Raw genomic sequence first — 460,422 nt, 5'->3', positions numbered from 1 at the left:
CGCCGCTGCCGTCGTCGACATTGGCACGGAAGGTGGCGACCTCGATGATCTCGCGACCGAACACCACGTGCGCCAGTCGGAAGCGTCGCCCGATCAAACGGCTGTTGCGGAACAGCGCCTTGACCTGCTCCGGGGTGGCGTCGGTGGCGATATCGAAATCCTTCGGGTGCCCGCCTACCAGCAGGTCGCGGACCGCGCCGCCGACCAGATAGCCGGCGAAGCCCGAATCGCGCAGTCGGTACAACACGCGCAGCGCATTGGGACTGATGTCCTTTCGCGAGATGTTGTGCTGGTCGCGCGGGATGACGCGCAGGGAGACGGCGGGTGGGAAGGCTTGCGACGTAATGGTGGCGGGTCCGTCTGTAGGAATGTTTCGGGTGGGTTCCGGGCTGGTTCCGGCCTGTCGGGCATTTGCCGCAGGCACGGACTGGCGAATATACTAGTCCGTCGCGACGCTGCTTACCAAAAGCTCCCTTCGTCTAACGGTTAGGACGTGGCCCTCTCAAGGCTAAAATAGGGATTCGAATTCCCTAGGGAGCACCAAATTCCCTTTCCGCGCCTGGAGCCGGTCGCTCCCGGCCCGGGCAATCGCTGGCAAAGCCCGGCTTCTGGCCGGGCTTTTTTTCGCCTGCCGCTGCGCGATATCGGCGATGCCGCGCAACAGCGCCCTTGCGGCGCTCTAGACTCGCGATGCTCTAAACTTGCCGTACCCCCCATCGGATCGGACCCATGCCCTTCGTCGTCACCGAGAACTGCATCAAGTGCAAGTACACCGACTGCGTGGAGGTGTGCCCGGTGGATTGTTTCCATGAGGGTCCCAACTTCCTGGTGATCGACCCTGACGAGTGCATCGACTGCACTCTGTGCGAGCCGGAATGCCCCATCAATGCCATCTATCCCGAAGACGACGTCCCCGCCGGCCAGGAAGGCTATGTGGCGCTGAACAAGGAATTGGCCATGGCTTGGCCGGTCATCACCGTACGCAAGGAAGCGCTGCCCGATGCGAAGGAATGGGAAGGAAAAACAGACAAGCTGCCGTTGCTGGAGCGCTGAGGGACAACTCCATAGCGACAAACGCTCCAGAGCGTAGGGCGGGCACTGCCCGCCAGCTCTTGTGCCAAAGCGGCGGGCACTGCCCGCCCTACAAGATTGCTTGGCCTTGACGCTGCCATTGCGGGGGCGCAGCAGAGGGAGGCCCCGACAGCGGCGAACAGCAACAAAAAAGGGCGCCCGAGGCGCCCTTTTCGCAATTCTCAACTCGGGCAATCAGCCGCCCAGCTTCGCCTTCAGCGCCGCCATCAGTTTCGGCGCCGATCCCGCTGCGGGAAGGCCGCGCGGATCTACAGCCGACACATAGGTGCCAGCCTCCACCGCTACCACGCGCACCAGGAAGTTGCTGCCTTCGTAGGCGACGTCGTAGCTGCCCAGCAGCTGCGCGCGGCTGGCGATGGTCAGGCCTTCCACGCCCGCCAGCGCGTCGCCGACCTTGGCGAACACCTCATCGCGCGGACCGGCCACGTTGAAACCGGTCGCGGAAGTCGCCACGCCCTGCGGAGTGGTCGGGGCGCCGGTCGGTGGCAGCTGCATGGCGCCGGCGGTGTTGGGCAGGTTGAGATCCGGCGGCACTTCCAGCGGTCTGGTCTCGGCGCTCATTGCGTAGTCCGGATTGCCTTTGCGGAACCACTTGCAACCGGTGACGCCAAGCACGGCGATGGCCAGTGCCGCGATGGCGAGCGGGCGCAGGAACGGGGAATGGGAACGCATGGGTAATCTCCTGGAAGTTCTGGTGTTAAGCCGCGACTACTTCGCGGCTGGCTTGAATTAAGCCGCGACGGCTTCGCGGCCGGATTGTTCTTCTATGACCGCGGTGGCGTCATACAGACGGTCCGCCTCGGCGACATGGGCATCGGAAAGCGGCAACAGCGGCAGGCGCAGGCCCGCACCGTAACCCAAACGCTGCAACAGCGCCTTCACCGGGATGGGATTGGATTCGACGCCGAAGAAGGCATAGAAATCCTGCATCCGCGCATCCTGGCGTTCCGCCGCGGCCCGTTCGCGGCCGCGAGACAGGTCGCAAAGCTTGCGGAATGATCGTGGCAGCGCGTTCGAACCGACCGAGATCAAACCGTCCGCGCCCGCCAGCATGGCGCGGCAGGCCGTGGGATCGTCGCCGCTCAGCACCGCGAAGCTTTCGCTGCGCAGGGCCAGCAAGGCCGACATGCGCTCGGGTTCCGAGCGCGCTTCCTTGATGCCGACGATGTTCGGATGGGAAACCAGTTCGGCCACGGTTTCAGGCAGCAGATCGCAGCCGGTACGGCCGGGCACGTTGTACAGCACCACCGGCAGTCCGCCCTGATCGGCCACGGCATTGAAATGAGCGATCAGCCCGGCCTGGGTCGGGCGCACGTACGGCGGGGTCACCACCAGCGCCAAATCCGCGCCTGCGGCGGCGGCACGGCGGGTCTGCGCGATGGTCTTGGCGGTGTTCATCTGGCCGGTGCCCGCCAAAACGGGGATTCGGCCGGCCACGGTTTCAACCGCGGTTTTCAGCAAAATGTCGTATTCGGCATCGGTCAATGCCGCGGCTTCGCCGGTCGAACCGGCCACGACAATGCCCTGGGTACCGCCATCGAGCTGCTGCCGCAGCAAACGGCGCCAGGCATCGAGATCGAGATCGCCGGCAACCGTGAACGGTGTCGCAAGTGCGGTGATACTGCCGGAGAGGGACAAGCGGTTGCCTTCGGAATGGGGTCGCGCGGATCGCCGCGCACCCTGCGATGTTACTTGCGGCTGGAAAGCGCGGGCAAGTATGCTGGGCTATGCACCAGGCACCTGCCCGGTCGCCATTCAGACTAGAAGTGATGCCTGAAGCCCCACAGACTGATTCGAACGCCCGGCCTTCGCCGAACGAGAACCATCTCCTGATCAACGCCTATACGACGCATCCGGAGTCGCCGCTCCTGTCGGTGACGCGCCGGATCGCCGATAGCGGCTGCAACCTGGTCGATGCGCGCCTTTCCACCGTGGGCCGCGATGTGTCGGTGACCGCGCTGGCGACCGGCTCGTGGGATGCGGTGGCCAAGCTGGAGGCCATGCTGACCCGGCTGGAGCGCGAGGAAGGCCTGAAGCTGGTCTGGTACCGCACCGGCGCCAAAGTCGTTCAGTCCAATCTGCTGCCCTATATCGTGGAAGTGGTGGCGGCGGACAAGCCCGGCATCCTGTTCCAACTGGCCGATTTCTTCGACCGCCAGGGCATCACCATCGAAAACCTGCAAAGCACGCGCTATCGCGCCATGCAGACCGGCGCGGAGATGTTCTCGGCGCAGGTGACCATCGGCGTGCCCGCCAACATGCACATCGCCGCGCTGCGCGACGATTTCCTCGAATTCTGCGACCATTTGAACCTGGACGCGATCATGGACCCGATGAAGTTCTGACCTGATGACAGCAACCGGCACGGCCCTGAGCAAAACCACGCTGAAGCTTCCGCTGGCGCTGTCCGGCGGCGAAACCGCGAAACTCTCCGACTACGCCGGCCAGTGGCTGGTGCTGTATTTCTATCCGAAGGACAGCACGCCAGGCTGCACCACCGAAGGCATCGACTTCAACGCGCTGCTACCGAAGTTCAAGAAACTCAACGCTAGCGTGCTTGGCGTGTCGCGGGATTCGGTGAAATCGCACGACAACTTCTGCGCCAAGCAGGGATTCAAATTCCCTCTCGTCAGCGATGCCGACGAGACGTTATGCAAGGCCTTCGATGTGATCCACGAGAAGAACATGTACGGCCGCAAAGTGCTGGGCGTGGTCCGCAGCACCTTCCTGATCTCGCCGGACGGACGCATCGCGCAGGAATGGCGCGGAGTGAAGGTCGCCGGCCATGCCGAAGCGGTACTGGAAGCACTGAAGGTCGCAAGCAAGCAGTGACCGACTCTTTTTCCTCATTACGTCACTGCCCCGCCCTGCGGGCTGCGGTGGCGCGATGCTGCGCCAGATCCACCTGTTGCACCCGATCCCACACCCCACCCTCCGCGAGGCTGTCTAGATGACCCGAAGCAAGCGCATCTACGTGTTGGACACCAACGTGCTGATGCACGATCCGACCGCGCTGTTCAAGTTCGAGGAACACGATGTCTTCCTGCCCATGCAGGTCATCGAAGAACTCGACAACGCCAAGAAGGGCATGACCGAAGTCAGCCGCAACGCGCGTCAGGTCAGCCGCTTCCTCAACGAGCTGATCGAAGGCGCCGGCGCCGAGCAGATCGACGCGGGCATCGTCCTCAGCCATCCGCAGGGACTGCAGCTCAAGTCGCAGAGCGCGATCGGCAAGCTTTATTTCCAGACCAAGCCGGTGGCGCTGGACCGCACCTTCGGCACCGTCGCTCCCGACAACAAGATCCTCGCCGCGGTATTGGAACTGCGCGAACAGCATCCCGAGGTTCCGGTCATCCTGGTGTCCAAGGACATCAACCTGCGCATCAAAGCCGCGATCAGCGGACTGGTGGCCGAAGACTACGAAAACGACCGCGCGCTCGACGATTTCAGCCTGCTGTTCACCGGCGCGACCGAGCTGTCCATGGACTTCTGGGACCGTCACGAGAAAGACCTGCGCTCGTGGAGCGACAAGGCCGGACGCACCAGCTACGAAGTGACTATGACCGAGGACGAGGACTGGTATCCCAACCAGTTCCTGTACCTGCCTGGCGACGACGAGGTGGAATTCCGCGTCGCCAAGATCGGGACCGACAAGAAAGCGACGCTGGCGCTGGCCGATGATTTCCGTAGCACCCAGCACGCGGTCTGGGGCATCACCGCGCGCAACCGCGAGCAGAATTTCGCCCTCAACGCGCTGATGGATCCGGAAATCGATTTCGTCAGCCTGCTCGGCACCGCCGGCACCGGCAAGACTTTGCTCGCGCTCGCCGCGGGCCTGGCCCAGACCATGGACCAGCAACGCTATCGCGAGATCATCATGACCCGCGCCACCGTCAGCGTGGGCGAGGACATCGGCTTCCTGCCCGGCACCGAGGAGGAAAAAATGACGCCCTGGATGGGCGCGCTGACCGACAACCTGGAAGTGCTGACCCACAACCAGGACGGCGGCGCCTGGGGCCGCGCGGCGACCAACGACCTGCTCGCCTCGCGCATCAAGATCCGCTCGATGAACTTCATGCGCGGCCGCACCTTCCTCAGCCGTTATCTGATCCTGGACGAGGCGCAGAACCTCACCCCCAAGCAGATGAAGACGCTGATCACCCGTGCTGGCCCCGGCACCAAGATCGTCTGCCTGGGCAATGTGGAGCAGATCGACACCCCGTACCTGACCGAAACCACCTCGGGCCTGACCTACGCCGTGGACCGCTTCAAGAACTGGGCGCACAGCGCGCACATAACGCTGCGCCGTGGCGAGCGTTCGCGGCTGGCCGATTACGCGTCGGAAGTGCTTTGACTGCAGATGCCGGGTTGGCTTCCCAGCCCGGCGTTCTGCGCAGACCGATGCCCGACCATTGACTAGCGGCTCAGTCTGGATGATGTTTTATACATCATTATGCATTTACAGTAATTGCACCAGCATGCTTCATATGCTCGAATAAATCCCCTGATCCACTGCCTTAGGGGCGCAAATGATTACTGCCGCGCAATTGCGGGCCGCGCGCGCGCTGCTTGGTATCGACCAGCGAACGTTGGCCGAGATGGCCGGCGTCTCGCTGCCCACCATCCAGCGCATGGAGGCAAGCAAGGGCAATGTGCGTGGCGTGGTCGACACGCTGACCAAGATCATCGAGGCACTCGATGCCGCCGGAATCGAACTGATCGGCAACGAGCAGCCCAGCCAGGGGCGTGGACGTGGCGTGCGCCTGAAGGAACCCGCCTGATGTCGATGGATGCCGCGCAGTACGGGCGCATGTTCGTACCGAAGCTGTACACCGTGCTGCGTGGCGGCTACCGCTGGACCGACTTGCGCGCCGACGCCATCGCCGGGCTCACGGTCGCCATCGTCGCGCTGCCATTGGCCATGGCGCTGGCGATCGCCAGCGGCACCACGCCGGAAAAAGGCCTGTATACCGCGATTATCGCCGGTTTCCTGATCTCCGCGCTGGGCGGCTCGCGAGTGCAGATCGGCGGGCCGACGGCGGCGTTCATTCCGGTCGTGTTCGTGGTGATCCAGAAATTCGGTTTCGGCGGCCTGATTCTGTGCACGTTGCTGGCTGGGCTGATGCTGATCGGCGCCGGCCTGTTGCGCTTGGGTACGCTGATGAAATACATGCCGCAACCGGTGATCACCGGCTTCACCGCCGGCATCGCGGTCAGCATTTTTTCCAGCCAGGTCAAGGACGTGCTGGGATTGCGGATGGAAAGCGTGCCCGCGGAGTTCTTCGCGCGCTGGTCCGCTTACGCTAGGCACATCGCGACCACGCAACCGGCGGCGGTCGCGCTTGCGGTATTGGGCCTTGCCATCATCATCGCGTTGCGGCGCTGGAAGCCGAACTGGCCCGGTTTCCTGATCGCCCTGCTGGTCTGCACCGGCGTCTGCATCGCGTTCGCGATGCCGGCGGAAACCATCGGCAGCCGCTTCGGCAGTTTGCCGTCATCGTTGCCGGTCTTCGATTTTCCGCGCATCCCGTTCGAACGTACTTTCGAACTGTTGCCCAGCGCCTTCACCATCGCCTTCCTGGCCGGCGTCGAATCCTTGTTGTCGGCGGTGGTCGCCGACGGCATGACCGGCGGCCGCCACCGTTCCAATGGCGAACTGGTGGCGCAGGGAGTGGCGAATGTGGGTGCGGCGCTGTTCGGCGGCTTGCCTGCGACCGGCGCCATCGCCCGCACCGCCACCAACATACGCGCTGGCGGGCGTTCGCCGGTGGCGGGCATGCTGCATGCCGCTTTCCTGCTGGTGTTCATGCTGCTGCTGACGCCGTGGATGCGTTATGTGCCGCTGGCCGCGCTGGCGGCGGTGCTGCTGGTGGTGGCCTGGAACATGAGCGAGTACCAGCATTTCCGGCATACGTTGTCGGCGCCCAAAGGCGACCGGCTAGTCCTGCTCCTGACCTTCTTCCTGACGGTTTTCTTCGATCTGACCATCGCCATCGAGGCGGGAATCGTGACCGCGGCCTTCGTTTTCATGTTCCGCATGGCCGATGCGTTCGAAGTCAATTCCGGGATCAAGCTGATCGACGAGAACGGCGACGACCGCGCCAGCGGCGCCGATCCAACGCAACGAGCGCGCCTGCCCGAAGGCGTGGAAGCGTTCCAGATCAGCGGACCGCTGTTCTTCGGTGCGGCCAGCCGGCTGGATGAGCTTCTCGATCAGTTCTTCGACCCTCCACAGGTCTTCATCCTGCGCATGCGTCTGGTGCCGATCATCGACGCCAGCGGCGTCCATGCGCTGAAAACGCTGCTCGACCGCTGCCGCCGCCGCGGCATCGTGCTGATCATCTCGGGCCTGCAGGCCCAACCGCTTGAGGTTGTCCGTAAAATGGGACTGGACCTGCATGAAGGTGGACTGCATTTCGTCGCGGATTTCGAATCGGCGCTGCAGTTGGCCGAAACCCTGCTCGATTCCGGAAAAAACACAAAGGCCACCGACGCTTGAGCATCGTACGACCCCTCTCTGCCTTAACCATCGCCGGCTCCGATTCCGGCGGCGGCGCCGGCATCCAGGCGGACCTGAAGACCTTCGCAGCGCACGGCGTGCATGGGTTATCGGCCATTGCCGCGCTGACCGCGCAGCACACCCGTGGAGTCACTGCGGTGAACGTCCCTCCCGTGGACTTTCTGCGCGCGCAGATCGAAGCCTGCTTCGAGGATTTCGACATCGGCGCGGTCAAGTTGGGAATGCTGGCCAATGCCGACGTGATCGATGCGGTCGCCAACGCGCTGGAGGCGTACAGGCCGCCTTTCGTGGTTCTGGATCCGGTCATGGTGGCGACCAGCGGAGCCAAGCTGTTGGAAGACGCAGCCCTCGATGCATTGCGTCTGCGCCTGGCTCCGCTCGCTTCGCTGATGACACCCAATCTGCCGGAAGCCGAACTGTTGCTGGGCCATGCCATCCCCGATCTTGCAAGCATGCGCGCGGCCGCGGCGGAGCTGCTTTCGCTGGGAGCGGCGGCTGTGTTCCTGAAAGGCGGCCACTTGCCCGACGACGGCGATGTGGTGGATTTGTTCGCCAACGAAGCAGGCATCGTCGAGATCGCGCATCCGCGCCTGCGCATCGAAGCCCATGGCACCGGCTGCACGCTGGCCTCGGCGATCGCGGCGAACCTGTGCCTGGGCCTTGCGCTGACCGAAGCCTGTTCCGCTGCGTCGGATTACGTGCATGCCGCTCTGCGCAAAGGCTACCGTCCAGGACGCGGCGAGATAGTGGTGCTCGACCATTTCGGAGCGGCGCCCGCACGATGAGCATCCAGGAAATCGAACTCCCGCTGTCCACGGACGACGGCCACCGCTACAACCTCATCGCACGCATTCCCGCGCATCCGCAGGCTTCATTGCTCTGGCTGCCGGCGCTTGGCGTGGCGGCACGGCATTACCTTCCGTTCGCCGACGCGCTGGCGGCCAAGGGCGTCGCGGTGTTCCTGCAGGAAATGCGCGGCAACGGCAGCAGCAACCTGCGCCCGAGCCGGCAGGTGGACTGGGGCTATCGCCACATACTGACCCTGGACATCGCGCGCAGCCACGCCGCCTCGGTCGAACACTGCGACGCAAAGCAGCGCATCATCGGCGGCCACAGCATCGGCGCGCAGTTCGCGGCGTGCTATCTGGGCCTGAATTCCGGGGCATTCGACCGCCTGTGGCTGGTGGCCAGCGGTTCGCCGTATTGGCGTACCTTTCCTGCGCCCAAACGTTGCGTCCTCCCCTTCGCCTACCAGTTCGTACCGTGGATCGCCGACCGTCGCGGCGTCTTCCACGGCAGACGCCTGGGTTTTGCGGGCGACGAGGCGCGCAGTTTGATGCGCGACTGGGCGAACGTGGGCCTCAGCAACCGCTACGCGGCTGCGGGCATGCAAGCGAATCTCGAAGCGGCGCTTTCCATGGTCCCTGCGCGAACGCAGGCAGTGCTGTTCAAGGAAGACTGGCTAGCGCCGCGCCGATCGATGCTGGCCCTTCTCGAAAAGATGCCGAGCGCAGCCGCGACCCTGACCCTCCTGGACCGGACAGCGCTGGGCGTACGCGCAGACCACTTCGCCTGGATGAAACAACCTCAGGCAGTGGCCAGAGCCCTATCGGATTCCGTCGAAAACAACGACGCGTAACCTTGCGGATTCAGCGACTGCCAGCGCCAGGCATCGCGGCACATGGCATCGACATCGAACTCGGCGCGCCAGCCCAGCAATCGCTGGGCCAGCGAAGGGTCGGCGTAGACTTCGGCGACATCGCCATTGCGGCGGTCGACGATTTCGTAGGGGATGTTCCGGCCGGACGCTTTCTCGAAGCCACGCACCAGCTCCAGCACGCTGACGCCCTTGCCGGTTCCCAGGTTGACGGTAAGGTTGCGGTCCTCGCGAGCCAGATAGTCCAGTGCGTCGGCATGGGCGCGGGCCAGGTCCATGACGTGGATGTAGTCGCGCACGCCGGTGCCGTCGACGGTCGGCCAGTCGCCGCCGAACACGCTCAGCTTGTCGCGCAGACCCACCGCCACTTGGCAAATGTACGGCATCAGGTTGTTGGGGATGCCGCCCGGATCCTCTCCCACCATCCCCGATTCGTGGGCGCCGACGGGATTGAAATAACGCAGGTTCGCGGATCGGAAAGCCGGATCCGCCCTGCACACGTCGCCGATCAATTCTTCCATCACTAGCTTGGTGCGGCCGTAGGGATTGGTGACCTGCAAGCGCGCGTCTTCGCGGATGGGCAGGCGCTCGGGATCGCCGTAAACCGTCGCCGAGGAACTGAACACCAGGTTGCGGACCTCGGCCTCGCGCATCGCCTGCAGCAGGTTGATAGTGCCGCTGATGTTGTTGTCGAAGTAATCGAGTGGGCGTTCGCAGGATTCGCCGACCGCCTTCAGCGCGGCGAAGTGGACCACGGCATCGAACCGGCGGGTGGAGAACAGTTTTGCGAGCGCCAACCGGTCGCGCATGTCGACACGATGGAAATTGACGGAGGATTCGGTCAGCGTTTCGAGCCGGTGCAGCACCTGCGGGGAACTGTTGCTGAAATTGTCCGCAATGGTCACTTCGTGCCCGCGCGCGGCCAGTACCAGATAGGCATGGCAACCGATATAACCGGTTCCGCCGCAAAGCAGGATGCGCATCGTCGATTCCCCTGGTGGACCGGGCCGCACTCGCCCTGGTACACAGGTTTACGCAATACGGCGGTGGCATCGGACAAACCTCCACGTGTCCTGACCAAGGCGTTTTGCGCGTTCAGTCGGCCATAAGGGGGATTCCGCATCCATCGTGTGCAGCACGCCTGCAGACGGCATCGGCTAGACTCCGTCCGCCTAGACGTTATACGTCTAGATCTCATCAGCATGTCCACCTATAGACGAGAGCCACCTTCCGTATGGATGCCGCACTGCCTTCGCGCGACCAGATCAGCATCGCCGTCATCGGCCTGGGTTATGTGGGCCTGCCATTGGCAGCCACCTTCGGACGCCGCTTCAAGACCCTCGGCTTCGACATCAACGCCAAGCGCGTCGCCGAATTGCGCCAGCACCACGACCATACGCTGGAGGTTTCGGAACAGGAACTGCGCGAAGCCCGTGATCTCAGCTTCGCCAACGACCCCGAAGAACTGAAGGGCTGCAACGTCTTCATCATCACCGTGCCCACGCCGATCGACGAATACAAACGGCCCGATCTGCGGCCGTTGGAATCGGCAAGCCGCACGGTGGGCCGCGCGATCGCCAAGGGCGGCGTGGCGATCTACGAATCCACGGTCTACCCGGGAGCGACCGAGGAAATCTGCGTGCCGATCATCGAGCGCGAATCGGGCCTGACTTTCAACCGGGATTTCTATGCCGGCTACAGCCCCGAGCGCATCAACCCGGGCGACAAACAACACCGCCTGGAAACGATCATGAAGGTGACCTCAGGCTCGACCCCCGAGGCCGCGGACTTCATCGACGACCTGTATCGCCAGATCATCACCGCCGGCACCCACAAGGCTTCCTGCATCCGCGTCGCCGAGGCGGCGAAGGTGATCGAGAACACCCAGCGCGACGTCAATATCGCCCTGATCAACGAACTGGCGCTGATCTTCCACCGTCTGGGCATCGACACCCACGAAGTGCTGGAAGCCGCCGGCACCAAGTGGAACTTCCTGCCTTTCCGCCCTGGTCTGGTCGGCGGCCATTGCATCGGCGTGGACCCCTATTACCTGACCCACAAGGCCCAGCAGATCGGCTACCACCCCGACGTGATCCTGGCCGGGCGCCGCATCAACGACGGCATGGGTAGCCATGTCGCGCGCCGCACCGCCAAACTGATGGCGCAGCGCAACTTGCAGACCACCCAATCCAATATCTTGATCCTGGGCCTGGCGTTCAAGGAAAACTGCCCCGACGTACGCAATACCCGGGTCGTGGATATCGTGGCGGAGCTGCGCAGCTACAACGCCAACGTGCATATCCACGACCCGTGGGTGAATGCGGACGAAGCGCGGCACGAGTACGGCCTGGAAATGATCGGACAGCCCGAACAGGGCAAGTACGACGCGATCATCCTGGCGGTGTCGCACCGCGAGTTCATCGCCCTGGGCGCGGAAGGCATCCGCGCCTTCGGCAAGCCCGACGCGGTCCTGTTCGACGTCAAGCGCGCCCTTCCGCGGCAGAGCGTCGACGACTGCCTGTGAAAGCGGCTACCGCCCGTCTGCGTGTGGACTGCTATCTGCCGAGAAGCCGCCTGCCGTAAACTTGCACCCGCGATCCACGGAGATGTTCTGAATGCGCGTACTGGTCACCGGCGCCGCCGGCTTCATCGGCTCACACCTGAGCCAGCGCTTGCTGGCCCGTGGCGATGAGGTGCTGGGTTACGACAACCTCAACGCCTACTACGACCCGCGGCTGAAACAGGCGCGGCTGGACAGGTTGCTGCCACTGGAAGGTTTCAGCTTCGTACAAGCCTCGCTGGAAGACCGCGCCGCGCTGGAGGCCGCCTTCGACGAATTCAAACCGCAACGCGTGGTCAATCTGGCCGCACAGGCCGGCGTGCGTTATTCGCTGGAAAATCCGCAGGCCTATGTGGACAGCAATATCGTCGGCTTCCTCAACATCCTGGAAGCCTGCCGCCATCGCGGCATCGAGCATCTGGTGTACGCCTCTTCCAGCTCGGTCTATGGCGCGAACAAGAAATTGCCGTTCGCGGTGGAAGACAGCGTGGACCATCCGGTCAGCATGTATGCCGCCACCAAGAAGGCCAACGAACTGATGGCCCACACCTACAGCCATCTGTTCAACCTGCCCACCACCGGCTTGCGGTTTTTCACGGTCTACGGGCCATGGGGGCGCCCGGACATGGCGCTGTTCCTGTTCACCCGCAAGATACTGGCGGGCGAACCCATCGACGTGTTCAACCACGGCCACCACACGCGCGACTTCACCTACGTCGACGACATCGTCGAGGGCGTGATCCGCACGCTGGACCGCGTTCCCGGGCCGGACCCGACCTACGACCCGCTGCATCCCACTCCAGCCAGTTCCACCGCGCCCTATCGCGTCTACAACATCGGCAACCACCAGCCGGTGCAGCTGCTGCGCTATATCGAAGTGTTGGAGGAATGCTTGGGCCGCAAGGCCGAGCGCAACCTGCTTCCGTTGCAAGCCGGCGACGTGCCCGACACCTACGCCGATGTCAGCGCCTTGCAGCGCGATACGGACTATTCGCCCTCCACCTCCATCGAAACCGGCGTGCGGCGCTTCGTGGACTGGTATCGGGACTTCTACGGAACCTGAAACCGATTCAGGTTTCCCCTGCCCGGAACGACATGTGTCCGGAACAGCACGCCTTCAGCGTTTTAGTTGACGTGACCAACACAGGGGAAATGGAATGTTGCGCTCTATTGCTGGCCTGACGGCTGTCTGCCTGTCGCTCTTGTTGACCGCTTGCGCTAGCAGCGGCCGCACCGGAGCTGCGCCTCCGCCTGTCCAGGCGACCGCCACCGCTGTCGACTCCTACAAGATCGGCGTCGACGACATCGTGCAGGTGTCCGTCTGGCGCAACCCGGAACTGGGTATCACCGTACCGGTCCGTCCCGACGGCATGATCTCGGTGCCGCTGGTGGGCGACGTGGCCGCAGGCGGCCACACGCCGGCCGAAGTGGCCAAGGACATCCAGCTCAAGCTGGCCAGTTTCGTTCGCGATCCGCAGGTCGCCGTGATCCTGACCGACCTCCGCAGCCACGAATATCTGTCGCGCGTCCGCGTCACCGGCGCGGTGCGGCAACCGATTTCCATTCCCTATCGGCCGGGCATGACCGTGCTCGACGCGGTCCTGGCTGCGGGTGGCGTGACCGAATTCGCCGCGGGCGATCGCTCCGAGCTCTACCGCAAGTCCGGCGAAGGCACCGAAACCTACGCCGTGCGCCTGGACAAGATCCTCAATCGCGGCGATCTGTCGACCAACTTCCCGGTATCGCCGGGCGATGTCATCACCATTCCCGAGCGCACGTTCTGATGAGCGCAGAAGCACTTCCCGGACGCCGTTCTACGGCCGTCAACCGGCCTTCTACCGCCCTTGCCCCGAACGAGATCGTACCGATCCTTCTGAACGAAGGGCGCCGCCACACGCTGGCGCTGGTCGCGGTCTTCGCGGGCATCGCCTTGCTGACCCTGTTCGCCGGCCTGTTCCTGTTGCCGAAGAACTACACGGCCTCGACCACCATCCTGGCTCAGGAAAGCGACATCATCCAGCCGCTGCTGGAAGGCCGCGCCGTGGCCACCGGCGTCACCGACCGCGCGGGCATCGCGCGCCAGGTGATCTACAGCCGCAAAGTCTTGGAAGACGCGCTGAAGACCGGCGGCTGGCTGGAAGACAATCCCACGCCACTGCAACGCGACCGCTTACTGGAAGAGTTGAAGGAGCGCATCACCATCCGCGCCTCCCGCCCCGATCTGGTCGAGATCACCTACCGCGATTCCGACGCACAGCGCACCTACAAGGTGACCGAGCGCCTGGGCGCGATGTTCATCAAGGAAAGCCTGGCTACCAAGGGCCGCGAAAGCCGCGAGGCCTACCAGTTCATCGATGCGCGCGTGAACGATTACCACAAGAAGCTCACCGACGCCGAAGACAACCTGCAGAAGTACCGCTCCGCCAATGCCGACGCGCAGCCTGGCAGCGCTACCGACGCCAGCACCCGTATCAGCGCGTTGCGTACCCAGGTCGAGCAGACCCGGATGTCGCTGCTGGAACAGCGGTCGCGCGAAAGCGCCATCACCTCGCAGCTTTCCGGCGAATCGGCGGTCACCGCGGTGCAGACCCGCGAAAGCCTGTATCGCGGACAGTTGCTCGAACTGCAGAGCCAGTTGGATCGCCTGTTGCTGACCTACACCGAGCAATACCCGGACGTGGTGCGCATCCGCCACCAGATGGCCGATATCCAGCAGGCGATGCGCGATGAAGAGCAGCGGCGCGCGACCGCGCCGAAAAGCGCCAGCCCGTTCGACGACGCGCAGATGAATCCGTTGTACCAGGAACTGCGCAGCCAGCAGGGACAGGCCCGCCGCGAAATGGCCGCCACCCAGTCGCGCATGGGCATCGCCGAATCGCTATTGGACGAAGAACTCGGCCGCAGCCGCCGCATCGCCGCGTCGGAAAGCGCGCTGGCCGAGCTGACCCGGGACTACGAGGTCAACCGGGACATCTATCAGGACCTGCTGCGCCGGCGCGAAAACGCGCGCGTCTCGATGGAGCTGGACCGTGAGGAGCGCGGCCTGACCCTGCGTGTGCAGGATCCGGCGATCATGCCGCTGCGCCCCACCGGCCTGCGTTTCCTCCATTTCGCCATCGCCGGCCTATTGATGGCGGTCGTCGTTCCGCTGGGCTTGCTGTTCTTACGGGTGCGCTTCGATCCCCGCATCCGGTCGGCCAGCCAGTTGCAGAAGATTTCCGATCGCCAGCTGCTGACCGTGGTGCCGCTCTACCGCACTCCGCGCGACCACCGTCGCCTTCGTCTTCGCCAGGCGATGAGCGTGGGAATCCTGTTCGTCGTCGTGCTGGCGTACGGACTGGCGTTCGGCTTCAAGCAGATGATGGCCTGACGTGAACGCCATGAACCGACAAGACAACCTGGAACCGATCGTGGAACCGACAGTGAATCAGGAAACCGAACATTCGCAAGGGGCCATCCGCCGCATAGACGCGGCCCGCTCGCTCGCGCTGCTCGACGAACCGAAGGCGCTGACCACGCGCGAACTGGAAGACCGCCGCGTCATCCACCGCAACGATTCGGTGCGCGAACAAGCCGACGCGTTCCGTGAGCTGCGCACGCGTCTGCTTGCGGCCGGCGGCGAACGCAACTTCATCACCCTGGTCGCCCCCATCAGCCATGGTTGCGGCGGCAGTTTCGTCGCGCGCAACCTGGCCGCCGCGTTCGCTTTCGACGACACCAAGACTTCTCTTCTGATCGATTGCGACGTCCTGCACCCTTCGCAGCACACCGCCCTGCGCGTGGACATGGCTGGCGGCGGACTGATGGACTACCTGGACGACAGCTCGCTAGACGTGGCCAGGATCCTCTACCGCACCGGCGTACCGCGACTGCGCTTGATCCCCAGCGGTCGCCAGCGCGAAACCACCGGCGAAGCCTTCAGTTCGTTCCGCATGCGCGCCATGATCGATTCGGTGCGCAGCCGTTATGCGGACCGCTACCTCATTCTGGACAGCCCCTCGGTGCTCGGTTCGCCCGACGCTCGCATTCTGTCCGAGCTGGCCGACATGGTCGTTCTGGTCGCCGGCTATGGCCTGGTGACGCCGGACAAGATCGAAGCGGCGCTGGCGAGCTTCCCATCCGAGAAGCTGGCTGGCGTCGTTTTCAACCACCTGCCCTGAAGCATCCGCAAGGAGAAGGCGCATGCAACCAAAATACCAATGTGCCTACCTACGCGTGTCGGTCATCGCCGCCTCGATCCTGGCGTGCATGCCCGGCACGGCCTTGGCGGCACGGGTGGACTACACCGTGGACCTGGGCATGGAGTGGAACGACAACGTCACCCTGGCGCCATCGGATCCCATCGATCAGCGCTACCTGCGCAGCGGCCTGGGCTTTCTGGTGACGGAAACCAATTCGGCGGTACAGGCGCACGCGGATGGGCGGATCGAATACCGCGATTACGAAGACGATATCTTCACCGATACCGTCGATGGCACGCTGTCGGGCAGCCTGAACTGGATCGCGATCCCGCAACGATTGTTCTTCCTCGTCGAAGACAATCTATCGGTGCAGCCGGTCGACGCGTTGGTGCCCGATGCGCCCGGCAACCGTCAGCAGGTCAACGTGTTTTCCGCCGGCCCCACCCTGCTGTTCAACTGGTCGCCGACGCTGCAGGGACAGGCCGAAATTCGCTACGTGAACAGCGACGCCGAAGTCACCGACGAGTTCAATTCGCAGCGTCTGGCCCTGGCCCTGCGCACCATCAAGGAATTCAGCCCGACCAGCCGGGCCTCGTTGAACGTGCAAGCCCAACGCGTCGATTTCGAAGACGACGTCGTGGCCCGCGACTACAACCGCTACGACATTTTCGGTCGGTATTCTCGGACCCTGGCGCAGTTCGAACTGGGAACGGACCTGGGTTATTCCAGGATCGATTACCGGCAAGGCGAATCGCGCTCGGACCCGTTGTTCCGCTTCGACGCGACCTGGAACCCGAGCGAACGCCATCACCTGACCGTGCTCGCTTCCAGCCAGTTCTCCGACACCGCCGTCGACGCGCTGAGCAGCATCGAAGCCGATGCCACGATGCCCGAGAACGTACTCACGGGCGATGCCATCGTGAACGCGTCGCCCTATGAGGTACGCAGCCTGGAGATGGAATACGGCTTCACCAATATCCGTTTCGACTTCATGGTCGCGCCGTATGTGCAGAAGCGCAATTATGTGGATTCGGACGAGTTCGACCAGGACAACCATGGCGTGCGCACAGACTTCCATTGGAGACTGCGACGGACGTTGACTCTGGGGCTGTATGGGACTTACGAGAGCCTGGACTACACGCAGCTGGACCGCCAGGACGACACCCTGCGCGTTGGCGCCACCTTGCGTTACCACTGGGCGCCCCGCTGGAGCGCGGGTTTGGAATGGGAACGCTACAAGCGCGACAGCACAGCCGCAGGGCAAAGCGTCTCGCAGAACCTCGTCTACCTGAGCATCTCGTATTCCAATCGCTGAGGAGGCGCGCCATGAGCCAGCAGTCGGTCCCGGCGAACGCATCGTCACGCAGGCACGGACGCGGCTGGTCCAGCGCTTTTCTGTTGTGCCTGGCCATGATGGCCGCGGCCATGGCCCAGTGCAGCGAGGCCGGAAACAGCCAGGCCTCTGCGCCCTCCACGGCGCCGCAGACGCCGACGCCAGAATCTCCTCCGCCCCCTTCGCCCCCGCCGGCTACCGATAGCGCGCCCGCGGCGCCGGCAGGCGCCAGCGGTTTGAAGATCGACCTTTCATTCGTCGACAAGAAGTCCGCCGCTTATTCGCGCTTCAAATCCTATGTCGACTCGGCGGTGGCTGGCAGTCCCGGCTATGCCTTCGCGGCGAGCGACGCGGCGCTGATGTTCCGGCTTTCCGGTGGCGCCAAATATTGCAAGCTGGCAGTCGCCATGGTGGAGAAGCAGGTGGCTGACGCCGAGGCCGCGATCGCGTCGGGCGGGCGTCCGGAGATTTCCGGCGACTCCTATCTCGAAGTAGGCCCGAATATCGCCGACCTGGCCCTCACTCTGGACAGTTGCGCCACCGATATTCCGGCCGACCAACGTAAGCGCTGGTCCGCCTACGCCGAGCAGGCGGTATGGAACGTGTGGCATCACGGTTCGGCGCAATGGGGCGGGAAACCGCACCCATGGACGGGCTGGTCCACCGACAACCCGGGCAACAACTATTACTACAGCTTCCTGGAAGCCACCATGTATTGGGCGTTGGTAAGCGATAGCCAGACCTGGATGAAGGATCTGCGCGAGCGCAGATTGCCGCCGCTCAAGGCCTATTTCGCGAAGTTGCCCGGCGGCGGTAGCAGCGAGGGTACCGGTTACGGCGCGGCGCATATGCGCCTGTATTCGCTTTACCGGCTATGGCGCGACAGCACCGGTGAAGACCTCGCCAACGCCAGTTCGCATGCGCACGACAGCATCGCTTACTGGGTGCACGCCACCGTTCCGACTCTGGACCGGTTCGCGCCCATCGGCGACCAGTCCCGCAACTCGGTGCCGGAGCTGTACGACTACCATCGGCGCCTGGTGCTGGAAGCCCGGCAACTGACGAACGAACCCGAAGCCTTGAGCATGTCCTCGTGGTGGTTGAACGCCATTTCCGTGCCCAGCATGAGCGGCGGTTTCAATAGCCGCTACGACCTGCTTCCGGCCGGCAAAGGCGGCGACCCGCCGACGCGATTGACCTATCTTGCCGAAGGCACTGGGCACCTCTTCGCCCGCACCAGCTGGGACAAGGATGCGATGTGGGTGTCCTTCGTGGCCGGACCCTACAACGAAAGCCATGCGCATCAGGACCAGGGTTCCTTCACCCTGTTCGCGCGCGACTGGCTGGCGGTTACCGAGAACATCTGGAGCCACAGCGGCATCCAGCAGGGCACCGAAGTCCATAACGTCGTTCGCTTCGAGCGCAGCAACGGCAGCGCGAGCCAGTGCGCCGCTCCTGGCGGGGACTTGATCGTGCACCAGTGCGAAAGCGCCGAATCGCGTTCCAAGCTGACGGTTGTTCCTGGCACCGACGGCGGGTTTTCCGCGACCGCCGATCTCACCCCGGTCTATCGCGGCAATCCGGCCCTGGGAAGCTGGCAACGGAAACTGGACTTCTCCGGACGCAAGCTGACCGTGCGCGATCAATTCAAACTCGGCGCTGGAACCCGCGCCATCTTCCAGATCAACGTACCGGTGGAGCCGAAGGTCAACGGCAACGAAGTTGTGGCCGGCGGACTGAGGGTGCGCGTACTCGAGCCCGCCAACGCCACCATCAGCGTCCACGACTGGCGCAAGGTGGACGGCCAGGAGTTCCGCAGCGGCTGGCGCATCGACATTGCCGGTGGACAGACCGGCTATCTGGTCGAACTCGGGGAAAAATGACGCTGGTCACGGTTTTCTAGTGACATGTGCCCCAACCATGTCCATCGGGCCGTTTTCGGCCCGGATTCTAACCCTGACGCCAGCTGAACAAAGCTGTTTCAGCGCAATTAACCTGTCCTGTAATGTCGGCTGAAGCCGTTATGATGCGCCCGCCGATGCGTTTGTATGGGCTAGGGGGAGCCAGAGCGAAACGACAATAATCCTATTGTCGTTGTTGTGCGCGCGGCTTTAGGAGAATCCCCGTGCACCACCCCATACACGCACTATCCCGTGCCTTGCGCCCGCTCGTTCGCCGCAAGCGCCTGATCGCTGCCTCCCTTGTCGGCAGCGCCCTCCTCGCCACCATCACTGTTTCCAGCGCGGCCGGTCTGCTCGGTGATCGCTGGGAGAAGCGATCGCAAGACGCTTGGCAACAATCCATCGTCGCCACACGTCGCGTACAGACTTTTGCCCGCGCCTATTCGGAAACGCTGCTGCCAGTAAGGCTGATGGCCATGTTGCGCGCCCGCGCGCAGGCCAACTCCACGACGCCGAGCCGCCCAGCGCCCACGCCAACCACTGCGCTTCCGGCAGCAACAGGTCCCGTCATGAGCGGCGGAAGCGGTGGACCGCAGATGGCGAACTCTTCGTTGCCGCGCCTGATCCAACTGCCTTCCGTGCGACGCTACGTGAACCTCAATTCTGCGGCGTATACGCGCTTCAAAGGCTGGGTGGACTCGGCAGTGAACGGCAGCCCCGGATACGCCTTCGCGGCCAGCGAAGCCGCGATGATGTACCAGCTTTCGCCCGAGTCGAAATACTGCACGCTGGCGGTGAACATGGTCGAGCGGCAGGTCGCCGATGCCGAGGCCGCCATCGCGGCCGGCAGCAACCCGGAAGTAGCGGGAGATTCCTATCTCGAAGTCGGCCCGATGATCTCGGATCTGTCGATGACGCTGGTTACCTGTTCGGCTTTCATTAGCGGCGCACAGCGGACCCGCTGGTCGGCGTATGCGGAGCAGACGGTATGGAACATATGGAACTACGGCAGCGCACGCTGGGGTAGCCGTTCGGCACCCTGGACGGGTTGGTCGGTGGACAACCCCGGCAACAATTACCATTACAGCTTCCTCGAAGCGACCATGTACTGGGCGCTGGCCACCAACAACGCCACCTGGATGTCCGAACTGCGCAATCGCCGCCTGCCCGCGCTGCAGGCGTATTTCGCCAGACTGCCGGGTGGCGGCAGCAGCGAAGGCACTGGTTACGGCACCGCGCAGATGCGGCTGTTCTCGCTGTACCACCTGTGGCGCGACGCCACCGGCTCGGACCTGGCCAACACCAACACGCATGCGACGGACAGCATCTACTACTGGATCAACGCCACGGTGCCGACCATGGACCGCTTCGCGCCGATCGGCGACCAGTCGCGCAACTCCGTCCCCGAGCTGTACGACTACCACCGCCGGCTGGTTTTGGAAGCGAGACAGACCGCCAACGGCGATGCCGCGCAGCGCGCCGCCACGTGGTGGTTGAGCAACATCATGATGAAGAACAGCAGCGGCGTGGTGGTGCCGGGCACGCAGATGAATTCGGGCTTCAACTTCCGTTACGACCTGCTGCCGGCCGGCACCGTCGCCACCCCTCCCTCCAATCTGGTCTATCACGCCACGGGCGTCGGGCATCTGTTCGCCCGCACTGGTTGGGACACCAACGCGATGTGGGTAGCGATCGTAGCCGGCCCCTACAACGAGAGCCACGCGCATCAGGACCAGGGATCTTTCACGCTGTTCTCGCGCGACTGGCTGGCCGTCACCGCCAACATCTGGAGCCACAGCGGCATCAACCAGGGTACGGATGTGCATAACCTGGTGCGCTTCGTGCGCAACGGCAGCGTGGCGCGGCAGTGCGAATCGAGCACGAAGAAGTCCACGATGACCGTGACGCCGGGCAGCGGCGGCGACTTCACCGCCAACGCCAATCTGACGCCCGCCTTCTGCGATAACACTGCGGTGACTTCCTGGCAGCGCCAGTTCACCTTTGGCGGACGCAAGTTGACCCTGCGCGACACCTTCGCGATGACGGCAGGCACAGCTGCTACCTTCCAGGTCAATACGCCCGTGCTGCCGACCCTGGTCAACAGTCGGGAAGCGCGGGCCGGACGGTTGAGGGTTCGCGTCCTCGAACCTGCGAACGCCACGATCAACAGCAACTTCAGCAGCGGGAAATACGTCGAAGACGGTGCGGGCTATCGCATCGACGTGACCGGCGGCACCACCGGCTACCTAGTGGAACTTTCCGAAATCTGATCGCACCGGGTGGTGGGAAACCGGCTAGCAAGAAAACAAACGAAGATGCCGTCTGCTCAATGCAGGCGGCATCTTCGTATCGGCACCCGTCAAACCGCCGCCAGGCCACGCTTCGAAAGCGCGTGCCTAACGTAGTGGAACATGTACCAGGCTGCCTGCCAGAGGGTGAGATGCTCGGACTCGCGATACACCCGCCACTGCCACCGCGCGGCCCGCAGTTTGTTGGAAGAAACCGAACCGTTGCGCACCAGGTAATAGGCTAGTGGGCCTTCGTGGCGCACGCGCACGGCATGGCCCGCACGGCGAACGCGGTCCAGCCAGAATACGTAGTCTTCGTGGCCCATGCGCACGAAAGGCACGTCGCCCAGACGGCGGTCGTAGACTCCGGTGAGGTTGCCGATGTGGTTGCTTTTCAGCATATCGCCATAAGCGATTTCGGCAGGCGGTTCGACGCAGGACAGCAGATGACCGTCTTCGGCGACGCGCTGGTAACCGGCGTAGGAAACCAGCGCGCCGCTTTCCTGCATTTGCGCCAGTTGCAATTCCAGTTTGCGCGGGTCCCACCAATCGTCGCTGTCCAGGAAGGCCACATGGCTGCCCGATGCCGCGCGCAATCCCGCGTTGCGGGCCTCGGCCACGCCCGCGTTCGCCGGCTGGCTGACGATCTTCACGCGCCGATCCTTGTCGGCGTATTCGCGCATGATCCGGTCCGATCCATCGCGCGAACAATCATCGACCAAGACGAGTTCTAGGTTGGTCAGCGTCTGCCGCAACACCGACTCCACCGATTTCCGCAGCGTCGGTTCCGCATTGAATACGGGCATGATCACGCTTACCAGCAGTTCTGCGGGATGGTCGGCGCCGTCGGCGGATTGCAGGGAGGTGGCCGTAGTCATGCGGCGGCTCGCGCGGAATCTTGTGCAGCGCCGGCCCACGAAGACTTCGGAGGCGGCAGAACGAAGTCGCGATAGGCGTTCGGGTCGCCTTCCTTGCCTGCCTCGGCCGCCTTGATGATGTTGTAGACCTCGCGCGCGCTGACGTAATGCAGCACGTAGCGCTCGCCATCGTTGTAAGCGCGCTCCAGATGCGCATGCATGGCGTCGGTCGCGGGACCCAGCAGTGTGTCCATGTCGGTTTCCTGGGTGCCGTGGGTATGCACTTTCACGAATACCCATTCCGGCCTGCCTTCGACATGCACGCCGGTGCGCACCCAATCGTCTACGCGCTGCGCGGTCGGCGGACAGCCGCGACGCACGTCCGCGTTCTCGATGCGCGGCACCAGCCCCGCCCTGCGGTCGCGCCAATTCAATCCCAGCGGTCCCTGCACGATCATCAGGTCGCCGGTCGCGCTGCCGCCCACATGCACCGCCACGCCGTCGTCATGCGATTTGGGATGCTGCGGGTCGTCGGTGGCGTAATAGATGGAATTGATGGTGCGAGTCTGGGTATCGCTGGGCGCGGACGGCAAAGTGAAGTCCGCGTAGCACCCCAATTCCCGCAGCAGGATCAGTTCGTTGTTGAGACCACACCAGCGCCCGTCGCTGCGCGAGTTGTCCAGGCACCAGTTGCCATGGATGAAGCCGAAGCTCAGCTCGCCGGTCGCCGGATCGCGCGACAACGCGCCGTGGCGTTCGTGCAACGTCTTGCAGAAGCGGCTGATGCTTTCGCGGAAGTTCGCTTCGGTATCGTTGTCGTGGTGCAGGTGTATTTCGAGTTCGCCGTAGCCGTCCGCACAGAGCGCGGCGATCTTGTCGAGGTGTTCTTCGGCGTATTCCTCTTCCGGATAGAAGAAGCTGTGCTGGGGAGGGCGTCCATCGGCATCACGATGCACCGAGGCGAGCGTCCGGTAATCTCGGCACCAGCGATCCACGCGCGCGCGCTGGGTTTCCAGATCCGCGCCATGCCACATAGGTTCGAAGTGATCGACGAAGCAGAACATCACATGCACCGGTCGATCGGTCACACGCGGGGCGCGCGACATCTGGCGACGCAGATAGCTGCCGATCCAGATTTCCATGTTGCGCGCACGCAACAAACGCCAGACCACGAAAGCCGCAGCGACGCCGACCAAGACGGCCGCTATCGCCACCCATTGCAGAATGCCCAAGACTCCCCCTTACCTGCCGCGATCCGGCTACTGCCGTTACATGACAATCCAACGGCATAAGCGCCCTGCTCAGGCCAGTCCGGAGCTCCGAAAACCGGTTTTCGGTAATCGGCCGGTCAGGCTTCCGCGGGCAAAGCTTCCAGGGCGAAGCCTTGGGCCTTCCACTCCGGAATCAGGTGGGCGAGCATCTCCAGCGACAGCGTGCTGTCGTCGTGCATCAGCAGGATATCCCCCGGCCGCACCGGGTGCCGGCGGATGATTTCGATCAGCTCGGCCGCCGGACGGCGACTGTAATCCAGGCTGTCGTAGGACCAGTAAGTCGCACGCCGGCGTCGACGGAAGAAGTTGGCCAGCATGCGCGGCGGCATCACCCCGCGCGGCGGCCGGAAACTGTGCCGCGGCTGACCGTCGATGCCGCTCAGCAGCGCATCGGTGCGATTGACTTCATCGAGTTGCTCGGACAACGACAACTTGTCGAAATGGGGATGAGTGAACGAATGGTTGCCCAGCGTGTGCCCTTCCAGGGCGATGCGGCGCGCCAGCTCCGTGTTCGCTTCGATCTGGCGGCCGATCAGGAAAAAACTGGCTTTTGCTTCATGGCTCGCCAGCAGATCGAGCAGCGGGGCGGTGTGCTCGGGATGCGGACCGTCGTCGAAGGTCAGGTACAAGCTGCGACGCGCACGCGAACCCGTCGTAGTCACCAACGAGCTGGGCAACCAGCGGAGGATCCTGAGTTTTCTGGGCCGGGGCGTCATGTGATGGAAAATGGCAAAGGTTGCGGTGAGAGTATGCGGAGTCTGAGTGGATGATAGGTCGCGTGAAGAAATACCCTCAACTCACACTTACTGTTGCGATGATAGTTCCTCTCCCGAGTTGCTTGTTCGCTTGCGAGAATGAGGTGGTGAACGCGATTAGTTCGCTGTCCGCAAAGATCAAGTCCGTCATGTTTGGGCGTTTGGTCCGCGAGAGAGAAGATGCGGCGTGCGGGCGGTTCGCGGTTCATACGTCGCTCCCTGGGTGCCAAGCCTCATCGCGGTAAAGCGCCTCGTAGCGGGCGGCCATGGTCCGGAACGAACCTTCGTGTGTGACCCACTCGCGCCCTGCCCGACCCATAGCCGTCGCACGATCAGGCGACAACAGCATCTCGACCATGGCCGCGGCGAGCGCATCCGCATCCCGAGCCGGTACCAGCAGACCGTTGATTCGATCTCGCACGATCTCGCCATTTCCCCCTACGTCGGTGGCCACGATAGGCAGTTCGGCGGCGCAAGCCTCAAGCAGCGCGATGGAATAACCCTCGCTGATCGAGGACAAAGCGAATACATCCAGTCCCTGCAGCAGCTGCGGCACGTCCCCGCGATCGCCCAAGAACCGTGTCGCTTCTGCGACTCCTTCGGCCGCAGCGATGGTCTCCAGTTCCATGCGCAACCCGCCGTCACCCACCAGCACCAACGCCGCCTCGGGCACGCTGAAACGCACCCGCCTGAAAGCGCGGATCAGATTGGCTTGGTCCTTCACCGGTTCGAGCCGGCCCACCGTGCCAACGAGCCGGCTTTCCGGCGGCAGCGCCAACTCGCTCCTCAGCCATGCACGTACCGCATGATCCGCGCCCCGGAATCCTTCGGTGCGTATGCCGTTGGGAATGGCCAGCAGCGCCGAACGAGGCGAAACCCCACTGTTGTGCAGGTGCCGGCGCGCGGTTTCGCACACCGCTACCGCGTAGTCCGTCCTCGACATGGAACGGCGATAAAGCCATTCCCGCCGGCTGCGCGGATTGCTTTCGCCCATGCCGTGCCGGGTATTGATCACCCGCTGCAGCGGCAATCCCACCGAGGCCAGCACCGCATGGTAGTGGGCCGCCGCATTATGGGTGTGCAATACGCCGCCGCCCCGCAACAGATCCCGCGCGCGTCGCAGCGCGCGGAAGTCGGCGCCCTTGCGCTTGTTGCAGGTTTCGACGCTGACGCCACTGGCGGACAGTTCGTCGGCCAGCGCACCGCGATCGAACAGGCAGACCAGCCGGCACTCGTGGCCCGCTTCCCGCTGCGCGCCGATCAGGTCTATTACCGCCCGTTCCAGGCCGCCGCGCTCCATGTTTTCGACGAAGTGGGTGATGCTCAGAGGCGCCGTTCCGTTCATGGCAACTCCGAAATCGTAACCCGCAACTTGCCGGTCTGCGTCAGTGGGATTTCATCGACGAATTCGAAATTGAGGGCAACGCTGTCGCCCACTACTTTGAGCAGTTCGCGACGTACCAGGTCTATGGCGGAGGGTTCGAAATCGCGGTCCCGCACGATGCGGATCTCGAATGTGTCCAACTGCTTCTGTACAACTTGGTAACGCTTGATGCCCGTCGCGTACAGGAAAGCGTAGACGATGTACTCGCCGGGGACGAAACGTCCGTCGCGGGTACGCAGCGCATCCAGCTTGCGCCCGTCCACGCTGGCGAGCAACGGCAGACCGCGCCCGCAAGCGCAGGTCCGCGGGCCCGCGGTAGCGAGGTCGCCATTGGCGTAACGCAAAAGCGGCATGCCGTAGTTGTGCAGATCGGTAACGATGATGTCGCGTGGACCCGACTCGTCCTGACCCTCGCCGTTGACGGCACCCAGCTCCACCTTCAGGTGATCGGCATTGACGTGCAGACCGCCGCGATGTTCGCATTCGGCGGCGATCAGCATGAATTCGCGGCAGCCGTAGGTGTTATAGGCAGGGCAACCGAATGCCTGCTCGATGATTCGACGCTGGCTTTCATGCAGGGTTTCCGCCGCGCCCAGGATCCGTTGCGGCCGATGGATGCGCCTGCCGTTCGTGATCAGCCATTCGGCCATCTTCACGATCGGCGCAACGTAGGACACGATGGTTTCGGGGCGGAAGCGATCGATGGCGTCGGCATATTCGGCCATGCGCGCTTCGCTCATCTCGAAGGCGTTGAGCATGTACCGGTTGAAACCCGCATGGTAGAGGCGATCCTTCCGCTTCTGCGCGCCGATCGAAGTACCCCACAGGTACAGCGTGCGCTGCCCCAAGCGCGCGCCGGCCCAGCCGTAGCCCCGCCACATGATGGAAAGGCGCCGTTCGTAACTCTCGCGGGTGTAGCCGAAACGCAAAGGCTCGCCGGTGGAGCCGCCGGTGGTCTTGTAGAGCATTCCGTCGCGATAGCCGGGGGCGATGAGCTTGTCGAAGTTCGCACGGATTTCCGGCTTGTTGAGCACAGGCAGGCGCGCATAATCGGCCGGGCCGGCGATGTCCTCCGGGGCGGCGATGCCCAGCGCCTGCCATCGCTCACGGTAATAAGGCACCTGCTCCCAGCAATGCCGGATCAGATCCTGCAGTTTGCGCCATTGCAGCGCTTCGGTTTCCTCGAGCGTACGCCACTGGCTGCGCTCGTATTCGCGCAGGTAATCCAGCGTCTTGCGGCGGCGCAACCCCGATTCGTATATCGGAAACAGCACGCGTCGGAACAAGGGTTCGTAGAAGCCGCTCATGGCATGCCCTCTCCTGGCGCTCGATCGTGGGCCCACTCCAGCAGCCATGTCCCCATGCGCCGTTTCCCAGGAACGAAACGTTGATACAGCTGCTGCAGATGCTCTATGTCGCCGCGGCTCCAGCAGCCGAGCAGCATCGTCGACGCCAGGTACGCCAACCCCAATAGCAGACCGCCAAACACGACCTGCGCCCAAGGCAGCAGTTGCCCACGCAGCGGCAACGCGACCAGGGCCGCGATCGCGGCCGCCGATGCGATACGCGACATGCGCCCCCAATCCGGCGTGGCGTGGCTGACGCGGATCGCCAAGGCCATCATCGCCGCGGCGTTGATCAACGCCACCAAACCATAGGCGGCGACCGCGCCGGTCAACCCGAAATGCATGATCAGCACCGCATCGAGCAACACCTTGAGCAAGGCGCAGCCGATCACCAGCATAAGGATGCTGCGCTGGCGGTCGGCGCTGACCAGCAGGCTGGATCCGCCCTGGGTCATGGTGGTGATGCACGCGCCCGCAAGGCATACGGCGAACACCGGACCCGCCGCTAGATAGGCGTTGCCGTAGAGCAGATGGATCACCGCACCGGAAAATACCGCGCCGAATGCGATCAGCGGCATCGCCAGCAATGCCAGGTAACCAGTGCTTGCGACGAACCGCCGACCGGCGACCTCGCGCCCATGACTCAGCGCATTGGCCATCATCGGCAGCAGCAACGCTCCGAACACGCCGGGCACCAGCGCCGCCGCGCCGATCGCGAGCTGGTAGGCGACCTTGAACTGGCCCGCGTCGTGGCTATCGGCGTACAAGGTGAGGAACAGCACCTCCACTTCGCTGGCAGCCAGAAAACCGACCGACACCGTGAGCGCGGTCCATCCCATGTGCCGGCGTATCCTGGACATCAGGACATCGGGAATCTTGATGCCGGGCACCCGGTCCGGCACCAGCGGCTTGATCTGGCGAAAAGAAACGCCGTAGAACACCAGACCCGAAATCACGAACACCGCGAGCAGCCATTCCACGCTGGCGTCGAAGAACATGGCCGCGATCACCAGGCCCAGATTGATCGGCGTCGATACCAGCGAGACGATGGCGGTGGCGCGGAAATTCTCGAAACCCTTGGCTACACCGATGTTGAACATGTAGGACGCGCGCAGCGCCACCGACACCACCAGGAATCCCAACAGCATCAAGTGGTTCATGCCGGGCGCGACATGATCGCCGGCGAACAGGAACACCGCCGCACCGGCCAGCAGAACGAACAGCAGAAAAATGCGTTGCGCGCGACGCAGGTAGTCCAATAGGGTCGGGATCATCTCGGCCCGGCCGGAACCGCGCAGTTCGGCCACGAACTTGATCGCCGCGCTGGCGGTGCCCGAATTGGTCGTGGCCACGCCCAGCGCCACCAGCCAGATGACCAGGCTGTAAGCGCCGTACTCGTCCGGACCCAGATGGCGGGCGATGATGATCGACGTAAGCATGCCGAGCACGTACTCGGTGTACAGGCCCACCGAGGAGAAGAACGTGTTGCGAAGGGTATGGGCGCGCGTGTTCATACCGTAGCCAGCAGCACCTTCACCATGATGTAGAGCCCGATCACCCACAGGACCGCGTAGACGGGCCAGCGCACCAGATCCTTGTCCAGACTGAACACCGGAAGGCTGGAATAGGTTTCGCGCAGGCGCACATAGTTGGCCACGATCAGCGCCACCAGCAGATAAAGGATGATCACGTAACTGCGGCTCAGGAAGAATGCCGAGACGAAGTAACCGACCAGTGACAGCAACAGGGTCAGGGTCAACGCCCGGTCATCGCGCCAGCCGGCCACCACCTCGTCGTCCGGCACCTCGGCCGGCACGTCGTCCATCACCTCGTCGCCGCGCTTTAGCACAGACAGCGTCATCCGGAAGCTGTAGCCGGCAATGGCCAGCCAGATGGTGAAGCCGATGATCCCCATCTCGGCCAGCACCAGCACGAAAGAATTGTGCGCCGTCAGCGGGTTGACGTCCGTGTAGCCGCCAGCGCCCACGCCGAACAACGGGTCGCTGATGAACATCTGGATGCCTTCGTACCAGGAATCGATGCGCCCCGCGGCGGACGCTTCGGAAGAATCGAGTTCCTGCATGCGCGAAGGCATGGCCATCAACCCAACCAATGCGCCGACCGCCAACACGCCTGCGGTCATCAGGCCGCGTTTCTGCCAGACGTACACGCCCAGGATCGCCACCATTGCCAGCAGCGTTCCGCGCGAGTTGGTGAGGAATATGCCGTAGACCAGCAGCCCCGCGCCAGTCCACCAGAACAGCCGGCGCAATCCCAGCAAACCGCCTCGGCTGCCCAGATAAAAGGCCATCGGCAGACACATCACGAACAGCATGCCCAGGTCGTTGGGGTCGTTGAAGATGCCCACATACTGGATGCGGGTCTCCTGCGACATCTCGACGCCGGTCCAGCCGATACCGGTCACCGACTGTTCGATGCCGTGCACGGCCAGGACCGCGCCGCAAGCGGCGAACACCGCCATGGTGATGCGCATGCGGTTGCGCGTATCGGCTGCGTTGGACAGCAGCATGAACGCCAGGATCACGGGCGCGAACAGCGCGAACACGAACAGCGCGCCCCCGGTCCAGCCGTTGACCACCTTCGAAATCATCGCCACCAGCAAGAACACCGGCAACAGCAAGTATTGCGGCGCCGCGAACGACTTGCGCGCGGAGAACAGCCAGAACACTGCGGCCAGGATCAGCGCGATCGGCTGCCAGGGCGGGCCCGGCGAGTCGACCACCGCCGGATAGTCCTGGGGCCGGATAATCACCAGGACCAGGTACACCATCATGAAGAAGAACATTTGCCCCTGTAGCTCCGATCAACCTGTTCGCAAACGCGACGAGTAACTGAACACCTCGGGCAAAGCGACCATGGCGCTGAACCACGCGCCATCCATTTCGCTTTCCACCGGCAGCCTGCGCATGCTGTACCGCGAACCCGGCTCGACCACGCTGGTGCCCGCCATGTAGCTGCAGGCCATGCGGAAACCCGCGGAGCGCACGACCTCGACCGTTTCGGTGTCGAAGGCGTCCGGCCCTCCTACCGGATAGGAAAGCACATGCGCCGGCGCGCCGAGCTCGCGCTCGAGCGTGCGCTTGGATCCATTCACCTCGTCGTTCATTTGATCCTTGGGCAGTTTGGCCAGCATGCGGTGACCCACGCCGTGCGAACCGATCTCCATGCCGCCTTCGTGCATCTCCCGCAACTGCTCCCAGCTCATCGGCCGGCAGTCCGGATGACCGGCATCGCGCGGGATGGCCCACTCCCGCTCCAGCCGCGAGATGAGCGCTTCCTGGCCGGCATCGTTCAAGCTTTTCAACTGATCCAGCAATCGAGCGGCCAGCGCACGCCGCTCGGCGAGCGTATCGGGTATGTCCCAATCGACGCCCAGCTCGGGTGCGAGCAACTTCGGCGCCGTCGTGGTGCAGATCATATGCACCAACCAATCGTAGGCATAAGGCATGCCCGAATCGATGTGGCCGGTGGAAACGAAGAACATGGCCGACATACCGAGCTCGCGGAGAATGGGGTACGCGATCCGATAATTGTCGTCGTAACCGTCATCGAAGGTCACTAGGATCGCACCCTTGGGTAAACGGCGATTGGCGTCGATATAGGACAGCACCTGGTCGAAGCGCATCGGGTGGAAATCGCGCTTTATCGACCGCATTTGTTCGCGGAATTGTTCGCCCGTGGCGCTTATCAGCTCCGTGTCGAAACTGAACCCGTCCGGGTCCGCCGACTCCAACACGCGGTGATAGGCCAGGATGCGCAGATCGTGCCGCAAAGCCGACCGCAGCTGCCGCAGCACGGGTAACAGGCCCGCCGCATGGCTTCGACGGGCCAGTATCTGGCGCCTTCCGGCGCGCGACGATAAGGTCATGGAGCTCCCCCTGTTCTCTGCATCACCGGAATGGACAACCCGGTTTGTGTGTGGGCGATCGGTTTACCCCCAAGCCCTGGACCGCCCCGCGCACCCCTGCGCGCCCCATCTCATTTGTGTCAGATTGCACCCGCGCCCGCAAACCTGTCCACTGTAGGATAACCATGGGGAACAAGGACAAGGATTCGCTTGTATGGCGGAAGATACCGACTTCGTTGCGCTTTACGATGAGTTGGGGCTGGATGCCGAGTGCAGCATGGCCGACTTCAAGCGCGCCTATCGCCGACGCGTTGCCCAGTTGCATCCCGATCATCCTGACAATTCCTCCGATATTTCCCGGTTACAACGCTTGAACCGTCTGTATGCGGCCGCGATCGATTTCCAGCGCACCCACGGACGCCTGCCCGGCGCGGTCCGGGTTACTCCCATCGGAATGCCCGACGACGTGTCGTTCGCGTCGAACGACGCGCCGACGCACGACTTCCCTTCATTGTCCGGATCGCCTTCCTATTGGCGTTATGTCTTGTTGGTAGCGTTGCTGGGACTGGTGCTTTATGGCCTTTCCATCCAGGAGCCCGCCACTACCATGTCCGATGCCGCGGAACCGACCGATGCGCCAAAGCAGGATCTGCAACGGCCGGTGCCGGAAAAGCTGCTGGCCATCGGCATGGACGGCAAACAGGTAAGGCGGATACAGGGCGAGCCATTCAACTCCCATGAGCAACGTTGGGAATACGGACCTTCCTGGATCCTGTTCGATTGCGGAAAGGTGGTGGATTGGTACAGCTCGCCCTTGCATCCATTGCGGGTGCGGAGCGCCAGCCCCACCGACAGTGCGCAAGCCCCATCCGGGACGCTGCGCAAATGTTGAAACACAGGGGAAAAAACCATGTTCGCTGGCACCGCCAGACTGCTGAAAAAAGCGCAGAGACGCCTGTGGATGAAGTACGCCCTGCGTGGTGTCGGCGGCAGCGACAACCACTCCCGGCTGGACCTCGCCTATAACGTCGAGGATCCCTGGAACATGGACTCGGAGCTGGAGCAGTCCCGCTTCCAGGCCACCAACCGCATCATCGAAAAGAATTTCGGCCGTGTCGGCTCGCTGCTCGAGATCGGCTGCGGCGAAGGCCACCAGACCCAATACCTGGCGCGCTTGAGCGACGAGCAGTACGGCATCGATGTAAGCATCCACGCGATCGAGCGCGCGCGCCTGCGCCTTCCCTCCGCGCATTTCGCCGCGACCGACCTGTTCAATCTGCCTTGGGAGCACCAGCCGCAACGGTTCGACCTGGTCACCGCCTGCGAGGTGCTCTACTACCTCAGCGACCCGGCCACGACCCTGCAACGCATGCGCCAGTTGGGACGCTGCGGGCTGGTGACCTTCTTCGCACCGGCCAGCGGCCGCATCGGCCCGCATCTGGACGCCATACCGGGCCTGCACAAAGACTGGATTTACCACGGCGGCACCTCCTGGCTGGTGGGCTGGTGGCGCGATGAGTGAGGCAGACACGCCGCTGCGGGGAGTGGGCATCGTCTACTTCGGCAACGACTGGAATGCCGAGAACCGCACCAGCAGCCATCACGTGGCCGAGCGACTGGCACGGGTCCTGCCCGTGCTGTACGTCGATTCGCCCGGCATGCGCGCCCCCAGCGCCAATGGACGCGACTTCAAGCGCGCACTGCGCAAGCTGCGCGCGGCGCTGCAAGTTCCGGAACTGATACGCGAAGGATTCTGGCGCTGCACGGTGCCGCAGCTGCCGTTCCGGCGCATCCCCGGGGTGGAAGCCTTCAACCGACGCTTCAGCCGCTGGGCCGTGCGGCGCGCGCTGCGTCATGCGGGAATCACGCGCCGGATCTCCTGGTTCGTGGTGCCGCATCCCGGCTTTCTGGCCGGGCAGCTGGACGAAGAGTTGTGCGTCTTCTATTGCATCGACGATTACGCCGCGCACCCGGGCGTGGACATGGCCTTGATCGCGCAGCGCGACGAAGCCCTCAGCCGACGCGCAGACCTGCTGTTCGTGGCGCCGCCCGCGTTGCTGGAAAGCAAGCGCGCGCTGAATCCTTCCACCTTGTTCGCGCCGCATGGCGTGGACGCGGCGCTGTTCGGCCGCGCACAAGACGACGGCACCGAAGTGCCCGCCATCGTGCGCGGTCTTCCCCATCCCGTGATCGGCTACATAGGCTCGATACACGAATGGATAGATCTGGAGCTGATCGCTTGGTTGGCGACGCAGCGTCCGCAGTGGTCGTTCCTGCTGGTGGGGCATGCCGCGGTCGATGTGAGCGAACTCCGCGCCCTGCCCAACGTGCATTTCACCGGCGCGCAGCCGTACCAGGAGTTGCCAGGCTGGGCCAAGGCGTTCGACGCCGCCATCATTCCCTACCGCCTCAACCGCCAGGTCGCCAACGCCAATCCGCTGAAATTGCGCGAATACCTGGCCACCGGCAAACCCGTGGTCAGCGTACGCAATGCGGAGATCGAAAAGTTCGCCCAGTGGGTCGGCATCGCCGACGACCGCGACGGCTTTCTGGCGGCGCTCGACAGCGCGCTGGCCGACGACACCCCGCAAGCGGCCGCGCTGCGCATCGCATCGGTAGCCGACCAGACCTGGGACCACCGGGTCGAAGCGGTGCTGGATGCGGTCGCGCAAAAACTGGCCGCCAAACACGCGCTGTCGAACAAAATTCCCTCTTCCGAGTTTCAACCCGGTACTCCATGAGCATTGATCCTTCCCAAAAGCTGCGCGTCGCCCTGGTCGGCGCCGGCTACGTCGCTGGCCACCACCTCTCCGCACTGAAAGCCTTGGACTTCGTCGAGGTGGTGGGCATCTGCGACACCAACCTGGAGGCGGCGCGCGCGCTTGCGGCGCGCCATGGCGTGCCGCTGGCCGCCGCTTCGCTGGCCGAACTTGCGCCCGCCAAACCACAAGCGGTGCACGTACTCACGCCTCCGTCCTCGCACGCGTCCATCACCCTGGCGGCGTTGGCGATGGGCTGCCATGTGTTGGTCGAAAAGCCGATGGCCGATTCGGTCGCCGATTGCGAAACGATGATCGACAAAGCGCGCGAGAAGCACCTGGTGCTCGGCGTGAATCACTCCGACCTCTACGACCCGGTTTTGCTGCAGGCGTTGGATGCCGTGCGCAAAGGTTCGATCGGCGAACTGGTGTCGGTGGATATCGTGCGCAACTCCGAGTATCCGGCCTATGCCGGCGGCCCGCTGCCCGGCTCCGTCACCCAGGGCTCGTACCCGTTCCGCGATCTGGGCGTGCACGGGCTGTACACCATCGAAGCTTTCCTGGGTCCGGTGACCGACCTGCAAGTGCAGTACCAAGCGCGCGGCACCGATCCCAATCTGCATTTCGACGAGTGGCAAGCGCAGGCGCGCACCGGACAGGGCGTAGGCCGGCTGCTGTTGTCGTGGAACGCGCGCCCGATGGAGAACCGCGTTTTCGTGCGCGGCACGCGCGGCACCATCGAGGTCGATCGCTTCCTGCAGACCTGCCGCATCCATCGGGTGCTGCCGGGTCCCAAGTTCATCGGCATCATGGTCAATGCCTGGATAAGCGCAATGAAGGACGTGTTCCGCATTCCTTGGAACGTGGTCCGCTTCGCCACCGGCATGCTCAAGCCTTCGCCCGGCATCCAGCGCGGCGCGCAGGAATTCGCGAAAGCCGCGCGCGACCATGCGCCGCCGCCGTTCGGCGGCGAAGACGCCCTGCGTATCGCAAAACTGCTGGAACCGGTGTGCGCCGAACCCGACCGCCTGCGCCTGCAAAGCCTGGAAGACCGATACGCTGCTCTGGCCCCGGTGGACGCTTTGGTGACCGGTGCCGCGGGCTTCCTGGGACGCAAGCTGGTCGCGCGACTGCGCGAACAGGGACAGCGCGTACGCGTGCTGGTTCGCCGGCCCGTCGCAGCCTACGCCAGCGACGACGGCGTGCAGATGGTGGTGGGAGATTTGGGCGACCCGCGCATGGTGGCCCATGCCGTGGCCGGCGTGCCGATCGTGTACCACGTGGGCGCGGCGATGCGCGGCAGCGCACGGGACTTCGAAGCCGGCACTACTTGGGGAACCCGCAACATCGTGGAGGCGTGTCTCGTCAGCCGCCCGCAGCGCTTGATCTACGTGAGTTCGATGAGCGTGTTCGATCATGCCGGACGCGATCCGCAAGCGGTGATGACCGAAGCTTCCGCGCTCGAACCGCATCCCGGGCTGCGAGGCGCTTACACCCAGACCAAGCTCGCGGCCGAGCGGCTCGTGCAGAACGCGATCCGCGAACACGGACTGCAGGCCGTGATCCTGCGCCCCGGCCAGATCTTCGGCCCCGGCGCCGAGCGGGTGACGCCGAACGGCGTGATCGCGCTGGCGGGACGCTGGGTCGCGATAGGCAGCGGCGCGCAGACCATTCCGGTGGTTTATCTGGACGACGTGGTCGATGCTCTGCAGCAAGCAGCCGTTGCGCCAAAGGCTGTCGGCGGAGTCTTCAATGTGGTCGATACGCAACCCATCACCCAGCAGGAATACCTGAACAGCTGCCGCAGGAAGCTGGGCAGCGAACTCAAGCTGGTGCGCGTGCCCACCTGGATCTTCATGGGGCTGGGTTTTGGCGTGGAACTGCTGGGCAAGCTGCTGCGCCGCGAGGTTCCGCTGACGCGGTACCGCGTGCGATCGCTGCGGCCACTGGCCAATTTCGACACCCATGCGGCGCGTGAGGCGCTGGAATGGTCGCCCCGGATCGGGGCAAGGAGAGGAATGGATGCCACTTTCGGCTGACCCGTACGCGCCCTGACCATGCGCACGCAATCGCTTGCGGATACCGCGAGCCCCTCTTACCGGGTTCGCCTGGAACCTTTGCCCCCTTTGGACGAACTGGGCGTGCGCTGGCAGGAACTGGAACGGCGTTCGCGCTGCAGTTTCTTCATCAGCTGGCGCTGGATCGGCCCGTGGCTGGCGCTGATCTCTCCATTGCGCCATGCGCGCCTGTTGAGCGTGTCGCAAGGCACGCGAACGATCGCCTTGGGAATTTTCACTCAGCGCAGGCGCTTCTTTGGCCTGGGCCCGTTGCACCTGCGTCTGCATGAAGTGGGCGACAAGGTGCTGGACAGCCTGACCATCGAGTACAACGGCCTGATCTGCGAAGACGGGCACGAGCGCGAAGCGCTTGCGGCCGTGCTGGACCACCTGGCCCACAACGACAAACGTTGGTTGACCCTGTACCTGCCCGGCATGGCCGCCGACGACGTTCCATTCGAAAGAGTCCGTGCTCTCGGCATGGCCATGCGCTCGCGCAAACGCGCCGCGCATTACATCGACCTGGCCGAACTGCGCGACGGCGGCAACGACTACCTGCCGACCGTACTCAGCAGCAAGGCGCGTGGCGCGGTACGGCGGACCGCGCGCAAACTGCAGGCCGGCTTCGGCGAGCTCTGCGTCACCATCGCCGCCACCATCGAGGAGAGGCTCGCCTTCTTCCAGGCGATGGTGCGGCTGCACGAATCCCACTGGAGCGAGGAAGAGCAGGATCGCGGCGCGTTCGGCAACCCGCGCATCCTGCGCTTCCACGAGCGTCTTATCGCCCAATCCGGCGACGGCGAAGGCGCGCAACTGATCCGCGTAAACGCCGGCGAGCACATCGTGGGTTACGTCTACAACCTGGCCTGGCGCGACACCTTGTACTTCTATCAGGCCGGCATCGACTACAGGCGTTTCGGCGACTCCGGCAGCCCCGGGCTGTTGCTGCTGACCCGCGCCGTGGAGCACGCGTTGGCCAGCGGCATGGCGCGTTTCGAATTGATGGCCGGCGACTCCGCGTACAAGCGCACCCTGGGCATGGCCGAGAACAAGATGGTCTGGCTTTCGCTGGACCGCAACGGCTGGGCCTCGTCGCTGCGGCGCGCGTGGTGGCGCCTGAAGGGCGAGGTGCAGGAGTCGTGACTGTCGCCGTGCGATGGCTGCCGTTGCAGGACGTCGATGCGGCGACGCTTTCGGCATGGACCGAACTCGGCCAGGCGATGCCGCGCCCCAATCCGTTCGCCATGCCGCAATTCGTCCTGCCGGCGGCGCGCTGGCTGACGCCTCGCACGCCGCCCCAGGTGGCCTTGATAGAACGCCAGCAGCCAGGTTCCCGCAAGCTGATCGGTGCGGGCTGCTTTACTCCGGAGCGTCCCAATCTGTTCGTGCCTGTGTCGCACCTGGCAAGTTATCGCACCCTGCATACCTTTCGCTCGGGCATGTTGTACGCACCAGGCGAGTCCGAGTCCGTGGCCGAGTCCCTGCTGGCCGATCTGCATGGCAAGAGCAAACGACTCCATGCGATCGGCTTCCACAATCTGCTGGCGGAGTGCCCGGTTCTGGCTTCCTTGCGCGAACTGCTGGACGACGGACGCGGAGGCTGGTTCGAACAGCACCGATTCCGGCGGCCGGTGCTGCGGCTGCATCCGCCAACACAGGAGCATGCGCTGGGCGTAATCGTGATGGACCGCGATCTGCGGCGGCGCAAGCGACGCCTGGAAGACCGCGGCACCGCCGCTTTCCGGATCACTCTGGCCAACACGAACGTGGCCGATGCCATGGAAACCCATCTGCAGCTGGAACACGCGGGGTGGAAGGGAACCGCCGGCACCTCATTGCTTGCCTCTCCTTCGCAGGCCGGATTCTTCCGTGAAATGATCCAGCGCTTCGATCAAATCCAGGGCGCGGTGTTCGCCGAAACCCTGTGCGACGGCAAGGTCATCGCATCCACCAGCAATCTGCTGCTGGGCGATACCCTGAACGGCTTCAAGACCGGCTGGCATCCGGATTTCGCTGCCTGCAGCCCCGGCCGCTTGAACGAAGTCTTCCTGTCCGCAGCGGTTCCTTCCGCGTGGCCGCAAGTCGCCGTCTTCGACAGTCAGGCGCAGGAAGATTCCTATCTTTCGGAGTTGCTGCCGCACCGCGACACCATGATCACCGGTACGCTGGCGGTGACCCGCCTGGGTCGACGTGCGATGCGTACCGCGCGCTTGATCCGTCCCGTCGCGTATCGACTGGACAAGGATCGCTGAAGAAGCGATCCAACCGCATACAAAGCTTCATTGCTTCTGCTCCATAAACCTCGTGAGGAGCGGCATGCGGATTGGGTAAACCCGAAGGGCGGCGCACATGGATGTGCGCCGTTTCCGGAGGCGCAGGATGCGCCTTACGGAAATTCCCAATTCGCATGCGTACCCAACGGCTTCATCGTTGGGCGCGCCGTAGGGCGGCTTTCTTTTGGTTACTTTTCTTTGCCGTTCAAAGAAAAGTGACTCGCGCAAAGCGCGAAACGATTTGGCTTTGCTTCAAAGAATCAGAAACAAGATCAAGAGCACCCCTCCTCAGTCCTCCCCTGCGCTTTGCGCAAGGGAGGAGGCAGAAGCAGATGCGGAAGCAGCAGCAAGAGCAAGATCAAAATGGATGACCAGCCATTCGGCTGTTGAGGAGCACTTCCAGCTTGCGCTGGGATGATGGTGGTTTTGTTCGGGGGTCTGCTAGGCGATATGCGCGCGATGCCATTCCTGTTCTTCAGGGCTGAGCCACAACACACGGCGCTCGGGCCGGATCGCGCTGGGTTGCGGGATACAGGCGGGCGGGCGGCTGCGGATCAGCAGGCGCTTGCCCAACGCAAGCGAGCGCACCGTGGCCAGGCGCTGGAAACCCAACGCCCTGTGCGCGCGCAACGATACCCAGTTCGATGCGCTGACGTCGGACAGGTAACGCATGGGTCGCTCGTCCAATGTGCCGGCCAGGTCCATCATGGCGGTGAGCAGCCGCCGGCCGCGGCGCTCGGGTGCCACGAACGCATCGCGAGCCCACACATGGGTCGCTTCGAGATCCACCCGCCAGCACATTTCGTCGAAATAGCGCGGACAGGCGTGCGCTACCCAGAACCAGGCGACCAGCCCCTGCTCTTCCTCCACCGCGAACAGCCGCAGGCCGTGACCGAAACGGGCGAGGATGCGTTTCATGTCGCCGCGCCGACCGTAACGCCGGTCTTCCCGGGAAATGCGTTCGGCATCTTCCACACGCAACTCGATGAAACGTTGATCGGGCGTCAGCGCCGCTTCGCGCACGAAGCCGGGATCGCGACCCAACAGGACGATGGCGTTGAACTCGATCATGCGCGCTCAATCATGCGTGGCCTTGGCGGGTTTGAAACTATTCGATACCTGCTGCAGTTCCGATTTTCCCGATGCGCTCAGCAGGCGCAGCACATCCTGCAGCAGACCGCGGCCGAACGCGTACAAGCAAGCTGCGTACACGACCACGCCCATCGCGATCTCGCACGCCAACAGGACCAGTTTCCTGTCCTGCAGGTGCGGGGCAAGCTGCCAGCGCAGCAACAGCACGGCCGCGACCGTCGCCACACAGGCCGCCAGCACACGAAGCAGCGGTCCGCCCAGATTCCGCAACGACAGCCCATGTCGGTGGCAGGCCGATGCCGAAAGCGCGAACTGTACGATCAACGCAATTCCCACCGAGAACGAAGCCGCAACCACGCCCCAGCGCGACAGAAACACCAGCGCCGCCACCAGCGTCGCGATCGAGATCGCTTCGATGCGCACCAGGGTGAAATTCCGCCCCAACGCGGCCAGGAACGAGGCCAGCATGAAACTTCCTGCGCCCAGCACCGAAGTCACCGCCATCACGCTGAGCAAGGGCGCCACTTGCGCCCATGCCGGCGGCAGCAGCGCGTCGACCAAGGTCTGTGCGCAACTGGCCAGGCCGAAGGCCATCGGACACAACACCACGGCGGTGAGCGCAAGCGCACGTACGATCATGGGCGCGCGCTGCGCCGGCTGCGCACGCACGATGGCCGGCATCAACACGTTGCCCACATGCCCGCCCACGAACAACGCCGGCAAGTGCGCAAGGCTGAAAGCCAGGCTATAAGTGCCGGCCGCCTCCGCGCCCAGCACGCGCATCATCAGCGGCTTGTCCCAGTAGCGCGCGCCCTCGCTCAGGGTGATCTCGGCGGTCACCGGCGCGCCAAAACGGAAAATATGCCTCAATCGTTGCGCGGTGACCGGCGCCGGACCCAGCCAGCTGCGCAGTCCGGTACCCGCAATCAGCATCGCGGTGATCACGCAGGATTGCACGATGAAAGCGACGATCATCGACTGCCCACCCAACGCCGTAGCGCTGACCAGAACAATGGCGACCAGGGCGTAGGCGATGTCTCCCACTCCGGTGGCGATCGCGATGCGCCTGAAACGCAGTTCGCGGGCCAGCAACTTGTCCGGAATGGCGCCCATCCGGCGGATCGTCATGCCCAGCAGCGCGCCCGGCAGGTAGTCGACCAGTTGCGGGGCGGAAAGCAGCTGCGAAATGACCGGCGTAGCCAGCCACAGCCCCGCCAGGACCAGCACGCCGAACGACAGGTACACCAGCGAGGCAGCGAAGATCGCCGGCCGGCCCTCACCGCCGTGCACGATCACGTACTGGCCACAGCCCCAGGCCGATATCCAGTTTCCAGTCAGGGCGATGATGGTGGCCACCGCCACCTCGCCCACGATGTCGGGGCTCAGATGCCGCGCGAAAATCAAAGTGGCCACCAGTCCCAGCGCGCGGCCCAGCAAGCCGGCGCCGATGCTCCAGGCGGCGGAGGAAACGATCTGGTGGTTGTCGCTCAACCGCCCTCCCCGCGAAGGAGTGCGCATGTTTCCGATCGGGTCCCGCGCAGCGCGTGAATCATGCCGATTTCAGTTGCAGACCGTTGGCGCGCCACCACGAGCGGATCTTCCGCATCGCGGGCCGTTCCACAACGAAGGTCAGGGCACTGGCCAGCGCCAACACGATGGCCAGGGTCAGCAGGCATGCCAGCAGACTCGGCACGCCCTGCCGCTCCAGATCGTGGATCAAGGCGAAACCTATCGCCTGGTGCAACAGGTACAGCGAGTAGGAAATACTGCCCAGGAAGACGAAGAATGCGCCGCGCAACCATGCAAGCAGGTTGTTCACGAACAACAGGAAAATTCCGCAGCAGGCGAGCCCCACCCACAGGAATACAGGGGGGTTGGCGACGCCTATCGCCACCAGACACAAACCCATCATCGCGCAGTTCAACCGGTTTTCCTGCGGTCGCGTATGCAGGCGGTAGAACAGGATGCCCAGGGCGAAGAACGGTATGTGGCGCAGGATCAGCAACTCGCGGGCCAGATAGGAGAAGTGCATGCGGTGCTGCACCACTTCGCCGTAGCCCATCGCCAGCCCCAGCCACAGCAGGATAATCAGGTGGATGCGCTTGAGCTGGCCCAGCGCGAACCACAGCAGCATCTGCGCATAGAAGAACAACTCTACCTGCAGGGTCCAATACGAGCCGTCCAGATGTTCGCCCCCGAGGATCTGCTGCACCATCGTCAGGTTGAGCAGAAGATCGCGCAGCGACAGACGCTGCTCCGGCATGCCCAGCAGGTAGACGAAGATAGCGGTGAGGGCCATTGCGGCCCAGTACGCGGGGTACAGACGGGAGAAGCGCGAGACCACGAAATCCATCGCGGTGCGCGTGCGTTCCAGGGTCATGAAGATCACGAAACCGCTGATCAGGAAAAACAGGTTCACGCCATAGTTGCCCGGCGGGAACCCGAACCCGAGCGGCGTCGTATGACCGTATTGCTGCCCATATTGCGTTGTGTAATGGAAGGCCACGACGGCCAGCGCTGCGATTCCCCGCAAGGCATCCAGCTCAACCACACGAGAGGACGGTGACGCTTCTTTATGCATCTTGGCCCTCCTACTAACGATCACTGTATGGCAGTGGAAACGCAGTTCGCCGGATTTTTCGGCCAATACTCGTCTCCGCTCCCCGCCGCGCGGACCGCTCGCCGATGCGTCTGCTGATCGTCACTTCGCAGTTCCCCATCGCCGGCGAACCGAACCGCGGTCGCCCCGTGTATCAGACCATTCGCGAACTCTCGCGCCTGGCCACAGTACGCGTGGTCAGCCCGGTCGCCAGCTACCCGCGTTGGGCGCAGCCGCGCAGCTATTTGTTCCGCGCCTCCGACGATGCGCACACGGTGGAAGGCTGCGACGTGCAATACGTGCGCTATCCGGCCTTGCCCGCATTGACGCGTCCGTTCAACGGCGGCTCCTGCGCGCGCGCTCTGCATGCGCCTCTCAAGGCTTTCGCTCCGGATCTGGTGCTGTCCTACTGGCTTTACCCCGATGCGTATGGCGCCATGCTGGCCGCGCGCAAGGCGGGCCTGCCGCTGGTGGCCGGCGCGCGCGGCTCCGACCTGCGCGTACGCGACGCGATCAGCCGCGGGCTGACGCGGCCCGTGGTGCGCGCCGCGCAACGCCTGCTGGTGGTCAGCGAGGACCTGGGACGCGTGGCCGTCGAAAACTACGGCGCCGATGCGGCACGCATCCGCACCATTCCCAACGGCTGCGACGCCTCCCTCTTCCACCCCGCCGACCGCGCAGCTGCGCGTGCCCAATTAGGTATCGCCGCGACCGATGCCGAAGTGGTGACCTATGTCGGCCGGTTGGTGGCCGAAAAAGGCCTGCGCGAATTGCTGGAAGCCTGCCGGACGCTTTCCGCCGCACGCCCGCGCCTGCGTCTGGTGTTGGTTGGCGAAGGGCCGATGCGCGAAGAAATCGCGTCGCGCCTGGCTGGCGATCCGTCGTTGCAAGTGACGTTGGCGGGAGCGCAGCCGCCCGCGGAAGTCGCACGCTGGATGGCGGCCTCCGACCTGGTGACTTTGCCGAGCTATTCCGAAGGCCACCCCAACGTACTGGTGGAAGCGCTGGCCTGCGGCCGGCCCGTGGTCGCCACGCCCGTGGGCGGCATTCCCGAAGTGGTCGATGCCGACTCCGGAATCCTGGTGCCGGCACGCGATGCCGCTGCGCTGGCCGCCGGCCTGGCGCAGGCGCTGGATCGCCGCTGGGATGAAGCCGCCCTGGCGCGCAAGTTCTCGCGCGACTGGCGTCAGGTCGCCGAAGACACGCTGGAGGCCTGCGAGCAGGCCTTGCACGAATCGCGGACGACTCTCGCCGTCAGCGCCGCGCACGCCCGCTAAGCACGCCTACACTGTCGTCGACCAGGAGCACCAGAACCGATGTGCGGAATTGCAGGTTTCAGCGGACCGGATGTCACGGCCGGGGCGGCACGCCCGGCGCTGGAACGCATGATCCATACCCTGGCCCATCGCGGGCCGGACGGTTATGGCTTCCACGCCGAACCGGGAATCGGCCTGGCGCATGCGCGCTTGTCGATCATCGACCTGGCGACGGGCGACCAGCCCATCCACAACCCGCGCCGCGACGTGTGGACGGTGTTCAACGGAGAGATCTTCAACTACATCGAACTGCGGCAGTCGCTGCAAGCGGCGGGGCACCAGTTCTACACACAATCGGATACCGAAGTGATCGTGCACTTGTACGACCGCTACGGCGACGATTTCGTGCAGCATCTCAACGGTCAGTTCGCCATCGCCCTGTGGGACGCGCAACGCCAGCGCCTGGTGTTGGCGCGCGACCGCGCCGGCATCCGTCCGCTGTTCCACGCGCGCAGCGGCGGTCGGGTCTGGTTCGCCTCGGAAGTCAAAGCGCTGCTGGCCGTGCTGCCCGAGTGCGCCACGCTGGATCCGTTGGGCCTGGCGCAAACCTTGACCTACTGGTCGGCGGTGGATCCGGGCACGCTGTACCAAGGCGTGCACAGCCTGCCGCCCGGCTGTCTGCTCAGCATCGAACGCGACGGGTGCGAGACGATGACCCAGTACTGGGACTGGACTTTCCCCAGCGCCGCCGAGACCTCGCCTTCGCGTTATCCGAAAAGCATCGAAGCGGCTACCGCCGAACTGCGCGAACTGCTGGTGGACGCGATACGCCTGCAACTGCGCGCCGACGTGCCGGTCGGCGCGTACCTGAGTGGCGGGCTGGATTCGTCCGGTATCGTGGCCATGATCCGCGGCTTCACGCAGACGCCGGTGCGCACTTTCTCGGTCGCGTTCGAGGACGGCGAGTTCGACGAAAGCGAACACCAGCAGGCGATGGTGCGGCACCTGGGCACCGACCACACCACCCTGCGCTGCACGCGCCGCGACATCGGCGACGCCTTTCCGCGCCTGATCCGGCATACCGAAACGCCCGTGCTGCGCACCGCGCCGGTGCCGTTGATGTTGCTGGCCGGCAGCGTGCGCGAACAAGGCTACAAGGTGGTGCTGACCGGCGAAGGTGCCGACGAAGTGTTCGGCGGCTACGATTTGTTCAAAGAAGCCAAGATCCGCCGCTTCTGGGCGCGCCAGCCGGATTCGCGCATGCGTCCGCTGCTGCTGCAGCGTCTTTATGGCTATCTGGAAAATTCGCCGGTGCGCAATCCGGCGTTCGCGCAGTCGTTCTTCGGCCAGGGCATGGAACACCTGCAACGCCCGATCTTCGCGCACACCCCGCGCTGGACCACGTCGCAGCGCGCGCTTTCGTTCCTGTCGCCGGAACTGCGCGCCGGCATCGGCGAGTGGGATCCGCTGGACGCCTACGAACGCACGCTGCCTGCGGAAATATCGTCGTGGAGCGGCCTGGCACGCGATCAGTACGTGGAAGCGAAATCGCTGCTGGCTGGGTATCTGCTGTCTTCGCAGGGCGACCGCGTGGCCATGGCCAGTTCCATCGAGGGGCGCGTGCCCTATCTGGATCACCGGGTCATCGAATTCGCCAATCGGCTGCCGCCCAGTTTCAAGATCCGCGGCATGACCGAGAAATACATCCTGCGCCGCGCTTTGGCCGACTTGCTGCCGGAGGAAATCCTGCAGCGGACCAAGCAGCCCTATCGTTCGCCAGACAGCCAGAGTTTCTTCTTCGACGGGCGGCCGCTGGATTACGTGGCCGAGTTGATGGGCGCCGACAGCATTCGTGCCGCCGGCTATTTCGATCCGGTCTCGGTGGGCAGGCTGGTGGAGAAGTGCCGGCAGGGACGCGCCACCGGCTTCGCCGACAACCAGGCGTTCGTGGGCATCCTCTCCACGATGCTGGCGCACCGTCAGACCGCCGAGGCGCGCCAGCAGGCGGCGAGCGCGCGATCGACCTCCGTCGACGCCGCCCTCGCATGATCAAGAGGCGACCACGCAATATGCAACCGGCATTGGGGGACTGAGATGCACTGGCGAATCAAGGGGCTGATCCAGAAGGCGCTGGGCCCGCTGCCCGGCGGCGAGGCGCTGCACTACCGGCTGCAGCGCCGTTTCGGTGGGCTGCAGAATTTCCACAGGGAATTGTCGGTCAAAGTGGAGGACTGGCAGATCATGGTCCGGCATCTGCGCGATGCGGGTGTGGCCATTTCCAGCAGCCATTTCTTCGAGATCGGCACGGGCTGGTATCCGACGTTTCCGTTCGCTTTATATCTGGCCGGCGCGCGGCGCATCACCACTTACGATCTCATCCGGCATTTGCAGGACGATCTGGTGCGGGCGGCGGTGAAGGAGCTGGGCGGCTTCCTCAAGGTCATCGCCGAGGACAGCGGCAGCGACTTGGCCGAAGTGCAGGCGCGCTACGGGATGCTGGCGACGGCGGTGGATGCCGGCGCGGATCTGAGCGAAGCCACCGGCGGCAGGATCCTGTATTCGGCGCCTGCCGACGCGACCGCCACGGCGCTGGCCGATGGCGAAGTGGACGTGGTGTTCTCCAACAGCGTGCTGGAGCACGTGCCGCCAGAGGCGATCACGGCGATGTACCGCGAGTCGATGCGCATCCTGTCGCCGGGCGGGATCATGTTCCACTCGGTCAACTGCGGCGATCATTATTCGTATGTGGACAGCAAGATCCACCAGCTCAATTATCTGCGGTATTCGGACCGGGCGTGGAAGCTGTGGAACAACGCTTTTTTGTATCAGAACCGTATGCGGGCGCATGAGTTCGTGGAGGGTGCGGCTGCGTTGGGATTCAAGATAGAGCTGGACACTTCGACTGCGCGCGCCAATCGCTTGGAGCAATTGGCGGCGATGAAGGTGGATTCCCGCTTCGCGCAGGTACCGCCGGAGAGGTTGTGCATTACCAGTGTTGATTTTATTGCTCGTAATCCCGCGTAGGTTTGGCCTTGGCCCACCATTTGCATCATCAGATAGCGATGACGTCCGAGTGAAGAGCGGTGGCTAAAGCCCACCCTGCGGGGCCTTAAAAGCCAAACACAGCCATCTGGAACAAGAGCATGCGCTGGGCAACGAACGACTCCGGAAAATGGTCCAGAAGACATTGAATCACTCGACCACCTGCAGCCCGCACGGTAGACCCCGAGCCAGGACCAGTTAGTTGCATCCGTTCCCTATAGTTCTATGTGAACCCAAGGGGGAACCAAACTCCCCGCAATGCAGGGTTGCCCATGTTTGGCTGTACGTGATTTTTATCGAGAGATTCGAGCTCAATCGACTCAGTGATAGATCTGATAGTTGGCAAGTGTTCCCCATGGAATATCTTGGATTTTAGTAATTCGATTGCATCCTCTCGCGAAAAGGCGGTGACACCACATCCCTGTTGCATCCAGGAGTATTGAGGAGGTTCTTCGAATTCCACCCACATTCTCATTAGCTGCATGACTAGTTTACGACCCTTGGCGGCATGTTAGGCTCAAAACGAATGAAGGACCCGTCCGTTGGATTGGGCACTCCACGAAGTATTCCGTGACCCGGATCCAAGCTAGGCAATCTTCCTTGCAACCCATGAGCAAAAAGGGGTCAGAGAACATTACCGTTCGGCAAAAAGGCGGCAAAAAGGCGGCAAAAAGGGGTCCAAAAAGGGGTCAAAAAGGGGTCAGAGAACATTACCGTTTGAATCAGCCATTTCCTGTCCATGTATCCGGAAATATCGGATGGTCAGCATGATGGAGTGACATACATGCTGGTCCCACCTCAGCAACCACGCAACCCTATGCGCCGCCCTCGACTCGAGCTCCCCGGAATCCCGCTACACATCACTCATCGCGGGGTTAATCGCGCCGCTACTTTCCTCGACGAGGATGACTATGTCAGTTATCTGCAAGCCTTGGAAGCATCCGCTGAAGCGCAGCACGTGCGAGTCCATGGCTATGTCCTGATGACCAATCATGTCCATCTCCTGGTTAGCGCCCAGGAAACTGGAACCGTATCTCGAATGATGCAAGCCATTGGGCGTCGATACGTCCGCACCTTGAATACCAAGCACCGGCGGACAGGGACCCTCTGGGAAGGCCGCTACAAGTCCTGCCTGGTTGACTCAGACCACTATCTGCTGCGGTGCCTGCGGTATATCGAACTCAATCCTGTGCGAGCCGGCATGGTTGCGTTGCCTGAACACTATCGGTGGTCCAGCGTTCACGCCCACCTTGGAAAACACCCAGACCCTCGCTGGACGCCACATCCACTTTATCTCGCACTTAATGAAGATCCGGTGGCGCGCTCGCATCTCTATCACACCCTACTGATGGAGCCTATCTCCTCCGCAGATATCCAGTCCATTCGCGACCACCTCCAGCAGGAGCGAGTCTTGGGCTCTCCCGCATTCCAGGCTATGGTCGAAAAGACGCTCAATCGCTCCTGCTGCTTGCGATCGCCTGGCCGACCCACCAAAGAAACAGAAAATTCAAACACTAATGTTCTCTGACCCCTTTTTCGGAAAATTCAAACACTAATGTTCTCTGACCCCTTTTTCGGACCCCTTTTTCGCCTTTTTCGGAAGCAGCGCAGGCCCTGCAACGCATGACCTGGGATGAGGATTATCGGCGCGAGGTCGGGCGGAGGATTTCGTAATCCATCATGACAACAAGTCCCACATATAACGGGGCTTGTTGTCATGCGAGTGGATTAATTACGCGCCACCTTTAATTAGTTCTCTGTTTCCCTAAAATTCAGTAACTCTTTTGCTATATCGCGATTCTTAGGAAGGCCAATTCCCCAATAAAAAAGCCTCCCAACTTCTGCGATTGACTGCTTCTCCCCCAACATCATGCCCCTGAAGTAATAGATCCCAGCCTTCCTCAGGTTCTTCCGGATTCCCTTGCCCGTTTCATAGCTCACAGCAACATCAAAGCATGCATCAGGAATGAAGCCCTCAGCCGCATGCAACATGAGAAGAAACCCTTTTTTCTCATCCTTGTCGAAAAAGCGTCCATGGAAGTACCACGTACCAAGCGCGTAAGTCGCCCATCTGTCGCCGCTTTTATGCGCATCTTCAAGAAGGCTCGCTACTGAAGCCATTCTCTTAGTGCTATTTGTGAGCTTAGCCGCACGCAATGCGGCATCATATTTTTTACTTGTCTTTTGGGGGCCAAGGCCCTTTGTGACCGGGAGGCTTCTTCCCATACGGGTCTCTGTTGTCATCACCCTTTTCTCCACCATGTTTATCTGCTTTTGCCCTTGCTCGTCCCTTCTGATGCTTTCCTTTTGTACTTGGTCGAGCACCACTCGTATGTTCCGCTGCTTGCTGCACTAACTCACCACATGGCTGACCATCGCAAGGATGCGGTGCATAGATAAGCATTAATGGACCTGTCAGCCGAGCTAACGTTCCCTCAATGATAACGGGCCAAGGAACAGGCGCAGGCCTTGGCATGGAAACAGGACGCGGAACAGCTACAGGCGAAGGCGCAATTGGCCGTTGACCGATGACCACAACGGTAGCTTCATTGGTAATCGGAGGTGGAGGTGGAGGCGGAGGTGGCTCATTCTTTTCATCCAGTGCAAAACGACCATCTGGATCTGTAAACACATACGGGTTGTTATTGGCGTACCAGTAGCGATTGAAGTTGTCGCCCGTATCCTCATCTGCCGTTACTGGATCCACGCTGAGGAACCTTCCGATGCCGGGATCGTAATAGCGCTGCTGCATATAAGTCAGCCCGGTAGCCGCATCCTGCACATGCCCCGTAAATCCCGGTCCATCGGTCAGCGGCCGGTTGATCAGTTTCCCGTAAGGTTCGTATTCGCTCTTTTCAATGAAGTTACCCGCACTGTCGGTCGTGGCGATCGGCGTGCCCAGCGCATCGGTGTGCTGGTACTTGGCCACCGCACCGCCGCCCGCGGTGGGTTGTTCGCGGATCGCCACCAGACTGCCACCCAGATAAAGGTTGACGTAGTCCAGCCCCTTGCGGTTGTCCCGATGGAAAGACAGCTGACCGTTCGAAGCGTATTGCTGGTAGTCACAAGCGGCAGGCGTGCAGCTGAGTACCCGCCGGCCATGGCCGTCATAGGCGTACCACTCGCCTGGCGCGCTGCGCAGGCGATTGCCGTAGTCGAACACATAGTCCACGTCGTTCTTGTCATCCACATTGCCCTGAGGGTCGTAACCCAAAGTGGTGACCGCCGCACCACTGCAGCTGCCGGTGCGGATGAACGTCAATTGCCAGCTCGTGGCGTTGTAGCAATAGAAGTGGTCGCGTGCCGCAACCTGGGCCGAGGCACCCACCGTTACCCGGGTCAGATTGTCCAGCACGTCGTAGCCGTAGCTGGCCGTGCCGAACATCGCTGAGGTGGTTTGGGTCAGCCTGTCCAAGTTGTCGTAGGTCATGCCCCGCGTCTGGCGCGCCCCGCTGGTGTAGTCGGTAATGGCGCTGACATTGGCGTGCTTGTCGAAGGTATAGCCCAAGTCCAAGCGCTGGTTGGCCGCCGCGCAAGACCCGGCCAGGGTGCAGTCGGTACTGCGGCTCGGAAGCTGGCGCATGTTCTGGGTCATCGTATGTACGATGCCGTTGCCGTAGGTGAACTGTTTGATGGCTCCGTTGGGGTAATAGCTCACCCCCGTGGCATAGGTCCCGACCTGGGTCGGCTGGCCAAGCGCATTGGGCGCGTAGTTCACCGCAGTCGTGTTGGCGTAGGTCTGGCTGAGTAGATGGCCATTGGCGTTGTAGCCATAGCTTTGGGTAAAGGGGCCTCCCGCTATGTTCACCGTCTCGGAGGTCGGTAGCCGACGCTTGTTGTAGTTGTAAGTGTTGACGATGGGATTGGCAACGTTGGGATTGGTGGTGCCGATCTGGGTCACCAGGCCGTCCGGGGCGTAGGTCCAGGTCTGGTCGCCTTTGGTGTCGGGGAAGTTCAGGGTCTTGACCCGGTTGCGGGCATCAAAAGTGCGATCCACGCGCCGGGCAGCCACCGAGGCACTCGTGCCGTTGGCCTCGCAGGCCGTGGCCGCAGGCAGACCTGCAGCCGACCACTTGAGATTGCCCGCGGCGTCGTAGCCGGTCAGCGTAGCCCCGGTCTCCGGTTCCACACCGCGGCAAAGTTCCTGATAACCGTTGTAGGTGTAGCTGCGGGTGATACCCAAGGTGTTGCCGGTGTCCTGGCGGCGCAACGTAAGCGGCTTGCCGAACACATCGCGAGTGATATTGGTGACCGCCCCGGCAGGATGCAGCACGTTCACCGGCCAGTCTGTGGTGGGCTGGTCGTAGACCTGGTAGCTGGTGGTGGTCTGCCAAGCCGCGCCTTTGGGTGGAGTGACGCGGGTCTTGAAGCCGGTCAGATATTCGGTCAGCGTGGTCAACAGGCCCAGCTCACTGTCCTGCGACACCGACGTCACTCGATCCAAGGCGTCGTACTCACTAAAGGTGCCCTTGAGAGTGGTATCGGTATAGTTAGCCTGCCCGTTGGTGTTCATCGGATAGGACTGGAATTCCACTCGTCCCTGAGTGTCATAACGCTTGATGACCTCCGACAGCGTGCCACTAACGTTGCCCAAGTCCAGCGTCTGCTCCACCACCGGGCGCCAGAGCGCGTCGAAGATGAGAATCTTGCGGCCGTTGCCAGTGAGAATGGTTTGCCGCCAGTGGCCGGCCGGCATGCCATAAGCCGCCGCGTTACCTGCTGCCGTAAAGGTGATGGAGGTGGGGGTCCAGGCGGAGTTATCGCAAACCCCCGCCGTGGTTTCCGAGGGATAAGTGATCAGGTTCACCCGGCCCATGGTGTCGTAGCCATAGCAGGTCTTGTAGCCGTTCTCGTCGGTGATCGAGGTGATCCAGCCGTTGTCGTTGACTACCGCCGATTGAGTGGCGCCGGTAGGCGATTCGGCCGTAATCGGATGCTTGATGGATTGCGGCGTGCCGCGCTTCCAACTGCTAAGCGTGGTGACGTTGTTGTTGCCGTCCTTGACCGTGGCGACGGTACCGTCGGCGTAGTAGGTCAAGGTTTGCTGCAGTTTGCCGAATGCCTTACTCCAAATCGGCCGCGCCAAGCTGTCGAAACCGGTTTCCGCCGCGACGATGCCGTTGACCGAGGACGAGGTAACCTGCCCCAGCATCCACAGCGTGGTGTTGTCATGGTAGACCGTAGTCTCAGCCTTGCTATAACTGAGCGTATTCGACTTGGTCAAGCTCGTCGGACGACCATAGACATCGAAGCAGTACACCGCCCCGCCGCCGCAGCCGGTGTTCACCTGCATCGTAAAGGTCACCCCGTCCTGCACCACGGTCTGCTGCTTCACCGGCCGCACCGCCACGCTCGATGGATCGTCGGCGCCGTAGCCGAACCCGTAGATGCCATAGGTCCCGTAGAAATTCTGTGCGGGCGCCTCGGTTTCCGAAACGTATTCTGTGCTCTCCACTCGACGCGCCACCCCGCCCGCATCCAGCGTCGTGGTTCCCAGCAAACGTCCCTCGTTGGCCGCATACAAATAGCCGTAGCGGTATTGCTTGCTGGTGCTGTCCGGCTCTGTGACCGTCACCGTCTTCTCGCTGGCGCAGGTCGTACACGGATACGGCTGGTTGGCTCCACGCGTACCCCAGAGCGGCTCGCTGCCGAAGGGATAGCTATAGGTCCACGTCTGCGCCGAGAGCCCCGGTCCCGACAACGTCTTCGACGTCAGGCTCATCACGTCGAAGTAGTTGGGCACCTGCAGCTTGTAGCTGATCTGTCCGTTCGAGACGATCTGATTGCAGACGTTGATATGCACGCCCGAGCGCGGATGCCGCTTGTTGTAGAACTGGAACGCACCCATCGCGCCGCTGGGATGCGTCACCGTGAATGTGAACTCCGCGGCGACGGCTGGCGGCTTGATTCCGCAACTGGAATTCGAGTTGCCGTCCCAGAGGCCGCCGTCGTCCGGGAACAGCGTTCCCGCATGCGCGTACTGCCACTGGCTGGCGTCGGGCTGAGCCACCGAGGTCAGCATCCCATTGTCGTCGCCGCTGCTGCCGTAGGCATACGACCAGGTCCGACCGTTCGCCGTGGCCGTCGCCAGCCGCCCATTCGTGTAAGTCAGCACGATGCTGCGCCCGTCGCTGGATGCGATCGCCGTCGGATGTCCCGCCGCGTTGTAGCTGTAGGTCGTCCAATTGCCGAACCGATCTTCGACCCGACTCGCCAGCAGGTAATACCGGGTCCGATTGAACGATACCGGCTGGAAGCCGTCACCGGGTTGATAGTTTATATAGCCCGCGTAACGGGTCGTCGCCATGTCGAAATAGAATTTCAGGCCATCAGAGGTCTGCAGCAGGAAGCCTTCGCCCGCCAGGCCGCTCTGCATCGGAATGCAGCGCACCATGTCGCGCTCGCGCGTGGTCCAAATCCAGGCCGCCCCATCAGTGGGTTGCGGAACGCTCGAAACGCCGATGCTGAGCAGCTTGCGATCTCCCGCGCCGGGCAGATGCACGCTATTGCCCTGCCATCCGTCCGTGGGAGTCAACGGCGCAGGCACCGACGGGAAGCTGGGTGAGGAACACCTCGTATTCGGCCAGGCGGTCTGACCCCAGGTCGTACTGAGGTAGGGCACCTCGATATCCCAGTTTCCCGCGCCGCGGTAGTTCGGATCGCCCGCCGAGCTGCCCGGCGATCCGCCCGGCACGATCTCCATCGAAAACCGACGGCGCAGCTCCACCTGCAAGGCATTATTGCCCGGCAGACTGATATCGGTGACAGCGAACTCGGTCGCGCCGTTGTACAGACTGACGCTGTCGCCCATCAGCCCATCGGACAGCGCGGTGATCGTCTGCGCCGACTCGATGTGCTTGCGGTATTCCTGGTACGGCTGCGCCGCCTGAGCGGCAGCGGCCGTGAGCATCAGCACCGCCCACAGGCAGGCTGCTCTGAATGTCCCAAGACGGATCACTACCAAAGTGCAATTCATCACTCATCCCTTTCAGCCCGTTGCAGGCCGAATTCCTTGAATCCCCAAACCCGCAGCATCCAAAACCCGCGAGTACCCGCGCCCTGTATAGCCTTGCCCGATATCGAATTCAAGCGGATCGCAATACAGTGAGATGTCTCACATTTGTGTGGAAGCGATTCTGGCCACCTTCACCCAATAACGATGTGCGCTAGAGAACTGCAGGCGTAATCCGCAACAACTTCCCATCCACCTCATCCGTCAGCACGTAAAGTGCTCCGTCCGGCCCCTGCCGCACATCGCGAATACGCTGCTTCAGCGCACCGAGCAACCGCTCTTCATGCATCACTTTATCGCCGTCCAATTCCAGACGAATCAGCTCGCTTTGCGCCAGCGAACCTAGAAACAAATTGCCCTTCCATTGCGGAAACAGATCGCCGGTATAGAACGCCATGCCGCTGAGTCCCGGCGATACCGCCCAGACATGATGCGGCTGCTCCATGCCCGGCGCCGATTTTCCGACCGATCCCGGCACCGGTTCGCCGCTGTAGTCGATACCGTGGGTGATGACCGGCCAGCCATAGTTGCGTCCGGCCTGCGGAATATTGAGTTCGTCGCCGCCCATCGGGCCGTGTTCGCTGGTCCATATCTGCCGCGTCACTGGATGCAGCGCGGCGCCCTGCATGTTGCGGTGGCCATACGACCAGATTTCGCCTCTTGCATCGGCACGCTTGACGAAGGGATTGTCGTCGGGGATTCGCCCATCCGGCCATATCCGCACCAGCTTGCCCTGCAACTTGTCCAACTCCTGCGCCGCAGCGGCAGCCACGCGGTTGTCGCCCTGAGTGACGAACAGATGCCCGGCATCGTCGAAGACCAGGCGCGAACCCACGTGGGTGCCGTGCGAAAGTTTCGGTTCCTGGCGATAGACCACTTGCGTGTCCTGTAACGCCCCGTCTTGCAGCCGGCCCCGCACCACAGCGGTGCCGGCCTTGTTGCCGCGCAGATTGGGTTCGGCATAGGACAGGTAAACCAAATTGTCGCTGGCGAAGGTCGGCGAGATCGCCACATCCAGCAGGCCGGCCTGGCCATCGACGAAGAAATCCGGCAACCCCGTGATCGGCGCCGACACCTGCCCCGCCTTGGAAATACGGCGCAGGCGGCCCGGCCTTTCCGTGACCAGCATGTCCCCACCCGGCAGGAAAGCCAGTCCCCAGGGATGCTCGAGACCGGCGACCAGCTCAGTCACCGCATAGTTGCCCTTTTCGGACTCGTGCACGCTAGGCGCGGCTTGCACCGTACGCGGCTGCGCTGCAGGGGAAACGGGCTCCTTGTCGCCGCAAGCCGACAGGGCAAGCAGCAGGAGGACAGCCAGAATGCGCATGGCAACGACTCCGTGGAAACGCAGGTGATGTCCGGATGTTAGCACTCGCTCCGGCGGCGCAACGCGGCCCGCTTCCGGCATTCCGGGCCTGCGCACTGTCCGGTAACAAGCCCAACCCGCGTTCATGTTGATAGCACCAAGGGAGATTGGGGGATCCGCATGCAACAGAAACAACAGATCAAGAAATTCATACTGGAGAATTTCCTGTTCTCGGACGATGAATCGGCACTGGGCGATCAGGACTCGCTGATCCGCGGTGGCATCATCGATTCGACGGGCATCCACGAGCTGATCTTCTTCCTGGAAGACGAGTTCAAGCTGACCATCGTGCCGGATGAAATGATCCCGGCGAATTTCGATTCGATCCAGACCGTCGACGAATTCGTCCGCCGCAAACTCGCCGTTTGACCGGCAGGCCCTGCGTGAACGGACTACCAGGCCGCGTCGCCCTCGTTGCAGGCCAGACACCGCAGCGCACCGCTATGGTGGATGGCGCGCGCAGGATCGACTACGGTCAATTCTGGCGGCAGGCACAGGCTTTCGCCGCGCATCTGCGTGAGCAAGGGCTGGCCAAGGGCCAACGCCTGGCCTTGCTGCTGCCCAACCGGATCGAGGCCGCGGTGGCCTGCTATGGCGGCTGGCTGGCCGGCGCCATCGTGGTGCCGTTGAACGTGCAGGCGCGCGTGCGCGACTTCGCGCCCTGGTTACTGCACAGCGGTGCCCGTCATGTGGTCTACGAACAAGGCCATCGCGATGCGGAACTGGCGCTGGAGGAGATCGGATACAGCGGAGGGCGCACGGCGCTGGCGGAGGGCGAGCCGCTATGTCCGTTGCCGACCGAAGACGACGCGCTCGAACCTCAGCCGATCCACGACGGCGATACGGCGCTGATCCTCTACACCTCCGGCACCACTGGCGCACCGAAAGGGGTGATGCTTAGTCACGCCAATTTGGCGGCGAACGCGGAAGCGGTGGTGGCCTATCTGGGACTGAGCCCGGAAGACCGCGTGCTCAGCGTGCTTCCGTTCTATTACGCCTACGGCGCATCGGTCCTGCATACCCATCTCATCAGCGGCGCCTGCGTGGTACTGGCGCCGAGCCTGATGTTTCCGCATCTGGTGCTGCAGGCGCTTGCGCAGGAACGTGCCACCGGTTTTTCCGGCGTGCCTTCGACCTATGCGCTGCTGCTCCAGCACACCGCTTTGGGCGAATACGATTTCTCTTCGTTGCGCTATCTGACTCAGGCGGGCGGAGCGATGTCGCCGCAGCTCACCAATCGCCTGCGCGCCGCCCTGCCCCATCCGCGATTGTTCGTGATGTACGGACAAACCGAGGCGACTTCGCGCATCAGCTGGCTGCCTCCGGAAAAACTGGACGAAAAACTGGGTTCGGTAGGCATTCCGGTGCAAGGCCTGCACTGGAAGATACTGCATGAGGACGGCAGCCCGGCCGACGCCGGCGATAGCGGCGAAGTGTGGGTGCAAGGACCCAACGTGATGCAGGGATATTGGGAAAACGCGGCCGCCACCGCCAGCGTGCTCGCCGAAGGCTGGCTGCGCACCGGCGACGTCGGTTACCTGGACGGCGATGGTTATCTGTTCCTGCATGGCCGCCGCAGCGACATGATCAAGACCGGCGCGCACCGGGTGCATCCGACTGACGTGGAAGAAGTCATCGCCGAAATGCCGGGCGTGACCGAAGTTGCGGTGGTCGGCGTGGACGACGAAATCCTGGGTCAGGTCGTCAAGGCCTTCGTCGTCGCCAGCGGCCTGCCGCCGCGCGCCGAAGACCGCATCAAGGCGCACTGCCGCGCCCGGTTGGCCCCTTACAAGATTCCCAAACACGTCGCCTTCGTCGACGCCCTGCCGCGCACCGCTTCCGGCAAGGTCCGGCGCGTCCAACTGATGGAACTACAGAGCACACCATGACGACACTAGATGCCACCTCCCTGGATATCGACTACGAAGCCGAAGCGAACCGCATCGCTGCGAAACTGCGCGAAGTCACCGCGCGGCAACTGCATCGCCGCGGCCTGGTCGTGGCCATCTCCGGCGGCATCGACAGTTCGGTCAGCGCCGCCCTGGCGGTACGCGCACTGGGGCCCGAGCGCGTCTTCACCCTTATTCTGCCCGAGCAGGACTCCTCCGACGACAGCGCCGCGCGCGCGCATATTCTGGCCAAGCATCTTGGCGTGCGTACCGAGACGGTCGACATCGCGCCTGCGCTGGCCGCGATCGGCTGTTACACGGCGCGCGACGCCGCGGTACGGCATGCACTGCCCGAATACGGAGAAGGCTGGAAATTCAAGATCGTGATCGATGGCGGCACCGAGGGCCGCATCAACCGCTTCCGCCTGATCGCGCAATCTCCCGAGGGCGCGAGGGTCGAACGCGAGCTGCCGCTGCAGGACTACCTGACCATCGTGGCCGCCACCAATTTCAAGCAGCGCATCCGCAAGACATTGGAATACTTCCATGCCGATCGCCTGAATTACGGCGTGGTCGGTACGCCCAACCGCGTCGAATACGACCAGGGCTTCTTCGTCAAGAACGGCGATGGTTCCGCGGACGTCAAACCCATCGCGCACCTGTACAAATCGCAGGTGTACGGCATGGCCCGCCATCTGGGCCTGCCCGAGCGCGTTTGCGCCGCCATTCCCACCACCGACACTTACAGCCTCAGCCAGGGCCAGGACGAGTTCTACTTCGCCCTGCCCTATCAGCAGATGGATATCGCGCTGTGGGCGCTCAACCACGAGGTACCCGCAAGCGGCTTGGCTACCGCGCTCAAGATCAGCGAAGCGCAGGCGCAGGCGGTCTATGAGGATATTCGCAACAAGCGCCGCACGACCCGTTACCTGCATCAGACCCCGCTGCTGATGAGTCCGGTCATCGAGCTCGACTAGGCCCCGATGAATTCCCTGTCGCCGCCGCCGCAATACGTCACCCGCGACGGCGATGCCTTGCGCGATCGCGATACCGTTCTGTCGATCTGGCACGGCAACCTGGGACAGGAAGACCGCATCGCGGCGAAGTACGAATGGTTCTACCTGGGCTGTCCGTACGGACGGCCGGTGCTGCAGCTGTTGCAGTACACGCCCGATGCGACCGATATCGGCACCGCCTGCGCGGGCCAGCGCCGTATGCTCTGGCAAGGCAAGGAAATACGCGCCGGCGTGCTGGTGGATCTTACCGTGGTGCCGGCGCATCGTTCATTGGGTCCGGCCCTCATCCTGCAGCAGGGATTGATCCAGGCTGGCCGGCAACAGCTGGACTTGCTGTACGGCTTTCCCAATCCAAAAGCGGCGGCGGTATTCAAGCGCATCGGCTACGAAAGGTTCGCCGACATCGTGCGTCATGCGCACGTGCTGCGCCATACCGGATATCTGCGCAGCAGAATTCCCAGCTGGCTTGCCTATCCCTTGGGCGCTTTGGCGGACCTAGTGTTCGCGGCGAAGGACCGGCTCAAACGCGCACTCGGACCGCGGCTGGATTACGCGTGGTCCGGCCGGGCCGACGCCGCGATGGACGCCTTGTGGCGGGACTCCGAAAAAGGCAGCGGATTGCTGGCCATCCGGGACAGCGCGCATTGCAAATGGCGATTCGACGATTCCCCGCTAGTGCGGACGCGCTATCTATTGCTAACTGCGCCCGGCGATGCAGGCATGCAGGCCTGGTTCGCCACACAGGTGGAAGGAAATACCTTGCACGTGCGCGATTTCTGGTCCAACGCCGGCTGTGGCCGCATGAGCGAACCTCATCTGCTGGCGCTGTCGTGCGCCGCGCGCGAGGCCGGCCACACCTCCGTTTCCGTGGAAATCGCATCCGACTCATCGCGTATCGACTGTTGGAAGCGTTGCGGCTACGTCGAACGGAGCCGTCGGCCCGTGTTCGGCCGCTGGAGCCGTGAGGAAAAACCGGATCCGCAGACGATGGATCTGTTCCTGACATCCGCGGATGAAGACGAATAGACCGACTGATTTCCGCGCCGGAAAATCCCGCGCGATGCGCATAGGCGCCAGCATCGCGCGCGCGTCAGGCCAAGCGCCTTGTTTCCCTGCGGAACAGATAAAGCGCCAACCAGTCGGGACGAAACCTGCCCTTGGTATCGACCACCGCGTCGGTTTCGTAGCCCGTCCGCCCCAACAACCAGCTCGGTTGCGGCGCGACCGAATTGAGCACCGGCACGCTGGTGAATACCAGTTCGTAGCCGGCCTGGCGGGCGCGCTCGGCGATCTCCGGCGTATGGGCGCCATGCGGAAACGACATCGACTCGGCGGTGGGAGCGGACTGACCGAGATGGCGGGCGAGCTCTTCGCGCGCGCCTGCCAATTCTGCGTCCAAATCCGCCGCCGCCGTCATCGGCGTATGGGTCTTGCCATGCAGGCCCAGCGCGATTCCGCCCGCCTGCAACCGATGCAGTTCGCTCGCGTCCACCATATGCCGGAGGCCGTCATCGAGCGCCTGCAGATAAGGAGCCAGTATTTCGCTCCGCCGCGCCGCGTCGAGCTTTTCGAGACGGGCTATGGCCCTGCGCAGCGATGCTATCGACTCGTCTTCCGGCGTCCAGGGTTCGGCCAGCACGGGCGCCATGGCGAGCGCCAATTCATCGACGCGCAAGAGACCGCGACGCCAGGCCGAGATCAAGCGCTCCTGGAAGAAAGGCTGCTGCGTCCCCACCGCATCGGCCACCACGAACATCAAGCCCGGCAGACCCGCGCGTTGCAGTTCCGGCAACGCGTAGTCCGCATTGTCGGACCAGCCGTCGTCGAACGTAATCAAGAGCGCATGCGGGGGCAACGCCGCGCCGGAACGCCGCGCTTCGACGACCTGCTGCAGCGAAACGACGTTGTAATGCCGTTTGAAGAACGCCAGCGACTCGGAAAGATGCGCGACGGACAGCGTGTAGTCGGGATCGCAGGTCCGCCAGCGCGGATCCTGTGGACTCAGCGTGCGGTGGAACATCACCACGGTTAGACTGCCGGCATTGCGCAGGCGGTGGTAGAGGCCCAGCAGACCGCTGGCGTAAAGCAGTTTCTTGGAGAGATCCTTCATGGCGCCAGCGATCGAAGTTTCCGCGATTATACCCACATACAACCGGCGCGAGCTGGTGGTCCGCGCGATAGATTCGGTGCTTTCCCAGACCTGGGGCGTCGATGAAATCGTGGTGGTGGACGACGGCTCCACGGACGGCACGGAAGCGCATCTGCGCGAGCGCTACGGCGACCGCATCCGCTACGTTTGGCAGGCCAACGCGGGGGTCTCGGCGGCACGCAATCACGGCATGTCCATCGCGCAGGGCAGGTATTTCGCATTGCTGGACAGCGACGACGAATGGCTGCCCGAGAAGACAGCGCGGCAACTCGAGTGGATGGAAGCCCACCCGGACTTCGGCATGGTGCTTTGCGATGTGGAGCGCGTGGATAGCGACCACCGCCTGATCGATGTGTTCCGTCGCCGCGATACGATCCCCGAAGACGGCTGGATCCTGCGTTGGATCATCCATAACCCCGCCCTCGCGCCCGCTTCGGCCTTGCTGCGCCGGGAAGTGGTTGCCGATGTGGGCGGTTTCGATACCGGCCTGCGCACCGCCGAGGACATCGACTTCCATTTACGTGTGGCGCAGCGTTGGCGGATCGGCGTGGTGGAAGCTTCGCTGGTTCGCGCCATGCGCGGCCATGACGGATTGTCCGCCGAGTCCACCACCTATGACGATTACGTGCGCGTGGTGGAGCGCGCTGTCGAGAACGCCAAAGGAGTAGTCGACGAAACGGAGTTGCACCGCGCGCTAGCCGCCACCTACGCGCGCAACGCGCGCGGAATGTTGATCCGCAAACGCTGGCGGGATGGATGGAGCCTTGCGATGCGGGCATGGCGGCTGACACCGGATCGCGCCTTGCGCGGCGATCTGTTGCGGCTTATTCCTTTCGGCTTGCGTCGCGCCGTTCGCGGCCTGCTTCCCGGTTGAAGTAAACGCCCTGCGCTTGCCGCCGATCAGCGCGCGCCGCGCCCGAACATCACCACTTCCACCGTTTGCAGCAGGATCATCAGATCGAATACCAAGCCATGGTTCTTGACGTAGAACAGGTCGAACTTCAGTTTTTCCTCCGCGTCCTGCACGGATGCGCCGTACGGATAACGTAATTGCGCCCAGCCGGTGAGGCCCGGCTTCACGCAATGGCGTACGCCGTAGTACCGGATTTCATCGGACAACAGGTTGACGAAATGCGGGCGCTCCGGTCGCGGCCCGACGAAGCTCATGTCGCCGCGCAGAACCGCGAACAACTGCGGCAATTCGTCCAGGCGGGTCAAGCGGATGAATTTTCCCACTCGCGTGCTGCGATCGTCATCTTTGCTGGCCCAACGCGCCACACCGTCCTTTTCCGCATCCGCGCGCATGCTGCGGAACTTGGTCAGGGTGAAGTTCTGGCCGCGTTGGCCGACGCGCGTCTGACTGTAGAGAATCGGGCCTTCGGATTCCAGGCGCACCGCCAGCGCGACCAGCAGCATCACCGGCCACGCCATCAGCAGCAATACGCTGGCGGCGACTAGGTCGAAGAACCGTTTGCTCAATCTGCGCGGCGTGGAATAGTCGAAGCCGCCGGAGAACACGAGCCAGGACGGATCCACCACGTTGAGCTGCACCATGCCCGCTTCGCGCTCGAAAAAGGTGGAGATGTCGATGACCGAGATGCCGCGCTGCACACAGGTGAGCATGTCTTCCATGGGAAGCCCACCGCGGCGTTCGTCGGGAGCTATCACCAGCTCATCGATCTGCAGGCGTTCGGCCAACTCGTGCAAGCCGTTTTCAGGCATCTCCTGCAGATCCTTGCTGACCAGGACCGCTTGACCGGGCACCGCTACGAAACCGACCACGACGAACGAACGGCGGTCCGATTGGCGACGCATGCGGCTGTTGATCAGCTCCGCGTTCTTACCCGCCCCGAATACCAGGATCCGCTGGCGCAGCGCATCGGCGCGGATCACGTGCACGGAGATCGCCCGTACCAGGATCACACCCGCCAACCCCATCGCCAGCGACATGGCCAACACGCCACGGCCGATATAGGTCTGGGGAATCAGGTAGTACAGGACCACCAGAGCGATGCCGCCAAAAGCGAACGACAGCGTTGCCCGCAACAGGAAGTCCAGCCGATTGTGGCGGACATGCACCTGGTACATGCCGAACGCCGCCATGGCTCCGGTGATGAAAAGCGCCACCAGCACCGCGCGCAAGGGCGCCTGCTGGGAAAAAATGATGTGGCTTTCCGGATCGTCGTGGAAACGGATCCAGGCCGCGATCATGACCGCTAGGATCAAGACCAGCATTTCGGCGAGCCAGAGGAAGCGGACGGCGCGGGCCTTGCGGCTTGCGTTGGCGGATTTCATCGGTCGCTTCCCACGGCTGGCGCGCAGGACCTTTCCTGGCGACGAGGCAGGCGTTTATCACCCGGAGCCCTGCCGCTTCCACGTAATGTCATCGAACGACGCATCTCTTTCCCCCGTGGCGTACCGTCCAGCGCTGGCGATCCCGACCCTTCCGCATGAGCCGCCGATCCAGCGCTCGCCCACCTGTGGGTAGGCTATCCAGTACAACGCCACGGAAGCAGCGATCCGGCCACTGCCTGAGTCTGCTTACCGGCTGATCCCAACAGGGAAGTCCTATCGGCCTGTCCAAAACCAATCCAGCCGCTTCGAGGCGGCTGGATTCGTTATCTGGAAGGGGCGCGCTTGCCCGGCTGCCGCTAGTCCACCACAAAGCGCCGGTAACGCCTGGCCGGCGATTGCCGCCAGATCGGTCTTCCTCGATCGCCACGAACCGCAGGCGCCTGCGGTTCCGAGGACGATGATTGTGCCGGCGAGGACGATTGGACCGGCAAGGCAGAGGAGGTCTGCCCTCTAGGCGGAATCAACGGCTGCGAGCCATTGACGCGGATGGGGGCGGATCCACTCGACTCGAACTGTTCCAGAGCGCCTATCTCTATGATTCCCCCCAACGCGAGACGCGGCTTTTGCGCGCCGATCGCCATTTTTGCGCGCAGTGGCGGGTCGAAGACGGCCAGTACCAGTGGCGTCGGGAAAGGAAACGCAGCCGGGGTCACCGGCGCATTGTTGCCGGCATTGATCAGCGGGCTTCCTGCTGCCGGCCGCAGCGAGCGCTGCGCGAAATTGGTCAACAGCGGATCGGCGCCACGCGAGGTTCCGGTCCACTCCGCCGGCACCAGGCTGGCTGAGGTCTGTACCCAGTTATTGCTGCCCGCGACCTTGCGGCCCCCGGACCAGGGCTCCCGGCTCTGCGGACCGCAGGTTGGCACCGAAACGTTGCTGGCCGGATTTTCCCGCACGATCGCGGGGGATCCGGACGGCTGATAGACCACGTTGTTGTGCATCTCCAGCGACCCCTGGCCAAGCTGCACAAGGACCGCGTTGACCGCACCTGCTCGGTCGAAAAGAATCGTGTTGTTGACCAACCGGGTTCTGCCCTGATTGCGGCCTTCCAGGTCTCCGCCGATACGCAATGCGTTACCCGAGCGGCTGCTGGAATTGTGGATGATCACATTGCCCACCACATCCGCGTCCTCTCGCCGGAGGTCGGCAGTCCATGCGGGCTTCTGCGTTTCGCAATCGGGTCCTATCAATTCGATCTCATGAAGGTTGGAGCCCTCGATCCAGTTGTAGTAGATCTCGGCCCTTTGATGGCGCACACGCACTAGCACGCCGCCCGTGGCGTCATGCACATAGTTGTAGCGCATGCGGAACACGGTATCGGGGAAGGCCACCTCGTCCGACTGCATGTAGATGGCATGGCGGGTATCGCCCTGGCCGGAATTGGCTATTTCGCTGTATTCCAGCGTGAACGCGCCCGAATTCTGATCGGCCGCCAATATTCCGTGCGACGGGCAGTCGTGGATATAGGCATCGCGGACGGTCACGTTGTGCGCTTCGCTGAACACACAGGTGGTCGTACCGCCCCGAACCTCGAAGCCTTCGAACACGATGTGGTTCGATTGTTCGAACTTGATCGTGTGCGTGCCGCCCTGCAATACCGGACGTGTAGTACCGACAGCGCGGCGCCAGCGGATGATGACCGGATTGGCTTCCGTACCGCCATCGTCGTCGCCCACCACGATCCCGCCGGAATAGGTGGCGCCACCATCCACCTCGACGATATCGCCCGCAGCCAGATTGTTGCTGGTGAATACAGCCGACAGCTGTGTGTACTGGCGACCCGATCCCGCGGGTCCTACGGTGTAGGTTGCGGCCGAAGCGGCGGCAGGAACCATCGCCAGCAGACCTGCCAGACGCAAAAACCTTCTCAAACATTGCATTCGCTTTTAACCCCCAGCGCCATGGCGCCGTTGATCCCCTGCTCTTCCATTGTCCACATTCCAGCGTGAACACGTCGCTAAAAAAGACCTGCAAAAACGTCGTCTGGGCGGACCTGACGCACATTCCCGACAGCAAGTCTCCTCAACAGCCGCAAATCGGGGCGTTGGCGGGCACGGCAACGGTCAAGCGGCCGGGCGGCCAACCTCGCCCGAACCGCGCTATCGATAGCGATGATTGACGGCTTAATTCAGTTCGTGCAAAATTCCGCTTCTAATGCGCCCGTAGCTCAGTTGGATAGAGTACCTGGCTACGAACCAGGCGGTCGGGAGTTCGAATCTCTCCGGGCGCACCATTAAAAACAAGAAAGCCAGCGGGCAACCTCGCTGGCTTTTTTGTTGGCCTGCACGGAACCCGAGCCGGCCAGTTACGTATCCGCATATCGAGCATCGTTTCCCGGCGCTGCCGATCGCGAACCGCAGGCACAAAAAAACCCTGAAAATCAGGGCTTTTTTGCTAGTGGCGGAGAGTGAGGGATTCGAACCCTCGATAAGGCTTTTGACCCTATACTCCCTTAGCAGGGGAGCCCCTTCAGCCGCTCGGGCAACTCTCCGGGATTTCGAAGCGAACAGCAGTGCGTCGCCTCAGCCGTTTAGGATACCGGCTGACTGCGATGACGGCAAACGAAATCGTCAGCTCGAAGAGCTGGTTTCTGCGGGTTGCGCGGGGGTGTTGGCATCTTCACCGCGTTGGATGCGCTGATAAATTTCTTCACGATGCACAGCCACGTCCTTGGGCGCAGTGATACCAATGCGCACCTGATTGCCCTTGACGCCCAGCACGGTCACGGTGACCGAATCGCCGATCATCAAGGTTTCGCCAACTCGGCGAGTCAAAATCAACATTACTTTGTCTCCTTAATCCGGCAAGAGTAGTGCCGGGAGGACGTTTTAGCCTTAACGGAGGCATAAACGCTTCCTGATACATTCATAAACGTGAAACATGGTAACGGCCGGCCAGTCCGGCCCGCAAGCTCATGTTTCATGGATTCAGGGCCGTATCCGTTGGGCTACCCATGCCGGAACGTCTGCTAGTGCCGAGGCAAGGGCGGGCCCGTCCTCGCCACCACCCTGGGCGAGATCCGGGCGGCCGCCGCCCTTGCCCCCGGTGAGACTGGCGATATGCGCCAGCAGTTCCCCCGCCTTGACCCTGCCTGTTGCGGAGCCATTCACGCCGGCCACCAGCGAGGCCTTGCCTTGGGCCGTACCCGCCAGGACGATGACCGCATCGCCCAGTTGTTGCTTGAGCCGATCCATGGCTTCCCGCAACGCCTTGGCGTCGAATCCTTCCAGCCTTGCGGCCAGTACGCGCACGCCTTCGATCTCCACCGCTGAGCCCGCCAGATCCGCAGTGGCGCCGGAGGCGGCCTTGGCCTTCAGACCTTCCAGCTCACGCTCCAGCTTTTTCTGGCGTTCGGTCAGTTGCCGTACTTTGTCGACCACCTCTCCTGCGCTGCCGCCCAGCAGGGCCGCGGCTTCCTGCAGGCGTTGCTCTTCCGCGGAAACCAGATCGAGCGCGCCTTGCCCGGTCACCGCTTCGATGCGACGCACGCCCGACGACACGCCGCCCTCGCTTACGATCTTGAACAGACCGATATCCCCGGTCCGGCCGACATGCGTGCCGCCGCAGAGCTCGGTCGAATAACTGCCCATCTTCAGCACCCGCACGTGCTCGCCGTACTTCTCGCCGAACAAGGCCATGGCGCCGAAATCCAGGGCTTCCTGCATGCCCATGTTGTGCACCTCCGCCGCGTGGTTGGCGCGGATTTCCGCATTGACGCGGCGTTCGATCTCGGCCAATTCGGCCGCGTTCACCGGTTGGAAATGCGAGAAGTCGAAGCGCAGCCTGTCCGGCGCCACCAGCGAGCCCTTCTGCTGCACGTGCGTGCCGAGCAACTCGCGCAGGGCGGCATGCAACAGATGCGTGGCGGAATGATTGAGGATGGTGGCGGCGCGGCGCGGCGCATCGACCGAACCCAACACGTGGTCACCGACCTTCAGGCTGCCGACCGCAACCCTGCCGACATGACCATGGAACTGGCCGGCGTATTTCAGCGTGTCGTCCACTTCGAACTTGACGCCCTGCTCGGCCAGCACGCCGGTGTCGCCGACCTGGCCGCCGGATTCGGCGTAGAAAGGCGTGCGGTCGAGGATCACCACGGCCTCATCGCCCGCGCCGAGGGAATCGACCGGGCGTCCCTCCTTCAACAGCGCGACCACTACCAGGCCACCGGCATCCAGCGCTTCGTAGCCCAGGAATTCGGTGGGCTTCAACTTCGCCACCAGCTCCGCAGGCAAACCCGAGCCGGCAGAGAACTTGCCCGCGGCGCGCGCGGTTTCGCGCTGCTGTTCCATCGCCGCGTCGAAACCCTGCATGTCGACCGACAGCCCGCGCTCGCGTGCGATGTCGGCGGTCAGGTCGACCGGGAAACCGTAGGTGTCGTACAGGCGGAAGGCATCGGCGCCCGGAATCACTTCTTTGGCGCGCGCAGCCACGTCATCGAAGATGCGCATGCCCGAGTCCAGGGTCTCGGCGAAGCGCTCTTCCTCGGCTTTCAGGGCGCGCTCCACCAGATCCTGCGCCGCCGGCAACTCCGGATAGGCTTCGCCCATCAGTGCGACCAGCGTCGGCACCATCTTGTGGAAGAACGGCTGGCGCACGCCCAGCATCCAGCCATGGCGCAGCGCGCGGCGGATGATCCGGCGCAGCACATAGCCGCGGCCTTCGTTGGAGGGCAGCACGCCGTCGACGATCAGGAACGAGCAGGCGCGGATGTGGTCGGCGATCACGCGCAGCGACTTGTTCTCCAGATCCGCGGTGCCGGTCAGCTCGGACGCCTTGGCGATCAGCGCCTGGAAGAGGTCGATTTCATAGTTGGTGTGGACGTGCTGCAGGATCGCGGCAAGGCGCTCCATGCCCATGCCGGTATCCACGCAAGGCGCCGGCAGCGGCACCAGCATGCCATCGGGCTGGCGGTCGAATTGCATGAACACCAGGTTCCAGATTTCGATGAAACGATCGCCGTCCTCGTCCGGCGAGCCCGGCGGGCCGCCGGCGATATGTTCGCCATGGTCGTAGAAGATCTCGGTGCAGGGACCGCACGGGCCGGTGTCGGCCATCTGCCAGAAGTTGTCCGACGCGTAAGGCGCGCCCTTGTTGTCGCCGATGCGAACGATGCGTTCGGCCGGAATGCCGACCATCTTGTTCCACAGCTCATAAGCTTCGTCATCGGTGTGGTAGACCGTGACCAGCAGGCGCTCCTTGGGTAGCTTCCAGACCTCGGTCAGCAGTTCCCAGGCCCAAGCGATGGCGTCTTTCTTGAAATAGTCGCCGAAGGACCAGTTGCCCAGCATTTCGAAGAAAGTGTGGTGACGCGCGGTGTAACCGACCGAATCCAGGTCGTTGTGCTTGCCGCCCGCACGCAGGCAACGCTGGACGTCGGCCGCACGCACGTAGCTGCGCTTCTCCGCGCCCAGGAACACGTCCTTGAACTGGACCATGCCGGAGTTGGTGAACAGCAGGGTCGGGTCGTTGCCGGGCACCAGCGGGGCCGAAGGCACGATGGTATGGCCCTTGCCACGGAAGAATTCGAGGAAATCGCTACGGATCTGGCTGCTACTGAGCTTGGGAGTAGTCATCTGGCTGGCATTTGGCGGGCGGGCACGTCTGAAGTGCCGCGATACCGACAAGATGCGGACGCATGCTGGAACAGACAACCCAATCCGCAAAGGTTAACAGGCCAGGGCGGTTCAGTCCTCCGGGTCGCTACGCAAGGCCAACCTGACCGTGTCGCCATCGAAGCCGCGTCGGTACAGGAAATCGGCGGCCTTGCGCCGCTGCGCCGGGTCGGCCGAAGCCAGATCCGGACCAAAACGGCGGCGGGCCAGATCCCGCGCCGCCTGACGCCAGTCGCCGCCGAAAGCTTCGATGGCGGTCTCGATGGTGTCGCGGTCCAGCCCATGGGTACCCAGCTCGGCGCGGATGCGGAGGGGCCCCTGCCCATGGGCGGCCCGGGTGCGCACCAGCATTTCGGCAAAGCGCGCATCGCTCTGCCAGCCATCGCCTGTCAGCCTTTCAATCGCAACCGATGCGGCCTCGCTCTCGATCCCGCGCTCGGCCAGCTTGCGCGCCAGCTCCTTGCGCGAGTGCTCCCTTCGCACCAGCAGTGCCAAGGCACGCTGGGTAGGCGTCAGTTCCCGCTGCTTGCGCTTGCGGGAACCGGGGAGAACATCGGTATCTGGAGCATTAGCATCTTCGTCCGGCACGCCGACTCACTCCTGATCGAAAAAGCGGCGCTTCCCTGCGCCAATCCCGATCAAATTTCTGCGTCTTCGTCGACCTCGTCAGGCTTCACCTCGGTCGGCTGGAACTTGTCGCGCAACTCGCCTTCCAGGCGGGTCGCGACCTGCGGGTTGTCCTTCAGGTACTGGCGCGAATTATCCTTGCCTTGGCCGATGCGCTCGTCGCCGTAGCTGTACCAGGCGCCCGCCTTGTCCACCAACTTAGCTTCCACGCCCATGTCGATGAGTTCGCCTTCGCGGCTGATGCCTTCGCCGTACAGAATCTCGGTGATGACCTGCTTGAACGGCGGCGCCAACTTGTTCTTCACCACCTTGATCTTGGTCTGGTTGCCGATGATCTCGTCGCCCTTCTTGATCGCGCCGATGCGGCGGATATCCAGGCGCACGGATGCGTAGAACTTCAGCGCGTTGCCGCCGGTGGTCACTTCCGGGCTCTGGCCGGGCATCATCGCGCCGATCTTCATGCGCAGCTGGTTGATGAACAGCACCATGCAATTGGAACGCTTGATATTGCCGGTCAGCTTACGCAGGGCCTGGCTCATCAACCGGGCCTGCAGGCCGGGCAGCTGGTCGCCCATTTCGCCCTCGATTTCGGCCTTCGGCGTCAGCGCCGCGACCGAGTCGATGACGACCATGTCCACCGCGTTGGAGCGCACCAGCATGTCGCAGATTTCCAGCGCTTGTTCGCCGGTGTCGGGCTGCGACAGCAGCAGATCGTCCACGTTGACGCCCAGCTTGGCGGCGTAGATCGGATCCAGCGCATGCTCGGCATCGATAAAGGCTGCGGTGCCGCCGCGCTTCTGGCACTGCGCGATGGTCTGCAAGGCCAGGGTGGTCTTGCCAGAGGATTCGGGACCGTAGATTTCCACCACGCGGCCCTTGGGCAGGCCGCCGATGCCGAGTGCGATATCGAGCATCAGCGAACCGGTGGGAATGGCCTCAACCGCTTCGATGATCTGGTCGCCCATGCGCATCACCGAGCCCTTGCCGAACTGGCGTTCGATCTGGGTCAGGGCCGCGGAAAGTGCGCGCTTCTTGTTCTCGTCCATCGTGGTGTCCTTGGTGGTTTGTCGGGTTGAGGGCAATTTAGCGGCCATGGGTCGCACAGGTTGCGACGCGATATGCCGTGATCGAAATTAACTTTGCAACGCGGACTGGGACTAGCGGACAACGGCTTGCAGACGTGTCGGAAATTTCCTGTTTGATAAAAAAACCCTTCTCAGTGGACGAATGACGGGACGGTCGCGGCATCAGCGGTTAGGACGCACCAGCCCGCAATACAGGCCTTCGATGGCGAAGTCCTGGTCGGGCATGACTTCGATCGGCGAATAGTCGGGATTGCGCGGCAGCAGGCGGATGCGGTCCTTGCCTATTTTCAGAAGTTTGACGGTGATCTCGTCGTCGATGCGGGCGACCACGATCTGGCCCGAGCGCGCATCCGGGGTGCGATGCACGCCGATCAGATCGCCGTCGAAGATGCCTTCGTCGCGCATCGAATCGCCTTGCACCTTCAGCAGATAGTCCGGCGCGGGAGCGAAAAAGGCGCGATCCAGCAGTACGAAATCGTCCGAACGGATATCGGCGCCGATCGGCAGACCGGCCGCCACTCGTCCCAATACCGGCAGCCGCAGCGCGTTGTCCGGAAGCGCGGGCTCCGGTACGGGGATATCGGTGTCGTCATGGACCAGGCGTATGCCCCGGGCCTGCCCCGGCACCCGGCGGATTGCGCCGGCGGCCTCAAGCGCCTCGATGTGATACTGGGCAGCACGGACCCCGCTGAAACCGAACGCCTTGGCGATCTCGGCCTGGGAAGGCGGTACCCCATCGGCGCCGATGCGCTCGGCGATCATGGCGAGAATTGCTTGCTGGGTGTCGGTCAGATTCATGGTTAGTAGTAATACTACTAACGAATTTGGAAAGCAACTAATTTGTGTCCTGGCTTAGTGCCCGGTCGATTGATCTTGAGCCTCCCGGGACACCCAGAGCGATCATCAGCCAGCCAGCGCATCCAACCCCTGCAGCGCCGCCGCCACCGTCTGCCTGCGCACCGCCTCGCGGTCGCCATCGAAGTGGAAGACCTCGGCCCGCGCATAGCCGCCACGGCGCTTCCAGCCGATCCACACCGTGCCCACCGGCTTGCCTTCGCTGCCGCCGCCCGGCCCAGCGATACCGGTCACCGCCACCGCGATGCTGGCGCCCGAATTCACCAGCGCGCCGGACACCATTTCGATCACGGTCTCCCGGCTGACCGCGCCATGGACTTCCAGCGTCTCCGCACGCACGCCCAGCAGCGCCTGCTTGGCCTCGTAGCTGTAGGCGGCCATGCCGCAATCGAACCAGTCCGAAGAACCGGCGATATCGGTCACCGCCTTGGCGATCCAGCCGCCGGTACAGCTCTCCGCTGTGACCAAGCGATGGTGCGTATCGCGCAGGCGCGCGCCCAGGTTCTCTGCGAGCGCGTGCAGGTCGTGGTCGGTGGGGACGGACATCGGCGGTTTTCGCGAAGTGACGGCGCTGACGTTGTATCGGAAAAGCAGGCCGCTGTCTGCCATAGGCGCTCACGGCAAACAAAACGGCCCGCCACTTCCGTGGCGGGCCGTCGGTTCCCAACCTTGCGCGATCAGTACTGGATGCGGAAGGTCACGCCATAGGTGCGTGGCGCACCCAGGAAGGCGTTGTAGGTGTTGCGCGGATCGTTCGGAGTCGGGCTGGCGGTCTGCAGCGGACCGTCGAAACCCACCTGCACATACTCTTCGTCGAAGATGTTCAGACCCCAGAACTCGAGCATCCAGCGCTTGCTCTTGGCGCCGATGCCGAAGCGTGCGTTGACGACGGTGTAGGCGTCCTGGATCTTCTCCACGTCCAGATCGGAACCGGTATTGAACTCCGAGGTGTACTTGGCGCCGACGTTGAAGCGACCGACCAGGCTTGCGCCGAAGTCCCACTCATAGGTGACCGATGCGGTACCCGACCACTCCGGTGCGAAGCTGGTCTTGTTGCCGGGCAACTTGTACAGGGCGCCGTCCGGGGCCACGAAATCGGGCGTAGGCCGTTCATCCCCGTAGAAGGTGTCGGCGTACATCAGACCGCCCTGCAGCATCAGACCCTTGCTCGGCTGCCACAGGATTTCGGTATCCACGCCGCGCGAAGTGACTTTGGGAATCGAGCGCACCACGAAGCTGGTGCCCAGGAAGCTGTTGAGCTGGAAGTCGTCGTAGGTCTGATGGAACAAGGTCGCGTTGAGCAGCAGGTTGCCGTCCAGCCAGGTGGTTTTGGCGCCCAGCTCGTAGCTGTCGACGAACTCGCCATCGAACGAAGTGTCGTTGACGGGAATGATGCCCTGCCCGCCGCTGGACAGCCCATTGGAAGTCTGCACGCGATCGAGGTTGAAGCCGCCGCCCTTGTAGCCGCGCGCGGCCGAGACGTAGGTCATCACGTTCTCGTTCCAACGGTAGGCCGCCTTCAGCGTGCCGGACCATTCCTTCTCCTCGCGCTCCTGCTGGGTCGAACGGCCGTTGTGCAGCGCGTTGGCCCAGGGCAGGCAGCTGAAGCCGATGATGTTGCCGATCAGCGCTTGCTGCTGCGCGGCCGGCAAGGAGGCGAACGGAATGCCGCGGGTGGTCAGCGCGGTCGCGATGCGGCCGATCGCCGCCGCACTGGGCGCGCCGGTAGGGCCGAAGTACGACGCACAGGCCGGCGCGCCGTTCGGATTGGAATAGACCGAATCCAGGGTCTTCTTTTCCCGGGTGTAGCGCAGACCCAGGGTCAGGTCGAGCGCGTCGGTCGCGTGCCAGGTGTTGTTGGTGAACAGGGCCAGGCTCTTGGCGTTCTGGTCGTAGCGGTCGAGCGCACCCAGGCCCGGCGCGAACGTGGTGCCGAAGGCCCGGCCGGTGGTCTGCGACAGGAACAGCGGCGCGGTCGGCGAGGCCGCCAGGGCCGGATTGATCCGTGCCAGCAAGGCCGTGGACAGGAAGGGCTCGTAACCGATGCCGATGCTGTAGGAATCGTGACGGGTCAGGTCTTCATCGGCGTAGAACGCGCCGACCATCCAGTCGATGCTGTCGGTGGCCCCGGTCAGGCGGAATTCCTGGCTGAAGGTCTCGAACCGGGTCAGCGATTCGTCTTCGTTCGCGTTCCGGTACAGCAGGTCGGCGCCGGTGTAGTCGAAGTCCAATGCGTTGATCGACTGCCAGTCGCGCATTGCGGTGATCGAAGTCAGGGTCGCGCCGCCGAACCATGGCGACTCCCAGTTCACTTCGGCCGACACGCCCTTGTCTTTCATGTCCTGTTCGGTGCTGCGGTTGCTGTACGCGATACGCGCGAACGGATCGGCGACCGTCGGAATGGAACCCGCGCCGCCCACGCCGTTGATGATCGCGCCGGTCGCGCCGACTACTGTCTGCACGGCCGAGCAGCAGTTCTCTTCACGACTGGTGAAATCGCCGATGAAATTGATGTCCAGGTTGTCGGTCGGTTCCAGCAGCAGCTGGGCGCGTATGGAGTGGAAGTTCTGGTCGCCGTCCTCGTCCAGCGTGCGCGGCCCGCGCGCCGTTTCGACATCCAGGAAGCCGTCGCGCTTGCGCTTGGTGGCGTAGATGCGGAAGGCGGCGTTGTCGGACAGCGCATCGTTGTAAGAGCCCGACACGCCGATGGCACCATAGTTGCCGACGGTGATCTCGCCTTCGGCGCTCTGCGAATAACTGGGGCGGCGGGTGATGATATTGATCACGCCGGCCGAGGTGTTCTTGCCGAACACGGTGCCCTGCGGGCCCTTCAGCACTTCCACTCGCTCGAGCTCGCCCAGGTCGCCGAAGCCGACGCCGTTGCGGGCGCGGTAGACGCCGTCGATGACCACGCCGACCGAAGATTCCAGGCCGGCGTTGTCGCCTACCGTGCCTATGCCGCGGATGCGCGCGGTGGTCAGGGCTTCGCTTTGGGTACTGGTCACGGTCAGGCCGGGAACCAGGACCTGCAGATCCTTGATGTCGCGCACGCCGGTATCTTGCAGCAGCTGCTCGGGCAAGGCGGTGACCGAAATCGGCACGTCCTGCATCGCTTCTTCGCGCTTCTGCGCGGTCACCGTCATGGTGGCGAGCGTGGTGGGTTCCTCGTCGGTACCCGGCGGCGGCGCGGCCTGCTGGGCCTGCGCCTGCGATACGGCGAAAAGCGCTGTGAATACAGCGACTGCCAGCAGCTTGTGCTGCGGTTTTGCAACGACCATTGTTATCCCCTCCCAGGGTCATCGAATTGCAAATGGAAAAGCGGTGGTTTGTTCTGAGCCCCCAAAATCCGTGATGGCGGACGTTTCCCCACGTCACCTTCCGAACTTAACACTATCTTCACTATTCGGCATTTTGCAGTGCACCCATACCAAGTGTCACTGATCGGGATGGCCAGAGCGTTTCGATCGATTCGCGAGCCTGCCCGCGGACCGCTAGACTTCCCTCCCCCACCTCCGCTGCTCCGGCCTCGACCTTGATTGTTACTTCCCGACCGTGAGCGATCCGGCGACCCTCACCCACACCCCGCTCATGAAGCAATTCTTCGCCGCCAAGGCGGAGTATCCGGACCTGTTGTTGCTGTTCCGCATGGGGGATTTCTACGAGCTGTTCTACGACGATGCGCGCAAAGCGGCGCGCTTGCTGGACATCACCCTGACCCAGCGCGGCAGTTCGGCCGGCGCGCCTATTCCCATGGCGGGCGTGCCGGTGCATGCCTACGAAGGGTATCTGGCGCGGCTGGTGGCGCTGGGCGAATCGGTGGCGATCTGCGAGCAGATCGGCGATCCCGCGCTGGCCAAGGGCCTGGTCGAACGCAAAGTGGTGCGCATCGTCACCCCGGGCACGGTGACCGACGAAGCGCTGCTGAACGAGCGCCGCGACACCTTATTGATGGCCGTTTCGCGCAGCGGCACATCGTCTAAAAGCGGTGGTTATGGACTGGCCTGGGCGGATCTGGCCGGCGGTCGTTTCCTGGTCAACGAAGTCGACAGCGCCGATGCGCTTGAAGCCGAACTCTCGCGTCTGGAGCCCGCGGAACTGCTGATTCCCGACGAGGAAGGCTGGCCCGCGTTCCTGGCTACGCGCACGGGTCTGCGCCGGCGCGCGCCCTGGCTGTTCGACGCCGACAGCGGACGACGCCAATTGCTGCAATTCTTCCGTCTGCATGATCTCAGCGGTTTCGGTATCGACGACCGCCCGCTGGCGACCGCCGCCGCAGGCGCCCTGCTCGGTTATGTGGAGGAAACCCAGAAGCAGCGCCTGCCGCACCTGACCGCGATCGCGGTGGAATCGGCGGGCGACGCGATCGCCATGAACGCGGCCACGCGCCGGCACCTGGAGCTGGATACCCGCGTCGACGGCGACACCAAGCACACCTTGCTCGGCGTGCTGGATTCCACCATCAGCCCGATGGGAGGGCGCCTGCTGCGGCGCTGGCTGCATCGACCGCTGCGCGATCGCCAGGTACTGGGCGAACGCCACCAGGCCGTAGCGACGCTGATCGAAAGCCGCGCCGACGAGGCGTTGCGCGAACGCTTCCGCGCGTTGGGCGATATCGAACGCATCCTCACCCGGGTGGCGCTGCGTTCGGCGCGCCCGCGCGATCTGTCGACTTTGCGCGACGGCCTGGCGATGCTGCCCCGCATCGGCGAAACGCTCGCCCCGCTCGATTCCCCCCGGCTGCGGGCGCTTTCCGCCGAGCTGGGCGAACACGCCGACACCGCGCACCTGCTGGCCGCCGCCATCGCCGAACAGCCGCCGATGAAACTCAGCGACGGCGGCGTGATCGCCGCCGACTACGATGCCGAACTGGACGAATTGCGCCGCCTCAGCACCCACGCCGACCAGTTCCTGATCGACCTGGAAACGCGCGAGCGCCAAAGCAGCGGCATCAACTCGCTCAAGGTCGGCTACAACCGCGTGCATGGTTACTACATCGAAATCAGCAAGGCGCTTTCCGAACGCGCGCCGGTGCACTACACCCGCCGGCAGACCCTGAGCAACGCCGAGCGCTACATCACCGAGGAACTCAAATCCTTCGAAGACAAGGTGCTGTCGGCGCGCGAACGTTCGCTGTCGCGGGAAAAACTGTTGTACGAGCAACTGCTGGACGCGCTGGGCGGAGTGCTCGAGCCGCTGAAGCGCTGCGCCTCGGCGCTAAGCGAACTCGACGTGCTGGCCGGCTTCAGCGAACGCGCGCAGGCCCTGGATTGGTCGCAACCCGAATTGCGCGAAGCGCCGGGCCTGCGTATCGAGCGCGGCCGCCACCCGGTGGTGGAAGCGGTACGCGAGGAACCGTTCGAGCCCAACGACCTGGTGCTTGATGAAGAGCATCGCATGCTGGTCATCACCGGCCCCAATATGGGCGGCAAGAGCACCTACATGCGCCAGAACGCGCTGATCGTGCTGCTGGCGCATATCGGCAGCTTCGTGCCGGCCGCGCGCGCGCTGATCGGGCCTACCGACCGCATCCTCACCCGCATCGGCGCGGGCGACGATCTGGCGCGCGGGCAATCCACTTTCATGGTGGAAATGGCCGAGACCAGCTACATCCTGCATCACGCCACTCCGCAGTCGCTGGTGCTGATGGACGAAATCGGTCGCGGCACCTCGACCTACGACGGACTCGCGCTGGCCGATGCGGTCGCGCGCCATCTCGCAGCGATCAACCGTTGTTACACCCTGTTCGCCACGCACTATTTCGAACTCACCGCACTGGCCGAGCCCGGCAGCGGCATCGCCAACGTGCACCTGGACGCGGTGGAGCACGGAGATTCATTGGTCTTCATGCATGCCGTAAAGGACGGTCCGGCCGACCGCAGCTTCGGTCTGCAGGTCGCGGCATTGGCCGGCTTGCCGAAAACCACGGTGCAGCAGGCACGCCGCCGGCTGGCCGAACTCGAGCAACGCGGTAACGAAACCCATGCGGCGCAAATGGCGCCGCAAGCACTGGACGCACCGCAACAGTTCGGCCTGTTCGCCCCGGCACCCTCTGCGGCGCAGGAGGCGCTGGCCGCACTCGACCCCGATGAGTTGACGCCCAAGCAAGCGCTGGAAGCGCTGTACCGCCTCAAGTCGCTGCTGTAGGTCGGGGCCACGCCCCGACGCACGGGATACCCGAACGATACGAGCGTCGGGGGCGTAGCCCCGACCTACGATTGCGCATCGCACCATTGAACAACTCTATCAAAGTGGTTGCGAAAAACGATTTTCATTAATCGATTGCACTGGCTAATCTGCTGGCTGATCGCCAACGTCAACCAGGACGTCAGCCATGTGTACCTCCACAGGAAAACTCGGCTGCCCACTGCTCCTGTCGAGTCCGAAGCCGTCGCGGGACGCTGATCTGCCTCCAGCCGGTCACGATGCTGGCGTATTCACACGAAAGCTGCGCACATGCGCCGTAACCTGATCGCCTAACGGCGATCGCATCCAGGCGCGTGCGCGTCAAGACAAGTCCCAACCAGAACCCAACTGCCAGAGGTGAAGAATCATGTCTACCGAAGCGAAGTGCCCCTTCAACCACACGGCCGGTAGCGGACGTTCGAACCGCGACTGGTGGCCGAATCAGCTCGCCGTGGAGTTGCTGCACCAGCACTCGTCCAAGTCCGATCCGATGGGCCAGGGTTTCGACTACGCGAAGGAATTCAACAGCGTCGACTACAAGGCGCTGAAGGACGACATCGCCAAGGTGATGACCGATTCGCAGGACTGGTGGCCCGCGGACTTCGGCCATTACGGCCCCTTGATGATCCGCATGGCCTGGCATAGCGCCGGCACGTACCGCATCGCCGACGGACGCGGCGGCGGCGGCCGCGGCCAGCAGCGCTTCGCACCACTCAATAGCTGGCCCGACAACGGCAACCTGGACAAGGCCAGACGCCTGCTGTGGCCGGTGAAGCAGAAGTACGGCCGCAAGATCTCCTGGGCCGACCTGATGATCCTGGCCGGCAACGTCGCCCTGGAGACGATGGGCTTCAAGACCTTCGGCTTCGGTGGCGGACGCGCGGATACCTGGGAACCCGACCACGACGTGTACTGGGGCCCGGAAGGCGAATGGGTGGCGACCAGCGACAAGGAGAACAGCCGCTACTCCGGCGACCGCGAGTTGGAAGGTCCGCTCGGCGCGGTGCAGATGGGCCTGATCTACGTCAACCCGGAAGGCCCGGATGGCAATCCCGACCCGATCGCCGCCGCGCGCGACATCCGCGAGACCTTCGCGCGCATGGCGATGGATGATGAAGAGACCGTTGCCTTGATCGCCGGCGGCCACAGTTTCGGCAAGACCCATGGTGCCGGCGAGACGCATCACGTCGGCAAGGAGCCCGAAGGCGAGGACATCACCGCGCAGGGCCTGGGCTGGCGCAGCACGCACGGCACCGGCCATGCGGGCGATGCCATCACCAGCGGCCTGGAAGTCACCTGGACCACGACGCCCACCAAGTTCAGCAATAACTTCTTCGAGAACCTGTTCGGCTTCGAGTGGGAACTCACCAAAAGTCCTGCCGGTGCGCACCAGTGGGTCGCAAAGGACGCCGGCGAGATCATCCCCGACGCCCACGATCCGTCGAAGAAGCGCCGCCCGACCATGCTCACCACCGACCTGTCGCTCCGTCTGGATCCAGCCTACGAGAAGATCTCACGGCGCTTCTTCGAAAATCCAGACCAGTTCGCCGACGCCTTCGCGCGTGCCTGGTTCAAGCTGACCCATCGCGACATGGGCCCGCGTGCGCGCTACCTCGGGCCCGAAGTGCCCAAGGAAGAACTCATCTGGCAGGATCCGGTGCCTGCCGTCGACCATCCGCTGGTGGACGACAAGGACGTTGCCGCGCTCAAGCAGAAGGTGCTCGCGTCCGGCCTGAGCGTGTCGCAGTTGGTTTCGACCGCGTGGGCATCGGCCTCGTCCTTCCGCGGTTCGGACAAGCGTGGCGGCGCCAATGGCGCGCGCATTCGCCTGGCGCCGCAGAAGGATTGGGAAGCCAATGAACCCGCGCAACTCGCGAAGGTGCTGGCGACGCTCGAGGGCATCCAGAAGGAATTCAATGGCGCGCAGTCTGGCGGCAAGAAGATCTCGCTGGCCGACCTGATCGTGCTGGCGGGCGCCGCAGGCGTCGAGAAGGCGGCGAAGGATGCCGGCCATTCCGTCACCGTGCCCTTCGCGCCGGGCCGCACGGACGCCACGCAGGAGCAGACCGACGTCGAGTCGTTCGCCGTGCTCGAGCCCTTTGCCGATGGTTTCCGCAACTATCTGAAGGGGCGCAGCAAGGTCACGCCGGAGACGCTGCTGATCGACAAGGCGCAACAGCTCAGGCTCACCGGACCGGAGATGACGGCGCTCGTTGGAGGGATGCGTGTGCTCGACACCAACGTAAGCCGGAGCCGGCACGGCATCTTCACCGATCGGCCGGGCCAGCTGAGCAACGACTTCTTCGTGAACCTGCTGGAGATGGGCACCGAGTGGAAGCCGGTCACCGATGCCGAGAATCTGTTCGAAGGCTACGACAAGACCGACAAGCTGAAATGGACGGCGAGCCGCGTCGATCTGATCTTCGGCTCGCACTCCCAGCTGCGCGCGTTCGCCGAGGTCTACGCCAGCGCCGATGCGAGCGAGAAGTTTATCGGCGATTTCGTGGCCGCCTGGACCAAGGTGATGAACCTGGATCGTTTCGACCTGGCCTGATCTGGATACCTCAGAAGTAGTAGTCGGAAAAGGGCGTGTTTTCACGCCCTTTTCTATGGAGACCGTTGCGCTCCGCGCCAGGCACGCAAATGTGAGTGCAGCTCTACTCGGAATAGGGATAGCATGGCTGCCCGCTCCATTTCCACGTCCTGGAGGACGCCCACCATGAGCACCAACAGCCTCGCCGAAGAACTGTTCCAGCAATTGCAAGGCGCACCGTTGCAGCAGGTTTCCCAGCAGCTGGGCACCGGCCAGATGCAGACCGCCAGCGCCATCAGCGCTGCATTGCCGCTGCTGCTGGGCGCACTCGGCAAAAATGCGGCCGAGCCGCAGGGCGCCGAAGCTTTGTTCGGCGCGCTGCAGAAGGACCATGCCGGTCTGGATCTGGGCAGCGTGCTTGGCGCGGTGCTAGGTGGTGGCTCGGCTCCCAGCCGGCAGACCGACGGCGCGGCGATCCTTGGGCACATCTTCGGGGGCGCGCAACCGCGAGCCGAAGCCAGTCTCGGACAGGCCACGGGCCTGGGCGGCGACAAGGCCGCGATGTTGATGAAGATCCTGGCCCCGATCGTCCTGTCGTTCCTCGCTCAGCGCTTCATGGGTCAGGGCCAGTCCCAGGCCAATCCGAATGTGCTCAGCCAGGTGCTGGGCCAGGAACGCCAGGTGGCGCAGCAGCAGGGCGGCCTGGGCGGCGGGTTGCTGGGCGCGGTGTTGGATCAGGATGGCGACGGCCAGCTGGGCCTTGGCGATCTGTTGAAGATCGGCGGCGGGTTGCTGGGCGGCAAGCGCTGAGAATTTCTTTAAAGCTTTACGAAAAGACGCCGGCAGCGATGTCGGCGTTTTTGTTGCTGCGGCCGCGAATAAAACGCAACTGTCATCCCGAGCGCAGCGAGGGATCTGCTGCTACGGCCCGATGAAGCAGATCCCTCGCTGCGCTCGGGATGACAGTAATCACAACGCATCCAGATCCCCCAATGCCTGTATCAACCGCCGCGCCCGCTTGTCCGGCTTGTGCTCGGGCGCGCGATAGCCGTTGCGCTCGGCAGCGCGCTGCGCGCGTGCCTGCTCGCGTTGCGCGCGCGAAGCTTCGCTTTCGGCATACAACGCCTGCGCGACGCTGGCAGGTCCGCGCTGTTCGCTGAGCGCCAGCACCTGGATTTCGAAGTGCTCTTCGCCACGCGATATCTTCAAGCCATCGCCGACCCTCACCATCCGCGACGGTTTCGCGCGCTGTCCGCCCGCCTCCACTTTCCCTGTTTCCACCGCCTGCTTGGCCAGGCTGCGGGTCTTGAAGAAGCGCGCGACCCAGAGCCAGATGTCTAGGCGGATGGCGGGGGATTCGGTCACTGGAGAATGATGCCGTGGAAGCGGGATATTATCCGTTATTACGGTGTGGTTGCCGTATAAACAATAGTTAGGCATCAGATGAACCTACGATTCTAATTTGGGAGAAAACGTGGAGCGGATCAATACCAGGATCATGGTCATCGCCCTTGTTCTTGCGACGATCTCGAGGGCATACGGCGCGACGGCGTCGCCTGTCGATAACGCCGCTGAGCCCATTATCGAGACCGGCGACGTTCACCGGTTCTATAAGATCTATGACGCAGCGGGCGGGCGCCCGACGGCCGAGGCACTGCAGTACGACTATATCGATCCGGGTTCGGACGGGCTGCATGAACTCGCACGGTTGCGCAAAGTCACGGGTCAGTCGATCGCCGAGGCCATTGCCAAAAGGCCTCAGATCTATTCTGGGGCGCGCGATTGCGTCGCTGTCCTGCCACGCGTGCGCGAAAGACTGGTGGTCGTGCTGGGCAAACTCGGGGCCCTCTATCCCGAGGCGCGCTTTCCGCCGATCACGATCGCGGTCGGCCGGAGCAAGCCCGTCGGCGTCGGCGGGCGCGATACCGGCGTGCAGATCGGCCTCGAGGCGCTGTGCGCGACCGGCTGGATCAATCCTGATATCGAAGACCGGTTCGTGGGCGTCATCGCGCACGAGTACGCCCATGTCCAGCAAGCCGTGGCCTTCTCCGAAAGTGAGAACGTCACCGTCCTGGCGGCTTCGCTAGAGGAAGGTGCGGCCGAGTTCGTCGCGGAGCTGACGACCGGCTCTGTTTCCTATTCCTATATTAGCGGGCTTACCGCAGGGCGTGAAAGGGAAATCGAAACGGCATTTGCCGCCGATGCGGACAAGACCGACCTTTCGGACTGGCTCTACAACAGTACGCCCGAAAAACCTGCCGATCTCGGTTATTGGGTCGGCTATCGCATCGTCAAATCCTATTACCAGCATGCCGACGACAAACACCAGGCCCTTCGCGAAATTTTCGAGATGACGAACCCGAAGGAATTCCTAGCCAAGAGTGGGTGGCGGCCCGGAGTCTCGCTCGATTAGGTTCAAGCTATGCAGGGAGCCTTTTTCCTCGTGTTTTGTTTCTATTCGCTGCCACCTAACAATTCATTCAAGCCGAACCCGCTTCGCGGGTCGGCTTAATTCAGGCGCTAGACCGCACACATGCAATATCAGCTCGTTCTACAGTTCAACGGCGACTCTCTTAGTGACTACGACGCTTTGATCGCGCTGGAAGATGATTTGATCCAGGAGCTTGGGAACACTGGTGACGTAGATGGTCACGACATTGGCTCCGGCGAAACAAATATCTTCATTCTCACTTTGAAGCCTGAGATTACATTTCATCGCGCAAAAGCTGTGCTAGACCGCACTCAGTTGCTCGGAGCGGTAACAGCGGCTTATCGTGCCGTTACCGGCCAAACGTTTACGGTGTTGTGGCCCGCTCACCGGCAAGAGTTCCGGGTCGCATGACTCGGCTGCGGCCTAACAATTCATTCAAGCCAAAGCCGCTCCACAATGCACAAAACGAAACGGCCACCCTGAGGTGGCCGTTTCGTTGATGCCGGGAAGTACCCGCTTATTCGGCGGAAGCAGCGGCGGCCAGCTTGGCGGCCTTGGCCTGCTGGCCGGCGGCCAGGTCTTCCTTGATGCGGGCGGCCTTGCCTTCCAGATCGCGCAGGTAGTACAGCTTGCCGGCGCGGACCTTGCCGCGGCGCTTCACTTCGACCGAGTCGATGGTGGAGCTGTGGGTCTGGAATACGCGCTCGACGCCGAAGCCGTGCGAGATCTTGCGCACGGTGAAGGCGGAGTTGAGGCCGGCGTTCTTCTTGGCGATGACCACGCCTTCATAGGCCTGGACGCGCTCGCGGTTGCCTTCCTTGACCTTCACGTTGACGACGATGGTGTCACCAGGGCCGAAGGCGGGCAGTTCGCGCTTGATTTGGGCGGCTTCGAAATCAGCCAGGATGTTCATGTTGAGCTTGGTCATGGTGGCACCGTATGAGTGTCGTGGGCGTGTCGTTCGACAACTGGAAACTGATGCAGTCACCGGATTGTGCTGCACGATATTATTGTGGGTTCCACATGCCAGATCCCGGCATGCGAGCCGCGCATTCTACCCCAAAATTTGTCGGCGGGGCAAAGGGTTAGCTGACTCCGCCCCCTCTCCCACCGGCGCCCGCAGGGTGTGCAAGGCTGAGAGGGTTGGGGTGAGGGTACGGCGGAGTCCGGACGGGCGCAGGCTGCGACTGCCTGCCCACGTCCACAAAGCGGCTGGTTGCCGCCCCGTCCAAACTGGCAGTACCTCACTCCGCCTTACCCCCATCCGGCGCTACGCGCCACCTTCCCCCGATGGGGGAAGGGAATCTCTTCGAAACGCCTCCAGCAGCGCCCGGTCGGCTTTGGACAGGGAAGCCTCGTCCAACAGGTCCGGACGCCTGAGCCAGGTTCGGCCCAGCGCCTGCTGCCGGCGCCAGCGGGCGATGGCGGCGTGGTCGCCGGAACGCAGGACCGCCGGCACCTCGCCCAACGCATGACTGGCCGGATGGGTGTAGTGCGGGCAATCCAGCAGACCATCGCTCTCGAAACTGTCCTGGATGGCGGATTCGGCGTCGTTCAAGGCGCCCTCCTGCAGCCGCGCCACCGCATCGATGACCACCGCCGCGCCCAACTCGCCACCCGACAGCACGTAGTCGCCGATGGAGATTTCCTCGTCCACCTCCGCCGCGACCAGACGCTCGTCGACGCCTTCGTAGCGGCCGCACAACAGGATCAGCCGCGGCAGCGCGGCCAGCTGGCGCACCTTCGCCTGGGTAAGCGGCGTGCCCTGCGGCGTCAGGTAAATGACCGGCCCCACGACCGGATCGGCGGCCCGCGTCGCCGCCAGGCAGGCCTGCAAAGGTTCGATCATCATCACCATGCCGGGACCGCCGCCGAACGGGCGGTCGTCCACCCGCCGGTATCCGCCTTCGGCGTAGTCGCGGGGATTCCAGCCGTGCAGCGAAAGCAGCGCGCGCTCCTGCGCCCGCCCGACCACACCGAAACCCGCGCATTGCGCGATGAATTCGGGGAACAGGCTGACCACGTCGATGCGCATTAGATAAGCAGTGAAGAGTGAAGGGGAAATAGTAAAGGGTAAAACGACCGCTCTTACCCTTCACTATTTACTCTTTCCCATTCACCTCAAAAGTCCGGATCCCAGTCCACAGTGATCAGGCCGGCCTCGAAGTCCACCGACTTCACGAAATCCGGTTCGACGAAAGGCACCATGCGCTCGCGGTCGCCGCGTATCGACAGCACATCGTTGGAACCGGTGGAGAACAGGTGCGACACGGTGCCGAAGTCGACGCCGTCCACGGTGACCACGCGGAAACCTTCCAGATCGACCCAGTAGAACTCGCCCGCTTTCGGCGGCGGCAATGCCGATCGCGGCACATAGATGTCCGTGCCGCGCATGGCTTCCACCACATCGCGATCGGTCACCTCGGGGAACGTCGCGACCAAATGTTTGCCGGACTCTTTGCCGCGCGCGCCGCTGAATTCGCGCTCGCCGCCGGCGGCATCGACCAGGATCCACGGCTGGTAGCGGAAGATCGCATCGCGCGGCTCCGTCCAGGACTCGATCTTGATTTGCCCGCGTATGCCGAAGGCGCCGACTATCCTGCCCAGCAGGATCCGACGTTCGTTATCGCTCATAAGAAAGGGACGGCGCTCGACGCGCCGTCCTGCAGGATCAGGCCGAAGCCTGCGCCGCGACCTTGCCCGCTTCCTTGTACAGGTTGCGGACCTTGTCGGTCATCTGCGCGCCCTGGCCGACCCAATGGTCGACGCGTGCGGTGTCCAGCTCGATACGCTTCTCGTTGCCGGCGGCAACGGGGTTGTAGTAACCCAGGCGTTCGATGTTGCGGCCGTCGCGCGCGCTGCGCGAGTCGGTGACGATGATGTGGTAGAACGGACGCTTCTTGGCGCCGCCACGGGTAAGGCGAATCTTGACCATTGTGATGCTTTCCTGTGTTGCCCAGTCGCCATTGCGGCGCGGTGAACCCGTAATTCTAAGCCATTGAATTACGGAAGGAAACCCCACCTCTCCGATTGCGTAGAGCCTCTTGCCCAGCTGCTTTTGCTCTGGCGACGCGCCCGGCCCAAGTGAGCTCGGTCCTACAGGCGTTGCCAGGCTTGGCTTTCCAAGGCCTTCTGCAACCTTGCGGCCAGGCCGGAGTCAACGCCGAATTCGGTCTCATCGATGCTTGCGATCTGCTGGACCCCACTGGCGTTGCTGGCGAAGGCGGCCTGGAAGCCACCCAGCTCGGCCAGGCGAACCGGGCGTACTACCTGGCCGATTCCGGACTCCCGCAACCCGGCCTGCAGCAGTTGCTCGGACGTGCCACGCAGCGCCGGCGCTTCGGGCCAGACCAGCTGTTCGCCGTCCCAGAAACCGACGTTCCAGACCGACCCTTCCGAGATCCGGCCATCGGCATCCACGAACAAGGCATCGTCATAGCCCTGCCCCAGCGCTAGCCGCCGGTAATGGAACAGGGGAAAGGTGCCCACGTGTTTGACGTGCGGCAAAGGACGCTGGAACCCGAACGATTTCACTTTCAGCGCGGGCGCCGAAGACTGCGCGGGCGGCGAAAGCGAGATCAAGACCTCCGGGACGAAACTTCCTCCCGGGCTGCGGAAATCGAAACTGTGGGAGAACACCGTGGCGCGCAGGCTGCAATCCGGCGTACTGGCGACGGCAGCGCGCATTTGTTCCCGCACCGCGGAGAAATCCAGATTGCTGCCGAACAGTTCAAGCGTTCCGGCCTGAAGCCGTTGCTCGTGCAATGCGATCCCCTGCACGGCTCCGTTGCGTACCTGCATGGAACTGTAGTGCCCGTAGTTGACCAGCGCGAGGACGCGCAGGTCTTCTGCGGTGGCTGGTAATCCGTTGAGGAGAGCTGCGTGCATGCCGATCTCGTAATGGCAGCGACTTTAAAAAACCGCCGTCATCCCCGCGAAGACGGGGACCCAGCGACTTCGACGTGTACAAACAAAGGCACTGGGTTCCCGCCTTCGCGGGAATGACGAACTCTCTTTTGCGGACGCTTCAACCTTCAGCCCGTCCCAACGCGACGGCTCACCGGAACGGCATACCGCCGCCACGCGCGCCCATCATTCCCTTCATCCCACGCATCAGGCCCTTCATGCCGCCGCCGGCCAGCTTGCCCATCATCTTCTCCATCTGCTGGTACTGCTTGAGCAGGCGGTTGACATCGGCCGGCGTGGTGCCGGAACCGCGCGCGATGCGTGCGCGGCGCGAACCATTGAGCAATGCGGGATTGCGGCGTTCCTTCTTGGTCATGGAACCGATGATGGCGACCATGCGCGGCACTTCCTTGCCGGTGACCTGCTGCTTCACGTTCTCCGGCACCTGACCCATGCCCGGCAGTTTGTCCATCAGGCCGCTGATGCCGCCCATGTTCTGCATCTGCTCAAGCTGATCGCGCATATCGTTGAGGTCGAATTTCTTGCCCTTGGCGACCTTGGCCGCGAGCTTGGCGGCTTTTTCCTGGTCGACGTTCTGTTCGACCTGCTCCACCAGCGACAGCACGTCGCCCATGTCGAGGATGCGGCTGGCGACGCGGTCCGGGTGGAAGATATCCAGACCATCGGGCTTCTCGCCCACGCCGATGAACTTGATCGGCTTGCCGGTCACGTAGCGCACCGACAAGGCCGCGCCGCCGCGCGCATCGCCATCGGTCTTGGTCAGCACCACGCCGGTCAGCGGCAGCGCTTCGGAGAAGGCTTTGGCGGTGGTGGCCGCGTCCTGGCCGGTCATCGAGTCGACCACGAACAGCGTCTCGACCGGTTTCACCGCGGCGTGCAGGGCCTTGATCTCGGCCATCATCGCTTCGTCGATGGCCAGGCGACCGGCGGTATCGACGATCAGCACATCGGCGAACGACTTGCGTGCGTCGTCGATGGCGGCGCGCACGATGTCGACCGGCTTCTGCGAGGCGTCCGACGGGAAGAACAGCACATCGACCTGCTGGGCCAGCGTCTTCAGCTGTTCGATGGCGGCCGGACGGTAGACGTCGGCGCTGACCACCATCACTTTCTTCTTGCGCTTTTCCTTCAGGTGCTTGGCCAGCTTGGCCACGGTGGTGGTCTTGCCCGCGCCCTGCAGGCCGGCCATCAGGATCACCGCCGGCGCCGGCACATTGAGGTTGAGGTCGGTCGCGGCCGAACCCATGACCGCGGTCAGTTCGTCGCGCACGATCTTGATCAGCGCCTGGCCGGGGGTGAGGCTCTTCAGCACTTCCTGGCCGACCGCGCGCACCTTGATGCGTTCGATCAAAGCCTGCACGACCGGCAGCGCCACGTCGGCTTCGAGCAGCGCGATGCGCACTTCGCGGGTGGCTTCGCGGATGTTTTCCTCGCTCAGGCGGCCACGGCCGCGCAGGCGCTCGATGGTGCCGGAAAGACGCTGGGTGAGGGACTCGAACATGCGGGGAAACCGTGACGAAAAGAGGGCGAAGTATACCGGCACGCCGGAAGGGGCAGGCGCCAATCGAGAACGGTTCTCGGATAGGGCGCGCTATGCCAAACTGCGGGCATGTGGATTTCCTTCGTCGCCATCGCCTTCTATCTCGCCGCTACCGGCTTGCTGGTGCGGGCGGTCGCGCAAGACAGGGTCGCGGCGAGCCGCAGCTGGTTGTGGCCGGCGCTCGGCGCGGTGCTGCTGCATGGCGCCTACCACCTGGTGGTGGCGTGGCGCACGCCGGGTGGCCCGGACATGCACTTCTTCGCGGCCCTTTCGCTGGTGAGCCTGGGCATGGCCGCGATGACCACGATGGTGGGAGCCCAGGGGCGCATGGCCGGACTGGGCGTGCTCTCCTTCCCGCTGGCCGCGCTGCTGTTGTTCGTCTATCACGCCTACGGGCATGAGCCTTCGCGCGGCCTGGACTGGCGCTTGCAGTTGCACGCCTGGCTGGCGTTGCTGGCCTACGCGACGCTGGCGATCGCCGCGCTGCTGGCGGTGATGCTGTGGGCGCAGGAACGGGCGCTGCGACGGCGCGAATTCCATGCCTGGCTGCGCGCCCTGCCGCCGCTGACGGAATTGGAGGAACTCCTGTTCCGCACCATCACCGTCGGCTTCATCCTGCTGACCGCGACCCTTCTCACCGGCATGCTGTTCGTGGAGAACCTGTTCGCCCAGCACCTGGTGCACAAGACCGTGCTCAGCGTGCTGTCGTGGCTGGCGTTCGGCGCTTTGCTGGTCGGTCGCTGGCGCTATGGCTGGCGCGGCGGGAAGGCCGTGCGCTGGACGTTGATGGCCATGGCGTTGTTGCTGCTGGCGTTCTTCGGCAGCAAGTTCGTGCTGGAGCTGGTGTTAGACCGCACATGATCCAAGCCCTGGGCGACCGTATCCTCAAGGTCGATCACGCGGGCGAACATGGTGCCGTGAATATCTATCGCGCGCAGATTCTGGTTTCCCGGATCACCGCCCCGGAACTGACCGCCACGCTCCGCGAATTCATCGCCCATGAACAACGCCATCGCGCCTTGTTCTGGAATCGCATGCAGTCGCGCGCGGTTCGTCGATGCAGAAGTTACCCGTTGTGCGGACTCGGCGGCTACTTGTTGGGTTTTCTCACCGCATTGCTGGGACGGCAAGCGATCGCGGCCACCACTTTCGCAGTCGAGAGCGTGGTGCTTGGGCATCTCGAAGAGCAACTGCTGGTATTGAAAGACGGCGACCCCGAGGCGTATGCGACCGTTCTCGATATCGTCGAGGAAGAACGCGAGCACCACGATCACGGCAAACGGCTGATGGAAGCTGGAAGGTTCTGGCCCTGGTTGATCACGCCCGTCGTGCGCTTCTCCACCGAAACCGTGATCTGGCTTGGAATGCGGCTATAGCCATAAACACCAGCTAACCGCGACGCAGCATTTCATTGCTGAAACAATATTTGCATTGACAACTATTGCATGGGCGAGGATATTACGCCGCCATGAGCAATAGCTACCCTCCCGAAACCAACATGGGTCTGCTGTTCCGGCAGGTCCGGGACGCCATGTGGGCCGAAATGGCCCGGGAAATGGCCCTCGCCGGTCATGACCTGACCTACAGCCAGTTCATGACCATCAAGTACCTGGCGCTGGACCATACCGTCGGGGTCACCGACCTGGCCCGTCACGCCCAGCTCAATCCAGGGGCGATGACCCGCCTGCTGGATCGACTGGAAGCCCGCGGCCTGATCGAACGCGTCGCCGACCCCCGCGATCGCCGCGCCTGGAACATCGAACTGACCGACGCGGGTCTGCTCATCTGGCGCGACATCGAGCATTGCGGTCAGCGCGTGCGCGAGCGTGCCATGCAGGGCATCGACGACGATCAACGAGAGCAGTTGTTCCGGCTGCTGAACCAAGTACTGCAGAACCTGACCCCTCCCAGTGGCGACTCCCCCAACGCTTCCAACGACTGAATCCATCATGCGTAACCTGATTACCCCGCACGGGCTGCGGCTCGCTGCTTCCTCATTGGCGCTGGGCCTGTTGTTGGCCGGCTGCGCGAGCACCCACGGCCTGGAACCGAAGGTGCGCGCGCTGGATGGCGATACGCTGTCTTCGAACCGCAGCCTGGCCGAGCACAAGCTGAGCGCCGCCGATTTCCCGCGTCAGGATTGGTGGACCGCGTTCGGCGATGCGCAACTCGACGCGCTCATCGACGAAGCGCTGCAAGGCAATCCATCGCTGGACGCCGCCGATGCGCGCCTGCGCAAGGCTCAAGCGCAGGCCGGTCTGGCCGATGCCGCGCGCAAGCCCACGGTGACCGCCAGCGGACAGTATTCGGGCGTGCAGCTGCCGGCAACCTTATTGCCGCCGCCGGAAGGCGGTTCCTACATGGGCAGCACCGTGTTGATGCTCAACTTCAAATACGATCTGGATCTGTGGGGCGGCAAACGCGCGCAGTGGGAAGCAGCCGTGGGCCAAGCCCAGGCCGCGGAAGTCGATGCGCAGGCCGCGCGTCTGACGCTCTCTTCCAACATCGCGCGCGCTTACGTGAACCTGGCGCAGGCTTACGCCGCGCTGGACGTGGCGAACGACGAACACGACCGCGCGACGCATTTGCGCGGCCTCGGCGAGCAGCGTGTGAAAGCCGGCCTGGACAACCAACTGCAGCTCCGGCAAGCGGAGAGCACCATCGCCAGCGCCGAGCAACAAGCGCAGGCCGCGCAACAGCAGATCGATGCGGCACGCACCGCGATCGCCGCGCTGATGGGCCAGGGCCCGGATCGCGGCCTGGATATCGCACGCCCGCAAGTGCTGCAAGCGGGCCCCCCGGGCATTCCCGACGTGCTGCCGAGCGAGCTCCTGGGCCATCGCCCCGATGTGGTGGCGGCACGCTGGCGGGTGGAAGCCGCGAGTCGCGGCATCGACGCCAGCAAGGCCTCCTTCAAACCCAGCGTCAATCTGAGCGCGATCGTCGGTCTTGCCTCCGGCGGGCTATCGGATCTTTTCAGCAGCGATGCGCTACTCGGCCTCGGCGGCCCGGCGATCAGCTTGCCGATCTTCGACAGTGAGCGCCTGCGCGGACAGTTGGATGCCAGCGATGCCGATTACGACCTGGCCGTCGCCAACTACAACCAGATTTTGGTGGGCGCGTTGCATGAGGTCACCGATGCACTACAGGCCGCGCGATCGCTGGAACAGCAGATCGACGCGTCCAAGCGCGCGCGCGCCGCCGCGCAGTCCGCCTGGGATCTGGCGCAATCGCGTTATCGCGCCGGCCTGGGCACGCAACTCGACGTGCTGTCGGCGCAGCGTCCGCTACTGCAGTCGGACCAGCAGATCGCCATGCTTCAAGCGCAGCGATTGAACGCCGCCGTCGACCTGGACCGCGCGCTTGGCGGCGGCCTGGTCCTGCAACAGCCCAATACCCCCATTGCCAACACCGTGGTCTCGCCATGACTTCCAAAATCAATCCAGAAGCTTCCACTCCCGCCACCGCCGCGCCGAAAAACGGCAAGCGCAAGCGCGCCCTGACGATCGTCGCGGCGGTCGTGATAATCGGCGGCATCGCCTGGCTGGCGTACTACTTCCTCTATGCACGCTGGCACCAGGACACCGACGACGCTTACGTGCAAGGCAACGTGGTCAGCATCGTGCCGCAGACCAGCGGCACGGTGATCAGCATCGATGCGGACGATGGCATGAAGGTGGAAGCCGGCCAGGCGCTGGTGCATCTGGACGCCAACGATGCGCAAGTCGCTTACGACCAGTCCGTCGCCAACCTCGCCGGTACCGTGCGCCAGGTGCGCGGCTTGTACAGCACCGTGGATACGGGGCAGGCGCAAATCCGCGCGCGCGAAGTCGCCGTGGCGCAGGCGCGCGCCGACGTCAGCCGCCGTAGCGGCCTGGTCGCCAGTGGCGCGGTTTCCAGCGAGGAACTGGCCCACGCGCGCGACCTGCTGGCTTCGGCCGAAGCCGCGCTGAGCGGTTCGCGCGGCGACCTGTCGCGCAGCCGCGCCTTGGTCGACGCAACGACGCTCGCCAAGCAGCCCCAAGTGCAGGTGGCGGCTTCCCAGCTTCGCCAGGCTTATCTGAATCTGCAGCGCTCGGCGATAGTCGCCCCGGTATCCGGTTACGTGGCCAAGCGCCAAGTGCAATTGGGCCAGCGCGTGCAACCCGGCGCGACCCTGATGACCATCGTGCCGCTGGAACAGGTATGGGTGGAAGCCAATTTCAAGGAGACCCAGCTCGGCCACATGCGCATCGGCCAGCCGGTAGAAGTGCATTCGGACCTTTACGGCGGCGATGTGGAATACAACGGCAAGGTCGCCAGCCTGGGACTCGGTACCGGCAGCGCGTTCTCGCTGCTGCCGGCGCAGAACGCCAGCGGCAACTGGATCAAGATCGTGCAACGCGTGCCGGTACGCATCGAACTGGATCCGAAGCAGTTGGCCGAACATCCTTTGCGCCTCGGCTTGAGCATGAGCGTGGACGTCGCCGTGCGTAATCAGGAGGGTCCGTCATTGGCCGTCGCACGCAAGATCGTGAAACCGGTGTTGACCACGCTGGCCTACCAGAAGCAGTTGAACGACGCCGACGCGCTGATCACGCAGATCATCGAACGGAACCTGCCCGCCTCCGCCCGCAACTGACCCCGCCATGGCCACCATCACAGCAGATGGCGCGGACCTGCCGGCAGCGCCAGTTCCCGCAGCCAAGCCATTCGCGCCGCCCAATCTCGCGCTGACCACGCTGGGTCTGACGCTCGCATCGTTCATGCAGGTGCTGGACACCACCATCGCCAACGTTTCGTTGCCGACCATCTCCGGCAACCTGGGCGCCAGTTCCAATCAGGCGACCTGGGTCATCACCTCGTTCGCGGTGAGCAATGCGATCGCGTTGCCGCTGACCGGCTTCATGGCCAGGCGTTTCGGCGAGCGCAAACTGTTCATGTGGGCGACCCTGGCCTTCGTGATCGCCTCGCTGCTGTGCGGGCTGGCCAACAGCATGGGTCTGCTGGTGGCGGCGCGCGCGCTGCAGGGTTTCGTCTGCGGCCCGATGTATCCGGTCACCCAGGCGCTGCTGATCTCCATCTATCCGCCGCAAAAGCGCGGACAGGCCATCGCGCTGTTGGCGATGGTAACGGTGGTCGCGCCCATCGCCGGCCCCATCCTCGGCGGCTGGATCACCGACAACTACAGCTGGGAATGGATCTTCTTCATCAACATTCCCATCGGCATATTCGCCAGCATCGTGGTCGGCAGGCAGCTCAAGGGCCGCCCGGAAAAACTCGAACGTCCGAAGATGGACTACATGGGCCTGTCGATGCTGGTGCTCGGCGTGGGCGCATTGCAGATCCTGCTGGACCTTGGCAACGACGAAGACTGGTTCAATTCCACCAAGATCGTGGCCCTGTCCGTTATCGCAGCGGTCGCGCTGACGGTATTCGTCATCTGGGAACTCACCGACAAGGATCCCATCGTCAACTTGCGCCTGTTCCGCCATCGCAACTTCGCGGCGGGAACGATCGCGATGGTGATGGCGTACGCAGCGTTCTTCGCGGTAGGCCTGCTGGTGCCGCTGTGGCTGCAGCGCAATCTGGGCTATACGGCGATCTGGGCCGGCTTCGCCAGCGCGCCCATCGGCATTCTGCCGGTCTTGCTGACGCCGTTCGTGGGCAAGTACGCGACCAGATTCGATCTGCGCTGGCTAGCGACATTCGCCTTCATGGTGATGGCGTTCACCAGCTTCTTCCGTTCCGGTTTCAATCTGGATGTCGATTTCGAACGCGTGGCGATGGTGCAGCTGGTGCAGGGGCTGGGCGTGGCTTTGTTCTTCATGCCGGTGCTGACGATATTGCTGTCGGACCTGGAACCGCATGAGATAGCGGCCGGCTCGGGGCTCGCCACGTTCGTGCGCACCCTGGGCGGCAGCTTCGCCGCCTCGCTGACCACCTGGGCCTGGAGCCAGCGCACCACGGTGCACCATGCCCAGCTCACCGAACATATTTCCGCCTACGATCCCGCCACCCTGCAGACGGTGCAAGCGCTGGGCAACGGCGATGTGCAGCGCGGCGCGGTGGTATTGAACCAGATGATTTCGCAGCAAGCCACACAGATCGGCTTCAACGAGATCTTCCACCTGCTCGGCATCCTGTTCCTGGTGGTGATCCTGTTCGTCTGGTTCGCCAAACCGCCGTTCGCGGCGAAAATGGGCGGTGGGGCCGCGGCCGGCGGGCATTAATCTCTCTCTGGGCCGTAGGAGCGACGTGAGTCGCGAAACATCTTTTTCGGTCGCGACTCACGTCGCTCCTACGCCGTTCCTACGACGAGCTATTCCGACGCCGCTTCCAACGCATCGGACAATCGTTCGACCCCGATCACTTCCATCGCCTTGAACGCGCCCGACTTGGGCGCATTGCCCTTGGCGACAATGGCGCGTTTGAAGCCATGCGTGGCCGCTTCGCGCAGCCGCTCCTCTCCATTGGGAATCGGACGGATTTCCCCCGACAACCCCACTTCGCCGAAAGCGATGGTCTTCTCCGGCAGCGGCTTGTCGCGCAACGACGACAACACCGCCAGCAGTACCGGCAGGTCGGCCGCAGTCTCCTGCACGCGGATGCCGCCGACCACATTGACGAACACGTCCTGGTCGCTGGTGACGATGCCGCCATGGCGGTGCAGCACCGCCAACAGCATCGCCAGCCGGTTCTGTTCCAGCCCCACCGCGACGCGGCGCGGATTGGACAGCGGCGACGAGTCCACCAGCGCCTGCACTTCCACCAGCAACGGACGCGTGCCCTCGCGGGTGACCATCACGCAGCTTCCTGGCTGCTGGGCGCTGCCGCCGGACAGGAAGATCGCCGAAGGGTTGGGCACTTCCTTCAGGCCTTTTTCGCCCATCGCGAATACGCCTAGTTCGTTGACCGCGCCAAAGCGGTTTTTGAACGCGCGCAGCACGCGGAAGCGGCTGCCGCTCTCGCCCTCGAAATACAGCACCGCATCCACCATGTGCTCCAGCACGCGCGGGCCGGCGATACCGCCTTCCTTGGTGACGTGGCCGATCAGGAACACGGCGGTGCCGGTCTCCTTGGCATAGCGGACCAGTCGTGCCGCGCTTTCGCGCACTTGGCTTACCGAACCGGGTGCGGCGGTCAACGAATCGGTCCAGAGCGTCTGTACGGAATCGGCGACGATGACCTTCGGCTGCGCTGCGACCGCGTGGTCCAGGATTTTCTCTATCCCGGTTTCGGCCAACGCCTGCAACCCATCCATCGGCAGTCCCAGACGCAAGGCACGGCCCGCCACCTGCGCCAACGATTCCTCGCCGGTGACGTAGAGCGAGGGCAAGGTCAGCGACATCTTCGCCATCGCCTGCAACAGCAGCGTCGACTTGCCGATGCCTGGATCGCCGCCCACCAGCACCACCGCGCCTTCGACCAGGCCACCGCCCAGCACGCGGTCGAATTCGCCTATACCCGTCGAAACGCGGGCTTCTTCGCTGCTGCGCACGTCCTTGAGCGCGGTGATCTTCGGCGTTTCCAGCTTGCCGGCCCAGCCGCTGCGCCGCGACGCGGGTGGCGCGGCGGTGGCCGATTCCAGCACGATCTCGGACAAGGTATTCCACGCCCCGCATTCGGCGCACTGGCCCTGCCATTTATTGTGTTCGGCGCCGCATTCACTGCAGACGTAGGCGGTCTTGCTCTTGGCCATGATGTTTTCGTTCGGCGAACCAGCGCACAGGATAGACGGGTGCCATCGCGCAGGGCGAGACTCGCGCTGGCGACGCCGGAGCCGCCCTCTCCCCTCAAGCCATCCGCAGGGCGGCCCGGGCGACGACTTCTGGTTCCTGCTGCTGTGCCGGGGCCGAATTCCGTATCTGTTCGGCACGGGCGTTCACTTCGGCCATCTGCTGCGTGCTCTGGGCCAGCGGTGTATTCAGACCCTGCATCGTGTCTACGCTGGCGCGGCGATGGGCGGGGTCGTCCAGACGCCCTTGCACCGCGAAAGTGAGCTTGGCATCGCCGCTCATGACCACGTGATCGATCCCGCGCAGGCCCTGTTCCTTGGCCGCCACGGCCAGATGGCCGCCCAGTTGGTCGCTGCGCAGATCGGAAACCCGGTTGTGCTTGGCGTCGATGGCATGGATGCCACGCGCCGCATCGCGAAACAGTGAGTGGTCCGGGTGGCTTGGATCATTGAGCAGCGCGCCGGAACGTGGCGAAGGGTTCGGCGCAACAGATTGCGAATCCTTTGCCGGAATCTGCCCGCTGGATTCCCGAGTTGGCGCCGGCTGCGTCAATTGCTTGACCGCAGCGTGCTCGAGCGATTGCGTCCGTGCGTCCAGGCTTGGGATCACCGTTTCGGTCATCAAATGCCGCTGGGTCGCTTCATTGCCCGCACCCGGCGCTTGCTTGATGGCAGCCCTTGTCTGCCAAGCGTTCATCAGCCCGCCAGGTCCAAGGTAAGTCGCTTCCGCGGCAACGACGGTACCCAATCCGGCTCCCGTTGCGGCCAAGGCCGTCGGCGCATGTCCAGTCAGGTTGCGCACCCCACGTCCGGCCTGATCGAACGCCCGGTCGATCGTCGCGCCGGTTTGTTCGGTGGACTTGCGCAAATTCGCACCGGTCTGGTTGGCGGCCTGTTCCAGCAACTGCGCGCCCTGGCCTGCGGTTTGCCGGATGCTGTTCGCATCGCGTCCTGCGTGATCCAGCGCTCCCCTGGCCTGAGCGGTCTTGAGATCGCAGTACGCCTCCGTGGCCTGATCGCGCCGGTCGGCTTCCTGGCGCAGGCCCGGTGCGATCTTGTCGGCGAAAGGCAGGTGGCTGGCGGCTCGCAACAGCGCGTTGCTGGTTTCATTGCCCCAGCGCTGGGTCACGCATTGCGCCGTGGGTACGGCGGCCTCCAGGTATCCGCTCGCCACGCGTACCTGCGCGACCACTTCACCGCCGCCGCGCACTTGCAGCCCCGATATCTTGCCGAAGGTCTGCGCGCCCGCCTCAACGGTTTGACCAGCGATCTTGCCGCCTACCCGATAGCCATCGCCGACGGTGTCCAAGGCGACATCGGTAACCTTGCCGGCAGTAGCGATGCCCTCGCCCGCCTTTTTTCCCACATATGCTCCCGCCACGGCCCCGCTCAGCACGTTGAGCAATGGCCCCGCATCCTTGGCCACTTCGCTGATCGTCGACTCTTTGGGGCGATCAACGATATTGCCGTGCGCGTCCCGCATTTTGGCTTCCAGCACGGGCTGCACCTGCCCGGCTGCGGTGGGTACCTGCTTGAGGGTCCGGCTTCCGGAATGCTCGGCGAGGTAATCGATCAGACCCAGCGCATCTTGCTGGGCTTGTTTGCTATGGGGCAGCACCTGCCCCAACTGCGTGGTCAGCAGTTGCCGCGCTTCCGGCAGGCGCGAAACATCGGCGGCCATGGTGGCGACCGCGCCCATCTGCATCCGTTGCAATGCATCCATCCGACCGACCATGGCTTGGCCGTCGGTAAGCACTTCGCCTTTGACTTGGTAGGCGGTGACTGTTTTGTCCGTGTCGAAAACCGAGAGGCCTTGCTTATCCGCGTAGCGCTGTGCGGTGATGGGATTCAATCCCGATGAGTTGAAGGTGACGGCAGGTATGCCGGTAATCGCAGAAGCCGAAGAGGCCAAGCCGCCGCCCAAAGAATGGCCGACTATCTCGAATTCTCTTCCCAGCGGCGAACGTTTGAGATCGTTGGCAAGCCGCATAGCGCGGTCGTAATAGTCGCTTTCCAACCCCGCACCTTGACGACCATTGTTCAGCCAGTCCTCCGCAGCCGACTCCCTGATCACTTCTTTACCCGCGCTGTCGTGCGCCACTATTGCCCCATTGGAACCCTTGTAGGCAACGACTGGCTTAGCCTCAGGACCGAAAACCCGAGGGTCTGGCAGATAGATCTCGGCGCGAAAGTTGGAATCGTCTGGCTGCAGATACTGCCTGATCTGCTGATCGCTCCAGTTCACTCCTGCCTGGCGCAATAGCTCCGGATGCTCGCTCGCACGTAGCCAGCCGGGCTGCGACGAAGGTTTGTGGGCCGCCGATTCGTAGACATCATCGGCCAATCCCGCCACGTCGCGCACATAGTATTGCCGCTCCAGTGCATCAGCTTGGCGGGAAAGTTGCGGATCGCTGGATTGCACCGATTGCGCACGCATTGTCGATAGCAATTCGCGCTGCTGCTGTACCTGCAGTATTTTTTCCTCCAACGTCCGCGGATCCTGGGACGGGAGTTCTGGCCCGACAGTAACGGTGGGCTTGGTCATGCTCGGCTCCTTGCCTCGGGTTGACACGGCAATCAACGCTGTTCAACCTGCCACTGCGCATCGCTACTGTCAATCGCAAAGGCTGCGGCAAATATTGTGATGTCACATTTCAATGAGGGAGATAAAGGATGTCCAGGAATGGATGCATGTCCGCTTTCGGTAACCTTGTCGTCGCATTGGTGTTTTCGACATGCCTGACTGCCTGCCATGCACAGCCCGCAAGCGAACCGGCTGCTGCAGGCTTTCGGGCCAGCAATTACTTCCAGGGCAAGGCCTTGGAGTTAGCCGAAGCAATCGATCGCAACGATGCCACCGATATCCAACGGCTAATCAAACAGGAAGGCGTCAACCCGGACGTTATCTTCGACGAGACCGCCATGCCAATGGTGGCCTGGCCTGTATTCAACAAGAACTTGTCAGGTTTGAAATTACTGCTGGACAACGGCGCCAACCCCAATGCGCGCCGGGTAGATTCGCAACGCCCGCATGGCCAGCAGCGCAACAACGCCCTGGTCTTCGCGGCAGGCGAAGCAGATACGCGCTATCTCGCCATGCTGCTCGATTATGGCGGCGACCCCAATACTCATAACTCCAATGGAGAGCCGTTGACCTACGTAGCCACCCTGCGCGATCAATGGCCGAATGTAAAACTGCTCATAGAGCGCGGCGCCAACATCAACGAAGGCCTGTATGACCCGGCAAGTTACAACACCGTAGTTAATTGGTACTCGAGCTTTGGCAATTTCGAACAAGTCTACTGGCTACTCCAGCGTGGTGCGGATCCGACGCGCACAACAGAAACGCAGAAAGGCTCAGCCAACAATACCCGCATGCCCGTCGTGGACGATATCTACTGGTTGCCGGTCAAGCCGCAGATGATCGAGTGGCAACGTAAATGCCAGCACTGGCTTCGTGAGCACAATATCGAGCGGCAGCCGATGCCGACCTACATGAAGGAAGATCGCATCAAGCTGGGACTTCCCAGCGAAGAAAAGGACATTCCGCTGCTATAGAACCAGCGCCGGGTATCCGTCTTGGATGGCCGTGGAGAAAGTGCGATTCCAAGCCAAGGCGCCATCATGCCCAGCGACACCTCTCAGGTCTCCATCATCGCCCATCGCGGCGCCAGCGCGCTGCGCCCCGAACATACGCTGGCCGCCTACGCCAGGGCGATCGAGGATGGAGCCGATGCGATCGAGCCGGACCTGGTCAGCACCAAGGACGGTTTCTTGGTCGCCAGGCACGAGAACGAGATCAGCGGTACGACCGATATCGCCGACCATCCGGAATTCGCCTCGCGCAAGACCCGCAAGTCCATCGATGGAGAAAAGACCGACGGCTGGTTCACGGAGGACTTCACACTGACCGAACTGCGCACCCTGCGCGCACGCGAGCGGTTGCCGGAGTTGCGGTCGACCGCCTACGACGATCAATTCGGCATCGTCACGCTGGACGAGATCATCGAACTGGTCGCCAGCGAATCGCCGAAGCATGGGCGTGTGATCGGCATCGTTCCGGAGATCAAGCACCCGACTTATTTCGCAGGCCTGGGCCTGGCCATGGAAGACAAGCTGCTGGCGACACTGATGGCGCATTCCTACACGCAGCGCGCGCCGGTGACCATCCAATCCTTCGAAACGGGCAACCTGCGATACCTGCGCGACAAGATCGGGGCTACGCATTCCAATATCGAACTCTTGCAGTTGCTGGGCGAAACGGACGGACGTCCGTACGATGCGGTCGTTTCCAGACAGCGCACCACCTATGGCGACATGATGAGGCCCAGCGGCCTACGCGAGATCGCAACTTATGCCGACGCCATCGGAGCTTCGATAAAGAATGTGGATTTACGAAGCGGCGCGCAAGAAGCACGAAGCGCTCTGGTCGACGACGCGCACGCGGAAGGATTGAAAGTCGTTATCTATACGTTCCGGCCGGAGAACCATTTCCTTGGCCCTGAGTTCAAGGGCGGTGGCGGAGCCGCAGAGCGCAACGAATCCGGTTCGGTACGCGAGATGCGGCGCTACATCGCCGCCGGAATCGACGCCGTTTTCACCGACGATCCGGCACTGGGCCGCGAAGCGGTAGTCCAGGCATCACGCACCCGCGATGCCCATCCTCCGGGAGAGTGATGCGCGAATGGGTCATTCGTGGGGCCGGACGCGAAAGACCGCACTGATGCGTGGCCCTTGCGGCTTCTTGGTCTTGGGAATGCCGTGCTCGTGGGTCGCCTGCGACGCGTGACTCATGCATAACAGGCTGCCAGGCTCCAGATCCACGGCCAGCGTCCGGCGATTGCCGGCCTTGGCGCGGATCAGCATGCGGCGCGGATCGCCCAGCGAGACCAGCGCGATGGGGTGCGTCGCCAACAACAGGTGCGATTTGTCGCTATGCATGGCCACACTGTCGTTGCCATCGCGATAGAGATTCATGCCGACGTCGTTGTACGGCGCAGGCACGATGGCCTGTACACGCGCCAACATATCCGCCAAAGGCAGTTCCGGCGGAAACGCTTCGATGCGGTACGACGCCAACAGCCGCGGCACATCCACCACGCGGTCGTACATGGGCCGCTGCAGATGCGTCCATGCGGCATTCGCATGCAAAGTGGCGAACCACTCCTGCGCCAGTGCGGCATCGACGAACTCCGGCCAGTAGCGGATGCCGCCTTGCGCGTCGTCCACCAGCTGCGTCATCGCCCCGGCGAAAAGATCCAACGAGAACGCACCGGCCGGCATCAGTGGAAATCCCGCGAAGTGGTGCGCAGGCCTCCCAGCATTTCGCTGAGATCCTGCATGTCCTGGGCGATGAGATGGGCCACGCCATCGACCTGTTCCCAGCGCCCGCGCACCGCCAGCAGGCTGGCGCCCAGCAGCGCTTTGCGCCGCCGCTGGGCCACATGCTCCCAGACCACCACGTTGACCATCCCATGCTCGTCTTCCAGGGTCACGAAGATGGTGCCGCTCGCGGTCTGCGGACGCTGGCGGTTGGTCACCAACCCAACCGCATGCACGCTGCTGCCGTGGCGTTTGTCGATCAGGTCGCGCGAACCCAACAACCGGCGCGCGCGCAATTTCTCTCGCAACAATGAAAGCGGATGCGCCTGCAGGGTCAGTCCGAGCGCGCGGTAGTCGGAGAGCACTTCCTCGCCCATGGCCGGCGCCGGCAATTCGATCGGCCGCTCCTGCGGACTGCCGGGGAGCAGCGGATATTGGCGCTCGATGCCGGCAACGATCCAGCGCGCCTGGTTGCGGTTTCCCGCCAGGGGTTGCAGCGCGCCCGCTTCGGCCAAGGCATTGCGCGCCTTGTCGTCCAGGTTCGCGCGCAGGCACAGGTCGGCGATGTCGTGGAACGGCTGCCGCTGGCGTGCGCTCATGATGGCCAGGGCCGCTTGTTCGGACAATCCGCTGATCTGACGCAATCCCAGGCGTATCGCCGGTTGCTCGCCCTTGTCTCCTTCGATGCACAACGAGCCACCCACCAGTGTGTTGTCGTAATCGCTGCAGGTCACATCCACCGGCAGGAACTCGACCGCCGGCCGCGCCTTCCGGCCGCGCCGCGCGTCCTGCACGATCTGGCTGGCGGGATAGAAGCCCATCGGCTGCGCATTGAGTAGCGCGCAGGCGAACGCCGCGGGTTCATGGCGTTTCAGCCAGCAGCTGACGTAGACGAGTTTGGCGAAGGACGCGGCGTGGCTCTGCGGGAAGCCGTAGGAGCCGAAACCCTTGATCTGCTCGAAGATCTGATCGATGAAATCCGAGGTGTAGCCTCTGCCTTCCATCAATTCGCGAATGCGGGCCCGGTGCGGCTCCATGTCGCCGCCCTGGCCCCAGGCCGCCATCGAGCGGCGCAGGTTGTCCGCCTCGCTGGGGCTGTAGCCGGCATGCATCACCAGTTCCATTACCTGTTCCTGGAACAGAGGAATGCCCAACGTAGGCTCGAGGATGTCCCTGACGCCCTCCGAGGGATAATCCGGTTTCTCTTTGCCCATACGCCGGCGCAGATACGGATGCACCATGCCGCCCTGGATGGGTCCGGGCCGCACGATCGCCACCTCCACCACCAGGTCGTAGAAGGAATTGGGCTTGAGCCGCGGCAGCATGCTCATCTGCGCGCGCGATTCGATCTGGAATACACCGACCGTATCGGCGAGCTGGATCATGTCGTAGGTAGGCTGGTCGTCTTTCGGCACGCTGGCCAGCGTCAATTCATAGCCGCGGTGCTCCTTCACTAGGTCGAACGCCTTGCGCAGACAGGTCAGCATGCCCAGCGCCAGGCAGTCGACCTTGAGCAGCTTCATTTCCTCCAGGTCTTCCTTATCCCACTGGATGATGGTGCGGTCGGCCATGGCGGCGTTCTCCACCGGCACCAGATTCCACAACGGCGTATCGGAAATCACGAAACCGCCCACATGCTGCGAAAGGTGGCGCGGGTGTCCGTGCAAGGCTTCGGTCAGGGCCAGCACGCGCAGGATCAGAGGATTCTCCGGATCGAATCCCGCCTCGCGCAAGCGCTGATCCATCGGTGTTTCGCCATTGCCCCAGCCATAGCAGCCGGATAGCAGCGTGATCTGGTCCGGCGGCAGACCGAAGGCCTTGGCCACATCGCGCAGCGCGCTGCGCCCGCGGTAACGGATCACGGTGGCGGCCAGCGCGGTGCGCTCGCGTCCGTATTTGTTGTAGACGTACTGCAGCACTTCCTCGCGGCGCTCGTGCTCGAAATCCACGTCTATGTCCGGCGGTTCGTTGCGTTCCTCCGACAGGAAACGCGCCATCAGCAGACGGCTCTCCTCCGGATTGACCGAGGTGATGCCGAGTGCGAAACAGACCGCGGAATTGGCGGACGAGCCACGCCCCTGGCAAAGGATTCCCAGGCTCCGCGCATGGCGGACGATATCCTCGACGGTGAGGAAGAAAGCTTCGTACTTGAGTTTGGCGATCAAGGCCAGCTCGCCTTCGACGGTTTCGATCACCTTCGCGGGCGCGCCCTGCGGCCAGCGCTCCCGCATGCCCGCCATGGTCAGCGCACGCAGATGGCTGGCAGGCGTTTCGCCGCAGGGCACTAGCTCGGCGGGATAAACATAATCCAGCTGCCGCAGATTGAAAGTGCATTGACGGGCGATGCCCACCGAATTTTCCAGCAAGGCGTGCGGATGGATATTGCCCAAGGCACGGCGGCTGCGCAGATGGCGTTCACCGTTGCGGAACAGATGCGCGCCGGCTTCGGCCAGGATCGTCCCCTGGCGGATCGCGGTCATCGTGTCCTGCAACAGACGCATGCGCCGCGTATCCATATGCACGTCGCCGGTCGCCACCGCAGGCAAGGACAGGCATGTCGATAACGCGAGCAATTCATCCAAACGCTGCGCATCGTCGCGATCGCGATGCAATTCCACCGCCAGATAAGCGCGTTCGCCGAAGGTGTCGCGCACCCAGGCGCCCTGCTCTATCCCGGGACTGCGTCCGGGCAGCCACAAGGCGAAGATTCCCGGTACGCCCTCCGCGCCGGCATGGGCTTCGAAATCGGCGCGGGTGATGAGGTACTCGCCTTTCCCGGCGGCACGACGCGCTTGGGTGATCAGCTGGCACAGATGGGTATAGCCCTGCTGCGTCTGCACCAGCAATACCAGCCGCAAGCCGTCCTCCAGTTCGAATTCGCTGCCGACGATCAGCTTGATGCCTGCCTCTTCCGAAGCCACCAGCGCGCGCACGATGCCGGCCAGCGAGCATTCGTCGGTGATGGCCAATGCTTCGTAGCCGCATTGCGCGGCGCGGGTGAACAGCGCTTCGGCGCTGGAGGCGCCACGCAGGAACGAAAAATCCGACAGGCAATGCAACTCGGCATATGCGGGCAACGGATCGCCCGGATCGTTGGCCGCCTCCAGTGGCAGGTGGACGAACTTCACGCGAACCATCCATGCAGCATCCAGCCTTCGCGCTCGCCGACCGGCGCGAACACCCAGGCGCGCTGACCCTGCGCGGTTTCCAATACGTAATAGTCGCGGCGTGCGTCCTCGCCATCCCACCAGCCGCTTTCCAGACGCTCCGGGCCGGAAACGATGCGCAATCCATGTCCACGCAACGGCACCGGATGCGGCAGCAGCCACGCGGGACGCGGTGGCAGCACCGGTTCTATCGCAGGTCTGCCGTCGTCGCGACGCCAGGCACGTTCCGGCCGCGGATCGCCGGCCGGTGCGACGCGATACACGGCTTCGTCACCCAGCCGCGCGCGCAAGCGTTCGCGCAGCTGCGGCCATGGCAGGGTTTGCTGCGCGCGCGCGTCGAACAAATCCCGCGAGGCCGGCACGAAGGGCGGCAGTTCGCGCGCCAACAGGCGCATCGCCACCACCGGTTTCGGAATCGACACGCGCTCCAGCCGGTTGCGGGTGAGTTCGAACAGCCTCGCAGGCTCGCGTTCCGCGGCCAGCAGTCCGACCTCGACATCGGTATGCGCGCCCTCCTGCACCCTGCCTTCATGCTCCAGCCGCAGCACGAAGCGCTGCACGCCGCCATCGCGGATGGACAGGTAGGTGCACAGATCACCGATCAGGCGGCGCAGCGGGAACAGCAGCGGTGGATGGTGCTCGACTTCGTAGCCCAGCTCCACGCGGCTGTCGAAATGATCCGGCGGCGCGTAGCAGTCCAGCGGATCGTCGGCCTCGCCATACAGGCGGTCTACATGCGAGAGCAGCTCGAGGCCGAAACGCCGACGCAGGCTGTCGCGCGGCAGCGCGCGCAGCGCGCGCAGGTCGCGCACGCCCATGCGATGCAGGCGTTCGCCGGCGCCATCGGGTAGCGCAGCGCGGCGCACCGGCACTTTCGCCAGGATTTCCCGCATCGCGGGCGCGGAGGTCACCGCCATGCCGTCGCGCAGTCCCGCCAGCACGCGTGCCGCGCGCGGCGTCGGCGCCAGAGCGATGCGATGGGCGAATCCCAGCGCGGTCAGTTCCTCGCGCAGTCGCGCCTCGAAACGCGGCCATGGCCCCAGCAACTGGAAACTGGCGCGCGCTTCCAGCACCACGCAACCGGGCCACTGCGCGCTGACCAGCGAGCTGTGGCGGTAGGCCCATGCAGCGAGGAAGCGATGCCAGCGCGCTTCGGCCAACGCGTCATGTTCCACCGTGGCCACGTCGGCCAGCAACGCATGCGCGGCGGACAGGCGCATGCCCGGGGACAGCCCCGCCTCGGCCGCCGACGCGTTGACCGCGTACAGGCTGCGCAGATGCGCCGGACCGGTGACCAGCGCTAGCGGTCGTTGCGGATCAGGCAAACGCCGGAGGACAGAATCCAGCGCCAGCTGCGGCAGCAGTATGCAAGCCCACAACATGCGCGCGGCTCAATGCGTCGCCAGCGCGAAATGGCGCGAAGGCAGCTGCCCGCCACGGCATTTGCGCACATGCCAGGCGCCGTCCGCTTGCTCGAGACGCAAGGCGGCGGGCGAAGGATTGGCGAGGTGTTTGCGATCGCGGAAAGCGAAACCCAGGCAGTCGCCGCTGTCGGCCGCCACCTGCAGACGGCGCAGCGATTGCGCATCGGCATTGCGCGGCCAGCCGAGCACAACGGCGCAGGTGCCGCTGCGCAGGCATTGTTCGAACGCCCACAAGGCATCGCGCGGTTGCGCTTCCACGATCTCCAGATGCGCCAGCTCCACGCCGGCCGCCTGCCACGCAGGCGCGTAGGGAATGTATGGCGGCGCCACCACCACTACGGTACCGCCGGCCTGGGTCATGCGCGCGAGCGTGGGGAACAGCAGTTCCAGTTCGCCCACGCCATCGGCGGGCAGCAGCAGCTCGGTCAGCGCGCGGCGCGGCCAGCCGTCTTGCGGCAGCAACGCGTCGAGCGGCGCATGCCCGGTGCTTTCGCCTTCCGCAGCGAGGGTGGCGGTGCGGCCGGCGCGCCACAGGGTCTGTGCGGCGAGCAGGGTTTCCAGTGCGACGACCGCGCCCATCAGCCCTTCCTGACCAGTCCGCAGTAGACGCCTTCGATGGCGAAATCCTGATGCGGTTCCACCACGATGGGAGCATGGGCGGGATTGCGCGGCAGCAGCCGGATGTTCTTGCGGCCGCGTTCGAAACGCTTGATGGTGATCTCGCCTTCCACGCGCGCCACCACCACTTGGCCGTTGCGCGCTTCGCTGGTGCGGTGCACGCCGACCAGGTCACCATCGAGAATGCCGTCGTCGATCATGGAATCGCCCTGCACTTTCAGCAGATAGTCCGGGACGAGCGAAAACAGGGTGCGGTCCAGCCACACTTGCTGATCCAGACCGATATCGGCGCCGATCGGGGAACCGGCCGCTACCCGCCCCAGCACCGGCAGCGATACCAACTGGCCTGGCCCGCGCCCACCGACCAGGCGGATGCCGCGTTTCTGGCCCGGAACCAGTTCGATCAGGCCATCGGCGACCAGAGCCTGGACATGTTTCTGGGCCGCATTGCGCGAAGCGAAACCGAATTCGTCCGCGATCTCGGCCAAGCTGGGCGCCCGGCCTTGCCCCTCCACCTGGTCGCGGAGGAAAGCCAGCACGGCGGCGCGCTTGGGAGGGAGGGTGTCCATAGGTGTACATTTGTACACCTTTCGGTCGCATTAGGCGAGACCGGATAGGACATTCGCTCGCACGGACTCAGGCCACCTGCCTCTCCGGCAGATTGCGCAGTGCGTTGGAAGAGGCGGGGTATATGATCCAGCGATGGTTTACAAGACCCGTTCCGAGTTGGACGCATTGGTAGCCGCTCTGGAGGCTGAAGTCCCAATGCTCATCGCCGGTGCGGAGCCGCTTGCGCGGCAGAACATCTGGGCCAGCCATGCCGAGATCATTCTTGCTGAAGCCCATGCGGAAGACTTCGATTATGTTTTCGATCGATTGGAATCGATGTTGAGGAAATACGACATCTTTGACGGCCCAGCAGGCGCCTAGAAGTAGAAGTCGAGTCGACCGTGGTCGCTTCGCCGCCGGTGGTTTAGGCGCCCGGAATTCAAGGCGACTGCACTACCCCTTCGATTCAAAAAGTTACTTTCACCGAAGGCGCGCTGCGCTTGGCCTCGCCGTGATAAACGGCTTCGATGTTGTTTCCGTCAGGATCCAGAACGAAGGCCCCGTAGTAGCCCGGATGATATTCGCGGAATCCGGGTGCGCCATTGTCCTTTCCGCCATTGGCGAGAGCCGCCTTGTGGAAGGCATCGACCATGGCCTTGTCCTGCGCCTGGAATGCCAAGTGATGGCGTCCGGTCAATATTCCCTGCGCAGCTTTGCTATCGGCGGTCGATACGAACAATTCGTCCGCCCAGAAATAGTCGTCGCCGGTGCCTGCCATCGGAATCCTCAGGACATCGAACACGGCTTCGTAGAATCTCTGGCTGGCGGTAAGGTCCCGTACGACCAATTGGATGTGGTCAATCAAACGGCCACGATGCAGTTCCTGGGTTTCCATACTCGATCTCCGCTGCAATAAAAAGGAAGCCCGCTTTTTATCATCGGATGCTTGCGGACATCTTCACGCTGTTTTGACTGTCCGCAGTCGCTCATGGAGGAGTCGCTAGGCTGCGGTTTCAACCGATACCGGCGGCTTCCAGACGGTGCGTTGCACCAATGCATCCATAGCCTGGCGCTGTTCCTGCGCATCCAGCGCAACCAGCCACTGCGTCTGTCCGCCGGCATTGGCCGCGATCGCGATTCCGTCCCGATAGAGCACGCTGGATCCAGGCAGCCGGGGAATCTTCGCGCCGGCCAGCACGGTGCCGAGCAGATTGGCCGGATCGGCGGCGGAAACGCGCACCAGTTGTCCGTCGGCTGGCCGGCGCCTCACCTGCCGCAACAGTCCAAGCGCTTCAGGCAACGCGAACTGCTCTCCGGACAATCCTGCGATGAAACGGCCGCCGCGTATCTCGCCGCGCGCTTCCAGCCGATGATAGATACGAACCAGTTCGCGCCATGGAGGAAGCCACGCCGCTTCGCGTTCCAGCATTCGCCAGCACACCACGCCGTATCGGCGCAGCAGAGTGCGGGCCACGTGTTCGATCGCCTCCGGCGATTTCTTCGCGCCCGGATCGGTACCCGGATGGCGTACCAGCGCCCACCGTCCGGCATCTTGGATACCGAATAGCGAATGGCGCCGGCGTCTGGAGGAAGCAGGAGCACGCTTCGAAGCAGGCACCAGCAACGCGCGCAACCCGGCGTAGCTGTCGCAATGAACGCGGCCGCGCGCCACCAATTCGGCCAGTGCGTCTTCCAATTCCGTCTGCAACAGGTGCGCGCCTTCGGCGAGTTCGTCGAAAAAAGAGGCTCCGCTGGCGGCCAGCCATTCGACGATCTTGCTAGCGCGCGAACTCATGCCCGCGTCGTCCCCAGGCGTCGGCGCTAGCTGGCGCCAAAGCGGCGCCGTGCGGCGCGGCAACAACAGCAGCGGCGTGGAGCGCAGCGAAGCGCTTGCGCTTCCGCCTTCGGATGCGTTCGGTCGCAGCCGCGCCCACAAGGTGCGTCCGGAGGTGCAGAGATCGTCGAGCCAGGCGATGGAATAGTCCTGGACCCGGGCCGACAACAGCTCGGCTTCCCAACTGGCCGCCGGGGCCTCATAACCTTCCAGTTGGCCGAGTACGACCGACAGCGCTTCCGGTCCATTGACGCGAGTGGCGGGACTGAGGTGTTGCCAGTCGAACAGGAATCGCGCGAAATCGCGCGGCTCTACCGGCTCTATTTCCTGGCGTAGGCGTTTGAGGGTGTATCTATGGATGCGGGCGAGCAAGTGCCGTTCGCACCATTCGACCTCTTCGGAACCCGGGGTGAAATTCCCCTGCAAGACATAGCCTTCGTTCTGAAGTCCGAGCAGTGCGATCTCGACTTCCGCAAGCGGCACCTGCAGCTGAGCGGCGAGCTCATGCGCGCGCATCGGACCCAGGCCGGAGAGACGAGAACGCAGCAGTTCGCGCATCGCCTCTTCGCCGGTCCAAAGCGTTTCGGCGTACTCGCGCGGCACTTCTACCGAGGGATGCGCGACGGATTCCGGATAGACGGCCGTCGCCTGCGGGAGCCGCTCCGTCGCTACCCAGCAACCGATGCCGCGTAACTCAAGCCGAGTGGCACGGCCCTCCGCCGCCAGCACCTGCAACCACTGCCGCCAGTCGGGCGTCGCGCAGGCCTCGGCTTCTGTGATCACTCCCAGACCACCCAGGGCTTCGTGCATTTCGTCCGCATTGCGTGCCTCGGGCCAAGCCTCGCGCCTGACCGCCGCTATGGCATCGGCATCGAGCTGGCCGATGTCCGCGGCGCTTTCCGGATCGGCATAACGGCGGCCCTGCACCGCCTGCGTTCTGCGTTCTTCCAGCGGCGCGTCGTCCAGATAGGCGTAAGGGCGCGCATTCAGCGCTTCGGCCGCCAGGGGCGAAGGCGCCGGTAGATCTCTCGCCAGCACCTCGACCTCTCCGGATTCGATGCGGCGCAGCAGGTTCAACCAGCCATCGGCATCCATCGCGTCGTACAAGCAATCCCACAGGGTTTGCGCCACCAGCGGATGCTCCGGAATTTCCCGCTCGCCGGCCAGGTTCTCCGCGCACGCCACCTGGTCGGGGAAAACCGTCGCCAGCAGGTCTTCCGATTTCATGCGTTGCAGCTGCGGCGGAACCTTCTTGCCGCCCTGGTAACGCGGCAGCGCCAAGGCCGTAGTCGCATTCCATCGCCAGCGCACTCCGAACAGCGGCGCATCCAGCAACGCCTGCACCAGGACCTCGAGCGCCGAAACCGACTTCAGGTATTGCTCCACGTCCTGCAGCGGAAAGCTATGGCTGGTGGAAAGCGACAGCACGATGGCGTCTTCGGTCGCCGCCGCTTGCAGTTCGAAATTGAACTTGCGGCAGAAGCGCTTCCGCAGCGCCAGCCCCCAGGCGCGATTGAGGCGGCTGCCGTAAGGCGAGTGGATCACCAGCTGGGTGCCGCCGGATTCGTCGAAGAACCGCTCCATCACGATGCGTGTCTGCGTAGGCAACGCACCGAGCGCGGCTTGCGCGCGCGCCAGATAATCCACGACCTGCTCTGCTGCCTCCCTCTGCAGCCCTACCTGTTGCAGCAGCCGGTCGCATGCGGCCCCCGGACCGGAGGCCGCGATCGCATCTCCGATCGACGCGCGCAAACGCGAAACCCCGAAGGACAATTCGTCGGTACGGCCGGGCGCTTCGCCCAGCCAGAACGGGATATTGGGCGGGGCGCCTTGCGCGTCCTCCACGCGCACGCGGCCCGGTTCGATCCGCAGGATCCGGTAACTGGCGTTTCCGAGTTGGAAGATGTCGCCGGTCAGGCTCTCCACCGCGAAGTCTTCGTTCACGGTGCCTATATTGAGCGCCTGCGGCTCCAGCAGCACGGCGTAATCGCCGGTCTCGGGGATGGTGCCGCCCGACATCAAGGCGGTCATCCGCGCGCCCTTGCGCTCGCGCAGGCGACGATGCACGGCATCGCGATGCACGTAGCCGGCCCGCGGGCCGTGCCGGGTAGTGAAACCTTCGGACAGCATCCGCACCACCGCGTCGTAGTCTTCGCGCTTCAAGCGCGCGTACGGCGACGCGTGGCGCACCAGGGCGAAGAGCTCGTCCTCGTCCCATTCCGCGCACGCGACTTCGGCGACGATCTGCTGCGCCAGCACATCCAATGGCGCCGGCTGCACGCGCAGCGCGTCGAGTTCTCCCCTGGCCACGCAATCCAACAATGCCGCGCATTCGAGCAGTTCGTCGCGGGATTGAGGGAACAACCGCGCCTTGGGTATTCCTCCCACCGCATGCCCAGAGCGTCCGGCACGTTGCAGGAAAGTGGCGATGGAACGCGGCGAACCCAACTGGCAGACCAGATCGACATCGCCGATATCCAGACCCAGCTCCAGCGACGCGGTGGCCACCAGCACTTTCAGATCTCCGCGCTTGAGCCGTTGTTCGGCGTCCAGTCGCGCTTCCTTGGCCAGACTTCCATGATGGGCGGCGACGGCTTGCTTGCCCAGCAGTTCGCCCAGATGGCGGGCCGCGCGTTCGGCCATGCGCCGTGTGTTGACGAAAACCAAAGTGGTGCGATGCGCGCGCACCAGCTCGGCTACGCGCACGTAGACCTGTTCCCACTGGTCGTTGGACATGACCGCCGCCAGCGGCGTAGGCGGAATTTCCAGCGCCAGATCGCGCTGCTTGGCGTAGCCGATGTCGACCACCGCGCAATCGGTGCTGCCGGCGGACGCGGGACCGCAGCCGACCAGAAAACGCGCGACCTCATCGATCGGCTTTTGCGTCGCCGAGAGCCCGATGCGCACCAGCGGCGCGGCGCATAGCGCCTGCAAGCGTTCCAGCGATAGCGAAAGATGGCTGCCGCGCTTGCTTGCGGCCACGGCATGGATTTCGTCCACGATCACCGTGCGCGTCGTGGACAGCATGGTGCGTCCGGAGGCCGACCCCAGCAACACGTAAAGCGATTCCGGCGTGGTGACCAGAATATGCGGCGGCTTGCGCAGACTCTGCTGGCGTTCCTTTTGCGGCGTATCGCCGGTGCGCACCGCCGTGCGGATATCCACGTCCGGCAAACCCAAAGTTGCGAGCTCCTGCCGGATTCCCGCCAGCGGCGCGTCCAGGTTCAGCTTGATATCGTTCGAAAGCGCTTTCAGGGGCGAGATGTAGAGGACGATCGTTTCGTCCGCCAGCCCCTCCGGCCGCAATCCCGTGCGCACCAGCTCGTCCAGCGCCGCCAGGAAGGCGGTAAGCGTCTTGCCCGAACCGGTAGGCGCAGCCACCAAGGTGTTCCGGCCTGCCCTAATGTGCGGCCAAGCCTCGGCCTGCGCCTGCGTGGGCGCGCCGAAAGTCCGGCGGAACCAGTTGGCAACGGCAGGATGGAAGGTGTCGAGAGGCATCGGGAAGTCGGAGGTCTGGATCGCGGAGCTATCGTAGCTATGGGCCGCTCACTAGGAATCTACATGGGGCCGGATAGCGGGCATCCAACTATACGGCCCGTAAACAAGGGCCGCCTTAGAATACGACTATCTTCTACGGAGGTTCGCCATGCTGCGTTCGCATGTGGTGGAGAAACCCACCGACTCGCGCCCTGCGACCGAGATATTCCGTCTGGCGCCCGATGGCGCCATACCCAACAACACGAATCCGGCGCTGGTCTACCGAGGAGTCTTTTCGCAGCGCGACGACGCGGGCGCGCAATGGCTGGAAAAGCGGTTCGCGGACAATGGCTGGACCGACGCCTGGCGGTGGAGCGTTTATCCGTTCCACCATTTCCATAGCAATACGCACGAAGTGCTGGGCGCATTCGCGGGAAAAGCCCTCCTTCAGCTCGGCGGCGAACACGGTCCGGAAGTGAATCTTCGCGCTGGGGATGTATTGGTCATACCGGCAGGCGTCGCTCATCGCAAATTGCGGGAAGCCGATGGGTTCCAGGTAGTCGGCGCTTATCCGGAAGGCCGCGAGCCCGATATGCGCACGGGCCTGGAAAGCGAGCGCGAAACCACCGAAAAAGCCGTGGCCAAGGTGCCCGTACCGGCAGCGGATCCCGTGTTCGGAGCCGATGGCCTACGCGTCTTCTGGCGCTAGCCGCGTGGCTTCGGCGTCGCGCAGTTGTTCCTCGCCTTTTGGCTATGGATGGCGCCACCAGTACCGACATCAACGTGGATACGAAAGAAGGCGTGGTGATACTTAGCGAAAAACGTCAAATCGAAGGCGGAAGTCGTGAGCGTGATGCGTGTTGCCTCAAGAACGCAACCAAAGTCGAATCCAGATTTATCGTCATTCAGTCCCGCCGCCAGCAAGTGGGTGACTTGCCGATCCATTCTTTCCCATCGCAGACATGAAATGATCGCTCGCTTACTTTCTCATCATCCGATATTGACTACGCAATAACGCACAGCCCGCTAATTTATCCATGCCGGATGAGCAATGGCTAATGCCCGAAGCAGAAATCCGGTAGGAGGCTCAGTTGCCGGGCGTTTCCTCCTCGGCACTGAGCCTTCTTATTCCTAAGTTCCTTCCCCTTTGAATTCGACAGAACCAACTACAGGCCGGGATCCTTGGATCCCGGCCTGTAGTTTGTGAGGCTGTTCAATGAGGCTGTGAAATATGCCGGAAAACCTCGGCCTTCATGGAACGAGTATCCGTTCTTCGCTCCAGATCGGCCAACGCGACTATGCCGCACAGGCGCCCTTGGGCATCGACGATCGGGATGCGGCGAACCTTCTCTCTGGCCATCAGCTCCGCGCATTCCTTCAAATCCGCGTCCTGCTCTATGGTTATGGCCGGACTCGTCATGCAGTCTTCCGCGCGCACTTGTTTTGGATCCTGTCCATGCGCCACAAGGCGAATCACGATGTCGCGATCAGTGACGACGCCGATTGGCTTGTCGCCATGGACGATCGGGATTTCGCCGACGTCGTTGTCCAGCATCTTGCGAGCTACCTCACTCAGGTAGGTGGATCTGGCAGCGACAACGGGATTCTGCGTCATTACGGTTTTTACTTTCACTGATCTATCCTTCGGCTGGGGTTTCTGATCCTCTCGCAGCCGCAATCAACCGACTGTCAAACTGAAGTTAAATGCCGGTGATTTACGCTGTCTCGCTTCGTCATCTTCCGCAGGTGCCGCCAGAGCGGCAAGCATCAGTGAAGCCATCCTCGGAATTCGCTGCGTTCTTCTCAGTTATTCACGATCCATTCTCTTCTAAATACAAGTCAGCTCTGCGAGATTTTTCTACTGAATTCGCGAGGTTCGCGCGTGGTGAATAACAGATCGCTAACTTCCACTACACCGCAGTGCACAAATCGATTACATGCGTTTCTTTAGCATGGGCATCATGGATAACGATGATGGCTCTCGAACTCCTCCCTCGATAAGCCGCAACTGGGCGCTGTTCTTGGATGTTGATGGAACCCTCGTGCCGCATATCGAGCGGGCGGACGGCGTGAAGTTCGACGACGCGTTGCGTCGTCTTCTGGCAAGTCTTTCTGCGCACCTGGATGGTGCGGTGGCTCTGGTAAGCGGCCGCAGTATCGCTTCGCTCGATGCGTTGCTGTATCCGCTGGAATTCGCCTGGCTGGCGGGCCTACATGGAGTTCAGCGCCGGACTGCGGCCGGGAGCTACCAAACCCCGGAATGGGACGACGACGCGCTTTTTGGCTATGTGCAACAGGCCAACGATTTGGTTGCCCGTTTCCCGGGCGCCAGCATCGAGCACAACGGCCCCTGCCTTTATCTGCACTGGCGTTCGGCGCCCGACGCTGCGTCGGCATTGACCTCTCTAGCTGAAGAAGTCGAGAAGGCCCTGCCTTCGCACCGTCTGCACCGCGGACAGCACGGGATCGAGATCCGGCCGACCGGAATCGACAAGGGTCAAGCGATTCGCCATTTCATGATCGACCCGCCGTTCGCAGGAAGGCGCCCGGTATTCGTGGGCGACGATCCCGCGGACGAGCCTGGTTTTGCCGCGGTCAATGCGATGCGTGGAATCAGCGTGCTGGTAGGCGCATCGCGGGAAACGTCTGCCCGCTTCTGGCTGCCTGATGTCGACGCGGTGCTGGCATGGCTGGCAGAGCATGAAGCCCGATTTGCGGAAGAGGTCGCCTAGGAGAGACAGTGTGGGAAGATTGTTCGTAGTATCCAACCGCGTCGCCCAACCCGGCGGCGTCCAGATCGGGGGCTTGGCCACAGCGCTGCAGACTGTCTTGCGGGAACAGCGCGGGGTATGGGTCGGCTGGAGCGGAAAATACGGCGAAGGGCCGCCCCATATCCACATAGGCGAGGGCATCCGCTATTGCACGCTGGACATTCCGAAACCCGATTTCAACGCCTACTACCATCACTTCGCCAACCGCACCTTGTGGCCGCTATTCCACTATCGGGTCGATCTGGTGGACTACCGGCGCGAGGCCTACGAGGGCTATCGTGACGTCAACAAGCGCTTTGCCCATGTGCTTGCGCAGGAACTGCGGCCGGACGACGTCGTTTGGGTTCATGACTACCACCTGATTCCGCTGGCGCACGAAATGCGCAAGCTGGGCCTCGCTCAGCGCATTGGCTTCTTTTTGCATATCCCGATGCCCTCGTGGGACGTGCTGTCCATGCTTCCTGGCCATGAGGAACTGCTGGGTCTCCTCGCCGACTACGATCTGGTCGGCTTGCAGACCGTTGGAGACATGGAAAACTTCCGCGGCTACCTGCAAGCCATCGGCAAGCATCACCCTCGTTGCGAGTTGGCCACATTCCCCATTGGCATCGATGCCCAAGCGGTTGCGCAAGTCGCCGCCGCTCCGGCAGCGCTATCGGCAGCGGACGAACTGAAGGCCAGCCTTTCCGGTAAGCGGCTGGCCATAGGGGTAGATCGCCTCGACTACTCCAAGGGACTGCCGGAACGTTTTCGCGCGTTCGCGCGTCATCTGGAACACAGGAAGGCGCGTCGCGAGCCGCTGACCTACTTGCAGATCGCACCTACCACGCGCGAAGCGGTGCCCGAGTACCAGACATTGCGGAAGGAACTGGAGGGCCTGGCTGGCCACATCAATGGTCTACATGCCCGTCCGGACTGGACGCCTATTCGATACGTCAATCACAGCTACCCGCATAGCATTCTTACCGGCTTCTATCGCGCAGCCGATCTGGCGCTGGTGACGCCGCTCCGCGACGGCATGAACCTGGTGGCCAAGGAATACGTCGCGTCTCAGGATGCGTCCGATCCCGGAGTGCTTGTGCTCTCCCGAATGGCGGGCGCCGCCGATGCGTTGCCCGAGGCGTTGCTGGTCAACCCGCACGATGTGGACGATGTAGCGAACGCCATCGACACCGCCGTGTCGATGCCCGCTTCCGAACGACGTCAACGCTGGGAAGCGATGATGGACAACTTACGGCGGCACGACATCAAGCGCTGGGCATCCGATTTCCTCGAACGCCTTCGTCGGTCTACCCACGGCGACGGACATGCCGGCGGTTCCACCGCCGACGCACAGCCGACTGCGCGCGAAGACGACTCGCCGCCCCGCAAACTGGCGCTAGCCAGTATCGGCGACGCGCACTTATCGACGAAGAACGCCATCAACATCTGAGGGCATCACAAGGAGAACCCATGAGGATCGCGCAGGTCGCGCCTTTGCTTGAATCGGTACCGCCGCGCCTGTACGGAGGAACGGAACGCGTCGTGTCCTGCCTGACCGAGGCGCTGGTGGAACGTGGGCACGAAGTGACGCTGTTCGCCTCTGGAGATTCGACCACCTCCGCCAACCTGACCAGTTTCAGGGAGCAAGCGCTGCGTCTGGACCCGGCACCGCAAAAATCGATAGTTGCAGCGCATTTGTCGATGCTGCAAAGCATTCGTCAGCGCGCTGACGATTTCGACGTGCTGCACTTCCATATCGACTTGCTTCCCTTCCCCATATTCGAAACGGTGGCGCACAAGACCGTCACCACCCTGCATGGCCGCCAGGATAAACAGGACCTGGCACAGGTCTACCGACGTTGGCCCGGTTACCCCTTGGTTTCCATTTCCGACAGCCAGCGCAAACCCATGCCATGGGCCAACTGGTCCGAAACGATCCACCACGGGTTGCCACCGGGTTTGTGCGCTCCTCCGTCACGGCCTAGCTGCGACTACCTCGCCTTTCTGGGACGCCTCTCAGTCGAAAAGCGACCCGATCGCGCCATAGAAATCGCCAGAAGAATCGGCATGCCGCTGAAGATCGCAGCGAAAGTTGGCGACGCAGACCAGCGGTATTTCCACCAAACCATCGCGCCGATGCTCGAAGGTGCGGAGGTGGAATTCATCGGCGAGATAGACGACTCCCAGAAGAGCGAATTCCTCGGCAACGCCGCGGCCTTGCTGTTCCCGATCGATTGGCCCGAACCGTTCGGTCTGGTCATGATCGAAGCGATGGCCTGCGGCACCCCGGTGGTGGCTTGGCGCGAAGGAGCCGTACCGGAAGTCGTAGACGACGGCGTCAGTGGCCGTGTCGTAAGCGGGATGGAGGAAGCCGTGGCTGCGGTGGCCGAAGTGCGCGCTTACGACCGTCGCCGCATACGCGACTGCTTCGAGCGGCGTTTCGATGCATCGCACATGGTGGCCCGCTACGAATCGCTGTACCTGCGCCTGACGGAGGAACAACCGATCTTGAAGAAGGCCTGACGCCATGGAATCCACCAACGACGCCGCGCTGCAGACGCGTTACGTGCTGAAGGACGGCGATAGCTTCCTGGTCGCCAATAGCCTGGGCAACGTCGTGTCCCTCAGCGAAGGACTTTTCATACAGGACACACGCATCCTGTCGACCTACCAGTTGCTGCTAGGCGACCAGGAGCCGGCATTGCTCAGCGCTGCGGTCACCCAGGACAACGTGTTGTTCGTCGCCCATATGACCAATCGCGCGTTGTCGGCGATCGACGAGATGGGCGCGCCCGAAGGGCTGATTCACCTGACCCGCAGCCGGTTCCTGTGCAAGGAACGCATATTCGAGCGCATCACCTGCGTCAACTACGGAGCCCGGCCCGCGCGCCTGCCTTTGCGATTCAAGCTGGCTGCGGATTTCGTGGACATGTTCGAAGTGCGCGGCAGCAAGCGTTCCGCGCGTGGACGCCTGTTCGAATCCGAGACCGGCGACTGGGGATACGGCTTCCGCTACGAGGGTCTCGATCGCGTCGTGCGCACCTCGTCGGTGCTTTTTTCGCGTACGCCGCGGTTTCTGGAGCCTGGCTTGCTGGAACTGATGGTGGCGCTGGATCCAGGCGGCAGCGACGAGTTGTACATCGAAATAGGCGCGACGCCAGAAGGCGCACCGACACGCGAACGGTATCGCAATGAAGCCTCGACCGCGCGACGACGAATGCGGCGGAGGCAGCGCCGCGGCGCACGGGTGGCCAGCGGCGGTCCGCTATTCGACCAGTGGATGCGCCGTTCCCGCTCCGATCTGGCCCTGCTCACCAGCGAGTTGGAAACAGGTCCTTATCCCTATGCCGGAATTCCCTGGTTCTCCACGCCGTTCGGACGCGATGCGGTAATCACTGCGCTACAAACCCTATGGCTGGACCCCGCGCTCGCCAAAGGGGTGCTCAGCTTCCTGGCCAAGCACCAGGCGAAGGAAGATTCGCCTTTTCTGGACGCGGCGCCCGGCAAAATCCTGCATGAGACGCGAAAAGGCGAGATGTCCACGCTGAAGGAGCTTCCTTTCGGCCTGTACTACGGAGGCGTCGATACCACACCGCTCTTCATCGCGCTGGCCGGGGCTTATTTGCGGCGCACCGGCGACGTGGAAACCATCGAATCGCTCTGGCCCGCATTGCTGGCGGCTACCCAATGGATAGAACGCGTGTGCGACTCGGACCCGAATGGATTCCTCGTCTATGTGCGCGGCACCGATCTGGGCTTAGCGAACCAGGGCTGGAAAGACAGCGGCGATGCCGTCTTCCACGCCGATGGCCGTCTTGCTGAGGGCCCGATCGCGCTGGTGGAGGTACAAGGCTACGTCTATGCGGCCTTGCGCACTATGGCCGAGCTGGGCGAAAGCCGGGACCCCGATGCCGCAGAGCGATGGAGCAGACGTGCAGAGGAACTGCGCATCGCCGTGGAAAAACTTTTCTGGATGGAGGATGCCGGTTATTACGGCATGGCCCTGGACGGCGCGGGCGAGCTATGCGCCGTGCGTACCAGCAATGCCGGTCATCTGCTTTTCGTCGGATTGCCCTCCCCAGAACGCGCCGCAAGCGTCGCCGAACAGCTGATGTCGCCTGCTTTTTTTTCGGGTTGGGGAGTGCGCACGGTGGCGCGCGGCGAATCCCGCTTCAACCCCATCTCCTACCACAACGGCTCGGTATGGCCGCACGATTCCGCCTTGTGCGCCTTCGGCATGGCGCGGCAGGGCGTGCGCGGCGCGGCCAACCGATTGCTGCGCGGAGCATTCGAGGCCGCAGTCCATTTCGACATGCGGGTGCCGGAGCTGTTCTGCGGCTTCGCGCGGACGCAAGGCGCACCGCCCGTGGCCTATCCCATCGCGTGCCTGCCGCAGGCCTGGGCGGCAGGATCCGGGCTAATGCTTCTTCAAGCGTGCTTGGGCGTGGAGATCGATGGCGATTCGCAGACTATCCACGTGCATCGCCCCGAACTTCCGCAAGGTATCCAGGATGTCGCCATTACCGGTCTCGCAGTGGGTGAGCACCGAGTGGATCTGGTGTTCCGAAAAGTGGGCAGTCGCGTGGCTGCCTTTCTCGATGCGGACGACAGCGGTCAGGTCTCGCTGCAGATCCGCAATTGATCGTGCGAGGGCGATGGTGTGCGCTTACAGCTGGGTGTCGTTTCGAGAACGCGGGTACTTGATCAAGACTGCCCGAGACCCAGGGAACAAAAAAGCCGCCTTTGCGAGGCGGCTTTTTCGATTACAACTGGTGCCGGAAATAGGAATCGAACCTACGACCTCATCATTACGAATGACGCGCTCTACCAACTGAGCTATTCCGGCGTGGACGCGAATTCTAGGCGCGGCAAGGGGTTAGGTCAATTCACCAGCTGCAGGCGGAGTTCCTTGGGCAGGGCGAAAACCATGCTTTCCGGCTCGCCGTCCAGCTCGGCCACGCCGCTGGCGCCCAACTCGCGCAAGCGCTCGATCACGCCCTGCACCAGCACGTCGGGAGCGGAAGCGCCCGCGGTTACGCCGATGCGGGACTTGCCCGCCACCCACGACGGCTCGATTTCGGCGGCTCCGTCGATCAGGTAGGCCTCCACGCCTTCGCGCTCGGCCAGCTCGCGCAAACGATTGGAGTTGGAACTGTTGGGCGAACCCACCACCAGCATCAGATCGCAACGCGCGGCCAGTTCGCGTACGGCGTCCTGGCGGTTCTGGGTGGCGTAACAGATGTCGTCGTGACGCGGACCCTGCATCTCCGGGAACCGGGTCTGCAACGCCTCAATGATGCCGCGGGTGTCGTCCACCGACAGCGTGGTCTGGGTGGTATAGGCCAGGTTCTGCGGCTGCCCCACTTCTAGGGTAGCTACCCCTTCCAGGTCTTCCACCAGGTAGATCCGCCCTGCCCCGGACTCGGCGTTCCACTGACCCATGGTGCCTTCCACTTCCGGATGGCCCGCATGGCCGATCAGCACCACATCGCGGCCGGCACGGCAATGGCGCGCGACTTCGAAATGGACTTTGGTCACCAGTGGGCAGGTGGCGTCGAAGATCTTGAGCCCGCGCGCAGCGGCCTCCGCACGCACCGCCTGAGACACACCGTGCGCGCTGAAGATCACCGTGGCGTCGTCGGGCACTTCGTCGAGCTCTTCCACGAATACCGCGCCGCGATTGCGCAAGTCTTCCACCACGAAGCGGTTGTGGACCACTTCATGGCGGACGTAGATCGGCGCGCCCAGGGTTTCGATGGCGCGCTTGACGATCTCGATGGCGCGGTCGACGCCGGCGCAAAAACCCCTGGGATTGGCGAGGAGGATATCCATGGCGCGATTATGGACCTTTGGCCTTGCGCTTGCCGTCAAACAGACCGAACAAAGCGATACCGACCGCGCCGGCGACGATGGCCGAATCGGCCAGGTTGAAGGCCGGCCAGTAGTGCTCGCGCCAATGCCACTGGATGAAATCGACGACGTGTCCGTGGATCAGACGGTCGATGACATTGCCCAGCGCCCCGCCGATCACCAGCGCATAAGGCGCCGCCTGGCGCCAGTCGCCGCGCGCCGTGCGCGACAGCCAGAACCCCAGCAGGCCGCTGATGGCGACCGCGAGGATCGTAAAGAACCAGATCTGCCAGCCGCCCGCATCGCTCAGGAAGCTGAACGCTGCCCCAGTGTTGTAAGTGCGGTACCAGTTCCAGAAGCCTTCTATCACCGGGATTGCGGTGTATTCGGGCAGCTTCGCCAGCACCCATACCTTGCTCAACTGGTCGAGCACGATGACTACGGCTGAGAGGATCAGCCAAGTGAGGGCGCTGGGTTTTGAAGTAGTTTTCATGACGGAACGAGCCTTGCTTTTGTTTCCTTCTCCCACCGGGAGAAGGTGGCGCGAAGCGCCGGATGAGGGCGTGGAAAATCCAGCCCTCGGAAACTACCTGTCAACCTGAAAATCCACGCCCTCATCCGCCCCTTCGGGGCACCTTCTCCCGGTGGGAGAAGGAAAACGCATCAGAACCACTTCCTGTCTTCGCCCGGACCTTCGATATTGGAAACACAACGGCCGCACAACTCCGGGTGCGCCGCGTTCCCGCCCACGTCGGCGCGATGATGCCAGCAGCGCACGCACTTGGACTTGGTGCTCGGCTGGGCCAGCACGAACACTTCATCCGCGTTGACTGCGGCGACGGTGACATCGCCGCTGATGAACAAGAAGCGGAGCTCCTCCGCAAGCGGCTGCCACTTCGCGGCCGTTTCGGCGCTCGCCGACACCGTGATCTCCGCATCCAGCGCCGCGCCGATCACCCCATTGGCGCGCATCGGCTCCAGCACCTTGGCCATCTGCTCGCGCAGCGCCAGCAGCTTGTCGAAGTCTTCCGCCGACAAGGACGCATCCGCAGGCAGCGGCACCAAGCCGTCGTACCAGGTAGTGAACAGCACGTTGGCTGCGCGCTCGCCCGGCAGGAAACCCCAGATTTCGTCGGCGGTGAAGCTGAGGATCGGCGCGATCCAGCGCGTAAACGCCTCCAGGATATGGAACATCGCGCTCTGCGCCGAACGGCGGCCGCGCGAATCCTCCCGCATGGTGTACAGGCGGTCCTTGGTGACGTCCAGATACAGCGAACCCAGATCGACGCTGCAGAAATTGAGCAGGGTCTGCACGATCTCGGCAAAATCGTAGCGTTCGTATGCTGCGACGATCTTCTGCTGGACTTCGAAGGCGCGATGCACCACCCAGCGGTCCAGCGCCACCATATCGACGGGCTGCACTAGGTCTCGCGCGGGATCGAATCCATCGAGATTGCTGAGCAGGAAACGCGCGGTGTTGCGCAGGCGGCGGTAAGCGTCGGCGTTGCGCTTGAGGATTTCCTGCGACAGCGACATCTCGTTGCTGTAATCGGCCGAGCCGATCCACAGACGCAGGATGTCCGCGCCGAGCGTCTTCATGATGTCCTGCGGCTCGATGCCGTTGCCCAGCGACTTGGACATCTTGCGGCCGTTCTCGTCCACGGTGAAACCGTGGGTCAGGCACTGACGGTAAGGCGCGTGCTTGTCGATCGCCACGCCGGTAAGCAGCGAAGACTGGAACCAGCCGCGATGCTGGTCGGAACCTTCCAGGTACAGATCGGCGGGCTTGCCGAAACCGCGCTCCAGCAGCACGCCTTCATGAGTGATCCCGGAGTCGAACCATACATCCAGGATGTCGGTGGTCTTCTCGTAATCTTTGGCTTCTTCGCCCAGCAGCTCGGCCGCGTCCAGCGCGTACCAAACGTCCACGCCGCCCTGCCCCACCTTGTCGGCCACCGCGCGCATCAGTTCCACCGTACGCGGATGCGGCTCGCCGGTTTCGCGGTGCACGAACAAAGTGATCGGCACGCCCCAAGTGCGCTGACGGCTGATGCACCAATCGGGACGGCCTTCCACCATGCCGGCGATGCGCGCCTCACCCCAGGCGGGATACCACTTCACGTGTTTGATCGCAGCCAGCGCATCGCGGCGCAGATGCGCCTGTTCCATGGAGATGAACCATTGCGGCGTGGCCCGGAACACCACCGGCGTGCGATGGCGCCAGCAATGCGGATAGCTGTGCTCCAGTTTGTGGAAGGCGAGCAGCGCACCGCTTTCGCGCAGGGCGTCGACGATGGCGTCGTTGGCCTTCCAGATATGCATTCCCGCGAGCACAAGCTCGCCGGCCGGCGGTGTCGACGGCAGGTACACGCCGCGCCCATCCACCGGATTCATCTGCGCCGCGGTGTAGCGTTCGATCAGGCCGTATTTCTGGCCCACCACGAAGTCTTCCTGACCATGGCCCGGCGCGGTGTGCACGGCACCGGTGCCGTCTTCGGCGGACACGTGATCGCCCAGCAACACCGGAATCTCGCGCTCATCGTAGAAAGGATGCTTCAGCACCACGCCTTCCAGCGCACTGCCCTTGGCGTGCGCGTGCGTCACCAGGTCGTCGACGCCGTAACGCTGCAGCGCGCGCGCGGCGAGCGCTTCGGCGACTACCAGCCAACGCCGCCGGCCGTTATGCGCAGGCCCTTCGACCAGTGCGTAATCCAGGTCCGGACCCAGCGACACGGCCAGCGAAGCGGGAATCGTCCATGGCGTGGTGGTCCAGATCGGCACCGCTACTTCCACGCCTTCCGGCACGGTCACGTCGAACGCGGCGGCCAATGCCTTCGCATCGCGCACGGTGTAGGCGATGTCCACCGCCGGCGACACCTTGTCTTGGTATTCGATCTCCGCTTCGGCCAATGCCGAGCCGCAGTCGAAGCACCAATGCACCGGCTTGGCTCCACGCAGCAAATGGCCGTTGGCCACGATCTTGGCCAGCGCGCGGATTTCGTCGGCCTCGAACCTGAAGTTGAGGGTGAGATAAGGGTTTTCCCAATCGCCGATCACGCCCAGGCGCTTGAAATCGCGTCGCTGGATGTCGATCTGCTCGTTGGCGAATTCGCGGCACTTCTCGCGGAACTGCGCAGCGTCGAGTTTCACGCCTACCTTGCCGTGCTTTTTCTCCACCGCGATCTCGATAGGAAGGCCGTGGCAATCCCAACCCGGCACGTAGGGCGCATCGAAACCCGCCACGTACTTGGACTTGACGATGATGTCCTTGAGGATCTTGTTGACCGCATGGCCCAAGTGGATGGCGCCATTGGCGTACGGCGGGCCGTCGTGCAGCACGAACAACGGGCGGCCCTTGGCGTTGGCGCGCAACTGCGCATACAAGCTCTCGGCCTCCCAGCGCGCCAGCGTCTGCGGCTCGCGCTTGGGCAGGTCGCCGCGCATCGGGAATTCGGTGGCGGGCAGATGCAGCGTTGCTTTGTAATCCTGGGTCACGCGGTCGCTCGTAGTCGTTGTTCGGAAAGGAGGCGGCGCGCGGTTTCCGCGTCGCGTTGCATCTGCTCGGTCAACGAGGGCAGATCGGGGAATTTGAGTTCGTCGCGCAGCTTGGCGACGAATTCGACTTCGATGTGGCGTCCGTACAGGTCGCCGTCGAAATCGAACAGGTGCGCTTCCAGCAGAGGTTCGATGCCATCGACGGTGGGACGCGTCCCGAAACTCGACACCGACGCATGCGGGCGTTCGCCCACCCCATGCACCCAGGTCGCATAAATGCCGGAAAGCGCCGGCACTTTCGGAAAACGCAGGTTGGCGGTGGGGAACCCGAGCGTGCGGCCAAGCTGCTTGCCGCGCACCACGCGTCCGCCGATCGAATACGCGCGGCCCAGCAGGCGCGAGGCATCGGTGAAGTCGCCGCTGCGCAGGGCTTCGCGGATGCGGGTACTGGAAACGCGTTCGCCCTGCAGCAACACGGGTTCGATCGCGCCGGCGGAGAAGCCGAGCTCCCGGCCCATCCGTTCCAATAGTGGAAGGTCGCCGCCGCGCCGATGGCCGAAGCGGAAATCCGGGCCGATCCAGACTTCGCGCACTCCCAGCCGCCCGATCAGCAGCTTGCGTACGAACTCCTCGGCGTCCATGGCCGAGAGCTGAGCATCGAAGCGCAACAGGCCGACGCTGTCCGTACCCAAGGCACGCAGACCTTGATACTTGCCGCGCGCCAGAGTCAGGCGCGGCGGCGGCAGGTCGCGGGAAAAGAACTCGCGTGGCAGCGGCTCGAAGCTCAGGGCCACCGCCGGCAGCGCCAAATCCCGGGCACGCGCAACGGCGTGGCGCACCAGCGCCCGATGGCCCAGGTGCAGACCGTCGAAGGCGCCGATGCAGACCACGCTACCGTGCGGGAACAACGCCCCACCATCGACGTCACGAAACAGCCTGCTCATCACCATGAAGTATAGCCGGGAGCCGGCAACTCAATCCCAGTCACCTCAGTGTTCACGCAGGTCGCGCGGGCGGAAACCCAGCGCCAGCAGCCCGATCAGATACACCAAGCCACCACCGCAAACCAGTGTGGCGAGCCAGCCTATGCGGTGCCATTTGTCCATGGTGGTGAAATCCGGAACCCAATGCAGGCCCGCCAACAGCACGCCCGCCATCGCCGCGCAGGCAAGGATCAGGCGGACCAGATACTTTCCCCAGCCCGGCTGTCGCTGATAAACGCCGTCTCGCCGCAGCCAGTACCAGAGCATCGCCAGGTTGAGATAGCTGGCCAATGCGCTGGCGAGGCCCAGCGCCAGATGCAGTCCGGGTACCGTCGCCAGCGCAACGAAGACACCCTGTTCCTGCACGTGTTGCGGAACCCACAGCTTGTAGAGGATCGCCAGGAAGAGCACGTTCAGAACCATGTTGGCGATCAGCGAAATCACGCCCGCGCGCACCGGCGTGCGTGTGTCCTGACGGGCATAGAACGCGGGGAGCACGACTTTCACCAGCGCGAAGGCCGGCAGCCCGAAACTCAGTCCGAACACGGAAAGTGCGGTCATCTTCGTATGGAAAGCGGTGAACTTGCCGTACTGGAACAGGGTCGCCACCAATGGTTCCGCCAGCAGCATCAAGCCCAACATGGCGGGGACGGCGATGATCAGCGTGGTCCGCAGGCCCCAATCCAGCGCGTTGGAAAACCCTGCCTTGTCGGTCTTCACGTGGTGCCGCGCCAGCGCGGGCAGGATCACGGTGCCGAGGGCCACGCCGAATATTCCCAATGGCAGCTCAAGGAACCGGTCCGCCTGGGAAAGCCAGCTTTGCGATCCATCGATCAGATAGGCGGCGATCAGCGTATCCAGCAGCAGGTTGATCTGCGCCACCGACGAGCCGAACAAGGTGGGCACCATTAATTTCATGACCTTGCGTACGTCGGCGTTCTTCCAGCCCCAACGCGGCAAGGTCAGCAGATCCAGCCCACGCAAGGCCGGCAGCTGGAACAAGAGCTGCAACACACCTGCCGCCAGTACCGCCCACCCCATCGCCAGAATCGGCACCTGCATCCGTGGCGCCAGCCACAGGGCGCCGGCGATCATGCAGAGATTGAGGATGACCGGGGTCAGGGCCGGCAATGCGAACCGATGGAAACTGTTTAGCGCCCCGCCCGACAGCGCCGTCAGCGAAACGAACAGCAGGAAGGGGAAGGTCAGCCGCAACAGGTCGACCGTCAGCCCGAATTTCTCGGGGTTGATCGCGGCCCGTGGATTGAACAGGGCGGCCACTTCGGGCGTGAAGATCAGGCCCAGCGCCGTCACCAGCAGCAGGATGCCGCCCAGGGTCCCGGAGACGCGGGAGATCAGCTCCTTCAGGTCCGCGTGCGGCCGGGTTTCCTTCACCTCCGTGAAAACCGGCACGAAAGCCGTGGAGAAAGAGCCTTCGGCGAATAACCGGCGCATGAAATTGGGGATGCGGAAGGCCACCCAGAAGGCGTCCGTGGTGGCGTTGGCCCCGAACGAATAATTGATCGCCTGGTCCCGGACCAGGCCCAGCACCCGGGAGATCATGGTCATGCTGCTGAAGGACACCAGCCCCTTGAGCATCCGGGGAGGACTCATCCGACCGCCCCTTCCAGACCCGGGTTGACCCAAGTCCTTGAATCCCCCATAATTTCGCGTTCGTTTTTCCGCATTCCGCCCATTACCGCTCCACACACCGATTTCCTAGGATACCCACCGTGGCAAATATCAAGTCCGCCAAGAAGCGCGCCAAGCAGGCCGTCGTGCGCAACATGCGCAACACCGGCCAGCGTTCGATGCTGCGCACCGCCGTCAAGAAAGTGCTCAAGGCGCTGGACGCCAACGACGCCGCAGGCGCCCAGGCTGCCTTCGCTGTGGCCCAGCCGATCCTGGACCGCTTCAGCTCGCGCGGCCTGATCCACAAGAACAAAGCTGCTCGCCACAAGAGCCGCCTGACCGCCCGCATCAAGGCCCTGCAAGCCGCCTGATGCCGCGCACCTGCCCCGGGCCATCGGTCCGGCGGCAGCGCGAAAAAACCCGGCGACTGCCGGGTTTTTTATTGCCCGGAGGGCGGCGGCCGGCTCAGCCGGCATCGCGCGCTTCCTGCTCGTCCTCTTTGAGACGGTCGAAGAACGCCATCACGTCCTTCATGATCGGCCAGGTGCCTTCGCGCGACACCGCCGACGTCACGTACCAGGGCTGGGTCCAGCCCAGCTCGGCGATCACTTCGGCGGCGCGGGTCGCGGCTTCGTCCTCGAACATCAGGTCGGCTTTGTTCAGCACCAGCCAGCGCGGCTTCTGCAGCAGCTCAGGGTCGTGCTTTTCCAGCTCATGCTCGATCGCACGCACCTGCTCGGCCGGGGAGATTTCCACCCCGCCCTCCATCGGCGCCATATCCACCAAGTGCAGCAGCAGACGGGTGCGCTGCAGATGGCGCAGGAACATGGCGCCCAGGCCCGCGCCGTCGGCAGCACCCTGGATCAGACCGGGGATGTCGGCGATCACGAAGCTACGGTGCGCTTCCACGCTGACCACGCCCAGGTTCGGATACAGCGTGGTGAAGGGGTAGTCCGCCACTTTGGGCGTGGCGGCGGAGACCGCACGTATGAAGGTGCTCTTGCCCGCATTGGGGAAGCCCAGCAGGCCGACGTCGGCCAGCAGCTTGAGCTCCATCTTCAGGGTGCGCGCTTCGCCTTCGTCGCCCGGCGTGGCCCGGCGCGGCGAGCGCGTCACCGAACTCTTGAAATGCATATTGCCCAGGCCGCCCTTGCCGCCTTTGGCCACCAGCAGGCGGTCGCCATGGCTGACCAGGTCGCCGATCACTTCATCGGTGCCGACGTTGACGATGGCTGTGCCGACCGGAACGCTGATGATCAGGTCGTCGCCGCCCTTGCCGTAGCGCTGCTGGCCCATGCCGTTCTCGCCGCGCTGGGCCTTGAAGATGCGCTGGTGGCGGAAGTCGACCAGGGTGCTGATGTTCTCGTCCGCCTCGATCCACACGCTGCCGCCGGTACCGCCGTCGCCGCCGTCCGGCCCGCCCAGCGGAATGAACTTCTCGCGACGGAAGCCGATGCAGCCATCGCCGCCATTGCCGGCTATGACATCTATTTCTGCTTCGTCTACGAGTTTCATAAGGATTGGTTCGGAAATTGGTTTAGGAACAGCTGGATCTTTGAAATCGTCATCCCAGCGAAAGCCGGGATCCATCTTGATCTTGATCTTGATTTTGGCTTTTACGCCCTACGGACTCAGAGCAAAGTCAAAATGGATCTCAGCTTTCGCTGGGATGACGATCGGTTTATTGCGTTGGTGCTGAATTGTTAGGAACTACCGGACGAGAAACGAAAAGCCCCGCACACGGCGGGGCCATTCGCTCGTTGCCGCGAAAGCTTAGGCCTCGGCGACGACGCTCACGGTGCGGCGCTTTTTGGCGCCCTTCACCGAGAACTCGACCTTTCCGTCGACCAACGCGAACAGCGTATGGTCGCGGCCCAGGCCGACGCCGGGGCCCGGATGGAACTCGGTGCCGCGCTGGCGCACGATGATGTTGCCTGCGTCGATCGCCTGGCCGCCGTAGATCTTGACGCCCAGCATCTTCGGATTGGAGTCGCGGCCGTTGCGCGAGGAGCCTACGCCCTTTTTATGTGCCATGACTTATCTCCTTACTTGCTGTCACCACCGGCGATGCCGGTGATTTCGATTTCGGTGTAATGCTGCCGGTGACCCATCTGCTTCTTGTGGTGCTTGCGGCGGCGGAACTTGATGATGCGCACCTTGTCGGCGCGACCATGGGACTTGACGGTAGCGGTGACGGAGGCGCCTTTCAGCGCGTCGCCGAGCTTGACGCCCTCGCCGTCGCCCAGCATCAGGATCTGATCGAACTTGATCTCCTGGCCGGCTTCGGTCGTGAGCTTCTCGACGCGAATCGTCTCGCCCGTCATCACGCGGTATTGCTTACCGCCGGTGACTAGAACTGCGTACATGGGTATTTCCTTCTGTAGTTATTTTATTGACCCTGCCGCCATCGAGGGCGGACAGAAGCGGAATTGTAAGCCTTTCAGCAGGTTAGGGTCAACATTCCCGCCTCCCGGACCTACTTGGGGGTGGCAGCGGCGTCCCGCCGCCAGCTCTCAACGGGGCGCCGACTCCCCTGAGGCTTCCCGGAAACCAGCGGAAGCTCGTGGCCAGACGCCGGTCCCACGCGGCTCCAAGCCGTCCCAGCTACCTGTCCGCCGCCCGCACAGCGCGGCCAGACCGCCTTTTAATACGGGCAATTGCCCCCAGATCGTGGGATCGCTACGCTCTCCTGTTCGCTAACCGGATCCCCCACCCGATGGCCATGGACTTCATCCGCATTCGCGGCGCGCGGACGCACAACCTCAAAAACATCGATCTCGACCTGCCGCGAGACAAGCTGATCGTGATCACCGGTCTGTCCGGGTCGGGCAAGTCGTCGCTGGCCTTCGACACGATCTATGCCGAAGGGCAGCGCCGCTACGTGGAATCGTTGTCGGCCTATGCGCGCCAGTTCCTGAGCGTGATGGAGAAGCCCGACGTCGACCATATCGAGGGTTTGTCGCCGGCGATCTCGATCGAGCAGAAATCGACCTCGCACAACCCCCGCTCCACGGTCGGCACGATCACCGAGATCTACGACTACCTGCGCCTGCTGTACGCGCGCGTGGGCCTGCCGCGCTGCCCGGACCACGGCTATCCGCTGGAGGCGCAGACCGTCAGCCAGATGGTGGACCAGGTGCTCGCTCTCGATGGCGAGCAGCGCTACATGATGCTGGCGCCGGTGATCCGCGAACGCAAAGGCGAACACGCCCAGGTCTTCGACCAGCTGCGCGCACAGGGTTATGTACGCGTACGCGTGGATGGCGAGCTCTATGAGATAGATGCGGTGCCCGCACTCGCATTGCGCCAGAAGCACACCATCGAAGCGGTGATCGACCGCTTCAAGCCGCGCGAGGACATCAAACAGCGTCTGGCTGAGAGCTTCGAGACCGCGCTGAAACTCGGCGACGGCATGGCCTCGGTGCAGTCGCTGGACAACGCTGAAGCGGCGCCGCTGCTGTTCTCGTCCAAGTACAGCTGCCCGGTGTGCGATTACTCGCTGCCGGAGCTGGAACCGCGCCTGTTCTCGTTCAACTCCCCGGTCGGCGCCTGTCCGACCTGCGATGGGCTGGGCGTGGCCCAGTTCTTCGATCCGGCGCGCGTGGTGGTGCATCCGGAACTCTCGCTGTCCGCCGGCGCGGTGCGCGGCTGGGACCGGCGCAACGCCTACTACTTCCAGCTGATCGCATCGCTGGCCAAGCACTACCAGTTCGACGTGGACGCGCCGTGGCAGTCGCTGCCCGAAAGCGTGCGCCAGGCCGTGCTGTACGGCAGCGGCAGCGAGCTGATCACCTTCACCTATCTGACCGATTCCGGCGGGCGCAACCAGCGCAAGCACAAGTTCGAAGGCATCGTGCCGAACCTGGATCGCCGTTACCGCGAGACCGAATCGGCCGCGGTACGCGAGGAACTGGCCAAATACATCAGCGACCAACCCTGCCCCGACTGCGGCGGCGCGCGGCTCAATAAATCGGCGCGCAATGTGTTCGTGGCCGACCGCGCGCTGCCGGAACTGGTGGTGCTGCCGGTCGACGAAGCACTGGCATTCTTCCGCGGTCTTTCGCTGCCGGGCTGGCGCGGCGAGATCGCGACCAAGATCGTCAAGGAAATCGGCGAGCGCCTCGGCTTCCTGGTCGATGTCGGACTCGATTACCTGACCCTGGAGCGCAAAGCCGACACGCTGTCCGGCGGCGAAGCGCAGCGCATCCGCCTGGCTTCGCAGATCGGCGCCGGTCTGGTGGGCGTGATGTACGTGCTGGACGAACCCAGCATCGGCCTGCACCAGCGCGACAACGAACGCCTGCTGGGCACGCTGACGCGTCTGCGCGACCTGGGCAACACTGTGATCGTGGTGGAACACGACGAGGACGCGATCCGCGCCGCCGACTACATCCTCGACATCGGTCCGTACGCCGGCGTGCATGGCGGCGAAATCGTTGCCCAGGGACAGCTCGCCGATATCCTGAAAGCGCCGCGCTCGCTGACCGGCCAATTCCTGTCGGGCAAGCGCAGGATCGAAATCCCGACCCTGCGCCACAAGCCGAATCCGAAGATGACCCTGCATCTGCGCGGCGCCAGCGGCAACAACCTGAAGGACGTGGACCTGGATATCGCCGCGGGCCTGTTCACCTGCATCACCGGCGTGTCCGGCTCCGGCAAATCCACCCTGATCAACGACACCCTGTACACGCTGGCGGCCAACGAAATCAACGGCGCTTCGCACAAGCCGGCGCCGTATCGCGACGTGGAAGGCCTGGACTTGTTCGACAAGGTCGTGGACATCGACCAGTCGCCGATCGGGCGCACGCCGCGGTCCAACCCGGCGACCTATACCGGCCTGTTCACGCCCCTGCGCGAGCTGTTCGCGCAGGTGCCCGAATCGCGCGCACGGGGTTATTCGCCGGGACGTTTCAGCTTCAACGTGCGCGGCGGCCGTTGCGAAGCCTGCCAGGGCGACGGCCTGATCAAGGTCGAAATGCACTTCCTGCCCGACGTGTACGTGCCTTGCGACGTCTGCCATGGCAAGCGCTACAACCGCGAGACGCTGGAGATCACCTACAAGGGCCACAACATCAGCGACATCCTGGAGATGACGGTCGAGGACGCGCTGAAGCTGTTCGAGCCGGTGCCCGCACTGGCCCGCAAGCTGGAAACCCTGATCGACGTGGGCCTGAGTTACATCAAACTGGGCCAGAGCGCGACCACGCTGTCCGGCGGCGAAGCGCAGCGCGTGAAGCTGTCCAAGGAACTGTCGCGCCGCGATACCGGACGCACGCTCTACATCCTGGACGAGCCGACCACCGGCCTGCACTTCCACGATATCGAGCATCTGCTGGCGGTGCTGCACAAACTGCGCGACGACGGCAACACCATCGTGGTGATCGAACATAATCTGGACGTGATCAAGACCGCCGACTGGGTGGTGGACCTGGGTCCGGAAGGCGGCCATCGCGGCGGGCAGATCCTGGCCACCGGCACGCCCGAGCAGATCGTGGCCAATCCAGTTTCCTACACCGGCCACTTCCTGTCTAAATTGCTGCCGAAATCGAAGACGGCCAAGGGCGAGAAACCGGCTGCCATCGCCAAGCCCGCCGTACTGCCGCAGCGCAAGTCGGTGCTCAAGCAGATTGCGAAGGACGCCAAAGCGGCGGCGAAAACGACAGCCAAGAAGAAGGCAGCGAAGTGACCGATCCGGCAACCGCGGATCCGCCACGGAAACCAGTCTTCCGCACCGCGATCAGCGTGCGCTGGGGTGACATGGATGCGTTCGAGCATGTCAACAACGCGCAATATCTTCGCTATCTGGAGGAAGCCCGCGTGCAATGGCTTGCGAGCATCGGGGGCATATCGCTCAACGACCGCATTTCGCCAGTGTTGGTCGCCAGCCATGTCAACTATCGCCGACCGATCGAATGGCCAGAGCAGTTGGTGGTCGAACTATTCATCGATAAGGTCGGCAACAGTAGCCTGACCATGGCACACCGCATGTCGTCTTCGGAGGACGCTGATGTGCTGTATTCGGACGGCAACGTGGTGATGGTGTGGATCGACACACAAACCGGGAAGAGTGTTGCGCTGCCGGATGCGGTACGGACCGCCTGCATTGGTTGATGCTAAAAAAGTCCCGTTCGTGGTGAGCCTGTCGAACCACGCCTTTCGCTGAAATCTCGAACAGACGGCTTTTTGACTATCCGCCAAGAGCGTGGTTCGACAAGCTCACCACGAACGGTGTTTTGGGGTTCTACACTTTCAAGCTCTTGGATCTAGCCTCCAATCTCCAGCGACGACCGCACACTGAACCATAACCGCCGACTATGGCGCAGGCTTCCTCACCACCAACTCCGCCAGAATCTCGCGCCCGTCCTGCAGTTTGAAGTTCACCACTACTTTGCTGCCTTCCTTCAAAGGCGCACGCGGCTGCATCAGCATGAGGTGCAGGCCGCCTGGTTTGAGCGTCGCCGAATCGTCGGGCGCGATTCGCAATTGCTCGAGCTCGCGCATGCGGTTGACGCCGTCCACGTTGCGGGTCTCGTGGATAGACACTTCGCCGAAGGCCGGGCTGCTGGCCGATACGATCACCGCCGGCATCGGACAGGGATTGGCGATGCGGCCGAACCCGGCCATCATCGGCATGGCCGCGGGCGGCAACCGCACCCAACCCTCTTTCATCGCAGGCGCGCACTCTTTCGCGCTAGCCTGCAATGCGCCGGTAGCCAGCAACAGCATCAAGGCCCACTTCGCGAGTACCCGCTTGGCCAGCTCTCGCTTGGCATGATGTCTTTTGTCCATGCGCTTATGATATCCGCCGAGCCCACCGGAGAAAGTGAATGACCGCACTCGTCGAAATCATCGCCCATGGCGCGATCCGCGAGATCCGTCTGGCGCGCGCGCCGGTCAATGCGCTCAATACCGATCTGTGCCGGGCGCTGATCGTGGCGTTGAATGCGGCAGTGGCCGAAGGGGTGCACGGCATCGTGCTGTCCGGCAACGAGAAGGTGTTCTCCGCCGGCCTGGACGTGCCTCATCTGATGTCGCATGGCGAGGACCGGCATGCCTTGCTGGACAGCTGGCATGCCTTCTTCGGCGTGGCCCGCACCCTGGCCGAATCGCGGGTGCCGGTGGTGGCCGCGCTGACCGGGCATTCCCCCGCCGGCGGCTGCGTGCTGGCTCTGTGCTGCGACTATCGGATCATGGCGCGCAGCCCGGACCCTGCGCGGCCGTTTGCCATCGGCCTCAACGAAACCCAGGTTGGACTGGTGGCGCCGGAGGGCATCCAACAACTGCTGCGCAGAGTGGTCGGCATCTACCGCGCCGAGCGCCTGTTGGTCGCCGGCGAACTGGTGCCCGCGGATCGCGCCCTGGAGATCGGGCTGATCGATGAGCTGGTCGCTGGCAACGAAGTAGTGCCGCGCGCAGTGGCCTGGTTGCAGCGGCTATTGCAGCTACCCACGCACCCGATGCTGCAGACCCGCGGCATCGCCCGTAGCGACCTGGTCGCGGCGCTGCATCCCGACAACATCCAGATGGACCGCTTCATCGAAGCTTGGTATTCGCCGGACACGCAGACGGCTTTGCAGGCGCTGGTGGCGAAGCTGGGTAAGTAGGTCGGGGCTACGCCCCCGACTCCAGGGCGAGCCGTTTTCCCGCGCGTCGGGGGCGTAGCCCCGACCTACGGGCCGATGGCTACAGGCCGCGACGGATCGCTGATCCAGCCGCTCCAGGAGCCTGCATAGACCCGCGCGCCGTGCAGGCCGGCGTGCTCCATCGCCAGCAGCAGATGGCAGGCAGTGACGCCGGAGCCGCACATCACCACGACTTCTTTCGGCTTGCGTGCGGAAAGCATCGGCGCAAGTTGGTCATGGAGCTCTGCAGGCGATTTGAAAGCGCCATCGCGCAAACTCTGCGAAAACGGATGGTTCAGCGCACCGGGAACATGGCCGGCGACCGGGTCCAAAGGCTCCACTTCGCCACGAAAGCGTTCTGCGGCGCGGACATCGAACAGCCAGCCAGCGGGCTCGCCCCGACGCGACAGCACTTCCTCGGCATCGGCGATCGCCGTGCGATCGAATCGCGCGGGATACGCTGCGACTTCATCGACGCGGGTGGTTTCACTGGTTTCGGGAAGCTGGTCGGCGCGCCAAGCTGCCAACCCGCCGTTCAATACCGCGACGCGCTCATGCCCCAGCAATTTCAGCAGCCACCAGAACCGCGCCGCCGCCATGCTGCCATCGCCCGCGTCGTAAACGACGACCTGATGATGGGGCCCGATACCCCATTGGCCGAGTTTGCGGGTGAAGTCTTCCTCTTCCGGCAACGGATGCCTGCCCTGCCCGGTCTTTCCCAGGTCCGAAAGGTCCTGATTGAGATCGGCATACACGGCACGCGGAATATGCGATCGCTGGTAACCGTCGCGACGCAGCGCCGAGTCGGTGAGCGAGAATCGCGCATCGACGATGCGCAGGTCGGCGTTGTCGAGTTCGGCGGCCAAGGACTGCGGCTCGACCAAGGTGGTCCATTTCATGCGATGCCCGCCAATCGTTCGCGCAGGTTGAACAGCATCGCCGCGGTCGCACCCCAGATGCGCTGGCCGGGCCAGTCGTATTCCAGGACCGCGCGGCGGCGTCCACGGTAGTCCACTTCCACCCGGCGCAGGTTTTCCGGCGCCATCAGGAAATCCAAAGGCACTTCGAACACGTCCGCCACTTCATCCGGATTGGGCACCGCGACGTAGGCCGGATCGATCACCGCTACGACCGGCATCACCCGGAAACCGCTGATGGTGGTGAAAGGATCGAGGAATCCGAGCGGGGATATCTGCTTGGCGGTGAGCGCGATCTCTTCGCTGCTTTCGCGTATCGCCGCCGCGATCGGGCTGAGATCGCTGGCTTCTATGCGACCGCCTGGGAAACTGACCTGTCCACCATGGTGGCGCAGGCCGTCGGTGCGGCGGGTGAGCAGGACCTGGGTGCCGTGCTTGCGCGGCACCAGCCCCGCCAGCACCGCCGATTCGACTGGAGGCCCCGGAGGCAACAGATCGACCAGTTCCTCGTGGTTCCACCCTTCCCGCGTCGGCATAGCGGTCAGCGGATGCAGAGCCCCGAGCAAAGCCTCGCGCTCGCGCAACAGCGACTCGAAACCCGCGCGCGACTGCTCGCGTCCGGGCAGGACCTCCATCAAACGCAGGCGTTCGTCATCGTTCATTTGCGACCAGCGGGCAATCTCTGCGGTCGTCCGCAGACAACCTTGGCACAGCCCGTCGTCAGCCAGGGTACAAACGCCGATGCACGGGCTGAGCACGGCGCGGTAAGCGGAATTCATGGAATCGGACACCAACCGAAGCATACCGCCTGCAGAGCGCGCATTGCCCGGAACAAAACAACACTTCAGAAAAAGCTACGCCGGCACTGGGCCGGCGTAGCGGGACTTTGCTATCCGCGTACGTGACTCCCTGATAGAGGGCATCACGTCCATGGCTCCCCGCCTTCGCGGGGATGACGTTTCGGCAAAGCCGCCTGCGCTATGCGCAGACGGGCCGAAACGTCACTTGACGCTGACCAGCTTGACTTCGAAAACCACGGCCTGGTTCGGACCGACCGGCGACTGCGGGGTGTTGCCGTAGGCCTTGTCGGCCGGAAGGACGACTTCCCAGCGCGCGCCAGTCGGCATCTGCAGGATGGCTTCGCGCAGGCCCGTCAGCGGGATCTCGCTGACCTTGATCGCCATCGGAGCCGGCGCGGTGGTCTGCCCCTGCTGCGGGCTGAAGGTATCGACGAAGGTACGGCCGTCGCTGAGCGAGCCCTTGTACTGCATGGTGATGTTGCTGGCCTGGGTCGGCTTGGCGCCGCTGCCGGCTTCGATCACACGGTACTGGATGCCGCCCGGCAGGCTCTGCACGCCGGCCTTGCTCTTGTTCTGAGCCAGGAAAGCGTCGCTCTTGGTCTTGTTCTCGGCCGAAGCCTTGTCGAACGCGACCTTCGCCTTTTCCATCTGGCGCTTCTGCATGGTCTCCACCGCGGTACGCAGCTGCGCAACCGGAACAGTGGGTTCCTTCTTGCCATAGCCTTCCTGCAGGGCCTTGATCACCGTATTGATGTCGACGGCTTCGCCGCTTTCGACAAGGTTGCGGCCGAGGTCGTAACCGAGCGCGTAGCTCAGTGCATTTTTGTCGGGCGCCGGCGTGGTTTGCGCGAAGGCGGAGCCGGCTACCAAAGTCATGGCCGCAAGGGTGGCGGCGAGCAAACGCAACTTCATTATCAACAAACCTCCAGTTATGGAATGGGGCGGTCGAGCCGCCCCAAGCATTTAGACGAAATGCACGACGCGCTAGGATAGCCGCCGAAGGGCTTAACCGCCAGTGACGACAAGGCCTGTGACCCCCTCCCAGGCCCGAAGTTCCGCCTGATTCCTCTCCAATCCAACAGCGACCATGACCGACTCCCCCATTACTACCAACGTGCAAGCCGGCATCGGCCGCATTACCGTCAACCGTCCCGACAAGCTCAATGCGCTCAACGCGGCCACCCTGGATGCCCTGTATGCGGCCTTCAACGAAGCCGCAGAAGACCCGGGCACAAGGGTGCTGGTGCTGACGGGGGCTGGCCCGAAGGCATTCGTGGCCGGGGCCGATATCGCCGAAATGTCGGACTTGCGCCCTACCGAGGGTCGCGACTTTTCGCAGCGCGGCCAGCGCCTGATGCGCCGGATCGAGACCATGCCCAAGCCGGTCATCGCAATGGTGAACGGATTCGCACTGGGCGGCGGGCTGGAATTGGCCATGGCCTGCCATCTGCGGATCGCGGCCGATACGGCGAAGCTCGGGCAGCCCGAAATCAACCTGGGCCTGATCCCCGGATTCGGCGGCACCCAGCGTCTGCTGCGTCTGGCAGGGCGCGCGGCCACGCTGGAACTGTGCCTGCTGGGCATACCTGTCGATGCCGCCCGTGCATTGCAGCTGGGCATCGTCAATCGAGTGGTCGCTGCGGCCGACCTGGAAGCCGAAACGCTCAAGATCGCAGAACAGCTCGCGCACGCAGCACCGTTAGCGCTGCGTGGAACTCTCGACGCGGTGAACGTGGGCGGCGAATGCGCCATCGAAGAGGGTCTGCAGTACGAAACCGCGCAATTCGGCCTGATGTTCTCTACCGACGATATGCGCGAAGGCACGCGTGCGTTCCTGGAACGCCGCAAGCCGGTCTTCAGCGGACGCTGAGTGAACCCAGGATCCTCCGACGCGGACGCCGCACACGATTGCGCACGCGCAGTCCGGCTTGCGGAATATCTGCTGGCCGATGACGTCGATGCCGCGATAGAGGGCGGCTTGATGGATTTCGTCCCCTGCCCGACCTGCGACCGGGTGCTGGCGATCCAGCTGATCGAAGCCCAGCGAAAACTGCGGAGCGCCTGGGCGGCACGCGATCGCTATCGGGCGCGCAATGCGCGCCTCGCCAAGCGGGCCGCCGAGCGCGACGCCAGGCGTGCGGCTCCCGCTGTAGAGAAGAAGAGCGCGTTGCCGCCGGCCGCCGCCGCGATCCTCGCGCGCGCCAAGGCGAAAGCCGCGGAACGGGGTAAGTCATGAACGCCACGCCCAAGCGCGGCAAGACGTTGAAGCCGGCGGAGGTGCGCGAACTGTTCTCGCGACTGGCCGAGCTCAACCCCCATCCCACCACCGAACTGGCCTACACCACGCCCTTCGAACTACTGGTGGCCGTGATCCTGTCCGCGCAAGCCACCGACGTAGGCGTCAACAAGGCCACGCGAAAGCTCTATCCGGTCGCCAATACTCCCGCGGCCATTCTCGCGCTGGGCGAGGAGGGCCTGAAGACTTACATCGCCACCATCGGCCTGTTCAACGCCAAGGCCAAGAACGTGGTCGCCACCTGCCGCATTCTGGTCGAGCAATACGACGGCGAAGTCCCTCGCGATCGCGCGGCGCTCGAAGCCCTGCCCGGCGTGGGCCGCAAGACCGCCAACGTAGTGATGAACACCGCCTTCGGCGAACCCACCATCGCGGTCGACACGCATATCTTCCGCGTCTGCAACCGCACCGGGCTCGCTCCAGGCAAGGATGTGCGTGCGGTCGAGGACAAACTGATGAAAGTGGTGCCGGAGGATTACAAGCAGGACGCGCATCACTGGCTGATCCTGCACGGTCGCTACGTGTGCAAGGCGCGCAAACCCGATTGCCCGCAATGCGTGATCCGTGACCTATGCCGCTTCAAAGACAAGACGCCGGACGAATCCAATCGCTGATCGGCCTCTGATAGGAGGCGGCACCTGGAACACACGTGGGAGCGGCGTCCCGCCGCGAGCTCTTGGCCAAAACTCTTCTTATCCGAAATCCATGCGTCGGGGGCATAGCCCCGACCTACAAAGCTCGCGGCGGGACGCCGCTCCCACGTCTCTCGACATCACGTCTCTCGACATCACGTCTCTCGACATCAGGTCTCTCGACATCAGGTCTCTCGAATTTGTTGTCGGCAGCTGCCGGTCGCTAGCATGAGTCAGATAACGCGGCGGCCCTGCGCATCGACGATTTGTTCACCGTCTTCTTTCGCAAAGGGGCCCTGTTGCGGTTGCGGCAGCAGGTCGAGCACCTGTTCGGAAGGCCGGCACAGCGCCACGCCCAGCGGCGAGACCACGATGGGCCGGTTGATGAGCAGGGGATGGGAAACCATCGCTTCGAGTAAAGCTTCTTCGCTCAGCGACTCATCGTCCAGGCCGAGTTCCTGGTAAGGGGCGCCCTTCTCGCGCAGCAACTCGCGCGCCCTTATTCCCATGCGCCTCAGCAGCGAAACCAGCATGCCGCGGCTGGGAGGGGTTTTGAGGTATTCGATGACGTGGGGCTCGATGCCCGCATTGCGGATCATCGCCAGCGTATTGCGTGAAGTCCCGCAATCGGGATTGTGATAGATGACGATGTCGATGGTGGAGGGACCCATGACGCATTCCTGGTGAGAAACAGATGCGCATCATGCCCCGTAGAGCCGATTTGGGGTTCGATCGCCAGCGCCGATGCATAAAAAGTGTCATCGCGACGAAATAAGACAGCTTTGTCACAATAACGCAAAGTTCACGGATTAGCCTGCGCGGCACCTTCCCACCGCCCCAAGGGCTTTCCCATGAAACTGTCGCGTTCCACTCTCTCCCTCGCCCTGCTTGCGGCGCTGGTCGCCCCGGCTGCGCACGCTGAAGTCGCCCTTGATGTCATCGGCGGCTCCGAAGTCTCCTTCGAAGGCCTGGTGCAGGCCGATTTCTACAACTTCGACACAGACGGCATCGACTACGGCGCGGATTCCGCCACCGACCTCGACGGCGAAGACTACATGCAGGAACTGCGGCGCGCCGAGTTGGTGCTGAAGGGCAAGGGTCCGGGCAATATCGAATGGGTGCTCGGCTACGACGCCAAGGACGACAAGTTCCTGGACGCCAATGTCAAGTACAAGTTCGGCAACAATGCCAACCACTTCTTCCAGATCGGCCAGTTCAAGCAGCCGGGCGCGACCATGGAAGAGCTGTCCTCGACCAAGAACAACGACTTCGTTTCCAAGTCCTCGATCACCAACAGCCTGGGCACCCCGCGCCGCGTCGGCGCGCAGTACAACTACGGCGACAACAACTGGGCGTTGACGGCCAGCTACTTCGGCCGCGAACTGACCCGCAACCGCGAACACGGTAGCGGCTATGCCTTGCGCGGCTACTGGGCGCCGATCAACGAGACGGGCAACATCCTGCACTTCGGGGCTTCCTACATCGACAAGGACACCGACGCCGACGGTATCCGTCTGCGCGCCCGGCCGATGGCCGACATGGTCCCGACCCGTTTCGTGGACACTGGCAGCAGCCTCACCAGCGCCGCCAGCCTGAACAATCGTACCGACCGCGCCAGCACGATCGGCGTGGAGGGCTTGTGGGTGCATGGACCGTTCAAGCTGCAGGGCGAGTACATGTCCATAGACGTCAAGCGCACCGACGGTCTGGACGACTTCAGCGGCAACGGTTACTACATTTCCGGCCTGTGGAATCTCAGCGGCGAGACCTGGGGCTACAAGGCTGGCGTGCCGACCACACCGCTGCCGGACGATCCGACCAAGGGTTTGTGGCAGCTCGGTCTGCGTTACGACACGATCGACCTGACCGACGGCGCCGTGGTCGGCGGCGAAATGGACAGCATCACCGCCGGCGTCAACTGGTACTGGCGCTCGAACTTCAAGTTCATGCTGAACTACGCCATGGTCAAGCAGGAAAAGGGTGTGCTGAACGACGACCCGAATGTGATCGAAGCGCGCGTCCAGTTCTACTGGTAATCCAAGCGATTCACCCGCCTGCGTCCCTCCCCGCAGGCGACCGAAGCGCGGCCGATGGCCGCGCTTTTTTTATGGGCAACCCATATGTCGTTGTCACATTTCCGTCTTTTTGAAGACACGCCGTTGTCACGCAAACGTCGTGGAATGCGCACCAGCGGCACAAGCCGCGCTTTTCCCACCAGGAGCCATCCGTGTTCAACTCCCTCAAATCCCGCGTCGCGGTGTTGGCCCTGGCGGCCGCATTCTCGACCGGTGCAATGGCCGCCGACGTCACCGGCGCCGGCGCCTCGTTCGTGTACCCGGCCATGTCCAAGTGGTCGGCCGACTACAAGAAATCCTCCGGCAAGCAGGTCAATTACCAGTCCATCGGCTCTGGCGGCGGTATCGCCCAGATCAAGGCCGGCACGGTCGATTTCGGTTCCTCCGATGCGCCGTTGAAGCCCGATGAGCTGGCCAAGTTCGGCTTAGCGCAGTTCCCGTCGGTGATCGGCGGCATCGTGCCGGTGCTCAACGTACCCGGCGTCGCCGCTGGCGCGCTGAAGCTGGATGGCGAAACCCTGGCCAACATCTTCCTGGGCAAGATCACCAAGTGGAACGATCCGGCTATCGTCGCTCTCAATGGTGGCGTGCAGTTGCCCGACACCAAGATCACCGTCGTGCATCGTTCGGACGGTTCCGGCACCACCTTCAACTTCGTCAACTACCTGTCCAAGGTCAGTGGCGAGTGGAAGACCAAGGTCGGTGAAGGCACTTCGGTCAAGTGGCCGGTCGGGATCGGCGGCAAGGGCAACGAAGGTGTGGCCGCTTACGTCAAGCAGATCAAGGGCGGCATCGGCTATGTCGAACTGTCCTACGCGCTGCAGAACAAGATGACCTATTCGCGCATGAAGAACGCCGCCGGCAACTTCATCGTGCCCAGCGACGACAGCTTCCAGGCCGCCGCGAACAGCGCCGAATGGGGTTCCTCCAAGGACTTCTACCTGGTAATGACCAACGCTCCGGGCGCCGATTCCTGGCCGATCACCGCCACCAATTTCATCCTGATGTACAAGCAGCCCAAGAACGCCGCCGGCGCCAAGGGCGCCAAGGAATTCTTCCGCTGGGTCTACAAGAGCGGCGATGCCCAGGCCAAGGCCCTGGGTTATGTCCCGCTGCCGGCCGCGCTGGTGCAACAGATCGAAACCTACTGGTCGCAGAACATGGCGTATTGAACGACGGGTCTCTCTCCCCCCATGGTCGTTCGAAGGGCGCGGACCGCGAAGTCCGCGCCCTTTTTCTGTCTTCCGCATCGAGAAGGCGCCATCTGGGATCGTTCCGAATGGCGTAACCAGTCGACAACCGGCTTCTCAATCCGCGCAAAAGCGGCAGGCATTCGCGCCCCCAGACATGCCCGCATCGCGAAAACCCCCTGCCCGCGCAGGTGACGAACCGCACAAATACGGCGTCATACGCCTGTAACAAAAACATCATTTCATGGCGTACCCGCTGGCGATATCGCCGGCACGTCGTCATACGGAGTCACCACCATGAACCTGAAGCCGGCACGTATCGCCCTGCTCACTCTTTCCGTCGCCCTGGTCCTGGCGGCCTGCAAGCCTTCGGACAAGGCAGCGCCGACCACCGGCGCGCCCGAAGCCGGCGCGCCCGCTGCCGATGCGGCAGCCAACCCCAATGCAGCCGAGATCTCCGGCGCAGGCGCGTCCTTCATCTATCCGCTGGTGTCCAAGTGGTCGGCCGACTACAACACGGCCACTGGCGCCAAGGTCAATTATCAGTCCATCGGTTCCGGCGGCGGCATCGCCCAGATCAAGGCCGGCACCGTGGATTTCGGCTCCACCGACAAGCCGCTTTCTCCCGAGGAGCTGGCGCAGTCGGGCCTGGGCCAATTCCCGTCGGCCATCGGCGGCGTGGTTCCGGTAGTCAATGTGGAAGGCCTGCAGCCCGGCCAACTGAAGCTGACCGGTGCGCTGCTGGCCGACATCTTCCTGGGCAAGATCGCCACCTGGAACGACGCGGCCATCGCCGGCGCCAATCCGGGCGTGGCCCTGCCTGCCGGCAAGATCAGCATCGTGCATCGCTCGGACGGCTCGGGCACTACTTTCAACTTCTCCAACTATCTGTCCAAGGTCAGCCCGGAATGGAAGACCAAGGTCGGCGAAGGCACTTCGGTGCAATGGCCGGGCGGCGTGGGCGGCAAGGGCAACGAAGGCGTGGCGTCGTACGTGAAGCAGATCAAGGGCTCGATCGGTTACGTGGAACTGGCCTACGCCTTGCAGAACCAGATGCCCTACGCCTCGCTGCAGAACGCGGCCGGCAACTACGTGCAGCCGAACGCCGAAACCTTCGCCGCCGCGGCCGCCAGCGCCGACTGGGCCAACGCCAAGGACTTCAATCTGGTCATCACCAATGCGCCTGGCGCGAACGCATGGCCGATCACCGCCACCAACTTCATGCTGATGTACAAGCAGCCGAAGGACGCCAAGCGCAGCGCCGACACGCGGGCCTTCTTCAAATGGGCCTTCGAGAACGGACAGGCGCAGGCCAGCGAACTGCATTACGTGCCGCTGCCGCCGGAACTGGTGAAACAGATCGAGGCGTATTGGGCCAGCGAATTCAAAAGCTGATCCAGACGACTCCAGACAGCCCGCACAGCGATGTGCGGGCCTTTCGCTTTCCCCGGCACTCAACCTGGATTCCCCGACGCAATGAACGCCGCCGCACTGCCCGCTGCCGCTCCCTCCACGCGCGACTCGCGCGATACGCGCAACGACCGCTTGTTTCGCTGGTTGCTGACCGCCACCGTGGCTTTCGTGCTGGTGGCGTTGGCCACTGCCGCCCTGTCCATGCTGTGGGGCGGCCGGGAAGTTCTTGAAACCGAAGGTCTGAGTTTCTTCTATTCGTCGGAATGGAACCCGGTCGAAAACAAATACGGTGCGCTGGCGCCGATCTACGGCACTATCGTCACTGCGGTGATCGCGATGCTGATCGCGGTACCGGTCAGTTTCGGCATCGCCTTCTTCCTTACCGAGGTCGCACCGCGCTGGTTGCGCGGTCCGGTGGGCACGGCCATCGAACTGTTGGCCGGCATTCCTTCCATCATCTATGGCATGTGGGGCCTGTTCGTGCTGGTGCCGGTGATGACCGAATACGGTACGCCCTGGCTCAACGATCATATCGGCACCATTCCCTATATCGGCGTGTTCTTCCGCGGCCCGCCGCTGGGCATCGGCGTGCTGACCGCCGGTTTCGTGCTGGCGATCATGGTCATTCCCTTCATCAGCTCGGTGATGCGCGAAGTGTTCCTGACCGTGCCCCAGCGATTGAAAGAATCGGCCTACGCGCTGGGTTCGACCAAATGGGAAGTCAGCTGGGACATCGTGCTGCCTTACACGCGCTCGGCGGTGATCGGCGGCATCTTCCTGGGCCTGGGCCGCGCCCTAGGCGAAACCATGGCCGTGGCCTTCGTCATCGGCAATACCGTCAGCCTGTCCGCTTCGTTGCTGGAGCCGGGTACCACCATCGCGGCCTTGATCGCCAACGACTTCGGCGAGGCCACCGAAACCTACCGCTCCGCGTTGCTGCTGCTGGGCTTCGTGCTGTTCATCGTCACCTTCATCGTGCTGGCGATCGCGCGCTACATGCTGATGCAACTCTCGCGCAAGGAGGGCAACTGATGAGTACGAACAAAGCCGCCGCCGGCCTCTACCGCCGCCGCAGCATCGTCAATGTGATCGCTTTGGTGCTGTCCTGCGCTACCGCGCTGTTCGGCCTGCTCTTTCTGGCCTGGATCCTGTGGACATTGATCGCCAAGGGCATTTCCGGCATCAACGTCAGCCTGTTCACGCAGATGACCCCGCCGCCGATGCAGGAAGGCGGCCTGGCCAACGCGTTCTTCGGCAGCGCGGTGATGTGCGGGCTAGCGATCGCGATCGGCACCCCGCTGGGCGTGCTGGCAGGCACCTGGCTGGCCGAATACGGCAACGCCCGCAAGGCCGGCACCATCGTGCGTTTCGTCAACGACATCCTGCTGTCGGCGCCGTCGATCGTACTTGGCCTATTCGTGTACACCCTTTTCATCATGCAGTTCGGCGGCGGCTTCTCCGCGCTGGCCGGCGCGCTGGCGCTGGCCTTCATCGTGTTGCCGGTGGTGGTGCGCACCACCGACGAGATGCTGCGGCTGGTGCCCTCGCAGATGCGCGAAGCGGCCCTGTCGCTGGGCGTGCCGCAATGGAAGGTGATCGTGCAGGTGCTGTACCGCAGCGCCTCGGCCGGCATCGTCACCGGCATCCTGCTGGCGCTGGCGCGCATCAGCGGCGAAACCGCACCGCTGCTGTTCACCGCCTTCGGCAGCCAGTACTGGAACGCCAACGTCATGCAGCCGATGGCCAGCGTGCCGGTGGTGATGAATCAGTTCGCCGGCAGTCCGTACGAATCCTGGCAGACATTGGCCTGGGCCGGCGCCCTGGTCCTGACCGTGTTCGTACTCCTTATCAGCCTGAGTGCGCGCGGCATTTTGCTGCGCAACAAGATCTCCAATGACTAATCTCTTTTCGGACCCGGCCATGAACGACGTTCAACGCAACGATTCCACCCAGCGGATCACCACCGTGACTACGGATCGCGGTGCGATCCCGCCTTCGCCGGTGAAGCTGGAAGCCAAGGGATTGGATTTCTACTACGACAAGTTCCACGCGCTGAAAAGCATCAACCTGGAGATTCCGGAAAAGCGCGTGACCGCGCTGATCGGTCCCTCCGGCTGCGGCAAGTCGACGCTGCTGCGCATCTTCAACCGCATCTACGCGCTGTACCCGAAGATGACGGCGAAAGGCGAAGTGATTCTCGATGGCGAGAATATCCTCGACGCCAAGTACCCGATGAACCGCTTGCGCAGCAAGGTGGGCATGGTGTTCCAGAAGCCGGTGCCGTTCCCGATGACCATCTACGAAAACATCGCCTACGCCATCCGCCACCACGAGAACATCTCCAAGGCCGACATGAACGACCGGGTCGAGCACGCGCTCAACCAGGGCGCGCTGTGGGGCGAGGTGAAGGACAAGCTGGGCCAGAGCGCGCTGGGCCTTTCCGGCGGCCAGCAGCAGCGCCTGTGCATCGCGCGCGCGGTGGCGCTGAAGCCGGACGTGCTGCTGCTGGACGAGCCGACTTCCGCCTTGGATCCGATTTCGACCAGCCGCATCGAGCAGTTGGTGGAGGAACTGAAGAAGGACTACACCATCGCCATCGTCACCCACAACATGCAGCAGGCCGCGCGCGTTTCCGACTACACCGCTTTCATGTACCTGGGCGACCTGATCGAACACGACGTGACCGCCAACATCTTCTCCAGTCCGAAGAAGCAGCAGACCGAGGACTACATCACCGGCAGATTCGGATAAGAACCTCTCCCTACGAATTCGATGCACAGCCAGGAATCATCATGAGCACCCAACCGCACGAACACATCGTCAAGAGCTACGACGAAGAACAACGCCGCCTGGTCGGCGAGATCCTGCACATGGGCGGGATGGCCGTCGCCCAGCTGGAGGCCGCGCTGGACGTGGTCGAACGCCGCGACGACCGCGCCGCGCAGCGGATCATCGCCAACGACGTCGAAATCGACAAGCTGGAATCCAAGATCAGCCACGATGTGATGCAGCTGGCGCTGCGCGGACCGATGGCGCGCGACCTGCGCGAGATCCTGGCGGGCCTGCGCATTCCTTCCGATATCGAACGCATCGGCGACTACGCGGCCAACGTGGCCAAGCGCTCCATCGCGCTGAATGTGTCGCCCCCCGTTCCCCACACCACCAACCTGCGCGCGCTGGGCCGGCTGGCCGCGCGCCAGGTCAGCGACGTTCTGGAGGCCTATCGCGAAGGCGACGCCGATCGCGCGCTGATGGTGCGCGCACGGGATGCGGAACTGGATGCGCAGTACACCGCTCTGTTCCGCGAACTGCTGACCTATATGATGGAGGATGCGCGCAACATCACCCCATGCACGCACCTGCTGTTCATGGCCAAGAACCTGGAACGCATCGGCGACCACGCCACCAACATCGCCGAGAACATCTGGTTCCTGGTGCATGGCGACCAGCCCCTGCCGCCGCGCGACAAGCGCGACGACACCAGCACCACCGGCGCGGTCTGACCGCGCCGGCAGCATGAATCGCCGATAACCAGCAAGACGACCGGAGCGGGCGGCCGCGAATCCTTCCCCGCCCTACCCCTCTCTTTTGTCACTGTCAGGCATGCCGCAACGGCGGCATGCTGCGGTCACGGAGAGGGAAATGAACAGCGCAATCGCGAGCACCCACTATTCGTCCGACGATCTGGCCGCCGCCCGTGCCGGCGATCTTGCCGCACTGCAGCGCGTGCTGGTCCAGTCGCGGCAGAATCTGCGTCGCTACGCCGAATACCATTGCAACATCAACGACACCGAGGATGCCGTGCAGGAAAGCATGATCCTGGTCTCGCGCCGGATCGGCGATTTGCGCGTGCTGGAATCCTTCGCCTCCTGGTTGTTCCGCATCGTCAAGCGCGAATGCAACCGCCTGAAACGCGGTTTACGCATGCTGACCGGCGACGCCATCACCGAGGATATCCAGCCCACCTGCAGCTTCGAGCCGGTGGAGCTGCGTCACGACGTCGCCGCGGCATTGGAGTCGCTGCCTCCGCACTATCGCGAAGTCATTCTGCTGCGCGACCTGGAAGGCTATTCCATCGAGGAACTGGCGCAACGCCTGGGTCTCAACCGTGAGGCGGCCAAATCGCGCCTGCACCGGGCGCGCGTGCTGACCCGCGAATACCTGATGCCTGCGGGTTCCGCATGACCGCCGCACCCGCTCCCGTGCCGGCCCGGCCAACCGATTGCGCAAACCCCGCGTTGCCGCAGTGCACACAGACCACCAACCCTTCGCCGCTACACTTCCCCCACAACCCGCGGATAACCCGCATCCCAGGAGCAATGCCATGAGCAAGTCCAACCAAAAACCCGTTTCCCTCGCCCTTTGCACGGCCCTCGTCGGCGGACTGGCCCTGTCGACCTCCGCATTCGCCATGCAGCCGCTGGCCCAAGGCTATCTGCTGTCGGCTACCGCCGCCGATGCCGGCGGCGAAAAGGCCGCCGAGGGCAAGTGCGGCGAAGGCAAGTGCGGCATCGAGAAGGTCGACACCGATAAGGACGGCAAGGTCTCGCGCGCCGAGTTCACCGCTGCCCACGCCGACAAGGCCGACAAATTCGACAGCATGGATGCCAACAAGGACGGCTTCATCGATGCGGCCGAGCACAAGGCCCACTCGGAAGGCAAATGCGGCGAAGGCAAGTGCGGCGCGGACAAGAAGAAGACCGACGCCAAGGCCGAGCATGCCGAAGGCAAATGCGGCGAAGGCAAGTGCGGCGGCAGCATCTGATCCGCCAGCCCTGATCGGATGAAAGCGCCCCTACCCGTCGCCAGTGCCGGAATAGGCCTGCGGCGCGCCCTGTTGGGCGCGCTGCAGGAAGCGCCCGCGGACGCATTCGATTTCCTCGAATGCGCCCCGGACAACTGGATCGGAATCGGCGGCAGGTTCGGCGCGGCGCTGGAGCAATTGTCGGCACGCTATCCGCTTACCTGCCACGGACTTTCCCTCTCGCTCGGCGGCGTTGCGCCGCTGGACGAGACTTTCCTGGCGCGCGTGCGCCGTTTTCTGGACCGCCACCAGGTCGCTCTTTACAGCGAGCACCTCAGCTATTGCACCGACGACGGCCATCTCTACGATTTGATGCCGATCCCCTTCACCGAGGAAGCCGTGCGCCACGTCGCCTCGCGCATCCGTCGCGTGCAGGAAGTGCTGGGTCGCCGCATCGCGGTGGAAAACGTCTCCTACTACGCCGCGCCCTATCGGGCCATGGACGAAGTGGATTTCGTCAACGCGGTGCTGGCCGAAGCCGACTGCGACCTGTTGCTGGACGTCAACAACATCTACGTCAACGCCATCAACCATGGCTACGACGCACACGATTTCCTGACGCGTATGCCGACCGCACGAATCGTCTCGTACCACATCGCCGGACACTACGACGAAGCGGACGACCTGAAGGTCGACACCCACGGCGCGGCGGTCAAGGAAGACGTCTGGTCGCTGCTGCAGAGCGCCTATCGCGTGCATGGCGTGCATCCGACGCTGTTGGAACGCGACTTCAATTTCCCGGCGATGCCGGTATTGCTGGCCGAAGTGGAGCGCATCCGCGACCTGCAGCGCGCCGCCGCCGGCCTTCAAGCGCCGGTTTCCGCCCATGGCTGAGACGCTGCGGCAACAGCAATTCGAGCTGGCCGCGCACCTGCGCGACCCCGTCGCCCATGCGCCTCCTCCCGGTTTGGAGGATCGCCGTCTGTCGGTCTATCGGGAGCTGTTCTTCAACAACATCGAAGGACTGCTGTCCGGCAATTTCCCCGTCATCCGCAAGACCCTGGGCGAACAACGCTGGCGACCGCTCGTGCGCGAATTCTATGCCCGGCACCGCAGCCGCACGCCGCTGTTCGCGGAGATAGGACGCGAGTTCATCCGTTTCCTGCAGGAGCGCGCGGAACACGGCGCCGACGATCCGGCCTGGCTGGCGGAAATGGCGCATTACGAATGGGTGGAGCTGGGCCTGCAGATCGCCGACGACGAGTTTCCTGCGCACGATGCGGACGGCGATCTGCTTGCCGGGATTCCGGTGTTATCGCCGATCGCCTGGGCCCTGGCCTATGTCTGGCCGGTGCAACACATCGGTCCGGACTACCAGCCCGAGACGCCGCCCGAAGCGCCGACGCTGGTGCTGGTAAGACGCGATGCGCAGTACGACATCCGCTTCGCGGAAATCTCGCCGTTGGTATATCGGCTGATCGAGATCCTGCGCGCGGGCGAGCGCAGCGGTCGCCAGGCGCTGGAACAACTGGCCGGAGAAGCCGGCGCTACCGACCTGCCCGCTTTCGTCGAGCAAGGCCACGCCATGCTCGTTCGTATGCGCGAAGAAGGCACGATCCTGGGCACCTGTCCGTAGGAGCGAGCCCTGCCCGCGACGCTTTTCGCCGGGGTTGATCAAAAAGCGTCGCGGGCAGAGCCCGCTCCTACAAGGTTGGCTTGCAGGCTCTGCTACGCTTGCCGCAATGACGAGCCCAGACGAACCATTGCCGATCAGCCCCATGTCCCGCCGTTTCCGCGGCTACCTGCCCGTGGTCGTGGACGTGGAAACCGGCGGCTTCGACTGGAATCGCCACGCGCTGCTGGAAATCGCGGTGGTGCCGATCGATCTGGATGAAAACGGCGCTTTCGCCCTGGGCGAGACCGCCAGCGCCCATCTCATCCCCGCGCCGGGCACCGACATCGATCCCAAATCGCTGGAGATCACCGGCATCGTGCTGGACCACCCTTTCCGCCTGGCCAAGCCGGAGAAGGAGGCGCTGGAACACGTGTTCGCGCCGGTGCGCGCGGCGATGAAGAAGCATGGCTGCCAGCGCGCGATACTGGTGGGGCATAACGCGCACTTCGACCTGAATTTCCTCAACGCGGCAGTCGCGCGTTCCGGACACAAGCGCAATCCGTTCCACCCCTTCAGCGTCTTCGACACGGTCACTATGGCCGGCATGGCCTACGGCCAAACCGTGTTGGCCCGTGCGGTGCAGGCGGCGGGGATGGAATGGAATGCGGACGACGCGCATTCGGCCGTCTACGACACCGAGCAGACGGCGCGGCTGTTCTGCAAGATCGCCAATGCGTGGCCGAAACCGGTCGCCTAGCCGTGATCCGCGACGCGAACAAGGACGACTTCGAGCGCATCCTGGCGCTGAATCAGGAAGCGGTCCATTTCACCAGCCCCATGGATCTGGCGCGCCTGACCCATCTCGACACGCAAAGCGCTTATCACCGGGTCATCGAACTGAACGGCGAAGTGGTCGCTTTCCTGCTGGCATTGCGCGAGGGCGCGGACTACCCCAACCCCAATTACGGCTGGTTTTCCGAACGCCTGGACAGCTTTCTCTATGTCGACCGCATCGTGATCGCATCGACGCAGCAGGGCAAACGGCTGGGGCAGGCGCTATACGACGACCTGTTCGCCTACGCCAGGCAGCAAGGCCTCGGACAGATCGCCTGCGAATTCGATGTCGACCCTCCCAATCCCGTTTCCCAGAAGTTCCACGCCCGTTATGGTTTCGGCGAGGTGGGTACGCACTGGGTCGCAGGCGGAAGCAAGCGCGTTTCGCTGCAAGTGGCCCCATTGCCGTCCGAGTAAATCGGTTTTCGCCGCGGGCAAACGCCTCATGAAAACTAGGGCGCGCGTATCCCGTATTTTTCCAGAATTTCCCGCACTCGATCGAGCGGAATCGCCTCGACGGTCTGGCCATTGCCGGAGACCGTCGTGGCCATGAACAACGAGTTGTAGACCGCTTCCTCCACCGCATCGACGCTGGCCTGGAACACCGCGCTCATTTCTTCATTCGCAAGCTCGGTGGTGGTATGCCGCGGCGCGTCGAACGCACGGCGCACGGAAGCGGCGGTCGAGAAAGCGAGCGCGTAGTCGCCGCTGCCGTTCGAGGCCGAACTTCCGGTGCGGCCAAGTCCCATCATCGCGCGCGAAGCCACGCGCGCCAGGTTGCGGTCGCCTATCGGCGCGTCGGTGGCGATGACGACGATCACCGAGCCGTCGCCGCGATCGTCGGCAAGACCGGAAGCGAACGGCGCCGAGGACGGCAGCTCCGATGCGACGGCATTCTGGAAGGAATAACGGCCGAGTTCGCGACCGACCGGCGCACCGGCCACCTGCAACACGCCACCGAAGTTGGTCTGCACCAGCACGCCCACTGTCCAGCCACCCAGCGAAGCAGGCAACACCCGCGACGATGTGCCGATGCCGCCCTTCCAGCCGAAAGCCACCGTGCCGGTACCCGCGCCCACGCTGCCTTCCTCCACGGGTCCGCCGCGCGCGCCTTCCAACGCATCGCGCACCGCCTTCGCGGTGACCGGGCGGGAGCGGATGTCGTTCAATCCACCGTCGTTGGTTTCGCCGACCACGGGATTGATGGACCGCACCTGCTGCATGTCCGGTTGCTCGAGCATCCATGCCGCCATGGCGTCGGCGGCCTTCCACACGCACAGCGTGCAGGTCAGGAGGACGGGAGTCTCCAGCTCGCCCAGCTCGTTGAGTTGCGTACTGCCGGCGAACTTGCCGAACCCGTTGCCGACATGCAGCGCTGCCGGCACGCGCGAGCGATAAAGGTTGCCGCCATGCGGAAGAACGGCGGTCACGCCGGTGCGCACCTTGTCGCCTTCCTGCAAGGTCACCTGTCCCACGCGTACGTCGGCCACGTCGGTGATGGCGTTGAGTTTGCCCGGGGCGAAGATGCCGGGAGCGACGCCAAGCTCGCGAGCGCGGGCGCGTTGCTGGGCCTGCGCGAAGGTCGATGCGGTGGAAAGAAAAGCCAGCGCCGCGAAAGCCGCGAATCGGCCGAACGCGAAGGTATCCATACGCTTCATTCGCATGCGCTCGCTCCTACTTGCGTTGACGTACGGCCTCGAACAACGTCACGCCCGCGGCAACGGAGACATTGAGGCTCTCGATGTCTCCAGGCATCGGGATCTTCACCAGCCCGTCGCAATGCTCGCGCGTTAGCCGGCGCATGCCGTCGCCCTCGCCGCCCAGCACCAGCGCCACGTTTCCGCGCAAATCGGTGTCGTAGAGCGAGGCTTCCGCTTCGCCGGCCAGACCGTAGATCCACACACCGAGCTGCTGCAGGTCGCGCAGGCAGCGGGCCAGATTGGTGACCGGAAATACCGGCAGACGATCGGCCGCGCCAGCGGAAGTCTTGCGCACGGTCGCGTTCACCGGCGCGGACTTGTCCTTGGGAATCACTACTGCGGTCGCACCCGCCGCCGCCGCGCTGCGCAGGCAGGCGCCGAGGTTGTGCGGATCCTGCACGCCGTCGAGCACCAGCACTAGGGCCCTGCCCTCGGCGGCTTCGATCAAACCGGCCAGTTCGCCCTCATCCCAGGTTTTCGCCGCGGCATAGCGCGCCACCACGCCCTGGTGACGGACCGAGCCGCCGACGCCGTCCAACGCCTGCTGAGTGACGCGGCGCACTTCGATGCCTTTGCGGCGCGCATTCTCCTCGATCTCGGTGATGCGCGAGTTCTTGCTGCCGGCTTCCAGCAATATTTCCCGCACATTGTCGGCATCGTTCTCGATGGCCGAAGCCACCGCGTTGATGCCGGCGATCCATTGGTTCTGTTTGCTCATCTGCAACCCATCAAAAGGTGATTATTGAGCCCCTCTCCCATCGGGAGAGGGGTTGGGGTGAGGGTGCGGCGGAGTCCATGATGGTTCGCAAACCACTAGCTTCGCCGTACCCTCATCCGCCCTTCGGGCACCTTCTCCCACCGGGAGAAGGAACAGCCTCAATACTTCTGTTTCTTCTGCTTCGCCGGCTGCCCGCGTGGCGGCAATCCCTGTACCTGTTTCTCTTCGGCCAGCTTGAAGTCGATCTTGCGTTCTTCCAGGCTGGCCTTCAGCACCACGATGCGCACCGCATCGCCCAGACGGAACGACATGCCGCGGCGTTCGCCGGACAGCGTCTTGCGGATCGGATCGAAGTGGTAATAGTCGTGCGGCAGCTGGGTCACGTGGACCAGACCGTTGACCTTGGAATCCTTCAACTCCACGAACAGGCCGAAGCTGGTCACGCCGCTGATCACGCCATCGAACTGCCCGCCCACGTGCTGCTCCATCCAGGCGGCGCGATAGCGTTCGTCGACCTCGCGTTCGGCTTCGTCGGCGCGGCGCGCGCGCTCGGAACACTGCAGCGACAAGGCCGCCATCTGATGTTCGGAATAGAGGAACTTCGCCGGCTTGCCCCCGGTCAGCGCGTACTTGATCGCACGATGCACCAACAGATCCGGATAGCGGCGGATCGGCGAAGTGAAGTGCGCGTAAGCCTCCAGCGCCAGGCCGAAGTGTCCGGCATTGGCGGGCGTGTACACGGCCAGGCTCTGGCTGCGCAACACTACCGACTCCAGCAACGCGACGTCGGGACGCTCGCGGATCTTCTTCAGCAACTGGGTGAAGTCGCGCGGTTGCACTTTGGCCCAAGGCGGCATGCTCAGCTTGAATTCCTTGAGGAACTCCTGCAGGTCGGCGTACTTGGACTCCGGCGGCCGGTCGTGCACGCGATAAGGCGCGGGGATGTGCGCGCCCAGCAGGTACTTCGCCGCTTCCACATTGGCCGCGATCATGCACTCCTCGATCAGCTTGTGCGCGTCGTTGCGCAGCAGCATGCCGGCCTGGGTGACTTCGCCGCGGTTGTCCAGTTCGAAACGTACTTCCGAGGTCTCGAACTCGATCGCCCCACGCTTCTCGCGCGCCTTGGCCAGCAGGTGGTAAAGCTCGTACAGGCGTTCGACCTGGGGAAGTTGCGCGCCGATGGATTCGCGCGCTTCGGCGTCGTTCTCGCCGACGGCGTTCCACACCTGGTCGTAGGTCAGGCGCGCATGCGAGCGCATCACCGCCTCGTAGAACCGGGACTGGGTGACTTCGCCCTCGTTGTTCACCTGCATGTCGCAGACGAAACACATGCGGTCGACTTTGGGGTTCAGCGAACAGATGCCGTTGGAAAGCGTCTCCGGCAGCATCGGCACCACGAAACCGGGGAAGTACACCGAAGTCGCGCGCTTCTGCGCCTCCTCGTCCAGCGGCGTGCCGGGCTGCACGTAGTAGGAGACGTCGGCGATGGCGACCACCAGGCGGTAGCCTTGGCGGTTCTTGATGCGCAAGCCCTGACGATTGCTCTCGCAATACACCGCATCGTCGAAATCCTTGGCGTCGGCGCCGTCGATGGTCACCAGCGGCATGTCGCGCAGGTCCACGCGCCCGGCCACCATCTTCTCTTCCACCACCAGCGGCACGGCGGCGGCCTGATCCAGCACTTCCTGCGGGAACTCGTGCGGGATCTCATGTCCGTGGATGGCCGCTTCCACCACCAGCGACGGCGTCAGCTTGTCGCCCAGCACCGCGACGATGCGGCCCATCGGCGGACGCCGCGCATCGGGCGTCTGGGTCAGCTCGGCGACGACCAGCTGACCGTCCACCGCGTCGCCGCGCTGGTCCGGCGGGATCAGCACGTTGCGCTGCACCCGCTTGTCGTCCGGAACCAGGTAACTCATGCCCGCTTCCAGGGTGAAGCGCCCGATCAGGCGCGACAGGCGCCGTTCCAGCACTTCCACGATGCTGCCTTCGCGGCGGCCGCTGCGGTCGATGCCGGTGACGCAGGCCATGGCGCGGTCGCCGTGCATGACCTTGCGCATCTCATTGGGCGGCAGGAACAGGTCGTCGCCGGTCCCCTCGTCCGGTCTGAGGAAGCCGAACCCATTGGGGTTGGCGATGACCACCCCAGGAATCAGGTCCATCTGCTTGGCCGGCGCGAACCCGCCGCGGCGGTTCTGCAGCAGCTGACCGTCGCGGACCATGGCACCCAGACGCTTGCCCAGCGCATCGAAACGGTCGGGCGCGGTCAACCCAAGGCTGGCCGCCAGGTCCTCGGCCGTCTGCGGTCCTTCGGCGGCGGCCAGCTCGGCCAGGATGGCTTCGCGACTGGCGATGGGATCGGCGTAACGCTCGGCTTCGCGCGCTGCGTGCGGGTCGCGGAAGTCGCCGCGCTGCCCGTGTTGCGGCGGACGGGGTTGCCTGGAGACGACGGGAGGACCTCTTCTTGCCGATGCGGGCTTGGCTGCCGGCAGGTCCGGCATCCACGGCGGCAGCTTGGATTTGGGCGCGGCACCCGCTTTTTTTGCTCTTTCGCCCTGCTTGCCAGGCTTGCCCGTCGTGGGCTTGGACCCACCTTTCGTTGGCTTCTTCGTCATCCCGCCATGTTACACCCCGACTGAATACGGGCCGTGATCGCGCAGCCATCCGTTGACATAGCACCGCGCAATCCGGAGAATGCGCGCCCTGCACCTGCCCAGGTGGCGGAATTGGTAGACGCACTAGCTTCAGGTGCTAGCGGGGGCAACTTCGTGGAGGTTCGAGTCCTCTTCTGGGCACCAAGGTAAAAAGCAAAACCCTCGCGCAAGCGGGGGTTTTTGCTTTTGGGGCGTCTTGGGCCGGTGACGTGGTGGGTGGACGCGGCGGGTAGAATCATCGCCACGATTCGCCGATTGCACCGGAACCAATGACCGAAACCATCCGCCCCACCTTCCACGGCTTCGAACAGATCCCCCTGCGCGAGTACGCCGAACGCGCCTACCTCGACTATTCGATGTACGTGGTCCTGGACCGCGCCCTGCCTTTCATCGGCGACGGCCTGAAGCCGGTGCAGCGCCGCATCATCTACGCCATGAGCGAGCTGGGGCTTAACGCCACCGCCAAGCCCAAGAAATCCGCGCGCACCGTGGGCGATGTGATCGGCAAATTCCACCCGCATGGCGACAGCGCTTGCTATGAGGCGCTGGTGTTGATGGCGCAGCCCTTCTCGTATCGCTATCCGTTGATCGAAGGTCAGGGCAACTTCGGCTCGCCCGACGATCCCAAGTCGTTCGCGGCGATGCGCTACACCGAATCCAAACTGACTCCCATCGCCGAAGTGCTGTTGGGTGAGCTGGGTCAGGGCACCGTCGACTGGACCCCTAACTTCGACGGCACCCTGCAGGAACCGACCTGGATGCCGGCACGGCTGCCGCACCTGTTGTTGAACGGCACCACCGGCATCGCCGTCGGCATGGCCACCGACGTACCGCCGCACAATCTCAACGAGATCGTCAGCGCCTGCATCCGTCTGCTGGACGATCCGCAAGCCACGGTCGCCGACCTTTGCGAACACGTGCGCGGTCCCGACTACCCGACCAGCGCCGAGATCATCACCCCCATCGCCGATCTGCGCGCGATCTACGAGAGCGGCAACGGCAGCGTGCGTGCCCGCGCCACCTTCCTGAAGGAAGGCCAGAACATCGTCATCAATGCGCTGCCCTACCAGGTATCGCCGTCGAAGGTGATCGAGCAGATCGCCGCGCAGATGCGCGCCAAGAAGCTGCCGTGGCTGGAAGACATCCGCGACGAATCCGACCATCTCAATCCGGTGCGCGTGGTGCTGATCACCCGTTCCAACCGGGTCGATGCCGAACAGCTGATGGGCCATCTGTTCGCCACCACCGATCTGGAGAAGAGCTACCGCGTCAATCTCAACATCATCGGCCTGGACGGGCGTCCGCAGGTCAAGAACCTGCGCTCGCTGCTGAGCGAGTGGCTGGTGTTCCGCACCGACACCGTCACCCGCCGCCTCAATCATCGCCTGGAAAAGGTCGAGCGCCGCCTGCATCTGTTGGAAGGCCTGCTGGTCGCGTTCCTCAACCTGGACGAAGTGATCCACATCATCCGCACCGAGGATGAACCGCGCGCCGCCCTGATCGCGCGCTTCAAGCTGAGCGAAGAACAGGCCGACTACATCCTCGACACCCGTCTGAAGCAACTGGCGCGCCTGGAGGAAATGAAGATCCGCGGCGAGCAGGACGAACTGGATGCCGAGCGCGACCGCCTGATCTCCACTCTCGGTTCCAAGGCCAAGCTGAAGAAGCTGATCAAGGACGAACTGCTGGCCGATGCGAAGAAGTTCGGCGACGCGCGCCGTTCTCCCCTGATCGCACGCGAAGCGGCGCAGGCGCTGGACGAGACCGAGCTGGTCGCCAGCGAACCGATGACCGTGGTGCTTTCGGAAAAAGGCTGGATCCGCGCGGCCAAGGGCCACGACGTCGACGCCGCCGGCATGTCCTATCGCGACGGCGACGGCCTGCTGGCCGCGGTGCGCGGACGCAGTACGCAGCAGGTCGCGTTCCTGGATTCGGAGGGGCGCAGCTATTCCACCGCGACGCATACGCTGCCCTCGGCGCGCGGCAACGGCGAGCCGCTCACAGGCCGCTTCTCGCCCGCTTCCGGCGCCTCGTTCGTGGCATTGGCGACGGGCGACAACGACGCGCGTTTCGTGCTGGCCTCCTCGCACGGCTACGGCTTCGTCACCCGCTTCGAGAATCTCACCGGCCGCCAGAAGGCCGGCAAGGTGATGCTGAACCTTTCCAATGGCGCAAAAGTGCTGCAGCCGGCGCAGACCGCCAATCCGGCGACCGATCGAATCGTCGCCGTCACCAGCGCTGGGCATCTGCTCGCCTTCGCGCTATCGGATCTGCCGGAGCTCGACAAAGGCAAAGGCAACAAGATCATCGAGATACCGAAAGCCAAGCTGGGCACCGAGCGCGTGGTCGCCGTCGCGGCGGTGTCGCCGGGCAGCACGCTGCTGGTGAAGAGCGGGCAGCGCACGATGTCGCTGTCGTTCAAGGACCTGGATGAGTATGTGGGCGCGCGGGCGAGTCGTGGCGGGTTGTTGCCCAGGGGTTGGCAGAAGGTGGACGGCCTGGATGTCCAGTAGCCCACTTTCCCCACGCGCTGCGGCGCGTTCTTCATCCCCACAGCCAGATGTCGTCGTGGCGCGCCTAGCGGTGGAGTGATGGAACACGACTTCTGGAACCAGCGCTGGCAGGAAGGCCGGATCGGTTTCCACCAGGACGAGGTGACGCCGCTGCTGCGGGAATACTGGCCGACGTTGGCGCTACCTGCGGGCAGCCGGGTATTCGTTCCCCTGGCCGGCAAGACCCGCGACATGTTGTGGCTGGCGGCACAGGGGCATCGCGTGCTGGGAGTGGAACTGTCGCAGATCGCCATCGACCAGTTCTTCGCCGAACACGGGCTGACGCCTGAACGTCACAAATCCGTTTACGGCGTGCACCACGTCGCCGGCGCGGTGGAGCTCATCTGCGGCGACGCGTTCGCACTGGATGCGGAAGCCTTGTCGGACTGCATGGGCGTGCTGGACCGCGCCGCACTGATCGCCTTGCCGGCGACGATGCGGCGACGCTATGCCGGCGAACTGTATTCGCGCTTGCCGGCGGGCTGCCGCGGTCTGTTGATCACGTTGGAATATCCGCAGCACCAGAAGGACGGTCCGCCGTTTTCGGTCGATGAAAACGAGGTCCGCGCGCTGTATGCCCGGGATTGGGAGATCGAATGCGGGGAACGCCGCGACATCTTGGCCGCGCAGCCGGGGTTCGTCGCCGAGGGCGTGACCCGGTTGGCGACCGTGGCTTATCGCCTTGAGCGCAGGGACTAGCCGCCTCGTACTTGGTTGCGACTTGCGACGCTTCTACAATGATCCCCACCTACAGGGGAAGACCGCATGATCCGTTGGCTGAAGCGTATCGCTCTGCTCCTGCTCGTGCTTGTCGTTCTCGCCTTCGCCCTGGGCTGGTGGTTGCTGCACGGTAGCCTGCCGAAGCTCGACGGCGAACTGGCCCTCCCCGGTCTGACCGCGCCGGTCAGCATCCAGCGCGACGCGCTGGGCGTGGTCACCATCGACGCCGCCAACGAAACCGACATGGCGCGCGCATTGGGATACGTGCACGCGCAGGAACGCTATTTCGAGATGGACCTGATGCGCCGCACTTCGGCCGGCGAGCTCTCGGAGTTGTTCGGATCCATCGCGCTGAAACTGGACAAGGAACGCCGCGTGCATCGCATGCGCGCGCGGGTGATGGCCAACCTGGACGACTTCGCCGGCGACAAGCGCGCGCAACTGCAGGCGTATACCGATGGCGTGAATGCAGGTCTGAACGGCTTGACGGTCAGGCCATGGCCGTATCTGCTGCTGCGCCAGCAGCCGCGACGCTGGGAGCTGGCCGATTCCGCCTTGACCGCCTATGCGATGTACTTCGACCTGCAGGATTCGCAGAACACGCGGGAGCTGGCGCTATGGAGAATAAAGAACACGGTTCCGCCCGCGCTGTACGCGTTGCTGACCCATGACGGCACCGAATGGGATGCCCCTTTGTTCGGCGACCCGCGTGGCAATGCAGTACTGCCCGACGCCGAAGCGGTCGATTTGACCAAGCTCCCCATGCCGGCGACCAAAGATCTGGTTCCGTTGGCCGAAAAAGGTACGCCGGGCAGTAATAACTGGGCCGTGGCGGGGGCACTGACCGCCGATGGCCGCGCCATCGTCGCCGACGACATGCACCTTGGCCTGCGCGCGCCCAATATCTGGTTCCGCGCACGCTTGCGGTATCCGGACCTGCGTGCATCCGGCGGCAAAGTGGATATCTCCGGATTCACGCTGCCGGGCTTCCCAGCGGTCGTGGTCGGCAGCAACGGCCATGTCGCCTGGGGTTTCACCAACAGTTACGGCGACTGGGCCGATTGGGCCGAACTGCCGGCGTGCCGGGCGGGCACGCAAGGTTGCGCCGAGCGCACGGATTTCCACGAAAGCATCAAGGTCGCCGGCGCGGCGCCTGTCGATTTCGTGGTCCACGAGACGGCCTGGGGTCCGATACTGCATGAGTCGAAAAACGGCTCCGCGCTGGCGCTGCGCTGGACACCGCAGCTGCCGGGATCGCTGCGGGTGTCCTTCACCGACCTCGCCATCGCCCGCGATATCGCCGGTGCGTTTTCCGTCGCGGACGCCTCGGGCATCCCCGCACAGAATTTCACCGTGGCCGATTCCAGCGGCCATATCGGCTGGCGCGTGATCGGCGGATTCCCGAAACGCGATCCTGGCTGTCTGGCCACGACGCCCGAACAGCATGCCGTCCTTCCCGGCATGCCCATTTCAACTACCGTTACTCGAGCCGATGCCGGCGTCGCCGGCGCGCCAGCTACCTGCTCGCCATGGATGACGGACGCTGCGGCCTCCCCGCGCCTGATCGATCCGCCCTCCAACCGCTTGTGGACCGCCAACAACCGCACCATGGACGAGGCGGGCCTGAAACTTGCCGGCGACGGAGGCTACGCGCTGGGCGCGCGCGCCAAGCAGATCCGCGACGATCTTTTTTCCCGCGATCGCTTCACCGAAAAAGATCTGCTGGCGATCCAACTCGACGACCGCGCCGTATTCCTGCAGCGCTGGTGGGCCTTGCTGCAGAAAGAGAGCGAACGCGACAAAACTCCGGCGCTGGGCGCGTTGGCCAAGGCTGCGGATCACTGGGAAGGACGCGCCAGCACCGATTCGGTCAGTTACCGCATCGTTCGTGCCTGGCGGCTAGCCGTGCATGCCCGTATCGCCGATGGCCTGACCGCGCCGGCCCAGGTTGCGCTCGGCGAAGATTTCATAATGCCCGACCTGCCGCAGCTGGAAGGCACGGTCTGGCCATTGCTCACCGAACGCCCCGCCAACCTGTTGTCGCGCCGCTTCGCCAGCTGGGAAGCGTTGCTGGAAGACGCAGCGCGCCAGGTCCGCGACGATCTGTCCGCACAAGGCCCGCTGGAACAACGCACCTGGGGCGAGCGCAACACCGCGAAAATCTGCCATCCGCTGGCCAACGCCTTGCCCGCGATGCTCAAGCCCACGCTGTGCATGCCCGCCGACCAGCTGCACGGCGATGGCGCCATGCCGCGCGTGCAAGGGCCTTCTTTCGGCGCCTCCGAGCGCATGGTGGTATCGCCCGGCCATGAAGCCGACGGCATTATCCATATGCCGGGCGGCCAGAGCGGCAATCCGTTATCGCCGTTCTGGGGCGCCGGGCACGAAGACTGGGTGCAGGGACTGCCGACGCCATTCCTGCCGGGGAAGGCGGAATACACGTTGACGCTGAAGCCGTAAAAGCCCCTCTCCCGTCGGGAGAGGGGTTGGGGTGAGGGTACGGCGAAGTCATGACAGGGTGAACCCTCTGGACTTCGCCGTACCCTCATCCGCCCTCCGGGTACCTTCTCCCGAAGGGAGAAGGGAAATTAAAGCGCCGCGTTATGCACCCCGGCAATCGCCCGGCCGGACGGATCCGCAGCACCGGCGAAGCTCGCATCCCAGGCAATGGCCGCAGGCGACGAACAGGCGATCGACTTGCCCCCCGGCACCGTCTCCGCCGCAGCGGGCCCGGGATAGAACTCCTCGAATAAGCTGCGGTAGTAATAAGCCTCTTTGGTCAGCGGCGAATTGATCGGAAAGCGCTTGGCCGCCGCAGCCAGTTCGCGATCGCTGACCTGCGCTTCGGCGTGCGCCTTCAAACCATCGATCCAGCCGTAGCCCACGCCGTCGCTGAACTGTTCCTTCTGCCGCCAAAGGATCGACTCCGGCAGATAGCCTTCGAAAGCCTCGCGCAACACCGCCTTTTCGATGCGCCGCGCGCCGGCCCCGCTCTTGTCGACCATCTTCGCCTGCGCATCCATCCTCATCGCCACGTCCATGAACTCCACGTCCAGGAACGGCACCCGCGGCTCCACACCCCAGGCCATCATCGACTTGTTCGCGCGCAGGCAATCGTAGTTGTAGAGCGCATCCAGTTTGCGCACCAGCTCTTCGTGGAACTCGCGCGCGTTCGGCGCCTTGTGGAAGTACAGATAGCCGCCGAAGATCTCGTCGGAACCCTCGCCCGACAGCACCATCTTCACCCCCATCGCCTTGATGCGCCGCGCCAGCAGATACATCGGCGTGGAGGCGCGGATGGTGGTGACGTCGTAGGTCTCGATGTGGCGGATCACTTCCGGTAACGCATCCAACCCTTCCTCGAAGGTGTATTCGAAGCCGTGGTGCACCGTGCCCAGCGCGGCCGCCGCGACTTCCGCCGCTGCCAGGTCCGGCGAGCCTTTCAAGCCGATGGCGAAGGAATGCAGGCGCGGCCACCAGGCTTCGGCCTTGTCGTCTTCCTCGATGCGATGGCGCGCGTAGCGCGCCGCGACCGCCGCCACCAGCGACGAATCCAACCCGCCCGAAAGCAGCACGCCATAGGGAACATCGGTCATCAGCTGACGATGCACGGCGCGCTCGAAGGCTTCGCGCAATTCCTGCTTCGACACTTCCACACCCTGCGTCGCATCGTAGTCGCGCCAGGGCTTGAGGTAGTAACGGACGAGTTCGCCGGTCTTGCTGTCGTAGTAGTGGCCCGGCGGGAACTGCGCCACGTCGGCGCACAGGCCGCTGATCGCTTTCATCTCCGAGGCCACGCACAGGCGACCTTCGCGATCGTGGCCCCAGTACAGCGGACACACGCCCATCGGGTCGCGTGCGATCAGCGCGCGGCCGGCGACCTTGTCCCATAACGCAAAGGCGAAGATGCCGTTGAGTCGGTTGAGGAAGGACGCTGGTTCGTCCTCTCGATACAGCGCATTGATGACTTCGCAGTCGGATCCGGTCAGGAACTCGTACGGCTGCTTCAATTCCTTCTTCAGTTCGCGGTGGTTGTAGATCTCGCCGTTCACCGCCAGCGCCAGCCCGCCGTCGGCCGAGCGCAGCGGTTGCGAGCCACCGGCCGGATCGACGATGGCCAGGCGCTCATGCACCAGGATCGCGCCCTCGTCGGTATAGACGCCGCTCCAGTCGGGACCGCGATGGCGCTGGCGTTGCGAGAGTTCCAGGGCCTGCCTTCGCAGGCCCTGCAGGTCGTCGCCCGATTGCAGGCCGAAAATACCGAAGATGGAACACATGGGATAACTCCTGGGATTGAAATTCAAAGGCGGTAAACGAAAAAAACCCGCATCTCGCGATGCGGGTTTCCTGTTGATTCGGCTTGTTCCTGTTCGCCTAGTCGCAGACCCGCATTGGCCGCGCACGATTATTCGTCCGCGCAATATTGCGGCGGTTCGAATTGAGACGGGCGGAGACAAAGGAACGAGGCATGGATTGAAACTAACCGGTTTGAGGGGCCGCTGGCAAGCCTTTATAGCCCCTCTCCCCTCGGGAGAGGGGTTGGGGTGAGGGTACGGCGGAGCAACTCATGCCACAGCCGACCGCGGAACTAACAGCAATTGCTCATCATGTAGGCCCACCCGTACCCTCATCCGGCCTTCGGCCACCTTCTCCCGATGGGAGAAGGTTAGAAGCGGCAAAAAGGTTACGGCAGCAACAATCGCTCGATCAGCCGCCGGTAGAGCTTGGGCAACGCCTCCAGATCGGCGACCGATACGTTCTCGTTCACCTTATGAATGCTGGCGTTGACCGGACCGACCTCGATGCATTGCGCGCCCAGCGGCGCTATGAAACGCGCGTCCGAAGTGCCTCCCGCAGTGCTTTCTTCAGGAGCGGCACCGGCGAACTCGCCCAACACCTCGCGTGCGACGGCGCGTAGACGGCCTTCAGGCGTGTAGAAAGGCTCGCCACCACGATGCCAGTGCAAGTCGTACTCGAGGCCATGCCGGTCGAGCACCGCGCCGATCTCGGTTTCCAACTGCGCCGCATTCCAGTTCGGGTTGTAGCGCAGGTTGAACAGGATCTTGGCTTCGCCCGGTATCACGTTGTTGGCACCGGTGCCGGCATTGAAGTTGGAGATCTGCAGGCTGGTCGGCGGGAAGGTTTCGTAGCCTTCGTCCCAGCGTCGCGCAGCGAGTTCCGCCAGCGCGGGCAAGGCCTGATGGATGGGATTGCGCGCCTTGTCCGGGTAAGCGACGTGGCCTTGCACGCCTTTCACCGTCAGCGTTGCGGAAAGAGTTCCGCGTCGTCCCACGCGCAACAGGTCGCCGAGCTTTCGGGTGGACGAAGGTTCGCCGGTGACACACCAGTCGATGGCCTGCTGGCGCTCGCGAAAAACCTCGGCCATACGGCGAACGCCATCGATGGCGTCGCCCTCCTCGTCCGAAGTCAGCAACAAGGCCACCGTGCCGGCGTGGTCGGGATGGGCGGCGACGAACTGCTCCAGCGCGATCACGAACGCGGCCACGCTGCCTTTCATGTCGGCGGCGCCGCGCCCGTACAACACGCCATCGCGGACCGTCGGCTGGAACGGATCGCTGGTCCAATCCTCGACCGGTCCTGACGGCACGACATCGGTATGGCCAAGCAGCGCGAGCACCGGCGATCCGCTGCCGTGCGTGGCCCACACATTGTCCACTTCGCCGAAGCGGAGGCGCTCGCAGACGAAGCCGGCACGCTGCAGGCGTGTGGCGATCAGCTCCTGGCAACCTTCGTCGAACGGCGTCACCGAGCGGCGACGGATCAACTCGCTGGTCAGCGCGAGGACGTCGGTCATTTGCCGACACCGAAGCGCTGCTTGAAACCGTTGTCGCTGAAGCCCTGCGTCACGACGCCATCGTCGGTTACCACCACGGGGCGACGGATCAGCTGCGGGTACTCTTTCAACAGCAGTTTCCACTCCGCGTCCGAACCGGGCGTTTTGCGGTTTTCCGGCAGCTGGCGCCAAGTGGTGGAAGACTTGTTGATCAGCGTGTCCCAACCGCCCGCCTGCTTCGCCCATTCCACCAGCGTTTCCGCTGGCTGGCGATTGTCGCGATAGTCGACGAAGGCGTATGTCACGCCGAACCTATCCAGCCATTTGGCGGCTTTCTTGCAGGTGTCGCAGTTTTTGAGCCCGTAAAGCGTGGTCATGCCAATCTTCTTATTGTCCTATCCGGCGTCATCCCCGCGAAGAGCCTGCCCTCGAGTGCTTTAGTCGGGGGCGGGGACCCAGCGACTTTAAACGGTTATGCGTGACTGAAGCAGAAGTCGCTGGGTTGACCAGCCATTCGGCTGTTGAGGAGCATTTCCGCCTTCGCGGGAATGACGAGCAAAAAAATCAGTCCGCCAACCCGCGCAGCAACTCATTGATCGAAGTCTTGGACCGCGTCTTCTCGTCCACCTGCTTGACGATCACCGCGCAATACAACGAATGCGAACCGTCTGCGGCCGGCAACGAACCCGACACCACCACGCTCCCCGGCGGCACATAGCCGTAGGAAACCTCCTTGGTAGCGCGGTTGTAGATCCGCGTGGACTGGCCCAGGAACACGCCCATGCCGATCACGCTGTGATGGCCGACGACTACGCCCTCCACCACCTCCGAGCGCGCACCGACGAAGCAATGGTCTTCGATGATGGTGGGGGACGCCTGCAAGGGTTCCAGCACGCCGCCGATGCCGACACCGCCGGACAAGTGGCAGTGCTTGCCGATCTGCGCGCAAGAACCCACCGTGGCCCAGGTATCGACCATGGTGCCCTCGCCGACGTGCGCGCCGATGTTGACGAAGCTCGGCATCAGTACGACGTCCTTGCCGATGAACGTTCCGCGCCGCGCCACCGCCCCCGGTACGACCCGCACGCCCGCCTCGCGAAAACGGGCCGCATCGTAACCGGCGAACCGCGACTCGACCTTGTCCCAGAACGGCGCCGGCTGCGCGTCGATCACCGCCATGTCGTTGACGCGGAAGTACAGCAACACCGCTTTCTTCAGCCACTCGTTGACCTTCCACTTACCGCCGTCGCCCGGCTCGGCGACACGGAAGGCGCCGGACTCCAAGCCGCCGATCGCCTGCTCCACCGCAGGCTTCACGGAAGCTTCGATCTCGCCCGCGGCAAGATCGGCGCGGCGTTCGAACGCATCGTCGATGAGGATTCTCAGTGCTGCGTCGTCGTGGATCTGCTTGGTCATCTGCTTCCTGTCTTTCTCGATCAAGGTAGGTTTTCGAAGCTGGCGCGCAATGCATCGCGCAAAGCCTGCTGGGTTTGGTCGTCGAGCGGCTGGCCGTGCGCGTCGGTGATCTGGAACAAGTCCTCGGCACGTTCGCCGAAAGTGGCGATGCGTGCGTCGTGCACGTTGAGTCGCTGCGCGCGCAGCACCTGGGCCACATCCGAGAGCAGACCAGGACGATCGGGCGCTACCAGACTCAGCAAAGTGCGGCGCCCATCGGGCGTGGTTCCGAACTCGATCTTCGGAGCGAAGCGGAAATGCTTGAGCTGCCGCGGCATCGCGCGGCGAGAGGTGCGCACTTTTTCCAACGGACCGTCCAACGCGTCGCCGAGACCGGCTTCGACCTCCGCCGGATCCGAACTGGCGTAGCTGTCCGCAGGCAACACTTCGAAAGTATCGAAGATGGTGCCATGCGGGCCGTCGAGCACGCGCGCCTGGTGGATACCGAAACCCATGCGATCCAGCGTCGCCAGAATGGCGGCGAACAGCCCGCTGCGGTCCGGCGAATGCACGAAGACTTCCAGCGCGTTGCCGTCGTCGGCGATGCGGCGCACGCGTACCCGGGTTTCGCCGGGAGCCACGTTGCGGAGCGCGCTGGCCTGCCAGGCGATCTGTTCGGGACGGAAACGCAGGAAGCCTTCCGCCGGCATGATCGCGAACAAGGCGTCCGCGGTGGCCGCGTCGAAACCCTGCACCGCCATCAGCGCACGCGCCGATTCGCGCGCCTCTTCCATCCGCGCATCGGCCGCTACCGGCTGTTCGAGCCCTTCGCGCAATACCCGGCGTGTGGCGAAGTACAGGTCGGCGAGCAATCGGTCCTTCCACGCATTCCATAATTTCGGGCTGGTGCCGGCGATATCGGCGCAGGTCAGCAGATACAGATAGTCCAGGCGTTCGCGGTCTCCGACCAGCGTGGCGAAACGGTGAATCACCTCCGCGTCGGAGATGTCCTGCTTCTGCGCGGTGATCGACATGCGCAGATGCTGCTCGACCAGCCAGGCGATCAGCGAGGTGTCGCCTTCGCTGATCCGGTGCGCCGCACAGAATTCGCGCGCGTCGACGGCACCGAGTTCGGAGTGGTCGCCGCCGCGGCCCTTGGCGATATCGTGGAAAAGGCCGGCCAGCAGCAACAGCTCCGGCTTGCGCAACCGAGGCCAGACTTCGTGGGCGATAGAGAAACGCTCGTCGGCGCGGCCCGACGAGAACGCGGCGATATTACGCAACACCATCAGCGTGTGCTGATCGACGGTGTAGACGTGGAACAGATCGAACTGCATGCGTCCCGACACTCGCGCGAATGCCGGGATCCATTGTCCGAGCACCCCGAGCCGCGCCATGCGAGTCAGCGTCTCGACGGCGCGTGGCGCGCGCAGCAAGGCCATGAAATCGGCGCATTGGGCAGCGGTGGCGACTTCGAACGCAGGCAACCGGGTCAGCGATTCGGCCAGCGCGCGGGCGGTGCGCGAGTGCAGCCCTCTCACTTCCGGATGCGCCGCCCACATGGCGAAGAGCGCGAATACCTGGGAGATGTCGGCCTGCGGCCAGGCCGGATCGCGCGCGGCCAGATAACCGCGGCGCAAAGCGAAAAAGTCGTCCAGCGGCTCGGGCAGCGCCTCGCCGTCGAACTGTTCTTCGAATCGCTGCAGCAGGCGATCGCTGACGCGGCGCACGATGGCTGCGCTGCGGTAGAAACCCTGCATCATTTTCTCGACGCCCAGGGTCTCCTCGTCGTCGGCGAAACCCAGGCGTTCGGCCAGCGTCTTCTGATAATCGAAGCGCAGGCGCTCCTCCGGGCGACCGGCGACCAGATGCAGGCCGTAGCGCAGGCGTCCGAGCGCGCGGCGTTCGCGCGCCAGCGCGGCGGCTTCGTCGGGACCGACATGGCTCAGGCCGATCAGCGGCTCCAGTTCGCGCACGCCGAAAGTGCGCAGCGCCATCCAGCCCAAGGTATGCAGATCGCGCAAGCCGCCCGGACCGTCCTTGATATTGGGTTCGAGATTTTCCGAAGTGTCGCCGAAGCGTGCGTGGCGCATGCGCTGTTCTTCGCGCTTGGCCACGAAGAAATCGCGCGGCGGCCACACCTGCTGCGGGGAAATCGCCGCCATCAGCGTCGCTTGCGCCGCTTCATCGGCGCATAGCGCGCGCCATTCGATCAAGGCGGTGAGTACGGTTTGGTCGGAAGCGGCTTCGGTGCATTGAGCGGGCGAACGCACCGCGTGACTGACCGGCAAACCGGCATCCCAAAGCATCGCGAAGAAGCGGGACAGCGAAGCATGCTGCGCTTGTTGAGCCTCGCTATCGGCCAGCACCAGCAGATCGATATCGGATTGCGGGAAAAGTTCGCCGCGCCCATAACCGCCTACCGCGAACAAGGCCAGCGGAGCCTCGACGGGGATGCAGCGCGCCCAGGCTTCCTTTAGGAGGTGATCGGCTGCGCGCGCGCGCAGCGCGACCAGGCGGTCGACCTCGTCGCCCTGATCGAAACGCTTCGCAAGTTTGGCGTCTGAAGCGTTTAGCGTTGCGCGTGCGTGCGCCGACCACGCGACATCGCTTTCGCTATCCGGCGGCCGCGTCCCAGTCTCTTTCGCGGTAGCCGTGGTGCTCACAGATCGTTGTCGTCGCCCGGTACCCGGGTCAGTATCTCCACGCCGTCCTCGGTCACCGCCACGGTGTGTTCCCATTGCGCGGAGAGCTTGCGGTCCTTGGTGACCACGGTCCAGCCGTCGGGCAACAGACGCGTGTAGCGCGTGCCCTCGTTGATCATCGGCTCGATGGTGAAGGTCATGCCGGGCTTGAGCACCACGCCGTCGCCGGGCCGGCCGTAATGCAGCACCTGCGGTTCGTCGTGGTAGACCTTGCCGATGCCGTGGCCGCAGTACTCGCGCACCACGCTGAAGCGCTGCGATTCGGCGTATTCCTGGATGGCATGCCCGACATCCCCGAGCGTGGCGCCCGGCTTGACCATGCGTATGCCGCGGAACATGGCTTCGCGGGTGGTTTCCACCAACCGCTTGGCCATGACCGAGGGAGTGCCCACGTAGTACATGCGGCTGGTGTCGCCATGCCAGCCGTCCTTGATCACGGTGACATCGATGTTGACGGTGTCGCCGTCCTTCAGGACCTTGCCCTCGCTGGGCATGCCATGGCAGATGACGTTGTTGACCGAGGTGCAGACCGTGAACGGAAATGGGATGCGCCCGTGGCCGCCGCCGTAGCCGACATTGGCCGGAATAGCGTGCTGCACGTTGACGATATGGTCGTGGCAGACCCGGTCCAGTTCGGCGGTGGTCACGCCCGGCTTCACATACGGGGCGACGACCTGGAGCACTTCGGCGGCCAAACGGCCGGCGACGCGCATGTGCTCGATGTCTTCGGGGGTTTTGAGGGTGATGGCCATGGCTGGATTATCGCCGATTTCATCGCGAGCCTGGATGGAAAGCGAACTGCCTATTAGGTGGACACCGGCTAGACCGCTTGGTTTCAGCCATCTGGTAAAAGCGAGCTGCTCTCGGCAAAGGATGACCGACTTCCGGCACTAAAGTGACGGAAGCCCCGTCAAATAGTGACGTGCTCACATATTTTCCGTGTCGTAATAACACTTCCGGCAAGAGTGATCGCCCTTCGCTCGTGATCGCTTCAATACTAAGCCATTGATTTTATTGGAATAAAATTCAAATGTGAGTTTTGGCACGCATTCTGCTTATGACCCCCTATCCGGCACGAGCCGGGCATACCCCTCACCAAGCCGGAGTTACAAGCCAATGAACGTCCTCAAGTCTGCCTTGCTCACCACTGCCCTGATCGCCGCTGGCGTAACTCCGGCCTTCGCCGCCGACACCACCACCTTCAACGTGAAGATCGTCATCCTGAAGGCCTGCACGATCACCGCCGCCGCGGCGACCGACGTCGATTTCGGCTCCGTGGCATCCACCGCTACCGCCAATGCGGATGCGCAGGGCAGCGTCACCGCCAATTGCACGCCGCTGACGCCTTACAGCATCGCCCTTAACGCAGGCGTCAATGCCGGCACCGCGAACGACGTCACCACCCGCCGCATGAAGAACATCGATGCCGCCGTGCTGACCAACAATTTCGTCGCCTATCAGTTGTACCGCGACGCCGGCCGCTCGCTGGTGTGGGGCAACACGACTGGCACCAATACCCTTGCCGGCACCGGTACCGGCCTAAACCAGCCTTATCCGGTCTATGGTCGTGTGGCGAACCCCAGCACCAATAACGCCGCCGCCGGCTCGTATCTTGATACTGTTACCGCCACGATCACCTATTGAGCGGATACGACGGACATGACTAAACATCGCAGCCCGAGTGCTCGTTGTCGGGCTGCGATTTTTTTTGCCATGCTTCTGGCGCTCGCGAGTCCGGCGGGCGCCGCCAGCCTGCAGGTCGCACCCACCTCTTTGACCTTGCAGGCAAAGCAGAACGCCGATGGCCTTTGGCTGAGCAACAGCGGCGAGGCCCCGGTACAGGTGCAACTGCGCGTATTCCGCTGGACCCAGGTGAATGGCGAGGAGCTGCTCGAGCCAACACGCGACTTGGTGATCAGCCCTCCCATGCAGACCCTACCCCCCGGCGAACGGCAACTGGTGCGCCTGGTGCGCACGAAGCCGATTCCCCCGGCCGCGGAAACGAGCTATCGGGTCATCGTCGACGAACTTCCGGCGCCCAACAAGGAACAGCAGGGACTGCAGTTCGTTCTGCGCTATTCGATACCCGTTTTCGTTCTGCCGGAAACGCCAACGCCCATCGCGCCGGCGCTGCATACCCGGTTGGTCGAAGGCGAGGATGGCCAAGCCGCGATCGAAATCGAGAACCATGGCAGCGAGCATGCGCAAATCGCGGATCTCATCTATACCGATGCCTCCAACAAGCAGGACGTCGTCATTCCAGGACTCGTTGGTTATGTTCTCCCCGGGCAACGGATGCGCTGGTCGCTGAAATCACCCGCTTCTCGCTTCGCGGGCGGCGCCTTCAAGGCGAGAATCAACAGTGGGCCTGTCGAACAGTCGTTGCCACTGGTTCCAGGTGCGCACTGAGGCCTTGTTCCTGGCGACCCTCCTGGCAGGCGCTACCATGGCAACCGACGCCGTGGCCGCCGACCAAGAGCTCGCACTACCCGCTGAAGCCGCGCCTTCTCCGGGTACCGCCGATGGCCAGGAGCTCTATCTAGAAGTCACCTTGAATCAGACCGGATCCGGTCGTCTGGCGCGTTTCCTGCAGCGTGACGGGAAACTGCTGGCCAGCGTGGAAACCTTGCGGCAAATCGGCTTCGGCCTGCCCGAACGGAATCCTGAAGAAATCGTTGCGCTGGAAAACCTTCCCGGATTGGTGGTGCGCTACAACGCCGCGCTGCAGCGGGTAAGCCTGGAGGCCCCGCTGTCGCTACTGTCGCTGGAAACCACAATACTGAATGCCCCCATGGGCGCCAACGCGCGGGCCAGCGCTTCTCCCGGGGCGTTGCTGAACTACGATCTTTACGCCAGCCACCAGAGCGATGCGAGCAACCTCACAGCGACTGCGGAGTTGCGCATCTTCGGCATCGGCGCGGGCGTCTTCAGCAATACGGCGGTGACGCGCACTTACCGCATCGACGATGGCAATGGCCGCGACGATGGCTGGCGCGGGGAAACCGTGCGGCTCGACACCAACTGGCAGTTGTCGTTTCCGGAATCGGCGACCAGCCTTACCGTCGGCGACACGTTCAGCGGCTTCCTCAACTGGACGCGCGCGGTGCGCTTGGGCGGTTTGCAGATCGGGCGGAATTTCAGCTTGCAGCCGTATCGGATCACCACGCCGTTGCCCGCCTTCCTGGGCGAAGTGGCCGTGCCTTCGGCGGTCGATCTCTACGTGAATGGCATCAGGCAATACAGCGGCGAAGTTCCGGCCGGACCATTCCAGCTAGCCACGGTGCCGGGTATCACCGGCATGGGCAACGCGCAGATCGTCGTTACCGATGCGTTCGGTCGTACCCGCACCTTGGATTTTCCCTTTTATGCCACGCAGCAGCTGTTGGCCAAGGGCCTGTCGGATTGGTCGTTGAGCGCCGGCGTGGTACGCGAGGACTATGGCCTGCGTTCTTTTTCCTACGCAAACGATCCGGTCGCCAGCGGCAACCTGCGTTACGGCGTCAGCGACCGCTTCACCGTGGAAACCCACGCCGAGGGCGGCGGCGGATTGGTCAATGCCGGCGCCGGCGGTTTGTGGATATTGGGGCGCGCCGGGGTGATCAACGCCGCTCACGCACGCAGTACGCTCGACGGCCTCCGCGGATCGCAAACAGCGATGGGCTACAACTGGAATGGCGGTCGTTTCAACTTCTCGATCGACAGCCAGCGGACGCACGGCGAGTATCGGGATATCGCATCGTTGTATGGCCCCTTGCCCGCGCGCGTCAGCGAACGCGGGCTGGCGGGCATGACCCTGCGTCGATACGGCAATCTGAGTCTTAGCTATCTCCGGTTGCAGTACCCGGAAACCGAGATGAGCCGTTATGTCGGCGCTTACTGGTCGCAAAGCTTCGCCAGCGGCTGGTCGGCGAATCTGTCGTTCAACCAGAACCCGGACCGCCGCAGCGACCGCAGCCTGTATTTGAGCGTCGCGGTGGCGTTGGACGGCGACCGGCAACTCAACACTTCCCTGCAACGCAACGGGGACCGGTCCAATGGCATCGTGGATATCTCCCGTCCTGTGCCCGGTGACGGCGACCGTGGCGGCTACGGCTGGCGCCTGCAGGCGCGCGACGGCGATGACGGAGCGGGCGGCTTGGCCGAAGTAGGCTGGTTCAATAATGCGGGCCGCTATGGCGCAGGCGTTGCGAGCTACGGCAGCGAGAGCTATGGCTACGCCAGCGCCAGCGGCAGCCTGGTCTGGATGGGCGGATATCCGTTCGCCGCGCGCAACATCGGCGACGCCTTCGCAATAGTGTCCACGGACGGGGTCGCGGGAGTGCCGGTGAAACTGGAGAACCGCCCGATCGGTTATACCGACGCCCGTGGCATGCTGCTGGTCACGCCGCTGCAGTCCTGGCAACGCAACAAGCTGTCGATCGATCCGATGGATCTGCCCGCGAACATGCGTATCGACCAAGTCGAACTGTTGGCGACGCCTCGCCAACGCTCCGGCACCCGTGTGCGTTTCGGCATCACCCCGGTACGCGCGGCGACAGTGGTGCTGCACGACGCTTCCGGCCAACCTTTGCCGCTCGGCAGCAGCGTCGCCGTGAATGGCGCGGCCGATGCCGCAAGTTCGGTCGGCTATGACGGCGAGGTTTATCTGGACGCGCTGGACACGAACAACCTGCTGCGTGTGCGGACGCCGGAAGGCGCCTGCGTTGCAAGCTTCGATTACCCCGTCATCGACAATGACATTCCGCGCATCGGGCCGTTGATCTGCAACCAGGAACCGTCGCCATGAGTTCACTCCGCATCCATCGCTTGCTGCTGCTTCTATTGTTGGCGGCCGGCGCCGGCGGCTTGTCGACGGCGGCGAAGGCAGCGACAACCTGCACAGGAACCGCAACCAGCGTGGCCTTCGGTACCGTGTCGACCACGGGCGTTACCGATGTCTCCGCCACCTTCAATGTGACTTGCTCAACTTCCGGTCTGGGCGTGCTGGCCAACACCAAGGTCAGGATGTGCCTCAACATCGGCGACGGCGCCAATGGCATCGGCTTCTTCAATCCACGCAGGATGACCAACGGCTTCGGTGAACCCCTGAATTTCCAGTTGTACACCGATGCGGCCCGAAGCCAGATCTGGGGTTCGCGCGGCAATCCAACCGTCCCCACGCCGCAGTTAAGCGATTTCGACTACGCCGTGCCGTTGTTTGGCGGCAACGAGACGAAGACGTTCACGATCTACGGCCGCATCCCCGTCCAGACCTTGATAGCGGGCAGCTACAGCAATCCGTTCACCGGCTTCCACATCTCCCTCGAATACCGTTACGACGAAGCTCTCTTGAATGCCAACTATCCGGCGTCGTGCATTTCAGGCGGTGATAGCGGCATGACCGCTTTCAACGCCTTTCCCTTCACAGCGACGGCCACGGTGCCGTCCAACTGCCGCGCCTATACCACTACCGACCTGGATTTCGGCAGCATCCCCGGACTGATCACCTCCAATACCGATCAGACTTCGACGATCAACATGACCTGCACGGGTCGTACCGCCTGGAATGTCGGCCTCAACAACGGCCAGAACGCGAGCGGCAGCATCCGACGCATGCGGCTTGGGGCGACCGGCAACTATGTCGCCTACGAGCTCTACAGCAATCCGGGACGCACCGTCCGCTGGGGCAATACGATCAATACCGACACCATTCCGGGCACCGGAACCGGCGTGGTGCAATCGCTGACGGTCTACGGGCGCGTACCCGCCACCCAGACGGTGCCGTCCGGCAGCTACAGCGACATCATCACCGTCACCGTGACCTACTGAGCCAGTGGACGGCTTTGGGCGCCCAGGAAGCACGGCTACAAATCTCGTATTTCCCGGATTTGCGGCCAAACACGCCCGCAGGCTATAATTCCGCGGCTTTGTCGGGCCCAACCCGCAAGACCGCCCATGCCGGGCGACACCGGCAAATACACACCTGCTGCCACAGCCCGTGCCGGGGTGCCTCAAGATTCCTTTGGAATCAAGGGGTTCGGACACGGAAGCCGCAGGGAGGCCCAACCCCGGAACCATTGCCCTCACAGGCAGCCCGCCATTACCCAAAACCGGCGGCCGGTTCCTTATCAGGAGTTACTGCAATGCCCCAAGTCACCATGCGCCAGATGCTGGAAGCCGGCGTCCATTTCGGCCACCAGACCCGCTATTGGAACCCCAAGATGGCGCCGTACATCTTCGGCGCCCGCGGCAAGATCCACATCATCAACCTCGAGAAGACCGTTCCGCTGTTCGCCGACGCGATGAACTTCATCTCGGGTATCGCCCAGAGGCGCGGCATCGTCCTGTTCCTCGGCACCAAGCGCAGCGCGCGCGAGCCGATGAAGGAAGAAGCCATCCGCAGCGGCCAGCCGTACATGACCCAGCGCTGGCTGGGCGGCACCCTGACCAACTTCGCCACGGTGAAGAAGTCGGTGGCGCGCCTGAAGGAACTGGAAGCCGGCGAAACCGACGGCACCTTCGACAAGCTGGTCAAGCACGAAGTGCTGGGCCTGCGCCGCGAGCGCGAAAAGCTGTTCGCGTCGCTGGGCGGCATCAAGGACATGAATCGCCTGCCCGACGCGCTGTTCGTGATCGACATCGGCCATGAAGACATCGCCATCAAGGAAGCCAAGAAGCTCGGCATCCCGGTGATCGCCGTGGTCGACAGCAACTACGATCCGGCCCTGGTCGACTACCCGATCCCGGGCAACGACGACGCTATCCGCGCCGTGCAGCTGTACGCACGCGCCGCTGCCGACGCCGTGCTGGAAGGCAAGGCCGCCGCCCCCAATTCCGCCTCCGTGCGCGAAGAAGAGTTCGTAGAGCTGGGCGCCGATGGCAAGCCGGCCAACAAGGCACCGCGCGGCCGCGCACCGGCCAAGAAGGCTGCGGCTCCTGCCGAAGACCTGGCCCGCGCCGAGGCAGAAGTCGCCGAGAACGAAGCGGCCGACAAAGAAGCCGCCGAGTAATCACGGCGCAATGCAGCCGCGCCACGATGCGCGGCTGCATCGCTTTTTCCCTTCTCCCCTAGGGAGAAGGTGCCCGAAGGGCGGATGAGGGTACGGCGAAGTCCATGATGTCAGCGCTATGTGGACTCCGCCGTACCCTCGCCCCAACCCCTCTCCCGATAGGAGAGGGGCTTCCGTCGAAATCATTTTCATATTTACTGAGGTAATCCCGTGGAAATCACAGCTTCCCTGGTCAAGGAACTGCGCGAGCGCACCGGCGCCGGCATGATGGAGTGCAAGAAGGCGCTCACCGAAAACAGCGGCGACATCGACGTCTCCGCCGAGTGGCTGCGCAAGCAGGGCCTGGCCAAGGCCGACAAGAAGGCCGACCGTGTCGCCGCCGAAGGCCGCATCGCCGTGGCCCAGGCCGACGGCAAGGCGGTATTGGTCGAAATCAACTCCGAAACCGACTTCGTCGCCAAGGACACCAACTTCCTGACCTTCGCCGACTCGGTAGCCCAGGCCGCCCTGTCTTCCGGCGCCGTCGATGCCGAAGCCCTGAAGGCGGCCAAGGTCGCTTCCGGCGGGACCGTGGAGGAATCGCGCGCCGCGGCGATCGCCAAGCTCGGTGAGAACATCCTGATCCGTCGCCTGGCCCGCGTGGATAGCGCCAACAACGTCGCTGCCTACGTGCACGGCGGCCGTATCGGCGTGTTGGTCGAACTGAAGGGCGGCGATGCCGAACTGGCGCGCGGCCTGGCCATGCACGTGGCGGCGATGAACCCGCCCTACGTCAAGGCGAGCGACGTGCCGGCCGAATTCGTGGCCAAGGAAAAGGAAATCGAACTGGCTAAGATGACCGACAAGGACAAGGCCAAGCCGGCCGATATCCTTGAGAAGATCATCGGCGGCAAGATTGCCAAGATCGTCAACGAAGTCACCCTGTACGGCCAGCCTTACGTGCTGGACACCAACCAGAACGTCGAAGCCGTGCTGAAAGCCGCCGGCGCCGAAGTGGTTGGTTTCCAGCGCCTGGCCGTCGGCGAAGGCATCGAGAAGGTGGTGGAAGATTACGCCGCCGAAGTGATGAAGCAGGCCGGCCTGGCCTGATTCTCTTTCGCTACACGCGAATCAAAAAAGCCCGCAAGCGATTGCGGGCTTTTTTTATGCCTGCTTCGACGCGCCAAGCCAGCGCCGGGTTCATTCGCCCAGTCGATGCCGCAAGGGTTGCAACCAGGCCTCATAAGCGCGCCATTTTGGCGTCTCCCGCACCTGGATTCCTCCGCGCACCTGCACGGCGCTGGCGGTGACGATACCGCGTGTGCGCGACTGCAGCTGCAGCATCGAAGGTTCGAAAACTATCCCGATGAACTCACAGACCCGTCGAATCTCGCTCTCGGGTTCGCGGGTCAAACGCGCGTAATCGACATCCAAGATCCGCTCCGGGTAGCGCGCATGCCAATGCGCCATCAGCCGGCGGTATTCGTCGAAGAAGTCCGCCAGTTCGAGCTGGTCGTAGCTGTAGGGATTGGCGTCGGAGAACAGCTCGCGCAGGTTGGAAAAGCAGGTCTCCATGGGATCGCGGACCATGTGCAGGATCTTCGCTCCCGGCAGCGCCTCGCAGATGAAGCCCAGGTTGAGGAAGTTGGAGGGCAGCTTGTCGATGAAGTGCCCTTCCCTGCCCAGCCGCCACGCCATGCCATCCAGGTAACGCTCCCCTACCTCGCCGAAATCCACGCCCAACGCACGTTCGGCAATCGTCGTATCCATGACGCCCGCGCAATGGTGGTCGGTCGCGTAGCGCATCGCACTGGTGAAATCGTATAGCTCGCCCAGGCCTGCCACGTCGGAATGACCGTCAAGCAACTGCTCCAGCAGCGTGGTCCCGGAACGATGCATGCCCAGGATGAAGACCGGCGTCGCCGCGCGCGGATCGGGATGCGGCTGAACTGCGGTTCGCGGCTCGAAGCGGCGCAACGCGTCGAACATACGCGTGGTCTGCGCTTTGTCGTAGCGCAACGACGACCGCTTGCTGGCGCAACCCTGCTGCAGCGCGCCCCAGGCTTCGTCATGCCGACCCAGGTCATCGAGCTCTTTGTGCAAGGCGAAGGCGAGCAAGGCCTGATCCTGCGGCGAGCGCTGCGGCGCCTGCAATTGGGCGCGTATCTGGTTGACGTGATTGTCGTCCGCGAGCTGCCGGCGCACCTGCGATTGCAACCAGTAACCTTGCGCCAGCTGCGGCGCGCGCTTGAGCACGCGCGCGAGGTCTTGCCCGGCTTCCTCGAACCTGCCCAGGAACATCAGCACATGCGCACGCGAAAGCAGGGTCGGCGGATAGTCCGGATCGCCGCGCCTGGCTTCGTCGAGAAAAGCGATGGCTTCCCCGGGCAGGCCGGCGTAAGTCAGCTGCGCCGCGATGGTGATCAACATGGGAATCGGGATGCGCGACATCGGCAGCAGGCGCCGGATGTAGGCGGACATGGCGGGGACCTCGTTGAAGGTCCGTAGACGCGCCAGGAGCTCCTTCACTACTTCCGGTCGCTGGGTTGTTGGCGCGGCGCCGGCTTGTAGTGCGTATGCGTGCGCTGCGCGATAGTGGCCCGCCAAGGATTCCATATAGGACAGCTGCAACAGCAAGTCCGGATCGCCAGGCGATAACGCCAGCGCTTGCTGGTAGCAGGCCGCTGCACGCTCGAAGTCGCGCGCCACGGCATGGGACTGCGCGGCAGCCGACAGTTCCGCCACGCGCGTTGGGATCGGCTTGGCACTCATGCCGACGTCGCCGCGTCCGATTCCAGCAAGATCCGCAACGGTTCCAACTGCGCCGCGTACCGTTTCCAACCGCCGATGCTGCGGTCATGGATGGGCGATCTGACTTGCGAACTGCTGGCCGTGGAGACCGGCGCCGAGTTGGCGGTGATATCCAACATGCCCGGCACCGGTTCCAGTCCACAGAACTCCAATACCTCGTTCAAGGTGTCGCTGCCTTCACGGACCAGCGCCTCATAACGGACGACGTGCACCGAGTCCGGCGCAACGGACCGCCAGTGCCGCAAGAGCGCCGTGAATCCTCGATGGTGTGCCGCCAGGTCCTCCAGCGCATAGCTGTAGGGATAGGCGCCGCCTTCGAACATTTCCTTGAGGTTGGAGAAACAGGCGTCCATGGGGTCCCGCTGCAGGCACAGGACGCGCGCGTGAGGCAAAGCGCGCAAGATGAGGCCGATATTGAAGAAATTCTGCGGATTCTTGTCAACGAAGAAACGACTTCCGCCCGACAGTGGCGCTACCCGATCGACGTAGAGCTGGCCTGCCATGGCGTAGTCCACGTCCTGTAGCTTCTCCCATTTCGATTCCTGCAAACCGCCCCGGTAGAAATGATCGGATGCCTCGCTGATCGCCGCGTCGAAATCGTTGCGCTCCCCAACCGAGACGACGTCCGGATGGTTGCCGAGGATCCGGTCCAGCAGCGTCGTGCCGGTACGTGGCATGCCTACGATGAAGATCGGCGTCGGCTGGCCCTCCAGCGCATCGGCGCGTGACGCGGAAGCCGGAAGGTCTTGTTGCGACAATCGTTCGAACTGGCGCGCCTCCACCTGCCGGTCGTGGCGCAGCTTGTGGCGAACGATCGTGGCGCCCTCCTGCAGCGCGTTCCAGGCGCCTTGGGTTTCGCCCAGGTCGTCCAGTTCTTTGAATAATGCGTGGAGCAAGTGCGCCTGTTCCAGCGAGCCGGAGGGATGATGGGTCAACGCCACGCTGATCCGCTGCACGCGCGAGCCTGCCGGCCGAGCCGCCTGGTGGTAAGCCAGCGTCCGGTGCACATGCGGGTCATGCGGACTCAACTGAAGTGCGTACTCGTAATGCTCGGTGGCTTCGCGCAACCTGCCCAGCGAGCGCAGCACGTTGGCGCGGGTGTGGCTAAGTAGGGCATTGGGGCGCACCTTCTTGCCGGCCTGCGTCAGGAACTCCAACGCCTCAGCGTGCTTTCCCACCAGCCACAAGTGCTGCGCAAGCACGGGAGCTTGCTTCAATACCTCGGGGTCGGTCCAATCGAGCGACAGGATCAACCGCGCCACTTCCGCATCTTCGGCGAACGAGAGCAGACGCAAGGTGACGAATCCCACGTCCTTGCCTGTTCGCGTGGCGGAAATGACTTGGCCGGCCCGCATCGCATAGGCATGTGCGGCAACATATTGATCGGCGACCTGCGCAAAACGGGAAAGGCGCAGCAGCGGCACCACTTGCATCGGCTCTATCGCCAGCATGGCCTGGTAGGCGTCCTTGGCGGCGGCGATGTCTCCCGCCGCCTCGTGGCGGCGTGCTTCTTTCCAATGGGCCGAAAGCGCTTCGTTCATTGACAGCTTTGGTTATGGATTTGTGGCAAGCATATCCGCTGCGCCCATAGGTGGGGGGAGAAAAAAAAGCGGCCGCCCGAAGGCGGCCGATGAGAGAGATTCACTCGTTACTGTTATCTATCAGAAATCGTACTGGACCATGAAGCGAACCGACCGCGGCGCCTGGTAAGAACGCGGCAGTAGGTAGGTGCTCAACGGGTTGCCCGTCGCCGAGTCTTCAGCCACTTCGCTCACCGCAGTCACCTTCTGCGAATTGAAGATGTTGAACACGTCCATCTTGAACTGCAGACCCTTCGCGAACGACGGCCGATACGCCACGTTCAAGTCGAAGCTGGTGGTGGTCGGCAGGCGTCCGGCGGTGCCGCGGGGCACTGCCGTTACCGTCGAGTCGTCCGACGCGCCGTTCTCCGAGTGACTGCAACGCATAAAGCCCGAACCGTACGGATGCGGGTTGTAGTTGGTCACCACACCGACCGGCTCGAGCGGATTGCGGTCCAGCACGCCCAGGCAGTTGACGGGGCGTCCGGTTTGCACGATCAGGTTGCCGCCCAGCGACCATTGCTCATTGAAGTCGTAGTTGCCGAACACCTTCAACGCGTGGCGACGATCGTTGGGCAGGTAACCGAAGGTATCGACCGTCAATTCGATGTAGTCGAAATCCTGCGTGGTGTTGGTATCGCCTTGGCCGATATCGGACTTCACGCCGCCTTCGGTGTTGCCCTTGTTGTAGCCAAGCGTGTACGAAGCCTGGAAGAAGAACTTGTCCCAGCTGCCGTCGAGGAACAGTTCCAGCGCCTTGTAAGAACGCTTCGCCGGCGGGCTGAGGCGATCGCCTGCCACGTTGTAGGTGGTGTAAATCCCGTCGCCATTGAGATCGGTGACCAGCACCGCGTCTTCGCCCGGGTTGAACAACCGGCAGTACGGGAAGCCGGGGTTGGGCACGGTGTAGCTCAGACCATCGGCATCGGCCAGCTCGGTGATGGCGGTGTAGTCGCAGTTGTCGTCGATGGCCGCCTTCAACTTGCGGTAGATGCCGCGTGCGCCGAAGTTCAGGTGATCGGTCAAGGCGGTCTGGAAGCCCAGGATGAACTCGTCCTGATACATCGGATCCAGGTTCTTGCTGGCGATCGTGTTCGGATCGTGGGCGGTGCCGTCTTCACCATTGATCAGGCCCAGCGGATTGAGCGGGTTGATCAGGATGGGTGCGCCGGTGACCGGATCGACCCCGGAGAAGCGATTGTTGTTGCTGCGCTGATAGATCGAGGCGCTGGAACCGCGCACGGCCACGCTCGGAGTCAACGGCAGCGCATAGCGACCGGCATTACCGTAGATCTTCAGCGTCGAATCGCCGTTCACGTCCCAGGAGAAGCCAAGGCGCGGGCCGAACTGGTTCTCGATCTTGACGAAGGCCTGGCCGTTGGCGCCAAGGTTCTCGAACGTGTCCCAGCGGGCGCCGAGATAGGCCATGAAATTGTCGGTGATCTTCCAGCTGTCTTCGACGTAGTAAGCGCGCTGCTTGACCTCGATGGTGGTGCCGCGGGCGGTGGTCTGGCGGCGCACCACGTCGAACTCGTCGCCCGTGTTGGGGCGGCCGTCTGGGCCGTTGTTGGTCGAATAGCGCCACAGCCAACCGCCGACATTGGCTTCGCCGGCGACCGATTCGTAGTTGTCCACGTCCACGCCGAAGCGCAGCTGGTGCGGCCCGAGGATCCACTCCGCGTCGATGCGGTACTGGTCGCGGGTGTCCTTGTTGTTCGAGGCCTGCAGCAGCGCGCCATCGGTGAGGTTGCACAGGCTCCCATAGGCGCCGGTGACCTCTTTGCGATAGCCGGGGCGCACGTCCAGGATCACCGGGCAACCGCCCAGGGCCGTCGTGCCGTTGATGTCGGTCGTGTAAGCCGTGGTGATATCGCCGTTGTAACTGACAGTAGACCCGTCTGGGTTCTTCAAATGCTGGGCGCGCTTGAATTCGCCATGGCCATAGAGCGCGGTCAGGGTGAAGGCGTCGGTCAGGTAGCCGGTGTACTTAAGGACATAGTTGTTGCCACCCTGTTCGTCGAACACGGTGCCGACATAGTCGGTCCGGTCGACTTCGCCAACGGTGTTGTTGTAGACCCGTGTTTCGGTGTCTTGCTTGTCCGAGAAAGCGGTCAGTTCAAGCTTGTTGCTATCGTTGATGTTCCAGTCGAACTTCGCCAGCCAGGTCGGATTCTTGATTGCGCCGCTGCGGTTGGTGACCGCGTCCATATTGCCCCAGCCGTCGGTGTCGGTCTTGCCATAAGACAGCAAGCCATAGGCGAACAGTCGGTCCTGGATCAAGGCGCCACCGGCCCACACCGCACCGATCAACTCTTCCTGAGTGTCCTTGCTGTTGTTCTCGGCCACGTTGCCGAAATCGCCCGGCACCAGCGGATTGGAGAATTTGTAGTCTTCCACGTCCTCGCGCAACGACTTGGGCGACCAGAACACATTGGCGCCGGCCTTGAACTCATTGGTGCCGCGCTTGGTGATCTGGTTGACCACGCCACCCAGCGAACGGCCGAATTCCGCGCCGTAACCGCCGGTCTTAATCTGCTGCTCGGCGATCGCCTCGAACGGCACCTTGGAGAAATTGAGGCTGCGGAACGAGTTGGTGATGTTGAAACCGTTGATGTAGTACTGGTTCTCGGCGACGGACGAACCGCCGAAGGAGGCCAGGTTGCCGAAGGCGCCGTCGCCGCGGACCGTGCCGGGAGCCAGCAGCGCCACCGACGTGGTATCGCGCGGTACCGGGATCTTGGCGAGCTGCGCAGAAGTCAGAATGGTGGTGGATTCGACCGAGGAAACGTCGATGGGATTGACCACCGAGGCCGCGGTAACCGTTACCCGATCAAGAGTGGTGGCGCTGTCGCCGCCGCCGGCCGTAGTGAAGTTCACCGAGGTGCCGGTGCCGACGTTCACTGAGACCTCGCGCGTTGCGGTCGTTCCATCCGCACGCTGCAAGGTGATGCGGTAGGTTCCGGGCGCGAGGGACGGGACGCGGTAGGCGCCGTCGGCGCCAACCGAAATTTCACGGCTGAAACCGGTGGAGGGGTTCTCGACAAGAACCTTTTCCCCAGCGGTAGCCTGGCCGAACACCGCGCCGGAGGTGTTGGATTGTGCGTAGATCGTGGAGTTGAAACAGACCCCGAGCGCGACGGTAAGAGCGCTTCGACGAAGGGCCCGATTGAAGGTGCGTTTGGACACTGTGATTCCCCGCTATTAGGTTGATGTCACCAAGCAGCCGAACGGGCCGCTCTCCAGATAACCATGACTTTCGTCATATGACTTGGTCGTCCGTCTTAATAGCAGGTTAATCAAATGTTGAGATTAGGTTACGCAACGCTTTTGCAAAAATGAGACTTAAGTCACGTTTTTGATGGGAACTTTTCTCATCTTGCTGTTCTGATTTGCTACTCCTGGCAATAGCCCATTGTTCGATGCGCGAACAATTTCCCCGTCTTGGTGCAAAAATTCGTTTCAGAGCGCAACAAAAAAGCCGCGGCGGGCCGCGGCTTGGATCCCTTCGATGCGAACAGCGGCTTGCGCCAGATTCACTCCTTGGCCTGGAACACCACCTCCTCATAAGGCTGCACCACCACCCAGCCCTCGCCCGCGAACTTCAGCTGCACGCTTTCGCCCGAGCCGCGGCCCAGCAACGTGCCCAGGGAAATATCGGTGACGATTTCCGGGGTCAGGCCGCCCGACCAGGCGACAGTGGCGTTGGGATCGGTGAACACTGGGCCGGTCTGCGCGTTGACCGGCAGCGTCAGCGGCTCGTAGTGCGAAGTGATGGCGACGATGCCGTTGCCGCTCAGGCGTACATTGAACAGGCCGCCGGAAAGCATGCCGGCCACCTTGCGCATCATGGTGATCTTGCTTTCGATGCCCGACTCTACCGCCAGCACGTCGTTGCCGTTGACGAAGATCGCTTCGCCGGCCAGGCGCAGCAGAGTGATCTTCTTGCCGCCATCGGCCAGGTACACGCGGCCCTCGCCTTCCACCTTCATCAGCTGCATGCCTTCGCCGCTGACCATCTTCTTCAGCAGATTGCCCAGACCCTGCTCCATGATGCCTTGGCGGGTGAACTTCACGTTGCCCTTGCGCGCCACCATGGATCCGGCCTTGGCCCAGACCATGCCGTTGAGGCGCACCTCGAGCATGTGCGCACTTTCCAGTTCGAAAGCATCGCTGCTGACGTCCTTCTCCTTCGACGACGCCAGGAACTCCTGCAGGGTACGCACACTCATATCTACTCCTTGATGATGGACGGGCGACGATTCGCCACGGTGGCCATAATAAGTCCTTCCTATCTTGGAGTTTCGCCATGGTCGGCATCATCCGCATTCCGCACGACATCATGGGCAACACCCCAGAACACGTGGCCAGCGAACGCGTAGTCGCGGGCACGCCGATGCAGACGGTCGCCAACGCCTATTCGGATGCGGGCAATGCCTTCCATTGCGGCATTTGGGAAGGCGAAGTGGGCGCGTGGCGTGTCAGCTATGCCGAGCACGAGTTCTGCCATCTGCTGGCCGGGTGCGTGCGCCTGATCGGCGACGATGCCAGCGAAACCACGCTGCGGGCGGGCGATAGTTTCGTCATTCCCGCCGGTTTCGAAGGGATATGGGAAGTATTGGAACCCGCACGCAAACTCTATGCGGTATACGAACCCAAACCTGACGATGGGCATGCGCTCGGCTAGAATGAGCCCGCCGACACCCCACGCCCAGAGATATCCATGACTGCTCCCCTCGCCTATCGCCGCATCCTGCTGAAACTTTCCGGCGAAGCTTTGATGGGGGCCGAAGACTACGGAATCGATCCGGCGGTGATCGGGCGCATCGCCCGCGAGATCATCGAAGCGCGCGAAGCGGGCGCCGAGATCGGCTTGGTGATCGGCGGCGGCAACATCTTCCGCGGCGCCGGCCTGGCCGCCAGCGGCATGGACCGGGTCACCGGCGACCAGATGGGCATGCTGGCCACGGTGATCAACGCGCTGGCCATGCAGGATGCGCTGGAAAAACTCGGCGCGCGCGTGCGGGTGATGAGCGCATTGAAGATCAACGACGTGTGCGAGGACTACATCCGCCGCCGCGCCGTGCGCCATCTGGAGAAGGGCCGCATCGCGATCTTCGCCGCGGGTACCGGCAATCCCTTCTTCACCACCGACTCGGGCGCGGCCTTGCGCGCGATCGAGATCGGCGCCGATCTGCTGCTGAAAGCGACCAAGGTCGACGGCGTATACGACCGCGACCCGGGCAAGTTCCCCGATGCGGTGCGCTTCGACCAGTTGACCTACGACGAGGTCCTGAGCCGCGACCTGCAGGTCATGGATACCGCCGCTTTCGCCCTGTGCCGCGACAGCGATGTGCCCTTGCGCATCTACGACCTGTCGGTACCGGGCAACCTGATGCGAATCCTGCGTGGCGAGAACATCGGCACCTTGGTCAAGGGACGGAGCTGAGGCCGCGAGCTAGCGAGATTTTGCTTTGCCCCCTTTGGAAAAGGGGGAGGCAGTAGTCCGATTCTCGATGTAATTGTGTCCGCCAAGCCGCATTAGCCAGGCTATCGCACATGGCACACACCCACTCCCACGGTTCCGCTACGCAAGCCTTCGGCTGGGCCATTGTGGTCAATCTGGCTTATACGGCCCTGGAAGCGGGCTACGGTTTCCATACCAACTCGCTGGCCCTGCTTTCCGACGCCCTGCATAACCTTGGGGATGTCCTCGGCTTGGGCCTGGCCTGGGCGGCGGCCAAACTGGCGCAACGCCCTCCCACCCAAAGCCACACCTACGGATGGCGCCGCGCGACCTTGCTCTCGCCACTGGCAAATTCCATCCTTTTGATGGTGTTCTCCGGTGCCCTGGGCTGGGAAGCCATCCGGCGCTTCAGTGCACCGCCCTCTATCCCCGCCCTACCGATAATGGTGGTCGCAGGGATAGGGATTTTCGTGAATCTGGGCGCGGCTTGGTTGCTGCGCGACGGGCATGGGCATGACCTGAACAAGCGCGGCGCATTCCTGCATCTGATTGCCGATGCGGCGGTCTCGCTGGCCGCGGTGCTGGCGGGCACTGGCATGATGGCGTTCGGATGGGCCTGGCTGGATCCTGCCATCGCCCTGCTGGTAGGTGTGGTGATTGCGGTCGGCACCTTCGGCCTGCTGCGCGACAGCTTCAACGCGGCCATGGACGCGGTGCCCGCCAATATCGACCAGTCGGAAGTGCAGGCCTTCCTCTCGTCCCAACCCGGCGTGCAGGCGGTCCATCACCTGCACATCTGGCCGCTGGGCGCGAACGAGATCGCCCTTACCGCGCATCTGGTGCGTCCGGAAGACCAGGACCACGACGCTTTCATCGATGCCACCACGCATGCGCTGGACCACCGTTTCGGCATCAACCACGCCACCCTGCAGATCGAACGCGGCATGGCCTGCGGGCACGACCTGCATGATGCCGCGCCGCATCATTCGCACTGAGCGCAGCAGCCCGGCCACCTGGGGTCCCAACCGGTCCAGCAGGCAAACCCCGTATAATCAGGGGTTCGTAGAAACTGCTATGGAATCCGGCGATGCTCAACGAAATCAAGAAAGACGCGCAGGCGCGCATGGCCAAGAGCATCGAGGCGCTGCGTCACGACCTGACCAAACTGCGCACCGGCCGCGCCACCACCGCGCTGGTCGATCATTTGAAGGTCAACTACTACGGTTCCGACATGCCGCTGACCCAGGTCGCCAGCGTGACGGTGACCGATGCGCGTTCGCTCACGATCAGCCCGTGGGAAAAGCAGATGGTCTCGGCAGTGGAGAAGGCGATCCTGGCCTCGGACCTGGGTCTGACCCCGAACACCGCTGGCACGGTGATCCGCATCAATATCCCGGCGCTGACCGAAGAACGTCGCCGCGACCTGTCCAAACACGTGCATGGCGAAGGCGAGAACGCCAAGATCGCCATCCGCAACATCCGCCGTGACGCGAACCAGCAGGTCAAGGACCTGTTGAAGGAAAAGCAGATCACCGAGGATGAGGAGCGCCAGAACCAGGACGAGATCCAGAAGCTCACCGACAAGGCGATCAAGGACGTCGATGAGGTGGTGAAGGCGAAAGAGCAGGAACTGATGTCCGTTTGATGCAGTCGCAGATAGGGCCTGTTAACGCCACTGGGATAGGCCACGCCGCCCCTGAGTGCGCGCGGGGCAAGGAAGAATGAGGAAACGTATGTCGATACGCGACCGAATGATGACGCGGCCCCGTGCGCACTCAGGGGCGGCCCTTCGGGTTGCTATGCGCAGGCCGCCAGACGCCCGCGCGCGGCTTGAACAGGCGGCCTGCTTCGGGCAGGCAATTGCCTGCCCACTACGCCACGCACGAACGCCTGGCGGCCTGCGCATAGCAACGTGGCCTATCCCAGTGGCGTTAACAGGCCCTCGATGACTGCCATGCCGCCCACATCCGCCTCCGTTCCACGTCACCTCGCCGTCATCATGGACGGCAACGGACGGTGGGCGGAGCGTCGTCGGCGTCCGCGCATCATCGGCCACCGCGCCGGCGCGCGTGCGGTCAACGTTTGCATCGATTTCTGCCTCGAACGCGGTGTGCGCGCACTGACCCTGTTCGCCTTCTCCAGCGAAAACTGGGGACGGCCGCAGGAAGAAGTCGGCGCGTTGATGAAGCTTTTCATGAATGCGCTGGACCGCGAAGTGGAGGAACTGAACCGCCGCGGCGTGCGCATACGCTTCATCGGCGAACGCGAACGCTTCTCCGCCGGCATCCGCGAACGCATGGACGCCGCCGAGAACCAGACCCGCGCCAATAGCCGGCTGGACCTGGTGATCGCGGCCAGCTATGGCGGCCGGCAGGACATCGCCCTGGCTGCGCGCGCGCTGGCGATCGACGTCGCTGCGGGCCGGTTGCGCGCGGAGGACATCGACGAAGCGGCGATCGCTTCGAAAATGGCGCTGGCCGACCTGCCGCCGCCCGATCTTTTCATCCGTACCGGCGGCGACCAGCGCATCAGCAATTTCCTGCTATGGCAGCTGGCCTATACCGAGCTCTGGTTCACCGAACTGCTGTGGCCGGAACTGGATGCCGCCACCCTGCAGCTGGCAATAGACGACTATGCGCGGCGCGAACGCCGTTTTGGCCTGACCAGCGCGCAAGTAGCCGACGCTGCACCGGAGAATTCACCCGCATGACCAGAACCCGAATCATCGCCGCGCTGGTCATGGCGCCGTTCGCCATCGCCGCGATCCTGTTCCTGCCCACGCAATGGTTGTCCGCGGTGGTGGCGCTGGTGTTCCTGATCGGGCTGTGGGAGTGGTTCAAGCTCGCGGAAATCGACGACACCTTGTCGCGCACCTTGCTGCTCATCGCGAACCTGATGTTGATGGTGCTGCTGCTGTGGGCTTCGCGCACCGGCGCCGGACTTTCGCCGGCGCTGTTCCAGATCGTCGTCCTGGCCGGCGTCGGCTGGTGGTTCCTGTCGCTGTTGTGGCTGCGGTTCTTCAATTTCGCTTCCGACCACGAGACCTACGGTCGGGTCTTCAAGCTGGCTGCCGGCACGCTTGCGGTGATCCCCGCCTGGTGCGCGCTTTGCCTGATCCACTCCGACAACTTCCAAACGCCTGCCGCCGACAGCGTCGACAACCTGCGCGGACATCTCTGGCTGCTTGCGGCGTTGGTGATCGTGTGGGCCGCGGACAGCGGCGCCTATTTCGCCGGCCGCCACTTCGGCGGCAGACTGTTTGGAAGCCGCAAGCTGGCCCCGCGCATCAGCCCCAACAAGACCATCGAAGGCTTGCTGGGAGGACTGTTGGCCGGTATCGCGGCGGGCTTGCTGTTCGCAGCGTTCGCCGGGCTGACCCCGCCACAAGTTCCGGCTTTCGTCATGGTGGCCACCGTCACCGTGTTGTTCTCGGTAGCGGGCGATTTGTTCGAGAGCTTGCTGAAGCGCCACGTCGGCGCCAAGGATTCGGGCAATCTGATTCCCGGGCACGGCGGTATTCTGGACCGCCTCGACGGCGTGTTGGCGGCATTGCCGATCTTCGCGCTGGGCAAGGAACTGTCCGGCTTCTGACATGACGTCCGTACGCACCATTGCGGTATTGGGGGCCACCGGCTCGATCGGCGCTTCGGCGCTGGACGTGATTGCGCGCCATCCCGACCGACTGCGGACTTCGGTGCTGAGCGCAGGCACCCAGGTGGACGCGCTGCTTGCGCTTTGCGCTTCCCACCGTCCCGCCCACGCGGTCATCGCCGACGAGTCCTGTTTCGCAGCGTTGCGCGACGGATTGCGCGATGCCGGATTGGCCACCCAGGCGCATACCGGAGAAGCCGCGCTTGAAGCCCTGGTTGCGGGCGATGCTTGCGATACGGTGATTGCCGCGATCGTCGGCGCGGCCGGTCTGCGTTCCACCCTGGCCGCGGCACGCGCAGGCAAGCGCCTGCTGCTGGCCAACAAGGAGTCGCTGGTGCTGGCCGGGGAGCTGCTCATGGCCGCGGCGAACGGCGCAAATGCCGAAATCATCCCCATCGACAGCGAACACAACGCCGTCTTCCAGTGTCTGCGTTCACGCCAGACTCAGGGCGATGTGCGGCGCATCGTGCTCACCGCGTCCGGCGGGCCTTTCCGGGGACGCAGCCGCGAGTCGCTGGCCTCGGTCACACGCGAACAGGCCATTGCCCATCCCAAGTGGTCGATGGGCCCCAAGATCTCGGTCGATTCGGCCACTCTGATGAACAAGGGCCTGGAACTGATAGAAGCCCATCATCTATTCGATATTCCCGGCGAAAAGCTGGGCGTGCTGGTGCATCCGCAAAGCCTGGTGCATTCGCTGGTGGAATTCGTGGATGGTTCCACGCTAGCTCAACTAGGCTTACCCGACATGCGCACCTCGCTGGCGGTGGGTCTGGGCTGGCCGCAACGGATCGAATCGGGCGTGGCTGGACTGGACCTGCTGGCCCAGGGCCGGCTGGATTTCGAAGCGCCCGACACCGAGGCATTTCCCTGCCTGCGCCTGGCCTGGCAGGCGCTGGAAGCCGGCGGCACCGCTCCGGCCGTGCTGAACGCAGCGAACGAAGTCGCTGTTTCAGCCTTTCTTCAGGGCCGAATCGGTTTCCTAGCCATTCCTGCGCTGGTCGAGGACGCTCTCGCCCGGTTGCCAGCCGCCCCGGCCGAGTCGCTGGAAGCGCTGCTGGCAACGGATGCGCAGGCACGCCGTCTCACCGAACATGCCGTCTCACAGCTAGCGCAATCACAGGCCATACCCACCCCGCATGAGTGACATCGTTGGCTCAATCTGGTGGATGGTCGTGGCCCTGGGCGTCCTGGTGACGTTCCATGAATTCGGTCATTACTGGGTGGCCAAGCGCTGCGGCGTAAAGGTGCTGCGCTTCTCGGTAGGATTCGGCAAGCCACTGTGGTCGCGTACCGATCGCCATGGAACCGAGTTCGCCATCGCCGCTATCCCGCTGGGCGGCTACGTGAAGATGTTGGACGAAGCCGAAGGCGACGTGCCCGCCTCCGAACTGCCGCAGGCCTTCAACCGCAAGCCGGTCCTGCAACGCATCGCCATCGTGGCGGCCGGACCCATCGCCAATCTGGTGCTGTGCGTGGCGCTGCTTTGGGCGATGTTCGTGATCGGGCGGCAAGACTACAGCGCCACGGTCGGCCAGGCGCGCGGCTTGGCCGCCAAGGCCGGCTTCGTGGCCGGGGACAGAATCCAGGCGGTCGATGGCCAGACCATCAACACCTGGGGCGATGCGCTGCAGGCCATGACCACGGCGGCGATGGACCGCCATGACCCGCAGATCCTGGTTTCCGACCGGATGGGCGTGGAACACACCCGTAGCCTTTCCCTTTCGGATCTGCCCGCAGGATTCGACCAGGAGAATGTGGCCGGGCTTGCCGGCTTCGCCTGGCAACACCAGCTGGCCCCGGCCCTGGTCGAAAAGACCCAGCCCGGCTCCCCCGCCTCCAAAGTCCTGATAGCTGGCGACCTGATCACCGCGGTGGATGGCGACCCGGTCCGCAGCTTCGGCGATATCTCGCCGCTGGTGCAGAAACTGGGGGCTCGGGGCGGCGTCGCCATGATCGAGGTTGAACGAAACGGCGAACGTCTGGCGCTCGACATTCAGCCGGTGTGGACGCACGACCAGGACTCAGGCAAGGAATATTGGACCCTGGGCATTCCCCCCCCGACCCAGCTCAAACCCGCGCCTTACGACGCTAAGCAGCAATTCGGCCCATTGGCCGCGATCCCCGCCGCATTCAGGGAAACCGGCAAGCTGGCTTCCGGCTCGCTGGGCATGATCCGTCGCATGTTGACGGGTCAGGCATCTATCAAGAACATCTCCGGCCCCATCACCATCGCCCAGGTGGCCAATGCGACGGCCAAACGCGGGATCGACTGGTTCCTGTATTTCCTGGCTTTGCTGTCGCTCAGCCTGGCCATCATCAACCTGATGCCGATACCGGTCTTGGACGGCGGGCACCTGCTGTATTACCTTATAGAGTTGGTCAAAGGCAGTCCGCTGAGCGAGCGCGCCATGGCCACCGGGCAATATGTGGGTCTGGCCATGCTGGCGAGCCTGATGGGTCTGGCGTTCTACAACGACATTTTCCGCCTGGTGACTTGATGGCCTTGCTTCCCCGGTTTTTCCCGGCCCGCTTTTCCCTGGCTTTGCCGCCGGCAGCATTCCGGCAATCCCCTGCGCACATGCAGGCAACACCCGCACCTACCTTATCGGATGTGATGATGACGCGACTCCCCACCCGCCGCCTGCTCGCCCTCGCCCTGGCTTCGGCCATCGCCTTGCCGGCATGGGCGCAGACGACGGAACCCGGCCCGGCCGCGGTCGCCAGCACGGAGGCGTTCACCGCCACCGATATCCGCGTCGATGGCTTGCAGCGCATCTCCACCGGCACGGTGCTGACCTACCTGCCGATCGAGCGCGGCGACACGGTCGACTCGACCAAGATCGGCGAAGGGATCCGCAGGCTGTACAAGACCGGCTTCTTCGAAGACGTCAAATTCGACCGCCAGGGCGACATCCTGGTGATCACCGTGACCGAGCGTCCGGCGATCAACAAACTGACCCTGACCGGCAACAAAGACATCAAGACCGAAGACCTGACCAAGGGCCTGCAGGAGATCGGTCTGGCCGAGGGCGAAACCTTCGACCGCCTGGCCCTGGATCGCGTCACCCAGGAACTGACCAAGCAATACAACAACCGCGGCAAGTACAACGTCGAGATCAACCCGACCGTGGCCAAGCTGGACCGCAACCGCGTCGACATCACCATCAACGTCAAGGAAGGCAAGGCCGCCAAGATCCGCCACGTCAACCTGATCGGCACCGAGAAGTTCGAGAACAAGGACATCCTGGACAACTGGGAGTCGAAAGAAAGCAACTGGCTGTCCTGGTACCGCCGCGACGACCAGTACTCCAGGGAGAAGCTCTCGGGCGACATGGAGAAGCTGAACGCCTACTACCTCGACCGCGGCTACGTGGATTTCGCGCTGGACTCCACCCAGGTGGCGATCAGTTCCGATAAGCGGGACATGTACATCACCGCCGGCATCACCGAGGGCGAGCAGTACAAAGTGTCCGACGTGAAGGTCACCGGCGACACCGTTTTGCCGGTGGAAGACATCGAGAAACTGGTACTGGTGAAAAAAGACCAGATTTTCTCGCGCGCGATCCTCGAATACACCTCCGACGCCATCACCTCCACGCTGGGCAACATCGGCTATGCGTTCTCGCAGGTCAATCCGATCCCCACCGTGGATCGCGAGAACCGTACCGTCGCCATCAATCTGCAGGTCGTTCCCGGTCCGCGCGTGAATGTGCGCCGCATCGTGTTCAAGGGCAATACGCGTTCGGCCGATGAAGTGCTGCGCCGCGAAATGCGCCAGTTCGAAGGCAGCTGGTACTCGCAGGCCGCTATCGACCGTTCCAAGATCCGTCTGCAGCGCCTGGGCTATTTCGAGACCGTCGACGTAGAAACGCCGCCGGTGCCCGGCAGCAACGACGAAGTGGACGTGGTCTTCAACGTCAAGGAAACCACTTCGGGCAGCTTCGTGTTCGGCCTGGGTTACTCGCAGCTGTCCGGCCTGACCACCTCGATCCAGCTGTCGCAGAACAACTTCCTCGGCGGCGGCAACCGGGTCTCGGTGGAGGCGCAACGCAGCGACTACCTGCAGCGCTATTCGTTCTCGTTCGTCAATCCCTTCTTTACCGACGAAGGCATGTCGCTGGGCTACAACCTGTGGTGGCGCGAGTTCGATTACTCCAGCTTCAATACCGCCCAGTACTCGACCACCAGCGCCGCCGCGCAAGGCGTATTGGGCTTGCCGATCACCGAGAACGACACCGTCTCGCTGTTGTTCGGCGTCGATACCAATGAAATCCTGACCTTCGCCGGCTCGACTCCTTCGTCGATCATCGATTACATCAACGCGGTCGGAAGCCGTACCTTCCACGCCTGGCGCACCGAACTGGGCTGGGCGCGGGATACCCGCAACGATTACTTCATGCCTACCCGCGGCACCTACCAGCGCGTCTCCACCGAGATCACCCTGCCCGGCTCCACGGTGGAATACTACAAACTCAATTACGAGTTCTCCAAATACTGGCCGCTCAGTCCGTCGCTAGTGCTGAACACGCGCGCCGAATTCGGCTACGGCGATAGCTACGGCAGCGATAGCGTACGGCGCCTCTGCTCGGTGCTTCCCAGCGACCCGCAAACCAAAGCCTCGGGCGCGGCGTGCGCGCCCGGCTCCGTCGAGACCGCCGTGCTTACCGCCACAGGCCTGCCTTTCTTCGAGAATTTCTACGCTGGCGGCGTGCGGTCGGTACGCGGCTTCCGCGACAACACGCTGGGCCCGCGCTCGGAGTCGATCTCAGGCTTTACCGGACAGCCGCTGGGCGGAGCGTTGAAGACCACCGGTTCGCTGGAAATGTATTTCCCCAAACTGTTCGATTCCAAGGCCGCCCGTGTCTCGGCATTCGTGGATTTCGGCAACGTGTACGCTGATATCGACAGTTTCGACGCAGGCGAGCTGCGCGCCTCCACCGGCATTTCCTTGCTGTGGCGCGCGCCGGTCGGACCGATCTCGATCAGCTACGCGTTCCCGTTGCGCAAGGAAGACGACGACGAAATCGAGCGCCTGCAGTTCACCTTCGGTGGCGCGTTCTGAAGATCGTCCCGCCGACGTCCCATCTCCTCAAGGCCCGGGCAACCCCGGGCCTTTCTTCTACGCGGCCACGCCCAAGACGTTAAACTGCGCCCAGTGGACACCTTCAGCATCACTGCCGACGAGATCGCCGAACGCTACGCCCTGGCGTTGCGCGGCAATGGCGGCCTGCGCCTACGCGGCGTAGGCACTCTTGCTGGCGCGGGCGAAGGCCAGCTGACCTTTCTCGCCAATCCGCGTTATCGCAACCAACTGTCGACGAGCAACGCCTCCGTCGTGGTGCTGCGCGAGGAAGACGCCGCAGCAGCTCCGGGCACCGTGCTGATCGCCCGCGACCCGTACACCGCTTTCGCCAAAATCGCCGCGTTGTTCGACCGCCAGCCGGTTCGCGATGCCGGCGTCCATCCGTCGGCGGTAATCGATCCCGCTGCGCGAATCGCGGACGGCGTGCATATCGGTCCTTTCGTGGTAATCGGCGCCAATAGCTCCATCGGCGAGGGCTGCGTCATCGGTCCCGGCTGCGTGATCGGCGAGGATTGCGAGATCGGCGCAGGCAGCGAGCTGATCGCGCGCGTGACCCTGGTGACGCGAGTGCGTCTGGGACGACGCGTGCGCATCCACCCCGGCGCGGTACTGGGCGCCGATGGTTTCGGTCTGGCCATGGACGCCGGCCACTGGATCAAGGTGCCGCAACTGGGCGGCGTGGTGATCGGCGACGATTGCGAGATCGGAGCCAACACCTGCATCGATCGCGGCGCGCTGGGCGACACCGTGCTGGAGGAAGACGTGCGCCTGGACAACCAGATCCAGATCGGACACAACGTACATATCGGCGCGCATACGGCGATGGCCGGCTGCAGCGCAGCGGCCGGCAGCGCCAAGATCGGCCGCTACTGCCTGATCGGCGGTGCCGCAGGCGTTCTGGGCCATCTGGAAATATGCGACAAAGTCACCGTTACCGCCATGTCGCTGGTGACTAGTTCGATCCGCGAACCGGGCGAATACTCCTCGGGCACGCCATTAACCGATAACCGAAGCTGGCGGAAGAACGCCGCGCGATTCAAGCAACTCGATGCGCTGGCCCGTCGCATCCTGTCCACCGACAAGGAATGAACATGACCCAATCCTTCCAACTCCCCCTCGATGCCGCCGGTATCCAGAAACTGCTGCCGCATCGCTACCCGTTCCTGCTGGTGGACCGGGTGGTGGAATTGGAGCGCGATAAGCGCATCCTGGCCTACAAGAATATTACCCAGAACGAACCCTTCTTCACCGGCCACTTCCCCGGCAAGCCGATCATGCCGGGCGTGCTGATCATCGAGGCCTTAGCTCAGGCCGGCGGGCTGCTGACCCAACTTTCGCACGATGGCCAGACCGCCGGCCGCATGTTCTACATGGTCAAGGTGGACAATGCCCGCTTCAAGAAAATGGTCGTGCCCGGCGATCGTCTGGATCTGGACGTCACCCTCAAGCGCTTGATCAGGAACATGGCGCTGTACGAAGGCGTCGCCAAGGTGGATGGCCAGGAAGTGGCATCGGCCGAAGTGCTGTGCGCAGAGGATCGGGGCTGACCATGGCCGCTGGCGCGACGCTCATTCACCCCAGCGCATCGATCGATCCGGCCGCCAGGCTGGGTGCGGGCGTGCGCATCGGCGCGTTCACCAGCATCGGCGCCGACGTGGAAATAGGCGACGGTTGCGTGATCGGGCCGCACAGCAGCATCACCGGTCCCACCCGCATCGGCCGCGACAACCACATCATCGGCCATGCTGCGATAGGCGGCGACCCGCAAGACAAGAAATTCAAGGGCGAGCGCACTGAACTGGCCATCGGCGACCGCAACACCATCCGGGAGTTCGTCACCATCAACCGCGGCACCGGCGACGGCGGCGGGATCACCCGCATCGGCGACGACAACTGGCTGCTGGCTTACACGCACGTCGCGCATGACTGCAGGATCGGCAACTTCTGCGTGTTTTCCAACAACTCCACTTTGGCCGGCCATGTGCAGATCGGCGATTGGGTGATCATGAGCGGCTTCGCCGGCGTGCACCAGTTCTGCCGGATCGGCGCCCATGCCTTCCTCGGTATGGGCGTGCTGATAAGCGGCGATGTGCCGCCCTACACCATGGTGGCGACCGAGGCCCAGGGCCGCCCGCGCGGCATCAACAGCGAAGGCCTCAAACGCCGAGGTTTCGATGCCGAACGCATCAGCGCGATCAAACGCGCTTACCGCACCCTGTACGTCGCGGGCTTGCCGCTGGCCGAAGCCAAGCAACAACTGGCCGAACAGGCGCGCGACAGCGAGGACGTGCGCGCCTTGCTGGATTTCATCGAAAGCGGCGAACGGCCCCTGTTGCGATGAGCGGCTGGCGGCACGGCTCTTCCACGGCAACGGGCGAACAGTCGCCGACCCTGTCGGATCTGGCCGCTTCGCCCGACAGGCTACAGAACGCCGCGCTGCGACCCAAGCGCATCGCGCTGGTCGCGGGCGAAACTTCCGGCGATGCGCTGGGCGCGGGATTGATCGAGCAGCTGCGCAAGCGCTTTCCCACCGCCGAATTCGCGGGCATCGGCGGCGATGCGATGCGTCGGGCAGGCTGCGACATCTGGCACGACGCGGGCGAGCTGGCGGTGATGGGTCTTTCCGAAGTGCTGCGCCACTTGCCGCGTCTGCTGAAGCTGCGGCGCCGGTTCCGCGAACGCGCGCGCGCATGGAATCCCGACGTTTTCATCGGCATCGATGCGCCGGACTTCAATCTGGGCGTGGAGCGCTGGCTCAAGCAGCGCGATGTGCGCACCGTGCATTACGTCAGTCCTTCGGTATGGGCCTGGCGCGAAAAAAGGGCGCAGAAGATCGGCGCCAGCGCGGATCTGGTGCTGTGCCTGTTTCCGATGGAACCGCCGATTTACGCGCGCCATGGCATCGACGCGCGTTTCGTTGGCCACCCGATGGCCGACGAAATGCCGATCGAGCCCGATCAGGCGGCAGCGCGCGAGTCGCTAGGCCTGCATGCCTACACGCCGGTATTGGCGGTGCTGCCCGGCAGTCGGCTGGGGGAGATCGGGCGGCTCGGCAAAATCTTCCTGGAAGCCGCGCGGATCGTTTCCGAATCCGTTCCGTATCTGCAGATCGTGGTGCCCGCGGCGAATTCCGCTTGCCGGGACGCGCTGCGACCGTTGATCGCCGAAGCCGGATTCGCTGCGCCGCCGCTGCTGGCCGAAGGCCACGCCCGCGAGGCGATGGTGGCGGCCGATGTGGTGTTGCTGGCCTCCGGCACCGCCACCTTGGAAGCGATGCTGGCCAAGCGCGCGATGGTGGTCGGCTATAAAGTCGCGCCGCTGACTTACCGCATCGTCAAAGCGTTCGGCATGCTTAAGGTCGAGCGCTATGCGCTTCCCAATGTGCTGGCCGGTACCGATGTGGCGCCGGAACTGATGCAGGACGAATGCACGCCGCAGAATCTGGCTGCGGCGGTGCTGAACCAGTTCCAGCATCCCGAAATCACCGGCGCGCTGCAGCCGCGCTACCGCGAGCTGCACGAAACGCTGCGTCGGAATGCCTCGGCAAGCGCAGCCGACGCGATCGTCAGCCTGCTGCGCGGCACGGGATTTTCGTCGTGAGCCAGCATTCGCTGTTTCCGGCTTCCACCCTCGCCCAGCCCCCTGTGCTGGTCGCAGGCGTGGACGAGGCCGGACGCGGACCGCTCGCCGGACCGGTGGCGGTGGCCGCTGTCGTGTTCGACCCTGCCCGTCCGCGTATCAACGGACTGGACGATTCCAAGCAACTCACTGCGGCGCGGCGCGAAGCGCTGTACTCGCGCATCGTCGAACGCGCGCTGGCCTGGCGCGTGGTGCTGGTGGAAGTGGACGAGATCGACCGCCTGAACATCTACCAAGCCACGATGCTGGGGATGCGGCTCGCGGTGGAGGGCGTAGCCCATGTCGCAGGACTGGCGCGCATCGACGGAAATGCATTGCCGAAGGGATTGCCCTGCCGCGCCGAAGCCTTGGTGGGCGGGGACCGCCTGGATCGCTCGATCATGGCCGCTTCGATCCTAGCCAAGGTCACCCGGGATCGCTTGATGGTCGCCCTGCACGACGAATTTCCGGCCTACGGCTTCGCGGTGCACAAGGGCTATGCCACGCCTTCTCATCTGGCCGCCCTGACCGAGCACGGCCCCTGCGCGCAACACCGGCGCAGTTTCATGCCGGTGCGGCGCGCGATGGGGGCCCTCCATCAAAGTCCGACTTGCCTGCCCGATCCGCTCACGGTGGCTTGCCCGGATTGACCGATAGATGCGCAATGGCGCCCAACGACTTGCTCATCAATGGAGTGACCGTGATCTTGAACGCCAGGCTGCGTAATTCGTCGATCGGATAGACGAAGCTGAATTCGCGCTCCTTCAGCAGGTCCTTGATGATCGTGGCCTCGCCGATTTCGCGACCGACCAGATTCTTGATTCGCGATCTTATCGCGCTGGTTTCTTTTGGCGTTGGCGTGCGGGTTGTGCGATCGCGTGGCATGTGACCTCCTCGGGGTGGCCCCGGTCAGGATTTTCCGGGGGTGGATGGAACCGTGTTTTGAACCGCATTCTCACGCGCGCGATCCGGCGTCAGACCGGCACGGCGCAATACGACGTTGGAAACGATCCGCGTCTCCGGCAGGCCTGCGGCCCGGGCCGCCTGGAGCCGGATGCGCGCCGCTTCGGTGTCTCCCAGCAAGGCGAAGGTTTGCGCGTTGTATAAGGCGATCTCGGCTTGCTCGCCCTTGAGCTGTTCGGAACGCATGAGCATTTCGCGCGCCTCGCCGGCACGCCCGAGATTGGCCAGGAACCAACCCAGCGCGGCCAGCGCCGTTCCGTCGGCTGGACGGGTTGCGATGTAGCCCTGCGCAAGCGTCGCTGCCTGCTGGAACGTGGCGCGGGCCTTGTTCGCGGTCGCCGGTTCGGCCAGTTGCGCGTTGCCCAGGTTGCCCCAAGGCAGGTAATCGGCCGGAGCGAGCACGGTGGCGCGCGTGTGCAGATCCACCGCCGCCGCGTAGTCGCCCGCCTGGTACTTGAGTTCGCCAAGATTGGTCAGCGCTTCGGGGCCGGGCTCGATGGCAATGGAACGTTCGAGCGCCCGCATCCCCGCCGCATTGTCGCCCACGCCCACGTACAGCGCTGCCAGCGTGTTCCAGTAGATCGCATCGTCGGGTTTCAGTTCGACGGCCTTGCGATAGGCCGCGATCGCGTCTTGCGAACGCCCCGCCAGATAGCTGTAGTAGCCGCTGTAGGCGAATATCCTCGCGTCGGCAGGGCGCAGCGCGCTCGCCTTGCGGCTCAGCGCCAACGCGCGTTGGTGGTCGCCCTGCTCGGCGTGCATCATGGCCAACCCCATGTAGGCCGAAGGGCGCGACACCGGATCGGATTCGGCGCGCGTATAAGCCTCGACCGCTTCACCCGACTCTCCATGCGCCTGGTACAAGTCGCCCAGAGCAACATTTACTTCGCCCAGTTCCGCGTCCATCTTCCCGGCGCGTGTGCAGGCATCACGGGCGCGTTCGAATGCGGACGCATCATGGCGATGCCGGAAGGCGGCCACTTCGGAACGGCAGATTCCTGCCTGCGCCCGCGCGAACCCGCTATCGGCCTTCAACGCACTGTCGAAAAAACCGACCGCCTTGGCCTCGCTTCCTTCGCCTCCAGCAAGCAACTGCTGCAATCCCCGCAGGTAGGCGTCGAATGCGGCGGCGTTGCGGGTCGGGGTAAGCCGCCTGGCCATCGCTTCGCTTTGCTTCGGCAGCACCTCGATCAGCGATCGCACGGCCTCCTCGGCGATCTCGACCTGCGTATCGAACACCTCGGAGAGCTGGCGGTCGTAGCTGCGGGTCCACAAGGTGTAGCCGGTTGCGCAGTCGGACAGGCGCGCATTGATGCGCACCCGCTGGCCTTCGCGGCGCACGCTGGCATCGAGCACCGTGGAGACTCCGAGCAGCGCGCCAAGCGCCTTGACGTCGCCGCCCTGCTTCAGCACCGTCGCCGGCGACACTTGCGCGGCGACCTTCAAGCCTTGCACTCCGGCCAGCGCATCGTGCATCTCCGCCGCCAGCCCTTCCGCGAAATAATCGTTGTCACGGTTCTCGCTGAGATTGGTGAAGGGCAGCACGGCGATGGACGGCTCTGCCGCACGCACTCGCGTCGGGCGGTGCTCGCGCCAAGCCCAGACAGCCAACGCCAACATCACTACTGCGAAGGCCGCCCACTGCCAGCGCCAGAGACCACGTGCGCCGCGTCGTTCGTTCCCCGCGTACGGCGAAGCGGGTGAAGGCGCATGGTCGGAAACGGAGATCGCGGAGGGAGTGTCCGCGGCCGCGGCCGCTGGTGGCGAGGCCGACATTGCCGTCACCGCTCCCTGGGCGAGCCCACCGGCATTGGGCGGTACTGTCGCCAAGATGGCCTCTTCCGGTTCCAGGACCCCGATGAACCGATAGCCCACCGCGTGCTGGGTCTGGATGTAATGCGGCTCGGCCCGGTCGTCCAGAGCGGCGCGTAACTGGGCGATGGCTCGGGTCAGTACGCCGGGAGTGATATGGCGATGGCCCCAGACCGCATCCAGCAATTCGTCCCGAGGAACCAGCTGGCCCGCATGGCGCAGCAGCACCAGCAGCACGGAAAAGGCCTTGGGTTCCACTGCCACCGATTGGCCGTTGCGGCTGATCGTGTACGCGACCGCATCCACGACGATGTCGCCGAAGCGATATCGCTCTGCCCCCTGAGTACCTGCGTTAGCGCCCGAATCGGACTCCACTGCAATTCCTCATGGAAACCTCGCAATCCAGCTGAAAAGCTGGCGGAAGCTTCGTGCCCGCATCATGACCCATCCACCGACCCGGCGGAAGCTGGCCACGCACCCAACCGGGTGCCCTTCCCAGCATCCATTACCGGAGAACCATCATGTCCACCAACGCCAATCACATCGAATCCCTGCCACAGGTGTTGTTGCCGGGGAACAACCCCAACCGCCCCAACCGCCGCCGCCGGATCGGGAGCTTCCGTCTCAGCACTTTGGACATGGAACGCTTCAACCAGCTGCTTTCCACCCTGACCGGCGACCGGCCCCCGCTGGATTGCGACCAGGTCGTGACCGCAGCGCGCCTGCTGTCCGATTCCAACGGCTCGCAATCCACCCCGACCTGTATCCGCCAGCGGCTGGCACAGGCCGAGTCGCTGGCGAGCATGCTCGCCGACCACGGCTGGCAGCCGGCCAACGAGGTCCGCGCACCGGCCAGCGCGGTGCTGGACTACCTCAACGGACACAACGACCTCATTCCCGACTGGATCCCGCAAGTGGGCCAGTTGGACGACGCCATCGTCGTCGAGGCCGCCTGGCCGCGACTGGCGGGCGAAGTGCTGAGCTATCAGGACTTCTGCCGTCTGCGGCTGATCGAAGCGCGCCTGCACCAACAGGAGAGCGGCGCATTTCGTTTCGACCGAAATGACTGGGAAGTTGCGCGCCGCGCCGAATCGGCCTTACGCGAGCACCAGCGCCGCGTGCGCGCGAGCAGCTATGTACCGACGGCTCCGAGAGTCTTTCGCGTCCACTGAATCCGCAACACGACAAGCGCGATCCCCGATCTTCCGGCCGCCCCGCGCAATGCGGGGCGGACCGCAGCTTCACAACAATCGGAATCGCGTCGGAGGTTTGCCATGTCTACCGTCTATCCGCCGGCCAATGCGTGTCGGCCCACGCAGCTGTTCACGTCGATCGTCGAGCAGACCGATGATCGCTTGCAACTGCTGCGGTCGATGCTGGCCGATCATCAATGGCCTTGCCCGCCCCCGGTGCGCGGACAGTTGCTGCAAATACTGGTCAGTGCCGCCGGAGGGGGAGGTACCGAGGAATCCGCCTGGACGACGCTTGCAGAGGAAATCGCCCGCTACCTGCTATATCGCCGAACGGGCCAGCTCGAGACTGCGCTGTTGGAGTGGCAACGCCCACGCCGGGAGCACCGATCCATACCGGGTCGGCGTGTTCGGCCCTAAGGTTCCCCACGACACGACCGCTGGTCGGATGAATGCGGCACCCCTGTCGTCAGTCACCGCGACTTCCCACAGGCGACACGCGCATTGCAACCGCAGACCATGCTCCTGCATCCCTGCAATAGCGGATGCGCGATTCCGCTGCCATGACCCAACGAGGTTCGCCATGCATACCCCCGATATGTCTCCCAGCACTGCGCGAATGCACGAACAAGCCGGCACCGCAGCGCAGGCCGACCTGCGCCCCCAAGCAGGCGACACCGAACTGACCGGCGAGGAACAGGCCGCGCTTGCGGTCCATCATCGCCGCATCAGTGAGACCAGTTACCTGCCCGCGCAAGCCGACTATCTGCACGTGCGCTGAGTCCAGTCGGCGACCCTCTGTCCGGTCCGCTACAACGGGCAGAACCAGCGTTGCCAGGGCTTTCCCGGACTGCGGCGGCTGTCAAGCCTTGCCCCACCCCAGCGCGGCGGATAACCTGCCCAGGCACCACTCTGGGCCGGCATGACTTCTCGCTTCATCCACCTCCATCTGCACACCGAATTCTCGCTAGCGGATTCCACTATCCGCGTGCCTGAAAAGCCCGACGAGGCGCGCCCGGACAAGGCGAAACGGCCCAATCTGCTGAGCCGCGCGGTGGAAATGAAGCTGCCGGCGTTGGCGGTGACGGACCGCAACAATCTGTTCGCGCTGGTCAAGTTCTACAAAGCCGCCGAATCGGTGGGCATCAAACCCATCGCAGGCGCCGACCTCAGCGTCGTCGACGGCAAGGAAAGCCCCTGGCAGCTCACCCTGCTCTGTCGCGACCACATCGGCTACCTGTCGCTGTCGCGCCTGCTCACTCGCGCCTGGATGGAAGGTCACCACATGGACGGCGTGGCGATCACGCCCGAATGGCTGCGCGAGGACTGCGAAGGCCTGTTCGCCATCGCCGGCCGCCATAGTTATGCCGGACGGCTGGCCGCTGGCGGACGCCACGAACACGCCGAACAGCACCTCGCCGATCTGCAGCGCAGCTTCGGCGAAAACCTGCATCTCGAAATCACCCGCACCCAGCGCGAGGGCGAAGACGCGTTCAACGCCTTCGCCTTGCACGCCGCCGCCGCGCGCGGACTTCCGGTCGTCGCCAGCAATGACGTGCGTTTCCTCGACCGCGAAGGCTACGACGCGCATGAAGCGCGCGTGTGCATTTCCACCGGCCGCGTGCTGGACGATCCCAAGCGTCCGCGCGAGTACAGCCCCGAGCAATACCTGAAATCGCCCGATGAAATGGCGGCGTTGTTCGCGGACATACCCGACGCGATCGACAACACCTATGCGCTTGCGCAGCGCTGCAATCTCGAACTGACGCTGGGCCAGTACGCATTGCCCGCGTATCCGGTGCCCAGCAACGAAACGCTCGACAGCTGGATACGCAGCCAGTCGCATGCGGGCCTGGAGGAGCGTCTGCTCAGGAACCCGCTTGCGGACGGACACAGCGCCGACGACTACCGCGCGCGCTTGGACCTGGAAGTCGACGTCATCGTGCGCATGGGGTTCCCCGGCTACTTCCTGATCGTGGCCGACTTCATCAACTGGGCCAAGCAGCATGGCATCCCGGTGGGTCCCGGCCGCGGCTCCGGCGCCGGCTCGCTGGTGGCGTGGGCGCTGGGCATCACCGATCTGGATCCGCTGCCCTACGGCCTGCTGTTCGAGCGCTTCCTCAACCCCGAACGCGTGTCGATGCCCGACTTCGACATCGACTTCTGCATGGACCGTCGCGATGAGGTCATCGACTACGTTGCGCGCAAGTACGGCCGCGACCGGGTCAGCCAGATCATCACCTACGGCACCATGGCGGCCAAGGCGGTCGTCCGCGACACCGGCCGTGTGCTGGGCTTCCCTTACGGCCTGGTGGACGGCATCGCCAAGCTCATTCCCAATATCCTGGGCGTGACCTTGAAGGACGCGATGGGCGAAGGCGACAGCAGCATGGTGTCGCAGGAACTGATCGACCGTTATCGCGACGAAGACGACGTGCGCGACCTGATGGATCTGGCGCGGCAACTGGAAGACCTGACCCGCAATGCCGGCAAGCACGCCGGCGGCGTGGTGATCGCGCCCTCGCCGCTGTCGGACTTCTGCCCGCTGTTCGCCGAACACGACGCCGAGGGTCGCGGCAAGTCGCCGGTGACCCAGTTCGATAAGGACGATGTGGAAGCGGTAGGCCTGGTGAAGTTCGACTTCCTGGGCCTGCGCACGCTGACCATCATCGATTGGGCGGTGAAGGCGATCAACGTGCGTCGGCAGTCCGCAAGCGAGACGCCGATGGAAATCTCCGCGATCCCGCTGGACGATGCGGCCACCTACGAGCGCGTGTTCTCCACCGGCGACACCGGCGCGGTATTCCAGTTCGAATCGCGCGGCATGCGCGAGTTGCTCAAGCGCGCCAAGCCCGATCGTTTCGAAGACCTGATCGCCCTGGTCTCGCTGTACCGCCCGGGTCCGATGGACCTGATTCCGTCCTTCATCGAACGCAAGCACGGGCGCGAGCCGGTGGAGTATCCGGATACGCGCGTGGAGCCCGTGCTGCGCGACACCTACGGCATCATGGTGTACCAGGAACAGGTCATGCAGATGGCGCAGATCGTCGGCGGCTATTCGCTGGGCGGCGCCGACTTGCTGCGCCGCGCGATGGGCAAGAAGAATCCCGCGGAAATGGCCAAGCACCGCGAGATCTTCCGCGAAGGCGCCGGCAACAACGACATCGACGCGCGCAAAGCCGATTCCATCTTCGACCTGATGGAGAAGTTCGCCGGCTACGGCTTCAACAAGTCGCACGCCGCCGCCTATGCGCTGGTGTCGTACCAGACCGCATGGCTGAAGACCCACTATCCCGCCGAATTCATGGCGGCGGTGCTGTCCTCGGACATGGACAACACCGACAAAGTGGTCGGCTTCCTGGACGAGTGCCGCATGTTGAAGCTCGAGGTGCTGCCGCCGGAAGTCAATGCGTCGGAATACATGTTCGTGGCCAACGATGCGCGCACCGTGCGCTACGGGCTGGGCGCGATCAAGGGCGTGGGCCGCGGCGCTTGCGAAGCCATTTCCGCCGAACGCGCCAGCGGCGGCGTTTTCCGCGATTTGCTGGATTTCTGCAAGCGCGTGGATTCGTCCAAACTCAATCGCCGCGCGCTGGAAGCCTTGGTCAATGCGGGCGCGCTGGATGCGCTGGGCAAGAATCGCGCCTCGCTGATGCTGCAACTTCCGGAAGTGGTGAAAGCCACCGACCAACTTGCGAAAGAGCGCGATGCCGGACAGGTGTCGCTGTTCGGCGGCGGCGACGCAGCGCCCGCGCTGGAAGTGCTGCTGACCGAAGTGGACGAGTGGCCGCTTTCGCAGAAGCTCACCGGCGAACGCGAAACCCTGGGCCACTACCTCAGCGGCCATCCGCTGGATCCTTACCGCGACGATCTGCGCGCCTTGGTCGGCACGGACCTCGGCGAGCTCGACAAACTGTGGAGCTCCGCGCCCCAGGGCGAGAAGAAAGGCTGGCGCCCCGAAGTCGGCGTGGTCATCGCCGGCCAGGTGGTCGCGCTGCGGCGCAAGGGCGACAGCCAGGTCTTCGTGCAGTTGGAGGATGGCCGCGGTCGCATCGAATGCAGCGTGTTTTCCGAGGCCTACACGCAAATGGCGCCCCTGCTGACCCGCGACCGCATCCTGGTGATCCAGGGCGGCCTGCGCGAGGACGAGTTCAGCGGCGGCTTCAGCCTGCGCGTGCGCCAGTGCTGGGACTACGCGCAGCTTTGCGCCAACCATGCCCAGCGCCTGTCGCTACGGCTGGACATGCGCGTACCGGGCCTTTGGGACCGCATCGATGCCCTGCTGGCCAAGCATCGCCCGGGAGCGACGCCTCTGCGTCTGGACCTGTTATTGAAATCCGGCGAACGCGGCGTGGCGGGCGTGCTGGATTTGAACGGCCCCAAGTCGGTGCGCGTGGACACGGAGCTGCTGGACGCGCTGCGGGCCCATCCGGGTGTGCGCACGGTCAAGGTCGCCATCTCAAGACCTTGGGCGAACTGAGCTTTTCCTTCTCCCACCGGGAGAAGGTGGCGCGAAGCGACGGATGAGGGAATGGCAATGACTTGCCAATCAACCTTCCACTACAAGCTGACAATCCATTCCCTCATCCGCCCTCCGGGCACCTTCTCCCAAGGGGAGAAGGAAAAGCCACCGCCCTACCCACCCGTACGGGTTCTTCGCCCCGCTTCGGCTAAACTCCCCTCCTTTCCGGTCCGCAGTCCATAAATGAACCCGAATTACCTGGATTTCGAACAGCCCATCGCCGACCTGGAAGCCAAGATCCAGGACCTGCGCAGCGCCAGCGCTGGTCCGGCGGTCAACATCGATGCCGAAGTGCATGCGCTGCAGGACAAACTCCGCGTCCGCACCGCGCAGATCTTCCGCGACCTGACCCCGTGGCAAGTCTCGCAACTGGCTCGGCACCCCGCTCGGCCGTACACGCTGGATTACATCCGCGTGTTCTGCGACGAATTCCAGGAACTGGCCGGCGATCGCGCCTTCGCCGACGACGCCGCCATCGTCGGCGGTCTGGGACGCATCGACGGGCGCAGCGTGGTCATCATCGGCCATCAGAAAGGCCGCGACACCAAGAGCAAGATCGCACGCAACTTCGGCATGCCGCGCCCAGAGGGCTATCGCAAGGCGCTGCGCCTGATGAAGCTGGCCGAGCGCTTCAAGCTGCCGCTGCTGACCTTCATCGACACTCCCGGGGCCTATCCCGGTGTGGGCGCGGAAGAACGCGGCCAGTCCGAGGCCATCGCCCGCAACTTGCTGGAAATGGCGGAACTGAAAGTGCCGATCATCTGCACGGTAATCGGCGAAGGCGGCTCCGGCGGCGCATTGGCGATCGGCGTCGGCGACCGCACGCTGATGCTGGAGTACGGCACTTATTCGGTGATCTCGCCGGAAGGCTGCGCGTCGATCCTGTGGAAGTCCGCCGACAAGGCCAAGGACGCCGCCGAACAACTCGGCATCACCGCCAAACGCCTGCTCTCGCTCGGCCTGGTGGACAAGGTCGTGCGCGAACCCATCGGCGGCGCGCACCGCAATCCGCGACAGATGGCCACGCGCCTGAAGGCCGTGCTGCTCAACGAACTGGATGCGCTGGAACAATTGCCGATGGAGGAGTTGCTGAAGCAGCGATACCAGCGGCTGCGCGGTTACGGCGCGTACGAAGCCGCATAGCCTCACGCTCCCTGTAGGAGCGACGCGAGTCGCGAACCTCGTAACCATCCAACTCTCCACGGCTTCGCGACTCGCGTCGCTCCTACAAATCTCCACCGCGCACGACGTCGACTCAGCATGAGCCCCATCCTCCTTCTCTCCATCGTCCTCCAGATCGCCTGCTGCGTGCACGTGATCCGTACCGGCCGGCCGATGTACTGGATCTTCATCCTGCTGGTGTTCTCGTACATCGCGGTGGCGATCTATTTCTTCGCCGAGATCCTGCCCGGAATGCGCAACGATCCGGGCGCCAGGCGCGTGGTGCGCAAAGTCGCCGCGAAGATCGATCCCGAACGCGAAAAACGCCACGCCAGCCGCCAGTTCGGACTTTCCGACACGCAGGCCAACCGGCGTCGCCTGGCTGAGGAAAGCCTGGTGAGCGGCGACTTCCAGCAGGCGGCCGAGCTTTACCAGGGCGCACTCAAGGGTCTTTACGAAACCGACCCGGAGACGATGCTGGGGTTGGCTAAGGCGCAGTTCGGGCTGGGCCAGCCGCAACAGGCCCGGCGAACGCTGGATGCGCTGATCGCGGCCAATCCCAACTACCGGTCGAAGGACGGGCATCTGCTTTACGCCCGCACCGTTGAAGCCAGCGGCGACATGCCTGCCGCGCTGCACGAATACGAAAATGTCGTACAGGGATATCCGGGAGAAGAAGCACGGGCGCGTTACGGATCGCTGCTGGTGCGCAGCGGTGACACCGGCAAGGCGAAGGAAATCTTCAACGAGATACTGACTCGCTCTGCCGCCGCACCCAAGTACTACCAGCGCGAGCAACGCGAGTGGATCGACGCGGCCAAACGCGAGCTGGCGAGCTTGCGCTGAGCCGTCCGGGTCACTGCGGCCGGCGATCGTCTGCCGCACGCGGTCGTTCGCTGCAGGTCGCCAACGCAACCGCTAGCATGCACACATGACCGCCCCCTACACCACTGCAGTCCTTCGCGACGCTCTGCGCCTTGCGCGGCCCGCGCCCTTGCTGGTGGGACTCAGCGGCGGGCTGGATTCAACCGTACTGCTGCATGCGCTGTCGGCAGATCCGCAGATCCGCGAACAGAGCCTGCGCGCCGTGCACGTGCACCATGGCCTGCAACCACTGGCCGAAGACTGGGCGAATCATTGCGCCGAATTTTGCGGTTCGATTAACGTGCCGTTGGCGATCCTCAAAGTCGTCGTGGATCGCGACAGCGGCGAAGGATTGGAGGCCGCGGCGCGCAAGGCGCGGTACGCGGCATTCGAAAGCGTACTGAGGGAAGGCGAAACGCTGGTCACCGCCCATCATCGCGACGATCAGGCCGAAACCTTCCTGCTGCGCGCGCTGCGCGGTTCCGGGCCGGACGGACTGGCCGCAATGCGCCCGTGGCGCAATTTTGCGGCGGGCCTGCACTGGCGCCCATTGCTGGAGACGCCGCGCGAAGCATTGCTCGCTTACGCGAACCAGCACGGCTTGGCCTGGCTGGAAGATCCCAGCAATGAAGACCTCCGCCACGACCGCAATTTCCTCCGCCAGCGCATCCTGCCTTTGCTGCGCGAACGCTGGCCACAGGCCGATGCCGCTTTCACGCGCAGCGCGGTGCTGAGCGCGGACGCCGTCGAATTGCTGGGGTATGAGGACGCGCTGGCGTTGGCGATGGCCCGCACGGCCGATCCGCGTTCGCTTTCGGTGCATGCGTTACTGGAATTGCCGGCGCCGCGGCGCGCACGCGTCTTGCGCCGTTGGGTCGACGAACTCGGCTTGCCGCCGCTGCCCGGCGAAGGCATTGGGCAGATCGAGACCGAGCTGCTGCCGGCGCGCGCGGATGCCCGCGCCAGGTTCGAATGGCGCGACGGAGTGATCGAGCGCTGGCGCGACCTGCTGCACGCGCAGCGGCGGCGGGAGCCGCTGCCCGCCGAATGGAGCGTCGAATGGAGTGGACAGGCGCCGTTGCCGCTTCCGGGAGGCGATCTTCTTCAATTGCAGGGCGCCGCCTCGTTTTCGTCGCCCCTGCGCGTGTTTGCGCGCCAGGGCGGCGAGCGCATCGCCCTACCCGGCCGCGCGCACTCGCACACGCTCAAGAATGTATTGCAGGAGCTCGGAGTGCCGCCTTGGGAGCGCGAGGTCCTGCCGTTGCTGTCGAACGGCGCCGGCGAGCTGGTGGCGGTCGCTGATTTGGCTTATTCCGCCGGTTTCGATGCGTGGCTGCGCGAATCCGGCGCCCGCCTGCATTGGGCGCGCCAGGCATGAACGGCGTGCATTGACCTATCCCCCCCGCATCCCCAAACTTCCCCCATGCCACGCAAACCCGCCCCCGAAGCTTCGCCGGTCGCCCATTTCGAACAATCGCTGGACGAACTGGAACTTCTGGTGGAAAAAATGGAACAAGGCGAAATGAGCCTGGAAGAGTCGCTGGCCGCCTACGAGCGCGGGGTGGGTCTCTATCGCCGTTGCCAGGCCGCATTGGAACAAGCGGAATTGCGCGTGCGCTTGCTCAGCGATCCGGAACAGCCCGAAGCGGCCGAACCCTTTGCGCCGCTGCCTGATGGAAACTGACGCCCCGTTCATCCGCTGGGCCCAACGCGTCGAAACCGCACTCGGCCACGCCCTGCCGTCGGCTTCGCTGCCTCCGCAGCGCTTGCATGCCGCCATGCGCCACGCGGTGCTGGGCGGAGGCAAGCGCATCCGCCCGATGCTGGTCTATGCCACCGGCGCGGTGTTCGGCACGGACGAACGCTGGCTGGACACCCCTGCTGCGGCGGTGGAACTGATCCATGCTTATTCGCTGGTGCACGACGATCTGCCAGCGATGGACGACGACGCATTGCGGCGCGGCCGTCCTACCGTTCACGTCGCCTTCGACGAAGCCACCGCGATCCTGGCGGGCGATGCTTTGCAGTCCCTGGCATTCGAGATGCTGGCCGAAGCGCCGGTTGCGTCGGAACTACGCGTGTCCTGGCTACGCGCGCTAAGTGGCGCGGCAGGAGCAAACGGTATGTGCGGCGGCCAGGCCCTGGACGTCGACGCCACCGGGCAGCTGCAGACGCTCGCCGATCTGGAACGCATGCACCGCCTCAAGACCGGCGCGCTGATCCGGGCTTCGGTACGTATGGGAGCGATGGGCGGCAGCATCGATGAAGGAACGCTCAAGTTGCTGGATACCTTCGCCGACGCGCTGGGTCTGGCGTTCCAGGTGCGCGACGACATCCTGGACGTGGAATCGAGCTCGCAGCAACTGGGCAAGACCAGCGGCAAGGATGCGGCGCAAGCCAAATCCACCTATCCCGCGTTGCTGGGCATGGAGGGCGCGAAAGCCAAGCTGGTCGAGCTGGACATGGTCATGCACGATGCGCTGGCGCCTTTCCGCGAACATGCCACCGCGCTGTGGGCACTAGGGAAATTGGCGATTCACCGCACGCACTGAGACGGCGTTCTTGCCGCGATCGGCCGTGCACGCCGCATAAGGGCGATCGATCCACAGCTCGTGGGAGCGGCGTCCCGCCGCGAGCTTTTGATTCTGCTCTACACAAGTCGCAAGAACACAGGCAAAGCTCGCGGCGGGACGCCGCTCCCATGCTTGGTCCGCTCCCATGCTTAGTTTGCTTGCTTGGTTCGTGCTTCTCGCCCACGACTTCGACGTCGCAAACGACGAAGGCCCGGACTAACCGGGCCTTCGCATGCAATCTTGTTGCGGAATTACTTGATCAGGCGCAGCGCGAACGGGTAGCGATAGGCTTCGCCGTTGTTGGCCTTGATGCCGCCCAGAATGCAGAACACCAGGTTGGCGATGCCGACCAGCGCCGGCAGGAAGAACAGCAGGCCCAGGGTGACGGCCATGAGGATGAACGCCACCACGAATGCGATGGTGATGGTGATCTGGAAGTTGAGCGCTTCCTTTGACTGGTCCGTCACAAAGCTCTTCGCAGGATTGTCCTTGCTGATTAGCCAGATGATAAGCGGCCCCACAAACCATGAAATGATGCCGAGCAAATGCGCGATCAGCGCAAGAGTACGATCTTCCTGGGGTGCTGCGCCCGACGGCGGTGGTGGCGCGGCGGTCACGTTATCGAATTCACTCATTGCGTCTTCCCCTTGCGTAAGTGTTTGTGGGTGGCGATAGGCAGGCTAGCCGGTGCGACACTACGGCCACAGGCCGCCTGTGTCTAGGATACGTCAATCGCCGCCAGCGACGGTCATGCGCCCCACCGCGCCGCGAGAAACCCCCACGCGCCCCACGGGAAACGCGTCGCAACGCGCCGGATGGCGAACTGCGGGTTTATTCCCCGCCCGCCACCGTCATCTTGCCCACCAGCACCGAACCGACGCTGATATGGGAGCGCGGATCGACGTCGCTGCCCACCGCCTCGATCCCGGCGAACACGTCCTTGAGGTTGCCGGCGATGGTGATGCCGTCCACCGGATACGCAACTGCCCCGTTCTCGATCCAGAATCCGGCGGCACCGCGCGAATAGTCCCCGGTCACCGGATTCACGCCCTGTCCCATCAATTCGGTGACCAGCAGGCCGCGTGGCATACCTGTGACCAAGTCCTCAAAACCGCCCGCATTGGCGGCGACCTTGAGGTTGTGCACGCCACCTGCATTGGCCGTGGTCTGCAGGCCCAGCTTGCGCGCCGAGTAGCTGCCCAGCACATACCGCTGCAGCACGCCGCCGCGGACCAGCGGTTCCTCGCGCGTGGCCACGCCTTCGGCATCGAACGCGGCCGAGCGCAGGCCGCGGCGCAGCAATGGATGTTCTTCGATGGAAAACCAGTCCGGAAAAATCCGCTTGCCGGCATGGTCCAGCAAAAAGCTGGCGCGACGGTACAGCGCGCCACCTGAAACCGCGCCCAGCAGATGGCCGATCAGCGAGCGAGCGACTTCCGCGGCGAACAGCACCGGATACTCGCCGGTAGGCACCGAGCGCGGCGCCATGCGCGCGAGCGTACGCTCGGCCGCGTGGCGGCCGATCGCGACGGGCGCTTCCAGATCGTCGCGCGCCAACGCGCTGCTGTACCAACCATCGCGCTGCATGTCCTCCCCTACGCCCGCGATCAGCGCGCAACCGAGGGAATGCTGGGTGCTGCGGTCGTGGCCGAAGAACCCGTGCGAATTGGCGTAGACGGAAATGCTTTCGCCGCTGCCCACCGAAGCGCCATCGGAATTGGCGATGCGCGGGTCGAATTCCCGGCCTGCCGCCTCGCAGGCCAGGGCCAGATCGACCGCGTGATCCGCATCCAGCGCCCAGGGATGCCACGCATCCAGGTCCGGGAAAGCGGTAGCCATCAGCACCGCGTCGGCCAGTCCTGCGGCTTCGTCGTGCTCGGTGTAGCGCGCAATGGCGCAGGCCTGTGCCACCGTGGCGTCCAGGCTTTCCTCGCGCAGGTCAGCGGTGCTGGCGCTGCCCTTGCGCTGGCCGAAGTACACGGTGACGCCGATGCTGCGGTCGCGGGTGGATTCCACGGTTTCCACCGCGCCCATGCGCACGTTGACGTTGAGGCCGCGGTCCTCGCTGCAGCTGACCTCGGCCTGGGTGGCGCCCGAAGCGCGGGCGCGATCCAACAGGCGCCGGGAAAGGCTCTCCAGCGCGTCCAGGCGCGTCAGGCTGTCATCGGCGGAAAAATCGGCGATTGCGTTCAATGGCTTATCCTGTAGCAAAGTTTTGGAGAATCACATATGCGTGGAAACGACCCGGAAACCGGCGAATTCCTTGGACCCAGCCGCAGCGAACAAAGGCGCGAAGCGCTGGACATCCGCAGTCTGGGCGAGAAGCTGGTGGCGCTGGCGCCGGCGCACCTGGCCAAGTTGCCTATTCCGGAAGAGTTGCTGGAACACATCTACGACACCCAGCGGATCACCTCGCACATCGCGCACAAGCGGCAGTTGCAATTCCTCGCCAAGCAAATGCGGCGGGAAAGCGACGAGACCCTGGATGCGATCCGCGATGCGATGGAAGTGGGCGGCGACGCGGCGCGGCGCGAGACGGCGATCCTGCACAAAGTGGAAACCTGGCGTGCGCGCTTGCTGGAAGATGGCGATGTCGCCCTGGGCGAACTGTTGGCCGAACATCCGACCGCCGACCGCCAGCACCTGCGCCAGCTGGTCCGCAACGCGGGCGAGGAACGGCTGAAGAACAAGCCGCCGCATGCGTTCCGCGAGCTGTTCCGCGAATTGCGCGAGCTGCTGGCTCAGCCGGAAGACGAGAGTGAAGACGAAGCCTGAGGCCGTCATCCCAGCGAAAGCTGGGATCCATTTTGCTGTTGCTTTTGCGGTACTGGGAAAGAGCAAGATCAAGTTGGATCCCAGCTTTCGCTGGGACGACGACTGAAATGGCCGAGAGGGCCTCCGACAGGTCAAGCCCGCGTCCCACCCACAGTAATGCCTTCGATCAACAACGAAGGCTGGCCCACGCCCACCGGCACGCTCTGCCCATCCTTGCCGCACACGCCCACGCCGGCATCCAGCGCCAGGTCGTGGCCGATCATCTTCACTTTCTGCATGGTCTCCGGACCGTTTCCGATCAGGGTCGCGCCTTTGACCGGCGCAGTGATCTTTCCGTCTTCGATCAGGTAGGCCTCGGTGGCCGAGAACACGTATTTTCCGCTGGTGATGTCGACCTGGCCGCCACCGAAATTCACCGCGTACAGGCCTTTCTTCACCGAGCGGATCATTTCCTGCGGATCGCTCTGTCCGGCCAGCATGTAGGTATTGGTCATGCGCGGCATCGGCAGATGCGCGAAGGATTCGCGGCGGCCGTTGCCGGTGGGCGCCACGCCCATCAGGCGCGCATTGAGCGTGTCCTGCATGTAGCCGACCAGCACGCCATCCTCGATCAGCGTCGTGCAGTTGGTCTGGGTGCCTTCGTCGTCGATATTCAGGGAGCCGCGACGGCCCGGTAGAGTGCCGTCGTCGACGATGGTGACGCCGGGCGAGGCGACACGCTGGCCCATGCGGCCCGCATAAGTCGAGGTGCCCTTGCGGTTGAAGTCGCCTTCAAGCCCATGGCCTACGGCCTCGTGCAGCAGCACGCCTGGCCAGCCCGAACCCAGCACCACCGGCATCATTCCGGCGGGCGCGTCCACGGCTTCCAGATTGACCAGCGCCTGGCGCAGCGCTTCGCGCGCGAATTGCTCCGGCTTGCCGCCGTCGAACAACTCCGCATACGAATAACGCCCGCCGAAACCGGCGTAACCGGATTCGCGGCGGCCGTTCTGCTCCACGATCACCTGGATGTTCATGCGCACCAGCGGGCGCACGTCCGCAGCCAGCACGCCGTCGCTGCGCGCCACCAGCACCGTGTCGACGCCGCCTGCCAGGCTTACCGTGACCTGCTGCACGCGCGGATCGGCGGCGCGCAGAAGTTTGTCCACGATGCGCAAGGCTTCTACCTTGGCGTCGTTGTCGAGCGCGTCGATGGGATCGTCGCTGGAGTACAGCGCGTGGCCGCCGCCGCGCACCAGCGCATGCGGCGAATGCGAACTGCCGTCGCGCGCGATGGCGCGCGCCGAACCCGCCGCGCTCAACAGCGCCTGCGGATTGATGTCGTCGGAATAGGCGAAGCCGGTCTTCTCGCCGGAGATCGCGCGCACGCCCACGCCTTGGTCGATGGAATGCGCCCCGTCCTTGACGATGCCATCCTCCACCGTCCAGCTTTCGCGACGGGAGTGCTGGAAATACAGATCGCCGAAATCGATGCCGGGGCCGAGCAAGGTGCCGAAGGCGCGATGCAGGCCCTGCTGGTCGAGGCCGGCGGGAAGGAGAAGGCGGGTTTCGGCGAGAGCCAGTGAGGAATTCGTCATAGAAATTCAGTTTGGGGCGAAATGGAGTAAAGGCAAGCCAGTCTCTCCTCCTCCCATCGGGAGAAGGAAAAACCGCGTCAAGGCGCCCCCGCCGTGTTAGCCACCCCAGCCCGCGACTGCTCGCGGCTGATGACTTCCACCTTGGGATCTTTCCACGGCCCGGTCACACGGTAAGTCTTGGCGCCGATCTCGCCCAGCGGCTTTTTCAACACGGCGTTGGCGGCCGCGCCGATCGCAGCGCCCAGCGGACCGCCTGCCACCGCGCCTACCACCGTCAGCAGATTTCCGGACTTGGGCAGCACTTCAATGGTCTGGTCGAAGCGTTGCGCGCGCAAGTCGGTGCTGCCGCTGATATTGATCTGCGCGGCCGGACCGTCCATCACCATATCCTCGCTGCGCGCCACGCCAGCGCCGAAGCGCACATTGCCGTCGATGCGGTTGAACGCGAAGCCCTTGGAGAAGAAATCGCGGAAGTCCAGCATCATCCGTCGCGGCAGCTGGGTGAGGCTGAGTAGCCCCAGCACCCGGCCGGCGCCGGGCTCGACCTCCAGCAACTGGCCGTTGCGTGCGGCGATATGCAGGCTGCCCTGTATCGTCGATAGCGAGAAAGCAGCCGGACTGCCGGACCAGTTCGCATCGAATTTCACCTTGCCCGAGCCTCCGCCGACCCGACCCTTGAATCCGAGATCGTCGAGCAGATCGCCCAGGTCCTGGCTTTCGATATCGGCGGTCAGCTGTGTGCGTGCCGCCGTACCGCGGCCCAGCCAATCCCCCTGCACGTCGATCTTCTGCTTGGGCGAACGCAACGCCAACTGCTGTATGCGCATGCCAGCGGCGGTCTGCTGGGTGCGCAATTGCGCACTGCCCAGTTGTGCATCGCCGAAGCGCAGATCGTCGATGTCCAGATGGTGCGAGGGAATGGCGGCGGGGTCGAACGGTTCGCCGCCGGCGACAGCGCCGTTCGCCGTGCCAGGTTTATTCTCGGCCGCACGCCAATACAGGCGCGCGAGCTTGCCGGTGATCGGCGCGCCCTTGGCATCCGGCACCAGCACGGATCCGGCAAGCGCCGGACCCGCTAGTGTCACGGCCAGAGCGTTGCCGGTGGGCACCACTTGCAGGCGCGTGTTCGGAAACGCCGAGCCCAATAGCAGCAACCGGTCGGCGCTGACGTCGATGCGACGCAGAGGCAGATTGTTGCCGCTACTACTACCCCTACCGTTATTGGCGAGCGCGATCCACTCGATCGCGTCCAAGACGGCAGTGCGGCCGCTGGCGACCAGACCGGAGGCAGGGGCCGCCTCGGTCACCGTGTTGCTGCCCAGCATCACGCGCACCCCGCTCTGCCGCCCGTCGCCGCGTGCCCTCAAGGCCAGCAATTTTCCGAAGGCGACGTCGATGTTGCCTGCGGCCATCGGCATCGACGTCTGCACCGTGGTCGGCAGCGCCAGAAATGCCGGCTTGTCCAGCGGCGCGGGAAGCTTGAGCGTAGTGCCCACCAGATCCGAGCGCAGATTCAAACTGCTGGGCGTATTCGATGCCCCACCCTGCGGCAAGGTCACCCCGACCGTCCATTGCGAACGCCCCTCCACGTAAGGCCTGAGCCAAGCGATCTCGGGTGCGCGATCCAGCAGCTCAGACGCCGATAGCATTGCCGACAGCTCCGCTTCGAAAGCGTGCTGCTTGTTGCGGACGCCGCTGCCGGCACGCAGGGAAAGCTGGCCAGGCTGGGACACGCCCGACTGGGCGCCCGATTGCGCTTTCTGGCTGACTGCGAGCTTTTCGGCAGCGAATCCTCCGTCATCGAAATCGGCCTTGCCGCGCACATCCTCGAAAACCAGGTTCCAGCGCTTGTCGGACAGGCGCGCGCCGGATAGTTCGACCGTACCGCGGGTTTTCCTGGCCGCCCTGCTTTGCGCATGCAAGGGCAGCAGCATGTCGTAGCTGGCCTGCGCGGGGCCGCTGGCGCTCAGACTGGTCAACGTGTCGCCGTACTTCTTCTGCAGCGGCGACTGCCGCAACATCGCCAGCATCTGCGCCGCGTCGGAACCGCCGCGAGCGCTGACTGACAACTCCGCCTTGGAGAACTCGGGGATGCCGGCCTTGAATGCGTCGATACGCACGCCGGCCAGCGCACCCTGCCCCTCAATGGAGAAGCCGTTGCCGATGAAGGAGATATCCGCACTCACGTGATCCATCGCCGGCCAGTCGGGCTGGAATTTGAATTGCCCGCCTTCGATGCGCGCCACCGCTTCGAAGCGTCCGTTGTTGCGGGTGAACGGCCAATCGTCGAGGTCTCCGGACACGATTGCGCGTCCGTTATGGACCTTGCCGCCAACCAGCGCGCGATTGAGCCAGTCCACCGCGGCCTTCGACATCTTGTCGTGAATCCAGAATCCCTTCGCGGCGAACACCGGCGTTTCGTCGATATCGGCGGCGATATCGATCCACGGCCGGGTTCCGTCGCCCTGGAACCACAAGCCGCCGCGCATCTGGGCGCCGAAATCCTTGCCCCGGATACGCAACGATGAAGTACCCACTCGCCAACCCGCTCCCTCGCGCCATCCGGTCAGGGAGCCATTCAACGTCGCCTCGTGGACCACACCAAAACCGGTGGGCCAGTCGAAGCGCAAGGGTGTCGTGGGGTCCAGCTTCAATGCGAAGCCCTGCTCATCGCCGACGAATTCGCCGGCCAGCCCGTTGATGCCGGGCGAGCGGCCTATCGCCAGGAAACTGATGCCCTCCAGCCGGCCTTGCGCGCGCATGCCCGCTGCGCGGCTTCCGCTCACGCTCACGCGCGCCAGCCGGGCGCCGGGTTTGGCTTGCGACAGCCATCGCCGCAGGCCGGGGTCGACGCGATCGCTCAAACCCATCAGCGAAAACAGGGGTGCGGCATCGATCTGGTTGGCCAGCAAGGCGTATTCGCGGCCGCCCGCGAGCACCAGTCCATCCAGCCTTTGCGGCGCCTGCTGATCGCCCACCAGCAGCTGCGGCGCGTCGAAGCGCCAGCCATTGCGGCTCAAACGCCAGCGCACACGGCCCTCTACCCGGTCGAAGCGCGTGCGCGGCACACTGCCGTTGCCCGCCAGGGCCGTGCCACGCAAAGCCACGCGTTGCAGTTTCATTTCCGAAGTAGCCAGAACCACGCGCCGCTTGCGCAACTCCACCCAGCCCTGCACGCGACCGGTACCGGATTCGGCCGTTACCCCCGCATAGCTGAGCAAGGAACCCCACCCTGCGATATCCACCGCATGCGCATCGAGGTAGGCGCGGCCATCGCCGCTGCGACGGTCGAAATCGAACGCAACCTGCACCGGCGCGCCGTCCATGCGTACCCAGGCGCGCGTGCCTGCGCGCACGCGGTCGCCATCCACGCGCAGGCGCAAATCGATCTTCGGCAATTGCAAATTCCAGCCCAGCGTCGGCGCCAGTACCGACAACTTGCCGTCGATCACCTGCAACTCGCCCAAGCCTTCGAGATTCTTCAACGGATCGCCAGCGGTCCTCTGACCGGGTAAACCGAGCACCGACCACTTGCCGTCGGCGGCGCGCTGCAGGGTCAGGGACAATCCACGCAGGCGCAGCTCGGTAAAAGAGCGGCCCGGCAACAGTCCCGCATACATCGACACCAGCACTTCCGCCTCGCCGATGCGGACTGCGGTATCGCCTTCGCCCAGCCGCAAGCCATCCAGCCGCAGCAACGGGCCGCGACGCGTCCACTCGGTAGCGACATGGTCGAACGCCACCGGCCGGCCGGCGCGCGCGCTCAGCCATGCCGCGATTTTTTCCGGATGCCTTTCCGCCAGCGGCAGCACCTGACTGGCGACGCCGAGCACCAGCGCCATGCACACCAACACGCCAGCGGCGACGTACAGGACGCCACGACGCGCAAGCCGCAAACGGCGACGCAGCGGAGTGGGCATCAACCCGCCATCCGCATCAAGGCGATACCGCGGTCAGAGCAGCACCACATCGAACTGCTCCTGCAAGTATTGCTCATCGGCCTGGAACCGGATCGACTTGCCCAGGAATTCCTCCAGTTCCGCTACCGCCGGCGATTCCTCTTCGGTGATGCGTGCGACCACTTTGGGCGAAGCGATGACCAGCAGCCGCGCCGCTTCGAACTGGCGCACGGCACGGGTGATCTCGCGGAAGATCTCGTATGTGACCGTCTCGGCCGTCTTCACCGTGCCGCGTCCGCCGCACTCGTGGCACGACTCGGACAGCTGGCGCTCGAGGCTTTCGATGGTGCGCTTGCGCGTCATTTCCACCAGGCCCAGCGGCGAGAACTCGTACACCGTGGTCTTGGCGTGATCGCGCGAGAGCGCCTTCTCCAGCGTGCGCAGCACCTGGCGGCGGTGCTCGGGATCGTCCATGTCGATGAAGTCGATGATGATGATGCCGCCCAGATTGCGTAGGCGCAGCTGGCGCGCCACCGATTGCGCGGCCTCCAGGTTGGTGCGGTAGACGGTTTCCTCCAGATTGCGCTGGCCCAGGAAGGAACCGGTGTTGACGTCGATGGTGGTCATCGCCTCGGTCTGGTCGATCACCAGGTAGCCGCCGGATTTCAGCGGCACTTCTTTTTCCAGGGCACGACCGATTTCGTCTTCCACACCGTACAGATCGAAGATCGGTCGCTCGCCGGCGTAGTGTTCGATGCGTTCGGCCAGCACCGGCATGTACTTGGCGGCGAACGCCTGCAGGCGGTCGCAGGTTTCGCGCGAATCCACCTTCACCTTTTCCACGTCGCGACGCATCAGGTCGCGCACCGCACGCAGCGGCAGGGTCAGATCCTCATAAATGCAGGCGCCCATCGCCGCTTCGCGGCTGCGCTGCTCCACCAGTGCCCACACCCGCGACAGGTAGGCGATATCCTCGGCCAGCGCCTCCTGGGTCTGGCCCTCGGCATTGGTGCGCACGATGTAGCCATGTCCGCCATGGGTAGCCGCCAGTTCCCCGACCAGCGTCTTCAGGCGCAGACGCTCGGCTTCGTCCTCGATCCGCGCGGAGACGCCGATCACCTTGGACTGCGGCAGCAGCACCATGTATCGGGAGGGGATGCTGATCTGCGTGGTCAGGCGCGCGCCCTTGCTGCCGATGGGGTCTTTGACCACTTGCACCACGATGTCCTGGCCGTCGCGCAGAAGCTCGACGATGGGCGTGGCGGCAACCGGCGCCGGCGGTACTTCCACTTCGTCGCCGTTGGTCGCCGGCACCGCCCGAACGACATCGTTGGCGTGCAGGAACGCAGCGCGATCCAGGCCCACATCGACGAACGCCGCTTGCATGCCCGGCATCACCCGCTGCACCTTGCCCTTGTAGATATTGCCGACCACCCCACGGCGCCAGCCGCGCTCGATGTGCAGTTCCTGCAACATGCCGTTTTCGACCACCGCCACACGGGTCTCGCGCGGGGTGACATTCACCAGTATTTCCTCGGACATCACTGCACCCCGAACGATTTCAACAACCGCGATGTCTCGAATAACGGCAAACCCATCACCCCCGAATAACTGCCGGACAGATGCCGCACGAATCGCTCCGCTGCGCCCTGGATGCCGTACGCGCCGGCCTTGCCGTCGGCCTGGCCGGTGGCGACGTAGGCGGCGATCTCGTCTTCCCCCAGCTCGGCGAACGACACTTCCGAGACCGACACTGCCTGCGCCTCGCGGCTCGCGTTGACCAGCGAAACCGCGGTCACCGCCTGATGGGTACGCCCGGAAAGACGCCGCAGCATGGCAGCGGCATCGGCGGCATCGCGCGGCTTGCCGAACACTTCGTCGTCCAGGATCACTTCGGTATCGGCCCCCAGCACCAGCGCCTGGGGCACCGACATGACCGTCAACAAACCGGCGCCGGCTTTCTCCCGGGCGACGCGGCGCACATATTCCTCGGCGGGTTCGTTGGGCTGGCGGTGTTCGGGAATGTCCAGGTCGAGCACGCCAAAATCCAACCCCAGACGGGCCAGCAGCTCTGCCCGGCGGGGCGATTTCGAGGCGAGATACAACATGTTGTCAGGATACCCTGCGCATGCTGACTGAATGGTCGCTCAAGCCGGAGTGCCGTGCGGAACCCCGACTTGGCTCACAACGCGTTCATCCTTACCCGAACACCCTAGCCCGCACTTTTGCATGGCTGCAATGCCCGCATTCCTCAAGGAGAATTCAATGCGCACCACCCATCCGCTACGTCCGCTGCTGCTCGCCCTGTCCCTCGCCCTCGGAGCCACCACCATGACCGCCCACGCCCAGAACGCCGCCGGCTACGCGGTTCCCACCGACGGCACCCTGCTCTCGGTCTCCACCAATGCGGAAGCCTCGCGCGTACCGGATGTGGCGACCATCTCCGCCGGGGTGGTGACCCAGGCAGTGGACGGCAACGCCGCCATGCGCCAGAACGCCGAGCAGATGGCCAAGGTCATGGATGCGATCAAGGCGGCGGGCATCGCCGACAAGGACATCCAGACCAGCGGCATCAATCTGAGCCCGCAATACCGTTATGTGGAGAACGAGGCGCCGAAGATCACCGGCTTCCAGGCCAGCAATACGGTCAACCTGAAAGTGCGCGACATCGCCAAGTTGGGCAAGGTGCTGGATGCGCTGGCCGCGCAGGGTAGCAACCAGATCAACGGACCCAGCTTCGAGATCGACCAGCCGGAACCGGTCTACGACGAAGCCCGCATGGCCGCGCTGAAGAAGGCCCAGGCCCGCGCCGAGACCTATGCCAAGTCGCTGGGCCTGCGCGTGCGCCGGATCGTGAGCATTTCCGAAGGCGGTGGCGGCGGCTTCCAGCCCATGCCGATGATGGCCATGGCCCGCGGCAAGGCCGAGATGGATACCCAGGTTTCGCCGGGCGAGACCAAGCTGTCGGTCAATCTGGACGTGGTATTCGAACTGGGCAAGTGAACCTGCAGCCGTAGGATCACCTTGAAACGGCGCCTCGCGGCGCCGTTTTTCGTAGGTCCGGGCTACGCCCCCGACGCGCCAGCTAACGGGATTCCGGGATTAAAGAAGAGGTTTCCAATTCCCGAGCGTGGGGGGCGTAGCCCCGACCTACGCCTATGGTCTAAGCCCTCTTGCCAGCCGCGCGAAGCCAGCGCATTGTCGGGCTGAGGCACGGTAGCCCGGCTTAACCCCACGGTCCGTGTCCAGGCGTTGTTCCTACCGCATACCCGATATGGAGGTGGATCATGGTTCGCACACTGCCCTCGCAATCCGAAACCCGTCCCGAGCTGTCCCGCATCCTGGCCATCGCCGCTGCGATCGCCGTGCATGCGTTTGCGTTCCTGTTGCTTTTGATTCCAATGGCCGCCCCTCCACTGCAAGCCTTGGTGGACAGCAAACCCGACGTAATCTTCCTGCCGCCCAAGGACAAGATCGTTGAAGTGCCGATAGAAAAGGCCAAGCCCGATCCGATCAGGCCGAAGCCGGCCATCACGCAACCCACAGAGCACGCTCGACCCAAGATCAACGATACCTCGGTGATAGTCGACCAGGGGACGCTCGCCGCCGAAGAATCCGTGGTCACCGATCCCGGACCGGTGATAGACGCCACGGCGGTCACGGGTCCGATTTCAGTGGGCAATCTGGGCTACATCAAAGCCACCCCACCACCTTACCCGCGCGTCGAAGCGCGTGCCGGTATCGGCGGAACGGTATTGCTGAAAGTGCTCGTCGATGTCGATGGCCGCCCGCTCGAAGTCGTGGTGCTGGAAAGCAGCGGCAACAAATCCCTGGACCGCAGTGCGCGCGAACATGTACTGAAGAGTTGGCTGTTCCAGCCGGCGATGCGCGACGGCAAGGCCGTGCAGGCCTATGGCAAGGTGCCGGTGGTGTTTTCGATGCAATGAGTGCGTCAAAACTCCCTAAATAGGAATTCTCACCGTCATCCCAGCGGCTTCCAACAGCGAAGCTGGTCAAGCTGGGATCCATCTTGATTTTGGCTCTCACTGTAAGACTTCAAAGCAAGAGCAAAAGCAAAATGGATCCCAGCTTTCGCTGGGATGACGATTTCGTGAGGGACTGGAAGAGTTCTTCAGGCCCGGCGATTCTTCAGGCCCGGTGATAAGGATGGTTGGCCAGCATCGCAGCGGCGCGATAGAGCTGTTCGGCGACCAGCAGGCGCGCCAGCATGTGCGGCAGGGTCAGCGGGCCCAGCGACCAGGTTTCGTTGGCGGCGGCGAGCACCTCCGCGGCGTGCCCTTCCGGGCCGCCGATCAGGAAGGCCAGATCGCGGCCCTGCCCGCGCCAGTGCTCCATGCGTTGGGCCAGCTGCTCGGACGAATAAGGTTTACCGGTGACTTCCAGCGCCACCAAGTGCGCGCCTTTCGGTAGCGCCGCCAGCACGCGCTTGCCTTCGTCCTCGATGGCGCGCTGCGCATCGCGGCCCTTGCCGCGTAGGCCGGGTTCGATCTCCACCAGCTCCAGCGGCAGCCAGTGCGACAGGCGCTTTTGGTATTCGGAAAATCCCTGCGCAACCCACGCAGGCGCGCGTTCGCCAGTGGCGATGAGCCTGGCTTTCATTCCGGAAAAGACACGGAACTGTCAGAGCCGATCTTCATCCGAGGTTTCGTGGTCGTCCGGCGGCTGGTCGCCCACCGTCCACAGGCGCTCCAGCGCGTAGAACTCGCGCACGCGCGGCAACATCACATGGACGATGACGTCGCCCAGGTCCACCAGCACCCATTCGGCTTCCCGCTCGCCTTCTACGCCCAGCGGCATCACATCGAGCTTCTTGGCGAACTTGACCACTTCGTCGGCGCTGGATTTGACGTGGCGGGTGGACGTGCCCGAGGCGATCACCATGTAGTCGGCGACGCTGGACTTGCCGCGCACGTCGATTTCCACGACGTCTTTGGCTTTGAGTTCTTCGAGCGCCGCATGCACGGTGGCGAGCAGGACCGGGACGGAGGGCGGCGGATTGGGCAGACGGGTCTTGATGACTTGTGCTTGGCTGGACAAAGGCTTGGAAGCTCCTGGGATTACCGCGAATTATAGCGGACTGGGTCCGGGTGCCGGCCGTGAATACAAATGGTGCCGGGCGATGAATTCGGCGACCGGAGGCGCCACCAGCCCTTGCCAGGCCTGGTTTTGGGCGATCCGGCGGCGTATGTCGCTGGCCGATTCGGGGTATAGCGGCTGGCCCAGCAGGAATAACCGGCCCGCCGGCACGGTTTTCAGCCCTAAGGGGGAATCCGTCCAGCGCCCCTCGACCAACGCCGTCAGTTCGGCCGGCAGTTCACCATCCAAAGGGCTGCCGGCACGCGGCGCCACCACGAAATGGGCGAAATCGAACAAGGTCCGCCATTCGCGCCAGGTCGGCAGACCGATGAAACTGTCGGCGCCGATCAGCAGGGCGATGGGCATTGCGGGGCCGAATTCCGCCCGCAGTTCGCGCAAGGTATCGATGGTGTAGGAGCGGCCATCGCGCTGCAGCTCGCGCCGGTCGACCCGCAATCCCGGCTGGTCGGCCACGGCCAGCTCCAGCATCTTCGCGCGCTGCGCCGCATCGGCCCCCGGCGGCGCGCGATGCGGCGGGTCAGCTGCAGGCATCAGGCGCACCGTGCAATCCAGTTCATCGCGCGCGGCGCGCGCGATGGCCAGATGCCCGTTGTGGACGGGATCGAAGGTGCCTCCGTAGAAAAGTTTCAGCATTGGAGTAGGCAATGAATTCTCGGAACGGAATGGCCAGAAACCCTTACAGCCCCCTTATCGTCATCCCAGCGAAAGCTGGGATCCATCTTGATCTTGCCTCTCACTGTGAGACTTCAGAGCAGAGCAGAATCAAAGTGGATCCCAGCTTTCGCTGGGACGACATCAGTGGGGGCCGGAGGATACGTTCTGGCGGCAACCACTCAAGCCACCAGCAAACGTACGGCCTTGGCTTCTGCGATAGCCAGCAGCAGGCGCTCCATCGCCACCCAGGCATCACCGTCCGCGCGGCCCTTGGCGATGCGGTCTATGCGCGAGGCTTCGGCGGCGAAACGATCCCAGCGGGCGGGATTGGGATGGCGCTGCAGCGCACGCTTGAACGGCGCCTGCTTGGTTTCCCAGATTCCTTGCGCTTTCATTTCCGAAGCGAGGTTGGCGCCGCGCGCCTGCGCGCGCGCCAGTGCGGCGGTGCGCAGCAGTTCCTTGACCACCATGGGCATCAGACCGGCGACGACATCGCCTTCGGCGCGCAGGCCGGCGAGCATGCGCGACACCTGCGGCCCCTGCCCGCCCAGCACGGCATCGGTCAGACGGAATACGTCGTAGCGCGCGGCATCGGCGACCAACGCTTCCATCTTTTCCGCATCCAACGTATCGCCGTCGGCCAGCAAGACCAGCTTGTCTATTTCCTGCGCAGCCGCCAGCAGGTTGCCTTCCACGCGTTCGACCAAGATCTGCACCGCGTCGCGGTCGGCGCGCAGCCCCTTGGCGCGCAACCGGCTCTCGACCCAGCCGGCGAGTTCATGCGGTTTGATCGCCCAGGCGATGGCCAGCATCCCGATTCTGGGGATCGCATCGGTCCACTTGCCGTGGTGGGCCTTGCTCCATTCGCCGGCCGTGATCAGCAGGACTACGTCGGGCGGCGGATTGGCGCAGAACGCGGCGATGGCTTCGGCGCCATCCTTGCCCGGTTTGCCGGTGGGCAGACGCACTTCCACCAAGCGGCGCGCGCTGAACAGGCTGGGCGCATTGAAGGTGGCTTCGAGCGTGCTCCAATCGAAATCGCGGCCGTCGGCATCGAAGACCTCGCGCTCGCCTATCCCCTGAGCGCGTGCCTGCCGGCGCACGGCATCGGCCGCTTCCAGCACACGCAGCATTTCGGGTCCGGCGATCAGATAAACCGGATGCAGCGTTGCGTCATCGGGCAACGCGACCAGCCGTTCCGGGGTCAGTTCCATCAGGGGGCGGGTTTCTGGCCCTGAGCGCCGCCCTGGATCACGCCATCGACGCGGCGCAGGATTGCCGCAGCCATCTCGCGACGAAGTTCGTTGGCCAGGATTTCACGTTCGGTTTCGGTACCTGTTGCGTTCTCGGGGGGCGAAACGTAGTCACGGGAAAGCTCAACCACCTGCTGCGGCACCAGATCGGTGCCATCGGCGCGACGGAACACGAAGACGGCTGCGTAGCGCAGGCTGAATTCCTGCGCCCTGCCCCGATCATCTATCGCGATGGGCAGGTTGCCCCAACGTTCGGAAAGAATCTGCAGGCTCGCAACGTCCTTGGCGTCGGCATCGGCCGGCACTGCGCCAGCATGGCGCAGGCCTACGGCCACCGCTTCGGCCAAGGGACTGTACTGCGTGGTCGAGGTGACCCGCACCGGACCCAGATCGGCCGGCAAGGCGATCTTGTTGCGCAGATGGAAGCCGCAGGCGGACAGACCCAGGACGAGCACGAAGGCCGTCAACAGGCGCAGGACAGGTGACGCGGGGGTTCTGATCATGGGCGAAGTCTGGACGAGCCCGCCATGGGCGGCAATAGCCAACCCGGATGGCAGGTGAATATCGTCCGCTCCGCTCATGCCGCCACGATATTGACGATCTTGCCCGGCACGATGATCACCTTGCGGACTTCCAGGCCCTGCATGAACTTGGCGGTATTGGGTTCGGCCTTGGCCAGCGCCTCGATCTGATCGCGCGGCAAGTCCGTGGCCACCTCGATAGTTCCGCGCAGCTTGCCGTTGACCTGCACCGCCAGCGTCAGCTGATCGCGCACCAGCGCCGAGGTGTCGGCTTGCGGGAACGGCAGGTTCTCCAGCAACGTCTCCTCATGGCCCAGAGCCTGCCACAATGCGTGGCTGGTATGGGGCGTGATGGGATTGAGCAGCAATACTGCCGCTTCCAGCGCTTCCTGGCGGATGGCGCGACCGTTGTCGCTGATATCGTCGAACTTGTTCAACGCATTGGACAGTTCCATCACCGCCGCGATCGCGGTATTGAAACCATGGCGGCGGCCGTAGTCGCCGGCGACCTTGTCGATGGTCTCGTGGGTCTTGCGGCGCAGCGCCTTCTGTTCCGCGGACAACGCGGTCGGATCCGGAGCCGATGCCGCACCCGTCGCCGCGTGCTTCTGCACCTGCGCCCACAGGCGGCGCAGGAAGCGCGACATACCTTCCACACCGGCTTCGTTCCACTCCAGCGACTGTTCCGGCGGCGCGGCGAACATGGAAAACAGGCGCACGGTGTCGGCGCCGTATTTGTCCACCATCGCCTGCGGATCCACGCCGTTGTTCTTGGACTTGGACATCTTCTCGCTGCCGCCGATCGACACCGGCTGGCCGTCGGCGACCAATGCGGCGCCGATGACGCGGCCGCGTTCGTCGCGCTGCACTTCCACGTCTGCGGGATTGATCCATTCCCGGTTGCCGGTCGCCGATTCGCGGTAATAAGTATCGGCGATGACCATGCCCTGGCACAGCAGGTTGGTGGCCGGTTCGTCGCTGTCCACCAGCCGCGCGTCGCGCAGGAGCTTGTGATAGAAACGGAAATACATCAGATGCAGGATCGCGTGCTCGATTCCGCCGATGTACTGGTCGACCGGCAGCCAGTAGTTGCCGCGCTTGTCGACCATGTCCTTGGCGCCGGGCGAGGTGTAGCGCGCGTAATACCAGCTGGATTCCATGAAGGTGTCGAAGGTGTCGGTCTCGCGCTCGGCAGCGCCGCCGCACTCGGGGCAAGTGGTCTTGCGCCATTCCGGATCGGCCTTGATCGGAGATTTCACCCCGTCCAGAGTCACGTCTTCGGGCAGCACCACCGGCAATTGCGATTCCGGCACTGGCACCGCACCGCAAGTCGCACAGTAAATGACCGGAATCGGGCAACCCCAATAGCGCTGGCGCGACACACCCCAGTCGCGCAGGCGGTAGTTGATGCGGCGCTGGCCACGACCCTGGCGCTCGAACCGCTCGGCCAGCGCTTCGAAGGCGCCGCGATAACCCAGACCGTCGAATTCGCCGGAGTTCACCAGCTCCAGGTCGGCGCGGGACTTGTCGCCGTACCAATCGTGCCAGGTATTTGGATCGTAGCTCTGTTCGATTTCGCTCTTCGGCGACTTCAGCGCGATCACCTGCTGGATCGGCAGCTTGTATTTGTGCGCGAACTCGAAATCGCGTTCGTCATGGCCCGGCACCGCCATCACCGCGCCGGTGCCGTAGCCCATCAGCACGAAGTTGGCGACCCATACCGGCACTTTGTCGCCGGTGACCGGATGCACCGCGCGCAGGCCGGTGTCCATGCCGCGCTTTTCCTGGGTTTCCAGTTCGGCTTCGGACACGCCGCCGTGCTTCAGCTCGTCCAGGAAAGCGGCCAGTTGCGGATTGGACGCGGCGGCTTTCAGCGCCAACGGGTGTTCGCCGGCGATGGAAACGAAGGTCACGCCCATCAGCGTGTCCGGTCGCGTGGTGAACACAGTGAGCGACTCCTGCCCTTCCACCGCGAACTTGATCTCCAGCCCTTCCGAACGGCCGATCCAGTTGCGCTGCATGGTCTTGACCGAATCCGGCCACCCCGGCAGGTCGTCCAGTCCGTCCAACAATTCCTGCGCGTAATCGGTGATGCGCAGGAACCATTGCGGAATTTCGCGCTTCTCCACGATGGCGCCGGAACGCCAACCGCGGCCGTCGATGACCTGCTCGTTGGCCAGTACGGTTTGATCCACCGGATCCCAATTGACCACCGAATTCTTGCGGTAAGCGATGCCCTTGCGCAGCAGGCGCACGAACATGCGCTGCTCGTGCACGTAGTAATCGGGGCGGCAGGTGGCGAATTCGCGCGACCAGTCGATCGCGTAACCCAGCGATTTCAGCTGGCTGCGCATGTGCTCGATGTTGGCGTAGGTCCACTTGGCCGGAGCGGTGTGGTTCTTGATCGCCGCGTTCTCGGCCGGCAGGCCGAACGCATCCCAGCCCATCGGCTGCAGCACGTTTTTGCCGGCCATGCGCTGGTAGCGGCTGATCACGTCGCCGATGGTGTAGTTGCGCACGTGACCCATGTGCAGCGCGCCGGACGGGTACGGCAGCATCGACAGGCAGTAGAACTTGGGCTTGTCGGAGGTTTCGTCGACCTCGAACGCGCGATTCCGGTCCCAGTAGGACTGGGCGGCGGTTTCGACGGATTTGGGATCGTGGACGGCGGGTTCGGCGGAAACTGACATGCTTGGGCGGACTTCGGCGCTGAAATCAAGCTGCGAAGCGTACCGCAGTGCACCAAGCATCGCCATGCCGATGGCTATGATGGCCGACCTTTCCCGGAGCCCGCCATGCGCCTGAAGCCCTTTTTCCTGATCGCCCTGGCCAGCCAGGCCGCGACCGCCGCCGAATCCCCTTCCGTCGCTCCCTCTCCGGATCCCGGCCCCGCACAGGCCTTGCACTGCGAGCGCCTGTTCGATGCCCGCAGCGGAAAGATGCTGGGCGAACACACCATCGTCGTCCGCAATGGCAAGATCGACTCGGTGGTGCCGGGGCGGGCCAAACTGGCGGAGGGCACCGAATCCATCGTCCTCGCCGGCCGTACCTGCATGCCCGGCTGGACCGACCTGCATGTGCACCTGGGTCAGCAATCCAATCCGCAGAGCTATTCCGAAGGCTTCCGCCTGGACCCCACCGACTATGCGTTCCGGTCGGTCGGTTATGCGGACAAGACCCTGATGGCCGGTTTCACCAGCGTGCGCGATCTGGGCGGTGAAGTGAGCCCGCACCTGCGGGACGCGGTGAACCAGGGCCTGGTGAAGGGTCCGCGCATCTATGCCGCCGGCAAATCCATCGCCACCACCGGCGGCCACGCCGACCCCAGCAACGGCTTCAACAGCGAGTTGGAGCACTTGCTGGGCCCACCCGGCCCCACCGAAGGCGTGATCAATTCCGTCGACGACGCGCGCCAGGCCGTGCGCCAGCGCTACAAGGACGGCAGCGACGTGATCAAGATCACCGCCACCGGCGGCGTGCTCAGCTACGCGAAATCGGCGGATGCCCCGCAGTTCACCGTGGAGGAAGTGCGCGCCATTGTCGATACCGCCAACGACTACGGCTACAAGGTAGCGGCGCACGCGCATGGCGCCGAAGGCATGAAGCGTGCGGTATTGGGCGGCGTCACCAGCATCGAGCACGGCACCGAGATGACCGACGAAGTGATGTCGCTGATGAAGCAAAAAGGCACCTGGTACGTGCCCACCCTCTACGCCGGACGTTTCGTCGCCGACAAGGCCAAGATCGACGGTTACTTCCCGGAGATCGTGCGGCCCAAGGCGATCCGCATCGGCGCGCAGATCCAGCGGACCGCCGGCAGGGCCTACAAGAACGGCGTGAAGATCGCCTTCGGCACCGACATGGGCGTGGGTCCGCATGGCGACAATGCCCGCGAATTCCTCTACATGGTCGAAGCGGGGATTCCCGCCTCCTACGCGCTGCAGGCGGCGACCGTGCATGCGGCCAGCGTGCTCGGCGCGGACGATCAGGGCGTGATCGAAACCGGCAAGCGCGCCGACATCATCGCCATGCCAGGCGACCCGGTGGCCGACATAAACAACGTGATGAAGGTGGATTTCGTGATGAAGGATGGTGTGGTGTACCGGAAACCCGATACCGAGTAATCACGACGCCAGCGACGTTCACTGACGAAAACCTATCTACGTGGGAGCGGCGTCCCGCCGTGAGCTCTTGCTTTGGCGGACAGCGCAAGCGGGAACAGAAGCAAGAGCAAGAGCTCGCGGCGGGACGCCGCTCCCACTACGTCGCTCCCACGACGCCGCTTTTATTGTTTTTCCGGACCGGATCGATAACGTCTCCGTGAGGCGTCTGCGTAGGTCAGCCATGCGAACCAGATTCCGAATGCGATCCTCTGCGCAACGCCAGCGGGGATCGCGTCGGTTTGCACGAACGCGGCAACTAGCACGCCCAGCGCTGCGGCCAAGCTAAGACGCGCGAACCGCGACCACTGCCGATCGCGCCACAATCCCGATGCCAATAGCGCCGCGGCGGAGACGAAAGCCACAGCCCACAGCATCCATGCCGTGCCATGCAGACGGCTGGCATCGCTCTCCAGATCATTCGCGTCGAGCGGCAGCAGACCCATGGCGATGAACGCAAGCGCCGAAAGGAACACCAACTGCGCGCCAATGCGCGCCGTCCAGCCCGCATCCGCAGGCAAACGATGGCGAAGCGTCATCGCTACGACGCCTGCCAGCATTCCCGGCAGCACGAAAGCCAGCAGGTTGAAGGCCAGCGCATGCGGAAAGTCCTTGGCTCCCAATAACGCCACCGGATGCTGCGACTGCAGATAGCCGTCCAGCGCCGTGCCGAATCCAACCACTGCCGCAACGAACAACACGGCGCCGATGATGCCCGCGAAGCGCGCGCCGCGGCTCATTCCGTTTTCCATCTGAAAACCTCGTCTATGCCCACGCCGAAGGCGCGCGCGATGCGGAACGCCAGTTCCAACGAAGGCGAATACTTTCCCGCCTCCAAGGCGATGATCGTCTGCCGGGTGACACCGCAAGCCTGGGCCAATGCTTCCTGGGTCATTTCGCCGCGCTCAAAGCGCCAGCGGCGGATCTCGTTGGCGATGGGCGTGCCGCTCACCGGCTATCGCGCCGATACATTGCGACCGTCGCCGCGTATTCGCACAACCAGCCCCACATCAGCGCGAACACCAGCAGATTCGCTATCACGAACGGCTTGGCCCACTGCAGCTTCTCCGTGGGCGAAAAACCGAGCATCGCCACGATGCCGACGATGCAAAAAACCAGCGCTCCGCGACCCCAGCCGGCCGCCTGTTTTTCGATCTCGCGATCGCGCTCGTCTTCTTGCACCGCACCCTTCCAACGCGAGCCCAGTACATTGGACAGCACCGCCCAGGCGATCAGCAGCATGACTAGGTTGCGGGCCACCGCAGCGGCACGCGGATCGTTCCATGCCGACATCTGCTGGAAGACCTGCGCCTTGACCAAGAAATAGACCACTGCCATCAACATGAAACCTAGTCCCAGCCAGGCCCGCCATTCGCCGGGCGAAGCCATGCCTTCAAGCTGATCGCGCGGCGTCTTCGAGATGCGGTACAGCGACAGCCAAGCCGTCGCCATCAGCAACACCATGCCAGCCTGCCCGCTATCGAAACCCAATATGCGCTCGGGTCCGGCGAGCAGCAGCCACAGCGCAAACGCGCTCACCAGCAAAGCTCCAACCAGCCATCCATTCTGCTTTCTCATCACGTAACTCATAGCTGACTATATGTAAACTACATATTACATTTAGTTCACACCATGTCAAGTTTTTTTTACATCAACTTGTTTCCCGCTCCGGCTGGCACCATGTCAGCCGCATATTTTTTCAATGAGCCTTGCCATGTCCGACTCTGCCCACGTCTTCGACGCCACCACCGAAACCTTCGAAGCCGAAGTCCTGCAGAAATCCCTGCAGACTCCCGTGCTGGTCGACTTCTGGGCCACCTGGTGCGGGCCTTGCAAGACCCTGGGACCGACCCTGGAAAAGCTCGCCGGCGAATACAACGGCGCGTTCCGGCTGGCCAAGGTCGATGTGGACAAGGAACAGGAGATCGCCGCGGCTTTCCAGATCCGTTCGGTGCCGACCGTGTTCCTGGTCAAGGGCGGACAGATCGTCGACGGCTTCCCGGGTGCGGTGCCGGAAGGCCAGCTGCGCGAATTCCTGAAACAGCACGGGGTCGAACCCGGCCAGGCCGCCAACGAAGAGCCTGTTGCGGAAGAAGTCGCGCCCGCGGATCCGCATGCGCAAGTCGTGGCCCTGCGCAAGGCGATCGAGACCGAGCCCGACAAGGCCGAACTCAAGCTCGACCTTGCCTTGGCCTTGCTCAAGACCGGCGCGGCCACCGAAGCCGAAGCGCTGCTCGATGCCCTGCCCGCCAACCTGGCCACCGATGACCGCGCGGTTCGCGCACGCTCGCGACTGAGCTTCGCCGCGCTGCTGAAGGACGCCCCGCCAGCGGAAGTCCTGGAAGCGGCGATCGCCTCCAATCCGGACGACCTGCGCGCACGCCGCCTGCTCGGCGCGCAGCAGTTGCTGGGCGGCAAGGAACAGGCCGCGCTGGAGCAGTTCCTGGAAATGCTGCGGCGCGACCGCGGCTACGAAGACGGTCTGCCGAAGAAGGCGCTCATCGACGCCTTCCGCGTGGTCGAGGACGAAAGCCTGGTGGGTCAGTACCGGCGGAAGATGTCTTCGCTGCTGTTCTAGTTCCGGCTCGCCTCCGGAAAGGATCATCGGCCTACCATACTCAATCGTATGGTAGTGTTTCGGGCTCCGCCCCCTGAGTCCGTCCGTGAAACCCTCCACCCTGCGCCTGATCTTCAATTGCTGGCCGCCCTTCGTGGCCAGCGGCATCCATGTCACCCGTTTCTCCGCCGACTGGCGCCATGTCCGCGTCGAAATGCGCATGCGCCCGTGGAACCGCAACTATGTCGGCACCCATTTCGGCGGCAATCTGTTCGCCATGACCGATCCGTTCTGGATGATTCCGATCAAGGAATGCCTGGGTCGCGACTACATCGTCTGGGACAAGGCGGCCGAGATCGAGTTCGTGAAGCCGGGCAAAGGCACGGTGCACGCCGAGTTCAACGTCGAGGACAGCGCCCTGGACGAAATCCGCGCCGCCACTGCGGGCGGCGAGAAATTCCTGAAATGGTTTCCGGTGGATATCGTCGATGGGCGAGGCGAGGTGGTGGCGCGGGTGCGCAAGCAGATCTACGTGAGGCTGAAGCCGGCGCGTCGCTAGAGTCGCAGCCAGCGAACATTTTTTCGTCATTCCCGCGAAGGCGGGAATGACGGCTGGGAGTGATGGCGAAAACGGCAATATCCCGTCTCCCGCGCCCGCCCGCCGCTACAATGCGGCATGCCCAACGACCCCCATGCTCCTCGCCCCTCCCTGCAGAAGCTCTTCCTCACCGGCCTGCTGACCCTGTTGCCCATCTGGTTGACGTGGGTGGTGGTGAAGTTCGTGTTCGTGCTGCTGTCGGACATCAGCAGGCCCCTGGTGGGGCCGCTATCGCACCAGATCGCCGCGTCCTTTCCCGATTACATGTGGTGGTTCAACGCGCAGTGGGTGCAGGCCGGCATCGCACTGGTGGCGACGCTGTTCGTGATCCTGGCGGTCGGCGTGCTGACCCGGCGCGTGATCGGACAGCGCATGCTGGGCTGGTTCGAACTGCTGATCCTGCGCATTCCGCTGGCCAGCACCATCTACACCAGCGCGCGGCAGCTGCTGGACATCCTGCAGACCAAGCCGGGCAACACGCAGCGCGTGGTACTGGTGGATTTCCCGCACAAGGAAATGAAATCGGTCGGCCTGGTGACGCGCATCCTCAAAGAGGAAGGCACCGGCCGCGAACTCGCCGCCGTGTACGTGCCGACCACGCCCAATCCGACTTCCGGCTACCTGGAAATCGTACCCATCGAAATGCTCACGCCCACCGACTGGACCGTGGATCAGGCGATGAGCTTCATCATTTCCGGCGGCGCGGTATCGCCGGAAAGCGTGCCGTTCACCCGCGATGTAGACAGGGTAAAAGCTTCCGCTTCCGACGCCGGAATGGCACCACCGACCATCCTTTGACTTCGATAGCTCTTCAATACCGCTGAGAGGTTAGTAAATGCGCCAGGCACACGTACTGACCTTTCCCTGCGATATCTGCGGGACCAGGTGCAAAGCAGGCGCCGGTGTGCACGGCTACCAACGGATCCCTGGTTACGATTTGACCGTATGCAAAAGCTGCTTTCAGAACAACCACGACGGATGGGCGCCGGCGCACGAGGAAGCCTTCGAGAACCACCTGGAGCTGAAAGGAATTCCGCTGCCGACGCGCAATGCGCAAGGCCGGTATCCGAGGGAAGCCGAATGAATCGGCCCCGCACGCTCGACGACCGCGCGGTAAGGCTGTTCATCGCACTAGCCGCATTCTTCTGCGTCAATGCGGTGCTGGCTGAATTCATCGGCGTCAAGATCTTCGCGCTGGAAGACACGTTGGGCATCGCGCCGTTCGAATGGAACCTGTTCGGGCAGAAGGGTTCGCTGAGTTTCACCGCCGGCACCCTGCTGTGGCCGATGGTGTTCATCCTCACCGACACCATCAACGAATTCTTCGGCAGGCGCGGAGTGAAGTTCATTTCCTGGGTGGCGGTGGCGTTGATCGTCTACGGCTTCCTGTTCGCCTTCGCCGCCATTGCGCTGGCACCGGCCAGCTGGTGGGTGACGGCCGCGCAATCGCAGGGCGTACCGGATTACCAGAAGGCTTTCTCCGCCATCTTCGGCCAGGGCATGTGGACGATCGCCGGTTCGATCGTCGCGTTCCTCTTGGGACAGTTGATCGACGTCGCCGTATTCCACCGTATCCGCAATGCCACCGGCGAGAAGCACGTGTGGTTGCGCGCCACCGGTTCCACTGCGGTGTCGCAGCTGGTCGACAGTTTCGTGGTCCTGTACATCGCCTTCGTGCTGGGGCCGCAGAAGTGGCCGACCTCGCTGTTCCTGGCGGTGAGCACGGTCAACTACGCCTACAAGATGCTGGCGGCGATCGCGCTGATCCCGCTGCTCTATCTGATGCGGCGCGGCATCCGCGTCTACCTGGGCGCCGCGCGCGAACAGGAATTGCGCGAGGAAGCCGCAGCGGATTGAGCTAACGGGCGTACCCGTGACTTTTGTCGCTGGCCCCGGCCTCGTGCTTGCGGCACTCTCGCGGGCTACCACCTTCCGGAACCTTGCCGATGAATCGTTTGTTGCCCAGCCTGCTCGCACTTGCCACCGCCGCCGTCCTGCTGACCGCAGCGCCGCAAGCCGAAGCCGCAAAGAAGGCGCCGACCGCAACCACCCAGGTCTCCGAGGCCAAGGGCGCGCGACTGACCAAGCTCTATGCCGACTACTGGGAAGAGGTGCTGAAACTCAATCCGATCCAGGCCACCTTCCAGGGCGACAACCGCTACAACGATCTGCTGCCCGATTTCGGCTCGGCCGAATACCGTCGCCAGCAACACGAATTCACCGAGCGCTGGCTGAAGACCATCGAAGGCGTGGGCAGCGACGGCCTGAGCGGACAGGATCTGCTGAGCTACGAGATTTTCGTGCGCGACTCGAAGAATTCGCTGGAAGGCGAGCGTTTTCCCGACTGGATGATGCCGATCAACCAGATGGCCAGCATCGCCAGCTACGCGGTGATGCTGGGCGCGGGCACCAGCGCGCAGCCGTTCAAGACGGTCAAGGATTACGACAACTGGCTGGCACGCGGCAACAAGCTTCCGCAGTTGTTCGATACCGATATCGCCAACATGCGCGCGGGAATGAAGGCCGGCGTGGTCCAGCCGCGCGCGCTGATGGTCAAAGTGATTCCGCAACTGGATGCGCTGATCAAGGACAAGCCTGAAGACACGCTGTTCTGGGGGCCGATCAAAACCCTGCCCGCCGACTTCAGCGCGGCCGACAAGCAGCGTCTCACCGCCGCCTACCGCACGATGATCGCCGATCAGCTGCTGCCCGCCTACCGCGAGCTGCGCGCCTTCATCAACGACGAATACCTGCCCGCCACGCGCGGCAGCGTGGGCCTGGACAAGCTTCCGGAAGGCCAGGCGTGGTACGCCTACAACGCCCGCAACACCACCACCACCGACATGAGACCGGCGGAAATCCACCAGCTTGGTCTGGACGAAGTGGCGCGTATCCACGGCGAGATCCGCAAGCTCATGGCCGAAACCGGCTTCAAGGGTTCGCTGCAGGATTTCTTCAAGTTCATGCAAACGGATCCGCGTTTCAACTTTAAGGACGAGCCCGCCCTGCTCGCCTACTACCGCGCGCTGGAAGCCAGGATCAACAAGCGCATTCCCGAGCAATTCTCGTTGACGCCCAAGGCGCCGTTCGAAATCCGCCCGGTGGAAGAATTCCGCGCCAAGTCCGCGGCCGGCGGCGAATACCAGAGCCCCAGCGAGGACGGCAGCCGTCCCGGCATCTTCTACGTCAACACCTACGACCTGCCAACCCGCAAGACCTGGGATGCGGAAGACCTGTACCTGCACGAAGCGATCCCGGGGCATCACTTCCAGCTCGCCCTGCAGCAGGAACTCAGCGGCGTGCCGGCGTTCCGCCGCTTCGGCGGCGAAACCGCCTTCATCGAAGGCTGGGGCCTGTATTCCGAATCGCTGGGCAAGTCGCTGGGCGTCTACGAGACTCCGTACGATTACTTCGGCTACCTGCAGAACGAACTGTGGCGCGCGATCCGCCTGGTCACCGATACCGGCCTGCACAGCAAGGGCTGGACCCGCGAACAGGTGATCAAGTACATGCTGGACAATTCGGCCGAAAGCGAAACGCAAGCCACCGCCGAAGCCGAACGTTACATCGCCTGGCCCGCGCAGGCGCTGGCCTACAAGATCGGCGAGTTGAAGATCAAGCAGGTGCGCGCGAAAGCGGAGAAAGAACTGGGCGACAAGTTCGACATCCGCGAATTCCACGCAGAGGTGCTGAAGGACGGTTCGGTGCCGTTGGATGTGCTGGAAGCGAAGGTCGACCGCTGGATCGCGAGCAAGAAGGGCTGATCCCTACGGGGTGGGCATAACGCCCACCCCGCCTTTGTTTTTGTAGGAGCGACGCGAGTCGCGAAACAGCGGACGTTGTGGACGAGGATCGGCTTCGCGACTTACGTCGCTCCTACCGCTCCTACCGCTCCTACCGCTCCTACCGCTCCTACCGCTCCTACCGCTCGTCCGACCTGTCGCCTCAGGAACGGCTTTCTTGCACCTCGCGGCCGTTCAGCGGCTGCACCGGGCGCGCGTTCGCCGGGTACAGCTCGCGCAGGGCCTCGATCTGGCTTTCCGACACTTCGATTGGCTGCTTCAGCACCTGCCAGCGCACGCCTTCGCTGCAAGGCGGCGTCGTCAGCGATCCGGTGTAGGCGTAGTAGCCGCGTTGGGTCGGCAGCAGGGCGGCGGGATCCAGGGCTCCCAAGGCGTGTTTGTCGCCTTCGGCCGCTGGCAGCGTGTCGAAGATTTCCTCCAGCGCTGCGTTCTCGCTGCCTTCCTTCAGCATCACCGCAACCACGGCCAGATGGCCCTCGGCGTCCTTGTGCACGAAATGCGCCTCCATCGGGTAGGCCTCGCCATCGATCTTCTCCTCGCTCGGCGTATGGAAGTGGAACTGCACCAGTGCGTAATGCGTGCCGCCGATGTCGATGCCGCCGGAATCCGGCAGATTCACCATGATCGTGTGACCGTTATTCACGGCTTCGGCCGGACCTGCGTGGTAGTCAAAGCCGATCTTGGGCAGGTCGGCGAGGTGCGCGTCGTGGATGTCGATCGGCGACTGCATCTGGCCGAGCGCGCAGGTCTCGAAACCCGGATCCATCTCGGCCCAATGTTCTGGAGCGTGCTCGCCTTGGTAGCCCCAGTGGGGTTGCGGACCGGCGGCCATCGCGCCGGAGGCCAACAGGACGGCCAGCGCCCCGGGCAAAATTCTTTTCATTCGGTACTCTCATGGATACGGAGGGGGGCGCCGCGGGATACACGAATGCGATCCCCTTCGGCGCCGCCCAGCGTGCGGCCCGTTTCGTCGGAAAAATGTAGGAACGAAGTCCGCTATCGCCGCCTCAGCCGGCGACACGCCCTCAACCGATATCCGCGATCACCACCTTCGCTGCATTGTGTCCGGGCGCGCCGGTCACGCCGCCGCCAGGGTGGGTGCCTGCGCCGCACAGATACAGGCCGGGAATGGCGCCGCGATAGTCCGCCTGGCCCACCATCGGCCTTGCGCTGAATAACTGGTTGAGCGATAGCGCGCCATGGAAGATGTCGCCGCCGATCAGGCCGAAGACGCGCTCCAGATCCATTGGCGTCAGTACCTGCCTTCCCAGCACCAACTCTTTGAAACCCGGTGCGTATTTGTCGACCGTCGCGATCATCAGGTCCGCGACTTCATCGCGATGATCGTCCCAACTGCGGCCATCGGACAGTTCCGGTTGCACCTGCTGGCAGAACAGGCTGGCGACGTGCTGTCCGGCCGGCGCCAATGTGCTGTCGAGCGTGGAGGGAATCAACATCTCGACGATAGGCTCGCGCGACCAGCCATGCGCGCGCGCATCCAGGTAGGCGCGATCCATGTAGTCGAGATCCGGCGCCATGATGATGCCGGCGGTGAGATGGTCGCCTTCGCCCGGCAATGCGGTGAAGTCCGGCAAGCGCGACAAGGCCACATTCATGCGTAGGGTGCCGGAACCGCAACGCCAGTTGGCCATGCGTTCGCGGGTCGGCGCAGGTACCGAGGCCGGCGACATCAGGCGCTCGTACAACAGCTTGGGATTGACGTTGGCGACCACCGCGCGCGCATGCAGGGTTTCGCCGGACTCGGTGAGCACGCCGACGGCACGGCCCGGCTTCCCATCGACCTGCTCGACCAGCACTTCGCGCACGCCGGCATCGGTGCGGATTTCCACGCCTGCGGCCACCGCCGCCTTCGCCATCGCCTGGGTGATCGCGCCCATACCGCCGATGGCATGGCCCCACGCCCCTTTCACGCCGTTCACTTCGCCGAATACGTGATGCAGCAGTACGTAAGCCGACCCCGGCGTATACGGACTGGCGTAGTTGCCGACGATGCCGTCGAAGCCCAACACGGCTTTGATGGGCGTGCTCTCGAACCAGCGATCCAGGTATTCGCCCGCCGAGATGGTGAACAGATCCAGCAATTCCTGACGCAGGGTTTCGTCCAGTTTGTGCAGCTGTTTGCCCAGGCGCCCGGCGCGCATCAGCTCGGGCAACGCTTTCCACCAGCCGCCATCGGTGACGTTGGGAGGCGGTTGCATGGCCAGCGCGCGCAGCACATCGGCGATGGCGTCCAGGCGGCGTTCGTATTCGGGCAGGCGCTCGGCATCGCGCCGTGAAAACTTGGCTACCTGCTCCAGGGTCTCGCCGCCTCCGGTCAACAGGTATCGGCCGTCGGGCAATGGCAGGAAGTTGCTGCGCTTGCGCTGCACGATCTCCAAGCCGTGCCCATGCAGATCCAGGTCGGCGATGACCTTGGGCTGCAGCAGCGACACGGTGTAGGACGCTACCGAATTGCGGAAGCCGGGGTGGAATTCCTCGGTCACGGCCGCTCCGCCTACCACCTGTCGGCGTTCCAGCACGGTGACCTTCAACCCGGCTTTGGCCAGATAGGCGGCGCAAACCAGACCGTTATGGCCACCCCCTACCAGCAGGACATCGCGTTTGCTCGGCGCTTCGGCCATTTCTCGCTCCTCTCCGACGCGAATCGCCGGCAGGCGGCGATCATCTCCGAAAACGATCCCTCACAGCGCGGAGTCCGCAGCGATCGGGGCGCTTAATGTCAGTTGAGTCACATATAATCTGCGCAGCGGGGGCATCGGCACACATAGGGCATGGCGGCTAGCTTCGATATCGACTATTCCGGCCAGGGCCGCAGCCGGATGATGGCCAAGTGTCTGATGCTGCTGTTATTGCTGGCGGGGGCGCCGATCGCCTATGCCGAGGACTGGAGCTACCGTGTCCGCCCAGGCGACACTATCTGGGACCTCACCAGCGAATACCTCAAGCCAGGCATTCCCTGGCAGCGCCTGCAAGTCCACAACCGCATCGCCAACCCCTATCAACTGCCGCCCGGCTCCACGATCCGTTTCCCACTGACCTGGTTGCAGATGCAGCCGGCGCGGGCGCGGGTGGTCGCGGTACGCGGCGAAGCCACGGTCACCGTCAACGGAAAAACCGAGGCCGCGGTGACCGAAGGCATGGAGCTTGGCATCGGTTCGCTGCTGCGCACCGCCCGCGACGCCACCCTGAGTCTGCAGTTCGCCGACGGCACAAGATTGCTGTTGCAGGGGGCGAGCGAACTGCGCCTGGACCGCATGAGCCGTTACGGCAAGAGCGGCATGGTCGATACTCGTCTGCGGTTGCAACGCGGCCGCATCACCAACAGCGTGACTCCCGCGCGCGGCGCATCGCCCAGCTTCATTGTGGACACCCCCAGTGCCAGCTCCGCAGTACGCGGCACGCGCTTTCGCGTGAACGCGGAAGAAGCCCGCACGCAGACCGAGGTGATCGAAGGCAGAGTGGCGGTCAGCGCCGATTCCCGCAATACGCTGGTCGAACGCGGCTATGGCACGCTGGTGGCGGCTGGGCAGACAGCTCCGATCCGCGCCGTGCCGTTGCTGCCGCCGCCGGATCTTTCCGGCATTCCCGCGACCTCGAATGCGGCGCGTACGGAACTGAAATGGCCCCCACTGGACCGGGCTCAGCGTTATCGCGTGCAGGCCAGCGATACGGCCACCTTCGACACGCTGCTGGCCGATCTGGAAACCCGCGACGCCCAGGCCAGCCTGCCCCTACCGGCGGACGGCCAATATCATTTGCGGGTGCGTGGGATCGATGCGCAAGGCCTGGAAGGTCGCGATGCCACCACTCGTTTCACTGTGGAAATATTGCCGGAGCCCCCCTTCGTGCTCGCGCCGGTGGCCAGCAGCACCGTACGGGAAGCGCAACCCGAGTTCCGTTGGGCCGAGGTCGCCGACGCGGCGAGCTATCGTTTCGAACTGGCCGACAATGCGGCATTCGAAAAGCCGATGGTTTCCGCTCAGGAAAAATCCACCTCCTTGCGCGTACCGCAGGACCTGCCTGCGGGCGACTATTACTGGCGCATCGCCAGCGACGCCAGCGATGGCCGGCAAGGACTTTTCAGCGACCCGGTCGCGTTCGCCTTGCGGCCATTGCCTGAAGCGGGCGAAATCAACAACGAAACCAGCGACCCGCGCAGCGTGACCTTCCGCTGGCGCGCCGGCGAAGCGGGGCAGCGCTACCGCTTCCAGCTGTCGCGTTCGCCGGATTTCCACGATCCGCGCGTCGATGAAGTCGTGGATCGACCACAGATCACCCTGCCCAAACTACGCGCAGGCGCCTGGTACCTGCGCGTCCAGGCCATCGGCAGCGACGGCCACGAAGGCCCATTCCCGCCGGCGCAGCGTGTAGAGGTACCCTGTGGCCTGTGCAAAGCCATCACGGGCGGCAGCATGTTGTGGATACTACTGTCGCTATGAAAGCCTCCCGCCCGCAGCTGACCCGGATCAAGTCCCGTGTGCTGATCGCGCTGGCCGCGGCGTCCGTGGTGACCCTGCTGCATCTGTTCGCCATGACCTGGCGCGCCGATGCCTGGATGTACGACACGCTGGCCCCTGCGCCTGTCGCCGACGACCGTATCCTGGTGGTGGCCATAGACGAAAAAAGCCTGGCCGAACTGGGGCGCTGGCCCTGGTCGCGACGCACCCACGCCGACTTGGTGACGCGCCTCAACAAGGCGGGCGTGCGCGGCATCGCCATGGACATCCTGTTGTCCGAACCGGCCCTATTCGACCCCGAAGGCGACGCCCTGCTTGCGCAGGCTTTGAACAAGAGCGGCAAGGTGGTGCTACCGGTCTATGCCGAAGCCGAGCGCCTCAACGGCCCCTCCGTGGAACTGATGCCGATTCCCGAGTTCGCCGCATCGGCCGCTTCGCTGGGCCACGTGGACATGGCCCTCGACAGCGATGGCGTGGCCCGAAGCATGTTCCTGCGCGCCGGCCTGGGCTCGCCGCACTGGCCATCGCTGGCGCTGGCCTTGAGCCAGATCGGAAACGACGACCCCAATCCCAGCGCCGAGCTGCCGGGACGACGCGACGCCGATCTGCAGGAGGCTTCGCCGCATCGCTGGGTGCGCGATTACCAGGTGCTGGTGCCCTACATCGATCCGCCGAATGGATTCCACAGCGTGTCGTACGTGGACGTGGTGAAAGGACGCGTGCCCGGCTCGCTGCTGCGTGGACGTTGGGTGCTGGTGGGGGTAACCGCTGCCGGCATGGGCGACGAACTGGCTACACCGGGCTGGTACGCCGCCGAGCCACGCTTGTCTGGGGTGGACTACCAGGCCAATGCGCTGAATATGCTGATACGCCATGAGGCCGTGGTGCCGTTGTCCATGGCTGCGCAGATCGGCCTTTCGATACTGTTGGTGATAGTGCCGCTCCTATTGTTCGGATTGCCGGGTCTGTACCAGCTCTGGCGGCCGATCCTGCTGGGTCTGTTAGCGGTGCCCTTGCTTTCGTGGTTGCTGCTGCGATTCGGCCACGTGTGGTATCCGCCGATGTCCGCATTGCTGGTCCTCGGTCTCGGCGCTTCGATGCGGATCCTGCGCATGCTGCGACGTACGCGCCAGCAAGCCCAGTCCGATCCGCTGACCGGCCTGGCCAACCGGATCAAGTTCGATGAGTACCTGGAGCAGGAATTGCGCTTGTCGCGGCGCAACGGCCAGCCGCTTTCGCTGTTGCTGCTGGACGTGGACCATTTCAAAAAATTGAACGATGGCCTGGGACATCCGGCTGGCGACGAAGTGCTGCGCGAACTGTCCACCATCCTGCGTGGCCGCGCGCGCCGGCCGCGCGACCTGGTCGCGCGCCTGGGCGGCGACGAATTCGCAGTGCTGCTGCCCGAAACCACGCCGCAGGCCGCCGCCGCCATCGCCACGACCATCCATGTGGATTTGGCGAACCTATCGTCGCGCTGCGGCAACCACGTGCCTTTACCGCCATTCACCGCCAGCATCGGCATCCACACCAGCCAGAGCGCAGAGGAAACCGCGGCGGATGTGTTCGAGCTTGCCGACAACGCGCTCTATCGAGCCAAGCAGGCCGGCCGCAACCGCAGCTTCAGCCACACCGGCGAACGGGGTTTTGCGCAGGGCTGAAGTTACCGCAGCTCCGCACCCACTAAACCGGCAACACCATGCCCGGCCTCGCCAACCGCACTTGGACGCCGTCGCGTTCGCCGATCTCGCCCGCCAGGGCTTCGCGCGCCTTGTCCTCGCCATGCACGAGCACCAGCGGCGGATGCGCCGTAAAGCCTCCGTACCATGCCATCAGGCCGCGCTGGTCGGCATGCGCGGACAGTCCGCCGATCGTGTGCCGTTTCGCATTCACCCGATAGTCGCGGCCATGGATGCGCGCCCACTGGGCGCCGTCGACCAGACGCCTTCCCAGCGTGCCTTCGGCCTGATAGCCAACGAACACCAGGTGCGTACTGTCGCGGCCCAGGTTGTGCTTGAGGTGGTGGAGGATGCGCCCGCCATTGGCCATGCCGGAACCGGCGATGATGATCGCACCGCCTTGCACCTGGTTGATGGCCATCGAATCCTGCGCGCTTTCGGTGATGCGCAGGTTGGGCAGCTGGAACGGATCGCGCTTCCCCTTCCACACCTGTTGCGCATCCGCGTCGAACAGGTCGGTATGGCGCTCGTAGACCGAAACGACTTTCGCCGCCATCGGACTGTCCAGAAAGATCTTCCAACGCGATAGCTGCCAGTCGTCCCAATGCCGGGCGAACCAATACAGCAATTCCTGGCTGCGGCCTACGGCGAACGCAGGAATCAGCACGTTGCCGCGCTCTTGCCACGCCTGAGCGAAGATCTCGCCCAGCTCGTGGATGGTGTCCAGACGTTCGCGATGGTTGCGGTCGCCATAGGTGGATTCCATCAACACCAGATCCGCTTCGCCGATGGTTTCCGGATCGCGCAGGATCGGCGTGCCGTTCGGGCCGAGGTCGCCGGAGAATACTAATTTCTTCCCGTCCGCCCACAGTTCGGTGATGGAAGAACCCAGGATATGTCCGGCATCGCGGAACGCTATCTCCACGCCCGGCAGAATCTCGCGACGCGTGCCATAGGGCATCGGCTGCAGCTGGCGCATGGCCCGTTCCACATCTTTGCGCGTGTACAGCGGCACCACTTCGGCGTCGCCGGGGCGCAGCTTTCGGTTGGCGCGTTCGGCATCGGATTCGGCCAGCGATGCGGAGTCCAACAACATCACCGGCATCAGCTCGCCGCCGGCCTGCTGGATGAAGATCGGCCCGGCGAAACCGCGCTTGACCAGCAGCGGCACCCGCCCGATATGGTCGATGTGCGCATGGCTGATCACCAGCGCGTCGAGTTGCTTGGGTTCGAATGGAAAAGGATCCGCGTTGCGGACTTCGGCTTCGCGGCTGCCCTGCATCATTCCGCAGTCGAGCAGGATGCGCTTGCCGGCGGCCACCACCAGATGCATGGAGCCGGTGACCTCGCCCGCGGCGCCATGGAATTCGACGTGCATCGCCCACTCCCTGTCAGACACGCTTTCCGTGCCGCCGAAACCCTAGCACGCGCCCGGTAAGCCGCTGATGTGAAGGAATAATTATGGCCGCCGCATGACCTTCGACACCCTCAGCGCGGCGACGGCAGGCGTAGAGTCCGCGCACGCCCCCGTAGAGGGGGTTTTTCCTTATCTATGCCCTTTCCGGGCCGGAGTAGTCTGTGATTCGTAAACCTCAGATCCTGTTGTTGTCCGTGGCCGTGAGTGTGGCCCTGGCCGCCTGTGGCAAGAAAGAAGAAGCCGCGGCACCCGCCGCCGGCACCACCGCCGCCACGTCCGAACCCGCCGCACTGAAGCTGGACGAATCCAAGCTGCCGCCGGTCAATCGCTTCCTGGTCAGCGACCTGGACACCACCAAGAACGCCTGTGCGGACTTTGGCGGCTACGTGAACGGCAAGTGGCTCGCCGCCAACGCCATCCCGAGCGACCGCACCAGCTGGGGCGCCTTCGAGATGCTGGCCGAGCGCTCCACCGCCGCCCAGCAACAGCTAGCTGAACAGGCCGCCGCCGACAAGAACGCGACCGGCGTGGAAAAGATCGTCGGTGATCTGTGGTCGACCGGCATGGACGAAGCCAAGATCAACGCCCAGGGCATCGACCCCATCAAGGGCGAGCTTGCCGCGATCGACGGCCTGAACGACAAGGATGCGATCGTCGCCTACCTCCGGAGCAATGCGGCCAAGGGCCAGAACGGCCTGTTCGGCTTCGGTGCCCAAGCCGACTTCAAAAACTCCGCGGTCAACATGGCCTACGCCTCGCAGGGTGGCCTGGGCCTGCCCGACCGCGAGTACTACATCAAGCCCGAGAACAAGGCCAAGCTGGACGCCTATCAGGCGCATATCGCCAAGGTGCTGGAATTATCCGGCGTAGCCGCCGCCGATGCGGCCGAACAGGCCAAGGCCGTGATCGCGTTCGAGACACGCCTGGCCAAGGTCTCCAAGTCCAGCGAAGAGCTGTCGCGCGACGTCTCGCTGTACTACAACCCGGTCACCCTGGCGGACGCCGACAAGCTGACGCCCAATTTCTCGTGGACCAAATTCTTCGAATCGCAGGGCGTGGCGCCGCAGGAGAAATTCTCGCTGGCCATTCCCGCCTTCCACCAGGAAGTCAGCAAGATGCTGGGCGATACCGCCCCGGCCGCCTGGCGCAGCTACTTGCGCTTCCACACCATCGATGGCGCTTCGCCGTACCTGAGCGATGCCTTCGCCAACGAAAACTTCGACTTCTACGCCAAGACCCTGCGCGGACAGAAGGAAATCAAGCCGCGCTGGAAGCGCGTGCTGGGCACCGTCGAAGATCAGGCCGGCGAAGCGCTGGGCCAGATGTACGTGAAGGTCGCCTTCCCGGCCGAATCCAAGGCCAAGATGGAAACGCTGGTGGGCAACCTGCGTACCGCGCTCAAGGCCCGCATCGAGAACCTGGCCTGGATGAGCGACGAGACCAAGAAGAAGGCCATCGCCAAATGGGAAACCTTCACCCCCAAGATCGGCTACCCCGACAAGTGGCGTGAGTGGACCGGCCTGTCGACCAATCGCGACAGTTACATCGGCAACGTGATCGCCGCCACCGAGTTCAACTACAAGTGGAACCTGGGCAAGATCGGCAAGCCGGTGGACAAGACCGAATGGGGCATGAGCCCGCAGACCGTCAATGCCTATTACAACCCGCTGCAGAACGAGATCGTGTTCCCGGCTGCGATCCTGCAGCCGCCGTTCTTCGACGCCAACGCCACCGACGAAATGAATTACGGCGGCATCGGTGCGGTGATCGGCCACGAAATGACCCACGGCTACGACGATCAGGGTGCGCAGTTCGGGCCGACCGGCAACTTCGAAGACTGGTGGACGCCGGCCGACAAGAAGGCGTTCCAGGCCGGTACCGGCAAGTTGGTCAGCCAATTCAACGGCTACGACGCCAATGGCACCAAGGTCAACGGCAACCTGACCCTGGGCGAAAACATCGCCGACCTGGGCGGCATCGCCACCGCCTATGACGCCATGAAGAAGGCCACCGACGGTTCACCCGATCCGAAGACCGACGGCCTGACCCGTGACCAGCGCTTCTTCCTCAACTGGGCCACGGTGTGGCGCCGCAACTTCACTCCGGAAGAACTGACCGTGCGCCTGAAGACCGACCCGCACGCGCCGGCCAACTTCCGCGCCATCGGCGCCCCGTCCAACATGCCTGCGTTCGCCGCCGCGTTCTCGTGCAAGGCCGGCGACCCGATGGTGCGTGCCGACGACCAGAAAGTCGTGATCTGGTAAGCCCCTCCGCTCCACGCAAGACCCGAAGGCCCGGCATCGCCCGGGCCTTCGCTTTTGCGGGGCCCGTTTGCGGGTCTGTTTGCGGGGCCTTGCTTTTGCGGAGCATGTTCATGGGTACGGCACCGGCGCTTGCTAGAATCCACGGCATTCACCGACACGGAAATCCCTGATGCCGCCACTGCGCAACGCTCTCAGCAAGCCCACCCTGCTCGCCTTCGCCCTGGTGGCCGCACTCGGCGTTACCGATGCCCAGGCCGCCAAGAAGAAAAAGAAAGCGCCCAGGGCGCCTACGGTCAGTGCCGAATGCACCGATTTCTACTCCAGCGCCAACGCCGAGTGGCTCAAGGCCAATCCGTTGCCCGCCGGCGCAGGCTCGCTGACCGCGCTGGGGCAGCTGCTGGAGCGCAGCCAGCAGCAGCAGCGCCAGCTGCTGGACGCCGCCATGCAGGCGCCGCAAGGCAACGTGCAGAAGCTGCTAGGGGATTTCTGGGCCAGCGGCCTGGACGAGGCGGCCGTCGAGGCCGATGGCGCCAAACCCATCGCCCCGTTGTTGGACCGTATCAACGGCATCAAGAAATCCAAGGACGTGCCCGCCGCCATTGCCGCGCTGCACCAGATCGGCATCCCGGTGGCCTTCAACTTCAGCCCGGACGTGGACCTGAAGGCGCTGGACCGTCACATCGGCTATTTCTCGCAAGGCGGCCTGGGCCTGCCCGACCCGGCCTACTACACCCGTACCGACGCCGACACCCGCGAACTGCTGGGCCGTTACAAGAACTACGTGAAACAGATCCTGGCCCTGACCGGCACTAAGCCCGAAAAGCTGGACGCCGAGGCCAACGCGGTGATCGATCTGGAAACCCGGATCGCGCGCGTTTCCAAGCCGTTCCAGGAGCTGAGCAACCCGCTGTCCAACTACCTGCCGGTCGCGACCAAGGACCTGGGCAAGCAGTACCGCAACCTGCAGCTGGACGCCTTCCTCAAGGCCCAGAGCGTCAACGACGACACCGTTTCGATGGTCAACCCGGCCTTGTTCGCCGAACTCAACACCCTGGTCGGCAATCTGAAACCGGACCAGTGGAAGATCTATCTGCGCTGGCAGGTAGGCGACGCCATGGCCCCCTACCTGGCCAAACCTTACCGCGAGGCGAACTTCGAATTCCGCGGCCGCGTGCTGAAGGGCGAAACCGCACCGGCTCCGCGCTGGCAGCAGGTACTCAACGCCATCAACACCGCCGCCGGCCCCATGCTGGGCCGCGAGTATGCGGGGCGCTATCTGCCCTCCAGCAGCAAGAGCAAGGCGGAGTCCATCGCCCAGAACGTACGCGAGGCGTTGGCACGCGGCATCGAACGCAACGCCTGGATGAGCGCCTCGGCGAAAGCCGAAGCCAAGTCCAAGATCGATAAGCTGAAGATCGAAATCGGAACCCCGCGCCGCGACCTGGATTACAGCGTACAGCCGATGGGCCGCGGCAGTTTCGGCAGCAATATCCTCATCGCTTCGACTTGGCGCCATCGCGAAGAGATGAAGCGGATCGGCAAGGGCAACGCGGACCGCCGCTGGGACGTGCTGCCGCAGCAGCCCGCGCTGGCCTACGATCTGGCGCAGAACCGCCTGATCGTGACGGCCGCGGTATTGCAGGCGCCGGTCCTCGACGTCAATCGCGGAGATTCGGCGTTGTACGGGTCCTACGGCGCCCTGGTCGGGCACGAGCTGAATCGCGGCTTCGACATTCGCGGCCGCATGATCGATGCCAATGGCGAACTGCGCGACTGGTGGACGCCTGCCGATGTGACGGCTTGGAGCGGGATCGGCTCGCGCGTGGCGGCGCAATACAACGGCTACCCCTACCCTGCCTCGAGCAATGCCAAGGTCAACGGCACGCTGACGCAGGACGAGAACCTGGCCGACCTGGCCGGCGTGGAACTGGCCTGGGACGCGTTCACCAATGCCCAGCTTGCGCCCAACCTGGGCGCCAAGCAGACGCTGTTCCGCAGCTGGTCGGAACTGTGGGCGCAGCAGATTTCGACCGCCGAAGCGGCGCAACGCATCGCCACCGACGTGCACGCCCCTGGCCAATGGCGCAGCAACGGCCCGCTGACCAATCAGCCCGCCTTCGGCGAATCCTTCAGCTGCAAGGCCGGTCAGCCGATGCGCCGCAGCGACGCGGAGCAGATCAAGCTCTGGCGTTGAATATCGCTGATCGAATAAAGAACGAGGCGCGGACATCCGCGCCTTTTTCTTGTGCGGCGACATCCGGGGGTGCCGAGTAGCGTCCGTCGATACGCGGTCGCGTTTCGGATGACGGTCATGCGTCCGGGAAAGCGAGGTGCAACGCCGGCAGCGATTCGAGGAAGTCCGCTGCATCGAAGGCCGCTCCAGCCGCGACGACTCCGGTCGCCTTGCTGCGTCTATCGACTATGCGCTGCATCGCCTCCACCACCAGCGGCGCGGTGACCGCGTAGATGTCGCGTCCATGAACCGTGGCGCGACGCGTCTGGCCATTTCTGGACACCCTTGCGTCGACCGCGAAGATTTGCGAGGAACGTCCGTCTGCGTCGGCCGGCACCGGAGTCGGCGTATGCGGATCGCGCAAGTCCTTGAGCGGTGCGAGGTTCATGTACGAATGCACTTCGGCGCTGCGCACGTGCTGCGAGAGGGTGACGATCTCGGCCAGTGGCAGGGCGACTACCTCTTGCGTTCCGAATGGCGTCGGGAACGTCCATTCACGCGATGGCGGTGGATCGGCGAGCGGCTCCAGCTTTCCCCCCGCGATCACCAGGCGCCGATAATGGTTGCGCTCGCCAGTCCGCCGCGTGCCGGTCGTGGGATGCCAACTGTCCAATGCGACCGCGATCTCGATTGCGTCGGCGTCCGGCCAGTCGCCGAGCGCGGCGGTCGCCAGCAGATCCGTCAAGCCACCATAGAACGCCATCGCCGGCATGACCGTCACCCCTGCCAATTTCGCAGCGCCGGCGAAACGCTCGAATACATCGAGCGCGGCCCGTTGCTCGGCGCACACATCCAAATAGTGGATGCCCGCACGCAGCGCCGCTTCGATCACCGGTACCGCTGTATCCAAAAAGGGGCCGGCGCAGTTGATGACCCCCACAGCGCCTTCGAATGCGCGGTCGAGCGAGGCCGGATCTTCGACCGATGCAAGCCGCCTTTCCAAGTCGGGGAACACGTTGCCCAGCGCAGCCAGCTTGTCCGCGTCGCGCCCAGACAGGACCGGGCTCCATCCATGTCTGCACAACTCGGCAACGACGAAGCGTGCGGTGTGTCCATAAGCGCCATACACGGCGACCGTACGATTGCTGCTCATCTGAATGTCCTTGCGTTGGTGGGTACCCATGCGTTCCATAATCGCTGCGCTTCCTCGGCGATCACCTCCGGACGCTCCTCCGGCCAGAACAGCTTGCTGTCTTCGAGCAATCTGACTCCCCGCGAATGACCGAACGCGTGGTCGAGATCGCGAGGACTCTTCTTCGAGAAAATCGTGTCGCCCATACCCCATACGATCCGGGTCGGCACCTTGCAGCGCCTGAGCGCCGGCCCGATGCCCGCCAACGCATTACGTTCCAACGCGACGGCGTAAGCATGCGCGTTGTCCGTGCGTCGCTGCGTGCTGAGCAAGGGACCGAAATAAGTGTCGATCGCCTCATCGGTGGGATGCGTCGGATCGGCGTAACACATGCCACCGATGCCTTCCGGCGAGCGAGCCAGCGCGGTGTCGGCATGCCACCGACCAAGCCATTCGTCCACGAACCTGCCCTCCTTGGCCAACTCGATGACCGGCAGCAGCGCGGGCGGCGGACTGTCGTGCTCGGCGTCGCAATTGGTGAGCAGCAGCGTACGCACGCGCTGGCGGTGTTGCGCCACCAGCAGTTGCGCCACCGCCCCGCCGCTGTCGTTGGCGACCACATCGACGCTGGCCACCGACAACGCATCGAGCAGCGCCAACAACATCTCTACCTGGGCTTCAGGCGCGCAACTTTGTCCTTCGGCCACCTGCGTGTAGCCCATGCCCAGAAAATCCGGCGCGATGCAGCGACGGTAGGGCGACAGGCGCTCCAGCGCACCGCGCCATTGAAAGCCGTTCAACGGAAATCCGTGCAGGAACAAAGCGGCGGGTCCGGCGCCGCGTTCGACGTAGGCGATGTTTCCATGGTTCGTCTTCGCGTAGCGTCGGGCAGCATGGAACGCGCCGGCATCCAAACGCGACGAAGATCGCGCGCCGCCCGCAAGGGACGACGCGCATCCGGCCAGCGCGCCGAACGCGAATACCGTGTTCGCGACGAGGAATTTCCGGCGGCTCACGGTTCGCGCAAGGATGCTTGCTTCGTCTATCACGCTTGCGCTCCAGCCTCGCGCAGTTTTTCGGCGCATTCCTCGCAGCACACCTCTACGGTGCGCCCGCCTATGGTGACCGTGATGAGGTTCTCGTCCAGCTCGCAATCGCATGCGGCACAGGTTTTCTCAGCCATGACACTTTCCTATACATACCCGCGAATCGGGCATGCATAGGAAACCATCCGCTCGGGATGGCGGCTGTCGAAATCTTTAGGCGTTTCCGGTCCGCGGCGACGGAGTTGTACGGCTAGAGGCTTTTCGTCAATGCGGACTGCCTGAATGCAGTCGGCGAACGCCCATAGGCCTGCTTGAACGCAGCGGCGAAGTGGCTGTGACTGGAGAAGCCCAGGTCCAGCGCCAGGGCCGACATGTCGTCGTAACCGGTAACGAGGTCGAGCGCCCGCGCCAGGCGCAAGCGCAAGTGGTAACGGTAGAGCGGCACGCCTTCGACCTGTTGGAAGGCCTGGGTCAGATAGACCGCCGATCCGCCGATCTCCGCGGCGATTTCCGCCAAGCTCCAACGCCGGGTCAGGTCGCCGGCTAGCAACACCTTGACCCGGTCCACCAGTCGCTGCCGCGCATGGGTCGCGCTCTTCTCGTGCGTGGTGCGCGGTCCCAGGCTGCGGCACACCAGGGTCAGCGCCAGGCTCTCGGCTTCCAGCGGTTCGATGCTGCCGCTGCGCAGGCTGTGCCTCAGCAGTGCGACCAGCGCCTGCGCGCGTGGATCGATGCGCAGGGATTGTCCGCGGAAGCCCAACTCGTCGCGCTTGGCGACCAGCGCGGCCGGGACAAGTTCGCGGAGCAGCGGCTGCGATACCGCCAGCACCAGGCTATCGTCGCCGCCGCTGACCGGATGACTGACCTGATAGCCCTCGCCCGAGTTGAAGAACAGTACATGGTTGGCGTCGGCTACCGACTGGTCGCTGCCGACATGGCGCATGTAGACGCCGCGATACGGAAACACCAGATGAGTCGAAGCCGCGCATTCTTCCGCACTGCGATGGCGGCAGGTGCCCAGGCAATGCACGTCCTTCACCGCGACGGTACCGGTGTCGAGCAGGCCATTGACCTCGAAATCAGGCATCGAGACGCACGTGTAGTCCAGTAGCGACATCGTTAGCCTACCCGATACACGAGTACATCGTCTGGACGACAGACCCGTGCCGCTTCAGCGCCCATGGCTAGCGGCACAGACATGTCGAACTCTACCTCTAAGGAGCAACACTGTAGGGCGGGCACTGCCCGCCTACGGGACCATCCGATCAAATGCGCGACGGGCAATGCCCGCCCTACGATTCTGATCAGCGTACGATCCGCGGCCCCGGCGGCCGGCGTTTATTGAACGGCGGCTGCCCGCGCCAATAGCGGATCAGCAGCCAGCCGAACAGCATGCCGCCCAAGTGCGCGAAGTGCGCCACCCCAGGCTGCCATCCGGTGAACCCCAACATCAGTTCGATGGCGCCGTAGACGATCACCAGGGTGCGCGCCTTCATGGGAATCGGCGGGAACAGCAGCATGACGCGCTGGTTGGGGAACAACATGCCATAGGCCAGCAGCACGCCGAATACCCCGCCCGATGCGCCGACCGTGGGATACGGAACGCCGCCCTGAGAAACGGTCCACCAGCCCACTATCAGCTGCAGCACGCCTGCTCCGGCGACGCACACCAGGAAATAGGTCAGGAAACGCCGGTTGCCCCAGGTGTATTCCAGCGGCGCGCCGAACATGTACAGCGCCAGCATGTTGAACAACAGGTGTGTCCAGCTGCCATGCATGAAACCGTAGGTCAGCAGCTGCCAGGGCTTGAATTCATTTGCAGCTGAGAAGAGATCGAAACCATTCGGTCCAAGCGGCCACAGCTGCAACGGATCCAATGCCGCTTCGCCCATCGGCAACTGCTGCAACAGGAACATCACCACGTTGGCGATGATCAACGCCTGGGTGACGGGAGGAATTCTTGGGAACATATCGGTTCTCGGAGGGCTTGCCCGCTTATCATACCGGCATGCCTTCCCTGCCCGCGGCGGTCCTGCGTGACCCAGCCGCGCTCGCCGAGGCCCTGGACGAACATGGTGCGTGCCTGCTGCTCGGATTTCCCAGTCCGTCCGGCACTTCCGGACTGCGCGTCGAGTTAAAGCGACTGCAGGCAACCGACGCCCTGCGTCCGGCGGAATTGGGGCATGGCCGCAGCCACCATCTGCGCATCGCCATTCGCGGCGACGATACGCGATGGATGGACGCCGATTCGGGCGCCGCAGCCACCGCTTATCTCTCTGCGCTGCGGGCCTTGCGCATGGCGATGAATCGGCGCCTGTTCCTGGGTTTGGAGGAAGAGGAAGCGCATTTCGCCTGCTATCCGAGTGGGGCCTCCTACCATCGCCATCGCGACCAGTTCCAGGACAGCGACGCGCGCGTGTTGTCGATGGTCAGCTATCTCAACGAGGACTGGCTGCCCGAACACGGCGGCGCGCTGCGCCTGTACCTGCCGCAAGGGACCATCGACGTACTGCCACACGCGGGAACCAGCGTGGTTTTCCTGAGCGGGATCGAGCACGAAGTGCTGCCCGCAACGCGTGAACGGTTGAGCGTGGCGGCATGGTTGCGCCAGCGCGCGGCCTGAGCGCCGTTCAACCGGGCGGGCCCCACACCTGCTCGTCCATCGTGCGCGCCGCCTTGAGGCCGCGCACCCGTCCCTTGACCACCATCACACCCTCGGCGCGCAGGCGCTGGCATTGTTCCCGGTAGCCTTGCGAACCTTCCGGCAATGCGATCCTTCCATCCGATCGCAGCACGCGATGCCAGGGAAGTTTCGGGTCTGTGTTTTCGCTCAGCACTTTCGCGGCGAGACGGGCCCGACCCGGCAATCCCGCGCGATGCGCGACCTCGCCATAGCCGGCCACCTGTCCGCGCGGAATCGCGCGTATTGCAGCGAGGATGCGTTCGACGGGAGACTTGTCGGCCATGAGGCATTAGCATAACGGCCGCGATGCAAAGGAGCACGATATGCAGAATTTCGAGCAGATCCGCAGCCATCTGACCAAATCCGGTTACAAGGTCACCATGCACGAACCCTACGTGGCCTGCGTGGAACTTTCGCTGGACAGCGGCAACCGGCACCAGGCGATCTTCCTGTCCGAACTGGGCAACGACGACGAACGCGGCTACTTGCGCGTGAGCACGGTGCTCGCGCCGATCACGGGCATCGATGCGCGGCGCGCGTTGGGTTTCAACTGGCAGAGCAGCGTGGGCTACCTGGCCGTCGGCGACCTGGATGGCGTGCCCTACCTGCAGCTGTGCGAGAACCGCCCCTACGAGGGTCTGACCCCGTCGGAAGTGGATCGCATGGTGTTGGAAATCGGTGGGCTGGGCGACAGCATGGAACGCGCGCTGTCTGCGGAAGGCGATCTGCTCTAGACGGCCCCTTCGCTCACCGGAGAGGCGTAGGAGCGACGTAAGTCGCGATGGCTGCCGGTAACGCTTCGCGACTTACGTCGCTCCTACGGCATCCGGTTTCAGGCCCAGCCCAACGTCTCGACCAGCTTGAACAAGCCGTAGGCGATACCCCCGGCCGCGGGAATGGTCAGTATCCATGCCCACACGATCCGCTCGATCACGCCTAGCTTGAGCTTGCGCGGATTCTTGGCGAAGCCGACGCCCATGATGGCGGTGGAAATACTGTGCGTCGTGGAAACCGGCATGCCGAAGTGCGCCGCCGTGACCAGGATCGTCGCCGACGCCGTTTCGGCCGCGAAGCCGTCGATGGTCTGCAGCTTGACCATCTTGTGGCCCAGCGTCTTGATGATGCGCCAACCGCCCGCGGCGGTGCCCGCGGCCATGACCAGGGCGCAGGTGGCGATCACCCAGCTGTCGATGTCGTCCTTGCCGCCGTCCGGATGCAGGAAGGCAAGCCAGGTGGGCAGGTTGTCGAGGATGCCGGCCGACTGCGCACCGAAGATCGACAAGGCGATGATGCCCATCGTCTTCTGCGCATCTTGGCGGCCATGGGCGAAGCCCATGTAAGCGGCCGATACCAACTGCGCCTTGCCAAAGAAGGCGTTGACCCAGCGCGGCTTAGCCATGCGCGCAAGCGGGCCGCCGGTTTTCATCATCCCTGCGATGATCAGGTACAGCAGGGAGATGATGGCGACGCCCAGCAGGAATCCCGCCAGCGGCGAGGTGATCATGGGGAAGACGACTTTCCACAGCAGACCCTTGTTGCTGCTCCAGTCGCCATCGCCCGCTTTGGACCAGATCAGCGCGGTCCAATTGTTCTGCGAAGCGGCCAATGCGGCGCCGCACAGCCCGCCGATCAGCGCGTGCGAAGAAGAAGACGGCAATCCGCGCCACCAGGTGATCAGGTTCCAGATGATCGCGCCGAGCAGCGTGCAGATGAGCACCTGCGAAGTCACGTTGACCACATCGGTATCGACCAGGCCCGAGGCGATGGTCTTGGCGACCGCGGTGCCCATGAAGGCGCCGATGAGATTGGTGCTGGCGGCTAGGATGATCGCCTGGCCGGGCGTCAGCACCTTGGTGGCCACCACCGTGGCGATGGAATTGGCGGTGTCGTGGAAACCGTTGATGAACTCGAAGATGAGCGCCGTCAGGATCACGACCAGGACCAGGGTCAACATGGGGCGCGGGTCCTAGCTGTTCTTCAACACGATCTGGTACGCCGCCACGCCGGCTTCCCGGCAACGGTCGATGGCCTTCTCCAGGATCTCGAAGAACTCCTTCAGCAGGAACATCTGCAGGTTGTCCAGGCGGCCGGAATAGATGTCGCGATACAGCTCCAGCATCAGCCGGTCGGCCTCGTTCTCCAGCGCGCGCAGCTTCTCGTTGAGCGCGGTCATGCGATCGATATTCATCTTCTGCAGGTCGTGGACCATCTCCACGACCACCGAGGCGGCCTGCTCCAGCATCGCCGCGCGCGGCGCGAAATCGATGTTTTCCAGGTGCTTGGTCGCCAGGGAATAGCGGTCGGCGAACTTCTCGACCTGCTTGGGGATCTTGTACAGCGCCGACCCCAGCGCTTCGATGTCCTCGCGCTCGATCGGGGTGATGAAGCTGTCCACCAGAGCCTTGCCGATCTTGTCCGAAGCCGCGCGCTCGCGCTGGCGGGCCAGCTTGAAGGCGTCCAGCGCCGGCTGCCGGTCGGCGGTCTTCATCATGCTGTGCAGGGCTTTGGTGCTGTCGTAAGCGGCCTGCGCCGAGTCGTCGAGCAGGGAATAGAACTGCTGGCCGGAGCCGAAGATGGTCTGCAGCGAGAACATTGATAGCGCACCCCGCCGTCACGGGAGGGACGGCAACCGGGCGGAATTATGACGGTTTCGTGACCGCGAGTGGCGATCAGACCCCGTATCGGCAAGCCAGTGGCGGTCGGTCCCCTGCCTGTCAGGCAAAGCCACGAGCCGGTTTGCTAGACTCCGCTCCGCGCCCAGGCGCACTTTATGGAAGACGACCCTACCTCCCCCTCCCCCGCATGCCGCTCCCCCGCGCTGCGTGGCCCCGCAGAAGCCTGCCCCGGCCGGAAGCGCCCGCATGCTTGAACTGCTGATCGTTGTCGGCCTGATCGTTCTGAATGGCTTCTTCGCCCTGTCGGAGATGGCGCTGATGACCTCGCGCAAGCTGCGCCTGAAACAGATGGCGCAGGAAAGCCGCGGCGCGCGCGTGGCCCTGGCTCTGGCCGAGCATCCCGACAATCTGCTGTCCACCGTGCAGGTGGGCATCACTCTGATCGGCGTGCTTGCCGGCTCGTTGGGCAGCGATGCGATTGGAGCCTTGGTTGCCGGATGGCTGATTGGGATCTGGCCGAACGCGGGCGAATATGCGGGGAAAATCGGCTTCGGTACCGCAGTCACCCTGATCACCGCCGGCTCGGTGATTTTCGGCGAACTCATTCCCAAGCGCCTGGCCCTGACCAACGCCGAGAACATCGCCGCCGTGGTCGCCATCCCTCTGGACTGGCTGTCGCGTATCGCGCGCCCGATCGTGTTCGTGCTGGGCGCGATCAACCGCCTGGTATTGCGCATGCTCGGTATCCGCGACGGCGACCGCAATGCGGTCAGCGAAGAAGAGATCCGCATGCTGGTCAGCGAAGGCCACGCCCAGGGCGTGATCGACGTGGACGAGCGCAACATGGTCAACCGGGTGCTGCGTCTGGGCGACCGCACCGCCGACAGCCTGATGACGCCGCGCAAGAGAATCGTCTGGCTGGACCAGGCGGCCAGCTACGACGCCAACATCGACACCATGCGCCAGTCGCAGTTCTCGCGTTTCCCCGTCTATCGCGGCAACGACCAGGATGTGGTCGGGGTACTGGAAGTGAAATCGTTGCTGGACCGTTTCGCCGAACGCTCGCCGGAAATCTTCCAGAACCTGCGCGAGCCGCTGTTCGTGTCCGAATCCACCCATGCGATGAAGCTGCTGGAAATCCTGCGCGAAGAGCAGCAGTCGCTGGCGCTGGTGGTCGACGAGTACGGCGAGATCCAGGGCCTGGTGACGCTCAGCGACCTGATGGGCGCGGTGGTCGGCAGGCTGCAGGCGTCCGAGAACAGCGACGACGATGCGCTGGTGGTCGTCCGCGACGACGGCTCGCTGCTGGTCGACGGATCGCTGCCCAACGACGACTTGCGCGAACTGCTGGGCGGCGTGGCGCTGCCCGATGGCGACGAGGCCGACTACAACACCATCGCTGGCCTGGTGATCGAACAGTTCGGCCGCATTCCGCACGTCGGCGAACATCTGGATTGGGCGGGCTGGCGCATCGAGGTCGTGGACTTGGACGGCGCACGCATCGACAAGTTGCTGGTGCAGAAGCTGCCGGAAGAAGACGATGACGAAACCAGCGCCTGAATCCGGCGCTACGCCGGGAGCGGGCGACAAAGAGCATGTCAGCACCCGCGCAGTGTTGGATGATTTCGCGTCGGGCGATCCCGACGACCATCTTCGTCTGGGCGACCTGCTTTCGGGCCTGCGCCAAACCGCCTTCGGCATGCTGCTGTTCGTGGGCATACTGCCGGCTTTCCTGCCTATACCCGGCGTAGCCGGTGCGGTCAGCGGACCTCTGGTGATGCTGGTCGGCGCGCAATTGCTGCTCGGTTTGCGCAAGCCATGGCTGCCCGGTTTTCTGGCCCGGCGTGGTCCTTATCGAAGATCGATGGCGCGTTTCCGGGACATCATGTCGCGATGGCTGGGCTGGCTGGAGAAGCTGGTGCGCCCACGCATGGAAATCGTGCTGGACCATCCCATCGCCAGCGCTTTCACCGGCCTGCTGCTGGTGTTGCTGGGCCTGTTGCTGTCGCTGCCCATTCCCTTCACCAACTACGTGTTCGGGGTACTGCTGCTGCTCTTCGTGTTCGCGTTGCTGGAACGCGACGGCGTACTGATGCTGGTCGCCTGGTTGGCAGGCGCGATCGCGGTGGTGGTATTCGGTTTCGTATCCGGCAATCTGGTGCAGATGCTGGTGCACATGGTCGACGGCTGGTTCTGATCCGTAGGTCGGGGCTACGCCCCCGACGCCGGTAAGCTTTGCCGCATTCGGATCTAGCGCTGCGTGGTTCTGCAGCGAGTCTGGGGCGTAGCCCCGACCTACGTCAGATCAGCAAGTGCGCGAACTCGGCCGCGCTCATCGGATGGCCCAGCCAATAACCCTGCGCCAGATCGCAACCGCGGTCGCGCAGGATATCGAACTGCGCTTCCTTCTCGACCCCCTCGGCCACCACCGTAATGCCCAGCGAATGCGCCATGGCGATGATGGCCGTGGTCAGCGCCAGATCGTCGGGATCGCGCTGCATGTCGGCGATGAAGCTGCGATCGATCTTCACTCCGTCCACGGGGACGCGCCGCAAGTGGCTGAGGCCGGAGAAACCGGTGCCGAAATCGTCCAGCCATACCTTCACGCCGGTGCGGTGCAGCTTCGCCAGCAGTGCGCTGGCATGGGCTTCGTCGCCGATCACCGCAGTCTCGGTCAGCTCCAGGTGCAGGCGCGAAGCCGGCAAGCCGGTGTCGCGCAGGGAAGAGGCGACCTCCTCCGGCAAATCTCCGCTGCGCAGCTGCCGCGGAGAGACGTTGACCGCCACGAATGGCGCCTCTTCCGAGTCGTTATGCGCGGTCCAATGGGCCGCGGCCGCGCAGGCGGCGCGCAGCACCCGTGGCCCGATGCTTTCGATCAACCCGCTCTGCTCGGCCACATCGATGAACACCGAAGGGGCGACCGCTCCCATCTCCGGGTGCTGCCAGCGCAGCAGCGCCTCGGCGCCGACGATGCGCTGATCCATCAGACGGAAGATCGGTTGATAGACCAGGCTCAGTTCGCCGCGCTCCCATGCGCCACGCAGTTCCTGCTCCATGTGCACGCGACGCTCGACCGCCTGGTCCATGGCGCGGCTGTAGAAGCGGTAGCAGTTCTTGCCGGCGACCTTGGCCTGGTACATGGCGATGTCGCCGTTCTTCATCAACGAAGTGGCGCCGGAAGCGTCCTCCGGAAACAGGGTGATGCCGATGGACGTGCCCAGGAATACCTGCCGGCCCTCCACCACCAGCGGCTGTCCGAGTTCCTTCACCAACGCTTCGGCCAGCTGCGTGGCCACTGCGCGCACGTCGCCGTTCTGGATCAGGATCACGAACTCGTCGCCGCCGAAGCGCGCCAGCAGCGAATCGTCGCCGCCCATGCGTTCCACCGCGTCGCGGATGCGGTTGGCGAACTGCACCAGCACGTCGTCACCGGCTTCGTGCCCCAAGGTATCGTTGACGCGTTTGAAGTCGTCGATGTCGGCGAACAGCAAGGCCAGCTGGCGGCCGGCGCCACGCAGCATCATCAGGCGATGGTCGAGGCTTTCCCGGAACGCGAGGCGGTTGGTCAGCCCGGTCAGCGCGTCGGTATAGGCCATGCGCCGCACGTCGCGATCGTGGCGGGCGATGCTGTCGTTCATGCTGCTGAAAGCGCGCACCAGATCGCCCACCTCGTCCTGGCGATCGCTAGACAATTGTTTCGCATCGTAGTTGCCCACGCCGATGGCATGCGCGGCCTCGGCCAACTGCCTGATCGGTTTCACCAGCGTGCGTTGCGCGTACCAAGCGATGCCCACGCATACCGCGGCCAATGCGGCCAGCAGCAATACGATCCAACCCATATGGCGCCGGCCCAGCTCGACCAAGCGGTTGTTGAGATTGTTGGCGGCGCGTTCCTCGCTGGCGCGTATTTCGGCCAGCGAATAGCCTACCCGCACGCCTCCGATGCGCTCGTTTCCGATACTGATGCCTTCGGACACGTCCACCACCTGCTGCGACCATTGGGTGAGCAGGCGATTGGAGGAAATCGCGGCATGGGCCAGCGGATCGGTCATCGGCTGCCCATAGGCGGCGATGTCGTAGGAGCCGTCGTGGACGATGTTGCCGTGCGCGTCGTACACCAGCACGTAGGCCACATCGGGCTGGCGGGCGGCGGCACGCACGGTGGTGCCGATCGCGTCCAGATCGGAGAAGTACAGCGGGTTGGTCAAGGAATCGGCCAACTGTTCCACCATGGCTTCGCCGCGGCGGTTGAGCGCATCGGCGGCCATGCTTTGCATGGCTTCGCGGCCCAGCACGTCCACTTCCCGCTGCATCATCGTCTGCCGCTGCAGCAGCACGGCGATCAAGGCGAACACCACGGCCAGGGTGATCCCCATGGCCACCAGGAACCGCGCCTGCAGTCCGAAACGCAGACTCACTCGACTTGCTCGCGCACGCGGGCGGCGCCATCGCGCAGACGATCCAGACCCTGCTGCGAAACCGCGTCGACCGGCATGAACCGCGTCGTTCGGAAGAACAGGGTCATGGCTTCGCGCGCGTCGGGATCGTTGGCCGCCTGCAACAGCACCTCGCGCAGGCGCGCCTCCACCTTGGGGTCGAGGTCGCCGCGCACCATCTCCAGCGCGCGCGGATAATCCGGGGTCTGGTAGATGACCTTCATGTCGGGACGGAACGCCGCCGGCATCCGCCGCTCGTCTTCCCAGTCCAGGCTGCTGAACACGCCGGCATCGACCAGGCGTTTATGCACCCACGCCGCGATGTTGAGTTCCGAGCGCGCGAAAACGTAGCCCACCGAATCCGGTGTAGGCCTGTCCATCGGCGACAGCAGTATCTCCATGTGCAGGCCACGATCCAGCAGGGTCGAAGCCGGAACGATATAAGAACTGGTCGAAGCGGTGCTCTGGAAGGCGATGCTGCGGCCTTTCAGGTCGGCCAGCGAATCGATCCCGCTGTCCTTGCGCACGAAGAACACCGAGTGGTAACGACTCACTCCGCCGCGCTCGGTTAACAGCAAGGGTTTGGCGCCCGCGCGCTTCTGCAGCTGCATGCCGGTACCGGCGGTCTCGGTAACCCAGTCCACGCGCCCGCGGCGCAGGTAGCTGGTCATCTGCTGGGCGTCGCGCGCCATCAGGATGCGGCCTTCGGTGATGCCAACGTCGCGCATGCGCGGCACCACGTAATCCAGCAGGGGTTTGAGTTGCTCGTAGTGGGCCTTGGGATCGTCGCTGATGCGACCGATGACCAGTACATTGCCGCCGTCGGATGGGGACGGCGGCGCCGGCGCTGCCGTGGCGGGGGCAAGTAACAGGAGGGCAAGACCAAACCAGGCTATACGCAACGTCAGGGCTCGCATCAACGACAGGTGCGAGACTAGCCGAAAGCTCCCTTGACGGGTAGTAATTCAGCGCGGCTTCTCTCCGGCCAGTCGTGCCATGCGCTGCGCGTCGGCCAGGATGCCGCGCAACAGCCGTACTTCCTGCTCGTTCAGATTGGAGCGCAGGAACAGGCGCCGCAGCTTGCGCATGGCCGATTCCGGGGCCCGGCCCTTATGGAAATCGATGTCGTCGAGGGTTTCCCCCAACTGGGCGAAAAATCCCTCCAGCTGCGCATGGTTCGCCGGGGTCTCGTGGCTTTCTTCGACGGCTGCGGGGGCCGCCTCTCCCGCCGCAAGCAATGCCACCCGCACTTCGTAGGTCAGCACCTGCACGGCCGCGGCCAAGTTGAGCGAGCTGTACTCGGGATTGGCGGGAATGTGCACCGAGGCGTGGCAGAGCTGCAGCTCCTCGTTGCTCAGTCCGGTGCGCTCGCGGCCGAAGACCAGCGCCGTCTCGTCCCGGCGGGCGATTTCGACCACGCGGTCACCCGCCACCCGGGGGTGCAGTTCCTCCAACGCGACCCGCCGGCTGCGCGCGGTGCAGCCCAGCACGAATCTGCAATCGGCCACGGCCTCCGCCAGCGTGGCCACCACACGGGCCGACGCCAGCAGGTCATCGGCGCCGGCGGCCCGGCGAAAGGCCTCGTCCGCTGGGTACTGCTCGGGCGCCACCAGCACCAGTTTCGAAAGTCCCATGGTCTTCAGCGCGCGTGCCGCCGCGCCGATATTGCCGGGGTGCTGGGTGCCGACCAGCACGATGCGGATCCGGCTGGCGGCGGTTTCCGGGAGCGATTCGGGCGACGATTCTGGCGATTGGGCGGGAATGTTCATGGGCGTGGAGGAGTGTTCGTGGGCACAGATGTTAAACTGCGCGCGCCGGTCTACGCGCCGTGCTGCTCTTTAACCACTCGTTCCGTCCCACCCGTCTGCCCTGCCAGTCCGCCCGAGGTCCGTTACCCATGTTGAATCCTGTCATCACCATCATGGTCAAGGCCGCGCGTCAGGGAGGCAACGTCCTGTTGCGCAACATCAACAAGCTCGACAGCCTGAACGTGGTGGAAAAGGAACGTCTGGACTACGCCAGCGAAGTGGATGCGGACGCCGAAAAGGCCGTCATCAAGGAACTCAAGCGCGCCTACCCCGATTACTCGGTGCTGGGCGAGGAAAGCGGCGGCCAGGCCGGCAAGAACGGACGCTACACCTGGGTCATCGATCCACTGGATGGCACCAGCAATTACCTGCGCGGCTTCCCGCACTACTGCGTTTCGATCGCCCTGGTCGACAATGGCGAGCCCACCGACGCGGTGATCTTCGATCCGCTGCGCAACGAACTGTTCACCGCCAGCCGCGGCAGCGGCGCCCAGCTCAACGAACGCCGCATCCGCGTCACCGACCGCAAAGATCTGGCTGGCGCCATCATCGGCACCGGCTTCGCGCCGCGCGAACGCGCCCGCGCCGGCGCGCAGCTGGAATGCGTGCGCGAACTGCTGGTGCAGGCCGAGGATGTGCGCCGCGCCGGTTCGGCGGCGCTGGACCTGGCTTATGTGGCCTGCGGCCGCAGCGATGCCTATTTCGAAGCCGGCGTGAAAGCCTGGGATATCGCCGCCGGCGTGCTGCTGGTGCGCGAGGCAGGCGGCAAGGTCTGCGACTACCGCGGCGCCAGCATCGCGCGGATGGATTTCCAAGGCGCCAAGGGCCACCAGATCGTGGCCGGCAACATCAAGGTCTGCGAGGCGCTGCAGAAGACCATCGTCACTTCCGGCTACGCCGCCAGCTTCAACTAGCAACCTGTAGGAGCGACGCCGATCCATGAAAAAGGCCGCGAACTTCGCGGCCTTTTCTATTTCTGCGTCGACGGGGCTTACGGCCGGCGGGCCAGCGCCGCCTCTTCACGCGCCTTCGGCAACAGATCCTGCTTGGTGACCTTCAGGAACCAGATGGTCAGCAACGGGCAGGCCACGAAGATCGACGAGATGGTGCCGATCACGATGCCCAGCATCTGCGAGATCGCCATGCCTTCCAGCGAGCCGCCACCGTAGAGGTACAGCGCCAGCACGGTAAGGAACGCCACGAACGAGGTGATGATGGTGCGCGACAGCGTCTGGTTGACCGAACGGTTGAGGATCTCGATCGGCTCGGCGCGCAGGCTGCGGAAATTCTCGCGCACGCGGTCGAACACCACGATGGTGTCGTTGATCGAGAAGCCCATCACCGACAACAAGCCGGCCAGCACGGTCAGGTCGAACTCGCGCCCGGTCAGGGCGAAGAAACCGGCCACGATCAGAACGTCGTGCAGGGTGGTGAAGATGGCCGCCACCGCGAATTTCCATTCGAAGCGGAACGAGATGTAGATCAGGAAGCCCACCACCACGAAGATCAGCGCATACAGGCCGTTGAGCGCCAGCTCCTTGCCGACCTGCGGCCCGACGAACTCGTTGCGCAGCATCTTGGCGGCATTGTCAGGCGTGGAGGCCGCGGCCAGTACTTCCCGAACCGTGGTGTTGTCGTTGCCGGAACTGGTCTGGCCCGCACGCGGCTGCAAGCGGATCAGCAGATCCTTGCCTGTGCCGAAGGTCTGCACTTGCGCACTGGTGAAGCCAGCGGCGTTGAGGCGTTCGCGCACGCCATCGACGTCGGCAGGCCGGTCGAAACGCACTTCCACCACCGTGCCGCCGGTGAAATCCAGCGCGTAATTGAAGCCTTTGAAAGCGATGGCGCCCACCGCCACCGCCGCCAGCAGCAGCGCCACGGTCAGCGAGACCCAGCGCAAACGCATGAAGTTGAAGTTGGTGTCGTTGGGGATGAGGTGCAACGGGAAAAGTTTCATGTCGGGGTCCCCTTAGATGGCCAGCGACTTGAGCTTGCGGCGACGGCCGTAGATCAAGGTGGCGATGCCGCGCGATACGGTCACGGCGGTGAAGACGGAGGTCAGGATGCCCACGATCATGGTGATGGCGAAGCCTTTCAACGGTCCGGTGCCGAACGCGTACAGGGCCACACCGGCCAGCAGCGCGGTCATGTTGGAATCGAAGATGGTGCCGGAGGCCTTGTCGTAGCCGGTGGCGATGGCCGCCTGGGGCGGTACCCCTGCGCGCAGCTCTTCTCGTATTCGCTCGTTGATCAGCACGTTGGCGTCCACCGACATGCCGATGGACAGCGCAAGTCCGGCGAAGCCCGGCAAGGTCATGGTGGCGCCGAACAGCGACATCACCGCCACCACCATCAGCAGGTTGAGCAGCAGCGCCACGCAGGTGATCAGGCCGAACATGCGGTAATAGATGAGGAAGAACGCCAGCGCGAACAGGAACGAGAACATCACCGCCTTGGTGCCGCGCTCGACGTTTTCGGCGCCCAGGCTGGGGCCGACCACGCGCTCTTCGATGAAATCCATCGGCGCGGCCAGCGAACCCGCGCGCAGCAGCTTGGCCAGGTTCTCGGCTTCGGTCTTCTCCAGGCCGGTGGTCTGGAAGTTCTTGCCGAAGACGCCGGCGATGCGCGTCGGCGCCAACGCTTCTTCACTGACCTTGGTCGAGCGCACTTCCTTGCCGTCGACGATGGTGACCTGCGGGATGCGTTCGATGTAGACGACCGACATCAGCTTGCCGACGTTGGCGCTGGTGAAGTCGAACATGCGCTGGCCGGCGGCGGCGTTGAGGGTGATGTTGACCGCAGGCAGGCCGTTCTGGTCGGTACCGGTGCTGGCGGTGACCATCTGGTCGCCGGAAGCGAGCACGCGCTTGCTCAGCAGCACCGGCGTCGGCTTGCCGTCGGGACCGGCCGAATCGCGCAGATAATAGATGCGCGCCTCGGGCGGCACGTTGCCGCTGGCCAGCGCGTCCTGCGCGTTGCCGTCGATGACCGAATGGAACTCGAGCGTTGCGGTGGCGCCGATCAGGCGCTTAGCCGCGGCGGTGTCCTGCACGCCCGGCAGCTGCACCACCACGCGATCCTCGCCCTGGCGCTGGATGATGGGTTCGGCCACGCCGAGTTCGTTGACGCGATTGCGCAAGGTGGCGATGTTCTGCTCGATCGCGTCGCCGGAAATCTGCTGCAACTCGCTTTGCGGCAGGGTCACGTTGATGCGGTTGCCGTCGATCAGGTAAGTCAGCCCCGGGCCCGCAGTGGCCGCGTTGGCGTTGGCGGCGCTGCCCGTCAGCGCGGTACGCGCCTTTTCCGCATCCTCACCCGCAGCCAGGGTCACCACGATGCCGTTATTGGCGCGACGCTCCACCGACTCGTAGCGCACGCGCTTGTCGCGCAGCGTGACGCGCATGTCCTCGGCGTAGGCGTCCACGCGCTTGTCCAGCGCCGCCTTCTGATCGACCTGCATCACGAAATGCACGCCGCCCTGCAGGTCCAGACCGCGGACCATGGGCCGTGCGCCGAAGTCGCCCATCCAGTCGGGCACCGTCGAAGCCAGGTTCAGGGCCACGATGTAGTCATCGCCCAGGTCGGTACGCAGCGCATCGTTGGCCTTGGTCTGCGCGTCCAGGCTGGGCATGCGCACCAACAGGCTGTCTTTTTCCTTGTCCAGCGATTTGGCGGCGACGCCCGCTTTCTTCAGGGACGCCTGTATGCGCTGGTTCAAGGCGTCGTCGATCGCGAAACCGCGATTGGCGGTGATCTGCACCGAAGGATCGGAAGGGTAGATGTTGGGAAGCGCGTACAGCACGCTCAACAGCACGACCAACAGGATGGCGATGTATTTCCAGCGCGAGAATTCAAGCATCGGGGAGTTCCAGAGAACGTAGACCGTAGCCCGGGCGGAGCAAGGCGATACCCGGGGATTTGCGTCGTATCTTCATGACTGCCCGGATGTCGCCTTCGGCTGCATCCGGGTTGCCGAAGCCGATCAGGCGGACTTGAGCGTGCCTTTGGGCAGCACGTTGCCGACCGCGGCCTTCTGCACGCGTACGCGCACGTTGTCGGCCACTTCGACGGTGACGAAGTTGTCGCCGATGTCGGTCACGGTACCGGCGATGCCGCCCGAGGTGATGACTTCGTCGCCCTTGGACAGCTTGTCCAGCATGCCGCGGTGTTCTTTGGCGCGCTTCATCTGCGGGCGGATCATCAGGAAGTACATCACCGCGATCAGGATGATCGGAAACAGCAGCATGCCGAATCCACCACCGGCGGGTGCAGCGCCTGCGGCCTGGGCATGGGCGGTGGGAATCAGGAAATCGAGCAGGTTCATCAGGTAATCCGATAAGGCCGAAAACAGCCGGGAATTATGCCATGGGGGCGGGTCGGCGTCCCCGCAAGTACGGAAATGGGCCGAAATCGCTGGGAAACCCCTTGCTGGCAGGGGAAAGACCTTGCAAATGGACGAAGGTTCCGCCGCCCTCCCCCTTCTCCCTTTGGGAGAAGGTGCCCCGTAGGGGCGGATGAGGGCGTGCATTCCCAGATTGACGGACCGTTTCCTTGGGTCGGACTTTTCTCGCCCTCATCCGCCCCCGTATCGAGTACGGGGCAAGCTCTTCGGGCACCTTCTCCCAATGGGAGAAGGAAAAGGCGCTACTTCCGCGCCGCGTAGAACGACGCCCGGAACGCCTCGAAACGCCCCTGTCCGATCGCCTCGCGCATGCCCGCCATCAGCTTCTGGTAGTACCAGAGGTTGTGCAGGGTGCCCAGCATGGGCGCCAGCATTTCGTTGCAGCGGTCCAGGTGGCGCAGATAGGCCCGGGTGAAACCGTTGCGGCAGGCGTAGCAACCGCAACCCGGCTCGATCGGGTCCAGGTCCTGCTCGTACTTCGCATTGCGGATGCGCACCGTGCCGGTGGAAGTGAAGTAATGGCCGTTGCGCGCGTTGCGGGTAGGCATGACGCAATCGAACATATCCACGCCGCGCGCCACCGCTTCCACCAGGTCCTCGGGCCGGCCCACGCCCATCAGATAGCGCGGACGGTCGGGGGGCAGCAAAGGGTGCATGTGTTCCAGCATGGCGTTGCGTTCGTGTTCTGGCTCGCCGACCGCCAGACCGCCGATGGCGTAGCCGTCGAAGCCGATCTCCTGCAGTCCGTCCGCCGACCGCGTACGCAGCTCCGGATGCACCCCGCCCTGCACGATGCCGAACAACGCCGCATCGTTGCCTTCGTGCGCGTTCTTGCTGCGCAGCGCCCAGCGCAGGCTCAGCTCCATCGAACGCGAGGCGACTTCTTCGGTCGCCGGATACGGCGTGCATTCGTCGAAGATCATCACGATGTCCGAATCCAGCGTCTTCTGGATGCGCATGCTTTCTTCCGGACCCAGGAACACCTTGCTGCCGTCCACCGGCGAATTGAAGGTGACGCCCTGCTCAGTGATCTTGCGCTGGTGCGCCAGCGAGAACACCTGGAATCCGCCCGAATCGGTAAGGATGGGTTTGTTCCAGCGCGCGAAGCCGTGCAGGCCTTGGTGCTTGGCGATGACCTCCAGGCCAGGGCGCAGATACAAGTGGAAGGTGTTGCCGAGAATGATCTCGGCGCCGAGCTCCTTGATGTGCTCGGGGAGAATTCCTTTCACCGAACCATAAGTGCCGACCGGCATGAACGCGGGCGTTTCCACGGTGCCGCGCGGGAAAGTCAGGCGCCCGCGGCGGGCGATGCCGTCGGTACCCAGCAATTGGAAGCTCAGTCGTGACATACCGTTGGCTACTTTTAAAAAGGTTCTGGAGGAAGGCTGGACTATTTGGGACGGATCATGGCGAAGGTATCGCGGGTGGTGGCATAAAGACTGCCGCCCATGCGGCCGACCAGATCCAGCCTGGCCGCGTCGGCATGGCGGGTGTCGGCCAGCACTCCGTCGTCGATATGCGCCAACAGCACCTCGGCGAAAACCAGGTGATGTGTGGGCCGCTCGGCCGGATACGGCTTGATTTCCGCCACCCGGCACTCGAAAGCCACCGGCGCACCCACCACACGCAGCGGCTTCACCCGCTCGCTGGAGGTGGCGGCGATGCCGAACCGTTCGAATTCGCTGACGCCACGCGGCAGGCTGGCGGAACTGGCGTTCATGGCTTCGGCTTGCGCATGGCTAACCAGCTGCACCACCAGTTCGCCGTTGTCGCGCAGGTTGAGCAACGTGTCCTTCGGCTCGTCGCCATCGCGCCGGCTGATGCTGACCATCAACGTCGGCGGCTCGTCGCAGACCACCTGGAAGAAACTGAAAGGCGCCAGGTTGTCGATGCCTTCCGCCGAGCGCGTGGATACCCAGGCGATCGGCCGCGGCGTGACCGTCGCTGTCAGCCAGCGATAACCTTCCGTGGCCGGAAGCTCGGAAAAATCAAGACGCATCCGACTGCCCTTTCGCCGCATCGTCCGCCTGCGGGAACAGCAGCATGGCATCTCCGTAGGAGAAGAATCGATATCGCTCGCGAACGGCATGGGCATAGGCCGCGAACACCCGCGCTTTGCCGGCGAAAGCCGACACCAGCATCAGCAACGTGCTTTCCGGCAGATGGAAGTTGGTCAGCATGGCGTCTACGCTACGGATGCGGTAACCCGGGAAAATGAAGATCTGCGTTTCCCCGGCGAATGGCTGCAGCTGCCCGTCGCCGGCTTCGTTCGAGCGTGAGGCCGATTCCAGCGCGCGCACCACCGTCGTGCCCACGGCGATCACCCGCCCGCCGCGCGCGCGCGTTGCGCGTACCTGTTCGACCAGCGCCGCGCCCACGTTCAACCACTCGCTGTGCATGCGATGCTCGCGCACGTCGTCCACGCGCACGGGCTGGAAGGTGCCCGCGCCCACGTGCAGGGTGACGTGGCCGAATTCGATGCCTTGTTCGCGCAATGTTTGCAGCAACGCATCGTCGAAATGCAGGCCGGCGGTCGGCGCGGCCACCGCGCCGAGTTCGCGCGCGAACACCGTCTGGTAGCGTTCGTCGTCGTCGATCCCGGGATCGCGGTGGATATACGGCGGCAGCGGCAGGCGGCCGGACTTCAGCAGCCAGCTTTCCAGCCCATCGTCCACGTGGAAGCGCAGCTGGTAGAACTCGCCGTCGCGTCCCAACACTTCCGCTTCGCCGCCCGCATCCAGCGCAATGCGGCCGCCCGGCTTGGGCGACTTGCTGGCGCCGATCTGCGCGCGCGCCTGGTTTTCCGGCAGCAGGCGCTCGATCAAAATTTCCACCCGCCCGCCGCTTTCCTTCTGCCCGAACAGCCGCGCCGGAATCACGCGCGTATCGTTGAACACCAGCAGATCGCCCTTGCGCAGCAATTGCGGAAGATCGCGTACTTGCCGATCCGCAAACGGCGCGCCCTCGGGCGGCACCACCAGCAGACGGCTGGCGGAACGCTCGGCCAGCGGCTCCTGCGCAATCAGCTCAGGCGGAAGTTCGTAGTGGAAATCGGATTTCTTCAACGTGATGGGCCCTGGAAGGCCGCGCATTGTACGTGAGCCTAGCGCTCGAACTTGGTGGAAAGGATCAATGCCGAGGTGGTGCGCTCGACGCCCTCGATTTCGCCGATGCGGTCGGTCAGCACGTCCATTTCGGCCATGGTCGGCACCACACCCAAGGCGATCAGGTCGTAGGAACCGGTCACCGAATGCAGCAGGCGCAGCTCCGGCATGGCCCGCAGTGCCTTGGTCACGGCCACCATCTGCTTGGGCTGCACCGCGATCATGATGTGGCCGCGGATTTGGCCGTGTTCGTATTCGTCGGCCAAGCGCACCGCATAACCGCTGATCACGCCCTGGCGCTCCAGGCGATCGATCCGGCTTTGTACGGTGGTGCGCGAAAGCCCGAGCCGCCGAGCGATGTCCGCGGTGGAGGCGCGAGCATTCTCGCGCAGCAGGGAAAGCAACAACTGGTCGGCAGGGGTGATCTTCGTCATGGGGTTTGATTTTCGTCGATTAGACGAAAATTATCATGAATCAGTCGAATCATCACTATCAAACGACGAAATTATCCCGATAATGATCCGCTTGCCGCCAAATAATATGGAGAGCGCCATGACCCTGATCGAAAAACTCGCCCCGCTGCGCGCTCACACGGGCAAACGCATGACCACCGGTCTGGACGATGCCACTTTGCTGCGTCTGGCCAAGTCGCATCCCGAACTGGAAGCGGCGGTCGCGGCCGCAGCCGCCGAGCACGAAACCCTGCGCGATGAATTCGCCGACCTGTTCGCCCTGGACGAAGACGCGCAACTGCGCGCCGTGCAAGGCGGCTACGTCAACTTCTATTCCGAAGACGCGATCAATCCCTATGTCGCCCTCGCCGCTCGCGGCCCCTGGATCGTCACCATCAATGGCGCGGTGCTGTACGACGCTGGCGGCTACGGCATGATCGGCTTCGGCCACACGCCCGAAGCGGTCTTGGAAGCCATGTCCAAGCCGCAGGTGATGGCCAATATCATGACCCCCAGCCTGTCGCAGCTGCGCTTCGACCGCGCGCTGCGCAAGGAAATCGGCCACACCCGCGGCGGTTGCCCGTTCGCCAAATTCCTGTGCCTGAATTCCGGCTCCGAATCGGTCGGCCTGGCCGCGCGCATCGCCGATATCAACACCAAGCTGCAGACCGACGCCGGCGCCAAATACGCCGGCCGCGCCATCAAGCGCGTCGTGGTGAAGGGCAGCTTCCACGGACGCACCGAGCGTCCCGCGCTGTACTCGGATTCTTCGCGCAAGGCTTATCAGCAATATCTGGCCAGCTATCGCAACGAGGATTCGGTGATCGCGATCGATCCCTACGACGCCGAAGCGTTGAAGCGCGTGTTCGCCGATGCCGACAGCAAGGGTTGGTTCGTCGAGGCCGTGTTCCTGGAGCCGGTGATGGGCGAAGGCGACCCCGGCCGCTCGTTGCCGCCAGCTTTCTACGCGGTCGCTCGCGAGCTGACCCGCAGCCACGGCAGCCTGTTGCTGGTCGATTCCATCCAGGCCGGTCTGCGCGCGCACGGCGTGCTGTCCATCGTGGACTACCCGGGCTTCGAAGGCCTGGACGCGCCGGACATGGAAACCTATTCCAAAGCGCTGAATGCCGCGCAGTACCCGCTGTCCGTGCTCGCGGTGAACGAACGCGCCGCCGGCCTGTACCGCAAGGGCGTATACGGCAATACCATGACCAGCAACCCGCGTGCGCTGGACGTGGCCTGCGCCGTGCTGAATCTGCTGACTCCGCAATTGCGCGAGAACATCCGCAAGCGCGGCGCGGAAGCCGTCGAGAAGCTCGAGAAACTGAAATCCGACCTGGGCGGCCTGATCACCAAGGTCCAGGGTACCGGCCTGCTGTTCTCATGCGAACTGGCCCCGCAGTTCAAATGCTACGGCGCCGGCTCCACCGAGGAATGGTTGCGCGAACGAGGCCTCAACGTCATCCACGGTGGCGCCAACTCGCTGCGCTTCACTCCGCATTTCGCCATGACTTCCGATGAGCTGGATCTGCTGGTCGGCATGGTCGGCCAGGCGCTGCGCGAAGGCCCGCGCGCCGAACAGGCCGCAGCCGCATAAGCGCCTGATCGAATCGCGCCGCATTGGCGCGACTTTGGTGTTGCAGTGAAGCCGGGCTCGCCCGGCTTTTCTTTGCGCGTCTTTCAAGCCATGCGTCGCTGCGACGGCAGTTTCCGCCCGCTTCGCGGCATGCGCGAACCCGAAACCAAACTGCAATCATCCGTATCGATCGCATCGCCCACGTCATATTTCCGCCATAACCCTCCCGTAGAACATGCGGATTAACTTCACGGGGAAGCGTGGCAATGAAGAAGAACCTCCTGGCGGCAAGCCTGTCGCAGGCCTTGGCCTGCGCGATGCTCGCGTCGATACCGGCCATTGCGGTAGCGCAGACCGAGCAGCAGATGCCCGATGGCGCCAGCGAAGCCAAGCAGCTGGACACCATCGTGGTGCAGGGCGAGATCGCCTACCGCAACCGCACCGACGACACCGCGCCGGTGCTGTCTTACGACCTGGAATATTTCCAGCGTTTCGAGCCGTCCACCGTCGGCGACATGCTCAAGCGCCTGCCGGGCGTGACCTTCGTCGGCTCCGACATCATGGAATCCGATGGCGTGATGATGCGCGGCATGGCCGCCGGCTACACCCAGGTGCTGATCAACGGCAAGAAGGTGCCGGGGGCCGGCGACGACCGCTCGTTCTGGGTGGACCGCATCCCGGCGGAAATGGTCGACCACATCGAGATCCTGCGCAGCACCAGCGCCAACCGCAGCGGCGACGCCATGGCCGGTGCGATCAACATCGTGCTGCGCGACGCCTACGCGTTCGACGGCAGCTACCTGCGCATCGGTTTGACCCGTTGGTACGACGGCGAAGTGAATCCGACCTTCGGCGCCGTGACCAGCGGCGAAGCCCTGGGCGGCCGCCTCCTCGCCGGCATCAACGTGCAGGACCGCTACCGCGCCAAGATCAAGCGTTCCGACCGCTTCTCGGATCCGTCGATGGAAGAACTGGTCAGCTTCGAGGACCAGAGCGAAGTTAAGGACGGCCGCGACTACTCGGCCAACGTCTCCTATACCGTCGACGTCGGCGAGACCGGACGCTTCAGCATCGACGGCTTCTACGTCAAGACCGATCGCGACGTTAAGGAGGTCTCGCACGAGATCGAGTACGACGACGAGGACGTGATCGAGGCCAACGTGCCCGGCTTCAATCCCATCGACCAGAAGAACTGGGGCATCGGCGCCGAGTACAAGTTCGACATGGCCGGTGGCACCACCGAATTCGACCTCGACTACGCCAAATTCGAGGACAACAGCGCTGAGCGCGAGGAATCGCACGAGTACGTCAATGGCGAATGGGATGCCTCCGAAGCCGAGGCCTCGGCCGTGGAAGCCGACGACACCGAGACCGGCTTCAAGATCGCGCACAAGCGCCCCGCGGGCAGCGCCGAACTGGAGTTCGGCGTGGACTACCACAGGAAGAAGCGCGATATCGTCTACACCAACTACGAGTGGGAAGGCGAGGAGGAAGGCGATCCGGTGGTCTACGAACTGGACGGCACCATCGGCTCGCTGATCGAGGAAACCCGTGTCGACCCGTACCTCATGCTTTCGGGAAAGGGCGAGATGTTCTCCTGGGAAGCCGGCCTGCGCTACGAAACCACCAAATCGGACATCCGCTACAGCGAGGACGACGAAGTCGAAGGCGCCGCCAGCAAGGACTACAACGAACTGCTGCCGTCGCTGCACCTGAAGTGGGACCTGACCGACGCCGACCGCATCAGTCTGTCGCTGGCCAAGAGCGTCAAGCGCCCGAACTTCAATGAGCTGATCCCGGCGCTGCTGGACGGCGAGTACGGCGACAACGACTACATCGGCAACCCGCAGCTCGAACAGGAAACCGCCAACGGCATCGACCTGGGCTTCGAACATCGCCTGGGTAAGCACGGCGTGGTCGGCGTGAACTTCTTCTACCGCGACGTGAAGAACCTGATCGAACTGGTCAATACCGGCGAATGGAGTGAAGACGCGCAGGACACCTACGAAGAGGACCTTGAGGAATTCCTTGAGCAGAACCCGGGCTCGACCGAGGACGATTTCGAGTTCGAACCGGAAAGCTGGCTGTTCACCTCGGCCAACGTCGGCGACGGCAAGGTGTATGGCGTGGAGTTCGACCTTTCCACGCCGCTGACCGCGCTGGGCATGCCGAACACTGGCGTGTTCTTGAACTACTCCTACCTCAACAGCAAGGTCACCGACTTCATCGGCGAGCGCCGCTTCAACGACCAGGCCAGGAGCGTCTACAACATCGGCTTCATCCAGGACCTGCCGTCGTGGGCCGCCAGCTTCGGCGCGACCTATCGCAAGCAGGGCGACGCCTTCAGCCGCGTGCTGGCCGAGGAAGTGACGGTCAAGTACGGCGACGATCTGGAAGTGTTCGTCGAGAAGCGCTTCGGCAAGACGCTCTCGGTGCGGCTGAGCGCGGCCAACCTGTTGGACGCGTCGAAGGACGAATTCTTCCACAAGTTCGACAACGAGGCCGACCAGATCGACCGCGACTACGACGAGTACGAGCTGGAATCCGAAGAGGCCGGCCCGAGCTATCAGCTGGTCATGCGCTGGGCGTTCTGATTCGCCAGTCGTGGGAGCGCCGTCCCGGCGCGAGCTTTTGCTTGTGACCCTATGCAAAGCAAGAGCTCACGCCGGGACGGCGCTCCCACGCTCCGATTTCGACAGTGCGCGAGGCTTGAGGCAGACTGTGACCTATCGTCCTTGCCGATAACCTCTTCCATGAAAATCGTCGAAGTCCGCCACCCGCTGGTTCGCCACAAGATCGGCCTGCTGCGCAATGCCGGCCTCAATACCAAGGATTTCCGCGAACTGGTGACCGAACTGGGCACGCTGCTGGCCTATGAGGCCACGGCAGACCTGGAAACCGAATCAGAGACCATGACCGGGTGGGCCGGCTCGGTGCAGGTGCAGAAGATCGCCGGCGCCAAGATCACTCTGGTGCCGATCCTGCGCGCGGGCCTGGGCATGCTGCCAGGCGTGCTGGCCCTGATTCCCACCGCGCGCGTCAGCGTGGTCGGCCTGCAGCGTGACGAGGAAACCCTGCAACCCGTGCCCTACTTCGAACGGCTGACGGGTCGTCTGGAAGAACGCGATGCGCTGATCCTGGACCCGATGCTGGCTACCGGCGGCACGCTTATCGCCACCATCGACATGCTCAAACGCGCGGGTTGCCGGCGCATCAGGGGCATCTTCCTGGTCGCTGCGCCGGAAGGATTGGCGGCTTTGGAGAAAGCGCACCCCGATGTGGAGATCTACACCGCCGCCATCGACGAACGCCTCAACGAGCGCGGTTACATCCTGCCGGGTTTGGGGGATGCGGGCGATCGGATCTTCGGGACGCGGATTGGTTGAGGCTTTCCCTTCTCCCATAGGGAGAAGGTGCCCGAAGGGCGGATGAGGGTACGGCGAAGTCCATGATGTCAGCGTTATATGGACTTCGCCGTACCCTCACCCCAACCCCTCTCCCGCTGGGGAGGGGCTCAAAGCATCAAGCGACCAACGGCCGCGCGTGCAACTCCGCGACCTCGTGCGTAGTGCCAAAGCGACCCTTCTCATCCCGCGTCACCTGCGCCAGTGCGCATTGCGTGTCGTGGGTGAAGAACAAATGCACATTGCGCGCCAGCTTGTCTTCCAGAAACGCGCGCTTCTCGTCGATCAGCAGTTCCGCGTTGCGGTCGTAGCCCATGGTGATGGGCACATGCACCCAGGAGCGGCCCGGAATCAGGTCGGCGCAGAACACCACGCCGCCATGGGTCTGGCCGTCGACGATTTCCGGCCCGACGATTTCCGCCAGCATCAGTCCGGGCGTGTGCCCGTCGCTATAGCTGAAGCGCACGCTGCGGCCGAGCGCCGTTGAAAACTCGCCGTCCACGATCTCAAGGCGTCCGCTGGCCTGCAGCAACCCCGGCAGTTCGGGAATGAAACTGGCGCGGTCGCGTGGATGCGGATGCAGCGCGCGTTGCCAATGCCCTGCGCTGACCACATAGGTCGCATTGGGAAAAAGCAGTTCGGGCGCCCTACCCTCCTTCCACGGGGCCAGCAGGCCGCCGGCATGGTCGAAATGGAGATGGCTCAGCACCACCACGTCGATGTCCCCGTGATCGAAACCCGCGGCATGCAGCGAATCCAGCAGCACATGCTGCGCTTCCTGCACGCCGTAGCGTTCGCGCAGCTTCGGTTCGAAGAACGCACCGATGCCCGTCTCGAACAGCACGGCCTTGCCGTTGAGCGGGCTGGCCAGCAGCGCGCGGCATGCCAGCGAGATGCGGTTTTCCTCGTCCGGCGGCGACCACTTCTCCCACATGGCGCGCGGGGCGTTGCCGAACATCGCGCCGCCATCGAGTTTCTGCGAATTGCCGAGCAAGGACCAGAGCTTCATAAGCCGATTGTACTCCCGCCTTTTGTAGGGGCGTGTAGGAGCGCGTAGGAGCGACGTGAGTCGCGAAAGGCCGTTAGAGGCGCAAGGCTTCGCGACTCACGTCGCTCCTACGATCTTCATTGCCGCTTCAATTCTTCTCGGGCACGGCCGAAAAATAGAAAGTGAAAGCGCCTTTGCTCTCGTCGGCGGCCCTGACCGCGATAGGCGAAAGCGCACCCGCCGAGGTCACCCAGCCTTGTCCTAGCACCGTGGGTTCGCCGGCCTTCTTGAACCAACCGCCACGCCACCCCTTGATGGTGATGGGAATGCGCTTGCCGGGCGCCAGTTCGAGATCCGCGCTGGCATCGCGATCCGCGCCGACCACCACGATGTTGCGGCCGCCTTCGGACGTCATCGAATCCTGCTGGAACGCGTACAGCGGCTGCCCATCCGCTTCGATGGAAAAGCGCCAGTCCGCCGTTCCCACCGCGCCGTCCTGCTGCACGGCGACACGCTGCAGGCGCAACTGCAATTGCTGCGGAAGCGCAGGCGCGGCAGGTTCCACAGGCTTGGCTGCCGCTACCACCGGGGCTGGCGTCGCAGGCTCATCCTTCAGGTCATTGCGGATGTTCACATAGACCGTGGTCAGCGCCGCGAGCAAGGCCGCGCTGCCCGTCAGGATGGCGGGCAAATGGGTGACGACCGGCTTTTTCTCGTTGTCCGCCACGCGGAACTCCAATGGGTGGATGGATCGCTGGGGATTCTATCGCCGATGACCCCGGTGCAATCGACCGTGCCTTCACTTCAGGGCTAAGGCTTCAGTTCAACCTTCGCCTCGCCCACCGGGTTGCGCGGATCGGCGCCGCCCGAGAGCGTGTTGTCCCTGCGATCCCACATCACCGTCTGCAGGTTGCCCCAGACATGGCTGGAGCCGCGCCCGTCTGCGGCGGTCTCGCCCGGTAGGTCGACCTGGTGCCCCATCTGCTTCAGCGCTTCGGCGACCTGCGGCGTGAAAGCGCCGCTTTCGGCCGAGATTACATCGGGCAGCCATTGGTGGTGATAACGCGGCAACGCGGCCACCTGTTGCGCCGACAAACCAGCGTCGTACCCCAGGATGCCCAACAGGACCATGGTGATGATGCGGCTGCCGCCCGGCGTGCCCAGCACGGCGACCTTTTCCGGCGATTCCATGAAAGTCGGCGTCATCGAACTGAGCATGCGCTTGCCGGGTTTGGGCGCATTGGCTTCGTAGCCCATAACGCCGAATGCGTTCGGGGTGCCGGGCTTCAGCGCGAAGTCGTCCATTTCGTCGTTAAGCAGCACGCCGGTACCGGAGGGAATGAGCCCCGAACCATAAAGCAGGTTCACCGTCTGCGTGCCGCCGACGCGGTTGCCCTCGGCATCGATGATGGAAAAGTGCGTGGTCTCTTCGTCTTCCAGCGGCGTCGGCTTGCCGGACAGCAGGTCGCTGGGCGTGGCCTTGTCCGGATGGATGGTGGCGCGCAGGCCCTGCGCGTAGTCGCGGCTGGTCAGCACTTCTTGCGGGATATCGACGAAATCCGGATCGCCCAGGAAGAAGGTGCGGTCACGATAGGCGCGGCGCATCGCCTCGACGACCAGGTGCGTGCGATGCGCCTCGTCGAGCTTCTGCAGGTCCCATGGTTCCAAGATCTGCAGCATTTCGACCAGCGCGATACCGCCGGAGGACGGCGGCGGCGGCGTGGTGACTTTCCAGCCGCGATATTCGAAGGAAATGGGCGTGCGCTGCTTGACCTGATAGGCCGCCAACTCCTTCGCGGTCCAGCGTCCGCCGGCCTGGTTCACGCCCTTCAACAGCTTCTTCGCCGTTTCGCCGCGATAGAAGCCGTCGAATCCCTTGGCCGCCAATAGTTCGAACGTATGCGCGAGCTCAGGCTGGCGGAAGATGTCGCCCTCCTGGATGGGCTTGCCGTTGCGTAGATAGACCTCGCGCGTGCCGGGATAGCGCTCCATGACTTCGCGGCGGGAGGCATAGCCCTTGGCCATGCGCGCATAGACCGGGAAACCCTCCTTGGCGATACGGATCGCGGGCGCCAGCGAAACCTGCAGCGGCAGCCGTCCATGCTTGCCGGCCAATTCGACCAACGCCGCAGGCAGGCCGGGAATACCGGCCGACCAGGGACCGTTCACCGAACGGTCGCGATCCAGCTCACCGTTCTTGTCCAGGAATTCCTCTGGCGCGGCCGATTCGGGCGCGTACTCGCGCGCGTCCAGCATCACGTCCTTACCGGTTTTCGCATCATGCAGAAGGAAGAAGCCACCGCCTCCCAAGCCCGAACTGATCGGCTCCACGACCGAGAGCGTGGAGGAAACCGCCACTGCGGCGTCGAAAGCATTGCCGCCTTCGGCCAGGATCTGCAGACCTGCTTCGGTGGCCAGCTTATGCCCCGAAGCGATGGCGGCGCCGGGAGGATGCGTCGCGACCGCCGCGGTTTGCGGCTGCGCCTGGGGCGACAGGGCCAGCGCGAATACCGGCGCCAGCGAAAGGACGAGTGCGAAAAGAAGACAGATGGAGAATCGATCGGTAGAAAGTCGATCAGTGAAAGGTCGATGGGGCTTCATGCCTGCTCCTGTTGAAGCCGGCGCAGCTTCGCCAGCAGATCCTCCTCGCTCTCAGGATACGCCGGATCGGGGTCGATGCATTCCACCGGGCAGACCACCACGCACTGGGGTTCGTCGAAATGCCCCACGCACTCGGTGCACCGCGCCGGATCGATCACGTAGATGGTTTCGCCCATGGCGATGGCCTGGTTGGGACAGGCGGGCTCGCACACGTCGCAGTTCACGCACAGCTCGTTGATCTTCAGTGACATTTCGATCGAAGGCTCAAGGACGCTGTTTTGATTCCGGAATCCTGTTCATCCGTAAGGCGTGGCCGCATCGCGGCCACGCCCCGCGGAGATCACTTGGCTTCCACGAAAACGTAGTCGGCGCCGGTGGCGGTGACCGCAGCCTTGACCCGCTCGCTATCGGCGGCCTGGCCGATGAAGATGATCTTGACCTTCTTCATGGTGTCCGGCGGCACGGCCTTGAATCCGGCCACCGCGATGTCGGCCATCTTGGCCGATTCGGGCGAACCGAACGCGATCAGATTGCCGCCGACGATGCCGCGCGCCAGGGCGTTGCTGACTTGATCCAGTTGACCCTTGTAGTCGGCTTCGAACTTGGGATTGCTCTGGCTGGTCAGGTAATAGACGAACGGGCTATTGGTGATGTCGCCCATGTTGCGGGAAACCACATCCTGCAGGTACGCCTTCCAGGCAGCGTCGTCGGCGGTGGCGGGCGCGGTCAGCGGAGCGGCCTCGACCGGCGCTGCGGCTTCCTGCTTCTTGCAGGCGGCGAACGTCAGTACGAGGCAGGCGGCGAGCAACAGTCGTGTAGCGATCTTCATGGTTTCTTCCCCTCCAGATAAGTCTTGCGATGAATGGTACGGCATGGATCAACCCGCAGTCTTGAGCTGCCATTGTTCCTGCAGCGCCACGGCCACGGCCTGCGGCACGAAACCGGAAACATCCCCGCCCAGCCGCGAGATTTCGCGCACCAGCGAGGAGGAAATGAAGCCATATTGCTCGGCCGGGGTCAGGAACAGCGTTTCCACTTCCGGAATCAGGTGGCGGTTCATGCTGGCCAGCTGGAATTCGTATTCGAAGTCGGAAACCGCGCGCAGGCCCCGCAACAACACACCGCCGCCGACTTCATTGACGAAATGCGCGAGCAGCGAATTGAAGCCGCGCACGTCGACATGGGGATGGTGGGCGACGGCTTCGCGCGCCAGCCTTACCCGCAGTTCGAGCGGCAGCGCCGGACCTTTGCCCGGGCTCTCGGCGACGCCGATGATCAGCCGTTCGAACAGAGGGGCGGCACGATCGATCAGGTCGATATGGCCGTTGGTGATGGGGTCGAACGTGCCGGGATAAACCGCGATGCGGGTGCGTGCCACAGTCATTCAGGAACCGCCACGGAAACGTTGCCATTCAGTGTATCAGCGCCGCGCCGGTCGGGTGCGCGGTAGAGGGCGAAACGCACTTCGCGGGTGCGGCCTTCGCGATGCAGCCCCCATTGCGGCGGCAACGCCGGCGCCTGATCGTGCGGCGATTCGACGTACACCCAGGCGTCGGGCGCCAGGGTCGGCAACAGGACGTCCAGGGTCGCTTGCCACAAACCCGCGCTGAAGGGCGGATCGACGAAAGCCAGGTCGAATGAACCGGCCGGCTGCCGCGCAAGCCAGGCCAGCGCATCGCTCTGCACTACTTCCACCGACTCCTGCGCCGACAGACGCGCGACCGTCTCGCGCAGCGTCTGGGCAAGGGCTGGGTCGCGTTCCACCAGCACGGCGCGTGCCGCGCCCCGAGACACCGCTTCCAATCCCAGCGCACCAGTGCCGGCGAAAACGTCGATGACCCGCGCAGCCGGCAGCACCGGCATCAGCCAGTTGAACAGGGTTTCGCGCGCGCGGTCGCTGCTGGGGCGCAGGCCCGGACTACCGGGTACCGGCAGGCGCGTGCCGCGCCAGCGGCCGCCGATGATGCGGATCTTGCCGGCCTCGGCCTGATCTTTGCGGGGGTGGGAAGCGGGTTTCATCGGGGGCATCCGGGTACCATGTGCGCATTCTCCGATATCCCCGAGCAATGGTCAGTTTTTTCCGTCGCAAGAAGCCCGCCTCCGGCTCCGAAACCCCGCCTGAGACCGACGCCACGCGCCGATACAGCCTGGAAGAGCTGGCCGCCACGTTCCCGGAAGCCGCCGGGGAAAGTGCGCCTGCCGATCCGGCCGTGGTCGCCGGAACCGCCCTCGAGCCGCCGCCCATTGCTGTAATTCCGGCTGCGGCGCCCCCTGCATCCGCACCGGCCGAAGCCAACCAACCGCCCCCCGCGCCGGCCGGTAAGCCCGGATGGCGAGAACGACTGCGCGGCAGCGGGTTCGCGCGCGGCCTGGGCGGGTTGTTTTCCCGCAATCCCAAGCTCGACGACGACCTGCTGGACGAAATCGAGACGGCACTGCTTACCGCGGACGTCGGCGTGCCCGCTACCACGGCATTGGTCGAAAGTCTGCGCAAACGCATGAAGGCGCGCGAATTCGGCGACGCGCAGGCCTTGCTCAAGGCCCTGCGCACGGAACTGATCGTGATGCTGGCCCCGGTGGCGCTGCCGTTGCAGATCGATCGCGCTTGCCGACCCTTCGTCGTGCTCACGGTCGGCGTCAACGGCGTGGGCAAGACCACCACCATCGGCAAGCTGGCGCGCCGCTTCAAGGAACAGGGCCATAGCCTGATGTTGGCCGCAGGCGATACGTTCCGCGCCGCCGCGGTGGCGCAACTGCAGACCTGGGGCGAACGCAACGGCGTGCCGGTGATCGCGCAGGGCCAGGACGCCGACGCGGCGTCGGTGGCGTTCGATGCGTTGCAGGCGGCCAAGGCGCGCGGCATCGAAGTGCTGATCGCCGATACCGCCGGGCGCCTGCACACGCAACAGGGATTGATGGCGGAACTGGGCAAAATCCGCCGCGTGCTGGGCAAACTCGACCCCACCGCGCCGCATGAAGTGCTGATGGTCATCGACGGCACCACCGGTCAGAACGCGTTGTCGCAGCTGCGCCAGTTCCATGCCGCGGTTGGCGTCACCGGACTGGTGGTGACCAAGCTTGACGGCACCGCCAAGGGCGGCGTGGTGTTCGCGCTGGCGCGCGAGTTCGGCATCCCGATCCGCTATGCCGGCATCGGCGAACGCTCGGAGGATTTGCGCGTGTTCGATGCCGAAGCCTTCGTCGATGCTCTGTTGCCGGAAACGCTCGGCACGTGAAACAAGCCGTCAGGCATTTAGAAGCCATTTGTGTATTTAAAAGCCGTTCGTGGTGAGCCTGTCGAACCACGCTCTTGGCGGGATCCTCCAGGTTGCAGCTACTTTGACTTTGCCGCGAAAGGCGTGGTTCGACAGGCTCACCACGAACGGCCTTCTTCGACAGACTCACCACGAATGGAGTTCATGGGTTGCGACAGAATGAATGCCACCAGGTGATCAGACACACGAGCGCGTTCGCGTGACCCGGCGCCGCAAGATCGCGCTATCGGTAATCGCGGCGTTGATTTTGATCGCCGCCCTGCTGTTGCGCTGGCTGTCGCGCCCCGAATTCGTCAACGCCGCCATCCTCGGCCAGGCCGGCAAAGCACTGGGCCTGGAAATCACCGCCACCGGCATAGGCGAATATCGCCTGCGGGGCACACCTCAATTGATCGTGCGCAACGTCACCGCGCGCGAACCCGACGCGAAGACGCCCTTGCTCACCGCCGAACGCATTTTCATTTCCGTGCCGTGGTCCACGTTGCGCGCACGCGGCAGCGATCTCACCGCCCATCGGCTGGAACTGGATGCGCCGGTCCTGGACTTGGCCGCATTCCAGCGCTGGCAGGCGAAGCGGCCGCCCAGCGAAACACGGATTCCCACGCTCTCCCGCGGAATCGGTATCGCACGCGGACAGATCGTGGGCAGCGATTGGAAGATCGAGGCCGTGAACGCCGACCTGCCGTCATTGGCGCCCGGCCAGCCATTGCGCATGCATGTGCGTGGCCGCTACCTCGGTGGCAACCTGCGCGTGCCGGCCGACGTGTACGCAAGCCTGACCCAACCTGGTTCCGGAGCCGGCGTGGGAGTAGTCGGCGAGATCACGCTCGAAAGCGCCCAATGGCGAATGCCTTCGCAAATCAGACTGTCGGCGAAACTGCGCAGCGAGCAGGGCCTGCGTCTGCACAACGCCGTGCTCGGTGCGCAGTCGCGCTACGTTGCCGGAGGGAATGCCTCATTGCCGTTCGCATTGGGCCTGGCCGGACCGCTCGTGCTCAGCGACCAAGCCATGACCTTGCAACCGGCCGGCGTGTCGCTGCGTGGCAAGGATGCGATGCCGACGGTGGATGCGGCCGGCGGTTTTTCCCTCGGCGACAAGCTGCACATCGATCTCGACGGCAACTTGGCGGGCTGGCCATCCGCGTGGCCGGCGCTGCCGCCGCCGCTGGGGCAATCCGGCTCGCCGCTTCCCTTTGCTTTGGATTACAGCGGCGCCAGCGATCTCTCGGGGATCGTCGCGCTGCAGCTGCGTCGCGACCAGACGGTATTCGACGGACGCTTCCGCTTGTTCGAAGTAATGGACTGGAGCGAGGCTGGCGCCAAGGGCTCCCCGCTTCCTCCCCTCACCGGCACGTTGAAGGCGCCCAGACTGGAAGTGTCGGGCGCGGTGCTGGAAGGCGTCGAACTGCAAATGGAAGACCCGGAAATTCCTGCAGCCCAGGCATCCGAATGAGCGCCGCGCCCGACACGTTCGCGCAACGGCTGCTGGACTGGTTCGACCATTCCGGTCGCCACGACCTGCCCTGGCAGCATCCGCGCACGCCTTACCGCGTCTGGCTGGGCGAAATCATGCTGCAGCAGACGCAGGTGAAGACGGTGATGCCGTACTTCGAGCGCTTCGTCGGCGTGTTTCCCACTCTGCCGGATCTTGCGAAGGCTTCGCTGGACGAAGTGCTGGCGCAATGGTCGGGGCTGGGTTACTACGCCCGCGCACGCAATCTGCACCTCGCCGCGCGCCGCTGCGTCGAACTGCACGGCGGCGATCTGCCGCGCGACTACGACGCGTTGCTGGCCTTGCCCGGCATCGGCCGCAGCACCGCCGGCGCGATCCTGGCCCAGGCATGGGGCGATCGCTTCGCGATCCTGGACGGCAACGTCAAGCGCGTGCTCACGCGTTTCCACGGCATCGCCGGCTGGCCGAATGCGCCGGTGGTGGAAAAGGAACTGTGGGCATTCGCGCAGGCGCACCTTCCTGGAACACCCCTGTCTCCTTCTCGCATGGCCGATTACACCCAGGCGCAGATGGACTTCGGCGCGACCCTGTGCACGCGCCAGAATCCGGCTTGCATGCTCTGCGTGTTGCACAGCGATTGCGTCGCGCTGAACGAGGGGCGCGTCGAGGAGCTTCCCACTTCCCGCCCAGGCAAACCGTTGCCGGAACGCGCGGCACTGATCCTGCTTGCTGAGAACCCCGCAGGCGAAATCCTGCTGCAGCGACGGCCGCCGACCGGCATCTGGGCTTCGCTGTGGTCGTTGCCGGAAGCGGAAACCCACGAACAGGCGCGCGCCTGGTTCTCGACGCATCTGCAGGGCGACTACGACCACGCCGAAGCGCTGGCCGAAATCCCGCACACCTTCACCCACTACCGCCTGCGCATGCATCCGCTGCGCTGGCGGACGCTCGCCGCGCGCGATGCCGTGCGCGACAATGACGATCTGCGCTGGGTGGCGCCTACCGACCTCGTTTCGCTCGGGTTGCCCGCGCCCATCCGCAAGCTGCTCGGCGGCTTACTCGAAAAATAAGGGACGGCCATGCCAAGAACCATTTTCTGCGAATACGAAAAACGCGAGGCCGAAGGCCTGGATTTCGTTCCCTACCCCGGCGAACTGGGACAACGCATCTATGCGCATATCGGCAGGTCCGCCTGGGCGGCGTGGCTGGCGCACCAGACCATGCTGATCAACGAGAACCGCCTGTCGCCGCGCGATCCCAAGCACCGCGCATTCCTAGAAGCGGAGTTGGAGAAATTCCTGTTCTCAGGTGATGCGGAAAAGCCGGCGGGCTACGTACCTGAGGAATGAACCCTTCTCCCCTTGGCGCCCGCAGGGTGTGCAAGGCTGAGAAGGTGCCCGAAGAGCCTGCCCCGTACTAGATACGGGGGCGGATGAGGGTGCGGCGAAGTCCATGAGCCCGCAAAACAACATGGACTTCGCCGCACCCTCACCCCAACCCCTCTCAGCCTTGCACACCCTGCGGGCGCCAATGGGAGAGGGACTTAATCAACCGCTCGCGGCTTCCCGTTCCACCATTTGCGCTTCGCGCAATTCCTTCTGCGCCTGCTTGAGCGCTTTCACATTCAGCGGACGGATGGTCTCGATCCGGCAGGGAAGGCGGATGCTGCTGGCGCCGCCACCGTGCACGTATACGTTGTCGAAGCGCGCCGAAACCCTGCCCGCCATGTTGCTCATGCTGATCGCGGGGGCGAAGTCCAGGTCGGTACAAGGGCCGTAGAGTTCCAACAGATAGGCCTGATTCGGTCTGGTCCAGACCGTCAGCGCGCTGTCGCCCAATGGGCTCCAACCGCTGATATGGCCGAAATATTGGAAGTCCTTGACCGGTGCGCCGGCATGGGATTTGTACAGGGTCAAGGTTTCGGCGTTGGTCATGCGGGTCGTGCTGCAGGCCCCGAGCGATAGCGACAGGGCCAGCAATAAGAGCGTGCGTTTCATGCTTTGCTCCGGCTTGTGGAGGGATTCGCGCCAATGATGCGCGCTTGAAGTTGAAGCAAAACCCACCCTGCCACCGCATGTTCAGCGCGCAGGCGGCTTGCCGCGCAGCCCCCGCCCCGCGTATCATGCCGCCCCTCACTTCGGCTTGGCCGCAGGTGCAGTGGCCGGGTAGCTCAGTCGGTAGAGCAAGGGATTGAAAATCCCTGTGTCGGGGGTTCGATTCCCTCCCCGGCCACCATTTTGGTGGCATCCAATGTATTGAAATAAAAGGGTTTCCAGTGTCGGAAGCCCTTTTTTGTTGTTGACGCCGACGCCCGTGCCCGACCGGGCGTCACCCGTTGAATTTCGCTAAACCGCGCCGATGCGCGGCGCGATCAACGTGAATTAGGGCTGGCCACTGGCAGTCACGGTGCAGGCCAAGGTCAACTGCAACGAACCACCGGCCGGCAGCACAGGAATCGTCAAACCGGAGTTCTGCAAATCCGATACCGTCGGCGATGCCGGACAAGCTGCACCACCGGCAGCTCCGCTGCAGGTCAGCGTGCCGGCACTGCAGTCCACACCAGTGATCGCCGGATCCCGAACTATGGCGCCATCGCCCGGATCGGGACCATCGTTGTTGAGGTCAACGAACCCGGCATCCTCTGAATGCCATCGAGCATAGCGATAGATCTACGCCGAAGGTATTTGGATACTCTCCTGAGCTATATCGGTAAAGCTCTATTGCTTCGTCGGACTGCCTGGGCCGTACCTCGAGCCCGTGTCGAGCAGGGAACGATTCGCGGCAGATCGTGTCGTTCTGGAGAACGCCTGATGAAAGAGCATCAGAGTTGCTTCCTTGTTGGGTTCAGGCGCCCGTGCGGCATGCAAGGAGTTTGCTTGCATCATCAGTTGCAGATAGAGGTCGGCATGATGTTCGGCCAGCTCCACGCTCTCTCGGGTCAGGGCAGCGACAACGTACTGCCTATGCGGTGCGAAGTAGGCGTTCCATAGCTCGATGTAGAACTCCGCCCCGCTACCCGACCGCTGAAGCGTGGTGCAGAAGCTTCGACACGCACGTACGTCGGCGAGCCTCTGAATCTCGCGCGCAACATACGCCAGCTCATCTTTCAGGTTTTGCAGTGGCGAGGTCGGAAGGACCGGTATCGGGAAGTTCGAGGCATGCATCTCCATCACCGCTGCGAACAGGCGGGCCTTATCCCGATAGTGGGCGTAAACCGTGGCTTTGGTGAATCCTGCTATCTCCGCGATCCGGTGCATGCACGTGTCGGCATACCCAGACTCTTCGAACGCCTGGGCCGCGGCCTCCAGAATGCACGCGCGCGTATGAGCGCGCGCGCGTTCCCACCGCCTTGAGGATGCGCTCATGCCGGCTCCGCCTTTTCCGCGCATTAGTGTGCAGCAACGAAGTTCTGATCAACGTCGCCGGTCGGTTTGGCGGGCTTGATCTTGAACCAGATCGAGTACATGGCCGGCAGGAAGACCAATGTCAGGATCGTTCCCGCGAGCGTTCCCCCGATCAGCGTGTAAGCGAGCGTTCCCCAGAACACCGAATGGGACAGCGGGATGAACGCCAGGATCGCGGCCAACGCGGTCAGAATCACCGGTCGCGCACGCTGCACGGTGGCCTCGACGACGGCGTCGAAGGGACTTAGTCCTTCCTGTTCGTTGTGATGGATCTGCCCGATCAGGATCAAGGTGTTGCGCATCAGGATTCCGGACAATGCAATCAGTCCCACCAGTGCATTGATACCAAACGGTTGCTGGAAGACGAGCAACGTCGGCACGACGCCGATCAGCCCAAGAGGGCTGGTGGCGAAAACCATGATCATCGCCGCGATAGAACGCACTTGCAGAATGATGATGAGCAGCGTGAGCGCGATCATGATCGGGAACAGGGGCAACATCGCCGTGGTGGCTTTGCCCGACTCCTCGATCGAGCCGGCCTGCTCGATGCGGTAGCCCGCAGGCAGCCGCTCGATGATCGGCTGCAACTGCTTCATGACGGCAGTGGAGACATCCGGGGGCTGCAAACCTTCCGCAATGTCACCACGCACGGTGATGGTGGGCGTGCGATCGCGGCGGCGCAAGATCGGATCTTCCATGCGCACCTCCACCGCGCCCACTTGTGAAAGCGGAATGCGCTGCCCAGCAGATCCCACCAGCGTAAAGTCCGCGATCTTTGCCGGGTCGAGACGCGTATCGCCCGCCGCGCGGCCGACCACTTGTACCGAGCGGATGTCCTCGCGTACCTCTGTCAGCGGCGCCCCGCTCAGCAGGAACTGCAACTGCAGGGCCACCGAACTGGAGGTCAGCCCCACGGCATTGAGGCGGTCCTGTTCGAGCGTGAAGTGCAGAGTGGGCACGCGCGCGCCCCAATCCGTATTGACGGTGCGCATCATCGGGCTGGCGTTCATGACGCTGCCGACTTCAGCCGCAATCGTACGCAGCTTGTCCGGATCCGGCCCCATGACGCGGTAGGCCACCGGAAACGGCGAAGGCGGTCCAAATACGATTTGGGTAACGCGCACCCGTGCCTCTGGTGCCAGTCCGTCGGCTATGGCGCGGCGCAGCCTGAACTTGAGGGCTTCCCGCTCCTTGTCGTCTCCAGCGAGGGCCACGATCTTGGCGAACGACGAATCGGGCAGTTCGGGCGCCATCGCCAGGAAGAAGCGCGGGGCGCCCTGGCCGATGTAAGCAGTGACAATGCGGGCTTCCTTCTGCTTCGCAAGCCAGGCCTCGACCTTCGCAGTCGCAGCGCTCGTTTGTTCGATAGAGGTGCCATATGGCATCTGCACTTCGACCAACACCTCCGGTCGGTCGGACGTCGGGAAGAACTGCTTCTTGACCAGCCCCATGCCGACGATAGCCAGGGCGAACATACCGACTACCGCACCGGCAACCAGCCATTTGCGTGCGATCACGCGCCCAAGCAACTCCCGGAACCGGTTGTAGTTGCGCGTGTTGTAAATGGCTTGGTGCCCACCTTCCACCTTCTTGATGTCCGGCAACAGCTTCACTCCCAGATAAGGGGTGAATACCACGGCCACGATCCAGGAGACGATCAGGGCGATGCCGACGATCCAGAACATGTTGCCGGTGTACTCGCCAGCGGTAGAGCGGGCGAAGCCATTGGGCATGAAGCCGATTGCCGTGACCAGCGTTCCGGAAAGCATAGGCGCGGCCGTGTGGCTCCAGGCGTAGGCCGACGCGGCCACACGGCTGTACCCCTCTTCCATCTTCACCACCATCATCTCGATGGCAATGATGGCGTCATCTACCAGCAGGCCCAGAGCCAGGATGAGCGAGCCGAGCGTGATGCGGTCGAAGTTCTTGCCGCTGGCTGCCATGATGACGAACACGGCCGCCAAGGTCAGTGGCACGGCGGCCGCGACCACGATGCCGACCCGCCACCCCATGCTGACAAAGCACACCACCATCACTACAAGCAGCGCGACGAAGAACTTGACCATGAACTCGTTTACCGCCGAGCTGATGTTGACAGCTTGATCGGTGACTTTGGTGAGCGTTATGCCTAAAGGCAGCTGCGCGGTGATCTTGGTGACTTCTGCTTCCAGCGCCTTGCCCAGGTCGAGTCCATTCCAGTCTTCGCGCATGACGACCCCCAGCAGCAATGCAGGCTGGCCGTTGTTGCGGACCAGGAAGCTGGCCGGATCTTCATAGCCGCGTTCGACGGTGGCCACATCCGATAGCTTCAGCGTCCGCCCTTGCGCGACGATCGGCGTCTGTCGAATCTTCTCCAGGCTGTCGAATGCCCCTTCCACGCGAAGGAAGACCTGCGGCCCCTTGGTCTCGATCGAGCCAGCGGGAGTCAGTACGTTTTGGCTGTTGAGCGCGGCAAAGATGTCCTGCGGGCTGACGCCCAGGGTGGCCAGCCGGTCGTGGGAGAATGAGACGTAGATGCGCTCGGGCTGCTCCCCGATGATGTTGACCTTCTTCACCCCGGGCACATGCAGCAGTTGCTGGCGCAACCTTTCCGCATCACGCACCAGCAGTCGTTGCGGCTCCCCCTTTGCTTTGAGGGCAAAGAGCGCAAACGTCACGTCCGCGTATTCGTCGTTGACGATCGGCCCGATGACGCCTGCGGGCAGCCTCTTGGCTTCGTCCCCCATCTTCTTGCGGACCTGATAGAACTCCTCCTGGACCTCTGCAGGCGGCGTGGTGTCCAGCAAGGACACCATGGTGAAGGCCAAGCCCGGGCGCGTGTAGGTTTCGGAGCGGTCGTACCATTTCAGCTCCTGCAGTCGCTTTTCCAATGGTTCGGCGACCAGGTCCTGCATCTCCTGCGCCGTCGCTCCCGGCCACGCCGTAACCACGGTCATCTGCTTGATCGTAAACGGCGGGTCTTCCGCCCGGCCAAGCTGGAAGAAGGCAAAAATGCCTGCAGCGGAGATCAAGAAAAGCAGGAACAGCGTGATCGAGCGCTCACGCACTGCGAGCGACGAAAGATTGAAGCGCCCTTCGCTCATGGCCGAGCTCCGGAGGGCTGCGCATCGCCCTCACCGATCGGCGTGACAATCTGCCCTTCCCGAAGAAGGTGCGCGCCGAGCGATACCACCCGATTGCCGGCTTTTAGATTGCCCTTCACCTGCGCCACGTCGTCCGAAAGCCCCAGCACCCGAACCGAGCGCCACACGGCTTTTGCGGGTTTACCCTCGAGAGTCCAAACGCCCGGCCCTTTTCCAGGATCGAACAAGGCGCCGATCGGGACTTGCAGCGCGGTGGTGGATTGGATGCCATCCGGAATCTCGACCGTGACGGTGGCGCCCAGCGGTGCTTCGGCAAGCGCGCCGTCAAGTACATACCTGGCCTCGTAGGTACGCGTCACGGGATCGGCTGCGTCGGATAGCTGCCGCAATTTGGCCGACACCGTAGTCTGGCTATCGCCGTATAGCTTCGCCTGGGCTAACGATCCCACCATCGGTCGCAGCGTCTCGGGCAGGTACACGATGGCCTCGCGCTCTCCGGTGCGGGCCAGGCGCACGACGGGCTGGCCGGCGCTCACCACCTGGCCCGGCTCGGCCAGCGTTTCCATCACCACGCCGTCCACGTCGGCGACGAGCTCCGCATAACGATTGGCGTTGTTCGCGACTTGGGCCTGCGCTTGCGCAGCGCTCAGTTGCGCTCGAGCCGCGTCAGCCGCTGCTTTGCTCTGGTCATACGAAGAGGCCGAGATTGCGCCGGTACCGAGCAAGGCGCGGTATCGCGCTTCATCTGCGACCGCCTGCTGGGCCAGCGCGCGCGCGGCTGCCACTGCTTGCTGTTGCGCTTGAGCCGAAAGCTGCAGATCCGCAGGATCGATGCGCATCAGGAGCTGACCGCGCCGAACGGTCTGCCCGGCATCCACCAGCCGCTGCGCCACCTTGCCCGCAACCCGGAAGCCAAGATCGCTCTGGACCCGAGCAGCCACCGTGCCCGTGAACGCACGCGAGCTGGAGTGGTTCCCCACCACTGCCGCGGTGCGCACCAGAGGCGCTTGCGTCCGGGGATCGGCTTGTGGCTCAGCGCCGCAACCAGCCAGACCGCCAATGAGGGCGATTACTAATGATTTCTTAACAATCTGAAGCATAGGAGTCCCGTCGGTCTAGCCTGGACGGGCACTCTAGTACTAGTGACCAAAACAGTCAATAGTCACTGCGAGTTATGGTGAAAGACTCCGCAGCACCAAACTGGAGAGCAGGGCCGGCGCCTGCTCTATGTATTCAAGGCTGTATTGCAGCATCAGGGGATTCAGATAGGGGCGCAGGACCAGATAAACGGCGTTGGTGGCCTCATCCAATGGGGTCTTACGCTCGAAATCACCGCAATCTCGGCCCTGTTGGAGAATTTCCTGGAGCGAGGAACGTAGCCGATTCTCGTAGGCCAGCACCGGTTGCCAGCGCTCGGCGGCAGCCGATTCCGCGATCTCGTAGAGCTTGCGATCCTGAAAGAACAGCCGCTGGCTGGCCTCTACTGAGGCTTTGAACATTCGCCGCAACTTCTCCGCAGGCTGGTCCACGCCTTCGACGGCTTGCTGGATCTCGCCTTCGATCTTCGCCAAGCAGTTGCCGCAGATCATCTCGCCAATGGCTTGCTTGGATTCGAAGAACTTGTAAACGTAGGCTTTTGAGAAGCCGATAGCTTTGGCCAAGTCGGAGACGGTGGTCTTTTCGTATCCGTAGTGGCTGAAATGCTCCGTAGCCGCGGCCACGATCTGATCGCGGATTTCGTGAGCTGCCGGGCCACGTCCGGCTGTAATTTGGGCAACTTGTGTATTCATTGGGGCAGCTTACCCCCGCCCCCCTGAACCATCAACGTGTGACTCCTTATGACATTGGTCACCTCTGGAAGAATGGTCTGCCGGGTCTAGTAAGGGACGAGCGCTAGGCGGCGCACTACACGGAAAGCCCACTTCTTGTTACGGCTAGAGGCCAGGGCTAGGTTTCCGGGCAAAACAGGCGACGTATCCGGATGCAGCGATCATGTCGCAACGTGGGCCGAAGGCGCCGAATGGGCTTTGCGGATGTCAGCTTCCGGCCAGAAGCGGACACTGCTCGCGCTACTTCTCGAACGCACCCATCTGATGCAAACCGGTCATCCAATCCTCCGAGTGCCACGTACGGACGATTTTTCCGTCCTTGAACTCGTGGATGTCGATCGCTTGGATCGAGATCTTCCGGCCCTTGGACTGAAAACCCATGAAGAGTACTGCTTGCGTGCCCGAGAGTTCGGAACGGACAACGACTTTGTTTCCTTCCTGGATCATGTCCTTGATCTCGGCATTGAAATCGGGGAACACCGTGGTCAACGTGGTGATGAGTTTGATGCCGGCTTCGCGCCCGCGACGCTCCGAAGAAGGCGTTTCGTACCATTCTTCGGCCAGTACGCTGCCCAGCAGCTGCGGATCATGCTTGCTGAAGGCTTCGTACCAGATGGCAGCTTCCCGTTTGTAGTCGCGAGGTTCGGATGCCGCAGATGGGAAAGCCGCCATCAAACCGGTCATGGCGAGTACGAAGCGTTTCATGGCCACCTCCAGAAGGGACAGTGTCGTGTCGGCTAAGGAACCAAGATCATCGGGCCGGACTTGCGTCGCGCTGCGATGTCTTCATGAGCTGCGGCGGCCTCTACCAAGGGATAAACGGTGGCTTTGAAGTCGCCAAAGATGCCTTTGCGATAGGCATCGAAAACCTCGTCGCTCGCCTGGGCCACCCGGCCCTGCACGTATTGCGCCATGGGGCCGCCCACTACGCGAACGTTGCGACTGTCCAAATCCGCCTGATCGATAGCAGGCGAGCCGGACGCGGCGCCGATCGTCACGATTGTTCCGCCATCGCGAACCGCCGCTGCCGAGGCTGCGAAAGTGGCTTTGCCGACGAACTCGTATACGACATCGACACCGTTGGGCGCGATCGCACGAATCCGCGCGGCGAGATCATCACTGCCGGACGGAAGCACATGGTCGACCGATCCGGCGATGGCCGCTTGTTTGGTTGCCGAGCCGGCGGTTCCGATGACCCGCGCACCGCGAGCCTTGGCCCAGCGGGAAACCAGCCATCCAACGTTGCTGGAAGCGCCTTGCACCAGCACCGTCTCGCCGGCCTTAAGAGGATAGAATCCGTTCAGTGCCGCCCAGGCGGTCAATCCCTTGGTCAGTACCGTGGCGATCTCCGCCGACGACAGATCCTCCGGCGACCGGATCAGGTCGCTGGCATCGATCAAACGCACTTCGGCGTAGCTTCCTGGTGCGAGGAAGTACGCCATGCGATCGCCTGCTTGGATTCCCTGTACGTCGGACCCGACCGCCTCCACGATGCCGGCGCCCTCGACGCCGGTGACCCCGGGGAGCGCCATCGGAAAGACGCCTTGTCGGAATGCGGTGTCGATGAAGTTCACGCCGATCGCCTCGTGCCGCAGGCGAACCTGCGCCGGGCCCGGCATGCCGACCTGTTCCTCTTCGGGCGCCAACACGTCGGGCGAACCGTATTGGTGAAAGCGGATCGTCGTGCTCATAAGAACTCCGCTTAGGCGCCTGCACCTGCGCGGCTCGCCAGAAGCTGCAGCTCCCATGCGAGTGCCACGCCGGTGCCTCCGCCGTGCTGGGCCAGCGCCTCTGTTGCAAGAGCAGCCGCGCTCTCCTCGCGCGCCCAATCGCGCTGGAGTTCCGCCGCGACCGCCATCCAAGTCATCGGTATTGCGCCGGCCTGCACCATGCGTCGTACGCCCATGTCGTGGGCTTCGGCTGACACGCCGCCCGAAGCATCGGTGACGATATAGACCTCCCAGCCTTCGCCCAGCGCCTGTATCACCGGCATGGCAAGGCAAATCTCGGTCCACAGCGCGGCCATCACCACCTTCTTGCGTCCCGTCGCCTTGACCGCATCGACCACACGCTGGTCCTCCCAGGTGTTGATGAAAGTACGGTTGATCGGCTTCTGCTCCGGAAACACATCCTGCAGTGCCTTGATCAACAAACCGCCGCGCTCTTCCAGCACCGTGGTCAGGATGGTCGGGACCGAGAACACCTTGGCGGCCTTGGCCAACCCGACGACGTTGTTCACCACCATGGTGGGTTCGTGGCTGTGCAGGTTGGCGAACTGGAAGGGCTGATGGTCTATCAGCACGAGCACGCAGTTTTCCGGGGAGAGTAAGGCATCTAGACCGGCGTAGTTCGACTTCATGGTGGCACTCCAGTGAGGTTGGATGGCGTCTCCTGGATAACTTGCCGTTCCTGATTGCAGTAAGGTAGCCCCACATTGCGGTCATCTGTGTCGCAGAAAGTGGAACGCCAATGTTGGACCTAGAAGATCTGCAGACCTTTGTCGAAGTAGCCGATGCGGGCGGCGTATCGCCGGCCGCTCGCCGGCTCGGCGTCTCGAAATCCATCGTCAGTCGGCGCTTGTTCCGGTTGGAAGCGGAACTCGGGATCCAATTGCTGGCGAGGACCACCCGCGGTGCGGCGCTCACCGAGGCAGGCGTCACCTTCCGCGAGCACGCCGCGCGCGTCTGCGCCGAGATGGAGGCAGCGCGGGAAGCGATTCTGCCCTCCGGCGAGCTGCGCGGCCTCCTGCGGATTGCCGCGCCCCTGTCGTTCGGACCCACGCATCTGGCACCCGTGTTCGCCGAGCTGGCGCGGCGGCATCCGCTCCTGCATGTCCACGCGTACTACAGCGATCGTTTCGTCGACATCGTCGGAGAGGGATTCGACTGCGCGGTACGCGTCGGTCACCTTACCGATTCGAACCTGATAGCGCGCCGCGTCGTTCCCTTCCACGGACTGCTCGTCGCGAGTCCGGAATACATCCGCGAGCATGGGGCACCCGAGACGCCAGACGAATTGCTCACGCACCAGGCGCTGATGCAGGGCACGGAAACCTGGCGGTTGACCGATGGCGATAGGGCGATCGGCGTCCATCCGCAGGGTCGGTTCAAGGCGGACAACGGCAGCGCTCTTGTGGCGGCCGCCGTAGCGGGACTGGGCATCGCGTCGCTTCCGGATTTTCTTGTCGCGGACCATCTGGCTTCAGGCGCCCTGGTCGCCGTAATGACGCGTTATCCGGTCCCAGAAGCCGGCATCTACGTCGTTCGGCCTCCCGGACAGCACCCGCCGCGAAAGATCCTGGTGCTGACCGAATTGCTGATTGAGCACTTCGGTTGATGTTGGGGTGAACAGGATCGAATGACCGCTAAGGGTCGCGGATTGAACACAGATGAGCCCAGCGACAGGGCTTCCTTCGTCCAATGGAGGCGCGGCGCCATCTTGCGATTAAGACGGAATTTTGCCCAGGCGCAATGCATTGGCGACGACGGATACCGAGCTCAGATTCATCGACAGTGCCGCAATCATCGGGCTGAGTTTTCACGATCTACTCTCCTGACACCGGCAACATCGATAAGAAGTCTGCACTCCGGACCGTAGTCCAGAGCCAAGAAATTGAGGACGACCATAAGCGGTCGTTCAATCCTGCATTCGCCTCAGTCTCAACGAAGCAGCGATACGCAGCGTGGCCTCATGCATTCGTGCCGATCAGTAACCAGCGGCCGAATACGGGCCAGCGCTGAAGCCGGTTTTTCATCGAAGGGGTTGAAATCTCACACTCTCTTAATGATAATGATTATCATTAGTGATTCGAAAATTCTCCAAGGACAGCCTCGCCCCCATGTCGCCCGCCCCCAATCCAGTCGTCAGCCGCCATAGCTCCTTCGTACCAACCGTTCTTCGCCGCACCTTGCTTTCGCAATGCCTGATCGTCGGGCTGTGGGCACCGACGGCCGTCTTTGCCGAAGACGCAGCCCCGCAAACCGGCGCCACCACGCTGCAAGCGGTGGAAGTGAAAGGCGAAGTCGAGGGTTACGTGACCGAGCGCAGCGGCGTGATGAAGACCGACGCGCCGCTCAACGAAACCCCGCAATCGATCACGGTCATCAGCAAGGAGCAGATCCGCGACCAGAACGCGCAGACCATGCAGGAAGTGCTGCGCTACACCGCCGGCGTGCGCTCGGAAATGTACGGACTGGACAACCGCGGCGACTGGTTCACGCTGCGCGGCGGCAGCGAGGGCTCGGTATTGCTGGACGGTCTGCGCGTGCCGCTCACCGGCTGGTACGGCGTCGTCCGCAACGAACCCTATGCTTTCGAGCGCATCGAAGTGCTACGCGGTCCGGCATCGGTGATCGCGGGACAGAACGGTCCGGGCGGCGTGGTCAATCTGGTGTCCAAGCGACCGCAGCAAACGGCGCAGCGCGAAATCAGCGTGCAAGTCGGCAACGACAGCCACAAACAGGTCGCCGTCGATCTCACCGGCCCCTTGAATACTGATGGCACGCTGCTCTATCGATTGGTCGCGCTGGGCAAGGACAGCGGCACCCAGGTCGATCATGCGGACGACAAACGCACTTTCATCGCGCCATCGCTGACTTGGAAGCCTGCCGACGGCACCACCCTCACGGCCTATGCCGAGTACCAGAAGGACGAGACCGGCAACACCAACGGTTTCTTCCCCATTGTCGGCACGCTCAGGTCGGCACCCAACGGCAAGATCCCCTACGATACTTTCATCAGCGAACCCGACTGGGATTACTACGGCGGCACGCGCAAGCGCATCGGATACGAATTCGAACAGAAGCTCAGCGACAACTGGACCCTGCGCCACCACCTGCGCCACGACGACATCGACGGCAAGATGCGCACCATGTACGCTGCCTGGTGGGAAGGTTTCGTCGACGCCACCGGAGCAGCGGATCCGGACGGTACTTATCTCAACCGCTTTTGGTACTTCACCGACGACACTGCGCGTATCAACAATGCAGATCTGCTGTTCGAAGGCGATCTGACGCTCGGCCGCACCCGGCACACGCTGCTGGTCGGCGTGGATGCGATGAACTCGCGCATGCGCCAGGTTTCCTGGGGCGATGGTTTGGCCACTCCTCTGGATGTGTACAACCCGGTCTACGGCACTTTCCCGCTACCCGCGTATCTGGACACGCCTGCCACGGACACCTATACGCGAGTGCGCAACGTCGGCCTGCTGGTCCAGGATCAGATCAAGTTCGACGACCGCTGGGTCCTCGTGGCCGGATTGCGCCACGACCGCGCCAGGACGGACACCCTGGTCACTTACGAAGGCGCGCAAACCCCTTCGCATGCCGAAGACTCGGCGACCAGCAAGAACTTGGGCCTGGTCTATCTTGCCGACGGCGGCTGGTCGCCTTACCTGAGCTATTCCGAATCGTTCGAACCGGTGGCCGGCACGGATTCCTCCGGCAATGCGTTCAAGCCCAAACGCGGCAAGCAGGCCGAGGCCGGCGTGAAGTGGTCGCCGGACGATGGCCGCATCACCGCCGCCGCCGCGATCTACCAGTTGAAGGAAAAAAACCGGCTCAGCACCGATCCCGCAGACATCAATGAATCCATCCAGCGCGGTGAAGTCACCGTGAAAGGACTTGAACTGGAAGTCGCGGCCAATCTGACCGCCTGGGACCTGATCGCCAGCTACACCTACATGGACGCGCGCCAGACGACGGTCGGTGAAGATGCAGCCTCGCTCGCCTACCTGGACAAGCAGTTGAGCGGAATTCCGAAGCATTCGGCCGCGGTGTGGGCGCTGCACAAGTTCGACGGTTATGGCGTGGCCGGCCTGAAGGCCGGTGCGGGCGTGCGCTATGTCGGCAAGACCAGCGACGGCATCGACGTGACCACCACTCCTTCGAGCACGCTGCTGGACTTGATGCTGTCCTACGAAACCGGCCCATGGCGGCTGGCGCTGAACGTCGCCAACGCGACCGACAAGACCTATATCGCCACCTGCCTGGATCGCGGCGACTGCTGGTTCGGCACCAAGCGCAAGGCGATCGCGACCATTGGATATCGCTGGTGAATCGCAGATCGGCCGAAGGCGGGAGCGGCGAAAGCGGATTCCGCGCCTCGGCTTCGCCGCAAAGGTAAGGAAAACACATGCGCCAATCCTTCGTCCTACTGCACCGCTGGTTCGGCCTGTTCATCGCCGTCTTCCTGTTCGTATCGGGATTGACCGGCGCGGTGATCTCTTGGGATCACGAATTGGACGAGTGGCTCAACCCCGAGCTTTACCATTCTGCAAGCGTGGGCGAGCCGCAATCCGGTCTGGCCCTGGCATCGAAGGTGGAAGCGGCCGATCCGCGCATTCGCGTGACCTACGTTCCTTTGGCGGTGGAGCCCGGACATGCGCTGAGCCTGTCGGTCGAACCGCGTGTGGATCCCACCAGCGGCCAGTTGTACGACGTCGACTACAACCAGGTCGCGCTCGACCCGGTGACCGGCGAAATACAGGGCAAGCGCATGTGGGGAGCCGTCTCCCTGTCGCGCGAAAACCTGCTGCCGTTCCTCTACAAACTGCACTACAGCATGCACATACCCGATGGCTGGGGAATGGAGCTTGGCGTGTTGTTCATGGGCATCGTCGGCATCGTCTGGGCGATCGATTGCGGCATCGCACTGTGGCTTTCGTTCCCCAACCGTCGTGCCTGGCGCAAGTCGTTCGCCTTCCGCTGGCGCGAGCGCGGCTACAAACTCAACTTCGACCTGCATCGCTCCGGTGGCGTGTGGGTCTGGTTGTTGTTGCTGACCCTGGCGATCACCTCGGTATCGATGAACCTGGGGCAGCAGGTGATGCGGCCGCTGGTGTCGACGTTTTCGTCGTTGACGCCGTCGCCTTTCGACACGCGCACCCCCGCTCCGCTGGAAAAACCGGTGGAGCCTTCCATCAGCCGGGAACGCAGCGTCGAACTGGCCATTGCCGCGGCCAGCACGCGTGGCTGGCAGGCGCCCGCCGGCGCGGTGTTCTATTCGCCCATGTACGGCGTATACGGCGTCGGCTTCTTCGCGCCGGGGCAGGATCACGGCGACGGCGGGCTCGGCAATCCCTGGCTTTATTTCGATGCGGGCAGCGGGCAGCCGGCGGGCGCGGAGGTGCCGGGCACCGGTTCCGCCGGCGACATCTTCATGCAGGCGCAGTTCCCGCTGCATTCGGGCCGGATCATCGGGGTGCCGGGCCGGGTGATGGTCTCGCTGATGGGCCTTCTGGTGGCGATGCTGTCTCTGACCGGCGTGCTCATCTGGGCGAAAAAGCGCGCGGCGCGGGTCCGCTCATCGGCAGTGCGCAAACCGCGTCCCTCGCAGTTGGCCAGCGATATCTAAGCGCCTTGCATGGTCGATCCAGAGCTATGGCGATGCGGATTCCGCATCGCGAACGGCCCCTTGCGGTCAGACATTTCCTACACCGTGCCGCGTCTTGTCCCGACTGCCCCGCGCTCGCGACGCAGGCATTCTGTTCTGGCGATGGAGTCGCCGTGATGCACAAGGAATAGAGTGCCGCGTTCAACTCGCAGTGGAAGCCACCTGAGCTTCGCTGGAACCGGATACTTGGCCCATGAACCGCTCCCTGTTGATGCTCCGCCCTTCGTACGAGGGTTGGAAACTGATGGACGACGGCAAGCCCGTTTTCTGGTTCCCTGAGAAGTCTGCCGCGTTGGCGGTCGCCAACACCATCGCCGAGGCCCGGCACACCTTCTCCAACAAACCCACCGGCGTGGAAGTGGAGCGCGAGGGGCGCCCGCCGGAGCGGATCAGCACCTACGGCTGAACCGGCCAAACAAGCGCGTCCGGGGCGAAAGCGAAACCTGGCAGGAATTTCATACGAATCAGCCGCTTGGCCTATTTCCCAGGCCGCGGCTCCGGTACAACAACTACTTTACACATCGCCTGCGCCGGGCAAATAAGCTGCACTTCCCAATGCGGAGGCAGCGTATGCGTAGTCCGAGTGCCCTGCTTTTGCTCCTGGCCTGCATCGCGCCCGCCGCGTACGCGGCCAACCCCGTTACCTCGGTGCCGGAGATGGATATCTCCCGTTACGCGGGCCAGTGGTACGAAATCGCCCATCTGCCGATGTCGTTCCAGGACGAATGCGCGGGCGATATCACCGCCGCTTACACGCTGCGCGAGGACGAGCTGATCGGCGTGCGCAACGCCTGCCGTACCGCCGACGGGGAAAGCAGCGTCGCCGAGGGCGTCGCGCGGCAGGTGAAAGGGCATCCGGGCCGCCTGGAAGTGCGTTTCGCGCCCGACTGGCTTTCGTGGATGCCCTTCCTCTGGGCCGACTACTGGGTGATCGACCTGGACCCGGGCTATACCTGGGCCGTGATAGGCGAACCCGGCCGCGACTATTTCTGGATCCTGTCGCGCGAACCGGCCATGGATCGGGCGCTGTTCGAACAGATCAAGGCGCGGGCCATCGCGATGGGCTACGACCTGGGTCCGCTGATCGTGGCCGCCCCGCTGCGGTAGAGGTTCACCCCATACGCCGTAGTATCCTTGCCCATCGCATGATCGGAGGAATGGGCATGAAGGGTGTCGCGCGCTGGGTTTCGCTCCTGTTGGTTTCCCTGTTCCTGGCCGCGTGCAGCGGCGGACCCGTCCGACGCGTGTCGGAACCGGCGACCAGCATCCAGCAGCTGACCGTCAATGCCGACGGCAGTTGGTCGCTGGACTTGCGCCTGCAGAACTACAGCAGCATCCCCATGCGCTTCGACAGCGCCGAGCTTGCCATCACGGTCGGCGGCCAGGCCGCAGGGACGCTACGGGCCGCACCCGCGATTTCCATCGGCCCGGAATCGGCGGACGTGCTCACCCTGCCGTTCAAGCCGTCCGCCGAAGCGCGCATGGTGATCGCCGACGCGCTGGCCGGCAGGCACTCCCTGGGCTACACGCTGAAAGGCAAGTTGCAGGCGGTGCCGGACGAGAAAAAATCCCGCTCGTTCGACGTCGATTCGCGCAACACGCTCAATCCCGTCCCGGGTTTGGACGGCGTACTGCGCTGAGCGAACCTGCGGCGCGTTTTTCTTCTTTCCCATGGAATCTCTTTCCCGAATATGAGCACCTACAAAGCCCCGCTGACCGATATCCGTTTCGCCCTCTACGACGTGCTGGGCGCGGAAGCCCTGTTCGCGAAGCTCGGTTACGTCGATGCCACGCGCGACGTTCTGGATGCAGTGCTCGACGAAGCCGCGCGCTTCACTGAAACCGTGCTGGCCCCGCTCAACAGCGTGGGCGACGAGATCGGTTGCGGCTTCGACAAAGCCACCGGCGATGTCACCACTCCACCCGGCTTCCAGCAGGCGTATACCCAATTCATCGAAGGCGGCTGGACCGGCCTGACCGCGGCGCCGGAACACGGGGGACAAGGCCTGCCGCACGCCATGGGAGTACCGCTCAACGAAATGATCAACGCCGCCAACCTGGCCTGGGGCAACTTTCCGCTGCTGTCGCACGGTGCGGTGGAGGCATTGAGGCAGCATGGCGAAGACTGGCAACGCGAAGCCTTCCTCAAGCCCATCGTCGACGGCCGCTGGACCGGCACGATGTGCCTCACCGAACCGCATTGCGGCACCGACCTGGGCTTGCTGAAGACCCGCGCCGAACCCAATGCCGACGGCAGCTACGCCATCAGCGGCACCAAGATCTTCATCACCGCCGGCGAGCACGACCTGACCGAGAACATCGTGCACTTGGTGCTGGCGAAACTGCCGGATGCGCCGCCGGGCGCGAAAGGAATTTCCCTATTCGTCACGCCCAAGTTCAAGGTCGCACGCGACGGCAGCATGGGCGAACGCAACGCGCTGCGCTGCGGCTCGATCGAACACAAGATGGGCATCAAGGGCTCGGTCACCTGCGTGATGAATTTCGACGGCGCCGAAGGCTACCTGGTGGGCGAGCCGCACAAGGGCCTGCTTGCCATGTTTACGATGATGAACACCGCACGCCTGGGCGTGGGCCTGCAGGGCGTCGGCCTGTCCGAGCGCGCTTACCAGAATGCGCTGCGCTATTCGCTGGACCGCCTGCAGACCCGTTCGCTGAGCGGCCCCAAATTCCCGGACAAGCCCGCCGATCCGATCATCGTGCACCCCGACGTGCGTCGCATGCTGCTGACGGTGAAATCGCTGGTCGAAGGCAGCCGCCTGCTCGCCCTGCATGCGGGCACCCTGATCGACGTCGCCCACCATGCGGAAGATGCGGCGGAACGCGAACAGGCCGACGTGCTGGTGAGTTTCCTGACCCCGATCTCCAAGGCCTGCCAGACCGAATGGGCCATCGAGAACACCTACAACGCGCTGCAATGCTTCGGCGGTCACGGCTACATCCGTGAACACGGCATGGAACAGCTGGCGCGCGATGCGCGCATCACCACGCTCTACGAGGGCACCACCGGCATCCAGGCGCTGGACCTGATGGGGCGCAAGACCGCATCGACCAAGGCCGCGGGCCTGAAACTGTTCCTCACCCAGATCGAGGCATTCGCAAAGGAACACGAAGGCGACGCGTCGTTGAGCGAGTTCATCCTGCCCTTGCGCCAGAAAGCCACGGAGTGGGCTGCGCTGACGCAAGGCGTTCTGCAACGTGCGGCGGGAAATCCGGAAGAGATCGGCGCCGCCAGCACCGATTACCTGTTCTACTCCGGCTATGTCGCACTGGCCTACTGGTGGGCGCGCAGCGTGGCCGCAGCGGAGGCTTCCGCGCACAGCGACGCGTTCAAGCAATCCAAGCGCGAGACCGCCCGCTTCTACTTCGCTCGCATCCTGCCGCGCACCCTGGCCCATGCCGCGGCCATCGAATCCGGCGCGGCACCGCTGATGGCGATGGATGCCGAACGCTTCGGGACATGATGTTTGAGGCCTCCCCTTCAAGGAGGCTCTAGAGAGGGAGGGCGTTGCTCGCTATCCCCTTTCCTGCCCTAGTTTTGCTGGGGACGGGACGGGCTGTACACAAATCATCAACATTTAGGTATAACCTGTTTCCCCGATGGAAGCAGACCCAGCTCAGCTTCACCGTATCGGCGCCAGATCCCCCGCGATCCCGGCCCTACTCGCGTCGCACCCCGCTTCCCGTTCCAATACCGTACGCCTGCTGTCGCTGGATGCGCATGGCCGCGTGCTGGACTGGATCAACTGGCAGGACGCGACCTGCCTGTATGCGCGCGACGCCGTCGCCTGGACCCTGGGCGACCCTTGCCTGCGCGTGCATGGCGGCACCAGCCGCATGACCGGTGAGCAGAGCGTCATCGAACTCCATCCCATCGTCGCCTCGCGCGGCCATGCGCGCTCGCATGCCCTGTCGCCCACGCCCACGCTGACCAACACCGCGCTGTTCGCCCGCGACGCGCAGCTGTGCCTGTACTGCGGCCATGAGTACTCGCGCCCCAGCCTCACCCGCGACCACGTGCTGCCGCTGTCCAAGGGCGGGCGCGACACTTGGGAAAACGTGGTCACCGCCTGTTTCCACTGCAATTCCCGCAAAGCCAACCGCACCCCGCAACAGGCCAATATGCCGCTGCTGGCGGTTCCGTACCGCCCCAGCTGGATCGAGCACCTGATTCTCTCCAACCGCAATATCCTGGCCGACCAGATGGCTTTCCTGAAGGCGCAACTGCCCAAGCGTTCCAAGCTCTCGGCCTGAGCCCGGGCCTGAACCGGGATTGCCGGATTGCTTGCCCCTCCCACGGATGCGGAGGAAAATGCGGCAAATGATCGACCCCACCCGCTATCCCCGTCTTTCCCGCATCAATCTCCCAGCCGACCTGCGCCAGTTCGACGAATCCGAACTGACGGCGATCGCCGACGAATTGCGCGCCTACCTGATCGAGTCGGTAGGCAAGAGCGGCGGCCATTTCGGCGCCGGCCTGGGCGTGATCGAACTGACGGTGGCCCTGCACTACCTGTACAACACCCCGGACGACCGCCTGGTGTGGGACGTCGGCCACCAGACCTATCCGCACAAGATCCTGACCGGCCGCGGCGACCGGATCCACACGGTCAAACAGGCCGACGGCGTGGCGCCTTTCCCGAAGCGCGAGGAGAGCGAGTACGACACCTTCGGCGTCGGCCATTCCTCCACTTCGATCTCCGCTGCGCTGGGCATGGCTATCGCCAATGCGCAGGCCGGCAACGAACGCCGGGTGGTAGCGGTGATCGGCGACGGCGCGATGACCGCCGGCATGGCCTTCGAGGCGCTCAATCATGCCGGCGGCATGGAAGATCCGGAACCGAACCTGCTGGTGGTGCTCAACGACAACCAGATGTCGATTTCGGAAAACGTCGGCGGCCTGACCAAGATGCTCGGCCGCATCAGCAGCAGCCGCACGCTCAACGCGCTGCGCGAAGGCGGCAAGAAACTGCTGGGCGACAAGCGCAAGCCGCCGGCGCGCTTCATGCGGCGCTGGGAAGAACACTGGAAGGGCATGTTCGTGCCGTCCACGCTGTTCGAGGAAATGGGTTTCCATTACACCGGCCCGATCGACGGCCACAACGTGCCCGCGCTGGTCAGCGCGCTGAAGACGCTGCAGACTCTGAAGGGTCCGCAGCTGCTGCACATCATCACCACCAAGGGCAAGGGCTACGAACTGGCCGAAGGCGACCAGATCGGCTATCACGCGGTCGGTCCGTTCGATCCCGAAAAGGGACTGATCAGCAAGGCGGGCGCGAAGAAGCCGACCTACACGGACATCTTCGGCGACTGGTTGTGCGACATGGCCGCGGCCGATCCCAAGCTGCTGGCCATTACCCCGGCGATGCGCGAGGGCTCGGGCCTGGTGCGTTTCAGCAAGGAATATCCGCAGCGCTACTTCGACGTGGCCATCGCCGAGCAGCACGCGGTGACCCTGGCCGCCGGCATGGCCTGCGAAGGCGCCAAACCGGTGGTCGCCATCTATTCCACCTTCCTGCAGCGCGGCTACGACCAGCTGGTGCACGATGTGGCCATCCAGAAACTGGACGTGCTGTTCGCCATCGACCGAGGCGGCGTGGTGGGTCCGGATGGCGCCACCCATGCCGGCAATCTCGACCTGAGCTACCTGCGCTGCGTGCCGCACATGGTGGTGATGGCGCCGGCCGATGAGGACGAGTGCCGCAAGATGCTGAGCACCGGCTTTCAATTCCAGGGACCGGCAGCGGTACGTTATCCGCGCGGTACCGGTCCGGGCGCGGCTATCGAGGCTTCGCTCGCCACGCTGCCGATCGGCAAGGCCGAAGTGCGCGCTCACGGTTCGCGCGTCGCCCTGCTCGCCTTCGGCGCGACCGTGCCGGCGGCACAGCAAGTCGGCGCGGAGTTGGGACTGACGGTGGTCAACATGCGCTTCGTCAAGCCTTTGGACCGCGCGCTGATCCTTGAGCTGGCCAAGACCCACGAAGGTTTCGTCACCCTCGAGGACAACGTGGTGATGGGCGGCGCCGGTTCGGGCGTGGCCGAGCTGTTGAATGCGGAGAATATCCAGCTGCCCATTCTGCACCTGGGTCTGCCGGACGATTTCCAGCATCACGCGAGCCGCGAACAGCTGCTGGCCGAGGCCGGCATCGACGCCATCGGCATCCGTGCGGCCGTGCTCGATCGCTGGCCGTCGTTGCAGGAAACGGAAGCCGTTCGCAGCCTCGCGGGTTAGCGTTACTGGCTAAAGCGGCGCTTCCACCGTATAGCCCTTCGCCTGCAGGTAGGACAGATACCCATTCGGCTTCAGCAGTTCGGCTATCGGCAAGGTCGCGAAGGTGATGCGATTCTTTTGCAGCGCCTGCTCCGCCATCTTCAGCCAGTGCGCCCTGACCTGGGCCTCCACGTCGCTCATGCCACGTTTTTTGGCGAACTCCCCGCTGGTCAGCGCGGCGATGCAAGCGCCGGCCTGTCGTTCCGACGGCAATGCGCGCAGCGCATCCAAATCGCCCACCGACCAGGCATTGGCGCGATCGACCATGACCGGAATGTCGTTCTCCACCCTGTCCAGCGCCGAACGGAAGCATCCGACATCGTTCACGCCTTCCCTGGTGAAATCCTTGATCGCCGCCTTCGGGTCGCTGATGGTGATTTTCAGCGTGGTCGGCGTGATTTTCATCTTGCGCCGTTTCAGCACGCCTTCGATCACCGGCGTGACCACAGGCTTCTGGCCAAGGCCGGCGTTACGGTTGGCCTCTGCGTACAGTTCGTTGGCCACCACCAGCGGCCGCTTCTTCTCGATGCCTTTGTCCCTGCCGAAATATCTTGGCTTCAATGCGGTCCATCTCGCATAGACATCGGCAGGCAGCACCTCTTTGAGTGTCTTGCCATCCGGATTCTTGCTTGCCTTCAGCGCAGAGGGCAGCAGCATCAGGCCCTTGAATACGCCTATATCCGCGTCGATCGTCAACCCGGGCGGACCAAGCACCTGATCCGAAAGTTCCAATAGCGACTCGACTTCTTCGGCCTTCCAGCTGATGCCGCTTGGCAGCGGCGACAAAGTTCCCAAAATCCAGAGTCCGTGATCGCCCTTGGATACTTTCCACAATCCGGGGCCGGGCTGCACCCCGGTCACCACCATCGTTTCCAGTTCCAACACTCCCTCGCTGTCTACGCGTTGCGCGGGGAGCGTTTCGTTCGGCGATTGCGCCATTGCGGGTAGAGCCAGACACAGGACAGCGAGCGAAGCGAGGACAGGGAAACGCATGGATACTGGCTGCCGCGAGGAGGGTCAGGACAGATTAGCCGCCAGCCCGCACCTATTGGACGGCCGCCATTGGCCGCGGCGTGCCTGTGTTCAGCGTCGCCCGGACAATCAGGAAGCCAGGCCGCCCGCCGCGCGCAACTCGTCCGCCAGCGGACTCTGCTCGTCCAGCATCTCCAGTCCGCTCCACACGAATCCAGGCGAAACCGAGCAGTTCACCAGGGAATAATCGCCGTGGGTCCGCGCGCTTTGCCAGATACCCGCTGGAACGACCTGCAACAGCTGCCCGCCGCGCACCGAGGTGTCCAACTGCGCGCGGCTGAGCGTGCGGGCGTCGGCGTCGTACATCAACAGCTCGACAGCGCTGCCTTCCTGCCAGTCCCATATTTCGACGGCATCGACGCGGTGCCAGCGGCTGCGGACGCCCTCGGTAAGCAGGAAATGGATCGAAGTGATCGCGGGCCGAAGCACGCCATTCTCCATCACCTGTTTAGTGGATTCGTAGACGCGCTTGTAGTGGCCGCCCTCGGGATGCGGCGACAGGTCCAGCGAACTGATCAGTTCGAGCGCGCGCGGGTGCATGCGATCATCCTAGTCCAACGCGGCGGAGTATCGCGCAATAAAAAACCCGCAATGGGATGCGGGTCTTTCTTTTGTGTTTTCGCGTTGGTCGGGACGGCCGGATTTGAACCGACGACCCTCTGCCCCCCAGGCAGATGCGCTACCAGGCTGCGCTACGCCCCGAACTGACGCGAATCCCCGCCTTGGCGGCGGGGCGGCAATTATAGCCGCATTTCCCAGTTCCTTCTCCCATTAAGGAAGAAGGAAACCGCTTAGCGACGCAGCAGCTGCAGGATCTCTTCCAACTCCATGCGCACCTGCTTGACGATCTGGTTGCTGAGCGCCGATTCCTGCTTGGCGCCCTCGCCTTCCAGGCGCAAGCGCGCGCCGCCGATGGTGTAGCCCTGCTCGTACAGCAGACCGCGGATCTGGCGCACCATCAGCACATCGTGGCGCTGGTAGTAACGGCGGTTGCCGCGGCGTTTGACCGGCTCCAGGCTGGGGAACTCGGTTTCCCAGTAGCGCAGGACATGGGGCTTGACGTCGCACAACTCGCTGACTTCACCGATGGTGAAATAGCGTTTGGCGGGAATCGGCGGTAGCTCGCGGTTGCTGCCCGGATCAAGCATGGTCGACTCCGGCGTAGGCTTCCACGCGCTCCTTCAGCTTCTGGCCCGGGCGGAAGGTGACCACGGTGCGTGCGGAAATCGGGATTTCCTCGCCGGTCTTGGGGTTGCGTCCGGGACGCTGGTTCTTGCGGCGCAGATCGAAGTTGCCGAAACCGGAAAGCTTGACCTGGCGGCCCTGCTCCAGCGCCTCGCGCAATACATCGAAGTACGCGTCGACGAATTCCTTTGCCTCGCGCTTATTCAGCCCGACTTCGTCGAACAGGCGCTCGGACATCTCCGCTTTCGTCAGTGCCATTTACCGCTCCCCTTCCCTTTCAATCACGGATCCTGCCGCCATGGTCGCGCCCGATGGCGGCAACCACCCCAGCCACGACCTCTTCCACATCGCGGTCGGTCAGGGTGCGTGAGTTGTCCTGCAAAATCAAGCCCATAGCCAAGCTCTTTTGACCAGATTCGACCCCTGCGCCAACATAGCGGTCGAACAGCAGCAGATCCCGCAGCAGCGGGCCTACCGCGGTACGAACGGTGGCGGAAATGGCCTGCCACGGCACTTCATCGGCGACGACGAACGCGAGATCCCGGCGGACGGACGGAAAGCGCGAAAGCTCCGCCGCTTTCGGTAATGCGCGCAGGGTCAAGGGCGCCAGATCCAGCTCGAATCCGATCACTTCGCCATCCAGGTCCAGCGTGCGTTGCAGGCGCGGATGCAACTCGCCGATCCAGCCGATGCAATGCCCGTCGCGGAACACATCGGCCGAGCGGCCCGGGTGACCGTAAGGGTTCTGCGAAGGGCGATATTCCAGCACCGCGCCGGATGCGGCGGCCAGGCTGTCGAGATCGCCCTTCAGATCGTGGAAATCCGCCTTGCGCGCCTTCTCGCTCCAGTGCTCCGGTCCGGCATTCCCATGGAGGGCAGCAGCGATGCGCTGCGTCTCGGTGGGCGCTGCGTCGCTGCCCTCCACGGACGTGTTGGCGGCGAATACATTGCCCAGCTCGAACAGGCGCACGCGCCCGGCTTGCCGCGCGACATTGCGCTGCAACGCAGAAACCAGCCCAGGCAGCAGGCGCGTGCGCATCACACCGAGTTCGGCGCTGAGCGGATTGGCCAGCGGAACGGCGCGCTCGGTCGCGCTCCATTGCTCCAGCAACCCGGCGTCCACGAAGGCGTAGTTGACCGTCTCCAGGTAATCGCGCGCGGCTAAATGGCGGCGCACGCTGGAAGCCTCCAGCTGGGTTTCCGTCGGCGCGGCGATACGGGTGGCACCGCCAGGCAGGGTGGTAGGTATGCGGTCATAGCCATGGATGCGCGCCAGCTCTTCGATCAGGTCCTCTTCGATGGCGATATCGAAGCGCCGACTGGGCGAAACCACTTTCCATCCCGCATCGTCGGCTTCGAGCTGCATACCGAGCGCATGCAAAATACGCTCCACGTCGGCGTCTGCGATTTCGATTCCCAGCACGCGGCCGATGCGGGCGCGGCGCAGCGCGATGCTGGCCGGCTTGGGCAGATGTTCCGGCAATACGGCTTCCACCACCGGACCAGGCGAACCGCCGGCCAGTTCCACCAACAGCCGCGTAGCCACCTCGATGGCCTGCCGCGGCAGTTCCGGATCCACGCCGCGTTCGAAACGATGGCCGGCGTCGGTATGCAAACCGAGCTTGCGTCCTCGGCCGATGATCGCGGAGGGAATCCAGTGCGCGGCTTCGAGGAATACGTTGCGCGTCGCCTCGGTCACGCGCGTGTCGTAGCCGCCCATGATGCCGCCGAGCGCGACCGCGCGACCGCCGGTGCCGCCGTGGCTGCTGTCGGATACCACCAGGAAATCCTCGTTGAGCGACACCGTGCGGCCATCGAGAAGTTTCAGCTCTTCACCACTACGCCCCTCACCCTCCCGCGCATGCCGCACCACGATGGGACCCACCAGCAGGTCGCGATCGAAGGCATGCATCGGTTGCCCGAGTTCCAGCATCACGTATTGGGTCACGTCGACCAGGAGACTGATCGGCCTGACGCCGCTACGACGCAAACGTTCGGCCATCCACACCGGCGTGGCGACCGCGGCGTTCACCCCTTCGATCACGCGTCCGACGAAGCGCGGCACTTTGGCGCCGGCGTCCAGTTCGACCGCAAGCGCGCTATCGTTGAGCGCCGGCATCGGTGTCGCGTCGAACGCGACCACTTCGCTGCCGCAGGCTGCGGCCACGTCGAAGGCGATGCCGCGCACGCTGAAGCAATCGGCGCGGTTGGGCGTGAGCTTGATTTCGATGCTTGCGTCGGGCAGCGAGAGATACTCGGCGATGGGCGCGCCGACCGGCGCATCGCTCGGCAGTTCCAGCAGTCCGGAGGCATCGGCGTCGATGCCCAGTTCCTTGGCCGAACACAGCATGCCGTTGGAATCCACGCCACGCAGCTTGGCCGCCTTGATGGTGATCTCGCCGACCACCGTGCCGACTGTCGCCAGCGGCGCGACCAGTCCTGGGCGGGCGTTCGGCGCGCCGCAGACGATCTGCAGCAGCTCGCCCTGCCCGGCATCGACCTTGCAGACCTGCAGACGGTCGGCTTCGGGGTGTTTGGCGCATTCCACGATGCGCGCCACGATCACGCCGGCCAGCGATTCGCCGAGAGGAATGACCTCCTCGACTTCCAGGCCGATGGCGGTCAGCGTGGCGGCGAGTTCGTCGCGCGAGGCGTCGGTGGGAACGTGGCTGCGCAGCCAGTTTTCAGAGAACTTCATCGTCTTGTTACCTTGATCCTGTCATCCCGAGCGCAGCGAGGGATCTGCTCTTGGGCCGATGGTGGAAAGCAGATCCCTCGCTACGCTCGGGATGACAACGGTTATGCGAATTGCCTGAGGAAACGCACATCGTTCTCGAAGAACGCGCGCAGGTCGTTGACGCCGTAGCGCAGCATGGCGAAGCGTTCCACGCCCATGCCGAAGGCGAACCCGGTGTAGCGCTCCGGGTCTATGCCGCAGCTCCTGAGCACGTTCGGATGGACCATGCCGCAGCCCAGCACTTCCAGCCAGCGCGTGCTGCCGTCGGGTTGCTGCCAGGCGATGTCGACTTCCGCGCCGGGTTCGACGAACGGGAAATAGCTGGGGCGGAAACGCATTTCGAAATCGCGCTCGAAGAACGCGCGTACGAATTCGGCCAGCGTGCCCTTGAGGTCGGCGAAGGTGGAATGCTCGTCGACCAGTAGACCTTCGACTTGATGGAACATCGGCGAATGGGTCTGGTCGCTGTCGCTGCGATAGACCTTGCCGGCGGCGATCATGCGTAGCGGCGGCGCGTGCTCGCCCATGTAACGCACCTGCACTCCGGACGTATGCGTGCGCAGCAGGCGCCCATCGCCGAAGTAGAAGGTGTCGTGCATGGCGCGCGCCGGATGGTGCGGCGGGAAATTCAACGCCTCGAAGTTGTGCCAGTCGTCCTCGATTTCCGGGCCGTCGGCCAGTTCGTAACCCAGCCGACCGAAGATGTCGGCGATGCGCTCCAGCGTGCGGCTGATGGGATGCAGGCCGCCGCGCGTGGGGTCGCGGCCAGGCAGGGTGACATCGATGCTTTCGCCGCCGAGGCGGGCGTCCAGAGCCGCGTCTTCCAGTAGTACTTTGCGCGCCGACAAAGCGTTGGCGATGGCGTCGCGCGCTACATTGATCGCTTCGCCAGCGGCCTTGCGCTGGTCGGCCGGAAGCGTGCCCAGTTGTTTGAGTTGCGCGGTGACGCTGCCGTTCTTGCCCAGCAAGGCTACGCGCAAGGATTCGAGCGCGTCGGGCGACTGCGCGGCGGCGATGTCGGCCAACGCCTGAGTGGACAGTGATTCGATATCGCTCATTCGTTCACAACCCCGGAAAACTTGTATTCGTCATCCCAGCGAACGCTGGGATCCATCTTGACTTTGCCGTTGCTTCAATCCTTGCAGGGTCAAGAACAACAACAGAATGGATTCCAGCTTTCGCTGGAATGACGACGTACGAAACTGGAAGGACGTCGTAAAAAACAATGGGGAAGGACTTGCGCCCTTCCCCACGTGTTCGGCGATGGATTGCCAGTGTTGCTTTGGTGGAGATCGCTGGCTTACGCCGCGAGTGCGCTCTTGGCTTTTTCCGCCAAGGCCGCAAAACCTACCGAATCGTGCACGGCGATATCAGCCAGCACCTTGCGGTCCAGGGTGATGCCGGCCTTCAGCATGCCGTTCATGAAACGGCTGTAGCTCAGACCATTCATGCGGGCAGCCGCGTTGATGCGGGTGATCCACAGCGAACGGAAATTGCGCTTCTTCTGCTTGCGTCCGATATAGGCGTACTGACCGGCCTTGATGACGGCCTGGTTGGCGACGCGGAAGACCTTGCGGCGGGCGTTGTAGTAGCCCTTCGCGAGCTTCAGGATTTTCTTGTGACGGCGGCGCGCCGTTACACCACGTTTAACTCGTGCCATTGTTCAGTCCTCAGAGATACGGAAGCATACGATCCAGACGCTTGGAGTCTTCGGCACGAATGATGTTCGTTGCACGAAGGCCGCGCTTACGCTTGGTCGACTTCTTGGTGAGGATGTGGCTCTTGTTGGCGTGGCCAGCCTTGTATTTGCCGGAAGCGGTCTTCCGGAAACGCTTGGCCGCCGCCCGGTGGGTCTTGATCTTGGGCATTGCGGTGATCCTTGTTGGTTTCTGTAACTGACCCGGGCGGCAACTCTCGTTGCGCTTTCCATCCATGCCCAATGTCGGCTTGTAAGTCGTTGAATCTGTTAGGAAATAAACGACATGTCCTGTGGCTGCGAGCAGCCGCCCGGATGACCGGGCCGCGTATTATGCCCGGAGCGGGAATTCCTTGCAAATCAGGGTTTTGCTCCCTTCTCCCCTCGGGAGAAGGTGGCGCGCAGCGCCGGATGAGGGCGGAGGAACTCCAACCCACGGAAACTGCGCAGCAATCTGATGGCCCCTTCCCTCATCCGCCCTTCGGGCACCTTCTCCTGGCGGGAGAAGGAAAAACCTCTACTTCTTCTTAGGCGCGATCATCATCACCATCTGCCGCCCTTCCAGACGGGGGCGCGATTCGATCACGATCTCGTCGCCGAGCTCGGTTTCGATGCGCGTGGCCATCTCGCGGCCCAACTCCTGGTGGCTCATTTCGCGGCCACGGAAGCGGATGTTGATCTTGACCTTGTCGCCTTCTTCCAGGAAGCGGCGGATATTGCGCATCTTGATCTGATAGTCGCCCTCGTCGGTGACCGGCCGGAACTTGAGTTCCTTGATCTCGACCTGTTTCTGCTTCTTTTTGGCGGCGTTGGCCTTTTTCTGGGCTTCGAACTTGAACTTGCCGAAGTCCATGATGCGGCAGACGGGCGGATCAGCGGTGGGCTGGATCTCGACCAAATCCATGCCGGACTCCTCGGCCAGCGCCAGCGCGGCGTCGCGCGACAGGACTCCGACCATTTCGCCATCGGCACCGATCACACGCACATTGGGTACGCGGATCTCCTGATTCTTGCGGTTTTGCTTGTTATCGGGGGTACTGATTGTTGCAATCTCCCAAGGGATACATCCATGCCGACCCCCGCGGGGGTCGGGACATTTCTTACGCGGCTTGCTCGGCGCGCAGGCGCTCGGCGAAAGCTGCGATGCTCATTGTGCCTAAATCTTCGCCCGAACGCGTGCGCACGGCGATGGCCCCATTCTCCTTCTCGCGGTCCCCGACCACCAACAGGTAGGGCACCCGCTGCAGCGTATGCTCGCGGATCTTATAGCCGATCTTCTCGTTGCGCAAATCGGAAGCGATCCGGAAGCCTTGATTTGCAAGGGTTTTCTGGACTTCGGCCACGTAGTCGGCCTGGGCGTCGGTGATGTTTATGACCACTGCCTGGCGGGGGGCCAGCCAGGCCGGGAAGGCACCGGCATGGTGTTCGATCAGGATGCCGATGAAGCGTTCCATCGAGCCGACGATGGCACGATGCAGCATCACCGGGTGCTGGCGCGCGGAATTCTCGTCGATATAGCCCGCTCCCAGCCGCTCCGGCATCATGAAATCGACCTGCATCGTGCCCAGCTGCCAGGTCCGGCCGATGGCGTCCTTGAGGTGGTATTCGATTTTGGGGCCGTAGAACGCGCCCTCGCCCGGCAATTCCTGCCATTCCACTCCGCACACGCCCAGCGCCGAACGCAGCGCGCCTTCGGCCTTGTCCCAGGTGGCGTCGTCGCCCAGCCGCGATTCCGGGCGCAGGGCGATCTTGATTTGAATCTCGTCGAAACCGAACGTCTTGTAGACCGCCAGCGCCTGCTGGTGGAAGGCGGTGACTTCGGCCTCGATCTGGTCCTCGGTGCAGAAGATGTGGCCGTCGTCCTGGGTGAAGCCGCGCACGCGCAGGATGCCATGCAGCGCGCCCGAAGGTTCGTTGCGGTGGCAGGCGCCGAATTCGCCGTAGCGGATCGGCAGGTCGCGGTAGCTGTGCAGGCCCTGGTTGAACACCTGCACGTGGCCCGGGCAGTTCATCGGCTTCAGCGCATAGGTGCGCTTCTCCGACTCGGTGAAGAACATGTTTTCCTTGTAGTTGTCCCAGTGGCCGGATTTCTGCCACAGCGACACGTCCAGGATCTGCGGGCAGCGCACTTCCTGGTAGCCGGAATCGCGATAGACCTTGCGCATGTACTGCTCGACCACCTGCCAGATGGCCCAGCCGCGCGGATGCCAGAACACCAGGCCGGGGGCCTCTTCCTGCAGGTGAAAAAGCTCTTGCTGCTTGCCGATCTTGCGGTGGTCGCGCTTGTCGGCTTCCTCGATGCGCAGGATGTAGGCGTCCAGCTGCTTCTTGTCGGCCCAGGCGGTGCCGTAGATGCGCTGCAACTGTTCGTTCTTGGCGTCGCCACGCCAGTACGCGCCGGAGATGCGGGTGAGCTTGAACGACTTCAGGAAGCGCGTGTTGGGCACGTGCGGGCCGCGGCACATGTCCACGTACTCCTGGTGGTAATACAGGCCCATCGCGGTTTCGTCGGGCATGTCGTCGATCAGGCGCAGTTTGTATTCCTCGCCACGCGCCTTGAACACCTCGATCACTTCCGCGCGCGGCGTGACCTTCTTGACCACGTCGTAGTCCTGTTCGATCAGCTCGCGCATGCGCTGCTCGATGGCGGCCAGGTCCTCCGGCGTGAACGGACGTTCGTTCCAGATGTCGTAGTAGAAACCTTCGGCGATGACCGGGCCGATCACCATCTTGGCCTGGGGGAACAGCTGCTTCACCGCATGGCCGACCAGATGCGCGCTGGAGTGGCGGATGATTTCCAGCCCCTCCTCGTCCTTGGGCGTGATGATGCGCAAGGAGGCGTCGTGATCGATGCGGTCGCTGGCATCCACCAGCTTGCCGTCCACTACGCCGGCCACCGTGGCCTTGGCCAGGCCGGCGCCGATGGACTGCGCCACTTCCATGACGCTGACGGGGTTTTCGAATTCGCGGCGGCTGCCGTCGGGGAGGGTGATCGTGATCATTTAGTCAGTACCAGATACGAAAAAAGGCGCTGCGCGCCTTCGATACACCAACGGAAGAGGCGGGCAGGAAAGTCAGCAGGGGAAGTTGGTAGTGCTCATGTCGCACGCTCGACGGCTGGTTGCCGCCACCTCTGGATTGTCTTTGTTGCCGAATCCACGCCGTTCCGGCGTGGTGGGCGGTACAGGGTTCGAACCTGTGACCCCTACCATGTCAAGGTAGTGCTCTACCGCTGAGCTAACCGCCCGGTATGCCCCGAAAGGACGCTTTCAGGGGCGCGCATCATAACATCCATGCGTGCGGCGCGGAATCGGTCGGTCCACGGTTTCCGTGCGTCGGGGGCGTGGCCCCGACCTACGACCATCCCCGACCGTGTCAGATGACCAGGCTGGCGTCCTTCAGCCTGTGGATCTCGTCGCGCAGCCGCGCCGCCTCCTCGAATTCCAGATCGCGGGCGTGCTGGTACATCTGCTGTTCCAGCGCCTTGAGCCGCGCGGCGATCTGGGCCGGGCTGAACGAGGCGTAGTCCGGGGCCTCCTCGGCCACACGGCGGCCTTTGCCGCGACCGCCTTTGCCGCTCTGGCCACCCTCGTTGGCCGCGTCGCTGCGCGCGCCTTCCAGGATGTCGACGATGGGTTTGGCGACCGAGATGGGGGTGATGCCGTGCTCGGCGTTGTATTCCACCTGCTTCTCGCGACGGCGATTGGTCTCGTCAATGGCGGCCTGCATGGAATTGGTGATCTTGTCGGCATACAGGATCGCCTTGCCGCGCAGATTGCGCGCGGCCCGGCCGATGGTCTGGATCAGCGAGCCGCGGGAACGTAGGAAACCTTCCTTGTCCGCGTCCAGGATCGCCACCAGCGACACCTCCGGCATGTCCAGGCCCTCGCGCAGCAGGTTGATGCCCACCAGCACATCGAACTTGCCCAGGCGCAGGTCGCGGATGATTTCCACGCGCTCCACCGTGTCCACGTCCGAATGCAGGTAGCGCACCTTGACCCCGTGTTCGCCCAGGTATTCGGTCAGGTTTTCGGCCATGCGTTTGGTCAGGGTGGTGATCAGCACGCGGTCGCCCATCGCCACCCGCAGATTGATCTCCGACAGCACATCGTCGACCTGCGAAGCCACCGGGCGGATTTCCACCGGCGGATCGATAAGCCCGGTCGGACGCACCACCAGTTCCACCACTTCCCCGCCCGATTCCCGCAGTTCGTAGGGCCCCGGAGTCGCGGACACGTAGATGCTGCGCGGCGAACGCGCCTCCCACTCCTCGAACTTCAGCGGCCGATTATCCAGCGCCGACGGCAGCCGGAAACCGAATTCCACCAGCGTCTCCTTGCGCGACCGGTCGCCCTTGTACATGGCGCCGATCTGCGGAATGGTCACGTGCGATTCGTCGCAGACCAGCAGCGCGTCGGGCGGCAGGTAATCGAACAGCGTCGGCGGCGGCTCGCCCGGCGCCTTGCCGGTGAGGTGGCGCGAGTAGTTCTCGATGCCGTTGCAGAAACCGACTTCGGCCATCATCTCCACATCGAACTGGGTGCGCTGCGCCAGACGCTGCGCCTCCACCAGCTTGTTCTGCGCGTACAGCTGCTCCAGGCGCTCCTTCAACTCGATCTTGATCGTGTCGATGGCCGCCAGCACGCGGTCGCGCGTGGTCGCGTAATGGGTCTTGGGATAGATGGTGAAGCGCGGCAGCTTGCGCAGGGTCTCGCCGGTCAGAGGATCGAACAGGGTCAGGTTCTCGATTTCGCCGTCGAACAGTTCGATCCGCAGCGCCTCGATGTCCGATTCGGCCGGAAACACGTCGATGACCTCGCCCTTCACCCGGAACGTGCCGCGGTGCAGTTCGTATTCGTTGCGCGTGTACTGCAGATCGCTCAGCTGCCGGATCAGCTGGCGCTGATCGATGTGCTCGCCGCGCGACAGGATCAGACGCAGCGACAAATAGTCCTCCGGCGCGCCCAAGCCGTAGATCGCCGAAACCGTGGCGACCACTATCGTGTCGCGGCGGGACAGCAGCGCCTTGGTCGCGGCCAAACGCATCTGCTCGATGTGTTCGTTGATCGAGCTGTCTTTCTCGATGAAGGTGTCCGATGACGGCACATAGGCTTCCGGCTGGTAGTAGTCGTAATAGCTGACGAAATACTCGACCGAGTTGTTCGGGAAGAAAGCCTTGAACTCGCCATACAGCTGGGCGGCCAGGGTCTTGTTGGGCGCCATGACCAGGGTCGGCTTCTGCACCGCTTGCACCACGTTGGCGATGGTGTAGGTCTTGCCGGAACCGGTGACGCCCAGCAGGGTCTGCTTGGCCAAGCCAGACTCGAAGCCCTCGATCAGCTTGGCGATCGCCTGCGGCTGGTCGCCGGCGGGGGAATAGGAGGAAACGAGTTCGAAACGATCGGTCATGGCGGAAATTCTGCGGCGATTGGCCAGTATAGCGGCGACCCGGATTACGTCCGCGTCAGGGAATTCCCTACATGCCCTTGCGCGCCCCGCCGATGCCCTCGCCTTGGGAAGGAGAGGAATCTGCAGATGCCCAGACAGGGCTACTGGAGAAAAGCCATGCATCGGATGCCCGCAACCTCCCCCGCCAAACCCACGAATCGTTCCCCCAACCGCTTACGAGGCTTCAGCTTGGTCGAGGCCCTTGTCGTTATGGCTATTTCGGTCATTGGCTTAGTGATAGGGGTTCCTTCCTATCGCAGCTTGATGGAGCACCAACGCGCGAGTTCGGCCATGCACCTGCTCACCGCACACATGGCCTCGGCGCGGAACACCGCCATCAGCTACCGCATCCCGACCGTGGTCTGCCCTTCGAACCGCGCCGGCGGTTGCCGTATGGATGGCGACTGGAGCCAGGGCTGGCTGATGTTCTTCGACGCCGATGGCAACCGGCAGCCCGACGCTAGGGAAGACGTGCTTCGGGACGAAAATGCGCCAATCCACCCCTCGCTCCGCATCGTGTCGTCCAAGGGCCGCCCGCAACTGCGCTACCTGCCCGACGGGCGTAGCAGCGGCAGCAATATCACCGTGCGCCTGTGCCGCGAGGATGAATTGCTGGGTCAGGTAGTGGTCAATAACGCGGGGCGGATCCGCAGCGAAAGCTTTTCCGGATCAATACCCTGCCAGGGCTGAGGCCCTCAGGGCCTGGATCAGCGCAAGGCGGAGATTTCCGTGCCGCGCCAGACCAAGCCGTCCTCCAGCCTTGCCTGAGCGAATGCCGCCGCCTACAATGGCCGCCCCGCCCGAATAGCTCAGCCGGTTAGAGCACTTGACTGTTAATCAGGGGGTCGTTGGTTCGAGTCCAACTTCGGGCGCCAGAAAAACAAAGGCTTGTGTCGAAAGGCACAGGCCTTTCTTGTGCCCGGCGAAAACTAAAGATTCTTCACGGAAATCCGGAATGACAAAACGGCATTGCGCTACATGCGACAGCGCTCTATTCCCTATTCCGATATCGGCCGCTAGGTCATTGCGCGACATTCTCTGCGTCACAGTGGACAAGGCGCGTGTTCGCGGCAGGGAAGTTGCCGCCCATGCAAATAGGGCTGCGCCCGTCGTGGAACCTCCCGATGAGCGACACTCATAGAGCATGCATGCGATGCGGGCTCAGGCGATCCTGACTGCCATCGCGATACTTCGTTCAATGCATTACAGAAACGCCAGTGAGTGAGTGCTGCCTTGCATCTGCCTACTTCGCACCTTTTCCTTGGTGCGGATGGCTACGGTGACTTACAACACGCCGTTCGTCGTCTGCCCCAGCAATGGCGACAGATGCCGGGCGACAGCGACGGTGGCCATACTTGGCGATGGTCTGCGATGCCGATGGCAACAAGCAGTCTGACAAGCCTGCGGACATCTACTGGATTGATGCAGCGCCCCAACATTCCAAGCTGCGCATTGTTCCTTCGGCTCAACGAAACTTGTGCGCACGTTGCCGAGACGATGGAAAATCAACGTCAGCAGGCCGACTTACCAGCAATCCGCCGGCGTCGAAGATGCGGTTCCGCTTGCAGTTCTAGCACCCTGCGCGTTGAGGGAGAGCGTGCCGCACTTGGGATCGTTCTGTCTGGTGGTGGGACTTGCCGTCAGGACGAAGGTCTTCGCTGCCGGCGTACCGTTAAAAGCGATTGTATAAAAATCGTTGAGCTCCGGCCCACATTGCGCAGGATTGGGCGCGCCTGCATACGTCAACGTCGTGGTGTAGTAGCGCTCCATGAAGTGGGCGCGCTCCTGTAAGCAAGTGGCCGCCGCCGCCCTGCGAGACTTCAGAACGTACTCCCGATAGCTCGCGTTGGCGACGGTGGCCAGAATCGCCACGATTGCGACCACGATCATCAGCTCGAGCAGACTGAAGCCCACTACCGAATAACGTGACGAGCGCCAATAGAAAGTTTTAGTTGCCATTCAACAACTCCCTCCAGGAAACACGCTTAACGGTGGATTGCGATGCGCTGGTCTTCATCTTCGCGTAGGTACCATTGTCCAGACTGGTGTACATGTAAGATCCCAGGAAAATCGGATTGTTAGGACCACTGCCATAGCCGACACCCGAGTACGGCGTGCCAGTATCGCCGCCCTGGTAATCCCCGCCGTCACCCACCGTTCCCGACTGGTTGATGTCGAAGAAGGCGCTGCCCAGCCGGCCACCTGTGAATGGATCGATGGCCATCGTATAGCCCTTACCTGTCGGCGAGCATGGATCGTTCGAGTCCGGATAGCGGGTGGTGCCAATCAGGGCGAGGCCCTGGAAGAAGTTGGGCACCACCATGCGCTCGCCCTTGGCGCTCGCTGTTCCCGCCGCTTCCGCGGGAGACTGCAGGTCAATGTACCAGCCATTGGCACCAGCCGCGTCCACCTTTTCGATGACACGCCCCACTGTATCCTGATGGATGATGCTGGACTGGTTCAGCGTGCTCTTGGCTACCAAGCTGTCGCGATCAATGATTCCGTACCAGCCCTGCACGGCCTGGTTCGCCGTAGTGCTGGTGTCCGCCATGCTGAGGTAGCGGCCCGTGCCGAAGAACACCCAGGTATCCGGCGGATTGTAAGGATTCTTGGAAACCAGAGGCGCCACGGTAATCGGCTGACTGGTACCCGCAGCGAATAGCCTGGTGCCGCTGCCACCAATGTCAAATTTCCATAGATTGCCATCCATGTCCCCGGCATAGACCGTATCGAAGTAGCCATCCGGCGGGCTTCCTGTGGTCGCACCTTGGCCATCCCACACATTGACCGGTGACAGACCGTTATTGGTACCAACGCCAGTATTGATCGAGCCATCATCTGCGCCCGTCATGGCATCTAAGATAACCAGAGCAGACGTTCCGTTAGTGCTGTTGGGCCCATTACCGAGGAACACACGCCAATCACCTGATGCCGCTTGCGCAATGATCGGGCGACCCAAGCTATTGCCCAGCATCTGGCCCACGGTACTGGCATCTTTCTTTTTTTCCCACAGCAGACTAGGGCTGTCCGGGTTGGTCACGTCCATTGCGAATACGGTGGTGCCGCCACGCCCCATCGTGCCCACCAGGATTGTTTTCCAAGTAGCGCCGTCTTTCACATCCGCGACGGTCATTTCACCGTCAACGGAGAAAGCATGGTCGTACTCGGGATCCCAGTAGGGATACTTGTTGGTGGACACATCGCTCTGCTTCAGTACCGCCATGGCTTCGGTGGGCATGAACGCGAACAGTTCCTTGCCCGCATTGGCCGCATTTGTCGTATCGCTGGCATCGGGTGCCCAGAAGGCATGCAACATTCCGTCATTGGCCCCCACATAGACCGCTGGCTTGCGACTGGCATTGGCGGACACGAAAGAAGCGTAGCTTGCATCATTGGCATACAGATTGGCGTTGGGCTTGCCCACGTACACCGGGGTGGAGTTGATGATATCGCCGAGCATGCCGCGTCGGTTGCGGAACTGTTTCAGGCTACCGGTCGCCGTGGACTGCCGCTCGTGGGTGCGGTCCCCAAGAAGGTATTTGAGCTGGTTGTCGGTGACTGCCAGCGCAGCAGGATTCACCAGCGTGGGGCTTGTCAGGACGCCACCCGTCCAGTTGCTGATGAAATTAGAAAGCGACCCTGTTGCGTTCTTGTAGAGAACCTTGCGCTGCGTGTAATCGAGTAGCGTAGCCGATGCGTTCACTTTCGGTTCGCCCGCGGCCTGTCCCAGCCAGTCAGAAGCATCCCAGCGATCAGTTAGCACGCCGGTGGAGGTATTCACGTCGCTGGCGGTAAGCCTGCCGCCCCAACCGTTGGACATATACTTCGCCTGGTAGGTGCGCGCTCCAATTTCCAATTTGGTGGTATTGCTGGCGAAGGAACTGCCAGAACCGCTGATGTCATCAGCGATCTTCTGGAAAGCGGCATTCAATCCATCGATCATCTTCTGGCCACTGTTGGCGAAATACATATTGCCGGGTCTGTAATAGGGAGCACCGGCCCCGTAAGTCTGTGTGTTGTCGCCCCAATTGGTGGTTGTACTCCACCAAGCATCGGGTCTACGGCCTGCATTGCCATTTGCATCGTAGTCATCTGCAGGGATTGCATACCCGCCGTACTTGGTGGCCAGGTAATACTGGTTGGTTGCATTACCTTTGAAATCGTTTCGTTCAACGACGTCCACCCAGTAGGTGCCCACCGATTGGCCACGCTTTTTATCCGGCGTGGTACTCAATACGGTATTGGGAACATCGGGTCTGACATCGGACAGGTGCGCCCAGAAAGCTAAGGAAGCGATGTTGTTTCTGTTGTTGTTTGCCCCTGGGCCGCCGGCACCATCTCCCTTCATATATCCCAGCCAGGTACTGGCACTGAACGGAGCGAGTGTTGTGCCAATACCAGTCTCCACATACTGATCTTCGCCATTGTTTGCCGTGTTCGTATCGCCGATTCCCAAAAACACGGTCGCTTGGCACTGGTATAGCATCGGATCGTAGTCGCTGGCGCGGACATTGCTGCTCCAGCTCGTGGCACCGCTGCCGCTCGCACTGTACCAATTCGCGATTACGGGCATACCGTCAGCGCGCCTGTATCTCTCCAGGGGCGTACTGCCCAGAGTTGAGAAGGCAGTAAGGTTCCCCAGGCCACGGATGTAACGCAGTGCGGTGTAGTAGAGTTCTGCGGCATTGTCGACCTCGTTGGAACCATCGCCTTTCAAAGTCCAGCGCCCAGTATCGGCATTGTTGGTGTTGCCGCTTCCCTTACCGGTACCGACCTGCCCAAAACGATTGATGTAGTTGATCACCCCGCTGTATTGAATACTGCAAGCACTTCCGTCCGGGGTGTCATTGACTGCGCAAGTGCCTCCGATAGCGGTACTGGAGGCATCTGTTGGATCCGGATTATCGATCAACACACCGGTGTTCAGATTCCATTCCGCAGTATCCATAGGCAATCGACTGGTCCTGTCTGGGTAGGGCTTTTCCAAACCGGCCGTCTCGGCCGCCGTGACCGGCCCAACGAGCTTCTGACGCGCACGCATTACCGCGCCATCGAAATCGGTATCCCGATTCTGGTAACTGAAAACGCTGTAACGCGTTTTCTTGGAGTTGCGCTGAATCAGACCTTCGGGTTTGTAGTAGCTGCCGTAGGGCGTACACAGGCTTGTCCGCGTGTCAAAGGTTCCATCGCATACCTGCACGCGCATGCTGACCGAATAGACCTGATTATTGCCATAGATGTAGCGATAGTTTGGAGTTTGGTTGGCTCGGTTAGGACGAACACATATGTTCCCGTTGAGCGTGTAGCCACTACCCGAACAATATGCCTCACAGTTGATACTGCCCGCCGTACAAGTGCCCGAGTTATTACCTGAATTTGGGAGATTATGGACGGCAGGATTGTAAAAGATCACGTTGCTGAGACCACCACCGGTCACTTGAACATCGGTGATCGTGACGACTGCGTCGCTACCCAGAGAGACGCTGGTATCGCCGGCAAACCACATTTGATTATGCAGGCCACCGATGCGCGTCCGGACCGCAGCGAACGAACCAGGCATTACGCTGCCCGCACCAGAAGCCAGCCTGCGAAACTGGTTGAAACCTGTGTTATAGCGATCCGACTCTGCCTTTTCCAAGTAGGTTTTGGATGCGATCTCGCGCCGGCCGTTGTTATCTGCCGGGCGCCCGACGCGATAACCGCCGGTCAGCGCCATACGGAAGGTGTCGGTCGCCTGTATCGAAGCCCAATTGAGAAAGTTGCCGCTCCAACGGGTACCACCCGAACAGGTTCGATTAGTCGCAGCCGCCGCTGGGCTGAAGTAACGATTCGCCTCTACTGCGTCATACACGTAGTCATAGCAGACATCGGAATTGAAGTAGCCCGCATAAGGGATGCTGGCACTGTAGTTGGCTGAACCCTCCGCCACACCTGCATCGTTGGCATGGGTCACCACGGTTGGCCACTCAACCGAAGGAATCAGCACCAGGTTACCCGGCACGCTGTTGTTGACCGTGAGTGGCTTGTTGTCGATTGCCACCCCGGAGATCGCCGATAGCGAACTGAGGCCCGCCAGCAAACCGGCGGCGAATGCCAACATTCGGCTAGTCGTTCGACGATTGCCACGACCCCCAGCAAATTCGTTACTACTGTTCATGACGATTCCCCCGAAACGGGTTTCTGGCTGCATGGTGGTCATCACTTGGCAACCACATTGGCTTGGAGCACTACAACGGCGCGGTCGGAACTGGCGGCAGGGCTGTGACTGCGAGCGATAACGCGATACATGGCTTCCTGCACCACGCCACCGCCGCCGCCGCCGTACTGAGTGGAGCCGGCACTGGAATCCAGTCCAAGTTCATCACTGCTGTCGCGCAACCCCATGTACTGGACGTAATACTGCGGAGCGCCGGCCGAATTATTGGCTGTCGTCAACTGATCCTGCGCGTTGAACCAGCAGTCGGACGTCAGCACCGTACCGGTGCAGACTGTGCCGCCGGAATAAAGATTGGCCGGCATCGCGCAGCTAGCATCGACTATGCCCGTAACACCACCGCGTGCCGGATCGTTGCCGCACTTGACACCGATCACCCAGCCGTTTCCTTCCGCCACGATGACATCGCGGACTCTCTCCTCGCCTTCGCGCAGCGCTGACTCGGCTTGCTGGAAGGCCAAGCTGCGGTCGTACATGTTGGCGCTCATTCTTTCTTCGAGGAGTGTGCCACGCAGCACCGCCAGCCCAAGCAGGGTCATGATCAGCAACAAGATCAGCACCACCACCAACGATGCACCGCCTTGGCTGCCAAAAGAAGTGTTCGACTGGTTTTTCATAGCACCCTGTTCCGCAAGGTAATGACGTTTTCTATCGTGCGCGTGATCGGCTGGCGACTGGTTCCATCGGTACCCGACACCTCCGTCTCGCGGAGTATCAACGTCACACGTGCCGCCCTCACTTCGTTCCAAGCGGCAGCCGTGGTCAGAGCACTTGCATTTACGTAGCCTGCGCTTGGTGTCAAATACTGGACCTGCATATCGTCCACGCCTTGCACCACTTCCTCCGCAGTGCCGCCGTTGACTTGCCGGTAAAGCGAATGACCATTCGACGCATTGCCGTCCGGGTCGCGAACGAACCAGCGCACACCTTCCAAGGCACTGAGTGTTGCGAACTTGGGGAACTGATAAGCGGTCGATGCACCCGCGCATGTGCCTGCGTTCGGTTGCGGGAAATAGTTGCAGGCATTACCACCTGCGCCGGCACCAAAGCTGACCGTGCCGTTGGCGCCGGAAATGCTGCTGGCACCATTCGCCTTGAAGACCCCGAGGGTCTTCATGTCGCAGATCATGATCGCCGCACCGCTGGTGTAAGCAGGTGTACCCGGCGAATACGTGGCACTTGCTGAACCAGCCGTGGTATCGGCAGTGAGACTACGAATATCATCGGCCGGACGCAGGACTTGGATCACGTCGGTATTCGCCACATGAGTCGGTCCGCCGGACTCGAAGCCGTATAGCGGTCGAGCGACCGCCAAGTACCAGTCGGTCCCCGTCGGTGTTGCGGCTGCACCGCCCTCGATGATGTTTCCAGCCACCAAGGCCGAGTCGCATGGATTGCCGCCGGCTTCGCGAATGTCGCGGGACATGAGTTCGAACGCCACCTGCGAACTCTCCTGCACGCGGCCAAGCCCCTGGGTGGCCATATAAGCCTGTTTATTGGACAGGAAAATGCCGATCGCCGTCGAAACGACCAGCAGGCCCAGCACCAAGGCAATCATCAGCTCAATCAAGCTGAAACCCGCCTGCATGCGCCTTTGATTACGGATCATGTGCTGCTTGTTCATAGCGCAGCCACCGTGACGACCTGACGTGACGCGCCACCTAGTCCCGTTGAAGTTGCCGTCCCGTTCGTATTCGACGTGCTGCCACGGCTGTCGTCCCATTGCACCATCACCGTACAGGTCCCTCCCCCGATGCTGTTAGCTACGCACGAGACCCGCCCACAGGTGGTTTCATCGGCTGCTGTTCCCACAGTCTGCTTCAATGCGGCTAGCCAATTATTGACTTCCGCCTGCGCAGCCTGCTGTCCTGCTGGACTGCCGGAAACCGGCGTAGATGCAGTGCATTGCGCGGTGGAGCCGGCGGTGTTGTAGTAACCCGCAACGGCATCCACCCGATTGGCACGCATTACATCCAAGATGGCGTAAGTCTGGATCACCGCTTGACTGCGTTCGAGCGAACTCTGGCCGTTACGCAAAGCAGTAGCCTGCATGGCGGCGATACCAAGCAGGCCGACCCCCATGATCAGCACCGCAATCATCACCTCGAGCAGTCCGGCGCCCCGTTGTGTACGAGCACCAGCACAATGGACGGCAGTACGAGCGGACCTGGCTGGGAAATTCACCAATCGGATCATGGGCAGCTCCCGGGCGTGGAGTGGGCGCCGGCAACGGCATTGAGGCGACTGCCACCCACCATGCTGACAGTGCGAGTGTTCTGCGGTGGAAGCGCAGTAGGAATGCAGACGGTGAAGTTGGTGGCGAGCAGCCCACCGGTGGAGTTGCGCGCCAAACCGTCCGAACGGAAATCAACATTGGCGACGTCAGAGGTCACTTCCATTGGCGCCTTGGGGGTGAAGTCGCGAAGGATCTCGGGGGTAGCGGCGGGGACGACTACCAGCCAACGGCTCCAATCACCTACGGCAGACGCGCAGGTCGCTCCGTCCGTGGTACGGCACAGACGCACGGTACGATTGCGTCGAACGGCTTCTGACCTGGCGAGTTGGAAGTCAGCTATTAGGCTATTGGCCTGAGTCGTCAGTCGGTTGTTGTTGACAACCGAAGTTAAACTCGGCATCGCCATCGCGACCACAATCGCGAATACAGCCATTGCGATCAGCAGTTCAACCAAAGTGAAGCCAGCTGCCAGCGAAGCTGGCGACCCCCCGACTGCACGTGCGGATACGGTGTTGCCGCCCAGCATGTCAACTTCCCCAAGTTATCGATGTGCCACCCTAAGACGTGCCGCGGCAAAGCACCAGATCGCAGCCGATGGACGGGCATGTGGCGCACTCCAGCGGTTCGCAGCCCTGTCTTTTGTGACCGCCGCAAGGGCATCATGCCCCCTGCACCGGACCACGCCCTAACCAATCAATGCCAGCGAGCCAGTCAGTCAGCCCCACCCCTCTGGATGTCCTGTGGCAGGCCAACGTGCTCGCCTGGGTCGTGCTTGCGGGTGAAGGAGTCGCTGTGGTCTTGACCTTGGCGGCCCGCAATCAGGGTGACGGCTGGATCTACTTTGCCCTGACATCGATGGCCATCCAGTGGGTGTCGTTGCTCACGCTGGCGGAACTTTACCTCCTGCGCAGATCACTGAATCCGCTGCGCCCGCAATACGTTGCCTATGTGGCATTGGGACTGCTGCTGATCAATACCTGTGTAGTCACAGGGGCTGCCTGGTTGCTCGTGCGCGACTTATGGTCCATGACACAAGGTGGCTGGCAATCGCTTTTCCTGCGCCTGTCCGGGATAGCGTTAACCGTCGGTCTGCTGGGCCTGGCTGCATTCCTCAACCACTGGCGGGCACGTCAACTGGCCGTACGCGCCAAACAATCGGAACTGGAGTCGCTACAGGCACGGATTCGGCCGCATTTCCTGTTCAACACGCTTAATGCCGGCGCAGCACTGATACATGCGCGTCCTGGAGAGGCTGAGCGCCTGCTGCTGGATCTGGCTGACCTATTTCGCGCCGCACTCGCCGGTCCAAGCGAACTACCGCTGTCAGAAGAACTGACATTGGCGCAGCGCTATCTGGAAATCGAAAAGCTGCGCTTTGGCGAACGCTTGCGCGTGCAATGGCAACTACCCGACACATTACCGCTAGTCGATGTGCCCACATTGTCGATCCAGCCGCTGGTAGAGAACGCCATTCGACATGGCGTGGAACCCGCTACCGGAGGCGGGGAAATCTGCATAGAAGTCACTCAGCAAGCAGGCTGGGTACTAATCACCATCAGCAACGCGTTGCCGGAATCAGCCGCGCTTGCCACTAAGGGACACCAAGTGGGGCTGAACTCAGTGCGCGCACGTGTGACGGCACTGACCCATGGACGTGGCAGCGTGGAAACCACGATGGCGGACGGGCGCTACATCGCAGTCATCCGCTTGCCTTTGCTCGCTTGATATCGTCCGGCATCAGGCTGGAGGGAAGAGCGGGCGCTGGGTCAGGCCAACACCCGATAGCACGGCTTGTATTCGCCCGCGATCTTCATCCGCCGCTGTTCGACAAACGCACGCAATAGCGCGTCCAGCGCCTGCATCATGTCCGCGTCGCCGTGGATTTCGAAGGGGCCGAATTGCTCGATGCGGCGCATGCCGTCTTCCTTGACGTTGCCGGCGACGATGCCGGAGAAGGCCCGACGCAAGTCGGCGGCCAGCGCATGCGCCGGACGGCCGTGGTGCAAGTCCAATGCGGCCATGGCTTCATGCGAGGGAACGAAAGGCTGCTGGTATTCCAGCGGCACGTCGATGGCCCAGTTGAAGAAGAACGAATCCTTGTGCGCGATGCGGTATTCGCGCACGCGTTTGATGCCTGCGGTCATTTTCTTGGCGACCGCAACCGGGTCGCCGGTGATGATCTCGTAACGCGCAGCGGCGGCATCGCCCAGAGTCAGGCGGATGAATTTGTCGATCTGTTCGAAATACGGCGCTGCGATCGTTGGACCGGTGAGGATCAGCGGGAACGGCAGGCCGGCGTTCTCCTCACGCAGAAGTATGCCGAGCAGATAGAGGATTTCCTCTGCGGTGCCCACGCCGCCCGGAAACACCAGAATCCCGTGACCGACGCGCACGAACGCTTCGAGACGCTTCTCGATATCCGGCATGATCACCAGGTGGTTGACGATGGGGTTCGGCGACTCCGCGGCGATGATGCCGGGTTCGGTGATGCCGATGTATCGCGTGGTACGGCGGCGCTGCTTGGCATGGGCGATGGTGGCGCCTTTCATCGGGCCCTTCATCGCGCCGGGACCGCAACCCGTGCAGATGTCCAGCCCGCGCAGACCCAACTCGTAACCTACCTGCTTGGTGTAGATGTATTCGTCGCGCGAGATGGAATGCCCGCCCCAGCACACCACCAGGTTGGGATCGGCCGGCTTGAGGATGCGGGCGTTGCGCAGCAGGCCGAACACGGCGTTGGTGATGCCGACGGAGGATTCCAATTCCCCCTCGTGTTCCGGCCCCAGCTCGATGGCGGTATAAGCCAGGTCGCGCACAACCGCGAACAGCAGCTCGGCCACGCCGCGGATGATCTCGCCATCCACGAACGCCATGGCCGGCGCATTGACCAGGTCGATGCGTACGCCGCGGTCCTGCTGCAGCACCTGGATGTCGAAATCCGGATAGAGATCGCGCGCCGCGCGCGGATCGTCCGACGCGCTGCCGCTGGTCAGCACCGCCAGCGCGCAACGCCGCAACAGCTCGTGCATGCCGCCGCTCGATGCGTCGCGCAGCCGGGCCACTTCCACGCGGGACAGCACATCCAGACCGCCGCGCGGGTAGATCCGCGCGTCCTGTACCGGCAACGCCCTCGGTGCCGTTTCGCTCATATTCGTATCCATGCTTGTCTTTTTATAGGGCCAGAACTGTAGCGCAGTCGGCCCCACAAAAGAAAACGGCCGGATAATCCGGCCGTTTTCCGACAAGCATGCTGACAATCAGAACTCGTACTTCAGACCCACCTGGAGGGACCACTGCGAAATGCCATTGGTCTGGCTATCGGCGTTGGTCGGGATACCCAGCGCGGTGGCCTGGCCGAACTCCGTGCCGCTGCGGTAACCGTAGACATACTTGCCATCGTAGATGCCCTGCAAGGTGGCCACTGCATTGTTGGCATTGAAGCCATAGTCGATGATGTGGCCCCAGTCTTTGTTCAGCAGGTTGCCGACGTTCTGGATATCCAGCCAGATCTTCGATTTGTGGCCCTTGAAGAAACCGGGCAGTTCCTGGCTGATGCGTACGTCGAAGGTGTTGACCCAACCCGACGTAAAGCCGTTTTCCGGAGCGTATCTGCCCTTATAACGGCTCAACCCTTCCTGGCTCTCCAGCCAAGTCCAGAAAGCTTGTTCCATTGCCGCGTTGGCAGTGAAGGTAGGCGCAGCCTGGGTGCCGCCGATCGAACCGAACAGCACATCGCCGGGACCTGCCGGCACATAGAACAGGTCGTTGAAGGTGCGGTTGTCGCCGTTGGCGTCGCCGGAGAAGATATAGCTGTACGGTCGACCGCTACGGCCTTCGTAGAACAGTCCTACTTGGGTGGAGTAGTCGCCGAAGAACTTGTGTGACCAGTTCAGCGCGCCGCTGAACCGATCCCTGATCTCGTAGCGCGCGGTGCTGACCGTTTCGTCGTTGACGTTGAAGCCCAACTGGCCGCCATAGCCGGAACCGGCGGTCGAACTGGTCAGCGCGCCCACTTCCTCCGCATTGGTGTAGGTATAACCTAAGCTCCACGACCAGTCGCTTTCAGCACTGAACGGCTTGCTCAGCGACACGGTGAACTGCTGGCCCTTGCCCTGTTCGGTGTTCTCGAGCAGATAAACGTCGCCGAAGTAGCTGTTGTTCTGGAAACGTGCCTGCGGCGACTGAGCACTCGGGGTGCCGCTAGGCACAACCCAATCGGGCCTTGCCGGGTTCCAGTACAGCGTGCGGCCATCGGGACCGACGAAGCCCGGTCCCACGTTCAAAGTGCGATAGAACAGGCCGTTCTTCACGTCGGTCAGCAGCAACTCGGCCGATGCGACGATGCCGTGCCACGGGGTCTCCACGTCGATGGCCAGGTTAGCCTTCCACACCGACGGCAGCTCGAAGTTGTCGGCGATCACATTGACGTTGCGGACGGGACGGCTCGTTCCCGGGATCGTCGGATTCAGGCCATCGGCGGTGAACGGCACGTTTTCCCAGTCAGTGACGTTGCTGTAGGCGACGTAATTCAGGCCGGTGCTGTTGTACGCGTTGCCGACCCACACCTGCGGTGCGTCGCCCTGGAATAGACCGATGCCGCCACGCAACTGCGCCGGGCGCTCCCAGTCGAAGGTGTAGTTGAAGCCGAAGCGGGGCTGGATGATGTAATCGCCGTTGAACGTAGTGGTGTTGTCCAAACCAAAACCGCCATTCGGGCAATCGGCGGGACCGGCGCCGTTGGCAACCCGCGCCGAGGCGAAGCAGGCATTGGAGGCCGGATCGGGACTGGCATCGGGCTTATCGGCGCGCAGGCCGAAGGTCAGAGTCAGGTTGGACGTCGCATACCACGTGTCCTGGATGAACACTCCCAGGTTCTTGTTGGTATAGACCGCCGGAATCGCACCGGGGTTGGTGGGGTTGGTTTGCAGGTCGTAATCGAAGTACTCGCCACGCAGCAACGCACCGAAGTCGCGGGTACCGGTGGCTTCGTCAATGGGGACGTAGAAGCTGTAGTTGCCCCAATAGTCCTGCAGGAAGAAATTGTAAATCTCGTTTTCGCTGTACTCAGCGCCGAACTTGATGTCGTGATCGCCGACGGTCCAAGTGGCAGCGCCGAAGTAGTTCCACGTTTCGGTCCGCAGTGCGTTACCCATCGAACTGCGCTCGGTGCCAAGCCGGATCGCATCGCCTTGGTCGGGGCGGTTGTCTTCGTTGTCGTCGTCGAAATAGACCTGGATGGTCGGCGCCGTCGTCGGATTGACGCGGATCGCCGAGTAGTCGCGATACGACACCTTGAATTCGGTGGAGAAGGTGTCGGTCCAGTCACTGAACAGCTGACCGACATAACTTTCCACGATCTTCGCGTGGTTGAACCAGTTGGAACTCAGGGACAGAACGCTGGCAGTGGAGGCTTCCGGACGTACGCGGGTTTGCTCAAGCTTGCTATAGCGTAGATTTGCGCGGTGGTTTTCGTTGATATTCCAGTCCAGCTTCAGCGCGTATTCCTCCAACTCGGTATCGCCGCCGCCGGTCAAGCTACCAGGCTCGAAACCCCACTCATCACGGGCGATGCGCTGTACCTCCGCCAGGTCCGCCGCGTTGAAGTCGGCGCCGCCCGCATTGAGCGGGTTAACACCCTGACTCTGGCCGGCCGGGCCTATATCGGTCTGCTTGAACTTCTCGTAGTTGGCGAAGAAGAACAGCTTGTCTTTGACGATGGGGCCGCCCAGGGTGATACCCCACGTCGATTCGTCCCTGTATTCGTCAAAAGGCAGACCGGTGACGTCCGTCGTGCTGCCTGCGATCCGGGCCGGATAGTCGCCGAACCAGTCTCCGTCGCGGTAGGTGCCGTAGACCGAGCCGTGGAATTCGTTGGTACCGGACTTGGTGACCGCGTTGACGTTGGCGCCCGCGGCGCCGGCCATAGTGACGTCGTAGTTGGACAGGTTGATGTCGATGGCTTCGATGGCCTCCATCGACACCGGCTGGCGCTGGGTCGGCATGTTGTTGCCTTCAATGCCGAAAGTATCGCTGGCCGAGACGCCGTCGATGGTGATCTTGTTGAAGCGCGGATTCTGGCCGCCGGCGCTGATGCTGCCCGAGGCGCGGTCGGTGAAGGCCACACGCGGGTCCAGGCGCATGTAATCCTGGATGTTGCCGTTCATCGAAGGCAACGCATCGATCGTGCGCTGATCGACGCTGGTGCCTGACCCCATCTTGGTGGCGCTGAATACTTCCGAGCCACCGGCGATGCCCACTGCGGTCACGGTTTCAAGCGTAGCCACATCGCCACCGGCGAGGGTGGCATCGACGGTGCTGACTTGGTTCAAGGTGAGATAGATGTTCTCCTCTGTATCGGCGCCCGCACCCGCCTTGACCACACTGATCGTGTAAGGGCCACCGACGCGCAGGCCGCGCGCGTTGTAGCGACCGCTTGCATCGGTGGTGGCGCGGCTGACCGTACCGGATTCGACGTGGGTAATGGTCACTTCGGCCCCGGCGACGGGGTTGCCGTCGCTACCGGTGACCAGGCCGCCGACACCCGAGGAGGTGCTCTGCGCGAAAGAAGGCGCTGCTGCGAGCGCGACCACAAGACCAATGGCGATCTTGGACATCCGGAAACGGGATTGATTCATTTGATAAGCCTCGGATACGAGTTAGGCGATGGCGGTAAAAAGCAAAAGCTGGCGCGATCCCAGGTGGAATCACTAGCGCTGGATGAAGCCCCTGACCCCGTGAGCTGCGTCACTGGGTTAACAACAGATTAACACGATAGACAGCCGTTATTACCGTGTTATGACAAGTTTCTGCGCTGCACCATGGCGGTGAAACGCCTTTGCTGAAGCGACTAAATGTTGGGCGGCGAGAGTTTCAGATAAGTCCCTATTCCATCTAGGAACATCTGTACCGAGATGGCCACCAGCAGCATGCCCATGAGCCTTTCCAGCGCGATCAGGGCGCTGCGCCCCAGCCATTTGTAAAGCAGGGTCGCGGAAAACAGGATGGCGGCGGTGGCGCCCCAGGCGACCATCAGAGCCAGGCTCCAATCCCAGAGCCGGCCTGGTTCGTTGCTGCCCATCAGCATTACCGCGGCCATGCCCGAAGGACCGGCCACCAGCGGAATGGCCAGCGGCACGATAAAAGGCTCGCCGCCGGGCAGTTCGCCCATCAACCCTTCCGGCCGCGGGAAAATCATGCGGATGCCGATCAGGAACAACACGATGCCGCCGGCGATCTGCACCGATTCCTGGCGCAGGTGCATCAATTCCAGCGCGTATTTCCCGCCCCAGAGAAATCCCATCAGGACCGCCAGCGCGATCAACAGCTCACGCGCCAGCACGATGCGCTGACGCTTGGGCGCCAGCGGTTTCAGCACGCTGAGGAAAACCGGGATGTTGCCCAACGGATCCAGGATAAGGAACAGAAGCAGCGCGGCCGACAGCACGGTCACGCGCGAACGCTCCAGATTTCACCGCGGTGGACAGCGCCGGCAGATGACAGCAAGGTGACACAGGCGTCGGCATAGTCGGCCGGGTCGCGCGCCTGCGCATCTTCGTCCTCGGCATAGGCCTTGGCGCGCAGGGAGGTGCGCATGGGGCCGGGCTGCAGGGCCGAGACCCTGACACTGGAATTGACCAGTTCCGCATGCAACATGCCCACCATCGCCCCCAGGCCATGTTGAGCCAACCCGTAGCCGCCCCAGTACGCCTGCCCTACGCGACTCATGTCATCCAGCGCGAACACCAGCGCCGCATCTGGAGCCTGCTTGAGCAACGGCAGGCACGCCTGCGACAGCCACCACGGCGCGGTGAGGTTGACGTGCACGGCGCGGGCGAAGTTGGCCGGGTCCGTATGCTCCAACGGGGTGAGTCCGCGGAATTCGGCGGCGCAATGCAGCACGCCGTCCAGCCGGCCCAGTTCGCGCTGGAGGCGGTCCGCCATTTCGGCGTAGTCGTCCGGAGCGGCGCCTTCCAGATCCAGCGGATAAAGCAAAGGCTCGGGCCCCAGCTTCGCGCACGCATCGTAGACACGATTCAATTTGGGCGGCTTGCGCCCCAGCAGGACCATGGTGGCGCCCGCACCCGCGCAGGCCTGCGCCGCGGCGCTGCCCAGACCGCCTTGCGCACCGCTGACCAGCACCACCCTTCCCTGCAGCGCGCCTGTTTTGCGGGTCGGAAGAGCAAGCAGACTCACTGCGCCGCAGCCTCCGACACGATGCGCTGCAATTCACCCGACTCGAACAATTCCAGGGTGATGTCGCAACCGCCGATAAGCTCGCCATGGATGAAGAGCTGGGGGAAGGTCGGCCAATTGGAGAAACGCGGCAGATTGGCGCGGATCTCGGGCTCTTCCAGCACGTTGACCGTATGCACTTCGCCGGCACCGGCGCTCTTGAGCGCATGCATCGCTCGGCTGGAGAAGCCGCACATGGGGAACTGCGGCGTGCCTTTCATGAAAAGGACGATGGGGTGGGCCTCGACTTCGGCCTGGATGCGTTCCATCACCGGCATGGTGTTTTCTCCTGCGTTGACGGCCTGCAAACCGTGGTCGGGTAAACTCCCATTGTAAGCCTTCGCACGGCCCCGCCGCTGCGTCGAACCCTCCACGTCCCGCCCCGCCTAGCACAGCAAAGGAAAAGCCATGGCCATCGAACTCCCCCCGCTTCCCTACGACCGCACCGCGCTTGAGCCGCATATTTCCGGCGAGACCATCGACTTCCACTACGGCAAGCACCACAAGACCTATGTGGACAACCTCAACAAGCTGATCGAGGGCACCGAGTTCGCCAACCTGCCGCTGGAGGACATCATCCGCAAGTCGCAGGGCGGCATGTTCAACAACGCCGCGCAGATCTGGAACCACACCTTCTACTGGAACGGCCTCAAGCCGGCCTCGGAAGGCGGCGGCGGCGAACCCGGCGGCAAGGTGGCCGAACTGATCAACAAGGCCTTCGGCGATTTCGCCAAATTCAAGGAAGAATTCACCAAGACCGCCATCGGCACCTTCGGTTCGGGCTGGGGCTGGCTGGTGCAGCGCCCGGACGGCTCGCTGGCCCTGGTCAGCACGTCCAACGCCGCTACCCCGCTGACCGGCGACGACACCCCGCTGCTGACCATCGACGTGTGGGAACACGCGTACTACATCGACTACCGCAATGCGCGGCCGAAGTATGTCGAGTCGTTCTGGGCGCTGGTCAATTGGGACTTCGTGGCCGCTAATCTGCGCTGAGTCCGCACTGCAAGACGCGAAGGCCGGGCATGTCCCGGCCTTCTTTTTGTGCACGGCCTGAACAGCCCGTCACGTTCCCAACGGAAACCCAACAGACTGCAAGCAGCCCGTCAACGCGAACAGCTCCTGCCGGTTTATCCGCTCGTGGTTCCCACGAAACAGGAGAGCGAGATGAAAGCTTCACGATGGCTGATGGTTTCCACCCTGATGGCCGCTGCCGTTTTCAGCGGCGACGTATTTGCGGCCAAGCGCGATCGCGACAACAACCCGCCCGGCCCCGCTGGCGGCCCCGGCTCCAACTGGGAAAATCCGCCAGGCTGGAAAGGCGGCCCCGGCGCTTCGCCCAACTACCGCTACTACCGCCATAACGGCAAACGCTACAAGTTCACCATCAGCAAGAACGGCTACTACTACAACGCCGGCTATGGCTATTGGCATCCGCGATACGGTTTGTGGAATCAAGCGCGTCGGTGCTGGCTGGACTTCGACAACAATCCGCCCGGTCCCATCGGCGGACGCGGCACCAACTGGGAAAACCCGCCGGGTTGGCGCGGTGGTCCCGGCGTATCGCCGGATCGCTTCGGTCGCTGCCGATAAACGAACGACGCATACGAACGAGGCCGGGAATTCCCGGCCTCGTTGCTATCCCGTTACGGAATTCCGCATCCGATTACTGCAGCGCCTTCAACACCGGGTCGACTTGCGGCATGCGCTGCAATCCGCCGCCCACGCGCTCCAGAGCAGCCGACAGTTCGCCCGCCGAATCGTCGCGCAAGGTCGCATGCCCCACCTTGCGCCCGCCGCGCGGCAACTTGCCGTAGTCGTGCCAGTGGCCAGCAGGTTCGGCCAACACGGTGTTGCGATCGGGCAGCTCGCCTATCCAGTTGAGCATGCAGGCATGACCGAGCATGCGCGTGTCGCCGAGCGGCAGACCGAGCACGGCACGCAGATGGTTCTCAAACTGCGAAGTCTCCGCGCCTTCGATGGTCCAATGCCCGGAGTTGTGCACGCGCGGCGCCATTTCGTTGGCCAGCCATTGCCCGTCTTTGCAGAACAGTTCGAGCGCGAACACTCCCACGTAATCCAAAGCTTCGGCCAGTTGATTGGCGTAACCGTAAGCGAGCTGCGCAAGTCCGTCGTCGATCGTGGCCGGCGCCAGGCTGGCGGACAACACTCCGTCCACATGCCAGTTCTCGGTCAACGGCCAGGTGCGGAATTCGCCATCGCGGCCGCGTACGGCCACCACCGACAACTCGCGCTGGAAGGGGATGAAGGCTTCGACGATCAGCCCCACCGCTTCTGCCTGCGCGTCCGCTTGCGCGCCCAGCGCCTGCCAGGCCGCTTCGATGTCGCCTGCCGATTTGATGCGGAACTGACCCTTGCCGTCATAGCCCAAGCGCCGCGTCTTGAGGATGCACGGGCCGCCGATACGCGCGACTTCCGCCTCCAGTCCGGCGCGCGTGGACACCGCGGCGTATTCGCCGACCGGAATGCCCAAGCTACGGAACAGATTCTTTTCCACCAGCCGATCCTGGGCCACGGAGAGCGCACGCGGATTGGGAAACACCGGCACGCGCGTGGCCAGCCATTCGGCGCTTTCCGCCGGCACGTTCTCGAAATCGAAAGTGGCCACATCCACCCTGGAGGCGAATTCGGCCAATGCCGCTTCATCGCGGTAGTCGCCCACCAACAGCGGCGCGAACTGACCCGCGCAGGCGTCGGCTTCGGTATCCATGACCAGGAAACGCAGCCCAAGGGGCGCGCCGGAAAGGGCGAGCATGCGGGCCAACTGCCCGCCTCCCAGTATCCCGACCGTGGTCATTACGCCGACGGTCCGGAACTTGAGACGGGAAGCCGCGGATCGTCGTTGGCCGTCACCTCATCGCTCTGCTTGCCGCGGAACGCGTCCAGCGCACTGGCGATGCCGGCGTACTGCGGCGCCAGCAGCGCGGCCGCGAACAAAGCGGCGTTGGAGGCCCCGGCATTGCCGATCGCGAAGGTCGCCACGGGAATGCCGGCCGGCATCTGCACGATCGACAGCAGCGAATCCATCCCGTTGAGCGCCTTCGACTGCACCGGCACGCCCAGCACCGGAACCGCGGTCTTGGCCGCCAGCATGCCCGGCAGGTGCGCAGCGCCGCCGGCGCCGGCGATGATGGCGCGCAGACCACGCGACGCCGCTGCCTCGGCATAGGAAAACAGCACGTCGGGCGTGCGGTGCGCGGAAACCACTTTCACTTCGTAAGGCACGCCCAGCGCATCGAGTTTCTGCGCGGCGTGCTGCATGGTCTCCCAGTCGGAACGGGAGCCCATCACTATGCCGACCAGCGGGCTGGGAACTGTGGCGGTCATGCCGTCCTCTCAGAAGTGGAGTCTCAGAACTGGGCCTCAGAAGTGAAGCAGGCGCTCACTGTCTGCGGTCGCAAAGGCTTATTCTAGGGCATCTTCCCGCTTGACTACGGACGAATGGACCGCAAATTGCTCGATATCCTGTGCTGCCCCACCACGCGCCAGTCGCTGGCCCTGCTCGATTCGCAGGGCCTGGATGCGTTGAACCGCGCCATCGGCGCCGGAGGGGTCAAGCGCGCCGACGACACCGTGCAAACCGAGCCGCTGCGCGAAGCCTTGCTGACCCGCGACCGCAAGACGGTCTACCGCGTCGACGACGGCATCCCGGTGCTGCTGGCCGAGGAAGCCATCGCCACCGCCCAGATCGAAGGCTTCCCTGCCTGATGCCGCAGGATTTCTCTCCGCCGCCGGCAGAAGTCATTGCCGAAGACGTAGCGCGCGCACTGGCCGAAGACCTGGGCAGCGGCGACGTGACCGCTGCGCTGCTGCCGGACGTGGCCGACATCGCCTATCTGTTGTGCAAGGAAGAGGCTGTGGTCGCGGGACGCCCCTGGTTCGACGCCTGCCATCGTGCGCTGGACTCCGACGTAGCGATCGAATGGCGCGTGCAGGAAGGCGAACGCGTCCCTGCCGGCACCGTACTGGCCACGCTGTCCGGCCGCGCTCGCGCTTTGGTCAGTGGCGAGCGCGCGAGCCTGAATTTCATGCAGACCCTCTCCGGCACGGCGACCACGACCGCGGCTTATGTAGAGGCGGTACGCGGCACGCGGGCGAAGATCCTGGATACGCGTAAGACGCTTCCCGGCCTGCGCCTGGCCCAGAAATATGCGGTGCGCTGCGGAGGCGGCAGCAACCATCGCATCGGCCTGTTCGACACGGTGATGCTGAAGGAAAACCACATCCGCGCCGCGGGTTCGCTGACTGCGGCAGTGCGGGCCGCGCGCGCGGCGCAACCGGCGCTGCCGCTGGTGGTGGAAGTCGAAAACCTGGCGCAGCTGCAGGAGGCGCTAGAAGTCGGCTGCGACCGCATCCTGATCGACGACTTCGACGCCGTCACGCGCCGCGAGGCGGTGCGTATCGCCAATGGCAGGATTCCGCTGGAAGTCTCCGGCGGCGTCAGTCTGGAAACGGTGCGGAGCGTCGCCGAGGACGGCGTGGATTGCATTTCCGTCGGCGGACTGACCAAGCACGTCCACGCCATCGACCTATCGTTGAAGCTCGGCCCTGCGCCGCGCTGATCGCCCATGCCTTCACTCATCCTGCTGATGATCGCCGGCGCCGCCGTTTTCGCTTACTGGAATGCGGCACGTGCCGCCGCGGAACACGCCAAACAGCTGGGCCGCGATGCATGCGCGGCGGCGCAAGTCATGTGGCTGGACGAGTCCGTACACGCAGCGGGGATAAGAGTGCGCCGCAGCGAGAACGGACGCCTGGGTTTCGAGCGCAGTTTCCGCTTCGAGTACTCCTACGATGGCGTCGACCGCCATATCGGCAGGATGGTGTTGCGCGGAGAGAAACTGGTGTCGTTCATCGGACCGGCGAAACCCTCGGCCACCCCGATCAATCTGCATTGATCGCGAGCGCGGGAGCGTTACTTCACCACGCGTAGATGCGGACGCTTCCCGGTCGTCGGCGCGTCTTCGGCCGGAGTCGTCGGCGAAGGCGGCTCATCGTCGCCCTCGGGGCCGGTCGCCCCTGCGATGTCGTCCGGCAAGGCCATACCCTGCCCGGTTTCGCGCGCATAGATGGCCAGCACCGCCGAAATAGGCACCAGCACCGGATAACTGACGCCGCCGAAGCGCGCACTGAAGCTGACCGAACTGTTGTCTATCTGCAGCCGAACCACCGCGCGCTCGGCGATGTTCAATACCACCTTGCCTTCCTTGACCGCGCTGGGTGGGACCTGCACGCCGGGCTGGGTCGCATCGACCAGCAGATGCGGGGTCATGTCGTTGTCGGCGATCCACTGGGACAACGCCCGCAACAGGTACGGGCGATGGCTGGTCATGCGCGGTGTTTCCTCGGTCATGCGAATACTCTAGCGCTCTGAGCCCCTCTCCCACCCGGCGCCCGAAGGGTGTGCACCGCTGAGAGGGGTTGGGGTGAGGGTACAGCGAAGTCGGCAAAATCTGAATTGCGACGACGCTTCAGCGAGCACCTTGATCTTGGTTGGTTCGAGGCGAGTATGAGCACCCTGACTTCTCCGAACCCTCATCCGGCGCTTCGCGCCACCTTCTCCCGGGGGAGAAGGGAACGAGCTTACGCCGGAATCTCGCGCAGGCGTTTTTCCTGGTCGGTCAGGCTGCGCAGGAATCCCGGATTACGGAAGATCCGGTTGCCGTAGTCCTCGATGGACTTGCCGTCCTTGGGCAGCGGGATATCCAGCGACGGCAGGCGCCAGATGATCGGCGCCATGGCGCAGTCGGCCAGGCTCATTTCCGGATTCAGGAAGAATTTGCTGGCCTTGAACAGCGGCACCGACGCGGTGAGCAACTCCTTCAGGCGTTTGCGGCCGGCCTCGGCCTGGGCCTTGTTGCCCAGTTGGATGGCCTGCACTTGCGGCACCCAGTCGTGCTCGATGCGCAGCATGGCCAGGCGCAGGCGCGCGCGGGAAAGCGGGTCCACCGGCATCAGCGGCGGATGCGGATAGCGCTCGTCCAGGTACTCGCTGACCACCGAGGCGGCGTACAGCACCAGGTCGCGCTCCACCAGGGTGGGCACGGAATGGTAGGGGTTGAGGTCGATCAGATCTTCGGGCGGGTTCTGCGCATCCACCGGAACCAGGTCGTAGGTCACGCCCTTGGCGGCGAGCACCAGCCGTACGCGGTGGCACAGCACGTCATCGGTGGAAGAAAACAACGTCAAGGTATTTCGCATACGCGGACTCGCAGCCATCAGGCTCTCCGACGACCGGAACCGCCGGTCGCATCGACGCCGCCAGCCCTCTGCTGACAGTCGCCACGGCCCCGAGTACGTATCTCTCCGCCAGGCCTGCTCTCCGGCCTGCCCCGTGACCCGCGCGGACAAGCGCGGGCCGGCGGAAAAATACGCTTAGTGCACGTCTTTCCAGTATTCCTGCTTGAGCAGGAAGGCCAGGAAGGTGAGCGCCACCAGGAACAAGACCACCCACACGCCCATGCTCTGGCGTTTGAGGGCGGCAGGTTCGCCGGCGTACTCGAGGAAGTTGGTGATGTCGCGAGCGGTCTGGTCGAACTGGGCCGGGGTCTGCGTACCCGGCTGAGTCACCTTCAATGCCTCGACATGGCGCTCGCCGATGGCATCCGGCTTGCTCATTTCGGCATGCTGCAGGCCTTGCATCCGCCACAGCGGATTGGGCATGGACGCGTTCGGGAACAGCTTGTTGTTCCAGCCCAGCGGACGGCTTTCGTCCAGATAGAACGACTTCAGATAGGTATAGATCCAGTCGCTGCCGCGGACCCGCGCGATCAGGCTCAGGTCGGGCGGCATCTTGCCGAACCACTTGGTGGCCGGGTCGTGCGGCATCGATACCTTGATCTGTTCGCCGAACTTGGCGCCGGTGAAGTTGAGGTTGGTCATCACCTCTTCTTCGCTCAGCCCCAGATCTTCGGCCATGCGCGAATAGCGCAGGTATTTGAGCGAGTGGCAGCCGGAGCAGTAGTTCATGTACAGCTGCGCGCCACGCTGCAGCGAGGCGCGATCGCTGAGGTCGTTGCCGGCCTGCAGGGTGTTGCCGCCTTCGGAAGCGAACACCGACAGCGATAGCAACAGTCCACCGGTGAACACGGCCAGACGCGATGCGAGATTCCGCGGGAGCAGGTTCTTAGTCATGCGTCGTCACCCGTTCCGGCACCGGCTTGGTCTTGTCTAGCTTGGTCCATAGCGGCATGGTGATGAAGAAAGCGAAATAGAGGAAGGTCAGCACGCGGCCGATGATGGTCTCGACCGGATCGGTACCCGGACCGGCGCCGATCTTGCCCAGCCATACGAAGCAGATGGCGAGCACGCCCAGCGCGACTTTGGAAATCCAGCCGCGGTAGCGCACCGACTTCACCTTGGCCTTGTCCAGCCACGGCACCAGGAACAGGATGGCGATCGCCGAGAACATCACCAGGACGCCGCTCAACTTGTGGGGGATAACCCGCAACATCGCGTAGTACGGGGTGTAGTACCAGACCGGCTTGATGTGTTCCGGCGTGACCAAGCGGTTGGCCTCGGTGAAATTGTCGTGCTCCAGGAACCAGCCGCCGAACGCCGGCGCGAAGAAGATGATGAACGCAGCGATGATCAGCAGGAAGCCCACGCCGACCAGGTCCTTGACCGTGTAGTACGGGTGGAACGGAATGCCGTCGGCCGGCTTGGTCGCATCCCAGCGGTTGCCTTTGGGACCGTACTTGATGTCCACACCGTCGGGGTTGTTGGAACCCACCTCATGCAGTGCGCCCAGGTGCAGCACCACCAGCAGCAACAGCACCAGCGGCATGGCGATCACATGCAGGGCGAAGAAGCGGTTGAGGGTGGCGTCGCCGGGCAGGTAGTCGCCCATGATCCATTCGGTCAGGCCGTTGCCGATCACCGGAATGGCGCCGAACAGCGAGATGATGACCTTGGCGCCCCAGAACGACATCTGACCCCACGGCAGCACGTAGCCCATGAAGGCCTCGGCCATCAGCACCAGATAGATCAGCATGCCCAGGATCCACACCAGCTCGCGCGGCTTCTGGTAGCTGCCGTAGATCAGGCCGCGGAACATGTGCAGGTAGACCACGATGAAGAATAGCGAAGCGCCGGTGCTGTGCATGTAGCGGATCAGCCAGCCCCATTCGACGTCGCGCATGATGTATTCGACCGACGAGAACGCTTCGGCCGCGGACGGCTTGAAGTGCATCGTCAGGAAAATGCCGGTGACGATCTGGTTGACCAGCACCAGCAGGGCCAGCGAGCCCATGTAGTACCAGAAATTGAAGTTCTTCGGCGCGTAGTACTCGGTCATGTGCTTGCGATACACGGGCATGAAGCCCGGCGCGCGCGCGGTGAACCAGTCCCAGACGCCGTCTGCGGTGCGGAGGAGGATGTTCTTCGCCATGACTTACGCAGTCCCCTTCGGATCCAGGCCGACCACGATGGTGTTGTCGTCCTGATAGTAGTGCGGCGGCACCAGCAGATTGATCGGTGCGGGAACGCCCTGGAAGACGCGTCCCGACATATCGAAGCGCGACTTGTGGCAGGGGCAGAAGTAACCGCCTTTCCAGTCGGGGTCGTACGGCTCGGGCTTGATCTCGGCGACCATTTCCGGCGAACAACCCAGGTGCGTGCACAGGCCGACCAGCACGGAAATCTCCGGCTTGACCGAACGGAACTCCGGGTTGCCCTTCAATACGTACTCGGGCTGCTGGTCCTTGTTGGTCGACTCGGGGTCGCGCAGGCGGCTGTCGAGGGTCGGCAACGCGTCCAGAATCGCCTTCGAGCGTTTGACGATCCAGATCGGCTGACCGCGCCATTCCAAGACCAGGCGCTGGCCTTCCTGCAAGCCGGTCAGATCGGCGGTTACCGGGGCGCCGGCCAGCTTGGCTTGCGCGCTCGGGTTCCACGACTTGATGAACGGTACTGCTGCAAAACCGGCACCGACCGCACCAACCACAGCCGTGGTTGCGGTCAGGAACCGGCGTCGGCCCGTATTTACAGGCTCATTGACCCCATCATTGGCCATCCGGCACTCCGAAACTTTCAAATAGGTAGCGTAAGGCTGCCAAAGCCGACGCCATAACCCCGGCGCGGCCGCAAAAGACGGGAAATTGTAACGGAAGCCTTAATCAGCCGACAACGTTGGCCGGAAAATCAATGACTTGAAAGCGCCGCAGGACCTGCAGCGGTTCAACGTGCGCCGATGGACCCGCGGTAACGATCGGCCAGCACGCCCACTCGCGCCACGTAGCGCTGGGTTTCCTGGTACGGCGGTACGCCGCCATGGCGATCCACCGCTCCCTCGCCCGCGTTGTAACCGGCGGCGGCGAGAGTGAGGTTGCCGTTGAACCGCTTCAGCAACCAGGCCAGATATTGCACGCCGCCGCGGATGTTCTGACTGGCGTCGTACGAGTCGGTGACGCCGAAACGGCGCGCCGTGGCCGGCATCAGCTGCATCAGGCCTTGCGCGCCCGCGTGCGAAAGCGCCATGGGGTTGAACGAGGACTCGGCGTGGATGATGGCGCGCACGATGGCTTCGTCCACGCCGTAGTCGCGCGCCGCAGCGGAAATTTCGGCCTGGTAAGCCGCGGTGTTCAGACGAAGGGTGCCGAAATTGACGCCCGGATTGGCGGCGCAGGCGAAACAGGTTTCGATGAAGCTGTATTTGATGGTGCGTACGCTGGCCACGACGCCCGCGCCCTTGGGCCGTGCGCTGGTGTAGTGGCGCACACCGTCCTTGATGTAGGAATACACCTGTCCGCTGACCACGCGCCGGGTGTTGCCGTAAGCAGGAGCAGGCTTGGAGGCCGCCGGCAATGCAGCGGGGACGATGGCGCCAGCGACGGTCGACTCAGGCCTGGTGATCATGGCGCCCGAACTGGCTGCGCCCAACGCGGTCGTCGGAGTGGCAGGCACCGATACGCTGCTGACTGGCCGCGAAACCGACGCGGATCGGCTGTCCGGCGTATAGCGGCTGATCACCTCGCAGCTCGCACCGCCGACACGCTTGCTGACGTAGTTGGGTACGCCATCGGCGCCAGTGCACTTGTACAGGGTGCCTGCGCTGGCCGGCAATGCGGTCAACGCCAACAGAGCCACCAGCAACGGCAGCACGTATCTCTGAGAAGCCCCCTTCATGCCCGGGAGTGTCCCAACTTCATGACCAGTTGCCAAGTCCTTGTCCGACAAAAGGATTTCCCCAGGAAGCGGAGGGTGACCCACTTCTCATTTGCATGCGCCGGGATGGCTGCAGCGGTTTCCCAATAGAACGACGATTTCCGGCAGTTCCGGCCGTCTGACCCCGGGAGACCCATTGAACCCGTGGGAGCGGCGTCCCGCCGCGAGCTCTCGCTGCCAGTCAGGCGGTGCCTGCCCTGAATCAAAGGGAGAACAGGTGGCCGAATGGCTTTAACCGATCGGAAGGCCTGGCCCTTAGGGCCCAGGAGCTCGCGGCGGGACGCCGCTCCCACGATCTGCTCCAACGGTACCGCTCCGTTAAACTGTGCGCCTCTTCCGCCAACCCGCCTGGATTACCCACCATGCCCGGGATCGCCAATCCTACTGCGTCCGCTCCGGACGGCATTACCCTGCCCCCTGCTCCGCTGGACCACGGTCAACCCACTGCCGTCCTGCCCGCGCGCGGAAAGCTCTACATCAAGACCCACGGTTGCCAGATGAACGAGTACGACTCGTCCAAGATGGCCGACGTGCTGGCCGATTCGGATGGTCTGGAGCTGACCGACAACCCCGAAGACGCCGATGTCATCCTGATCAACACCTGCTCGATCCGCGAGAAGGCGCAGGAAAAGGTGTTCAGCCAGCTGGGCCGCTGGAAGTCGTTGAAGAAGGACGGCAAACCGGTGCTGATCGGCGTCGGCGGCTGCGTGGCCTCGCAGGAAGGCGCCGCCATCGTCAAGCGCGCGCCTTACGTGGATCTGGTGTTCGGACCGCAGACCCTGCACCGTCTGCCCGAGCTGATCCGCGAACGCCGCGCTTCCGGCAAGCCGCAGGTGGACATCAGCTTCCCCGAGATCGAAAAGTTCGACCGCCTGCCCGAACCCCGCGCCGAAGGTCCCAGCGCGTTCGTCTCCATCATGGAAGGCTGCAGCAAGTACTGCAGCTTCTGCGTGGTGCCCTATACCCGTGGCGAGGAAGTGAGCCGGCCGTTCGAGGATGTGCTGGTGGAAATCGCCCAGCTCGCCGCGCAAGGCGTGCGCGAGATCAACCTGCTGGGCCAGAACGTCAACGCCTATCGCGGCTCTTATGGCGAAGGCGAAATCGCCGACTTGGGCCTGTTGATCCGCACCATGGCCGAGATCGACGGCATCGACCGCATCCGCTTCACCACCTCGCATCCGCTCGAGTTCTCCGACTCGCTGATCGAGGCCTATCGCGACGTGCCGCAGCTGGCCAACTACCTGCACCTGCCCGTGCAGGCTGGCAGCGACCGCATCCTGGCGGCGATGAAACGCGGCTACACCACGCTGGAGTTCAAACAGAAGATCCGCAAGCTGCGCGCGGTGCGTCCGGATATTTCCATCTCCTCGGATTTCATCGTCGGCTTCCCTGGCGAAACCGATGCGGATTTCGACAAGACCATGAAGCTGATCGAGGACGTGGGCTTCGACCAGTCCTATTCGTTCATCTACTCGCGCAGACCGGGCACGCCTGCCGCGGATCTGGAAGACGACACCCCGGATGCGGTGAAGCACGAGCGCTTGGCGCGGCTGCAGACAGCCGTCAACGCCAACTCGACCCGGATCTCGCAATCCATGCTCGGCAGCGTGCAGCGCGTGTTGGTGGAACGACACAGCACCCGGGATGCATCCGAACTCACCGGCCGCACCGAGAACATGCGCTATGTGAACTTTCCAGGCAATGCCAGATTGATCGGACAGTTCGTCGAAGTGGAGATCACCGAGGTGATGGCCAACTCACTTCGCGGAACATTGAAGATCGACTGACGGCCGTAGGAGCGACGTAAGTCGCGAAACCAGGCTTTGCCATACCGTCATTCGCGACTTACGTCGCTCCTACAGAAGATTGTTCTACGAGCTTCAATCCAGGCGCTTGCGGAACCGCATAATCGCCAACGACATCATCACCGTGGTGAAGGCGAGCAAAGCCAGCACGTCCGGCCATAGTTCGAACAAGTTCGCGCCGCGCAGCACCACCCCACGGATCAGGCGCACGAAGTGGGTCAGCGGCAGCACTTCGGCGATCCACTGCGCGGCCTTCGGCATGCCGTCGAACGGAAACATGAAGCCCGAGAGCAGGATCGACGGCAAGAACAGGAAGAACGCCATCTGCATGGCCTGGAACTGCGTCTGCGCACGCGTGGAGACCAGCAAACCCAGGGTAAGATTGGCGACGATCAGCAGCATCGCCGCGCCATACACGCCCCACAGGCTGCCATTGATGGGCACCTTGAACAGCAGCACGCCCAGCAACAGCACCACCGTGGTCTGCACCAGGCCGACGCCGATGTAGGGCAGCACCTTGCCGACCATCAGTTCGCCGCTGGAGACGGGCGTGGTGATCAGCAGCTCCAGATTGCCGCGTTCTTTCTCGCGCACGATGGCCATGGCCGTGAACATCACCAAGGTCATGGTCAGGATGACGCCGATCAGCCCGGGCACCACGTTCACGGCTGAGCGCCGTTCTGGGTTGTACAGGGGCAACACGCTGATTTGTCCCTGTAATCCACTGAGACCGCGACCATCCAGGGGCATCTGCGCCAGTTGCCGCGCGGTCGACTGCACCGAAGTGTCGCTGCCGTCGACAATCACCTGCATCGCCTCGCGCCCTTCGATCTTGCGGCGCTCGAAATCCGCCGGAATCACGATGCCGATCTTGATCTCGCCCTTGCGCAGCAGGGTTTGCAGTTCCTGCGGCGTGCGCACGCCCGCCACCGGCCGGATCACGCCCGTGGCGAACAGATCCTGCGTCAGCGCGCGCGAACCGCTGGTGCCGGACAGGTCGGCGACCGCCGCCGGCAGGTTGCGCACATCCAGGTTGATGGCATAGCCGAACAGCAGCAGCTGCAGGGTCGGGATGCCGAGCATCATCGCCACGGTCATCTTGTCGCGTGCCATCTGCCGCAGCTCCTTGACCATCACCGCGAATATCTGGCGCGCTTTCATGCGGAGCGCGCCTTGGGTTCGGACTGGGTGGCGGAGACGAAGACGTCCTCCAGGTTCGGATCGATGGGCGTCACTTCTGCCTCCATGCCTCTGGAGCGCAGGAACTCGCGCAGACGCAGTTCCGTATCCGTTCCGGCATCGGTAAGCACCCGCAATTCGTTGCCGATCTGCGCCACGCTGATCACCCCTTGGGCCTCGTGCAGGGCGGCCTGCGCCTTGCGTGGCTCGCGTGCGCGCACGCCCACCGTGCGTCCGGCCAGTCCCAGCGTCAGTTCGGCCGGCGTGCCGTCCGCGACCAGGCGACCGGTGTCCAGGATGGCGATACGGTGGCAGCGCTCGGCTTCGTCCATGTAGTGGGTGGAAACCAGGATGGTGGTGCCGGCATCGGCCAGATCGAAGAGTTTTTCCCAGAAATCGCGGCGGGACTCCGGATCGACCGCACTGGTCGGCTCGTCGAGGAACAGCAATTCCGGGTTGTGGACGGTGGCGCCGGCGAGTGCGAGCCGTTGCTTCTGTCCACCGCTCATCGTGCCGGCGAGTTGCTTGGCGCGATCGGCCAGGTTGTAGGCGGTCAGCAATTCCTCGATGCGCACCCGGCGCCGTTCCCGCGACAAGCCTTGCACCGTGGCCAGGAACTCCAAGTTTTCGCGCACGGTGAGGTCTTCGTACAACGAGAATTTCTGGGTCATGTAACCGATGCGCTTGCGTAGCTCCTCGGCCTGTTCGGGGATTCTCAAGCCCAGCACTTCGATTTCGCCGGCGCTGGGAGTCAACAGGCCGCACAGCATGCGGATGGTGGTGGACTTGCCGGAGCCGTTCGGGCCCAGGAAGCCGTACACGCTGGAACGCGACACGGTAAGGTCGACGCCATCGACGGCGAGCAACGCGCCGAAGCGCTTGCTCAATCCGCGTGCGCGGATGACCGTGTCGCTCGGATCGTTACTGGCCATTTGCATTGCCGGAAAATTCCGCCCGCACCGGCACACCAGCAGGCAGATCGGCGCCCGTCTTGTCCAGAGCGATCTCGGCGAGGTAGCTCAAGCGCTCCGCGTCGCGTCCCGATAGCGCGTAGTACGGCGTGAAAGTGGGTTCGCTACGGATCATGCGCACGCGGCCGTTGATGGCGGCCTCGCGGCCGTCGACGAAAACACGCGCGGCTTGCCCCACCTTGACGTTCGCGCGCATCGGCTCCGGCACGTACACGCGCGCGTACGGCGCATCGCCCACCAGAAGGATCGCCAGCGGCGAACCTACCGGCGCCTGGTCGCCCAATTTGTACGGCAGGCTGTCCACGCGGCCCGCGCGTGGCGCGACCACATTCAGTTTTTCCAGCGATACGGCCTGGGTCGTGGCCTGCGCTTCGGCGGCGGCGACCGCCGAACGCCCCTGCGCGACCTGTTCGCTGCGCGTACCTCGCTCCAACTCCAGCAGCGCCGCCTGCGCGGCGCGCACCTGGCCTTCCGCATTGCCGGCGGCGGCGCGCGCGCGATCGACATCGGAAGCGGCCACCAGTTTCTGCCGGCCCAGCGGCAGCAGGCGGTTGTAGTAGGCGCGGGCTTCGGCGGCCTGCGCCTGCGCGGCGGACAGATTGGCGCGGGCCTGGGCGATGTCCTCGCTACGCGGACCGGCTTCGAGTTCCGACAACGCCTCGCGGCTCTGCTGCGCCTGCGCCTGTACCGCGGCGAGTTGCGATTGCGTGCGGGTCAGTTCCAGTTGCATCAGCGATGCGCCCGCAGCGACCTGCTGGCCCTCGCGCACGTCCATGCGCACGATCTTCTCGGCCACCGGTGCGGGCAGCGAGATGCGGTCCCATTCCAGCGTGCCCAGCACCTGTGGCGCGGAATCCTTGCATGCGGATAACGCGAGCGTGCACAGGGCGATCGGGACGATCAGGAAAAGCGACGGCGACGTCTTCTTATTTCTCACGATCCAGCTCCAGTCCGCGGTCCAGCAGGGAAAGCGTGTGCAGGCGCACGGTGTCGAAATCCAGGTCCTCGGCATTGAACAAGCGCCGCCAGATCGGTGCGCCCGCGGCCGGGAACAGGGTCAGGCCGACCAGCGAAACCATCAGCAGGCGCGGATCCAGGTCGGGGTTGATGCGGCCTTTCGCCTGCGCCTCGGCGAAGCGTCCGGCCATCATCTGCGGAAGCTGCGGGCCGATGCGGTCGAACAGCAGGTCGCGCAGCGCCCCGCCCTCGCACAGCACCTCGCGCACCCACAACGGAGGCAGCCACGGGTGTTCGGCCACGATCCTGCCGATGCCGCTGACGAAACCGGCGATCAGCGCGGCGATGTCGTCGCCCGCCCGCAGCAACGGCTCGCGCAGGGCGGCGAACACGGGAAGGATCTTCTGCGCGATCACCTCCGCTTGCAGTTGGTCTTTGTCGCCGAAGTAGTAATGCAGCAGCGCCGGAGTCACCCCGGCTTCGCTGGCGATGTCGCGCAGCGAGGTGGCGGCGATGCCCTTGCGCACGAAACAGGCCAACGCCGCTTCCAGCAGGCGCAGACGCAGGTCGGGGGAATCGGCCATCGGGCGGCCGGGAGCGCGCTTCTTAGCCGGAGCACGCTTCTTCGCGGGCTCGGAGGCCCGCTTGGCCGGCGTCGGCTTGGCGCCGGGAGGGAGTGTGGATTCGATCATGCGTTATATTTAATTCATTGTTTAATTAACTGCAATGCCTTGCCGACGAACGGTAGCCCGTCTGGCTGTCGTCACCAGGCCGCGATACCCTGCACCGCCCAGTCGCGGCCAACTTGCCATCCCCCAGAACGCCCCCAACTTGTGGGTCTTCGTGCTCGAAGCCGTACCGCTGCCGGATGCGCCCGATTTCCAGGAATTCGGCGGCGCCTTTGTGCTCTGCTACCAGATGCCGGGCCTGGTGGAGGACCCGGTACGCCGCGCCAGCGAGTTCCTGCGCGAAGCCGGCTGGCAGGTGACGGGCGTGCAGGAGGAGCCCCGGCTGATCGAGCGCGAGGAAGCGCCCGAAACCGAACATTTCGACCAGGCGCTCATCGACGACGAGGCCTATGTATTCCACCAATGGCGCGTCGAAGACGCCGACGACCAGACCAGGCACTGACCCCCCATGACCGTTTCCGACAAACGCGAATTCGTCCTCGAACCCGGCAATCCCGAACAGCTGGCCAATCTCGCAGGGCCGTTCGACGCGCACTTGCGCCAGATCGAGTTGCGGCTGGGAGTGGAGATCGCCAACCGCGGCAATGTCTTCAAGGTCACCGGACCGGCCGCGGAAGTGAAGGCGACCGAAAAACTGCTGCGTGCGCTGTACCTGGAAGCGGCGGAGGAAACCTTCGACAGCGAATCCATCCACCTGCGCCTCAACGAAGCCAATGTGGATCACGTAGCGGCGGGGGGTTACGAAGCGCAGGAAGTCGCGATCAAGGTCAAGCGCGGCGTCGTGCGCGGCCGCGGTCCCAACCAGGCCGGCTATCTGCACGCCATCGCCACCCACGACATCAATTTCGGCATCGGTCCGGCCGGCACCGGCAAGACTTTCCTGGCCGTGGCCAGCGCGGTGGAAGCGCTCAACGAATCGCGGGTGCAGCGCGTGATCCTGGTGCGTCCGGCCGTGGAGGCCGGCGAGAAGCTCGGCTTCCTGCCCGGCGATCTCTCGCAGAAGGTCGACCCCTACCTGCGGCCGCTGTACGACGCGCTGTACGAAATGCTGGGCGTGGAAAAGGTGATCAAGCTGCTGGAAAAGAACGTCATCGAGATCGCGCCGCTGGCCTATATGCGCGGCCGCACGCTCAACGACGCCTTCGTGATCCTGGACGAGGCGCAGAACACCACCATCGAACAGATGAAGATGTTCCTGACCCGCATCGGCTACGGCAGCACCGCCGTGGTCACCGGCGACCTGACCCAGGTCGACCTGCCCAAACACGTAAAATCCGGGCTGAAGGACGCGTTGGAAGTGTTGCGCGGCGTGGACGGCATCGGCTTTACCTTCTTCACCAGCCGCGACGTGGTTCGCCACCCGCTGGTCGCCAAGATCGTGCGGGCTTACGATGCTCGCGACGACAAAGACTCCGAGACCGGGCCAGCATGATTCCCCATGACATCCCCAATGCGATGTCATCCCAGCGAACGCTGGAAGCGCTTCACAACAGCCGAATGGCTGGTCATCCATTTTGACTTTCGACCCCAGGCCGGATAATCAGCAATGCAAAGATCAAAATCAAAATGGGTTCCAGCTTTCGCTGGAATGACGGTACGGAAATGACCCAAGGCCCCGTCATTCTCGAAGTCTCCGTCAGCTACGCCCTGCCCCGCGCCGGGCTGCCTTCGTCGGCGAGCTTCCGCAAGTGGGTGGCGGCGGCGCTGCACGGCCGCATCCGCGAAGCCGACCTGGCCGTGCGCATCGTCGACACCAAGGAAGGCCGCGCGCTCAACCGCCACTACCGCGGCAAGGATTACGCGACCAATGTGTTGAGTTTCCCTGCCGAGATGGCCGAAGGCGTGAAGATGCCAAAAGGCGTGAAGATGCCGCTGCTGGGCGATCTGGTGCTGTGCGCGCCGGTGGTGGCGCGCGAAGCGAAAGAGCAGAAGAAAGCGCTGGCTGCGCACTACGCGCACCTGACCGTGCACGGCGCGTTGCACCTGCTGGGCTGGAACCACGAAGACGATCGTGAGGCCGAAGCGATGGAGCAACTGGAACGCGAGATCTTGGCCGAACTCGGCATCGACGACCCTTACGCATTCGAGGATTAGCATGCGTCGTTTTTTGTTTTCCCTGGCGCTGATGCTGCCGCTACCACTGCTTGCCCAAACCGTGGCCGCCGAAGAAAAACTGGACGCCTCCCGCATCGATCTCGCCGCACTGATCGAGTGCAGGCAGGCGCTGGCCGACTTCCACTATCTGGCGCCGGCCCTGGCCGATCCGCTGCAGGCCGTAGCGCTGGGCTGGCGTCCACTGCCGCAGGCCAATCTTTTCATGACCGAATTCAGGTTGAACTCGCCAATCACCGTGTTCGGCGACAGCACCGACCATATCGCCTTCACCGGCGACAGCATCATCGCCATCCTCGACCTTCCGGATCCGCGTCCGCTGGCCAAGCGGCTGGAGTTGGAAACTGCCATCGATACGCCCGCCAAGGCCATGTTCGGCAAAGAGGTGAGCAGCATCGAAGATCGCGACGAGGCAACGGGCACGGTGTACATCAAATCGACGGTTCTCAACGTTTCCAACGTCGCCTCGCACCCGGGCAAGACCCTGGTGGGCTGCAGCTACAGCCTGGACTTGGCGGAAGATCCGGAGCCCATACCTGCCGCAGACGCCATAGCTCCCTAGCAATCCCGCGATACCTGGTGGGAGCGCCGTCCCGGCGCGAGCTTTTGCTCTGAACTGGTGGCGAAAAGCTCGCGCCGGGACGGCGCTCCCACAGGCGCTTCCACAGATGCTCCCCATGCGGGGACGAAAATCTGTCCCTGTCATCCTGATAGACTGCCGCGGTCGCCCTGCCCAGGGCTGCCTGCTACCCACCAATGTCAGAAGACGACAGTATTCCCGCGCCGGAAATCTCCGAGAAACAGCCGGAGAAACGGCGCTCCTGGCTGGACCGCATCAGTTCTGCGTTCTCCGGCGAACCTTCCTCACGCGACGACCTGGTCGCGCTGCTGCGCGATGCGCAGAGCGACGGCCTGATCGCCAGCGATACGCTGCGCATGATGGAAGGCGCCATCGCGGTGGCCGACCTGACCGTCGGCGACGTGATGGTCTCCCGCTCGCAGATGGTGTCCCTGCCGATCGCCTCGCGGTTCCTGGATTTGATGAAGGAAGTCGTGGAATCGGGACATTCGCGTTTCCCCGTGCACGGGGAAAACAAGGACGAGATCCTGGGCATTCTGCTGGCCAAGGATTTGCTGCGTGGCGTGGTCGCCGACAACGGCCCCGGCAACGTGCGCGAACTGCTGCGCCCGGCGGTTCTGATTCCCGAATCCAAGAAGCTCAATCTGCTGCTCAAGGAGTTCCGTCTATCGCGCAACCACATGGCGATCGTGGTGGACGAGTACGGCGGCGTCGCCGGCCTGGTGACCATCGAGGACGTGCTGGAGCAGATCGTCGGCGAAATCGACGATGAGCACGACGATGCGGAAGAAGGCGCCGACCAGATCGCCGCGCACGCCGACGGTCGTTACGTGGTGGACGCGCTGACCCCCATCTCCGACTTCAACGAACGTTTCGGCGCCGATTTTCCCGACGACGAATACGACACCGTCGGCGGCCTGGTCACCGCCGCCATCGGCCATCTGCCGGACACCGACGAGGAGCTGACCCTGGGACGTTTCGAGTTCCGCGTGGCCAAGGCCGACGCGCGTCGCGTGCATGCGTTCCATGTCGGCGTGCTGTCGGATGGTTGAGCCGTTTGTATCGCCCCAGCCATTCAATAATTTCGCGGCAGGCCTGTTCCTTGATGCGGTGAGCCCGTCTCATAAACCGTTCGTGGTGAGCCTGTCGAACCACGCTCTTCGCGCCAGAGCATGAGCCCTATGCGAACTGCCAAATTTCCGCCAACAGCGTGGTTCGACAAGCTCACCACGAACGGAATGAATAAGTCGATGGTCAACGCCTGCAAACACCTGTTACTGGCGCTGCTTTTCCTCTTCGCAATCCCCGCATGGGCTGAAGATCCTCCGGCCCCCGCCCCCCGCATCGGCGTAATGACCATGCAACCGGGCGAAATCTTCTTCGAGCGCTTCGGCCACGACGCCATCGTGGTGCTGGATACGCGAACCGGCGAGGCGACCTCGTACAACTTCGGCTTCTTCGATATGGACGAACCGGGCTTCGTCGGCCGCTTCGCCCATGGCGACATGCAGTACTACCTGGTCGCAATGCCGCTGCAGCAAGATCTTTCCTATTACCGCGAAGTCGGACGCGGGGTGAAGCTGCAATGGCTGGACCTGCCGCCAGAACAAGCCAACGCGCTGGCGGATGCCTTGGCCGAACGCGCCAAGCCCGAGAACGCCCGTTACCACTACGACTACTTCACTTCCAACTGTTCCACCCAGGTCCGCGACGCGCTGGACAAGGCGATGGGCGGCGCGCTGAAACCGCAGATGGTCGGACGTTCGCGCGGCAACACTTTCCGCAGCGAAGCGGTGAGGCTGGTTTCACCCGTGGCGTGGATGTGGCTGGGCTTCGACATCGGTCTGGGGCCGTATGCCGATGTGCCGATGTCGCGCTGGGAAGAAGCCTATGTGCCGATGCGCCTGGCCGACAGCCTGCGCGAGGCGAAGAATTCCGCTGGACGCCCCTTGGTGCAGACGGAACAGGTGCTAGTGGAGCACCGCATCGCGCCCGAACCGCGCGAGCGACCGCGTCGTTGGTGGCCATGGCTGCTGATAGGGCTTGCTGCGGCCGCCCTGATCGTCCTGATGGCGCCACGCAAGCCGCGATTGATCGCAGCGCTGGCATTGCCACTTTGGCTGCTGTGCGGGATCGCAGGCGCGCTGCTGGTATTTCTGTGGGGCTTCACCGAGCATCAGGCCGCCTGGGCCAATCGCAACCTGCTATTGATGAACCCACTGTGCTTGCTGTTGATTCCGGGCGCGATTCCGCTATTGCGCAAACGCACGCCTTCGGCCTGGTTCCGCTGGTTGTTGGTGGTCGTCGCGGGCCTCGCTGTCGTCGCCTGGATCGTGCACTGGTTGCCGTTCGCCTTGCAGTACAACCAGAGCTGGGTGGCGCTGCTGCTGCCGGTCCATGCGGCTCTTGCATACGTATTCTTCCCGCAGCGCAGCTTGTTGCGCTGACCGGCGTGGCGCAGGATGCGGCCTCGATGCCGCCATACGGAAGCCCGCATGTTCCTTCGCCTGCTTGCAATGACCACGCTCCTCGCCGCCTCCGCCCTGACCAACGCGCAAGTCACCACGCCGCCGCCCGAGGCTGCGCTGCCCAAGGTGGGCGTCGCATCGCCGGACGGCAACCTCTCGGTCGAAGTGACCACCGATAAGGACGGTCGCCCGAGTTATGCCGTGCTGCGCGACGGCAAGGCGGTGATCACGCCGTCGCGTCTGGGTTTCCTCTTCATCGACGCGCCCAAATTCGAACGCAACTTCGCCATCGCCGGGCACAAGACCCGTAGCTTCGATGAAACCTGGGAACAACCCTGGGGCGAACGCCGCAGCATCCGCAACCACTACAACGAACTGCGCGTGACCCTGACCGAGAAGACCGCGCTCAAGCGCAGTCTCGATGTGGTGTTCCGCGTCTACGACGACGGACTGGGCTTCCGCTACGAATTCCCGGACCAGGCCGCGCTGAAGCTGGTGAAGATCGGCGAGGAACTGACCGAGTTCAACATCGCCGAAGCCGCCACCGCCTGGTGGATCCCCGCCGGCGAATGGAACCGCGAGGAATACCTGTACCACCGCACGCCGCTGCAGGAAGTCGGCTACGCGCAGACGCCCTTCACCCTGCGCACCGAAAACGGCCTGCACATCTCCATCCACGAAGCGGCGCTGGTGGACTATTCGGGCATGAACCTCACCCGGGTGGAGAACCGCAAACTGCGCGCGACGCTGACCGACGGCATCGGCGACGGCAAGGTCGTCCGCAGCGCGCCTTTCAACACGCCCTGGCGCACGCTGCAGCTATCCGACGATGCCGGCGGCCTGGTGACCTCCAGCCTGATCCTCAACCTCAACGAGCCCAACAAGCTCGGCGACGTGTCGTGGATCAAGCCCATGAAGTACGTGGGCGTGTGGTGGGAAATGCACCTGGACAAGAAGACCTGGGCTTCGGGTCCCAAGCACGGCGCCACCAACGAAAATGTGATCAAGCACATCGATTTCGCCGCCAAGCATGGGCTGGGCGGTGTGCTGGTCGAGGGTTGGAACGTGGGCTGGGATGGCGATTGGTTCGGCAATGGCGAGGATTTCAGCTTCACTCAGCCGTATCCGGATTTCGACATCGAGAAACTGGCTGCGTACGCGAAGTCGAAGAACGTCCGCCTCATCGGCCATCACGAAACTTCGGGCAACGCCGCGCATTACGAATCGCAGATGGGCGCGGGCTTCGATCTGTACCAGCGCCTGGGCATCGACGCGGTCAAGACCGGCTACGTCGCCGACGCCGGACAGGCCAAGGTCATCGGCACCGACGGCAAACTGCACTACGCCTGGCACGAGGGCCAGGACATGGCCCGGCATCATCTGAAGGTGGTGACCGAAGCGGCCAAACGCCACATCGCCGTCAATGCGCACGAACCGATCAAGGACACCGGCCTGCGCCGCACCTATCCCAACTGGATTTCGCGCGAAGGCGCGCGCGGCATGGAGTTCAGCGCCTGGGGCGAACCCGGCAACCCGCCCGAGCACGAAGCCAACCTAGTGTTCACCCGCCTGCTGGCCGGCCCCATGGATTACACGCCCGGCATCTTCGGCATGAAGACACGCGCACCCGACGGCGTGGCCACCACTTGGGCCAAGCAGTTGGCTTTGTACGTAGTGATCTACAGTCCCATCCAGATGGCCGCCGACCTGCTGGAGAACTACGAAGCCAATCCCAAGCCGTTCAAATTCATCGAAGATGTGCCGGTGGATTGGGAAGACACACGCGTATTGAACGGCGAGGTCGGCGACTACGTGACCATCGTGCGCAAGGATCGCCATTCCGACAACTGGTATCTGGGCTCAATATCGGACGAAGAAGGACGCGAGCTGAAAGCACCGTTGTCGTTCCTCGACCCGGGTCGAACCTATACGGCGCAGATCTACCGCGACGGCGAGAAGGCCGACTGGAAGCGCGCGCCTCAGGACATCGTGATCGAGGAACGCAAGGTGACCAGCGCCGATACGCTGACCTTGCGCCTGGCGCCGGGCGGCGGGCAGGCGATCCGCTTCGTCGCGCAGTGATCCCTGCTTCGGAGGCCCGGCGGCGGTAATGCCGGGCTATTCGCTGCGCAGTTGACCAGAATCAAGGCCATCCGGGGCCAGCCTGCCTAGGCTGTGCCCCATGAAGTCCGATCTCCCCTTCGATTCCGCGCTGCTGCGTCGCTACGATCGGCCCGGCCCGCGCTATACCTCCTATCCGACCGCACCCCAGTTCAGCGAGGACTTCGGTGAAGCGCAGCTGCGCGAGGCCGTGCAGCTGAGCAACGGCGACCCGATCCCGCGCCGGTTGTCGCTGTACGTCCATGTACCGTTCTGCATGAGCCCGTGTTTCTACTGCGGCTGCAACCGCATCATCACCCGCGACCTCGCCCGCGGCGAGGTCTACCTGGCCCGTCTGTATCGCGAGATCGAGCTTACTTCCGCCTTGTTCGACCGCGACCGCGAGGTGATCCAACTGCATTTCGGGGGAGGCACGCCCAACTTCCTCTCCCCCGCTCAACTCGCCGAGGCCGTGGACGTACTGCGCGGGCATTTCCGCTTCAGCACGGCCGACAATCGCGATCTCTCGATCGAGCTGGACCCGCGCTTCCTCAAGCCCGACGACGTGCGTCAGCTCGCCGCAGCGGGGTTCAACCGCGCCAGCCTGGGTGTCCAGGACTTCGACCCGGCGGTGCAGGAAGCGGTGAATCGCATCCAAAGCGTGGATGAAACCCTAACCGTCATCGAGGCCTGCCGCACCCACGGTCTGCGCTCGGTCAACGTCGATCTCATCTACGGCCTGCCCAAGCAGAGCCTGGAAGGATTCGCGCGCACCCTGGACACGATCATCGCAGCCCGTCCCAACCGGCTGGCCATATACGGCTACGCGCATCTACCGGCCATGTTCAAGGCGCAGCGGCAACTCAATGCCGAAGATCTGCCGTCGCCGGAACTGAAGCTGCAGCTGCTGTCCCTTGCCATCGAGAAGCTCACCGCGGCAGGCTACGTCTACATAGGCATGGATCATTTCGCCCTGCCCGACGACGATCTGGCGCTGGCGCAACAGCGCGGCAGCCTGCATCGAAACTTCATGGGCTACACCACGCACGCCGACACCGACCTGATCGGCATCGGCGTGAGCGCGATCAGCCACATCGGCGACAGTTTCAGCCAGAATCCGCGCGACCTGCCCAGTTGGCAGATCGCGCTCGATCAGGGCCGTTTGCCGTTGTTCCGCGGCATGCGCTTGTCCGAGGACGACGTGCTGCGCGCCGACCTGATCCAGCAGCTGATGTGCCGGAGCGAAATATCGATCGACGGGTTGGAGCGTCGCTATGCGATCGACTTCGAGGCCTATTTCGCCGATGCGCTGGCCCAATTGCAGCCATTGAAGGAAGATGGCTTGGTGCGCTTCGAACCCGGCCGGATCGTGGCGACCAGGCAAGGTCGGCTGTTGTTGCGTAATATCGCCATGTGCTTCGACCCCTACCTGCAAATACCAGCCACCTCCACAGCCGCTGCGGCCGCACCGGGAGCGCGCTTCTCCCGCGCGATCTGACGGCACCGGAATCAGCTGCGTGAGCGGCACCGCCTTCCCCCGGCTCGACAGCAAAGTGCTCGCCGACGACGGCGACGTCCTGCGCTTCTGCAGCACCTGCGCATTCTCGCAAGCCTGTCTGTCCGAAGGCATGGACAAGAGCGCGTTGATGGATCTGCACGTGCTGGTGGAGCACGTGGGCCCACTGCATGCCGGCGAGCACGTGTTCCGCGAAGGCGACCCGTTCGAGGCGATCGCCGCGGTCCGCGCCGGCACGGTCAAGACTTATGTAGTCGACCGCGACGGCCATGAGCAGGTGCTGGGTTTCCATTTGCCCGGCGAGGTTATCGGGCTGAACGCCATCGATGGCGATCGTTACCCCTGCAATGCGGTAGCGCTGGACACGGTGATGCTATGCCGCTTTTCTTTCCCCAAGATCTCGGTGCTGGCAGCGCGCCTGCCGGGACTGCAGCAGCATTTGTTCCGGCTGATGAGCCGCGACATCGGCCGCGCTTCGCTGCTTGCGGGCGATTATTCCGCCGATCAGCGCATGGCGGCTTTCCTTATAGGACTGTCGCAGCGGCTGGCAGCGCGCGGCTTTTCGCCCGATCGCTTTCAGCTGACGATGGCGCGCACCGATATCGCCAACTATCTGCGGCTTGCGCCCGAAACCGTGAGTCGGGTGCTCAAGCGCTTCCAGGACGATGGTTTGCTCCAGGTCGACCGTCGCGAACTCGAATTGCTCGATCGCAAGCAACTCGAAGCGCTCGCTGCGTCGGTGCTGCGGCATTAGCCGTAACAAACGGCGTTCCCCGCCGCTATCCTCCGCAGCCGCCGCAACATTCGGACGGCACGCGCTCCAACTGATCCTCGACCACCGGATAACCGGCCTGGTGTATCAGTCCGAGCAGGTGGCTAGCGTCGATAGACGCAGCAACCCGTAACGTTTGCCCGGTCTGGTCGATATCGACCGACGCCGATGGATCGACCACTCTGATCGTATGTTCGATGGCGCCGACATCCGGCATCGAGCCGGCGATCTTTATCTTGAACTGCATTTTGAGAGATCCTCACTGACGATGGGTGGGAACGTACGAATAGGTTCAAGCGCACGGCAGCGAAGTTCGCGATGGCCGAAGAGAACCACTACTCTGCGTCGTCATACTCCACGAGGCAGGCGGCATTCGCCCTGACTTCGATCAAGTCGGCATCAAGTCGTCGATACCCGCTCCAGCGTCGATAACTTGCGAGAGCGCCGCTGTCACACCCTGACAACGCCCCTGGGGCCACATTGGCGCATCAGGCAGCACCGCGCTTGACCTAGGTCATGGCGACGTCCGGAGCGTACGGACCACCATGCGAGCATTCGCACTGGAGATCGCCATGAGCAACACCCGCAAGCTGTGGACGGCACTGGCCGTCCTGCTGATCTGTTCGTTTTCGGTCCTGTTGTGGGCGGGCGGCGAGATCTTCCGCGCCGCGCCACCCATGCCCGAGAAGGTGCTGACCCAGAACGGCGCGGTCATCTATACCCGCGCCGACATCGAGCAAGGCCGGCAAGTCTGGCAATCGATGGGCGGAATGCAACTGGGATCGATCTGGGGCCATGGCGCCTATGTCGCGCCGGACTGGAGCGCGGACTGGCTGCATCGCGAAGCCACCGAGGTGCTGGACATCTGGGCGCGCAGGGACGACGGCAGCGCCAGCTACGCACGCTTGCCAGCCGAGCAGCAGGCAGGCCTGCGCGGTCGCCTGCAGGAAATGATGCGCGCCAACACCTATGACCCCGCGACCAAGACCATCACCCTGACCGAGGACCGCGCGGCTGCGCTCTCGAACGTCGCTGCGCACTACATCAGCCTGTTCGGCAACGATCCGGCCACTGCGGAGTTGCGCGAAGCTTATGCGATGAAGGAAAGCACCGTGGGCACGTTGGAACATCGACGCGCCCTGACGGCCTTCTTCTGGTGGACGGCCTGGGCCGCCACCACCGAACGCGCCGGAACCGCTGCAGAAACGCTGGTGCCGGATCAGGCCGGCGTAGTCAGCAACAAGGTGACCTACACCAACAACTGGCCCAGCGAACCACTGGTGGGCAATACCCCGCCGCCGGCGTTGTGGGTGTGGTCGGCCTTCAGCGTGTTGTTCCTGATTGCAGGGATCGCGATACTCGGCTGGCACTACGCGGTCACCCACGGGCGTGGCGAAGAGGGCCACACCATCCCCGCCAGCGATCCGTTCGCACTGTTGCGCATCACTCCTTCGATGAGAGCCACCGCCAAGTATTTCTGGGTGGTGCTCGCCTTGTTCCTGGTGCAAATCCTGCTGGGCGCGATCACCGCGCATTACCAGGTCGAAGGGCAGGAAGCCTACGGTTTCAAATTGTCCGACTACCTGCCCTACTCGTTGGCTCGCACTTGGCACACGCAACTGGCGGTGCTGTGGATCGCCACCGCGTGGCTGGCGACAGGCTTGTATATCGGCCCGGCGCTATCGGGGCATGAGCCCAAATACCAGCGTTTCGGCGTGAACTTCCTGTTTGTCTCGCTGTTGTTGATCGTGGTGGGCGGGTTCGCCGGCCAGTGGTTGGCGGTTATGCAGATCATGCCGCTCAAGTTCAACTTCTGGTTCGGCCATCAGGGTTGGGAGTACGCGGACATGGGCCGCTTCTGGCAGTGGTACCTGTTCATCGGCTTGCTGCTTTGGGTGACGCTGGTAGGCCGCTCGCTGTGGCCCATCTTCAAAGGACCTACTTCGGATTCCAAGTCGATCGTCGCCCTACTGTTCCTGTCCACCGTGGCCATCGGCCTGTTCTATGCCGCAGCGCTGATGTGGGGCGAGCACACGCATATCTCGGAAGTCGAGTACTGGCGCTGGTGGCTGGTCCATCTATGGGTGGAAGGCTTCTTCGAAGTGTTCGCCACCGCGGTGATGGCGCTCATCTTCACCCGCCTGGGCTTGGTCAAGACTTCCACCGCCAACATCGCGGTGCTGTTCGCCACCATTATCTTCATGGCCGGCGGCGTGCTGGGCACATTGCACCATCTGTACTTCGTCGGCACGCCCATTTCGGTGGTCGCATTGGGTGCGAGTTTCAGCGCGCTGGAAGTGGTGCCGCTGGCCTACCTTGGTTTCGAGGCGTACCACACCTGGAAGCTCGGCAAGGCCACGCCGTGGATGGCGCGCTACCGCTGGCCGGTGATGTTCTTCATCGCGGTGTCTTTCTGGAACCTGGTCGGTGCGGGCCTGTTCGGCTTCCTGATCAATCCGCCGCTTTCGCTTTACTACATGCAGGGCCTGAACCTGACCGCGCTCCATGCCCATACCGCGCTGTTCGGCGTGTACGGAATGCTGGGCGTCGCGCTGGTGTTGTTCTGCCTGCGTGGGTTGCGAGGACAGATGGTGTGGGATACCAAGGTCCTGAAAGTCTCGTTCTGGACGCTCAACATCGGCCTGGCGCTAATGGGCGTGCTGACCTTGTTGCCGCTGGGCACGATGCAGCTGCTGGCCGCGATCGAACACGGTTACTGGTATTCGCGTTCTGCCGGGTTCATGCAGAAACCCATCGTGGAACTGCTGATCTGGATGCGCATGCCGGGAGACATTCTCTTCAGCGTGGGTGCGGTGGCGTTGGCCTGGTTCGTATTGCGGTTGTGGATAGCACCGAAGCGTGAACCGTCGATCGCCGATGAGCTGGGTCCGAGCGACGCATGAGTCCTATTGCCCGACCAGGCGATCGCCATGAATCCTGAAACCGCATCGACGCCATTCCCATCGCCGCGCTTGCTGGCAACCGCGCCTCATCGCCTGATGTTCTTCATCGGGGCCAGCAACCTTCTGCTGGCGATGACGTGGTGGGCGGCCTGGCTGATAGCTGCGCGCTGGCCGGCCTTCGCTATGCCGCAACCCATGCCTTATGCCGGCTGGCTGCATGCCTTCGTAATGCAGTATCAGATGCTGCCGAGCTTTTTTTTCGGCTTTCTGTTGACGGTGTTTCCGAAGTGGACCGGACAGCCGGAAATCGCGCGCTGGCATTACCTGCCTGTAGGGATGGGCCTGTTCGGGGGACAGATCGCGACGCTGTTGGGTGCGTTGGGCTGGCCGTACGGCATACGGGTCGGTCTGCTGCTGACCCTGATCGGCTGGCTCGCCGGAATCTCCGCGCTGGCGCCGATGCTTTGGCGGGAGAAAGGCGTCACATGGCATGCGCGCTCGTGCTTTGCGGCGTTGTTGCTGGGATTCTCGGGATTGTTGGCGTGGACAGCATTCGTGTTCGGCGCTTCGCCGCTGTGGATGTTCGCCAGCATCAAGATCGGCAGTTTCGGCCTGCTGCTGCCGGTCTATGTGACCGTCGCGCATCGTATGTTTCCTTTCTTCGCGGGCAATGTGGTGCCTGGCTACCAGCCATGGCGCCCCCTGTGGCTGCTGGGAGCGTTCTGGCCATTGGCGCTGCTGCACCTGGCGCTGGAGCTGGTGCATGCCTACCGCTGGTTATGGCTTGCGGATCTGCCATTGCTGGCGTTGACCGCGACCCTGTGCTGGCGCTGGTGGCCGCGCGGTCGCCACCCTGCGATCCTGGGTGCGCTGTTCGTGGGTTTGACCTGGCTGCCGATCGCCTTCGCGCTATATCTCTCCCAAAGCCTGGCCTATCTGGCGATCGGCGTGTTCTGGCTGGGTCGGGCGCCGGCGCATGCGCTGTTCATTGGATTCTTCGGCAGCGTGCTGGTGGCGATGGTCACGCGCGTGACTCAGGGACATTCCGGTCGACCGCTGGTAATGCCCGCCGCGGCGCGGTTCGCCTTCGTCGCGATCCAGATAGTTGCAGTGATGCGGGTGGTGGCGGAGCTGACGCCAAACAGCGCTGCCTGGCAAGCCGCCGCGGCCTTGGGTTGGCTGCTCGCGTTCACGCCTTGGGTCGTGCGCATCGGCCGCATCTACCTGAGCCCACGTACCGACGGGAAACCAGGGTGAAGGAAGGCCGTCGATGATCGAGTTCTATGCCCAGATAAAATGGGTGCATATCGCATCCATCATCGCCAGCGGACTGTTGTTCCTGTTCCGGGGATCGTTGGTGCTGGCGGGTCGGGAACGGATCGCGATGCTGGCTCCGCTCCGTTTCCTCAGCTACAGCATCGACACTGTGCTACTGAGCGCGGCGCTGATGCTGCTGACCATCCTGCCGCACGCCATGTATGCGAATGGTTGGCTGACCCTCAAACTCGTGCTCGTGGTCGTCTACGTCGTGCTGGGCAGCCTGGCGCTGAAGCGTGGTCGGACCGCTGGCGTGCGCGCGGGTTCTTTCGTTGCCGGTTTGGCCGTCTATCTCACTATCGTTGGCATCGCCCGCATTCATCATCCTTGGGGTTGGTTGCACTACTGGATGGGCTGAGCGGTTGCGATCACATGGGCTCGGATTCCTCGATGACGTTCCCGGCCTCATCCGTCAGGATGCGAAAGCGTTGCTTCCCGTAATAGAACGTCACCCGGTAACGTCCCTGATCCTCACCGATACCCCGTTCGCACAAGGTGGAGATCTTCCCTTCCCGCAGTAGGTCCTGGACCTGCGAAGGATCGATTCCAAGCCCGTCGCCGATCACGCTGGCTTCTATTTCAATCGGAGTAGCGACGTTGGCTGACGCTTCCCCAGCACCATCGGCATGACTAAGAGGCATGTCAGGTTCGCTGCGCATCCGAGACCGACTGCGGAAGGTAATCCGGCATCGGAATCGAATCGTCGCTGGAAGCGAGTTCGTCGTGCGAGCGTACGCTGCAATCCACACCCGCCACGTAGAGGGCTTCGGATATACCCGACTGCGACTGGGTCACAAATCCATTCCACTCCGATTCGTAAGTCATCACCCTACCCTCATTCACGCACTGCTATGAGTACACGGTCTCCAGCAGACCACTTCGCGTCGACCAGGGCCTTGATCCTGGTCAAGCCACGCAGCGCTTTGCGGATCTCGCCATGCGCTTGACCTAGGTCATGTGAACCCAGACCCCAGAGGGCTAGCGTATGCCCCATGGATGGGACGAGCCCGACGCGCGTCCACGAATGCTGGAGATACGAAATGAGCAACCCCGCTTCAACCACCGTTCCCCTCGCCCTGGACAGTCACCACGAAATCGGCGACTGGTCCGACCGGGTGGCCTTTGGCATCACCCGTAGCTTGCGCTTTCTGGCGGACACGTTCTTCGCCAAGCGCTATGGCAATCGCGCCATCGTGCTCGAGACCGTGGCCGCGGTGCCGGGGATGGTCGGCGCGGCGCTTATCCACCTGCGCTGCCTGCGCTGGATGCGCGAGGACGAAGGCTGGATCCGCACCTTGATGGACGAGGCCGAGAACGAGCGGATGCATCTGATGACCTTCATCGAAATCGCCAAGCCGAGTTGGCTCGAACGCATGCTGGTGCTGGTTGCGCAGGCGGTTTTCTTCACCTTCTTCCTGGCCCTGTACGTGATTTCCTCGCGCACCGCGCATCGGCTGGTGGGCTACTTCGAGGAACAGGCCGTGATCAGCTACACCCAGTACCTGCTGGAGATCGACGAGGGCCGGGTCGACAACGTGCCCGCTCCGCCCATCGCGATCGACTATTGGCGGCTCCCCGCCGACGCCCGCTTGCGCGAAGTCGTGGTCGCCGTGCGCGACGACGAGGCCGAACACCGCGACGTCAACCACGGATTCGCCGACAGCTTGCGTCCGGCGCTGCCGCTGCGCATGCACGACATCGTCTGACACCCACCAATTGATCGTAGCCGGACCACAGCACAACAAAAGGCAATCACATGAAACGTATCACCTGGTACCTGAGTGGAGCCGCATTGCTGATGACGCTGTGCCTGTCTGCCTGCGACCGTGCCGAAGAGGCACCCGCAAAGTCCGGCTCAGCGGACACCGGAGGATCGCTCAAGGGCGACTTCGGTCCGCCGCAAGGCCAGCCGATCGATGCGGTACTGACCTTGCCGCCGCATGTGCCCCCTGCCACCGGGCGCACGGCGCCGGCCAAGGTCATCGTCAAGCTGGACGTGATCGAGAAGGAGATGGCGATCTCCGAGGGCGTCACCTACACCTTCTGGACGTTCGGCGGCACGGTGCCGGGCAACTTCATCCGCGTGCGCCAGGGCGACACCGTGGAATTCCATCTGCGCAACATGCCCGAATCCAAGATGCCGCATAACATCGATCTGCATGGCGTCACCGGCCCCGGCGGCGGCGCGGCGTCGAGCTTCACCGCGCCTGGCCATTCTTCGCGCTTTACCTTCAAGGCGCTCAATGCCGGTCTCTTCGTTTATCACTGCGCCACCGCACCGGTCGGCATGCACGTCGCCAACGGCATGTACGGGCTGATCCTGGTCGAACCGCCGGAAGGAATGCCGCCGGTCGATAAGGAGTACTACGTAATGCAGGGCGATTTCTACACGACCGGCAAGTACCGCGAGAAGGGTCACCAGCCGTTCGATATGGAAAAGGCCATCGATGAGCATCCCACCTATGTGCTGTTCAACGGCAGCGAAGGCGCGCTCACCGGCGACAAGGCACTGACTGCGCATGTGGGCGACACGGTGCGGCTATACGTGGGCAACGGCGGCCCCAACTTGGTGTCGAGCTTCCATGTGATCGGCGAGATATTCGACAAGGTCTGGTTTGAAGGCGGCACCCGCTTCCAGGAGAACGTGCAGACCACGCTCATCCCGTCCGGTGGTGCGGCGATCATGGATTTCCACCTGGAGGTTCCCGGCAGTTACGTGCTGGTCGACCATTCGATATTCCGCGCGTTCAATAAAGGCGCGTTGGCGATCCTTAAGGCCGACGGAGCCGAGAACAAAGAGATTTATTCGGGAAAAGAAGTCGATTATGTGTACCTCGGTGGCCGCGCGCAGCAGAACATGAATGCAGTAGCCACCGCCGCGGCCGCCGCGAAGACCGGCGACCTGTCGGTCGAGGAACAAATCGCCGCGGGCAAGGCTCTTTTTGCCGGTACTTGTTCGACCTGCCACCAACCGGAAGGCCAAGGCATGGCCGGTGTGTTCCCGCCGCTGGCCAAGTCGGATTACATCGCCGCCGATCCTAAGCGGGTGCCGACTTTCATCCTGCATGGCCTCGTGGGTCCGGTGAAAGTCAACGGCAAGGACTACAACTCGAACATGCCGCCGATGAGTCAGCTCACCGATGACGAAGTCGCCAACATCTCTACGTATGTCCTCAATAGCTGGGGCAATCCGGGCGGTCGCGTCAGCAAGGCCGAGGCGGCGCAGATTAGGCAGGCGAAGCCGGCCAACGCCTCTGAAGGCCATTGATCCATGCGTCGCATCGCCGCCCTCGTGCTTTTGCTGTTCCCCGTTGCCGGTCTGGTGGCCGGCAACGGGGAATACGCGAACCTGCCTGGCGGCAGCTTCCGCTCTGCCCTGAAGTACGAGGACCGCAAAGGCGAGACCCGCATCGCCCCGTTCGCGCTGATGCGCAAGCCGGTGACCAACGCGGAGTTTCTGGCCTTCGTCCAGACCCATCCGGAATGGCGTCGTGACCGCGTGGCGAAGGTCTTCGCCGAACCGCGCTACCTCTCCCACTGGGACAGTCCCGGCAAACTCGGGATCAGCGCGTTGCCGCAGCAGCCGGTGGTGCAGGTCAGCTGGTTCGCCGCGCAGGCATACTGCGAAGCGCAAGGCGCGAGGTTGCCCAGCTGGGACGAGTGGGAATACGCCGCCGCCGCGGACGAGACCCGCCGCGATGCCCGCCGCGATCCTGCCTGGCGTGAGCGCATCCTTCGCTGGTATTCACGCCCGTCCACCCAGGCTTTGCCGCGCGCCGGGCTACAGGGCCCCAATGCCTACGGGGTGCAGGACCTGCATGGTCTGGTGTGGGAATGGACTGAGGATTTTTCCTCGCTGCTGGTCGCCGCCGACAACCGCAACCAGGGCGATGCCGACAACGCGAAGTTCTGCGGCGCTGGAGCGCTGTCGATGGACGATCGCGACAACTACGCGGTGCTGATGCGGGTGGCGATGCTTTCTTCCCTCAATGCGGAAGACACCACCCTCAATCTCGGCTTTCGCTGCGCCAGGAGCCCGATATGAAACGGCTGCTCTGCATGTTCGCGACGCTCACCCTCTGCGCAAGCGTCCTCGCGGCGCCAAAGCCGACACCCATGCCTCGCGACTCCGTCTATCGGCTGTCGGTGCAGCTAACCGACCAGCAGGGCAAGCGCTTCGATTGGGGCAGCCGTCGTGGCAAGGTGCAATTGGTTTCCATGTTCTATACCTCATGCCAGTACATCTGCCCGCTCATCGTCGACAGCGGCAAGGCGGTGGACAAGCAGTTGACCCCGTCCGAGCGCGAACGGCTCGGCGTCCTGCTGATAAGCATGGATCCGAAACGCGATACGCCCGCCGCATTGATGTCGGTCGCAAGCAAGCGCAAGCTCGACCCCTTGCGCTGGACGCTGGCAAGTCCCGCTCAGGCCGACGTGCGCGAAATCGCCGGCGTCCTCGGTATCCGCTACCGCGCCCTGGCCGACGGCGAGTTCAATCACACCAGCGCACTGGTGCTGCTCGATGCCGATGGCCGTATCCTCGCCCGCACGGAGCAGGTCGGCAGCAAAGTCGATCCGCAATTCATGGCCCTGGTGCGCGCGAGTCTGCGGCGACCGGTTCCTTAACGGCGAACGCAGCGGCTTGCCGCGCTGCCCCCGCTTGGCGCAGGATGCGCCCCATGAATGACATCACCAAACCCCAACTCCCCTCCTGCGTCATCAACTGCGTCGTCTACGACAAGGAAGGCAAGCGCCACGACATCACCCTGGACGCGATCAGCGACGTGCTGGCGCAGGACGACGGCAGTTTCGTCTGGGTGGGCCTGTACGAACCCGCGGACGATATTCTGGAGAAGCTGCAGGAGGAGTTCTGCCTGCACGACCTGGCCGTCGAGGACGCGCAGAACGCGCACCAGCGGCCCAAGCTGGAAGCCTACGGCAACTCGATGTTCGTGGTCACCCACACCGCGCAGGTCGTCAACGAGAAAATCGTATACGGCGAAACGCACGTCTTCGTCGGGCCACGCTATCTGGTCACGGTGCGCCATGGCTCTTCGCTGTCTTACGCGCCCGTACGCGAGCGCGTGGAGCGAGAGCCGGAACTGCTGGTGCTGGGGCCGTCGTACGGCTTGTACGCGGTATTGGACTTCATCGTCGACAACTACCGGCCGATCATCGACGAATTCCGCGACACCGCCGATTCGCTGGAACAGGCGATCTTCGCCGACACCTACAGCCGCGACACCGTGGTGCGGCTGTACGAACTGAAGCGCGAACTCAGCAAGATGCGCCTGGCGGTGGGCCCGCTGCAGGATGTGCTGGCACAGCTGACCCGCAGCCAGAGCGTGCTGATCCCCGAAGAGGTGCGTCTGTATTTCCGCGATGTCTACGACCATGCGCTGCGGGTCAACGAGGCCATCGACACCTTGCGCGAGATGTTGACCACGGCATTGAGCGTCAACCTGTCGCTGGTGACGCTGGGACAGGGCGAAGTGGTGAAGCGCCTGGGTGCATGGGCGGCGCTGCTGGCGGCGCCGACTTTGATCACCAGCTGGTACGGCATGAATTTCCACAACATGCCGGAAATCGACAAGGCCTATGCCTACCCCGCCCTGATCGGCGGCGTTGCGCTGGTCTGCGGCACGCTGTACTGGTTGTTCAAGCGCGCCAAGTGGCTTTGACCCAAAGCAGTTGAAGCGCTGAAGGCTTCGCGACTCGCGTCGCTCCTACGCGGCAAGGCAGGCGATGCGGCGGCGCACAATTCGCGCGGCTTGCCCAATAAGACCAAAGTCGAAGACCGAATCACCGGTTACGCATTGACCCCCTCTCCGCATCGGAGGACTCTAGCCGCACTCGAACGGAGGGGTTTGCATGAAGGGTTTCTCCAAGCTTGCCTGGGGCGCGCTCGCCCTGTTGGGTGCTTTCTGCCTGGGCACCATCGCCCTGCGTCGCGGCGAACAGATCAATGCGCTGTGGATCGTGGTCGCGGCCGTGTCTATCTACCTCGTGGCTTACCGCTACTACAGCCTGTTCATCGCCAACAAAGTGATGGGGCTGGACCCTACCCGGGCCACGCCTGCCGTATTGCGCAACGACGGGCTGGATTTCGTTCCCACCAACAAACACGTGCTGTTCGGCCATCACTTCGCCGCCATCGCAGGCGCGGGACCTTTGGTCGGACCGGTGCTGGCCGCGCAGATGGGTTACCTGCCCGGCATGCTCTGGCTGATCACCGGCGTGGTCCTGGCCGGCGCGGTGCAGGACTTCATGGTGCTGTTCATTTCCAGCCGGCGCGATGCGCGCTCGCTAGGCGACCTGGTGCGCGAGGAAATGGGAAGGATTCCCGGGACCATCGCGCTGTTCGGCGCCTTCTTGATCATGATCATCATCCTGGCGGTGCTGGCGATGATCGTGGTGAAAGCGCTGGCGGAAAGCCCGTGGGGCATGTTCACGGTGATGGCCACGATCCCGATCGCCGTGTTGATGGGCGTCTACATGCGCTACATCCGTCCCGGCAAAATCGGCGAGATCTCGATCGTCGGCATTGCGCTGCTGCTGTTCTCGATCTGGCTGGGCGGCAAGGTCGGCGCGCATCCCACCTGGGGCCCGGCGTTCACCTTCACCGGTACCCAGATCACCTGGATGCTGATCGGCTACGGCTTCGTCGCCGCGGTATTGCCGGTCTGGCTGATCCTGGCGCCGCGCGATTACCTGTCCACCTTCCTCAAGATCGGCACCATCATCGCCCTGGCGATCGGCATCGTGATCGTGATGCCGGAATTGAAGATGCCGGCGCTGACCCAGTTCACCGACGGCACCGGCCCGGTCTGGAAAGGCGGCCTGTTCCCGTTCCTGTTCATCACCATCGCCTGCGGCGCGGTTTCCGGCTTCCATGCGCTGATCTCCTCCGGCACCACGCCTAAGCTGCTGGCCAGCGAAGGCCATATGCGCTACATCGGCTACGGCGGCATGCTGATGGAATCGTTCGTGGCGATCATGGCCCTGGTCGCCGCTTCGGTGATCGAACCGGGCGTGTATTTCGCCATGAACAGTCCGGCCGCGGCCATCGGCACCGACGCCATTTCGGCGGCGGCGAAGATCAGCGAATGGGGCTTCACCGTCACTCCGGACATGCTGACCGCAACAGCCGCCGATATCGGCGAGAAGACCATCCTCTCGCGTGCGGGCGGCGCGCCCACACTGGCGGTGGGTATCGCCCATATCCTGCATAACGTGTTGCCGGGTCCGAACACGATGGCATTCTGGTACCACTTCGCTATCCTGTTCGAAGCGCTCTTCATCCTGACCGCGGTGGACGCAGGCACACGCGCCGGACGCTTCATGCTGCAGGACTTGCTGGGCACCTTCGCCCCCGCCCTGCGCCGTACCGAATCGTGGGGCGCCAACGTCATCGCCACCGCCGGCTGCGTCGCGTTGTGGGGCTACTTCCTGTATCAGGGCGTGGTCGATCCGCTGGGCGGCATCAACACCTTGTGGCCGTTGTTCGGCATCGCCAACCAGATGCTGGCGGGCATCGCCCTGATGCTGTGCACGGTGGTGCTGTTCAAGATGAAGCGCGACCGCTATGCCTGGGTCACGATCCTGCCTGCGACCTGGCTGTTGGTCTGCACGGTCACTGCCGGCTTCATCAAGATCTTCGATTCCAACCCTGCCGTAGGCTTCCTGGCGCAGGCGGCCAAGTATCGCGCCGGTATCAACTCGGGCGAGATCGTGGCTCCGGCCAAGAGCATCGAGCAGATGCAGCAGATCGCCACCAACAGCTACGTCAACACCGTGCTGACCGCGTTGTTCTTGTTCGTGGTGTTCAGCGTGCTGGTGTATGCCATCGGTGCGGTGCGCAAGGCGCGCGCCAATCCGCAGCGCAGCGATCGCGAGACGCCCTATGTTGCGGTGGATCCGACGATGCTGGCAAACCTCTGACATGGGCACCGAGCTGGTCCCCGCAGGCCAGTACCAGGCGCATCGCCGCGTATGGCGACGCCTGGTGCAGACCGCACGACTGTGCTGCGGCGTACCTGACTACGACAACTATGTGCGGCACATGAGGGACAAGCATCCCGACCGCGAAGTGATGGACTACAAAACCTTCTTCCGGGAGCGACAGGAAGCCAGGTTCGGCGGAAGGAACGGGTTCCGCTGCTGCTGATGTAGTCACAGGGCCGAAGCGTGACGTCCGACTCGTATTCCCTACGTCACTCCCTGGCGGCCGGACATCGGATCGCACAATCCCCGGGCGGGTAACGAAATCAAAACATCCGCACGACGACAGCGGTGCTAGGATCGGCTTGTCGCGTCGGGACAACATCAAATTACACGACAGCAGCCACGCAGCCGGAAAGGAAACCGCAATGCGCAAGCAGGTCCCCGCCCTGGCGGCACTCGCAACCTCCATCCTGATGGTTTCATGCGCCGCCGATCCGGCCGGGGCAAAGGAGCAAACCAGCATGTCCGCAGCGCTCAATCCCACTTCCGCCATGCCCTTCCATGATCCTGCGGTCGTGCCGCTGGCCAATGCGGTCGCTGAGGGGGACGTGGCTCGTATCCGCGCCCTCGCCTCGCCGGCGAACCTGTCGGCGCGTGGCGATGACCAGGTCACCCTGCTCGAGTGGGCGATCTGGAACCAGAAACCCGCCTCGCTGTCGGCACTGCTCGAAGCCGGCGCCAACGCCGCCGAGCCAGGCATGGACAACGAAACGGTGGCGCACATGGCCGCCATGGCCGACGACCCGCAGTACCTGCAAGCATTGGTCGCCCACGGCGCGCCGGTGGACGTGGTCAGCGCCCGGGCCGGCCGGACCCCGATCTTCCGCGCGGTACAGAGCCGACGCGACGCCCAATTCGACCTGCTGGTGAAAGCCGGCGCTGATGTCCGCCGCACCGATTCGATGGGCAACTCGCTGCTGCACGTGGCCGCGCAGGTCAACGATGCCGAGCGCGTCCTGCAGCTGCTGCAACTGGGTGTGGACCCTAACGCCACCGATAGTCGCGGCAACACCTTCCAGGCCGCGTTGTTCTCGGGCTCGGACGCGCGCCTCAACGCCGACGGCCGGCAATCGCGGCAGAAAGTGCGCGATTGGCTCGCGGCCAACGGCATCGCCACGCAGTAACCGGAACTGGAACGCGCGACGTCGGCAGACGTCGCCAATTTCATGCAGCAAGGCCCACACACGCAAAGGAATCGCGTATGAATGTTTCCGCAGGGACGCCCACTACCACCACCTCCTCCACTGCAACCGGCACCGGCTTCGCAGGCGACGTGGCGGGCCAGCAGCCGCACGCGGTGGATCGCGAGTTGTCGACGCTGATCCAGGACAACTATGCTGTCGCCGACGCACGTCGCGGCGAGTCCTCGTTCGCGCCGGTCCTGCCTGGGACCTGGCAACGCATGGACGATGCCGCAGTGCGCGCCGCGGGCATCGACCCCAGCCTGCTGCACGACGGCAAGAGCGGCTTCGACGCTTCGCTTTACCGGGATGCAAGCGGCGCCGTGGCGGTGGCCTACGCCGGTACCGACGAAGGCAAGGACTGGCGCCACAACTTCCGCCAGGGCCTGGGATTCCAGGACGCGCAGTACGACCAGGCCATCGCCCTGGCGCAACAGGCCAAGCAGGCCTTCGGCAACGACGTGGTCTTGACCGGGCAGTCGCTCGGCGGTGGCCTGGCGGCCGCGGCGAGCATGGTCAGCGAAGTCCCTGCGATTACCTTCAACGCCGCCGGCGTGCACGACAAGACTCTGGAACGCTACGGCTTCGACGCCGACGTGCTCAAGCAGGAGGCCGAGCAAGGCCTGATCCGCAGCTACCGGGTCAAGAACGAACTGCTGACCCATCTGCAGGAAGACAGCATTCCACTGAAGTGGGCCATGCCGGACGCGCCGGGACACAAGATCGAATTGCCGGATCCCGATCCGCTCACTTTCTTCGAGCGTCTCGTGCCCGGCAAGATGCTGCTGCATCGCCTCGACCTGCACTACATCGAAGCGGTGATGGAAGCGCAGGACCTGGCGCAACTGCAGGTGCGCGAGCGCAACCCTGGCGCCGGACCCGATACCATCGGCGACGCCAACAGCAGCTCCAACCAGTTGCTCAGGAATGCGGTCGATAGCCTGTCCGTGCAACGCCAGCAGCTGGGCCTTGCCGGCGACGAGCGCTTCTTCAATGTCGCCGCTGGCGCTGCGGCGCGCGCGGGCGCGGACGGCCTGAAGCGGATCGACCACGTGCTCACTTCCGAACGCGGCGACAGTCTGTTCTCGGTGCAGGGCGCATTGCACGATCCCGCCCACAAGCGCAGTCGTATCGATATAGAACAGGCCAGCCAGGTTCCCGCGCAGCTCAGCGCCGGGCAACTACGCGAGCAAGACCAGCAACAGCAGGGCCAGACACAGCAGGTGGAACAACGCCAACAACGTGCGGCCCAGCTCTAGGGAATCTCTGAATTAAGTAGTCCCGTTCGTAGTGAGCCTATCGGAAATCCGTTCGTGGTGAGCCTGTCGAACCACGCTTTTCGAGGGAAAGCCTGCTTGCTACTTACTGAAATTTCTCGCCAAGAGCGTGGTTCGACAGGCTCACCACGAACGGTTTATAGCCACGAACGGAATCCAATGTCTTTGGTATTTGCGCGGACTTGTTCATGGATTCCCTAGAGGCTCAGGCCCCGGCCATCGCTTTCAAGGTAATGCCGACGATATAGGCCAGCACCGTACCGGTCGCATAACCCAGCGCGCCGAGCAACGCACCCACCGGCGCAAGCGAAGGGTGAAACACCGAGGCCACCACCGGCGCGGACGCGGGTCCGCCGATATTGCTTTGCGAGCCCATGGCGAAATAGAAGAACGGAACCCGCAACGCCTTGCCCAGCAGCCACAACAGCACGATGTGCACCGAGATCCAGATCAGGCCGAGCGCGAACAGCCACGGCCGGTCGGCAAGCGCCTTGATGTCCATCTGCATGCCGATGCAGGCGATCAGGATATAGAGCAGCAGCGTGCCCACCTTCGATGCGCCGGCGCCATCCAGCGCGCGTGCGCGGGTGAAGCTCAGCCCGAGTCCGATCAGCGTCGACAGCACCACCACCCACACGAACGGCTCGTGCAGGCTGACCTGTCGCGACCACGACACATTCGCGCCGAACCACGCCGATGCCGGACCGGCGATCGCGTGCGACAAACCGACGGCGCCGAACGCGATGCCCAGGATGACCATCAGGTCGGTCAGCGAAGTCACGCGTTCGTGCTGTTGCTGGTAGGCCGCCAGGCGTTGCTTCAGATCCTCGATGGCGCGCGTGTCGGCGCCGCTGCGCGCATCGATCTTTTCCGCGCGCCCGGCCAGGAAGATCAGCACCGCCATCCACACATAGCCCACGCCGACATCCACCACGACGAACTGTCCGAAGGTGGTTTCGTCGACCTGGAACAACTCCTTCATCGCCACCATGTTCGCGCCGCCGCCGATCCAACTGCCTGCCAGCGTGGCCATGCCGGCCCAGGTGTCTCCGGCTACGGTCGCCGGATGCAGCAGACCCATCACCCAAAACGCCACGAACGCACCGAGCATCACGGTGATCGAAGCGCCGATGTACATAACCAATAGCTTCCATCCCAGCCTGAGCACGCCCTTCAGATCGATGGTGAGCGTCAATAACACCAATGCCGCCGGCAGCAGCACCCGGCTGGCCACCGGGTTGTACAGCTTGCTGGCGCCGCCGTCGATCAGCCCGATGCTGTTGTAGATGCCGGGAATGAAATAACACAGCAGCAATGCCGGCACGTAGGTATAGAACTTCTTCCACATGCCGGTTTCGCGCGAGGCGGTCCAAAACACCGCCCCCAGCGTGGCGGCGATCAGGCCGAACAGCACGATGTCGTTGGTGATCAGCGCAGTGGATGGCGCGGTGGCTTCGACTGGCATCGACACGGTTCCTGGCAGGCGCTGTCCGTGCTACCGGCAGGGCCGGCAGCGCGGATTGGCGATGGATTGCGGAGAGTTACTGGCCGAGATGCTGCTTCAGCCAGCCATTGACCGTGTCGTGCCACAACACGCTGTTCTGCGGTTTCAGAACCCAGTGGTTTTCATCGGGGAAGTACAGCAGCTTCGATTCGATGCCTTTGCGCTGCAATGCGGTGAACGCGGACAGACCCTGGTCGATAGGTACGCGGTAGTCCTTCTCGCCCTGCACCACCAACATAGGCACGCGCCAGTCAGCGATATGGTTGACCGGATTGAACTTCTCGTAAGCCTTGGGATTTTCATACGGCGTACCGCCGTTTTCCCACTCGCTGAACCACAGCTCCTCGGTCACATAACCCATCGACCTCGTGTCGAAGACGCCGTCGTGGTTGACCAGGCATTTCCACGCTCCGGAAGCAGGCGTATGCCAGTTGCCGGCGATCCAGTTGATCATGTAACCGCCGTAGCTTGCGCCGAGCGCGCAGGCGTTGGCGCCGTCGAGGAAGGCGTATCGCTTCTGCGCCGCGGCCCAGCCCTTCTGCAGATCTTCCAGCGGCTTGCCGCCCCAATCCTGGCTGATGGCGTCGGTGAAAGCCTGGCCGTAACCGGTGGAGCCATGGAAATCGATCATCACCACGGCGTAGCCCTGGCCTGCATAAGTCTGCGGATTCCAGCGATAGCTCCAGCCGTTGCCGAAGCTGCCTTGCGGGCCGCCGTGGATCAGGAAGGCGACCGGATATTTTTTTCCTTCCACGTAATTCCACGGCTTGACCACGTAACCATGCACGGTGTCGCCGCGGGCGCCCTTGAACTCGAACTGTTCGAAATCGCCGAACGCCACATCCTTCAGCCGCTCCCCCGCGCTCGGCGTGATCGCGCGCAGCGGTGCACCCGCCGTAGTGGTGGTGGTGAACAGCTGGTCGCCGGTCTTCAGCGTATTGCGGGTGAAAGCCAGGGTCTGGCCGGCGATATCGAACTCGGCGATGGAACCATCGCCGACGATCTGCTCTGCCTTGCCGGTGGCGACATCCACGGCGAACAAAGGATGCAGGCCGGTGTCCTGCGCGGTAGTGAAGATCGTGCCGCCGTCCTGAGACAGCACGATGCCGTCGGCGGAACGGTCCCAATGCGCGGCGATCTCGCGGACCTGTCCGCTGCCCACATCCATGCTCATCAGCGCGAAACGGTCGGCTTCGAAGCCCGGGCGTTTCATCGCGCGATAGAACAGCGTTTTTCCATCGGCGCTGAATACCGGACCGGTATCCCATGCCTTGTTGGCCGCGGTCAGATTGACCGGCGTGCCGCTGCCGTCGGCGTTGAGGCGATACAGATCGAAGTTGGTGGACCAGGCTTCTGCCTTGCCTGCCACACGGATACCGGCCACCAGCGTTTTCCCATCCGGCGCCCAGGTGTATTCGCTGGCATCGCCAAACGGTTTGGAAGGCGCGTCGCCATCCAGCGAATCGGTCAACGCGATCGCGCTACTGGTGGCCTTCGCTTTGCCGGCAGGTAGAGCACTCACGAAGAGCCGGCTGCGGCGGCCATCGCTCCAGGTGTCCCAATGACGCACGAAGAGCCCTTCGTACACCACGCCGGTACTTTTCTTGGCTTTGGTGTCGTCGAGCCTCTTCTGCGTGCAAGCGAAGTCGGCCTTGCAGTCGGCGAAGGTTTCGGCGCTGAACGCGACGCGGGTGCCGTCCGGCGACAACTGGTAGCTGCCGATGTCCAGCGCGAAAGCGGTGAGCTGCTTGGGCGCGCCGCCGCTGGAAGCGATGGAGTACAGCTGCTGGACGCCGGATTTTCCGCTGAGGAAATACACGGTCTTGCCATCGGGCGAGAACGCAGGCGAATTCACGTTCCAGCCCGCGGGCGTCAACGCTTTCGGCGGCGCCATATCGCGGGTCAACAGATTGCGCACCCACAAGCCTGTGCTGGCCTTGGTCACTTCCTTGTCCATCTGCCGCTGGGCGAAGACGACGACCGCGCCATCGGGCGACAGCACGGGCGAGGAAACGCGATCCAGCGCGACCAGGTCGCGTACGTCGAATCCGCGCGTGGCGGCCGTAGCCGGCAATGCGGCCAGCAGGCAGAGGGGCAACAGGGCGATTCGCAGCTTCATCCGGGGCTCCGGCAACAGGGAAACCCCGATGTTAGGCGGTAACGCCAGCTCGGCGCAAAGGCACGAAGTCATGCCTTTGCGTGAAGGAAGCCCGTTACTTGACCGGTAGTTCCGTAACCGCCTGCCCTTTGCTGCCCGACCGGTACAGCAGCCATCCCACCAGCGCCAGCACCACCAGTCCTATCCACTGGTTGAACCGCCAGGCTTCCGGCAACGCGAGTACGTCGGCGCTTCCCGAGACCACGATCGGCACCGCGATCGCGATGCCCATCAACGCTTCGCCGGTGATCAGGCCTGCGGAGAACAACGTGCCGGGACGGTGGATGCGGTCCTTTTCCATTTCGTCGTCATCGTTGATCTTGTGCTTGCGCTGCACGAAGTGCGAGAGCAGGCCGCCGAGGAAGATGGGCACCATCAATTCCAGCGGCAGGTAGATGCCGATGGCCGCAGCCAGCACCGGCACGCGGAATTTGGCGCCGCGCGATTTCAGCCATTCGTCCAGCGCGATGATGACCGCACCGATACCGGCGCCGATGGCGATCATGCCCCATGGCAACACGCCGCCGAACATGCCCTTGGCCACCGACGCCATCAAGGTGGCCTGCGGCGCGGAGAGCGAGTTGGGATGCTCCGGCGTGGGCGCGCCGATGCCATACGCGGCCGCGAGCAGGTTCAGTACCGGCGCCATGATCAGTGCGCACGAGAAGGCGCCAATGGCCAGCATCAACTGCTGTTTCCAAGGCGTGGCGCCGACGATGTATCCGGCTTTCAGATCCTGCAGGTTGTCGCCGCCGACCGCCGCCGCGCAGCACACCACCGCGCCGATCATGATCGCCGCCACCGCGCCGATCGGAGAATTACGTCCCAACAGGAATACCAGAACCACCGAAGCGAACAGAATGGTGGCGATGGTGATGCCGGAGACTGGATTGTTGGAAGAACCGACCAAGCCGGCGAGATAGGCCGACACCGACACGAACAGGAAACCGGCGACGATCATGATGATGGTCATCGGGATGCTGACCGTCCATTGCCCCACGATGGCCTGGTAGAGCAACGCCAGCGGAATCACGAACACCACCAGCGCGATCAACATCCACTTCATCGGCAGATCGCGGTCGGTTTCGGCCACGGCTTCGCCCTTGGCCTTGCGCGCGGCGGCGAATCCGCTGCGGATCCCCGACGCCAGCGATTTGCGCAGCGAGAACAGCGTCCACATGCCGCCGATGAGCATGGTGCCCACGCCCAGATAACGGACCTTGGTGGACCAGATGGCGAATGCCGTATCGACTGGCCCGGCGCCTGCGATCTGCGCGGCAAGGGCCGGATCGTTGTTCAGGAAGAAGGCGTTGTAGATCGGAATGGCGATATGCCAGGACAGCACCGCGCCCGAGAGCACGACGATGCCGATGTTCAGCCCAACGATATAGCCGACGCCCAGCAACGCAGGCGAAAGGTTGGTGCCCAGATAAGCCAGCACTTTGTTGTTGGCGAAGAAGCCCGCCTGCGCCCAGCTATCGGGGATCATGCGCAGGCCGCTGGCGGCGGCTAGTTTCACCAGCGCGCCGATGGCCGCCGACATGGCCAGGATCTTCAGGCCGGGACCGGGATTCTCGCCGGCCTTCAGCACCTCGGCGGCCGCCTTGCCTTCCGGGAACGGAAGCGGGTCTTCCACGATCATGGTGCGGCGCAGCGGCACCGAGAACAGCACGCCGAGCAAACCGCCCAGGCCGGCGATGGCCAGCACCCAGGAGTAACGGAAGTCCTGCCAGTAGCCCAGGATGATCAGCGCCGGAATGGTGAAGATGACGCCAGCCGCGATCGACGAACCCGCCGAGGCGCCGGTTTGGACGATGTTGTTCTCCAGGATGGTGCCGCCGCCCAGCAGGCGCAGCACGCCCATGGACACCACGGCAGCGGGAATGGCGGTGGCGATGGTCAGGCCCGCGAACAGCCCCAGATAAGCGTTGGCCGCCGACAAGATCATCGCCAGCACGATCGCCAGCAGTACGGCACGGAAGGTAAGTTGCGGCGTCTGCGCGCTGTTCATGCGAATCCCTGAGCTTCGAGGAGCCGACAAGCTATAAGGAAGCCACCGGCAAGTCCAGCGCGGGAGGACGGCGGGGCGCGGCTATACTCCGGCTTTCCAAGCAGGGCCAGCCCTTGTCCGCTCCCCTCCTGTCAGCGATTCCGGCGCGCGAGGATTTCCTCGGCCACCCCAAGGGCGTTTACGTCTGCTTCTTCACCGAGATGTGGGAGCGCTTCTCCTTCTACGGAATGAAGGCGCTGCTGCTGCTTTACTTGACCAAGTACCACCTGTTCCCGGACAAGGCCGGTTACGACCTGCTGGGCGCCTACGGCGGCCTGGTGTATTGCATCCCCGTGATCGGCGGCCTGCTGGCCGACCGCTGGCTGGGCATGCGCAAGGCCGTGGTGTTCGGCGGGTTGCTGCTGGTGCTGGGGCATGCGGGCATGGCGTTCGAGGGAGCCGCCGCTGTCCACGTGGGTGGCGAAGTCGTCCGCGACGAAGGTTCGCTGCGCTACACCTATCTATCGCTGGCGCTGATCATCATGGGCGTGGGTTTCCTCAAGCCCAACATCTCCACCATCGTGGGCAAGCTGTACGAGGAAAACGATCCACGGCGCGATTCCGGCTTCTCGCTTTTCTATGCGGGCATCAATCTGGGCGCGCTGTTCGCCTCCCTGGTCTGCGGCTACCTGGGCGAGACGCTGGGTTGGAAGTACGGCTTCGGCGCGGCCGGCATCGGCATGCTCTTGGGCCTGGTGTTGTTCCTCTGGGGACAGAAATACCTGCATGGCCATGCCGAACCGCGCCAGCCCGAGCTGCTGCGCGAGCGCGTGCTGGGACTTCCGCGCGAATGGTTGATCTACGGGATCGCCATTGTGGGCGTGTTGCCGATCGCCTGGCTGATGTGGGCCTCGGGCAACGGCGCTTTCGCACTGGGCGGAGAAATACCGCTGGCGCTGATGCTCATGCTGGCCGTGCTGACGGGGGTGCTGATCTGGTTCGGCTGGTTCGTCCTTTCCCAATGCACGCCGGTGCAACGCCAGCAGATGCTCGCGCTGATGGCGATGATCTTCATGTGCCTGGTGTTCTTCACCCTGTACGAGCAGACCTACGGTTCGTGGGTGACTTTCACCGACCGCCTGCTGACCAAGGACATCGCACCGTCGCTGGTCGCGCCGCTGCAACCGTTCGAATGGACTTCCGACTGGATCACCAACCTTTCGCTGTTCGTGCGGACCGCACCGTGGTCCACCTACTCCCTGCTGCTGGCGCCGCTTTCCTTCATGCTTGCCGCGCGACTGTCGGACCGCAACCCGGAGTCCACCACGCCGCGTCTGCTGTTCATCGCGGTGACCGTGACCATGCTGGTCTGTCTGGTGCGCGATTGCGTGGTTCTGCCGCAGACCGCCGGCTCGCTCACCTATCTGGGCGCCTTTTTTCTGGTGGTGCTGGCGCCGGCGTTCGCGGCGCTGTGGGCATGGCTGGGCACGCGCGGACGCGATCCTTCCAAACCTTTCAAGACCGCGTTGGGATTGCTGTTCGCCGGCTTGTCCTTCGTCCCGCTGGCCTGGGCGGCGCAGCAGGTCGGCGAAACCGGCCAGATAGCCAGTGTGTGGTGGCTGGTGCTGGCTTACCTGGTGCTGGAAATCGGTGAGATGTGCCTAGCGCCAGTCAGTCTTTCTGCGGTCACCCAGCTATCGCTGCCTCGCGTGGTCAGCCTGATGATGGGCACCTGGTTCCTGGCCACCGCTTTCTCGGAAACCCTGGCCGCGCAGCTCGGCAAGCTGGCCGCGATCGAGATACCGGAAGGCGAAGTCATGAACCTCGCCGAAGCGGCGGGCAAATACGCGGATTTGTTCTGGCTGCTGATGTGGATAGGTTTGGGCTGCGCATTGGCGGCCTTCATCGCGGCGCCGCTGCTGAAACGAATGATGCATGGGGTCCGATAGCTGCGGTTCCTTTCCAGAACCGCAGCTTTGCGGAACTCACCGCAACTTACTTCGCCGCAGCCGGGGTCTTTGAAACGGCTACGCCACCGCCCAGGTTGCGGGACAGGAACGCCAGCAGCTTCGTGTTGAAGTCCTTGATGTTCTCGGGCTTGTAGAAGCCGTGCCCTTCGCCACTGTAGTAGTGCGTCTCCACCGCTACCCCGGCACTCTTCAACGCCTGCTCCATTTGCTGGGTGTGCTCGACCGGCGCGATTTCGTCTTCGCGGCCCGCAACCAGAAGGACCGGAACCTTGATGCTGCTCGCTTTCCGGGTTGGTGAATTGGCTGCCAGCGTCTTCACATCGTCGCCTATCCACTCGGTGGTATAGGTTGCCGCCGAGCCATGCTTCTCCACATCTTCGTTACGCCATCTGGGAAGGTCGTACGCACCCACGTAACCGGCAGCGCACTTGTAAAGCGAAGGTTCTTTCGCAACGCCCATCAGAGAAGCGAACGCCCCGTAACTGGCACCAAATAGGCAGATGCGCTGCGGGTCAGCTATACCTTGCTGGATAGCCCATTTTGTCGCGTCGGTCACATCGTCCTGCATCGAAAGACCTAATTGCCTCGCGCCGATCTGTTCGAACTTGCGCCCGCGGTTATCCGAACCGCGGAAGTTCACCTGCAGCACCGCATAACCCGCGGCCGCAAGCATCTGAGCCTGTGTGTCGAAGCCCCAGTTGTCGCTAACGTTGAAAGGCCCTCCGTGCGGCATCACTATTAAGGGCATGTTCTTGCCCGAAGCCCCATTTGGGACGGTCAGATATCCCTTCAGCACCAGCCCATCGCGTGCCGGCAATGCGATCGCGCGTTGAGTGGCCATCTTGGCGGGGTCGAACCAGTCGGCTTTGCTGATTACGTACTCGGCTTTCTTGGCGACGGTATCGAACAAATAGAAATCGCCGGGATTCCGATCTCCCCAGGCCTCGACAAGGTTGATCCGTCCGTCGCTGGTACTTGAAGTGACATTGGCCGCGTTGTCGCCGAATGCCGCTTGCAGGCTGCGGTAAAAACGCGCCTCGGGCGAGGCTTCGTTGAAGAAGGCCATGCGTGGTTTGCCGTCGATGTAGCTGACGCCGACCGGAATCGAAGTACCTGGCTTAAACAGTATCTGGCCCGGATCCATTTCCTTGTCGCGCAACAGCTCAGTCCGCTTGCCGGTGGCGACGTCATAAGCGACAACGGCATCCGGGCCATCGGCCTGATCGGTCTGCAAGTAGGCGGTGGCATCGTCGGCGGAAAAGCCCAGCGCACCCTCCCTGCGATGGGTGACAGCTTCATCGTTCAGGAGTACCCAATCGGATTTCTCATCAGCCCGGTAATACATTTTCTGGACATTGTCGGTATCGCCGCCAGCCGCAAAGCGCGCGACTCCGCGGTTGTCTGTCGTGAAGCGCGCGTTGCGCACTGGCACCCGCGCGACGATCTGACGTTGTCCCGTGTACACATTCATACGTTCGAGACGCGTATAAGGATCGCCACCGAACGGCATCGCCATGACGAGCACATTTTTGTCGTCGGAAGGCAGATCGTCGACGAGAAAAGCGGCCACGCTCTCCACTTTCTTCCCCATGCGCGTCCCGAGATCGGCACTCACATGCTGCCCGACAAGGAGATCCGTTTTTCCGCCGTCGGCATCCATGCCGTAAAGGTCTCCTGTAGGCAGCGGCTCGTCCAACTCGCCGAACTTCTGGGCGACGCCTATGATCAGCCGGCCTGGACTGACCCAATTGAAACTGTCGATCGCCGTATCGCGCCCCAACTGGAAAGTGCCCAACAGTTTCTTGTCGGTCCGGCTCATGACGACCAGCGCGACGCGGTCTTCGAGCGGAACGGTCGCCGCGTAATACTCTCCGTTCGGCGATATTTTTATCGTCTCGAAACTATCCCGCTTACTGAACGCATCGACATTCACGTCCGCGGCGGATGCCGAATAGCCAATGGTGGCCAGCAAGACGCCGGCGAACAACTGCTTCAGTCCTTTCATACGATCCCCTTGATGTATCCAAAAAAAGACGCTGCGAATCCTGCAGCTCTTCCCGAAGGTTTGACGAGATCCGGCAGGCAACCAGGCTCTGCGGCAACCGCATTCCCAGGCAAAACGGGCGCTTCCGCTCCACAGAACAGCGAAAGATGGCGCTTCATCGATACCCCCCGGTAGTCGATCGGCAGTCGGCCGGTCTATCCAAGTGTATCGGCAATCAGTGCGTTGAGGTATCGAGCACCTGCGTCAGCGCCTGCTTCCAATCGGGCAGGCGGACCCCAAATTTCTCTCTCAACCGAGTGGTATCCAGGCAGGAGTACCGAGGCCGCTTGGCGCGAGTGGGATATTCGCTGGTGGCAATCGGTATGACGTTGGGAGTACGGTCGGCCAGCCCTCTTTCCGCAGCCTGCCTGAATATCTCCTCGGCGAACCCGTGCCAGCTCGTCTCGCCCGCCGCGGTCAGGTGCCAAACGCCGGAACGTCCGGGATCGTCCTGCAGGACCTCCGCGCTGACATCCGAAATCAATCGTGCCGATGTGGGGGTCCCCCGCTGGTCGGCCACTACGCGCAGCTCATCGCGCTCGGACCCGATCCGCAACATAGTGCGCATGAAATTGGCGCCGTAGCTTCCGTATACCCATGCCGTCCGGAAAATCAGATGGCGGCATCCAGCCCCCTGTATCGCCCGTTCGCCCGCCAGCTTGCTGCGGCCGTAAACCCCCAGAGGGCCGGTAGCGTCTTCTTCGCGATACGGACGATCAGATTCACCATCGAAAACATAGTCCGTAGAATAGTGCAGCAGCAACGTTCCCAATCTCGCACACGCTTCGGCCAAGCGTCCCGGGCTCTCAGCATTCGCTCGGAAAGCCGCCTCCGGTTCATCCTCGGCGCGATCGACCGCGGTATAGGCTGCCGCATTCACGACCACACCGGGTGCGATGCGCTCCACCAAAATAGGCAACGAATCAGGAACGTCGAAATCGGCCAGTTCGCATGCATTACCGTCTAAGACGCCACTCCTAGTGGTTGCGACGATCTCACCGAGAGGCGCAAGACTGCGCCTGAGCTCGTGACCCACCTGACCATTGGCCCCCAGCAGCAGGATCCTCATGCAGCAAAGACGGGAAGACGATCCGGCGCCACATCCTTCAAGAACGGCGCGATGGCGTCTTTATCGGATAGCAACGGCGCATCGATCGGCCAGTCGATCCCTATATCGGCATCATTCCAGCGTACACCCGCATCAGCCGATCTGTCGTACTGGGCGGTGCACAGATAGCTGAATATCGCGCGCTCGGAAAGCACCGCGAACCCATGGGCGAACCCTTCCGGTATCCAGAACTGGCGCTTGTTTTCCGCGCTCAGAATTACGGCGGCCCAGCGACCGAAAGTGGCAGAGCCTCTACGGATATCCACCGCGACGTCATAAACCTCTCCTTCGAGCACACTCATCAACTTGCCTTGCGGATTTGGCCATTGGTAATGCAGCCCACGCAATACGCCGCGCGCGGAAGAAGACACATTGCTCTGTACGAATTTGTCGGGGAGGCCGAGTCGCCCATAGCGGTCGGCATTCCAGGTTTCGAAGAAGAAACCGCGATCGTCGCCGAAGACCGCCGGCTCGATGACCAAGCAGCCCGGAAGGCTGGTTTCGACGACCTTCATCGCACAACCCCGCGCGTTGCAAGCGAAAGCAGGTATTGTCCGTAACCATTCGTGGCAAGCGGAGCCGCCAGTTTCTCCAGTTGCGCGGCATCGATCCATCCATTGCCGAAAGCGATTTCCTCGGGACAACAGACACGTAGCCCCTGCCTCGCCTCGATCGTTTCGATGAAGTTGGACGCCTCCAGCAAGGATCTAGGCGTCCCGGTATCCAACCATGCAAAACCCCGACCCAACGGCTCCAGGTGCAAAGAGCCATCATCGAGATAACGGCGATTGAGATCGGTGATCTCCAGCTCTCCGCGTGCCGAAGGTTTCAGAGAAGCCGCATAGTCGCTGGCACGCCCATCGTAAAAATAAAGGCCGGTGACCGCGTAGTTCGAGCGTGGCTTCTTGGGTTTTTCTTCCAGTCCGACTACCCTACCGCCTTCATCGAACTCGGCGACCCCGTATCTTTCCGGATCGCTGACCCAGTAACCGAATACTGTTGCCCCGTGCTCGCGCGCATCAGCGCGCTTGAGGGTTTCGGTCAAGCCGTGTCCATGAAAGATGTTGTCGCCCAGGACGAGGCAACTGGGCTGGCCGGCGACGAAATCCTTGCCGATCAAATAGGCCTGCGCCAGCCCATCGGGGCTCGGCTGCGGTGCGTATTCTATGCGCATGCCCCATTGCGACCCATCGCGGAGCAATTGCTTGAATAGCGCCTGCTCATGCGGCGTGTTGATCACCAGCACTTCGCGTATCCCGGCGAGCATCAGCACGCTGAGCGGGTAGTAGATCATCGGTTTATCGTAAACCGGCAGCAGCTGCTTGCTGACGGTCTGGGTGATCGGATACAGGCGCGTGCCGGAACCGCCGGCCAGGATGATGCCTTTGCGTTGCGTCATTTTTGCTTTCCTTTGCGTCAGGCGGCAGCGCCGATTCTTTCTAGACGATAGCTGCCATCCAGCACTCGCTTCACCCAGGCTTGGTTCTCGAGATACCAGTCGACAGTCTGGGCGATACCATTTTCGAAGGTGTATTGCGGTTTCCAGCCCAATTCGCCCTGTAATTTGGACGCATCGATCGCATATCTACGATCATGACCGGGGCGGTCGGCAACATAGGTGATTTGGCTTGCGTGGGACTTGCCGTCTTCGCGGGGGCGGCGCTCGTCCAGCAGTCCGCAGATGGTTTCCACCACCTCTATATTCTGTCGCTCCGCATCGCCGCCGACATTGTAGGTTTCGCCGGGACGACCCTTTTCCAGAACGGTTCGGATAGCCGCGCAGTGATCGCTCACATACAACCAGTCGCGGACATTCTTGCCATCGCCGTAGACCGGCAAGGGCTCGCCGGCCAGCGCGCGCGCGATGATCAGCGGAATGAGCTTCTCCGGAAAATGATACGGCCCGTAGTTGTTCGAGCAATTGGTGGTCAGCACCGGCAGCCCGTAAGTGTGGTGGAACGCCCGCACCAGATGGTCGGACGCCGCCTTGGAAGCGGAGTACGGAGAATTGGGCGCGAAAGGCGTGCTTTCGGTGAACTTGCCGGCCTCTCCCAGCGAGCCATAGACTTCGTCGGTGGATACATGCAGGAAACGAAAAGCATTTCGCCTTGCCCCTTCCAGGCAACGCCAGTAATCGCGAACGGACTCCAGCAACGCCAGCGTCCCGACCACGTTGGTCCGCACGAATGCAGCTGGACCGTCAATAGAGCGATCGACATGACTCTCTGCAGCGAGGTTCAGCACCGCATCGGGCTGGTGTTCGGTCAACAATCGCGACACGAGATCAGAGTCACCAATGTCGCCATGCACGAACGTATGGCCCGGATTACCCGCTAGCGAGGATAGTGTGTCCAGATTGCCCGCGTAGGTCAGTGCATCCAGGTTGACGACACGAATGCCCTTGCCTACAGCTTCCAGTACGAAATTGCCGCCAATGAAGCCGGCACCGCCAGTTACCAGCCAAGTCGACACATCTGCCTCCCGATATTTGGCCTACAGAGACAGCTACAAAGAAGCGCGATCTTCAGAACGGAATATCATCGTCCGCGAAGTCGTCCATCGGCGCCTGCTGAGTGGCAGGCTGCTGGCGGCGCGGCGCCGAATCCTGGCGTTGCGCGGGCGCACTACGTTGCGGGCGATCGCCACCGCCACCGCCGTCGCCTTTGCCGCCGAGCATCTGCATCTCGTCGGCGATGATGTCGGTGGAATATTTCTCCACGCCGTCCTGGCCGGTGTATTTGTCGTAGCGCAGGGAGCCTTCCACGTAGACCGAGCTGCCCTTGCGCAGGTATTCGCCGGCGATCTCGCCGAGTTTGCCGAAGAACACCACGCGGTGCCATTCGGTGCGTTCCTGCTGATTGCCATCCTTGTCCTTGCGAACGCTGGTGGTGGCCAGGCTGATCCGGGTGATCGCCATGCCGCCCTGTGTGTACTTGGTGTCCGGGTCGTTGCCCAGATTGCCCACCAGGATCACTTTATTGATGCCGCGTGCCATATCGTCTTCCGTCGGGTGATGCCCGCCGGTTGCGGGCGCAGTCCAGTGAAGTATACCTGCGGCCTACAGGCTAGTCCGTATACGCCGCGGCCGCGCGTAAGGTTTGACTGACCATTCTTCCCTTATAATTCAGCCACTTCCCTAACATCTCACACATGATCGCCCCCGAGACCACCACCCGGCCCGCGTTGGCCCTGCCCCAGATCCAGGCCCTGGCCTCCGTCGACATGGCCGCCGTGGACGCGCTGATCCGCGACCGGTTGGCTTCGGACGTGGTGTTGATCAACCAGATCGCCGATCACATCGTCTCCGCGGGCGGCAAGCGCCTGCGCCCGATGTTGGTGGTGCTGGCCGGACGCGCCAGCGGCGCCGTATCGCCCGAACACCATCAGCTGGCGGCGATCATCGAGTTCATCCACACCTCCACCCTGCTGCACGACGACGTGGTGGACGAATCGGACCTGCGCCGCGGCCGCAGCACCGCCAATGCTTTGTGGGGCAATGCGCCCAGCGTGCTGGTCGGCGATTTCCTGTATTCACGCAGCTTCCAGCTGATGGTGGAACTGGACCGCATGGAAGTGATGCGCATCCTGGCCGACACCACCAACCGCATCGCCGAAGGCGAGGTGCTGCAACTGTTGCACGTGCACAACCCGGATACCGACGAAGCGGCTTATCTGCGCGTGATCGAACGCAAGACCGCAGTGCTGTTCGCGGCAGGTACTCAACTGGGCGCGCTGGCGTCCGGCGCCGACGTCATCGCCCAGCAGAAACTCTACGACTACGGCATGAACCTGGGCTACGCCTTCCAGATCGCCGATGACGTGCTGGACTACACCGCAGATGCCGCCGACCTGGGCAAGAACCTGGGCGACGATCTCGCCGAGGGCAAGGCCACTTTGCCGCTGATCCATGCCATCGCGCATTCGGATGCGGCCACGCGCGCGCGTCTGCGCGAAATCGTCGAGAACGGCGAAGGCCAGGCGATGCCGGAAGTGCTGACGGCCATCAAAGCCACCGGCGGCCTGGAATACAGCCAGCGGCGGGCTGCGGAATACGCGGAAGCGGCCGAGAAGGCGCTGGATGGCCTGATCGAAAACGACGCCCTATCGGCGCTACGCGGTCTCGCACGCTACGCGGTGGCTCGCAAACACTGATGCAGGAGCGGGGCGTCCGCTCCTGCGGAATTTCGGCCGCTCAATCGCCGAAGACTTCCTCGAAGAAGCCGTCCATCATCTTGTAAGCGCGCTTTGCGGCGCGTTCGTTGTACATGCATCCCGGCGGCGTGTTGGCCGTTTCCAGCGCGAAGCAATGCACCGCACCGCTGAAATTGACGAACTGCCAGTCCGCGCCGGCTTCGTTCATTTCCTTCTCGAATCCCGCGATGTTGGGCGCCACGCCTTTGTCGTCCGCGCCATTGAGGATCAATAGCGGCGCCTTCACCGCGCCCTGTGCCGCCGGCATCGTCGTGTCCAGTCCACCGTGGAAAGTCACCACGCCGGCGATATCGGCGCCGCTACGCGCCAGCTCCAGCACGGAAGAACCGCCAAAGCAGAAGCCCAGCGCCGCTATCTTGGCCGTATCCACAGGCGCCTTGCCTGCCTTCGTACGCAGCACTTCCAGCGCCTTGTTCATGCGCGCACGCATCGCGGAGCGGTCCGCATACATCTTCTTTACCTGGGCCATCGCCTGGGTCGGATTCTTCGGGCGCACGCCCTTGCCGTACATGTCGACCACCAGCACCACGTAATCGTCGCGAGCGATCTGTTTGGCCTTGTCCACCGCAGCGGGTGTGACGCCCAACCAGTCCGGCACCATCAGCAGGCCCGGGCGGATTTCCTTGCTGGCGTCGTCATAGACCAGAAAACCGCTGAAATTCTGTTTTCCTACTTTCCAGTTGATCGGCTTGGCGATGGGAGCGGCCAACAGGGGGCTGGCCCACAGAGCGGCCAGAACAAGCCAAACCAGTGAAATCTTGCGCATGTGGTCATTCCTTGATCGAGAGGGTGGTTCGGTACGGATACTCCCGCAATGTTGACCGAAGGCGCAGACCCGTAGGAGCGACGTAAGTCGCGAAACTCCGATCTGATTGACCAGGACCGTCCGATCGCCATGTTCGCGATTTACGCCCCCAAGGAAGTCCCCTTGGGGACGTCGCTCCTACGCGAACCCTCAGCTGATACCGATGCCGGGAATGGCGGAAATCGTATCCGGGTCGAAACCGGCGATAGCGGCGAAATGGCGGCCACGCGCCACGTAATCTTTGTAAACGCCGAAGCTGGGCGCGCCGGGCGACAACAGGATAACGCCGGTGTCGCCGAGCAGACGGCGAGCCTGGCCTACCGCGGACTCCAGATCGCCGGCCGCTTCAAGCTTGAACTTGCCCTCTGCGGCCAATGGCGCGAGCAATTCGTGGATACGCGGACCGTTGGCGCCCATGGTGACGATGGCCTCAGGCGCATCGCGCTTCATCGCTTCCGCGAAATCGGACCAGTCCACACCGCGATCGTGCCCACCGACCAGCACGGCGATGGGCTGTCCGTGAAAGCACTCCAGCGCCGCCAAGGTGGCGTGTGGGGTGGTGCTGATGGAATCGTTGACGTAAAGAATGCCGTCGCGCTCGCCCAGCGCCTGCAGGCGGTTGGGCAAAGGGCGGAAACTTTCGGCATGGGCGGCCAATACGGCGGCGTCCAAACCCAATGCCTCTATCGTCGCCAGCACGGCGCACAGATTGCCGCGATTGTGGCGACCGGGCAACGGCGTGCGCGTGGCGTCGAATACGAACGCATCTCCGCGATAGACATCGTCTCCGCGCAAGTGCCAACCTTTGGCATGATTGAACCAGTGCACTTCGATCTCCGCAAGCTGCAAGGACGCCAGCCTGGCATCGGCAGCGTTCAATATCGCGATCTTGGGCCCGGCCTGCGTCACCAACGCCAATTTGTCGGCGATATAACGCGCCTCGCTTCCATGCCAGTCCAGATGCTCAGGGAAGATATTCAGCACCAGTGCCACTTCCGGCCCCACTTCGGCAGCGGCGACGTCCAGCGTCTGGTAACTGGAAAGCTCGATGGCCCAAAACTCCGGCGCAGGTTGTGGGTCCAGCACCTCCAACAACGGCATTCCGATATTGCCGACCAGCGCGGTGCGATGGCCGCCCGCGCGCAGCAAATGCGCCAACAAGGCGGTGGTCGTGCTTTTGCCCTTGGTTCCCGTCACGCATAGCGTGCGCGCGGCGATGCCGTCCGCGCCTGCATGTTCGTCGAACCATAAGGTGCTGCCGCCGATGAAGAGCGTGCCGTTCGCGGAAGCTGCAAGAGCGGCTGCGGAATAGGGGCTGATGCCAGGCGATTTGACCACCACTTGCTGCGCGGACAGCGATTCGGCGGTGGCCTCCCTATGGATCGTCAGCAGCGGGTCGGCGAGGGCCGTCGCCTCCTCTGCTTCCTCCTTGTTGCAGAACAGGGTCAGCGGCAGCGCCGGCAACCGCGAACGGATCGTTTGATAGGCGGCGCGGCCTTCACGACCCCAGCCCCAGAGCGCTACGCGTTTGCCTTCAAGCTGCGAAATTCGCACGCAGTTGCTCCCACAACGCGGTCGGAACGCGATGCTCTCCCTCGAGCTTCAGCAGCGGCGCGATTTCCAGCTCGGATGCCGTCAGCTGCGGCCGGATCTCGCGGATGAAACGCACCACCAGCGCGTCTTCCTTCCATTCCGGACGCGAGGCGAGCGCGGCCATCGCGGCGCGCGATTCCTGGCCTTCGCCCACGCATTCGAAGGGTTTGTGGTCCTGGAATTCCAGCAACGCGTCGAATCCGCCCGCCTGCGCCGTATCGTCCAGCAGATTGCGGCCGAAGATGCCGACCAACCGCGGCTTGGGCATGAAGGGCGCCAGCGCCAGGAACACGAAATGGCACTTGGGGCACACGCCGCACCAGCGATTCACCGGACGCTCGCCCAGGATATGGAAGTTGCGGTTGCAGCTGGAAAAATGCGCGTCGTAACGATCCGTTTTGGCGAATTGCCGGGCCACAGCCAGTTCGCTGAGCGGGCGCAACAGCGAATAGTAGTGAAGGTCGGCAGCGACGCGCTGCTGAACATGGTCGCCAAAGGCGCGCTCGAATTCCCACCCTTTCGACCACTGGTGGTTCACTTCGCCAGTGCCGGGAATGATGCTGCCGTAGCTGGCCGAACGCTCGTTGGAGAACACCACCTGGTCGACGCCCTGCAGGATCGCTGCGAGAACGAGGATGGCGGAGTTCACCGCGGTGACCGGGATATGGCCGTTGTAGGCGCCTTGCCGGTTCAACTCGAACAAGCCCGGGGCCAGCGCGCGGCCCAGGTTGAATGTCGGCAGTTCCGTGCGAGCGGCGCATGCGGCGATCAGCTGCGAGTTGCCGATCCAAGTAACGGTCTGATCCACGCCCACCGCACGCAGCGCCTCGATCGAGACCAGCGAGTCCTTGCCGCCGCCGATGGCGACTAGGGCGTGATGGCGCAAGCCCAGCGCATCCGCTGTCGGCCCGATATCCGCCGTGCTGGGGAACTTGATGCGCCCATGCAGGTTCAAGCCGTTGCGATAGGCGAACTCGCCGAGCCCATTGACGTAGATCGTCTCCAACAAGGCGGCGGTTTCGGCATCTATCGAATATCCCTCGATACGGATTTCGGCTGGCACCGCCGCTTTGTAATAGCTGACGCCCGCGATCAGATGCAGCAGACGCAGGGCTTGTTCCGCCGCTGCGGCGCGCGGGCCTTCCAGCGCAAAGGGCGCGCCGGGGAAGGTCACGGTTTCGATCAGTTCCGGACCGCCGTCGAAGGCGTAGACGAGCTGCGCGACGCCGCTTTCGGCATCCAATCCGCAGCGCACGAAGCGGAACGCAGCGACTTCCTCGCGCTGGAATTTCCAATCAGACATCCAGCACCTCTTCTTTCGGCAACGCCCGCAGGTTGTAGGCGTTGGCCATGGCGAATCCGTAAGCGCCCGCATCGGCGATCAGCACCACATCGCCGTCCGACGTCGCGTCGGGAAGCCGCCGACGTTTGCCGAGCACATCGCTGGATTCGCAGATCGGTCCCACCACGTCGAAGACGCCGTCGTTCGCGTCATCGAGCCGGCTGAGATTGAGGATGTCGTGCCAGGCGTCGTACAGTGCGGGACGGATAAGCGCATTCATTCCGGCGTCCAGGCCGACCCGGCGGACCCCGTCTTTCTCCACGACCTGCGTCGCCGTCAGCAGCAGCACGCCGGCTTCGGCAACCAGATAACGGCCCGGTTCGATCGCCAAGCGATATCCCGGATAAGCGGCCTTGATCTCGGAAAGCCCCGCGCCCCAGGCCTCCAGGTCGAACGGCTCGTCGTCCTCGGTGTAGGGAATGGGCAAACCGCCGCCGATGTCGATCACTTCCACGCTACCGATGCGTTCGGCGATGCCGCCCAGCTCGTCGCAGACTTGCTTCCAGTGCTGCGGTGTCTCCACTCCGCTGCCCAGATGCGCGTGCAGCCCGATCACGTTGGCGCCCAAACCGCGGGCGAGCGCGACGAAGGTCTCCACCTTCGCGACCGGCAGCCCGAACTTCGAATCCTTGCCGCCGGTGCGCACTTTCTCGTGGTGTCCGTCCCCGCGGCCCAGATCCACGCGCAGCCACAGGTCGCGGCCGCGGAAAACCTCGGGCCAGCGCTGCAACGATTCGACATTGTCCAGAGTGACCGTGACGCCAAGCCCGTAGGCCGCCTCGTACTCCGCGCGCGGCGCGAAGCTGGGCGTGAACAGCACCCGTCGTGGCGATAGTTCGGGGATGATCTCGAACACGCGTTGCAATTCGCCCAGCGACACGCACTCCAGCCCGAAACCTTCCTCGACCAGCAGCTGCAGGATCGCCGGATGCGAATTCGCCTTGATCGCGTAATAGCGCTGGTCGATGGGCGCCAGCGCGTTCAGCGCTTGCGCGCGGGCGCGCACGGTCGGCAGGTGATAGGCGTAACGCGGCGTGCCGGCTTCGGCCATGGCCAGAAGCCGCGCGCGTTCGCCATGCCACCACGGCGTTTCGCGCTTGCGGATGCCGTTGGCGATCTCGCGCCAGCGCGGACCGAAGACGCTGGTCTCTTCCACCGGCATGGCGCCGCTGTCGATCAGCGCGGCATGCAGGACGGGCAGCAGTCCGTCGGCGTCGACCTCATCGATGACGAAGGTCAGATTGAGGTCGTTGGACGACTGCGAAATCATATGCACGCGCTCGCGGCCGAACGTGGCCCACACGTCCGACAGCTTGTGCAGCAACGAGCGCATGCCCCGACCCACCAGGGTGATCGCCGAACAGGGCGCGATCACTTTCACCCGGCAGATCTCGGTCAGATCGGCCGAGAGCGCGGCGAGCACGTTGGTGGTGACCAGGTTCTCGCTGGGATCCAGCGACACGGTGACGTTGGTTTCCGACGAACCGATCAGATCGACCGACAATCCGTGACGCTTGAATCGCTCGAACACGTCGGCCAGGAAGCCGACCTGTTGCCACATGCCCACCGATTCCATCGACACCAGCACGATGCCGTTGCGGCGGCTGATCGCCTTCACTCCGGGCACGGTGACGGCGTTGCCGTCGATGCTGGTGCCGGGCAGTTCGGGGCGTTCGGTATCCAGGATGGCCATCGGCACGCCGGCATCCCGGCACGGCTTGATGGAACGCGGATGCAGCACCTTGGCCCCAGTAGTGGCGATTTCCTGCGCTTCGGCATAGTCCAGCCGCGTCAGCAAACGCGCGTCGGGGACCTCGCGTGGATTGGCGCTGAACATGCCGGGCACGTCGGTCCAGATTTCCACCCGCTGCGCACCGAGCAAAGCGCCGAAATACGCGGCCGAGGTGTCGGAGCCGCCGCGACCCAGGATCGCGGTATCTCCATCCCGGTGACGCGCAATGAATCCCTGCGTCAACAGCATGCGCGCCGGTTGCTGGCGAAAACCTTCGCCCCACTCGGCACTGGCCAGCGGACTGCACGACACCGACAAACGCTGCGCCCAGGCGTTCTGGTTGGGCAACACCGCCGCCTGCAGCCAGTTGCGCGCATCCATCCAGCCGAAATCCAGGCCGCTGGCGCGCAGATAGGCGGCGCCGAGCGTGGACGAAAGCAGTTCGCCCTGCCCCAGCACCTCGGCCTGCCACGGCAGCGTGCGTTCGACGGCGCGCGGATCGGTCGCCAGCGCGCGCAGGATCGACAGGCGTTCGCCGAGCACTGCGTCGGCATCCAGCTCGAGTTCGGCCAGGAACTCGCGGTGGCGCTGCTCCAGTTTGCCGACGCGCTCCATACTGTCGGCGGCGCCATCGGCGATAGCGGTCAGTTCGTTGGTCACGCCGGAAAGCGCCGACACCACTACCAACACGCGCGCGTCGTTCTCTTCGGCCCTGCGTTTGGACAGCCGGCCTATCGTGTCCCAGCGATGGCGACGCGACACCGAAGTGCCGCCGAACTTGAGGACGATCCAGCGATCAGACGCAGGCGAGGCAGGAGACATGGACAGAAGAGGGGGACTGCCCGACCATTCGGGCGTGAACCGCCGATTCTAAACGAATGCTCTAAACGAATGCTTCCAGACGAAATTGCTGAACAAGGCCGACCCGTATGACCGTACGTCGCTACCTGCAACTCGATGTCTTCGCCAACCGGCCGGGAGCCGGCAACCCGCTGGGCGTGGTGTTCGACGCCTCCGATATGGAAGCGGACGCGATGCAGGCTTATGCCGCCTGGGCGAATCTGTCCGAGACCCTCTTCTTTCTGCCTCCCACTTCGCCGGACGCCGACTATCGGGTGCGCATCTTCACCCCGCGCCAGGAACTGCCTTTTGCGGGCCACCCTAGCGTGGGTGCGGCCTGGGCGGCGCTGGACTCGGGCTTGGCGCAGGCGAAGGACGGTCGCCTAGTGCAGGAATGCGCGGCGGGTTTGCTTCCGATAAGAATCGAGCAACGCGACACCACACGCTTGATCCATATCCGCGCGCCGCAGGCCCGGGAAGTGGAAACCGGAAGCCTCCATGCCGAAGCGGTCGCTTCCGCCTTGCAGGGCCTGCCGCGCGGCAAGCTCGCTCCTGCGTTGTGGAACAACGGTCCGAACTGGTGGCTGGTGGAACTGGCCGATGCGGCCGCAGTGCGCGCGATGCGACCCGATCTGCCCGCCATCGCCACGCTCAGCGCCGCCAGCGACGCGGTGGGGCTTGTAGTATTCGGTCGCGCAGAGGGCTCGGATCACGACTTGGCGGTGCGCGCGTATTGTCCAGCCGACGGCATACCGGAAGACCCGGTGACCGGCAGCGCCAACGCCAGCATCGCCGCGCTGCTGCACCATGCCGGTGCATTACCCGGTGCGGAGGGACGCTATATCGCCAGCCAGGGTCGCGAATTGGGGCGCGATGGACGTGTGGAAGTGCAGGTGGATTACGAAAACGAAGTCTGGATCGGCGGTCGCGTACAGGCGGTTATCCGCGGCAGCGTGGATTGGTAAGCTGCACGGCCCCCACCACCCCACTCTCCCATGACTTCACGCCGTTACGTGCAACTCGATGTCTTCGCCGACCGCCCCGGCGCAGGCAATCCGCTCGCAGTGGTTCTGGATGCGGAAGGGTTGGACGACGTCACCATGCAGGCGATCGCGCGCTGGACGCGGTTGCCGGAAACGACCTTCGTATTCCCTGCGACAAAACCGGAAGCCAGCTACGGCATCCGCATTTTCAGCCCGCGTCGCGAAGTTCCCTTCGCCGGCCACCCCAGCGTCGGCACCGCCCATGCGGTTCTGGAAGCGGGACTGGCGACGCCGCGCGACGGCCTGCTGGTGCAGGACGGCATCGCCGGACTGCTTCCCCTGCGCGTGATCGGCTCTGGGGCCACGCGCACCATCGCCGTACGCACACCCCGCGCGAAGGTGATGGAAATCGCCTCGCCGCAAGATGCAAGGCTGCGTGATGTGCTCGACACCCTGCGATTAGGGAACTTGCCGCCCGCTCTGATGGACGGCGGCCGACGCTGGTGGTTGGCGGAACTGCGTGATGAAGCCGCGCTGCGCTCGGCGACTCCACCCTGGGAAGCGATCGGCAAGCTGGCGCAGGAAACCGAAAGCATGGGCATGTGCGTGTTCGCGCGCAGCGATGACCCGGTCTATTTTCTCGCCGTGCGCGCCTGGGTCGGCGCTCCGGCGCAATTCGAGGATGCGGCCTCGGGCGCGGCCAATGCGACGCTGGCCGCATGGCTAGCTTCGCAGGATGCGCTGCCCGGCAACGATGGCCGCTACCGCATCAGCCAGGGCCGCGAAGTAGGCTACGACGCGATCATCGAATTGCAGGTTGACGTGGAAGGCGAGGTTTGGTCCGGCGGGCGCATTTGTAATGTTGTGACTGGGCGGATTGATTGGTAGTTGATGTCTCGTTGCCGATGATCCACAACGTCGTCATCCCAGCGAAAGCTGAGATGACGACAGAAAAAAGGAGCCTCGCGGCTCCTTTTTTCTTTTACTCCGAGCGGAAATTTCATTCCGCCTGTACGTCCACCCGCACCCGGATGCGGTCGCCGGGATGGTAATTGGTGCGCGTGTGGTAGGTGCGGTTGGCGTATTCGTAGGTGACGTCATAGCCATTGAGGCTCTCGTCATCGCCGTAACCGTCTCCGTAATAGCCATCGCGGCTGGTGACCGGCACCGGGTCGCAGACGCGCACGGTACCGCGGCGCGCATACTGGCGATTGCGCTGCGAGCTGTCGTAGATGGAGCGGCCGGCCATGCCGCCGACCATGGAACCCACCGCCGTGCCGACGTAGCGCCCGCTGCCATCGCCGACCTTGCTGCCCAGGACCGCGCCGGCGATGCCGCCGATCACTGTCGCCACGGTACGGCTGGTTTCGTTTCCATTGTTGCGGTAACCATCGTCGCGACCGTAGTAGCCGTCGTCGCGGCCATAGCGATCGTCTTGGTTGTAATAGCCGTCGTTGCCCGTATAGACATCATCGGCCTGGCGGTAACGGCACTGGGTCGAACGCTGCGAGGTACGGTTTCCGTAAGCACCGGAGCCGATGACCGGATCCACGCGCAGCACGCGCGCGTAATCGTAGGTCGCGCCCTGCCCCTGATACGAATTGGACTGGTACTGGTCGGAACCGTAATAGCGATCCTCCTGCCCGTAGTAGCCGGACGATTGCGCGGCGGCGGTACCGGCGAAGGCAAGGCCCGCAACTAGCAGGGTGACGGAAAGGGGTTTCATCTGAGCGGGCTCCCAACGCCGGAGTGGCGCCCATGCATCGTCGAGTCGCGCGGGTTAAACGAGTCTGAACTCAGCCCGCTCGGCCAAGCCGGTTTAGCCATGCGACAGCTTGGACCGCGATGGCTTGCGCCTGGCGACCCAGCAAAGGCCCGACATGGCTGCTTGCAATCGTTTCCAGCCTATCCGCCCGCCAGGTCTGCGCCCAATCAGCAATAACCTCCGCCGGCACGTCCTCATCCCGCTCCGAAACGACGAACAGCGCAGGGCAATCCGGTTTTTCGACTTCAACGCCCGCATGCGCTTCGCGTAGCGCTTGGCCCGATTCGTCGCGCCAGTGGCGGAATGCCCACAATGCGCTGGCATCGTCCGCGTCCGGCATCGCTTCGCGGGTGGAATGCAGCCGCGCGTTCCGCCTCCACGGAACCATTCGATCCCATGGGCGCTGGACTAGTCGCCGGTGCCAAGGCGCGGGCGGCAGCGGATTGACCAGCACCAGAGCATCGGCCTCGTCGGCGCACATCGCAGCCAGCAAGCCGCCCAGGCTGGCGCCCACCAATACGCGAGGGCGCTGCAGTACCCGCAGCGCCAGTTCCACCTGCATCGCATAGTCCCGCAAAGCGGTTGCGCCCAAGCCTTGTGGAGCGGGCTGTAGCTCCACCGTCCGCACAGCGATGGCGTGCGCCTCCAGTACGCCACGCCATCGGCCCCATTCCCAGGCGCCGCCACCGGCGCCATGGATCAACAAGGCATTCCAATCACTCAACCAAGGTCGCTTCCAACGTCACCGGCACCGCAAGCGCGCGCGAAATGACGCAGCCGGCCTTTGCCGCATGCGCGATTTCGTCGAATTTGGCGGCGTCGATACCCGGTACTTTGGCCGACATGACCAGCTTCACTCCGGTCACTGTCGGACCCGGATCGGCGCCGGGTTCCATCGACACTTCGGCGCGCGTGTTGATGCTGTCGGCGATGAAGCCTTCCTTCCCCAGCACCGCCGAGAGCGCCATGGTGAAGCAGCCTGCATGCGCGGCGGCCAGCAGCTCTTCGGGGTTGGTGCCCTTCTCTTCGCCAAAGCGCGTCTTGAAGGAGTAATTCTGCGCAGCGAACAATCCGCTCTGCGGCGTGCTCAGATTGCCTTTTCCGGACATCAGGTCGCCATTCCATTCCGCGTCGGCGAATCGTTTCAGGGCTGCCATTTCGTGCTCCTAACCAGGGGGAGCGCGAAGCTTACACCTGGGGCCTGTTAACGCTCCGTACCGCAGTGCGACTTGACCGCTCCGCCCATGACCGCAATGCTGGCTGCCCGCCATGACCGCCCGCCGGCGTCACGCTCGTCACTCGTCCAGGACGCTCAGCCCGGACCGCCATGACGGCCCTCTATTCCAAAAACCTTTGGGAGGAACGGCCTCATGCCTTATTCGACAGCGCAAATCCGCAATGTGGCCTTGGCAGGCCACCCTGGCGCCGGCAAAACAACCTTGTTCGAAGCCCTGCTGCATGCCGGCGGCGCCCTGCAGACGGCAGGCACGATTGAACGCGGCACCACCGTGTCCGATCACGACCCGATGGAAAAAGACCGTGGCCATTCCATGGATAATGCTATCGCCAGCACCGATCACGGTGGCATCCACGTCAACCTGATCGATACTCCGGGCTATCCGGATTTCCGCGGCCCTACCCTGTCGGCATTGGCCGCGGTGGAGACCGTGGCGATCGTGGTGGATGCCGACACCGGCATCGGCTACGGCACCCGCCGCATGATGGAACACGCCAAGACGCGCAACTTGTGCCGCGTGATCCTCGTCAACAAGATCGATCACCCGGGCGCCAAACTCGGCGTGTTGCTCGACAACCTGCGAGAGACCTTCGGTGCGGAGGTACTGCCCCTCAATCTCCCGGCCGAGGGCGGCAAGTCCGTGGTCGATTGTTTCTGGAAGCCCACCGGCGACAGCAACCTGGGTCCGGTCGCGGCCTGGCACCAGAAGATCATCGACCAGGTGGTCGAAGTGAACGAAACGGTGATGGACCGCTATCTCGACCAGGGCGAATCGGGACTGCAGGGCGAAGAACTGCATGACGCTTTCGAGCAGTGCCTGCGCGAAGGCCACCTGGTGCCGGTGTGCTTCGTTTCGGCGCGCAGCGGCGCCGGCGTCAGGGAACTGTTGGACATCGCCGAGAAGCTGTTTCCGCACCCCGGCGAAGCCAACCCGCCGCCCTTCGTCAAGGGCAGCGGCGACAATGCCGCGCCGATCGAGGCCAAACCCGATCCCGATGCGCATGTCATCGCCGATGTCTTCAAGATCGTCAATGATCCTTTCGTGGGCAAACTCGGCATCTTCCGCGTGTACCAGGGCACGGTCCGCAAGGACACGCAGTTGTTCGTCGACGACGGCCGCAAGCCTTTCAAGGTCGCGCACCTGTACAAGATCAAGGGCAAGGACCATGTGGAGATCGATGAAGCCATCCCCGGCGACATCGCCGCGGTCGCCAAGATCGAAGACCTGCATTTCGACGCCGTGTTGCACGACAGCCACGACGAAGACGAAATCCGCCTCGCTCCGCTCGCCTTCCCCAAGCCGATGTTCGGCTTGGCCATCGAAGCGACGCGCAAGGGCCAGGAGCAGAAGCTGTCCACCGCGCTGCATCGGCTGGCGGAGGAGGACCCCTGCTTCCGCGTCGAGCACGAATCGGAAACCAACGAAACCGTGATCCGCGGTCTGTCCGATCTGCATTTGCGCGTCAACCTGGACCGGTTGAAGGAACGGCATGGCGTGGAAGTCGCTTCGCGACCGCCGCGCATCGCCTACCGCGAAACCATCGGTACGGCGGCGGAAGGCCATCACCGGCACAAGAAGCAGACCGGCGGCGCGGGACAGTTCGGCGAAGTGTTCCTACGCATAGAACCGCTGCCGCGCGGCGGCGGCTTCGAGTTCGTCGACGCGGTGAAGGGCGGCACGATTCCCGGCCAGTTCCTTCCGGCGGTGGAAAAAGGCGTGCGTCAGGTGCTGCAAGGCGGCGCGCTGGCGGGCTATCCCGTGCAGGATGTGCGGGTGACGGTGTACGACGGCAAGTACCACGCGGTGGACAGCAAGGAGATCGCCTTCGTCGCGGCCGGCAAGAAAGCTTTCCTCGATGCGATAGGAAAAGCACGTCCCCAGGTGCTGGAACCCATCGTCGACCTGGAAGTCAGCGCGCCGGAAGCGCAAGTGGGCGACATCACCGGCGGCCTGTCCTCCAAGCGAGCGCGCATCAACGGCACCGATGCGGCACGCGGGGAGATCGTGGTGAAGGCGCAAGTGCCGTTGTCCGAGTTGGAGGGCTATGCGGCGGAACTGAAATCGGTGACCGCCGGCAAGGGCCGCTACAGCCTGGATTTCAGCCACTACGAGCCGGTGCCCACCAACGTGCAGCAGCGGCTGGTGGAGGCCTACAAGCCCAAACACGAAGAAGACTGACGCGCCGGATCCTTGCTACCGTACGCGTTGTCGAATCCGGGAACGCACCATGAAGCCGCTCGCGTTGTCCCTGCTGGGCTCCTTGCTCGGCGTCGTGCTCGCCTTGCTGCTCTACGACCGTTTCGTCGTCCAGCCACGCGAAGCCAGACGCACCGAGGCGGCCACTGTCGATCTTTCCGGGGCGGCGGCGGAGCAGGCGAAAAAGATCGCCGATGGCGTCGACGCTTCGGTCAAGCGTAGCGTCGATAGCGCCCAGCAGGCGTTCGAGGCCCAGGCCGCGGACCAGAACAAGCGCCGCAAGCTGGCCGAAGCGGTCGCGCAGACCCAGATGTATAAGGTAGCACTGACCGAATCCTTCATGAGCAACGGCCAGTGGCCCGCCAAGGCATCCGACGCGGGTTTGCCGCAGAACAACCCCAAGGCGGGCGGCGCCATACGCGACATCGCGGTCGGCCAAGGCGGCACTATCACCGTCACCTTCGATGGCAGCTTCGCCGAAGACGCACAGTTTCAGCTAGTCCCCCAGGCCGACCCCGACACTTATCAGGTGCGTTGGCAATGCAGGACTTCCGGCGATCCGGACTTGAAGCGCTATCTGCCCGACTGCGCTCAGGGCTGAGCCGGAATCCTGGCGGACCCGTCGATCGGGTTCGATTTCATTGCCGAAGTCCCTCAATGCTGCAACCGCATAGTTGCCGTCTCTCACACAAAACTCGCCGCCGAATCCGGCCGGTTATCAGTTCATCGCAAAAAAATACATGAAAAAGGGTGTTTTTCCTGTTTTTGGTATTGGCGTAGCCGAGTAATTGCCCTACATTGCGCATGCCGACGTGGTCGGCCCGATTACCCACCTATTGACTGTAAAACAGGACATTTATGGCAACGAGCAAGAAAAAAGCTGCGCCCAAGAAGGCCGCCCCGAAGAAAGCCGCCGCTAAGCCGGCAGCACCCAAGCCCATCAAGGAAGCTCTGAGCAAGTCCGGTCTCGTCGCACACCTCGCCGAAGCCGCTGGCGTCGCTGCGAAGGACGTACGCGCCATCCTGGCCTCGCTGGAACACGCGGTCGCCGGTTCGGTCAGCAAGAAGGGCGCAGGTTCTTTCACCCTGCCCGGCCTGCTGAAGATCACCGCCGTCAACGTGCCGGCCAAGGCCAAGCGCAAGGGCATCAACCCGTTCACCAAGGAAGAGCAGTGGTTCGCCGCCAAGCCTGCTTCGGTGAAGGTCAAGGTTCGTCCGCTGAAGAAGCTGAAGGACGCCGCTGCCTGATCGCAGCGCTCCAGGCAGTACCCACTCGGGACGGCATTGCCGTCCCGAGTCGTTTCTGGCGCACGAAAATCCCGCTGTAGGTCAGGGCTATGCCCCCGACGGCTTCTCGCACGATCAAGGACTACAGCGCGCCGGCTAGGTAGCGCCTGCCTCATATTTGAGGCAGAAGCCGATCTACGGATTCGAACTCCTATCGACAACCCATGTCGTTGGTCATGCTTGACGATCTGCGAATGCGGCCGCAGTTATAAGGATCAACCCCTACTCAGGAACCGCAAAGAATGAAGATCCAGGGTTTTCTAGACCACCTGCTCAAATCCGCGCAAGGCGGCGGCAACGCAACCAATGCGGCGCCCACGCAGGGCGGCCTGGGCGGCATGCTCAATGCCGATTTCGGCAAAGGCGCTCTAGCCGGCGGCGCGCTCGGCCTGCTGCTGGGCAAGAACAAGACCACGCGCAAGCTGGCCACGTATGGCGGACTGGCGGCGATCGGTGTGATGGCCTACAAGGCGTATGGCGATTACAAGCAGCAACAAGGCGACGCCTCGACCGAACCGCAGACGGTCGACCGTTTGCCGCCGCCGCAGGTCGAACTGCATAGCCAAGCGATCCTCAAAGCGCTGGTGGCCGCCGCCAAGGCCGATGGCCATATCGATGCGCGCGAGCGCCAGGTGATCGAGGGCGAGTTCACCCGCGTCAGCCAGGATGCGGAATTGCAGCAATGGCTGCACGCGGAACTTGAGAAGCCGCTGGACCCGGCCGAAGTCGCGCGCGCCGCCAGCACTCCGGAAATCGCATCCGAAATGTACCTAGCCAGCCTGATGGCCGCCGACGAACAGAACTTCATGGAACGCGCCTACCTGGATGAGCTGGCGCGTCAGCTGAAATTGGACGATGCCTTGAAGCTGAGACTGGAACAGCAGATCAGGCAGGCCTGAAACCGCCGCCATGGCTGCATCGCGAGCGACCCGCCATTCCGCACGTGCGGCCAAGCGACTGCTCGCATGGAGCGTTTTTATCCTGCTCGCGGTCTGGACCGCGATCTGGTCGTGGCAGCAACCCTTCATGGCCAAACCGCGCGCGCTGTGGGAACTGTCGCGGATGCCTCCGTCGACCGCGCTGGCGCCGCCCGTCCAGGGCGTGCGCGCCTCACGCATCGCCGACACCTTCGGTGCGCCGCGCGGACGCGACCGCAGCCATGCCGGCGTGGATATCTTCGCTCCACGCGGCACTCCGGTGCTCAGCGCGACGCGGGGTATCATGGTGTCGGTGCGGGAAGGAGGACTGGGCGGCAAACAGGTCTGGGTATTCGGCCCCGGAGGCGAACGGCATTACTACGCACACCTCGACGATTGGCAGGAAGCCTTGGAAACCGGCGACTTGGTCGCTCCTGGCGACCCCGTGGGTACGGTAGGCACCACCGGCAACGCACGCGGCACGCCGCCGCACCTGCATTACGGCGTATACGGAAATGACGGCGCCTACGACCCGCTGCCCCTGCTGAAGGCTTACCCTCGCTAAACCGCAGGTCAATCCTGTGGAACAGTCCATCGCGGTTCGGGGACTCGTTGCGCCGCCATCGCACACCTATCTTGTAAAGGCATTCCCGCGCTACCGAAGTCCGTGCCATGGCCAACAACGCCCACCGTTACCGCATCACCGTCACTCCCGTCGAAAGCGACGGCCTGCAATGCTTGGGCCGCTGCACCATCGAATTCGAACACAGCTGCCACGACGACTGGATGCGCATCCTGGAAGCGCAGCAGCAGCGCGGCTTCAGCGGCGACGAGCGCGCTGCCCTGATCGTGGGCACCAAGCTTCTGAGCGGCCTCATGTTGGAGCATCGCAAGGACGCCAACGATGTGTTCGCGCCGCTGCGGCCGCACATGGGCGAGTTCATCAAAGGCCTGAAGCAGCCAAATACCGTCGCCTAGCCCGGGCCGCATCGCGTCCGATATCCTTGCCGTCAACCACATCGGCAAAGGAACCGCTATGAACCTGGGGCGCGCCTCGATACCCAAATACCTCGCCCTGTCGCTGATCGGCGCCGTGGGCGGCTTCGTCGCGATCTTCATGGCGCGCGGCTCGGGAGGCGAACGCTGGCTGATGATCGGATGCGCGGTGATCTTGCTGGCGTTCCTGGCCTATGTGGTCTGGCTGCTGGCGTTCAAGAACAAGTCGACCCATGTCGCCAGCCAAGCGCAGAAGCAGGCCGCGCTGCGGTTCGCCCCGTCGCCGGGCAAGGGCGTCATCTACGTGTATCGCAAACAACTGGTGGGATTGCTGGTCGGCCTGAACGTGGTGCTGGATGGAAAATCGGTGGGCCAGACCCGCGGACTCCGTTTCTATCGGCTGGAAGTGGAGCCGGGCACGCACAGCCTCAGCGGCGACAAGAAGTGCCCGGAACCTCTCGAAGTGACTGTCGGCGAGGGAGAAATCGCCTACGTGGAACAGGAAATCGTGATGGGGATGGTCAAGGGAAGCTATCGTTACCAGCGCATCGCCAATATTCCCCAGGCGCAACAGGCGATTTATTCCTGCAAGCTACTGCTGGGCGCAAACTGATCGCTGCGGGATACGGAGGTATGCACCGATGAAAGCATCAACCGCTTCCGAAGCCGTCAAGCTGCAGCACATACCCAACATCGGCCCGGCGATGGTCGAGGATTTCAAGGCGCTGGGCATCACCCGCCCCGCGCAGTTGAACGGCGCCGACCCTTTCGCGCTGTACCGGCGCCTGTGCAAGATCACCGCTACGCGCCACGACCCTTGCGTGCTGGACACCTTCATCAGTGCGGTGCGCTTCATGGAGGGCGAGCCGCCTTATCCCTGGTGGCACTACACCGCGGAACGCAAACGGCAATATCCCGACCTCTGAACCCGCCGATTGAAGCTGCATTCACCGTGCCGGGTTATGGTGCCCACGCACAGATGGTTTCCTACGGCGCATCCCCCGCGTCGCCGATATCGAAAACGGCCTGTCGGTCGTCACCCTGGACAGAAAAAATGAGCTTCCCCCTCGGCAACCGATTCAAGAGCGCCTGCTTGGCGTTGCTGCTCGCCAGTCCTTTCGCCGCCATCGCGGCCGAAACGGACAGCAACGAACTCAGCGTCGACGCGCCTCGGGTTCAGCAATATCTGGACACTGCCTTTCCATACGAATACGAAGCGCTGGGCGGCCTGTTCACCCTGACCGCGCGCGATCCCAAACTGACCATTCCTGCATCGGGAGAACGCTTGCTGATGGCCTTCTCCGCCAGCGCCGCACAGGCCGGCGGCAGCGAGACGCCGGTGGGGCGCATCCAGATGAGCAGCGGCCTGCGCTACGATCCGCGGGACAATGCGCTGTACCTGGATCAACCCACCGTCGACGACGTGCAGCCCGCTTCGTCCGGCCAGCGCGTGGACGAACAGACCCGCATGCTGCTCAACTTATGGCTGACCGATTACGCCAGGAAGGAGCCGCTCTATAAGCTGGATCCCGCCCTGGTCGCGAATCTGGGCGGCGTGAAGGTGGAATCGGCCCGCATCGAGAACGGACACATCGTGGTGCGCTTCAACCAACCCGTGGGCATGCCGGATTTGAGCGATGCGCCGAACTGATGCGCTTTTCCTAGCGCTGGCGCTGTCCGCATGCGCGGTTGCCTGCACGCGGACGGACGACGCGGCTCCGGTGCCGACGCCTGCGCGACCGGAGACGGCCGTCGTTGCTCCGCCCTCCCTTGCACCTGCGGCGGATGCGGCGCCACCGATGGCAGCGGAAGCCAGCGACCAGGCCACGCCAGCCGCGGCCCGGCAAGTGGTCGTCGACTACTACACCGCCATCGATGCTGGCAATTACGCGAAGGCCTATGCGCTATGGAGCGACAACGGCGCGGCCAGCGGACAGACCTTCGAACATTTCAGCGGCGGCTACGCCAATACCCGGTCGGTGCATGCCGTGGTAGGCGATCCGACGGACGAGGAAGGTGCCGCCGGCTCGCGCTACCTACAGGTGCCTGTGCAACTCAATGCGTTGCAGCGCGACGGCAGCGAACGCCGTTACGACGGGCGCTTCACCCTGCGCGCCGTGATGGCCGATGGCGCGACCCGGGAACAACGGCGCTGGCATCTGGCTTCGGCGGAGATGCAACGCATAAAGTAGGTGACAACGTTTGAGTAGGGCGGGCACTGCCCGCCGCCCTTGATTTTCCCATGGCGGGCAGTGCCCGCCCTACTCTCTAGTTGTCACGCAATTACGCAAGTCTCAATAACTTCAGAGCTCGAATCGGTAGGACAGTTTCACCAACAACTGTTCGTCGTCGCGCAGATCGAAACTGTCGCTCAGCAACTGGCCCGTATCTTCCGAATTCGCTTCCTGGCGATACCCGCCTCGTCCGTATACGACATAGAGATAGGAAAGCGGCGCCAGTTCGTACCGGTAGCGGATCTGGAAGCCCAGATTCTTAACGCTGAAATCGTCCACTTTGTCGGGACTGACGACCGCGTTCCCGCCGCCATCCACGGCGTAGGTCTGGCGCATCTTCGCGTCCAGCGCGATCGCCTGCAGTTTGACCCGCAGTTCCTGCTTGCTGCCGATGGTCCAGTCGAGCCCGGCATTGAGATGGACCTCTCGCCCGTCGTAACTGCCCAGCAGATTGCTGTCGCGATTCCACACCAGCCAGTCGGGGGTGTGGTCCGCGTAGACCCCTGCGGTCAGGCTGAAAGCGTCGCTGACGAAGTAGGTGGGTTCGTATTGAATGCTGTAGCCGATTTTGGAATTGCCGGCCAGCCCACCGGAGTACAACTCCGTCTCCAGTTGGTGTCCCCACCGGCCTTTGCGCGGCCGCTCGTATTCGAAGTAGGCGTTGAAATTGCTGGGGCGCTTCACCGAACCATGCCCACGGGTGACCAGATCGTCGACGCCGGCGCTGTTGACATTGATCTGGGCGTATTCGTAGCTGCCGTCGCGCAACCGGCCTTCGCGGCTGACGCGGAACTGGTTGTTGAGCTTTTCGCCATGGTCGTTATGGCTGCTGCTGGCCCGCCAGCGCCATTCCTTGGACGAATAACGCGACTGTTCGGGCTGGTCGGCGAAGCGCTTGCGCACTTCCCAGTGCAGATAATTGGTGCTGTTGCGCGACAGATAGCCGGCGTCGTTGATCTGCAGGTCGTTGCCGAAATGCATGGCGATCCATTGCTGGCGCCAACCGCGGTCCATTTCGTAGTCGGCCCAAAGCGTGGCGCCCAGGTCGCGCGTGGTTTCGCCGGATTGCTCGATCTGGCTGCCGAACACGCGGGTTTGCACGTTCCAGCGCTGATTCGGCCGCCAGTTGTGGTCCACGCCCAGCACGGTGGCCTCGCGGTCCAGATACGGCCGATCCACCTGGGTCAGCATCATGCCCAGATTCTGGCTGCCGAAATCGCGCACCAGACGCAGGGCGCCGAACGAGCGGCCGACTTCCTCCGCTTCATCGGCGACGAACACGCCGTACTTAGTGGCGCCCAGGCTGCCATTGACCTTAACCGCTGCGGTGATGTCGCCCGAGCCCTTGCCATCGTCGGCGGGGCCGCCGACGCGACGCGTGTAGAGCAGTTGGCTGAAGTCGGACGGCGTGGTGTATTCGAACAGACCCTGGTTCTCGGTGAAGAACGGCCGCTTGTCGCTAATGAAGGTTTCGGTGGCGCCGAAGTTGACCACCAGATCGTCGCTTTCCACCTGGCCGAAATCGGGATTGATCGTCGCCGTCATCTGGAACTGGCCGTTCGGCTTCCAGAAGATATCGGCGCCGCCGTCGAAGTCGCTGTCTCCGCGCACGTTGTCGTACAGCCCGGAAACGTAGGGCGTGACGGTAAGCAGCGACTGGTTGTAATGCGTCATCTCCACTGCGGTGAAGTCGGACATGAAACGCGGGCGCTCGAAGCTGGCGGCGGGCCAGGCCGAGCGTTCGCCGGTGGAGCCGATGACGCGATCCAGATAGATTTTCAGCGTGCGCTTGTCGCCGCTGGCCTTGCGCATCGGCGCGATATACCAAGGGATCAGCATCTCCACCGACCAGCCGTCGGCGTCTTCGCCGACCGCGTGCCGCCAATTGCCGTCCCAGTCGTCGTTGAAATTGTTCTCGTTGCTGATCACCGCATCGGCGATGCCGTCGGTCGAGGACACGGTGAAGTTGTAGCCGGTGCGGCCGTCGCCGTCGAAATCCACCATCAGGTTGACCCGATCCACCTGCTCGTCGAAATCGCGTTGCACGCGCTGACGGGTGCGCGGAACGCCGGCCGGCTGGGTATTGCGGAAGCCGATCGCCAGTCCTTCGGGCGTGGCCAGGATCCAGGCCTCGGTCGGCTGCGACCCCGGCATGCGGGTCAGCGGCTGGGTCATGCGGAAATCGTCGACATGCTGGGCTCCGGCCCACTCCTGCGGGTCGATCTTTCCGTCGATCTCGACCGCCATGGCCGGCATTGCGCATGCCAACAGCCATACCCCCAATAGTTTGCGCATCGATTCCTCCTGTCGATGCGCATAGGGTAGAGGAGCGGCCAACGGCCCCGCCCCTCCCGTTAGTCATTGCAACCTTTTCGTCCTTTCCTGCATCACGCAGGAAGGCCATACCGCAAAGGATCGGGCGGCGAAGGATCAGGCCGTGGCGTCGTGGGTAACGAAGGCGTTCTCGCCTTTCGGCAGCTCCAGCCATTCGGGATGCGCCAGCGCCCGGCCGATATCGGCGAGTCCGGATTGCCAGTGCTCGCGCATGGCCACACGGCCGAACTGGTAATCCTTGAAATGCCCGAAGCGCGCGCGGTCCCGATAAATGAGGTGGATGAGACTGTAGCGGCGATTGCAGGCCAACTGTTCGGCGCGCTGGCACCATGGATTCTTCTTGCGCACCTCGGCGGGAATTTCCTCGAGCAGTTCGCGCAACAACCGGCGGTAATGCTGGCCGAGGCGCTGCATGTCGGTGATGGTGCGGGTGCGGCTGGAATACTGGATTTCCTTTTCGCGCTCGGCCACGTCCAGCAGGTTCTGCGGCAACTCGCCCTGCGCGTTCCAAAGATCGACCTGGAAAATCAGCGAATCCTGGCGCGGCTCGGAATCGAACACCTGCGACAGTGGGGTGTTGGAGACCAGCCCGCCATCCCAGAAATAACGTCCGTCGATCTCGACCGCAGGAAAGGCGGGCGGCAATGCGCCCGAGGCCAGGATGTGGCGCGCGTCCAGGCGCATATGCGCGTTGTCGAAATATTCCAAGTTGCCGCTGGCCACATCTACCGCACCGACGGAAACCCGGATGCCGCCGTCGTTGAGCCGGTCGAAATCGACCATGCGTTCCAGCGTCTCGACCATGGGCTGGGTGGTGTACCAGCTGGCGTGGGTCGGACCGGGCGCGGTGAACGGATCTTCGCCGAACCAGCTGCGCGGCTGGTAGAAGCCACGCTGGCCCTCGACCATCGCGCGCCAGGCTTCCCAGGCGTCCAGCCAAGCGCGCGAATCTTCATCGATCTCGGCGAAACGCGCTTCCTGCCCCAGCGTCGTTGCCGGCAGCAGATAAGGCTGGGAAATGGTTTCCCAGAATTCGCGCAACGCCTCCATGCGCCGTTCCGGCGGATTGCCGGCGATCAAGGCGGTATTGAACGCACCTATGGAAATGCCGGCGATCCAGTTCGGCACGATGCCCGCTTCATGCAGGCCCTGGTAAACGCCCACTTGATAGGCACCCAGCGCACCGCCGCCTTGCAGGACCAGAGCGACGTTCTCCGGTGTGCCCCGCTTCGACGCCGCCATGCGGCGTGGCGCAGGCTTGATGTTCGCTTTTTTTGGCTTCCCGGCTACCTGTCCAGCTGCAGTCTTTGCCCGTCGAGTCGCCATGCCTGTACTCCCAATATCCCGTTCATGGTGAGCCTGTCGAATATGCCGTTCGTGGTGAGCTTGTCGAACCACGCTCCTGGCGAGACCCTTCAGTTCACGACAACTGATTATTCGCTCGAAAAGCGCGGTTAGACAGGCTCACCACGAACGGAGATTCATAAAGTTTTATTGCCCGAACAAAGCAGAGACTTCTCGGCTCACTGCATGTACCAGCCGTGGCTGACCACCACGCTTTGACCGGTCAACGCATTGCTGGGGAATTCGCACAGGAACTTCACCGTCTGCGCCACGTCCTCCACCGTAGTGAAGATGCCGTCGACGGTCTGGCCCAGCATCACCTTCTTGACCACGTCGGCCTCGCTGATGCCCAGGGTCTTGGCTTGCTCGGGAATCTGCTTCTCCACCAGCGGCGTACGCACGAAGCCCGGGCAGACCACGTTGGCGCGCACGCCATGCTTGCCGCCTTCCTTCGCCAGCACGCGCGCCAGGCCAAGCAGTCCGTGCTTGGCGGTGACGTAGGCCGACTTCAGCGGCGAGGCTTCGTGCGAATGCACCGAGCCCATGTAGATCACCACGCCGCCGCGATCTTGCTTGTACATGTGCGGCAGGACCGCCTTGGTGGTCAGGAAGGCGCCGTCCAGGTGGATGGCCAGCATCTTCTTCCAGTCGGAATAGGCGTAGTCCTCGATCGCATTGATGATCTGGATGCCGGCGTTGGAGATGAGGATGTCGACCGGGCCGAGCTGTTCCACGGCGTGGGCGATGCCCGCGTTGACCGCGGCCTCGTCGGTGACGTCCATCGCCACGCCCATCGCCGTGCCGCCGGCCAGGATGATCTCGTCGGCGACGGCCTGCGCACCGGCCAGATTGAGATCGGCGATGGCGATCTTCGCCCCGGCCCTGGCCAGGGTATGCGCGATTTCCTTGCCTATGCCGCTGGCCGCGCCGGTGACGACGGCGACCTTGCCTTCGAGTGGGGAACCCATGGTGTTGACTCCTGGAGGTGTGGGGTGACCGCCATAGTGTCGCAATCCGCGCGTTACAACATCGTACTTGCGTCCGATGCGTTTACTTGTCGGCTTTGGCCTTGCGCTTGGGCTGCAGCATCGTTCCCGTGCACTTCTTCGACCCGCACTTGCATTCCCAGACCTTCTTCAGGCGCGCGGTGTGCGGCTCGTCCAGGGTGATGCCGTAGTTGTAGGTCAGCTCCTCGCCGGGCTTGATGTTGCGGATCGCCTCGATCAGTACGCGGTCCTTCTTGCGGTTCTTGCCTTCGTGTTCGTCGATCACCGCCTCGCAGTTGGGGTCGCAGCTGTGGTTGATCCAACGCGCCTTGTTGCCTTTGTAATTGGCGTCGATGACGTATTCATCGTTGAGCGTGAACAGAAACGTATGGCCTGATTCGACGTCGCCGGCGTCGTCCTTGTCCACTTCGGCGTGGGTGCGGCGCTTGCCTTTGTATTCGACGACTTGCTCGCCCTTCTTTATGTCGGCGATGGCGAAAACGCCGTTGCCATGGATGTCGGACTGGCGGGCTTCGATCTTGCGGGGCATGGGTAGTTCCAACGTGGGTTGCCCCCATTGTCGCCTGCGCGGCGCTTGATCGCCATGCGTGCGGCGAAGGCGAGTGTCCTGTCCGCGGCAAGGGCTGCGTTTTGATGGCATTGCCCGAAGAGCCCTGCGCCATGCAAACGAGACGTTTCCTGTTGCTTTCCCTGTTTTCGCTGCTGGCCGCCTGCCAACCTGCCGCCGCCCCCAAAGCCATCGTCGAACCCGCCACCGACCTGCTGGCCAAGGGCGAGTACCTGGTGAAGGTGGGCGGGTGCAACGACTGCCACACGCCTGGCTACGCGCCCAGCGGCGGCAAACTGCCGAAGGAACAATGGCTGACCGGGTCGGACCAGGGATTCATGGGGCCTTGGGGTACCACTTACGCCTCCAATTTGCGTCTGAACCTGTCGAAGATGAGCGAGGCCGAATGGCTGGCCTACAGCGGCGCCTTCCATACCCGTCCGCCCATGCCCGACTTCACGGTCCGCGAGTTATCCGAAGAAGACCGGCGTGCCCTGTACCGCTTCATCGCTGCTCTGGGTCCGGCTGGACAGGCTTCGCCAGCCTATTTGCCGCCCGGCCAGCAGCCACCGCCGCCCTATTTCCAGTTGGTATTGCCCGCAGCCCCCGCCGACGGCGCCAAGCCCGACGCCCAGGCCGTCAAGACCGCCTCCCTTCCCTGAACAATCCCGGCTTGGCCGGGCGGACCTTAAAGCGTACAATTTCGGTACGCTTTCAGAACCCGCCCCGTCATGCTCCGCGTCACCAAGCTCACCGATTACGCCACCGTTGTGCTGACCGTGCTCGCCGCACGTCCGGCCGACGTGCTGAGCGCGGCCGATCTGGCCGAAACCGCCGGCCTGGAAACCCCGACCGTCAGCAAGCTGCTCAAGCCCCTGGCCCAGGCCGGCCTGGTCACCAGCCTGCGCGGCGTGCACGGGGGTTACCGGCTCAGCCGCGACGCCGCCGAAATCACCCTGATCGAGATCGTCGAGGCCATGGAAGGGCCGCTGGCGATGACCGAGTGCAGCCAGCACGACAGCCATTGCGGCATCGCCCACCAGTGCGGTGTGCGCGCCAACTGGCGGCTGATCAATGACGTGGTCGCCGACGCCCTGCGCGGCGTGACCCTGGCGCAGATGCTGAAACCGCTCTCCTCCTCTTCCACCGACGCCGCACGACGCTCCATCGCCGTGCAAGTCGCCACCAGCTAAGAACGTAGGCAGCCCCGTGGCCACCGAAGCAGCCCCTAACCAGGCAATCCCCACCAAGAACGCCGAAATCGTCGAGCAGCTCGGCCGTCGCTACGACGCCGGCTTCGTTACCGATATCGAGTCCGACAGTTTCGAGCCCGGCCTGAGCGAGGACGTGGTGCGCGCGCTGTCGGCCAAGAAAGAAGAGCCGCAGTGGATGACCGACTGGCGCCTGGCCGCCTACCGTCACTGGCTGACCATGCCGGTGCCGCACTGGGCGAAGTTGAACATCGCGCCGATCGACCTGCAGTCGGTCAGCTACTACTCCGCGCCCAAGGCCAAGTACGCCTCGCTGGACGAAGTGCCGCAGGAACTGCTGGACACCTACGACAAGCTGGGCGTGCCGCTGCATGAGCGCGCCAAACTCGCCGGCGTGGCGGTGGATGCGGTGTTCGATTCGGTTTCCGTCGGCACCACCTTCCGCAAGGAACTGGCAGAGAAAGGCATCATCTTCTGCTCGATGAGCGAAGCGGTGCGCGAGCACCCCGAGCTGGTCAAACAGTATCTGGGCAGCGTGGTGCCGACCGGCGACAACTACTTCGCCGCATTGAACGCGGCCGTGTTCTCCGACGGCAGCTTCGTGTTCATTCCCAAGGGCGTGCGCTGCCCGATGGAGCTGAGCACCTACTTCCGCATCAACTCCGGCCACACCGGCCAGTTCGAGCGCACCCTGATCATCGCCGAGGACAAGTCGTACGTATCCTACCTGGAAGGCTGCACCGCGCCCATGCGCGACGAGAACCAGCTGCACGCCGCGGTGGTGGAGCTGGTGGCGCTGGAAGATGCGGAGATCAAGTACTCCACCGTGCAGAACTGGTACCCCGGCGACGAGAACGGCAAGGGCGGCATCTACAACTTCGTCACCAAGCGCGCCGAATGCCGCGGCGCGCGCAGCAAAGTCAGCTGGACGCAGGTGGAAACCGGTTCGGCGATCACCTGGAAATACCCCAGCTGCGTGCTGATCGGCGACGACTCGACCGGCGAATTCCATTCCGTCGCCCTCACCCACCATCGCCAGCAAGCCGATACCGGCACCAAGATGATCCACATCGGCAAGAACACCAAGTCGAAGATCGTCAGCAAGGGCATCAGCGCCGGCCGCGGCCAGAACAGCTACCGCGGCCTGGTCAGGGTGGAGAAATCCGCCTCCGGTGCGCGCAACTACACCCAGTGCGACAGCCTGCTGATCGGGAAAAAGTGCGGGGCCCACACCTTTCCTTACATCGAAGTGAAGCATCCCGACGCCATCGTCGAGCACGAAGCGACCACTTCCAAGATCTCCGACGACCAGATGTTCTATTGCCGCGCGCGCGGCATCAGCCAGGAAGATGCGGTTTCGCTGATCGTCGATGGGTTCTGCAAGCAGGTGTTCCGCGAACTGCCGATGGAGTTCGCGGTGGAGGCGAAGAAGCTGCTGGAAGTTAGCCTGGAAGGCTCTGTCGGGTAAGAAACAAATCCTTGTCGTCCCGAGAGCGCAGCGAGGGATCTGCTTCACTTCCCGCAGCCCAAGCAGATCCCTCGCTGCGCTCGGAATGACAACTTCATTATTGATATGGCCGCCAAGGCGGCGTGAGAAACAAGACCATGCTGAAGATCGAAAACCTCCACGCCCGCGTAGCCGGCAAGGAAATCCTCAAAGGCCTCACCCTTGAAGTGAAACCCGGCCAAGTGCACGCGCTGATGGGCCCCAACGGCGCCGGCAAGTCCACGCTGGGCAACATCCTGGCCGGGCGCGACGGCTACGAGGTCACCGAAGGCTCGGTGACCTATCAGGGCAACAACCTGTTGGAGTTGGCGCCCGAAGAACGCGCCGCCGCAGGCGTGTTCCTCGCCTTCCAGTACCCGGTGGAAATACCGGGCGTCAACAACACCTACTTCCTGCGCGCCGCGCTCAATGCCCAGCGCAAGGCGCGTGGAGAGGCGGAGCTGGATTCCATGCAGTTTCTCAAGCTGGTGCGGGAGAAGCTGGCGGTGCTGCACCTGAAGGACGAACTGCTGCATCGCGGCGTCAACGAAGGCTTCAGCGGCGGCGAGAAGAAACGCAACGAGATCTTTCAGCTGGCCGTGCTGGAACCGAAGCTGGCGATCCTGGACGAAACCGACAGCGGCCTGGACATCGACGCGCTGAAGAACGTCGCCGAGGGCGTCAACGCGCTGCGCTCGCCGGACCGCGCCTTCCTGGTCATCACCCACTATCAGCGCCTGCTCGACTACATCAAGCCGGATGTGGTCCACGTGCTTTCCAGCGGCCGTATCGTAGAAAGCGGTGGACCAGAACTGGCATTGGAACTGGAAGCGCATGGTTACGCGTGGCTGAAGGACCGGGTCACGCCGGAGAAGGCGGCGTAATGAGCGCCTTGCTCGATTCCCTCGCCAGCACTTTCAACGGCGACGCTTCCCGCCGCGGCGTGCTGGACGACGCCTTGCGCGACGGCTTGCCCGGTCCGCGCAGCGAGTCCTGGAAATACACTTCGCTGCGCGCGTTGGAGCGCCGCAGCTTCGTTGCCGCCGATTCGGTGACCGAAATAGGGGTAGAAACGCTCGCCGGCATTCCCTCGCCTCGCATCGTTTTCGTCAACGGCCGCTATTCGCCGCAACTGTCCCTCACGGACGACCTGCCGCGCGGCGTTAGCCTGCAGTTGCTCTCCGAAGTGCTGGCTACCGGCGGCGACTCCGCGCGGTTCCTCGCGCGCCGCTTCGAACGGCACGACGAAATCTTCGCTCGCCTCAATGCGGCCCTCGCCAGTGAAGGCGTCCTGCTGCGCGCCGAGACCGATGCGGCCGACGAAAAGCCGTTGCATCTCGTCTTCATCGGCGCGGAGGACGGCGCAGATCGCGCCTGGCACCTGCGCAACCTGTTCGAGTTGCGCGAAGGCGCGCGCCTGTCGCTGGTGGAACACCATCTTGCCGTCGGCCCGCATGCGCATTTCGCCAATACCCTTACCCATGTGCATCTCGCACGCGGCGCGTCGCTGGCGCATGCGCGCATCCAGCACGACAGCGAACGCGCGACCTCCTTCCTGCGCACCGATGCGGTGCTCGGGCGCGACGCCCAATACCATCGGGTCGACCTGGAGCTTGGCGCCGCCTTGTCGCGCCACGAATTGAATGTGCGGCTGGAAGGCGACAACGCGCGCCTGGTCTCCAACGGCGTGTTGCTGGCCGGCGGCCGGCGGCATGTCGATACCCGTCTGGGCATCGAGCACATCGCCCGCGATACCTCCTGCGAACTCACCTGGCGCGGCTTGGGCACAGGCCGCGGGCGCGCTGTCTTCCATGGCGGCATCCTGATCCGCGAAGGCGCCGATGGCAGCGATGCCATGCTTTCCAACAAGAATCTGCTGCTCTCCGAAGGCGCGGAGATCGATACCCAACCGGTGTTGGAAATCCACGCCGATGAAGTGAAGGCCGCGCACGGCGCCACGGTTGGGCGTCTGGATGCGAATGCGTTGTTCTATCTGCGTTCGCGCGGCCTGCCGGAAGACCTGGCCCAGCAGCTGCTCACCGCCGCCTTCTGCCGCGAACCCTTGGCGCTGGTCTCCGATACGGCTGTCGCAGCGATGCTGAATGCGCGACTGGACGATGCGCTGACGACTGCGGGAGTCGCCTAAGCCATGAACGCCCCGCGCACCGCACCGGCAACGATCCCCACGCCCGACTGGGACGGCGTCCGCACCGACTTCCCGCTGTTGACCCGGGAAATCCAGGGCAAATCACTGATCTACCTGGACAGCGCCAATACCGGCCAGAAACCCGCTTCGGTGATCGAAGCGGTGGACGATTTCTATCGCCGCCACAACGCCAACGTCAGCCGGGCCGTGCACACTCTCGGCACCGAAGCGACCGATGCTTACGAAGGCGCACGCAGCAAACTGGCCCGCTTCCTCAACGTCCGTGCGGACGAACTGGTGCTTTGCAGCGGCACCACCTTCGCGATCAATCTGGTGGCCTATTCGTGGGCGTTGCCGCGACTGAAGAGCGGAGACACCCTCCTGGTGTCGCGCATGGAACACCATGCCAACATCGTGCCCTGGCAGCTGGTCGCCGAACGAACCGGTGCCCGCATCAAGGTCGCCGAGCTGACCGCAGACGGAAGCCTCGATCTGCCGGCGCTGTATGCGGCGATGACCACGGACGTGAAGCTGCTCGCCCTCGCCCACGTCTCCAACGTGCTGGGTACGGTCAACCCGGTGCGCGAGATCTGTCGCGAGGCCCGCAAGCGCGGCATCGTCACCGTTGTCGACGGCTCTCAGGCCGCGCCCCATCGCGCCCTGGACGTCGCCGCCATCGGCTGCGATTTCTACGCCATCACCGGCCACAAGATGTGCGGCCCCACCGGCACCGGCGCTTTGTGGGCGCGGCGCGAGCATCTGCAGGCGATGCCTCCGTTCATCGGCGGCGGCGAGATGATCCGCGAGGTCAGCTTCGAAGGCACGGTGTTCAACGACGCCCCGCATAAATTCGAAGCCGGCACGCCCAACATCGCCGGTTTCATCGGCCTGGGCGCCGCGGTGGACTATCTGCAATCGGTCGGCATGGCGAATATCGAAGCGCGCGAGAACGAGCTGCTTGCCCACGCGACCGAAGAACTCCTGAAGATCGATGGCCTGCGCATCTTCGGGCGCGCGCCGGGCAAGGCGGCGGTGATCTCCTTCCTTATCGAAGGCGCGCACGCGCACGACCTGGCCACTCTGCTGGACCTGGAAGGCGTCGCCATCCGCTCCGGCCAGCATTGCGCCCATCCCCTGCTGCAATTCCTGGGTGTCGCGGCGACTTGCCGTGCCTCGTTGGCGTTCTACAACACACACGACGAGATCGAGCGGTTCGTGGTCGCATTGAAGAAGGCGCGCGGCCTGCTGGCCTGACCCTCGACTTGTCGGAAAGCGGGTAAAATTCCGCCATGACAGACCTTACCTTCCGCCCCGCGACGCTCGCGGACATCGACGCCCTGGTCGTGCTGGTGACTTCCGCCTACCGGGGCGACGCCAGCAAACAGGGCTGGACCACCGAAGCCGACATGCTCGACGGGCAGCGCATCGATCCCGAGGTATTGCGCAAGGACATCGAACGCGAGCGCAGCCTGATAGTCATCGCCGAGCGCGAAGCGCAATTGCTGGCTTGCGTGCACGTCGCCGAAGACAACGGCGCCGGCTACCTCGGTATGTTCTCGGTCAAGCCCGACCTGCAGGGCGGCGGCGTGGGCAAGCGGTTGCTGGCCGAAGCCGAACGCATCGCCCGCGACGAATGGAAGCTGCCGGCGATGCGCATGACCGTGATCGACATCCGCGATGAGCTGATCGCCTTTTACGAGCGCCGCGGCTACCGCCGCACCGGCATCACCAAGCCCTTCCCTTACGGCGACGAGCGTTTTGGCATTCCCAAACGCGACGACCTGCGCTTCGAAGTACTGGAGAAGCCTTTCAACAGGGAAGGCGTGTGAGCGAAACCTGGACCTTCGTCTGCGCAGTCAGCGAGCTGCTTCCCGGCGAAATGAAGACCGCTTGGGACGAAGTGACCTCGGTGCCGATCGTGGTGTTCAACTACGACGGGGAGTATTACGCGCTAGAGGACAAGTGCAGCCACGAGGATTTCGAACTCTCGGCCGGCAGCTACGACGGCGAGGACGCCACCATCGAATGCGTGCTGCACGGCGCGCGCTTCGACATCCGCAATGGTGCGCCGTTATGCGCACCGGCCTATACCGGCGTGCCCAAATTTCCGGTCAAGCTGGAGCACGATGGCGTCTGGACCCGCGACGACCGCGATTGAGGCATAGCCGGCGCCGCGCAATCGCGCAATTGTAAATAAATAGTTGTAACCGCGAATCATTCTCATTAACATTGTCGCTTGACCGGGGCTGAGCCCCACTACCTCGAGCCGAGAATGAATTCCACGCTGCGCCTCTCCCCCCTTGCCGCTGCCTTGTTGCTGGTTATTTCCACCCCGGCCCTTGCCGACTTGGCGCCGGACAAGTCCGCCACGGAGCTGGATGCCGTCGAGGTCCAGGGCGCCAAGATCGACAAGCCTTCGTCGCCGAAGTACACCGAAGCACTGCTCGATACACCGCAGACCATCACCGTCGTCAACAAAGCGACGATGGACCAGCAGGGCCTGATCGGCCTACGCGATGTGCTGAGCACGCTGCCGGGCATCACTTTCGGCGCGGGCGAAGGCGGCGGCGGTTACGGCGATAGCATCAATCTGCGCGGCTTCACCGCCAACAGCGATATCACCACCGACGGCGTGCGCGACAGCGCGCAGTACAGCCGCACCGACAACTTCAACCTGGAGTCGATCGAACTGGTGAACGGCGCCAACTCGGTGTATTCGGGCGCTGGTTCGGTAGGCGGCAATATCAACCTGGTCAGTAAGGCAGCGCACGAAATCGATTCGCACGCCTTCACCATCGGCGCCGGCACCGACGGTTACGGCCGCGTCACCGCGGACAGCAATTTCGACCTGGACAACGGCACCGCCGTGCGCCTTAACGCGATGGCGCACCAGAACGACGTGCCGGGCCGGGACTACGAAGAGTTCAAGCGCTGGGGCTTCGCGCCGTCGGTGGCGTTCGGATTAGGTTCGGACACCCGCTTCACCCTGAGCTACTTCCATCAGAGCGACGAAAACACCCCGCAATACGGCGTGCCTTACTACCGCAATGCGTTCTACGACGGCCCGTTGCCTGGCGTGGACTCCAGCAACTATTACGGCTACCACAATGTGGACAAGCAAGAAATCGATGTGGACATGCTGACAGGCGTGTTCGAGCACGATTTCAACGAACAGGTGACGCTGCGCAGCCTGGCGCGCTACCAGAAGGTGGATCAGGTCTCCACGGTCGACGCCACCCAGGGTACCTGGTGCATGCCGAACAACCTGACCCCGACCGGGACTTCGTGCACGGTTGGAGCCGGAGCCGCCGCGATTACCGTTCCCGTCGGACAGTACATGCCCACCGGTCCGCGCGGTTATGTACGCGACACCAGCAACGCCATCGCCATTAGCCAGACCGACCTGACCGCGCGCTTCAACACCGGTTCGGTCGAGCATGCCCTGGTCGCCGGCGTGTCGTTCTCGCAGGAAACCTTCGATCTGGACACCAGCAACCTGTTCCGCAATACGGACGGCAGCAATCCTTACCTTGCGCCGAACCATTTGCCGTTCATGGATATCTACAATCCGGACTCGCTCTACACGGGTCCCCTCAACAAGACGCTGATCGGACGCACCGAAGGCACGCTCAACAACCAGGCGATCTACGTCTTCGATACGCTCAAGTTCAACGACAAGCTGTCGCTCAATCTAGGCGCCCGCTACGAGCACAACAAAGGCGACTCCGCGACATGGAACGTGAAGCTGTACACCGCGCCCACCGTTTCCAATCCAAACCCGGACAACACGAACATCGGTTCGATACTCAGCCGTGCTACGCCGAGTGTCAATGAGGAAGATCTTTTCTCCTATCGCGCAGGCTTGGTGTACAAGCCCGTCGAAAACGGCACGATCTACCTGTCCTATGCCAACTCGAAGACGCCTTCCAAGGCGTCGGTCAACGGAACCTGCGTCGCCACCAGCACGACTGGCACTGCGAACTGCGAAGTCGATCCGGAAACGGCGGTCAACATCGAACTGGGCGCCAAATGGGAGTTGCTGGACCACAGGCTGGCAGTGAACGCGGCGCTGTTCCAGAACGAACGCGAGAACTACAGGGTCAATGACCCCGACCCCACCAACCTGACGGGCCTACAGTCCCTGGACGGGCGCGCGCGCGTACGCGGTCTGGCCTTGGGCGTTGCCGGCAACATCACCCGGGAATGGTCGTTATTCGCCAACTACACGTATCTGGACAGTGAAGTGCTGACCGGCGTATCGGACTTCTGCTACGCCAATCCCAGCGCCGCCTGCGCGAACTCCGCCGCACATCCGGACCCGCTCAAAGGCAATCCGCTGACCAATACGCCGAAACACTCGGCCAGCCTGTGGACGACCTATCGTCTGAACGACTGGACTTTCGGATACGGCGCGACGTACCAGGGCGAGTTCTACCTCAACAATAGCTATGTCGCGGTCAGCGGCACCACCGTTTCGGAAACCGCGCTGTACAAGACTCCGGACTACTGGACCCACCGCGCCATGATCGGCTACCAGATCAACGACAACATCGGCCTGCAGTTGAACGTCAACAACCTGTTCGACGAGGAGTACTACACGCGCATCCGCAACAACGGCTGGGCGACCCCGGGCGAAGGCCGTTCGGCGGTGCTGTCGGCGACCTTCACTTTCTGATCCGCGCGTGACGCAACACACTACAGCCCCGCCCATGCACAATGGGTGGGGCTTTTTTAATGGTCGAGGCGACTGCCGATGCTGCTGAACATTCCCGACGTCCTCAATACCGAACAGGTGGCCTCCTTCCGCACAAGGCTGGAGGTCGCCGACTGGGCCGATGGCCGCATCACCGCCGGCTACCAGTCGGCCAAGGCCAAGGACAACGCCCAGCTGCCGGAGGATTCGCCTTTGGCACGGGAGCTGGGTGCGACCGTGCTTGAAGCGCTTTCGCGCAACAGCACCTTCTTCTCCGCCGCCTTGCCGAAACGGGTCTATCCGCCATTGTTCAATCGTTATGCGGGCGGGCAGTCGTTCGGTTTCCATGTGGACAACGCGGTACGTTACGACCGCAGCCGCGGCGCACCCGAAGCGGTACGTACCGATCTGTCGGCCACGCTCTTCCTTTCGGCGCCTGAGGACTACGACGGCGGCGAACTCATCATCGAAGACACCTACGGCACCCACAGCATCAAGCTGCCTGCAGGACACCTGGTGCTGTACCCGGGCACCAGCCTGCACAAGGTCACGCCGGTCACCCGTGGGACGCGGCTGGCGTCCTTCTTCTGGATCCAGAGCATGGTGCGCGACGACGGACAACGCCGGCTGATGTTCGACTTGGACGTGTCGATCCGCCGCCTGACCCAGGAACTGCCGGATCACCCCGCCCTGGTGCAGCTGACTGGCGTCTATCACAACCTCCTGCGGCAATGGACCGAAGTCTGAAGCGCGAGCCGGAATGACCGCTCATATCAATTGAGAGTGATTCTCATCTATGCTGTAATAGCGGTTGTCCGCCAGCCCGGAACCACCGCTTGTCGCGCAACTCCTCCTCCACGGACATCTCCAGCAGCCAGCAACGGCGCGGCTTCTGGTTGCGCACGCTGCACCAATGGCATTGGATCAGTTCGGCTATCTGTCTGATTGGGATGCTGTTGTTCGCGGCCACGGGCATCACTCTCAACCATGCGTCGAAGATCGAAGCCAAGCCGGAGGTGGTCAACCGCACCGCCAAGCTGTCGCCGGAACTGCTCGCCGGCCTGGGCAGTCGGGTAGAAGGCAATGCGCCTTTGCCGAAAGCCAGCGCGGAATGGCTCAGCGACGAATTGGGCGTTTCCATCGGTTCGCGTCCGGCCGAATGGTCCGAAGAAGAAATCTACCTGTCCCTCCCCACTCCGGGTGCGGATGCCTGGCTCAGTGTCGACCGCGGCAGCGGCGCGGTGGAATTCGAGCGCACCGACCGCGGCTGGATTTCCTATCTCAACGACCTGCACAAAGGCCGCAACGCGGGACCGGCATGGAGCTGGTTCCTGGACCTGTTCGCCACCGCCTGCTTGGTGTTCTGCATCACCGGGCTGTTCCTGTTGCAAATGCACGCCAAACAGCGGCGCATGACCTGGCCGTATGTCGGCCTGGGATTGATCGTGCCGCTGTTGCTCGCCCTGCTCTTCATTCACTAATCACTCATCGAGCGACGCCATGCACCACAACAACGTCTTCAAGATCAACATCGCCACCAAGCTGACCATCGCCCTGAGCGGTGCGCTGGCGCTTCCCGCTTACGCGGCGGAACTGAACCTCAGCGTCGAAATTCCACAATTGAATGTGGCCGAATATCATCGCCCGTATGTCGCGATCTGGCTGGAAGGCGCCGATCAGAAAGTCGCCGCCGATCTTTCTGTCTGGTACCAGATGAAGGACACCAAAGAAGGCCACGGCACCAAGTGGTTGCCCGACCTGCGCCAGTGGTGGCGCAAGTCCGGCCGCAGCCTGAAAGTGCCGGTGGACGGGGTGACGGGACCAACACGGCCGGTGGGCAAGCATGCGTTGAAGTTCACCGACAAGCAGCCCGCCTTGGCGAAGCTCGCACCCGGCAGTTACACACTCGTGATCGAAGCCGCGCGCGAAGTAGGCGGACGCGAACTGGTCAAGATTCCCTTCACCTGGCCGGCCAACGCGCCGCAGTCCAGCAAAGCGCAGGGCAGCAGCGAGCTCGGCGCGGTGACCCTGGCCGTCAAGCCCTGATACGGAAAGCATTCCCGTTTATATATTTCCAACTTCGCCGGAGTCATCAATGAAACGCACCGCACTCGCACTGGTTCTTTCGCTCGCCGTCATGCCCTTCACCGCCATGGCGCACAAGGCCTGGTTGCAACCGTCGGAAACCGTATTGGCCGGCGCCGACCCCTGGGTGACCGTGGACGCCGCCGTCTCCAACGACCTGTTCTATTTCAACCACGTGCCGCTGCCGCTGGAACGTCTGGCCATCACCGCGCCCGATGGCAGCAAGGTCGACGCGCAGAACGGCGCGACCGGCAAGTACCGCAGCGTGTTCGACGTGCAGCTGAAACAGCAGGGCACCTATCGCATCGCGATGGTCAACAGCGGCCTGTCCGCGAGCTGGGACGAGGGCGGAAAACCCAAGCGCTGGCGGGGCACAGCAGCGGCATTCGCCAGCGAAGTCCCGAAGGACGCCAAGGACCTGAAGGTCACGCAATCGGTGGGCCGCGTGGAGACCTTCGTCACCAACGGTTCTCCGAACGACACTGCGCTGAAGCCGGTTGGCGAAGGCATCGAGCTGGTGCCGGTGACGCATCCCAACGATTTGTTCGCGGGCGAGCAGGCCAAGTTCAAGCTGCAGATCGACGGCAAGCCTGCGGTCGGCCTGGAGATCGAGATCGTGCGCGGCGGCACCCGCTACCGCAATGCGCAGGAAGAGATCAAGGCCAAGACCGATGCCAACGGCGAGTTCAGCGTGACCTGGCCGGAAGCGGGTATGTACTGGCTGGAAACCGTATCGGAAGACACCAACACTTCCCTGCCCCAGGCCAAGCAACGTCGCCTGAGTTATGTGGCCACGTTGGAAGTACTGCCGCAGTAATTACGAACAAGGCCGCCGCCCTCGCCCGCCGATAAACAAGGCGGGAGAGTGCGGCGGCGATTCCCGATGACGATTGCCGCCGCCAACCACATACCTACATCGGCTTGCCTGCACACGCTTCATGGCGAAACCATGGGCACATCGTGGTGCGTGAAGCTGGTGGCGTCGCCGCGCGCGGATCTGCATGCAGTGCACGCTGGAATACAGGCGCGACTCGACTGCGTAGTTGCGCAGATGAGCACCTGGGAAGCGGATTCGGACATCAGCCGTTTCAACCGCTCCGTCGCGGACACCTGGCAGCGGCTACCGCCGGAGTTCTTCGCGGTGCTTTCCTGCGCAATGGAAACGGCACGCGAAAGCGATGGCGCATACGACCCCACTATCGGAGCCTTGGTCGAAACTTGGGGATTCGGTCCGGCGCAAAGCGGATATCGGATTCCGGGTGAAGACGAGCTGGCGGCGGCGCAGGGCCGTCTCGGCTGGCGGCGCGTCTCGCTATGTTCGCAGGACATGAGCGCATTGCAACCCGGCGGCGTACGACTGGATCTTTCCGCCATCGCCAAGGGTTATAGCGTGGACCTGGTGGCCCGTCACCTGCGCGATAGAGGCACCGCTGCGGCGTTGATCGAAGTCGGAGGCGAACTGTACGGCTACGGCCGCAAACCGGATGGCTCGGCATGGCAAGTGCTGGTGGAAGCGACTCCCGATGCGGAGCCCGATGAGGAAGCAGCCTGCGTGATCGCACTCGACGGCATCGCGATAGCCACTTCGGGCGACCGCTGGCATGCCTTCGAACAGGACGGAACGCGCTATTCGCATACTCTGGATCCGCGCACCGGCAAACCGGTGGAAACCGCAGCTGCTGCGGTCACCGTCATCGCTGACGATGCTATGCATGCCGATGCATGGGCAACAGCATTGACGGTGATGGGGGCCGAAGCAGGCCATCGGTTCGCGCAACAACGGAATATCGCCGCAAGATTCGTCGTGCGCGGCGATCGCGGACCGATCGAAAGCATGACCGACGATTTTCGCGCAAGGTTACCGGCGTGAGCAGCAATACGGCGCGCTGGCGTTCGCGTACGTTCTGGGGAAATTTCGCGTCGCTGGCATCGCTGGCATTGATCGCCGCCGCGTTCTTCGCCTTGCAGCAGGGAGACTGGTGGCCCGCAATGCCGCGTGCGGATCGCTGGATCGGCGCGGCGATCGCGTTGTTTTCCTATCTTCTGTTCTGTGCCGCCTTCCTCTGGCGATCCCGTACCCGCAAGGCGAACGACGATATCCCCAATGCCGCGACTCGCGACTCCTCCGTGCTGGTCGTCCATGCCAGCCAGACCGGCTTCGCGCAGCAACTGGCCGAACGCAGCGCGGAAAACCTGCGCAATTCGGGACTGACGGTGAAACTCCGCGCCATCGCCGAAGTCGACAGCGCAATGCTGGCCACGGCCGGCCGCGTGCTTTTCGTCGCCAGCACGACCGGCGAGGGCGACCCACCGGACCAGGCATTGGCTTTCGTGCGCGACGTAATGGGGCAACCGGCGGCGCTTGGGCGTCTGCGTTATGCCGTACTGGCGCTGGGCGATCGCGAATACGAGCATTTCTGCGGCTTCGGCCATCAACTGGATAACTGGCTGCGGCAGCACGGTGCACAGTCCTTGTTCGATATAGTCGAAGTCGACAATGCCGACGAAAGTGCATTGCGCCACTGGCAACACCATCTCGGCCAGCTGAGCGGCGTGACCGACCTGCCCGATTGGACGCAGCCGCGCTACGAACGGTGGACGTTGGTCGAACGACGCGAGCTCAATCCGGGCAGCGTGGGTGGCGGCGCATTCCACCTGGCCATGACTCCATCCGCGGAATCGGTGGGCCACTGGGTCGCCGGCGACATCGCCGAGATCGGGCCGCGCCATTCCCCGTTGGTCGTCGCAGCACTGCTTGGTCAGGCCGGCATCGCCGCGGACGCCAGCGTCGTGATCGACGGACAACTGCAATCGCTTGCCGAACTGTTGGCTGGCTCTCACCTGCCTACCCTCGATGAAATCCGCGATATGGACGCGCAGGCTTTGGCCGAGACCCTGAAGCCGTTGCCGCATCGCGAGTATTCCATCGCGTCGCTGCCCAGCGATGGCGCCCTGCACATCCTTTTGCGCAGGTTGCTGCGTGCCGACGGAACCCCAGGCATCGGCAGCGGCTGGCTCTGCGACTACGCGCCTGTGGGTGGGGAGATCGCGCTGCGTTTGCGCAGCAATCCCAACTTCCATGCGCCGGACCCTGCCAAGCCCATGATCCTGATCGGCAACGGCACAGGTATCGCCGGATTACGCGCGCACCTGAAGCAGCGCATCGCGGTCGGCGCGCGGCGCAACTGGCTGCTGTTCGGAGAGCGCAACTCCGATCGCGACTTCTTCTATCGCGACGAGATACTGCACTGGCAGGCGCAGAACCATATCGAGCGCCTGGACCTAGCGTTCTCGCGCGACCGGACCGAACGGGTCTACGTGCAACAGAAATTGCAGGCTATGGCCGAGGTTCTGCACGAGTGGGTGAAAGCCGGTGCATCGATCTATGTGTGCGGAAGTCTTGCCGGCATGGCGCCAGGCGTGGACGGCGCGCTGCGGCGGATACTGGGCGATGCGAACGTAGAAAGCATGTTGACCGAAGGTCGCTATCGCCGCGATGTCTATTGACCGCCCGTTCCATGAAGGCGCGCCAGACGCTTCTTCTTATCGTTGCATCAGCTTGATCGCGAGAAGTTCCCCGCCGCCTTCCAGCGCATAGCGCCCACGCTTTTCCCCATCCACCAGCAACGCAGTGTCGCCGGCCCACAATGGCGGCAACTCCGACGCCTGGTCGAACTTTGCCTGCCCGGCCAGCAGATGGATCGCCCAGCTGACTCCGGGCTCGGTAAAGAACAGCATCGGCCCCACCAGCGGGCGATGCAGCAACTCGGCGGCCACGGCATCGCGTCGCCACATCAGGTTGAAGTCGTGGGTGGGCCCGTCCAGGAGTTCGCTGCTTACGTCACGCTCGCCCGCGAAACGAATCCGGCCATGCGGCGGTTGCAGCTCACGCACTTCTCCGTCCGAAAATCGCAGGCGCAAGCCATTGCCGTGTATCAGCACGAGTTCCCGGTCGACGCCAGGGAAAACCGAGAACGGCCCGTCACGCTCGATCTCCGCGATCGAAAGACGCCAGTTCCAGTCCGTCCGATCCGGCATGCGGAGGATCTCTCGCGTCCAGCCGGTGCCGTTCTTCCAACGCTCGCGCCGGTATTCGTTCGCCGCTATGACCCGGGACCTGTCCAACATGCACCGATTCCTCATTGGATCTGAGAGGAGTTTAACCGCCACAAAAGACATCGCCCGGCTGCACATCCAATGTGCGGCCGGGCGATGGTGACTTCCTTGTGGGCTTCCTGCCGATGTTTGCGGCTTCCTGCCCGGTTACCTTCCAGGCAACCGAGGTTGCTGCCTGCGTGTAAGCACATCCTTGTAGGCGTCCTTGCCGATGTCCCCCTGGCTTCCTGCCCCCTTGGCCCCGTCTGCGCTTCCTGCACCGGCCGGGACTTGGGGATATTCGATCAGCGCCGCGCGACCGGCTTGGCCTTGCTGGCCGTTGCCGCCGCCGGCGCATTCTTCTGGGCCGCCGCCGTGCGTCCCAGCTCGATGCGATCGCGGTTCTTTTCCACCGTCTTCAGGCCGATGCCCTTGACCATGGCCAGTTCTTCGGCGCTCTTGAACGCGCCATTGGTCTTGCGATAGTCGACGATGGCCTGGGCTTTGGCCGGACCGACATTGACCAGTACCGCATCGATAGTGGCCGCATCGGCGGTGTTGATATTGACCTTGTCGGCGGCGTAGGCGCTTGTGGCCAGCAGCAACGACAAAGCGAGGGATTTGAGGATGATGGCGAACGATTTCATGGCAACTCTCCTTGTGGCGATGGGTTAGGGTTCGCCGGGGCCGGAATCTGTTCCGTCCGCCGGTGTGAACAGTCTCCGCTCCAGGGCACGATCAAAATATCGCCTTAGTGCTGCCGGCGATGCCGGTGGAAGCCCCGCCGTGGCGTAGGGAAATTCCTACCCGACGGCCCGCTTCAACGACTGCCCAACATGCTCGGGCGTAGAATCGGCGTATTGACAAGGGCATTGGAGAATCCATGGACACCGCCAAGATCGACCGTTTCGTTTCTGGGTTGTGGGATGACGAAATCGTCCCCCAGCTGGTCGAATACATCCGCATTCCCAACAAGTCGCCGATGTTCGACAAGGACTGGGTGGCCCACGGCTACATGGACGATGCGGTCAAGCTGATGGAGTCCTGGGCGCGCAAGCAGTCCATACCGGGCATGGCCCTGGAAGTGGTGCGACTGGAAGGCCGCACACCGCTGATATTCATCGAGATCCCGGCCAGCGGCCCTGAAACCGGCGCCGATACCGTGCTGTTGTACGGGCACTTGGACAAACAGCCCGAGATGACCGGCTGGGACAGCGGCTTGGGACCGTGGATTCCGGTGCTCAAGGACGACAAGCTGTTCGGCCGTGGCGGCGCCGACGACGGCTATGCGATCTTCGGTTCGCTGGCCGCGATCCAGGCGTTGCAGGAACAGGGCGTGCCGCATGCGCGCTGCGTGATCCTGATCGAGGCCTGCGAGGAATCCGGCAGCTACGACCTGCCCGCCTACGTGGACCATCTCGCCGAACGCATCGGCAAACCCTCGCTGGTGGTATGCCTGGATTCGGGCTGCGGCAATTACGACCAGCTGTGGTGCACGACCTCGCTGCGCGGCATGGCTGGCGGGAATTTCTCGGTCAAGGTGCTGTCGGAAGGCGTGCACTCCGGCGACGCCTCGGGCATCGTTCCGTCCAGCTTCCGCGTCCTGCGCGAACTGATTTCGCGGCTTGAGGATGAAGTCACCGGAAAGATCAAGCCGGAAGGCCTGTCCGTGGATATTCCGCAGGAACGCCGGGAACAGGCCGCCAAGGTGGCCGCCGTACTGGGCGACGAGGTCTACGACAAATTCCCGTTCCTGCCGGGCATGAAGCCGATGGCCGACGACCTGACCGAACTGGTGCTCAACCGCACTTGGCGTCCTGCTCTGTCGGTCACCGGCGCCGAGGGCCTGCCGCCGCTGGATTCGGCCGGCAACGTGCTTCGTCCGCAGACCGCGGTGAAGTTGTCGTTGCGCCTGCCGCCGACGCTGGATGGCAAGCGCGGCGGCGAGATATTGAAGGAATTGCTGCTGCGCGATCCGCCTTATGGCGCCCAAGTCGAACTTGCGCTTGAAAAGGCGTCCAGCGGCTGGAATGCGCCGGCGCTCTCGCCGTGGTTGTCCAACGCCATCGAAGCCGCCTCGCAGGCAGCGTTCGGCAAGCCCGCGATGTACATGGGCGAAGGCGGAACCATCCCGTTCATGGGCATGTTGGGCGAAAAATTCCCCGGCGCCCAGTTCATGATCACCGGCGTACTGGGGCCGCATTCCAATGCGCACGGTCCCAACGAGTTCCTGCACATCCCCATGGGCAAGCGCGTCACCGCCTGCGTGGCCAAGGTCATCGCCGACCACCACGGCGCCAGCGTGCGTGGCGAAACCACCGGCGTGGCCGCAGTGGCCGGCGGCGATCAGCACGGCGAGCACGGTTGCTGCTGAGCCTGACAGCGGTGTGGCGGGCTGTTAATCTCCGCCACACCTAACCCCAAGGGGAGTGCGTAATGGAAGGTCTGCTCGGTAGCGGTAGCTGGCTCTACATCATCTTCATCGGCTTCATCGTCGGTCTGCTCGCACGTTTCCTCAAGCCCGGCAATGACGGCATGGGCATTATCCTGACCATCCTGCTGGGCATCGCCGGGGCGGTGCTGGCCAGTTTCATCGGCCAGCAAATGGGCTGGTATGGCCCAGGACAGGCGGCGGGATTCATCGGCGCGCTTGTCGGCGCCATCGTGATTCTGCTGATCGTCAGCCTGTTCCGCGGCAAGAAGCGTGGCGGTTTGCCGCCGCGTTGACAACCTCGCAATATGCCGAAGCGCCCCGGACAGGGGCGCTTCTTTTTGCGGCACTTTCGAGCAGTTTCTGTTTCGATTGTCCGCTTTTTCCGTATCGGGTTTACTCTGTAAACCGTGAACGACGCTGACATGACCTCGCTCAATTCCTCCCTCGCTCTGCGCGAAACAGAGCGCCTCGCTTGGGTGCGGCAAGCACTCAATGACCAAAGCGCTCGTCTGCAGCGCGCTTCGGTCGATGCCGGATACCGCAGTTACTGGCGTACCGACGGCGCAGGTCCGAACCGCATCGTGATGGATTCCCCCCCCGACCTGGAGGATGTGCGGCCATGGCTGCGCATGCACGATCTTCTGGAACGCGGCGGCGTGCGAGTGCCGCAGGTGTTGGCACGCGATACGGACGCCGGTTTTCTGTTGCTGGAGGACCTGGGAGGACCGACCTTGGCTCAGGTCCTCGACCCTGCGAACGCCGATGAATATTTCGAGGCGGCCATCAGCCAGCTGCTGCGGCTGCAATCGATTGTCCCGCCTGCGGAGATGGGCGAGTTCGGCGAGGCGCTGTTGCAACGCGACGCGGGTTTGTTCGAGGAATGGTTCCTGGGCCGTCACCTGGGCCTGGCACTGGACTGCGAGGGTTCGGAGAACCTGCAGCTCGTCCAACGCCGGCTGATGGACAACGCACTGATGCAGGCGCAGGTATTGACCCATCGCGACTTCATGCCGCGCAATCTGATGCCCACGAAACCGGAGCTGGCTGTGCTGGATTTCCAGGACTGCGTGCGCGGCCCGGTCGCTTACGACGCGATCAGCTTGTTCAAGGACGCCTTCCTCAGCTGGCCGTTGGCGCGGGTGGACGCCTGGCTGGCGCAGTATCACCAGCGCGCGCGGGCCGCGGGATTGCCGGTGCCGGCGCTGACGCAGTTCCAGCGCGACGCCGACTGGCTAGGAGTGCAGCGCCATCTCAAGATCCTGGGCATCTTCGCCCGCCTGCACTACCGCGATGGCAAAACGAAGTACCTGCCGGATGTGCCGCGCTTCGTCGCATACCTGGACGAGGTACTGCCGCGATATCCGGAACTGCGACCGCTCGCCGATCTGCTGGAAACCAGGATCAAACCGGCCTTGCGCTCGAAGGCTATCGCATGAAGGCATTGATTTTCGCCGCCGGTCTGGGCGAGCGCATGCGCCCGCTGACCGACCACACACCCAAGCCGCTGCTGAAGGCGGGCGGCAAACCATTGATCGTCTGGCACTTGGAAAAGCTCGCTGCGATCGGCGTGCGCGAAGTGGTGATCAATACCAGTTGGCTGGCCGAGCAGTTTCCGCGAACGTTGGGCGACGGCGAACGCTGGGGTCTGCGTATCGCCTATTCCTATGAAGGCGAAACGCCGTTGGAAACCGGGGGCGGCCTGTTGCACGCGCTGCCCCTGTTGGGCGACGCTCCTTTTCTGCTGGTCAATGGCGACATCTGGACCGACTACGATTTCGCTCGCCTCCCGCCTGAGCCGGAAGGACTGGCGCATCTGGTGATGGTGGACCGCCCGGTGCAGGCCACCCATGGCGACTTCGCCCTCGACGAGAGCGGCCATGTACGCGCCGATGGCCCGCATTTGCTGACCTATGCCGGACTCGGCGTGTATCGACCGCAATTGCTGCAGGGCTGGCGCGACATCGTCACCGACGCCGGTGCGCAGGATGAGCCGCCGCGCTTCCGCTTGGCCCCGGTGCTGCGCACGCATATGCCGTCCGGCACGATCGGCGGCGAGTACCACGGCGGGCGCTGGACCGATGTGGGCACGCCGCAGCGGCTTGAGGAACTGGATCGGCGACTGACCCCGCCCGATTGACCACGTCGGTCGGTAGAGTTTGCGACGCAAGGCGCTCCGTATCCGTATCCTCGTGCAATGCCTTCCGCCTCAGAAGCCAATCCCGAAGAAGCCAAGCTGGTACGCAAGGCGCGTTGGGGCGACCACGATGCGTTCGCGCAACTCTATCGGATGCACGCCAAGGCCATCCACGCGTTGGCGTATCGCCTGACCGGCAATGCCGCGGCGGCCGAGGACATCACCCAGGACACCTTCCTGAAGATGCTTGGTTTTCTTTCAGGATTGCGCGGCGATGCGCCCTTGAGGCCTTGGTTGAAAAGAGTGGCGGCCAATGCAGCGATCGACAGACTGCGTCGCGAGCAACGCTTCGTGGCGGAGACGGACCACGATGCCTGGCCCGACGACAGTACCGATCCTACCGAGGACATGGAAATCCTGGGCCTGCTGCAACGCCTTCCGCCGCTGGCGCGTACCGTAGTGTGGCTACATGAAATGGAAGGTTGGTCCCACCCGGAACTGGGGGAGCGTTTTGGCCGTAGTCCGAGCTGGTCGAAGTCGATCGTCTCGCGCGCCCTGACGCGGCTGCGCGACGATCTGGAAACAGGAATTACCGATGATTGAACCTTCTACCCAACTGCGCGAACGGCTGCACGCCCTGCCTGAGATCGCGCTGCCCGATACGCTGTGGCAGCGAGTGGAAGCCGGACGCAAACGGAAAATCCGGCGGCGGAAACTCGGCGGCGGAGTTGCGGCGCTGATGCTTGCGGTGGCGATGGCGGCGCCGTTGCTCGCCCCTATACTCACCGGTACCCATTCGATGCGGAGCGAACAAGGGATCGTGCAGCACGATGTCGATGCCGAGTTGCGTGCGCTCGACCAGGCGCTGCAGGCGGCCTACGATCGTGGCGCCAGCGACGCGGAAATCGCGCCGATGTGGGTGACCCGCGATGCACTGCTTGCCGGTATCCGTCCCGATAGCCCGGCCTTTCGACACGATCGAATCTGATTCAGGGATCTCCCCGCCATGTCGCTCCGTACACTCCTCGTCAGCGCGCTCCTCGGCGCTGGGCTGTTGAATCCGGCTAGCGCGAGCGCTCACCAGTCCAACGATACCGGCGCCGCCAGCGCACCGCGACCCGAGGGTTCCCGAGATGAAGTCCGCTATGGACTTGGCGCGGTGGTCGACGTGCGGCGGCCCAATCCCAACGGCCTGACCATCCTGGCAATCACACCTGGCGGCGCGGCCGATCGGTTGGGGTTGCGTAGCGGAGACCAGCTGCGCGCGGTCAACGGACGTCGTCTGGACGGCGCACCGAGGCCTTCATCGGCGCTCGCCAGCGCGCTGCAAGAAGGCAAAGGCGCGCTGCGCGTGGAAGCCATGCGCAACGGCAAGCCGCTTGTGCTGGCAGGTCACGCCGATATCGCCGATCCGGCAAGGCAGGAAAAGGCCAGCTCCTGTGGCTATCTCAGCAGTTCGGCCGGCGTCGTTCCGCAAACCAAGGGTATCTTCCGTGCCGAGATCACCCAGATCGATGGACGCAGCACACCGCGAGAGCCCATGTACCGTCATCGCGTCAAAACAGGCAAGCATGTCTTGGTGGTACGCGAATTCATCGACCCCAACCGCCTGAATTCGTCGCAGGTCTTTCAGATTTCGAAGATGAAGAAGTTCGCCCTCGCGCGCGCCTATAAATCCATTGTGGTCGACGTGGAGCCCGGCATCAGCTATCGCATCGGCGCTCGCCTGCTCAAGGACAAGCTGGATGCGCAAAGCATCCGCGACAACGCCTATTGGGAACCGGTGGTCTGGGCGAAAGTCCCGGAAACCTGCCCCTAGCATCGACACTGCCTCAGGTCGACGCATCCATTACCTGGCGCAGGAAAGGCACCGTGATTCTTCGCTGCGCGGCCAGCGATTCGCGATCCAGGCGATCCAGCAATGCGACCAGGCTGGCCAAGTTGCGGTCGGTACGGGAGAGCATCCAGTCGATCGCCGCCTCTTCGAGGACCAGGCCACGCCGCTGGGCGCGGTCGCGCAGTACTTCCGCGCGGGACGCGTCGTCCAACGGATGCAACAGGATGCGGGCATTCTGGGACAGCCGTGAACGCAGATCGGGCAGGACGAGATTCAGCAGGTCGGGCACTTCCCGCGCCGCATAGAGCAGATTCAATCCGGCACTGCGCGCACGGTTGTGGAAATCGAATAGAGCGATCTCGTCGTCGCGATGGCCGGCAATGGCCTCCAACCCGTCGAGTGCGACCACGTCGTTGCCTTCCAGCGCATCCAGCGCGTCGCGCAGCCGTCCGCTCGCCGCCGTCAGCGGCAGATAGGCGGAGCGGCGTCCCGCCTGTTCCGCATCGGCGCACAGCGCGAGCGCCAGGTGGGTCTTGCCCGTTCCCGTGGCGCCTGCCAAGTAAAGCCAATCCGCGCCTTGCACTCGCGCAAGTTCATGCAGTTGCGCGATCGCCCCCGGCGGTGCGGCGATAAAGCTTTCCAGGCGCTGGTCGGGCGGATAGCGCAACGCCAGGGGCAGTTGCGGGACGCTCACTTCTCCTCGGCGACCTTGGGCGAGGCTTCTTCTACGATGATGCTCTTGTCCACGACATTCTTGTCTACATAGGTGTCGAGAATGATCGTGGGGTGTTCGCCCGCATAGAGATGGCTCTGCGTGTAACGCTCATGCGCGTAGCGGAGCAGTACGTTGACCACCGCGGCCATCGGCAATGCCAGCAGCATGCCCAGGAAACCGAAAAGTTGGCCGCCCGCCAACACCGCGAACACGACCGCGACAGGATGCAGGCCGATACGGTCGCCTACCAGCTTCGGAGTCAGCCAGTAGCTTTCGATCAGCTGGCCCACGCCGAATACGGCCAGCACGCCTGCGATGTGCTTCCAGTCCCCGTACTGCATCAGCGCGGCCAGCACGCCGAGTACCACGCCGCTGGTCGGCCCCAGGTAAGGCACGAAGGTCAGCAGTCCGGCGATGATGCCGATCAGGATGCCCAGGTCCAGACCCACCGCCCACAAGCCGATGCCGTACATGATTCCCAGGATGATCATCACCAGGAACTGACCGCGCAGGAAGCCGCCCAGCACATCGCTGGATTCCCGCGCCAGTCGGCTGACCGTCTCGATGTGGTCGCGCGGCACCATCGAAGCCACACGGCCCACGATCAGGTCCCAGTCGCGCAGAAAGAAAAAGGTGATGACCGGGATCAACACGATGTTGGCCATCCAGCCGATCAGTGCGAAGCCCGAACGCGACACATATCCCAGCACCGTCGCCGCCATGCCGCCTGCGCGTTCCCAGTTGCTGCGCACCAGCTCGATCAGATGGTCCAGATCCAGCCAGGAGGCGATCTGGATGCCGAAGCGCCCTTCGATCCAGGGAATGGCCACGCTGGTGAACCAGAGCCGGTACCGCGGCAGCGATTCGATCAGGGTCGAGATCTGGCTTTCGATGATCGGCACCAGGATGATCAGCACCAGCGCCAGCAACAGCGCCATCAGCGTGAACACCAGGATTACCGCGGTGTTGCGGGAGCGCCCGGCCAGTTCCAGGCGGTCTACCAGCGGATCGCCCAGCCAGCCCAGCAAGGCGGCCACCGCGAACGGAGTCAGGATGGGCGCCAGCAGCCAGAGCAGCCAGCACGCGCCCACGCCCACCGCAGCCCACTGCAGGCGACGCAGGAAGCGCGCGATTTCGAATTCTGGGGTTTCGGTCATGCCACGATCATCTGAATGGTCACCTCAAATGGTAGACAGGAGGATCGCCCTCGCCGCCTTCCAACGGACTGTCGTCGCCCAGCATGCGCTTAAAGCCCGACATCCCCGTCAGCAACTCCAGATCCACTTCCAGCGTATTGCCGCTGGCGCGCACCGGGGTGATCTTGCGCACCACGCTCATGCCCTGCAATGCGGCCGACAAGCGCAGATAGTCATCGGCGCTGTCGATGCCGGTGAAGATCAGGCGATAAGTACCCGCCGGACTTCCGCTGCCGCGCTTTCCGTAGCGTTTCATCAACGCTTCGGCCGCGCCGTCGGCACCGGCGGCCATGGCGCCGCGCGCATCGGCGTTCTTGCTGGTCCATTTCGACAGTATCTTGCCGTTGTCCACGAACACCCAATCGGCGATCCAGCCGCCCTTGCCCCGGTAGAGCTTGCCCAGCAGTTGCATCGGCGGACTGTACTTGGCCGAAGCGCGCGCCACTGCGGCGCTGTCCTGACGCCAGATGGCGCCGACCAATGCTTGCTCGGCGGCATTGCCGGTGGGCAAGCCGAGCTTGTAGCCGCGTTCGACGGCTCGATTCAACAACGGCCGGACCGCATTGGCCTGAGGCAGACCCACCAGCCGCGGACCGCTGCCGTCGTCTATAGCCAGCCAGACGACCGGTTTGGGCCGCGGCTGCGGCCATACCGGCAGGCCTAGCGCGCTCATCAACGAGTCGACTTCGGCGGGTGTGAAACGCGCTACCAGCGTGCTGCGAAAAGTCGGAGCGCCCGAAGGCGAAGTACCCTGGTCCTGGCGATAGTCGTAACTGGCGACGTAATTCTTGGCATTGCGCAATTCCGCGCCCACGCCGGGCCGTGCCGCTGCGCTGCGATCGCCGCTGAGCTTGCCCAACACCATGCTCAGTGCGCGAGCGAAGGCGCTATTGCGCTCGGCTTCTCCCTGTCCATTGACGGGTACTTCGGCGTCGTACACGCCTTGTGCGCCAGCGCGGTCGCCTTCGGTACGCAAACCGGTCTGCGCCCAAGCCGTGGAGGCCAGTAGCAAGGAAAGCGCAAGCAAATTAAGAGCCGCGACCAACGCAAATCCAGAAATCCGGCGCATCTAGAGCATCCCTGTAGCCAGCGATTGCCTGGCGAACAGGGTGAATTGTTGCCCGAATGCGTCCTTCGCGCCAATCTGGGCCGTTCAGGACGGACGATTCGCATGCGTATTCCCTTAAAATCAACGGCTCTCCCGTCTTCGCCAGTGGCTCTTCCGTGACTCAGCCCACCCCACCCGCCCCGATCCCGATGACCTACCGCGATGCCGGGGTCGATATCGATGCGGGCAACGAAGTCGTAGAACGCATCAAACCGGCCATTCGGCGTACCTTGCGCCCCGAGGTGCTGGGTGGCGGGATCGGCGGCTTCGGTGGGCTGTTCGATCTGTCCGGCAAATACAAAGAACCGGTGCTGGTTTCGGGCACCGACGGCGTGGGCACCAAACTGATCCTCGCCAAGCAGCTGAACCGCCACGACACCATCGGCATCGATCTGGTCGCCATGTGCGTCAACGACGTGCTGGTGCAAGGCGCCGAACCCCTGTTCTTCCTCGATTATTTCGCCACCGGCAAGCTGGATGTGCAGACCACGGTCGATGTAGTGGGCGGCATCGCCAAAGGTTGCGAAATCGCCGGTTGCGCCCTGATCGGCGGCGAAACCGCGGAAATGCCCGACATGTACCCGCCCGGCGAATACGACCTGGCCGGTTTCACGGTCGGCGCGGTGGAAAAGGCAAGACTGATCGACGGCAGCTTGGTTCGCGAGGGCGACGTACTGATCGGCATCGCTTCCAGCGGTCCGCATTCCAACGGCTATTCGCTGATCCGCAGGATCCTCGCGCGCGCCGGCGTCACGCCCGGCAACGGCGGGCTCGACCTCGACTTGGGCGGCGTGAAGCTGGGCGACGCGCTGATGGAACCCACGCGCATCTATGTAAAGCCCGTGTTGGAACTGCTCGCGAAACACGATATCCACGCCATGGCCCACGTCACCGGCGGCGCGCTGGTGGAAAAAATCATCCGCGTGGTGCCCAAGGCGCTGGGCCTGGAAATCGACCCCAGCGCGTGGCCGCTGCCGCCGGTGTTCGACTGGCTGCAGCGCGAAGGCGCGGTGGCCGATGCCGAGATGTGGCGTACCTTCAACTGCGGCATCGGTTTCGTGCTGATGGTCGCGCAGGATCAAGTCCCTTCGCTGGAAGCCGATATCCAACGCCTGGGGCTGGCCCACTGGCGGATCGGCGAAGTGGTGAAAGCCGACGGCGACGAACGCTTGAAGATCGGCTGAGGCCTTCCGTGTCGGCAGGAAAGAAAGTCGCATTGGCGCTGACGCTTGCCGTATTCGTGGCGAGCTGGATCGCGCCGTTGTGGCCCGCCGAACAGGCCCTGCACAGCAGCCTCACGGTGGTCGGACTGGTCTGGCTTTGGCGGCACGACCGCCGCTGGCCGATGCTGACCTGGCAATTCGCGTTAATCTGCGCGTTCATCTGCGTGCACAGCATCGCCGCACGCTGGTTGTATTCCAACCTGCCGTACGACCAGTGGATACACGCAGTGACCGGATGGTCACCGCAAAGCGCATTCGGCTGGAAACGAAACAACATGGATCGGTTGATCCATCTTCTCTACGGCGTTTGTTTCGCTCCCGCAGTCCTCCACTACCTGCGCCAGCGCTGGCCGCTCGCTCCGCGCCAGGCGTTCGTGCTCGCGGTCATGGCGATCATGTGCAGCAGCCTGCTGTACGAATGGTTGGAATGGGCCATCGCGCTGACGCTTTCGCCCGAAGCGGCGGAGTCGTACAACGGCCAGCAAGGCGATATGTGGGACGCGCATGCCGACATGTTGCTGGCGACGCTCGGCGCATTGAGCGCATGGCCGCGCAGCGATGCGGCCCACTTGGCCACACAAGCAGCCGCTCCGTGAGCGGGCGCATCGCGGTTCTGGCCTCCGGCCGCGGCAGCAATCTGCAGGCGCTGCTGGATGCGATCGCCGCTGGAGGGCTGAAGGCGGAAATAGTCGGCGTGTTCTCGGACAAACCGCAAGCGCCAGCACTGGAGCGCGTGCCGAAAACCGTCCGCTGGGCGGCCGATGCGCGTTCGTTCCCGGATCGCGCCTCCTTCGACCACGCAATGGGCGAAGCGGTCGCCGCCTGCCGACCCGACTGGGTGGTGTGCGCGGGTTACATGCGCATCCTGGGCGATGACTTCATCGCGCGTTTCCGCGGGCGGCTGCTCAACATCCACCCTTCCCTGTTGCCGAAATACCGCGGCCTGCATACCCACACGCGCGCGCTGGAAGCCGGCGACGAGCACCATGGCGGCAGCGTGCACTTCGTCATACCTGAACTGGATGCCGGCAGCGTGATCGCCCAGGCCAGCATTCCCGTGTTGCCCGGAGATACGCCGCAAACCCTGGCCCACCGGCTGCTCCCGCGGGAACATGCGCTGCTGGCGGCGGTCCTGCGCCTGGCCATCAGCGGACGGCTTGCTGAACGCGACGGCATGGCGTTTTGCGATGGTCAGCCCTTATTTAGACCCCTGCGTCTAGATTCTGCCGGTAATCTGACGCCTCCGGACGCCTCCTCCTCTCCATGACCTCCCTGCTCCCCCGCGCAATCCTGACCGGTGCGCTGGCCCTGGCCAGCTTGCCTGCGCTTGCGCTCGAGCCTTTCGTGGCCACTTACCAGGCCTATAACGAAGGCAAGCTGGCCGGCAGCGCGAAGATGCAGGTGGTGCAGAACGGCGGCAACCGCTGGCGTGTCGATCTAGGCATTCGCGGCACCCGCGGTTTCGCGCGCCTGGCGGGCTTGAACATCGAACAAAGCACGCTGTTCGACGCCGTGGGCGACGCGTATCGCCCGCTCAGCCAAGCCACGATCAAGCACGCCTTGTTTTCGGGCAAGAAGATCTCGGGCACCTACGACTGGAATGCGCTGAGCGCGCGCTGGCAGGGCGACGTCAAGAAAACCCGCTCCGCGCCGGTGCCGCTGCGCGACGGCGACATGAGCTCACTGCTGATGAACCTTGCGGTGATCCGCGACGCCCAGCCCGGCAAGTCGCTCAGCTACCGCGTGGTCGACGACGGCCGCGTCCGCGACTATCAGTACGCGGTTGCCGACCAGACCGAAATCGTCGCCGTGGACGATCTCAGCTACGACGCCATGCGCGTAGCCCGCACCAACGGCGGCAACGACGAAACCATATTCTGGGTCGCCAACGGCGTCCCTACCCCGGTCCGGATCTTGCGCCGCGAGAACGGCCAAGACACCATTGACCTGCGCCTGGTCGAATACCAAGGAGTGCAATAAGCCATGAAAAAATTTCGAATTCCCGCGAGTATCGCCGCCGGCTTGCTGGCCGTGGCCAGCCTGCCTGCCGCTGCCGTCGAAGCCTTCACCGCGCAATACCAGGCAAGCGCGATGGGCATGCAGGGCGATGGCCAGATGTCGATCACCTCGCAGGGCGGCAACCGCTGGCAATACAGCCTCACCATCAAGAACCAGTTGGTGGACTTGAGCCAGAAGACCGTGTTCGACGAACAGAACGGCTGGCTGCGCCCTCTCTCCAGCGCCGACCTGTCGCGGGTACTGGTGAAGAAGAAAGCGGTCAATGCCAACTTCGATTGGAGCAAGAACCAGGCCACGTGGAACGGCGACGTCAAGCCGGAACGCGCCGGACCGGTCGCTTTGAAGCCCGGAGATATGGACGCGTTGCTGGTGAATTTGGCCCTGGTGCGCGATGTCGCTGCGGGCAAGCCGCTGACCTACCGCATGGTTGAGAACGGCAATGCGAAAACCATGAGCTACCAGGTGGCCGGCAAGGAGAAGATCACCGTCGGCGGACAATCGCGCGACGCGACCAAGGTGGTACGGACCTCGGGCAACAAGCAGACCATCGTATGGGTGGTGCCCAACATGCCGGTGCCCGCGCGCATCCTGCAGCGCGAGGATGGGCAGGATTCGATCGACCTGCAGCTCAAAGCCTGGCACTAACGACCCGGCGCGTTGTCGGCGCCGCATAAGCTGCAGAAAAAAGCCCGGCGTCGCCGGGCTTTTTTTATTCCTTCGTCGGCTCGGTCGCCATGGTCGTCCGGCAATCGACGCGGATGCTCCGTTTGCCTTCACGCCAGTAGTACTCGCTGCATTCGCGTTGTCCTTGGCTGGTCTTGGTTACCCCGACCGCATAGAACGACTGCATGATTTCCTGCTGGGTCACCGTGCCATCGGCGTTCCAGTCCATCTCCTTGGTGGGGATGCCGCTGATGCCCGCCGCGCCGATGTACTGCAGCCAGCCGACCACCCCCAGCGCGATCACGACCAGGCCAAGCAGGGCCTTGCGGCGCGTGGAGAATCGTTTTTTGGTTTTCGCCGTGTTTGCGCTCATGTCGGCAGGCTCACGAAATGCGCCGAATCTTGGCGCCCAGCGCACTGAGCTTTTCCTCGATGTTCTCGTAACCGCGATCGAGGTGGTAGATACGATCGATAACGGTGTCGCCTTCCGCCACCAGGCCGGCCAGAATCAGCGAAGCGGAAGCGCGCAGGTCGGTGGCCATCACCGGCGCGCCGCTGAGCTTGTCGGCGCCGCGGATGATGGCGGTATGTCCTTCCACGCGGATATCGGCGCCCAGGCGCAGCAGTTCGTTGACGTGCATGAAACGGTTTTCGAAGATGGTTTCGTTGATCACGCCCACACCGTCGGCAATGCAGTTCATGGCCATGAACTGGGCCTGCATGTCGGTGGGGAAAGCGGGATACGGCGCGGTGGTCAGGCTGACCGCGCGGGGACGCTTGCCCTGCATGTCCAGAGTGATGGTGTCGGCGGTGGTCTGGATGGAAGCGCCGGCCTCGGTCAGCTTGCCCAGTACCGCGTCCAATGTATCGCCACGTGCGCGGCGCGCGACGATGCGGCCGCCGGTCATCGCCGCGGCCACCAGGAAAGTGCCGGTCTCGATGCGATCCGGCAGCACTGCATGGCGGCCGCCGGAGAGGCGTTCCACACCGCGCACCACGATGCGCGCGGTACCGGCGCCTTCGATATCCGCGCCCAACGCGATCAGACAGTCGGCCAGGTCGGTGACTTCCGGTTCCATGGCCGCGTTCTCCAGCACCGTGGTGCCGTCGGCCAGGGCAGCGGCCATCAGCACGTTCTCGGTGCCGGTGACGCTGACCATGTCGAACACGTAGCGCCCACCCTTCAACCGTTTCGCCGTGGCCTTGATGAAGCCGTTCTCGACCGTGATGTCGGCACCCAGCGCCTGCAGGCCCTTGATGTGCTGGTCGACCGGCCGCGAACCGATGGCGCAGCCGCCCGGCAACGAGACTTCCGCTGCGCCGTACTTGGCCAGCAGCGGACCCAGCACCAGGATCGAGGCGCGCATGGTCTTGACCAGCTCGTAAGGCGCGACATGCTGGTTGACGCTGCGCGGATCCACCGTGATCGCACTGCCCTTCGACAAAGTGCCTTCATCGATGCTGATGCCCGCACCCAGTTCGCCGAGCAGCTTCACCGTGGTCACCACGTCGTGCAGATGGGGCACGTTGGTGATTTCCACCGGCGCATCGGCCAACAGGGTGGCGCACAGGATCGGCAGCACCGCGTTCTTGGCGCCGGAAATGGTGACTTCACCGTTGAGCGGGTTGCCGCCGGTAACTACGATTTTCTGCATGTTTGTCCGATATTCGGGATTCGTGATTGGGGATTCGTAAGAAGCGTGGGGTTTCGAGTCGGCCGGGGTTTACCAATCCCGAATCACGAATCACGAATCCCGGCTTCCTCAGGCGTTACGGTCTTCAGGGCCAGGGCATGGATCGCGCCGCCCATCAGCTCGCCCAGAGTGGCGTAGACCAGTCGATGGCGAGCGAGCGGCAGCTTGCCGCGGAACGCCTCCGATACCACGCTGGCCTCGAAATGCACGCCATCGTCGCCCTGCACCTGTACTTCAGCCCCCGGCAGGCCGGTTTCTATCAGTTTACGGATGGTTTCGGCGTCCAACGTGCCTTTCCTTATAAAATGAACGGTCATTCTAACCTCCGCCCGACACCCGCATGCCTGAGCTGCTGCCCCAGATCGCCGAACCGACCGACGCCAGCCTGGCCGCCAGCGGTCGTCGCGTGGTCGAAATCGAGGCCCGTGCGCTGGAACATCTGGCGACCCGGATCGACGGAGGCGGCTCCAATCGAACATTCTCGGCGGCCTGCCAGCTGATCCTCGCCTCCCGAGGCCGTGTGGTCGCCACCGGCATGGGCAAGTCCGGGCATATCGCACGCAAGATCGCCGCCACCCTGGCCTCCACCGGCACGCCCGCCTTCTACGTGCATCCGGGCGAAGCCGGCCACGGCGACCTCGGCATGATCACCGATGCGGACGTGGTGCTGGCCCTGTCCTATTCCGGCGAATCCGACGAAATCCTGACCCTGTTGCCGGTGCTGAAGCGCCAGGGCAATGCGGTCATCGCCATGACCGGGCGGCCGCAATCCACGCTGGCGCGCGAATCGGATGTGCACCTGGATGTCAGCGTGCCCGCCGAAGCCTGCCCGCTGGATCTGGCGCCCACCTCCAGCACCACCGCTACCCTGGCCATGGGCGACGCGCTCGCCGTGGCACTGCTGGAAGCGCGCGGATTCACTGCCGACGACTTCGCCCGCTCGCACCCCGCCGGCAGTCTGGGCCGCCGCTTGCTGCTGCACATCACCGACGTGATGCATGCCGGCGACGACGTGCCGCGTGTGGGCCTGGGCGCGACGCTAAGCGAAGCGCTCGTGGAAATGAGCCGCAAGCGCCTGGGAATGACCGCCGTGGTCGACGACGAAGACAAGTTGATCGGACTGTTCACCGATGGCGACCTGCGCCGCACCTTGGACGATGCGGCGCTCGACGTACGCACCGCAATGATCGCCGATGTGATGACACGCGGCCCGAAGACCATCGCCGCCGATCAGCTGGCCGTGGAAGCCGCGCGCCTGATGGAAACCCACAAAATCAGCGGTCTGGTCGTGGTGGACGAAGCCGGCCGCGCCGTCGGCGCGCTCAACATTCACGACCTGTTGCGCGCCCGCGTGGTCTAAAGAAAACGCATGATTTCCCCTGCCCCCCCACTCGACGCCGACCTTCGTGCGCGTGCCCGCAAGATCAAGCTGGCCTGCTTCGACGTGGATGGCACTCTGACCGATGGACGTCTTTATTACGACGATGAAGGCGGCGAATCGAAGGCGTTCCATATCCTCGACGGGCAAGGGTTGGTGCTGCTGAAGAAGGCCGGTATCGCGGTGGCCCTGATCACCGCGCGCAACAGCAAGGCCGCCGAAAGACGCGCGGCCGAACTCGGCATCGAGGTATTCACCGGCGCCAAGGACAAATTGGGCCAGGTGCGGGCGCTATGCGAACGCCAGGGCATCGGCCTGGACGAAGTGGCTTTCATGGGTGACGACCTTCCCGACCTGGCGCCGCTCTGCGCCGCGGGATTGGCCGTGGCGCCGGGCAATGCGCACCGCTGGATCGCCGAACGCGTGCATTGGGTCACTTCCGCGCGCGGTGGCGAAGGCGCCGCACGCGAACTGTGCGATCTGCTGCTCGACGCGCAGGACCGGACCGAAGCGTTGCTGGCGGAGTGGACCCGATGAGCTGGCGCACGGTGCTGGGTCTGGTATTGCTGGTGGCCGCGATAAGCAGCGGCTGGTCGGCGTGGAAGCAGCGCGATGTCGCCGAGCCGGATGCCCCTGCTTCCGAGCGCCCCGACTATCTCATGCGGGATTTCGAGGTGATCGGCCTGGACGACCAGGGCCAGGAGTCGATCACCCTGCGTGCGCCGGAAATGCAGCGCGATCCCAGAGACCAAACCTTCACCATCGCCACGCCCCTGTTCCTGCTTCCGGACAGCGAAGGACATCATTGGGAAATGCGTTCCAAAACCGCCTGGATCAGCGCCAAGGGCGACGAAATGCGCTTGTCGGGCGATGTGAAGGGAACCAGCCCGAAGGAAAGCGCCGTACCCACAACTTTCGACACTCAGCGACTGAATGTATTCCCCCGCAAAAACCTCGCTTCCACCGACGATGCGGTCACCATCACCCGTCCGGGTTCTATACTCAGCGGTGTAGGTTTTGAAACCAACACCAAAACCAGGCAATACACCTTCAAGTCCCAGGTCAAGACCCGATATGAACCCAAGTCTGCACGCTAGCCTCATTGCCATGATCGCCCTGTCGGTGCCGGCACTGGCCTGGGCGAAGTCATCCGATCGCAACCAGCCCATCTATCTGGATTCCAATAACCAGGAAGGTGTAATGGACGGCAACAGCACCAATGTCTGGACCGGCAACGTGACCCTCAAGCAGGGCACGCTGGACATAGCCGCTCAGCGCGCCGAACTCACCCAGCGCGATGGCGACCCGTCCAAGGCGGTTTTTACCGGCAACCCGGTGAAGTTGAAGCAGCAGCAGGACGACGGCACGTGGATGGATGCCACGGCCAATCGCATTGAATACGACATGTCCACCGAAACCATCACGCTGATCGGAAACTACACGGTGAAGTCCCCGCGCGGTTCGAACAGCGGCCAGCGCATGGTCTACAACACCAAGACCGGCAACATGCAGAGCGGTGGGGACGGTACGCGCGTGAAAACCGTGATCCAGCCGAAATCGGCTGGCGCCGTAAAGAAACCCGGGGAAACCAAGTAATGCTTTCCGCCCAGGGTCTGCGCAAGCACTACCGGCAGCGCGAGGTGGTCGCGGACTTCGGCCTGACCCTGGATGCGGGCGAGGTGGTCGGGCTGCTGGGCCCCAATGGCGCCGGCAAGACCACCTGTTTCTACATGATCGTGGGCCTGGTGGCCGCCGACGCCGGCAAGATCGAGCTGGACGGCCGCGACATCACCGCCGAGCCCATGTACAAGCGGGCCAAACTGGGCGTCGGCTACCTGCCGCAGGAGCCTTCGGTGTTCCGCAAGCTCACCGTGTCGGACAACATCCGCCTGGTCCTGGAGCTGCGGGAGGACCTGGATTCGGCAGGCGTGGACAAGGAACTGGCCTCGCTGCTGGACGAGCTGCAGATCAGCCACGTCTCCGAACAACTGGGCGCCAGCCTGTCCGGCGGCGAACGCAGGCGCTGCGAGATCGCCCGCGCCCTGGCCGCCAAACCCAGGCTGATGCTGCTGGACGAACCCTTCGCCGGCGTCGACCCGATCTCGGTCGGCGAGATCCAGCGGATCGTGAAGCACCTCAAGAATCGCGGCATCGGCGTGCTGATCACCGACCACAACGTGCGCGAGACCTTGGGAATCTGCGACCGGGCGTATATCCTCAACGAAGGCAGCGTTCTGGCGCAGGGGGCACCGGACGCGCTGCTGGCAAATCCGGACGTGCGTCGCGTGTACCTTGGGGAAACTTTCCGTCTCTGAAGCGCGTCGCGCGGCCTGGTGCCGCGCACACTGTTTACGGATTGCGGAAATGAAGCCACGCCTCCAGACATCGCTGGGTCAGCAACTGGTCATGACGCCGCAATTGCGTCAGGCCATACGCTTGCTGCAAATGTCCGCGGCCGAACTCGAAATCGAGATCACCGAAGCGGTGGAAACCAACCCCCTGCTGGATTGGGACGACAGCGCCCCGAGCGGCGACGATGCGGCTCCCGCCGACACCCCTCCGGAAGATCCACGCGAAACCCCCAGCGACAACGAGAGCGACGAATGGTCGCCCGACGAATCGCCCTGGTCGATGGACGGCGTCAGCCACGGCAGCGGCGGATCCTTCGACGACGACGACGATCAGGGTACGGCGGCCGAACGCGTCGCCGAAACCGACACCCTGCAGGATCATCTTCTCTGGCAGCTCCATCTCTCTCACTTATCGCCGCGCGATCGCAGGATCGGCGCGGCGCTGATCGATGCGCTGGAAGACGATGGCTACCTGCGCGAACCGTTGTCCGGCATCGCGGAGACGCTGCTTCCGGAAGTGACCGCCGGAGAGGACGAGATCCTTACCGTACTGCATCAACTGCAGCGTTTCGACCCGGTAGGCGTGGCCGCACGCACGCTGGGCGAATGCCTGCACCTGCAACTGGCGGTGTTGAGCGAGGATACGCCCGGCAGGGCGCTGGCCTTGCAGATCGTCGACGGCAGCTCGCTGGAGCGCTTGCCGAAAAGCGGCATTGCGGGGCTTGCGGCCGAACTCAAGCGGCCGGTGGAAGAAGTGGAGGAAGTGGTGCAGCTGCTGCGTTCGCTCGACCCCAAGCCAGGGGCGCAGATCGGCGAGCTCACCCACGACACCTATGTGGTCCCCGATTGCGTGGTCTGGCGCCAGCGCGGCGTCTGGCGTGCGGCGCTGGCCGGCAACAACCTGCCCCGAATCACCATCCACAGCGGCTACGAGCAGATGATCCGGAAATGCGGCGAGAACGATGCCGGTTATCTGCGGGGCCATCTACAGGAGGCGCGTTGGCTGCTGAAGAGCCTGGAAGCCCGGGGCGACACCCTGCTCAAGGTGACCCGCTGCCTGTTGCGGCAGCAAGCCGGCTTCCTGGAGTTCGGCGAGCAGGCGCTGCGGCCGCTCACTCTGAGGGAAGTCGCGACCGAAGTCGGCCTGCACGAATCCACGGTTTCACGCGCCATCGCTCGCAAGTATGTGCGGACTCCGCGTGGAACCTTGCCCCTGCGCGCGTTCTTCGCTTCCGGCGTCAGCACCGAGGGCGGCGGCGAAGCGTCCAGCATCGCCATCCAGTCGATGATCCGCCGCCTGATCGAAAACGAGAACCCGCGCAAGCCGCTGTCCGACGCCAAGCTGGCCGACCTGCTCAAGACCTCCGGCGTCCCGGTGGCGCGCCGTACCGTGGCGAAGTATCGTGAAGCCATGGAGATACTTTCGTCGCATGAACGCGTGCGCATCGGTTGATAACGCTCCCATAAGGAACCATGGTTCATGATGAACCCGAAGCGCTGAATCCCTTCCCGACGCATCCCTATTTTTCAAGGAGGCCGAACTTCACCCACCACTCGAGGTCACAAGCAAGGCAGTGTCACCCGCGGATTCCGCGGCCCATCGAACCGTAAGGAGGTAAGCGATGCGTATCGAGACCCATGGCCAGCAGATCGAAGTCACCCCCGCGATGCGGGAGTACGTTGAAACCAAGTTCAAGCGACTTGAACGCCATTTCGACCAGCCACTGGAAGTCCGCGCCCAACTGGGCATACGCAAACCCGACTACCTCGCCGAAGCCACGCTCACCCTGGCCGGCCGCACCCTGCATGCCGACGCCGGCGCCGAAACCATGTACGCCGCCATCGATATTTTGGCCGACAAGCTGGACCGGCTGTTGCTGAAGCACAAACAGAAGAAGATCGACAAAGAACGCGGGCCACGCGGCGAAAATGCCGATTAACAGCATGCCGACTGATAGCGCGCGGATGAAAAGGAAAGAAGCCGCAACCCTTTTTGTCGCGGTTTCTTTCCCGCCTTCCCGCTCCTGATATGTCCCTCTCCTGACATGTCCCTTGCCAACCAGCTGGCGGACGTTCGCGCCTCCGTATTGAAGGCAGCGGACCGCGACGCGGTGCTGGAGATGGCCGCCGGCCTGTTGGCCTGCCAGCAAGCCGGCGCCGACGATCTCCGGGTCAGCCTGCAGGCGCGCGAAAAACTGGGCAGCACCGCGATCGGCCATGGCATCGCCATCCCGCACGGCCGCTCGCCTACGCTGGAAGCGCCGCGCGGTGTCCTGCTGCGGCTGCAGCCGGCGGTCGATTTCAACGCGACCGATGGCCAGAACGTCGACCTGGTGTTTGCGATGGCCGTGCCCGATCATTACACCCATCAGCATCTGATGCTGCTGTCGGAACTGGCCGAACGCTTTTCCGATGCGCGCTTCCGTACCGCGCTGCGCAACGCACCCGATGCGCAGTCGATGCGTAAGCTGTTGCTGGACCAACCCCACTCGCCCAAAGCCGCCGCATGACCACCAGCATCACCGCCCGCGAATTGTTCGACCAGCAGAAAGACAAGCTCGCCCTGCGCTGGCTCGCCGGGGCCAAGGGCGACCGGCGCATGCTGGAAGCGGTGGACACCATCGCCCGCCGGCCCTCGCTGGCTGGCTACCTCAACGCCATCTATCCCAACAAGGTGCAGATCCTGGGCAGCGAAGAGCTGGCCTGGCTGGATTCGCTGGATTCGCGGCAGCGCTGGGAAACCATCGAGAAGATCGTGCAATACCGCCCGCTGGCATTGGTGATCAGCAAGAATCAGTCCTGCCCCGAAGACCTGCGCGCGGCGGCCGAGGAATCGGAGACCCCCTTGTGGATCTCGCCCAAGCGCGGCCACGAACTGCTCAACCACCTTTCCTACCACATGGCCCGCACGCTGGCGCCGCGGGTGACGCTGCATGGCGTGTTCATGGAAATCTATTCGATCGGCGTGCTGATCACCGGCGAAGCCGGATCGGGCAAAAGCGAGCTGGCGCTGGAACTGCTCAGCCGCGGCCATCGCCTGGTGGCCGACGATGCGCCCGAATTCACCCAGATCGCGCCCGACGTGCTCGACGGTACCTGCCCGGAGCTCTTGCAGGACCTGCTCGAGGTTCGCGGTCTGGGCGTGTTGAACGTACGCGACATGTTCGGCGACACGGCCGTGAAGAAGAACAAATACCTGCGCCTGATCGTTCATCTCACCCGGCCCATGACCGAACCCAATCCGCACGGCTACGAGCGCCTCACCGGCGACAGCGGCAGCCGCCATGTGCTGGACCTGGACGTGCCGCTGATCACCCTGCCGGTGATGCCCGGCCGCAACCTGGCCGTGCTCACCGAAGCGGCCACCCGCCTGCATATCCTGCGCACCAAGGGCATCGACCCGGCGGCGATGTTCATCGCCCGGCACAGCAACCTGCTGGAACGCACTACCCCATGAGCGGCGGGCCCGCCGACACCTCATCGCACTCGCAGCACGATGACGGCTCCGTAGAACCTCAAACCGCCGGCCCGGCGGCGACCGTAGTGATCGTCAGCGGCCTGTCCGGCTCGGGCAAATCGGTCGCGCTGAAGACCTTCGAGGATCTGGACTACTACTGCGTCGACAACCTCCCGGTGGAACTGCTGCCCTCGTTCGTGCGCAGCCTGATGCGCGACGACGCGTTGCCGCAAAAGATCGCGGTGGGCATCGACGTGCGCAATCGCCACAGCGATCTATCCAAGCTGGCGCAATGGCGGGCCGCGGTGACCGAACTGGGCCTGCACGCCACCCTCTTGTTCTTCGACGCCAGCGACGACGTGTTGTTGCGTCGTTATGCCGACACTCGCCGCAAGCATCCGCTGGCGCACTTTGGGCTGTCGCTGCCGGAGTCCATTTCCCGCGAACGCGAGATCACCGCGCCGCTGCGCAGCGAAGCCGACGTGATCATCGACACCACCGCGCTCAACGTGCACCAGTTGCGGCGGCGGATCATCGCCGAATTCGCCTTGAACAACGGTTCGTCGCTGTCGCTGCTGTTCGAGTCGTTCGCCTACAAGCGCGGAGTGCCGGCGGACGCGGATTTCGTGTTCGACGCGCGCGTACTGCCGAATCCGCACTGGAATCCGCTGCTGCGTCCGCTATCGGGACGCGAGGGCGGTGTGCGCGATTATCTGGATGCGCAACCGGAAGTCAGCGAATACGTCGGCCAGGTCAATGCCTTCCTCGATACCTGGCTGCCACGCCTGCGTGGGGAGACGCGCAGCTACGTGACCATCGCTTTCGGCTGCACCGGCGGCAAGCACCGTTCCGTGTACCTCGCCGAGCGGCTGGCGGCGCACGCGCGGGAACAGGGATGGGAGGAAGTGGCCACTTTCCACCGGGAGCTGGACTAGGGCATCGCCGCGCCTTTCGGCCGGTCATGCCGGTCTGCTAACGTTCTCCCATGGCCTGTGGCATTCTCCTTGTAACCCATCCCGGGATCGGCGCGTCGCTGCTGGCAGTGGCCACCGGTCTTTTGCGCCAGTTGCCGCTGAAGACGGAGGCGTTCGAAGTCCCTTTCGACGCCGATTTCCTGGCTCTGCTGCCGCAAGCCTCCTCGGCGCTGAGACGGGTGGACAGCGGCGACGGCGTATTGGTGCTGACCGATCTCTACGGCGCCAGCCCCAGCAATCTGGCCGGCGAACTGGCCCGGCTGGGGACGCCGGTCAGACGCGTTTCCGCGCTGAGCTTGCCGATGCTGCTACGGGTGATGAATTATGCGGAACAGGGATTGGATCAACTTCCGGCGACAGCCGCCGCCGGCACACGCAATGGAGCCATAGTCGACGATGCTTGAACGCGAACTCACCGTTTCCAACCGCCTGGGACTACATGCCCGCGCCACCGCCAAGCTGGTGCAGGTGCTGTCGGCCTATCGCTGCAATGCGACCCTGTCGGCGAAGGGACGCGAGGTCAACGCGAAAAGCATCATGGGCGTGATGTTGCTGGCGGCTGGCCAAGGCACGCCGGTGATGGTGCGTGTGGATGGCGAGGGCGAAGCCGAGGCGCTGGAAGCCGTAGCGGCGCTGTTCGAGCGACGATTCGACGAGGAAACCTGACCGGTGCGCCTGCAGCTCTCCGGCCACGGCGCATCGCGCGGCAGCGCGCTAGGCCGTGCCCGGGTGAGGTTGCCGCACGCGCTGGAAGTGGTCGAACAACGTATCGCCGCCGGAGCCGTGGAGAAGGAACTGCGGCGCCTGCACGAGGCGGTGGATTCCACCCGCGGCGAGATGCACGTCCTGCGCGAACGCCTTCACGGCGCGCTGGTCAAGGAAGTCGGCGAATTCCTGGATCTGCATGCGTTGCTGCTGGACGATCCGGAGCTGCTGCACGGCCTGGACGAGCTGATCCGCGCCGGCCGCTATACCGCCGATTACGCCTTGCGCCTGCAACGCGACCGTCTGGCCGCCGTGTTCGACGGCATGGACGATCCCTATCTGAAGAGCCGCATGGACGATCTGGACCATGTGATCGGCCGCATCCATGCGCATCTGCATAAGCGCACCGGCGGGCCGAAGGGCGTGGCCGGCGACATTCTGATCAGCGACAACGTGGCGCCTTCGGAACTGGCCCAGCTGCAGGCCCAGGGCGTGGTCGCCATCGTCACCGCGGCCGGCAGCACGCTTTCGCACAGCGCCATCCTGGCGCGCAGCCTGCACATGCCGTTGGTGGTGGGCGCCAGCAAGGCCCTGCAGAAGATCAACGACGGCGATGTGATGATCGTCGACGGCGCCAGCGGCTCGATCGTGATCGAGCCCGGTCCGGACGATCTGCGCGCCTACCGCCAGCGCCGGCGCGATCTGGCCAAGGAACAGCGCGAACTTGGACGCCTGCGTTCCAAGCCGACGCGCACGAAGGACGGCGTCGATATCGTTCTGCTGGCCAATGCCGAGTCCGGCGAGGACGTCGCTCAGGCGCATTCCCTGGGCGCTTCCGGACTGGGCCTGTACCGCACCGAATTCCTGTTCCTGCAACGCAACGAATTGCCCGACGAGGAAGAACAGTTCCGCGTCTACCGGGACGTGGTGCTGGGAATGAGTGGCCGGCCGGTGACCATCCGCACTCTGGACCTGGGCGCCGACAAGGCCGACCGCACCGGGCTGACCCTGGACAACGAGGACAATCCGGCGCTGGGCCTGCGTGGCGTGCGCCTTTCGCTGACCCAGGGCGAACTGTTCGACACCCAGTTGCGCGCCATCGTGCGCGCGTCCGGCTACGGACCCGTGCGTGTGCTGGTGCCGATGGTCAGCAACCGCGAAGAGATGGTGGCGGTGCGCAAACGCCTGAAGCGCGTTGCCGACAAGCTGCGCAGGCAGGGAGCGGAAGTCGCCGACGATATCCCGCTGGGCGCGATGATCGAGGTGCCGGCTGCGGCGATCGCGCTGCATGCTTTCGTGGATGTCGTGGACTTCCTTTCCGTCGGCACCAACGACCTGGTGCAATACCTGCTGGCGGCGGATCGCAACAACGAAGCGCTGGGCGAACTCTATTCGCCACTGAACCCCGGGGTGGTGCGGTTGCTGAAGCACATCATCAATACCGCCAACGAATACGGCACCCCCGTGGCCGTGTGCGGCGAAATCGCCGGCGATGCTGCGCTCGCGCCCTTGTTGCTGGCGTTGGGCCTCACCGAGTTCAGCCTGCACCCGGCGACCTTGCTGGAAGTGCGCAAAGCCATCCGCGGCAGCGACCTGTCCGCGCTCAAGGCGCGCGTCGACAAGCTGCTGCAGGCGCGCGACCGGGCCGGCATCGAAAGCTGGCTGGAATCGGCGACGCTGTCGTAGGCGCAAAGGGTGGGCATTGTTCGGCGGTGGGGGGATAATGCCGCGATGAACACCTGACCTGCCGCCTCCCTCACGGAAGTGGCTTCACCGCTACCGGGAGTCGCGCATGGCTGAAGCCGTCCGCCACGACAAAACCGCGCGCCAGCTTCGCCTGCTGTCCGATGCACTGGACAGTGGCCGGCTCGGCCCTGTGCGGCGCCTGATCAACACCCTGGCGCCGGCGGAAATCGGCAACTTGCTGGAATCGCTGCCGCCCGGCAAGCGTGAAGTGGTGTGGGGATTGGTCGATCCCGAAGACGACGGCGAAGTGCTGGTGCATGTCGGCGACGAAGTGCGCGAAAGCCTGCTGGCCGACATGGACCCGGACGAGATCATCGCCGCGGTCGAAGATCTGGACATCGACGACCTGGCCGATCTGGTGGAAGACCTGCCGGACACCGTCATCGACGAAGTGCTCAAGTCGATGGACCGCGAGAACCGCGAGCGCCTCGAGCAGGTCCTGTCCTACCCGGAAGACACCGCCGGCCGTTTGATGAACCCCGACGTGGTCACCGTGCGCGCCGACGTCAACGTGGACGTGGTGCTGCGCTATCTGCGCCTGCGCGGCGAACTGCCCGACCACACCGATCACCTGTTCGTGGTCAGCCGCCGTCACCAGTACCTGGGGCGCCTATCGCTGGCGTCGTTGGTCACCCACGACGACAGCACCCCTATCAACCGGTTGATCGACGACGAGCAGCCGGCCATCGCGGTGGAAGACTCCGCCGATGCGGTGGCGCGTCAGTTCACCGACCACGACTGGATCTCCGCCCCGGTAGTGGACGACAACAACATCCTGCTCGGCCGCATCACCATCGACGACGTGGTCGACATCATCCGCGAACAGGCCGAACACCAGGCCTTGGGCGCCGCAGGTCTGGACGAGGACGAGGATCTCTTCAGCCCGGTGGCGCGCGCGTTCCGCCGCCGCCTGACCTGGCTGGGCATCAATCTGGGCACTGCGTTCCTGGCGTCTTCCGTGGTCGGCCGTTTCGAAGGCACCATCGAGAAGATCGTCGCGCTGGCCGTGCTGATGCCGATAGTGGCCGGCATGGGCGGCAACGCCGGGACCCAGGTACTGGCGCTGATGGTGCGCGGCCTGGCGCTCGGTCAGGTAGGCGCCTCCAACGTGCGCGTACTGTTGTGGAAGGAGTTGCGCGTTGCGCTGATGAATGGGCTGAGCCTGGGCCTGGTGCTCGGCATCATCGTGTTCCTTTGGTTCCACGACCTCCCTCTTTCCTTGGTGATCGGCACTGCGCTGACCATCAACCTGCTTTCCGCCGCGACCGCCGGGGTGATGGTGCCGCTGACGCTCAAGCGCATGGGCTTCGATCCCGCGCTGGCCGGCGGGGTGATCCTGACCACGGTCACCGATGTGATGGGTTTCCTGAGCTTCCTGGGCCTGGCCACTGTGGTTCTGCTTCGCTGAGGACCGTCGTATCGCGTCGTCGTCCACGGATCGTCAAGAGGCGCGTTATCATCCTTACAAGCACACTTGGAGGCTCTCCGCATGCCATTCTTCCGTCACGCCTCTCTGATCGGATTGATGTTGATGTTTTCAATCGCATTGCCAGGCTGCAGCAGCATGCCGAGCAGGACGACGGGCGAATTCCTGGAGCGTGAAGTCACCATCCAGGGCGTGCAGCGCCGCTACCAGGTCTTCTTGCCGGCCACTCCGGCGTCGAAGGGCAAATTGCCGGTGATCCTGTTCCTGCATGGTTCGGGCGAACGCGGTTCTGACAACAAGCTACAACTGGTCGCCGGCCTGGGGCCTTATGTGCGCAAGCATCTGGCGGATTTTCCCGCGATCGTCGTATTCCCGCAGGTGGAAGAGAATGGAGAATGGATGGGCGCCAACGTGGACATGGCGCTGGCAGCGACCGAAGCGGCAACCAGGGAATTCAACGGCGATCCTCGCCGCATCTATCTGACCGGCCTGTCAATGGGTGGCTATGGCACTTGGGAAACGGCGCTGAAGACGCCCAACCGATTCGCCGCGCTGGTCCCGATCTGCGGCGGGATTCTGATACCCGGCGGCGGGCGGGCGCTTTACGTCACCGAAGTGGCCAACGCGCCCGATCCCTACGCTGCCCTGGCGTCCCAGCTGAAGCATGTGCCGATCTGGATTTTCCACGGCGCCAAGGACGACGTGGTGCTGCCGAACGACGACCGCAAGACCTTCGCTGCGCTCAAGGCCGTTGGCGCCGACGTGCAATACACCGAATTCCCGGACGAAAACCACAACTCCTGGGACGCTACCTATAATCACGATGCCATGTGGACGTGGCTGTTCGCCCAGCGCCGGCACTGAGCCGGCAACCGCCCATGGCAGAAATCATCCGTAACTATTTCACCCCCGGCTGGCGCGCCGATCGCATCAGCTGCGTATGCGGATGGGAAGGCGATTCCAGCAAAATGCAGATGGAGCTGCACGAGGAAGTAACGGACTACGCCTGCCCGGCCTGCGAGAACACCTTGCTGATCGTCTCGCACCCGGATATGGATCAGGTCCGGCAGGCCGCGGCCGACGGCAACGTGGAAGCGCAACAACAACTCGCGCTGGTGGAAGAAGCGCTGGCGCTGCACCGCAAGGCCGATCACTGACGTCAATCCGAATATCGATGCGCTACGGGGTGACGTGAAGCGGCGTAGGAGCGACGTGAGTCGCGAATGTCATACCGGAATGCCTGGTTTCGCGACTCACGTCGCTCCTACGCCACCTTACATCGTCGCCGCATTAGGAAAGCAAAGATTCCAGCACTGCCATGCGGATGGCGACGCCGTTGCTGACTTGGCGAAGCACCAGCGACTGCGGACCATCGGCCACTTCATCGGTGATTTCCACGCCGCGGTTGATTGGCCCCGGATGCAACACCACCGCATCGCCGGCGGCGCGACGCAGACGCCCAGCGGTGAGACCGTAGCGGGCGTGGTAGTCGTCCAGCGACGCCACCAATCCTTCCTCCATCCGCTCGCGTTGCAGCCGCAGCATCATCACCGCGTCCACGCCTTCCAGCATGGCATCGAAGTCATCTCCGGTGGCGCAACCCTCAAGGGTGCCGTCATCGGGCAGCAGCGAAGCGGGGCCGCAGACGCGGATCTCCCCCGTACCCAGCGTCCGCAGCGCATGCAGGTCGGAACGCGCGACCCGCGAGTGCTTCACGTCGCCGACGATCAGGACTTTGAGCTTCGAAAAGTCGGCTCCCTTCGCCTGCCGCAAGGTCAGCGCATCCAGCAGCCCCTGCGTGGGATGAGCGCTGCGGCCGTCGCCGGCATTGATCACCGTGGTGCCCTCGCCCGCCTGCATCGCCAGCGCTTCGGCGGCGCCATCTTCGGGGTGGCGGACGATGAAGCCGCGCACACCCATCGCTTCCAGGTTCTTCAGCGTATCCAGGGCCGTTTCGCCTTTGCGGGCGGAAGACGTGGAGGCGTCGAAATTGATGACATCGGCGCTGAGACGCTGCGCGGCGATGTGGAACGAACTGCGCGTGCGCGTCGAAGGCTCGAAGAACAGCGTGCAGATAGTGGTGCCGAGCAGCGAATTGCGTTTATGGGCACGTCCCAACGCGGCGTCGCGAATCTGGCCCGCGCGATCGAGCAGACGGCACAGGGTTTCCTTCGGCAGTCCTTCCAGGGTCAGCAGATGGCGCAGGTGTCCGTCGGAATCGAGTTGTAGGGTCATGCTCTATGCATCTCGCGTCGTTAGCCCCTCTCCCATCGGGAGAGGGGTTGGGGTGAGGGTACGGCGAAGCGAGGATGGTTCAGACGTCCATGACTTCGCCGTACCCTCATCCGCCCTATGGGCACCTTCTCCCGATGGGAGAAGGACAAAAAGATCAAATCTGCGTTGCATCGTGCGGCGCCGCCAGCCAGCGTTCGATGATCACCGCGGCGGCCACCGCGTCCAGCGCCACTGCGTCGCGACGGCGCTTGCGGCCTTCGGCGCGGTCCAGCGCGAAACGTTGCGCGGCTTCGACCGAACTGGAGCGCTCGTCCACCAGCACCACCGGCAATTTGTAGCGCGCCTGCAGCTCGCGCGCGAAAGCGTGGGCGCGCTGGCGGATGGGCTGGTCGCCGCCTTCCAGAGTCATGGGATCGCCAACCACCAACCCATCCGGACGCCATTCCTCGCGCAATTTGTCGATTGCCTGCCAGTCCGGACCATGGCCATGCACGTCGATCACGGCCAGCGCACGCGCGCCGTTGCCGAAAGCGCTTCCCACCGCCACGCCGATGCGCTTGGCGCCGACGTCGAACCCGAGCACTGTGCCATCGAGTTTCATGTCCCGCCTTTCATGCGTGCCCGCTGTAGTCGGTCACGCGGGTGATGTCGATGCCGATGCGTCCGCCGGCCGCATGCCAGCGTTGCTCCAAAGGCAGCGCGAACAGCAATTCGTTGTCGGCGGGCGCGGTAAGCCAGCTGTTTTCGCCAAGCTCGAACTCCAACTGCCCAGCCCCCCAGCCGGCGCATCCCAGCGCGACTACGACATGGGTCGGACCGGCGCCTTCGGCCATCGCCTCCAGGATGTCGCGCGAGGTGGTCAGCGCCAATCCGTTGCCGATCGTCAGCGTGGAATCCCACTGGCGGTCGCCATCGTGCAGAACGAATCCCCGCTCGGGATGCACCGGTCCGCCGTTCAGGACGATCTGGCTGCCCAGCGCGGGATCGCGCACTTCCAGGTTCATCTGCGCCAGCACGTCGCCCAGGGTGTACTCGGAAGCGCGGTTGACCACCACGCCCATCGCTCCTTCCTCATCGTGCTGGCAGATCAGCGCCACGCTGCGTGCGAAATGCGGGTCGTTCAGCGCCGGCAGCGCGATCAGCAGCTGGTTGGTGAATTTGGCGGGAATCGCGGACATGCGTCCATTCTAGAGCCTCATATCGCTTCCGGGTTAGGGCCTGTTAACGCCATTGGGACAGGTCCCGCCGTACCTGAGTGCGTGCGGGGCAAGGAAGAATGAGGAAATGTATGCCGATACATGCCCGAATGATGACACGGCCCCGTGCGCACTCAGGTACGGCCCTTCGGGTTGCCCCGCCGCGGCGGCCAGACGCTCGCGCGCGGCTTGAACAGGCCACCAGCCTGCCGCTGCGCCGCGCACAAACGCCTGACCGCCGCGGCGGGGCAACGGGACCTATCCCAATGGCGTTAACAGGCCCTACTCTGTCGCCATGACGACTTATTGCGATTTCGCGCCCGGTCACCCGGTCCACGGCCCCTATCACGACCGGGAGTACGGCTTCCCGCAAACCGAGGAATCGGACCTGTTCGAACGCCTGATCCTGGAGATCAACCAGGCCGGCCTCAGCTGGGAAACCATCCTGAAGAAACGCCAGGGTTTCCAAAGCGCCTACAGCGGCTTCAACGTGGACAAAGTGGCCCGTTACGGCGACAAGGACCGCGCCCGTCTGCTCGCCGATGCAGGCATCATCCGCAACCGCTTGAAAGTCGATGCCGCCATCCACAACGCGCAAGTCATCCGCGGGCTGCGCAAGTCGCATGGCGGATTCTCGCAATGGCTGGAGGCGCACCACCCGCTGCCCAAGGCCGAGTGGGTGAAACTGTTCAAGAAGACCTTCCGCTTCACCGGCGGCGAGATCACCGGCGAATTCCTGATGAGTCTGGGCTATCTGCCCGGCGCGCACCACGAGGGCTGCCCTGCGTTCAAGCGCGCCGCGAAGAGAAAGCCTGCGTGGATGCGCAAAACATAGGATCAGGGAACGCTCAACATCCCTGCGGATCCGAGCAGGGCGCTCGAGTCGCGCGGTTCTTGTAAGGCGAGAGGAAGCACTGCCGTGCAATCGCCCTCCAGCTTGAGGTCGGCGATGCTGTCGGCACGGGTCTGCCCCCGATTGAGGAGGGCGATCGGCAGGCCAGCCTCATGCGCCATGCGCGCGAAGCGGAAACCGGAATAGACCATCAGCGAAGACCCGACCACCAGCAGCGCCTGGGAGCCGAGCAGCGCCGTGCGCGCGGACTCATAACGGACCCGCGGAACGTTTTCGCCGAAGAACACCACATCCGGCTTCAACCTGCCGCCGCAAACCTCGCAGCGCGGCGCGCGGAAGCGAGTGAAATCCCGTCCTTCCAGGTCGGCGTCGCCGTCGGGCGCAGTGG

416 protein-coding genes, 9 tRNA genes and 2 pseudogenes (2 of these 427 only partly in view) are annotated in these 460,422 nt (G+C 63.6%); 230 read left to right on the top strand and 197 right to left on the bottom strand.

Annotated features, from left to right (window positions below):
- Positions 1-370 carry the beginning of a polynucleotide adenylyltransferase PcnB gene (pcnB, locus tag J2W94_RS03120; RefSeq protein WP_430540563.1) on the bottom strand. It extends 1,004 nt beyond the left edge of the window, so only the first 370 of its 1,374 coding nucleotides appear in the window; it begins with the start codon at positions 368-370; the stop codon falls past the left edge of the window.
- Positions 371-468: 98 nt separating this feature from the next.
- Here pcnB and J2W94_RS03115 point away from each other — a divergent pair.
- Together J2W94_RS03115 and fdxA are read left to right on the top strand one after the other, a co-directional pair.
- A tRNA-Glu gene (locus J2W94_RS03115) sits at positions 469-543 on the top strand.
- A gap of 186 nt (positions 544-729) precedes the next feature.
- Complete coding sequence (fdxA, locus tag J2W94_RS03110) at positions 730-1,053, top strand: ferredoxin FdxA (RefSeq protein WP_093280480.1); 324 nt, start codon at positions 730-732, stop codon at positions 1,051-1,053.
- Between the two features lie 213 nt (positions 1,054-1,266).
- On the opposite strand, the gene J2W94_RS03105 is transcribed toward fdxA, so the two are convergent.
- Together J2W94_RS03105 and dapA are read right to left on the bottom strand one after the other, a co-directional pair.
- The gene (locus tag J2W94_RS03105; RefSeq protein ID WP_310090220.1) at positions 1,267-1,764 is read right to left on the bottom strand and encodes a hypothetical protein; all 498 of its coding nucleotides are present in this window, start codon (positions 1,762-1,764) and stop codon (positions 1,267-1,269) included.
- 57 nt (positions 1,765-1,821) lie between these two features.
- A complete protein-coding gene (dapA, locus tag J2W94_RS03100; protein WP_310090218.1) occupies positions 1,822-2,730 on the bottom strand; it encodes a 4-hydroxy-tetrahydrodipicolinate synthase in 909 nt (302 codons plus the stop codon).
- Positions 2,731-2,861: 131 nt separating this feature from the next.
- On the opposite strand from dapA, the gene J2W94_RS03095 reads away from it, so the two are divergent.
- From J2W94_RS03095 to J2W94_RS03065, 7 genes are all read left to right on the top strand, one after another.
- The gene (locus J2W94_RS03095) at positions 2,862-3,437 is read left to right on the top strand and encodes a glycine cleavage system protein R (RefSeq protein WP_310090216.1); all 576 of its coding nucleotides are present in this window, start codon (positions 2,862-2,864) and stop codon (positions 3,435-3,437) included.
- Positions 3,438-3,441: 4 nt separating this feature from the next.
- The gene (locus J2W94_RS03090) at positions 3,442-3,924 is read left to right on the top strand and encodes a peroxiredoxin (RefSeq protein WP_310090214.1); all 483 of its coding nucleotides are present in this window, start codon (positions 3,442-3,444) and stop codon (positions 3,922-3,924) included.
- 118 nt (positions 3,925-4,042) lie between these two features.
- On the top strand, positions 4,043-5,446 hold the full coding sequence (locus J2W94_RS03085; RefSeq protein ID WP_310090212.1) for a PhoH family protein: 1,404 nt from the start codon (positions 4,043-4,045) through the stop codon (positions 5,444-5,446).
- A gap of 175 nt (positions 5,447-5,621) precedes the next feature.
- Positions 5,622-5,873 (top strand): helix-turn-helix domain-containing protein, encoded by a 252-nt coding sequence (locus J2W94_RS03080; protein WP_310090209.1) that lies wholly within the window; start codon positions 5,622-5,624, stop codon positions 5,871-5,873.
- Positions 5,873-7,591, top strand: a complete 1,719-nt coding sequence (locus tag J2W94_RS03075) for a SulP family inorganic anion transporter (protein ID WP_310090208.1) — start codon at positions 5,873-5,875, stop codon at positions 7,589-7,591. Before J2W94_RS03080 ends, J2W94_RS03075 begins: the two co-directional genes overlap by 1 nt.
- Complete coding sequence (thiD, locus tag J2W94_RS03070) at positions 7,588-8,397, top strand: bifunctional hydroxymethylpyrimidine kinase/phosphomethylpyrimidine kinase (RefSeq protein ID WP_310090206.1); 810 nt, start codon at positions 7,588-7,590, stop codon at positions 8,395-8,397. Before J2W94_RS03075 ends, thiD begins: the two co-directional genes overlap by 4 nt.
- The gene (locus tag J2W94_RS03065; protein ID WP_310090204.1) at positions 8,394-9,251 is read left to right on the top strand and encodes an alpha/beta hydrolase family protein; all 858 of its coding nucleotides are present in this window, start codon (positions 8,394-8,396) and stop codon (positions 9,249-9,251) included. Before thiD ends, J2W94_RS03065 begins: the two co-directional genes overlap by 4 nt.
- On the opposite strand, the gene galE is transcribed toward J2W94_RS03065, so the two are convergent.
- Positions 9,200-10,252, bottom strand: coding sequence for a UDP-glucose 4-epimerase GalE (gene galE / locus J2W94_RS03060; RefSeq protein WP_310090202.1), 1,053 nt, complete (start codon positions 10,250-10,252; stop codon positions 9,200-9,202). The genes J2W94_RS03065 and galE overlap by 52 nt on opposite strands.
- Positions 10,253-10,503: 251 nt before the next feature.
- Between galE and tviB the strand changes: the two genes are divergently transcribed.
- From tviB to J2W94_RS03020, 8 genes are all read left to right on the top strand, one after another.
- Positions 10,504-11,793: a Vi polysaccharide biosynthesis UDP-N-acetylglucosamine C-6 dehydrogenase TviB gene (tviB, locus tag J2W94_RS03055; RefSeq protein WP_310090200.1), complete on the top strand. Its 1,290-nt coding sequence runs from the start codon at positions 10,504-10,506 to the stop codon at positions 11,791-11,793.
- Between the two features lie 91 nt (positions 11,794-11,884).
- Positions 11,885-12,892: an NAD-dependent epimerase gene (locus tag J2W94_RS03050; RefSeq protein ID WP_310090199.1), complete on the top strand. Its 1,008-nt coding sequence runs from the start codon at positions 11,885-11,887 to the stop codon at positions 12,890-12,892.
- Positions 12,893-12,986: 94 nt separating this feature from the next.
- The gene (locus J2W94_RS03045) at positions 12,987-13,613 is read left to right on the top strand and encodes an XrtA/PEP-CTERM system exopolysaccharide export protein (protein ID WP_310090197.1); all 627 of its coding nucleotides are present in this window, start codon (positions 12,987-12,989) and stop codon (positions 13,611-13,613) included.
- Positions 13,613-15,199 (top strand): XrtA system polysaccharide chain length determinant, encoded by a 1,587-nt coding sequence (locus J2W94_RS03040; protein ID WP_310090194.1) that lies wholly within the window; start codon positions 13,613-13,615, stop codon positions 15,197-15,199. Before J2W94_RS03045 ends, J2W94_RS03040 begins: the two co-directional genes overlap by 1 nt.
- Before the next feature lie 10 nt (positions 15,200-15,209).
- Positions 15,210-15,989, top strand: coding sequence for a polysaccharide biosynthesis protein (locus tag J2W94_RS03035; RefSeq protein ID WP_310090192.1), 780 nt, complete (start codon positions 15,210-15,212; stop codon positions 15,987-15,989).
- 22 nt (positions 15,990-16,011) lie between these two features.
- Complete coding sequence (locus J2W94_RS03030) at positions 16,012-17,325, top strand: outer membrane beta-barrel protein (RefSeq protein ID WP_310090188.1); 1,314 nt, start codon at positions 16,012-16,014, stop codon at positions 17,323-17,325.
- 11 nt (positions 17,326-17,336) lie between these two features.
- Positions 17,337-19,226, top strand: coding sequence for a heparinase II/III family protein (locus J2W94_RS03025; RefSeq protein WP_310090187.1), 1,890 nt, complete (start codon positions 17,337-17,339; stop codon positions 19,224-19,226).
- 242 nt (positions 19,227-19,468) lie between these two features.
- Positions 19,469-21,514, top strand: coding sequence for a hypothetical protein (locus J2W94_RS03020; RefSeq protein WP_310090185.1), 2,046 nt, complete (start codon positions 19,469-19,471; stop codon positions 21,512-21,514).
- Positions 21,515-21,603: 89 nt separating this feature from the next.
- Here the strand turns inward: J2W94_RS03020 and J2W94_RS03015 are convergent, their stop codons facing one another.
- The 8 genes from J2W94_RS03015 to J2W94_RS02980 all read right to left on the bottom strand — a co-directional run bounded on the left by J2W94_RS03015 (position 21,604) and on the right by J2W94_RS02980 (position 31,034).
- On the bottom strand, positions 21,604-22,410 hold the full coding sequence (locus J2W94_RS03015; RefSeq protein WP_310090183.1) for a glycosyltransferase family 2 protein: 807 nt from the start codon (positions 22,408-22,410) through the stop codon (positions 21,604-21,606).
- A complete protein-coding gene (locus tag J2W94_RS03010) occupies positions 22,407-23,621 on the bottom strand; it encodes a hypothetical protein (RefSeq protein ID WP_310090181.1) in 1,215 nt (404 codons plus the stop codon). The genes J2W94_RS03015 and J2W94_RS03010 overlap by 4 nt, the downstream gene beginning before the upstream one ends.
- A 116-nt stretch (positions 23,622-23,737) precedes the next feature.
- A complete protein-coding gene (locus J2W94_RS03005; protein WP_310090179.1) occupies positions 23,738-24,337 on the bottom strand; it encodes a polysaccharide deacetylase family protein in 600 nt (199 codons plus the stop codon).
- A 283-nt stretch (positions 24,338-24,620) separates the two neighbouring features.
- Entirely contained in the window at positions 24,621-25,760 is a 1,140-nt protein-coding gene (locus J2W94_RS03000) for a glycosyltransferase (RefSeq protein WP_310090177.1), read from the bottom strand.
- Entirely contained in the window at positions 25,757-27,106 is a 1,350-nt protein-coding gene (locus tag J2W94_RS02995; RefSeq protein WP_310090174.1) for a phenylacetate--CoA ligase family protein, read from the bottom strand. Before J2W94_RS02995 ends, J2W94_RS03000 begins: the two co-directional genes overlap by 4 nt.
- On the bottom strand, positions 27,103-28,659 hold the full coding sequence (locus J2W94_RS02990; protein ID WP_310090172.1) for an oligosaccharide flippase family protein: 1,557 nt from the start codon (positions 28,657-28,659) through the stop codon (positions 27,103-27,105). Before J2W94_RS02990 ends, J2W94_RS02995 begins: the two co-directional genes overlap by 4 nt.
- A complete protein-coding gene (locus tag J2W94_RS02985; protein WP_310090170.1) occupies positions 28,656-29,951 on the bottom strand; it encodes an O-antigen ligase family protein in 1,296 nt (431 codons plus the stop codon). Before J2W94_RS02985 ends, J2W94_RS02990 begins: the two co-directional genes overlap by 4 nt.
- Before the next feature lie 18 nt (positions 29,952-29,969).
- Positions 29,970-31,034: a polysaccharide deacetylase family protein gene (locus J2W94_RS02980; protein WP_310090168.1), complete on the bottom strand. Its 1,065-nt coding sequence runs from the start codon at positions 31,032-31,034 to the stop codon at positions 29,970-29,972.
- Positions 31,035-31,227: 193 nt separating this feature from the next.
- On the opposite strand from J2W94_RS02980, the gene J2W94_RS02975 reads away from it, so the two are divergent.
- The 6 genes from J2W94_RS02975 to J2W94_RS02950 are packed head-to-tail and all read left to right on the top strand — an operon-like array spanning position 31,228 to position 38,081.
- Positions 31,228-31,905 (top strand): J domain-containing protein, encoded by a 678-nt coding sequence (locus tag J2W94_RS02975; RefSeq protein ID WP_310090166.1) that lies wholly within the window; start codon positions 31,228-31,230, stop codon positions 31,903-31,905.
- An 18-nt stretch (positions 31,906-31,923) separates the two neighbouring features.
- The gene (locus J2W94_RS02970; RefSeq protein ID WP_310090164.1) at positions 31,924-32,535 is read left to right on the top strand and encodes a class I SAM-dependent methyltransferase; all 612 of its coding nucleotides are present in this window, start codon (positions 31,924-31,926) and stop codon (positions 32,533-32,535) included.
- Positions 32,528-33,754, top strand: a complete 1,227-nt coding sequence (locus J2W94_RS02965) for a glycosyltransferase (RefSeq protein WP_310090162.1) — start codon at positions 32,528-32,530, stop codon at positions 33,752-33,754. Before J2W94_RS02970 ends, J2W94_RS02965 begins: the two co-directional genes overlap by 8 nt.
- Positions 33,751-35,811 (top strand): NAD-dependent epimerase/dehydratase family protein, encoded by a 2,061-nt coding sequence (locus tag J2W94_RS02960; RefSeq protein WP_310090160.1) that lies wholly within the window; start codon positions 33,751-33,753, stop codon positions 35,809-35,811. Before J2W94_RS02965 ends, J2W94_RS02960 begins: the two co-directional genes overlap by 4 nt.
- 18 nt (positions 35,812-35,829) lie before the next feature.
- Positions 35,830-36,972 (top strand): GNAT family N-acetyltransferase, encoded by a 1,143-nt coding sequence (locus tag J2W94_RS02955; protein ID WP_310090158.1) that lies wholly within the window; start codon positions 35,830-35,832, stop codon positions 36,970-36,972.
- Positions 36,969-38,081, top strand: coding sequence for a GNAT family N-acetyltransferase (locus tag J2W94_RS02950; RefSeq protein ID WP_310090156.1), 1,113 nt, complete (start codon positions 36,969-36,971; stop codon positions 38,079-38,081). Before J2W94_RS02955 ends, J2W94_RS02950 begins: the two co-directional genes overlap by 4 nt.
- A gap of 462 nt (positions 38,082-38,543) precedes the next feature.
- On the opposite strand, the gene J2W94_RS02945 is transcribed toward J2W94_RS02950, so the two are convergent.
- From J2W94_RS02945 to J2W94_RS02935, 3 genes are read right to left on the bottom strand one after another with little or no spacing between them, the layout of a single operon-like run.
- On the bottom strand, positions 38,544-39,173 hold the full coding sequence (locus J2W94_RS02945; RefSeq protein ID WP_310090154.1) for a hypothetical protein: 630 nt from the start codon (positions 39,171-39,173) through the stop codon (positions 38,544-38,546).
- Positions 39,174-39,179: 6 nt separating this feature from the next.
- Positions 39,180-40,712 (bottom strand): oligosaccharide flippase family protein, encoded by a 1,533-nt coding sequence (locus tag J2W94_RS02940; protein ID WP_310090152.1) that lies wholly within the window; start codon positions 40,710-40,712, stop codon positions 39,180-39,182.
- A 31-nt stretch (positions 40,713-40,743) separates the two neighbouring features.
- On the bottom strand, positions 40,744-41,775 hold the full coding sequence (locus J2W94_RS02935; protein ID WP_310090150.1) for an acyltransferase family protein: 1,032 nt from the start codon (positions 41,773-41,775) through the stop codon (positions 40,744-40,746).
- 104 nt (positions 41,776-41,879) lie between these two features.
- Here J2W94_RS02935 and J2W94_RS02930 point away from each other — a divergent pair, with 104 nt between their 5' ends.
- From J2W94_RS02930 to J2W94_RS02915, 4 genes are all read left to right on the top strand, one after another.
- Positions 41,880-43,070 carry a glycosyltransferase gene (locus J2W94_RS02930; RefSeq protein ID WP_310090148.1) on the top strand — a complete coding sequence of 397 codons (1,191 nt, stop codon included), beginning with the start codon at positions 41,880-41,882 and terminating at the stop codon, positions 43,068-43,070.
- Between the two features lie 39 nt (positions 43,071-43,109).
- A complete protein-coding gene (gene asnB, locus J2W94_RS02925) occupies positions 43,110-45,098 on the top strand; it encodes an asparagine synthase (glutamine-hydrolyzing) (protein ID WP_310090145.1) in 1,989 nt (662 codons plus the stop codon).
- A gap of 45 nt (positions 45,099-45,143) precedes the next feature.
- On the top strand, positions 45,144-46,073 hold the full coding sequence (locus J2W94_RS02920) for a methyltransferase domain-containing protein (RefSeq protein ID WP_310090144.1): 930 nt from the start codon (positions 45,144-45,146) through the stop codon (positions 46,071-46,073).
- 802 nt (positions 46,074-46,875) lie between these two features.
- Positions 46,876-47,619 (top strand): transposase, encoded by a 744-nt coding sequence (locus tag J2W94_RS02915; RefSeq protein ID WP_310090143.1) that lies wholly within the window; start codon positions 46,876-46,878, stop codon positions 47,617-47,619.
- A 221-nt stretch (positions 47,620-47,840) separates the two neighbouring features.
- On the opposite strand, the gene J2W94_RS02910 is transcribed toward J2W94_RS02915, so the two are convergent.
- From J2W94_RS02910 to J2W94_RS02900, 3 genes are all read right to left on the bottom strand, one after another.
- Entirely contained in the window at positions 47,841-48,212 is a 372-nt protein-coding gene (locus J2W94_RS02910; RefSeq protein WP_310090142.1) for a tetratricopeptide repeat protein, read from the bottom strand.
- A 52-nt stretch (positions 48,213-48,264) separates the two neighbouring features.
- Positions 48,265-53,067, bottom strand: coding sequence for an RHS repeat-associated core domain-containing protein (locus tag J2W94_RS02905; protein ID WP_310090141.1), 4,803 nt, complete (start codon positions 53,065-53,067; stop codon positions 48,265-48,267).
- A 190-nt stretch (positions 53,068-53,257) separates the two neighbouring features.
- Positions 53,258-54,430: a PQQ-dependent sugar dehydrogenase gene (locus J2W94_RS02900; protein ID WP_310090140.1), complete on the bottom strand. Its 1,173-nt coding sequence runs from the start codon at positions 54,428-54,430 to the stop codon at positions 53,258-53,260.
- Positions 54,431-54,589: 159 nt separating this feature from the next.
- Between J2W94_RS02900 and J2W94_RS02895 the strand changes: the two genes are divergently transcribed.
- Genes J2W94_RS02895 through J2W94_RS02880 form a run of 4 tightly spaced genes read left to right on the top strand, consistent with a single transcriptional unit; the run spans position 54,590 to position 58,400 of the window.
- Positions 54,590-54,838: an acyl carrier protein gene (locus J2W94_RS02895; RefSeq protein ID WP_310090139.1), complete on the top strand. Its 249-nt coding sequence runs from the start codon at positions 54,590-54,592 to the stop codon at positions 54,836-54,838.
- 14 nt (positions 54,839-54,852) lie between these two features.
- Positions 54,853-56,358 carry a class I adenylate-forming enzyme family protein gene (locus J2W94_RS02890; protein ID WP_310090138.1) on the top strand — a complete coding sequence of 502 codons (1,506 nt, stop codon included), beginning with the start codon at positions 54,853-54,855 and terminating at the stop codon, positions 56,356-56,358.
- Complete coding sequence (gene nadE / locus J2W94_RS02885; RefSeq protein WP_310090137.1) at positions 56,355-57,335, top strand: NAD(+) synthase; 981 nt, start codon at positions 56,355-56,357, stop codon at positions 57,333-57,335. The genes J2W94_RS02890 and nadE overlap by 4 nt, the downstream gene beginning before the upstream one ends.
- Positions 57,336-57,341: 6 nt before the next feature.
- On the top strand, positions 57,342-58,400 hold the full coding sequence (locus tag J2W94_RS02880) for a hypothetical protein (RefSeq protein WP_310090136.1): 1,059 nt from the start codon (positions 57,342-57,344) through the stop codon (positions 58,398-58,400).
- A gap of 64 nt (positions 58,401-58,464) precedes the next feature.
- Here J2W94_RS02880 and J2W94_RS02875 read toward each other — a convergent pair whose 3' ends face one another.
- A complete protein-coding gene (locus J2W94_RS02875) occupies positions 58,465-59,484 on the bottom strand; it encodes a polysaccharide deacetylase family protein (RefSeq protein ID WP_310090134.1) in 1,020 nt (339 codons plus the stop codon).
- On the opposite strand from J2W94_RS02875, the gene J2W94_RS02870 reads away from it, so the two are divergent.
- Positions 59,483-60,397 (top strand): glycosyltransferase family 2 protein, encoded by a 915-nt coding sequence (locus tag J2W94_RS02870; RefSeq protein ID WP_310090133.1) that lies wholly within the window; start codon positions 59,483-59,485, stop codon positions 60,395-60,397. The two genes, J2W94_RS02875 and J2W94_RS02870, sit on opposite strands and share 2 nt — an antisense overlap.
- Before the next feature lie 26 nt (positions 60,398-60,423).
- On the opposite strand, the gene J2W94_RS02865 is transcribed toward J2W94_RS02870, so the two are convergent.
- Both J2W94_RS02865 and J2W94_RS02860 read right to left on the bottom strand, forming a co-directional pair.
- A complete protein-coding gene (locus J2W94_RS02865) occupies positions 60,424-61,818 on the bottom strand; it encodes a TIGR03013 family XrtA/PEP-CTERM system glycosyltransferase (protein WP_310090132.1) in 1,395 nt (464 codons plus the stop codon).
- 356 nt (positions 61,819-62,174) lie between these two features.
- Complete coding sequence (locus tag J2W94_RS02860; protein ID WP_310090131.1) at positions 62,175-63,737, bottom strand: right-handed parallel beta-helix repeat-containing protein; 1,563 nt, start codon at positions 63,735-63,737, stop codon at positions 62,175-62,177.
- Positions 63,738-64,034: 297 nt separating this feature from the next.
- Here J2W94_RS02860 and J2W94_RS02855 point away from each other — a divergent pair.
- Positions 64,035-64,111, top strand: a tRNA-Arg gene (locus J2W94_RS02855).
- A 165-nt stretch (positions 64,112-64,276) separates the two neighbouring features.
- Here J2W94_RS02855 and J2W94_RS02850 read toward each other — a convergent pair.
- The 8 genes from J2W94_RS02850 to J2W94_RS02815 form a co-directional block, all read right to left on the bottom strand.
- A tRNA-Ser gene (locus J2W94_RS02850) sits at positions 64,277-64,369 on the bottom strand.
- 79 nt (positions 64,370-64,448) lie between these two features.
- Positions 64,449-64,661, bottom strand: a complete 213-nt coding sequence (gene csrA, locus J2W94_RS02845) for a carbon storage regulator CsrA (RefSeq protein WP_093280882.1) — start codon at positions 64,659-64,661, stop codon at positions 64,449-64,451.
- A 144-nt stretch (positions 64,662-64,805) separates the two neighbouring features.
- Positions 64,806-67,454: an alanine--tRNA ligase gene (gene alaS, locus J2W94_RS02840; RefSeq protein ID WP_310090130.1), complete on the bottom strand. Its 2,649-nt coding sequence runs from the start codon at positions 67,452-67,454 to the stop codon at positions 64,806-64,808.
- 111 nt (positions 67,455-67,565) lie between these two features.
- Positions 67,566-68,081, bottom strand: a complete 516-nt coding sequence (gene recX / locus J2W94_RS02835; protein ID WP_310090128.1) for a recombination regulator RecX — start codon at positions 68,079-68,081, stop codon at positions 67,566-67,568.
- A 50-nt stretch (positions 68,082-68,131) separates the two neighbouring features.
- Entirely contained in the window at positions 68,132-69,166 is a 1,035-nt protein-coding gene (gene recA, locus J2W94_RS02830) for a recombinase RecA (protein ID WP_310091558.1), read from the bottom strand.
- Positions 69,167-69,367: 201 nt separating this feature from the next.
- Positions 69,368-70,003 (bottom strand): transcriptional repressor LexA, encoded by a 636-nt coding sequence (gene lexA, locus J2W94_RS02825; protein ID WP_310090127.1) that lies wholly within the window; start codon positions 70,001-70,003, stop codon positions 69,368-69,370.
- Positions 70,004-70,108: 105 nt separating this feature from the next.
- On the bottom strand, positions 70,109-70,606 hold the full coding sequence (locus tag J2W94_RS02820; RefSeq protein ID WP_310090126.1) for a CinA family protein: 498 nt from the start codon (positions 70,604-70,606) through the stop codon (positions 70,109-70,111).
- A gap of 131 nt (positions 70,607-70,737) precedes the next feature.
- A complete protein-coding gene (locus J2W94_RS02815; protein WP_310090125.1) occupies positions 70,738-73,338 on the bottom strand; it encodes a TonB-dependent receptor in 2,601 nt (866 codons plus the stop codon).
- A 310-nt stretch (positions 73,339-73,648) separates the two neighbouring features.
- Between J2W94_RS02815 and mutS the strand changes: the two genes are divergently transcribed.
- The 3 genes from mutS to J2W94_RS02800 all read left to right on the top strand — a co-directional run bounded on the left by mutS (position 73,649) and on the right by J2W94_RS02800 (position 79,586).
- The gene (gene mutS, locus J2W94_RS02810) at positions 73,649-76,204 is read left to right on the top strand and encodes a DNA mismatch repair protein MutS (RefSeq protein WP_310090124.1); all 2,556 of its coding nucleotides are present in this window, start codon (positions 73,649-73,651) and stop codon (positions 76,202-76,204) included.
- Between the two features lie 406 nt (positions 76,205-76,610).
- Positions 76,611-78,797, top strand: coding sequence for a catalase/peroxidase HPI (gene katG, locus J2W94_RS02805; RefSeq protein WP_310090123.1), 2,187 nt, complete (start codon positions 76,611-76,613; stop codon positions 78,795-78,797).
- A 165-nt stretch (positions 78,798-78,962) separates the two neighbouring features.
- On the top strand, positions 78,963-79,586 hold the full coding sequence (locus J2W94_RS02800) for a DUF937 domain-containing protein (protein ID WP_310090121.1): 624 nt from the start codon (positions 78,963-78,965) through the stop codon (positions 79,584-79,586).
- Positions 79,587-79,745: 159 nt separating this feature from the next.
- Here J2W94_RS02800 and J2W94_RS02795 read toward each other — a convergent pair whose 3' ends face one another.
- Positions 79,746-80,141, bottom strand: a complete 396-nt coding sequence (locus J2W94_RS02795; protein WP_310090120.1) for an RNA-binding S4 domain-containing protein — start codon at positions 80,139-80,141, stop codon at positions 79,746-79,748.
- A 109-nt stretch (positions 80,142-80,250) separates the two neighbouring features.
- On the opposite strand from J2W94_RS02795, the gene J2W94_RS02790 reads away from it, so the two are divergent.
- On the top strand, positions 80,251-81,189 hold the full coding sequence (locus J2W94_RS02790; RefSeq protein WP_310090119.1) for a DUF2268 domain-containing putative Zn-dependent protease: 939 nt from the start codon (positions 80,251-80,253) through the stop codon (positions 81,187-81,189).
- A 120-nt stretch (positions 81,190-81,309) separates the two neighbouring features.
- Positions 81,310-81,618: a hypothetical protein gene (locus J2W94_RS02785; RefSeq protein WP_310090118.1), complete on the top strand. Its 309-nt coding sequence runs from the start codon at positions 81,310-81,312 to the stop codon at positions 81,616-81,618.
- A gap of 106 nt (positions 81,619-81,724) precedes the next feature.
- On the opposite strand, the gene rplS is transcribed toward J2W94_RS02785, so the two are convergent.
- The 6 genes from rplS to ffh form a co-directional block, all read right to left on the bottom strand.
- On the bottom strand, positions 81,725-82,135 hold the full coding sequence (rplS, locus tag J2W94_RS02780; protein ID WP_310090117.1) for a 50S ribosomal protein L19: 411 nt from the start codon (positions 82,133-82,135) through the stop codon (positions 81,725-81,727).
- A 342-nt stretch (positions 82,136-82,477) separates the two neighbouring features.
- Positions 82,478-83,242 (bottom strand): tRNA (guanosine(37)-N1)-methyltransferase TrmD, encoded by a 765-nt coding sequence (gene trmD / locus J2W94_RS02775; protein WP_310090116.1) that lies wholly within the window; start codon positions 83,240-83,242, stop codon positions 82,478-82,480.
- Positions 83,243-83,328: 86 nt separating this feature from the next.
- Positions 83,329-83,841 (bottom strand): ribosome maturation factor RimM, encoded by a 513-nt coding sequence (gene rimM / locus J2W94_RS02770; RefSeq protein WP_310090115.1) that lies wholly within the window; start codon positions 83,839-83,841, stop codon positions 83,329-83,331.
- A 37-nt stretch (positions 83,842-83,878) separates the two neighbouring features.
- Positions 83,879-84,142, bottom strand: a complete 264-nt coding sequence (rpsP, locus tag J2W94_RS02765) for a 30S ribosomal protein S16 (RefSeq protein ID WP_310090114.1) — start codon at positions 84,140-84,142, stop codon at positions 83,879-83,881.
- 161 nt (positions 84,143-84,303) lie between these two features.
- Complete coding sequence (locus J2W94_RS02760; RefSeq protein WP_310090113.1) at positions 84,304-85,095, bottom strand: aminotransferase class IV family protein; 792 nt, start codon at positions 85,093-85,095, stop codon at positions 84,304-84,306.
- A 169-nt stretch (positions 85,096-85,264) separates the two neighbouring features.
- Positions 85,265-86,635: a signal recognition particle protein gene (gene ffh, locus J2W94_RS02755; protein WP_310090111.1), complete on the bottom strand. Its 1,371-nt coding sequence runs from the start codon at positions 86,633-86,635 to the stop codon at positions 85,265-85,267.
- Between the two features lie 108 nt (positions 86,636-86,743).
- Between ffh and J2W94_RS02750 the strand changes: the two genes are divergently transcribed.
- From J2W94_RS02750 to J2W94_RS02725, 6 genes are all read left to right on the top strand, one after another.
- Entirely contained in the window at positions 86,744-87,535 is a 792-nt protein-coding gene (locus tag J2W94_RS02750) for a cytochrome C assembly family protein (protein WP_310090109.1), read from the top strand.
- The gene (locus tag J2W94_RS02745; protein ID WP_310090107.1) at positions 87,532-88,050 is read left to right on the top strand and encodes a demethoxyubiquinone hydroxylase family protein; all 519 of its coding nucleotides are present in this window, start codon (positions 87,532-87,534) and stop codon (positions 88,048-88,050) included. Before J2W94_RS02750 ends, J2W94_RS02745 begins: the two co-directional genes overlap by 4 nt.
- 92 nt (positions 88,051-88,142) lie before the next feature.
- Positions 88,143-88,616 (top strand): MarR family winged helix-turn-helix transcriptional regulator, encoded by a 474-nt coding sequence (locus tag J2W94_RS02740; protein WP_310090106.1) that lies wholly within the window; start codon positions 88,143-88,145, stop codon positions 88,614-88,616.
- 7 nt (positions 88,617-88,623) lie between these two features.
- Positions 88,624-90,102, top strand: a complete 1,479-nt coding sequence (locus J2W94_RS02735; RefSeq protein WP_310090105.1) for an efflux transporter outer membrane subunit — start codon at positions 88,624-88,626, stop codon at positions 90,100-90,102.
- Complete coding sequence (locus J2W94_RS02730; protein ID WP_310090104.1) at positions 90,099-91,295, top strand: efflux RND transporter periplasmic adaptor subunit; 1,197 nt, start codon at positions 90,099-90,101, stop codon at positions 91,293-91,295. The genes J2W94_RS02735 and J2W94_RS02730 overlap by 4 nt, the downstream gene beginning before the upstream one ends.
- Before the next feature lie 7 nt (positions 91,296-91,302).
- On the top strand, positions 91,303-92,886 hold the full coding sequence (locus J2W94_RS02725; RefSeq protein ID WP_310090103.1) for a DHA2 family efflux MFS transporter permease subunit: 1,584 nt from the start codon (positions 91,303-91,305) through the stop codon (positions 92,884-92,886).
- An 89-nt stretch (positions 92,887-92,975) separates the two neighbouring features.
- Here the strand turns inward: J2W94_RS02725 and radA are convergent, their stop codons facing one another.
- Both radA and J2W94_RS02715 read right to left on the bottom strand, forming a co-directional pair.
- Positions 92,976-94,355, bottom strand: a complete 1,380-nt coding sequence (radA, locus tag J2W94_RS02720) for a DNA repair protein RadA (RefSeq protein ID WP_310090102.1) — start codon at positions 94,353-94,355, stop codon at positions 92,976-92,978.
- Between the two features lie 94 nt (positions 94,356-94,449).
- Positions 94,450-96,936, bottom strand: a complete 2,487-nt coding sequence (locus J2W94_RS02715; protein ID WP_310090101.1) for an XVIPCD domain-containing protein — start codon at positions 96,934-96,936, stop codon at positions 94,450-94,452.
- Positions 96,937-97,082: 146 nt separating this feature from the next.
- On the opposite strand from J2W94_RS02715, the gene J2W94_RS02710 reads away from it, so the two are divergent.
- Both J2W94_RS02710 and J2W94_RS02705 read left to right on the top strand, forming a co-directional pair.
- The gene (locus tag J2W94_RS02710) at positions 97,083-97,949 is read left to right on the top strand and encodes an ankyrin repeat domain-containing protein (protein ID WP_310090100.1); all 867 of its coding nucleotides are present in this window, start codon (positions 97,083-97,085) and stop codon (positions 97,947-97,949) included.
- 66 nt (positions 97,950-98,015) lie between these two features.
- Positions 98,016-99,068: a glycerophosphodiester phosphodiesterase gene (locus J2W94_RS02705; RefSeq protein WP_310090099.1), complete on the top strand. Its 1,053-nt coding sequence runs from the start codon at positions 98,016-98,018 to the stop codon at positions 99,066-99,068.
- Positions 99,069-99,080: 12 nt separating this feature from the next.
- Here the strand turns inward: J2W94_RS02705 and J2W94_RS02700 are convergent, their stop codons facing one another.
- Genes J2W94_RS02700 through lexA (J2W94_RS02680) form a run of 5 tightly spaced genes read right to left on the bottom strand, consistent with a single transcriptional unit; the run spans position 99,081 to position 105,491 of the window.
- Positions 99,081-99,653, bottom strand: coding sequence for an alpha-ketoglutarate-dependent dioxygenase AlkB family protein (locus J2W94_RS02700; protein WP_430540562.1), 573 nt, complete (start codon positions 99,651-99,653; stop codon positions 99,081-99,083).
- A gap of 20 nt (positions 99,654-99,673) precedes the next feature.
- Positions 99,674-102,850, bottom strand: a complete 3,177-nt coding sequence (locus J2W94_RS02695) for an error-prone DNA polymerase (RefSeq protein WP_310090096.1) — start codon at positions 102,848-102,850, stop codon at positions 99,674-99,676.
- On the bottom strand, positions 102,838-104,262 hold the full coding sequence (locus J2W94_RS02690) for a Y-family DNA polymerase (RefSeq protein WP_310090095.1): 1,425 nt from the start codon (positions 104,260-104,262) through the stop codon (positions 102,838-102,840). The genes J2W94_RS02695 and J2W94_RS02690 overlap by 13 nt, the downstream gene beginning before the upstream one ends.
- A 9-nt stretch (positions 104,263-104,271) precedes the next feature.
- The gene (imuA, locus tag J2W94_RS02685) at positions 104,272-104,883 is read right to left on the bottom strand and encodes a translesion DNA synthesis-associated protein ImuA (RefSeq protein ID WP_310090094.1); all 612 of its coding nucleotides are present in this window, start codon (positions 104,881-104,883) and stop codon (positions 104,272-104,274) included.
- Complete coding sequence (gene lexA, locus J2W94_RS02680; protein WP_310090093.1) at positions 104,883-105,491, bottom strand: transcriptional repressor LexA; 609 nt, start codon at positions 105,489-105,491, stop codon at positions 104,883-104,885. Before lexA (J2W94_RS02680) ends, imuA begins: the two co-directional genes overlap by 1 nt.
- A gap of 133 nt (positions 105,492-105,624) precedes the next feature.
- Here lexA (J2W94_RS02680) and J2W94_RS02675 point away from each other — a divergent pair, with 133 nt between their 5' ends.
- Positions 105,625-105,852 (top strand): hypothetical protein, encoded by a 228-nt coding sequence (locus tag J2W94_RS02675; protein WP_310090091.1) that lies wholly within the window; start codon positions 105,625-105,627, stop codon positions 105,850-105,852.
- 85 nt (positions 105,853-105,937) lie between these two features.
- Here the strand turns inward: J2W94_RS02675 and J2W94_RS02670 are convergent, their stop codons facing one another.
- Positions 105,938-106,366 carry a VOC family protein gene (locus J2W94_RS02670; protein ID WP_310090090.1) on the bottom strand — a complete coding sequence of 143 codons (429 nt, stop codon included), beginning with the start codon at positions 106,364-106,366 and terminating at the stop codon, positions 105,938-105,940.
- A gap of 105 nt (positions 106,367-106,471) precedes the next feature.
- Positions 106,472-110,803, bottom strand: a complete 4,332-nt coding sequence (locus J2W94_RS02665; RefSeq protein WP_310090088.1) for a DEAD/DEAH box helicase — start codon at positions 110,801-110,803, stop codon at positions 106,472-106,474.
- A gap of 148 nt (positions 110,804-110,951) precedes the next feature.
- Between J2W94_RS02665 and J2W94_RS02660 the strand changes: the two genes are divergently transcribed.
- Both J2W94_RS02660 and J2W94_RS02655 read left to right on the top strand, forming a co-directional pair.
- Positions 110,952-111,491: a cupin gene (locus tag J2W94_RS02660; RefSeq protein ID WP_310090087.1), complete on the top strand. Its 540-nt coding sequence runs from the start codon at positions 110,952-110,954 to the stop codon at positions 111,489-111,491.
- A gap of 44 nt (positions 111,492-111,535) precedes the next feature.
- Positions 111,536-111,748: a hypothetical protein gene (locus tag J2W94_RS02655; RefSeq protein WP_310090085.1), complete on the top strand. Its 213-nt coding sequence runs from the start codon at positions 111,536-111,538 to the stop codon at positions 111,746-111,748.
- Between the two features lie 247 nt (positions 111,749-111,995).
- Here the strand turns inward: J2W94_RS02655 and J2W94_RS02650 are convergent, their stop codons facing one another.
- Positions 111,996-112,415: a CBS domain-containing protein gene (locus J2W94_RS02650; RefSeq protein ID WP_310090084.1), complete on the bottom strand. Its 420-nt coding sequence runs from the start codon at positions 112,413-112,415 to the stop codon at positions 111,996-111,998.
- A 328-nt stretch (positions 112,416-112,743) separates the two neighbouring features.
- On the opposite strand from J2W94_RS02650, the gene otsB reads away from it, so the two are divergent.
- The 4 genes and pseudogenes from otsB (at position 112,744) to J2W94_RS02630 (ending at position 118,177) form a co-directional block, all read left to right on the top strand.
- A complete protein-coding gene (gene otsB / locus J2W94_RS02645) occupies positions 112,744-113,514 on the top strand; it encodes a trehalose-phosphatase (protein WP_310090083.1) in 771 nt (256 codons plus the stop codon).
- Positions 113,515-113,524: 10 nt separating this feature from the next.
- Positions 113,525-114,844: pseudogene (locus J2W94_RS02640) on the top strand (alpha,alpha-trehalose-phosphate synthase (UDP-forming)); the annotation flags it as partial.
- Between the two features lie 161 nt (positions 114,845-115,005).
- On the top strand, positions 115,006-116,058 hold the full coding sequence (locus J2W94_RS02635; RefSeq protein ID WP_310090082.1) for a glycosyltransferase family 4 protein: 1,053 nt from the start codon (positions 115,006-115,008) through the stop codon (positions 116,056-116,058).
- Positions 116,059-116,062: 4 nt separating this feature from the next.
- The gene (locus J2W94_RS02630) at positions 116,063-118,177 is read left to right on the top strand and encodes an amylo-alpha-1,6-glucosidase (protein ID WP_310090080.1); all 2,115 of its coding nucleotides are present in this window, start codon (positions 116,063-116,065) and stop codon (positions 118,175-118,177) included.
- A 128-nt stretch (positions 118,178-118,305) separates the two neighbouring features.
- Here J2W94_RS02630 and J2W94_RS02625 read toward each other — a convergent pair.
- The 6 genes from J2W94_RS02625 to murJ all read right to left on the bottom strand — a co-directional run bounded on the left by J2W94_RS02625 (position 118,306) and on the right by murJ (position 125,462).
- Positions 118,306-118,381: transfer RNA gene (locus J2W94_RS02625), tRNA-Thr, on the bottom strand.
- 35 nt (positions 118,382-118,416) lie between these two features.
- Positions 118,417-119,367 (bottom strand): 4-hydroxy-3-methylbut-2-enyl diphosphate reductase, encoded by a 951-nt coding sequence (gene ispH / locus J2W94_RS02620; RefSeq protein WP_310090079.1) that lies wholly within the window; start codon positions 119,365-119,367, stop codon positions 118,417-118,419.
- A 7-nt stretch (positions 119,368-119,374) separates the two neighbouring features.
- Complete coding sequence (gene lspA / locus J2W94_RS02615) at positions 119,375-119,878, bottom strand: signal peptidase II (protein ID WP_310090078.1); 504 nt, start codon at positions 119,876-119,878, stop codon at positions 119,375-119,377.
- Between the two features lie 170 nt (positions 119,879-120,048).
- Positions 120,049-122,880: an isoleucine--tRNA ligase gene (gene ileS, locus J2W94_RS02610; protein WP_310090077.1), complete on the bottom strand. Its 2,832-nt coding sequence runs from the start codon at positions 122,878-122,880 to the stop codon at positions 120,049-120,051.
- On the bottom strand, positions 122,877-123,824 hold the full coding sequence (locus J2W94_RS02605) for a bifunctional riboflavin kinase/FAD synthetase (protein ID WP_310090076.1): 948 nt from the start codon (positions 123,822-123,824) through the stop codon (positions 122,877-122,879). Before J2W94_RS02605 ends, ileS begins: the two co-directional genes overlap by 4 nt.
- Before the next feature lie 45 nt (positions 123,825-123,869).
- The gene (gene murJ / locus J2W94_RS02600; RefSeq protein WP_310091556.1) at positions 123,870-125,462 is read right to left on the bottom strand and encodes a murein biosynthesis integral membrane protein MurJ; all 1,593 of its coding nucleotides are present in this window, start codon (positions 125,460-125,462) and stop codon (positions 123,870-123,872) included.
- Positions 125,463-125,596: 134 nt separating this feature from the next.
- On the opposite strand from murJ, the gene rpsT reads away from it, so the two are divergent.
- Positions 125,597-125,866 carry a 30S ribosomal protein S20 gene (rpsT, locus tag J2W94_RS02595; RefSeq protein ID WP_093281058.1) on the top strand — a complete coding sequence of 90 codons (270 nt, stop codon included), beginning with the start codon at positions 125,597-125,599 and terminating at the stop codon, positions 125,864-125,866.
- 94 nt (positions 125,867-125,960) lie between these two features.
- Here rpsT and cgtA read toward each other — a convergent pair whose 3' ends face one another.
- From cgtA to rplU, 3 genes are all read right to left on the bottom strand, one after another.
- On the bottom strand, positions 125,961-127,010 hold the full coding sequence (gene cgtA / locus J2W94_RS02590; RefSeq protein ID WP_310090074.1) for an Obg family GTPase CgtA: 1,050 nt from the start codon (positions 127,008-127,010) through the stop codon (positions 125,961-125,963).
- Between the two features lie 258 nt (positions 127,011-127,268).
- Positions 127,269-127,529, bottom strand: coding sequence for a 50S ribosomal protein L27 (rpmA, locus tag J2W94_RS02585; RefSeq protein WP_093281069.1), 261 nt, complete (start codon positions 127,527-127,529; stop codon positions 127,269-127,271).
- Between the two features lie 11 nt (positions 127,530-127,540).
- Positions 127,541-127,861 carry a 50S ribosomal protein L21 gene (rplU, locus tag J2W94_RS02580; RefSeq protein WP_310090073.1) on the bottom strand — a complete coding sequence of 107 codons (321 nt, stop codon included), beginning with the start codon at positions 127,859-127,861 and terminating at the stop codon, positions 127,541-127,543.
- 350 nt (positions 127,862-128,211) lie between these two features.
- Between rplU and uvrA the strand changes: the two genes are divergently transcribed.
- Together uvrA and J2W94_RS02570 are read left to right on the top strand one after the other, a co-directional pair.
- Positions 128,212-131,181: an excinuclease ABC subunit UvrA gene (gene uvrA / locus J2W94_RS02575; RefSeq protein ID WP_310090072.1), complete on the top strand. Its 2,970-nt coding sequence runs from the start codon at positions 128,212-128,214 to the stop codon at positions 131,179-131,181.
- The gene (locus tag J2W94_RS02570) at positions 131,178-131,606 is read left to right on the top strand and encodes an acyl-CoA thioesterase (protein ID WP_310090071.1); all 429 of its coding nucleotides are present in this window, start codon (positions 131,178-131,180) and stop codon (positions 131,604-131,606) included. Before uvrA ends, J2W94_RS02570 begins: the two co-directional genes overlap by 4 nt.
- Before the next feature lie 201 nt (positions 131,607-131,807).
- Here the strand turns inward: J2W94_RS02570 and J2W94_RS02565 are convergent, their stop codons facing one another.
- Positions 131,808-132,218: a copper chaperone PCu(A)C gene (locus tag J2W94_RS02565; RefSeq protein ID WP_430540561.1), complete on the bottom strand. Its 411-nt coding sequence runs from the start codon at positions 132,216-132,218 to the stop codon at positions 131,808-131,810.
- A 104-nt stretch (positions 132,219-132,322) separates the two neighbouring features.
- Here J2W94_RS02565 and J2W94_RS02560 point away from each other — a divergent pair, with 104 nt between their 5' ends.
- Entirely contained in the window at positions 132,323-133,099 is a 777-nt protein-coding gene (locus J2W94_RS02560; RefSeq protein WP_310090069.1) for an enoyl-CoA hydratase/isomerase family protein, read from the top strand.
- 65 nt (positions 133,100-133,164) lie between these two features.
- Here J2W94_RS02560 and J2W94_RS02555 read toward each other — a convergent pair whose 3' ends face one another.
- From J2W94_RS02555 to J2W94_RS02545, 3 genes are all read right to left on the bottom strand, one after another.
- A complete protein-coding gene (locus J2W94_RS02555; RefSeq protein WP_310090067.1) occupies positions 133,165-134,016 on the bottom strand; it encodes a sulfurtransferase in 852 nt (283 codons plus the stop codon).
- Complete coding sequence (locus J2W94_RS02550; protein WP_310090066.1) at positions 134,013-134,813, bottom strand: NUDIX hydrolase; 801 nt, start codon at positions 134,811-134,813, stop codon at positions 134,013-134,015. The genes J2W94_RS02555 and J2W94_RS02550 overlap by 4 nt, the downstream gene beginning before the upstream one ends.
- Positions 134,814-135,035: 222 nt before the next feature.
- Complete coding sequence (locus J2W94_RS02545) at positions 135,036-135,746, bottom strand: FKBP-type peptidyl-prolyl cis-trans isomerase N-terminal domain-containing protein (protein WP_310090065.1); 711 nt, start codon at positions 135,744-135,746, stop codon at positions 135,036-135,038.
- A gap of 175 nt (positions 135,747-135,921) precedes the next feature.
- On the opposite strand from J2W94_RS02545, the gene J2W94_RS02540 reads away from it, so the two are divergent.
- The 3 genes from J2W94_RS02540 to nth are packed head-to-tail and all read left to right on the top strand — an operon-like array spanning position 135,922 to position 137,744.
- Positions 135,922-136,704: an enoyl-CoA hydratase/isomerase family protein gene (locus J2W94_RS02540; protein WP_310090064.1), complete on the top strand. Its 783-nt coding sequence runs from the start codon at positions 135,922-135,924 to the stop codon at positions 136,702-136,704.
- Positions 136,705-137,070, top strand: coding sequence for a hypothetical protein (locus J2W94_RS02535; RefSeq protein WP_310090063.1), 366 nt, complete (start codon positions 136,705-136,707; stop codon positions 137,068-137,070). It begins immediately after the preceding gene.
- Entirely contained in the window at positions 137,067-137,744 is a 678-nt protein-coding gene (gene nth / locus J2W94_RS02530) for an endonuclease III (protein WP_310090062.1), read from the top strand. The genes J2W94_RS02535 and nth overlap by 4 nt, the downstream gene beginning before the upstream one ends.
- Positions 137,745-137,995: 251 nt before the next feature.
- Here the strand turns inward: nth and arsC are convergent, their stop codons facing one another.
- A complete protein-coding gene (arsC, locus tag J2W94_RS02525) occupies positions 137,996-138,418 on the bottom strand; it encodes an arsenate reductase (glutaredoxin) (RefSeq protein WP_430540560.1) in 423 nt (140 codons plus the stop codon).
- A 195-nt stretch (positions 138,419-138,613) separates the two neighbouring features.
- On the opposite strand from arsC, the gene J2W94_RS02520 reads away from it, so the two are divergent.
- The 13 genes from J2W94_RS02520 (at position 138,614) to J2W94_RS02460 (ending at position 150,050) form a co-directional block, all read left to right on the top strand.
- A complete protein-coding gene (locus J2W94_RS02520; protein WP_310090060.1) occupies positions 138,614-139,798 on the top strand; it encodes an OprO/OprP family phosphate-selective porin in 1,185 nt (394 codons plus the stop codon).
- A gap of 191 nt (positions 139,799-139,989) precedes the next feature.
- Positions 139,990-141,009: a phosphate ABC transporter substrate-binding protein PstS gene (gene pstS, locus J2W94_RS02515; protein WP_310090059.1), complete on the top strand. Its 1,020-nt coding sequence runs from the start codon at positions 139,990-139,992 to the stop codon at positions 141,007-141,009.
- Between the two features lie 315 nt (positions 141,010-141,324).
- Positions 141,325-142,422, top strand: coding sequence for a phosphate ABC transporter substrate-binding protein PstS (gene pstS / locus J2W94_RS02510; protein ID WP_310090058.1), 1,098 nt, complete (start codon positions 141,325-141,327; stop codon positions 142,420-142,422).
- Positions 142,423-142,503: 81 nt separating this feature from the next.
- The gene (pstC, locus tag J2W94_RS02505; protein ID WP_310090057.1) at positions 142,504-143,472 is read left to right on the top strand and encodes a phosphate ABC transporter permease subunit PstC; all 969 of its coding nucleotides are present in this window, start codon (positions 142,504-142,506) and stop codon (positions 143,470-143,472) included.
- Positions 143,472-144,341: a phosphate ABC transporter permease PstA gene (gene pstA / locus J2W94_RS02500; RefSeq protein WP_310090056.1), complete on the top strand. Its 870-nt coding sequence runs from the start codon at positions 143,472-143,474 to the stop codon at positions 144,339-144,341. Before pstC ends, pstA begins: the two co-directional genes overlap by 1 nt.
- Positions 144,334-145,191: a phosphate ABC transporter ATP-binding protein PstB gene (gene pstB / locus J2W94_RS02495; protein ID WP_310090055.1), complete on the top strand. Its 858-nt coding sequence runs from the start codon at positions 144,334-144,336 to the stop codon at positions 145,189-145,191. Before pstA ends, pstB begins: the two co-directional genes overlap by 8 nt.
- A gap of 41 nt (positions 145,192-145,232) precedes the next feature.
- Positions 145,233-145,943, top strand: coding sequence for a phosphate signaling complex protein PhoU (gene phoU / locus J2W94_RS02490; RefSeq protein ID WP_310090054.1), 711 nt, complete (start codon positions 145,233-145,235; stop codon positions 145,941-145,943).
- Between the two features lie 139 nt (positions 145,944-146,082).
- A complete protein-coding gene (locus J2W94_RS02485) occupies positions 146,083-146,625 on the top strand; it encodes an RNA polymerase sigma factor (protein ID WP_310090053.1) in 543 nt (180 codons plus the stop codon).
- A 139-nt stretch (positions 146,626-146,764) separates the two neighbouring features.
- The gene (locus tag J2W94_RS02480; protein ID WP_310090052.1) at positions 146,765-147,205 is read left to right on the top strand and encodes an HvfA family oxazolone/thioamide-modified RiPP metallophore; all 441 of its coding nucleotides are present in this window, start codon (positions 146,765-146,767) and stop codon (positions 147,203-147,205) included.
- An 18-nt stretch (positions 147,206-147,223) separates the two neighbouring features.
- Positions 147,224-148,078 carry an HvfB family MNIO-type RiPP peptide maturase gene (locus J2W94_RS02475; RefSeq protein ID WP_310090051.1) on the top strand — a complete coding sequence of 285 codons (855 nt, stop codon included), beginning with the start codon at positions 147,224-147,226 and terminating at the stop codon, positions 148,076-148,078.
- Entirely contained in the window at positions 148,071-148,820 is a 750-nt protein-coding gene (locus J2W94_RS02470) for an HvfC family RiPP maturation protein (RefSeq protein WP_310090050.1), read from the top strand. The genes J2W94_RS02475 and J2W94_RS02470 overlap by 8 nt, the downstream gene beginning before the upstream one ends.
- Before the next feature lie 106 nt (positions 148,821-148,926).
- The gene (rnt, locus tag J2W94_RS02465; RefSeq protein WP_310090049.1) at positions 148,927-149,556 is read left to right on the top strand and encodes a ribonuclease T; all 630 of its coding nucleotides are present in this window, start codon (positions 148,927-148,929) and stop codon (positions 149,554-149,556) included.
- Complete coding sequence (locus tag J2W94_RS02460) at positions 149,535-150,050, top strand: GNAT family N-acetyltransferase (protein WP_310090048.1); 516 nt, start codon at positions 149,535-149,537, stop codon at positions 150,048-150,050. The genes rnt and J2W94_RS02460 overlap by 22 nt, the downstream gene beginning before the upstream one ends.
- A gap of 35 nt (positions 150,051-150,085) precedes the next feature.
- On the opposite strand, the gene J2W94_RS02455 is transcribed toward J2W94_RS02460, so the two are convergent.
- The 3 genes from J2W94_RS02455 to rnr all read right to left on the bottom strand — a co-directional run bounded on the left by J2W94_RS02455 (position 150,086) and on the right by rnr (position 154,666).
- Entirely contained in the window at positions 150,086-151,297 is a 1,212-nt protein-coding gene (locus J2W94_RS02455; protein ID WP_310090047.1) for a P1 family peptidase, read from the bottom strand.
- A gap of 10 nt (positions 151,298-151,307) precedes the next feature.
- Positions 151,308-152,051, bottom strand: coding sequence for a 23S rRNA (guanosine(2251)-2'-O)-methyltransferase RlmB (rlmB, locus tag J2W94_RS02450; protein WP_310090046.1), 744 nt, complete (start codon positions 152,049-152,051; stop codon positions 151,308-151,310).
- A 158-nt stretch (positions 152,052-152,209) separates the two neighbouring features.
- A complete protein-coding gene (gene rnr, locus J2W94_RS02445; protein ID WP_310090045.1) occupies positions 152,210-154,666 on the bottom strand; it encodes a ribonuclease R in 2,457 nt (818 codons plus the stop codon).
- A 96-nt stretch (positions 154,667-154,762) separates the two neighbouring features.
- Here rnr and J2W94_RS02440 point away from each other — a divergent pair.
- From J2W94_RS02440 to J2W94_RS02425, 4 genes are all read left to right on the top strand, one after another.
- A tRNA-Leu gene (locus J2W94_RS02440) sits at positions 154,763-154,849 on the top strand.
- Between the two features lie 125 nt (positions 154,850-154,974).
- Positions 154,975-157,218, top strand: a complete 2,244-nt coding sequence (gene parC / locus J2W94_RS02435) for a DNA topoisomerase IV subunit A (RefSeq protein ID WP_310090044.1) — start codon at positions 154,975-154,977, stop codon at positions 157,216-157,218.
- Between the two features lie 78 nt (positions 157,219-157,296).
- Positions 157,297-157,956 carry a thiopurine S-methyltransferase gene (locus J2W94_RS02430; protein ID WP_310090043.1) on the top strand — a complete coding sequence of 220 codons (660 nt, stop codon included), beginning with the start codon at positions 157,297-157,299 and terminating at the stop codon, positions 157,954-157,956.
- Between the two features lie 66 nt (positions 157,957-158,022).
- Complete coding sequence (locus tag J2W94_RS02425) at positions 158,023-160,437, top strand: penicillin acylase family protein (RefSeq protein ID WP_310090042.1); 2,415 nt, start codon at positions 158,023-158,025, stop codon at positions 160,435-160,437.
- Between the two features lie 128 nt (positions 160,438-160,565).
- Here J2W94_RS02425 and asnB (J2W94_RS02420) read toward each other — a convergent pair whose 3' ends face one another.
- From asnB (J2W94_RS02420) to map, 6 genes are all read right to left on the bottom strand, one after another.
- A complete protein-coding gene (gene asnB, locus J2W94_RS02420) occupies positions 160,566-162,254 on the bottom strand; it encodes an asparagine synthase B (protein WP_310090041.1) in 1,689 nt (562 codons plus the stop codon).
- Between the two features lie 407 nt (positions 162,255-162,661).
- Positions 162,662-163,792: a succinyl-diaminopimelate desuccinylase gene (dapE, locus tag J2W94_RS02415; RefSeq protein ID WP_310090040.1), complete on the bottom strand. Its 1,131-nt coding sequence runs from the start codon at positions 163,790-163,792 to the stop codon at positions 162,662-162,664.
- On the bottom strand, positions 163,789-164,148 hold the full coding sequence (locus J2W94_RS02410; protein WP_310090039.1) for a Spx/MgsR family RNA polymerase-binding regulatory protein: 360 nt from the start codon (positions 164,146-164,148) through the stop codon (positions 163,789-163,791). The genes dapE and J2W94_RS02410 overlap by 4 nt, the downstream gene beginning before the upstream one ends.
- Before the next feature lie 187 nt (positions 164,149-164,335).
- Positions 164,336-165,187, bottom strand: coding sequence for a 2,3,4,5-tetrahydropyridine-2,6-dicarboxylate N-succinyltransferase (gene dapD / locus J2W94_RS02405; RefSeq protein ID WP_310090037.1), 852 nt, complete (start codon positions 165,185-165,187; stop codon positions 164,336-164,338).
- A gap of 20 nt (positions 165,188-165,207) precedes the next feature.
- A complete protein-coding gene (gene glnD, locus J2W94_RS02400; protein ID WP_310090036.1) occupies positions 165,208-167,907 on the bottom strand; it encodes a [protein-PII] uridylyltransferase in 2,700 nt (899 codons plus the stop codon).
- A complete protein-coding gene (gene map, locus J2W94_RS02395; protein WP_310090035.1) occupies positions 167,829-168,623 on the bottom strand; it encodes a type I methionyl aminopeptidase in 795 nt (264 codons plus the stop codon). The genes glnD and map overlap by 79 nt, the downstream gene beginning before the upstream one ends.
- 364 nt (positions 168,624-168,987) lie before the next feature.
- Between map and J2W94_RS02390 the strand changes: the two genes are divergently transcribed.
- From J2W94_RS02390 to tsf, 6 genes are all read left to right on the top strand, one after another.
- Positions 168,988-169,515, top strand: a complete 528-nt coding sequence (locus J2W94_RS02390) for a Csu type fimbrial protein (protein ID WP_310090034.1) — start codon at positions 168,988-168,990, stop codon at positions 169,513-169,515.
- 15 nt (positions 169,516-169,530) lie between these two features.
- Positions 169,531-170,280 (top strand): fimbrial biogenesis chaperone, encoded by a 750-nt coding sequence (locus tag J2W94_RS02385; RefSeq protein ID WP_310090033.1) that lies wholly within the window; start codon positions 169,531-169,533, stop codon positions 170,278-170,280.
- A 37-nt stretch (positions 170,281-170,317) separates the two neighbouring features.
- Complete coding sequence (locus J2W94_RS02380) at positions 170,318-172,657, top strand: fimbria/pilus outer membrane usher protein (protein WP_310090032.1); 2,340 nt, start codon at positions 170,318-170,320, stop codon at positions 172,655-172,657.
- Complete coding sequence (locus J2W94_RS02375) at positions 172,654-173,679, top strand: Csu type fimbrial protein (RefSeq protein WP_310090031.1); 1,026 nt, start codon at positions 172,654-172,656, stop codon at positions 173,677-173,679. The genes J2W94_RS02380 and J2W94_RS02375 overlap by 4 nt, the downstream gene beginning before the upstream one ends.
- A gap of 314 nt (positions 173,680-173,993) precedes the next feature.
- Positions 173,994-174,860, top strand: coding sequence for a 30S ribosomal protein S2 (gene rpsB / locus J2W94_RS02370; RefSeq protein ID WP_310090030.1), 867 nt, complete (start codon positions 173,994-173,996; stop codon positions 174,858-174,860).
- A gap of 210 nt (positions 174,861-175,070) precedes the next feature.
- Entirely contained in the window at positions 175,071-175,949 is an 879-nt protein-coding gene (gene tsf / locus J2W94_RS02365; RefSeq protein WP_310090028.1) for a translation elongation factor Ts, read from the top strand.
- 90 nt (positions 175,950-176,039) lie between these two features.
- On the opposite strand, the gene J2W94_RS02360 is transcribed toward tsf, so the two are convergent.
- The 4 genes from J2W94_RS02360 to J2W94_RS02345 all read right to left on the bottom strand — a co-directional run bounded on the left by J2W94_RS02360 (position 176,040) and on the right by J2W94_RS02345 (position 183,459).
- The gene (locus J2W94_RS02360; RefSeq protein ID WP_310090027.1) at positions 176,040-177,611 is read right to left on the bottom strand and encodes a tetratricopeptide repeat-containing sulfotransferase family protein; all 1,572 of its coding nucleotides are present in this window, start codon (positions 177,609-177,611) and stop codon (positions 176,040-176,042) included.
- Positions 177,608-179,191 (bottom strand): tetratricopeptide repeat-containing sulfotransferase family protein, encoded by a 1,584-nt coding sequence (locus tag J2W94_RS02355; RefSeq protein WP_310090026.1) that lies wholly within the window; start codon positions 179,189-179,191, stop codon positions 177,608-177,610. Before J2W94_RS02355 ends, J2W94_RS02360 begins: the two co-directional genes overlap by 4 nt.
- Positions 179,192-179,311: 120 nt before the next feature.
- A complete protein-coding gene (locus J2W94_RS02350; RefSeq protein WP_310090025.1) occupies positions 179,312-182,416 on the bottom strand; it encodes a TonB-dependent receptor in 3,105 nt (1,034 codons plus the stop codon).
- Positions 182,417-182,763: 347 nt separating this feature from the next.
- On the bottom strand, positions 182,764-183,459 hold the full coding sequence (locus tag J2W94_RS02345) for an AIM24 family protein (RefSeq protein ID WP_310090024.1): 696 nt from the start codon (positions 183,457-183,459) through the stop codon (positions 182,764-182,766).
- Between the two features lie 77 nt (positions 183,460-183,536).
- Between J2W94_RS02345 and J2W94_RS02340 the strand changes: the two genes are divergently transcribed.
- The 14 genes from J2W94_RS02340 (at position 183,537) to J2W94_RS02275 (ending at position 197,699) form a co-directional block, all read left to right on the top strand.
- On the top strand, positions 183,537-183,914 hold the full coding sequence (locus tag J2W94_RS02340) for a cupin domain-containing protein (RefSeq protein ID WP_310090023.1): 378 nt from the start codon (positions 183,537-183,539) through the stop codon (positions 183,912-183,914).
- Positions 183,915-183,950: 36 nt separating this feature from the next.
- Positions 183,951-184,676 carry a UMP kinase gene (pyrH, locus tag J2W94_RS02335; RefSeq protein WP_163840537.1) on the top strand — a complete coding sequence of 242 codons (726 nt, stop codon included), beginning with the start codon at positions 183,951-183,953 and terminating at the stop codon, positions 184,674-184,676.
- A 110-nt stretch (positions 184,677-184,786) separates the two neighbouring features.
- Positions 184,787-185,689: a cation diffusion facilitator family transporter gene (locus J2W94_RS02330; RefSeq protein WP_310090022.1), complete on the top strand. Its 903-nt coding sequence runs from the start codon at positions 184,787-184,789 to the stop codon at positions 185,687-185,689.
- Between the two features lie 92 nt (positions 185,690-185,781).
- Positions 185,782-186,339: a ribosome recycling factor gene (gene frr / locus J2W94_RS02325; protein WP_310090021.1), complete on the top strand. Its 558-nt coding sequence runs from the start codon at positions 185,782-185,784 to the stop codon at positions 186,337-186,339.
- 309 nt (positions 186,340-186,648) lie between these two features.
- Positions 186,649-187,404: a polyprenyl diphosphate synthase gene (uppS, locus tag J2W94_RS02320; protein ID WP_310090020.1), complete on the top strand. Its 756-nt coding sequence runs from the start codon at positions 186,649-186,651 to the stop codon at positions 187,402-187,404.
- Complete coding sequence (locus tag J2W94_RS02315; RefSeq protein WP_310090019.1) at positions 187,401-188,285, top strand: phosphatidate cytidylyltransferase; 885 nt, start codon at positions 187,401-187,403, stop codon at positions 188,283-188,285. Before uppS ends, J2W94_RS02315 begins: the two co-directional genes overlap by 4 nt.
- Before the next feature lies 1 nt (position 188,286).
- A complete protein-coding gene (locus tag J2W94_RS02310; RefSeq protein WP_310090018.1) occupies positions 188,287-189,492 on the top strand; it encodes a 1-deoxy-D-xylulose-5-phosphate reductoisomerase in 1,206 nt (401 codons plus the stop codon).
- The gene (gene rseP, locus J2W94_RS02305) at positions 189,485-190,846 is read left to right on the top strand and encodes an RIP metalloprotease RseP (RefSeq protein WP_310090017.1); all 1,362 of its coding nucleotides are present in this window, start codon (positions 189,485-189,487) and stop codon (positions 190,844-190,846) included. The genes J2W94_RS02310 and rseP overlap by 8 nt, the downstream gene beginning before the upstream one ends.
- Before the next feature lie 119 nt (positions 190,847-190,965).
- Entirely contained in the window at positions 190,966-193,410 is a 2,445-nt protein-coding gene (bamA, locus tag J2W94_RS02300; protein ID WP_310090016.1) for an outer membrane protein assembly factor BamA, read from the top strand.
- Positions 193,411-193,503: 93 nt separating this feature from the next.
- Positions 193,504-194,520 carry a UDP-3-O-(3-hydroxymyristoyl)glucosamine N-acyltransferase gene (lpxD, locus tag J2W94_RS02295; RefSeq protein ID WP_310090015.1) on the top strand — a complete coding sequence of 339 codons (1,017 nt, stop codon included), beginning with the start codon at positions 193,504-193,506 and terminating at the stop codon, positions 194,518-194,520.
- A gap of 2 nt (positions 194,521-194,522) precedes the next feature.
- Positions 194,523-194,978: a 3-hydroxyacyl-ACP dehydratase FabZ gene (gene fabZ, locus J2W94_RS02290; protein ID WP_310090014.1), complete on the top strand. Its 456-nt coding sequence runs from the start codon at positions 194,523-194,525 to the stop codon at positions 194,976-194,978.
- A gap of 2 nt (positions 194,979-194,980) precedes the next feature.
- On the top strand, positions 194,981-195,772 hold the full coding sequence (gene lpxA, locus J2W94_RS02285) for an acyl-ACP--UDP-N-acetylglucosamine O-acyltransferase (RefSeq protein ID WP_310090013.1): 792 nt from the start codon (positions 194,981-194,983) through the stop codon (positions 195,770-195,772).
- The gene (gene lpxB, locus J2W94_RS02280; protein WP_430540535.1) at positions 195,769-197,031 is read left to right on the top strand and encodes a lipid-A-disaccharide synthase; all 1,263 of its coding nucleotides are present in this window, start codon (positions 195,769-195,771) and stop codon (positions 197,029-197,031) included. The genes lpxA and lpxB overlap by 4 nt, the downstream gene beginning before the upstream one ends.
- Positions 197,019-197,699: a ribonuclease HII gene (locus J2W94_RS02275; protein ID WP_430540559.1), complete on the top strand. Its 681-nt coding sequence runs from the start codon at positions 197,019-197,021 to the stop codon at positions 197,697-197,699. Before lpxB ends, J2W94_RS02275 begins: the two co-directional genes overlap by 13 nt.
- Here the strand turns inward: J2W94_RS02275 and J2W94_RS02270 are convergent.
- Together J2W94_RS02270 and J2W94_RS02265 are read right to left on the bottom strand one after the other, a co-directional pair.
- The gene (locus J2W94_RS02270; protein WP_310090011.1) at positions 197,677-197,934 is read right to left on the bottom strand and encodes a hypothetical protein; all 258 of its coding nucleotides are present in this window, start codon (positions 197,932-197,934) and stop codon (positions 197,677-197,679) included. The two genes, J2W94_RS02275 and J2W94_RS02270, sit on opposite strands and share 23 nt — an antisense overlap.
- A 24-nt stretch (positions 197,935-197,958) precedes the next feature.
- Positions 197,959-200,199, bottom strand: coding sequence for a winged helix-turn-helix domain-containing protein (locus tag J2W94_RS02265; RefSeq protein WP_310090010.1), 2,241 nt, complete (start codon positions 200,197-200,199; stop codon positions 197,959-197,961).
- 146 nt (positions 200,200-200,345) lie between these two features.
- On the opposite strand from J2W94_RS02265, the gene J2W94_RS02260 reads away from it, so the two are divergent.
- The 9 genes from J2W94_RS02260 to J2W94_RS02220 all read left to right on the top strand — a co-directional run bounded on the left by J2W94_RS02260 (position 200,346) and on the right by J2W94_RS02220 (position 210,113).
- A complete protein-coding gene (locus tag J2W94_RS02260) occupies positions 200,346-200,996 on the top strand; it encodes a DUF1232 domain-containing protein (protein ID WP_310090009.1) in 651 nt (216 codons plus the stop codon).
- A 102-nt stretch (positions 200,997-201,098) separates the two neighbouring features.
- The gene (locus tag J2W94_RS02255; RefSeq protein ID WP_310090008.1) at positions 201,099-201,434 is read left to right on the top strand and encodes a hypothetical protein; all 336 of its coding nucleotides are present in this window, start codon (positions 201,099-201,101) and stop codon (positions 201,432-201,434) included.
- Between the two features lie 163 nt (positions 201,435-201,597).
- Positions 201,598-201,795, top strand: coding sequence for a hypothetical protein (locus J2W94_RS02250; protein ID WP_310090006.1), 198 nt, complete (start codon positions 201,598-201,600; stop codon positions 201,793-201,795).
- A 141-nt stretch (positions 201,796-201,936) separates the two neighbouring features.
- A complete protein-coding gene (gene dnaE / locus J2W94_RS02245; RefSeq protein WP_310090005.1) occupies positions 201,937-205,494 on the top strand; it encodes a DNA polymerase III subunit alpha in 3,558 nt (1,185 codons plus the stop codon).
- Positions 205,495-205,719: 225 nt separating this feature from the next.
- Positions 205,720-206,679, top strand: a complete 960-nt coding sequence (locus J2W94_RS02240; RefSeq protein ID WP_310090004.1) for an acetyl-CoA carboxylase carboxyltransferase subunit alpha — start codon at positions 205,720-205,722, stop codon at positions 206,677-206,679.
- 117 nt (positions 206,680-206,796) lie between these two features.
- A complete protein-coding gene (locus J2W94_RS02235; RefSeq protein ID WP_310090003.1) occupies positions 206,797-207,543 on the top strand; it encodes a tetratricopeptide repeat protein in 747 nt (248 codons plus the stop codon).
- Positions 207,544-207,628: 85 nt separating this feature from the next.
- A complete protein-coding gene (gene tilS, locus J2W94_RS02230; protein ID WP_310090002.1) occupies positions 207,629-208,939 on the top strand; it encodes a tRNA lysidine(34) synthetase TilS in 1,311 nt (436 codons plus the stop codon).
- Positions 208,940-208,984: 45 nt separating this feature from the next.
- Complete coding sequence (locus J2W94_RS02225) at positions 208,985-209,245, top strand: exodeoxyribonuclease VII small subunit (RefSeq protein WP_310090000.1); 261 nt, start codon at positions 208,985-208,987, stop codon at positions 209,243-209,245.
- Positions 209,235-210,113 (top strand): polyprenyl synthetase family protein, encoded by an 879-nt coding sequence (locus J2W94_RS02220; protein ID WP_310089999.1) that lies wholly within the window; start codon positions 209,235-209,237, stop codon positions 210,111-210,113. The genes J2W94_RS02225 and J2W94_RS02220 overlap by 11 nt, the downstream gene beginning before the upstream one ends.
- Before the next feature lie 272 nt (positions 210,114-210,385).
- Here J2W94_RS02220 and J2W94_RS02215 read toward each other — a convergent pair whose 3' ends face one another.
- Together J2W94_RS02215 and pmbA are read right to left on the bottom strand one after the other, a co-directional pair.
- Positions 210,386-210,769 carry a DUF4870 domain-containing protein gene (locus J2W94_RS02215; protein ID WP_310089998.1) on the bottom strand — a complete coding sequence of 128 codons (384 nt, stop codon included), beginning with the start codon at positions 210,767-210,769 and terminating at the stop codon, positions 210,386-210,388.
- A 196-nt stretch (positions 210,770-210,965) separates the two neighbouring features.
- A complete protein-coding gene (gene pmbA / locus J2W94_RS02210) occupies positions 210,966-212,327 on the bottom strand; it encodes a metalloprotease PmbA (protein ID WP_310089997.1) in 1,362 nt (453 codons plus the stop codon).
- 36 nt (positions 212,328-212,363) lie between these two features.
- On the opposite strand from pmbA, the gene yjgA reads away from it, so the two are divergent.
- Positions 212,364-212,909: a ribosome biogenesis factor YjgA gene (gene yjgA, locus J2W94_RS02205; RefSeq protein ID WP_430540534.1), complete on the top strand. Its 546-nt coding sequence runs from the start codon at positions 212,364-212,366 to the stop codon at positions 212,907-212,909.
- A gap of 131 nt (positions 212,910-213,040) precedes the next feature.
- Here yjgA and tldD read toward each other — a convergent pair whose 3' ends face one another.
- The 4 genes from tldD to J2W94_RS02185 form a co-directional block, all read right to left on the bottom strand.
- Positions 213,041-214,486 (bottom strand): metalloprotease TldD, encoded by a 1,446-nt coding sequence (gene tldD, locus J2W94_RS02200; RefSeq protein WP_310089996.1) that lies wholly within the window; start codon positions 214,484-214,486, stop codon positions 213,041-213,043.
- A 77-nt stretch (positions 214,487-214,563) separates the two neighbouring features.
- The gene (locus J2W94_RS02195; RefSeq protein WP_310089995.1) at positions 214,564-218,406 is read right to left on the bottom strand and encodes a YhdP family protein; all 3,843 of its coding nucleotides are present in this window, start codon (positions 218,404-218,406) and stop codon (positions 214,564-214,566) included.
- A gap of 33 nt (positions 218,407-218,439) precedes the next feature.
- Complete coding sequence (gene rng, locus J2W94_RS02190) at positions 218,440-219,927, bottom strand: ribonuclease G (RefSeq protein ID WP_310089994.1); 1,488 nt, start codon at positions 219,925-219,927, stop codon at positions 218,440-218,442.
- Positions 219,927-220,493 carry a Maf family protein gene (locus J2W94_RS02185; RefSeq protein WP_310089993.1) on the bottom strand — a complete coding sequence of 189 codons (567 nt, stop codon included), beginning with the start codon at positions 220,491-220,493 and terminating at the stop codon, positions 219,927-219,929. The genes rng and J2W94_RS02185 overlap by 1 nt, the downstream gene beginning before the upstream one ends.
- Positions 220,494-220,650: 157 nt before the next feature.
- Between J2W94_RS02185 and J2W94_RS02180 the strand changes: the two genes are divergently transcribed.
- Both J2W94_RS02180 and J2W94_RS02175 read left to right on the top strand, forming a co-directional pair.
- Complete coding sequence (locus J2W94_RS02180) at positions 220,651-221,388, top strand: SIMPL domain-containing protein (protein WP_310089992.1); 738 nt, start codon at positions 220,651-220,653, stop codon at positions 221,386-221,388.
- 284 nt (positions 221,389-221,672) lie between these two features.
- Positions 221,673-222,332, top strand: coding sequence for an energy transducer TonB (locus tag J2W94_RS02175; RefSeq protein WP_310089991.1), 660 nt, complete (start codon positions 221,673-221,675; stop codon positions 222,330-222,332).
- 202 nt (positions 222,333-222,534) lie between these two features.
- Here the strand turns inward: J2W94_RS02175 and rlmH are convergent, their stop codons facing one another.
- The 6 genes from rlmH to leuS form a co-directional block, all read right to left on the bottom strand.
- Positions 222,535-223,005 (bottom strand): 23S rRNA (pseudouridine(1915)-N(3))-methyltransferase RlmH, encoded by a 471-nt coding sequence (rlmH, locus tag J2W94_RS02170; RefSeq protein WP_310089990.1) that lies wholly within the window; start codon positions 223,003-223,005, stop codon positions 222,535-222,537.
- Positions 223,006-223,026: 21 nt separating this feature from the next.
- Positions 223,027-223,443 carry a ribosome silencing factor gene (gene rsfS / locus J2W94_RS02165; protein ID WP_310089989.1) on the bottom strand — a complete coding sequence of 139 codons (417 nt, stop codon included), beginning with the start codon at positions 223,441-223,443 and terminating at the stop codon, positions 223,027-223,029.
- A gap of 30 nt (positions 223,444-223,473) precedes the next feature.
- Positions 223,474-224,136, bottom strand: coding sequence for a nicotinate-nucleotide adenylyltransferase (gene nadD / locus J2W94_RS02160; protein WP_310089988.1), 663 nt, complete (start codon positions 224,134-224,136; stop codon positions 223,474-223,476).
- Between the two features lie 200 nt (positions 224,137-224,336).
- Positions 224,337-225,371, bottom strand: coding sequence for a DNA polymerase III subunit delta (gene holA / locus J2W94_RS02155; protein WP_310089987.1), 1,035 nt, complete (start codon positions 225,369-225,371; stop codon positions 224,337-224,339).
- Positions 225,371-225,913: an LPS assembly lipoprotein LptE gene (lptE, locus tag J2W94_RS02150; protein WP_310089986.1), complete on the bottom strand. Its 543-nt coding sequence runs from the start codon at positions 225,911-225,913 to the stop codon at positions 225,371-225,373. Before lptE ends, holA begins: the two co-directional genes overlap by 1 nt.
- Positions 225,914-225,987: 74 nt before the next feature.
- Positions 225,988-228,621 (bottom strand): leucine--tRNA ligase, encoded by a 2,634-nt coding sequence (gene leuS / locus J2W94_RS02145; protein WP_310089985.1) that lies wholly within the window; start codon positions 228,619-228,621, stop codon positions 225,988-225,990.
- Positions 228,622-228,726: 105 nt separating this feature from the next.
- On the opposite strand from leuS, the gene J2W94_RS02140 reads away from it, so the two are divergent.
- Complete coding sequence (locus J2W94_RS02140) at positions 228,727-230,055, top strand: metal-dependent hydrolase family protein (protein ID WP_310089984.1); 1,329 nt, start codon at positions 228,727-228,729, stop codon at positions 230,053-230,055.
- A 161-nt stretch (positions 230,056-230,216) separates the two neighbouring features.
- Here J2W94_RS02140 and J2W94_RS02135 read toward each other — a convergent pair whose 3' ends face one another.
- From J2W94_RS02135 to J2W94_RS02125, 3 genes are read right to left on the bottom strand one after another with little or no spacing between them, the layout of a single operon-like run.
- Entirely contained in the window at positions 230,217-230,831 is a 615-nt protein-coding gene (locus tag J2W94_RS02135) for a DUF998 domain-containing protein (protein WP_310089983.1), read from the bottom strand.
- A complete protein-coding gene (locus tag J2W94_RS02130; protein WP_310089982.1) occupies positions 230,828-231,043 on the bottom strand; it encodes a helix-turn-helix transcriptional regulator in 216 nt (71 codons plus the stop codon). Before J2W94_RS02130 ends, J2W94_RS02135 begins: the two co-directional genes overlap by 4 nt.
- The gene (locus tag J2W94_RS02125; protein ID WP_310089981.1) at positions 231,040-231,669 is read right to left on the bottom strand and encodes a hypothetical protein; all 630 of its coding nucleotides are present in this window, start codon (positions 231,667-231,669) and stop codon (positions 231,040-231,042) included. The genes J2W94_RS02130 and J2W94_RS02125 overlap by 4 nt, the downstream gene beginning before the upstream one ends.
- Before the next feature lie 136 nt (positions 231,670-231,805).
- Here J2W94_RS02125 and trxA point away from each other — a divergent pair, with 136 nt between their 5' ends.
- The 5 genes from trxA (at position 231,806) to J2W94_RS02100 (ending at position 237,010) form a co-directional block, all read left to right on the top strand.
- Positions 231,806-232,669 carry a thioredoxin gene (gene trxA, locus J2W94_RS02120; protein WP_310089980.1) on the top strand — a complete coding sequence of 288 codons (864 nt, stop codon included), beginning with the start codon at positions 231,806-231,808 and terminating at the stop codon, positions 232,667-232,669.
- An 85-nt stretch (positions 232,670-232,754) separates the two neighbouring features.
- Positions 232,755-233,207, top strand: coding sequence for a DUF4442 domain-containing protein (locus J2W94_RS02115; RefSeq protein WP_310089978.1), 453 nt, complete (start codon positions 232,755-232,757; stop codon positions 233,205-233,207).
- Positions 233,208-233,324: 117 nt separating this feature from the next.
- Positions 233,325-234,044: a DUF502 domain-containing protein gene (locus tag J2W94_RS02110; protein ID WP_310089977.1), complete on the top strand. Its 720-nt coding sequence runs from the start codon at positions 233,325-233,327 to the stop codon at positions 234,042-234,044.
- A 282-nt stretch (positions 234,045-234,326) separates the two neighbouring features.
- Positions 234,327-235,103, top strand: coding sequence for a queuosine precursor transporter (locus tag J2W94_RS02105; RefSeq protein ID WP_310089976.1), 777 nt, complete (start codon positions 234,327-234,329; stop codon positions 235,101-235,103).
- A gap of 89 nt (positions 235,104-235,192) precedes the next feature.
- Positions 235,193-237,010: a DUF885 domain-containing protein gene (locus tag J2W94_RS02100; RefSeq protein ID WP_310089975.1), complete on the top strand. Its 1,818-nt coding sequence runs from the start codon at positions 235,193-235,195 to the stop codon at positions 237,008-237,010.
- Positions 237,011-237,191: 181 nt separating this feature from the next.
- On the opposite strand, the gene J2W94_RS02095 is transcribed toward J2W94_RS02100, so the two are convergent.
- Positions 237,192-237,932 carry a carbonic anhydrase gene (locus J2W94_RS02095; protein ID WP_310089974.1) on the bottom strand — a complete coding sequence of 247 codons (741 nt, stop codon included), beginning with the start codon at positions 237,930-237,932 and terminating at the stop codon, positions 237,192-237,194.
- Between the two features lie 142 nt (positions 237,933-238,074).
- Positions 238,075-239,691: a phytoene desaturase family protein gene (locus tag J2W94_RS02090; RefSeq protein ID WP_310089973.1), complete on the bottom strand. Its 1,617-nt coding sequence runs from the start codon at positions 239,689-239,691 to the stop codon at positions 238,075-238,077.
- 150 nt (positions 239,692-239,841) lie between these two features.
- Here J2W94_RS02090 and J2W94_RS02085 point away from each other — a divergent pair, with 150 nt between their 5' ends.
- Both J2W94_RS02085 and J2W94_RS02080 read left to right on the top strand, forming a co-directional pair.
- Positions 239,842-241,509, top strand: a complete 1,668-nt coding sequence (locus tag J2W94_RS02085; protein WP_310089972.1) for a FecR domain-containing protein — start codon at positions 239,842-239,844, stop codon at positions 241,507-241,509.
- The gene (locus J2W94_RS02080) at positions 241,506-243,188 is read left to right on the top strand and encodes a CHASE2 domain-containing protein (RefSeq protein ID WP_310089971.1); all 1,683 of its coding nucleotides are present in this window, start codon (positions 241,506-241,508) and stop codon (positions 243,186-243,188) included. Before J2W94_RS02085 ends, J2W94_RS02080 begins: the two co-directional genes overlap by 4 nt.
- A 22-nt stretch (positions 243,189-243,210) precedes the next feature.
- Here the strand turns inward: J2W94_RS02080 and J2W94_RS02075 are convergent, their stop codons facing one another.
- On the bottom strand, positions 243,211-244,584 hold the full coding sequence (locus tag J2W94_RS02075; RefSeq protein WP_310089970.1) for an MBL fold metallo-hydrolase: 1,374 nt from the start codon (positions 244,582-244,584) through the stop codon (positions 243,211-243,213).
- A gap of 221 nt (positions 244,585-244,805) precedes the next feature.
- Between J2W94_RS02075 and J2W94_RS02070 the strand changes: the two genes are divergently transcribed.
- Together J2W94_RS02070 and J2W94_RS02065 are read left to right on the top strand one after the other, a co-directional pair.
- Entirely contained in the window at positions 244,806-246,887 is a 2,082-nt protein-coding gene (locus tag J2W94_RS02070) for a M13 family metallopeptidase (protein ID WP_310091552.1), read from the top strand.
- A gap of 169 nt (positions 246,888-247,056) precedes the next feature.
- Positions 247,057-249,081 carry a M13 family metallopeptidase gene (locus J2W94_RS02065; RefSeq protein WP_310089968.1) on the top strand — a complete coding sequence of 675 codons (2,025 nt, stop codon included), beginning with the start codon at positions 247,057-247,059 and terminating at the stop codon, positions 249,079-249,081.
- A gap of 115 nt (positions 249,082-249,196) precedes the next feature.
- Here J2W94_RS02065 and J2W94_RS02060 read toward each other — a convergent pair whose 3' ends face one another.
- From J2W94_RS02060 to J2W94_RS02040, 5 genes are all read right to left on the bottom strand, one after another.
- On the bottom strand, positions 249,197-250,213 hold the full coding sequence (locus tag J2W94_RS02060; protein WP_310089967.1) for a saccharopine dehydrogenase family protein: 1,017 nt from the start codon (positions 250,211-250,213) through the stop codon (positions 249,197-249,199).
- Positions 250,210-251,208, bottom strand: coding sequence for an alpha/beta fold hydrolase (locus tag J2W94_RS02055; RefSeq protein ID WP_310089966.1), 999 nt, complete (start codon positions 251,206-251,208; stop codon positions 250,210-250,212). The genes J2W94_RS02060 and J2W94_RS02055 overlap by 4 nt, the downstream gene beginning before the upstream one ends.
- A 29-nt stretch (positions 251,209-251,237) precedes the next feature.
- On the bottom strand, positions 251,238-251,375 hold the full coding sequence (locus tag J2W94_RS02050; RefSeq protein WP_310089965.1) for a hypothetical protein: 138 nt from the start codon (positions 251,373-251,375) through the stop codon (positions 251,238-251,240).
- A gap of 113 nt (positions 251,376-251,488) precedes the next feature.
- Positions 251,489-252,355 carry a helix-turn-helix transcriptional regulator gene (locus tag J2W94_RS02045; protein WP_310089964.1) on the bottom strand — a complete coding sequence of 289 codons (867 nt, stop codon included), beginning with the start codon at positions 252,353-252,355 and terminating at the stop codon, positions 251,489-251,491.
- A 187-nt stretch (positions 252,356-252,542) separates the two neighbouring features.
- Positions 252,543-253,208 (bottom strand): rhomboid family intramembrane serine protease, encoded by a 666-nt coding sequence (locus J2W94_RS02040; protein ID WP_310089963.1) that lies wholly within the window; start codon positions 253,206-253,208, stop codon positions 252,543-252,545.
- A gap of 38 nt (positions 253,209-253,246) precedes the next feature.
- Between J2W94_RS02040 and J2W94_RS02035 the strand changes: the two genes are divergently transcribed.
- Positions 253,247-253,861, top strand: coding sequence for a 2OG-Fe(II) oxygenase (locus J2W94_RS02035; RefSeq protein ID WP_310089962.1), 615 nt, complete (start codon positions 253,247-253,249; stop codon positions 253,859-253,861).
- Positions 253,862-253,868: 7 nt separating this feature from the next.
- On the opposite strand, the gene J2W94_RS02030 is transcribed toward J2W94_RS02035, so the two are convergent.
- Positions 253,869-254,204, bottom strand: coding sequence for an MGMT family protein (locus J2W94_RS02030; protein WP_093281477.1), 336 nt, complete (start codon positions 254,202-254,204; stop codon positions 253,869-253,871).
- Positions 254,205-254,244: 40 nt separating this feature from the next.
- On the opposite strand from J2W94_RS02030, the gene J2W94_RS02025 reads away from it, so the two are divergent.
- Positions 254,245-254,655: a hypothetical protein gene (locus J2W94_RS02025; RefSeq protein ID WP_310089961.1), complete on the top strand. Its 411-nt coding sequence runs from the start codon at positions 254,245-254,247 to the stop codon at positions 254,653-254,655.
- A 98-nt stretch (positions 254,656-254,753) separates the two neighbouring features.
- On the opposite strand, the gene J2W94_RS02020 is transcribed toward J2W94_RS02025, so the two are convergent.
- Positions 254,754-255,875, bottom strand: a complete 1,122-nt coding sequence (locus tag J2W94_RS02020) for an inorganic phosphate transporter (protein WP_310089960.1) — start codon at positions 255,873-255,875, stop codon at positions 254,754-254,756.
- A 12-nt stretch (positions 255,876-255,887) separates the two neighbouring features.
- Positions 255,888-256,514, bottom strand: a complete 627-nt coding sequence (locus J2W94_RS02015; RefSeq protein ID WP_310089959.1) for a DUF47 domain-containing protein — start codon at positions 256,512-256,514, stop codon at positions 255,888-255,890.
- Positions 256,515-256,782: 268 nt separating this feature from the next.
- On the opposite strand from J2W94_RS02015, the gene J2W94_RS02010 reads away from it, so the two are divergent.
- Positions 256,783-258,096 (top strand): hemolysin family protein, encoded by a 1,314-nt coding sequence (locus J2W94_RS02010; protein WP_310089958.1) that lies wholly within the window; start codon positions 256,783-256,785, stop codon positions 258,094-258,096.
- Positions 258,077-258,733, top strand: a complete 657-nt coding sequence (locus J2W94_RS02005) for an exopolysaccharide biosynthesis protein (RefSeq protein WP_310089957.1) — start codon at positions 258,077-258,079, stop codon at positions 258,731-258,733. Before J2W94_RS02010 ends, J2W94_RS02005 begins: the two co-directional genes overlap by 20 nt.
- A gap of 103 nt (positions 258,734-258,836) precedes the next feature.
- On the opposite strand, the gene J2W94_RS02000 is transcribed toward J2W94_RS02005, so the two are convergent.
- Genes J2W94_RS02000 through J2W94_RS01990 form a run of 3 tightly spaced genes read right to left on the bottom strand, consistent with a single transcriptional unit; the run spans position 258,837 to position 262,741 of the window.
- On the bottom strand, positions 258,837-260,912 hold the full coding sequence (locus tag J2W94_RS02000; RefSeq protein WP_310091550.1) for a putative bifunctional diguanylate cyclase/phosphodiesterase: 2,076 nt from the start codon (positions 260,910-260,912) through the stop codon (positions 258,837-258,839).
- Between the two features lie 38 nt (positions 260,913-260,950).
- A complete protein-coding gene (locus tag J2W94_RS01995) occupies positions 260,951-261,898 on the bottom strand; it encodes a phosphate/phosphite/phosphonate ABC transporter substrate-binding protein (protein ID WP_430540558.1) in 948 nt (315 codons plus the stop codon).
- A gap of 39 nt (positions 261,899-261,937) precedes the next feature.
- Positions 261,938-262,741 (bottom strand): RNA methyltransferase, encoded by an 804-nt coding sequence (locus tag J2W94_RS01990; protein ID WP_310089955.1) that lies wholly within the window; start codon positions 262,739-262,741, stop codon positions 261,938-261,940.
- A 128-nt stretch (positions 262,742-262,869) separates the two neighbouring features.
- On the opposite strand from J2W94_RS01990, the gene J2W94_RS01985 reads away from it, so the two are divergent.
- Positions 262,870-263,694 carry an inositol monophosphatase family protein gene (locus J2W94_RS01985; protein ID WP_310089954.1) on the top strand — a complete coding sequence of 275 codons (825 nt, stop codon included), beginning with the start codon at positions 262,870-262,872 and terminating at the stop codon, positions 263,692-263,694.
- Positions 263,695-263,771: 77 nt separating this feature from the next.
- Here the strand turns inward: J2W94_RS01985 and secF are convergent, their stop codons facing one another.
- The 7 genes from secF to J2W94_RS01950 form a co-directional block, all read right to left on the bottom strand.
- Entirely contained in the window at positions 263,772-264,737 is a 966-nt protein-coding gene (secF, locus tag J2W94_RS01980; RefSeq protein WP_310089953.1) for a protein translocase subunit SecF, read from the bottom strand.
- 12 nt (positions 264,738-264,749) lie between these two features.
- Positions 264,750-266,639 carry a protein translocase subunit SecD gene (gene secD / locus J2W94_RS01975; protein WP_310089952.1) on the bottom strand — a complete coding sequence of 630 codons (1,890 nt, stop codon included), beginning with the start codon at positions 266,637-266,639 and terminating at the stop codon, positions 264,750-264,752.
- A gap of 123 nt (positions 266,640-266,762) precedes the next feature.
- Positions 266,763-267,104: a preprotein translocase subunit YajC gene (yajC, locus tag J2W94_RS01970; protein ID WP_093281540.1), complete on the bottom strand. Its 342-nt coding sequence runs from the start codon at positions 267,102-267,104 to the stop codon at positions 266,763-266,765.
- Between the two features lie 320 nt (positions 267,105-267,424).
- A complete protein-coding gene (tgt, locus tag J2W94_RS01965; RefSeq protein WP_310089951.1) occupies positions 267,425-268,531 on the bottom strand; it encodes a tRNA guanosine(34) transglycosylase Tgt in 1,107 nt (368 codons plus the stop codon).
- Between the two features lie 41 nt (positions 268,532-268,572).
- The gene (locus J2W94_RS01960) at positions 268,573-269,181 is read right to left on the bottom strand and encodes a flavin reductase family protein (RefSeq protein ID WP_310089950.1); all 609 of its coding nucleotides are present in this window, start codon (positions 269,179-269,181) and stop codon (positions 268,573-268,575) included.
- Positions 269,171-270,247 (bottom strand): tRNA preQ1(34) S-adenosylmethionine ribosyltransferase-isomerase QueA, encoded by a 1,077-nt coding sequence (gene queA, locus J2W94_RS01955; protein ID WP_310091548.1) that lies wholly within the window; start codon positions 270,245-270,247, stop codon positions 269,171-269,173. Before queA ends, J2W94_RS01960 begins: the two co-directional genes overlap by 11 nt.
- 38 nt (positions 270,248-270,285) lie before the next feature.
- Positions 270,286-270,720 (bottom strand): Lrp/AsnC family transcriptional regulator, encoded by a 435-nt coding sequence (locus tag J2W94_RS01950; RefSeq protein WP_163840602.1) that lies wholly within the window; start codon positions 270,718-270,720, stop codon positions 270,286-270,288.
- 118 nt (positions 270,721-270,838) lie between these two features.
- On the opposite strand from J2W94_RS01950, the gene J2W94_RS01945 reads away from it, so the two are divergent.
- The 3 genes from J2W94_RS01945 (at position 270,839) to upp (ending at position 275,700) form a co-directional block, all read left to right on the top strand.
- Positions 270,839-272,335: an aminotransferase class III-fold pyridoxal phosphate-dependent enzyme gene (locus J2W94_RS01945; RefSeq protein WP_310089949.1), complete on the top strand. Its 1,497-nt coding sequence runs from the start codon at positions 270,839-270,841 to the stop codon at positions 272,333-272,335.
- Between the two features lie 245 nt (positions 272,336-272,580).
- Positions 272,581-274,908 (top strand): TonB-dependent receptor plug domain-containing protein, encoded by a 2,328-nt coding sequence (locus tag J2W94_RS01940; RefSeq protein ID WP_310089948.1) that lies wholly within the window; start codon positions 272,581-272,583, stop codon positions 274,906-274,908.
- Positions 274,909-275,067: 159 nt separating this feature from the next.
- Entirely contained in the window at positions 275,068-275,700 is a 633-nt protein-coding gene (upp, locus tag J2W94_RS01935) for a uracil phosphoribosyltransferase (RefSeq protein ID WP_310089947.1), read from the top strand.
- A 136-nt stretch (positions 275,701-275,836) separates the two neighbouring features.
- Here upp and J2W94_RS01930 read toward each other — a convergent pair whose 3' ends face one another.
- The 7 genes from J2W94_RS01930 to rsmD form a co-directional block, all read right to left on the bottom strand.
- Positions 275,837-276,727, bottom strand: coding sequence for an MBL fold metallo-hydrolase (locus J2W94_RS01930; protein WP_310089946.1), 891 nt, complete (start codon positions 276,725-276,727; stop codon positions 275,837-275,839).
- Between the two features lie 127 nt (positions 276,728-276,854).
- Positions 276,855-277,433 (bottom strand): hypothetical protein, encoded by a 579-nt coding sequence (locus tag J2W94_RS01925; RefSeq protein WP_310089945.1) that lies wholly within the window; start codon positions 277,431-277,433, stop codon positions 276,855-276,857.
- 83 nt (positions 277,434-277,516) lie between these two features.
- Positions 277,517-279,307 carry a gamma-glutamyltransferase gene (gene ggt, locus J2W94_RS01920; protein ID WP_310089943.1) on the bottom strand — a complete coding sequence of 597 codons (1,791 nt, stop codon included), beginning with the start codon at positions 279,305-279,307 and terminating at the stop codon, positions 277,517-277,519.
- On the bottom strand, positions 279,304-279,558 hold the full coding sequence (locus J2W94_RS01915) for a YfhL family 4Fe-4S dicluster ferredoxin (protein ID WP_310089942.1): 255 nt from the start codon (positions 279,556-279,558) through the stop codon (positions 279,304-279,306). The genes ggt and J2W94_RS01915 overlap by 4 nt, the downstream gene beginning before the upstream one ends.
- An 89-nt stretch (positions 279,559-279,647) precedes the next feature.
- A complete protein-coding gene (locus J2W94_RS01910) occupies positions 279,648-280,136 on the bottom strand; it encodes a hypothetical protein (protein ID WP_310089941.1) in 489 nt (162 codons plus the stop codon).
- Between the two features lie 48 nt (positions 280,137-280,184).
- Positions 280,185-280,691, bottom strand: a complete 507-nt coding sequence (gene coaD, locus J2W94_RS01905; protein ID WP_310089940.1) for a pantetheine-phosphate adenylyltransferase — start codon at positions 280,689-280,691, stop codon at positions 280,185-280,187.
- Entirely contained in the window at positions 280,688-281,326 is a 639-nt protein-coding gene (rsmD, locus tag J2W94_RS01900) for a 16S rRNA (guanine(966)-N(2))-methyltransferase RsmD (protein ID WP_310089939.1), read from the bottom strand. The genes coaD and rsmD overlap by 4 nt, the downstream gene beginning before the upstream one ends.
- A gap of 47 nt (positions 281,327-281,373) precedes the next feature.
- On the opposite strand from rsmD, the gene ftsY reads away from it, so the two are divergent.
- From ftsY to J2W94_RS01880, 4 genes are all read left to right on the top strand, one after another.
- A complete protein-coding gene (gene ftsY / locus J2W94_RS01895; protein ID WP_310089938.1) occupies positions 281,374-282,543 on the top strand; it encodes a signal recognition particle-docking protein FtsY in 1,170 nt (389 codons plus the stop codon).
- Between the two features lie 238 nt (positions 282,544-282,781).
- Complete coding sequence (locus J2W94_RS01890; protein ID WP_310089937.1) at positions 282,782-284,035, top strand: hypothetical protein; 1,254 nt, start codon at positions 282,782-282,784, stop codon at positions 284,033-284,035.
- The gene (mutY, locus tag J2W94_RS01885; protein ID WP_310089936.1) at positions 284,032-285,105 is read left to right on the top strand and encodes an A/G-specific adenine glycosylase; all 1,074 of its coding nucleotides are present in this window, start codon (positions 284,032-284,034) and stop codon (positions 285,103-285,105) included. The genes J2W94_RS01890 and mutY overlap by 4 nt, the downstream gene beginning before the upstream one ends.
- Positions 285,106-285,114: 9 nt before the next feature.
- Positions 285,115-285,384 carry an oxidative damage protection protein gene (locus J2W94_RS01880; RefSeq protein WP_310089935.1) on the top strand — a complete coding sequence of 90 codons (270 nt, stop codon included), beginning with the start codon at positions 285,115-285,117 and terminating at the stop codon, positions 285,382-285,384.
- 198 nt (positions 285,385-285,582) lie between these two features.
- Here the strand turns inward: J2W94_RS01880 and J2W94_RS01875 are convergent, their stop codons facing one another.
- Positions 285,583-286,032, bottom strand: a complete 450-nt coding sequence (locus J2W94_RS01875; protein ID WP_310089934.1) for a DUF6491 family protein — start codon at positions 286,030-286,032, stop codon at positions 285,583-285,585.
- Between the two features lie 162 nt (positions 286,033-286,194).
- On the opposite strand from J2W94_RS01875, the gene J2W94_RS01870 reads away from it, so the two are divergent.
- Positions 286,195-286,270, top strand: a tRNA-Phe gene (locus J2W94_RS01870).
- A 482-nt stretch (positions 286,271-286,752) separates the two neighbouring features.
- Here the strand turns inward: J2W94_RS01870 and J2W94_RS01865 are convergent.
- The 7 genes from J2W94_RS01865 to J2W94_RS01835 all read right to left on the bottom strand — a co-directional run bounded on the left by J2W94_RS01865 (position 286,753) and on the right by J2W94_RS01835 (position 294,710).
- Positions 286,753-287,400, bottom strand: coding sequence for a helix-turn-helix domain-containing protein (locus J2W94_RS01865; protein ID WP_310089933.1), 648 nt, complete (start codon positions 287,398-287,400; stop codon positions 286,753-286,755).
- A 23-nt stretch (positions 287,401-287,423) separates the two neighbouring features.
- On the bottom strand, positions 287,424-290,522 hold the full coding sequence (locus tag J2W94_RS01860; RefSeq protein WP_310089932.1) for an efflux RND transporter permease subunit: 3,099 nt from the start codon (positions 290,520-290,522) through the stop codon (positions 287,424-287,426).
- Positions 290,519-291,622: an efflux RND transporter periplasmic adaptor subunit gene (locus J2W94_RS01855; protein ID WP_310089931.1), complete on the bottom strand. Its 1,104-nt coding sequence runs from the start codon at positions 291,620-291,622 to the stop codon at positions 290,519-290,521. Before J2W94_RS01855 ends, J2W94_RS01860 begins: the two co-directional genes overlap by 4 nt.
- A 72-nt stretch (positions 291,623-291,694) precedes the next feature.
- Complete coding sequence (locus J2W94_RS01850) at positions 291,695-292,312, bottom strand: TetR/AcrR family transcriptional regulator (RefSeq protein WP_310089930.1); 618 nt, start codon at positions 292,310-292,312, stop codon at positions 291,695-291,697.
- A 279-nt stretch (positions 292,313-292,591) separates the two neighbouring features.
- Complete coding sequence (locus J2W94_RS01845; RefSeq protein WP_310089929.1) at positions 292,592-293,056, bottom strand: ester cyclase; 465 nt, start codon at positions 293,054-293,056, stop codon at positions 292,592-292,594.
- A gap of 32 nt (positions 293,057-293,088) precedes the next feature.
- Positions 293,089-294,042 (bottom strand): zinc-binding dehydrogenase, encoded by a 954-nt coding sequence (locus J2W94_RS01840; RefSeq protein WP_310089928.1) that lies wholly within the window; start codon positions 294,040-294,042, stop codon positions 293,089-293,091.
- A gap of 11 nt (positions 294,043-294,053) precedes the next feature.
- Positions 294,054-294,710 carry a hydrolase gene (locus tag J2W94_RS01835; RefSeq protein WP_310089927.1) on the bottom strand — a complete coding sequence of 219 codons (657 nt, stop codon included), beginning with the start codon at positions 294,708-294,710 and terminating at the stop codon, positions 294,054-294,056.
- A 110-nt stretch (positions 294,711-294,820) separates the two neighbouring features.
- On the opposite strand from J2W94_RS01835, the gene J2W94_RS01830 reads away from it, so the two are divergent.
- From J2W94_RS01830 to dxs, 9 genes are all read left to right on the top strand, one after another.
- Complete coding sequence (locus J2W94_RS01830; protein ID WP_310089926.1) at positions 294,821-295,687, top strand: LysR family transcriptional regulator; 867 nt, start codon at positions 294,821-294,823, stop codon at positions 295,685-295,687.
- Positions 295,688-296,189: 502 nt separating this feature from the next.
- Positions 296,190-298,406, top strand: coding sequence for a TonB-dependent siderophore receptor (locus tag J2W94_RS01825; RefSeq protein ID WP_310089925.1), 2,217 nt, complete (start codon positions 296,190-296,192; stop codon positions 298,404-298,406).
- Positions 298,407-298,483: 77 nt separating this feature from the next.
- On the top strand, positions 298,484-299,704 hold the full coding sequence (locus J2W94_RS01820; RefSeq protein ID WP_310089924.1) for a PepSY-associated TM helix domain-containing protein: 1,221 nt from the start codon (positions 298,484-298,486) through the stop codon (positions 299,702-299,704).
- A 232-nt stretch (positions 299,705-299,936) separates the two neighbouring features.
- Entirely contained in the window at positions 299,937-300,149 is a 213-nt protein-coding gene (locus J2W94_RS01815) for a hypothetical protein (RefSeq protein WP_310089923.1), read from the top strand.
- Positions 300,150-300,313: 164 nt separating this feature from the next.
- On the top strand, positions 300,314-300,850 hold the full coding sequence (locus tag J2W94_RS01810; protein WP_310089922.1) for a lipocalin family protein: 537 nt from the start codon (positions 300,314-300,316) through the stop codon (positions 300,848-300,850).
- 56 nt (positions 300,851-300,906) lie between these two features.
- Positions 300,907-301,383: an LEA type 2 family protein gene (locus tag J2W94_RS01805; protein ID WP_310089921.1), complete on the top strand. Its 477-nt coding sequence runs from the start codon at positions 300,907-300,909 to the stop codon at positions 301,381-301,383.
- 51 nt (positions 301,384-301,434) lie between these two features.
- On the top strand, positions 301,435-303,225 hold the full coding sequence (locus J2W94_RS01800; RefSeq protein ID WP_310089920.1) for an acyl-CoA dehydrogenase C-terminal domain-containing protein: 1,791 nt from the start codon (positions 301,435-301,437) through the stop codon (positions 303,223-303,225).
- A 136-nt stretch (positions 303,226-303,361) separates the two neighbouring features.
- Positions 303,362-304,015 carry an HNH endonuclease gene (locus J2W94_RS01795; RefSeq protein ID WP_310089919.1) on the top strand — a complete coding sequence of 218 codons (654 nt, stop codon included), beginning with the start codon at positions 303,362-303,364 and terminating at the stop codon, positions 304,013-304,015.
- 67 nt (positions 304,016-304,082) lie between these two features.
- On the top strand, positions 304,083-305,993 hold the full coding sequence (gene dxs / locus J2W94_RS01790) for a 1-deoxy-D-xylulose-5-phosphate synthase (RefSeq protein ID WP_310089918.1): 1,911 nt from the start codon (positions 304,083-304,085) through the stop codon (positions 305,991-305,993).
- Between the two features lie 9 nt (positions 305,994-306,002).
- Here dxs and J2W94_RS01785 read toward each other — a convergent pair whose 3' ends face one another.
- The 13 genes from J2W94_RS01785 to uvrB form a co-directional block, all read right to left on the bottom strand.
- A complete protein-coding gene (locus J2W94_RS01785; RefSeq protein WP_310089917.1) occupies positions 306,003-307,025 on the bottom strand; it encodes a TraB/GumN family protein in 1,023 nt (340 codons plus the stop codon).
- Positions 307,026-307,133: 108 nt separating this feature from the next.
- Complete coding sequence (locus J2W94_RS01780; protein WP_310089916.1) at positions 307,134-307,604, bottom strand: cupin domain-containing protein; 471 nt, start codon at positions 307,602-307,604, stop codon at positions 307,134-307,136.
- A gap of 85 nt (positions 307,605-307,689) precedes the next feature.
- Positions 307,690-307,766 (bottom strand) — tRNA-Pro (locus tag J2W94_RS01775).
- 89 nt (positions 307,767-307,855) lie between these two features.
- Positions 307,856-308,212, bottom strand: a complete 357-nt coding sequence (locus J2W94_RS01770; protein ID WP_093281672.1) for a MerR family transcriptional regulator — start codon at positions 308,210-308,212, stop codon at positions 307,856-307,858.
- Positions 308,205-308,507 carry an integration host factor subunit alpha gene (locus J2W94_RS01765; RefSeq protein WP_310089915.1) on the bottom strand — a complete coding sequence of 101 codons (303 nt, stop codon included), beginning with the start codon at positions 308,505-308,507 and terminating at the stop codon, positions 308,205-308,207. The genes J2W94_RS01770 and J2W94_RS01765 overlap by 8 nt, the downstream gene beginning before the upstream one ends.
- A 19-nt stretch (positions 308,508-308,526) precedes the next feature.
- Positions 308,527-310,947 carry a phenylalanine--tRNA ligase subunit beta gene (gene pheT / locus J2W94_RS01760; RefSeq protein WP_310089914.1) on the bottom strand — a complete coding sequence of 807 codons (2,421 nt, stop codon included), beginning with the start codon at positions 310,945-310,947 and terminating at the stop codon, positions 308,527-308,529.
- Positions 310,948-311,048: 101 nt separating this feature from the next.
- Entirely contained in the window at positions 311,049-312,044 is a 996-nt protein-coding gene (gene pheS, locus J2W94_RS01755; RefSeq protein ID WP_310089913.1) for a phenylalanine--tRNA ligase subunit alpha, read from the bottom strand.
- A gap of 242 nt (positions 312,045-312,286) precedes the next feature.
- Complete coding sequence (rplT, locus tag J2W94_RS01750; protein ID WP_162350154.1) at positions 312,287-312,646, bottom strand: 50S ribosomal protein L20; 360 nt, start codon at positions 312,644-312,646, stop codon at positions 312,287-312,289.
- A gap of 10 nt (positions 312,647-312,656) precedes the next feature.
- Positions 312,657-312,854, bottom strand: a complete 198-nt coding sequence (gene rpmI / locus J2W94_RS01745) for a 50S ribosomal protein L35 (RefSeq protein ID WP_162313420.1) — start codon at positions 312,852-312,854, stop codon at positions 312,657-312,659.
- A 345-nt stretch (positions 312,855-313,199) separates the two neighbouring features.
- The gene (infC, locus tag J2W94_RS01740) at positions 313,200-313,724 is read right to left on the bottom strand and encodes a translation initiation factor IF-3 (RefSeq protein WP_310091546.1); all 525 of its coding nucleotides are present in this window, start codon (positions 313,722-313,724) and stop codon (positions 313,200-313,202) included.
- A 58-nt stretch (positions 313,725-313,782) separates the two neighbouring features.
- The gene (gene thrS, locus J2W94_RS01735; protein WP_310089911.1) at positions 313,783-315,684 is read right to left on the bottom strand and encodes a threonine--tRNA ligase; all 1,902 of its coding nucleotides are present in this window, start codon (positions 315,682-315,684) and stop codon (positions 313,783-313,785) included.
- A gap of 170 nt (positions 315,685-315,854) precedes the next feature.
- Positions 315,855-315,929: transfer RNA gene (locus tag J2W94_RS01730), tRNA-Val, on the bottom strand.
- Between the two features lie 128 nt (positions 315,930-316,057).
- Positions 316,058-318,091, bottom strand: a complete 2,034-nt coding sequence (gene uvrB / locus J2W94_RS01725) for an excinuclease ABC subunit UvrB (protein ID WP_310089910.1) — start codon at positions 318,089-318,091, stop codon at positions 316,058-316,060.
- Positions 318,092-318,217: 126 nt separating this feature from the next.
- Here uvrB and J2W94_RS18125 point away from each other — a divergent pair.
- The 3 genes and pseudogenes from J2W94_RS18125 to J2W94_RS01715 form a co-directional block, all read left to right on the top strand.
- Positions 318,218-318,364 (top strand): annotated as a pseudogene (locus J2W94_RS18125) (prepilin-type N-terminal cleavage/methylation domain-containing protein); the annotation flags it as partial.
- Positions 318,365-318,421: 57 nt separating this feature from the next.
- A complete protein-coding gene (locus J2W94_RS01720) occupies positions 318,422-318,820 on the top strand; it encodes a GspH/FimT family protein (RefSeq protein ID WP_310089908.1) in 399 nt (132 codons plus the stop codon).
- A gap of 108 nt (positions 318,821-318,928) precedes the next feature.
- A tRNA-Asn gene (locus J2W94_RS01715) sits at positions 318,929-319,005 on the top strand.
- 649 nt (positions 319,006-319,654) lie between these two features.
- Here J2W94_RS01715 and J2W94_RS01710 read toward each other — a convergent pair.
- From J2W94_RS01710 to J2W94_RS01685, 6 genes are all read right to left on the bottom strand, one after another.
- Positions 319,655-320,089, bottom strand: coding sequence for a type IV pilin protein (locus J2W94_RS01710; protein ID WP_310089907.1), 435 nt, complete (start codon positions 320,087-320,089; stop codon positions 319,655-319,657).
- Complete coding sequence (locus J2W94_RS01705) at positions 320,079-324,230, bottom strand: pilus assembly protein (protein ID WP_310089906.1); 4,152 nt, start codon at positions 324,228-324,230, stop codon at positions 320,079-320,081. The genes J2W94_RS01710 and J2W94_RS01705 overlap by 11 nt, the downstream gene beginning before the upstream one ends.
- Before the next feature lie 98 nt (positions 324,231-324,328).
- On the bottom strand, positions 324,329-324,961 hold the full coding sequence (locus tag J2W94_RS01700; RefSeq protein ID WP_310089904.1) for a pilus assembly PilX family protein: 633 nt from the start codon (positions 324,959-324,961) through the stop codon (positions 324,329-324,331).
- Positions 324,958-325,968 (bottom strand): PilW family protein, encoded by a 1,011-nt coding sequence (locus tag J2W94_RS01695; protein ID WP_310089903.1) that lies wholly within the window; start codon positions 325,966-325,968, stop codon positions 324,958-324,960. Before J2W94_RS01695 ends, J2W94_RS01700 begins: the two co-directional genes overlap by 4 nt.
- On the bottom strand, positions 325,965-326,540 hold the full coding sequence (pilV, locus tag J2W94_RS01690) for a type IV pilus modification protein PilV (RefSeq protein ID WP_310089902.1): 576 nt from the start codon (positions 326,538-326,540) through the stop codon (positions 325,965-325,967). The genes J2W94_RS01695 and pilV overlap by 4 nt, the downstream gene beginning before the upstream one ends.
- Positions 326,537-327,106 (bottom strand): GspH/FimT family pseudopilin, encoded by a 570-nt coding sequence (locus J2W94_RS01685; protein ID WP_310089901.1) that lies wholly within the window; start codon positions 327,104-327,106, stop codon positions 326,537-326,539. Before J2W94_RS01685 ends, pilV begins: the two co-directional genes overlap by 4 nt.
- Positions 327,107-327,276: 170 nt before the next feature.
- Here J2W94_RS01685 and J2W94_RS01680 point away from each other — a divergent pair, with 170 nt between their 5' ends.
- A complete protein-coding gene (locus J2W94_RS01680) occupies positions 327,277-328,305 on the top strand; it encodes a sensor histidine kinase (protein WP_430540533.1) in 1,029 nt (342 codons plus the stop codon).
- 41 nt (positions 328,306-328,346) lie between these two features.
- Here the strand turns inward: J2W94_RS01680 and ppnN are convergent, their stop codons facing one another.
- The 5 genes from ppnN to grxD form a co-directional block, all read right to left on the bottom strand.
- On the bottom strand, positions 328,347-329,729 hold the full coding sequence (gene ppnN, locus J2W94_RS01675; RefSeq protein WP_430540532.1) for a nucleotide 5'-monophosphate nucleosidase PpnN: 1,383 nt from the start codon (positions 329,727-329,729) through the stop codon (positions 328,347-328,349).
- A 108-nt stretch (positions 329,730-329,837) separates the two neighbouring features.
- Complete coding sequence (locus J2W94_RS01670; protein ID WP_310089895.1) at positions 329,838-333,215, bottom strand: TonB-dependent receptor; 3,378 nt, start codon at positions 333,213-333,215, stop codon at positions 329,838-329,840.
- Between the two features lie 212 nt (positions 333,216-333,427).
- Positions 333,428-334,030 (bottom strand): YhgN family NAAT transporter, encoded by a 603-nt coding sequence (locus tag J2W94_RS01665; protein ID WP_310089894.1) that lies wholly within the window; start codon positions 334,028-334,030, stop codon positions 333,428-333,430.
- The gene (locus J2W94_RS01660) at positions 334,027-334,773 is read right to left on the bottom strand and encodes an SDR family NAD(P)-dependent oxidoreductase (protein WP_310089893.1); all 747 of its coding nucleotides are present in this window, start codon (positions 334,771-334,773) and stop codon (positions 334,027-334,029) included. Before J2W94_RS01660 ends, J2W94_RS01665 begins: the two co-directional genes overlap by 4 nt.
- On the bottom strand, positions 334,770-335,090 hold the full coding sequence (grxD, locus tag J2W94_RS01655) for a Grx4 family monothiol glutaredoxin (protein WP_310089892.1): 321 nt from the start codon (positions 335,088-335,090) through the stop codon (positions 334,770-334,772). Before grxD ends, J2W94_RS01660 begins: the two co-directional genes overlap by 4 nt.
- A gap of 130 nt (positions 335,091-335,220) precedes the next feature.
- Between grxD and J2W94_RS01650 the strand changes: the two genes are divergently transcribed.
- Positions 335,221-335,808 carry a superoxide dismutase gene (locus J2W94_RS01650; RefSeq protein WP_310089891.1) on the top strand — a complete coding sequence of 196 codons (588 nt, stop codon included), beginning with the start codon at positions 335,221-335,223 and terminating at the stop codon, positions 335,806-335,808.
- Between the two features lie 171 nt (positions 335,809-335,979).
- Positions 335,980-336,405, top strand: a complete 426-nt coding sequence (locus J2W94_RS01645; RefSeq protein ID WP_310089890.1) for a hypothetical protein — start codon at positions 335,980-335,982, stop codon at positions 336,403-336,405.
- A gap of 73 nt (positions 336,406-336,478) precedes the next feature.
- On the opposite strand, the gene J2W94_RS01640 is transcribed toward J2W94_RS01645, so the two are convergent.
- Positions 336,479-337,630 (bottom strand): 5-(carboxyamino)imidazole ribonucleotide synthase, encoded by a 1,152-nt coding sequence (locus J2W94_RS01640; protein WP_310089889.1) that lies wholly within the window; start codon positions 337,628-337,630, stop codon positions 336,479-336,481.
- Positions 337,630-338,160 carry a 5-(carboxyamino)imidazole ribonucleotide mutase gene (gene purE / locus J2W94_RS01635; protein ID WP_310089888.1) on the bottom strand — a complete coding sequence of 177 codons (531 nt, stop codon included), beginning with the start codon at positions 338,158-338,160 and terminating at the stop codon, positions 337,630-337,632. Before purE ends, J2W94_RS01640 begins: the two co-directional genes overlap by 1 nt.
- Before the next feature lie 114 nt (positions 338,161-338,274).
- Here purE and J2W94_RS01630 point away from each other — a divergent pair, with 114 nt between their 5' ends.
- From J2W94_RS01630 to J2W94_RS01620, 3 genes are read left to right on the top strand one after another with little or no spacing between them, the layout of a single operon-like run.
- Positions 338,275-338,541: a Trm112 family protein gene (locus tag J2W94_RS01630; RefSeq protein ID WP_310089887.1), complete on the top strand. Its 267-nt coding sequence runs from the start codon at positions 338,275-338,277 to the stop codon at positions 338,539-338,541.
- Entirely contained in the window at positions 338,541-339,395 is an 855-nt protein-coding gene (gene nadC, locus J2W94_RS01625; protein ID WP_310089886.1) for a carboxylating nicotinate-nucleotide diphosphorylase, read from the top strand. Before J2W94_RS01630 ends, nadC begins: the two co-directional genes overlap by 1 nt.
- A gap of 6 nt (positions 339,396-339,401) precedes the next feature.
- A complete protein-coding gene (locus tag J2W94_RS01620) occupies positions 339,402-339,731 on the top strand; it encodes a DUF3301 domain-containing protein (protein ID WP_310089885.1) in 330 nt (109 codons plus the stop codon).
- A 17-nt stretch (positions 339,732-339,748) separates the two neighbouring features.
- Here J2W94_RS01620 and J2W94_RS01615 read toward each other — a convergent pair whose 3' ends face one another.
- The 6 genes from J2W94_RS01615 to J2W94_RS01590 all read right to left on the bottom strand — a co-directional run bounded on the left by J2W94_RS01615 (position 339,749) and on the right by J2W94_RS01590 (position 344,958).
- Entirely contained in the window at positions 339,749-340,186 is a 438-nt protein-coding gene (locus J2W94_RS01615) for a ClpXP protease specificity-enhancing factor (protein ID WP_310089884.1), read from the bottom strand.
- 230 nt (positions 340,187-340,416) lie between these two features.
- Entirely contained in the window at positions 340,417-341,052 is a 636-nt protein-coding gene (locus tag J2W94_RS01610) for a glutathione S-transferase N-terminal domain-containing protein (RefSeq protein ID WP_093281783.1), read from the bottom strand.
- A 156-nt stretch (positions 341,053-341,208) separates the two neighbouring features.
- The gene (locus J2W94_RS01605) at positions 341,209-341,967 is read right to left on the bottom strand and encodes a cytochrome c1 (RefSeq protein WP_310089883.1); all 759 of its coding nucleotides are present in this window, start codon (positions 341,965-341,967) and stop codon (positions 341,209-341,211) included.
- On the bottom strand, positions 341,960-343,222 hold the full coding sequence (locus tag J2W94_RS01600) for a cytochrome b (RefSeq protein WP_310089882.1): 1,263 nt from the start codon (positions 343,220-343,222) through the stop codon (positions 341,960-341,962). The genes J2W94_RS01605 and J2W94_RS01600 overlap by 8 nt, the downstream gene beginning before the upstream one ends.
- A gap of 3 nt (positions 343,223-343,225) precedes the next feature.
- The gene (petA, locus tag J2W94_RS01595; protein WP_310089881.1) at positions 343,226-343,846 is read right to left on the bottom strand and encodes a ubiquinol-cytochrome c reductase iron-sulfur subunit; all 621 of its coding nucleotides are present in this window, start codon (positions 343,844-343,846) and stop codon (positions 343,226-343,228) included.
- Between the two features lie 164 nt (positions 343,847-344,010).
- On the bottom strand, positions 344,011-344,958 hold the full coding sequence (locus J2W94_RS01590; RefSeq protein WP_310089880.1) for a lytic transglycosylase domain-containing protein: 948 nt from the start codon (positions 344,956-344,958) through the stop codon (positions 344,011-344,013).
- Between the two features lie 401 nt (positions 344,959-345,359).
- Between J2W94_RS01590 and miaB the strand changes: the two genes are divergently transcribed.
- Positions 345,360-346,784, top strand: a complete 1,425-nt coding sequence (gene miaB, locus J2W94_RS01585) for a tRNA (N6-isopentenyl adenosine(37)-C2)-methylthiotransferase MiaB (protein ID WP_310089879.1) — start codon at positions 345,360-345,362, stop codon at positions 346,782-346,784.
- A gap of 93 nt (positions 346,785-346,877) precedes the next feature.
- Here miaB and J2W94_RS01580 read toward each other — a convergent pair whose 3' ends face one another.
- Genes J2W94_RS01580 through J2W94_RS01565 form a run of 4 tightly spaced genes read right to left on the bottom strand, consistent with a single transcriptional unit; the run spans position 346,878 to position 350,601 of the window.
- Positions 346,878-347,963, bottom strand: coding sequence for an ABC transporter permease (locus J2W94_RS01580; RefSeq protein WP_310089878.1), 1,086 nt, complete (start codon positions 347,961-347,963; stop codon positions 346,878-346,880).
- On the bottom strand, positions 347,960-348,883 hold the full coding sequence (locus J2W94_RS01575) for an ABC transporter ATP-binding protein (RefSeq protein ID WP_310091543.1): 924 nt from the start codon (positions 348,881-348,883) through the stop codon (positions 347,960-347,962). Before J2W94_RS01575 ends, J2W94_RS01580 begins: the two co-directional genes overlap by 4 nt.
- Positions 348,884-348,902: 19 nt before the next feature.
- Complete coding sequence (locus J2W94_RS01570; RefSeq protein WP_430540557.1) at positions 348,903-349,856, bottom strand: HlyD family secretion protein; 954 nt, start codon at positions 349,854-349,856, stop codon at positions 348,903-348,905.
- 22 nt (positions 349,857-349,878) lie between these two features.
- A complete protein-coding gene (locus J2W94_RS01565; protein WP_310089876.1) occupies positions 349,879-350,601 on the bottom strand; it encodes a TetR/AcrR family transcriptional regulator in 723 nt (240 codons plus the stop codon).
- A gap of 151 nt (positions 350,602-350,752) precedes the next feature.
- Between J2W94_RS01565 and J2W94_RS01560 the strand changes: the two genes are divergently transcribed.
- The 9 genes from J2W94_RS01560 to J2W94_RS01520 all read left to right on the top strand — a co-directional run bounded on the left by J2W94_RS01560 (position 350,753) and on the right by J2W94_RS01520 (position 360,128).
- The gene (locus J2W94_RS01560) at positions 350,753-351,040 is read left to right on the top strand and encodes a hypothetical protein (protein WP_310089875.1); all 288 of its coding nucleotides are present in this window, start codon (positions 350,753-350,755) and stop codon (positions 351,038-351,040) included.
- Positions 351,041-351,046: 6 nt separating this feature from the next.
- Entirely contained in the window at positions 351,047-352,030 is a 984-nt protein-coding gene (locus tag J2W94_RS01555; RefSeq protein ID WP_310089874.1) for a PhoH family protein, read from the top strand.
- Between the two features lie 170 nt (positions 352,031-352,200).
- The gene (gene ybeY, locus J2W94_RS01550) at positions 352,201-352,692 is read left to right on the top strand and encodes an rRNA maturation RNase YbeY (protein WP_310089873.1); all 492 of its coding nucleotides are present in this window, start codon (positions 352,201-352,203) and stop codon (positions 352,690-352,692) included.
- 31 nt (positions 352,693-352,723) lie between these two features.
- Entirely contained in the window at positions 352,724-353,272 is a 549-nt protein-coding gene (locus tag J2W94_RS01545) for a hypothetical protein (protein ID WP_310091541.1), read from the top strand.
- A 194-nt stretch (positions 353,273-353,466) separates the two neighbouring features.
- On the top strand, positions 353,467-354,342 hold the full coding sequence (locus J2W94_RS01540; RefSeq protein ID WP_310089872.1) for an HlyC/CorC family transporter: 876 nt from the start codon (positions 353,467-353,469) through the stop codon (positions 354,340-354,342).
- A 186-nt stretch (positions 354,343-354,528) separates the two neighbouring features.
- Positions 354,529-355,737 carry a DUF4105 domain-containing protein gene (locus tag J2W94_RS01535; protein WP_310091539.1) on the top strand — a complete coding sequence of 403 codons (1,209 nt, stop codon included), beginning with the start codon at positions 354,529-354,531 and terminating at the stop codon, positions 355,735-355,737.
- Between the two features lie 69 nt (positions 355,738-355,806).
- Positions 355,807-357,840, top strand: coding sequence for a glycoside hydrolase family 97 protein (locus J2W94_RS01530; protein ID WP_430540556.1), 2,034 nt, complete (start codon positions 355,807-355,809; stop codon positions 357,838-357,840).
- 100 nt (positions 357,841-357,940) lie between these two features.
- Complete coding sequence (gene hemN / locus J2W94_RS01525; RefSeq protein ID WP_310089870.1) at positions 357,941-359,356, top strand: oxygen-independent coproporphyrinogen III oxidase; 1,416 nt, start codon at positions 357,941-357,943, stop codon at positions 359,354-359,356.
- A 19-nt stretch (positions 359,357-359,375) separates the two neighbouring features.
- The gene (locus J2W94_RS01520; RefSeq protein ID WP_310089867.1) at positions 359,376-360,128 is read left to right on the top strand and encodes a helix-turn-helix domain-containing protein; all 753 of its coding nucleotides are present in this window, start codon (positions 359,376-359,378) and stop codon (positions 360,126-360,128) included.
- A 25-nt stretch (positions 360,129-360,153) separates the two neighbouring features.
- Here J2W94_RS01520 and J2W94_RS01515 read toward each other — a convergent pair whose 3' ends face one another.
- Positions 360,154-360,393, bottom strand: a complete 240-nt coding sequence (locus J2W94_RS01515; protein WP_310089866.1) for a hypothetical protein — start codon at positions 360,391-360,393, stop codon at positions 360,154-360,156.
- 325 nt (positions 360,394-360,718) lie between these two features.
- On the opposite strand from J2W94_RS01515, the gene J2W94_RS01510 reads away from it, so the two are divergent.
- Genes J2W94_RS01510 through J2W94_RS01500 form a run of 3 tightly spaced genes read left to right on the top strand, consistent with a single transcriptional unit; the run spans position 360,719 to position 364,724 of the window.
- Positions 360,719-363,049 (top strand): nitric-oxide reductase large subunit, encoded by a 2,331-nt coding sequence (locus J2W94_RS01510; protein WP_310089865.1) that lies wholly within the window; start codon positions 360,719-360,721, stop codon positions 363,047-363,049.
- A 27-nt stretch (positions 363,050-363,076) separates the two neighbouring features.
- Positions 363,077-364,306 (top strand): NnrS family protein, encoded by a 1,230-nt coding sequence (locus J2W94_RS01505; protein WP_310089864.1) that lies wholly within the window; start codon positions 363,077-363,079, stop codon positions 364,304-364,306.
- A 13-nt stretch (positions 364,307-364,319) separates the two neighbouring features.
- Positions 364,320-364,724 (top strand): SirB2 family protein, encoded by a 405-nt coding sequence (locus tag J2W94_RS01500; protein WP_310089862.1) that lies wholly within the window; start codon positions 364,320-364,322, stop codon positions 364,722-364,724.
- A gap of 10 nt (positions 364,725-364,734) precedes the next feature.
- Here the strand turns inward: J2W94_RS01500 and J2W94_RS01495 are convergent, their stop codons facing one another.
- Both J2W94_RS01495 and J2W94_RS01490 read right to left on the bottom strand, forming a co-directional pair.
- Entirely contained in the window at positions 364,735-365,007 is a 273-nt protein-coding gene (locus J2W94_RS01495) for a DUF6522 family protein (protein ID WP_310089861.1), read from the bottom strand.
- Position 365,008: 1 nt separating this feature from the next.
- A complete protein-coding gene (locus J2W94_RS01490; protein ID WP_310089860.1) occupies positions 365,009-365,191 on the bottom strand; it encodes a hypothetical protein in 183 nt (60 codons plus the stop codon).
- Between the two features lie 215 nt (positions 365,192-365,406).
- On the opposite strand from J2W94_RS01490, the gene J2W94_RS01485 reads away from it, so the two are divergent.
- From J2W94_RS01485 to J2W94_RS01445, 9 genes are all read left to right on the top strand, one after another.
- Complete coding sequence (locus J2W94_RS01485) at positions 365,407-366,072, top strand: alternative oxidase (protein WP_310089859.1); 666 nt, start codon at positions 365,407-365,409, stop codon at positions 366,070-366,072.
- Positions 366,073-366,122: 50 nt separating this feature from the next.
- Positions 366,123-367,634, top strand: coding sequence for a copper-containing nitrite reductase (gene nirK, locus J2W94_RS01480; RefSeq protein WP_310089857.1), 1,512 nt, complete (start codon positions 366,123-366,125; stop codon positions 367,632-367,634).
- Positions 367,635-367,637: 3 nt separating this feature from the next.
- Positions 367,638-368,411 carry a formylglycine-generating enzyme family protein gene (locus J2W94_RS01475; protein ID WP_310089855.1) on the top strand — a complete coding sequence of 258 codons (774 nt, stop codon included), beginning with the start codon at positions 367,638-367,640 and terminating at the stop codon, positions 368,409-368,411.
- A gap of 71 nt (positions 368,412-368,482) precedes the next feature.
- Positions 368,483-368,992, top strand: coding sequence for an SCO family protein (locus J2W94_RS01470; RefSeq protein WP_310089853.1), 510 nt, complete (start codon positions 368,483-368,485; stop codon positions 368,990-368,992).
- 53 nt (positions 368,993-369,045) lie between these two features.
- Entirely contained in the window at positions 369,046-370,047 is a 1,002-nt protein-coding gene (gene corA / locus J2W94_RS01465; protein WP_310089851.1) for a magnesium/cobalt transporter CorA, read from the top strand.
- A 190-nt stretch (positions 370,048-370,237) separates the two neighbouring features.
- On the top strand, positions 370,238-372,307 hold the full coding sequence (locus tag J2W94_RS01460) for a carbon starvation CstA family protein (RefSeq protein WP_310089849.1): 2,070 nt from the start codon (positions 370,238-370,240) through the stop codon (positions 372,305-372,307).
- A gap of 1 nt (position 372,308) precedes the next feature.
- The gene (locus tag J2W94_RS01455; protein ID WP_310089846.1) at positions 372,309-372,533 is read left to right on the top strand and encodes a YbdD/YjiX family protein; all 225 of its coding nucleotides are present in this window, start codon (positions 372,309-372,311) and stop codon (positions 372,531-372,533) included.
- Between the two features lie 202 nt (positions 372,534-372,735).
- The gene (locus J2W94_RS01450; protein WP_310089844.1) at positions 372,736-373,494 is read left to right on the top strand and encodes an ankyrin repeat domain-containing protein; all 759 of its coding nucleotides are present in this window, start codon (positions 372,736-372,738) and stop codon (positions 373,492-373,494) included.
- A gap of 77 nt (positions 373,495-373,571) precedes the next feature.
- On the top strand, positions 373,572-374,810 hold the full coding sequence (locus tag J2W94_RS01445; protein WP_310089841.1) for an XVIPCD domain-containing protein: 1,239 nt from the start codon (positions 373,572-373,574) through the stop codon (positions 374,808-374,810).
- Positions 374,811-375,033: 223 nt separating this feature from the next.
- On the opposite strand, the gene J2W94_RS01440 is transcribed toward J2W94_RS01445, so the two are convergent.
- The 3 genes from J2W94_RS01440 to J2W94_RS01430 all read right to left on the bottom strand — a co-directional run bounded on the left by J2W94_RS01440 (position 375,034) and on the right by J2W94_RS01430 (position 380,501).
- Complete coding sequence (locus tag J2W94_RS01440) at positions 375,034-376,293, bottom strand: DUF819 domain-containing protein (protein ID WP_310089840.1); 1,260 nt, start codon at positions 376,291-376,293, stop codon at positions 375,034-375,036.
- 76 nt (positions 376,294-376,369) lie between these two features.
- Complete coding sequence (locus J2W94_RS01435) at positions 376,370-378,451, bottom strand: S9 family peptidase (RefSeq protein WP_310089838.1); 2,082 nt, start codon at positions 378,449-378,451, stop codon at positions 376,370-376,372.
- A gap of 94 nt (positions 378,452-378,545) precedes the next feature.
- The gene (locus tag J2W94_RS01430) at positions 378,546-380,501 is read right to left on the bottom strand and encodes an OPT family oligopeptide transporter (protein WP_310089836.1); all 1,956 of its coding nucleotides are present in this window, start codon (positions 380,499-380,501) and stop codon (positions 378,546-378,548) included.
- A 113-nt stretch (positions 380,502-380,614) separates the two neighbouring features.
- Here J2W94_RS01430 and J2W94_RS01425 point away from each other — a divergent pair, with 113 nt between their 5' ends.
- A complete protein-coding gene (locus J2W94_RS01425) occupies positions 380,615-382,429 on the top strand; it encodes a peptide MFS transporter (protein WP_310089834.1) in 1,815 nt (604 codons plus the stop codon).
- A 46-nt stretch (positions 382,430-382,475) separates the two neighbouring features.
- Here the strand turns inward: J2W94_RS01425 and J2W94_RS01420 are convergent, their stop codons facing one another.
- The 6 genes from J2W94_RS01420 to J2W94_RS01395 form a co-directional block, all read right to left on the bottom strand.
- Positions 382,476-384,455, bottom strand: a complete 1,980-nt coding sequence (locus J2W94_RS01420; RefSeq protein ID WP_310089832.1) for an alpha/beta hydrolase family protein — start codon at positions 384,453-384,455, stop codon at positions 382,476-382,478.
- A gap of 214 nt (positions 384,456-384,669) precedes the next feature.
- Entirely contained in the window at positions 384,670-385,563 is an 894-nt protein-coding gene (rfbD, locus tag J2W94_RS01415) for a dTDP-4-dehydrorhamnose reductase (protein WP_310089831.1), read from the bottom strand.
- Positions 385,560-386,117, bottom strand: a complete 558-nt coding sequence (gene rfbC, locus J2W94_RS01410) for a dTDP-4-dehydrorhamnose 3,5-epimerase (RefSeq protein WP_310089829.1) — start codon at positions 386,115-386,117, stop codon at positions 385,560-385,562. The genes rfbD and rfbC overlap by 4 nt, the downstream gene beginning before the upstream one ends.
- Positions 386,114-387,001 carry a glucose-1-phosphate thymidylyltransferase RfbA gene (rfbA, locus tag J2W94_RS01405; protein WP_310089827.1) on the bottom strand — a complete coding sequence of 296 codons (888 nt, stop codon included), beginning with the start codon at positions 386,999-387,001 and terminating at the stop codon, positions 386,114-386,116. Before rfbA ends, rfbC begins: the two co-directional genes overlap by 4 nt.
- Before the next feature lie 17 nt (positions 387,002-387,018).
- Positions 387,019-388,074, bottom strand: coding sequence for a dTDP-glucose 4,6-dehydratase (gene rfbB, locus J2W94_RS01400; protein WP_310089826.1), 1,056 nt, complete (start codon positions 388,072-388,074; stop codon positions 387,019-387,021).
- A gap of 52 nt (positions 388,075-388,126) precedes the next feature.
- The gene (locus J2W94_RS01395; RefSeq protein ID WP_310089825.1) at positions 388,127-388,597 is read right to left on the bottom strand and encodes a single-stranded DNA-binding protein; all 471 of its coding nucleotides are present in this window, start codon (positions 388,595-388,597) and stop codon (positions 388,127-388,129) included.
- Positions 388,598-388,752: 155 nt separating this feature from the next.
- Here J2W94_RS01395 and J2W94_RS01390 point away from each other — a divergent pair, with 155 nt between their 5' ends.
- Positions 388,753-389,754 (top strand): polyprenyl synthetase family protein, encoded by a 1,002-nt coding sequence (locus J2W94_RS01390; RefSeq protein WP_310089824.1) that lies wholly within the window; start codon positions 388,753-388,755, stop codon positions 389,752-389,754.
- Between the two features lie 40 nt (positions 389,755-389,794).
- Here the strand turns inward: J2W94_RS01390 and J2W94_RS01385 are convergent, their stop codons facing one another.
- The 4 genes from J2W94_RS01385 to J2W94_RS01370 form a co-directional block, all read right to left on the bottom strand.
- Positions 389,795-390,580, bottom strand: a complete 786-nt coding sequence (locus J2W94_RS01385) for a dienelactone hydrolase family protein (protein ID WP_310089823.1) — start codon at positions 390,578-390,580, stop codon at positions 389,795-389,797.
- 189 nt (positions 390,581-390,769) lie between these two features.
- The gene (murD, locus tag J2W94_RS01380; RefSeq protein ID WP_310089822.1) at positions 390,770-392,173 is read right to left on the bottom strand and encodes a UDP-N-acetylmuramoyl-L-alanine--D-glutamate ligase; all 1,404 of its coding nucleotides are present in this window, start codon (positions 392,171-392,173) and stop codon (positions 390,770-390,772) included.
- Entirely contained in the window at positions 392,154-393,515 is a 1,362-nt protein-coding gene (gene murL, locus J2W94_RS01375) for a UDP-N-acetyl-alpha-D-muramoyl-L-alanyl-L-glutamate epimerase (RefSeq protein WP_310089821.1), read from the bottom strand. Before murL ends, murD begins: the two co-directional genes overlap by 20 nt.
- Positions 393,508-396,108, bottom strand: coding sequence for a bifunctional aspartate kinase/diaminopimelate decarboxylase (locus J2W94_RS01370; RefSeq protein WP_310089820.1), 2,601 nt, complete (start codon positions 396,106-396,108; stop codon positions 393,508-393,510). The genes murL and J2W94_RS01370 overlap by 8 nt, the downstream gene beginning before the upstream one ends.
- A gap of 107 nt (positions 396,109-396,215) precedes the next feature.
- Here J2W94_RS01370 and J2W94_RS01365 point away from each other — a divergent pair, with 107 nt between their 5' ends.
- The gene (locus J2W94_RS01365; RefSeq protein ID WP_310089819.1) at positions 396,216-397,091 is read left to right on the top strand and encodes a PhzF family phenazine biosynthesis protein; all 876 of its coding nucleotides are present in this window, start codon (positions 396,216-396,218) and stop codon (positions 397,089-397,091) included.
- Between the two features lie 30 nt (positions 397,092-397,121).
- Complete coding sequence (locus J2W94_RS01360; RefSeq protein ID WP_310089818.1) at positions 397,122-397,997, top strand: PhzF family phenazine biosynthesis protein; 876 nt, start codon at positions 397,122-397,124, stop codon at positions 397,995-397,997.
- A 112-nt stretch (positions 397,998-398,109) separates the two neighbouring features.
- On the opposite strand, the gene J2W94_RS01355 is transcribed toward J2W94_RS01360, so the two are convergent.
- The 3 genes from J2W94_RS01355 to J2W94_RS01345 form a co-directional block, all read right to left on the bottom strand.
- Positions 398,110-398,835, bottom strand: coding sequence for a glycine zipper 2TM domain-containing protein (locus tag J2W94_RS01355; protein ID WP_310089817.1), 726 nt, complete (start codon positions 398,833-398,835; stop codon positions 398,110-398,112).
- Between the two features lie 70 nt (positions 398,836-398,905).
- Positions 398,906-399,598, bottom strand: coding sequence for an alpha/beta hydrolase (locus J2W94_RS01350; RefSeq protein WP_310089816.1), 693 nt, complete (start codon positions 399,596-399,598; stop codon positions 398,906-398,908).
- Positions 399,591-400,031 (bottom strand): OsmC family protein, encoded by a 441-nt coding sequence (locus J2W94_RS01345; protein WP_310089815.1) that lies wholly within the window; start codon positions 400,029-400,031, stop codon positions 399,591-399,593. Before J2W94_RS01345 ends, J2W94_RS01350 begins: the two co-directional genes overlap by 8 nt.
- A 213-nt stretch (positions 400,032-400,244) precedes the next feature.
- Between J2W94_RS01345 and fusA the strand changes: the two genes are divergently transcribed.
- The 10 genes from fusA to J2W94_RS01295 all read left to right on the top strand — a co-directional run bounded on the left by fusA (position 400,245) and on the right by J2W94_RS01295 (position 407,700).
- Positions 400,245-402,290: an elongation factor G gene (gene fusA / locus J2W94_RS01340; protein ID WP_310089814.1), complete on the top strand. Its 2,046-nt coding sequence runs from the start codon at positions 400,245-400,247 to the stop codon at positions 402,288-402,290.
- Between the two features lie 49 nt (positions 402,291-402,339).
- A complete protein-coding gene (locus J2W94_RS01335) occupies positions 402,340-402,909 on the top strand; it encodes a pilin (RefSeq protein WP_310089813.1) in 570 nt (189 codons plus the stop codon).
- A gap of 257 nt (positions 402,910-403,166) precedes the next feature.
- Positions 403,167-403,556, top strand: a complete 390-nt coding sequence (locus J2W94_RS01330; protein ID WP_310089812.1) for an HU family DNA-binding protein — start codon at positions 403,167-403,169, stop codon at positions 403,554-403,556.
- 281 nt (positions 403,557-403,837) lie between these two features.
- Positions 403,838-404,494, top strand: coding sequence for a tellurite resistance TerB family protein (locus J2W94_RS01325; RefSeq protein WP_310089811.1), 657 nt, complete (start codon positions 403,838-403,840; stop codon positions 404,492-404,494).
- 10 nt (positions 404,495-404,504) lie between these two features.
- A complete protein-coding gene (locus tag J2W94_RS01320) occupies positions 404,505-405,077 on the top strand; it encodes a M23 family metallopeptidase (protein ID WP_310089810.1) in 573 nt (190 codons plus the stop codon).
- Between the two features lie 107 nt (positions 405,078-405,184).
- On the top strand, positions 405,185-405,490 hold the full coding sequence (locus tag J2W94_RS01315) for a DUF3861 domain-containing protein (protein WP_310089808.1): 306 nt from the start codon (positions 405,185-405,187) through the stop codon (positions 405,488-405,490).
- A gap of 58 nt (positions 405,491-405,548) precedes the next feature.
- Positions 405,549-406,121 carry a DUF2846 domain-containing protein gene (locus J2W94_RS01310; protein ID WP_310089807.1) on the top strand — a complete coding sequence of 191 codons (573 nt, stop codon included), beginning with the start codon at positions 405,549-405,551 and terminating at the stop codon, positions 406,119-406,121.
- 28 nt (positions 406,122-406,149) lie between these two features.
- Positions 406,150-406,434 carry a helix-hairpin-helix domain-containing protein gene (locus J2W94_RS01305; RefSeq protein ID WP_310089806.1) on the top strand — a complete coding sequence of 95 codons (285 nt, stop codon included), beginning with the start codon at positions 406,150-406,152 and terminating at the stop codon, positions 406,432-406,434.
- A gap of 128 nt (positions 406,435-406,562) precedes the next feature.
- A complete protein-coding gene (locus tag J2W94_RS01300) occupies positions 406,563-407,159 on the top strand; it encodes a DUF1439 domain-containing protein (RefSeq protein ID WP_310089805.1) in 597 nt (198 codons plus the stop codon).
- The gene (locus J2W94_RS01295) at positions 407,146-407,700 is read left to right on the top strand and encodes a hypothetical protein (protein ID WP_310089804.1); all 555 of its coding nucleotides are present in this window, start codon (positions 407,146-407,148) and stop codon (positions 407,698-407,700) included. Before J2W94_RS01300 ends, J2W94_RS01295 begins: the two co-directional genes overlap by 14 nt.
- 111 nt (positions 407,701-407,811) lie before the next feature.
- Here the strand turns inward: J2W94_RS01295 and J2W94_RS01290 are convergent, their stop codons facing one another.
- From J2W94_RS01290 to J2W94_RS01275, 4 genes are all read right to left on the bottom strand, one after another.
- A complete protein-coding gene (locus J2W94_RS01290) occupies positions 407,812-410,037 on the bottom strand; it encodes a DUF5916 domain-containing protein (RefSeq protein ID WP_310089803.1) in 2,226 nt (741 codons plus the stop codon).
- Between the two features lie 135 nt (positions 410,038-410,172).
- A complete protein-coding gene (locus J2W94_RS01285; RefSeq protein WP_310089802.1) occupies positions 410,173-411,318 on the bottom strand; it encodes a patatin-like phospholipase family protein in 1,146 nt (381 codons plus the stop codon).
- A 281-nt stretch (positions 411,319-411,599) separates the two neighbouring features.
- On the bottom strand, positions 411,600-412,388 hold the full coding sequence (locus tag J2W94_RS01280) for a 3-hydroxybutyrate dehydrogenase (protein ID WP_310089801.1): 789 nt from the start codon (positions 412,386-412,388) through the stop codon (positions 411,600-411,602).
- Between the two features lie 82 nt (positions 412,389-412,470).
- Positions 412,471-412,956 carry an SET domain-containing protein gene (locus J2W94_RS01275; protein WP_310089800.1) on the bottom strand — a complete coding sequence of 162 codons (486 nt, stop codon included), beginning with the start codon at positions 412,954-412,956 and terminating at the stop codon, positions 412,471-412,473.
- 131 nt (positions 412,957-413,087) lie between these two features.
- Here J2W94_RS01275 and J2W94_RS01270 point away from each other — a divergent pair, with 131 nt between their 5' ends.
- The 15 genes from J2W94_RS01270 to J2W94_RS01200 all read left to right on the top strand — a co-directional run bounded on the left by J2W94_RS01270 (position 413,088) and on the right by J2W94_RS01200 (position 428,102).
- Positions 413,088-413,636 carry a cytochrome C gene (locus tag J2W94_RS01270; protein ID WP_310089799.1) on the top strand — a complete coding sequence of 183 codons (549 nt, stop codon included), beginning with the start codon at positions 413,088-413,090 and terminating at the stop codon, positions 413,634-413,636.
- Between the two features lie 69 nt (positions 413,637-413,705).
- Entirely contained in the window at positions 413,706-414,167 is a 462-nt protein-coding gene (locus tag J2W94_RS01265) for an SUF system Fe-S cluster assembly regulator (protein WP_310089798.1), read from the top strand.
- Positions 414,168-414,183: 16 nt separating this feature from the next.
- Positions 414,184-415,653, top strand: a complete 1,470-nt coding sequence (gene sufB / locus J2W94_RS01260; RefSeq protein ID WP_310089797.1) for a Fe-S cluster assembly protein SufB — start codon at positions 414,184-414,186, stop codon at positions 415,651-415,653.
- Between the two features lie 137 nt (positions 415,654-415,790).
- Positions 415,791-416,555 carry a Fe-S cluster assembly ATPase SufC gene (gene sufC, locus J2W94_RS01255; RefSeq protein WP_310089796.1) on the top strand — a complete coding sequence of 255 codons (765 nt, stop codon included), beginning with the start codon at positions 415,791-415,793 and terminating at the stop codon, positions 416,553-416,555.
- Entirely contained in the window at positions 416,555-417,817 is a 1,263-nt protein-coding gene (gene sufD / locus J2W94_RS01250) for a Fe-S cluster assembly protein SufD (RefSeq protein WP_310089794.1), read from the top strand. Before sufC ends, sufD begins: the two co-directional genes overlap by 1 nt.
- A gap of 3 nt (positions 417,818-417,820) precedes the next feature.
- The gene (locus J2W94_RS01245; protein WP_310089792.1) at positions 417,821-419,071 is read left to right on the top strand and encodes a cysteine desulfurase; all 1,251 of its coding nucleotides are present in this window, start codon (positions 417,821-417,823) and stop codon (positions 419,069-419,071) included.
- Positions 419,072-419,106: 35 nt separating this feature from the next.
- On the top strand, positions 419,107-419,646 hold the full coding sequence (locus J2W94_RS01240; RefSeq protein WP_310089791.1) for a GNAT family N-acetyltransferase: 540 nt from the start codon (positions 419,107-419,109) through the stop codon (positions 419,644-419,646).
- Complete coding sequence (locus J2W94_RS01235) at positions 419,643-419,975, top strand: non-heme iron oxygenase ferredoxin subunit (RefSeq protein ID WP_310089790.1); 333 nt, start codon at positions 419,643-419,645, stop codon at positions 419,973-419,975. The genes J2W94_RS01240 and J2W94_RS01235 overlap by 4 nt, the downstream gene beginning before the upstream one ends.
- Before the next feature lie 114 nt (positions 419,976-420,089).
- Positions 420,090-422,492, top strand: coding sequence for a TonB-dependent receptor (locus tag J2W94_RS01230; RefSeq protein ID WP_310089789.1), 2,403 nt, complete (start codon positions 420,090-420,092; stop codon positions 422,490-422,492).
- 78 nt (positions 422,493-422,570) lie between these two features.
- Positions 422,571-423,257: a Fe2+-dependent dioxygenase gene (locus tag J2W94_RS01225; protein WP_310089788.1), complete on the top strand. Its 687-nt coding sequence runs from the start codon at positions 422,571-422,573 to the stop codon at positions 423,255-423,257.
- Between the two features lie 89 nt (positions 423,258-423,346).
- Positions 423,347-423,991, top strand: a complete 645-nt coding sequence (locus J2W94_RS01220; RefSeq protein ID WP_310089787.1) for a PepSY-associated TM helix domain-containing protein — start codon at positions 423,347-423,349, stop codon at positions 423,989-423,991.
- A gap of 49 nt (positions 423,992-424,040) precedes the next feature.
- A complete protein-coding gene (locus tag J2W94_RS01215) occupies positions 424,041-424,556 on the top strand; it encodes a DUF2271 domain-containing protein (protein ID WP_310091536.1) in 516 nt (171 codons plus the stop codon).
- A gap of 49 nt (positions 424,557-424,605) precedes the next feature.
- The gene (locus J2W94_RS01210; protein ID WP_310089785.1) at positions 424,606-425,412 is read left to right on the top strand and encodes a DUF4198 domain-containing protein; all 807 of its coding nucleotides are present in this window, start codon (positions 424,606-424,608) and stop codon (positions 425,410-425,412) included.
- Between the two features lie 66 nt (positions 425,413-425,478).
- The gene (locus tag J2W94_RS01205) at positions 425,479-426,465 is read left to right on the top strand and encodes an FAD:protein FMN transferase (protein ID WP_310089783.1); all 987 of its coding nucleotides are present in this window, start codon (positions 425,479-425,481) and stop codon (positions 426,463-426,465) included.
- Positions 426,462-428,102, top strand: a complete 1,641-nt coding sequence (locus J2W94_RS01200; protein ID WP_310089781.1) for a sulfite reductase flavoprotein subunit alpha — start codon at positions 426,462-426,464, stop codon at positions 428,100-428,102. The genes J2W94_RS01205 and J2W94_RS01200 overlap by 4 nt, the downstream gene beginning before the upstream one ends.
- 36 nt (positions 428,103-428,138) lie before the next feature.
- On the opposite strand, the gene J2W94_RS01195 is transcribed toward J2W94_RS01200, so the two are convergent.
- Complete coding sequence (locus J2W94_RS01195; protein ID WP_310089780.1) at positions 428,139-428,723, bottom strand: HutD/Ves family protein; 585 nt, start codon at positions 428,721-428,723, stop codon at positions 428,139-428,141.
- Between the two features lie 272 nt (positions 428,724-428,995).
- A complete protein-coding gene (locus tag J2W94_RS01190) occupies positions 428,996-429,337 on the bottom strand; it encodes a ComEA family DNA-binding protein (RefSeq protein ID WP_310089779.1) in 342 nt (113 codons plus the stop codon).
- Between the two features lie 236 nt (positions 429,338-429,573).
- On the opposite strand from J2W94_RS01190, the gene J2W94_RS01185 reads away from it, so the two are divergent.
- The 7 genes from J2W94_RS01185 (at position 429,574) to J2W94_RS01155 (ending at position 435,077) form a co-directional block, all read left to right on the top strand.
- Positions 429,574-431,064, top strand: a complete 1,491-nt coding sequence (locus J2W94_RS01185) for a M20 family metallopeptidase (RefSeq protein ID WP_310089778.1) — start codon at positions 429,574-429,576, stop codon at positions 431,062-431,064.
- Between the two features lie 62 nt (positions 431,065-431,126).
- The gene (locus J2W94_RS01180; RefSeq protein WP_310089777.1) at positions 431,127-431,417 is read left to right on the top strand and encodes a GlsB/YeaQ/YmgE family stress response membrane protein; all 291 of its coding nucleotides are present in this window, start codon (positions 431,127-431,129) and stop codon (positions 431,415-431,417) included.
- 129 nt (positions 431,418-431,546) lie between these two features.
- Positions 431,547-432,560, top strand: coding sequence for an aminoglycoside phosphotransferase family protein (locus J2W94_RS01175; RefSeq protein WP_310089776.1), 1,014 nt, complete (start codon positions 431,547-431,549; stop codon positions 432,558-432,560).
- Entirely contained in the window at positions 432,557-433,261 is a 705-nt protein-coding gene (gene murU, locus J2W94_RS01170) for an N-acetylmuramate alpha-1-phosphate uridylyltransferase MurU (RefSeq protein WP_310089775.1), read from the top strand. The genes J2W94_RS01175 and murU overlap by 4 nt, the downstream gene beginning before the upstream one ends.
- Before the next feature lie 57 nt (positions 433,262-433,318).
- Complete coding sequence (locus J2W94_RS01165) at positions 433,319-433,861, top strand: RNA polymerase sigma factor (protein ID WP_310089774.1); 543 nt, start codon at positions 433,319-433,321, stop codon at positions 433,859-433,861.
- The gene (locus J2W94_RS01160; protein ID WP_310089772.1) at positions 433,854-434,246 is read left to right on the top strand and encodes a hypothetical protein; all 393 of its coding nucleotides are present in this window, start codon (positions 433,854-433,856) and stop codon (positions 434,244-434,246) included. Before J2W94_RS01165 ends, J2W94_RS01160 begins: the two co-directional genes overlap by 8 nt.
- An 18-nt stretch (positions 434,247-434,264) precedes the next feature.
- Complete coding sequence (locus J2W94_RS01155) at positions 434,265-435,077, top strand: PDZ domain-containing protein (RefSeq protein ID WP_310089771.1); 813 nt, start codon at positions 434,265-434,267, stop codon at positions 435,075-435,077.
- A gap of 13 nt (positions 435,078-435,090) precedes the next feature.
- Here the strand turns inward: J2W94_RS01155 and hda are convergent, their stop codons facing one another.
- The 3 genes from hda to J2W94_RS01140 are packed head-to-tail and all read right to left on the bottom strand — an operon-like array spanning position 435,091 to position 438,075.
- Complete coding sequence (gene hda, locus J2W94_RS01150) at positions 435,091-435,789, bottom strand: DnaA regulatory inactivator Hda (RefSeq protein ID WP_310089770.1); 699 nt, start codon at positions 435,787-435,789, stop codon at positions 435,091-435,093.
- Positions 435,786-436,967 carry an AI-2E family transporter gene (locus tag J2W94_RS01145; protein ID WP_310089769.1) on the bottom strand — a complete coding sequence of 394 codons (1,182 nt, stop codon included), beginning with the start codon at positions 436,965-436,967 and terminating at the stop codon, positions 435,786-435,788. Before J2W94_RS01145 ends, hda begins: the two co-directional genes overlap by 4 nt.
- Positions 436,968-436,986: 19 nt before the next feature.
- Positions 436,987-438,075, bottom strand: a complete 1,089-nt coding sequence (locus J2W94_RS01140) for a DUF2066 domain-containing protein (protein ID WP_310089768.1) — start codon at positions 438,073-438,075, stop codon at positions 436,987-436,989.
- A 188-nt stretch (positions 438,076-438,263) separates the two neighbouring features.
- On the opposite strand from J2W94_RS01140, the gene purM reads away from it, so the two are divergent.
- Genes purM through J2W94_RS01115 form a run of 5 tightly spaced genes read left to right on the top strand, consistent with a single transcriptional unit; the run spans position 438,264 to position 442,001 of the window.
- Positions 438,264-439,298 (top strand): phosphoribosylformylglycinamidine cyclo-ligase, encoded by a 1,035-nt coding sequence (gene purM / locus J2W94_RS01135; protein WP_310091534.1) that lies wholly within the window; start codon positions 438,264-438,266, stop codon positions 439,296-439,298.
- An 8-nt stretch (positions 439,299-439,306) separates the two neighbouring features.
- Positions 439,307-439,933: a DUF2238 domain-containing protein gene (locus J2W94_RS01130; protein WP_310089767.1), complete on the top strand. Its 627-nt coding sequence runs from the start codon at positions 439,307-439,309 to the stop codon at positions 439,931-439,933.
- A complete protein-coding gene (gene purN, locus J2W94_RS01125) occupies positions 439,930-440,604 on the top strand; it encodes a phosphoribosylglycinamide formyltransferase (RefSeq protein WP_310089766.1) in 675 nt (224 codons plus the stop codon). The genes J2W94_RS01130 and purN overlap by 4 nt, the downstream gene beginning before the upstream one ends.
- Positions 440,601-441,317: a DUF3108 domain-containing protein gene (locus tag J2W94_RS01120; protein WP_310089765.1), complete on the top strand. Its 717-nt coding sequence runs from the start codon at positions 440,601-440,603 to the stop codon at positions 441,315-441,317. The genes purN and J2W94_RS01120 overlap by 4 nt, the downstream gene beginning before the upstream one ends.
- Before the next feature lie 3 nt (positions 441,318-441,320).
- Positions 441,321-442,001 (top strand): DUF3108 domain-containing protein, encoded by a 681-nt coding sequence (locus J2W94_RS01115; protein WP_310089764.1) that lies wholly within the window; start codon positions 441,321-441,323, stop codon positions 441,999-442,001.
- Positions 442,002-442,065: 64 nt separating this feature from the next.
- Here J2W94_RS01115 and J2W94_RS01110 read toward each other — a convergent pair whose 3' ends face one another.
- The 3 genes from J2W94_RS01110 to J2W94_RS01100 form a co-directional block, all read right to left on the bottom strand.
- Positions 442,066-442,392, bottom strand: a complete 327-nt coding sequence (locus J2W94_RS01110; protein WP_310089763.1) for an EF-hand domain-containing protein — start codon at positions 442,390-442,392, stop codon at positions 442,066-442,068.
- A gap of 10 nt (positions 442,393-442,402) precedes the next feature.
- A complete protein-coding gene (murA, locus tag J2W94_RS01105; RefSeq protein ID WP_310089762.1) occupies positions 442,403-443,674 on the bottom strand; it encodes a UDP-N-acetylglucosamine 1-carboxyvinyltransferase in 1,272 nt (423 codons plus the stop codon).
- Positions 443,675-443,757: 83 nt separating this feature from the next.
- Entirely contained in the window at positions 443,758-444,000 is a 243-nt protein-coding gene (locus J2W94_RS01100; RefSeq protein WP_310091532.1) for a BolA family protein, read from the bottom strand.
- 53 nt (positions 444,001-444,053) lie between these two features.
- Here J2W94_RS01100 and J2W94_RS01095 point away from each other — a divergent pair, with 53 nt between their 5' ends.
- The 16 genes from J2W94_RS01095 (at position 444,054) to J2W94_RS01020 (ending at position 456,907) form a co-directional block, all read left to right on the top strand.
- Positions 444,054-445,073 carry a KpsF/GutQ family sugar-phosphate isomerase gene (locus tag J2W94_RS01095; RefSeq protein WP_310089761.1) on the top strand — a complete coding sequence of 340 codons (1,020 nt, stop codon included), beginning with the start codon at positions 444,054-444,056 and terminating at the stop codon, positions 445,071-445,073.
- A gap of 9 nt (positions 445,074-445,082) precedes the next feature.
- Entirely contained in the window at positions 445,083-445,628 is a 546-nt protein-coding gene (locus J2W94_RS01090; RefSeq protein ID WP_310089760.1) for a KdsC family phosphatase, read from the top strand.
- Positions 445,625-446,188, top strand: a complete 564-nt coding sequence (gene lptC / locus J2W94_RS01085; protein ID WP_310089759.1) for an LPS export ABC transporter periplasmic protein LptC — start codon at positions 445,625-445,627, stop codon at positions 446,186-446,188. Before J2W94_RS01090 ends, lptC begins: the two co-directional genes overlap by 4 nt.
- 10 nt (positions 446,189-446,198) lie before the next feature.
- Positions 446,199-446,687 carry a lipopolysaccharide transport periplasmic protein LptA gene (gene lptA / locus J2W94_RS01080; protein ID WP_310089758.1) on the top strand — a complete coding sequence of 163 codons (489 nt, stop codon included), beginning with the start codon at positions 446,199-446,201 and terminating at the stop codon, positions 446,685-446,687.
- Positions 446,687-447,406, top strand: a complete 720-nt coding sequence (gene lptB, locus J2W94_RS01075; RefSeq protein WP_310089757.1) for an LPS export ABC transporter ATP-binding protein — start codon at positions 446,687-446,689, stop codon at positions 447,404-447,406. Before lptA ends, lptB begins: the two co-directional genes overlap by 1 nt.
- Before the next feature lie 49 nt (positions 447,407-447,455).
- Positions 447,456-448,895 (top strand): RNA polymerase factor sigma-54, encoded by a 1,440-nt coding sequence (locus J2W94_RS01070; RefSeq protein WP_310089756.1) that lies wholly within the window; start codon positions 447,456-447,458, stop codon positions 448,893-448,895.
- Positions 448,896-449,064: 169 nt separating this feature from the next.
- A complete protein-coding gene (gene hpf, locus J2W94_RS01065) occupies positions 449,065-449,382 on the top strand; it encodes a ribosome hibernation-promoting factor, HPF/YfiA family (protein WP_310089755.1) in 318 nt (105 codons plus the stop codon).
- A 105-nt stretch (positions 449,383-449,487) separates the two neighbouring features.
- On the top strand, positions 449,488-449,952 hold the full coding sequence (locus tag J2W94_RS01060) for a PTS sugar transporter subunit IIA (RefSeq protein WP_310089754.1): 465 nt from the start codon (positions 449,488-449,490) through the stop codon (positions 449,950-449,952).
- Complete coding sequence (hprK, locus tag J2W94_RS01055; protein ID WP_310089753.1) at positions 449,949-450,899, top strand: HPr(Ser) kinase/phosphatase; 951 nt, start codon at positions 449,949-449,951, stop codon at positions 450,897-450,899. The genes J2W94_RS01060 and hprK overlap by 4 nt, the downstream gene beginning before the upstream one ends.
- Positions 450,896-451,834: an RNase adapter RapZ gene (gene rapZ, locus J2W94_RS01050; RefSeq protein WP_310089752.1), complete on the top strand. Its 939-nt coding sequence runs from the start codon at positions 450,896-450,898 to the stop codon at positions 451,832-451,834. The genes hprK and rapZ overlap by 4 nt, the downstream gene beginning before the upstream one ends.
- A 50-nt stretch (positions 451,835-451,884) precedes the next feature.
- Positions 451,885-452,277, top strand: coding sequence for a PTS sugar transporter subunit IIA (locus tag J2W94_RS01045; RefSeq protein ID WP_310089751.1), 393 nt, complete (start codon positions 451,885-451,887; stop codon positions 452,275-452,277).
- Complete coding sequence (locus J2W94_RS01040) at positions 452,270-452,539, top strand: HPr family phosphocarrier protein (RefSeq protein WP_310089750.1); 270 nt, start codon at positions 452,270-452,272, stop codon at positions 452,537-452,539. The genes J2W94_RS01045 and J2W94_RS01040 overlap by 8 nt, the downstream gene beginning before the upstream one ends.
- Before the next feature lie 3 nt (positions 452,540-452,542).
- A complete protein-coding gene (gene ptsP, locus J2W94_RS01035; protein ID WP_310089749.1) occupies positions 452,543-454,264 on the top strand; it encodes a phosphoenolpyruvate--protein phosphotransferase in 1,722 nt (573 codons plus the stop codon).
- A 106-nt stretch (positions 454,265-454,370) separates the two neighbouring features.
- Positions 454,371-455,732 (top strand): magnesium transporter, encoded by a 1,362-nt coding sequence (gene mgtE, locus J2W94_RS01030; RefSeq protein ID WP_310089748.1) that lies wholly within the window; start codon positions 454,371-454,373, stop codon positions 455,730-455,732.
- Between the two features lie 123 nt (positions 455,733-455,855).
- Complete coding sequence (locus J2W94_RS01025) at positions 455,856-456,614, top strand: prolyl oligopeptidase family serine peptidase (RefSeq protein WP_430540531.1); 759 nt, start codon at positions 455,856-455,858, stop codon at positions 456,612-456,614.
- A 14-nt stretch (positions 456,615-456,628) separates the two neighbouring features.
- Entirely contained in the window at positions 456,629-456,907 is a 279-nt protein-coding gene (locus J2W94_RS01020) for a hypothetical protein (RefSeq protein ID WP_310089747.1), read from the top strand.
- Between the two features lie 133 nt (positions 456,908-457,040).
- On the opposite strand, the gene J2W94_RS01015 is transcribed toward J2W94_RS01020, so the two are convergent.
- The 3 genes from J2W94_RS01015 to J2W94_RS01005 all read right to left on the bottom strand — a co-directional run bounded on the left by J2W94_RS01015 (position 457,041) and on the right by J2W94_RS01005 (position 459,163).
- Positions 457,041-457,985 carry an aspartate carbamoyltransferase catalytic subunit gene (locus J2W94_RS01015; protein ID WP_310089746.1) on the bottom strand — a complete coding sequence of 315 codons (945 nt, stop codon included), beginning with the start codon at positions 457,983-457,985 and terminating at the stop codon, positions 457,041-457,043.
- Positions 457,986-458,139: 154 nt separating this feature from the next.
- Entirely contained in the window at positions 458,140-458,586 is a 447-nt protein-coding gene (ruvX, locus tag J2W94_RS01010; protein ID WP_310089745.1) for a Holliday junction resolvase RuvX, read from the bottom strand.
- A 10-nt stretch (positions 458,587-458,596) separates the two neighbouring features.
- Positions 458,597-459,163: a YqgE/AlgH family protein gene (locus tag J2W94_RS01005; protein WP_310089744.1), complete on the bottom strand. Its 567-nt coding sequence runs from the start codon at positions 459,161-459,163 to the stop codon at positions 458,597-458,599.
- Between the two features lie 313 nt (positions 459,164-459,476).
- Between J2W94_RS01005 and J2W94_RS01000 the strand changes: the two genes are divergently transcribed.
- Positions 459,477-460,016: a DNA-3-methyladenine glycosylase I gene (locus J2W94_RS01000; RefSeq protein WP_310089743.1), complete on the top strand. Its 540-nt coding sequence runs from the start codon at positions 459,477-459,479 to the stop codon at positions 460,014-460,016.
- Positions 460,017-460,018: 2 nt separating this feature from the next.
- Here J2W94_RS01000 and J2W94_RS00995 read toward each other — a convergent pair whose 3' ends face one another.
- Positions 460,019-460,422, bottom strand: partial view of an NAD-dependent protein deacetylase gene (locus J2W94_RS00995; protein ID WP_310089742.1) — the 3' portion only. The gene runs 487 nt beyond the window's last position; 404 of the gene's 891 nt are visible here — the last part of the coding sequence; its start codon lies beyond the right edge, outside the window; its stop codon occupies positions 460,019-460,021.

Origin of the sequence: Pseudoxanthomonas sacheonensis (assembly GCF_031455975.1) — a bacterium.
In the GTDB taxonomy this organism is placed as follows: Bacteria; Pseudomonadota; Gammaproteobacteria; order Xanthomonadales; family Xanthomonadaceae; genus Pseudoxanthomonas_A; species Pseudoxanthomonas_A sacheonensis_A.
The sequence above is the reverse complement of the archived record's forward strand: the minus strand, read 5'-3'. Positions and strand labels throughout refer to the sequence as shown.

Excerpts from the sequence above, each read along its gene's own strand:
- fdxA (WP_093280480.1), top strand. The coding sequence starts at position 730 with ATGCCCTTCGTCGTCACCGAGAACTGCATCAAGTGCAAGTACACCGAC.
- J2W94_RS03105 (WP_310090220.1), bottom strand. The coding sequence starts at position 1,764 with ATGCGTTCCCATTCCCCGTTCCTGCGCCCGCTCGCCATCGCGGCACTG.
- J2W94_RS03095 (WP_310090216.1), top strand. The coding sequence starts at position 2,862 with ATGCCTGAAGCCCCACAGACTGATTCGAACGCCCGGCCTTCGCCGAAC.
- J2W94_RS03090 (WP_310090214.1), top strand. The coding sequence starts at position 3,442 with ATGACAGCAACCGGCACGGCCCTGAGCAAAACCACGCTGAAGCTTCCG.
- J2W94_RS03085 (WP_310090212.1), top strand. The coding sequence starts at position 4,043 with ATGACCCGAAGCAAGCGCATCTACGTGTTGGACACCAACGTGCTGATG.
- J2W94_RS03080 (WP_310090209.1), top strand. The coding sequence starts at position 5,622 with ATGATTACTGCCGCGCAATTGCGGGCCGCGCGCGCGCTGCTTGGTATC.
- J2W94_RS03075 (WP_310090208.1), top strand. The coding sequence starts at position 5,873 with ATGTCGATGGATGCCGCGCAGTACGGGCGCATGTTCGTACCGAAGCTG.
- J2W94_RS03065 (WP_310090204.1), top strand. The coding sequence starts at position 8,394 with ATGAGCATCCAGGAAATCGAACTCCCGCTGTCCACGGACGACGGCCAC.
- galE (WP_310090202.1), bottom strand. The coding sequence starts at position 10,252 with ATGCGCATCCTGCTTTGCGGCGGAACCGGTTATATCGGTTGCCATGCC.
- tviB (WP_310090200.1), top strand. The coding sequence starts at position 10,504 with ATGGATGCCGCACTGCCTTCGCGCGACCAGATCAGCATCGCCGTCATC.
- J2W94_RS03050 (WP_310090199.1), top strand. The coding sequence starts at position 11,885 with ATGCGCGTACTGGTCACCGGCGCCGCCGGCTTCATCGGCTCACACCTG.
- J2W94_RS03045 (WP_310090197.1), top strand. The coding sequence starts at position 12,987 with ATGTTGCGCTCTATTGCTGGCCTGACGGCTGTCTGCCTGTCGCTCTTG.
- J2W94_RS03040 (WP_310090194.1), top strand. The coding sequence starts at position 13,613 with ATGAGCGCAGAAGCACTTCCCGGACGCCGTTCTACGGCCGTCAACCGG.
- J2W94_RS03035 (WP_310090192.1), top strand. The coding sequence starts at position 15,210 with ATGAACCGACAAGACAACCTGGAACCGATCGTGGAACCGACAGTGAAT.
- J2W94_RS03030 (WP_310090188.1), top strand. The coding sequence starts at position 16,012 with ATGCAACCAAAATACCAATGTGCCTACCTACGCGTGTCGGTCATCGCC.
- J2W94_RS03025 (WP_310090187.1), top strand. The coding sequence starts at position 17,337 with ATGAGCCAGCAGTCGGTCCCGGCGAACGCATCGTCACGCAGGCACGGA.
- J2W94_RS03015 (WP_310090183.1), bottom strand. The coding sequence starts at position 22,410 with ATGACTACGGCCACCTCCCTGCAATCCGCCGACGGCGCCGACCATCCC.
- J2W94_RS03000 (WP_310090177.1), bottom strand. The coding sequence starts at position 25,760 with ATGAACGGAACGGCGCCTCTGAGCATCACCCACTTCGTCGAAAACATG.
- J2W94_RS02995 (WP_310090174.1), bottom strand. The coding sequence starts at position 27,106 with ATGAGCGGCTTCTACGAACCCTTGTTCCGACGCGTGCTGTTTCCGATA.
- J2W94_RS02990 (WP_310090172.1), bottom strand. The coding sequence starts at position 28,659 with ATGAACACGCGCGCCCATACCCTTCGCAACACGTTCTTCTCCTCGGTG.
- J2W94_RS02985 (WP_310090170.1), bottom strand. The coding sequence starts at position 29,951 with ATGTTCTTCTTCATGATGGTGTACCTGGTCCTGGTGATTATCCGGCCC.
- J2W94_RS02980 (WP_310090168.1), bottom strand. The coding sequence starts at position 31,034 with ATGACCTTATCGTCGCGCGCCGGAAGGCGCCAGATACTGGCCCGTCGA.
- J2W94_RS02975 (WP_310090166.1), top strand. The coding sequence starts at position 31,228 with ATGGCGGAAGATACCGACTTCGTTGCGCTTTACGATGAGTTGGGGCTG.
- J2W94_RS02970 (WP_310090164.1), top strand. The coding sequence starts at position 31,924 with ATGTTCGCTGGCACCGCCAGACTGCTGAAAAAAGCGCAGAGACGCCTG.
- J2W94_RS02965 (WP_310090162.1), top strand. The coding sequence starts at position 32,528 with ATGAGTGAGGCAGACACGCCGCTGCGGGGAGTGGGCATCGTCTACTTC.
- J2W94_RS02960 (WP_310090160.1), top strand. The coding sequence starts at position 33,751 with ATGAGCATTGATCCTTCCCAAAAGCTGCGCGTCGCCCTGGTCGGCGCC.
- J2W94_RS02955 (WP_310090158.1), top strand. The coding sequence starts at position 35,830 with ATGCGCACGCAATCGCTTGCGGATACCGCGAGCCCCTCTTACCGGGTT.
- J2W94_RS02945 (WP_310090154.1), bottom strand. The coding sequence starts at position 39,173 with ATGATCGAGTTCAACGCCATCGTCCTGTTGGGTCGCGATCCCGGCTTC.
- J2W94_RS02940 (WP_310090152.1), bottom strand. The coding sequence starts at position 40,712 with ATGCGCACTCCTTCGCGGGGAGGGCGGTTGAGCGACAACCACCAGATC.
- J2W94_RS02935 (WP_310090150.1), bottom strand. The coding sequence starts at position 41,775 with ATGCATAAAGAAGCGTCACCGTCCTCTCGTGTGGTTGAGCTGGATGCC.
- J2W94_RS02930 (WP_310090148.1), top strand. The coding sequence starts at position 41,880 with ATGCGTCTGCTGATCGTCACTTCGCAGTTCCCCATCGCCGGCGAACCG.
- asnB (WP_310090145.1), top strand. The coding sequence starts at position 43,110 with ATGTGCGGAATTGCAGGTTTCAGCGGACCGGATGTCACGGCCGGGGCG.
- J2W94_RS02920 (WP_310090144.1), top strand. The coding sequence starts at position 45,144 with ATGCACTGGCGAATCAAGGGGCTGATCCAGAAGGCGCTGGGCCCGCTG.
- J2W94_RS02915 (WP_310090143.1), top strand. The coding sequence starts at position 46,876 with ATGCTGGTCCCACCTCAGCAACCACGCAACCCTATGCGCCGCCCTCGA.
- J2W94_RS02910 (WP_310090142.1), bottom strand. The coding sequence starts at position 48,212 with ATGGCTTCAGTAGCGAGCCTTCTTGAAGATGCGCATAAAAGCGGCGAC.
- J2W94_RS02905 (WP_310090141.1), bottom strand. The coding sequence starts at position 53,067 with ATGAATTGCACTTTGGTAGTGATCCGTCTTGGGACATTCAGAGCAGCC.
- J2W94_RS02900 (WP_310090140.1), bottom strand. The coding sequence starts at position 54,430 with ATGCGCATTCTGGCTGTCCTCCTGCTGCTTGCCCTGTCGGCTTGCGGC.
- J2W94_RS02895 (WP_310090139.1), top strand. The coding sequence starts at position 54,590 with ATGCAACAGAAACAACAGATCAAGAAATTCATACTGGAGAATTTCCTG.
- nadE (WP_310090137.1), top strand. The coding sequence starts at position 56,355 with ATGACGACACTAGATGCCACCTCCCTGGATATCGACTACGAAGCCGAA.
- J2W94_RS02880 (WP_310090136.1), top strand. The coding sequence starts at position 57,342 with ATGAATTCCCTGTCGCCGCCGCCGCAATACGTCACCCGCGACGGCGAT.
- J2W94_RS02870 (WP_310090133.1), top strand. The coding sequence starts at position 59,483 with ATGGCGCCAGCGATCGAAGTTTCCGCGATTATACCCACATACAACCGG.
- J2W94_RS02875 (WP_310090134.1), bottom strand. The coding sequence starts at position 59,484 with ATGAAGGATCTCTCCAAGAAACTGCTTTACGCCAGCGGTCTGCTGGGC.
- J2W94_RS02865 (WP_310090132.1), bottom strand. The coding sequence starts at position 61,818 with ATGAAATCCGCCAACGCAAGCCGCAAGGCCCGCGCCGTCCGCTTCCTC.
- csrA (WP_093280882.1), bottom strand. The coding sequence starts at position 64,661 with ATGTTGATTTTGACTCGCCGAGTTGGCGAAACCTTGATGATCGGCGAT.
- alaS (WP_310090130.1), bottom strand. The coding sequence starts at position 67,454 with ATGACTACTCCCAAGCTCAGTAGCAGCCAGATCCGTAGCGATTTCCTC.
- recA (WP_310091558.1), bottom strand. The coding sequence starts at position 69,166 with ATGGACGAGAACAAGAAGCGCGCACTTTCCGCGGCCCTGACCCAGATC.
- lexA (WP_310090127.1), bottom strand. The coding sequence starts at position 70,003 with ATGAATCTGACCGACACCCAGCAAGCAATTCTCGCCATGATCGCCGAG.
- J2W94_RS02820 (WP_310090126.1), bottom strand. The coding sequence starts at position 70,606 with ATGTCCGTCCCCACCGACCACGACCTGCACGCGCTCGCAGAGAACCTG.
- J2W94_RS02815 (WP_310090125.1), bottom strand. The coding sequence starts at position 73,338 with ATGGTCGTTGCAAAACCGCAGCACAAGCTGCTGGCAGTCGCTGTATTC.
- mutS (WP_310090124.1), top strand. The coding sequence starts at position 73,649 with ATGAAGCAATTCTTCGCCGCCAAGGCGGAGTATCCGGACCTGTTGTTG.
- katG (WP_310090123.1), top strand. The coding sequence starts at position 76,611 with ATGTCTACCGAAGCGAAGTGCCCCTTCAACCACACGGCCGGTAGCGGA.
- J2W94_RS02800 (WP_310090121.1), top strand. The coding sequence starts at position 78,963 with ATGAGCACCAACAGCCTCGCCGAAGAACTGTTCCAGCAATTGCAAGGC.
- J2W94_RS02785 (WP_310090118.1), top strand. The coding sequence starts at position 81,310 with ATGCAATATCAGCTCGTTCTACAGTTCAACGGCGACTCTCTTAGTGAC.
- rplS (WP_310090117.1), bottom strand. The coding sequence starts at position 82,135 with ATGACCAAGCTCAACATGAACATCCTGGCTGATTTCGAAGCCGCCCAA.
- trmD (WP_310090116.1), bottom strand. The coding sequence starts at position 83,242 with ATGCGCATCGACGTGGTCAGCCTGTTCCCCGAATTCATCGCGCAATGC.
- rimM (WP_310090115.1), bottom strand. The coding sequence starts at position 83,841 with ATGAGCGATAACGAACGTCGGATCCTGCTGGGCAGGATAGTCGGCGCC.
- rpsP (WP_310090114.1), bottom strand. The coding sequence starts at position 84,142 with ATGGTCAAGATTCGCCTTACCCGTGGCGGCGCCAAGAAGCGTCCGTTC.
- J2W94_RS02760 (WP_310090113.1), bottom strand. The coding sequence starts at position 85,095 with ATGCACGCAGCTCTCCTCAACGGATTACCAGCCACCGCAGAAGACCTG.
- ffh (WP_310090111.1), bottom strand. The coding sequence starts at position 86,635 with ATGTTCGAGTCCCTCACCCAGCGTCTTTCCGGCACCATCGAGCGCCTG.
- J2W94_RS02750 (WP_310090109.1), top strand. The coding sequence starts at position 86,744 with ATGTGGATTTCCTTCGTCGCCATCGCCTTCTATCTCGCCGCTACCGGC.
- J2W94_RS02745 (WP_310090107.1), top strand. The coding sequence starts at position 87,532 with ATGATCCAAGCCCTGGGCGACCGTATCCTCAAGGTCGATCACGCGGGC.
- J2W94_RS02740 (WP_310090106.1), top strand. The coding sequence starts at position 88,143 with ATGAGCAATAGCTACCCTCCCGAAACCAACATGGGTCTGCTGTTCCGG.
- J2W94_RS02735 (WP_310090105.1), top strand. The coding sequence starts at position 88,624 with ATGCGTAACCTGATTACCCCGCACGGGCTGCGGCTCGCTGCTTCCTCA.
- J2W94_RS02730 (WP_310090104.1), top strand. The coding sequence starts at position 90,099 with ATGACTTCCAAAATCAATCCAGAAGCTTCCACTCCCGCCACCGCCGCG.
- J2W94_RS02725 (WP_310090103.1), top strand. The coding sequence starts at position 91,303 with ATGGCCACCATCACAGCAGATGGCGCGGACCTGCCGGCAGCGCCAGTT.
- radA (WP_310090102.1), bottom strand. The coding sequence starts at position 94,355 with ATGGCCAAGAGCAAGACCGCCTACGTCTGCAGTGAATGCGGCGCCGAA.
- J2W94_RS02715 (WP_310090101.1), bottom strand. The coding sequence starts at position 96,936 with ATGACCAAGCCCACCGTTACTGTCGGGCCAGAACTCCCGTCCCAGGAT.
- J2W94_RS02710 (WP_310090100.1), top strand. The coding sequence starts at position 97,083 with ATGTCCGCTTTCGGTAACCTTGTCGTCGCATTGGTGTTTTCGACATGC.
- J2W94_RS02705 (WP_310090099.1), top strand. The coding sequence starts at position 98,016 with ATGCCCAGCGACACCTCTCAGGTCTCCATCATCGCCCATCGCGGCGCC.
- J2W94_RS02695 (WP_310090096.1), bottom strand. The coding sequence starts at position 102,850 with ATGGTTCGCGTGAAGTTCGTCCACCTGCCACTGGAGGCGGCCAACGAT.
- J2W94_RS02690 (WP_310090095.1), bottom strand. The coding sequence starts at position 104,262 with ATGTTGTGGGCTTGCATACTGCTGCCGCAGCTGGCGCTGGATTCTGTC.
- imuA (WP_310090094.1), bottom strand. The coding sequence starts at position 104,883 with ATGGGCGCGGTCGTCGCACTGGAAACCCTGCTCGCCGCACAGACCCTG.
- lexA (WP_310090093.1), bottom strand. The coding sequence starts at position 105,491 with ATGGACACCCTCCCTCCCAAGCGCGCCGCCGTGCTGGCTTTCCTCCGC.
- J2W94_RS02675 (WP_310090091.1), top strand. The coding sequence starts at position 105,625 with ATGGTTTACAAGACCCGTTCCGAGTTGGACGCATTGGTAGCCGCTCTG.
- J2W94_RS02670 (WP_310090090.1), bottom strand. The coding sequence starts at position 106,366 with ATGGAAACCCAGGAACTGCATCGTGGCCGTTTGATTGACCACATCCAA.
- J2W94_RS02665 (WP_310090088.1), bottom strand. The coding sequence starts at position 110,803 with ATGCCTCTCGACACCTTCCATCCTGCCGTTGCCAACTGGTTCCGCCGG.
- J2W94_RS02660 (WP_310090087.1), top strand. The coding sequence starts at position 110,952 with ATGCTGCGTTCGCATGTGGTGGAGAAACCCACCGACTCGCGCCCTGCG.
- J2W94_RS02655 (WP_310090085.1), top strand. The coding sequence starts at position 111,536 with ATGGATGGCGCCACCAGTACCGACATCAACGTGGATACGAAAGAAGGC.
- otsB (WP_310090083.1), top strand. The coding sequence starts at position 112,744 with ATGGATAACGATGATGGCTCTCGAACTCCTCCCTCGATAAGCCGCAAC.
- J2W94_RS02635 (WP_310090082.1), top strand. The coding sequence starts at position 115,006 with ATGAGGATCGCGCAGGTCGCGCCTTTGCTTGAATCGGTACCGCCGCGC.
- J2W94_RS02630 (WP_310090080.1), top strand. The coding sequence starts at position 116,063 with ATGGAATCCACCAACGACGCCGCGCTGCAGACGCGTTACGTGCTGAAG.
- ispH (WP_310090079.1), bottom strand. The coding sequence starts at position 119,367 with ATGGATATCCTCCTCGCCAATCCCAGGGGTTTTTGCGCCGGCGTCGAC.
- lspA (WP_310090078.1), bottom strand. The coding sequence starts at position 119,878 with ATGAAAACTACTTCAAAACCCAGCGCCCTCACTTGGCTGATCCTCTCA.
- J2W94_RS02605 (WP_310090076.1), bottom strand. The coding sequence starts at position 123,824 with ATGAGCAGGCTGTTTCGTGACGTCGATGGTGGGGCGTTGTTCCCGCAC.
- murJ (WP_310091556.1), bottom strand. The coding sequence starts at position 125,462 with ATGCTCAAGGGGCTGGTGTCCTTCAGCAGCATGACCATGATCTCCCGG.
- cgtA (WP_310090074.1), bottom strand. The coding sequence starts at position 127,010 with ATGAAACTCGTAGACGAAGCAGAAATAGATGTCATAGCCGGCAATGGC.
- rpmA (WP_093281069.1), bottom strand. The coding sequence starts at position 127,529 with ATGGCACATAAAAAGGGCGTAGGCTCCTCGCGCAACGGCCGCGACTCC.
- rplU (WP_310090073.1), bottom strand. The coding sequence starts at position 127,861 with ATGTACGCAGTTCTAGTCACCGGCGGTAAGCAATACCGCGTGATGACG.
- uvrA (WP_310090072.1), top strand. The coding sequence starts at position 128,212 with ATGGCCATGGACTTCATCCGCATTCGCGGCGCGCGGACGCACAACCTC.
- J2W94_RS02560 (WP_310090069.1), top strand. The coding sequence starts at position 132,323 with ATGACCGCACTCGTCGAAATCATCGCCCATGGCGCGATCCGCGAGATC.
- J2W94_RS02555 (WP_310090067.1), bottom strand. The coding sequence starts at position 134,016 with ATGAAATGGACCACCTTGGTCGAGCCGCAGTCCTTGGCCGCCGAACTC.
- J2W94_RS02550 (WP_310090066.1), bottom strand. The coding sequence starts at position 134,813 with ATGAATTCCGCTTACCGCGCCGTGCTCAGCCCGTGCATCGGCGTTTGT.
- J2W94_RS02545 (WP_310090065.1), bottom strand. The coding sequence starts at position 135,746 with ATGAAGTTGCGTTTGCTCGCCGCCACCCTTGCGGCCATGACTTTGGTA.
- J2W94_RS02540 (WP_310090064.1), top strand. The coding sequence starts at position 135,922 with ATGACCGACTCCCCCATTACTACCAACGTGCAAGCCGGCATCGGCCGC.
- nth (WP_310090062.1), top strand. The coding sequence starts at position 137,067 with ATGAACGCCACGCCCAAGCGCGGCAAGACGTTGAAGCCGGCGGAGGTG.
- J2W94_RS02520 (WP_310090060.1), top strand. The coding sequence starts at position 138,614 with ATGAAACTGTCGCGTTCCACTCTCTCCCTCGCCCTGCTTGCGGCGCTG.
- pstS (WP_310090058.1), top strand. The coding sequence starts at position 141,325 with ATGAACCTGAAGCCGGCACGTATCGCCCTGCTCACTCTTTCCGTCGCC.
- pstC (WP_310090057.1), top strand. The coding sequence starts at position 142,504 with ATGAACGCCGCCGCACTGCCCGCTGCCGCTCCCTCCACGCGCGACTCG.
- pstA (WP_310090056.1), top strand. The coding sequence starts at position 143,472 with ATGAGTACGAACAAAGCCGCCGCCGGCCTCTACCGCCGCCGCAGCATC.
- pstB (WP_310090055.1), top strand. The coding sequence starts at position 144,334 with ATGACTAATCTCTTTTCGGACCCGGCCATGAACGACGTTCAACGCAAC.
- phoU (WP_310090054.1), top strand. The coding sequence starts at position 145,233 with ATGAGCACCCAACCGCACGAACACATCGTCAAGAGCTACGACGAAGAA.
- J2W94_RS02485 (WP_310090053.1), top strand. The coding sequence starts at position 146,083 with ATGAACAGCGCAATCGCGAGCACCCACTATTCGTCCGACGATCTGGCC.
- J2W94_RS02480 (WP_310090052.1), top strand. The coding sequence starts at position 146,765 with ATGAGCAAGTCCAACCAAAAACCCGTTTCCCTCGCCCTTTGCACGGCC.
- J2W94_RS02475 (WP_310090051.1), top strand. The coding sequence starts at position 147,224 with ATGAAAGCGCCCCTACCCGTCGCCAGTGCCGGAATAGGCCTGCGGCGC.
- J2W94_RS02470 (WP_310090050.1), top strand. The coding sequence starts at position 148,071 with ATGGCTGAGACGCTGCGGCAACAGCAATTCGAGCTGGCCGCGCACCTG.
- rnt (WP_310090049.1), top strand. The coding sequence starts at position 148,927 with ATGACGAGCCCAGACGAACCATTGCCGATCAGCCCCATGTCCCGCCGT.
- J2W94_RS02455 (WP_310090047.1), bottom strand. The coding sequence starts at position 151,297 with ATGCGAATGAAGCGTATGGATACCTTCGCGTTCGGCCGATTCGCGGCT.
- rlmB (WP_310090046.1), bottom strand. The coding sequence starts at position 152,051 with ATGAGCAAACAGAACCAATGGATCGCCGGCATCAACGCGGTGGCTTCG.
- rnr (WP_310090045.1), bottom strand. The coding sequence starts at position 154,666 with ATGACGAAGAAGCCAACGAAAGGTGGGTCCAAGCCCACGACGGGCAAG.
- parC (WP_310090044.1), top strand. The coding sequence starts at position 154,975 with ATGACCGAAACCATCCGCCCCACCTTCCACGGCTTCGAACAGATCCCC.
- J2W94_RS02430 (WP_310090043.1), top strand. The coding sequence starts at position 157,297 with ATGGAACACGACTTCTGGAACCAGCGCTGGCAGGAAGGCCGGATCGGT.
- J2W94_RS02425 (WP_310090042.1), top strand. The coding sequence starts at position 158,023 with ATGATCCGTTGGCTGAAGCGTATCGCTCTGCTCCTGCTCGTGCTTGTC.
- asnB (WP_310090041.1), bottom strand. The coding sequence starts at position 162,254 with ATGTGTTCCATCTTCGGTATTTTCGGCCTGCAATCGGGCGACGACCTG.
- dapE (WP_310090040.1), bottom strand. The coding sequence starts at position 163,792 with ATGACCGACGTCCTCGCGCTGACCAGCGAGTTGATCCGTCGCCGCTCG.
- J2W94_RS02410 (WP_310090039.1), bottom strand. The coding sequence starts at position 164,148 with ATGACCACGCTTTACGGGCTCAAAAACTGCGACACCTGCAAGAAAGCC.
- dapD (WP_310090037.1), bottom strand. The coding sequence starts at position 165,187 with ATGACCAAGCAGATCCACGACGACGCAGCACTGAGAATCCTCATCGAC.
- glnD (WP_310090036.1), bottom strand. The coding sequence starts at position 167,907 with ATGGGAACACACCGTGGCGGTGACCGAGGACGGCGTGGAGATACTGAC.
- map (WP_310090035.1), bottom strand. The coding sequence starts at position 168,623 with ATGGCCATCACCCTCAAAACCCCCGAAGACATCGAGCACATGCGCGTC.
- J2W94_RS02390 (WP_310090034.1), top strand. The coding sequence starts at position 168,988 with ATGAACGTCCTCAAGTCTGCCTTGCTCACCACTGCCCTGATCGCCGCT.
- J2W94_RS02385 (WP_310090033.1), top strand. The coding sequence starts at position 169,531 with ATGACTAAACATCGCAGCCCGAGTGCTCGTTGTCGGGCTGCGATTTTT.
- J2W94_RS02380 (WP_310090032.1), top strand. The coding sequence starts at position 170,318 with ATGGCAACCGACGCCGTGGCCGCCGACCAAGAGCTCGCACTACCCGCT.
- J2W94_RS02375 (WP_310090031.1), top strand. The coding sequence starts at position 172,654 with ATGAGTTCACTCCGCATCCATCGCTTGCTGCTGCTTCTATTGTTGGCG.
- rpsB (WP_310090030.1), top strand. The coding sequence starts at position 173,994 with ATGCCCCAAGTCACCATGCGCCAGATGCTGGAAGCCGGCGTCCATTTC.
- J2W94_RS02360 (WP_310090027.1), bottom strand. The coding sequence starts at position 177,611 with ATGAGTGCCAAGCCGATCCCAACGCGCGTGGCGGAACTGTCGGCTGCC.
- J2W94_RS02355 (WP_310090026.1), bottom strand. The coding sequence starts at position 179,191 with ATGAACGAAGCGCTTTCGGCCCATTGGAAAGAAGCACGCCGCCACGAG.
- J2W94_RS02345 (WP_310090024.1), bottom strand. The coding sequence starts at position 183,459 with ATGAGTGTGCGTACCCTGCAGGAGTTCCTGGCGTCGTCGAAGGAGAAG.
- J2W94_RS02340 (WP_310090023.1), top strand. The coding sequence starts at position 183,537 with ATGGTCGGCATCATCCGCATTCCGCACGACATCATGGGCAACACCCCA.
- pyrH (WP_163840537.1), top strand. The coding sequence starts at position 183,951 with ATGACTGCTCCCCTCGCCTATCGCCGCATCCTGCTGAAACTTTCCGGC.
- J2W94_RS02330 (WP_310090022.1), top strand. The coding sequence starts at position 184,787 with ATGGCACACACCCACTCCCACGGTTCCGCTACGCAAGCCTTCGGCTGG.
- frr (WP_310090021.1), top strand. The coding sequence starts at position 185,782 with ATGCTCAACGAAATCAAGAAAGACGCGCAGGCGCGCATGGCCAAGAGC.
- uppS (WP_310090020.1), top strand. The coding sequence starts at position 186,649 with ATGCCGCCCACATCCGCCTCCGTTCCACGTCACCTCGCCGTCATCATG.
- J2W94_RS02315 (WP_310090019.1), top strand. The coding sequence starts at position 187,401 with ATGACCAGAACCCGAATCATCGCCGCGCTGGTCATGGCGCCGTTCGCC.
- J2W94_RS02310 (WP_310090018.1), top strand. The coding sequence starts at position 188,287 with ATGACGTCCGTACGCACCATTGCGGTATTGGGGGCCACCGGCTCGATC.
- rseP (WP_310090017.1), top strand. The coding sequence starts at position 189,485 with ATGAGTGACATCGTTGGCTCAATCTGGTGGATGGTCGTGGCCCTGGGC.
- bamA (WP_310090016.1), top strand. The coding sequence starts at position 190,966 with ATGACGCGACTCCCCACCCGCCGCCTGCTCGCCCTCGCCCTGGCTTCG.
- fabZ (WP_310090014.1), top strand. The coding sequence starts at position 194,523 with ATGACCCAATCCTTCCAACTCCCCCTCGATGCCGCCGGTATCCAGAAA.
- lpxA (WP_310090013.1), top strand. The coding sequence starts at position 194,981 with ATGGCCGCTGGCGCGACGCTCATTCACCCCAGCGCATCGATCGATCCG.
- lpxB (WP_430540535.1), top strand. The coding sequence starts at position 195,769 with ATGAGCGGCTGGCGGCACGGCTCTTCCACGGCAACGGGCGAACAGTCG.
- J2W94_RS02270 (WP_310090011.1), bottom strand. The coding sequence starts at position 197,934 with ATGCCACGCGATCGCACAACCCGCACGCCAACGCCAAAAGAAACCAGC.
- J2W94_RS02260 (WP_310090009.1), top strand. The coding sequence starts at position 200,346 with ATGTCCACCAACGCCAATCACATCGAATCCCTGCCACAGGTGTTGTTG.
- J2W94_RS02255 (WP_310090008.1), top strand. The coding sequence starts at position 201,099 with ATGTCTACCGTCTATCCGCCGGCCAATGCGTGTCGGCCCACGCAGCTG.
- J2W94_RS02250 (WP_310090006.1), top strand. The coding sequence starts at position 201,598 with ATGCATACCCCCGATATGTCTCCCAGCACTGCGCGAATGCACGAACAA.
- dnaE (WP_310090005.1), top strand. The coding sequence starts at position 201,937 with ATGACTTCTCGCTTCATCCACCTCCATCTGCACACCGAATTCTCGCTA.
- J2W94_RS02240 (WP_310090004.1), top strand. The coding sequence starts at position 205,720 with ATGAACCCGAATTACCTGGATTTCGAACAGCCCATCGCCGACCTGGAA.
- J2W94_RS02235 (WP_310090003.1), top strand. The coding sequence starts at position 206,797 with ATGAGCCCCATCCTCCTTCTCTCCATCGTCCTCCAGATCGCCTGCTGC.
- tilS (WP_310090002.1), top strand. The coding sequence starts at position 207,629 with ATGACCGCCCCCTACACCACTGCAGTCCTTCGCGACGCTCTGCGCCTT.
- J2W94_RS02225 (WP_310090000.1), top strand. The coding sequence starts at position 208,985 with ATGCCACGCAAACCCGCCCCCGAAGCTTCGCCGGTCGCCCATTTCGAA.
- J2W94_RS02220 (WP_310089999.1), top strand. The coding sequence starts at position 209,235 with ATGGAAACTGACGCCCCGTTCATCCGCTGGGCCCAACGCGTCGAAACC.
- J2W94_RS02215 (WP_310089998.1), bottom strand. The coding sequence starts at position 210,769 with ATGAGTGAATTCGATAACGTGACCGCCGCGCCACCACCGCCGTCGGGC.
- yjgA (WP_430540534.1), top strand. The coding sequence starts at position 212,364 with ATGCGTGGAAACGACCCGGAAACCGGCGAATTCCTTGGACCCAGCCGC.
- tldD (WP_310089996.1), bottom strand. The coding sequence starts at position 214,486 with ATGACGAATTCCTCACTGGCTCTCGCCGAAACCCGCCTTCTCCTTCCC.
- J2W94_RS02195 (WP_310089995.1), bottom strand. The coding sequence starts at position 218,406 with ATGCCCACTCCGCTGCGTCGCCGTTTGCGGCTTGCGCGTCGTGGCGTC.
- rng (WP_310089994.1), bottom strand. The coding sequence starts at position 219,927 with ATGTCCGAGGAAATACTGGTGAATGTCACCCCGCGCGAGACCCGTGTG.
- J2W94_RS02185 (WP_310089993.1), bottom strand. The coding sequence starts at position 220,493 with ATGTTGTATCTCGCCTCGAAATCGCCCCGCCGGGCAGAGCTGCTGGCC.
- J2W94_RS02180 (WP_310089992.1), top strand. The coding sequence starts at position 220,651 with ATGCGCACCACCCATCCGCTACGTCCGCTGCTGCTCGCCCTGTCCCTC.
- J2W94_RS02175 (WP_310089991.1), top strand. The coding sequence starts at position 221,673 with ATGGTTCGCACACTGCCCTCGCAATCCGAAACCCGTCCCGAGCTGTCC.
- rlmH (WP_310089990.1), bottom strand. The coding sequence starts at position 223,005 with ATGAAAGCCAGGCTCATCGCCACTGGCGAACGCGCGCCTGCGTGGGTT.
- nadD (WP_310089988.1), bottom strand. The coding sequence starts at position 224,136 with ATGCTGAAACTTTTCTACGGAGGCACCTTCGATCCCGTCCACAACGGG.
- holA (WP_310089987.1), bottom strand. The coding sequence starts at position 225,371 with ATGGAACTGACCCCGGAACGGCTGGTCGCGTTGCCCGATGACGCAACG.
- lptE (WP_310089986.1), bottom strand. The coding sequence starts at position 225,913 with ATGATCAGAACCCCCGCGTCACCTGTCCTGCGCCTGTTGACGGCCTTC.
- leuS (WP_310089985.1), bottom strand. The coding sequence starts at position 228,621 with ATGTCAGTTTCCGCCGAACCCGCCGTCCACGATCCCAAATCCGTCGAA.
- J2W94_RS02140 (WP_310089984.1), top strand. The coding sequence starts at position 228,727 with ATGCGCCTGAAGCCCTTTTTCCTGATCGCCCTGGCCAGCCAGGCCGCG.
- J2W94_RS02135 (WP_310089983.1), bottom strand. The coding sequence starts at position 230,831 with ATGAGCCGCGGCGCGCGCTTCGCGGGCATCATCGGCGCCGTGTTGTTC.
- J2W94_RS02125 (WP_310089981.1), bottom strand. The coding sequence starts at position 231,669 with ATGAGAAAGCAGAATGGATGGCTGGTTGGAGCTTTGCTGGTGAGCGCG.
- trxA (WP_310089980.1), top strand. The coding sequence starts at position 231,806 with ATGTCCGACTCTGCCCACGTCTTCGACGCCACCACCGAAACCTTCGAA.
- J2W94_RS02110 (WP_310089977.1), top strand. The coding sequence starts at position 233,325 with ATGCCCAACGACCCCCATGCTCCTCGCCCCTCCCTGCAGAAGCTCTTC.
- J2W94_RS02105 (WP_310089976.1), top strand. The coding sequence starts at position 234,327 with ATGAATCGGCCCCGCACGCTCGACGACCGCGCGGTAAGGCTGTTCATC.
- J2W94_RS02100 (WP_310089975.1), top strand. The coding sequence starts at position 235,193 with ATGAATCGTTTGTTGCCCAGCCTGCTCGCACTTGCCACCGCCGCCGTC.
- J2W94_RS02095 (WP_310089974.1), bottom strand. The coding sequence starts at position 237,932 with ATGAAAAGAATTTTGCCCGGGGCGCTGGCCGTCCTGTTGGCCTCCGGC.
- J2W94_RS02090 (WP_310089973.1), bottom strand. The coding sequence starts at position 239,691 with ATGGCCGAAGCGCCGAGCAAACGCGATGTCCTGCTGGTAGGGGGTGGC.
- J2W94_RS02085 (WP_310089972.1), top strand. The coding sequence starts at position 239,842 with ATGGCGGCTAGCTTCGATATCGACTATTCCGGCCAGGGCCGCAGCCGG.
- J2W94_RS02080 (WP_310089971.1), top strand. The coding sequence starts at position 241,506 with ATGAAAGCCTCCCGCCCGCAGCTGACCCGGATCAAGTCCCGTGTGCTG.
- J2W94_RS02075 (WP_310089970.1), bottom strand. The coding sequence starts at position 244,584 with ATGCACGTCGAATTCCATGGCGCCGCGGGCGAGGTCACCGGCTCCATG.
- J2W94_RS02065 (WP_310089968.1), top strand. The coding sequence starts at position 247,057 with ATGCCGCCACTGCGCAACGCTCTCAGCAAGCCCACCCTGCTCGCCTTC.
- J2W94_RS02060 (WP_310089967.1), bottom strand. The coding sequence starts at position 250,213 with ATGAGCAGCAATCGTACGGTCGCCGTGTATGGCGCTTATGGACACACC.
- J2W94_RS02050 (WP_310089965.1), bottom strand. The coding sequence starts at position 251,375 with ATGGCTGAGAAAACCTGTGCCGCATGCGATTGCGAGCTGGACGAGAAC.
- J2W94_RS02045 (WP_310089964.1), bottom strand. The coding sequence starts at position 252,355 with ATGTCGCTACTGGACTACACGTGCGTCTCGATGCCTGATTTCGAGGTC.
- J2W94_RS02040 (WP_310089963.1), bottom strand. The coding sequence starts at position 253,208 with ATGTTCCCAAGAATTCCTCCCGTCACCCAGGCGTTGATCATCGCCAAC.
- J2W94_RS02035 (WP_310089962.1), top strand. The coding sequence starts at position 253,247 with ATGCCTTCCCTGCCCGCGGCGGTCCTGCGTGACCCAGCCGCGCTCGCC.
- J2W94_RS02030 (WP_093281477.1), bottom strand. The coding sequence starts at position 254,204 with ATGGCCGACAAGTCTCCCGTCGAACGCATCCTCGCTGCAATACGCGCG.
- J2W94_RS02025 (WP_310089961.1), top strand. The coding sequence starts at position 254,245 with ATGCAGAATTTCGAGCAGATCCGCAGCCATCTGACCAAATCCGGTTAC.
- J2W94_RS02020 (WP_310089960.1), bottom strand. The coding sequence starts at position 255,875 with ATGTTGACCCTGGTCCTGGTCGTGATCCTGACGGCGCTCATCTTCGAG.
- J2W94_RS02015 (WP_310089959.1), bottom strand. The coding sequence starts at position 256,514 with ATGTTCTCGCTGCAGACCATCTTCGGCTCCGGCCAGCAGTTCTATTCC.
- J2W94_RS02010 (WP_310089958.1), top strand. The coding sequence starts at position 256,783 with ATGCTTGAACTGCTGATCGTTGTCGGCCTGATCGTTCTGAATGGCTTC.
- J2W94_RS02005 (WP_310089957.1), top strand. The coding sequence starts at position 258,077 with ATGACGAAACCAGCGCCTGAATCCGGCGCTACGCCGGGAGCGGGCGAC.
- J2W94_RS02000 (WP_310091550.1), bottom strand. The coding sequence starts at position 260,912 with ATGGGGATCACCCTGGCCGTGGTGTTCGCCTTGATCGCCGTGCTGCTG.
- J2W94_RS01990 (WP_310089955.1), bottom strand. The coding sequence starts at position 262,741 with ATGAACATTCCCGCCCAATCGCCAGAATCGTCGCCCGAATCGCTCCCG.
- J2W94_RS01985 (WP_310089954.1), top strand. The coding sequence starts at position 262,870 with ATGTTGAATCCTGTCATCACCATCATGGTCAAGGCCGCGCGTCAGGGA.
- secF (WP_310089953.1), bottom strand. The coding sequence starts at position 264,737 with ATGAAACTTTTCCCGTTGCACCTCATCCCCAACGACACCAACTTCAAC.
- secD (WP_310089952.1), bottom strand. The coding sequence starts at position 266,639 with ATGCTTGAATTCTCGCGCTGGAAATACATCGCCATCCTGTTGGTCGTG.
- yajC (WP_093281540.1), bottom strand. The coding sequence starts at position 267,104 with ATGAACCTGCTCGATTTCCTGATTCCCACCGCCCATGCCCAGGCCGCA.
- tgt (WP_310089951.1), bottom strand. The coding sequence starts at position 268,531 with ATGTCACGACTGAGCTTCCAATTGCTGGGTACCGACGGCATCGCCCGC.
- J2W94_RS01960 (WP_310089950.1), bottom strand. The coding sequence starts at position 269,181 with ATGCGTCTTGATTTTTCCGAGCTTCCGGCCACGGAAGGTTATCGCTGG.
- J2W94_RS01950 (WP_163840602.1), bottom strand. The coding sequence starts at position 270,720 with ATGACGAAGATCACCCCTGCCGACCAGTTGTTGCTTTCCCTGCTGCGC.
- J2W94_RS01945 (WP_310089949.1), top strand. The coding sequence starts at position 270,839 with ATGACCCTGATCGAAAAACTCGCCCCGCTGCGCGCTCACACGGGCAAA.
- J2W94_RS01940 (WP_310089948.1), top strand. The coding sequence starts at position 272,581 with ATGAAGAAGAACCTCCTGGCGGCAAGCCTGTCGCAGGCCTTGGCCTGC.
- upp (WP_310089947.1), top strand. The coding sequence starts at position 275,068 with ATGAAAATCGTCGAAGTCCGCCACCCGCTGGTTCGCCACAAGATCGGC.
- J2W94_RS01930 (WP_310089946.1), bottom strand. The coding sequence starts at position 276,727 with ATGAAGCTCTGGTCCTTGCTCGGCAATTCGCAGAAACTCGATGGCGGC.
- ggt (WP_310089943.1), bottom strand. The coding sequence starts at position 279,307 with ATGAAGCCCCATCGACCTTTCACTGATCGACTTTCTACCGATCGATTC.
- J2W94_RS01915 (WP_310089942.1), bottom strand. The coding sequence starts at position 279,558 with ATGTCACTGAAGATCAACGAGCTGTGCGTGAACTGCGACGTGTGCGAG.
- J2W94_RS01910 (WP_310089941.1), bottom strand. The coding sequence starts at position 280,136 with ATGAAGATCGCTACACGACTGTTGCTCGCCGCCTGCCTCGTACTGACG.
- coaD (WP_310089940.1), bottom strand. The coding sequence starts at position 280,691 with ATGACTGTGGCACGCACCCGCATCGCGGTTTATCCCGGCACGTTCGAC.
- rsmD (WP_310089939.1), bottom strand. The coding sequence starts at position 281,326 with ATGAAACCCGCTTCCCACCCCCGCAAAGATCAGGCCGAGGCCGGCAAG.
- ftsY (WP_310089938.1), top strand. The coding sequence starts at position 281,374 with ATGGTCAGTTTTTTCCGTCGCAAGAAGCCCGCCTCCGGCTCCGAAACC.
- mutY (WP_310089936.1), top strand. The coding sequence starts at position 284,032 with ATGAGCGCCGCGCCCGACACGTTCGCGCAACGGCTGCTGGACTGGTTC.
- J2W94_RS01880 (WP_310089935.1), top strand. The coding sequence starts at position 285,115 with ATGCCAAGAACCATTTTCTGCGAATACGAAAAACGCGAGGCCGAAGGC.
- J2W94_RS01875 (WP_310089934.1), bottom strand. The coding sequence starts at position 286,032 with ATGAAACGCACGCTCTTATTGCTGGCCCTGTCGCTATCGCTCGGGGCC.
- J2W94_RS01865 (WP_310089933.1), bottom strand. The coding sequence starts at position 287,400 with ATGAGCGCATCCTCAAGGCGGTGGGAACGCGCGCGCGCTCATACGCGC.
- J2W94_RS01860 (WP_310089932.1), bottom strand. The coding sequence starts at position 290,522 with ATGAGCGAAGGGCGCTTCAATCTTTCGTCGCTCGCAGTGCGTGAGCGC.
- J2W94_RS01855 (WP_310089931.1), bottom strand. The coding sequence starts at position 291,622 with ATGCTTCAGATTGTTAAGAAATCATTAGTAATCGCCCTCATTGGCGGT.
- J2W94_RS01850 (WP_310089930.1), bottom strand. The coding sequence starts at position 292,312 with ATGAATACACAAGTTGCCCAAATTACAGCCGGACGTGGCCCGGCAGCT.
- J2W94_RS01845 (WP_310089929.1), bottom strand. The coding sequence starts at position 293,056 with ATGAAACGCTTCGTACTCGCCATGACCGGTTTGATGGCGGCTTTCCCA.
- J2W94_RS01840 (WP_310089928.1), bottom strand. The coding sequence starts at position 294,042 with ATGAGCACGACGATCCGCTTTCACCAATACGGTTCGCCCGACGTGTTG.
- J2W94_RS01835 (WP_310089927.1), bottom strand. The coding sequence starts at position 294,710 with ATGAAGTCGAACTACGCCGGTCTAGATGCCTTACTCTCCCCGGAAAAC.
- J2W94_RS01830 (WP_310089926.1), top strand. The coding sequence starts at position 294,821 with ATGTTGGACCTAGAAGATCTGCAGACCTTTGTCGAAGTAGCCGATGCG.
- J2W94_RS01825 (WP_310089925.1), top strand. The coding sequence starts at position 296,190 with ATGTCGCCCGCCCCCAATCCAGTCGTCAGCCGCCATAGCTCCTTCGTA.
- J2W94_RS01820 (WP_310089924.1), top strand. The coding sequence starts at position 298,484 with ATGCGCCAATCCTTCGTCCTACTGCACCGCTGGTTCGGCCTGTTCATC.
- J2W94_RS01815 (WP_310089923.1), top strand. The coding sequence starts at position 299,937 with ATGAACCGCTCCCTGTTGATGCTCCGCCCTTCGTACGAGGGTTGGAAA.
- J2W94_RS01810 (WP_310089922.1), top strand. The coding sequence starts at position 300,314 with ATGCGTAGTCCGAGTGCCCTGCTTTTGCTCCTGGCCTGCATCGCGCCC.
- J2W94_RS01805 (WP_310089921.1), top strand. The coding sequence starts at position 300,907 with ATGAAGGGTGTCGCGCGCTGGGTTTCGCTCCTGTTGGTTTCCCTGTTC.
- J2W94_RS01800 (WP_310089920.1), top strand. The coding sequence starts at position 301,435 with ATGAGCACCTACAAAGCCCCGCTGACCGATATCCGTTTCGCCCTCTAC.
- J2W94_RS01795 (WP_310089919.1), top strand. The coding sequence starts at position 303,362 with ATGGAAGCAGACCCAGCTCAGCTTCACCGTATCGGCGCCAGATCCCCC.
- dxs (WP_310089918.1), top strand. The coding sequence starts at position 304,083 with ATGATCGACCCCACCCGCTATCCCCGTCTTTCCCGCATCAATCTCCCA.
- J2W94_RS01785 (WP_310089917.1), bottom strand. The coding sequence starts at position 307,025 with ATGCGTTTCCCTGTCCTCGCTTCGCTCGCTGTCCTGTGTCTGGCTCTA.
- J2W94_RS01780 (WP_310089916.1), bottom strand. The coding sequence starts at position 307,604 with ATGCACCCGCGCGCGCTCGAACTGATCAGTTCGCTGGACCTGTCGCCG.
- J2W94_RS01770 (WP_093281672.1), bottom strand. The coding sequence starts at position 308,212 with ATGCTTGATCCGGGCAGCAACCGCGAGCTACCGCCGATTCCCGCCAAA.
- J2W94_RS01765 (WP_310089915.1), bottom strand. The coding sequence starts at position 308,507 with ATGGCACTGACGAAAGCGGAGATGTCCGAGCGCCTGTTCGACGAAGTC.
- pheT (WP_310089914.1), bottom strand. The coding sequence starts at position 310,947 with ATGAAGTTCTCTGAAAACTGGCTGCGCAGCCACGTTCCCACCGACGCC.
- pheS (WP_310089913.1), bottom strand. The coding sequence starts at position 312,044 with ATGAGCGATATCGAATCACTGTCCACTCAGGCGTTGGCCGACATCGCC.
- rplT (WP_162350154.1), bottom strand. The coding sequence starts at position 312,646 with ATGGCACGAGTTAAACGTGGTGTAACGGCGCGCCGCCGTCACAAGAAA.
- rpmI (WP_162313420.1), bottom strand. The coding sequence starts at position 312,854 with ATGCCCAAGATCAAGACCCACCGGGCGGCGGCCAAGCGTTTCCGGAAG.
- thrS (WP_310089911.1), bottom strand. The coding sequence starts at position 315,684 with ATGATCACGATCACCCTCCCCGACGGCAGCCGCCGCGAATTCGAAAAC.
- uvrB (WP_310089910.1), bottom strand. The coding sequence starts at position 318,091 with ATGACCGATCGTTTCGAACTCGTTTCCTCCTATTCCCCCGCCGGCGAC.
- J2W94_RS01720 (WP_310089908.1), top strand. The coding sequence starts at position 318,422 with ATGCACCTGCTCACCGCACACATGGCCTCGGCGCGGAACACCGCCATC.
- J2W94_RS01710 (WP_310089907.1), bottom strand. The coding sequence starts at position 320,089 with ATGGCAACTAAAACTTTCTATTGGCGCTCGTCACGTTATTCGGTAGTG.
- J2W94_RS01705 (WP_310089906.1), bottom strand. The coding sequence starts at position 324,230 with ATGTTGGCATTCGCCGCCGGTTTGCTGGCGGGCCTCAGTTCGCTATCG.
- J2W94_RS01700 (WP_310089904.1), bottom strand. The coding sequence starts at position 324,961 with ATGAAAAACCAGTCGAACACTTCTTTTGGCAGCCAAGGCGGTGCATCG.
- J2W94_RS01695 (WP_310089903.1), bottom strand. The coding sequence starts at position 325,968 with ATGAACAAGCAGCACATGATCCGTAATCAAAGGCGCATGCAGGCGGGT.
- pilV (WP_310089902.1), bottom strand. The coding sequence starts at position 326,540 with ATGATCCGATTGGTGAATTTCCCAGCCAGGTCCGCTCGTACTGCCGTC.
- J2W94_RS01685 (WP_310089901.1), bottom strand. The coding sequence starts at position 327,106 with ATGCTGGGCGGCAACACCGTATCCGCACGTGCAGTCGGGGGGTCGCCA.
- J2W94_RS01680 (WP_430540533.1), top strand. The coding sequence starts at position 327,277 with ATGCCAGCGAGCCAGTCAGTCAGCCCCACCCCTCTGGATGTCCTGTGG.
- ppnN (WP_430540532.1), bottom strand. The coding sequence starts at position 329,729 with ATGAGCGAAACGGCACCGAGGGCGTTGCCGGTACAGGACGCGCGGATC.
- J2W94_RS01670 (WP_310089895.1), bottom strand. The coding sequence starts at position 333,215 with ATGAATCAATCCCGTTTCCGGATGTCCAAGATCGCCATTGGTCTTGTG.
- grxD (WP_310089892.1), bottom strand. The coding sequence starts at position 335,090 with ATGCCGGTGATGGAACGCATCCAGGCCGAAGTCGAGGCCCACCCCATC.
- J2W94_RS01650 (WP_310089891.1), top strand. The coding sequence starts at position 335,221 with ATGGCCATCGAACTCCCCCCGCTTCCCTACGACCGCACCGCGCTTGAG.
- J2W94_RS01645 (WP_310089890.1), top strand. The coding sequence starts at position 335,980 with ATGAAAGCTTCACGATGGCTGATGGTTTCCACCCTGATGGCCGCTGCC.
- J2W94_RS01640 (WP_310089889.1), bottom strand. The coding sequence starts at position 337,630 with ATGACCACGGTCGGGATACTGGGAGGCGGGCAGTTGGCCCGCATGCTC.
- purE (WP_310089888.1), bottom strand. The coding sequence starts at position 338,160 with ATGACCGCCACAGTTCCCAGCCCGCTGGTCGGCATAGTGATGGGCTCC.
- J2W94_RS01630 (WP_310089887.1), top strand. The coding sequence starts at position 338,275 with ATGGACCGCAAATTGCTCGATATCCTGTGCTGCCCCACCACGCGCCAG.
- nadC (WP_310089886.1), top strand. The coding sequence starts at position 338,541 with ATGCCGCAGGATTTCTCTCCGCCGCCGGCAGAAGTCATTGCCGAAGAC.
- J2W94_RS01620 (WP_310089885.1), top strand. The coding sequence starts at position 339,402 with ATGCCTTCACTCATCCTGCTGATGATCGCCGGCGCCGCCGTTTTCGCT.
- J2W94_RS01615 (WP_310089884.1), bottom strand. The coding sequence starts at position 340,186 with ATGACCGAGGAAACACCGCGCATGACCAGCCATCGCCCGTACCTGTTG.
- J2W94_RS01610 (WP_093281783.1), bottom strand. The coding sequence starts at position 341,052 with ATGGCTGCGAGTCCGCGTATGCGAAATACCTTGACGTTGTTTTCTTCC.
- J2W94_RS01605 (WP_310089883.1), bottom strand. The coding sequence starts at position 341,967 with ATGACTAAGAACCTGCTCCCGCGGAATCTCGCATCGCGTCTGGCCGTG.
- J2W94_RS01600 (WP_310089882.1), bottom strand. The coding sequence starts at position 343,222 with ATGGCGAAGAACATCCTCCTCCGCACCGCAGACGGCGTCTGGGACTGG.
- petA (WP_310089881.1), bottom strand. The coding sequence starts at position 343,846 with ATGGCCAATGATGGGGTCAATGAGCCTGTAAATACGGGCCGACGCCGG.
- J2W94_RS01590 (WP_310089880.1), bottom strand. The coding sequence starts at position 344,958 with ATGAAGGGGGCTTCTCAGAGATACGTGCTGCCGTTGCTGGTGGCTCTG.
- miaB (WP_310089879.1), top strand. The coding sequence starts at position 345,360 with ATGCCCGGGATCGCCAATCCTACTGCGTCCGCTCCGGACGGCATTACC.
- J2W94_RS01580 (WP_310089878.1), bottom strand. The coding sequence starts at position 347,963 with ATGAAAGCGCGCCAGATATTCGCGGTGATGGTCAAGGAGCTGCGGCAG.
- J2W94_RS01565 (WP_310089876.1), bottom strand. The coding sequence starts at position 350,601 with ATGATCGAATCCACACTCCCTCCCGGCGCCAAGCCGACGCCGGCCAAG.
- J2W94_RS01555 (WP_310089874.1), top strand. The coding sequence starts at position 351,047 with ATGACCGTTTCCGACAAACGCGAATTCGTCCTCGAACCCGGCAATCCC.
- ybeY (WP_310089873.1), top strand. The coding sequence starts at position 352,201 with ATGACCCAAGGCCCCGTCATTCTCGAAGTCTCCGTCAGCTACGCCCTG.
- J2W94_RS01545 (WP_310091541.1), top strand. The coding sequence starts at position 352,724 with ATGCTGCCGCTACCACTGCTTGCCCAAACCGTGGCCGCCGAAGAAAAA.
- J2W94_RS01540 (WP_310089872.1), top strand. The coding sequence starts at position 353,467 with ATGTCAGAAGACGACAGTATTCCCGCGCCGGAAATCTCCGAGAAACAG.
- J2W94_RS01535 (WP_310091539.1), top strand. The coding sequence starts at position 354,529 with ATGAATAAGTCGATGGTCAACGCCTGCAAACACCTGTTACTGGCGCTG.
- J2W94_RS01530 (WP_430540556.1), top strand. The coding sequence starts at position 355,807 with ATGACCACGCTCCTCGCCGCCTCCGCCCTGACCAACGCGCAAGTCACC.
- hemN (WP_310089870.1), top strand. The coding sequence starts at position 357,941 with ATGAAGTCCGATCTCCCCTTCGATTCCGCGCTGCTGCGTCGCTACGAT.
- J2W94_RS01515 (WP_310089866.1), bottom strand. The coding sequence starts at position 360,393 with ATGCAGTTCAAGATAAAGATCGCCGGCTCGATGCCGGATGTCGGCGCC.
- J2W94_RS01510 (WP_310089865.1), top strand. The coding sequence starts at position 360,719 with ATGAGCAACACCCGCAAGCTGTGGACGGCACTGGCCGTCCTGCTGATC.
- J2W94_RS01505 (WP_310089864.1), top strand. The coding sequence starts at position 363,077 with ATGAATCCTGAAACCGCATCGACGCCATTCCCATCGCCGCGCTTGCTG.
- J2W94_RS01500 (WP_310089862.1), top strand. The coding sequence starts at position 364,320 with ATGATCGAGTTCTATGCCCAGATAAAATGGGTGCATATCGCATCCATC.
- J2W94_RS01495 (WP_310089861.1), bottom strand. The coding sequence starts at position 365,007 with ATGCCTCTTAGTCATGCCGATGGTGCTGGGGAAGCGTCAGCCAACGTC.
- J2W94_RS01490 (WP_310089860.1), bottom strand. The coding sequence starts at position 365,191 with ATGACTTACGAATCGGAGTGGAATGGATTTGTGACCCAGTCGCAGTCG.
- J2W94_RS01485 (WP_310089859.1), top strand. The coding sequence starts at position 365,407 with ATGAGCAACCCCGCTTCAACCACCGTTCCCCTCGCCCTGGACAGTCAC.
- nirK (WP_310089857.1), top strand. The coding sequence starts at position 366,123 with ATGAAACGTATCACCTGGTACCTGAGTGGAGCCGCATTGCTGATGACG.
- J2W94_RS01475 (WP_310089855.1), top strand. The coding sequence starts at position 367,638 with ATGCGTCGCATCGCCGCCCTCGTGCTTTTGCTGTTCCCCGTTGCCGGT.
- J2W94_RS01470 (WP_310089853.1), top strand. The coding sequence starts at position 368,483 with ATGCCTCGCGACTCCGTCTATCGGCTGTCGGTGCAGCTAACCGACCAG.
- corA (WP_310089851.1), top strand. The coding sequence starts at position 369,046 with ATGAATGACATCACCAAACCCCAACTCCCCTCCTGCGTCATCAACTGC.
- J2W94_RS01460 (WP_310089849.1), top strand. The coding sequence starts at position 370,238 with ATGAAGGGTTTCTCCAAGCTTGCCTGGGGCGCGCTCGCCCTGTTGGGT.
- J2W94_RS01455 (WP_310089846.1), top strand. The coding sequence starts at position 372,309 with ATGGGCACCGAGCTGGTCCCCGCAGGCCAGTACCAGGCGCATCGCCGC.
- J2W94_RS01450 (WP_310089844.1), top strand. The coding sequence starts at position 372,736 with ATGCGCAAGCAGGTCCCCGCCCTGGCGGCACTCGCAACCTCCATCCTG.
- J2W94_RS01445 (WP_310089841.1), top strand. The coding sequence starts at position 373,572 with ATGAATGTTTCCGCAGGGACGCCCACTACCACCACCTCCTCCACTGCA.
- J2W94_RS01440 (WP_310089840.1), bottom strand. The coding sequence starts at position 376,293 with ATGCCAGTCGAAGCCACCGCGCCATCCACTGCGCTGATCACCAACGAC.
- J2W94_RS01435 (WP_310089838.1), bottom strand. The coding sequence starts at position 378,451 with ATGAAGCTGCGAATCGCCCTGTTGCCCCTCTGCCTGCTGGCCGCATTG.
- J2W94_RS01430 (WP_310089836.1), bottom strand. The coding sequence starts at position 380,501 with ATGAACAGCGCGCAGACGCCGCAACTTACCTTCCGTGCCGTACTGCTG.
- J2W94_RS01420 (WP_310089832.1), bottom strand. The coding sequence starts at position 384,455 with ATGAAAGGACTGAAGCAGTTGTTCGCCGGCGTCTTGCTGGCCACCATT.
- rfbD (WP_310089831.1), bottom strand. The coding sequence starts at position 385,563 with ATGAGGATCCTGCTGCTGGGGGCCAATGGTCAGGTGGGTCACGAGCTC.
- rfbC (WP_310089829.1), bottom strand. The coding sequence starts at position 386,117 with ATGAAGGTCGTCGAAACCAGCCTTCCGGGCTGCTTGGTCATCGAGCCG.
- rfbA (WP_310089827.1), bottom strand. The coding sequence starts at position 387,001 with ATGACGCAACGCAAAGGCATCATCCTGGCCGGCGGTTCCGGCACGCGC.
- J2W94_RS01395 (WP_310089825.1), bottom strand. The coding sequence starts at position 388,597 with ATGGCACGCGGCATCAATAAAGTGATCCTGGTGGGCAATCTGGGCAAC.
- J2W94_RS01390 (WP_310089824.1), top strand. The coding sequence starts at position 388,753 with ATGATCGCCCCCGAGACCACCACCCGGCCCGCGTTGGCCCTGCCCCAG.
- J2W94_RS01385 (WP_310089823.1), bottom strand. The coding sequence starts at position 390,580 with ATGCGCAAGATTTCACTGGTTTGGCTTGTTCTGGCCGCTCTGTGGGCC.
- murL (WP_310089821.1), bottom strand. The coding sequence starts at position 393,515 with ATGTCTGATTGGAAATTCCAGCGCGAGGAAGTCGCTGCGTTCCGCTTC.
- J2W94_RS01370 (WP_310089820.1), bottom strand. The coding sequence starts at position 396,108 with ATGTCTCCTGCCTCGCCTGCGTCTGATCGCTGGATCGTCCTCAAGTTC.
- J2W94_RS01365 (WP_310089819.1), top strand. The coding sequence starts at position 396,216 with ATGACCGTACGTCGCTACCTGCAACTCGATGTCTTCGCCAACCGGCCG.
- J2W94_RS01360 (WP_310089818.1), top strand. The coding sequence starts at position 397,122 with ATGACTTCACGCCGTTACGTGCAACTCGATGTCTTCGCCGACCGCCCC.
- J2W94_RS01355 (WP_310089817.1), bottom strand. The coding sequence starts at position 398,835 with ATGAAACCCCTTTCCGTCACCCTGCTAGTTGCGGGCCTTGCCTTCGCC.
- J2W94_RS01345 (WP_310089815.1), bottom strand. The coding sequence starts at position 400,031 with ATGGCAGCCCTGAAACGATTCGCCGACGCGGAATGGAATGGCGACCTG.
- fusA (WP_310089814.1), top strand. The coding sequence starts at position 400,245 with ATGCCTTATTCGACAGCGCAAATCCGCAATGTGGCCTTGGCAGGCCAC.
- J2W94_RS01335 (WP_310089813.1), top strand. The coding sequence starts at position 402,340 with ATGAAGCCGCTCGCGTTGTCCCTGCTGGGCTCCTTGCTCGGCGTCGTG.
- J2W94_RS01330 (WP_310089812.1), top strand. The coding sequence starts at position 403,167 with ATGGCAACGAGCAAGAAAAAAGCTGCGCCCAAGAAGGCCGCCCCGAAG.
- J2W94_RS01325 (WP_310089811.1), top strand. The coding sequence starts at position 403,838 with ATGAAGATCCAGGGTTTTCTAGACCACCTGCTCAAATCCGCGCAAGGC.
- J2W94_RS01320 (WP_310089810.1), top strand. The coding sequence starts at position 404,505 with ATGGCTGCATCGCGAGCGACCCGCCATTCCGCACGTGCGGCCAAGCGA.
- J2W94_RS01315 (WP_310089808.1), top strand. The coding sequence starts at position 405,185 with ATGGCCAACAACGCCCACCGTTACCGCATCACCGTCACTCCCGTCGAA.
- J2W94_RS01310 (WP_310089807.1), top strand. The coding sequence starts at position 405,549 with ATGAACCTGGGGCGCGCCTCGATACCCAAATACCTCGCCCTGTCGCTG.
- J2W94_RS01305 (WP_310089806.1), top strand. The coding sequence starts at position 406,150 with ATGAAAGCATCAACCGCTTCCGAAGCCGTCAAGCTGCAGCACATACCC.
- J2W94_RS01300 (WP_310089805.1), top strand. The coding sequence starts at position 406,563 with ATGAGCTTCCCCCTCGGCAACCGATTCAAGAGCGCCTGCTTGGCGTTG.
- J2W94_RS01295 (WP_310089804.1), top strand. The coding sequence starts at position 407,146 with ATGCGCCGAACTGATGCGCTTTTCCTAGCGCTGGCGCTGTCCGCATGC.
- J2W94_RS01290 (WP_310089803.1), bottom strand. The coding sequence starts at position 410,037 with ATGCGCAAACTATTGGGGGTATGGCTGTTGGCATGCGCAATGCCGGCC.
- J2W94_RS01285 (WP_310089802.1), bottom strand. The coding sequence starts at position 411,318 with ATGGCGGCGTCGAAGCGGGGCACACCGGAGAACGTCGCTCTGGTCCTG.
- J2W94_RS01280 (WP_310089801.1), bottom strand. The coding sequence starts at position 412,388 with ATGGGTTCCCCACTCGAAGGCAAGGTCGCCGTCGTCACCGGCGCGGCC.
- J2W94_RS01275 (WP_310089800.1), bottom strand. The coding sequence starts at position 412,956 with ATGCCCCGCAAGATCGAAGCCCGCCAGTCCGACATCCATGGCAACGGC.
- J2W94_RS01270 (WP_310089799.1), top strand. The coding sequence starts at position 413,088 with ATGCAAACGAGACGTTTCCTGTTGCTTTCCCTGTTTTCGCTGCTGGCC.
- J2W94_RS01265 (WP_310089798.1), top strand. The coding sequence starts at position 413,706 with ATGCTCCGCGTCACCAAGCTCACCGATTACGCCACCGTTGTGCTGACC.
- sufC (WP_310089796.1), top strand. The coding sequence starts at position 415,791 with ATGCTGAAGATCGAAAACCTCCACGCCCGCGTAGCCGGCAAGGAAATC.
- sufD (WP_310089794.1), top strand. The coding sequence starts at position 416,555 with ATGAGCGCCTTGCTCGATTCCCTCGCCAGCACTTTCAACGGCGACGCT.
- J2W94_RS01245 (WP_310089792.1), top strand. The coding sequence starts at position 417,821 with ATGAACGCCCCGCGCACCGCACCGGCAACGATCCCCACGCCCGACTGG.
- J2W94_RS01240 (WP_310089791.1), top strand. The coding sequence starts at position 419,107 with ATGACAGACCTTACCTTCCGCCCCGCGACGCTCGCGGACATCGACGCC.
- J2W94_RS01230 (WP_310089789.1), top strand. The coding sequence starts at position 420,090 with ATGAATTCCACGCTGCGCCTCTCCCCCCTTGCCGCTGCCTTGTTGCTG.
- J2W94_RS01225 (WP_310089788.1), top strand. The coding sequence starts at position 422,571 with ATGCTGCTGAACATTCCCGACGTCCTCAATACCGAACAGGTGGCCTCC.
- J2W94_RS01210 (WP_310089785.1), top strand. The coding sequence starts at position 424,606 with ATGAAACGCACCGCACTCGCACTGGTTCTTTCGCTCGCCGTCATGCCC.
- J2W94_RS01205 (WP_310089783.1), top strand. The coding sequence starts at position 425,479 with ATGACGATTGCCGCCGCCAACCACATACCTACATCGGCTTGCCTGCAC.
- J2W94_RS01195 (WP_310089780.1), bottom strand. The coding sequence starts at position 428,723 with ATGTTGGACAGGTCCCGGGTCATAGCGGCGAACGAATACCGGCGCGAG.
- J2W94_RS01190 (WP_310089779.1), bottom strand. The coding sequence starts at position 429,337 with ATGAAATCGTTCGCCATCATCCTCAAATCCCTCGCTTTGTCGTTGCTG.
- J2W94_RS01185 (WP_310089778.1), top strand. The coding sequence starts at position 429,574 with ATGGACACCGCCAAGATCGACCGTTTCGTTTCTGGGTTGTGGGATGAC.
- J2W94_RS01180 (WP_310089777.1), top strand. The coding sequence starts at position 431,127 with ATGGAAGGTCTGCTCGGTAGCGGTAGCTGGCTCTACATCATCTTCATC.
- J2W94_RS01175 (WP_310089776.1), top strand. The coding sequence starts at position 431,547 with ATGACCTCGCTCAATTCCTCCCTCGCTCTGCGCGAAACAGAGCGCCTC.
- murU (WP_310089775.1), top strand. The coding sequence starts at position 432,557 with ATGAAGGCATTGATTTTCGCCGCCGGTCTGGGCGAGCGCATGCGCCCG.
- J2W94_RS01165 (WP_310089774.1), top strand. The coding sequence starts at position 433,319 with ATGCCTTCCGCCTCAGAAGCCAATCCCGAAGAAGCCAAGCTGGTACGC.
- J2W94_RS01160 (WP_310089772.1), top strand. The coding sequence starts at position 433,854 with ATGATTGAACCTTCTACCCAACTGCGCGAACGGCTGCACGCCCTGCCT.
- J2W94_RS01155 (WP_310089771.1), top strand. The coding sequence starts at position 434,265 with ATGTCGCTCCGTACACTCCTCGTCAGCGCGCTCCTCGGCGCTGGGCTG.
- J2W94_RS01145 (WP_310089769.1), bottom strand. The coding sequence starts at position 436,967 with ATGACCGAAACCCCAGAATTCGAAATCGCGCGCTTCCTGCGTCGCCTG.
- J2W94_RS01140 (WP_310089768.1), bottom strand. The coding sequence starts at position 438,075 with ATGCGCCGGATTTCTGGATTTGCGTTGGTCGCGGCTCTTAATTTGCTT.
- purM (WP_310091534.1), top strand. The coding sequence starts at position 438,264 with ATGACCTACCGCGATGCCGGGGTCGATATCGATGCGGGCAACGAAGTC.
- J2W94_RS01120 (WP_310089765.1), top strand. The coding sequence starts at position 440,601 with ATGACCTCCCTGCTCCCCCGCGCAATCCTGACCGGTGCGCTGGCCCTG.
- J2W94_RS01115 (WP_310089764.1), top strand. The coding sequence starts at position 441,321 with ATGAAAAAATTTCGAATTCCCGCGAGTATCGCCGCCGGCTTGCTGGCC.
- J2W94_RS01110 (WP_310089763.1), bottom strand. The coding sequence starts at position 442,392 with ATGAGCGCAAACACGGCGAAAACCAAAAAACGATTCTCCACGCGCCGC.
- murA (WP_310089762.1), bottom strand. The coding sequence starts at position 443,674 with ATGCAGAAAATCGTAGTTACCGGCGGCAACCCGCTCAACGGTGAAGTC.
- J2W94_RS01095 (WP_310089761.1), top strand. The coding sequence starts at position 444,054 with ATGCCTGAGCTGCTGCCCCAGATCGCCGAACCGACCGACGCCAGCCTG.
- J2W94_RS01090 (WP_310089760.1), top strand. The coding sequence starts at position 445,083 with ATGATTTCCCCTGCCCCCCCACTCGACGCCGACCTTCGTGCGCGTGCC.
- lptC (WP_310089759.1), top strand. The coding sequence starts at position 445,625 with ATGAGCTGGCGCACGGTGCTGGGTCTGGTATTGCTGGTGGCCGCGATA.
- lptA (WP_310089758.1), top strand. The coding sequence starts at position 446,199 with ATGATCGCCCTGTCGGTGCCGGCACTGGCCTGGGCGAAGTCATCCGAT.
- lptB (WP_310089757.1), top strand. The coding sequence starts at position 446,687 with ATGCTTTCCGCCCAGGGTCTGCGCAAGCACTACCGGCAGCGCGAGGTG.
- J2W94_RS01070 (WP_310089756.1), top strand. The coding sequence starts at position 447,456 with ATGAAGCCACGCCTCCAGACATCGCTGGGTCAGCAACTGGTCATGACG.
- hpf (WP_310089755.1), top strand. The coding sequence starts at position 449,065 with ATGCGTATCGAGACCCATGGCCAGCAGATCGAAGTCACCCCCGCGATG.
- J2W94_RS01060 (WP_310089754.1), top strand. The coding sequence starts at position 449,488 with ATGTCCCTTGCCAACCAGCTGGCGGACGTTCGCGCCTCCGTATTGAAG.
- hprK (WP_310089753.1), top strand. The coding sequence starts at position 449,949 with ATGACCACCAGCATCACCGCCCGCGAATTGTTCGACCAGCAGAAAGAC.
- rapZ (WP_310089752.1), top strand. The coding sequence starts at position 450,896 with ATGAGCGGCGGGCCCGCCGACACCTCATCGCACTCGCAGCACGATGAC.
- J2W94_RS01045 (WP_310089751.1), top strand. The coding sequence starts at position 451,885 with ATGGCCTGTGGCATTCTCCTTGTAACCCATCCCGGGATCGGCGCGTCG.
- J2W94_RS01040 (WP_310089750.1), top strand. The coding sequence starts at position 452,270 with ATGCTTGAACGCGAACTCACCGTTTCCAACCGCCTGGGACTACATGCC.
- mgtE (WP_310089748.1), top strand. The coding sequence starts at position 454,371 with ATGGCTGAAGCCGTCCGCCACGACAAAACCGCGCGCCAGCTTCGCCTG.
- J2W94_RS01025 (WP_430540531.1), top strand. The coding sequence starts at position 455,856 with ATGTTTTCAATCGCATTGCCAGGCTGCAGCAGCATGCCGAGCAGGACG.
- J2W94_RS01020 (WP_310089747.1), top strand. The coding sequence starts at position 456,629 with ATGGCAGAAATCATCCGTAACTATTTCACCCCCGGCTGGCGCGCCGAT.
- J2W94_RS01015 (WP_310089746.1), bottom strand. The coding sequence starts at position 457,985 with ATGACCCTACAACTCGATTCCGACGGACACCTGCGCCATCTGCTGACC.
- ruvX (WP_310089745.1), bottom strand. The coding sequence starts at position 458,586 with ATGAAACTCGATGGCACAGTGCTCGGGTTCGACGTCGGCGCCAAGCGC.
- J2W94_RS01005 (WP_310089744.1), bottom strand. The coding sequence starts at position 459,163 with ATGTCCGCGATTCCCGCCAAATTCACCAACCAGCTGCTGATCGCGCTG.
- J2W94_RS01000 (WP_310089743.1), top strand. The coding sequence starts at position 459,477 with ATGACGACTTATTGCGATTTCGCGCCCGGTCACCCGGTCCACGGCCCC.